At 56.7% G+C, this 459,228-nt stretch carries 421 protein-coding genes, 6 tRNA genes, 1 other RNA gene, 1 pseudogene and 2 riboswitches (2 of these 431 only partly in view); of the genes and pseudogenes, 278 read left to right on the top strand and 151 right to left on the bottom strand.

The genetic code is table 11. The features are described 5' to 3' along the window. The 7 genes in view from Q9R35_RS01855 to Q9R35_RS01885 are tightly spaced (at most 28 nt apart) and all read left to right on the top strand, a layout consistent with a single transcriptional unit that may run on beyond the window. Positions 1-102, top strand: the 3' end of a protein-coding gene (locus Q9R35_RS01855; protein ID WP_042481933.1) for an ABC transporter ATP-binding protein. The gene continues 684 nt to the left of window position 1, outside the view; the window shows 102 of its 786 coding nt (coding positions 685-786); its start codon lies off the left edge, out of view; its stop codon occupies positions 100-102. Continuing rightward, complete coding sequence (locus Q9R35_RS01860; protein ID WP_035272595.1) at positions 103-867, top strand: ABC transporter permease; 765 nt, start codon at positions 103-105, stop codon at positions 865-867. A gap of 28 nt (positions 868-895) precedes the next feature. Next, positions 896-1,723 (top strand): alpha/beta hydrolase, encoded by an 828-nt coding sequence (locus tag Q9R35_RS01865; protein ID WP_311219264.1) that lies wholly within the window; start codon positions 896-898, stop codon positions 1,721-1,723. Further along, entirely contained in the window at positions 1,720-2,514 is a 795-nt protein-coding gene (locus Q9R35_RS01870) for an SDR family oxidoreductase (RefSeq protein ID WP_042481930.1), read from the top strand. The genes Q9R35_RS01865 and Q9R35_RS01870 overlap by 4 nt, the downstream gene beginning before the upstream one ends. A 9-nt stretch (positions 2,515-2,523) precedes the next feature. Continuing rightward, positions 2,524-3,315: an aspartate dehydrogenase gene (locus Q9R35_RS01875; RefSeq protein ID WP_311219265.1), complete on the top strand. Its 792-nt coding sequence runs from the start codon at positions 2,524-2,526 to the stop codon at positions 3,313-3,315. 12 nt (positions 3,316-3,327) lie between these two features. Then, the gene (locus tag Q9R35_RS01880; RefSeq protein ID WP_311219266.1) at positions 3,328-4,794 is read left to right on the top strand and encodes an aldehyde dehydrogenase; all 1,467 of its coding nucleotides are present in this window, start codon (positions 3,328-3,330) and stop codon (positions 4,792-4,794) included. 11 nt (positions 4,795-4,805) lie between these two features. Further along, a complete protein-coding gene (locus Q9R35_RS01885; RefSeq protein ID WP_125303312.1) occupies positions 4,806-6,446 on the top strand; it encodes a thiamine pyrophosphate-binding protein in 1,641 nt (546 codons plus the stop codon). 273 nt (positions 6,447-6,719) lie between these two features. Here Q9R35_RS01885 and ehuA read toward each other — a convergent pair whose 3' ends face one another. The 4 genes from ehuA to ehuB form a co-directional block, all read right to left on the bottom strand. Further along, on the bottom strand, positions 6,720-7,505 hold the full coding sequence (gene ehuA, locus Q9R35_RS01890) for an ectoine/hydroxyectoine ABC transporter ATP-binding protein EhuA (protein WP_042481922.1): 786 nt from the start codon (positions 7,503-7,505) through the stop codon (positions 6,720-6,722). Beyond that, positions 7,502-8,194 carry an ectoine/hydroxyectoine ABC transporter permease subunit EhuD gene (gene ehuD / locus Q9R35_RS01895; protein ID WP_009456197.1) on the bottom strand — a complete coding sequence of 231 codons (693 nt, stop codon included), beginning with the start codon at positions 8,192-8,194 and terminating at the stop codon, positions 7,502-7,504. Before ehuD ends, ehuA begins: the two co-directional genes overlap by 4 nt. A 2-nt stretch (positions 8,195-8,196) precedes the next feature. Continuing rightward, a complete protein-coding gene (gene ehuC, locus Q9R35_RS01900; protein WP_026483031.1) occupies positions 8,197-8,868 on the bottom strand; it encodes an ectoine/hydroxyectoine ABC transporter permease subunit EhuC in 672 nt (223 codons plus the stop codon). 102 nt (positions 8,869-8,970) lie between these two features. Beyond that, complete coding sequence (gene ehuB / locus Q9R35_RS01905) at positions 8,971-9,837, bottom strand: ectoine/hydroxyectoine ABC transporter substrate-binding protein EhuB (protein ID WP_026483030.1); 867 nt, start codon at positions 9,835-9,837, stop codon at positions 8,971-8,973. Between the two features lie 522 nt (positions 9,838-10,359). Here ehuB and Q9R35_RS01910 point away from each other — a divergent pair. The 6 genes from Q9R35_RS01910 (at position 10,360) to Q9R35_RS01935 (ending at position 17,862) form a co-directional block, all read left to right on the top strand. Next, positions 10,360-12,447: a carbon starvation CstA family protein gene (locus Q9R35_RS01910; RefSeq protein WP_311219267.1), complete on the top strand. Its 2,088-nt coding sequence runs from the start codon at positions 10,360-10,362 to the stop codon at positions 12,445-12,447. A 1-nt stretch (position 12,448) separates the two neighbouring features. Then, positions 12,449-12,679, top strand: a complete 231-nt coding sequence (locus tag Q9R35_RS01915; protein WP_311219268.1) for a CstA-like transporter-associated (seleno)protein — start codon at positions 12,449-12,451, stop codon at positions 12,677-12,679. A 485-nt stretch (positions 12,680-13,164) separates the two neighbouring features. After that, positions 13,165-14,259 (top strand): 3-deoxy-7-phosphoheptulonate synthase AroG, encoded by a 1,095-nt coding sequence (aroG, locus tag Q9R35_RS01920; RefSeq protein WP_269465265.1) that lies wholly within the window; start codon positions 13,165-13,167, stop codon positions 14,257-14,259. Between the two features lie 26 nt (positions 14,260-14,285). Next, positions 14,286-15,707, top strand: coding sequence for an FAD-linked oxidase C-terminal domain-containing protein (locus Q9R35_RS01925; protein WP_311219269.1), 1,422 nt, complete (start codon positions 14,286-14,288; stop codon positions 15,705-15,707). A gap of 217 nt (positions 15,708-15,924) precedes the next feature. After that, entirely contained in the window at positions 15,925-17,040 is a 1,116-nt protein-coding gene (gene mnmA, locus Q9R35_RS01930; protein ID WP_311219270.1) for a tRNA 2-thiouridine(34) synthase MnmA, read from the top strand. Between the two features lie 9 nt (positions 17,041-17,049). Next, the gene (locus Q9R35_RS01935) at positions 17,050-17,862 is read left to right on the top strand and encodes a sulfite exporter TauE/SafE family protein (RefSeq protein ID WP_026483024.1); all 813 of its coding nucleotides are present in this window, start codon (positions 17,050-17,052) and stop codon (positions 17,860-17,862) included. Here the strand turns inward: Q9R35_RS01935 and Q9R35_RS01940 are convergent. Further along, positions 17,849-18,535 (bottom strand): annotated as a pseudogene (locus Q9R35_RS01940) (alpha/beta hydrolase). The gene Q9R35_RS01935 and the pseudogene Q9R35_RS01940 sit on opposite strands and share 14 nt — an antisense overlap. Here Q9R35_RS01940 and Q9R35_RS01945 point away from each other — a divergent pair. Further along, entirely contained in the window at positions 18,524-18,784 is a 261-nt protein-coding gene (locus Q9R35_RS01945; protein WP_253820560.1) for a helix-turn-helix domain-containing protein, read from the top strand. The pseudogene Q9R35_RS01940 and the gene Q9R35_RS01945 overlap by 12 nt on opposite strands. A 59-nt stretch (positions 18,785-18,843) precedes the next feature. Here the strand turns inward: Q9R35_RS01945 and Q9R35_RS01950 are convergent, their stop codons facing one another. Beyond that, complete coding sequence (locus Q9R35_RS01950; RefSeq protein ID WP_042481906.1) at positions 18,844-19,455, bottom strand: glutathione S-transferase family protein; 612 nt, start codon at positions 19,453-19,455, stop codon at positions 18,844-18,846. A gap of 235 nt (positions 19,456-19,690) precedes the next feature. Between Q9R35_RS01950 and purB the strand changes: the two genes are divergently transcribed. Both purB and Q9R35_RS01960 read left to right on the top strand, forming a co-directional pair. Further along, complete coding sequence (gene purB, locus Q9R35_RS01955) at positions 19,691-21,067, top strand: adenylosuccinate lyase (RefSeq protein WP_042481902.1); 1,377 nt, start codon at positions 19,691-19,693, stop codon at positions 21,065-21,067. A gap of 99 nt (positions 21,068-21,166) precedes the next feature. Further along, positions 21,167-21,619 (top strand): cytochrome c, encoded by a 453-nt coding sequence (locus Q9R35_RS01960; RefSeq protein WP_042481899.1) that lies wholly within the window; start codon positions 21,167-21,169, stop codon positions 21,617-21,619. A gap of 119 nt (positions 21,620-21,738) precedes the next feature. On the opposite strand, the gene Q9R35_RS01965 is transcribed toward Q9R35_RS01960, so the two are convergent. Together Q9R35_RS01965 and Q9R35_RS01970 are read right to left on the bottom strand one after the other, a co-directional pair. After that, entirely contained in the window at positions 21,739-22,980 is a 1,242-nt protein-coding gene (locus Q9R35_RS01965; RefSeq protein WP_042481897.1) for an ammonium transporter, read from the bottom strand. Positions 22,981-22,994: 14 nt separating this feature from the next. Further along, entirely contained in the window at positions 22,995-23,333 is a 339-nt protein-coding gene (locus Q9R35_RS01970) for a P-II family nitrogen regulator (RefSeq protein ID WP_003802910.1), read from the bottom strand. A gap of 1,548 nt (positions 23,334-24,881) precedes the next feature. Here Q9R35_RS01970 and Q9R35_RS01975 point away from each other — a divergent pair. The 3 genes from Q9R35_RS01975 to Q9R35_RS01985 all read left to right on the top strand — a co-directional run bounded on the left by Q9R35_RS01975 (position 24,882) and on the right by Q9R35_RS01985 (position 27,672). Beyond that, positions 24,882-25,358: a MarR family winged helix-turn-helix transcriptional regulator gene (locus Q9R35_RS01975; RefSeq protein WP_052362886.1), complete on the top strand. Its 477-nt coding sequence runs from the start codon at positions 24,882-24,884 to the stop codon at positions 25,356-25,358. A 143-nt stretch (positions 25,359-25,501) separates the two neighbouring features. Further along, entirely contained in the window at positions 25,502-26,326 is an 825-nt protein-coding gene (locus tag Q9R35_RS01980; RefSeq protein ID WP_231691480.1) for a TauD/TfdA family dioxygenase, read from the top strand. 80 nt (positions 26,327-26,406) lie between these two features. Continuing rightward, the gene (locus tag Q9R35_RS01985) at positions 26,407-27,672 is read left to right on the top strand and encodes an MFS transporter (protein ID WP_311219271.1); all 1,266 of its coding nucleotides are present in this window, start codon (positions 26,407-26,409) and stop codon (positions 27,670-27,672) included. Between the two features lie 169 nt (positions 27,673-27,841). On the opposite strand, the gene Q9R35_RS01990 is transcribed toward Q9R35_RS01985, so the two are convergent. Beyond that, positions 27,842-27,917: transfer RNA gene (locus Q9R35_RS01990), tRNA-Lys, on the bottom strand. Positions 27,918-27,992: 75 nt separating this feature from the next. Next, the gene (locus Q9R35_RS01995; RefSeq protein WP_125303292.1) at positions 27,993-28,844 is read right to left on the bottom strand and encodes a neutral zinc metallopeptidase; all 852 of its coding nucleotides are present in this window, start codon (positions 28,842-28,844) and stop codon (positions 27,993-27,995) included. Positions 28,845-29,108: 264 nt separating this feature from the next. Here Q9R35_RS01995 and Q9R35_RS02000 point away from each other — a divergent pair, with 264 nt between their 5' ends. Continuing rightward, positions 29,109-30,755 carry an AarF/UbiB family protein gene (locus tag Q9R35_RS02000; protein WP_311219272.1) on the top strand — a complete coding sequence of 549 codons (1,647 nt, stop codon included), beginning with the start codon at positions 29,109-29,111 and terminating at the stop codon, positions 30,753-30,755. A 153-nt stretch (positions 30,756-30,908) separates the two neighbouring features. Here the strand turns inward: Q9R35_RS02000 and Q9R35_RS02005 are convergent, their stop codons facing one another. Both Q9R35_RS02005 and Q9R35_RS02010 read right to left on the bottom strand, forming a co-directional pair. Further along, complete coding sequence (locus tag Q9R35_RS02005) at positions 30,909-31,607, bottom strand: cytochrome b/b6 domain-containing protein (RefSeq protein WP_042481874.1); 699 nt, start codon at positions 31,605-31,607, stop codon at positions 30,909-30,911. 78 nt (positions 31,608-31,685) lie between these two features. Then, the gene (locus Q9R35_RS02010) at positions 31,686-32,198 is read right to left on the bottom strand and encodes a hypothetical protein (RefSeq protein ID WP_042481871.1); all 513 of its coding nucleotides are present in this window, start codon (positions 32,196-32,198) and stop codon (positions 31,686-31,688) included. A gap of 310 nt (positions 32,199-32,508) precedes the next feature. Here Q9R35_RS02010 and ribA point away from each other — a divergent pair, with 310 nt between their 5' ends. Continuing rightward, positions 32,509-33,180, top strand: a complete 672-nt coding sequence (gene ribA, locus Q9R35_RS02015; RefSeq protein WP_042481866.1) for a GTP cyclohydrolase II — start codon at positions 32,509-32,511, stop codon at positions 33,178-33,180. Positions 33,181-33,597: 417 nt separating this feature from the next. Here the strand turns inward: ribA and Q9R35_RS02020 are convergent, their stop codons facing one another. Further along, complete coding sequence (locus Q9R35_RS02020) at positions 33,598-34,224, bottom strand: FMN-dependent NADH-azoreductase (RefSeq protein ID WP_042481863.1); 627 nt, start codon at positions 34,222-34,224, stop codon at positions 33,598-33,600. A 125-nt stretch (positions 34,225-34,349) separates the two neighbouring features. Between Q9R35_RS02020 and Q9R35_RS02025 the strand changes: the two genes are divergently transcribed. Next, a complete protein-coding gene (locus Q9R35_RS02025; protein ID WP_042481860.1) occupies positions 34,350-35,258 on the top strand; it encodes a LysR family transcriptional regulator in 909 nt (302 codons plus the stop codon). A 5-nt stretch (positions 35,259-35,263) separates the two neighbouring features. Here Q9R35_RS02025 and Q9R35_RS02030 read toward each other — a convergent pair whose 3' ends face one another. Then, complete coding sequence (locus Q9R35_RS02030) at positions 35,264-36,826, bottom strand: glycosyltransferase family 39 protein (protein WP_311219273.1); 1,563 nt, start codon at positions 36,824-36,826, stop codon at positions 35,264-35,266. Positions 36,827-36,917: 91 nt separating this feature from the next. Next, positions 36,918-37,094: riboswitch (yybP-ykoY riboswitch) on the top strand. Between Q9R35_RS02030 and Q9R35_RS02035 the strand changes: the two genes are divergently transcribed. Next, positions 37,095-37,670 (top strand): TMEM165/GDT1 family protein, encoded by a 576-nt coding sequence (locus tag Q9R35_RS02035; protein ID WP_311219274.1) that lies wholly within the window; start codon positions 37,095-37,097, stop codon positions 37,668-37,670. It abuts the riboswitch before it with no gap. A gap of 5 nt (positions 37,671-37,675) precedes the next feature. Here Q9R35_RS02035 and Q9R35_RS02040 read toward each other — a convergent pair whose 3' ends face one another. Next, positions 37,676-39,382, bottom strand: coding sequence for a methyl-accepting chemotaxis protein (locus Q9R35_RS02040; protein ID WP_311219275.1), 1,707 nt, complete (start codon positions 39,380-39,382; stop codon positions 37,676-37,678). A gap of 204 nt (positions 39,383-39,586) precedes the next feature. Further along, on the bottom strand, positions 39,587-40,210 hold the full coding sequence (locus Q9R35_RS02045; RefSeq protein WP_063690808.1) for a helix-turn-helix domain-containing protein: 624 nt from the start codon (positions 40,208-40,210) through the stop codon (positions 39,587-39,589). Between the two features lie 835 nt (positions 40,211-41,045). Here Q9R35_RS02045 and Q9R35_RS02050 point away from each other — a divergent pair. Next, positions 41,046-42,149, top strand: coding sequence for an ATP-binding protein (locus tag Q9R35_RS02050; RefSeq protein ID WP_226791363.1), 1,104 nt, complete (start codon positions 41,046-41,048; stop codon positions 42,147-42,149). Positions 42,150-42,323: 174 nt separating this feature from the next. Beyond that, the gene (gene speE / locus Q9R35_RS02055; protein ID WP_086069292.1) at positions 42,324-43,601 is read left to right on the top strand and encodes a polyamine aminopropyltransferase; all 1,278 of its coding nucleotides are present in this window, start codon (positions 42,324-42,326) and stop codon (positions 43,599-43,601) included. Between the two features lie 80 nt (positions 43,602-43,681). Here the strand turns inward: speE and Q9R35_RS02060 are convergent, their stop codons facing one another. Next, on the bottom strand, positions 43,682-45,391 hold the full coding sequence (locus Q9R35_RS02060) for a sulfate adenylyltransferase (protein WP_311219276.1): 1,710 nt from the start codon (positions 45,389-45,391) through the stop codon (positions 43,682-43,684). Between the two features lie 463 nt (positions 45,392-45,854). Here Q9R35_RS02060 and Q9R35_RS02065 point away from each other — a divergent pair, with 463 nt between their 5' ends. Further along, the gene (locus Q9R35_RS02065) at positions 45,855-49,298 is read left to right on the top strand and encodes a PAS domain-containing hybrid sensor histidine kinase/response regulator (RefSeq protein WP_311219277.1); all 3,444 of its coding nucleotides are present in this window, start codon (positions 45,855-45,857) and stop codon (positions 49,296-49,298) included. Here Q9R35_RS02065 and Q9R35_RS02070 read toward each other — a convergent pair. The 7 genes from Q9R35_RS02070 to sstT form a co-directional block, all read right to left on the bottom strand. Beyond that, on the bottom strand, positions 49,285-49,947 hold the full coding sequence (locus tag Q9R35_RS02070) for a response regulator transcription factor (protein ID WP_311219278.1): 663 nt from the start codon (positions 49,945-49,947) through the stop codon (positions 49,285-49,287). The genes Q9R35_RS02065 and Q9R35_RS02070 overlap by 14 nt on opposite strands. 128 nt (positions 49,948-50,075) lie before the next feature. Further along, positions 50,076-51,740 (bottom strand): cation/acetate symporter ActP, encoded by a 1,665-nt coding sequence (actP, locus tag Q9R35_RS02075; RefSeq protein WP_042481826.1) that lies wholly within the window; start codon positions 51,738-51,740, stop codon positions 50,076-50,078. Beyond that, positions 51,737-52,048: a DUF485 domain-containing protein gene (locus Q9R35_RS02080; RefSeq protein WP_042481823.1), complete on the bottom strand. Its 312-nt coding sequence runs from the start codon at positions 52,046-52,048 to the stop codon at positions 51,737-51,739. Before Q9R35_RS02080 ends, actP (Q9R35_RS02075) begins: the two co-directional genes overlap by 4 nt. Positions 52,049-52,335: 287 nt before the next feature. After that, entirely contained in the window at positions 52,336-53,172 is an 837-nt protein-coding gene (locus tag Q9R35_RS02085; protein ID WP_042481821.1) for a MurR/RpiR family transcriptional regulator, read from the bottom strand. A 208-nt stretch (positions 53,173-53,380) separates the two neighbouring features. Beyond that, positions 53,381-53,884, bottom strand: coding sequence for a nucleoside 2-deoxyribosyltransferase (locus tag Q9R35_RS02090; RefSeq protein WP_042481817.1), 504 nt, complete (start codon positions 53,882-53,884; stop codon positions 53,381-53,383). 338 nt (positions 53,885-54,222) lie between these two features. After that, positions 54,223-54,855 (bottom strand): LysE family translocator, encoded by a 633-nt coding sequence (locus Q9R35_RS02095; protein ID WP_042482218.1) that lies wholly within the window; start codon positions 54,853-54,855, stop codon positions 54,223-54,225. A gap of 156 nt (positions 54,856-55,011) precedes the next feature. Further along, positions 55,012-56,238 (bottom strand): serine/threonine transporter SstT, encoded by a 1,227-nt coding sequence (gene sstT, locus Q9R35_RS02100; protein WP_042481814.1) that lies wholly within the window; start codon positions 56,236-56,238, stop codon positions 55,012-55,014. 145 nt (positions 56,239-56,383) lie between these two features. Here sstT and ssrA point away from each other — a divergent pair. The 4 genes from ssrA to Q9R35_RS02120 all read left to right on the top strand — a co-directional run bounded on the left by ssrA (position 56,384) and on the right by Q9R35_RS02120 (position 59,365). Continuing rightward, positions 56,384-56,745: a transfer-messenger RNA gene (gene ssrA, locus Q9R35_RS02105) on the top strand. Between the two features lie 116 nt (positions 56,746-56,861). Beyond that, positions 56,862-57,485, top strand: coding sequence for a glutathione S-transferase family protein (locus Q9R35_RS02110; protein ID WP_042481811.1), 624 nt, complete (start codon positions 56,862-56,864; stop codon positions 57,483-57,485). 155 nt (positions 57,486-57,640) lie between these two features. Continuing rightward, positions 57,641-58,576 (top strand): NAD(P)/FAD-dependent oxidoreductase, encoded by a 936-nt coding sequence (locus Q9R35_RS02115; RefSeq protein WP_086068553.1) that lies wholly within the window; start codon positions 57,641-57,643, stop codon positions 58,574-58,576. Positions 58,577-58,669: 93 nt separating this feature from the next. After that, entirely contained in the window at positions 58,670-59,365 is a 696-nt protein-coding gene (locus Q9R35_RS02120) for a class I SAM-dependent methyltransferase (protein ID WP_311219279.1), read from the top strand. 56 nt (positions 59,366-59,421) lie between these two features. Here the strand turns inward: Q9R35_RS02120 and Q9R35_RS02125 are convergent, their stop codons facing one another. Together Q9R35_RS02125 and Q9R35_RS02130 are read right to left on the bottom strand one after the other, a co-directional pair. Then, entirely contained in the window at positions 59,422-59,883 is a 462-nt protein-coding gene (locus Q9R35_RS02125; RefSeq protein ID WP_197314042.1) for an Rrf2 family transcriptional regulator, read from the bottom strand. A gap of 127 nt (positions 59,884-60,010) precedes the next feature. Further along, on the bottom strand, positions 60,011-60,664 hold the full coding sequence (locus Q9R35_RS02130; RefSeq protein ID WP_197314043.1) for an FMN-binding negative transcriptional regulator: 654 nt from the start codon (positions 60,662-60,664) through the stop codon (positions 60,011-60,013). 105 nt (positions 60,665-60,769) lie between these two features. On the opposite strand from Q9R35_RS02130, the gene Q9R35_RS02135 reads away from it, so the two are divergent. Then, entirely contained in the window at positions 60,770-62,278 is a 1,509-nt protein-coding gene (locus Q9R35_RS02135; RefSeq protein WP_311219280.1) for a PLP-dependent aminotransferase family protein, read from the top strand. A gap of 116 nt (positions 62,279-62,394) precedes the next feature. Here Q9R35_RS02135 and Q9R35_RS02140 read toward each other — a convergent pair whose 3' ends face one another. Next, complete coding sequence (locus Q9R35_RS02140; RefSeq protein ID WP_311219281.1) at positions 62,395-63,294, bottom strand: LysR family transcriptional regulator ArgP; 900 nt, start codon at positions 63,292-63,294, stop codon at positions 62,395-62,397. A 110-nt stretch (positions 63,295-63,404) separates the two neighbouring features. Here Q9R35_RS02140 and Q9R35_RS02145 point away from each other — a divergent pair, with 110 nt between their 5' ends. The 5 genes from Q9R35_RS02145 to Q9R35_RS02165 all read left to right on the top strand — a co-directional run bounded on the left by Q9R35_RS02145 (position 63,405) and on the right by Q9R35_RS02165 (position 66,591). After that, entirely contained in the window at positions 63,405-64,022 is a 618-nt protein-coding gene (locus Q9R35_RS02145) for a LysE/ArgO family amino acid transporter (RefSeq protein WP_252605169.1), read from the top strand. Between the two features lie 202 nt (positions 64,023-64,224). Then, positions 64,225-64,716, top strand: coding sequence for a RidA family protein (locus tag Q9R35_RS02150; protein WP_042481791.1), 492 nt, complete (start codon positions 64,225-64,227; stop codon positions 64,714-64,716). Between the two features lie 33 nt (positions 64,717-64,749). Then, complete coding sequence (locus Q9R35_RS02155; protein ID WP_311219282.1) at positions 64,750-65,253, top strand: GNAT family N-acetyltransferase; 504 nt, start codon at positions 64,750-64,752, stop codon at positions 65,251-65,253. 285 nt (positions 65,254-65,538) lie between these two features. Further along, positions 65,539-65,994 carry a MaoC family dehydratase gene (locus Q9R35_RS02160; protein ID WP_311219283.1) on the top strand — a complete coding sequence of 152 codons (456 nt, stop codon included), beginning with the start codon at positions 65,539-65,541 and terminating at the stop codon, positions 65,992-65,994. Beyond that, a complete protein-coding gene (locus Q9R35_RS02165) occupies positions 65,995-66,591 on the top strand; it encodes a TetR/AcrR family transcriptional regulator (protein ID WP_311219284.1) in 597 nt (198 codons plus the stop codon). Between the two features lie 31 nt (positions 66,592-66,622). Here the strand turns inward: Q9R35_RS02165 and Q9R35_RS02170 are convergent, their stop codons facing one another. After that, positions 66,623-67,024, bottom strand: coding sequence for a RidA family protein (locus Q9R35_RS02170; protein ID WP_197314053.1), 402 nt, complete (start codon positions 67,022-67,024; stop codon positions 66,623-66,625). A 142-nt stretch (positions 67,025-67,166) separates the two neighbouring features. On the opposite strand from Q9R35_RS02170, the gene Q9R35_RS02175 reads away from it, so the two are divergent. Continuing rightward, positions 67,167-68,069 (top strand): LysR family transcriptional regulator, encoded by a 903-nt coding sequence (locus tag Q9R35_RS02175; protein ID WP_311219285.1) that lies wholly within the window; start codon positions 67,167-67,169, stop codon positions 68,067-68,069. A gap of 57 nt (positions 68,070-68,126) precedes the next feature. Here Q9R35_RS02175 and Q9R35_RS02180 read toward each other — a convergent pair whose 3' ends face one another. Next, the gene (locus Q9R35_RS02180) at positions 68,127-69,410 is read right to left on the bottom strand and encodes a pyridoxal phosphate-dependent aminotransferase (RefSeq protein ID WP_270116253.1); all 1,284 of its coding nucleotides are present in this window, start codon (positions 69,408-69,410) and stop codon (positions 68,127-68,129) included. A gap of 335 nt (positions 69,411-69,745) precedes the next feature. Between Q9R35_RS02180 and Q9R35_RS02185 the strand changes: the two genes are divergently transcribed. Further along, complete coding sequence (locus Q9R35_RS02185; RefSeq protein WP_311219286.1) at positions 69,746-70,234, top strand: MarR family transcriptional regulator; 489 nt, start codon at positions 69,746-69,748, stop codon at positions 70,232-70,234. Then, a complete protein-coding gene (locus Q9R35_RS02190) occupies positions 70,231-71,007 on the top strand; it encodes a HEAT repeat domain-containing protein (RefSeq protein WP_311219287.1) in 777 nt (258 codons plus the stop codon). Before Q9R35_RS02185 ends, Q9R35_RS02190 begins: the two co-directional genes overlap by 4 nt. Before the next feature lie 22 nt (positions 71,008-71,029). On the opposite strand, the gene Q9R35_RS02195 is transcribed toward Q9R35_RS02190, so the two are convergent. Further along, complete coding sequence (locus Q9R35_RS02195; RefSeq protein WP_311219288.1) at positions 71,030-72,154, bottom strand: metallophosphoesterase; 1,125 nt, start codon at positions 72,152-72,154, stop codon at positions 71,030-71,032. A 529-nt stretch (positions 72,155-72,683) separates the two neighbouring features. Here Q9R35_RS02195 and Q9R35_RS02200 point away from each other — a divergent pair. Beyond that, positions 72,684-74,759, top strand: a complete 2,076-nt coding sequence (locus Q9R35_RS02200; protein WP_311219289.1) for a catalase — start codon at positions 72,684-72,686, stop codon at positions 74,757-74,759. Positions 74,760-74,803: 44 nt separating this feature from the next. Here Q9R35_RS02200 and Q9R35_RS02205 read toward each other — a convergent pair whose 3' ends face one another. Further along, complete coding sequence (locus Q9R35_RS02205; RefSeq protein ID WP_311219290.1) at positions 74,804-75,610, bottom strand: hypothetical protein; 807 nt, start codon at positions 75,608-75,610, stop codon at positions 74,804-74,806. 109 nt (positions 75,611-75,719) lie between these two features. Here Q9R35_RS02205 and Q9R35_RS02210 point away from each other — a divergent pair, with 109 nt between their 5' ends. Beyond that, positions 75,720-76,049 (top strand): hypothetical protein, encoded by a 330-nt coding sequence (locus Q9R35_RS02210; RefSeq protein WP_063690717.1) that lies wholly within the window; start codon positions 75,720-75,722, stop codon positions 76,047-76,049. Positions 76,050-76,122: 73 nt separating this feature from the next. Here the strand turns inward: Q9R35_RS02210 and Q9R35_RS02215 are convergent, their stop codons facing one another. Beyond that, positions 76,123-78,138 carry a ligand-gated channel protein gene (locus Q9R35_RS02215; RefSeq protein ID WP_311219291.1) on the bottom strand — a complete coding sequence of 672 codons (2,016 nt, stop codon included), beginning with the start codon at positions 78,136-78,138 and terminating at the stop codon, positions 76,123-76,125. A gap of 235 nt (positions 78,139-78,373) precedes the next feature. Between Q9R35_RS02215 and Q9R35_RS02220 the strand changes: the two genes are divergently transcribed. Further along, positions 78,374-79,447: a linear amide C-N hydrolase gene (locus Q9R35_RS02220; RefSeq protein WP_042481758.1), complete on the top strand. Its 1,074-nt coding sequence runs from the start codon at positions 78,374-78,376 to the stop codon at positions 79,445-79,447. 138 nt (positions 79,448-79,585) lie between these two features. Continuing rightward, positions 79,586-79,918: a ferredoxin FdxA gene (fdxA, locus tag Q9R35_RS02225; RefSeq protein WP_042481756.1), complete on the top strand. Its 333-nt coding sequence runs from the start codon at positions 79,586-79,588 to the stop codon at positions 79,916-79,918. Here the strand turns inward: fdxA and Q9R35_RS02230 are convergent. After that, positions 79,915-81,456, bottom strand: a complete 1,542-nt coding sequence (locus Q9R35_RS02230) for an MFS transporter (protein ID WP_042481753.1) — start codon at positions 81,454-81,456, stop codon at positions 79,915-79,917. The two genes, fdxA and Q9R35_RS02230, sit on opposite strands and share 4 nt — an antisense overlap. Positions 81,457-81,540: 84 nt before the next feature. Between Q9R35_RS02230 and Q9R35_RS02235 the strand changes: the two genes are divergently transcribed. Then, the gene (locus tag Q9R35_RS02235) at positions 81,541-82,407 is read left to right on the top strand and encodes a LysR family transcriptional regulator (RefSeq protein ID WP_063690715.1); all 867 of its coding nucleotides are present in this window, start codon (positions 81,541-81,543) and stop codon (positions 82,405-82,407) included. Positions 82,408-82,413: 6 nt separating this feature from the next. Here the strand turns inward: Q9R35_RS02235 and gph are convergent, their stop codons facing one another. The 3 genes from gph to ompA all read right to left on the bottom strand — a co-directional run bounded on the left by gph (position 82,414) and on the right by ompA (position 84,518). Beyond that, a complete protein-coding gene (gene gph, locus Q9R35_RS02240; RefSeq protein WP_026482976.1) occupies positions 82,414-83,109 on the bottom strand; it encodes a phosphoglycolate phosphatase in 696 nt (231 codons plus the stop codon). A 6-nt stretch (positions 83,110-83,115) separates the two neighbouring features. After that, a complete protein-coding gene (ubiG, locus tag Q9R35_RS02245) occupies positions 83,116-83,838 on the bottom strand; it encodes a bifunctional 2-polyprenyl-6-hydroxyphenol methylase/3-demethylubiquinol 3-O-methyltransferase UbiG (RefSeq protein ID WP_009464176.1) in 723 nt (240 codons plus the stop codon). Positions 83,839-83,921: 83 nt separating this feature from the next. Beyond that, on the bottom strand, positions 83,922-84,518 hold the full coding sequence (ompA, locus tag Q9R35_RS02250) for an outer membrane protein OmpA (protein WP_009464175.1): 597 nt from the start codon (positions 84,516-84,518) through the stop codon (positions 83,922-83,924). A gap of 440 nt (positions 84,519-84,958) precedes the next feature. On the opposite strand from ompA, the gene gyrA reads away from it, so the two are divergent. From gyrA to cysM, 14 genes are all read left to right on the top strand, one after another. Continuing rightward, positions 84,959-87,643 (top strand): DNA gyrase subunit A, encoded by a 2,685-nt coding sequence (gene gyrA / locus Q9R35_RS02255; RefSeq protein ID WP_311219292.1) that lies wholly within the window; start codon positions 84,959-84,961, stop codon positions 87,641-87,643. Next, positions 87,643-88,752, top strand: a complete 1,110-nt coding sequence (gene serC / locus Q9R35_RS02260) for a 3-phosphoserine/phosphohydroxythreonine transaminase (RefSeq protein ID WP_045930132.1) — start codon at positions 87,643-87,645, stop codon at positions 88,750-88,752. The genes gyrA and serC overlap by 1 nt, the downstream gene beginning before the upstream one ends. Next, positions 88,745-89,836 carry a prephenate dehydratase gene (gene pheA / locus Q9R35_RS02265; RefSeq protein WP_042481733.1) on the top strand — a complete coding sequence of 364 codons (1,092 nt, stop codon included), beginning with the start codon at positions 88,745-88,747 and terminating at the stop codon, positions 89,834-89,836. The genes serC and pheA overlap by 8 nt, the downstream gene beginning before the upstream one ends. A 195-nt stretch (positions 89,837-90,031) precedes the next feature. Beyond that, positions 90,032-90,916, top strand: a complete 885-nt coding sequence (locus Q9R35_RS02270; protein ID WP_311219450.1) for a prephenate dehydrogenase/arogenate dehydrogenase family protein — start codon at positions 90,032-90,034, stop codon at positions 90,914-90,916. Beyond that, positions 90,913-92,235, top strand: a complete 1,323-nt coding sequence (gene aroA, locus Q9R35_RS02275) for a 3-phosphoshikimate 1-carboxyvinyltransferase (protein WP_063690710.1) — start codon at positions 90,913-90,915, stop codon at positions 92,233-92,235. Before Q9R35_RS02270 ends, aroA begins: the two co-directional genes overlap by 4 nt. Next, positions 92,232-92,909, top strand: coding sequence for a (d)CMP kinase (cmk, locus tag Q9R35_RS02280; RefSeq protein WP_063690708.1), 678 nt, complete (start codon positions 92,232-92,234; stop codon positions 92,907-92,909). The genes aroA and cmk overlap by 4 nt, the downstream gene beginning before the upstream one ends. 84 nt (positions 92,910-92,993) lie before the next feature. Then, complete coding sequence (rpsA, locus tag Q9R35_RS02285) at positions 92,994-94,712, top strand: 30S ribosomal protein S1 (protein WP_022983279.1); 1,719 nt, start codon at positions 92,994-92,996, stop codon at positions 94,710-94,712. 5 nt (positions 94,713-94,717) lie between these two features. Further along, a complete protein-coding gene (locus Q9R35_RS02290; RefSeq protein ID WP_026482971.1) occupies positions 94,718-95,077 on the top strand; it encodes an integration host factor subunit beta in 360 nt (119 codons plus the stop codon). Between the two features lie 114 nt (positions 95,078-95,191). Then, positions 95,192-95,524, top strand: coding sequence for a lipopolysaccharide assembly protein LapA domain-containing protein (locus tag Q9R35_RS02295; RefSeq protein WP_042481713.1), 333 nt, complete (start codon positions 95,192-95,194; stop codon positions 95,522-95,524). Between the two features lie 16 nt (positions 95,525-95,540). Beyond that, positions 95,541-96,788, top strand: a complete 1,248-nt coding sequence (lapB, locus tag Q9R35_RS02300; RefSeq protein WP_042481710.1) for a lipopolysaccharide assembly protein LapB — start codon at positions 95,541-95,543, stop codon at positions 96,786-96,788. Further along, positions 96,785-97,714, top strand: coding sequence for a D-glycero-beta-D-manno-heptose-7-phosphate kinase (gene rfaE1 / locus Q9R35_RS02305; protein ID WP_063690706.1), 930 nt, complete (start codon positions 96,785-96,787; stop codon positions 97,712-97,714). The genes lapB and rfaE1 overlap by 4 nt, the downstream gene beginning before the upstream one ends. Continuing rightward, positions 97,711-98,709, top strand: a complete 999-nt coding sequence (rfaD, locus tag Q9R35_RS02310; protein WP_125303170.1) for an ADP-glyceromanno-heptose 6-epimerase — start codon at positions 97,711-97,713, stop codon at positions 98,707-98,709. The genes rfaE1 and rfaD overlap by 4 nt, the downstream gene beginning before the upstream one ends. 116 nt (positions 98,710-98,825) lie before the next feature. Beyond that, positions 98,826-99,212, top strand: coding sequence for a helix-hairpin-helix domain-containing protein (locus Q9R35_RS02315; RefSeq protein ID WP_063690703.1), 387 nt, complete (start codon positions 98,826-98,828; stop codon positions 99,210-99,212). A gap of 99 nt (positions 99,213-99,311) precedes the next feature. Continuing rightward, complete coding sequence (gene cysM, locus Q9R35_RS02320) at positions 99,312-100,217, top strand: cysteine synthase CysM (protein WP_311219293.1); 906 nt, start codon at positions 99,312-99,314, stop codon at positions 100,215-100,217. Here the strand turns inward: cysM and mltB are convergent. After that, positions 100,214-101,407 carry a lytic murein transglycosylase B gene (gene mltB / locus Q9R35_RS02325; protein ID WP_311219294.1) on the bottom strand — a complete coding sequence of 398 codons (1,194 nt, stop codon included), beginning with the start codon at positions 101,405-101,407 and terminating at the stop codon, positions 100,214-100,216. The genes cysM and mltB overlap by 4 nt on opposite strands. A gap of 11 nt (positions 101,408-101,418) precedes the next feature. Between mltB and Q9R35_RS02330 the strand changes: the two genes are divergently transcribed. The 6 genes from Q9R35_RS02330 to Q9R35_RS02355 all read left to right on the top strand — a co-directional run bounded on the left by Q9R35_RS02330 (position 101,419) and on the right by Q9R35_RS02355 (position 107,365). After that, the gene (locus tag Q9R35_RS02330) at positions 101,419-102,342 is read left to right on the top strand and encodes a histone deacetylase family protein (protein WP_063690697.1); all 924 of its coding nucleotides are present in this window, start codon (positions 101,419-101,421) and stop codon (positions 102,340-102,342) included. 85 nt (positions 102,343-102,427) lie between these two features. Then, positions 102,428-103,177: an electron transfer flavoprotein subunit beta/FixA family protein gene (locus Q9R35_RS02335; RefSeq protein WP_009456000.1), complete on the top strand. Its 750-nt coding sequence runs from the start codon at positions 102,428-102,430 to the stop codon at positions 103,175-103,177. Further along, positions 103,178-104,107, top strand: a complete 930-nt coding sequence (locus tag Q9R35_RS02340) for an electron transfer flavoprotein subunit alpha/FixB family protein (RefSeq protein ID WP_045930125.1) — start codon at positions 103,178-103,180, stop codon at positions 104,105-104,107. It begins immediately after the preceding gene. Positions 104,108-104,215: 108 nt separating this feature from the next. Then, positions 104,216-106,033 carry an acyl-CoA dehydrogenase gene (locus Q9R35_RS02345; protein ID WP_042481691.1) on the top strand — a complete coding sequence of 606 codons (1,818 nt, stop codon included), beginning with the start codon at positions 104,216-104,218 and terminating at the stop codon, positions 106,031-106,033. A 187-nt stretch (positions 106,034-106,220) separates the two neighbouring features. Beyond that, on the top strand, positions 106,221-106,862 hold the full coding sequence (locus tag Q9R35_RS02350) for a peroxiredoxin (RefSeq protein ID WP_009455994.1): 642 nt from the start codon (positions 106,221-106,223) through the stop codon (positions 106,860-106,862). A 308-nt stretch (positions 106,863-107,170) separates the two neighbouring features. Next, a complete protein-coding gene (locus tag Q9R35_RS02355) occupies positions 107,171-107,365 on the top strand; it encodes a hypothetical protein (RefSeq protein ID WP_042481688.1) in 195 nt (64 codons plus the stop codon). A gap of 31 nt (positions 107,366-107,396) precedes the next feature. Here the strand turns inward: Q9R35_RS02355 and Q9R35_RS02360 are convergent, their stop codons facing one another. Beyond that, positions 107,397-108,167, bottom strand: coding sequence for a biotin/lipoate A/B protein ligase family protein (locus tag Q9R35_RS02360; protein ID WP_404977934.1), 771 nt, complete (start codon positions 108,165-108,167; stop codon positions 107,397-107,399). Further along, entirely contained in the window at positions 108,164-108,439 is a 276-nt protein-coding gene (locus Q9R35_RS02365) for a lipoate protein ligase C-terminal domain-containing protein (protein WP_035272700.1), read from the bottom strand. The genes Q9R35_RS02360 and Q9R35_RS02365 overlap by 4 nt, the downstream gene beginning before the upstream one ends. Positions 108,440-108,711: 272 nt before the next feature. On the opposite strand from Q9R35_RS02365, the gene rplS reads away from it, so the two are divergent. Next, positions 108,712-109,086, top strand: a complete 375-nt coding sequence (rplS, locus tag Q9R35_RS02370) for a 50S ribosomal protein L19 (protein ID WP_003799181.1) — start codon at positions 108,712-108,714, stop codon at positions 109,084-109,086. A gap of 153 nt (positions 109,087-109,239) precedes the next feature. Further along, the gene (locus Q9R35_RS02375) at positions 109,240-109,911 is read left to right on the top strand and encodes a CoA pyrophosphatase (RefSeq protein ID WP_052362902.1); all 672 of its coding nucleotides are present in this window, start codon (positions 109,240-109,242) and stop codon (positions 109,909-109,911) included. 77 nt (positions 109,912-109,988) lie between these two features. Here the strand turns inward: Q9R35_RS02375 and rsgA are convergent, their stop codons facing one another. Beyond that, positions 109,989-110,888 carry a ribosome small subunit-dependent GTPase A gene (gene rsgA / locus Q9R35_RS02380; RefSeq protein WP_042481677.1) on the bottom strand — a complete coding sequence of 300 codons (900 nt, stop codon included), beginning with the start codon at positions 110,886-110,888 and terminating at the stop codon, positions 109,989-109,991. Then, positions 110,885-112,132 carry a M48 family metallopeptidase gene (locus Q9R35_RS02385; RefSeq protein WP_042481676.1) on the bottom strand — a complete coding sequence of 416 codons (1,248 nt, stop codon included), beginning with the start codon at positions 112,130-112,132 and terminating at the stop codon, positions 110,885-110,887. The genes rsgA and Q9R35_RS02385 overlap by 4 nt, the downstream gene beginning before the upstream one ends. A gap of 43 nt (positions 112,133-112,175) precedes the next feature. Here Q9R35_RS02385 and orn point away from each other — a divergent pair, with 43 nt between their 5' ends. From orn to Q9R35_RS02460, 15 genes are all read left to right on the top strand, one after another. Next, positions 112,176-112,721 (top strand): oligoribonuclease, encoded by a 546-nt coding sequence (gene orn, locus Q9R35_RS02390; RefSeq protein ID WP_009455985.1) that lies wholly within the window; start codon positions 112,176-112,178, stop codon positions 112,719-112,721. A gap of 288 nt (positions 112,722-113,009) precedes the next feature. Then, entirely contained in the window at positions 113,010-114,002 is a 993-nt protein-coding gene (gene paaA / locus Q9R35_RS02395) for a 1,2-phenylacetyl-CoA epoxidase subunit PaaA (protein ID WP_009455984.1), read from the top strand. A gap of 94 nt (positions 114,003-114,096) precedes the next feature. Further along, positions 114,097-114,381, top strand: a complete 285-nt coding sequence (paaB, locus tag Q9R35_RS02400) for a 1,2-phenylacetyl-CoA epoxidase subunit PaaB (RefSeq protein ID WP_003799192.1) — start codon at positions 114,097-114,099, stop codon at positions 114,379-114,381. Positions 114,382-114,389: 8 nt separating this feature from the next. After that, complete coding sequence (paaC, locus tag Q9R35_RS02405) at positions 114,390-115,154, top strand: 1,2-phenylacetyl-CoA epoxidase subunit PaaC (protein WP_035272706.1); 765 nt, start codon at positions 114,390-114,392, stop codon at positions 115,152-115,154. Between the two features lie 5 nt (positions 115,155-115,159). Then, complete coding sequence (gene paaD, locus Q9R35_RS02410; RefSeq protein WP_042482208.1) at positions 115,160-115,660, top strand: 1,2-phenylacetyl-CoA epoxidase subunit PaaD; 501 nt, start codon at positions 115,160-115,162, stop codon at positions 115,658-115,660. A gap of 4 nt (positions 115,661-115,664) precedes the next feature. Next, entirely contained in the window at positions 115,665-116,747 is a 1,083-nt protein-coding gene (paaE, locus tag Q9R35_RS02415) for a 1,2-phenylacetyl-CoA epoxidase subunit PaaE (protein ID WP_042481668.1), read from the top strand. An 83-nt stretch (positions 116,748-116,830) separates the two neighbouring features. Beyond that, positions 116,831-118,495, top strand: a complete 1,665-nt coding sequence (gene paaN / locus Q9R35_RS02420) for a phenylacetic acid degradation protein PaaN (protein ID WP_311219295.1) — start codon at positions 116,831-116,833, stop codon at positions 118,493-118,495. Positions 118,496-118,509: 14 nt separating this feature from the next. Then, positions 118,510-119,301, top strand: coding sequence for a 2-(1,2-epoxy-1,2-dihydrophenyl)acetyl-CoA isomerase PaaG (gene paaG / locus Q9R35_RS02425; RefSeq protein WP_042481663.1), 792 nt, complete (start codon positions 118,510-118,512; stop codon positions 119,299-119,301). Further along, on the top strand, positions 119,301-119,762 hold the full coding sequence (paaI, locus tag Q9R35_RS02430) for a hydroxyphenylacetyl-CoA thioesterase PaaI (protein ID WP_045930119.1): 462 nt from the start codon (positions 119,301-119,303) through the stop codon (positions 119,760-119,762). Before paaG ends, paaI begins: the two co-directional genes overlap by 1 nt. 73 nt (positions 119,763-119,835) lie before the next feature. Further along, on the top strand, positions 119,836-121,149 hold the full coding sequence (gene paaK, locus Q9R35_RS02435) for a phenylacetate--CoA ligase PaaK (protein WP_042481657.1): 1,314 nt from the start codon (positions 119,836-119,838) through the stop codon (positions 121,147-121,149). A 132-nt stretch (positions 121,150-121,281) separates the two neighbouring features. Continuing rightward, positions 121,282-121,740, top strand: a complete 459-nt coding sequence (acpS, locus tag Q9R35_RS02440) for a holo-ACP synthase (RefSeq protein ID WP_086068538.1) — start codon at positions 121,282-121,284, stop codon at positions 121,738-121,740. Further along, on the top strand, positions 121,737-122,792 hold the full coding sequence (gene nagZ, locus Q9R35_RS02445; RefSeq protein ID WP_026482949.1) for a beta-N-acetylhexosaminidase: 1,056 nt from the start codon (positions 121,737-121,739) through the stop codon (positions 122,790-122,792). Before acpS ends, nagZ begins: the two co-directional genes overlap by 4 nt. After that, positions 122,755-124,578 carry an excinuclease ABC subunit UvrC gene (uvrC, locus tag Q9R35_RS02450; RefSeq protein ID WP_026482948.1) on the top strand — a complete coding sequence of 608 codons (1,824 nt, stop codon included), beginning with the start codon at positions 122,755-122,757 and terminating at the stop codon, positions 124,576-124,578. Before nagZ ends, uvrC begins: the two co-directional genes overlap by 38 nt. A gap of 39 nt (positions 124,579-124,617) precedes the next feature. Next, the gene (pgsA, locus tag Q9R35_RS02455) at positions 124,618-125,190 is read left to right on the top strand and encodes a CDP-diacylglycerol--glycerol-3-phosphate 3-phosphatidyltransferase (protein WP_026482947.1); all 573 of its coding nucleotides are present in this window, start codon (positions 124,618-124,620) and stop codon (positions 125,188-125,190) included. Between the two features lie 5 nt (positions 125,191-125,195). Continuing rightward, positions 125,196-126,446 (top strand): MFS transporter, encoded by a 1,251-nt coding sequence (locus Q9R35_RS02460; RefSeq protein WP_109088357.1) that lies wholly within the window; start codon positions 125,196-125,198, stop codon positions 126,444-126,446. Positions 126,447-126,626: 180 nt separating this feature from the next. On the opposite strand, the gene queF is transcribed toward Q9R35_RS02460, so the two are convergent. Beyond that, positions 126,627-127,454 (bottom strand): NADPH-dependent 7-cyano-7-deazaguanine reductase QueF, encoded by an 828-nt coding sequence (queF, locus tag Q9R35_RS02465; protein ID WP_311219296.1) that lies wholly within the window; start codon positions 127,452-127,454, stop codon positions 126,627-126,629. A gap of 308 nt (positions 127,455-127,762) precedes the next feature. On the opposite strand from queF, the gene aceA reads away from it, so the two are divergent. From aceA to Q9R35_RS02515, 10 genes are all read left to right on the top strand, one after another. Continuing rightward, positions 127,763-129,070 (top strand): isocitrate lyase, encoded by a 1,308-nt coding sequence (gene aceA, locus Q9R35_RS02470; RefSeq protein ID WP_009455950.1) that lies wholly within the window; start codon positions 127,763-127,765, stop codon positions 129,068-129,070. Between the two features lie 587 nt (positions 129,071-129,657). Further along, positions 129,658-130,626, top strand: coding sequence for a hypothetical protein (locus tag Q9R35_RS02475; protein WP_063690683.1), 969 nt, complete (start codon positions 129,658-129,660; stop codon positions 130,624-130,626). Position 130,627: 1 nt separating this feature from the next. Beyond that, positions 130,628-130,813: a cbb3-type cytochrome oxidase assembly protein CcoS gene (gene ccoS, locus Q9R35_RS02480; RefSeq protein ID WP_042481642.1), complete on the top strand. Its 186-nt coding sequence runs from the start codon at positions 130,628-130,630 to the stop codon at positions 130,811-130,813. 183 nt (positions 130,814-130,996) lie between these two features. Beyond that, positions 130,997-132,484, top strand: coding sequence for a cytochrome-c oxidase, cbb3-type subunit I (gene ccoN, locus Q9R35_RS02485; protein WP_021446465.1), 1,488 nt, complete (start codon positions 130,997-130,999; stop codon positions 132,482-132,484). Between the two features lie 10 nt (positions 132,485-132,494). Next, positions 132,495-133,154 (top strand): cytochrome-c oxidase, cbb3-type subunit II, encoded by a 660-nt coding sequence (gene ccoO, locus Q9R35_RS02490; protein WP_042481640.1) that lies wholly within the window; start codon positions 132,495-132,497, stop codon positions 133,152-133,154. Further along, positions 133,155-133,328: a CcoQ/FixQ family Cbb3-type cytochrome c oxidase assembly chaperone gene (locus Q9R35_RS02495; RefSeq protein WP_009455945.1), complete on the top strand. Its 174-nt coding sequence runs from the start codon at positions 133,155-133,157 to the stop codon at positions 133,326-133,328. After that, the gene (ccoP, locus tag Q9R35_RS02500; RefSeq protein ID WP_035272722.1) at positions 133,325-134,242 is read left to right on the top strand and encodes a cytochrome-c oxidase, cbb3-type subunit III; all 918 of its coding nucleotides are present in this window, start codon (positions 133,325-133,327) and stop codon (positions 134,240-134,242) included. Before Q9R35_RS02495 ends, ccoP begins: the two co-directional genes overlap by 4 nt. 37 nt (positions 134,243-134,279) lie before the next feature. Next, complete coding sequence (ccoG, locus tag Q9R35_RS02505; RefSeq protein WP_045930115.1) at positions 134,280-135,779, top strand: cytochrome c oxidase accessory protein CcoG; 1,500 nt, start codon at positions 134,280-134,282, stop codon at positions 135,777-135,779. A gap of 18 nt (positions 135,780-135,797) precedes the next feature. After that, positions 135,798-136,001 (top strand): FixH family protein, encoded by a 204-nt coding sequence (locus Q9R35_RS02510; RefSeq protein WP_042481634.1) that lies wholly within the window; start codon positions 135,798-135,800, stop codon positions 135,999-136,001. Between the two features lie 66 nt (positions 136,002-136,067). Then, positions 136,068-136,322 (top strand): hypothetical protein, encoded by a 255-nt coding sequence (locus Q9R35_RS02515; protein WP_042482206.1) that lies wholly within the window; start codon positions 136,068-136,070, stop codon positions 136,320-136,322. A 138-nt stretch (positions 136,323-136,460) separates the two neighbouring features. Here Q9R35_RS02515 and Q9R35_RS02520 read toward each other — a convergent pair whose 3' ends face one another. Beyond that, positions 136,461-137,189 carry a helix-turn-helix domain-containing protein gene (locus tag Q9R35_RS02520; protein ID WP_009455938.1) on the bottom strand — a complete coding sequence of 243 codons (729 nt, stop codon included), beginning with the start codon at positions 137,187-137,189 and terminating at the stop codon, positions 136,461-136,463. 324 nt (positions 137,190-137,513) lie between these two features. Between Q9R35_RS02520 and clpB the strand changes: the two genes are divergently transcribed. Next, a complete protein-coding gene (clpB, locus tag Q9R35_RS02525) occupies positions 137,514-140,105 on the top strand; it encodes an ATP-dependent chaperone ClpB (protein WP_009455937.1) in 2,592 nt (863 codons plus the stop codon). A 320-nt stretch (positions 140,106-140,425) separates the two neighbouring features. On the opposite strand, the gene Q9R35_RS02530 is transcribed toward clpB, so the two are convergent. Continuing rightward, positions 140,426-141,124, bottom strand: a complete 699-nt coding sequence (locus Q9R35_RS02530; protein WP_311219297.1) for an epoxyqueuosine reductase QueH — start codon at positions 141,122-141,124, stop codon at positions 140,426-140,428. Between the two features lie 102 nt (positions 141,125-141,226). After that, positions 141,227-143,983, bottom strand: coding sequence for a bifunctional [glutamate--ammonia ligase]-adenylyl-L-tyrosine phosphorylase/[glutamate--ammonia-ligase] adenylyltransferase (gene glnE, locus Q9R35_RS02535; protein WP_311219298.1), 2,757 nt, complete (start codon positions 143,981-143,983; stop codon positions 141,227-141,229). A 100-nt stretch (positions 143,984-144,083) separates the two neighbouring features. On the opposite strand from glnE, the gene Q9R35_RS02540 reads away from it, so the two are divergent. Further along, positions 144,084-147,689: a DUF3971 domain-containing protein gene (locus tag Q9R35_RS02540; protein ID WP_311219299.1), complete on the top strand. Its 3,606-nt coding sequence runs from the start codon at positions 144,084-144,086 to the stop codon at positions 147,687-147,689. 90 nt (positions 147,690-147,779) lie between these two features. Then, a complete protein-coding gene (bla, locus tag Q9R35_RS02545; protein WP_311219300.1) occupies positions 147,780-148,655 on the top strand; it encodes a class A beta-lactamase in 876 nt (291 codons plus the stop codon). 33 nt (positions 148,656-148,688) lie between these two features. On the opposite strand, the gene Q9R35_RS02550 is transcribed toward bla, so the two are convergent. Together Q9R35_RS02550 and Q9R35_RS02555 are read right to left on the bottom strand one after the other, a co-directional pair. Beyond that, entirely contained in the window at positions 148,689-149,369 is a 681-nt protein-coding gene (locus Q9R35_RS02550) for a GntR family transcriptional regulator (protein ID WP_042481621.1), read from the bottom strand. Next, complete coding sequence (locus Q9R35_RS02555; RefSeq protein WP_063690667.1) at positions 149,362-149,871, bottom strand: V4R domain-containing protein; 510 nt, start codon at positions 149,869-149,871, stop codon at positions 149,362-149,364. Before Q9R35_RS02555 ends, Q9R35_RS02550 begins: the two co-directional genes overlap by 8 nt. A 163-nt stretch (positions 149,872-150,034) precedes the next feature. On the opposite strand from Q9R35_RS02555, the gene Q9R35_RS02560 reads away from it, so the two are divergent. The 7 genes from Q9R35_RS02560 to Q9R35_RS02590 all read left to right on the top strand — a co-directional run bounded on the left by Q9R35_RS02560 (position 150,035) and on the right by Q9R35_RS02590 (position 158,000). Continuing rightward, the gene (locus tag Q9R35_RS02560) at positions 150,035-151,555 is read left to right on the top strand and encodes an ABC transporter substrate-binding protein (RefSeq protein ID WP_233249677.1); all 1,521 of its coding nucleotides are present in this window, start codon (positions 150,035-150,037) and stop codon (positions 151,553-151,555) included. Positions 151,556-151,637: 82 nt separating this feature from the next. Then, positions 151,638-152,651: an ABC transporter permease gene (locus tag Q9R35_RS02565; protein ID WP_042481614.1), complete on the top strand. Its 1,014-nt coding sequence runs from the start codon at positions 151,638-151,640 to the stop codon at positions 152,649-152,651. Further along, positions 152,648-153,532: an ABC transporter permease gene (locus Q9R35_RS02570; protein WP_045930107.1), complete on the top strand. Its 885-nt coding sequence runs from the start codon at positions 152,648-152,650 to the stop codon at positions 153,530-153,532. The genes Q9R35_RS02565 and Q9R35_RS02570 overlap by 4 nt, the downstream gene beginning before the upstream one ends. After that, positions 153,532-155,418, top strand: coding sequence for an ABC transporter ATP-binding protein (locus Q9R35_RS02575; RefSeq protein WP_311219301.1), 1,887 nt, complete (start codon positions 153,532-153,534; stop codon positions 155,416-155,418). The genes Q9R35_RS02570 and Q9R35_RS02575 overlap by 1 nt, the downstream gene beginning before the upstream one ends. Before the next feature lie 32 nt (positions 155,419-155,450). Then, positions 155,451-156,764 (top strand): aromatic ring-hydroxylating dioxygenase subunit alpha, encoded by a 1,314-nt coding sequence (locus tag Q9R35_RS02580; protein WP_063690659.1) that lies wholly within the window; start codon positions 155,451-155,453, stop codon positions 156,762-156,764. Between the two features lie 5 nt (positions 156,765-156,769). Continuing rightward, complete coding sequence (locus Q9R35_RS02585) at positions 156,770-157,372, top strand: aromatic-ring-hydroxylating dioxygenase subunit beta (RefSeq protein WP_311219302.1); 603 nt, start codon at positions 156,770-156,772, stop codon at positions 157,370-157,372. A 7-nt stretch (positions 157,373-157,379) separates the two neighbouring features. Beyond that, on the top strand, positions 157,380-158,000 hold the full coding sequence (locus tag Q9R35_RS02590; RefSeq protein ID WP_311219303.1) for a flavin reductase family protein: 621 nt from the start codon (positions 157,380-157,382) through the stop codon (positions 157,998-158,000). 214 nt (positions 158,001-158,214) lie between these two features. Here Q9R35_RS02590 and gdhA read toward each other — a convergent pair whose 3' ends face one another. The 3 genes from gdhA to trxA (Q9R35_RS02605) form a co-directional block, all read right to left on the bottom strand. Further along, positions 158,215-159,555, bottom strand: a complete 1,341-nt coding sequence (gdhA, locus tag Q9R35_RS02595) for an NADP-specific glutamate dehydrogenase (protein WP_311219304.1) — start codon at positions 159,553-159,555, stop codon at positions 158,215-158,217. Positions 159,556-159,696: 141 nt separating this feature from the next. Continuing rightward, positions 159,697-160,953, bottom strand: coding sequence for a transcription termination factor Rho (gene rho, locus Q9R35_RS02600; protein ID WP_009455931.1), 1,257 nt, complete (start codon positions 160,951-160,953; stop codon positions 159,697-159,699). 69 nt (positions 160,954-161,022) lie between these two features. Beyond that, positions 161,023-161,349: a thioredoxin TrxA gene (gene trxA, locus Q9R35_RS02605; protein ID WP_042481598.1), complete on the bottom strand. Its 327-nt coding sequence runs from the start codon at positions 161,347-161,349 to the stop codon at positions 161,023-161,025. Between the two features lie 228 nt (positions 161,350-161,577). On the opposite strand from trxA (Q9R35_RS02605), the gene Q9R35_RS02610 reads away from it, so the two are divergent. The 9 genes from Q9R35_RS02610 (at position 161,578) to Q9R35_RS02650 (ending at position 173,081) form a co-directional block, all read left to right on the top strand. Beyond that, entirely contained in the window at positions 161,578-163,545 is a 1,968-nt protein-coding gene (locus Q9R35_RS02610) for a DNA topoisomerase IV subunit B (protein WP_371317311.1), read from the top strand. A 20-nt stretch (positions 163,546-163,565) separates the two neighbouring features. After that, positions 163,566-165,875 (top strand): DNA topoisomerase IV subunit A, encoded by a 2,310-nt coding sequence (gene parC / locus Q9R35_RS02615; RefSeq protein WP_311219305.1) that lies wholly within the window; start codon positions 163,566-163,568, stop codon positions 165,873-165,875. Positions 165,876-165,936: 61 nt separating this feature from the next. Next, positions 165,937-166,971, top strand: coding sequence for a CDP-6-deoxy-delta-3,4-glucoseen reductase (locus Q9R35_RS02620; protein WP_311219306.1), 1,035 nt, complete (start codon positions 165,937-165,939; stop codon positions 166,969-166,971). A gap of 37 nt (positions 166,972-167,008) precedes the next feature. Continuing rightward, the gene (locus Q9R35_RS02625) at positions 167,009-168,262 is read left to right on the top strand and encodes a D-amino acid dehydrogenase (RefSeq protein WP_086068529.1); all 1,254 of its coding nucleotides are present in this window, start codon (positions 167,009-167,011) and stop codon (positions 168,260-168,262) included. Between the two features lie 7 nt (positions 168,263-168,269). Further along, a complete protein-coding gene (locus tag Q9R35_RS02630; RefSeq protein ID WP_042481588.1) occupies positions 168,270-169,583 on the top strand; it encodes an extracellular solute-binding protein in 1,314 nt (437 codons plus the stop codon). A gap of 136 nt (positions 169,584-169,719) precedes the next feature. After that, on the top strand, positions 169,720-170,676 hold the full coding sequence (locus tag Q9R35_RS02635) for a TcpQ domain-containing protein (protein ID WP_269435204.1): 957 nt from the start codon (positions 169,720-169,722) through the stop codon (positions 170,674-170,676). Continuing rightward, a complete protein-coding gene (locus Q9R35_RS02640) occupies positions 170,673-171,263 on the top strand; it encodes a hypothetical protein (RefSeq protein WP_311219307.1) in 591 nt (196 codons plus the stop codon). Before Q9R35_RS02635 ends, Q9R35_RS02640 begins: the two co-directional genes overlap by 4 nt. Before the next feature lie 293 nt (positions 171,264-171,556). Next, positions 171,557-172,648, top strand: a complete 1,092-nt coding sequence (locus tag Q9R35_RS02645; RefSeq protein WP_157664300.1) for a hypothetical protein — start codon at positions 171,557-171,559, stop codon at positions 172,646-172,648. Then, positions 172,614-173,081 (top strand): hypothetical protein, encoded by a 468-nt coding sequence (locus Q9R35_RS02650; RefSeq protein WP_189319721.1) that lies wholly within the window; start codon positions 172,614-172,616, stop codon positions 173,079-173,081. The genes Q9R35_RS02645 and Q9R35_RS02650 overlap by 35 nt, the downstream gene beginning before the upstream one ends. Before the next feature lie 273 nt (positions 173,082-173,354). On the opposite strand, the gene Q9R35_RS02655 is transcribed toward Q9R35_RS02650, so the two are convergent. Next, on the bottom strand, positions 173,355-174,587 hold the full coding sequence (locus tag Q9R35_RS02655) for a urate hydroxylase PuuD (protein ID WP_125303113.1): 1,233 nt from the start codon (positions 174,585-174,587) through the stop codon (positions 173,355-173,357). A 58-nt stretch (positions 174,588-174,645) separates the two neighbouring features. After that, on the bottom strand, positions 174,646-174,999 hold the full coding sequence (uraH, locus tag Q9R35_RS02660; RefSeq protein ID WP_026483497.1) for a hydroxyisourate hydrolase: 354 nt from the start codon (positions 174,997-174,999) through the stop codon (positions 174,646-174,648). A 232-nt stretch (positions 175,000-175,231) separates the two neighbouring features. Here uraH and Q9R35_RS02665 point away from each other — a divergent pair, with 232 nt between their 5' ends. The 7 genes from Q9R35_RS02665 (at position 175,232) to trmD (ending at position 181,943) form a co-directional block, all read left to right on the top strand. After that, positions 175,232-175,960 carry a GntR family transcriptional regulator gene (locus tag Q9R35_RS02665; RefSeq protein ID WP_045930095.1) on the top strand — a complete coding sequence of 243 codons (729 nt, stop codon included), beginning with the start codon at positions 175,232-175,234 and terminating at the stop codon, positions 175,958-175,960. Positions 175,961-175,971: 11 nt separating this feature from the next. After that, entirely contained in the window at positions 175,972-176,904 is a 933-nt protein-coding gene (puuE, locus tag Q9R35_RS02670; protein WP_042481568.1) for an allantoinase PuuE, read from the top strand. Positions 176,905-177,188: 284 nt separating this feature from the next. Continuing rightward, entirely contained in the window at positions 177,189-179,816 is a 2,628-nt protein-coding gene (gene alaS, locus Q9R35_RS02675; protein WP_042481566.1) for an alanine--tRNA ligase, read from the top strand. Beyond that, entirely contained in the window at positions 179,813-180,067 is a 255-nt protein-coding gene (locus Q9R35_RS02680; protein WP_042481564.1) for a sulfurtransferase TusA family protein, read from the top strand. The genes alaS and Q9R35_RS02680 overlap by 4 nt, the downstream gene beginning before the upstream one ends. Positions 180,068-180,203: 136 nt before the next feature. Further along, entirely contained in the window at positions 180,204-180,464 is a 261-nt protein-coding gene (gene rpsP, locus Q9R35_RS02685; protein WP_009455906.1) for a 30S ribosomal protein S16, read from the top strand. 32 nt (positions 180,465-180,496) lie between these two features. After that, on the top strand, positions 180,497-181,096 hold the full coding sequence (rimM, locus tag Q9R35_RS02690) for a ribosome maturation factor RimM (RefSeq protein WP_042481562.1): 600 nt from the start codon (positions 180,497-180,499) through the stop codon (positions 181,094-181,096). Between the two features lie 88 nt (positions 181,097-181,184). Further along, on the top strand, positions 181,185-181,943 hold the full coding sequence (gene trmD / locus Q9R35_RS02695; RefSeq protein ID WP_042481559.1) for a tRNA (guanosine(37)-N1)-methyltransferase TrmD: 759 nt from the start codon (positions 181,185-181,187) through the stop codon (positions 181,941-181,943). A 222-nt stretch (positions 181,944-182,165) separates the two neighbouring features. Here trmD and Q9R35_RS02700 read toward each other — a convergent pair whose 3' ends face one another. Continuing rightward, positions 182,166-185,018, bottom strand: coding sequence for a valine--tRNA ligase (locus Q9R35_RS02700; protein ID WP_063690638.1), 2,853 nt, complete (start codon positions 185,016-185,018; stop codon positions 182,166-182,168). A gap of 253 nt (positions 185,019-185,271) precedes the next feature. Here Q9R35_RS02700 and ndk point away from each other — a divergent pair, with 253 nt between their 5' ends. The 19 genes from ndk (at position 185,272) to rpoD (ending at position 206,286) form a co-directional block, all read left to right on the top strand. Continuing rightward, entirely contained in the window at positions 185,272-185,697 is a 426-nt protein-coding gene (gene ndk / locus Q9R35_RS02705; protein WP_009455885.1) for a nucleoside-diphosphate kinase, read from the top strand. A 148-nt stretch (positions 185,698-185,845) separates the two neighbouring features. Continuing rightward, entirely contained in the window at positions 185,846-186,994 is a 1,149-nt protein-coding gene (gene rlmN, locus Q9R35_RS02710) for a 23S rRNA (adenine(2503)-C(2))-methyltransferase RlmN (RefSeq protein ID WP_042481555.1), read from the top strand. Then, on the top strand, positions 186,991-187,485 hold the full coding sequence (locus Q9R35_RS02715) for a RodZ family helix-turn-helix domain-containing protein (RefSeq protein ID WP_063690634.1): 495 nt from the start codon (positions 186,991-186,993) through the stop codon (positions 187,483-187,485). The genes rlmN and Q9R35_RS02715 overlap by 4 nt, the downstream gene beginning before the upstream one ends. Next, entirely contained in the window at positions 187,482-188,768 is a 1,287-nt protein-coding gene (ispG, locus tag Q9R35_RS02720) for a flavodoxin-dependent (E)-4-hydroxy-3-methylbut-2-enyl-diphosphate synthase (RefSeq protein ID WP_042481550.1), read from the top strand. Before Q9R35_RS02715 ends, ispG begins: the two co-directional genes overlap by 4 nt. 42 nt (positions 188,769-188,810) lie before the next feature. Continuing rightward, positions 188,811-190,094, top strand: coding sequence for a histidine--tRNA ligase (gene hisS / locus Q9R35_RS02725; protein WP_199264760.1), 1,284 nt, complete (start codon positions 188,811-188,813; stop codon positions 190,092-190,094). Between the two features lie 2 nt (positions 190,095-190,096). Next, positions 190,097-190,732: a tetratricopeptide repeat protein gene (locus tag Q9R35_RS02730; RefSeq protein WP_311219308.1), complete on the top strand. Its 636-nt coding sequence runs from the start codon at positions 190,097-190,099 to the stop codon at positions 190,730-190,732. Positions 190,733-190,735: 3 nt separating this feature from the next. Next, a complete protein-coding gene (bamB, locus tag Q9R35_RS02735; protein ID WP_404977935.1) occupies positions 190,736-191,914 on the top strand; it encodes an outer membrane protein assembly factor BamB in 1,179 nt (392 codons plus the stop codon). Beyond that, a complete protein-coding gene (der, locus tag Q9R35_RS02740; RefSeq protein ID WP_311219309.1) occupies positions 191,911-193,269 on the top strand; it encodes a ribosome biogenesis GTPase Der in 1,359 nt (452 codons plus the stop codon). Before bamB ends, der begins: the two co-directional genes overlap by 4 nt. Beyond that, positions 193,269-194,351, top strand: coding sequence for a histidinol-phosphate transaminase (hisC, locus tag Q9R35_RS02745; protein ID WP_045930086.1), 1,083 nt, complete (start codon positions 193,269-193,271; stop codon positions 194,349-194,351). The genes der and hisC overlap by 1 nt, the downstream gene beginning before the upstream one ends. A 116-nt stretch (positions 194,352-194,467) precedes the next feature. Then, the gene (gene hfq, locus Q9R35_RS02750) at positions 194,468-194,704 is read left to right on the top strand and encodes an RNA chaperone Hfq (RefSeq protein WP_003799329.1); all 237 of its coding nucleotides are present in this window, start codon (positions 194,468-194,470) and stop codon (positions 194,702-194,704) included. Between the two features lie 78 nt (positions 194,705-194,782). Further along, positions 194,783-195,871, top strand: a complete 1,089-nt coding sequence (hflX, locus tag Q9R35_RS02755; protein ID WP_042482200.1) for a GTPase HflX — start codon at positions 194,783-194,785, stop codon at positions 195,869-195,871. After that, on the top strand, positions 195,855-197,171 hold the full coding sequence (gene hflK / locus Q9R35_RS02760) for an FtsH protease activity modulator HflK (RefSeq protein WP_063690629.1): 1,317 nt from the start codon (positions 195,855-195,857) through the stop codon (positions 197,169-197,171). Before hflX ends, hflK begins: the two co-directional genes overlap by 17 nt. A 9-nt stretch (positions 197,172-197,180) precedes the next feature. Further along, positions 197,181-198,068, top strand: a complete 888-nt coding sequence (gene hflC / locus Q9R35_RS02765) for a protease modulator HflC (protein WP_021446479.1) — start codon at positions 197,181-197,183, stop codon at positions 198,066-198,068. Between the two features lie 170 nt (positions 198,069-198,238). Further along, positions 198,239-199,396: an ATP phosphoribosyltransferase regulatory subunit gene (locus Q9R35_RS02770; protein WP_063690627.1), complete on the top strand. Its 1,158-nt coding sequence runs from the start codon at positions 198,239-198,241 to the stop codon at positions 199,394-199,396. 74 nt (positions 199,397-199,470) lie between these two features. After that, positions 199,471-200,766 carry an adenylosuccinate synthase gene (locus Q9R35_RS02775; protein WP_009455867.1) on the top strand — a complete coding sequence of 432 codons (1,296 nt, stop codon included), beginning with the start codon at positions 199,471-199,473 and terminating at the stop codon, positions 200,764-200,766. A gap of 154 nt (positions 200,767-200,920) precedes the next feature. Further along, the gene (locus Q9R35_RS02780; protein WP_021446480.1) at positions 200,921-201,466 is read left to right on the top strand and encodes a phosphoribosyltransferase; all 546 of its coding nucleotides are present in this window, start codon (positions 200,921-200,923) and stop codon (positions 201,464-201,466) included. 122 nt (positions 201,467-201,588) lie between these two features. Beyond that, positions 201,589-201,801, top strand: coding sequence for a 30S ribosomal protein S21 (gene rpsU, locus Q9R35_RS02785; protein WP_003799344.1), 213 nt, complete (start codon positions 201,589-201,591; stop codon positions 201,799-201,801). Beyond that, positions 201,798-203,804, top strand: a complete 2,007-nt coding sequence (gene dnaG, locus Q9R35_RS02790) for a DNA primase (RefSeq protein ID WP_045930082.1) — start codon at positions 201,798-201,800, stop codon at positions 203,802-203,804. The genes rpsU and dnaG overlap by 4 nt, the downstream gene beginning before the upstream one ends. A gap of 259 nt (positions 203,805-204,063) precedes the next feature. Next, complete coding sequence (gene rpoD / locus Q9R35_RS02795; protein ID WP_311219310.1) at positions 204,064-206,286, top strand: RNA polymerase sigma factor RpoD; 2,223 nt, start codon at positions 204,064-204,066, stop codon at positions 206,284-206,286. Between the two features lie 221 nt (positions 206,287-206,507). On the opposite strand, the gene Q9R35_RS02800 is transcribed toward rpoD, so the two are convergent. The 7 genes from Q9R35_RS02800 to xdhA all read right to left on the bottom strand — a co-directional run bounded on the left by Q9R35_RS02800 (position 206,508) and on the right by xdhA (position 216,171). Next, complete coding sequence (locus Q9R35_RS02800) at positions 206,508-207,812, bottom strand: HAMP domain-containing sensor histidine kinase (RefSeq protein ID WP_052362880.1); 1,305 nt, start codon at positions 207,810-207,812, stop codon at positions 206,508-206,510. A 3-nt stretch (positions 207,813-207,815) separates the two neighbouring features. After that, on the bottom strand, positions 207,816-208,490 hold the full coding sequence (locus Q9R35_RS02805; RefSeq protein ID WP_063690624.1) for a response regulator transcription factor: 675 nt from the start codon (positions 208,488-208,490) through the stop codon (positions 207,816-207,818). A 59-nt stretch (positions 208,491-208,549) separates the two neighbouring features. Then, positions 208,550-209,851, bottom strand: a complete 1,302-nt coding sequence (locus Q9R35_RS02810) for an isoprenylcysteine carboxylmethyltransferase family protein (RefSeq protein ID WP_063690622.1) — start codon at positions 209,849-209,851, stop codon at positions 208,550-208,552. Between the two features lie 184 nt (positions 209,852-210,035). Next, positions 210,036-211,361 carry a guanine deaminase gene (guaD, locus tag Q9R35_RS02815; protein ID WP_252605127.1) on the bottom strand — a complete coding sequence of 442 codons (1,326 nt, stop codon included), beginning with the start codon at positions 211,359-211,361 and terminating at the stop codon, positions 210,036-210,038. 24 nt (positions 211,362-211,385) lie between these two features. Then, the gene (gene xdhC, locus Q9R35_RS02820; protein ID WP_311219311.1) at positions 211,386-212,354 is read right to left on the bottom strand and encodes a xanthine dehydrogenase accessory protein XdhC; all 969 of its coding nucleotides are present in this window, start codon (positions 212,352-212,354) and stop codon (positions 211,386-211,388) included. Further along, a complete protein-coding gene (gene xdhB, locus Q9R35_RS02825) occupies positions 212,351-214,678 on the bottom strand; it encodes a xanthine dehydrogenase molybdopterin binding subunit (protein WP_311219312.1) in 2,328 nt (775 codons plus the stop codon). Before xdhB ends, xdhC begins: the two co-directional genes overlap by 4 nt. Then, a complete protein-coding gene (gene xdhA / locus Q9R35_RS02830; RefSeq protein WP_210938372.1) occupies positions 214,678-216,171 on the bottom strand; it encodes a xanthine dehydrogenase small subunit in 1,494 nt (497 codons plus the stop codon). Before xdhA ends, xdhB begins: the two co-directional genes overlap by 1 nt. A 143-nt stretch (positions 216,172-216,314) precedes the next feature. On the opposite strand from xdhA, the gene Q9R35_RS02835 reads away from it, so the two are divergent. After that, on the top strand, positions 216,315-217,256 hold the full coding sequence (locus tag Q9R35_RS02835; protein ID WP_042481505.1) for a LysR family transcriptional regulator: 942 nt from the start codon (positions 216,315-216,317) through the stop codon (positions 217,254-217,256). Beyond that, positions 217,253-218,011 (top strand): LamB/YcsF family protein, encoded by a 759-nt coding sequence (locus Q9R35_RS02840; protein WP_042481501.1) that lies wholly within the window; start codon positions 217,253-217,255, stop codon positions 218,009-218,011. The genes Q9R35_RS02835 and Q9R35_RS02840 overlap by 4 nt, the downstream gene beginning before the upstream one ends. Here the strand turns inward: Q9R35_RS02840 and Q9R35_RS02845 are convergent, their stop codons facing one another. The 3 genes from Q9R35_RS02845 to Q9R35_RS02855 all read right to left on the bottom strand — a co-directional run bounded on the left by Q9R35_RS02845 (position 218,012) and on the right by Q9R35_RS02855 (position 220,316). Continuing rightward, positions 218,012-218,200: a DUF3008 family protein gene (locus Q9R35_RS02845; RefSeq protein WP_311219313.1), complete on the bottom strand. Its 189-nt coding sequence runs from the start codon at positions 218,198-218,200 to the stop codon at positions 218,012-218,014. A 120-nt stretch (positions 218,201-218,320) separates the two neighbouring features. Continuing rightward, positions 218,321-219,523 carry a benzoate/H(+) symporter BenE family transporter gene (locus tag Q9R35_RS02850; RefSeq protein ID WP_311219314.1) on the bottom strand — a complete coding sequence of 401 codons (1,203 nt, stop codon included), beginning with the start codon at positions 219,521-219,523 and terminating at the stop codon, positions 218,321-218,323. A 28-nt stretch (positions 219,524-219,551) separates the two neighbouring features. Next, a complete protein-coding gene (locus Q9R35_RS02855) occupies positions 219,552-220,316 on the bottom strand; it encodes a helix-turn-helix transcriptional regulator (RefSeq protein ID WP_311219315.1) in 765 nt (254 codons plus the stop codon). Positions 220,317-220,412: 96 nt separating this feature from the next. Here Q9R35_RS02855 and Q9R35_RS02860 point away from each other — a divergent pair, with 96 nt between their 5' ends. Then, entirely contained in the window at positions 220,413-221,609 is a 1,197-nt protein-coding gene (locus Q9R35_RS02860; RefSeq protein WP_311219316.1) for an MFS transporter, read from the top strand. A 221-nt stretch (positions 221,610-221,830) separates the two neighbouring features. Here Q9R35_RS02860 and Q9R35_RS02865 read toward each other — a convergent pair whose 3' ends face one another. Then, a complete protein-coding gene (locus tag Q9R35_RS02865; RefSeq protein ID WP_042481488.1) occupies positions 221,831-223,003 on the bottom strand; it encodes an MFS transporter in 1,173 nt (390 codons plus the stop codon). 1,180 nt (positions 223,004-224,183) lie between these two features. Between Q9R35_RS02865 and Q9R35_RS02870 the strand changes: the two genes are divergently transcribed. Beyond that, a complete protein-coding gene (locus Q9R35_RS02870) occupies positions 224,184-224,972 on the top strand; it encodes a deaminated glutathione amidase (RefSeq protein ID WP_042481485.1) in 789 nt (262 codons plus the stop codon). 11 nt (positions 224,973-224,983) lie between these two features. Here Q9R35_RS02870 and alkB read toward each other — a convergent pair whose 3' ends face one another. Next, positions 224,984-225,631 (bottom strand): DNA oxidative demethylase AlkB, encoded by a 648-nt coding sequence (gene alkB / locus Q9R35_RS02875; protein WP_086068515.1) that lies wholly within the window; start codon positions 225,629-225,631, stop codon positions 224,984-224,986. Positions 225,632-225,710: 79 nt separating this feature from the next. On the opposite strand from alkB, the gene Q9R35_RS02880 reads away from it, so the two are divergent. Further along, positions 225,711-226,577 (top strand): pirin family protein, encoded by an 867-nt coding sequence (locus tag Q9R35_RS02880; RefSeq protein WP_311219317.1) that lies wholly within the window; start codon positions 225,711-225,713, stop codon positions 226,575-226,577. A 346-nt stretch (positions 226,578-226,923) separates the two neighbouring features. Here the strand turns inward: Q9R35_RS02880 and Q9R35_RS02885 are convergent, their stop codons facing one another. The 3 genes from Q9R35_RS02885 to Q9R35_RS02895 form a co-directional block, all read right to left on the bottom strand. Continuing rightward, the gene (locus Q9R35_RS02885) at positions 226,924-227,631 is read right to left on the bottom strand and encodes a glutathione binding-like protein (RefSeq protein WP_311219318.1); all 708 of its coding nucleotides are present in this window, start codon (positions 227,629-227,631) and stop codon (positions 226,924-226,926) included. A 99-nt stretch (positions 227,632-227,730) separates the two neighbouring features. Then, positions 227,731-227,955, bottom strand: a complete 225-nt coding sequence (locus Q9R35_RS02890) for a DUF3820 family protein (RefSeq protein ID WP_003799391.1) — start codon at positions 227,953-227,955, stop codon at positions 227,731-227,733. A 6-nt stretch (positions 227,956-227,961) separates the two neighbouring features. After that, positions 227,962-228,624: a dienelactone hydrolase family protein gene (locus Q9R35_RS02895; protein WP_086068513.1), complete on the bottom strand. Its 663-nt coding sequence runs from the start codon at positions 228,622-228,624 to the stop codon at positions 227,962-227,964. Positions 228,625-228,770: 146 nt separating this feature from the next. Here Q9R35_RS02895 and Q9R35_RS02900 point away from each other — a divergent pair, with 146 nt between their 5' ends. After that, positions 228,771-229,013, top strand: coding sequence for a hypothetical protein (locus Q9R35_RS02900; RefSeq protein WP_223254053.1), 243 nt, complete (start codon positions 228,771-228,773; stop codon positions 229,011-229,013). 223 nt (positions 229,014-229,236) lie between these two features. On the opposite strand, the gene Q9R35_RS02905 is transcribed toward Q9R35_RS02900, so the two are convergent. The 6 genes from Q9R35_RS02905 to Q9R35_RS02930 form a co-directional block, all read right to left on the bottom strand. Beyond that, on the bottom strand, positions 229,237-229,779 hold the full coding sequence (locus Q9R35_RS02905) for a GNAT family N-acetyltransferase (protein ID WP_086068512.1): 543 nt from the start codon (positions 229,777-229,779) through the stop codon (positions 229,237-229,239). A gap of 325 nt (positions 229,780-230,104) precedes the next feature. After that, the gene (locus tag Q9R35_RS02910) at positions 230,105-231,235 is read right to left on the bottom strand and encodes a TIGR03364 family FAD-dependent oxidoreductase (RefSeq protein ID WP_042481465.1); all 1,131 of its coding nucleotides are present in this window, start codon (positions 231,233-231,235) and stop codon (positions 230,105-230,107) included. Further along, positions 231,235-232,254, bottom strand: coding sequence for a putative 2-aminoethylphosphonate ABC transporter substrate-binding protein (locus Q9R35_RS02915; RefSeq protein ID WP_045930064.1), 1,020 nt, complete (start codon positions 232,252-232,254; stop codon positions 231,235-231,237). Before Q9R35_RS02915 ends, Q9R35_RS02910 begins: the two co-directional genes overlap by 1 nt. 39 nt (positions 232,255-232,293) lie before the next feature. Continuing rightward, positions 232,294-233,160 carry a phosphonoacetaldehyde hydrolase gene (gene phnX / locus Q9R35_RS02920; protein ID WP_042481459.1) on the bottom strand — a complete coding sequence of 289 codons (867 nt, stop codon included), beginning with the start codon at positions 233,158-233,160 and terminating at the stop codon, positions 232,294-232,296. A 7-nt stretch (positions 233,161-233,167) separates the two neighbouring features. Continuing rightward, positions 233,168-234,874: a putative 2-aminoethylphosphonate ABC transporter permease subunit gene (locus tag Q9R35_RS02925; protein ID WP_371317324.1), complete on the bottom strand. Its 1,707-nt coding sequence runs from the start codon at positions 234,872-234,874 to the stop codon at positions 233,168-233,170. A gap of 91 nt (positions 234,875-234,965) precedes the next feature. Continuing rightward, a complete protein-coding gene (locus Q9R35_RS02930; RefSeq protein WP_042481457.1) occupies positions 234,966-236,042 on the bottom strand; it encodes a putative 2-aminoethylphosphonate ABC transporter ATP-binding protein in 1,077 nt (358 codons plus the stop codon). Positions 236,043-236,182: 140 nt separating this feature from the next. Here Q9R35_RS02930 and Q9R35_RS02935 point away from each other — a divergent pair, with 140 nt between their 5' ends. Then, a complete protein-coding gene (locus Q9R35_RS02935) occupies positions 236,183-237,058 on the top strand; it encodes a LysR substrate-binding domain-containing protein (protein WP_042481452.1) in 876 nt (291 codons plus the stop codon). Between the two features lie 9 nt (positions 237,059-237,067). Here the strand turns inward: Q9R35_RS02935 and Q9R35_RS02940 are convergent, their stop codons facing one another. Continuing rightward, positions 237,068-239,101 carry a DUF4139 domain-containing protein gene (locus Q9R35_RS02940; RefSeq protein ID WP_042481449.1) on the bottom strand — a complete coding sequence of 678 codons (2,034 nt, stop codon included), beginning with the start codon at positions 239,099-239,101 and terminating at the stop codon, positions 237,068-237,070. Between the two features lie 225 nt (positions 239,102-239,326). On the opposite strand from Q9R35_RS02940, the gene Q9R35_RS02945 reads away from it, so the two are divergent. Together Q9R35_RS02945 and Q9R35_RS02950 are read left to right on the top strand one after the other, a co-directional pair. Then, the gene (locus Q9R35_RS02945; RefSeq protein ID WP_371317323.1) at positions 239,327-240,007 is read left to right on the top strand and encodes an A24 family peptidase; all 681 of its coding nucleotides are present in this window, start codon (positions 239,327-239,329) and stop codon (positions 240,005-240,007) included. Between the two features lie 207 nt (positions 240,008-240,214). Continuing rightward, complete coding sequence (locus tag Q9R35_RS02950; protein ID WP_125303016.1) at positions 240,215-241,288, top strand: NAD(P)/FAD-dependent oxidoreductase; 1,074 nt, start codon at positions 240,215-240,217, stop codon at positions 241,286-241,288. A 338-nt stretch (positions 241,289-241,626) separates the two neighbouring features. On the opposite strand, the gene Q9R35_RS02955 is transcribed toward Q9R35_RS02950, so the two are convergent. Next, positions 241,627-241,711: transfer RNA gene (locus tag Q9R35_RS02955), tRNA-Leu, on the bottom strand. Positions 241,712-241,872: 161 nt separating this feature from the next. Between Q9R35_RS02955 and Q9R35_RS02960 the strand changes: the two genes are divergently transcribed. Beyond that, the gene (locus Q9R35_RS02960) at positions 241,873-242,445 is read left to right on the top strand and encodes a PadR family transcriptional regulator (protein WP_231691416.1); all 573 of its coding nucleotides are present in this window, start codon (positions 241,873-241,875) and stop codon (positions 242,443-242,445) included. 2 nt (positions 242,446-242,447) lie between these two features. Next, the gene (locus Q9R35_RS02965) at positions 242,448-243,248 is read left to right on the top strand and encodes a siderophore-interacting protein (protein ID WP_045930055.1); all 801 of its coding nucleotides are present in this window, start codon (positions 242,448-242,450) and stop codon (positions 243,246-243,248) included. Here Q9R35_RS02965 and Q9R35_RS02970 read toward each other — a convergent pair. Continuing rightward, positions 243,245-243,589 (bottom strand): hypothetical protein, encoded by a 345-nt coding sequence (locus Q9R35_RS02970; protein WP_252605113.1) that lies wholly within the window; start codon positions 243,587-243,589, stop codon positions 243,245-243,247. The two genes, Q9R35_RS02965 and Q9R35_RS02970, sit on opposite strands and share 4 nt — an antisense overlap. A gap of 117 nt (positions 243,590-243,706) precedes the next feature. Then, positions 243,707-243,800, bottom strand: a riboswitch (SAM-I-IV-variant riboswitch). Positions 243,801-243,952: 152 nt separating this feature from the next. Between Q9R35_RS02970 and Q9R35_RS02975 the strand changes: the two genes are divergently transcribed. Next, positions 243,953-244,037: transfer RNA gene (locus tag Q9R35_RS02975), tRNA-Leu, on the top strand. A gap of 145 nt (positions 244,038-244,182) precedes the next feature. Here Q9R35_RS02975 and Q9R35_RS02980 read toward each other — a convergent pair. The 7 genes from Q9R35_RS02980 to Q9R35_RS03010 form a co-directional block, all read right to left on the bottom strand. Continuing rightward, positions 244,183-245,514, bottom strand: coding sequence for a four-carbon acid sugar kinase family protein (locus tag Q9R35_RS02980; protein WP_311219320.1), 1,332 nt, complete (start codon positions 245,512-245,514; stop codon positions 244,183-244,185). A gap of 13 nt (positions 245,515-245,527) precedes the next feature. Beyond that, positions 245,528-246,802: a ribulose-bisphosphate carboxylase large subunit family protein gene (locus tag Q9R35_RS02985; protein WP_311219321.1), complete on the bottom strand. Its 1,275-nt coding sequence runs from the start codon at positions 246,800-246,802 to the stop codon at positions 245,528-245,530. 12 nt (positions 246,803-246,814) lie between these two features. Beyond that, a complete protein-coding gene (locus tag Q9R35_RS02990; protein ID WP_042481426.1) occupies positions 246,815-247,354 on the bottom strand; it encodes a VOC family protein in 540 nt (179 codons plus the stop codon). Between the two features lie 123 nt (positions 247,355-247,477). Beyond that, positions 247,478-248,278, bottom strand: coding sequence for a transporter substrate-binding domain-containing protein (locus tag Q9R35_RS02995; protein ID WP_063690580.1), 801 nt, complete (start codon positions 248,276-248,278; stop codon positions 247,478-247,480). Between the two features lie 46 nt (positions 248,279-248,324). Next, entirely contained in the window at positions 248,325-249,053 is a 729-nt protein-coding gene (locus tag Q9R35_RS03000; RefSeq protein ID WP_063690578.1) for an amino acid ABC transporter ATP-binding protein, read from the bottom strand. Positions 249,054-249,076: 23 nt separating this feature from the next. Further along, the gene (locus Q9R35_RS03005; protein WP_042481420.1) at positions 249,077-249,745 is read right to left on the bottom strand and encodes an amino acid ABC transporter permease; all 669 of its coding nucleotides are present in this window, start codon (positions 249,743-249,745) and stop codon (positions 249,077-249,079) included. 3 nt (positions 249,746-249,748) lie between these two features. Continuing rightward, positions 249,749-250,432 carry an amino acid ABC transporter permease gene (locus tag Q9R35_RS03010; RefSeq protein ID WP_042481417.1) on the bottom strand — a complete coding sequence of 228 codons (684 nt, stop codon included), beginning with the start codon at positions 250,430-250,432 and terminating at the stop codon, positions 249,749-249,751. A gap of 187 nt (positions 250,433-250,619) precedes the next feature. Between Q9R35_RS03010 and Q9R35_RS03015 the strand changes: the two genes are divergently transcribed. Together Q9R35_RS03015 and Q9R35_RS03020 are read left to right on the top strand one after the other, a co-directional pair. Beyond that, positions 250,620-251,651 carry a LacI family DNA-binding transcriptional regulator gene (locus Q9R35_RS03015; protein ID WP_042481414.1) on the top strand — a complete coding sequence of 344 codons (1,032 nt, stop codon included), beginning with the start codon at positions 250,620-250,622 and terminating at the stop codon, positions 251,649-251,651. Positions 251,652-251,778: 127 nt separating this feature from the next. Further along, the gene (locus Q9R35_RS03020) at positions 251,779-252,033 is read left to right on the top strand and encodes a heavy-metal-associated domain-containing protein (protein ID WP_042481410.1); all 255 of its coding nucleotides are present in this window, start codon (positions 251,779-251,781) and stop codon (positions 252,031-252,033) included. A 503-nt stretch (positions 252,034-252,536) separates the two neighbouring features. On the opposite strand, the gene Q9R35_RS03025 is transcribed toward Q9R35_RS03020, so the two are convergent. Next, positions 252,537-252,621: transfer RNA gene (locus Q9R35_RS03025), tRNA-Leu, on the bottom strand. Positions 252,622-252,729: 108 nt separating this feature from the next. On the opposite strand from Q9R35_RS03025, the gene rnr reads away from it, so the two are divergent. The 3 genes from rnr (at position 252,730) to Q9R35_RS03040 (ending at position 257,417) form a co-directional block, all read left to right on the top strand. Further along, positions 252,730-255,207 (top strand): ribonuclease R, encoded by a 2,478-nt coding sequence (rnr, locus tag Q9R35_RS03030; RefSeq protein WP_063690576.1) that lies wholly within the window; start codon positions 252,730-252,732, stop codon positions 255,205-255,207. Positions 255,208-255,276: 69 nt separating this feature from the next. After that, positions 255,277-256,023 carry a 23S rRNA (guanosine(2251)-2'-O)-methyltransferase RlmB gene (gene rlmB / locus Q9R35_RS03035; protein WP_042481405.1) on the top strand — a complete coding sequence of 249 codons (747 nt, stop codon included), beginning with the start codon at positions 255,277-255,279 and terminating at the stop codon, positions 256,021-256,023. Between the two features lie 158 nt (positions 256,024-256,181). Continuing rightward, positions 256,182-257,417: a cystathionine gamma-synthase family protein gene (locus Q9R35_RS03040; RefSeq protein WP_311219453.1), complete on the top strand. Its 1,236-nt coding sequence runs from the start codon at positions 256,182-256,184 to the stop codon at positions 257,415-257,417. Positions 257,418-257,430: 13 nt separating this feature from the next. Here Q9R35_RS03040 and Q9R35_RS03045 read toward each other — a convergent pair whose 3' ends face one another. Continuing rightward, positions 257,431-258,903 (bottom strand): PLP-dependent aminotransferase family protein, encoded by a 1,473-nt coding sequence (locus Q9R35_RS03045; RefSeq protein ID WP_311219322.1) that lies wholly within the window; start codon positions 258,901-258,903, stop codon positions 257,431-257,433. Between the two features lie 319 nt (positions 258,904-259,222). Here Q9R35_RS03045 and Q9R35_RS03050 point away from each other — a divergent pair, with 319 nt between their 5' ends. The 3 genes from Q9R35_RS03050 to Q9R35_RS03060 are packed head-to-tail and all read left to right on the top strand — an operon-like array spanning position 259,223 to position 262,169. Continuing rightward, positions 259,223-260,782, top strand: coding sequence for a nitrite reductase (locus Q9R35_RS03050; protein ID WP_223254050.1), 1,560 nt, complete (start codon positions 259,223-259,225; stop codon positions 260,780-260,782). Between the two features lie 13 nt (positions 260,783-260,795). After that, positions 260,796-261,140, top strand: a complete 345-nt coding sequence (locus Q9R35_RS03055; protein ID WP_197313666.1) for a cytochrome c — start codon at positions 260,796-260,798, stop codon at positions 261,138-261,140. A 48-nt stretch (positions 261,141-261,188) separates the two neighbouring features. After that, positions 261,189-262,169: a bifunctional precorrin-2 dehydrogenase/sirohydrochlorin ferrochelatase gene (locus Q9R35_RS03060; protein ID WP_063690569.1), complete on the top strand. Its 981-nt coding sequence runs from the start codon at positions 261,189-261,191 to the stop codon at positions 262,167-262,169. Between the two features lie 363 nt (positions 262,170-262,532). Here Q9R35_RS03060 and nirJ read toward each other — a convergent pair whose 3' ends face one another. Genes nirJ through cobA form a run of 7 tightly spaced genes read right to left on the bottom strand, consistent with a single transcriptional unit; the run spans position 262,533 to position 267,935 of the window. Beyond that, a complete protein-coding gene (nirJ, locus tag Q9R35_RS03065) occupies positions 262,533-263,666 on the bottom strand; it encodes a heme d1 biosynthesis radical SAM protein NirJ (protein ID WP_109088405.1) in 1,134 nt (377 codons plus the stop codon). Between the two features lie 2 nt (positions 263,667-263,668). Continuing rightward, positions 263,669-264,166, bottom strand: coding sequence for an Lrp/AsnC family transcriptional regulator (locus Q9R35_RS03070; RefSeq protein ID WP_109088406.1), 498 nt, complete (start codon positions 264,164-264,166; stop codon positions 263,669-263,671). Between the two features lies 1 nt (position 264,167). After that, positions 264,168-264,653: an Lrp/AsnC family transcriptional regulator gene (locus Q9R35_RS03075; RefSeq protein ID WP_042481381.1), complete on the bottom strand. Its 486-nt coding sequence runs from the start codon at positions 264,651-264,653 to the stop codon at positions 264,168-264,170. Continuing rightward, positions 264,646-265,632, bottom strand: a complete 987-nt coding sequence (locus Q9R35_RS03080; RefSeq protein ID WP_052362878.1) for an Lrp/AsnC family transcriptional regulator — start codon at positions 265,630-265,632, stop codon at positions 264,646-264,648. The genes Q9R35_RS03075 and Q9R35_RS03080 overlap by 8 nt, the downstream gene beginning before the upstream one ends. Continuing rightward, complete coding sequence (locus Q9R35_RS03085) at positions 265,622-266,782, bottom strand: cytochrome D1 domain-containing protein (protein WP_311219323.1); 1,161 nt, start codon at positions 266,780-266,782, stop codon at positions 265,622-265,624. The genes Q9R35_RS03080 and Q9R35_RS03085 overlap by 11 nt, the downstream gene beginning before the upstream one ends. Beyond that, positions 266,779-267,108 carry a cytochrome c gene (locus Q9R35_RS03090; RefSeq protein WP_311219324.1) on the bottom strand — a complete coding sequence of 110 codons (330 nt, stop codon included), beginning with the start codon at positions 267,106-267,108 and terminating at the stop codon, positions 266,779-266,781. The genes Q9R35_RS03085 and Q9R35_RS03090 overlap by 4 nt, the downstream gene beginning before the upstream one ends. Positions 267,109-267,152: 44 nt before the next feature. Next, complete coding sequence (gene cobA / locus Q9R35_RS03095; RefSeq protein WP_063690550.1) at positions 267,153-267,935, bottom strand: uroporphyrinogen-III C-methyltransferase; 783 nt, start codon at positions 267,933-267,935, stop codon at positions 267,153-267,155. A gap of 571 nt (positions 267,936-268,506) precedes the next feature. On the opposite strand from cobA, the gene Q9R35_RS03100 reads away from it, so the two are divergent. The 15 genes from Q9R35_RS03100 to Q9R35_RS03170 all read left to right on the top strand — a co-directional run bounded on the left by Q9R35_RS03100 (position 268,507) and on the right by Q9R35_RS03170 (position 280,928). Then, entirely contained in the window at positions 268,507-268,779 is a 273-nt protein-coding gene (locus Q9R35_RS03100) for an HU family DNA-binding protein (protein WP_003799450.1), read from the top strand. A gap of 91 nt (positions 268,780-268,870) precedes the next feature. Then, a tRNA-Val gene (locus Q9R35_RS03105) sits at positions 268,871-268,946 on the top strand. A gap of 316 nt (positions 268,947-269,262) precedes the next feature. Further along, complete coding sequence (locus Q9R35_RS03110) at positions 269,263-269,472, top strand: cold-shock protein (RefSeq protein ID WP_042481232.1); 210 nt, start codon at positions 269,263-269,265, stop codon at positions 269,470-269,472. A 224-nt stretch (positions 269,473-269,696) separates the two neighbouring features. After that, positions 269,697-269,969 (top strand): hypothetical protein, encoded by a 273-nt coding sequence (locus Q9R35_RS03115; protein WP_042481227.1) that lies wholly within the window; start codon positions 269,697-269,699, stop codon positions 269,967-269,969. A 31-nt stretch (positions 269,970-270,000) separates the two neighbouring features. Then, on the top strand, positions 270,001-270,588 hold the full coding sequence (locus Q9R35_RS03120) for a bifunctional 2-polyprenyl-6-hydroxyphenol methylase/3-demethylubiquinol 3-O-methyltransferase UbiG (RefSeq protein ID WP_042481225.1): 588 nt from the start codon (positions 270,001-270,003) through the stop codon (positions 270,586-270,588). Between the two features lie 151 nt (positions 270,589-270,739). Beyond that, positions 270,740-271,759 carry a sulfate ABC transporter substrate-binding protein gene (locus tag Q9R35_RS03125; protein ID WP_042481222.1) on the top strand — a complete coding sequence of 340 codons (1,020 nt, stop codon included), beginning with the start codon at positions 270,740-270,742 and terminating at the stop codon, positions 271,757-271,759. A gap of 25 nt (positions 271,760-271,784) precedes the next feature. Further along, positions 271,785-272,699 carry a sulfate ABC transporter permease subunit CysT gene (cysT, locus tag Q9R35_RS03130; protein WP_311219325.1) on the top strand — a complete coding sequence of 305 codons (915 nt, stop codon included), beginning with the start codon at positions 271,785-271,787 and terminating at the stop codon, positions 272,697-272,699. Continuing rightward, positions 272,696-273,583 (top strand): sulfate ABC transporter permease subunit CysW, encoded by an 888-nt coding sequence (cysW, locus tag Q9R35_RS03135; RefSeq protein WP_045930033.1) that lies wholly within the window; start codon positions 272,696-272,698, stop codon positions 273,581-273,583. Before cysT ends, cysW begins: the two co-directional genes overlap by 4 nt. Positions 273,584-273,601: 18 nt before the next feature. Beyond that, positions 273,602-274,699: a sulfate/molybdate ABC transporter ATP-binding protein gene (locus tag Q9R35_RS03140; protein ID WP_042481214.1), complete on the top strand. Its 1,098-nt coding sequence runs from the start codon at positions 273,602-273,604 to the stop codon at positions 274,697-274,699. Positions 274,700-274,947: 248 nt separating this feature from the next. Further along, positions 274,948-275,721, top strand: a complete 774-nt coding sequence (locus Q9R35_RS03145; RefSeq protein WP_080723689.1) for an energy transducer TonB — start codon at positions 274,948-274,950, stop codon at positions 275,719-275,721. Positions 275,722-275,730: 9 nt separating this feature from the next. Beyond that, positions 275,731-276,588, top strand: a complete 858-nt coding sequence (locus tag Q9R35_RS03150; RefSeq protein ID WP_042481211.1) for a MotA/TolQ/ExbB proton channel family protein — start codon at positions 275,731-275,733, stop codon at positions 276,586-276,588. 2 nt (positions 276,589-276,590) lie between these two features. Beyond that, positions 276,591-277,091 (top strand): biopolymer transporter ExbD, encoded by a 501-nt coding sequence (locus Q9R35_RS03155; RefSeq protein WP_042481208.1) that lies wholly within the window; start codon positions 276,591-276,593, stop codon positions 277,089-277,091. An 87-nt stretch (positions 277,092-277,178) separates the two neighbouring features. Beyond that, positions 277,179-277,859: a response regulator transcription factor gene (locus Q9R35_RS03160; protein WP_009461744.1), complete on the top strand. Its 681-nt coding sequence runs from the start codon at positions 277,179-277,181 to the stop codon at positions 277,857-277,859. A 39-nt stretch (positions 277,860-277,898) separates the two neighbouring features. Next, positions 277,899-279,038: a HAMP domain-containing sensor histidine kinase gene (locus Q9R35_RS03165; RefSeq protein ID WP_063690541.1), complete on the top strand. Its 1,140-nt coding sequence runs from the start codon at positions 277,899-277,901 to the stop codon at positions 279,036-279,038. Positions 279,039-279,092: 54 nt separating this feature from the next. Further along, positions 279,093-280,928 carry a potassium transporter Kup gene (locus Q9R35_RS03170; protein WP_109088409.1) on the top strand — a complete coding sequence of 612 codons (1,836 nt, stop codon included), beginning with the start codon at positions 279,093-279,095 and terminating at the stop codon, positions 280,926-280,928. Between the two features lie 49 nt (positions 280,929-280,977). Here Q9R35_RS03170 and Q9R35_RS03175 read toward each other — a convergent pair whose 3' ends face one another. The 4 genes from Q9R35_RS03175 to Q9R35_RS03190 form a co-directional block, all read right to left on the bottom strand. Next, complete coding sequence (locus Q9R35_RS03175; RefSeq protein WP_311219326.1) at positions 280,978-281,613, bottom strand: DJ-1/PfpI family protein; 636 nt, start codon at positions 281,611-281,613, stop codon at positions 280,978-280,980. Between the two features lie 77 nt (positions 281,614-281,690). After that, entirely contained in the window at positions 281,691-282,341 is a 651-nt protein-coding gene (locus Q9R35_RS03180) for an XRE family transcriptional regulator (protein ID WP_311219327.1), read from the bottom strand. A gap of 157 nt (positions 282,342-282,498) precedes the next feature. Then, positions 282,499-282,822, bottom strand: a complete 324-nt coding sequence (locus tag Q9R35_RS03185; RefSeq protein WP_042481187.1) for a ferredoxin family protein — start codon at positions 282,820-282,822, stop codon at positions 282,499-282,501. Positions 282,823-282,879: 57 nt separating this feature from the next. Further along, positions 282,880-283,311: a cupin domain-containing protein gene (locus Q9R35_RS03190; RefSeq protein ID WP_080723688.1), complete on the bottom strand. Its 432-nt coding sequence runs from the start codon at positions 283,309-283,311 to the stop codon at positions 282,880-282,882. A gap of 224 nt (positions 283,312-283,535) precedes the next feature. Here Q9R35_RS03190 and Q9R35_RS03195 point away from each other — a divergent pair, with 224 nt between their 5' ends. Next, positions 283,536-284,900, top strand: coding sequence for an MFS transporter (locus Q9R35_RS03195; protein WP_080723687.1), 1,365 nt, complete (start codon positions 283,536-283,538; stop codon positions 284,898-284,900). Positions 284,901-284,968: 68 nt separating this feature from the next. Here the strand turns inward: Q9R35_RS03195 and Q9R35_RS03200 are convergent, their stop codons facing one another. The 7 genes from Q9R35_RS03200 to Q9R35_RS03230 form a co-directional block, all read right to left on the bottom strand. Next, a complete protein-coding gene (locus Q9R35_RS03200) occupies positions 284,969-285,346 on the bottom strand; it encodes a hypothetical protein (RefSeq protein ID WP_311219328.1) in 378 nt (125 codons plus the stop codon). Between the two features lie 197 nt (positions 285,347-285,543). Further along, the gene (gene mnhG, locus Q9R35_RS03205; RefSeq protein WP_042481181.1) at positions 285,544-285,960 is read right to left on the bottom strand and encodes a monovalent cation/H(+) antiporter subunit G; all 417 of its coding nucleotides are present in this window, start codon (positions 285,958-285,960) and stop codon (positions 285,544-285,546) included. After that, positions 285,957-286,238, bottom strand: coding sequence for a K+/H+ antiporter subunit F (locus Q9R35_RS03210; protein ID WP_009461751.1), 282 nt, complete (start codon positions 286,236-286,238; stop codon positions 285,957-285,959). The genes mnhG and Q9R35_RS03210 overlap by 4 nt, the downstream gene beginning before the upstream one ends. Beyond that, entirely contained in the window at positions 286,235-286,720 is a 486-nt protein-coding gene (locus Q9R35_RS03215) for a Na+/H+ antiporter subunit E (RefSeq protein ID WP_026483416.1), read from the bottom strand. Before Q9R35_RS03215 ends, Q9R35_RS03210 begins: the two co-directional genes overlap by 4 nt. Further along, entirely contained in the window at positions 286,720-288,306 is a 1,587-nt protein-coding gene (locus Q9R35_RS03220) for a monovalent cation/H+ antiporter subunit D (protein ID WP_232623251.1), read from the bottom strand. Before Q9R35_RS03220 ends, Q9R35_RS03215 begins: the two co-directional genes overlap by 1 nt. 44 nt (positions 288,307-288,350) lie before the next feature. After that, the gene (locus tag Q9R35_RS03225; protein WP_009461754.1) at positions 288,351-288,692 is read right to left on the bottom strand and encodes a Na+/H+ antiporter subunit C; all 342 of its coding nucleotides are present in this window, start codon (positions 288,690-288,692) and stop codon (positions 288,351-288,353) included. After that, positions 288,692-291,619 carry a monovalent cation/H+ antiporter subunit A gene (locus Q9R35_RS03230; RefSeq protein ID WP_042481173.1) on the bottom strand — a complete coding sequence of 976 codons (2,928 nt, stop codon included), beginning with the start codon at positions 291,617-291,619 and terminating at the stop codon, positions 288,692-288,694. Before Q9R35_RS03230 ends, Q9R35_RS03225 begins: the two co-directional genes overlap by 1 nt. Positions 291,620-291,815: 196 nt before the next feature. Between Q9R35_RS03230 and hemN the strand changes: the two genes are divergently transcribed. Continuing rightward, entirely contained in the window at positions 291,816-293,237 is a 1,422-nt protein-coding gene (hemN, locus tag Q9R35_RS03235; RefSeq protein WP_045930025.1) for an oxygen-independent coproporphyrinogen III oxidase, read from the top strand. 122 nt (positions 293,238-293,359) lie between these two features. Next, complete coding sequence (locus tag Q9R35_RS03240) at positions 293,360-294,508, top strand: nitronate monooxygenase family protein (protein WP_042481167.1); 1,149 nt, start codon at positions 293,360-293,362, stop codon at positions 294,506-294,508. Positions 294,509-294,547: 39 nt separating this feature from the next. Here Q9R35_RS03240 and Q9R35_RS03245 read toward each other — a convergent pair whose 3' ends face one another. Further along, positions 294,548-295,084: a hypothetical protein gene (locus Q9R35_RS03245; RefSeq protein WP_045930024.1), complete on the bottom strand. Its 537-nt coding sequence runs from the start codon at positions 295,082-295,084 to the stop codon at positions 294,548-294,550. A 343-nt stretch (positions 295,085-295,427) separates the two neighbouring features. On the opposite strand from Q9R35_RS03245, the gene Q9R35_RS03250 reads away from it, so the two are divergent. The 5 genes from Q9R35_RS03250 (at position 295,428) to Q9R35_RS03270 (ending at position 306,170) form a co-directional block, all read left to right on the top strand. Continuing rightward, complete coding sequence (locus Q9R35_RS03250; protein ID WP_311219329.1) at positions 295,428-301,337, top strand: MG2 domain-containing protein; 5,910 nt, start codon at positions 295,428-295,430, stop codon at positions 301,335-301,337. Further along, on the top strand, positions 301,321-303,483 hold the full coding sequence (gene pbpC / locus Q9R35_RS03255) for a penicillin-binding protein 1C (protein ID WP_311219330.1): 2,163 nt from the start codon (positions 301,321-301,323) through the stop codon (positions 303,481-303,483). The genes Q9R35_RS03250 and pbpC overlap by 17 nt, the downstream gene beginning before the upstream one ends. A 74-nt stretch (positions 303,484-303,557) precedes the next feature. Then, positions 303,558-304,145 carry a hypothetical protein gene (locus Q9R35_RS03260; RefSeq protein ID WP_042481156.1) on the top strand — a complete coding sequence of 196 codons (588 nt, stop codon included), beginning with the start codon at positions 303,558-303,560 and terminating at the stop codon, positions 304,143-304,145. Between the two features lie 112 nt (positions 304,146-304,257). After that, positions 304,258-304,713 (top strand): hypothetical protein, encoded by a 456-nt coding sequence (locus Q9R35_RS03265; RefSeq protein WP_197313766.1) that lies wholly within the window; start codon positions 304,258-304,260, stop codon positions 304,711-304,713. Between the two features lie 161 nt (positions 304,714-304,874). Next, positions 304,875-306,170, top strand: coding sequence for an aspartate carbamoyltransferase (locus Q9R35_RS03270; RefSeq protein WP_042481154.1), 1,296 nt, complete (start codon positions 304,875-304,877; stop codon positions 306,168-306,170). Between the two features lie 184 nt (positions 306,171-306,354). Here Q9R35_RS03270 and Q9R35_RS03275 read toward each other — a convergent pair whose 3' ends face one another. The 5 genes from Q9R35_RS03275 to Q9R35_RS03295 all read right to left on the bottom strand — a co-directional run bounded on the left by Q9R35_RS03275 (position 306,355) and on the right by Q9R35_RS03295 (position 312,335). Continuing rightward, positions 306,355-307,875 carry a CoA-acylating methylmalonate-semialdehyde dehydrogenase gene (locus Q9R35_RS03275; RefSeq protein WP_045930020.1) on the bottom strand — a complete coding sequence of 507 codons (1,521 nt, stop codon included), beginning with the start codon at positions 307,873-307,875 and terminating at the stop codon, positions 306,355-306,357. 79 nt (positions 307,876-307,954) lie between these two features. After that, a complete protein-coding gene (gene actP / locus Q9R35_RS03280; protein WP_042481147.1) occupies positions 307,955-309,523 on the bottom strand; it encodes a cation/acetate symporter ActP in 1,569 nt (522 codons plus the stop codon). Then, positions 309,520-309,837 carry a DUF485 domain-containing protein gene (locus Q9R35_RS03285; protein WP_042481144.1) on the bottom strand — a complete coding sequence of 106 codons (318 nt, stop codon included), beginning with the start codon at positions 309,835-309,837 and terminating at the stop codon, positions 309,520-309,522. The genes actP (Q9R35_RS03280) and Q9R35_RS03285 overlap by 4 nt, the downstream gene beginning before the upstream one ends. Before the next feature lie 51 nt (positions 309,838-309,888). Continuing rightward, positions 309,889-310,683, bottom strand: a complete 795-nt coding sequence (locus Q9R35_RS03290) for a crotonase/enoyl-CoA hydratase family protein (RefSeq protein ID WP_009461766.1) — start codon at positions 310,681-310,683, stop codon at positions 309,889-309,891. A gap of 44 nt (positions 310,684-310,727) precedes the next feature. Continuing rightward, positions 310,728-312,335, bottom strand: a complete 1,608-nt coding sequence (locus Q9R35_RS03295) for a long-chain-fatty-acid--CoA ligase (RefSeq protein WP_311219331.1) — start codon at positions 312,333-312,335, stop codon at positions 310,728-310,730. Between the two features lie 114 nt (positions 312,336-312,449). On the opposite strand from Q9R35_RS03295, the gene Q9R35_RS03300 reads away from it, so the two are divergent. After that, positions 312,450-313,502, top strand: coding sequence for an AraC family transcriptional regulator (locus Q9R35_RS03300; RefSeq protein WP_171902897.1), 1,053 nt, complete (start codon positions 312,450-312,452; stop codon positions 313,500-313,502). A 37-nt stretch (positions 313,503-313,539) separates the two neighbouring features. On the opposite strand, the gene Q9R35_RS03305 is transcribed toward Q9R35_RS03300, so the two are convergent. The 4 genes from Q9R35_RS03305 to Q9R35_RS03320 form a co-directional block, all read right to left on the bottom strand. Further along, a complete protein-coding gene (locus tag Q9R35_RS03305) occupies positions 313,540-314,436 on the bottom strand; it encodes a recombination-associated protein RdgC (protein ID WP_042481134.1) in 897 nt (298 codons plus the stop codon). Positions 314,437-314,605: 169 nt separating this feature from the next. Further along, the gene (locus Q9R35_RS03310) at positions 314,606-316,279 is read right to left on the bottom strand and encodes an MFS transporter (protein ID WP_042481133.1); all 1,674 of its coding nucleotides are present in this window, start codon (positions 316,277-316,279) and stop codon (positions 314,606-314,608) included. Positions 316,280-316,283: 4 nt separating this feature from the next. Beyond that, positions 316,284-317,741 (bottom strand): sensor histidine kinase, encoded by a 1,458-nt coding sequence (locus tag Q9R35_RS03315; protein WP_042481130.1) that lies wholly within the window; start codon positions 317,739-317,741, stop codon positions 316,284-316,286. 10 nt (positions 317,742-317,751) lie between these two features. Beyond that, positions 317,752-318,441: a response regulator transcription factor gene (locus Q9R35_RS03320; RefSeq protein ID WP_003799515.1), complete on the bottom strand. Its 690-nt coding sequence runs from the start codon at positions 318,439-318,441 to the stop codon at positions 317,752-317,754. Between the two features lie 206 nt (positions 318,442-318,647). Here Q9R35_RS03320 and recA point away from each other — a divergent pair, with 206 nt between their 5' ends. Continuing rightward, positions 318,648-319,730 carry a recombinase RecA gene (gene recA / locus Q9R35_RS03325; RefSeq protein WP_311219332.1) on the top strand — a complete coding sequence of 361 codons (1,083 nt, stop codon included), beginning with the start codon at positions 318,648-318,650 and terminating at the stop codon, positions 319,728-319,730. Positions 319,731-319,813: 83 nt separating this feature from the next. Next, complete coding sequence (gene recX / locus Q9R35_RS03330) at positions 319,814-320,362, top strand: recombination regulator RecX (RefSeq protein WP_269848168.1); 549 nt, start codon at positions 319,814-319,816, stop codon at positions 320,360-320,362. A 162-nt stretch (positions 320,363-320,524) separates the two neighbouring features. Here recX and Q9R35_RS03335 read toward each other — a convergent pair whose 3' ends face one another. Next, complete coding sequence (locus Q9R35_RS03335) at positions 320,525-321,445, bottom strand: LysR family transcriptional regulator (protein ID WP_042481121.1); 921 nt, start codon at positions 321,443-321,445, stop codon at positions 320,525-320,527. Between the two features lie 117 nt (positions 321,446-321,562). Between Q9R35_RS03335 and metE the strand changes: the two genes are divergently transcribed. The 22 genes from metE (at position 321,563) to Q9R35_RS03445 (ending at position 342,390) form a co-directional block, all read left to right on the top strand. Continuing rightward, positions 321,563-323,857, top strand: a complete 2,295-nt coding sequence (metE, locus tag Q9R35_RS03340) for a 5-methyltetrahydropteroyltriglutamate--homocysteine S-methyltransferase (RefSeq protein WP_311219333.1) — start codon at positions 321,563-321,565, stop codon at positions 323,855-323,857. 272 nt (positions 323,858-324,129) lie between these two features. Continuing rightward, positions 324,130-324,708 (top strand): DUF2889 domain-containing protein, encoded by a 579-nt coding sequence (locus Q9R35_RS03345; RefSeq protein ID WP_042481115.1) that lies wholly within the window; start codon positions 324,130-324,132, stop codon positions 324,706-324,708. 84 nt (positions 324,709-324,792) lie between these two features. Beyond that, entirely contained in the window at positions 324,793-325,953 is a 1,161-nt protein-coding gene (sucC, locus tag Q9R35_RS03350) for an ADP-forming succinate--CoA ligase subunit beta (RefSeq protein ID WP_042481113.1), read from the top strand. A gap of 21 nt (positions 325,954-325,974) precedes the next feature. After that, a complete protein-coding gene (sucD, locus tag Q9R35_RS03355) occupies positions 325,975-326,856 on the top strand; it encodes a succinate--CoA ligase subunit alpha (RefSeq protein ID WP_009461784.1) in 882 nt (293 codons plus the stop codon). A 22-nt stretch (positions 326,857-326,878) separates the two neighbouring features. Further along, complete coding sequence (locus tag Q9R35_RS03360; RefSeq protein WP_311219334.1) at positions 326,879-327,136, top strand: hypothetical protein; 258 nt, start codon at positions 326,879-326,881, stop codon at positions 327,134-327,136. 22 nt (positions 327,137-327,158) lie between these two features. Next, positions 327,159-327,863, top strand: a complete 705-nt coding sequence (locus Q9R35_RS03365) for a TerC family protein (protein WP_045930013.1) — start codon at positions 327,159-327,161, stop codon at positions 327,861-327,863. Between the two features lie 4 nt (positions 327,864-327,867). Then, on the top strand, positions 327,868-327,993 hold the full coding sequence (locus Q9R35_RS03370; protein ID WP_003799533.1) for a hypothetical protein: 126 nt from the start codon (positions 327,868-327,870) through the stop codon (positions 327,991-327,993). Further along, positions 327,990-328,952: a hydroxymethylbilane synthase gene (gene hemC / locus Q9R35_RS03375; RefSeq protein WP_042481104.1), complete on the top strand. Its 963-nt coding sequence runs from the start codon at positions 327,990-327,992 to the stop codon at positions 328,950-328,952. Before Q9R35_RS03370 ends, hemC begins: the two co-directional genes overlap by 4 nt. A 6-nt stretch (positions 328,953-328,958) precedes the next feature. Then, positions 328,959-329,759: a uroporphyrinogen-III synthase gene (locus tag Q9R35_RS03380; protein WP_042481101.1), complete on the top strand. Its 801-nt coding sequence runs from the start codon at positions 328,959-328,961 to the stop codon at positions 329,757-329,759. A 24-nt stretch (positions 329,760-329,783) separates the two neighbouring features. Next, positions 329,784-331,145 carry a uroporphyrinogen-III C-methyltransferase gene (locus tag Q9R35_RS03385; RefSeq protein ID WP_311219335.1) on the top strand — a complete coding sequence of 454 codons (1,362 nt, stop codon included), beginning with the start codon at positions 329,784-329,786 and terminating at the stop codon, positions 331,143-331,145. Positions 331,146-331,148: 3 nt separating this feature from the next. Next, positions 331,149-332,654 carry a heme biosynthesis HemY N-terminal domain-containing protein gene (locus tag Q9R35_RS03390; RefSeq protein ID WP_045930009.1) on the top strand — a complete coding sequence of 502 codons (1,506 nt, stop codon included), beginning with the start codon at positions 331,149-331,151 and terminating at the stop codon, positions 332,652-332,654. A 28-nt stretch (positions 332,655-332,682) separates the two neighbouring features. Beyond that, positions 332,683-333,219 (top strand): inorganic diphosphatase, encoded by a 537-nt coding sequence (ppa, locus tag Q9R35_RS03395; protein WP_042481091.1) that lies wholly within the window; start codon positions 332,683-332,685, stop codon positions 333,217-333,219. Further along, positions 333,216-333,911: a fumarylacetoacetate hydrolase family protein gene (locus Q9R35_RS03400; protein ID WP_162090458.1), complete on the top strand. Its 696-nt coding sequence runs from the start codon at positions 333,216-333,218 to the stop codon at positions 333,909-333,911. The genes ppa and Q9R35_RS03400 overlap by 4 nt, the downstream gene beginning before the upstream one ends. A gap of 157 nt (positions 333,912-334,068) precedes the next feature. Further along, positions 334,069-334,326 carry a hypothetical protein gene (locus tag Q9R35_RS03405; RefSeq protein ID WP_009462197.1) on the top strand — a complete coding sequence of 86 codons (258 nt, stop codon included), beginning with the start codon at positions 334,069-334,071 and terminating at the stop codon, positions 334,324-334,326. Next, positions 334,323-335,585 (top strand): hypothetical protein, encoded by a 1,263-nt coding sequence (locus Q9R35_RS03410; RefSeq protein ID WP_252605096.1) that lies wholly within the window; start codon positions 334,323-334,325, stop codon positions 335,583-335,585. The genes Q9R35_RS03405 and Q9R35_RS03410 overlap by 4 nt, the downstream gene beginning before the upstream one ends. Next, complete coding sequence (locus tag Q9R35_RS03415) at positions 335,582-336,184, top strand: hypothetical protein (RefSeq protein WP_063690496.1); 603 nt, start codon at positions 335,582-335,584, stop codon at positions 336,182-336,184. Before Q9R35_RS03410 ends, Q9R35_RS03415 begins: the two co-directional genes overlap by 4 nt. Further along, complete coding sequence (locus Q9R35_RS03420) at positions 336,181-336,801, top strand: hypothetical protein (RefSeq protein WP_042481077.1); 621 nt, start codon at positions 336,181-336,183, stop codon at positions 336,799-336,801. Before Q9R35_RS03415 ends, Q9R35_RS03420 begins: the two co-directional genes overlap by 4 nt. After that, on the top strand, positions 336,798-337,679 hold the full coding sequence (gene cpaB / locus Q9R35_RS03425; protein ID WP_086068476.1) for a Flp pilus assembly protein CpaB: 882 nt from the start codon (positions 336,798-336,800) through the stop codon (positions 337,677-337,679). The genes Q9R35_RS03420 and cpaB overlap by 4 nt, the downstream gene beginning before the upstream one ends. Further along, positions 337,676-339,046 (top strand): type II and III secretion system protein family protein, encoded by a 1,371-nt coding sequence (locus tag Q9R35_RS03430; protein WP_321302511.1) that lies wholly within the window; start codon positions 337,676-337,678, stop codon positions 339,044-339,046. The genes cpaB and Q9R35_RS03430 overlap by 4 nt, the downstream gene beginning before the upstream one ends. Beyond that, positions 339,036-340,685 (top strand): ATPase, T2SS/T4P/T4SS family, encoded by a 1,650-nt coding sequence (locus tag Q9R35_RS03435; protein WP_063690902.1) that lies wholly within the window; start codon positions 339,036-339,038, stop codon positions 340,683-340,685. Before Q9R35_RS03430 ends, Q9R35_RS03435 begins: the two co-directional genes overlap by 11 nt. Continuing rightward, a complete protein-coding gene (locus Q9R35_RS03440; RefSeq protein WP_063690493.1) occupies positions 340,682-341,527 on the top strand; it encodes a type II secretion system F family protein in 846 nt (281 codons plus the stop codon). Before Q9R35_RS03435 ends, Q9R35_RS03440 begins: the two co-directional genes overlap by 4 nt. A gap of 395 nt (positions 341,528-341,922) precedes the next feature. Beyond that, on the top strand, positions 341,923-342,390 hold the full coding sequence (locus tag Q9R35_RS03445) for a type II secretion system F family protein (protein WP_231691447.1): 468 nt from the start codon (positions 341,923-341,925) through the stop codon (positions 342,388-342,390). A gap of 399 nt (positions 342,391-342,789) precedes the next feature. On the opposite strand, the gene Q9R35_RS03450 is transcribed toward Q9R35_RS03445, so the two are convergent. After that, the gene (locus Q9R35_RS03450; RefSeq protein WP_311219336.1) at positions 342,790-343,566 is read right to left on the bottom strand and encodes a BPSS1780 family membrane protein; all 777 of its coding nucleotides are present in this window, start codon (positions 343,564-343,566) and stop codon (positions 342,790-342,792) included. Positions 343,567-343,580: 14 nt separating this feature from the next. Beyond that, positions 343,581-344,552 carry a homoserine kinase gene (locus Q9R35_RS03455; protein WP_042481060.1) on the bottom strand — a complete coding sequence of 324 codons (972 nt, stop codon included), beginning with the start codon at positions 344,550-344,552 and terminating at the stop codon, positions 343,581-343,583. Between the two features lie 203 nt (positions 344,553-344,755). Here Q9R35_RS03455 and dusA point away from each other — a divergent pair, with 203 nt between their 5' ends. Beyond that, positions 344,756-345,748 (top strand): tRNA dihydrouridine(20/20a) synthase DusA, encoded by a 993-nt coding sequence (gene dusA, locus Q9R35_RS03460; RefSeq protein ID WP_223254045.1) that lies wholly within the window; start codon positions 344,756-344,758, stop codon positions 345,746-345,748. Between the two features lie 21 nt (positions 345,749-345,769). Here the strand turns inward: dusA and Q9R35_RS03465 are convergent, their stop codons facing one another. Both Q9R35_RS03465 and Q9R35_RS03470 read right to left on the bottom strand, forming a co-directional pair. After that, positions 345,770-346,231 (bottom strand): CBS domain-containing protein, encoded by a 462-nt coding sequence (locus tag Q9R35_RS03465; RefSeq protein ID WP_042481058.1) that lies wholly within the window; start codon positions 346,229-346,231, stop codon positions 345,770-345,772. Continuing rightward, entirely contained in the window at positions 346,215-347,594 is a 1,380-nt protein-coding gene (locus tag Q9R35_RS03470; protein WP_052362867.1) for a YihY family inner membrane protein, read from the bottom strand. The genes Q9R35_RS03465 and Q9R35_RS03470 overlap by 17 nt, the downstream gene beginning before the upstream one ends. Before the next feature lie 56 nt (positions 347,595-347,650). On the opposite strand from Q9R35_RS03470, the gene Q9R35_RS03475 reads away from it, so the two are divergent. The 7 genes from Q9R35_RS03475 (at position 347,651) to Q9R35_RS03505 (ending at position 354,446) form a co-directional block, all read left to right on the top strand. After that, positions 347,651-348,061, top strand: a complete 411-nt coding sequence (locus Q9R35_RS03475; RefSeq protein WP_035274661.1) for a DUF2069 domain-containing protein — start codon at positions 347,651-347,653, stop codon at positions 348,059-348,061. 10 nt (positions 348,062-348,071) lie between these two features. Next, the gene (locus Q9R35_RS03480; protein ID WP_197313761.1) at positions 348,072-349,538 is read left to right on the top strand and encodes a YdiU family protein; all 1,467 of its coding nucleotides are present in this window, start codon (positions 348,072-348,074) and stop codon (positions 349,536-349,538) included. Between the two features lie 98 nt (positions 349,539-349,636). Then, a complete protein-coding gene (aroC, locus tag Q9R35_RS03485; protein ID WP_045929988.1) occupies positions 349,637-350,698 on the top strand; it encodes a chorismate synthase in 1,062 nt (353 codons plus the stop codon). Positions 350,699-350,767: 69 nt separating this feature from the next. Beyond that, positions 350,768-351,595, top strand: a complete 828-nt coding sequence (locus Q9R35_RS03490; RefSeq protein ID WP_311219337.1) for a M48 family metallopeptidase — start codon at positions 350,768-350,770, stop codon at positions 351,593-351,595. Positions 351,596-351,821: 226 nt separating this feature from the next. Further along, the gene (locus Q9R35_RS03495; protein ID WP_311219338.1) at positions 351,822-353,216 is read left to right on the top strand and encodes an ATP-binding protein; all 1,395 of its coding nucleotides are present in this window, start codon (positions 351,822-351,824) and stop codon (positions 353,214-353,216) included. Beyond that, the gene (locus tag Q9R35_RS03500; RefSeq protein ID WP_086059916.1) at positions 353,213-353,851 is read left to right on the top strand and encodes a response regulator transcription factor; all 639 of its coding nucleotides are present in this window, start codon (positions 353,213-353,215) and stop codon (positions 353,849-353,851) included. The genes Q9R35_RS03495 and Q9R35_RS03500 overlap by 4 nt, the downstream gene beginning before the upstream one ends. Before the next feature lie 94 nt (positions 353,852-353,945). Then, positions 353,946-354,446: a heme-binding protein gene (locus tag Q9R35_RS03505; protein ID WP_210938461.1), complete on the top strand. Its 501-nt coding sequence runs from the start codon at positions 353,946-353,948 to the stop codon at positions 354,444-354,446. Positions 354,447-354,701: 255 nt separating this feature from the next. Here the strand turns inward: Q9R35_RS03505 and Q9R35_RS03510 are convergent, their stop codons facing one another. Next, a complete protein-coding gene (locus tag Q9R35_RS03510; RefSeq protein WP_311219339.1) occupies positions 354,702-355,133 on the bottom strand; it encodes a carboxymuconolactone decarboxylase family protein in 432 nt (143 codons plus the stop codon). A gap of 182 nt (positions 355,134-355,315) precedes the next feature. Between Q9R35_RS03510 and Q9R35_RS03515 the strand changes: the two genes are divergently transcribed. The 11 genes from Q9R35_RS03515 (at position 355,316) to Q9R35_RS03565 (ending at position 367,811) form a co-directional block, all read left to right on the top strand. Beyond that, on the top strand, positions 355,316-356,749 hold the full coding sequence (locus Q9R35_RS03515) for a PLP-dependent aminotransferase family protein (protein WP_311219340.1): 1,434 nt from the start codon (positions 355,316-355,318) through the stop codon (positions 356,747-356,749). A gap of 283 nt (positions 356,750-357,032) precedes the next feature. Next, positions 357,033-358,436 (top strand): 3-isopropylmalate dehydratase large subunit, encoded by a 1,404-nt coding sequence (gene leuC / locus Q9R35_RS03520; RefSeq protein WP_086059919.1) that lies wholly within the window; start codon positions 357,033-357,035, stop codon positions 358,434-358,436. Between the two features lie 13 nt (positions 358,437-358,449). After that, positions 358,450-359,094 carry a 3-isopropylmalate dehydratase small subunit gene (leuD, locus tag Q9R35_RS03525; protein ID WP_009462149.1) on the top strand — a complete coding sequence of 215 codons (645 nt, stop codon included), beginning with the start codon at positions 358,450-358,452 and terminating at the stop codon, positions 359,092-359,094. Positions 359,095-359,213: 119 nt separating this feature from the next. Next, entirely contained in the window at positions 359,214-360,290 is a 1,077-nt protein-coding gene (gene leuB, locus Q9R35_RS03530) for a 3-isopropylmalate dehydrogenase (RefSeq protein WP_042481035.1), read from the top strand. Between the two features lie 45 nt (positions 360,291-360,335). After that, positions 360,336-361,460 (top strand): aspartate-semialdehyde dehydrogenase, encoded by a 1,125-nt coding sequence (gene asd / locus Q9R35_RS03535; protein WP_042481031.1) that lies wholly within the window; start codon positions 360,336-360,338, stop codon positions 361,458-361,460. A gap of 2 nt (positions 361,461-361,462) precedes the next feature. Beyond that, positions 361,463-362,869 (top strand): FimV family protein, encoded by a 1,407-nt coding sequence (locus Q9R35_RS03540; RefSeq protein WP_063690473.1) that lies wholly within the window; start codon positions 361,463-361,465, stop codon positions 362,867-362,869. A 12-nt stretch (positions 362,870-362,881) separates the two neighbouring features. Then, positions 362,882-363,697 (top strand): tRNA pseudouridine(38-40) synthase TruA, encoded by an 816-nt coding sequence (gene truA, locus Q9R35_RS03545; RefSeq protein ID WP_042481025.1) that lies wholly within the window; start codon positions 362,882-362,884, stop codon positions 363,695-363,697. 183 nt (positions 363,698-363,880) lie between these two features. Further along, a complete protein-coding gene (locus Q9R35_RS03550) occupies positions 363,881-364,498 on the top strand; it encodes a TRAP transporter small permease subunit (RefSeq protein WP_042481021.1) in 618 nt (205 codons plus the stop codon). Between the two features lie 2 nt (positions 364,499-364,500). After that, on the top strand, positions 364,501-366,174 hold the full coding sequence (locus tag Q9R35_RS03555; protein WP_199264701.1) for a TRAP transporter large permease subunit: 1,674 nt from the start codon (positions 364,501-364,503) through the stop codon (positions 366,172-366,174). A gap of 61 nt (positions 366,175-366,235) precedes the next feature. After that, positions 366,236-366,898, top strand: a complete 663-nt coding sequence (locus Q9R35_RS03560; RefSeq protein WP_063690469.1) for a phosphoribosylanthranilate isomerase — start codon at positions 366,236-366,238, stop codon at positions 366,896-366,898. 97 nt (positions 366,899-366,995) lie between these two features. After that, positions 366,996-367,811 (top strand): TlpA disulfide reductase family protein, encoded by an 816-nt coding sequence (locus Q9R35_RS03565; protein ID WP_311219341.1) that lies wholly within the window; start codon positions 366,996-366,998, stop codon positions 367,809-367,811. Positions 367,812-367,897: 86 nt separating this feature from the next. On the opposite strand, the gene Q9R35_RS03570 is transcribed toward Q9R35_RS03565, so the two are convergent. Next, positions 367,898-368,902 (bottom strand): bile acid:sodium symporter family protein, encoded by a 1,005-nt coding sequence (locus tag Q9R35_RS03570; protein WP_311219342.1) that lies wholly within the window; start codon positions 368,900-368,902, stop codon positions 367,898-367,900. A gap of 85 nt (positions 368,903-368,987) precedes the next feature. Between Q9R35_RS03570 and Q9R35_RS03575 the strand changes: the two genes are divergently transcribed. Continuing rightward, positions 368,988-369,815 (top strand): helix-turn-helix transcriptional regulator, encoded by an 828-nt coding sequence (locus tag Q9R35_RS03575; protein WP_311219343.1) that lies wholly within the window; start codon positions 368,988-368,990, stop codon positions 369,813-369,815. Here the strand turns inward: Q9R35_RS03575 and Q9R35_RS03580 are convergent. Both Q9R35_RS03580 and crcB read right to left on the bottom strand, forming a co-directional pair. Further along, entirely contained in the window at positions 369,764-370,516 is a 753-nt protein-coding gene (locus tag Q9R35_RS03580) for a glutamine amidotransferase (protein ID WP_311219344.1), read from the bottom strand. The genes Q9R35_RS03575 and Q9R35_RS03580 overlap by 52 nt on opposite strands. Next, positions 370,513-370,899: a fluoride efflux transporter CrcB gene (gene crcB, locus Q9R35_RS03585; protein WP_045929973.1), complete on the bottom strand. Its 387-nt coding sequence runs from the start codon at positions 370,897-370,899 to the stop codon at positions 370,513-370,515. The genes Q9R35_RS03580 and crcB overlap by 4 nt, the downstream gene beginning before the upstream one ends. A gap of 199 nt (positions 370,900-371,098) precedes the next feature. Here crcB and Q9R35_RS03590 point away from each other — a divergent pair, with 199 nt between their 5' ends. The 3 genes from Q9R35_RS03590 to Q9R35_RS03600 all read left to right on the top strand — a co-directional run bounded on the left by Q9R35_RS03590 (position 371,099) and on the right by Q9R35_RS03600 (position 373,878). Next, positions 371,099-372,751: an acyl-CoA synthetase gene (locus Q9R35_RS03590; RefSeq protein ID WP_063690457.1), complete on the top strand. Its 1,653-nt coding sequence runs from the start codon at positions 371,099-371,101 to the stop codon at positions 372,749-372,751. Positions 372,752-372,825: 74 nt separating this feature from the next. Continuing rightward, positions 372,826-373,311 carry a YajQ family cyclic di-GMP-binding protein gene (locus Q9R35_RS03595; protein ID WP_311219345.1) on the top strand — a complete coding sequence of 162 codons (486 nt, stop codon included), beginning with the start codon at positions 372,826-372,828 and terminating at the stop codon, positions 373,309-373,311. Positions 373,312-373,359: 48 nt separating this feature from the next. Continuing rightward, the gene (locus Q9R35_RS03600; protein ID WP_404977936.1) at positions 373,360-373,878 is read left to right on the top strand and encodes a GNAT family N-acetyltransferase; all 519 of its coding nucleotides are present in this window, start codon (positions 373,360-373,362) and stop codon (positions 373,876-373,878) included. 94 nt (positions 373,879-373,972) lie between these two features. On the opposite strand, the gene Q9R35_RS03605 is transcribed toward Q9R35_RS03600, so the two are convergent. Then, a complete protein-coding gene (locus Q9R35_RS03605; RefSeq protein ID WP_009462119.1) occupies positions 373,973-374,734 on the bottom strand; it encodes an ABC transporter permease in 762 nt (253 codons plus the stop codon). After that, positions 374,731-375,675 (bottom strand): ABC transporter ATP-binding protein, encoded by a 945-nt coding sequence (locus tag Q9R35_RS03610; RefSeq protein ID WP_063690453.1) that lies wholly within the window; start codon positions 375,673-375,675, stop codon positions 374,731-374,733. Before Q9R35_RS03610 ends, Q9R35_RS03605 begins: the two co-directional genes overlap by 4 nt. A gap of 61 nt (positions 375,676-375,736) precedes the next feature. Between Q9R35_RS03610 and tadA the strand changes: the two genes are divergently transcribed. The 6 genes from tadA (at position 375,737) to Q9R35_RS03640 (ending at position 380,581) form a co-directional block, all read left to right on the top strand. Beyond that, a complete protein-coding gene (tadA, locus tag Q9R35_RS03615; protein WP_311219346.1) occupies positions 375,737-376,285 on the top strand; it encodes a tRNA adenosine(34) deaminase TadA in 549 nt (182 codons plus the stop codon). 39 nt (positions 376,286-376,324) lie between these two features. After that, a complete protein-coding gene (locus tag Q9R35_RS03620) occupies positions 376,325-377,287 on the top strand; it encodes an LD-carboxypeptidase (protein ID WP_311219347.1) in 963 nt (320 codons plus the stop codon). Positions 377,288-377,350: 63 nt separating this feature from the next. Then, positions 377,351-378,949, top strand: coding sequence for an ABC-F family ATPase (locus Q9R35_RS03625; protein WP_042480980.1), 1,599 nt, complete (start codon positions 377,351-377,353; stop codon positions 378,947-378,949). A gap of 8 nt (positions 378,950-378,957) precedes the next feature. Continuing rightward, on the top strand, positions 378,958-379,554 hold the full coding sequence (locus tag Q9R35_RS03630) for a YigZ family protein (protein WP_042480977.1): 597 nt from the start codon (positions 378,958-378,960) through the stop codon (positions 379,552-379,554). Positions 379,555-379,762: 208 nt separating this feature from the next. Then, complete coding sequence (locus tag Q9R35_RS03635; protein WP_311219348.1) at positions 379,763-380,293, top strand: redoxin family protein; 531 nt, start codon at positions 379,763-379,765, stop codon at positions 380,291-380,293. A gap of 24 nt (positions 380,294-380,317) precedes the next feature. Continuing rightward, a complete protein-coding gene (locus tag Q9R35_RS03640; RefSeq protein WP_042480975.1) occupies positions 380,318-380,581 on the top strand; it encodes a DUF2024 family protein in 264 nt (87 codons plus the stop codon). A 64-nt stretch (positions 380,582-380,645) separates the two neighbouring features. On the opposite strand, the gene trxA (Q9R35_RS03645) is transcribed toward Q9R35_RS03640, so the two are convergent. Together trxA (Q9R35_RS03645) and Q9R35_RS03650 are read right to left on the bottom strand one after the other, a co-directional pair. Continuing rightward, positions 380,646-381,026, bottom strand: coding sequence for a thioredoxin (trxA, locus tag Q9R35_RS03645; protein ID WP_311219349.1), 381 nt, complete (start codon positions 381,024-381,026; stop codon positions 380,646-380,648). 120 nt (positions 381,027-381,146) lie between these two features. Continuing rightward, positions 381,147-382,439 (bottom strand): NCS2 family permease, encoded by a 1,293-nt coding sequence (locus Q9R35_RS03650; protein ID WP_026483346.1) that lies wholly within the window; start codon positions 382,437-382,439, stop codon positions 381,147-381,149. A gap of 188 nt (positions 382,440-382,627) precedes the next feature. Between Q9R35_RS03650 and tsaD the strand changes: the two genes are divergently transcribed. Next, positions 382,628-383,686: a tRNA (adenosine(37)-N6)-threonylcarbamoyltransferase complex transferase subunit TsaD gene (gene tsaD / locus Q9R35_RS03655; RefSeq protein ID WP_162090428.1), complete on the top strand. Its 1,059-nt coding sequence runs from the start codon at positions 382,628-382,630 to the stop codon at positions 383,684-383,686. Between the two features lie 3 nt (positions 383,687-383,689). On the opposite strand, the gene plsY is transcribed toward tsaD, so the two are convergent. After that, positions 383,690-384,331, bottom strand: a complete 642-nt coding sequence (gene plsY / locus Q9R35_RS03660; RefSeq protein WP_045929950.1) for a glycerol-3-phosphate 1-O-acyltransferase PlsY — start codon at positions 384,329-384,331, stop codon at positions 383,690-383,692. Positions 384,332-384,445: 114 nt separating this feature from the next. Between plsY and surE the strand changes: the two genes are divergently transcribed. The 4 genes from surE (at position 384,446) to rlmD (ending at position 388,463) form a co-directional block, all read left to right on the top strand. Further along, positions 384,446-385,186, top strand: coding sequence for a 5'/3'-nucleotidase SurE (gene surE / locus Q9R35_RS03665; protein WP_042480966.1), 741 nt, complete (start codon positions 384,446-384,448; stop codon positions 385,184-385,186). Further along, positions 385,183-386,007 carry a protein-L-isoaspartate(D-aspartate) O-methyltransferase gene (locus Q9R35_RS03670; RefSeq protein WP_042480963.1) on the top strand — a complete coding sequence of 275 codons (825 nt, stop codon included), beginning with the start codon at positions 385,183-385,185 and terminating at the stop codon, positions 386,005-386,007. The genes surE and Q9R35_RS03670 overlap by 4 nt, the downstream gene beginning before the upstream one ends. A gap of 23 nt (positions 386,008-386,030) precedes the next feature. Further along, positions 386,031-386,855, top strand: coding sequence for a peptidoglycan DD-metalloendopeptidase family protein (locus Q9R35_RS03675; RefSeq protein ID WP_042480959.1), 825 nt, complete (start codon positions 386,031-386,033; stop codon positions 386,853-386,855). A 297-nt stretch (positions 386,856-387,152) separates the two neighbouring features. Continuing rightward, positions 387,153-388,463 carry a 23S rRNA (uracil(1939)-C(5))-methyltransferase RlmD gene (gene rlmD / locus Q9R35_RS03680; protein ID WP_311219350.1) on the top strand — a complete coding sequence of 437 codons (1,311 nt, stop codon included), beginning with the start codon at positions 387,153-387,155 and terminating at the stop codon, positions 388,461-388,463. Between the two features lie 320 nt (positions 388,464-388,783). Here the strand turns inward: rlmD and Q9R35_RS03685 are convergent, their stop codons facing one another. Continuing rightward, the gene (locus tag Q9R35_RS03685) at positions 388,784-389,452 is read right to left on the bottom strand and encodes a TetR/AcrR family transcriptional regulator C-terminal domain-containing protein (protein ID WP_311219351.1); all 669 of its coding nucleotides are present in this window, start codon (positions 389,450-389,452) and stop codon (positions 388,784-388,786) included. A 228-nt stretch (positions 389,453-389,680) separates the two neighbouring features. Here Q9R35_RS03685 and Q9R35_RS03690 point away from each other — a divergent pair, with 228 nt between their 5' ends. Together Q9R35_RS03690 and Q9R35_RS03695 are read left to right on the top strand one after the other, a co-directional pair. Continuing rightward, positions 389,681-391,093 (top strand): FAD-binding oxidoreductase, encoded by a 1,413-nt coding sequence (locus Q9R35_RS03690; RefSeq protein WP_311219352.1) that lies wholly within the window; start codon positions 389,681-389,683, stop codon positions 391,091-391,093. Between the two features lie 154 nt (positions 391,094-391,247). Continuing rightward, entirely contained in the window at positions 391,248-393,698 is a 2,451-nt protein-coding gene (locus Q9R35_RS03695; RefSeq protein WP_042480947.1) for a penicillin G acylase, read from the top strand. Positions 393,699-394,099: 401 nt separating this feature from the next. On the opposite strand, the gene Q9R35_RS03700 is transcribed toward Q9R35_RS03695, so the two are convergent. Next, a complete protein-coding gene (locus tag Q9R35_RS03700) occupies positions 394,100-395,194 on the bottom strand; it encodes a DUF6516 family protein (protein ID WP_311219353.1) in 1,095 nt (364 codons plus the stop codon). A 431-nt stretch (positions 395,195-395,625) separates the two neighbouring features. After that, complete coding sequence (gene argH / locus Q9R35_RS03705) at positions 395,626-397,047, bottom strand: argininosuccinate lyase (protein WP_199264680.1); 1,422 nt, start codon at positions 397,045-397,047, stop codon at positions 395,626-395,628. A 145-nt stretch (positions 397,048-397,192) separates the two neighbouring features. On the opposite strand from argH, the gene Q9R35_RS03710 reads away from it, so the two are divergent. The 3 genes from Q9R35_RS03710 to Q9R35_RS03720 are packed head-to-tail and all read left to right on the top strand — an operon-like array spanning position 397,193 to position 399,754. After that, positions 397,193-398,503, top strand: coding sequence for a mechanosensitive ion channel family protein (locus Q9R35_RS03710; protein ID WP_009462068.1), 1,311 nt, complete (start codon positions 397,193-397,195; stop codon positions 398,501-398,503). 19 nt (positions 398,504-398,522) lie between these two features. Then, positions 398,523-398,861 (top strand): P-II family nitrogen regulator, encoded by a 339-nt coding sequence (locus tag Q9R35_RS03715; RefSeq protein ID WP_003799650.1) that lies wholly within the window; start codon positions 398,523-398,525, stop codon positions 398,859-398,861. Positions 398,862-398,911: 50 nt separating this feature from the next. Continuing rightward, positions 398,912-399,754 (top strand): aldo/keto reductase, encoded by an 843-nt coding sequence (locus Q9R35_RS03720; protein ID WP_311219354.1) that lies wholly within the window; start codon positions 398,912-398,914, stop codon positions 399,752-399,754. Positions 399,755-399,842: 88 nt separating this feature from the next. Here the strand turns inward: Q9R35_RS03720 and Q9R35_RS03725 are convergent, their stop codons facing one another. Both Q9R35_RS03725 and Q9R35_RS03730 read right to left on the bottom strand, forming a co-directional pair. Further along, complete coding sequence (locus Q9R35_RS03725) at positions 399,843-401,051, bottom strand: MFS transporter (protein WP_063690432.1); 1,209 nt, start codon at positions 401,049-401,051, stop codon at positions 399,843-399,845. Positions 401,052-401,101: 50 nt separating this feature from the next. After that, complete coding sequence (locus Q9R35_RS03730; RefSeq protein WP_063690430.1) at positions 401,102-401,677, bottom strand: chorismate lyase; 576 nt, start codon at positions 401,675-401,677, stop codon at positions 401,102-401,104. 36 nt (positions 401,678-401,713) lie between these two features. On the opposite strand from Q9R35_RS03730, the gene Q9R35_RS03735 reads away from it, so the two are divergent. Further along, positions 401,714-402,448, top strand: coding sequence for a pseudouridine synthase (locus Q9R35_RS03735; RefSeq protein WP_009457119.1), 735 nt, complete (start codon positions 401,714-401,716; stop codon positions 402,446-402,448). Between the two features lie 15 nt (positions 402,449-402,463). On the opposite strand, the gene Q9R35_RS03740 is transcribed toward Q9R35_RS03735, so the two are convergent. Then, on the bottom strand, positions 402,464-403,318 hold the full coding sequence (locus tag Q9R35_RS03740; RefSeq protein ID WP_009457117.1) for a 23S rRNA (adenine(2030)-N(6))-methyltransferase RlmJ: 855 nt from the start codon (positions 403,316-403,318) through the stop codon (positions 402,464-402,466). A gap of 25 nt (positions 403,319-403,343) precedes the next feature. Next, positions 403,344-404,090 (bottom strand): glycerophosphodiester phosphodiesterase, encoded by a 747-nt coding sequence (gene ugpQ / locus Q9R35_RS03745; protein ID WP_311219454.1) that lies wholly within the window; start codon positions 404,088-404,090, stop codon positions 403,344-403,346. 170 nt (positions 404,091-404,260) lie between these two features. On the opposite strand from ugpQ, the gene Q9R35_RS03750 reads away from it, so the two are divergent. From Q9R35_RS03750 to Q9R35_RS03765, 4 genes are all read left to right on the top strand, one after another. Next, positions 404,261-406,219, top strand: coding sequence for a SurA N-terminal domain-containing protein (locus Q9R35_RS03750; protein ID WP_252605066.1), 1,959 nt, complete (start codon positions 404,261-404,263; stop codon positions 406,217-406,219). A gap of 70 nt (positions 406,220-406,289) precedes the next feature. Then, on the top strand, positions 406,290-407,162 hold the full coding sequence (locus Q9R35_RS03755; RefSeq protein WP_252605065.1) for a M23 family metallopeptidase: 873 nt from the start codon (positions 406,290-406,292) through the stop codon (positions 407,160-407,162). A 21-nt stretch (positions 407,163-407,183) separates the two neighbouring features. Next, positions 407,184-407,867, top strand: coding sequence for an AzlC family ABC transporter permease (locus Q9R35_RS03760; RefSeq protein ID WP_311219355.1), 684 nt, complete (start codon positions 407,184-407,186; stop codon positions 407,865-407,867). A gap of 9 nt (positions 407,868-407,876) precedes the next feature. After that, on the top strand, positions 407,877-408,221 hold the full coding sequence (locus tag Q9R35_RS03765) for an AzlD domain-containing protein (RefSeq protein ID WP_042480915.1): 345 nt from the start codon (positions 407,877-407,879) through the stop codon (positions 408,219-408,221). Positions 408,222-408,398: 177 nt separating this feature from the next. Here the strand turns inward: Q9R35_RS03765 and Q9R35_RS03770 are convergent, their stop codons facing one another. The 6 genes from Q9R35_RS03770 to Q9R35_RS03795 form a co-directional block, all read right to left on the bottom strand. Next, positions 408,399-410,678 (bottom strand): bifunctional (p)ppGpp synthetase/guanosine-3',5'-bis(diphosphate) 3'-pyrophosphohydrolase, encoded by a 2,280-nt coding sequence (locus Q9R35_RS03770; RefSeq protein WP_311219356.1) that lies wholly within the window; start codon positions 410,676-410,678, stop codon positions 408,399-408,401. A gap of 21 nt (positions 410,679-410,699) precedes the next feature. Beyond that, positions 410,700-410,903: a DNA-directed RNA polymerase subunit omega gene (gene rpoZ, locus Q9R35_RS03775; protein ID WP_003799665.1), complete on the bottom strand. Its 204-nt coding sequence runs from the start codon at positions 410,901-410,903 to the stop codon at positions 410,700-410,702. Positions 410,904-410,938: 35 nt separating this feature from the next. Continuing rightward, complete coding sequence (gmk, locus tag Q9R35_RS03780) at positions 410,939-411,583, bottom strand: guanylate kinase (protein WP_042480906.1); 645 nt, start codon at positions 411,581-411,583, stop codon at positions 410,939-410,941. 37 nt (positions 411,584-411,620) lie between these two features. Continuing rightward, complete coding sequence (locus tag Q9R35_RS03785) at positions 411,621-411,950, bottom strand: hypothetical protein (RefSeq protein ID WP_026483320.1); 330 nt, start codon at positions 411,948-411,950, stop codon at positions 411,621-411,623. Between the two features lie 15 nt (positions 411,951-411,965). Further along, complete coding sequence (xth, locus tag Q9R35_RS03790) at positions 411,966-412,748, bottom strand: exodeoxyribonuclease III (protein WP_311219357.1); 783 nt, start codon at positions 412,746-412,748, stop codon at positions 411,966-411,968. Between the two features lie 564 nt (positions 412,749-413,312). Next, positions 413,313-413,386: transfer RNA gene (locus Q9R35_RS03795), tRNA-Cys, on the bottom strand. Positions 413,387-413,551: 165 nt separating this feature from the next. Between Q9R35_RS03795 and Q9R35_RS03800 the strand changes: the two genes are divergently transcribed. Beyond that, positions 413,552-415,819: an arginine/lysine/ornithine decarboxylase gene (locus tag Q9R35_RS03800; RefSeq protein WP_042480898.1), complete on the top strand. Its 2,268-nt coding sequence runs from the start codon at positions 413,552-413,554 to the stop codon at positions 415,817-415,819. Between the two features lie 189 nt (positions 415,820-416,008). Here the strand turns inward: Q9R35_RS03800 and Q9R35_RS03805 are convergent, their stop codons facing one another. Next, complete coding sequence (locus tag Q9R35_RS03805) at positions 416,009-416,902, bottom strand: LysR family transcriptional regulator (protein WP_063690420.1); 894 nt, start codon at positions 416,900-416,902, stop codon at positions 416,009-416,011. Between the two features lie 285 nt (positions 416,903-417,187). On the opposite strand from Q9R35_RS03805, the gene Q9R35_RS03810 reads away from it, so the two are divergent. Then, a complete protein-coding gene (locus tag Q9R35_RS03810; protein ID WP_155274655.1) occupies positions 417,188-417,328 on the top strand; it encodes a hypothetical protein in 141 nt (46 codons plus the stop codon). Positions 417,329-417,397: 69 nt separating this feature from the next. Here Q9R35_RS03810 and Q9R35_RS03815 read toward each other — a convergent pair whose 3' ends face one another. Continuing rightward, positions 417,398-418,183 carry an isocitrate lyase/phosphoenolpyruvate mutase family protein gene (locus Q9R35_RS03815; RefSeq protein WP_063690418.1) on the bottom strand — a complete coding sequence of 262 codons (786 nt, stop codon included), beginning with the start codon at positions 418,181-418,183 and terminating at the stop codon, positions 417,398-417,400. Between the two features lie 61 nt (positions 418,184-418,244). Then, positions 418,245-418,706, bottom strand: coding sequence for a universal stress protein (locus Q9R35_RS03820; RefSeq protein ID WP_009457090.1), 462 nt, complete (start codon positions 418,704-418,706; stop codon positions 418,245-418,247). A gap of 192 nt (positions 418,707-418,898) precedes the next feature. Here Q9R35_RS03820 and Q9R35_RS03825 point away from each other — a divergent pair, with 192 nt between their 5' ends. The 23 genes from Q9R35_RS03825 to Q9R35_RS03935 all read left to right on the top strand — a co-directional run bounded on the left by Q9R35_RS03825 (position 418,899) and on the right by Q9R35_RS03935 (position 443,435). Then, positions 418,899-420,080, top strand: coding sequence for an acetyl-CoA C-acyltransferase family protein (locus Q9R35_RS03825; RefSeq protein WP_311219358.1), 1,182 nt, complete (start codon positions 418,899-418,901; stop codon positions 420,078-420,080). 251 nt (positions 420,081-420,331) lie between these two features. Then, positions 420,332-421,504 (top strand): acetyl-CoA C-acyltransferase, encoded by a 1,173-nt coding sequence (locus Q9R35_RS03830; protein ID WP_311219359.1) that lies wholly within the window; start codon positions 420,332-420,334, stop codon positions 421,502-421,504. Positions 421,505-421,689: 185 nt separating this feature from the next. After that, on the top strand, positions 421,690-422,451 hold the full coding sequence (locus tag Q9R35_RS03835; protein ID WP_311219360.1) for a spermidine synthase: 762 nt from the start codon (positions 421,690-421,692) through the stop codon (positions 422,449-422,451). A 98-nt stretch (positions 422,452-422,549) separates the two neighbouring features. Next, the gene (locus tag Q9R35_RS03840) at positions 422,550-423,518 is read left to right on the top strand and encodes an ABC transporter substrate-binding protein (RefSeq protein ID WP_009457081.1); all 969 of its coding nucleotides are present in this window, start codon (positions 422,550-422,552) and stop codon (positions 423,516-423,518) included. 79 nt (positions 423,519-423,597) lie between these two features. Continuing rightward, entirely contained in the window at positions 423,598-424,494 is an 897-nt protein-coding gene (locus Q9R35_RS03845) for an ABC transporter permease (RefSeq protein ID WP_026483313.1), read from the top strand. Continuing rightward, entirely contained in the window at positions 424,494-425,288 is a 795-nt protein-coding gene (locus tag Q9R35_RS03850; protein ID WP_042480884.1) for an ABC transporter ATP-binding protein, read from the top strand. The genes Q9R35_RS03845 and Q9R35_RS03850 overlap by 1 nt, the downstream gene beginning before the upstream one ends. 307 nt (positions 425,289-425,595) lie before the next feature. After that, a complete protein-coding gene (locus tag Q9R35_RS03855) occupies positions 425,596-426,834 on the top strand; it encodes an efflux RND transporter periplasmic adaptor subunit (RefSeq protein WP_042480881.1) in 1,239 nt (412 codons plus the stop codon). Between the two features lie 5 nt (positions 426,835-426,839). Beyond that, positions 426,840-430,034 carry an efflux RND transporter permease subunit gene (locus Q9R35_RS03860; RefSeq protein ID WP_311219361.1) on the top strand — a complete coding sequence of 1,065 codons (3,195 nt, stop codon included), beginning with the start codon at positions 426,840-426,842 and terminating at the stop codon, positions 430,032-430,034. Beyond that, complete coding sequence (locus Q9R35_RS03865) at positions 430,034-431,497, top strand: efflux transporter outer membrane subunit (RefSeq protein WP_197314173.1); 1,464 nt, start codon at positions 430,034-430,036, stop codon at positions 431,495-431,497. Before Q9R35_RS03860 ends, Q9R35_RS03865 begins: the two co-directional genes overlap by 1 nt. 55 nt (positions 431,498-431,552) lie before the next feature. Next, positions 431,553-432,290: a pyridoxine 5'-phosphate synthase gene (gene pdxJ, locus Q9R35_RS03870; protein WP_063690414.1), complete on the top strand. Its 738-nt coding sequence runs from the start codon at positions 431,553-431,555 to the stop codon at positions 432,288-432,290. Between the two features lie 50 nt (positions 432,291-432,340). Further along, complete coding sequence (locus Q9R35_RS03875) at positions 432,341-432,910, top strand: nitroreductase (protein ID WP_311219362.1); 570 nt, start codon at positions 432,341-432,343, stop codon at positions 432,908-432,910. A 219-nt stretch (positions 432,911-433,129) separates the two neighbouring features. Continuing rightward, positions 433,130-433,960 carry an alpha/beta hydrolase gene (locus tag Q9R35_RS03880; protein ID WP_311219363.1) on the top strand — a complete coding sequence of 277 codons (831 nt, stop codon included), beginning with the start codon at positions 433,130-433,132 and terminating at the stop codon, positions 433,958-433,960. 18 nt (positions 433,961-433,978) lie between these two features. Continuing rightward, positions 433,979-434,416: an OB-fold domain-containing protein gene (locus Q9R35_RS03885; protein WP_311219364.1), complete on the top strand. Its 438-nt coding sequence runs from the start codon at positions 433,979-433,981 to the stop codon at positions 434,414-434,416. A gap of 1 nt (position 434,417) precedes the next feature. Further along, positions 434,418-435,563 carry a thiolase family protein gene (locus tag Q9R35_RS03890; protein WP_045929923.1) on the top strand — a complete coding sequence of 382 codons (1,146 nt, stop codon included), beginning with the start codon at positions 434,418-434,420 and terminating at the stop codon, positions 435,561-435,563. Then, the gene (locus Q9R35_RS03895; RefSeq protein ID WP_080723684.1) at positions 435,560-436,366 is read left to right on the top strand and encodes an IclR family transcriptional regulator; all 807 of its coding nucleotides are present in this window, start codon (positions 435,560-435,562) and stop codon (positions 436,364-436,366) included. The genes Q9R35_RS03890 and Q9R35_RS03895 overlap by 4 nt, the downstream gene beginning before the upstream one ends. Next, the gene (locus tag Q9R35_RS03900; protein ID WP_042480855.1) at positions 436,363-437,589 is read left to right on the top strand and encodes a CaiB/BaiF CoA-transferase family protein; all 1,227 of its coding nucleotides are present in this window, start codon (positions 436,363-436,365) and stop codon (positions 437,587-437,589) included. Before Q9R35_RS03895 ends, Q9R35_RS03900 begins: the two co-directional genes overlap by 4 nt. Next, positions 437,586-438,419: an alpha/beta hydrolase gene (locus Q9R35_RS03905; protein ID WP_311219365.1), complete on the top strand. Its 834-nt coding sequence runs from the start codon at positions 437,586-437,588 to the stop codon at positions 438,417-438,419. The genes Q9R35_RS03900 and Q9R35_RS03905 overlap by 4 nt, the downstream gene beginning before the upstream one ends. An 8-nt stretch (positions 438,420-438,427) precedes the next feature. Then, the gene (locus tag Q9R35_RS03910; protein ID WP_042480850.1) at positions 438,428-439,174 is read left to right on the top strand and encodes an SDR family NAD(P)-dependent oxidoreductase; all 747 of its coding nucleotides are present in this window, start codon (positions 438,428-438,430) and stop codon (positions 439,172-439,174) included. A 38-nt stretch (positions 439,175-439,212) separates the two neighbouring features. Further along, positions 439,213-439,968, top strand: coding sequence for an SDR family NAD(P)-dependent oxidoreductase (locus tag Q9R35_RS03915; protein WP_042480846.1), 756 nt, complete (start codon positions 439,213-439,215; stop codon positions 439,966-439,968). A gap of 26 nt (positions 439,969-439,994) precedes the next feature. Continuing rightward, on the top strand, positions 439,995-440,528 hold the full coding sequence (locus Q9R35_RS03920) for a type II 3-dehydroquinate dehydratase (RefSeq protein WP_042480843.1): 534 nt from the start codon (positions 439,995-439,997) through the stop codon (positions 440,526-440,528). A gap of 39 nt (positions 440,529-440,567) precedes the next feature. Further along, positions 440,568-441,545: a TRAP transporter substrate-binding protein gene (locus tag Q9R35_RS03925; protein ID WP_045929919.1), complete on the top strand. Its 978-nt coding sequence runs from the start codon at positions 440,568-440,570 to the stop codon at positions 441,543-441,545. A 54-nt stretch (positions 441,546-441,599) separates the two neighbouring features. Then, positions 441,600-442,130 carry a TRAP transporter small permease gene (locus tag Q9R35_RS03930; protein WP_311219366.1) on the top strand — a complete coding sequence of 177 codons (531 nt, stop codon included), beginning with the start codon at positions 441,600-441,602 and terminating at the stop codon, positions 442,128-442,130. An 18-nt stretch (positions 442,131-442,148) separates the two neighbouring features. After that, entirely contained in the window at positions 442,149-443,435 is a 1,287-nt protein-coding gene (locus Q9R35_RS03935) for a TRAP transporter large permease (protein WP_042480836.1), read from the top strand. 138 nt (positions 443,436-443,573) lie between these two features. On the opposite strand, the gene Q9R35_RS03940 is transcribed toward Q9R35_RS03935, so the two are convergent. Further along, on the bottom strand, positions 443,574-443,990 hold the full coding sequence (locus Q9R35_RS03940; protein ID WP_042480834.1) for a MerR family transcriptional regulator: 417 nt from the start codon (positions 443,988-443,990) through the stop codon (positions 443,574-443,576). 128 nt (positions 443,991-444,118) lie between these two features. Between Q9R35_RS03940 and Q9R35_RS03945 the strand changes: the two genes are divergently transcribed. Continuing rightward, the gene (locus tag Q9R35_RS03945) at positions 444,119-445,504 is read left to right on the top strand and encodes a dihydrolipoyl dehydrogenase (RefSeq protein ID WP_063690410.1); all 1,386 of its coding nucleotides are present in this window, start codon (positions 444,119-444,121) and stop codon (positions 445,502-445,504) included. 133 nt (positions 445,505-445,637) lie between these two features. On the opposite strand, the gene Q9R35_RS03950 is transcribed toward Q9R35_RS03945, so the two are convergent. Continuing rightward, a complete protein-coding gene (locus Q9R35_RS03950) occupies positions 445,638-445,991 on the bottom strand; it encodes a helix-turn-helix transcriptional regulator (protein WP_045929915.1) in 354 nt (117 codons plus the stop codon). 209 nt (positions 445,992-446,200) lie between these two features. Here Q9R35_RS03950 and fusA point away from each other — a divergent pair, with 209 nt between their 5' ends. After that, positions 446,201-448,318, top strand: coding sequence for an elongation factor G (gene fusA / locus Q9R35_RS03955; protein ID WP_311219367.1), 2,118 nt, complete (start codon positions 446,201-446,203; stop codon positions 448,316-448,318). 129 nt (positions 448,319-448,447) lie between these two features. On the opposite strand, the gene Q9R35_RS03960 is transcribed toward fusA, so the two are convergent. The 5 genes from Q9R35_RS03960 to Q9R35_RS03980 are packed head-to-tail and all read right to left on the bottom strand — an operon-like array spanning position 448,448 to position 454,404. Next, complete coding sequence (locus Q9R35_RS03960) at positions 448,448-449,059, bottom strand: SCO family protein (protein WP_060185119.1); 612 nt, start codon at positions 449,057-449,059, stop codon at positions 448,448-448,450. Between the two features lie 15 nt (positions 449,060-449,074). Further along, positions 449,075-451,147 (bottom strand): M3 family metallopeptidase, encoded by a 2,073-nt coding sequence (locus Q9R35_RS03965; RefSeq protein WP_311219368.1) that lies wholly within the window; start codon positions 451,145-451,147, stop codon positions 449,075-449,077. Between the two features lie 15 nt (positions 451,148-451,162). Further along, a complete protein-coding gene (gene folD, locus Q9R35_RS03970) occupies positions 451,163-452,026 on the bottom strand; it encodes a bifunctional methylenetetrahydrofolate dehydrogenase/methenyltetrahydrofolate cyclohydrolase FolD (RefSeq protein ID WP_026483301.1) in 864 nt (287 codons plus the stop codon). Further along, on the bottom strand, positions 452,027-452,650 hold the full coding sequence (locus Q9R35_RS03975) for a response regulator transcription factor (RefSeq protein ID WP_042480818.1): 624 nt from the start codon (positions 452,648-452,650) through the stop codon (positions 452,027-452,029). Continuing rightward, positions 452,647-454,404 (bottom strand): PAS domain-containing sensor histidine kinase, encoded by a 1,758-nt coding sequence (locus tag Q9R35_RS03980; protein ID WP_042480816.1) that lies wholly within the window; start codon positions 454,402-454,404, stop codon positions 452,647-452,649. Before Q9R35_RS03980 ends, Q9R35_RS03975 begins: the two co-directional genes overlap by 4 nt. Before the next feature lie 267 nt (positions 454,405-454,671). Here Q9R35_RS03980 and aceE point away from each other — a divergent pair, with 267 nt between their 5' ends. The 3 genes in view from aceE to lpdA are tightly spaced (at most 11 nt apart) and all read left to right on the top strand, a layout consistent with a single transcriptional unit that may run on beyond the window. Further along, a complete protein-coding gene (gene aceE, locus Q9R35_RS03985; RefSeq protein WP_311219369.1) occupies positions 454,672-457,380 on the top strand; it encodes a pyruvate dehydrogenase (acetyl-transferring), homodimeric type in 2,709 nt (902 codons plus the stop codon). Positions 457,381-457,391: 11 nt separating this feature from the next. Beyond that, positions 457,392-459,089 (top strand): dihydrolipoyllysine-residue acetyltransferase, encoded by a 1,698-nt coding sequence (aceF, locus tag Q9R35_RS03990; protein WP_199264664.1) that lies wholly within the window; start codon positions 457,392-457,394, stop codon positions 459,087-459,089. A 9-nt stretch (positions 459,090-459,098) separates the two neighbouring features. After that, positions 459,099-459,228 carry the 5' end (the start) of a dihydrolipoyl dehydrogenase gene (gene lpdA / locus Q9R35_RS03995; RefSeq protein WP_042480811.1) on the top strand. The gene runs 1,649 nt beyond the window's last position, so the window shows 130 of its 1,779 coding nt (coding positions 1-130); its start codon is at positions 459,099-459,101; the stop codon falls past the right edge of the window.

The raw sequence follows: 459,228 nt of genomic DNA on the forward strand, positions 1-459,228 counted from the left end.
GCCGAAATTCCTATTACGTTGGAGCGTCCGCGCACAAACTTTTTGGGTGATCCCGAGTTTGCCCGTCTATGTGATGAACTGCGTCAGCATCTGGAGTTGTAAGTGAATCGTCTACTTATTCAAATCATTTCCGTGCTGGTGTTTTTCCTGCTCTGGAAAGCCTATGTCAGTGGTTTTGACGTGTCCCCCCTGGTCTTGCCCCCACCGGAAGATGTGGTGCACGCCCTGGTGCGGCTGATGCAGCGCGATGATACCTACTATCACATCTACACCACCTTGGCCGAGTGCCTGGGAGGCTTTTGTATCGCAGTAATTGTGGGAACCTTGCTGGGGCAGTTGCTGGGACGGATCGCCATCTTGGACACGATCTTCAAACCCTTTGTGATCGCCTTGCAGCTGACGCCTAAAGTGGCGCTGATTCCCCTGTTCATTTTGTGGTTTGGTTTTGGAATCGAATCCAAGATCATCATCTCGGCGCTATTGGCTTTCTTTCCGGTTTTCTCCAATAGTTATCTGGGGGCCAAGTCTGTCGATACGGGTTTGATTGAAGTGTTTCAGGTGGGCAAGGCAAGCACCTGGCAGCGCTTCAAACTGCTGGTGATCCCAGCCTCCTTGCCTTACATCCTGACGGGTATGGAGATGGCAATTGTGCTGGCCATTATTGGTGCCGTGGTGTCTGAGTTTGTGGCCGGTTCGCGTGGTCTGGGCTACTTGGCCACCATCAAGCTGCAGGATCTGGAAGTGGATACCTTGTTTGCCGTTGTAATCCTTTTGGCGATGATTGGTTTCGTGCTGTATTTCACCGTTGGTTCACTGCGTAAAGTCGTGATCCCTTGGCATGAGTCGGCAAAAGCGGCCAAGAAATAAGCCATCGCACGAAAGTAGGAGGCAAAACATGCCATTGAGCACACAGGGTGCGATGCGTAAGACGGCTTCTGGCCTGTCTTATTGGGATAACGGGGAGCAGCAAGGCGATGTGTACGTCTTGCTGCACGGCATCAGTTCGGCTGCGGGTTTGTGGGCCAAGCAGTTTGCAAGCCAAGCGGGGAAAAACCGGCTGATAGCCTGGGATGCGCCGGGCTATGGAGACAGTGTCGCTTTGGCCTCAGCCACCCCTAGCGCTGCTGATTACGCTCAGGCACTGAGAACCTTGGTGCAGGAGGTGGGCTTGCCCGCCTTCACGCTGGTGGGGCATTCCTTGGGCGCATTGATGGCCACTGCCTATGCCTCGCTGTATCCGGAGGATGTGTCACGTTTGGTGTTGGCCAGTGTGGCACAGGGCTATGGCAAAACCTCGGCAGAGCAGCAACGGCAGGTGTACGAGAAACGTCCACGACTGCTCGAAGCGCTGGGCCCGGAAGCCATGGCGCAAGAGCGTGGGCCGTTTCTGTTGGGGCAAGTGACACCCGAAAACATGCTGATGGTGACGCAGGCAATGAAACGACTGCGCCTGGAGGGATTCAAGGCTTCTTCCTATCTCTTGGCGTACGACAGCATTGATGATTACCTGCCGAGTATTCAAGGTGACATAGAGGCTTTGTACGGCACAGAGGATGGCATTACTCCACCTGCCGGGATGCAGGCCTTACAGCACAGTTACCCACGGCTGAAATTACAGGCAGTGCCGCAAGCTGGCCATTTGTTGTACGTGGATCAACCTGCGCTATTTGATCGCCTGGTCTTTGGCCGTGCCGAGCAGGACAAGAAGGAGAGCAGCATATGAGTTTTCAAGTTAGCGGCAAAGTGGCCGTCGTGACGGGAGGCTCCTCAGGCATAGGTCTGGAAACCGTACGGCTATTGCTTGAGCAAGGCGCATACGTCGCCTGGTGCGGACGGGATTCCGGGCGCCTGCAGGATTCCTGGGAAACAATGGCGGCCTGTTTTGAGTCGGATCGTCTGTATATACAGTGTTGCGACGTGTTGAATGCGGATGCCATCAAACAATTTATTGAGCAGGTAGCGCAGCGTTTCGGCGGTGTGGACATGCTGATCAACAATGCGGGCCAGGGAAAAGTTGCCAGCTTTGAAGACACCTCGGATGAAGAGTGGATACGGGAAGTGCAGCTGAAGTACTTCAGTGTGTTAAATCCCGTGCGGGCCGCCTTGCCGTATCTGCGCCAGTCAAGCATTGCGTCCATCGCCAATGTGAACTCCTTGCTGGCTTACAAACCTGAACCGCACATGATGGCAACTTCAGCCGCCAGAGCGGGTTTGTTGAATTTGAGCAAAGGTTTATCCAAAGAGTTTGTGGCTGCAGGCATTCGAGTGAACTCCATTTTGATTGGCATGGTGGAGTCCGGGCAGTGGCAACGTCGCTACCTGGATAGATCAGATCCTGATCAAAGCTGGGAGGATTGGCTGGCGGGCATTGCCCGCAAGCGAGGCATACCGATGGGACGTCTGGGCAAGCCTGTGGAAGCGGCTCGGGCTTTGGTGTTTTTAGCGTCGCCGTTGTCTTCCTATACAACGGGATCAGTCATTGACGTGTCTGGCGGGTTTAGTCAGGAAATTTAGGGCAGAACGATGAAAAAAGTAGCATTTATTGGCTATGGGGCCATGGCAAAAACGGTGCATGCCCTGTTGCCTGAATCCATTGAACTGGCATGGGTGATTGTCACTGAAGCGGGTGTGGCCGCCATGCAGAAAGAGCTGGGGCCTGCTGTGCAAGTGATCAGCCATGTGGATGACATGGTGGGAACGCCAGATCTGGTGTTGGAGATGGCCGGGCAAGCTGGTTTGAAAGCCCATGCCAAAGCAGTATTGCAGCGCCAATTGCCTTTGGCTGTGATTTCGGTGGGGGCGTTTGCCGACAGTGTGTTTGAGCAGGAGATACGTGAGTTTGCGGTTGCACAGGGCGCACAGCTACAGATTTTGCCAGGCGCTATTGCGGGCGTTGATGGTATTGCCGCTGCACGCACAATGGGTTTGGATAGTGTGGTGTATCAAGGGCGTAAAAAACCAGCCAGTTGGAAAGGCAGCTATGCCGAGCAATTGGTCGATTTGGATGCGCTAACCGAAGCGACCGTATTTTTCCGAGGTTCGGCTCGTGAGGCGGCACAGAAGTTTCCGGCCAATGCAAACGTGGCAGCGACCATCGCCCTGGCAGGGGTGGGCATGGACGCAACTCAGGTTGAGCTGATTGCTGATCCTGCCATGACACGAAACCAGCATCGTATCCGTGTCGAAGGAACGTTTGGTGAGATGCAAATAGAAATGCAGGGCGTCGCTTTAGCCAGCAATCCTAAGACGTCCACCTTGGCAGCACTGAGTGTGGTGCGCGCTTGCTATCAACTGGGTGACGCCCTGGTCATCTAGGCGGAGAAAAACATGAAAGCATTATTTTTGGCCGGCCATTGGCGGCAAGGCCGGGGGGCGGTTGCGCGCAGCATTTTTCCAGCAGACGGTAGCGTGAATGCCGAGTTTTCTACTGCCAGCCTGGACGATGTGCAAGAGGCCGTTCAAGCCGCGCACTGGGCCTGGCAAGAGCCCTCCTGGCGCAATAGCTTGCCCGTGGAGCGGGCTCGGGTGCTCTATAAAGTGGCCGATCTGATCGAGCAAAATGTGGCCGAGCTGGCAGCTTTGCAAACAAGAGACAACGGCAAGCCGCTGGCAGAAACGCGTGGTTTGGTGATGAGTGCAGCCGCCACGGCCCGTTATACCGCGGCGTGTCTGGAAACCCTGGATACAGAGCTGACCAATGCCCGGTCCAGAGAGTGGTTGACCATGAGTGTGCATGAGCCCTTGGGGGTGGTGGCCGCCATCACACCCTGGAACTCGCCCATTGCCTCTGAAGTGCAAAAACTGGCACCCGCTTTGGCAGCGGGTAATGCCGTGATCTTGAAACCAGCCGAAGCGACATCCTTGATCGCCTTGGAACTGGCGCGCCTGTTTGAGCAAGCGGGGCTGCCTCCCGGCTTGCTAAGCGTGTTACCGGGTAAAGGCTCAGTCGTGGGCAATGCCATTGTGCAGCATCCACTGGTGAAGAAAATTTCCTTCACAGGCGGGACGAGCACAGGACGTCAGCTGGCTCATATTGCAGCAGAGCGCTTGATTGGTACCTCCCTGGAGCTGGGAGGCAAGTCGCCGACGGTGGTGTTGGACGATGCCGATCTGGATCTGGCCGTAAATGGGGTGATCTACGGTATTTTCAGTTCCTCGGGGCAGGCTTGCATTGCCGGTGCGCGCTTGTTTGTACACGCAAACGTGTATGAGGCCTTTATGCAGCGTTTGGTCGCTAAAACACAAGCGCTGCGTGTGGGGCATCCCGAGCACGCCGCGACTCAAGTTGGCCCACTGATAGACGAGAAGCACTTGAATTCGGTTGACGCCTACGTGCGACGCGCCGAACAGGAGGGCGGGCAGATTGTAGTGGGTGGGCACCGTCTGACCGAGGGTGATCTGGCGCAAGGCAATTACTACGCCCCCACCATTATTACCGGGCTGGGTAACCGGGCCAGCGTGTGCCAGGAAGAGATCTTTGGCCCCGTGCTGGTGGTATTGCCGTTTGAGGACGAGCACGACTTGGTGCAGCAAGCCAATGACAGTGTCTACGGCTTGGCCGCCGGCCTTTGGACTGAAAACTACCGCAAGGCCTGGCAGCTGGCCCGAGCACTGGACGTAGGCACGGTCTGGATTAATACCTACAAGAAATTCTCTATCTCCACACCCTTTGGCGGTTTTAAAGAAAGCGGCGTGGGCAGGGAGAAAGGCAGGCTGAGTATTTTGTCGTACATGCAGCAAAAAAGTATTTATATGGGGCTGAGTACACAGCCTGATCCATGGTGTGAAGGATGAGAGACACAAACATGACAGAAACCATTTCCGTGGGTGAGGCCATTGCCCGTGTGTTGGAGAGCCACCAGGTACGCAATGTGTATGGCGTGATTTCCATTCACAATTTGCCCATTGCCGATGCGCTGGGCCGCCGCAAGCAGGTGCAGTTTGTATGCGCCAGGGGCGAGGCGGGTAGTGTCACCATGGCCGACGCAGAATCACGTTTCACTGGTTTGGGCGTGGCCTTGACCAGCACGGGGGCGGGGGCCGGCAATGCCGTGGGCTCGCTTATCGAAGCCTGCAATGCTGCCAGCCCCGTACTACATTTGACGGGCCAAGTTGAACGTGAGTATCTGGATAGAGATGCCAGTTTCATTCATGAAGCCAAAGATCAGTTGGGTTTCTTGCGCGCGTCCAGTAAAGCCGCGTATCGCATCACCAGCCCGGAGAACGCGGTGGGCATGATTCAAGAGGCCATACGCGTTGCGACTACCGTTCCCATGGGGCCGGTAAGTGTCGAGATTCCTATCGATGTGCAGGCTGCACACATAGCCTGGCCTGTCTCCCTGGAGCCGGCCGCCCCCTTGCAATTGCCTGCTTTGCAAGAGCGCGACAGAGCCCGACTGGCCGCAGCCGTTAAAGCCGCAAAACGTCCCATGCTCTGGATAGGGGGGGGAACCCTGAAAGCGGGTAAAGCCGTCCGTCAGTTGGCGGATATGGGGATTCCAGTGGTGTCGTCTACACATGCACGTGGCGTCCTGGCAGATAGTCACCCTCGCAGTTTGGGTGCATTTCACAATACGGCTGAAGTGGAAACGCTGTTGGCCGACGCGGATTTGGTCTTGGTGGTCGGTTCGCGTTTGCGCAGCAATGAAACCAAAACCTATTCCATCCAGTTTCCTGCCAACACCCTGCAAATTGATGCGAACCCGGCTGCACAACAGCGAAACTACGCCATCAGCCAGTTCGTCTGCGCAGAGGCCAACGAAGCCCTGACAGCCTTGGTGCAAGATCTGCAGGGCTGCAGCTTTGTCGATGCGGATTATGATGCCGCGATTACCCAGGCCCGTGAAGCCGCCATACTCCAATTGACTGAACAGTTGGGGCCGTATGCCGAGCTATGCTTTGCCCTGCGTGCTGCCATGCCTGAAGATGCGATCCTGGTGCGCGATATCACCATGTCCGGAAGTACCTGGGGCAGTCGGCTGTTCCCTGTACACGCCCCCTTGCAAAACATCCACTCCTTGGCAGGGGCGATCGGCTTGGGGCTGGCACACGCGATCGGTACGGCCAAAGCGAACCTGGACAAAAAGGTGGTGGCCTTGGTGGGTGATGGGGGCTTGATGCTGGGTATTGGTGAAATGGCCACGATGGTGCAAGAGCAAAGCAACCTGGTCTTGCTGGTGATGAATGACGGCGGCTATGGCGTGATGCGCGGCATACAGAAGCGCTACTTTGAAGATCGGCAGTATTACAACCAGCTGCACACACCTAGCTATCGTGATGTGGGTCGGGCGATGGGGTGCCAGGCGTATCTGGTGTCGTCCTTGGACGAATTCAAAACAGTGGTGAAGCAGGCCATTGAGCATCAAGGCCCCTCGGTGGTCGAAGTGGATATGGCTAGCATCGGACCACTACGTTTTTCAGGCCCACCTCAGAAAAAGCTGTATTGATTCATTTCATGTGGCAGAGCAGGGTGGCATGCCGCGTAAGGTAGTGCCACCCCGGCTGGATTGTGTGAAACCGCAGCTTGTGGAAATCCGCTTTCGGCGGTTGCAGACCTCGCCTCCGTATCATCCTGTTCAGCTTGGTGTTGTCTGCTAAATCTGGATGTTTTTTTATCAGCCACTCTTTCTTGTTGCCGCGTTTTTTGGGTTATGGAGGCACCGAAAAGAGGGGGCGCTGGTCTATACGCTCCCTCTGATCTGCCCTGTAAACAAAAAGAATCAGGCCGCTTGAATAAAGTTGCTCAAGAACGCCTGCGTTCGTGCTTCCTGCGGGTTGCAGAATACTTGTTCGGGCGGGCCGGATTCCACGATCACGCCTTTATCAAAGAAGCAGACGCGGTCTGAGACTTCCTTGGCAAATTGCATTTCGTGGGTCACCAGCAGAATCGTCAGATCCTGTTCCTGACTCAGCTTTTGAATGACGCCCAGCACTTCACCTACCAGCTCCGGGTCCAGGGCCGAGGTAGGCTCGTCAAATAGCAGAATATTCGGTTCCATGGCCAGGGCCCGAGCAATCCCCACACGTTGTTGCTGCCCGCCGGAGAGCTGGCTGGGGAATTTGTCGGCATGGTCGATCAGGCCCACCAGATCCAGGTATTTGGTAGCCCGTTCGCGTGCCTGTTCTTTGGACAGGCCCAGCACATGGGTAGGCGCTTCGGTGACATTGCGCATCACCGTCATGTGCGGAAACAGGTTGAACTGCTGGAACACCATGCCCATTTCCTTGCGCATTTCGCGCAGGTGATTCTGGCTGGCGGGTACCAGTTTATCGTCGACCCGCTCATGCCAGAGGGGCTTGCCGGCCACGGTAATGACGCCTTCGTCGATGGTTTCCAGTGTCATCAGGATGCGCAGCACGGTGGATTTACCAGAACCGGAAGGGCCGATGATGGTGACTTTCTCACCCGGCTCCACCTGAAAGTTCAAGGCGTCCAAGACGGTGACATCACCGAACTTCTTGGTGACATTGTCAAATTGAATGATGGGGCTTGTTGTGTCAGTCATCGCAGGGGAATTCCTTGCTTGGGCAAACGCTGATCCAGCGCTCGTACCCCAGCGGAAGCCAGGAGGGTCAGCAGCAGATACAGGCCGCCCACCATGGACAGGGGAATGATGTAGTTAAAGGTGCGGTCACCAATAATCTTGGCCACGTTCAGGACTTCCAGTACCGATACGACAGAGAGTACGGGCACGTCCTTCATGATGGACACCAGGTAGTTACCCATGGCTGGGATGATGCGTGGGATAGCCTGGGGCAGGGTGATGACCATAAAGGTACGCAGCGGAGAAATGTCCAGCGCGCGGGCCGCTTCAGTCTGGCCGTGGGTGACGGATTCCAGACCTGCGCGGTAGACCTCGGATAGATAGGCGCTGTACTGCACCCCCAGCGCCAGTGCGCCGGTCAGGAAGGCGGGCAGCACGATGCCGTAGTCCGGCAGCACGTAGTACAGGAAAAACAATTGCACCAGCAAAGGCGTGTCGCGCAGGAATTCGGTCAGCACATAGGCGGGCCAGGAAATCAGGCGCAGGCGCACGCTTTTCAGGCCGGCCAGGATAAGTCCCAGGATAGCGGCCACCCCAAAGCCCAGTACGGCGGCTTGTATGGTGACCCACAAGCCTTTAAGCAAAATAGGGAGGATAGACAGCGCAAATGCTCCGTTGCTGCTGGTGTCCCATTCAATACCAAACAGCATGTTCAGCTCCTTTGCGCGCGCCAGCGGCCGGTTGCGCGTTCCAGCAATTTCATCAGAACGGTCAGCACCAGTGCCATGCCAAAGTACATCAGCAAGAGCAGGGTGTAGATAGTGGTGCTGTCCTGGGTGAAGTTGCGTATTTGTTCAGCTCTAAAGCTCAAGTCCCCCAGGCTGATCAAAGAGACCAGGGCCGTATCTTTCAGATTTTGTACGGCCAGGTTCCCGAAGCTGGGCATCATCTCGGGGATGGCCTGGGGCAGGCTGATGCGCCATAAGGTCTGGCGCTCGGTAAAGTCCAGGGCCTTGGCGGCTTCCAGTTGAGAGTGCGGTACGGCCTGAATGGCTCCGCGTACTACTTCCGCACCATAGGCGCCAATGTTCAGGCCCAGGGCCAGGGTGCCGGCCACGACCGGGTCCAGGCGCCAGTCCAGACCCATGGACTCGCCCAGAATAGGCAGGGCAAAGTACAGCCAGAACAGCTGTACCAATAAAGAGGTGCCGCGAAAAACTTCAATAATCGTGATGGACAGCGAGCGCAGGGCCACCGAGTGGGACAGCCTGCCTATGCCTAAGGCAAAGGAGGCGATCGCTCCCACTACGGTTGAATACAGCGTGAGCTGTATGGTGACCCAGGCCCCTTCCATCAGGGCCGAGCTGTAACTTAACCAATCCATATCAGGTTCCAGACAAGGGCAGGCGGTGCACCTTATGTGCGCTGTCGGCCCTTGCAAGGAGCCGCGCAGGCCCGTGCGGCCGCCTTACCCGCAGGTGAAGGATCAGGCTTTACACAGCTGTTCCGTGGATTTCTCAAACGAGTGCTTGGCGTCTTCTTCGGTAAAGCCATGTTTGCTCAGGATGGCTTTCCATTCATCGGTTTTCTTGAATTCGGCCAGTTCCTTGTTGACCGCGTCGCGCAGGTCTTCGGATTCCTTGGCAAAGGCAAAACCGCCCCAGCTACGAACCGGGTTGCCGTCAATGATGGGGTCCTTGAATTCGGCGGCCAGTTCCACCTTGCCGCCCCCTTTGGAGGCCAGGTCACTGGCTGTCTGGCCGGTTGCGGCATAGGCATCGGCACGGCCTGTTGCCACGGTGGAGATGGCATCGGCATTGTTGGAAATGGTGATCATGCGATCATCGGGCACCCCCAGGGCCTGCATCATTTCCAGCTGATCAGCCCCAGCCATGATGGCAATCTTGTGATCGGTCTTGGCGAAGTCTTCGTAAGAGTGAATGTTCTTGGGATTGCCCTTGGCCACCAGCAGGCCTTCGCCATAGGAGCTGTTGGGCTCGGAGAACAGCACGGTATTGCAGCGTTGCGGCAGGATGGCCATTTCAGCGGCCACCATATCAAAGCGCTTGGCTTGCAGACCGGGAATCAGGGAGCCGAAATTGGCGGTTTCCCATTTGATCTCTTTGACACCCAGGCGCTCCATGATGGCCTGGGCCACTTCCGGGCCAGCGCCTTGAGCTTTGCCGGACATGTCCATGTATCCGTACGGAATTTCGTTAGCAACGGCGACGCGAATCACGCCGCGCTCTTTGACTTGTTCCAGCGTGACAGCTTGGGCGCTGGAAGCGGCAGCCAGGGTGCCCAGCAGGGCAAAGGCCAGCGCGCAGAGGGGCTTGGATTGTAGTTTCATCATGAGTCCTTTTCTCGCCTATACCATTTCGTTATGAATGATTTGTTTTACGAAAGATTTGCAGGGAAATCATAGCGCATAAAATCATTCGTACTCAAATTAAATGGATAGAAACTATCAACGAAAAGAACTGATTAGAATTTATATATAAGCAAAGAGTTTGGTCTTAGGGAGAATGCGTGGTGTTTTGAGTACGTGTTTTTACTATGCTCCCAAGGATTAAAGAGCGCTTGTCCTCTCAAAAGCGCCTGGCTTGTGCCTACCCCAGATTGATTCATGAATGAGTTCGGCGCGCCTTCGGGCGCGCCGACACCTTTTTTGGAAAGTGCGCTTTACGGCGCTTTCAAACCCTGCTGGTGCGGGAAATGCACGGTATCAAGAACACTGTGCGGTCCCAGCAAGAATGCTCGCCCCTACGCGGTGCAGCGCCTCTTGTACCGGCAGCTGGCGACTTCTTCAGATCAGAAGTGCAGCCGGAAAAAAAGTTGGTGGCAGACTTACTTAATGCAAAATCGTGGAGGCTCTATGAGCAGAGAAGAGGGCGGTTTTATGAAACAGCATCTGATTTGGGTGCTGGTTGCGGTGCTGGGGGCCTTTGCCCTGGGAACGGTGGCGCTAAGCCGGGGGGAGAGCATCAATGCTCTATGGATCGTAGTCGCCGCAGTCTGCGTCTATTTGATTGCCTATCGTTACTACAGCCGTTTCATTGCTCGTAAGGTCTTTGAGCTGGACGCCACCCGCATGACGCCTGCCTGGCGTCATAACGATGGTCTGGACTATGTACCGACCAATAAGCATGTGCTCTTTGGGCACCACTTCGCGGCGATTGCAGGCGCGGGCCCCTTGGTCGGGCCGGTGCTGGCTGCGCAAATGGGTTATCTGCCCGGTATGCTCTGGATTCTGGCCGGTGTGGTGTTTGCGGGGGCGGTGCAGGACTTTACCGTTTTGTTCATCTCCATGCGCCGCGACGGGCGCTCGCTGGGGGATCTGATCAAGTCCGAACTGGGCACGGTGCCCGGTGTGATTGCGTTGTTTGGCGCCTTCATGATCATGGTTATCATCCTGGCCGTGCTGGCGCTGATTGTGGTCAAGGCCCTGATCAACTCACCGTGGGGCACCTTTACGGTGGCAGCGACGATTCCGCTGGCCATTTTCATGGGGATTTATCTGCGCTTCCTGAGGCCGGGCCGTATTGGCGAGGTCTCGGTGATCGGGCTGATCTTTCTGCTGGCCGCCATTGTCTATGGTCAGGATGTGGCTGCGCACCCAAGCTGGGGGCCGTTCTTCACTTTGAATGGCGAAGAGCTGACCTGGGCGCTGATCATTTACGGCTTTATTGCCGCCGTGCTGCCTGTGTGGTTGTTGCTGGCTCCGCGTGACTATCTGTCCACTTTTTTGAAAATCGGCACCATTGTGGGTCTGGCCATCGGGATTGTGATCGTGGCACCCGAGCTGAAAATGCCAGCGACCACCAAATTCATTGATGGCACAGGGCCGGTCTGGTCCGGCAGCTTGTTCCCCTTCCTGTTCATCACCATTGCTTGCGGTGCCGTGTCCGGTTTCCACGCCTTGATTTCCTCGGGCACCACACCCAAGATGATCGAGAACGAAACCCAGGCACGTTATATCGGTTATGGCGGCATGCTGATGGAATCCTTCGTCGCCATCATGGCGTTGGTCGCCGCCTGCGTGATCGAGCCCGGCATTTACTACGCCATGAACAGCCCGGCCGCCTTGATTGGCACCACGCCTGAACAGGCCGCACAAGTGGTGTCCAGTTGGGGCTTTCTGATTACACCCGCCGATCTGACCCAAATGGCCAGCGACGTGGGCGAAAACAGCATTATTTCCCGTGCCGGTGGCGCGCCTACCTTGGCCGTGGGTATGGCCTTCATCTTGCACAACGTCATCGGCGGGCCTGCGATGATGAGCTTCTGGTACCACTTTGCCATTTTGTTTGAAGCGCTGTTCATTCTGACGGCAGTAGATGCCGGTACTCGTGCGGGTCGCTTCATGCTGCAAGACTTGATGGGCACCTTTGTACCAGGCTTGCGGCGTACGGAGTCCCTGGTTGCCAACTTGATTGCCACTTCCTTGTGCGTGGCGGCGTGGGGCTACTTCCTGTATCAGGGCGTGGTCGATCCGCTGGGCGGCATCAATACCTTGTGGCCTTTGTTTGGTATCGCCAACCAGATGCTGGCAGCGGTGGCGTTGGTCCTGGGTACGGTGGTGCTCTTCAAGATGAAGAAAGACCGCTACGCCTGGGTGACCGTGGTTCCCACTATCTGGCTGCTGATTTGCACGCTGGTGGCGGGCTTTCAGAAAATGTTCCACCCCGATCCCAAGATCGGCTTTTTGGCCCATGCCAAGGTGTACCAGCAGGGTCTGGCGGAACAAACCGTCATGGCACCGGCCAAATCACTGGAGCAGATGCAGCAGGTTATTTTTAACGATTACGTGAACTCCACCTTGTGCGGTCTGTTCATTTTCGTGGTCTTGAGCATGGTGTTCTTTGGCATCCGTTGCGTGTTGAAAGCGCGCTGCAGCACAGAGCCGCATTCTGCCGAGACTCCCTACGAGCCATTGCCGGCTCAAGCGGCAGCAGGAGCTTGATATGAAAGGCTTATTGACAGGAGCCATCTCGCGCAGTGCCCAGGCAGGGCGGGGTACCGGGCGTTATCTGGCCACAACCTTGCGCCTGATGGTGGGCGTGCCTGATTATGAATCCTATCTGAATCATATGCGGGTAAATCACCCCGATCAGAAACCGATGGAGTACGCCGAGTTTTTCCGCGAGCGACAGCAAGCTCGTTATGGCGGAAAAGGGCGGATAGCGTGCTGCTAAATTAGGCAGCTAAGGGCCAGAACCCTGTGTTCTGGCCCTTTTCCCTCTGCGCAGGACAGATAGTGATCAGGTTTGTATGTAGATGTAAAAATAAGACAAACAAGCCATCTAAACGATTTATCGTGGTTTTTCGCGATAACACGAAACAAAAGGGCCAATAAAAAACTCTAAACGAAATGGTTGTTTCGTTTGGTGGTATTTTTTAGGGTCTTGTTAGTATAAATATTTTGTTGTTCTGCGTTTTTGTGGATGAATCTTGCTGGTTTTGTTGGCGGCGCGTCCGGAACTGTGTTAGGATTTTTCCCATGACTTTCGCAACCCCCGTTTTCTTCTTTTATTTTTATGCTTTTCCGATGCCGCTGGTGGAGGAAAGGACGGGTTGCACCAAACACAAGTAAGACCCAAATCCTGAAATAAGCCGCCAGCATTGTCCGGGCGGCTTTTTTTTCGTTTGCCCCCGGACCTGGCAAACCAACTGGAGTTCAATCGTGTCGCACAATACTGATGATTTACGGATTCGTGAAATTAAGGAGCTGTCTCCCCCATCCCATGTGATGCGCGAGTTCCCGTGTACCTCTGCTGTCTCGACTACGGTTCACAAGGCACGCCGCAGCATTCACAAAATCCTTCACGAACGGGATGATCGTCTGGTGGTCGTGGTGGGCCCTTGTTCCATTCACGATACTGAAGCCGCAATGGACTACGCCCGCCGTTTGACGGTGGAGCGCAAGCGCTTTGCGCCCGAGCTGGAAATCGTGATGCGTGTGTACTTCGAAAAGCCACGTACCACCGTGGGCTGGAAAGGGCTGATCAACGACCCCTTCATGGATGGCAGCTTCAACATCAATCAGGGCTTGCGTACCGCGCGTGAATTGCTGCTGGCCGTGAACCAGCTGGATTTGCCCGCTGGTTGCGAATTCCTGGACATGATTACTCCCCAGTACATTGCCGATCTGGTTTCCTGGGGCGCCATTGGTGCTCGCACGACAGAGAGCCAGGTTCACCGCGAACTGTCCTCCGGGTTGTCCTGCCCCGTCGGCTTCAAAAATGGCACGGATGGCAATATCCGTATTGCTCTGGACGCGATCAAGGCCGCTTCCCAGCCACACCATTTCCTGTCGGTCACCAAGGGTGGTCACTCCGCCATTGTGTCCACCGTGGGTAATAACGATTGCCACGTGATTCTGCGCGGCGGCAAGACACCGAACTACGATGCTGAAAACGTTGAGGCAACCAGCCAGGCCATGATCAAGGCTGGCATGGTGCCGCGTGTGATGGTCGATGCCAGCCACGCCAACAGCAATAAAGACTACCGCCGTCAGCCCGAAGTGCTGGCCGATGTGGCCGGTCAGATCTCGGGCGGCGATATGCGTATCTGCGGCGTGATGATCGAAAGCCATCTGGTAGGCGGTCGTCAGGACGTGGTGGAAGGCAAGCCTTTGACCTACGGCCAAAGCATTACCGATGGTTGCATCGATTGGGATGACACCGTGGTGGTTCTGGAAAAACTGGCTGAAGCGGTGCGTCAGCGTCGCCAGGCACGAGTCGCTCTTGAAGAGGGGGCACTTAGCCACTCATAATAGGGTTTTGCCTTTTTGGAATGCTCATGAATGCTCCCGGTCATGCCGATCTAGCGCGGTGCCCTTTACCTGAAGGTTTTGTAGAAGCCTTGCAGGCTCAGTTCCAAGAGCGGTGCTCGCTTTCTCACGCTGTGCGTGAACACCATGGACGGGATGAGTCGCCGTATCCACCCATGCTGCCTGATGTGGTTGTTTTTGCTCGCAGCACAGAAGAAGTAGCCTGGGTGGCACGTCATTGTCATGAGCATCATGTTCCCCTGATCCCTTACGGGGCCGGCTCCTCCCTGGAAGGGCATTTCCTGGCAATTCAAGGTGGCGTCAGCCTGGACTTGTCCGGCATGGATGAGATCGTGGCGATTAATGCCGAAGACTTCACCGCCACAGTGCAAGCTGGCGTGACACGCATGGCCTTGAACGAGCATATCCGTGATACGGGCTTGTTCTTCCCCATCGATCCCGGTGCGGATGCCAGCCTGGGCGGGATGGCTGCAACCCGTGCCTCCGGTACCAATGCCGTGCGTTACGGCACCATGCGTGAAAACGTCCTGACCCTGAAGGTCGTCACGGCAGACGGCCGCATTATCGATACGGCTAACCGAGCCAAGAAATCCTCCGCTGGGTACGACCTGACCCGCTTGTTCATCGGTAGCGAAGGCACGCTGGGCATCATCACCGAAGTGACGGTGCGTCTGTACCCGCAACCCGAAGCCATTTCTGCCGCCATCTGTAATTTCCCCGATCTGCGCTCTGCCGTGCAAAGCGTGATCGAGGTCATTCAAATGGGTATTCCGATTGCGCGCGTTGAGTTCATGGATACGGCCGCCGTACGTGCCACCAATGCCTACAGCAAGCTGACGCTGAAAGAATCGCCCCTGTTGCTGTTTGAATTCCACGGCAGCCCCAGCGGTGTGCAGGAACAGGCTCAGGTGGTTCAGGAAATTACCCGTGAAAACGGTGGCATGGACTTTGAATGGGCTGACAAGGCCGAGGATCGTTCCCGCTTGTGGACGGCCCGACACAACGCCTATTTTGCCGGTTTGCAACTGCGTCCCGGCTGTCGTTCCAGCACCACGGACGTTTGTGTGCCTATCTCCGCGTTGGCAGAGTGTGTGGCGCAAACCGCGGCCGATATGGATCAGGCTCCGTTCCCGTACACCATCGTGGGTCACGTGGGTGATGGCAACTTCCACGTTCTGATGCTGCTGGATGCCGATAGTCAGGAAGAGTGGGACGAGTCCGAGCGCCTGAATCATCGTCTGGTAGAGCGTGCCATTGCCATGCAGGGTACATGTACCGGCGAGCACGGTGTGGGCTTGCACAAGATGGAGTTCATGCTGGCCGAGCACGGTCAGGATGCACTGGATGTGATGAGCAGCATCAAGCAGGCGCTGGACCCTCACAACATCATGAACCCCGGCAAGATGTTGCCCCCGCGTCCTCTGGACTGATCGCGCTTGAGCCACACTTGAGCCGCCCTGAAAGCCCGGACCGCGTGTTCGGGCTTTTTTATTTGTATCCTGGGCAGCACAGTTTTCCAGAAACCCCAAGCACTGGCGGTGTCTGCCTGTACATGCGTCAGCGCAGGCGTACAATGCCTTTTTTAGTTAGTCAGGTGCGTGCCAGACCATGGGTCTGCCTGCTGCGACACCTCTCACCATCACTGCAATGACTATTTCCACCAAAAAAGGTCGCGTCGTTATCGGAATGTCCGGCGGCGTGGACTCCTCTGTCTCGGCCTGGCTGCTTAAAGAGCAAGGCTATGAAGTCGTGGGCCTGTTCATGAAGAACTGGGAAGACGACGATGACTCCGAATTTTGCTCCTCGCGCCAGGATTGGCTGGATGCGGCCAGCGTGGCCGATCTGGTCGGGGTCGAGATCGAGGCAGTCAACTTCGCTGCGGAATATAAAGACCGCGTGTTTGCGGAGTTCTTGCGGGAATACTCGGCAGGTCGCACCCCGAATCCCGATGTTCTGTGCAATGCGGAAATCAAGTTCAAGGCTTTTCTGGACCACGCCATGACCTTGGGTGCGGACTGGATTGCCACTGGCCATTACGCCCGTGTGCGTGGCGTGCCCATGGCTGGGGGCGGTACAGACTATCAGCTGTTGAAAGGTCTGGATGCGTCCAAGGACCAGAGCTATTTTCTGCATCGCCTGAACCAGGCGCAGCTGTCGCGCACCTTGTTCCCGTTGGGCGAGATTAACAAGCAGGAAGTGCGCCGTATTGCTGAGGAATTGAAGCTGCCCAACGCGGCTAAAAAAGACTCGACTGGCATTTGCTTTATCGGCGAGCGTCCTTTCCGCGAGTTCCTGAATCGCTATCTGCCTACTCAACCCGGTCCGATCAAGACACCAGAAGGGCAGGTGCTGGGTCAGCACGTGGGCCTGGCTTTCCACACCTATGGTCAGCGCAAGGGTTTGGGCATTGGTGGCGTCAAGGGCAAGCAGCGCGAAGACGGTACTGCCGACGCCTGGTATGCCGCCCGCAAGGATCTGGCCACGAACACGCTGTATGTGGTGCAAGGGCGCGATCACCCCTGGCTGCTGCAGTCCGAATTGAAGGCTGAACAGACCAGTTGGGTAGCGGGCCATCCGCCAGCGCTGGGCCCGATTCATGCCAAGACCCGTTATCGCCAGGCCGATGCAGCCTGCACGATCCTGGCTGCCGATGGCGACAGCCTGTCCCTGCATTTTGATCAGCCCCAATGGGCCGTGACTCCAGGCCAGTCCGTGGTCCTGTATGACGGTGACCGCTGCCTGGGCGGCGGCATTATTCAATAAGAGGCGGGCATGGATCCCATTCTTGTCATCAGTTTGCTGGTGCTGGGTGCCGGTATCGGGTTGGCCGCGGGTCTGCTGGGGATTGGCGGGGGCATGATTCTGGTGCCGTTCCTGACCTTCCTGCTGCCGCTGTTTGGTGTGCCGCAAGAGCTGGCCGTGCATGCGTCCATTGCCACGGCCATGGCCACGATTCTGTTCACTTCCTTGTCCAGTGTGCGGGCGCACCATAAACATGGCGCCATCCGTTGGGACGTGGTCAAGGTGATGGTGCCCGGTTTGATCGTGGGCGGGCTGCTGTCGGGCGGCGCGATTTTTGCCATGATCAACAGCACGGCGCTGGCGATTGTGTTCGGTGTGTTCGTCTTGTATTCGGCCTCTAAAATGGCGCGCAAGTCGGCCCCAGTGCAAGGCCGCTCCCTGCCTGCTCCATTCTGGATTGCTGCCATGGGAGCCTTGATCGGCTTTGTCTCAGGTCTGTTAGGCGCAGGCGGGGCCTTCTTGTCCGTGCCCTTCATGTTGCGCGGTAATGTGCCCGTTCGGCAGGCCGTCGCTACTTCGGCTGCCTTGGGCTTTTTCATCGCCCTGGCCAATAGCGTGGGCTATATCTGGTCCGGACAGGCCACCTTCGGCAGCCATCCCGGCATGATTGGCTTTATCTACTGGCCTGCCTTGTTGATTGTTTCGGCCACCAGTATTTGTACGGCTCCCTTGGGCGCCAGTCTGGCCCACAAAATTGACCAGGTGACACTCAAGCGCATCTTCGCTGGCATGCTGACTGTGCTGGCGATCTACATGATTACGCAGGCCATCACACAGGCTTGATGTCTTCAGGCTGGGCTTTGCCATATGCAGAGTCCAGCCCATTCAGCTCGGTTTCTTCTGCCGGCTCAAACACTCCCCCTTTAGTCCATTGAATCGCTGTCCGTAGCGCGGCAATCGCCTGCTCGCTTTGGGGCAGGGTGCTGCCGTAGGCATGAAACTCGTGCGTCATGTCCGGCCATACATCCAATCGTATACTGGCTCCCTGCTTGCGCGCCTCGGCGGCAAAGTCACGAATCATGTCGACCAGAATTTCCTTGCCGCCTGCCTGAATATAGATGGGGGCCAGATGGCGCAGATCCTGGGCAATGGGAGAGAGCTGGTCGTCACTCCAGAGGCCGTTGCCCTTCAGTCATTGGCCGTATTGCAGTGTTTGATAACCCTGCACCATATCGTAGCGATCATGGCCGAACTGGCTGGCGCCGCGTCGGCCTATATCTGTCCAGGGACCCAGTGCCAAGGCCAGGGCAGGTTGGGGCAGTCCGGTCTGACGCAGGCCGACCAGGGTCATCAGCACCAGATGCCCGCCTGCCGAGTCGCCTGCCAGGACAATATCCTGGGCGGAGATGCCACGTTTTAGCAGATAGCGGTAGGCGTCTAGTGCATCGTCCTGTTGGGCTGGATGAGGATGGCCGCAACACGCACGGGCACGGGCTTGCGCCAGATGCAACGGCAATTCAAGCGTTGGGCCGGGCAGAGTCAGCGTGAGCTGCAGCTGTATGTGCGGGCAGAGCGTGCGTTTGCCCTGGTGCAGCAGCAGGAAAACCCGGTGTGGTCTGATGTGGCGTTGCAGGCCGGGTACAGCGACCAGTCCCATTTTGGCAGAGAGGTCAAACGCATTTCCGGCTTTTCACCCGCTCAGTTCGCCCAGCGCATGAAGTCCGACGAGGCCTTCTGGATGTACCGTTTGCTGGGCCAGTCCTGAGTGAGCAGACATAAAAAAACCCATTCAAAAGAATGGGCCCTGGCTTGCTAGTGCAACGCTCACTGCGTAGGCGGTAAGGTGCTGGCAAACGAGGGGCGCGCTTGGAGTTTTTCATCCAGGCGTTGCAGATTGCCGTACTGCGAGCGCCAGTCCAGTTCAGGAAAGCGCAGATCCAGATAACCCAGTGCGCAGCCTACGGCAATATCGGCCAGGCTAAAGCTGGTGCCCATGCAAAAGGACTGGTCACCCAAGGTGTTGTTCATGGATTGCAGGGCGGCGGTGATCTTGCTGTTTTGGCGGTCAATCCAGGCGGGCAGGCGCATTTCTTCGGGACGGCGTTTTTCCACCACGATGGCAACGCAGGCATCAAGCAAGCCATCGGCAATGGCTTCCCAGCATTTAACCGCAGCGCGATCACGTCCGGCTTGGGGAATCAGACGGCCGACGGGCGAGAGGGTATCCAGATACTCGACGATCACGCGGGAGTCAAACAAGCTTGCCTGATCATCCATAATCAGACAGGGGACTTTGCCCAGTGGATTGTGTTTCAGAATATCGCTGTCATCGGCCCACACATCCTCCAGAATCAGCTCGTAGTCGAGCTTTTTTTCCGCCATGACAACACGCACTTTGCGCGCGTATGGGCTGGTGAGGGAAGCTAGAAGTTTCATAAAAAGCTATCAAAAGTTGCAGGCTCAAAAAGTATAGCAGGAACCTATGGGCGAACGCCCCGCAGGCCGGGCCTGAACCTGCCGCTGGAAACAATGTCGAAAAACTGTGGTTTATTCGTCAAAGCCTCGAACAGTCGTCGCATTCTGACCCCATGCTGAACACGCGGCATACGGGTGTCAGCCCGCAATGTTAGAATGCGGGCTGACTTTATTCCCCCTTCTTTTCTGTAGAACGATGCACATAGCCGATACCCTGAGCACTCTGAATGCCTTGTCGCCATTGGACGGGCGTTATGGCAGCCGTACCGCCCCCTTGCGTGGCCTGTTGTCCGAAGCCGCATTTATGTGGCATCGCGTGGAGGTCGAAGTGGCCTGGTTGATCGGCCTGTCCGACGCGGGTCTACCTGAACTGCCTGCTTTCTCCGCCCAAGCCCGCGAGGTGCTCAAGAGCCTGGTGCAGAACTTCTCGGAAGACGATGCCGCCCGTATCAAGGCCATCGAGCGCACCACCAACCACGACGTGAAAGCCGTGGAATACTGGCTGAAAGAAAAAGTGGCCGACCACGCCGAGCTGTCCGCAGCGGCTGAGTTCATCCACTTCTCCTGCACCTCTGAAGACATCAACAACACTTCGCACGCCCTGATGCTGACGCGTGCTCGCGAGCAGGTCATCCTGCCTCAGCTGCAAGAAGTGTGCGATGCCATCAAGGCCCAAGCCCGTCTGCATGCCGAGCAGCCTTTGCTCTCGCGCACCCACGGTCAGCCTGCCAGCCCCAGCACCATGGGCAAAGAGTTCGCCAACGTGGCCGCCCGTTTGCAAAATGCCATTAGCGCCATCGCCGCTGTTCAGCCTCTGGCTAAACTGAACGGTGCAACCGGTAACTACAATGCGCACTTTTCGGCTTACCCCGAAATTGACTGGCCAGCCTTCAGCAAGAAGGTGTTAAATGGTCTGGGCCTGACGCAAAACGTCTACACCATTCAGATCGAACCGCATGACTGGATGGCTGCCCTGTTTGACGCGATTGCCCGCGCCAACACCATTCTGCTGGACTTCAACCGTGACGTTTGGGGCTACATCTCCCTGGGGTACTTCAAGCAGCGCCTGAAAGAAGGCGAGATCGGTTCGTCCACCATGCCGCACAAGGTCAACCCGATTGACTTTGAAAACTCGGAAGGCAATCTGGGTCTGGCCAACGCCATGCTGCGTCACCTGTCCGAGAAGCTGCCTATCTCCCGCTGGCAGCGTGACCTGACTGACTCGACCGTGCTGCGTAACCTGGGCGTGGCCCTGGGCTACAGCGTGGTGGCCTATGACGCCTGCCTGCGTGGCATCGGCAAGCTGGAATTGAACGCGGCCGCCGTGGATGCGGATATTGATGCTTGCTGGGAAATCCTGGCCGAGCCCGTGCAAACCGTGATGCGCCGCTATGGTTTGCCCCAGCCTTACGAACAACTCAAAGCCCTGACCCGTGGTCGTGGCATTACCGAAGAAGCGTTGCGCGAGTTTATTGGTGGCCTGGAGCTGCCTGCAGACGCTAAAAACTATTTGCTTGAGCTAACTCCACGCAGCTATCTGGGCGTCGCGGTACAGTTGGCCCAGGCAATCTGAATCCATAGAGCAGGGTCACTGTGCAGTGACTCTGCCTGATTGGGTTTCTTGAGCCAGTGCTTTATGAAGTGTTTTATGTTTCATCACACAGGAGTTCCCATGAAAAAACTTGCGTTTTTGACTGCCGCTGCCGCCTTGTGCGCCGCGTTTGTCACGCCAGCTACAGCCCAATTCGCCAAGCCCGAGCAAGCCGTGAACTATCGTCAAGCCAGCATGTCGCTGATTGGTTCTCACTTCGGTCGTATGGCTCCCGTCGCTAAAAAGGAAGCGCCTTACGACGCGGCTGCTATCGCCAAGAACGTGGAAGTGCTGACTGTTTTGGCAGCTCTGCCTTGGGGCGCATTTGGTGCCGGTACTGAAGGCGGCGAGACCAAAGCTGAAGCCTGGAGCGATGCCCAAGGTTTCAAGCAAGCTACCGATGATTTCACCGCTGCGATCGACAAGCTGAAAGTGGCGTCCGACTCGGGCGACTTTGATGCCTTCCGCGTGGCTTTCGGTAATGTGGGCAAGTCCTGTAAGACTTGTCATGATGCTTACCGCAAAGAAAAATAAGCAGCCGTTCTGCTTATAAAAAAAGCCCTCGAAAGAGGGCTTTTTCTTTTAGGTTTGTACCTGTGTTTAAAGGGGGCTGTTTGCCGGTGGGCAAGATAATCAAGAATCATGATGGGATCTCAATGTTGATAACCCGTTTCACCGTGGGTACGGATATCCAGACCTTCACGCTCATGGTCAGCATCGACACGTAAACCACCGCAGACGACTTTGGCAATTTTGAAGGCAATCCAGGCAGCCACACCGGACCAGACCAGAGTCAGCAAGACACCTTCGAGCTGAATCCACAACTGCATCCAGATACTGTTGCCAGCAGCGGTACCGGGACCACCCAGAACAGGGGCGTTGAACAGACCCGTGAGCAACGCGCCCACAATCCCGCCCAAACCGTGAATGCCAAAAACGTCCAGCGTATCGTCAGCACGTAGCCAGCGCTTCAGAACATTAACGCCCCACAAGCAAGCCAGGGAAGTAATCAGGCCAATGGCCAGTGCACCGGAAGGAGCCACAAAACCAGCTGCTGGGGTAATGCCAACCAAACCTGCAATCGCACCCGAGCAGGCACCCAGCAAGGAAGGGTGGCCTTTGCTGATCCATTCGCCCAAGGCCCAAGCCACAACGCCAATGGCAGCAGCCAACATGGTGTTGAAGAACGCCAGCGTGGCATTTTCATTGGCAGACAAAGCCGAGCCTGCGTTGAAACCGAACCAGCCTACCCACAGCAGAGCCGCGCCGATAAAGGTCAAGGGCAGGTTATGAGGGGGCATGGCTTCACGACGGTAGTTCAGTCGAGGGCCAATCATCCAGGCACCGACCAGACCGGCAATACCGGCATTGATATGCACGACAGTCCCACCGGCAAAGTCCAGCGCGCCACGGGAGTTGAGCAAGCCGCCGTGCTGTTCATCGGCAAACCAGACCATATGGCAAATGGGCAGATAGGCCAGGGTGAACCAGATCACGGTAAAGACCAGGATGGCGGACAAGCGGGTACGTTCTGCCAGACTACCGACAACCAGAGCGCAAGTCAGACCGGCAAAGGTGGCCTGAAAAGACGCAAACAGCAGTTCAGGCAATGTGCCCGACATGGAGAACTGTTGGTCAGCAGCGGTGAACATGCCGTTGAACAAGACCTTGTCGAAACTGCCAATCAAGGGATTGCCAGCGGTAAAGGCCAGTGAGTAGCCATAGATAAACCACAGCACCACCCCCAGACTGAACACCAGCAAGGTCTGGGACAGCATGGACAAGGCATTTTTTTGACGCACCATCCCCGAGTAAAACAGGGCCAGGCCCGGCGCGGCCATCATTAGTACCAGAAGCGTGGAGACCAGCATCCACGATAGATCAGCGTTGTTCATGATGGAGTCTCCGATTACAGGGCTTGTTCATCGCATTCGCCGGTGCGGATGCGGATGACGTGGTCCAGCGGCTGGACAAAGATCTTGCCGTCACCAATACGACCGGTGCGGGCGCTGCTTTGAATGGCTTCCAGAACGCTTGGCAACTGCTCGTCGGGAATAGCCAGTTCAATGCGGATCTTGGGCAGGAAGTCGACCGCATATTCCGCACCGCGGTAAAGCTCGGTGTGGCCTTTCTGGCGACCAAAACCCTTGACCTCGGTAAGCGTCATCCCCTGTATGCCCAGATCGGAAAGGGCCTCGCGTATCTCGTCAACCTTGAAGGGTTTGACGATGGCGGTAATCAATTTCATAGGTGTTCCTGAAGTAAACACAGGCAAGCTGGCCTTGCGGATGCAAAGGAACACCGAGAGGGGTAGGAGACGGTTGAGAGGGGGCCGACCGGGATGGGTAATCCTGGTGGATGGCTTGAGTGCAACCGGGCAGTGCCGGTGTGAGCGACTCTCCGGCTGTCGGCAGGGTGTGCGACAGCGCGAACGCAAGTGGTAGGCAAGCGGACCTGTGTTGTAGGTTGAAGAGCAACACAATTCCGGCAAGGCGAGTAAGCTAGCTAGGCACGTGACCCCGGTCTTGCCTAGTCGGTGGGCAGCGAGATAACAGCAGCGCTCTGTGACGCCTGTCTCCGCTCATCTCACCACCGCAGGAACAACGACTATGGAAAAATAATATATGCTGCAGCGCAACAAGTGAGCATTGTGTGCAGTTTTTTTTTTGAATAGTCTTAACTTTGCAACATTCGATTTGGAAAAATGACTGGTTTGGAAGCAGGCAGAACAGGCCTGTTCAGGCAGCACTGGTCTGGACTGATGCGGTCTGAATGGCTGGCCCCGAAGGGGGGATGGTCATGGTGCACGCTACAAGCAGGTGCAGCATTTCAAGCGGGGCAGGTGAATGGTGAATGACCGGGCAGCCGGCAGGAAAGAGCTGCCCATACATCGATCCAGCGTGTTCTGCGACTAGCAGGGTTCAAGAGAGCAGCTCAGGACCCTGGTGCATCTTGTTTTTTTTGCTGGCTGTACTCTGAGTGGGGACGACAAGCGGTGCATGCCGCCGGTTAAATGCCTGCAGGCCCCCTTGCCATAACTTGAATCCCAGGCAGACGTCCCATTTGTTGCGTTGATATAGCCAATGGGTTTGACAAACAGTGCAGTGGTAAAGACTTTCCGTGCTTTGTTCGTCAGCGTCATCGACTCGTCTGATGGGTTTGAGGTAGGGATGCCGTTGGGCGTTAGGTTGCGAGAGTGGAAGGGTTTGGCACATGATGCACATGGTGCCTCGATCGAGCTGGGCCATACAATGCTCCTCAAATAATTTTTGCGGTTGATGTAATAGCGTTTGCAAACTGGCGTGCTAATCAGCCTATGGTGATGGTTTGTAATAAATGTCACCACGATTCACTGTACTGCAGAAAATGTAGCAGCCATTTCAGGCCGCATCTCAATGTAATGACATGCGACCTGCGTTTGACAAGACAGAGCGTAAACGCTCGCGGATGCGGGCTTGCGAAGCCACAGACTGAGGCTATTTTTTAGATGGCGGCTCATTGCCAGGGATCTTTTTTGGATCAGGCTCGGGATTGGGAGTTTTGCCGGGAGGGGTGGTGTCGGGGGCTTTGGTGGGATCAATCGCATTTAGCATGAACATCTCCTGACTAAAATGATCTTCCAGCGTATCGGATTTATGGCGCAGGCATCGTAAACAACTATGACTGTAGGAAAAGCGGCGCTTGTCGTTTCTTGTTGCATCGAAAAATAAGGGGACAGGCAACTGGATAAGCTCTCGTCTGGCGATGCTATGATCAAACTCCTTATAGAAAGCGGACTAGCGCCTTGGGAAGCGAGTTGGAAAAAACCACCCTGGACCTGGAGAATTTTCTCCCGTATCAAGTCACGATACTGGCCTCGCATATTGCGGTGACCTTTGCGCGCCAGCATGCGCAGCAATTTGGGTTATCCATTCCGGAGTGGCGCATTATTGCGACCTTGGGTCGCTATGGCACCTTGACCTCGGGCAGTTTGACTGAGCGCACCAGCATGGACAAGGCCAAGGTCAGCCGTGCGGTTTCCCGTCTGACAGCCGCCCAGTTGATTGCTCGTCGCGATAATGAAAACGATATGCGCAGCAATCTGCTGTGCCTGACCGAGCAGGGCCAGCAAGTGCATGATCGCATCGTGCCTATCGCCCTGGATCTGGAACAAGAACTGACGTCCGTGCTTAGCCAGGAAGAGCTCAGCTCCTTTAAAGAAATGATGACGCGCCTGGAAAACCGCATGGTTCAGCGCTTTGGCAGCGATTTCAGCGGCGACGCACATATTTGAAGTTTCAAGGGTAATTACCGGGTTGTGCTGAATTCTTCTCACGCTAATATTGTTTCGTTTGAAACAAAACAATATTCAGGAGATGAAAAATGGTGCAGGCCGTAGACAGTCCAATCGCAGCCAGTCGCTTGGAAACCAGAATTATGTCGCCCGCTATCGGCGTAGAGGTAGCGGGAGTCGATTTAACTCAGCCCTTGGAGGACACGCAGGTGCAGGAACTGCGTGCCTTGTTGTTGAAGCATCAATTGCTGGTGTTTCGTGATCAGCCTTTGAACGCAGCACAGCACGTTGCGTTCGCCCGTCGTTTTGGGGAGCTGGAAGTGCATCCGGTTTTCCCTCACGATCCGGACTATCCTGAGCTGGTGCTGTTAGGCGGCAATAACACGCAACCGGGACGTGAGAATATCTATCACAGCGATGTCAGCTGGCGGGCCGAACCTTCCATGGGCTCCATCCTGCGCTGCATTGAATGTCCACCCGCCGGGGGCGACACCATCTGGTGCAATATGGCACTGGCCTATGAAAACCTGCCGCCCCATATCAAAGACATTTTGCACGAGCTGGAAGCGGTGCATGATTTGTTGCCCGGCTTCATAGACCGTATCCCCGAGCAGGACAGGGCGGCTTTGCGAGATCGCTTCCCGGCTCAGACACACCCTGTGGTGCGTACTCATCCGGAAACCGGTCAGCGGATTTTGTATGTCAGCAGCTGGACTACTCATCTGGCCAATTACATCGAAACCGGCTTTTTCCGTGGCATGTCCGAGCTGCAAAGTGGCGCGCATTTCCTGCTGCAATATCTGGTGGATCAGGCTCGTCATCCTGAATACCAGGTGCGCTTGAAATGGCAGCCCCACACCATCGCGTTCTGGGATAACCGGGCGACTCAGCATTATGCTGTTCAGGATTACTTCCCTTTGCCCCGACAAATGGCCCGAGCCACTATTGTGGGTGACCGTCCTTATTGATCGTATCGCTGCATTTTTGACAAGTTGGGGGGAGACATGGAAAACCAAAAAAGTATTTCCCAGGACAGCGGTACGTCGTGGTGTTCTTGTTGTTTTTGTTCATGGTGATCAATTTCGCGGACAAGGCGATATTTGGTCTGGTCGCGGTGCCGCTGATGGAGGAACTGGCCATCAGCCCGCAGCAGTTTGGCACGATTGCAGGCAGCTTTTTCTTTCTGTTTGCGATCTCGGGCATTGTGGTGGGTTTTATGTCCAATACGGTGTCATCGCGCTTGTTGCTGGTGGGGCTGGTCATTATCTGGTCGATTGCGCAGGTGCCGGTTGCCATGGGCGCCAGTACGATTGCCGCCTTGATGGCTTGCCGCATTTTGCTGGGCATAGGAGAGGGGCCGGCTTATCCCTTGGCCTTGCACGCTTGTTATAAGTGGTTCCCGGATCAGGAGCGAACCTTGCCTACCGCCATCGTGATGCAAGGCGGGCAGGTGGGGATGTTGCTGGCCGGTCCCTTGGTGGGATACCTGGCAATCAGCCACGGCTGGCGCTCGGTGTTCTGGGTGACGGCAGCGGCAGGAGTGCTGTGGCTGCTTGTGTGGGCCGTGCTGGGTAAAGATGGCCCGATCAGTGCCACTGCAGCCCCCACGGCGGAGGCGGGCAAGAGTACGACTTTGTCACGCAGTTCCTATCGGGATGTACTGCTGAATCGCAGCTTTATCGGCAATTTGTTGATGTACTGGGTGGCTTACTGGTGTGCGGCTTTGGTTTTTACCTGGTTACCTGCCTATTTGCAGCGGGGCCTGGGCTTCTCGTCCGATACGGCGGGCTGGCTGTTTTCCCTGTGCATCTTTGTGGCAATTCCGATTGTCTCGGGCGGCTCCTACCTGTCCAATCGTTTCTTGCGCCAGGGCTATTCCTCGCGAGTGGCACGTAGTCTGGTCACAGTGGGTTTCTTGCTGGCAGGAGCCTTGTGTCTGCTGGCTGCGGCCTATCTGAATCCAGGCCCAACTGCCGGGATTGTGCTGATCGCTTTGGGCTTGAGTTTTCCGCAAGTGGGCTTTGTCTTGTGCTCGGCCATTTCGGCTCAAATCAGCCCGGTGGAAAAGCGTGGTTCTACCCTGGCCATTACCAATTCCTTGTCCACCACAGCCGGTCTGGTCGCGCCGATTGTGATGGGGCGCTTGATTCAGGCCGAACCCGGAATTGCAGGCTTTCATCAAGGCTTTGCATTAACGGCGCTGCTCTTGCTGGCGGGGGCTGTGTTGGGGTTCATTCTGGTCGACCCGGCCCGAACCTTGTCGCAAATTCAGGCCAAGACGGGCAGTGCCTTGGGCGGTCCGGCTTCTGTCTGAGTGTGTTGCGGGCTGGCGCTTAGGTAGGGGGAAGCGTCAGCCTGCCGGGCCTGTGAAAAAGCAGGGCAGTGATGTGATTTATTACTGCGTCCAAACGCAAAAAAGCCCGCTGCAGTAGCGGGCTAATTTACGGTGTTACGGCATGGTGTACCGTAAGCAGCAGGATATTTGGTGGGTCGTGACAGACTCGAACTGTCGACCAATGGATTAAGAGTCCAGTGCTCTACCAACTGAGCTAACGACCCCCGTTTCCTGCGAAGAAAAAGATTATAGAGCGGAAATTATCTGACGCAAGGCGTGGTTACATAATTTTACGTTTATCAGGAAGCGGGGTCGGGACGCGTGAAGGTATCGCACATTTTCAATTGTCCGGTTTTATAACCTTCCATGAACCAGGCCATGCGTTGTTGCGAGCTGCCATGGGTAAAGGAGTCGGGGACCACATAGCCTTGGGATTGTTTCTGCAAGGTGTCATCGCCCACGGCTTGAGCCGCATCCAACGCAGAGCGGATATCGCCTGGCTCCAGGATCTGGCGTTGTGCATCGGCGTGATTGGCCCAGATACCGGCGTAGCAGTCCGCCTGCAGTTCCAGACGCACAGATGCCTGACGGGCTTGCGAGGCCGAGCCGCTGCGACGGGCTTCATCCACACGGCGCATCATGCCCAATTGGTTCTGAACGTGGTGGCCCACTTCATGCGCAATCACGTAGGCAGGGGCAAAGTTTCCCTTGACGCCCATCTTTTGCTCCATCTCGGTGAAAAAGCCCTGGTCTATATAGAGCTTTTGATCCGCCGGGCAGTAAAACGGGCCCATGGCCGATTGGCCTGCGCCACAAGCCGTGGGAGTCGCGCCGCGATACAAAACCAGCACAGGATCGCGGTAGCTGCCATTGGTTTGCTTGGCAAAAACATCACGCCAGACATCCTCGGTTTCACCCAGGATCTTGGCAATGGTTTGGCCCTGAGCATCCGAGGCCGGAACGGGTTGAGACTGCGGGGCGCTGGTGGGGCCATCGGCCAGGTTCAGCACCACACTGGGATCAACCCCAAAGTACATGGCCACTAGGGCCAGCACAATTGTCCCCAAGCCGATCTTGCCGCCGCTCAGGCGTGGCCCATTGGCACGGCGGTCCTCGACATTACGGCTGGAGCGAGACTTATCCAGACGCATCACGCTCTCCTTGAATATGAAAACGTCAATGTACTCTGATTTGCGGGCCAAAGCAGGGGCATTTTCGATTCTTGTCATCTTGAAAAGGAGAGGGGGCTTTAATTACCCCCTCATGACAAGTCATTGAATTTCTTGGCTTAATGTGACTTGTCCAAAGGCTATCCCCGAGCTTGCCCACTGAAAATGTGGATAAGTGGATAAGTAAGTCACTCGGACACTGCGGTATGCTACTTTTCTCAGGGCGTACCCTACTGGAGAGCGAGTATGTTGGGAGGAACCTTGTTGGCCTTGCGCGACCATGCGCGTGTGCGTGCCATCGGAGCGGTTATTGCTCGATACGGGATTGGGGATGTAATGCATCGCCTGGGCTTGTCGGATCTGCTGCCCGGCGGCAAGACCGCGGTGGCGACAGAAATGCCCGAACGTTCTGCGCCTGAGCGTTTGCGGCGGGCCTTGGAGGAGTTGGGGCCGACCTTTATCAAGCTTGGCCAGATTCTGGCAACTCGCAATGACCTGCTGCCGCTGGAATGGACGCAAGAATTGGAAAAGCTGCAAGGTCACGCTGCGCCGGTGCCTTGGGAAACCATTCGGCCTGAGCTGGAGCTGGCCTTGGGGCAAACCGTGGAGCAGGCCTTCGCGCGTTTTGATACTCAGGTGCTGGCCTCGGCGTCCATGGCACAGGTGTATCGCGCCTGTTTGCGTGATGGCACTGAAGTGGTGGTGAAGGTGCAGCGCCCTGGTCTGGAGCCTCTGATTCAGGCTGACCTGCGTTTGCTGAAACAGATTGCCCGTCTGGTCCAGCAGCAAGGCTTGCTGCCCGAATACCGTCCCTACGATATTGTGCGGACCCTGGCCGAAGCTATTGCTGATGAGCTGGACTTTACGCGCGAAGCGGCCAACACCCTGGCGGTGCGCGAGAACATGCAGCCCTTCAAGGACATTGTGGTTCCGCGTGTCTATATGGAGTGGACCAGCGCGACGGTCATGGTGCAGGAGTTTGTGCCCGGGGTTTCGCCGATTCAAGAGGCCCAGTTGCACGCCATTGAGGCGGATCGCCCTTTGCTGGCTCGTCGTGGCGCCTTGGCGTTTTTGCATATGGTCCTGGAGGATGGGCTGTTTCATGCCGACCCGCACCCTGGCAACATGATGGCGCTGCCCGGCAATAAGGTCGCCTTTATTGATTTCGGCTTGGTGGGCCATTTGACGGAGCGTCGGCGGCAGCAATTGCTGGTCTTGTTGCGGGCGATTGTGGATGGGCAGGCCGATGGAGTGGCCACAACCTTGCTGGATTGGTCCGGTGCGGAGGATTTTGATTGGAGCCGGCTGGAAGAAAGCGCTCAGCGCTATGTGGCCCGACAAAGCAGTGGGCTCTTGTCCATCTCGGCCGCCTTGCTGGACTTCATGGCTCTGGCCCGCGAGAACCATTTGATTCTGCCGCCCGATCTGGCTTTGCTGTTCAAGGCTTTTATCACTGCGGATGGGGTGTTAAAGCGTCTGGACCCGCAGTTTGATGTGGTGGAGGTCGCACAGCCGGTCATCATGGCCTTGATGCGCAAGCAGTATTCCCCGCGTCGTGTCTATGCAGACCTGCAACGCAGCTTGCTGGAGTCCCGCCAGTTGGCGATGGATGCACCCCAGTTGTTGCGTTTGTTGATGCATCGAGTCCGGCAGGGCAAGATTTCTGCTCGCATTCAAATCGAGGGTATGCCACGTTTGGCCTCATCGCTGGAAAAGGCGGCCACCCGTTTGGCTATTGCGATTGTGACGGCGGCTTTTGTCCTGATTCTGGGGCCGGTGCTGGTGACACGCGGCCCCGCTTGGCTGGGCCTGACTATTTTCAGCTGGGCTGGTTTATTGGCCGCCGTGCTGGGTCTGGTTCTGGTTCTGTGGGGATTTTGGCGACGGCGCTGAAAAGTATCTTGAGGCCATCGCCTTTTGTGCAGAGAGTGCTCAAGCGGCTAGTCACCGTCCAGTTTAAAAGACGGCTAGTAAAAATGCGGCTCAGCCCAAACAGTCCCCGCGTTATCCCCAGGTTTATTCACAACTTCTGGGGATAAGTCGGACTTACATAAAGTCGTCCATGCCACCGCCTGCCGGTGCAAGGCCAGTGATCCAATACACGCCCCAGGCAATCAAGGCCACAACGATCAGAGCGAGAAAACGGGTTTTCCACGTGTCTGTGCTGGCAGGCAGGGCTTGCTCGCTGGGTACGGGCATGCTGCCCTTGACCATGACGCTGGTTAATTTCTGACCACCCAGCACGCGATACAGGAAAATAGCCAGGATATGCAAGCCGATAATCGCCAGCATGATCCATTCGTTGGCCTTGTGCAGACCGGTCAGGGTTTTGGACCAGTCACTGCTGAGGTAAGCCAGGGGACCAGAGGTAAAGATATCGTCGTTGGCAAACAGGCCCGAGACAGCCTGAAAACCAAACACAATCAGCATGATCCAGACAGACCAGGCACCGACCGGGTTGTGGCCCGGATAGACCGCGGGCTTGTCGCGCAGATAGCGCAGGCTGCGTATCGGATTGGGAAGGAAATGGCTAAAGCGCGAGTAGTAGCCGCCGATCAAGCCCCAGACCAGTCGGAAAGCCAGCAGTCCCAGCGCCAGCAGACCAAAGCGTACGTGCCAATCCATCCACAGCCCGCCAACTTTGATCGTCACAAAACAGCCCACAATGCTGATTACCAGCAGCCAGTGGAACAAACGGGTGGGTAAATCCCAGATGAGTAAAGGGCGAGTCGAGGAGGCTTGCATAGGGAAAATCCGGAGAGACGTAGACATCTGATTATAGTCAGTGTTCGGTTTGAGTCCGCTTTCCGTTGCAGGTTCCCTTTATTGCACGCTTTGACGACGCTTGCGCAAACTGATCTTGCGGCCGTCGTAGCGGTACTCGTCGATCAAGGCCGGATTATCCAGGCTGGGCGTTTCCATGATCAGGGTGCGGCCGTGATGGCGTACCCGAATTTGAGCGCTGCACGAGCCAAAGGCGGGCGAGACGGTGTAGCCCTTGGAGGACACGGTGACCCAGTGATAATTGATCGAGCAACCGCCCAGACCATTGTCGACGGAAATCAGGGCCGTCTGATTATTGGACTGCTTGAAAGCATAGGGAATATTGATCAGGCCCTTGAGTTCCGGGGCGATGATTTTCGCGTCCAGTTGCAATTGTGCTTCATAGACATAATCGCTTTGGCTTACCTGCAGCGTGCCATAGGGGCTATCCAGGCTTAGCTGTGAGGGAGGCTGAGGCCAGGTCTGACTTGCCGCACTATGGGCGACAAACGGTTGCAGGGCCAAGGATAGCCCAATCACAACATGGCGAATAAAGACCTTAGGGGCGCGCATGATCTATCAAGTTTGAGGATGATCAGGGCTCAGTGAAAAACACAAAGCGCCATGGATCATCTGTATTTGTAAGTTTCATAACATTTTATGTATTTTCTTGTTGCGTAGAATACCGGATCGCAGAACTTTTCGCTATAAGGATAGGCACATAAGGTGATTGTTTCACTCTTGTGCCACGGATAAACAGGCGAAATTAGTCCTTAAAAGCATCTTGTCCCAGGCTTAAAGAAACGGACTGAATTGGGCTATCATTGCTGAGTTGCCCCGGTTGGGGCCAAGCCGCATTTCTTCGCCGCAGCAGAGACTCATTATGCAATCCATCCCAGATGCCGCATTGGCGTCAGAATCGGGCTCCGCGCCTGCTGCCCAGCAGGTCAAACCCGGTGCCTTATTGGACTATGTCAGTTCCAGCCGTTTGCCGACTCCCTGGGCTGTCTTTCAAATCCATGTATTTGTAGAGCGCAGCAATCAAAAAGAACACGTCTTGTTAACGCTGGGGGACGTGGCCGATGGTGAGCCTGTCCTGGCCCGTGTGCACTCCGAATGCCTGACAGGGGACGCCTTGTTCAGCCTGCGCTGCGATTGCGGCCCCCAACTGCAGCTGGCACTGGAGCGTATTGCCACAGCGGGCCGGGGCGCCCTGATGTATTTGCGCCAGGAAGGGCGGGGCATCGGTCTGGTGAACAAGATTCGTGCGTACAACTTGCAAGATCAGGGCGCCGATACGGTAGAGGCCAACGAGAAGTTGGGTTTCCCGGCGGACATGCGTCGCTACGATATTTGCAAGGATATGCTGGAGCACGTTGGCATCCAGAAACTGCGCTTGATGACCAATAATCCGCGCAAGGTAAAAACCTTGCAGGATATTGGTATTGATGTGGTGGAGCGCGTGCCGCACCAAATCGAAGGCAATCCCTTTAACGAGGCTTACCTCAATACCAAGCGTCTGCGTTTGGGCCATTGGCTGGAAACGGACGAATAAAAAAGAGGGGCGGTCAGGGGGGGAATCCTGTCCTGGCTTGATCCTCTCTTGATCGCTACCAGAACAAAGGGCCATGCATTGGCCCTTTGTGTTTTGCGTTGGTGATAATTCAGTGCTTCGTAATTGGCCTGCTGTTCGTGGATGGCATGCCAGTGCACAAGGTTTGCCTGTCCAACCGTGGAATCGCTTGGCAAAGCACGGTCAATATCAATTGTCCCGTGTGCATAGGGTCCAAGCTCTTGTGCCTGGGCAGGCAATGGTCGCGCAAGCTCAAAAAATAAAGCCCAATCCGAGTCCTCGTATGGATGTCGGATTGGGCTTTAGGCGTGCCGGCTCAGGCTTGGCCGTTGAAGCGGTTGATGCCCGGTCTGGCAGAACTAAACAGTCAGGGCTTGGTCGAACCAGGCCTTCTCTGCTTTAGGCAACGCTCTTTTCCAGCAAGGCGCTGACACTGGCTTTGGCGTTTTCTACAATCTGATCACGCAGCTCTGGGGTCTTGCCCAGACCTTCGGCGTACACAATGCGCAGGTCGGTCACACCCATGAAGCCGAACATCACGCGCAGGTAGCTTTCCTGGTGTTCCATGGCCTGGCCCTGCTCCGACTCGGAGTAGATGCCGCCACGGCTCAGAACCAGATAAACCGTTTTGTCGCCAGCCAGACCTTCAGGGCCATTGCTGGTGTAGCGGAAAGTGCGGCCAGCCTGGGCCAGACGGTCCATCCAGGCTTTCAGCTGGCTGGGGATGGTGAAGTTGTAGAAGGGGGCGCCAATTACCACAACGTCCGAGGCCAGGAACTGGTTCAGGTATTGTTCGGTGATGGCGTTCTCGGCCCGCTGACGCTCGCTCAATGTGGCGGGGTCCAGACCCAGGCGCATGCCCAGGGAGTCAGCCGAAAAGTGAGGTGGCGGGTTCAGGGCCAGATCCACATGCTCCACTTGGACTTGATCGTTTTGCTGGCGCAACTGATCAACCACAAATTGCGAAAGTTCGCGGGAAACGGAGTTGGCGCCGGTGATACTGGAGTCTACGTGTAGCAGTTTCATGATGTTTGGTGTCCAAAGCGATGAAGGAATGGTGTCATTATGTTTGATGCCCATACCTTTGATAAGCCGGTTTTTCTGAGAAAGATTATTCTAATTTTGTCTGTAATCCTGGAAAACATCCCTGTATGTATGACTTAAATGACATGGTGCTGTTTACCGAAGTGGTGCAACGCGGCGGGTTCAGTGCTGCCGCCCGACACCTGGGTATGCCGCCATCGCGGGTATCGCGACGTCTTAGCCGCCTGGAGGCAGAAGTCGGTGTGCGCTTGTTGCAACGCACGACGCGTAGCTTGTCTCTGACTCCTGCCGGAGAGGTATTCCTGCGCCATTGCCAGGCCATGCGTGACGAGGCCGAAGCGGCTTATGCCGCCGTTGCACAAGTGCAGCAAGAGCCGCGTGGCCTTTTGCGCATCAGTTGCCCGGTTACCTTGGCCCATACGGTCTTGTCGACCGTATTCGCTCAATTCTTGATCCGTTATCCCCAGGTCGAGCTGGAGGTGGAAGTCAGCAACCGGGTCGTTGATCCGGTGGCCGACGGGATTGATGTGGCGTTGCGCGTCCGCACTACCTTAAGTGATAGTGCCAGCTATATTGTGAAACGCCTGGGGGAGACAGGGGCGATTCTGGTTGCCCAGCCTGAGCTGCTGGCGCGCTTTGATCCGGTACGCGGCCCGGCAGATTTGATTAAGCTGCCTACGGTGGCCATGTCGGCTCGGCAAGGTCAAAACGAATGGGAATTGTACGGTCCCGAGGGAGCCAGCCTGACGGTGACGCACCGGCCACGCTATATGGCCTCGGATTTGCTGACTTTGCGTGAAGGGGTAGAGCAAGGCATAGGCGTGGGTATTTTGCCCGACTATATGTGCTGCGATGCCTTGAAAGCCGGACGTTTGGTGCAAGTCCTGCCGCAGTGGGCACCCTTGCCGGGGATTATTCACGCCGTGTTTGCCTCCCGCCGAGGCATGGCCCCGGCGGTACGGCATTTTCTGGATTATCTGGGTGAGCAACTGCCTGTGCATCACCCCAAGATTTAAGCGGTTTAGCGGGCAGCCGCTGCAAAGGGGCAGCTGCTTTGTGCGGGCAGAATTGCCCAGTTCAGATCAATCATGGGGCTGCGCTCGGAGGACCAGCGCTGCTCGGCCTGTCCCTTGATAGGGGCTTGTTCGTACAGCTCGAGCAAGGATGCCGGAGGTTTCCCACGGGTCTGAATGCTGTACACAATCAGGGCCCCGCATTCCATGTCCTGGGGCAGTTTTAACCAAGGGGATGCGGCAGGGTCGGCATCAATAAAGACCATTACATCCTGGCCTGCATGAACAGCAATATTGCCTCCCAGCCAGGTATCCGCCACCACGACCTTCAGGGGAATGCCGGGCATATGCTTTTTCCAGATGGCTTGCATCTGGGCAGACACCTCCGGGCCAGGGAAAGTGGAGCGAGAGTCCCGGCCTTTATGCCAGGCCAGTGGTCCGCGAGCCAGGGCGTAACCCGATGCCAGCAAAATCTGCAGCACGATCACAATAATGGCTACGCGACGCAGCTGGATCTTGTCCTGGCCATGCATGATCCACAAGGCAAAAAAACCATATAAAACAAAGAAGGTTGTCGCCCAGGAAGCGACCAGGCGGGTACCCATAATGGCTGAAATCAGGACCGTGCTGACGATGGGAGTCAGGCCCACCCACAGCAGGAATTGCTTGTCGCTGCGGGAAATATCGTCGGCATAGCGCTGCTTGTTTTGCAGGGCTGTATCCGAAGGTGCCTGCTTGTTCTTGTCGCGACGGTTCCAGATACCCAGCGCAATCATGGCTACAACCATGGGGCTGAGCCGGCCCAACTGGTCCAGGCTAAAAGCCAGCAATTCCTTGTAGGCCTCCCAGCGGGTATGCGTTTCCAGGGAACCATCCATATACCGGAAGGGGGCGAAATCGTGTTTTACCAGCCAGTACAGGTGGGGAGAGAGCACCAGCACATAGGCCAGCAGGGCCAGGCCCAGCCCTATCCATGTTTGCCGTTGACGCCACATACCGCTGCGCAGGAAATACAAAAAGAAGGCGGTGAACAGAATGAAGGCGCTGTATTTGGTGACGGTAGACAGCGCAGCGACTGCGCCCAGCCACAACCAGTCTGCCGGTTTTTGATCCCGGCTGGCGCGGTAGAAAAACCAGGTTGCGGCGGTGACTGACCACAGTTGTGCCGTGTTGTGATTAAAGATGGTGCCGCGCAAGGAAAAGTAAATACTGACAGAACTGATCAGCAAGACCATGAAGGCGCGTTCGGGGTTCAGGAACTCGCAGGCCAGTTTCCAGATAAACCACAGCCCCAGCACCGAGGCTGTCATGCCCGCCGCAAAGGTCAACCACGCCGGGCGTCCGACTACGCTAGTCAGGGCGGCCATCACCCATGAAGGGAAGGGGGGATGTTTCAAATAGCCCAGCTCGAAACTGGCTGACCAGACCAGCTCTTCCATGCCGTCCAGGTCGGGCGCCTTGTGGCTAATGGCCATCAAAACGGACCACAACAAAATCATGAATAACAGATACAGCAGCACATAGCGCTGGTAGGTGTCGGGCTTGCCTGATGCTGGGGTTTGGGCAGTCATGCGTAAGGTGAAAGCGTGGAAATAAGCAAGTGTACTTCCTGTGCGTTGAAAACGTCCCGATTGGACAGGCGCTTTAATCTGGGCTACGATGCGCTTCGTCATTAGGGAGTAGCCGCTTCGGATTACCGAAGATCAGCGTCAACATACTTGGCCTACACAGGGTCATGGCGCTGATAGCAACTAGCTTGGCAAGACTTTTGACCATGGACCTTCGCGTTTGGCCGGGAGGGTTTGTGGTCATTTGTCTCTTATCCGGCCAGGAGTTGTTATGGAAGCGCTGTTTATCTCCACGGGTGTGGTTGCCTTGGCGGAAATTGGGGACAAAACCCAGTTGCTGGCCTTTATTCTTGCAGCCCGCTACAAACGCCCTTGGCCCATCATTCTCGCTATTTTCATAGCAACCTTAGTCAATCATGGTCTGGCCGGTGCCATTGGTGCCTGGGTTCCTGCTTTGCTGGACCCTGAAGTGCTGCGCTGGGTGCTGGGTATTTCCTTCCTGGCCATGGCTATCTGGATTCTGATTCCCGACAAGATCGACGATGCCGAAGCCACCCGTACCCGCTTTGGCGTTTTCGGCACGACGCTGGTGACCTTTTTTCTGGCCGAGATGGGCGACAAGACCCAGATCGCCACCGTTGCCTTGGCGGCTAAATATCAGGAATTCGGTCTGGTGGTACTGGGCACGACCTTGGGCATGATGCTGGCCAACGCCCCCGCTGTCTTGTTCGGCGAGCGTATCGCCCGCCGTTTGCCTACTCAGCTGGTACACCGGATTGCTGCCTGTATCTTTGTCGTGCTGGGTGTGCTGGCTCTGCTGGGAGGCGCTGAAAGCCTGGGCTTCTAGCGAATCTAGGTGCTGGATGCCAATTGTCGCAGTCGGCCCGGATGGACGGGGCGGCGACGAGCGGCATCCATATTCACAACCGGGGCCAGAACCAGGGGGGTAGAGGAGCGATTGGACTTGTGGCTGTGCGTACTGTCGCCATGATTCAGAACGCTGATAGCCTCTTGCAGCTCGGCTCCGTTCTGATTCAGTTCCTGAGCGGTTTCACTCAAGTCATGGACCAGGGCGGCATTGTCACTGGTAATTTGATCCACCTGTTTCAAGGCCTGGGTCAATTGACCCAAGCCAATGCTTTGCTCGCTGGTGGCAGCAGAAATTTCACCCATCAAACCAGCCACTTCAGAGACCGAAGTCAGAATCTCCTGCATGGTTTGACCGGCATGGGCTGCATGGTCCGCTCCCTCAGCACTGAGCGTCTGGGTTTCCGTGACCAACTGCTTGATTTCATCTGCCGCTTCGGCTGCTTGCTGGGCCAGCGAACGAACGGCAGAGGCGACTACAGCAAACCCTTTACCGGCTTCCCCAGCCCGCGCAGACTCAATCGAGGCGTTGATCGACAAAATATTGGTTTGAAAGGCGATGTTATTGATCATCGACACAATATTGCCAATATGCTGCGAGCTTTCCAGAATCTGTTGCATGGACGAGCTGACTTTTTGCACCGCCTCATTGCCACGACTGGCAATATCCGCACTGCGGCTGGCCAGTTCATGGCTGGCCTTGGCATTTTCTGCGGTTTGCAAAACGGCCTGCCCGAACGAGCTCATGCTGGCGGTTGTCTCTTGCATGGATGCGGCTTGCTCTTGAGTGCGTGCTTCCAGCAAGGCGCTGTTGTCCGAAAGTTTGCGCGATACCAGCTGGTTGTTTCCGCAGCTCTGGTCCACGTCCGTGCTGATGCTCATCAGGCTTTTGCGCATCAGATCCAGATTCTGTCCCAGCGTTTCCAGCTGTTTTACGGCGGGCCCACGCGTGTTGACCGTCAGGTTGCCTGCTGCAATCTGTTGGGCAATGTGCGTGGCCGTTTTAAACGATCCCAACACGCGTCGCATCAGCACAGCCTGATAGCCCAAAATCATCAGGGTGCCCACGCCCAGGGAGCTGGCCAGCAGAATCATGCTTTGTTGCGGCATTTCTGTATTCAGGATCATGGCAATAATCCCGCCGGTGATGCCCAGATTCAATATGCCTTTGCGCAGAAAAGCCGCCAGCAAACTGGGGCCCAGTAAAAAACGCAAGCCAGCAAAAGGACGCCGCCAGCTGCGGGCGATAATTTGGCCTGCGCGTATGGTACGCGAACGATTTCGGCCTTCACGCAGTTCCTGATAAAACTGCTCGGCGGCTTGGATATCCTGAGGCTTTGCACGCACCCGTACCGAAGCAAAGCCGGTTAATTCGCCTTGCTCAATAATCGGACTGGCATGGGCCAGCACCCAATAAAAACCGCCGTCTTTACGGCGGTTCTTGACGACCCCAACCCACGAGCGTCCCTGTTTGAGGGTATGCCACAAATCAGCAAACACTTCAGGTGGCATATCGGGGTGACGCACGATATTGTGCGGTGCGCCAATCAGCTCTTCCCGACTGAACCCGCTGACCTCGACAAAGGCCGGGTTCGCATAAATGATGCGACCGGCCAGATCAGTTTTGGAAATCAGATACTGCTCGTCCAGCAGCTCGGTTTCGATGCCGGTAATTGGTAGGTTCTTGCGCATAGCCTTTCCCTTTGTATTTTTGTATCAGCAAAAGACTCGAGATAAACGGATCAATTTCTTGTTGTGAATTTTCGTGAATAGTATCATTTGATACGTTTTTTATGTCTAAAAATAAAAAAAAATGATAATCAAATGAAAGTTTTTGTCACAAAGAGATCGAAATTGAAAAAAATGATCCGTGCTGATAAAGGGAAGAGGGAGCGCTCAGGAGGGCAGGTACTGGGCGTGGAAGGCTTCGCTGAGCAGTTGCAGGAGCAGGGCAATGGGAATGGGTTTGGCCAGGGCTGTCGCGTTGCCGGGCAAACCGCCACGCGCGTGAATATCAGCGGCGCTCAATGCAGAAATCACGTAAATCTGGGTATGTTCAGTTTCAGGGGCATCGGCCAGCGCCTTGAGCATGGCAAACCCATCCAGTTTGGGCAGGTTCAGGTCCACGATCAGCACATCGGGGTAGAAGTTGCCGGCGGCAATCAGACCTTTCAACCCATCTTGCTCGCAGCGCAACTCGACCGGGAAGGGTAGATGTTCCATGGCCATACGGTAAATCGCCAGCAAATCCTGGTCGTCTTCAACGACCAGGACGCGCAGGCAGGGTTCACCGCTGCAAACGGGCAGGCTGGGAGTAATCGGGGCGTCGGGTGTCTGGGAACTGGTTTGCCCCTGGCGCTCTTGCAAGATGGCTTGTACGGAGTCACGGTCGATACGTCGGTGCCCGCCTTGGGTTTTCCAGGCTTTCAGGGTCCCGGCTTCTACCCAGAGTTGTACGGTGCGTACAGACACACCTAGCAAATCAGCAGCCTGCCGAGTGGAGTAAACGGCGTCGTTCATGGAATCAACAAAATGAAAGCAGGCCAGACCGGGGAAAAGAAGGCTGTGTGCCCCGATGTAGCAGTGCAAAGTGTAGAGACGGTATTAGTAAGTACAGAACTACTAATAATGGCAATGGAAAGTGGCCTGTTCACGCCAAGTGATAGGCAGAGTAGTCGACACACATGCTTCTAATATCTCCGATTTTCAGATGTTCATGCTTCGTCAGGGAGTCACTTCAATCGGGCGGGCCCGTGAACCTGGACTCGCCTTGCTGATTTTACGCGTATCCCTTGCACTGTCGTGTTACCGGACGGGCCCAGTGTGGGTAGCTGTACACACTTATAAGTGTTGGTGATATGGGCGGGTCCGAGCGATGTTTGGCTTGTCGGGCCAAGAAAAAGGGTGTTAGCACCCTAGCATTTGTTTTTATCGTTAGTTTTGATCCTGGTCAGTCTTTATGAAGTAAACGGGAATCTATTTTGTACAAGTTTCCGTATTTTCTCAAAGAAAATTTATGGACCTTATGATACGGCGGTTTCTGCCGTTAAGCAGTATGGATAGGGGTTTTGGGGTAAAGCTTTTAAAACGTACCAATACCTTTCCTGTTGTGTCGCTTAATTGTTATGAAATTTATTTATTAGGCGGTTAACCGTTTTTTTTACCCAGACTAATGCAAGGGCATTGGCATATCAGTAATCCCATCGAGAAAAATGCTTGGTTTATCCGCTGGATTGGCGTTTTGTTGCATGGAGATTGAAACCACACTGAGGCAGGCGCAGTGCTTGTTTTGGGAAGAAAATAGGGGATTGGCTTGTCGCTCACACTATTTACCAGTTTTTTAATCGGGCAACGTTTGTTTCAACGAACGAGCGTCCCTAAATGGCCGGGGCAGGCTGATGACAAAGCGCATCGCTTTGAGCAAATGCTGGATGCCTTACCCGATGCCATTGTCATGTTTGATTCCTGTGGGCGAGTGGAAGGCTGTAATCAGGCCATGCGCCGTTTACTGGATATACCCGATTTAGCCAAGGGTATCGATGATTTAATCGGTTTTTTCCAGAGTCTGGAAAAAGGAATACAGGCAGATTTGGCGTATTTACTGCCTGAAATTAGTCAGGTCATTCAGCGCGTGAAAACTCCCTTTTACTGCATGCACCGGGATGGTGAAGGGGAACAGGCTCGCGCACTGGAGTTTCATGCCTATGCCGCCTCGGACTCAGACACCACAACCCTGTTGATGATTCGCGATGTCAGCGAAAAAATGCAGCAGGAGCGCGACCGTGCTGACTGCTTTGCCGTAGCGGCCCATGAAATACGCTCGCCGTTGGCCGCTATCAGTGGGTATATCCAATTGCTGCAACTGGAGACGACCCCTTCAGCCTGGGCGAGCAAGATTTATACCCAATTACATGAGAAAGTCCGTAGCGTAGATGTGCTGCTGGACGACTTGACGCGCCTGAATCGCATGGAGCACGAAGGGGCGGGCATGCAAGAATGGCGCGAGTCCGATTTGCGTGCTGTGCTGCGCCTGAGTCTGCGTCCCTTTCATGAGCAGCGCCACCGCATTTCTCTGGATTTGCCCACGTATGGCTTGTGGGTCAAAGCGGATATTGTTCCTTTACTGGTGGCTCTGCGCAATGCGCTGGAAAATGCCCTGAAGTATTCCGCGCCGGACACCATGGTGACCTTGCGCTTGCAGCCCGGCGAAACTGGCTGGGCGCGTATAGAGGTCCTGGATCAAGGGCCGGGAATTGATCCGCTCTATAAAGAGAAGGTGTTTGACAAGTTCTATCGTCTGCCCGGCCAGCAGGAGCAAGGAAGCGGTCTGGGCTTGTCCATTTTGCGCTCGATTGTGCATCACCATGGGGGCAAGGTCTATTTCAAGGACCGTCCGGGGCCGGGCGCCCATTTGGTCATGGAATTGGTTCTGCTGCCTTCCGCCTCGTATATACCTTAATCTTCTCTAAAATAGGGTTATTTTCATATATTTAAGTTTGATATAAGGTACAATTTCCGCTCTTTTCGATGAAGCGAGGTGATCGCCATTTCAGGTGCACCTCGCTTTGAAGTTTTTATGTTGCGGTCATCTCGTTGGTAGGGGACGCAAAATCCGTTAAAGGAGCACACGATTATGCAAGGCTTGCACTTGACCGCAGACCTTTACCAATGTGCATGCAGCCCGGAGCTGCTGATCGATGCCCAGAAACTGGCTGATTTTTGCCGCCAGCAAACGATTGATGCAGGGCTGACGATTGTTGGTGAAGAGTGGCAGGCATTTCCCGAGTTTGAAGGGCAGCCCGGTGGCGTAACCGGTGTACTGTTGCTGGCCGAATCTCACTTGGCCATCCATACCTGGCCAGAGCGTGGTGGCGTGACGCTGGATGTGTATGTCTGCAACTTCATGCAGGACAACTCCGGTAAAGCGACCCGCCTGATCAACGGAATTGAACAGGCTTTCAAGCCCGGCCAGGCCCAGCGTAATCGCTTGTGGCGCGGCGAGGCCGACGGCCCGGCTCATGCCGGCGAATTGCTGACTGAAAACCTGAACCAGGATGCCTTGTACGGTTTCCGCTTTACCGAGCGTTTGCTGGAGCGCCAGACCGCTTTCCAACGTCTGGAATTGCTGCGTTCCGAAACCCTGGGTACGACCTTGCGCCTGGACGGTTGCATGATGACCTCCGAGGCTGAAGAGTTCTTCTATCATGAGGGTCTGATTCACCCGGCCGCCATGGCTCACCCCAATCCACGTCGCGCCCTGATTGTGGGCGGTGGTGATGGCGGAGCCCTGGAAGAACTGTTGAAGTACCCCAGCCTGGAGCGAGTCTCCCTGGTTGAACTGGATGGTGAGGTGATTGAGGTAGCTCGCGAGCACCTGCAGTCCATTCACAAGGGTGCGTTTGATAACCCGCGTGTGCAGATTCAGATTGAAGACGGCGCGAAATTCCTGGCCAATACGCAAGAGCAGTTTGATCTGATTTATCTGGATCTGACGGACCCTGAAACGCCAGCCGGTCCCTTGTACACGACTGCGTTTTTTGAATCCTGCAAACGTGCGCTGGCAAGCGGCGGTGCTTTGGTATTGCACCTGGGTTCGCCTTTCCACGAAAGCCAGCAGGTCAAGAATCTGAGTGCCTCCCTGGCCAGCGTGTTCGCGCAAGTGCATGGCTACGGTCTGCATATTCCGTTGTACGGCTCTTACTGGGGGCTGGCAATTGCCTCCGACGAGCTGAATCCGCGTGCATTCTCCACCGAGCAGATCCAGGAACGCCTGGAGCAGCGTATGAGCAGCGAGAACCAGGATTCCCTGCAGTTCTACAACGCTGACCTTCATGGCGCCTTGTTTGCTCTGCCTACTTTCTACCGCCGCCTGATGCCTGTGAACGAGGTCAATCTGGAAGAGGTCTGTTAAGCAGGTTCTGTCATTAAAAAAGCCCCTGATCTTGCTGAGATCAGGGGCTTTTTCATTCTGCGAACAAACTGGATAGCGCCTTACTCCTTATCCGCCCCACGGTAGCGCTGGTAGGGCAGAACGTTCCAGGTGCGTGTGGTCAACTGCCTGGCAGAAATCACCGCTGGAATATCGTCCAGCAAGCTGCGGGCCGAATGCAGCTCCCGCACGACCTCTTGCTTGTCCTGGTACATGAACTCGTCCGAGGCCTCTTCCGGTGCTTGCTGGTGCTTTTCTTCCAGATCGCTGATCAGACGTTCCTGCTGGAAACGCAGGGCGGCACGCGCATCCTCAATCCAGGCGGCTTGCATGCTGCGGTTGTGGTCCACGACGGCGCTGTACTCCGCGTACACCCCGTTATAAATATCCCCCGCATGATGTCGGACGTCGTGGCTGGCAATTTCCAGATCGCGGACGGTCAGTTGAGAGGGATCCAGCGGCTCACTCCGCTTGGCCCCGCCCAGACGAGTGTATTGGGTGTAGTAGGGGAACATGCTCTGGATAACCTTGCTGACGGGTTGGATGGCTTCGCCTTCCTCGCACAGTCCCTTGGGTTGTACGCCTTGCATGGCAGGCAGGATGGATTCGGGGCGGCAAATCTCCTTGGGTGGCATGATGCCGTGACGCAGCATCTCGCGAATGCCGGTGCCGGAGATGGTCAGCCTGAAGCGATCATCGTGCGGGCAGGTCTCGGAAGTGGCATGGCAGGCGCAGCGCGTGCAGTAAAACACCTCATGGAACAGGCGCACATCAATACCCATTTCCTTGGGGCTGAACTGGTCGAAAATACTGTGGCTGGCGTATTTGTCGTAGTAGCTGCCAATCCCGGCGTGATCCCGACCAATCAGGGCGTGAGTACACCCGTAGTTCTTCATGATCAGGGCATGCAAAATGGTTTCGCGCGGGCCCGCAAAAATATAGGTAACGCGCAGCGGTGACAGGATGGCGCGGTCCTTGGGGTAGTAGGTATCCAGCACATTCCGGTAGGCCATCATGCGGAACTCATGGCGCACGTATTCGCGTTTGGCCATCTCTACCAGCGGCTGCAGGAACAGGCCATCAATCCCCTCCAGCGCATTGCGGTGAATGTACTCGTGGCCCCGGTGCAGCGGATTCGCGCCGGTGATAAAGCCTGCCACGGAATTGAATTTCCTTTCTTCATAGAACAGGCGCCAGGTGTCTTTGGGTTCGCGACGCAGCTTCTCGAACGGGCCCCAGTCCACACGTTGCAGCAGGTGCAAGGTGCCGCCCAGAGACACATCGCCCATGCGGCGGTAAATGGAGTCCACGCCGGGGTGGTTTCTGTCCGTGGTGCCAAACAGTTGCTGGGCGCGCTGCTCCTTGTCGTAGGAGAAGATGTCCTCGATGCTGAGGATGGCAACCGGCTCGTTGTCGCTATTGGTCAGTGCCACTTCAGAGCCGACCGAAAGGCCTTTGATAATGTCGCGGTTGCGATCGCCAATCGGGGCGAAGCTCAAGGGCACAGGCCACACCACACCATTACTCAAGCGACCCTCTTTGAGCACGGAGTTGTAGTCGGCCTCGTTCATGAAGCCTTTGTTGGGGGAGAGCACGCCGGTGGCGATCATCTCGATGGTGATGACCGCCTCCAGATCCACGCGGATGCTGGGCAGGGAGCGCGCACGCTCGATCTCGTCCTTGACGCGATCTTCCGGGACGACCTGGTTGACCAGCGTTCCACCGTGCGGCTGTTGTGGATAGCGGTCAAAGTTCAATGTTGAGTGCTGCATATTGCCTCCTTTAATTTGCCCCGCATGACGATGGAAGATAGTTTTTTTGTCGGGGCGTTTTTCTGCTTGTGGGTGATAGATGTGTTCTGGGCCGGAGCAGGTGCTCCTTGCTTTCAAACGCTCTATTTCTTTTTGTGATGTCAGATGAAAAAACTTCGTCTGAACAGGTGACACAGCGCTGGCTTGACTATCGCCTGCGCATCGCTTTGTTGCAGTCCTTGAGGCCGGGGCTGGCGACAGGCATACAGGCATCGTTCAGGGCGGGTTGGCGGGTGATGTGACCCTCCCCGTGGCCTACGATGCTGCGGGTGCTGCTTGCGCCAGGAATTTCGTTCTGAAATTCAAATTGGGTATAGGTGATAAGCCCTAGCTTTCCCAGGCCATATACCGCAGGAACTGCCTTAGTATTACCCACAATCGCGAGAAAAATCATCGCGTTATACCAAAGTAGGAGACAGTGCAGATGACGCCAGCTTGGGTGGTGTTGGCTTCCTTGATTTATGCGGCAATCTTGTTTGCCATTGCCTGGTTCGGGGACAGGAATCCCTTGTATACCCAGCGGCCCTGGTTGCGACCCACGGTCTACAGCCTGGCCCTGGCTGTGTACTGTTCTTCGTGGACGTTTTATGGTGCAGTCGGCTCGGCCGTGCGCTATGGCATCGGCTTTTTGCCTATTTATTTAGGCCCCATGTTGATGCTGCTGTTTGGCTGGCGGATTATCGAACGCCTGGCGTTGGTAGCCCAGTCCCAGAATACGGTTTCCATTGCGGACTTCATGGCCAGTCGTTATGGGCGCTCGCAGCGCTTGGCGGCCATGGTGGCGGGGATTGCCGTGGTGGCGGCCGTTCCGTATCTGGCTCTGCAGTACAAGGCCGTGGCCTTGAGTTTGAGTGTCCTGGCCGGGACGGAGTTTCACGCAGGGTTGTTTGGTGACCCAGCCTTGTATGTGGCCATTTTGATGGCCTTGTTCTCCATTCTGTTTGGAACGCGACAGGTTGATGCCACCGAGCACAGACCGGGTTTGATGCTGGCTGTGGCGTTTGAATCGGTGGTGAAACTGGTGGCGCTGGTCGCCGTTGGTTTGTTCGCCTTTCGCTGGTTTGGCGAGGCTGAACTCAATATGGTGGGAGCTGTCACCACCTTGTTCGAGAACAGTCCACCCGTGGGCTTTGTAGGGCAGACCTTGCTGGCTTTTGCCGCCATTATTTGTTTGCCCCGTCAGTTCCATGTGGCCATTGTGGAGTGTGGTGACGTGGTGGATATACGGCGGGCGCGCTGGTTGTTTGGTGCGTATCTGCTGGTGGTCAGCGTCATGGTTTTGCCTATTGCCGCGGCGGGTGTCAGCTTGTTTGGCGTCGGGGGCGAGGGCGTGGCACCGGACAGTTTTGTGCTGGCCTTGCCCTTGTCGCAAAACCAGGTTGGCCTGGCCTTGATGGTTTATATAGGCGGTTTTTCTGCGGCAACCGGCATGGTGATTGTGACCAGCGTGGCACTCTCGACCATGGTCAGTAATGACTTGGTGATGCCTTTGTTGCTGCGCCGTGGCTGGGCGCAATATCAGCAAAGCACAGTGGCTTCCACGGTGTTATGGATACGTCGTGTTGCCATCATGGCGCTGGCAGGCGTGGCTTATGGCTATTACATGCTGAGCGGCAGCGACACGACCTTGGCGGCCTACGGCTTGATGGCTTTTGTGGCGGTCGCACAGTTTGGGCCGGGCTTGATTGGTGGCTTGTATTGGCGCGGTGCCAGTCGACAGGGCGTAGAGGCCGGACTGCTATTGGGCTTTGCCATCTGGGTCTATACCTTGCTCTTGCCGACTCTGACCGAGGTCGGCTGGTTGGCGGATGACTGGTTGCATCAAGGACCTTTTGGACTGTCCTGGCTGCGCCCTTATCAGTTGTTTGGCGTAGAAGGTTGGGACCCGCTGACGCATGGCACTTTCTGGTCCTTGCTGTGCAATATCAGTGCTTTCTTGTGGGTGTCGTGGCGTCGACGTCCGGGCCTGGGAGAACGCTTGCGTGCCGAGCCTTTTCTGGATCCTTATGCAGAGCGACAAACACTGGCGGCCCGGCATTCTTATGGGGATCTGTCGGTGCACGATCTGCTGGCATTGGCGGAGCGTATTGTTGGCAAGAAAATGGCGCGCCGTGCTTTTGAGACTCAGGCCAGGCAGGTCAAGCAAACGTTGGAGCCCGGCTTGCGGGCTGACAGTGCCTGGGTACATTTCACCGAGTTGCTATTGGCGGCGGCGGTGGGGGCGGCGTCTGCCCGTCTGGTGCTGACCAGCGCCTTGCGTGGTTCGGGCATGGAGGTGGCCGCCATCATGGCCGTGCTGGATGAGGCGGGGCAGGAGCTGCGTTTCAATCGGGATATTTTGCTGGCAACGCTGGAAAATATTGATCAGGGCGTCAGCGTGGTGGATGCGGACATGCGTCTGGTTGCATGGAACCAGCGCTATCAGCAGTTATTCGATTATCCGCCCAGCATGTTGTATGTAGGCCGTTCGGTGGCGGATCTGATTCGCTTTAATGCCGAGCGGGGCAAGGTCGATGGCGTGGAAAGCATCGGGGTGGAACAAGCCATAGAACGTCGTATTCAGTTCATGCGTGAAGGCTCGTCTTATGTGACTCAACGCATGTTGAATGACAAGCAGGTGGTGGAGCTGCGTGGGCGGCCTCTGCCAGGCGGCGGTTACGTCACCAGCTATAGCGACATCACGCATTACAAGCGCGTGGAGCGCGAGTTGCGGGAAATGAACGACAGCCTGGAACAGCGCGTTGCAGTGCGTACGCAAGAGGCGGAAAAAGCCCAGGAGTCTCGTACCCGATTCCTGACGGCGGTCAGCCACGACGTACTGCAACCGATTAACGCAGCGCGTCTGTTTGCCTCGGCCTTGCGGGATACCCATGATCTTGCGGAGATGCCCAATCTGGCCGAGCGGGTCGACACTTCTTTGCGTACCGCAGAGGAGTTGCTGGAAGGTCTGCTGGATATTTCCCGTCTGGATGCCGGAGCCTTGAAGCCGGATCTGGGTGTGATCAATGTGCAGCATCTGCTGCAGCATTTGGCGGACCAATACGCTCCTATGGCTGCACGTCGCGGTATCCAGTTGCGGGTTCATGCTCGACCTTTGCAGGTGTATAGCGACCATCGTCTGCTGCGTCGTGTGCTGCAGAACTTCCTGGCTAATGCCTTGCGGTATACGCAGGAGGGGCGGGTGGTGTTTGGCGTTCGCGTTCGGGGCAAGGAGCTGGAGTTTCAGGTCTGGGACTCAGGACAGGGCATCCCGCCGCATCATATTCAGCAGATTTATGCGGAGTTCCATCGCTATGAGCAAGCCTTCGATTGGGATGGCCGTGGCCTGGGATTGGGCCTGTCCATTTGCCAACGTATTGCGGTCTTGCTGGGGCATACGCTGGATGTGCGGTCCGAAGTGGGGCGCGGCAGCATGTTCTCCATTCGCGTCCCCTTGAGCCACGCTAGCGAGGCCAGCAGTCACCCCAGCAAGGAGTCCAGCAAGCCTGCCGATGGCTTGCCTTTGACGGGCTTGCGCGTGCTGTGTCTGGATAATGATCTGGATATTATTGCGGGCATGGAAGTGCTGCTGGGTCGTTGGGGAGCGGAAATCATCACCGCTAATACGGTAGACAGTGCGTTGGAGAAAATTGCCCTGAACCCCGATGTTTTGCTGGTGGATTATCACTTGCATGATCGGCTGGATGGCTTGCAGGCATTGCAATTATTGCGCCTGCATTTGCCTCATGCGCAGGGGGCTTTGTTGACGGCGGATGGTAGTGATGAGCTGAAAGCAGCGGCTAGACAATATGGCTATCTGGTGCTGACCAAGCCGGTAAAGCCCGCTTCGCTGCGAGCTTTTTTGACCGCGCAAATTAAAACGTATTAGCGTCCAGGGATTCATCCTGGTTCAGGCCAAGATGACTGGCCATCAGGACGGCCTGGGTGCGATTGGAGGCACCCAGCTTGCGCAAGATGGCCGTCATGTGTGCCTTGATAGTGGCCTCGGAGACATTCAGCTCGTAGGCGATCTGTTTGTTCAGTTGGCCGGTGCTGAGCATTTGCAGCACGCGAAATTGTTGTGGCGTCAGTTCGCGCAGTTTGGCTGCCACTGCGCGTTCGTCCAGGCTGATGCCGGGGGCGGAAGAGCCGATTTCCGGCAGCCAGGTGCCACCATCCAGCACCACTTGCAAGGCCACACCCAGCGTTTGTGCATCGATGGATTTGGGGATGAAGCCCATGGCGCCGTGATCCATGGCGCGGCGCATGAAGCGGGCTTCTTCATGGGCGGTGACCAGAATGATGGGCAGGGAGGGATAGGTTGCGCGCAAATGAACCAGCGCACTGAACCCGATTGCCCCTGGAATATCCAGATCCAGCAGGAGCAGATCGGCGTCAGGATGGTCGTCGACCAGTGGATATAAATTGGAGATGCGATCCGCTTCGTAGATGGCCGTGCCGGGAAACAGGCTGGCTACGACGCCTCGTAATGCTTCACGAAACAGTGGGTGATCGTCAGCAATGAGCAGTTCATTCATGTGAGGATTATGCCATGTTCAAGTTTCTGTAATGGTGCCTGCCAGGATGAGCTGCACATCAGTAAAAACAGGGCACCGAAATGCCCTGTTTTCTGTTCCAGCCTGCTGATTGAATCAGCGCAAAAGCGTTAGTGAGCGCTGGCGCTGGCAGCACCAATGCCGGTTTGACTGCGTACGGTCAGAGCTTCGAAGGCTTCGCGTTCCTTGGCTGCGCGTGCGCTGTTATCCAGGGTCGAGAACAGCCAGATCGAGAAGAAAGCCAGCGGGATGGACAGGATGCCGGGGTTAGGGAAGGGGGTGATAGGCTCAGCAAAACCGAATACATCGACCCACACCGTGCTGCTCAAGACCACCCACACTGTGGCGGTGACCAGGCCCAGGAAGCCGCCAATGGTGGCGCCCCGTGTGGTGCAACCACGCCAGGCAATCGACAGCACCAGAACCGGGAAGTTGGCACTGGCGGCAATGGCAAAGGCCAGGCCCACCATGAAGGCAACGTTCTGGTTTTCAAAGATAATGCCCAGCAAAATTGCCAGCACACCCAGCACCACCGTGGAGATACGCGAAATGCGCATCTGGTCTTTTTCGGTCGCGCGTCCTTTGGCAATGACGTTGGCGTACAAGTCATGCGAAATAGCCGCGGCACCGGCCAAGGCCAATCCTGCAACCACGGCCACGATTGTTGCAAAGGTCACGGCGGCCAGGAAGCCCAGCAAGAGGTTGCCACCTACCGCATTAGCCAGGTGCACCGCTACCATATTGGTGCCGCCAATCAGGTTGGTCAGCATGTTGAAGGAACCATCCGGCCCGGTCTGGAAGTACTCGGGATGCTTGACCAGCAAGGCGATGGCACCGAAACCGATGATGAAGGTCAGCAGGTAGAAGTAGCCAATAAAGCTGCTGGCGTAGATCACGGATTTACGGGCTTCCTTGGCATCGGCCACGGTAAAGAAACGCATCAGGATATGCGGCAGACCTGCGGTACCGAAGGCCAGGGCAATACCCAGGGACAGCACGTTCAGCGGGTTGCTGCTGACAGCTGCGCCGGGTTCAAGAATGGCGTGTCCGGTGGGGTGTGTTTCCACGGCAGCGGCCAGCATGGCATCGACATCCCAGTAGAACGCGGCCAGAACCAGAATAGTCATCAAGGTAGCACCGAACAGCATCAGCACGGCTTTGATGATTTGCACCCAGGTGGTGGCCGTCATGCCGCCAAAGGTGACGTAAATCATCATCAGCGAACCCACAATCACCACGGCCACGTTGTAGTCCAGGCCAAACAGCAACACGATCAGTTTGCCTGCGCCGACCATTTGCGCGATCAGGTACAGGGCGATGATCAGCAGGGACGCACTGGCCGCCAGAATCCGCATGGGGTTCTGGGACAGGCGAAACGAGGTGACGTCGGCAAAGTTGTAGCGACCCAGATTGCGCAGGCGTTCTGCAATCAGGAACATCACGACCGGCCAGCCGAACATGAAGCCAATGGCGTAAATCATGCCGTCAAAACCGCTGACGTACACCATGCCCGCAATCCCCAGGAAGGAGGCGGCGGACAGATAGTCCCCGGCAATCGCCAGGCCGTTTTGAAAGCCGGTCAAACCGCCTCCGGCGGTGTAAAAGTCGGACGTGGTGCGTGTGCGGCGTGCCGCCCACCAGGTAATGCCCATGGTCCCGGCAATAAAGATCAGGAACATGACAATGGCGGAGGTATTGGCCTGGCCGGGGGAGGCTGCCATGGCATTGCCGCTGGCCAGACTGAACAGGCCCAGGCTCAGAAGTAGTTTCTTCATGTCACGTCCTTCATGATTTGAGCCAGCAAGGGGTCATACACCTTGTTGGAAATGTAGACGAAGGCGGACACCAGCACGACGGCGCTAAGCAGCACAATGGCGGCGCTAAGCACACCAATCGTCATGGTCATGGAACCGACAGAGCGGCTGAACAGTTCGGGATCAAAGGCCAGGGTCAGGATAAAACCGGCGTACACAATCACGGTCAAGCCGAAAAAGATCAGGCTCATGCGGTTGCGTCTTCTAAGCAACTCTTGATAGGCGGGGTGCTGGGTGACTGCCGTCACGACAGTATTGGCTGAGCTCATTTTGATGTCTCCTTATTGGGATTGATGATTCTTGGCATCGAGGCTCTCTAAACACGGCGTGTACAGAGAGTTGGCGCTTGAGGGCGCTCTGTGTACAGCATGTATAGAACGAATCAACTTTTCCCAACAGGCGACTTTGGTCGTAGATGAGAGGGGAGAGGGCTCTGAGTTTGGAGCCTGGGTTTAGCTGGACGGGGCAAATGATGCAGGAGACGCACAGGCACAAGAGCTTGTCTTTCTTGCCCTGAGTCGGTCGCGGAAGCTCAAAAAAGATGTTCTTTGTTTGATTAAAACAGCGCGTCAGCTGTGGTCAGTTCTTGTTCCGATTCATCACTGCGATTAGCGCCACGCACTTTCAATATCTCGGACAGCAGCAGATGAGACAGGCTGGCAACGGCCACTGAATTATCAGGCAACTGTTCTGAGCCAGACTGACAAGGCAGGGACCAGCGGGTTTTGGGGCGCTCTTTGTAATCCTGGTCGGTGATCAACACGATATCTGTGCAGTGTGTTTCCAGGCGCTGGATCAGTTCTGGCATGTGGCTGAGGCGTGGATGCAAATCAAAAACAATCACGACATCCTGTTGCCGGATGTCGGCCAGGTATTCGGAGACGGTCTGACCCGCTCCGGGGATAAGCCGTACGCCCGGCATGAGTTTGGACAAATGCCAGTGAAAATGCCCGGCCAGAAAGTAGTTTGCCTGCAGACCCACCAGCCACACCTGCCGCGCACGACTGATAGCTTGGCTGGCCTCCAGCAGAACCGAGTGGGAGAGATGCCGGTAGGTATTGCCCAGCTTGCTATAGCTGTCTTGCAAGTGCGCATGCAAGGTGGCCTCACCCGCAGACAGCGGTTGGCTGAGCGAAGTGAAGGCGTCATCCGTTTTTTCTGCGCGAATCTGCTTGCGTGCCGCTTCGTAGTTCGCGTATTCCAGACGCCGGATCAGGCGTGTGACGGTGGCATTGGAGACTTGGGCCAAGCTGGCCAGCTCCGAGGCGTTGTAGCTGGACAGATCGCCCGAGAAGTCCAACGTGAATTGGGCCAGACGTCGCTCGGAAGTGGGAAGGTCACTCAGGATGGCGCGTACACGGTCAAGAAAAGAGATGTTGCTGGTGTCTGGCATGGTGCTGGGCGTAGCCCTGTTTTTTTGATTCAAGAAAAGCGGGTGTTGCGGGGAACCCGTTGTTTGGTTCGTGTGGGCGGGTTAAAGGTTTCAGGGCCACATCATACCTGAGAGTCCGTGGCGTTTAATTCTACAAAAATCCGTTTAATTTCAAGCCTGTTTGAATGTTTGTCCTTGATTGCCAAGCAGAATTTTTTCTGCGAATGAATCAGCTGATGGCTTTGAAATAATCCTGCGCGGCAATCAGGGCATCGGTAAAGGTGCCATGTACGAACTCCGTGCTGATTGCCACCATCAGGTTCGAGGGCAGGCCAAAATCTTCAATCAAGGCGCCATTGCGGTCGCGCCAGATTTGGCTGGCCGGATCCAGTACGACCGGGCTGTAATGCTCTCTGACGGTATCCAGAACCGTATCAGCCGTGGAACGGTAGGTAAAAACAGGCAAGCCCTGAGCCACGGCATAGCCAATTTCAAAAGCGGTGCCGGTATCAATTTCTGCCCCCCTGAAGGGAGTGATATTCGCCAGTACCGCATCGGCCTGATCCAGCAGGCGGATATTGTGGTGGTAGATGGACGAGGCTTCGATTTCTTCCTGGTCAACGGGATGCAAAGGCTTGAAGCCAAAGTCTCGCACCAATTGCTTGTGCAGCTTGGCACGCTCGGTGGCATCACTAAAAAAAACGTCAGGACCCGCTAAATAGATACGCTTCATCTTGGCTCCTTGTTGATACGGGGTGAAGGGGAAATCGTGGCGGTCCAGGCTGGGCTGACAGCGCTGAGAAACCGGAGTTGCTAAGGGACTGGCCACGGTGCAAGCCTGGCAGGCCAAACAGGGCGGTCATCTGAATGATGATATACGATCCCATCCGCCGGAACATGGTGCTGGGTGTATGTATCTAGTCGGGTTTTGCGCTGTGTCGTTTTGCTTGTTGCTCCGGCGTCACGAATGGTGATGGACCGATTTGGAGCAGCCTGGGCCGGGTCGAAGCGCACAAGAAAAAGGGACCGTTTCGGGTCCCTTGTTTCCTTCAACCAAGTTGTGCATCCTACCTAGTTGGAGTTGCTGCGTCGGTACAGGCTCAAGGCAATACCCAGTCCCGCCAGCATGCCCGCACAACCCCGGTTCAACCAGCGCATGGCCTGGCCGGAAAGCAGGCGCATGGCGTGATGGCCACCTACGGCATAAACGGTCATCAGGGCAATATCAATCAGGGCAGTGATCAGGGCCAGCGTGATGTACTGGACTGCAATTGCCTCTTCCGGCCGGATGAACTGCGGCAAAAAGGCAGAGAAAAACAACAGCGCTTTTGGATTGGACAAGGCGACCAGCAAGGATCGCAGGAAAGCGGCTCGACCCGTCCGTACTTTCTCTGTGGGGGTGTCGGTCTGGACAGGGCGGACCGGAGCGTTCCAGAGCCCATAGGCCAAATACAACAGATAGGCCGCGCCTATCCATTTCACCACGGTAAAAAGCTGCTCGGAGGCAAGCAGCAAGGCGCCCAGCCCACAGCCTACGGCTGCGATCAGAATCAGGTCCGAGAGCGCCGCTCCCGCAATACCACATGCCGCAATCCGTTTGCCTCCATGCGCTCCATTATTCAAGGCCAGCAGCATGGTCGGCCCCGGAATGACGGTGACGGCAGCGACGGCAACGATATACAGAGAAAGGCTGGCTAAATCCACAAAGATTCCTTGATAAGAGCCTGACTGCGGAGGCGTCTGATAAAAATCGGACATCCAAGCATGGCGGCTGGTGTCCCGCCTGATGCGATCGAGTTGGGATTACCTACAAAAAAGGCCAGCCTGAATGGCTGGCCCCTTGTGCGTCAAGTTATCAAATCAGGCACGACCTGGTTCGAGTGTTGCCGCAGCGGTAAACAGCACGTCGGTCGAGGAGTTCAAGGCCGTTTCTACCGAGTCTTGCACCACCCCAATTACGAAGCCTACACCAACGACTTGCATGGCGACATCGTTGGAAATTCCGAACATATTGCACGCTAGTGGAATCAGCAGCAAAGAGCCACCGGCCACGCCAGACGCACCGCAAGCCGCAATGGTAGCTACCAGGCTCAGCAGCAGGGCAGTAGGCACGTCAGCCGGGATTTCCAGGGTATGGACGGCAGCCAGTGTCAGCACGGTAATCGTGACGGCAGCACCGGCCATATTGATGGTCGCGCCCAGCGGGATCGATACCGAGTAGGTGTCTTTATGAAGGCCCAGACGCTCGCACAAAGCCATGTTCACCGGAATGTTGGCCGCAGAGCTGCGGGTGAAGAAAGCTGTGATGCCGCTTTCACGCAGGCAGGTGAACACCAGTGGGTATGGATTGCGACGCAGCTTGGCAAACACGATCAAAGGGTTGACGACCAGGGCCACCATCAGCATGCAGCCCACCAGAACGATCAGCAGCAGACCGTACTGGCGCAGTGCGTCAAAGCCCGACTCGGCAATGGTCACCGCCACCAGACCAAAAATCCCCAACGGTGCAAAGCGAATCACCAGACGCACCAGGGAGGAAACAGCATTGGCCATATCGGTCAACAGATCACGCGACCCTTGCGAGCCGTGCTTCAGTGCCAGGCCCAAAGTAATGGCCCAGGCCAAAATGCCCATGTAATTGGCGTTGAGCAAGGCATCCACCGGGTTCACCACAATGCTGGTCAGCAGGTCCAGCAACACTTCGACGATATTGCCGGGCGGGTTCAGTGTGGAGTTGGCCAGATCCAGTTTGAGCTTCACGGGGAAGGCAAAACTGGCGATCACGGCAATCAGCGCGGCCAGGAAGGTGCCCAGAACATACAAGAGCAAAATCGGGCCCATGCGGCTGGATGACTGGGCCTTTTGATTGGCAATGGAAGACATTACCAGTACAAAAACCAGAATTGGCGCTACCGACTTCAAGGCAGAGACAAACAATTGGCCAAGCAGGGCGATCGAGTGCGCGACATCAGGAGCAAAGCGCCCCAACAAAATACCGGCGATCAAACCGATCACAATTTGAGTAACAAGACTGCCATGCAGGATAAAGCCTAATGGGCCTCTGGCTTGGTTGGCGGGATGGGCCATGGAAAGCGACTCCAGACAAAAGGGTAGGTGTGAAGTACGTGAAAAAACGCTCTGGCGAGGACTCAGCCAGAGCGCGGAAGAGGCTTATTCTAGCACCAGGAGCTATACATTTTGTAGCCGATGTGCTATGGTTGCTAATCCACATGGGGTCGACATGGCTTCGACGTGGGTCAAGAAGCAGCACAGGGCGTGTCGAGCACCAGTACGCTCGTAAATCCACTGGAAAACTATAAACGCCAACGACGAGCGTTTCGCTCTAGCCGCTTAAGGCTGGGCCACTGCACTAATTTGTCTTTGGGTTAGGTAGGGCAACCTACAGCAGTGTTATTTACAAAGAATCGAATCGGCCTGCGCCACGAAGTCCGGTTCTAAAACTTAGTGGATCGCCAAGGAAAGGCCTGTCAATTGGCATAGTCCAAGGTTAAAACTTAAAATTAATTGACTACACATGTAGAACTGTCTGTGGACGGCTTGCGGACGGGGGTTCAATTCCCCCCGACTCCACCAAGATATCCCAAGAAACCCAACCGCTTAACGGCTGTTGGGTTTTTTGTTTTTTGCTTGCCCAACAACACTTCAGCGTCATAATGATCCCTTCGTTTTATGGACAAAAGGAGATCGACATGTCTCGTTGGGTGTTCTATTCCGCGCCAGGGACCTGCGCGCTTGCCACTCATATCGCACTGCATGAAGCAGGGGCTGACTTTGATGTGGTCAAGCTGGATTTTGGTGCGAATCAACAGCAAAGCCCGGAGTTTCTGCGCGTCAATCCCAAGGGGCGTGTTCCGGCACTGGTGACAGAGCAGGGCGCGTTGACGGAAACCCCGGCTTTGCTGGCTTTTGTGGCACAGAGCTTTCCGGCTGCCAAGCTGGCTCCTTTGAATGATCCATTTGCGTTCGCCCGTATGCAGGAGCTGCACAGCTATTTGGCATCCACCGTGCATGTGGCCCACGCGCACAAGCGTCGTGGTTCCCGTTGGGCGGATGATCCTGCTGCGGAAGAAGCCATGCGTGCCAAGGTGCCGCAAAACATGACAGCTTGTGCGGCTTATCTGGAATCCCTGATTGCAGGTCCCTGGGTGCTGGGCGAGCAGTTCAGTGTGGCCGATGCGTATCTGTACACCGTAGGTGGCTGGCTGGAAGGTGACTCGGTTGATATGAGCCAATTCCCCAAACTCAGTGCCTATCTGGAGCGAGTAGGGGCGCGCGAGGCCGTGCGCAAGGCGGTAGCCGAGGCCGCTGCCTGAACGACATTCTTTATATGCGTTGCGCTGTGTTCGGCACGGCGTAACGCCTTTCTTTCTGTTCCCGAATCAAAATCGTAACAAACATAGTTTCATGAGTTGACCTGTGTTTCTCTGATACGTAACATGAAAAGCTACGTTAAAGAGAAGGTGAATTTATGGACTTCGACATCATCATCGTCGGTGGCAGTTTTGCAGGTCAGGCTGCGGCGATTCAATTGGGTCGGGCGCGGCGGCGCGTACTTTTATTGGACGCGGGGCAACCGCGGAATCGCTTTGCCCGGGCCTCTCATGGTTTTCTGGGGCAGGATGGGCACGCTCCGGCCGCCATCATGGCGACGGCAAAACTTCAGCTTGCGAAGTACGGGACGGTCGAGCAGCGAGCGGGGCGAGCCGTGGAGGTTCATGCCATTGAGGGTGGGTTTCAGCTATTGACCGAGGACGCTCAGACCATCCGTGCGAGTCGCCTGATTCTGGCCACTGGCGTCAAGGATAGCCTGCCTGGTATTCCGGGTATGCAGGAGCGTTGGGGCAGCAGTGTGCTGCATTGTCCTTATTGCCATGGCTTTGAGCTGAATCAGCAGCCTTTGGGTGTGTTGGCCAGCAGCGAGCTGGCTATGCATCAAGCCATGCTGGTGCCAGATTGGGGGCCGACCACCTTGTTTACTCAAGCTGCCTTTACGCCGAATGCAGAGCAGGAGGCCCAACTGATAGCGCGTGGTGTGCAGATTGAAAAGACACCGATTGCAGAGTTGTTGGGAAGCAAGTCCGGGCTGGAGGCAGTGCGTTTGCAGGATGGCAGAATTGTGGCTATTTCAGGTCTGTTTGTAGCGCCCAAAACAGAGCTGGCCAGCGACCTGGCCATACAGCTGGGTTGCAAGCTGACAGCGGGTCCTACGGGGGCTTTTATTGCTGTGGACCCCATGCAGCACACGTCTGTACCGGGTGTGTTTGCGGCGGGTGATGCTGCCAGTCCCATGGCTAATGCCACCATTGCTGCCGCTGCGGGGGTAATGGCGGCGGGTGGGGCACATCATTCCTTGATTTATGGCTTGGCGAAGCAGGGTGGAGCCAGCTCGGAAAAGGCTGCATGAGGCCAGAGCAATGTCCAGCGCCAAACTCCACGCAGACCGAGTAATGGCATAGGGTGCACCCATGCCATTGCTTACCACCCGCTCAGGATTTCAATGAAAACACCCACTTCCGTCCAGCCCTTTAGCGATCTTGCCTTGGTCGCCCGGTATGCCGATACAACACCACAGCGCATTCCTGGCTTCCATGATCTTCATCGCATGGCCTTGATCCTGCTTTCCGAACGAGCAAAGAGCAATGCCAGGATTCTGGTCCTGGCAGCAGGTGGCGGGCTGGAGTTGAAGTCTTTTGCGCAAGCCCGTCCAGATTGGTCGTTTGCAGGAGTCGATCCCTCGCAAGCCATGCTGGATCTGGCGGCCCAGGTGCTAGGGCCTTTGGGTTCGCAAGTGGGTTTGATACCAGGCTATGTGGACGATGCACCGCTGGAGCTGTTTGATGGTGCTACTTGTCTGCTGACTCTGCATTTCTTGTCAAAAGCAGAGCGCTTTTCGCTGTTGAAGTCCTTGCTCGCACGCTTGAAACCGGGGGCGGCGCTTGTGGTGGCCCATCATTGTCGGCCAGAGGAGGGGGCAACTGAGGACTGGCTAGCCCGATCCATCGCCTTTGCTACAGGGACGGAAACTACGGCGGAAGCGATAGGTTCTGCATCAAATATGGCCCGGCATTTGACGCTGTTAAGCCCGCAGGAGGAAGAGGGTTTGTTGCGGGAGGCGGGGTTCACCGCACCAGCCTTGTTCTATGCAGGGCTCTCGTTCCGGGGTTGGGTAGCCTATGCGGATGATCAGGCCTAATTGCTCAGCCTTTGCTCTTGTATTGATTCTGCCCTGAACCAAGCAGAGCCTGCAGATTATTGCTCCGCCATTTTCCTGTCCAGCTCTGCCATTTCTGCCTTATAGAGTTGCTCAAACTCAGCCAATAGCTCTGCCAGGGGGATGGCTTCCAGCCTTTGCATGACCAGGGTTTCCGCTTCCTTGAGCACATCGCCCAAGGCGGCGTTAACTACTTTGGCGACACCGCAGCTTGGGTTCTCGTTCTCGTGGCCGATAAAGAAGATACGCGGTCCCCCAACCGCTTTGTGTATGTCCAGCAGCGTGACTTCTTGCAGATCACAGCTTAGTGTCCAGCCGCCCCCGTGGCCTTTTTCGGAGCGCACGTAGCCCGCCTTGCGCAAGCCCGCCATGGTGCGTCGGACGACCACGGGATTGGTGCTGAGCATGGTGGCGATTTGCTCGGAGGTAAATGGCTGATCGTGCCTGGCCATGTGCAGCAAAACGTGCAGCATGCGGGATAGCCGACTATCACTTCTCATATTCTTGACCTTGTGATGCACCGAGGAAGGGGGACGGTGTCCCGGTGCACGAGCTCACATTATAAGTAGCAAGAAGGGGATAGTCAGATCGGGGTGGTTTGTACCGTGCAGCGGGCCGTCACCTTGTTTATTTCTGGGTTTCTTGTGCTCGTTTGTCTGCTGCCACCGCCTGCATTGCACTGCCAATGAAATGGTCCCCTTGGCTGATTAAGGCAGCTGATGCCGCCTCCACATCCCGAGCCTCTTTATTCTGACTGAGCTTGGTCTTGCCGATCAGGCGAGTGATTTCAATTTCAATCCCGACAATGGCTTTCAGCATGGCGTCGATATAGTCCTTGGGGCCATCCGTCATCTTCCAGGGCACGGGCTGGCTGGCTTCGTGAATGCGGGTCAAACGCGCCACGGCTCCACGAACATAACGTTCATCATCGCGTATTGTTACCCGCCCATAAGCATGGGCTACGATGTAGTTCCAGGACGGGACTTGCTTGTGTGTTTCCAGCTTGCTGGGAAACCATTGCGGGGAGATATAGGCGTCCCCTGCACGAAATATCACCATCACTTCGTCGCCGTTGTCCAGGTCTTGCCATACGGGATTGTTTCTGGCGACGTGGCAGTGCAACACCCCTCGCGCGCCTTCCTGGGGATGCAGCATGAAGGGCAGGTGGTTCGCGCTTAAACCACTTTTGCCATTGGTGACCAGAATGCCCAGCGGATGCTGGGCGATCAGCGCGTGCAGTAGTTCAGGCCGGGATTCATTGAAGTGTGCAGGGATATACATCGTTGTTTTTTCGGGCTTGGGATTCAGGATCAATGTGTCTATTATTGATCTGTTCTGGATCATTGCTCTGTACCAGTTTGGCGCTATTTTTATGGACCACAAGCCATGTCACGCACTGCTCATAATCCAAAGATTCCTTCCCTAGGCGAGTTGGACCGAAGCGCCGGAACCTTGGGGCGTCAGTTGGCGCAGAAGTTGCGCGATGCAGTAAAAAGCGGTGCGCTCAAACCGGGAGAATCCTTACCGTCCACGCGAGCCTTGGCGGCATCCTTGGGCGTTGCTCGTGGCACGGTTGTAGAGGCTTTCGAGCAATTGATTGCCGAAGGCTTTCTGGAGTCCTCGCCGGGCGTGGGCACTTATATTGCTCACTCGCTGGCCAGCCCCAAAACAAGGGTGAAGAAGCGCAGGGCGGCAGCGTTGCCCGCCCAGCCTGCACCACCCGCTGCCCAGCCATTCAATACAGTTGCGGCTCAGTTCCAACCTTTGCCGTCTGCTCCGTTTGCTGTGTCGATTCCATTGGGTGCCGCTGCGCCAGGACCGATCTGGCGACGCTTGGGGAATCGTTTACGGGCGCATGGTCAGGGCGCGCCGGGCGGCTATGGTGATCCTCAAGGTGCCTTGCCTTTGCGGGCAGCCATTGCGGAATATGTGCGTCGGTCGCGCTCGGTGCGTTGTGAGGCAGAACAGGTGATTGTGACCACGGGCACTCAGCAGGGCTTGTTTCTGGCATGTCTGGTCTTGATGAGCAGGCAGGATTTCGCCTGGGTGGAGAACCCGGCCTATCCCGGCATTACCGCGATTTTGAACACGGTCGGTGCGCCGGAGCGTATGGTTCGTGTGCCTGTGGATGAAGAGGGGCTGGATGTGGCTGCGGGCATACGCTTGCAAGCCGATGCGCGGGTCGCCTTTGTGACTCCTTCGCATCAATACCCTTTGGGTATGCCCATGAGCATGGCGCGACGCAATGCCTTGCTGGCCTGGGCACGCGATAAATCCGCCTGGATTGTCGAGGATGATTACGACAGCGAGTTCCGTTATTCCGGCCATCCCTTTCCTTCCATGCAGGGCCTGGACCCGGAGCGGGTGATCTATCTGGGAACCTTCAGCAAGGTGCTGTTTCCCTCGCTGCGCCTGGGTTATGCGATTGTGCCGCCGCAGCTGGTACAGGCTTTTTGCGGAGCGAGGGTCCTGCTGGATCGGCATCCGCCCAGCGCAGACCAGCATGTTCTGGCCAGCTTTATTTCAGAGGGGCATCTGGAACGTCATATTCGCCGTATGCGCGGGGTTTATACCCAGTGTCGCAAGCATCTTTTTGAGATTGTGCGCGAGGCTCTGCCTGGCAATTTGGCCAGCTTGCAGCCCGGAGACCAAGGCATGCACTCCGTCTTGTGGCTAGCTTCGCAGATTGACGATGTGGCAGTGGCACAGCGCGCCATGCAGGAGGGTGTGGCTGTGCGTCCGGTCTCCACCATGTATCACGCCGGTGAAGGGCCACCTGGACTGATTCTGGGTTTAAGCGCATTCAGTCCGGAGCAAATGAAGGAAGCAGCGCAGAAGCTGGCGGGCATCATCTCCGAGCTTGCTCGACCTCCCAAAGCCAAAAGAAAACCCTGAGCTCTGCTGTCTGTGCAAGCCTGTTGCAGAAGCTCAGGCGAGCATGAGTTTTTACCATTTACTTCGAGTGGCAAACTCGCCTGCTGTCTGCCAGTCCGGGGTCTCCACAGAGTCCATTAAGCTGAAACTGGCAGCAATGAGGTCTTGGCTGCACGTTGAAGTGCCGTACCCATATTGCGCAAGGTGTCGGAGCGGATAGCAGCATGTTGCCAATACAAGGGCACATCCAGCCAAAGGCCGGGGGCGATTAAAGCCAGCTCTTTGGCGGCCAGGGCATCGCTGACCATGGAGTCAGGTGCCAGACACCAGCCCAGGCCCAAAGCCGCTGCTTTCACAAAGCCGGTAGAGGTGGGCAGGTAGTGGATGGGAGGGGTGACAGATTCAGTGGTGATCTGTCGTATAAAGCGCCACTGCAATTCGTCCTTGCGGTTAAAGACAATCATGGGGGCTTGGACCAGGGAGTTTGCGTCTACTTCCAATCCGAAATGCCGGGCCACAAACTCTGGAGAAGCAATGGCCTGATAGCGCATGATACCCAGAGCCTGAACCTCGCAGCCTTGTAGAGGTGTTGGTTCGGCGGTGACAGCGCCCAGCACGGAGCCATTGCGTATCAGCTCCAGCGTGTGGTCCTGATCATCCACACGCACATCAAACATGTAGCCATGTTTCTGACTGAGCTGGGACAAGGCTTCCAGAAACCAGGTGTCCAGTGAGTCACTATTGACGGCAATCGCGATAGGCCGGCGTGGGCCATTTTTTTCTGGCAAGAAGTCCGCGACAGCCTCGGCTTCCAGAACCTGCATGGGGCGTACACGACGCAGCAGCAACTCTCCCGCTGGGGTCGGACGGCAAGGCGGTTGGCGCAGGACCAGCACCTGTCCCAGTCTGTCTTCCAGCGCCTTGATACGTTGTGAGATGGCCGAGGTGGTGATGTACAGCTTGCGTCCGGCCGCTTCAAAACTGCCTTCTTCCAGGACTGCCATAAAGGCTCTGAGTTGTGGGTGCAGCAGATCCATGATTGGCCTATCTGATTAGTTATTCTTAATTAAGTAAAGAATAATTAGCTTTTCTTAAATAATAAATGGCAGCACCATAACGCAGTTTTTCAATTCTGTGGATGGCTGGCATGTTCTTCTCTGTTGTAGCGACTGGCTTTCTGACAGGTGCGGGCCTGATCATGGCTATTGGCACCCAAAATGCCTTCGTGTTGCGGCAGGGTCTGGAGCGTAGTCATGTGGGTTTGGTGGTGGCGATCTGCGCGCTGGCCGATATTGTCCTGATCCTGGGGGGCGTGGCTGGCATTGGTACCTTGGTAAAGGAATGGCCTGGTTTGCTGCAAGTTTTGCGCTTTGGCGGCGCGGCTTTTCTGGCCTGGTATGGGCTGCTGGCGGCACAGCGAGCCTGGACTGGCAAGGGAAGCCTGATGGCCGGGAAAGGTAGCGAGCGTAATCGTCGCCGCATCTTGCTGACTTGTTTGGCGTTCACCCTTTTGAACCCCCACGTCTATCTGGATACGATGGTGCTGTTGGGCAGCCTGTCTACGCCTTATCCCGGCAACTTGCAGTGGGCATTCGCCTTGGGAGCCTGTGCAGCCAGTGGCAGCTGGTTTCTGGCCTTGGGCTATGGAGCGCGATTGCTGCAACCCGTGTTTCGCCAGCCGCTGGCCTGGCGTGTACTGGACGGTAGCATCGCTGTTTTCATGTTGGCCTTGTGTGCTTTATTGCTGCTGCGGCCTTTGCATTAAGCCTTGGACTCCGTAGCGGTTTTCTGTGGATGCGATTGCTACCTGGATAACCGCCCGCTGCACAGACTACAAAAGTCAGCTTTTTTGAATCAAAAGATAACTGTTTGAACTTCAGAGTGGCTTTATGAAATTAAATAGGCTTTAGGGAAGAGCTCGTACCTAATGAAGTCTTGGTTTTTGAACCTTCAATCAGGAGAAAACTATGAATGTCGTGAAGATGCTTGCCTCTGCTGCCTTGATCAGTAGCCTGGCTGCGCCGGCGTTGGCGCAAGATGTGAAGCGCCATCCTATTCCCAATTCGGATTTCCCGATTCTGACGGCAGTGGAAGTGCCTGCAGGTAAAACCACGGTCTACTTGAGCGGCACCGTCCCGGCTGTGCGCGACAAGTCGGCAGATGCAGCCAGCACGGCAGCCTATGGCAATATGCAGCAGCAAACCGAGTCCATCATGGAGCAGATCAAGGCTCAGCTGGAAGGCATGGGCATGTCGGTTGGGGACATTATCAAGATGCAGGCCTTCCTGGTTGCCCCCGATGGCGGCAAGCTGGATTTTGACGGCTTCATGGCTGGCTACTCCAAGTACTTTGGAACCAAGGAACAGCCCAATCTGCCAGTGCGATCCGCCATGGCGGTGCAGGCTCTGGTGAACCCAGGCTGGCTGGTCGAGCTGGAGGTGACGGCTGTGCGGCCTTGATCGCCACCAGACTCTCTTTGAAAAGGATGTGTTGTGATCTCTATTCGTCCGGTTCAGGCGCAGGAATGGCGAACCTATCAGGTATTGCGTCTCAGCGCCTTGCGTGATTCTCCCGATGCCTTTGGGGGTACCTATGCCGTGGAGTCCGCACATCCTGAGCATTTCTGGCAGGAGCGAATTCAAGCTGCTTGTGCGTCCGAGACGGACCATGTCTTGTTGGCTGAAAAAGAGGGTATGGCTTGTGGTCTGGTCTGGTGCAAGCTGTCGGCTTCGGAACCCGCTATGGCCGATATTTACCAGATGTGGGTAGCTCCATCCGCACGAGGTTTGCGAGCAGGTTTTGGCCTGCTGGATGCGGCGGTGAAATGGGCAAAAAGCAGGCAAGCAGCGTGTGTTCGTCTAGGTGTGACCTTGACGAATGAGGCGGCCGTCCGGCTGTATGAACATTACGGCTTTGTGCCCAGCGGAGAGCCCGAACCTTTGCGTGAGGGTTCCCCTTTGAGGTCACAAACTCTGGTGCTGAAGTTAGCGGATTAAAGCCAGACAGATAAAGGCAGCCCCTTGTTGAAACTGACAACAAGGGGCTGTTTTTAATGCCTTGCCGATCTCTGGAGGATGTGTGGCATCTAAAGTGCATTTTTTCAAACTCCATGCCAGTTTGCTCTTCAGTGCTAAGAAGCCGAATTATCACCATTTTTAAAATAGAATATGTTCGTAATCTATTGTTGATTTCCAGAGAAAGCTGTGCAAGGATAGCTGCTATCCGTAATCTATTTATGCGGGCAGCCACACGCACTCACACACTTTCTGGAGAGTATTCGGATGAGCCTTACAGTACCTGTCTATCTTGAAGATCTGGCCCTGGGAATGGAGTTTCGTAGCGCCGAGCATGCTCTGGATGAAGCGCAAATTGTCAGCTTTGCCCGCCAGTTTGATCCGCAGCCTTTCCATCTGGATGCAGAGGAGGCCAAGGACACGTTCTTTCAGGGGCTGGCTGCCAGTGGTTGGCATACCGCGGCCATCACCATGAAGCTGTTGGTGGACAGCCTGGTGTTTAGCCAGGGGATTATTGGTGCAGGCGGGCAGATAGATTGGCCACGGCCTACGCGCCCTGGCGATGTCTTGCATGTGCTCAGCAAGATCATCGATATTCAGCCCTCTCGCTCCAAGGCAGACATGGGCATGGTGACGGTGGAGTCTCACACCATGAATCAAAACAATGAAGTGTGTCAGCGTTTGATTGCCAAGCTGATTGCTTTTCGTCGTCCGGAGGTTTGAATGGGACGTGTCTCGCGCGAGCAGGCCGAACGCAACCGCGAACGGGTGCTGGAAACAGCGTGTCGATTGTTTCGCAAACATGGGGTGGAAGGGGTCTCGATCGGGGACATCATGACAGAGGCAGGCCTGACGGCCGGCGCCTTCTACAAGCAGTTTGCTTCCAAAGAGGCCTTGATTGACGAGGCTTCCCGCTTTGCTTTCACCCAGTCCTCGGAATCCTGGGAGCGTATTAACCAGCGCTATGAAGAAGATGCCGTGCAAGGTTTTCAGGCCTTGATGCGGCGTTATTTCAAGCACAGCCCTCAAACCCAAAGCTGCCCGATTCTGGCCTTTTCTTCATTGGCCAGCAGCCTGCCTGCGGATGCGCAGACCACGGCGATTTACAGTGAAGGAGTAGAGCGCTTGTTTGAGCAGTTCCGTAGTGTCGCCGTGCAAGCCTGTGCCGAGCAGTCCGACGAGCAAATCATGCTTTTGTTTGCCGCCATGCTGGGGACAGGGATGATCAGCAGGGCCGTGGGCGATACTGCGTTTACGCAAGGTATGCAAGCTGCCGTGTTGGCGGCATTACCGGGCAGTGAGTCCGATCAGCACGATTAGCCTGTCGATAAAGACGATAAGAGCTTGCGTATCAGGCTTGTTCAGGAAGTTGTGCCACCACCTTGATTTCAAACTGAAAACCTGACAGCCAAGGCACCCCCACGCCTGTCAGTGCTGGGTAGGGCGCGTCCCCCCAGTAGTCCGGCAGAACCTTCCACAATGTTTCCAGATTGGCTTCCGGGTTCACCAAAAACAGCGTCACATCCAGCACATGAGCAAAGCTGCAACCTGCTGCGGCCAGCACGGTATTGAGGTTCTCAAAGGCTAGGCGTATTTGCTGTTCCAGATCCGGCTCGGGTGAGCCGTCTTCGCGGCTGCCGACTTGGCCAGAAACAAACAAAAAGCCATTGGAACGAATCGCCGGCGAGTAATGTCCGCGCTCATACAAGGCTTGGCGTTCGGTGGGAAATACGGCTTGGCGTGGGGTAGTCATCATGCTTTCCAGTGCCTGCTGGGCAGGCCAAGTTCATTGAGCTATGCACTGTAGGTCTTGTGCGTGGATAGATAAACGCTGGATGGCAAACAACACTATTTCTATAATCCAAATAATCATTGCTACCAACTGGAGATAATACGTGGACCGTTTCGAAGCGATGCGTACTTTTGCCAAGGTAGTGGAAACGGGCAGCTTTACCAAGGCGGCCCAAATTTTGCATATCAGCCGAACCAGGGCCACACATTTAGTGCAGCAATTGGAGGCACGCTTGCAGGTGAGCTTGCTGAATCGCACGACGCGCAAGGTGAGCGTCACTAGTGCCGGAGCACTCTACTTTGAGCGTGTAGTGCAATTGCTGGCCGATCTGGAGGACAGTGAGCGGGACCTGGCCCAAGCCTTGGCTTCGCCCAGTGGCCGTTTGCGGGTAGATGTGCCCAGCCCTTTAGCCAGCCGCGTGCTGGTGCCCGCCTTGCCTTCGTTCTACGCACGCTACCCGGATATTCAGCTGGATATGGGGGTGGGCGACAAGACAGTAGATTTGCTGGATGAAAGCATGGACTGTGTGGTTCGGGGTGGTCAGATTCAAGATCAGTCCTTGATCGCCAAGCGGGTCGGGGAGCTGCATCTGTCCATCTATGCTGCACCCTCGTATCTGGAGCAGTTTGGTCCCCTTGTACATCCCAAAGAGCTGGAAGGGCTTGCCCATCGAATGGTGGGATACCTGTGGGAACATCAGAACAAACCGTTTCCTTATGCCTTGCGTCGCCATAAAGAGCGGGTTTCTTTGCCAGGCCGTTATGGTTTGGCCGTGAATGATGGCAACGCCTATCTGGCAGCGGGCGAAGCGGGTTTGGGGCTGGTTTGCTTGCCGGAGTATTTGGCCAAGGAAGCGATGCACGCAGGGCGTTTGATCGCGTTATTCCCTGATTGGGTGATGGACCCTATGCCCTTGTATGTGGCTTTTCACCGTAGCAAACATACGAATGTTCGGCTGCGTGTTTTTATTGATTGGGTGGCGGAGCAATTGTCTCAAGTATCTTGAGTGCCATAAAAAAGCCAAGGAGAGTGAATCCTTGGCTTTTTTATTGAGACCGGTTTTTTATTCTGCTTCGGCGCTGTCTACGGCAGGAGTGCTTGCTTGAGCAAACTCAGGCCGTTCCGTACCGTGCTTGATGCGATAGTCTTTCAGGAACTTGGCCATACGGCTAATGGCTTCGCGCAGGTCTGGCTCGTGTGGGAGGAACACCATGCGGAAGTGATCCGGATGAGGCCAGTTAAAGCCCGTGCCTTGCACCAGCATCACGCGGGTGGCTTCCAGCAGTTGCAGGAAGAACTGGCGGTCATCCTTGATGGGATAAACCTCGGGGTCCAGGCGCGGGAACATGTACAGGGCGGCGTGGGGCATGACGCAGCTGACCCCAGGAATGGCGGTGATCAGTTCGTAAGCCAGATCGCGCTGACGACGCAGGCGCCCACCCTCGCAAACCAGATCGTTGATGCTTTGATAGCCACCCAAGGCGGTCTGAATGGCCCATTGGCCGGGCACGTTCGCGCACAGCTTCATATTGGCCAACATGCTCAGCCCTTCGATGTAGTCGGCACCTGCTTTCTTGTCACCGGAAATCACCAGCCAGCCAGCACGGTAACCACATGCGCGGTAACTCTTGGACAGGGAGTTGAAGGTCAAGGTCAGCACGTCGGTAGACAGGCTGCCCAGAGCTGTGTGCTTCATATCGTCAAACAAGACCTTGTCGTAGACTTCGTCGGCCAACAAGACCAGATTGAATTCGCGGGCAATATCGACCAAGGCTTGCAACACCGAGTCCGGATAGAGCACGCCGGTAGGGTTGTTCGGGTTGATGACCACCAGGCCCTTGGTGCGTGGGGTGATCTTGGAACGGATATCGTCCAGGTCAGGAATCCAGCCGTTGGACTCGTCGCACAAGTAATGGATGGGCGTACCGCCGGACAGGCTGGTAACCGCTGTCCAGAGCGGGTAGTCGGGCATGGGCAGGAGCAGTTCGTCGCCATCATCCAGCAGAGCATTGGTGGCCATGGCAATCAGTTCAGAGGCGCCATTGCCCAGGTAAATATCTTCCAGCGTCACACCCTTGATGCCTTGCTCCTGGGTGTAGTGCATGACGGCTTTACGCGCGGCAAAAATACCTTTGCTGTCCGAGTAGCCCGAGGAGTTAGGCAGGTTGCGGATCATGTCGAGCTGGATTTCTTCCGGGGCATCAAAACCGAATACCGCCAAGTTGCCAATGTTCAGCTTGATCAGTTGCTGACCTTCGTCTTCCATTTGCTTGGCCCGGTCCATGATGGGGCCGCGAATATCGTACAAAACATTCGCCAATTTGCTCGATTTCTTGATGCTATTCATGATGCTGGTAATCGGATTCCATGTGTGCTGCTGATGATAGTTGGCAGGGCTGATACCTGACCAGCCTTATACCTTACCGCATGCGTGAGCCTCTCTCGTAAGCATCAAGCTTAAAATGTGGCATTGTCGAATTTTGGCGACACTCTTTTAGCGAAAAATCGGCTGTCTTTGTGGATAGGCTCCTTACCATCGGGGCATATTCCGCTTTATGGATACGATTGGCATGATGTGGAATCAGCCCGTCTTTATTTCGGACCAGCAGGCTTCTTTTATTTTTCTTGTTTTTGAGCAGATCCGATATTAAGATTCGATATCAAATTATTTGATATCGAATTATGAAACTGGAAGCGAAATACCAGGCCTTGCTCTCGCACGCAGAGCAGCAGAAGGGCGTCAATGTTCAGGGTATGTCCCTGTGTTTTCAGCTCCTGTCCTTGTCCGCTCGTATTGATCGAGACTGCGCTGCCTTGCTGGCGCCCCATGGCTTGAGCGAAGCCCGTTTTGTGCTTTTGTTTCTGCTGGAAGAGGCGCCCGACGGTATGCCCTCCCACATTCTGGCTGAGCGGGCAGGCGTTACGCGGGCAACCGTTACAACCCTGGTGGATGGGCTGCTCAAGGCGGGCCTGGTGCAACGCTTTGCGGCCGAGGCGGATCGACGTTCTGTCATGGTGAAACTGAGCCCTCAGGGGGCGGAACTGGCCAGGACGCTGGTAGCAACTCACGCACAGTGGATAGGCAATTTGTTCAAGCACTTGTCCGAGGCAGAGTGCACACAGCTTGGTGTCTTGTTGAGCAAAGCGGCTGGTGGGGAGCAAGCACCATGAGTACTGAAACCCGCAAGGGGTATGCCAAGATCGCGGACATACCTGCCGATGTTTCATTGGCCCTGTCCAAGGGAGAAATCCAGGCCGCTACGCTGACCGAGTCCTTGGCCATTGATCAGCGCGTGCTGGTGGCGACCGTGTTTCCGGAGCTGGATAAGCAGGGCGCGCAGAAAATCGACGCCCTGGCTGAACTGGGTATCCTCAAGCGCATGAAAGCCATAGGGGAATATTTATTGGAAACCTATGGTGAGGGAGCTTGGGCACGTTGTCTGGAACATCCTTCTGATTTGGTGCGCGGCTGGGCCTGCTTTATGGTGGGAGCCCGCGCATCTTTAAGCGTCCCTAAGCGTCTGGAAACATTGCGTCCCTTGGCGGATGATCCGCATTTCGGTGTGCGCGAATGGGCCTGGATGGCGGTACGCCCTCAACTGGTGGCAGAGCTGGATGTATCGATTCAGACCCTGCAGCAATGGGCGCGTTCAGACTCGGAATATTTGCGACGATTTGCGTGCGAAGCGCTGCGCCCCCGGGGCGTGTGGTGCGCACATATCGCCATTCTGAAAAAGGAACCGGAACGCATGTTGCCGATTCTGGAGGTCTTGTACCAGGATGGCAGCGTTTATGTGCAGGATTCGGTCGCCAATTACTTGAATGATGCGGCCAAGGATCAGCCACAGTGGGTGTGCGATCTATGTGCTCAATGGCAGTCGCAATCTCCCGATAATGCCGCTGTGCAGCGCCTGTGTCGACGGGCGCTGCGCAGCGTGTCGTGAAGCTCCGGTTCTGGTTTCCGGCTCAGGAAGCGCGCAAGGTAATCAAGGTGATTTCCGAGGCGCGTCCCAGACGCAGCGGGAAGCCTGTCCACAGCCCGGCGCCGTAGCTGACATACAGCTGCATATCACCGACTTGATACAGGCCACCTACATAGCCATCATTGGCCATCTGCACAATTTTGTGCATACCCACAATATGGCCACCATGCGTATGTCCTGACAGTTGCAACGCCGCCCCGGCTGCTGCACTGTCCTTGGCGGTATCGGGGCGGTGAGCCAGCATGATGATGGGCATGCCGGTCGGGATACCCGCGACCGCTGCGGTCACATCGGGCATGGGCTGGCCATGCACCGCTGCCGACTTGTCCGTGATGCCAGCCAAGGCGAAAGCCGCATCGCCTTGTTCAATAATGCTGTGCTCATTAAGGAGCAAACGTAGCCCCAGGCTGTTGAAGTGCTCTATCCAGGGCTGATACTGAGTGTAGTACTCGTGGTTGCCGGCAATTACCCATACTCCTTTGGGAGCGGACAGGGCCTGCAGGGGAGCGACATCGTCACGGCGAGCCGTCACGGTGCCATCGACCAGATCGCCCGTAATCGCAATCAGGTCCGGTTGCAAAGCCTGTGTTTTATCGACAATGGCTTGTATCCACGGCCCTTGCAGCAGTCGACTGGCATGCAGATCGGTCAGTTGCATCAGCTTGAAGCCATCCAGGCTGGGGGACAGGCCTTTGACTTTGACCTCGATGGATTTTACGTCCGGGACTTGCACCGCTTGCCACACACCCAAGGCGGACAGGCTGACAGCCGCGATGCCCAGCACGCCGCGCAAGGCAGGGGAGCGTAGCAGCGTCAGTCCGACAGGTTTGTACAGGACACGCATCAGCAAGCCTGCCAGATCAGTGATCAGGGTAAAGAAGGCGGCCAGCAAGACCGCCCCAAAAGCCCAACCCAAGACCATGATGACGTGAGCGGGAATTTCCGGTGAAGCGCGGGTGCCCCAGAACAAAGCGACGGTGTAATGGTGCAAGGTAGCAGCAAGGGCCAGGGCGCTTAACAACCACTTGATCCAGGGTTGGATCGATAAAGGTTTGATCAGTCGCCAGGCGACATACAGGGCGAAAACGAGGGCAGTGACTTGAAACACAAAATCATTCCAAAAAGAAACGGAGGCATGCGCTTGAGCAGCCGCTAAAGCGTGCTCAGTATAGAGCGAGGACGCGGGCATGATGCCAGTGCTAGTCGGACAGTTACCGGCCTGTCACGAAAAAATGTGGACATGCTTGTTTACGTTTCGAGAGATTGGTTCGCACATCAAGTCATTAAAACTCCTAGGCTTTTTCCAAGGGCACCCTAGCAGGACGGGGTGCCTGTCCCTTGTTTCAAGCTGCAATATTCGCAGGATGAACATGGTGCATCCCGAAGGAGTTGGCGAGCTTGAGGCATGGCACGTCCGGGTTTGATGTGCCAGCGACGTCGTTTATTTGGAGCGCGCGGTGATGGCAGGCTCATGCTCATCGTTCAGACAAACCCTGCTGCTGAGGTCTTGATGCCCAGTGCTGGGACACTCTGTCAGCCTGGTTTGTTTTTTTCGCCTGAACACCACATCGTTGCGTATCACTGCTGAAGTCAAACCTGCGGAGCGGGGTTTGTTATATGACTCGACTGGAGGACATATGGTGACGAAAAAATCCGCAGCCAGGACCAATCAGGATGCCGTGGGTCAAGGCGGGGAGTTGCATCAGTTTGGCCATACTGGCTTGACGACCAACCATGGCACGCCCATATCGGACAATCAGAACTCCTTGCGATTTGGGGCGCGTGGCCCGACTCTGCTGGAAGATTTTGTCCTGCGCGAGAAAATATTTCATTTCGACCATGAGCGTATCCCGGAGCGAATCGTTCATGCTCGCGGCACGGGGGCGCATGGTTATTTTGAATGTACGCAAGCCATTCCGGAATTGACCCAGGCCTGTGTATTTCAAAAGGAAGGCCATCGGGTGCCGGTGTTCTGCCGCTTTTCAACGGTAGCCGGTTCCAAAGGCTCCAAAGACACGCCGCGTGACGTGCGTGGCTTTGCCGTCAAGTTCTATACTGAGCAAGGGAACTGGGATCTGGTGGGCAATAATATGCCCGTTTTTTTTATCCAGGACGCCATCAAGTTTCCCGACCTGGTGCATGCCGTCAAGCCGGAGGCGGACCGGGGCTTTCCTCAGGCAGCGTCAGCTCATGACACCTTCTGGGACTTTGTCTCCCTGATGCCCGAGTCCTTGCATACCGTTATGTGGTTGATGTCGGACCGAGCCTTGCCGCGCTCGTTTCGCATGATGCAGGGCTTTGGCGTGCATACCTTCCGCTTTGTAAACGCCAAGGGCAAGTCGCACTTTGTGAAGTTTCACTGGAAGCCCAAACAGGGTCTGCAGTCGACCTTGTGGGATGAGGCAGTCAAGATTTCCGGCGCCGATTCGGATTACCTGCGCCGCGATTTGTACGAGGCCATTCAAAGCGGAGCCTTCCCGGAGTGGGAGCTTGGCGTGCAGGTTTTCGATCAGGAATGGGCCGACAAGCAGGACTACGACGTGCTGGATGCGACCAAGCTTATTCCCGAAGAAAGTGTGCCGGTCAAAATTGTAGGTCGCATGGTGCTGGATCGTTATCCCGACAACTTTTTTGCAGAGACCGAGCAAGTCGCCTTCTTGCCGTCCAACATTATTCCGGGCATCGACTTTACGGACGATCCTTTGTTGCAAGGCCGTTTGTTCTCCTACCTCGATACACAGAAATCTCGTCTGGGAACGGTCAATTTTCATCAGATTCCCATTAATGCGCCCCGTTGTCCGTTCAGTAACATGCAGCGCGACGGCATGATGCAAACTCACGTTCCCAAAGGACGTGCGACCTATGAGCCTAACAGCCTGGATGAGGCGGGCGAGTCGGCTGGGCCCCGTGCTCAGGCCCATGGGTTTCGCAGCTTCCCCAGCACGGTAGACGATGGGGTGAAACTGCGGGTAAGGGCGGAGTCTTTTGCTGACCATTACAGTCAGGCCCGTTTGTTTTATCGTTCGCAGACGGAAGTCGAGCAGGAGCACCTGATTGCCGGTTTGGTCTTTGAGCTATCCAAGGTTCAACTTAACCATGTTCGTGTGCGAGTGCTCTCGCATATGCGTGTGATTGATGAGGATCTGGCCAAACGAGCGGCCCAGGGCTTGGGCCTGGATTTGCCGTCGCCTGCCAAACCGGCTCGCAAACCCGTGGATATGACGCCCTCCAAAGCCTTGTCCATATTGGCTCAAAAAACACCTGTTGCAGGTCGGATGCTGGGTATTCTGGTGACGGATGGGGCGGATAAGGGCTTGCTGGAGATGTTGCTGACCGGCGCTCAAGAGGCCGGTGTGGCCGTCAAGCTGATTGCTCCGCAGGTCGGAGGGGTGACCTTGTCGGACGGTACCCAGTTGGCTGCCGATGAAAAGATCGCAGGTGCCCCTTCGGTCCTGTTTGATGCGGTCGCCTTGCTGCTGACACAGGAGCAGGCTTCAAAGCTGTGTAATAACAAGGCCGCGGTTGATTTCGTGGCAGATGCTTATGGGCACTTGAAGGCCATTGGTCACAACGGTGCCGCTCAGCCTTTGCTGGATCGGGCTGGTGTGTCCGTGGACAAGGGGGTGTTTGTTATCAAGACAGGGGACGACTTGCTTGGCAAGGTGGCCTCGCGTTTCTGGGAGCGTCGTCATCAGGTAGATGGTATGGCTTGATCTGAGGTGTAAAGGGGCGGTCCTGGCCGCCCCTTGACGTGCAATCAGTACCGCCAGCTCAGCCCCAGTACGGGACCGGACATGCGAGTATCGAAGACATGGCCCGAGCGACGATAGTTCACATCCAGCAGTTTGTATCCGGCCGCAAGGGAGAAATGCTCCGACAGGTCGTAGTTCAGCGTCAGCGTGGCCTGATAGCTCAGACGTGAGCCCACATCAAAGCCGCCCAGATGTACTTGCGCATGAGTGGACAGCTCGGGTGTGAAGCGGTAGAACGCACGCAGTCCGATCATGGGGTCCACCCAGTTGAAGCTCTCTTCGTGGTGTCTGGTCCGGCCCGCTGTGCTCAGATGGGCGCGGGTGCGAATATCCCAATACGAAAAACCGGCCAGTGCATCGATGCTGGCCTGTTCGGTGTCATAGACCCGATACCCGCCTTGCAAGGTCGCCATGAACAGGCGCGTGTCTACTATTCCCTGGGCGGCGCCTACCAAGGGCAAGCCTCCCACCACCTCGCTTTCACGCGTGTTGACGTAGAGCAGGTCGCTATTGACTACGTAGCGGTCGCGCCGCGCCCAGGTGTTCAGAAAGGCGGCGGCACGCAGATCGTGCAGTACATCGGAAAAGGACTTTTCGATATCCAGCGAGGGGGCGCGTTTAAACGGAGAAGACTTCCCGGACAAGCCGGTAATCCAGGTGTAGGGGGTGATTTGCAATGCGTAACGTGGAGAGCCCCCAGCCTTGGTTTCGGGCAACGGAGCCGGATTGGGATCCGTCGCTTGAGCGTGGGCCAAGGCCGCCAATGGCAATAATCCCAGCAGGAACCAGCGGGAGTGAGTGAGTTTACGCATTATTGTCATGGGCCCCCTTTTTAATTCTGTAAATGATGGCGTACTAGCGCCAGTCTTGTTTCTTTCGGTATGCTGGACTAGCCGATCACCAATCCGTGGAGAACGCGTCATGCATGTGTTTTACCTTAGCAAGCAAGATATTGATAAGTTGTTGCCCCTAGTGCAAGCGGCGTTACACGCTGGCCAGGGCGGGCAAGTCGGTTTCACTGACCAAGAGCTGACCTTGCGCGCTGCCCTGGAGGGCTTGCTAGACCCCAAGTTGTCCGAGCTTCTGGCTGGTGCCCGAGTGGATCCCGGCCGCAGTGCGGTTGGTTTGGCCGACGAAGACTACCGGGAAAACCTGCTGGCTCTGGAAACCCGAGACAGAGCGTATCTGATTGATCAGCTCATGGACAGCTATGTAAGATTGCCGGGTTTTTTTGACTGCCTGGAGTTTTGAACGGCTGGGTTGAGCTGACATGTAAAAACGGCCCGTGAAGGGCCGTTTCTTGATTTTGCATGAAGCGGTGTTTTTAGAAACCGACGGTGAGCTGAGCCCAGTAACGGCGGCCGTCATACACAGCATCAAAGGTTTCATCCGTGACGCGCTTGTCAAAGATGTTGTAGACCCCAAAGCCAACCGTGGTGGTCTTGTTGACTTTGTAGTTCAGGCCGGCATCCAGGAAAGTGAAGGATGGGGTGCCTTGAGCCATGCTGGTGCGGCTTAGGTAGTCCGAAGTCTTGCCACGGTAGTTGACGCGAGTCCACAAGCCCAGCTGTTCATTGGCATCCCAATCCAGGGTGGCATTAAACATATGCTTGGGCATCTTGTTCAAAGGCTGACCGGAGAAGTCCCCGCTCTTTTGCTTGGAGTAGGTATAGGTGTAGTTGGCGGCCAGGCGCAGGTCATCAGTAATTGACCAGGTTGTGGATGCTTCCACACCGCGCATGATGGCCTTGTCTACGTTGACGCGGTCACTGATGAATTTGTAGCCTTGATCACCTGGGAAAACGTGGCAGTTAGGCAGGCCATCCGGATCTGTACAGCGGCGAGTTTCAGAGATCTTGTCTTTGAAATTGGTATTGAAGAACGTCAGGCTGTTGACCATACCGTTCTGGTTGTCCCAAACAATGCCCAGTTCCTGGCTGAGGCTCTTTTCCGGCTTCAGATTCGGGTTGCCAACGATCACAGCAGGTACGCCACCGCCGCCACCTGTGATCTGCCCCCAGTCCGCCACGGCAGAACGCAGGGAAGGGGCCTTGAAGCCGGAGGAGACGCCGCCTTTCAACGTCAGCTGCTCGGTGGCATGCCAGACACCATAAAGACGGGGTGTCCAGTGATTGCCATAGTTCTCGTCGTGAGTCATGCGCACGCCGCCGGTCAGGGCAAAGTTGTCGGTCATGCTCCATTCGTCTTCCGCAAAGACAGACCATTGCTCGCGGCTCAGGCGGCTGACATCTGGTTTGTATTGATTGTTGGTGTCACGCAGTTGCTCATGTAGATATTGAAAGCCCGAGGTCAGCATATGGTTGCCCAAAGGCAGGCTCCATTGCGTATTGAACTCGGTGTTTTTCAGGAACATGCTACGGCCGGGGTTATCAATCTCTTCACGTTGTACGTAGGTGTTGGAGACTGCTTGTCCCCAGCGGCCGTTGTGGCCCAAAGAGAACACATTGCGCGAATACTTGCTGGTGGAGATTTCGTTGGGTGTGCATTTACCGTTCTTGCCGCAGGTTTCAGCTGCCATGCTCTTGCCAGGCGTAGACGTACGCTCTTGCAGAGTACGGGAGAACTCGGCGGTAAAGTCGTGGTTGGCCGAAGGGGTCAAGGTCAGCTTGACGGTACCCGAGGAGGTGTTCTGCTTATTGAAGCCGTTAAGAATTTCGTCTTCGTTGCGACGGGATTCCTGACCATAAATCTGCAGGCCCAACATGTCTTTCTTGATGGGGCCTGCCAGATAGAAATTGCCTTGATAAATATTGCCGGACTTGGAGTCCTCCTGGACGGTCCCTTCCGTACGTAAGGATCCGGTCCATTCCTGGTGGACTTTGCGGGTAATGATGTTGATCACACCGCCCATGGCTTCCGAGCCATACAAGGACGACATGGGGCCACGGATCACTTCAATGCGTTCGATTGCCTGCATGGGGGGTAACCACCCCTGCTCGATACCGGCACCATCGCTGTTGGGACGTGTCTCACGCGAGTTTTGTCGCTTGCCGTCAACCAGGATCAGGGTATAGGCCGACGCCATGCCTCGAATGCTGATATCACTACCACTTGCACCACCTGTGATTACCACGCCAGGTACATCCCGTAATGCGTCTGTGACGTCACGGTAGGCTCTCTTTTCCAGTTCGGCACGTGGTACGACGCTGATGGAGGCGGGGGCATCTTGAACCGCTTGCTCAAAGCCGGAAGCAGTCACCACGATATTGTCGAGCTGGTTGACGCTTTGTTGAGCCAAGGTACAGGAGAAAGGAGCGATGGAGCCAGCAAGAATGGCTACGGCACGGGTAGCCGGAGAGAGAGGGAACAGGGGAGACATAAAACTCAGAAGAAGGAACAATAATGAGAACAGTTATTATTATCTAAACGCTGTGTTTCTCAAATCAAGAGAGCTCTTTTTCATGTATCTGTAGGTCTTCTGCCACAACTTGTCACTTGGCTTGACGCGCTGTCCTAATCCTGTTTTTGTTACACCCGTGTCCAATGTATCGGCTGTGCACACAGTCGGTTTTTTGTTTCATTGATTGGGCGGCTAGCCGTCTCTGGAGAGAAAGATGTTGCTAAAAAAATGTCGTCGTACTTTGCTGGCTTGCGCAGTTGGGCTGGCTTTGGTGCCTGCGGCCTCTCAGGCGTGTACTCGAGCTGTTTTTTTGGGTGATAACGGTCAGGTGATTACCGGTCGTTCCATGGACTGGAAGCTGGACGTTGGAACCAACCTCTGGATTTTTCCTCGTGGCGCCAAGCGCAGCGGTGAAGCAGGTCCCTCGTCGATTGAATGGACATCCAAATATGGCAGCGTGATTGCTTCGGGTTACGACCTGGCCTCGACAGACGGTGCAAATGAAAAGGGACTGAACGTCAACTTGCTGTGGTTGGTGGAGTCGGAGTACCCCACCCCTCAAAAAGGTGACAAAACCTTGAGCATGTCCTTGTGGGGGCAATATGTTCTGGATAACTTCGCAACGGTGGCTGAAGCGGTGGCTGCCTTGGAAAAGAACCCCTTCGTGGTGATCAGCGACAAGGTTCCCAATGAAGAGCGTTTGGCGACCTTGCATTTGTCCATGTCGGACTCCTCGGGTGATAGCGCCATTATTGAGTACATCGATGGCAAGCAGCATATCCACCACAGCCGCAAGTATCAGGTGATGACGAACTCGCCGACTTTTGACCAGCAATTGGCTATTCGTGATTACTGGCAGTCGGTAGGAGGCATGAATATGTTGCCGGGCACCAGCCGTGCTGCCGACCGCTTTGCTCGCGCTTCTTTCTACATTGATGCTGTGCCACGCAATCTGAGCGATGACAAGGCCGTGGCCAGCGTGCTGAGCGTGATGCGTAATGCGTCCACCCCTTACGGCATGACCGTGCCCGATCAGCCCAATAACTCGTCGACACGCTGGCGCACGGTGTTCGACCACCAGCGCAGCCTGTACTACTTTGATTCGGTGCTGTCCCCCGGTGCGTTCTGGGTGGATATGAAAAAGGTCGACTTTTCGGCCGAGACGGGCAAGGTCATGAAGCTGGATCTGGGGCCTGAGCAAAGCACGGTCTATATGGGTGAAGCGCTGGAGCACTTCAAGCCAGCCAAACCCTTCCAGTTCTTGCCAGCGAAGGGGCCTGCTGTTTAAGGCCATGAGCGGTGCGGGCCGTGTCAGGACGGTTTGCATTCAGGCCGAATAGACGGGGCATGGCCGACAGCGAAAACATGACGTTCATGTTCAGCTGTTATGCTATGCCCAGTCTTTATTTGTTGAAGTAGCCGTGTCATGACCTATGTAGTGACGGAAGCCTGTATCCAGTGCAAGTACACCGATTGCGTGACGGTGTGTCCTATGGATTGCTTTTTTGAAGGCCCGAATTTCCTGGTCATTCATCCTGACGAATGTATTGACTGCTCTATCTGTGTGGCGGAGTGTCCGGTGGGGGCGATTGTCAGTGATCAGGATGTGACACCCGATCAGCAGATCTACGTGGAGCTGAATCGGACCTTGAGCGAGAACCCGGCCTGGAAGCGCATCACTCAACAAAAAGCGCCCTTGCCGGATCATGAGCACTGGGCTGCTCAGACCGACAAGTTGGCGCTGTTGCAAAAAGATTAGTGGGAATAACTGGTTTGGCTGGGCTTGTTACGCTGGAAGTACCAGACAGCCAAGGCTGCCAGCAGCAGCAAGACTGTACAACTGGCCAATACGGCGACATAGCCTTTGTCAAAAGAATCGCGGGCCAATTCACTCAAGGTCAGGGCCAGATCCTGCGGCATGGTCTCTGCCATCAACAAGGCTTGATCCAGACTGTCGTAGGCCTGGACTCGGCCACTCAAGTTCTGCGGCAGAATCAGGCTGGCGCTGTACACGAAGGACAGCAGGCTCCCCATAATGGTCACGCCCAGTGCTCCACCCAGCTCATAAGACATTTCCTCGACTGAGGCCACCATCCCGGCTCGTGAAGGCGGTACGCTTTGCATGATGGTGCTGGAGGCGGCGGTCATGGCTGCCCCTACACCCAGTCCAAGCATGACCAGGCTGATCACTTGCAGAAACTGTGCGCTGTTATGCCACAACAGATACGTGGCCATGCCCGCTCCAGCCAGGCTCAGCGCGCCCATCAAGAGGTACTTGCTGCCTATGACGACCAGCAAACGACCGGCCAGAGGACCCGCTACAAAAGCGGCCAGAGGCAAAGGCAAAATTGCCATACCGGCTTCCAGGGGCGAGAAACCCAGCACCAGTTGCAAGCGTTGGCTAAAGACCAGCTCCATGCCAATCAGGGCCGCTGAGGCCGTCAGTGCAGCCAGCACGGCCGTGCTCAGGGTGGAGTCCTTGAACAGGGAAAAGTCCAGTAAAGGAAATGGGCTGCGATTTTGTTGACGGACAAACCAGCTTAGAAAGGCAATGCCTGTCAGAAGGGCGATAGCGGTCAAGCTCCAGTTGATGTGCAGCTTGCCCATCTCCTTGATTGCCAAGGTGCTGGCCACCAGCCCCACCATGATCAGTAAAGAGCCTTTGATGTCCCAGGGGCGGGAGGTGTCCGGTGTAGAGCGGGGAACCAGCAGCCAGCCCAAGGGCAAGGCGATCAAGACAATAGGGACGTTGATCAGAAAGACCGACCCCCACCAGAAGTGCTCCAGCAAGAAGCCGCCCAGGACCGGACCGAAAGCGGCTCCGCCTGACGCAATCGACGACCAGACACCAAAAGCTACCGCACGCTCGCGTTCATCGTGAAAGGTGATGCGTATCAGCGACAAGGTGGCTGGCATCATCATGGCGGCGGCCACCCCGAGAAACGCACGTGCGGCAATCAAGGCCGTTGGGTTGGGGGAGTAGGCTGCCGCAATCGAGGCCAGCCCAAAGGTAGCCAGGCCAGACAGAAACAGGCGTTTGTGACCCAGGCGGTCGCCCAGGGTGCCCATGCCCAGGAGCAGTCCGGAGACGACCAGGGCATAGCTGTTGACGATCCAGAGCTTGTCCGAGGCCGAAGCCTGCAGGTCATGCGTCAAGCGGGGCAGGGCGGTGTAGAGCACCGTCATGTCCACCACAATCAGCAAAAGGGCTGCCGACACAATCGCCAGGATCAACCAGCGACGGCTTGGAGACAGGGGAGCAGTTTGGGCTTGATGGGTAATCGAGCTGTGCAACATAGGGAACCAGAAGGGTAGGAAAGCCATTATGATCTATCAATATTATCAACAGACAAAGTTGATTAGCATCTATAAAATAGATAAATGGATTGGACTTTAGAACGTATTCGACACTTTGTAGCCGTGGCTGAAACCGGCTCCATGACCCAAGCGGCCAAAGAGCTGGGCAAGGTCCAGTCCGCGGTCAGCACCTCGATTTCTCTGCTGGAAGCGGATTTGAATCTGGAGCTGTTTGATCGCTCAAGACGAACCTTGAGTCTGACGGTGCCAGGTGAAATCATGTTGCTTGAGGCCAAGGCCTTGTTGCGTCAGGCAGACGGTTTGAATCGTCGCGCTCTGGATTTGTCACAGGGACAGTCGGCCCGCCTGGAAATTGGTCTGGATGAGGCTTTGCCGCAGGAGCCCCTGCGCTTATTGCTGAAAGAGCTGGCCGTACGTTGGCCTGCGCTGGAGTTGACGATCTGGAACGGGACGGCATCCGAGGTCATGGATTACCTTGCCGAGGGGCGCTCGGATGTAGCCATTCAGTTTGATCGTGGGGCCGATGCCAGTTCTTTTGCGCAAAGCTATATCGGAGCCGTACCACAAGCGATTTGTGTTGCGCGTACGCACCAGCTGGCCAGTCAACAGCAGGTCAGTCGTAAGGAACTGACAGCGCATAGACAGCTGCTGATTCATATTGAAGGGGTGGAACAGACGGTGGTCAGCCCCAGCGTGTGGCGCTCGGACAGCTTTTATGTGATTGCCGATATGGTGGCTGATGGTTTGGGCTGGGCGATTCTGCCCTTGAATATTGCGGAGTATGAAAACCTGCGCAATAAATTAGCGCAGCTGCATTGCAAGGAACTGGCCTTGCCGCCTTTGCCGGTGCAGATCTTGTGGCGACAGGGGCAATCCTTAGCACCTGTGGCTGTGTGGATGCAGCAGCGCCTGTCGGAGCTGCTGCCCTAAGCCTACTCAACAGGCCAGCGGAGTGGGGCGGGGCAGTTGGCCATTTGCCCAGCGCTTTACGCCTTCCCAAATATCGTTGGCGTGGTGCACGGTCAGATCAGCCTGCCAGGTGCCGATACTTTCGTCGCCAGCGCAATAGCCGTAGGCGGCAACCATGGTCGCCATGCCGGCCGCCTGACCAGCTTGAATATCACGCAAATCGTCGCCTACATACAGGCAGTCTGCCGGCGCAAAACCGGCTTTTTTAGCCGCGTACAACAGGGGCTCGGGATGCGGCTTGGTGTGCTGGGTCGTGTCGCCGCCTACCGTGACGGCACACGTCTCTGCCAGGCCCAGGTGACGAATCAGTGGCAGGGCCAGGTATTCCAGCTTGTTGGTGACAATGCCCCAGGTGTAGCCCGCCTGCTCCAATTGCGTGAGCATGGGAGCCACGCCTTCAAACAAATGGGTCAACTCCGTCATGTGATCGTGATAGTCCTGCAGGAACTGCGCTCGCAACTGCGCGTAGTCAGGATGATCGGTATTGATATCCAGCGCTACCTTGAGCAGACCACGAGCGCCGTGCGAGGCATAGGGCCGCAGCGCTTCGTAAGGCAGTTCAGACAGGCCATGTTCCTTGCGCATCCGATTGGCCGTAGCAGCCAGATCCGGGGCAGAGTCGGCCAGGGTGCCGTCAAAATCGAATAGAACCAGTTTATTCATGAGGACTTAGCTTTGGCGACGACTGGCCAGCAGGTAGTTGACGGAGGTGTCGCCGGACAGGCGATAGTGCTCGGTAATCGGGTTGTATTCCAGACCTTTCAGGGCGAGGGCATCCAGACCGCTGCGACGGGCCGAGGAAATCAGCTCGCTGGGCTTGATGAAGCCTTCGTAACTGTGGGTGCCCTTGGGGATCAGTCGCAAGAGATACTCGGCGCCCACGATGGCGAATAAAAAGGATTTGGGATTACGGTTCAGGGTCGAGAAAAAGACCCAGCCACCGGGTTTGACCAGCTTGGCGCAAGCCGCAATGATGGAGCCCGGATCAGGGACGTGTTCCAGCATTTCCATGCAGGTGACCACATCAAAACGCCCGGGGTGCTGATCGGCCATGTCTTCGGCGCTGATCATTTCATATTTGACCGGCACACCCGACTCCAGGCTGTGCAGACGGGCAATCTTCAAGGAGCGTTCGGCCAGATCAATGCCGGTGACGTCAGCGCCGGACTGAGCCAGGCTTTCTGACAGAATTCCGCCACCACACCCCACGTCCAGGACCTGTTTGCCCGCCAGGGAGCCGGTGTAGGACAAAATCCAGTCCAGACGCAAGGGGTTGATGGCGTGCAGCGGTTTGAATTCGCTGTCTGGGTCCCACCAGCGGGATGCCAGTGCACTGAATTTATCGATCTCTGCGGGATCGACATTGACGTTAGTGACGGTGGAAGCGGTCATGGCTCATCCAAAAAAATTAAGGCCCCGCAAAAGCGGAGCCTTAATTGTAGCCTTAGCTACAGAAATACGTGATGCAGCAAGAATTACTTGCGGTTGCCCACGATTTCGATTTCTACGCGACGGTTTTGAGCACGGCCTTCGCGGGTCTTGTTGGACGCCACGGGCTGAGCTTCGCCCTTGCCTTCGGTGTAGATACGGTCAGCAGGTACGCCTTTGTTGACCAAGTATGCTTTAACAGCATTGGCGCGACGCTCGGACAGCTTCTGGTTGTAAGCTTCAGCGCCGATCGAGTCAGTGTGACCGGTAGCGATCAGAGTTTCCAGATCGATGGACTGAACAGTGTCAGCCACTTGATCCAGAACCTGGCGGCCTTCTGGCTTGATGGTGGATTTGTCGAAGTCGAAGAAAGTGTCAGCGTTCAGGGTCACTTTAGTGACGGTAGGAGCGACGACAGGAGCTTCGGGGGCTTGGGCAACGGGCACACCGTCACAACCTGGAATACCTGTAGCAGGTGTCCAGAAGTTGTTGCGCCAGCACAGTTCGTTGGTGCCGTTTTTCCAAACGTCGCCGAACGGATTGCGCCAGTTGTTAACTTCGCCGGACTCTTGTGCGGAAACTGCACTAGTGGCCGATGCGGCGGCAATGGCGAGTACAAGTGCGATTTTGGAGGGTTTGTTCATATTTCTCCTCGTTGAGCTGATGCTGTTAAGTGACCGCAGCGAACCCCTGCCGCTGATTAACGGAACCAGTATAGCAATCCTTTGAACGGAACAAAGACTTGCTTGCGCTGGGTTTCATGCGTGTTAGGTCGAATCTTAAGACATTTCGGCCGCATGCGTGAGGGGGACAAGGAACGATTCGCGAAGATGCGTGGAATTAGCCTTGTTCTTTCCCGTTATTGTTGGTTTTAGGCAACAGGATGAGGGTGGGGCCATGGCTCTGATCCATGATCGATACGATTAGTGGATGAAGGATTTTTGGTGAATCGACTGTTTCAATCACCTATCGCTCGCCTTGTTGCCGCGCTACGCTGCGTCCCTCTATGTGAAAGTGCTAGAATTTCCTCTTGTCCGTTTACGGCTGGCTTACTGCTTAACCCATATCTATAAAGAATTGACCTATGGATTCCTTTGCCAAGGAGACGCTTCCCGTTTCGCTTGAAGAGGAGATGCGCCGCAGCTACCTCGATTACGCCATGAGCGTGATTGTGGGCCGTGCTCTTCCCGACGTGCGAGATGGTTTGAAGCCCGTGCATCGCCGTGTTCTGTTCGCCATGCATGAACTCAATAACGACTGGAATCGTGCCTATAAGAAGTCGGCTCGTATCGTCGGTGATGTGATCGGTAAGTACCACCCTCATGGTGACATTGCCGTCTATGACACTATCGTGCGTCTGGCGCAGGACTTTTCCATGCGCTACACCCTGGTCGACGGACAAGGTAACTTTGGTTCCATCGACGGGGATAACGCCGCGGCCATGCGTTACACCGAAATCCGTCTGGCCAAGATCGCCCACGAACTGCTGGCCGATATCGATCAGGAAACCGTGGATTTCGTGCCTAACTATGATGGCAGCGAGAAAGAACCGGCCCTGTTGCCTTCGCGTCTGCCCAACCTGCTGGTTAACGGCAGCTCGGGTATTGCCGTGGGTATGGCCACCAATATTCCGCCGCATAACCTGGCTGAAGTGGTCAATGGCTGTCTGTACTGCCTGAGCCACCCCGAGTGCACGGTTGATGAACTGATCGAATACATCCCGGCCCCCGACTTCCCGACTGGCGCCATTATTTATGGCATGTCCGGTGTGCGCGAAGGCTATCGCACGGGTCGTGGCCGCGTCATCATGCGTGCCAGCACGCACTTTGAAGACATGGAAAAGGGCAACCGTCAGGCCATCGTGGTCGACGCCATCCCTTACCAGGTCAACAAGAAGTCGCTGCAAGAACGTATTGCCGAGCTGGTCAACGAAAAGCGCATCGAGGGTATCTCCGATATTCGCGACGAGTCCGACAAGGACGGCATGCGTTTGGTCATTGAACTGAAGCGCGGCGAAGTGCCGGAAGTTGTGCTGAACAACCTCTACAAGAATACGCAGCTGCAAGAAACCTTCGGGATGAACATGGTGGCACTGGTCGATGGCCAGCCCCGTCTGCTCAACCTGAAACAGTTGGTGGATTACTTCCTGAGCCACCGCCGTGAAGTGGTGACACGCCGCACCGTATTCCAGTTGCGTAAAGCGCGCGAGCGCGGTCATGTGCTGGAAGGTCTGGCTGTAGCCCTGGCCAATATTGATGAGTTCATCGAAATCATCAAAGCCGCTCCTACGCCACCCGTTGCCCGTGTCGAGCTGATGGCTCGTTCCTGGGATTCCGGTCTGGTACGCGAGATGTTGGCCCGTGCTGACACCAGCGCCATTGTGGGGGGCCGTCAGGCTTACCGTCCTGATGATCTGGGTGCCGAATTTGGCATGAACACAGATGGTCTGTACCGTCTGAGCGAAGTGCAGGCTCAGGAAATCCTGAACATGCGCTTGCAACGCCTGACTGGCCTGGAGCAGGACAAGATTGTTCAGGAGTACCGCGAGGTCATGGACAAGATTGCTGACTTGCTGGACATCCTGTCCAACCCGGCTCGTGTGTCTGCCATTATTGGTGACGAACTGATCGCCGTGCGCGACGAGTTCTCGGCGACTGGCAAGGACGTTCGTCGCTCGCAAATCGAGCACAACGCCACCGAGCTGGATACCGAAGACTTGATCACCCCTATGGATATGGTGGTGACGCTCTCGCATACTGGCTACATCAAGAGCCAGCCGCTGTCCGAATACCGGGCCCAGCGTCGTGGTGGCCGTGGCAAGCAGGCCACCGCCATGAAAGAGGACGACTGGATCGACAAGCTCTTCATCGCCAACACGCACGATTACCTGCTGTGCTTCTCCAACCGTGGCCGTGTGTACTGGCTCAAGGTCTGGGAAGTGCCACAAGGTTCGCGCAACTCGCGTGGTCGTCCTATCGTCAATATGTTCCCTCTGGAAGATGGCGAGAAGATCAACGTGGTGCTGTCCGTCAAGGAATTCAGCGAAGATCAGTTCGTGTTCATGGCGACCTCGCGCGGCACGGTCAAGAAGACCCCGCTGTCCGACTTCTCCAACCCTCGTAAGGCCGGCATTATTGCTGTGGGCCTGGACGAGGGCGACTACCTGATCGGTGCTCAGCTGACCGACGGCGTCCATGACGTCATGTTGTTCTCTGATGCCGGCAAAGCAGTGCGCTTTGACGAAGGTGATGTGCGTCCAATGGGCCGCGCTGCCCGTGGCGTGCGCGGCATGACGCTGGAAGAGGGTCAGTCCGTGATCGCCCTGCTGGTGGCCGAAGACGAAACGCAATCGGTGCTGACCGCAACCGAGAACGGTTTTGGCAAGCGCACTCCGATTGGCGAATACACCCGTCACGGTCGTGGCACCAAGGGCATGATTGCCATCCAGACCTCGGCCCGTAACGGCAAGGTGGTGGGTGCCGTGCTGGTCCGTGAAACCGACGAAATCATGCTGATTACCAATGCGGGTGTGCTGGTCCGCACCCGTGTGGCTGAAATCCGCGAAATGGGTCGTGCCACACAAGGCGTTACCTTGATCAGTGTGGATGACGACAGCGAGCTGTCTGGTGTGTACCGCGTGGTAGAGACCGATGATGAGGTCGATGCCGAGCTGGCTGAAGACGGTCAAGCGCCAGAAGGTCTTGAGCAGGACCATCAAACTGATTCCGCCCAAGATCAGGCGGACCCTTCCGGCGAGGAAAACGAGTAATGCGTGTATGGAATTTTTCGGCAGGCCCGTCGATGCTGCCGTTGGAAGTGCTGGAACAAGCCGCTGCTGAAATGACCGACTGGCACGGCACAGGCATGTCCATCATGGAAATGAGCCACCGTAGCAAGGACTACATGGGTGTGCGTGACGAGGCGGAAGCCGATTTGCGCGCCTTGCTGTCCGTGCCCGATGACTTCGCGGTGCTGTTTGTTCAGGGTGGGGCACAAGGCCAGAACGGCCTGTTGCCCTTGAACCTGATCCAGCGCAACGGTAGCGGCAAGGCGGACTACGTGCTGTCGGGCAGTTGGTCGGTCAAGTCCTGCGAAGAGGCTCAGCGCTACGGCGACATTCGTGTTGCCGGTACCAGCGGCCAGGCTTGGCAGGATCAGGGCAAAGAGTGGGCGCCCTGGACCTGGTTTCCCGAGCCTTCCCAATGGGACGTGCGTCCGGATGCGGCTTACTTGCACGTCTGCACCAATGAGACCATTGGTGGCGTGGAGTTCAACGATATCCCGAAGCTGGATGTGCCCGTCGTTGCCGACGTGTCGTCCAACATCCTGTCCTGCCCGATTGATTTCTCGCGTGTGTCGGTTGCTTACGCCGGTGCTCAGAAAAATGCCGGCATGTCCGGTATTGCCTTGATGATGATACGCAAGGACTTGCTGGGCCATGCCATGGACCTGTGCCCGTCGGCGTTCAACTACGCCAACATCGAGAAACAGCAGTCCATGTTCAACACGCCGCCGACCTACTCGATTTACATGGCTGGTCTGATGTTCAAGTGGCTGGAGCGCCAGGGTGGTGTGGCTGCCATGCAGGCACGCAATGCGGCCAAGTCCGAAGCTTTATACGGTTTCCTGGATGCGTCCGAGTTCTATACGAACACCGTGCATCCGGCGTACCGTTCGCGCATGAACGTACCGTTCCTGTTGCGAGATCAGTCGCTGGATGCCTTGTTCCTGGAGCAAGCCACGGCAGCGGGTTTGACCTCCCTGAAAGGGCACAAGAGCGTGGGCGGTATGCGCGCTTCTATCTATAACGCCATGCCGCTGGAGGGTGTGCAGGCACTTATCGATTTCATGACTGAATTTGAACGACGGAATGGCTAATACCTTAACTGAGCGCCTGCTCCCTTGGCGCAATCGTATTGATGAGCTGGATCGCCAGATCCTGGAGTTGCTCAACGAGCGTGCTCGTGCGGCTTTGGAAGTGGGCAAGATCAAGCAGGACTTCAATACAGAGGAAGTCATCCTCAAGCCCGAGCGTGAGGCACGTATTGTGCGTCGCCTTCAGTCTGAAAATATTGGACCCTTTACTCCGGCAGCAGTAGAAGCTGTGTGGGGGCAGATTATTTCTGCTTGCCGTGGCCTGGAAAGCGTATTGCGCGTGGCGTATCTGGGCCCACAAGGCTCTTTTTCCGAGCAAGCCGCTTATGAGCATTTCGGCCATGCTTTGGATGGTCTGCAATGCGATTCCTTTGACGAGGTTTTCCGCAGCGTCGAAGTGGGTCAGGCTGAGGTGGGCATGGTGCCTGTCGAGAACTCGACAGAAGGCGCCGTGAACCGCACGCTGGATCTTTTGCTGAACTCACCCTTGCGTGTCCTGGGTGAGCGCTCGATTCGTGTGCACCATAATCTGCTGACCCAAACCGGCACCATGGAAGGCGTCACCCGTGTGATGGCTCATCCGCAGGCCTTGGCGCAGTGCCAGAACTGGCTGCAAAAGCACTACCCCCAGCTTTTGCGTGAAGCCGCTTCCAGCAATGCGGAAGCTGCTCGCATTGCGGCCTCCGATCCCACCGTGGCGGCGATTGCCGGTAATACCGCTGTTACCGCCTGGAATCTGGGCGTGGTAGAAGCCGGTATTCAGGACGATCCGCACAACCGCACTCGTTTCCTGGCTATCGGCAATATTGAGTCCCTGCCTAGTGGCAATGACAAGACCAGCATCATTCTGGCTGTGCCCAACCGGGCTGGCGCTGTCTATGACATGCTGTCTCCTTTGGCGGTTCATGGTGTGTCCATGACGCGTCTGGAGTCGCGTCCTGCGCGGACAGGACAGTGGGAATATTATTTCTACGTAGACCTGATCGGCCATCGTGATGAGCCCGCCATGGCTGCAGCCTTGGCTGAATTGAAGAAACAAGTCGCCTTTTTCAAGATTCTGGGTTCTTACCCCGTAAACGACTTTTAAGCATCAGAAACAAGAAAGGCCTGGGTGGGGAAGGTTGCGCTTTTCCCCTCTCAAGGCCTTTTGCCTGAGTTCACGCAACAATCAGGCAAAGTCTGCATCAATATCCCGGTTTTGCTCGTGCTATTTCACGCAATACGCGCAGCATGGACGGCCTGAGAGGAAACGGAATTAATCATGATAGCGTCATCAGAAACTATGGCGCCGCCGCCCTTGGTTCCGGTGCTGGCGGTCGTCGGAGTCGGTTTGATTGGCGGCTCTTTGGCCCTGGCGCTCAAGCGCTCCGGGGCGGTAGGAAAAGTACTGGGCGTAGGTCGGCAGCTGAAAAGCTTGCGGCGTGCCCAGGAACTGGGCTTGATCGACGAGGTCGTCACGCTGGAACAAGCCGCGCAGCAAGCGGACCTGATTGTGCTGGCCACACCTATTGGTGCAATGGCTTCGGCATTGAAAACCCTGCGTCATCATCTGCGCGACCATACCCTGATCAGTGACGCAGGTAGCACTAAAGTCGATGTGGTCAGTGTGGCACGTGAGGCACTGGGTGATCGTATTGGCCAGTTTGTTCCCGGCCACCCCATCGCCGGTGCGGAAACCGTAGGTCCTGAAGCGGCGCGTGCTGATCTGTACGACGGCCGTAACGTCATTTTGACCCCCCTGGAAGAAAACAGTGCCAGCGCACGCGAGCGTTTGATTGCCGTGTGGGAGGCTTGCGGGGCGCGGGTCATGTTGATGGACCCGGCTACACACGATGAAGTGCTGGCATCAGTCAGCCATGTGCCGCATTTTTTATCCTCGGTTTTCATGTGGCAGGTCGCCTCCAGCGCCAACTCGGATCAGCGTTTTGCCCTGGCAGGGACAGGTTTTCGGGATTTCACCCGTATTGCCGCCGGATCAGCTGAAGTGTGGCGTGATATTTTCCTGAGCAACCGCGAGGCCGTCCTGGGCCAGTTGCAGGAAGTGCGTCAGGCTCTGGATCAGGCTGAGCAGGCTTTGCAGGATCAGGATGGCCAGGCTTTATACGAGTTTTTAGAGCGTGCTGCCTTGGCACGCCGTTTTTGGGCAAGTAGGAGTGGTTTGCAATGAGTCAGAGCGACAGTCTTGTTTTGAACCCCGTCAGCCGCGCCAGTGGACAGCTGCAATTGCCGGGGTCCAAGAGCATTTCCAATCGGGCCCTGTTGTTGGCCGCTTTGGCTCAAGGGCAAACGCGCCTGGAAGGCTTGCTGCATTCGGATGACACCCGCGTCATGATGGCTGCGCTGCAGCAAATGGGCGTGGCGGTACAGGATCTGGGGCAGGGCACAGTAGTAATCGACGGTGGGGCTCCTTTTGCGCATCGCGATGCCGACCTTTTTTTGGGTAATGCCGGTACGGCTTTTCGTTCCTTGACGGCTGCCTTGGGTTTGATGGGCGGCCGTTTCAATCTTGGTGGTATTGCTCGCATGCACGAGCGTCCTATCGGGGATCTGGTCGATGCGCTGCGCACCCTGGGTGCTGAGGTGCACTATCTGGGCACAGAGGGCTATCCTCCTTTGGCGATTGGTGAATTGGCCCAGGCCGATCAGCGTTGCGTGTCGGTGAAAGGCTCGGTATCCAGCCAGTTCCTGACAGCCTTGCTGATGGCCGCGCCTTTGTTGACCGCCCGCACGGGACAGCCTTTGCGTATTGAGGTGGAAGGGGAGTTGATCTCCAAGCCCTATATTGAAATCACGCTGGCCATGATGGCGCGTTTCGGTGTGCAGGTGGAGCGTGATGCCTGGAGCAGCTTTACCGTGCCCGCTGATGCGGCCTATGTCAGCCCCGGTTTGTATGTGGTGGAGGGAGATGCCTCGTCTGCCTCTTACTTCATCGCTTTAGGAGCGATAGGCGGTGGGCCGCTGCGCATCCAGGGCGCAGGCACGGAAAGCCTGCAGGGTGATATTCAGTTTGCGGATGTGGCCGAGGCCATGGGCGCGCAGATCGAACGTCATGCCAACGAGTTGATTGTCTCGGGCTTGTCCGTGGCCAAGGGCGACAAGCTCAAGGCCTTTGATCTGGACTTCAATCACATACCCGATGCGGCCATGACAGCTGCTGCTATGGCCATGTTTGCCGATGGTCCTTGCACCTTGCGCAATATCGCCAGCTGGCGCGTCAAGGAAACCGATCGTATTGATGCCATGCAGGCCGAACTGCGCAAACTAGGTGCGAAAGTGGAGTCGGGGCCGGACTGGCTGACTGTGCATCCTGTTGCGGCCGATCAATGGCGTTCGGCCAGTATCGAGACGTATGATGATCACCGCATTGCCATGTGTTTTTCGCTGGCCAGCTTTGGCCCGGTGCCGGTCACCATTCTGGATCCTGCCTGCGTCAGTAAGACTTTCCCCGAGTATTTTTCTGTTTTTGAACAATTGGTGCAGGCATGACAGAGCAGACCATTCCCGTCATCACCATTGATGGTCCTACGGCTTCCGGTAAAGGAACGATAGCCTCTCTGGTTGCGCAGCGGCTGGGCTGGCATACGCTGGATAGTGGCGCCTTGTACCGTCTGACAGCCTTGTCCTGCTTGCGTGCTGGCGTAGATGTGCAAGACGAGGCCCAGGTCCAGCGTGCAGCCCAGAACCTGAACGTGCGTTTTGACTACCCTCATATCTATATGGACGGTGATGACGTTACAGATGCCATCCGTCAGGAGGAGGTGGGGAATCTGGCCTCCCAGGTGGCGGCCTTGCCTTTGGTGCGTGAGGCACTTTTGCAACGTCAGCGGGATTTTCGCGTTGCCCCCGGTTTGGTGGGCGATGGCCGCGATATGGGCACAGTTGTGTTCCCGGACGCGCCTTTAAAGATATTTTTGCTGGCAGATGCCGAAGTGCGAGCCCAAAGACGCTGTAAACAGTTGAGCGAAAAGGGTATTTCTGCTAATCTTACGAGTCTTTTGGCGGACTTGCGTGCGCGCGATGAACGTGATCGTTCTCGAACTCATGCCCCGCTCGTGCCTGCGCAGGGTGCCCACATTGTGGATTCTTCCCAGCTCAGCATCCAGGAAGTTGTAAATAAGGTGCTCGACCTTTGGTCGGGTATTGCGGTCCCGACAGCCTAATCCCGTGCTGATCGGGCTTTGTTCACTCCACCGGGTTCTGCCTGGTGTGTTTTTTATGGCCATTTTGGCTAACGGATTGATTTAATGTCCACTAACCTTCACACAGACGCAACGGGCGGCGAAAGCTTTGCCGATTTGTTTGCAGAAAGCATTAAAAACCAAGACCTGAAAAGCGGCGAAGTTATCTCCGCCGAGGTTCTGCGTATTGACCACAACTACGTTCTGGTCAATGCTGGCCTGAAGTCCGAAGCGCTGATCCCTCTGGAAGAGTTCCTGAACGATCAGGGCGAACTGGAAGTTCAAGCTGGTGACTTTGTTTCCGTGGCAATCGACGCCTTTGAAAACGGCTACGGCGACACCATCCTGTCCCGCGACCGCGCCAAGCGTCTGTCGGCCTGGTTGTCCCTCGAGCAAGCGCTTGAGTCCGGCGAACTGGTCAACGGTACCATCACTGGTAAGGTCAAGGGCGGTCTGACTGTCATGACCAACGGCATCCGTGCATTCTTGCCCGGTTCGCTGGTTGATCTGCGTCCTGTCAAGGACACCACGCCATACGAAGGCAAGACCCTGGAATTCAAGGTTATCAAGCTCGATCGCAAGCGTAACAACGTCGTGTTGTCGCGTCGCGCTGTGCTGGAAGCCTCCATGGGCGAAGAGCGTCAGAAACTGCTGGAAACCCTGTCCGAAGGCGCTATTGTCAAAGGTATCGTCAAGAACATCACCGATTACGGTGCGTTCGTGGATCTGGGCGGCATCGACGGTCTGCTGCACATCACCGACATGGCATGGCGCCGTGTTCGTCACCCATCCGAAGTTCTGCAGGTGGGTCAGGAAATCGAAGCCAAGGTCCTCAAGTTCGATCAGGAAAAGAGCCGCGTCTCCCTGGGCGTCAAGCAGCTGGGCGAAGATCCATGGATCGGTCTGGCACGTCGCTACCCACAAAACACCCGTTTGTTCGGCAAGGTTACCAACCTGACCGACTACGGTGCATTTGTTGAAGTGGAAGACGGTATCGAAGGTCTGGTTCACGTATCCGAAATGGATTGGACCAACAAGAACGTTGACCCACGCAAGGTTGTGACCTTGGGTGAAGAAGTCGAAGTCATGGTTCTGGAAATCGACGAAGATCGTCGTCGTATCTCCTTGGGCATGAAGCAGTGCCGTGCCAACCCATGGGAAGATTTCGCCATCAACTTCAAGCGCGGCGACAAGGTTCGCGGTGGCATCAAGTCCATCACCGACTTCGGCGTGTTTGTTGGTCTGCCAGGCGGCATCGACGGTCTGGTTCACCTGTCCGACCTGTCCTGGTCCGAGACTGGCGAAGAAGCCGTTCGCAACTTCAAGAAGGGCGACGAAGTTGACGCCGTGGTTCTGGGCATCGACACCGACAAAGAGCGCATTTCCCTGGGTATCAAACAGCTGGAAGGCGATCCGTTCAACAACTTCGTAGCTACCTACGACAAGGGTGCTGTAGTTAGCGGCGTCGTCAAGTCGGTAGAAGCCAAGGGTGCTGTTGTTACTCTGTCGCTGGACGTTGAAGGCTACCTGCGCGCCTCCGAGATCTCCTCGGGTCGTGTTGAAGATGCCACGACGGCTCTGAAAGAAGGTCAGGAAATCGAAACCATGATCTTGAGCGTGGATCGCAAGACCCGTTCGATTCAGTTGTCCATCAAGGCTCGTGATACCGCCGAAACCGCTCAATCCATGGCCCGCCTGACCGAAGCCAGCGCTTCGTCCGGTACGACCAATCTGGGTGCTCTGCTGCGTGCCAAGCTGGACCAGCAGCAACGTGACGACGGTTAATCAGCGTGACAAAGTCTGAGCTGATCGCGTTGTTGGCCAGCCGCTATCCGCAGCTGGCTCTGCGCGATATGGATTTCGCCGTGAAAACGGTTTTGGATTCTATGACCCAGGCCCTGGCCAGCGGTCAACGGATCGAAATCCGAGGGTTTGGCAGTTTTTCGCTCTCTACCCGCTCGCCGCGGGTAGGGCGCAATCCCAAATCCGGTGAGAAAGTGATGGTGCCTGGCAAGCAGGTGCCTCACTTCAAAGCGGGCAAGGAATTGCGCGAGCGAGTCGATTCTGTCTTTCTTGAGCAAGAGCAAATCGAAGCAGACGACCAGTCGTCTGCCTTTGAGCAGCTCAATGCGAGAGTCCGTCACGGTTAAGACCTACTTGCACACTGATTACACAGGCCCTTTACAGGGCCTGTTTTGCGTGTGCGCTAAATTCCGCTTGCACGTACAATCAGACATTATAAAAACACTGTTGGAGCCCTAAAAATGCGCTATCTAGTCTGGGTACTGCGTCTGCTCGTTTTTGTGATCGTGCTGCTGTTCGCACTGAAAAACACGGAACCCGTGCAGGTCAGCTTCTTTGCCGAGCATATTATTCAAGACGTTCCCCTGATCGTCGTGATGCTGGCCGCGTTTATTTTAGGCTTGGTGTTGGGGCTGCTTTTGATGGTGGGCGCGGTCATGCGTCGCCGTCGCGAGGTCAACCGCTTGCGCCGTGAAATGGACCGTCTGCAAGACAGGCTGGAGCAAGTGCAGCAATCGCCCGTGAATACGGCAGCCGTTGCGCCCGAGACCATCGCCCCCCTGGCACCTTTGTAAGCCCTTGGAGTAAACAGTGGATTTTGAAACCTGGTGGTTGGTTTTTGTACCAATTCTTTTTGCCTTGGGTTGGGTTGCGGCACGGGTGGATTTTCGGCAGATGATGTCCGAAACTCGCACTTTGCCGGACTCCTACTTCAAGGGTTTGAACTTCCTGCTCAATGAAGAGCCGGATCGTGCCATTGACGCTTTTGTGGAAGTGGCCAAGCTGGACCCCGAAACCACCGAGCTGCACTTTGCACTGGGCAGTCTGTTTCGCCGCCGTGGTGAAATGGAGCGCGCCATCCGTGTGCATCAAAGTCTGCTGTCGCGCGCCGATCTGCCGGTTGCCGATCGTGAGAATGCCCAGTTTCAGATTGCCCAGGATTTCTTGAAAGCCGGCATGCTGGATCGGGCTGAAGCTGCTTTTGAAGCAGTGCGTGAAACGCGCTTTGCCATTCCGGCCATGCGTGCCTTGATCCGTATTTATGAGTCCGAGCACGATTGGCCGCGCGCCATTGAAGCGGTGCGCCGTCTGCGTGCCCTGGTCGATGAGCCTGTGCCGCAATTGGTGCATTACCAGTGTGAGCAGGCCGAAGGGGCCTTGCAAGGCAAGCAGCCCGATTTCGAACGTGCCGCCAAAGCCTTGGACGAGGCTGATAATGCCATTCGCAAACTGGGTACAGGCCAGGGCATGTATGCCTCCCAGGCCCGGGTTGCCGGCTTGCGTGCCCGCGTGGCCCGCATGCAAGGGCAGAGTGAGCAGGAGCGTGCTTACCTGGTGTCCATTCTGAGCAGTGCCCCTGAATATGTGGGCCTGTACGCGACCGAGCTGCTGGACAGTTACCGCAAGCTGGGCCGTGGTGACGAAGGTGTTGCCATGTTGCGCAGCCATTATCAGAAGCACCCCAGCCTGGATATTTTCAATGTGCTGTTCCGTGTATTGCGCGAACAGCAGGGCCATTTGCAAGCCTGGGCCTTTGCGCGTGATGCCTTGCGTGCCCATCCCTCTTTATTGGGGCTGGACAAGATGCTGGAAGTCGAACTTCAGGATCAAGGGCAGAACAAGGAAGGCGCTGAAGGTGCAGCGGCCGTCGGTGTTGATCAAATTATTGCCGGTGCGGATTTAAGCCTGCTGCGCTCCTTGATTCATCGTCACACACAGCGTCTGGATCGTTATTCCTGCAGTTCTTGCGGCTTTGAGGCTCGCCATTTCTATTGGCAATGTCCCGGTTGCAACTCCTGGGAAACCTATGCCCCTCGCCGTCTGGAGGAGCTGAAATGATGACTTTTCCTGGTGAAGCCGTCGCGGCCAGCCGTGTGCTGGTAGTTGGCGACGTCATGCTGGACCGTTACTGGTTTGGCGATGTGGATCGTATCTCCCCTGAGGCGCCGGTTCCCGTGGTGAAGATGGGGCGCGTGGAAGATCGTCTGGGTGGTGCCGCCAACGTGGCGCGCAATATTGCCGCCTTGGGTGCTCAGGCCAGCCTGTTGGGCGTAATCGGGCAGGACGAAGCGGGCAAGACGGTGCGTGCACTGGCTGAAGCGGATCATGTTCAGGCTCATTGGGTTCAGGACCCGGTCATGCCTACGTCGCTAAAGCTGCGCGTGCTGGGGCGCCAGCAACAATTGCTGCGTGTGGATTTTGAAGAAAGCCCCGCCAGCGGTGCTCTGGACCAGTTGCAGCAAAACATGAGCGACTTGCTGGATCAGCATCAGGTGCTGGTCTTGTCGGACTATGCAAAAGGTGCTTTGGCGCAAGTGGAAAGCTTGATCGCTTTGGCGCGATCCAGGAACATCCCTGTTCTGGTCGATCCCAAAGGCAAAACGTACGAGCGCTATCAAGGTGCCACGATCCTGACGCCGAATCGTTCGGAAATGCAGGAAGCCGTAGGCGCCTGGAAAGATGAAGATGATTTGATGCGGCGCGCTCAGGATTTGCGTCGCAAGCTGAATTTGGAATGCTTGCTGATTACCCGTTCCGAGCAAGGCATGACCTTGTTCACCGAGCAGGGGCGTGAGCATGTGGATGCCCAGGCACAAGAGGTATTCGATGTCTCGGGTGCCGGGGACACGGTATTGGCAACGTTGGCGGTCATGCGGGCGGCTGGGCTGGACTGGTTGCAGGCCATGCGCTGGGCGAATCGCGCAGGTGGTATCGTGGTCGGAAAATTGGGTACGTCCATTGTGACGGCAAAGGAATTGGCATGATCGTAGTGACCGGTGGCGCTGGCTTTATTGGCAGCAATTTGGTGAAAGGCCTGAACCAGCAGGGTGTGACCGACATTCTGGTGGTGGATGACCTTAGCGATGGCGACAAGTTCGTCAATCTGGTGCATGGCCAAATTGCCGACTATATGGACAAGGACGATTTCCGTGCCCGTCTGGCGCGGGATGAGTTCTCCAATATTGAAGCTGTGCTGCACCAAGGTGCATGTTCGGACACCACCGAGCGCAATGGTCAGTTCATGATGGATAACAATTACCGCGTGACGCTGGAAATTTTCGAGTATTGCCAGGCCAAGCGTATCCCTCTCTTGTATGCGTCGTCCGCCGCTGTTTACGGTGCGGGTCCCTTGTATGTCGAGGATCTCAGCAACGAAGCACCGTTGAACGTCTACGGCTATTCCAAGTTTCTGTTCGACCAGGTGCTGCGCCGCCATCTGGATAGCCTGCGTGCACCAGTGGTGGGCCTGCGTTACTTCAACGTCTATGGTCCACAAGAACAGCACAAGGGGCGTATGGCCTCGGTGGCTTATCACAATATGCTGCAATACCGCCGAGACGGTCATGTGCTCTTGTTTGGTGCCTGGGATGGCTATGTGGACGGTGGCCAGCAGCGCGACTTCGTCTTTATTGATGATGTCGTGTCGGTGAATCTGCATTTCCTGGGTCAGGACAAGCAGTCGGGCGTGTTCAACTGCGGTTCGGGCCGCGCCCAGCCCTTCAATGATGTAGCCCAGACCGTCGTCAACACCTTGCGTGAGCACGATGGCCTGCCTGCCCTGGAATTAGAAGAGTTGGTGACGCAGCAGTTCCTGCAATACATTCCTTTCCCGGATGATTTGAAGGGCCGTTATCAAAGCCATACTCAGGCGGACCTGACTCAGCTGCGTGCTGCGGGTTACGACAAGCCTTTCCACGATGTGCAGACCGGCGTGGCCGAGTACGTGCGTCGTCTGCTGCAGTCGGGCGCTCTGCGCTAAGCAGCAGGCCCTTAAAGTCCATGCGGGCTGCCACGCATGGCTAAACGCGCTCTCCGGACCGCTTTTACATTCACCCAGGCAGCACCATAAAGGCTTCTTTCCAAGGAGCCTTTATCATGTCTACCTCCCTGATCTTGTCCCCCGTTTTTCATCGCTGGCTGCACTCGATGCAAGGCTGGCGTGCTTCCGTTTTGCGCTTCCTGCTTGCTCTATGTCTATTGGGGCCTTGGAGCTTGGCCGCTGCGGTCGACTTGAATACAGCTGATGTCCAGCAGTTGCAGCAAATCAAAGGTATAGGTCCCCGGACGGCCGAGCTGATTCTGGAGGAGCGCCAGCGGGGTGGTCCTTTTGACTCTTTGCAGGATTTGGCAGACCGGGTCAAAGGCATAGGCGCGAAAAAGATCATTACGATGGAGCAGTCGGGCCTGAAAGTGGAGCCTGCCAAAGCCTCAGGCAAGGCGGTTTCCAACACGGCCGACGCGGATATAAGAAGAAAGCCGTAGCTCTGGGCGTAGACTCGCTTTAAGCTAGTAGTTTGTTTAGTCTGCATGGGCAGTCAGTGCGAGCTGGCTGCCTTCTTGCTCAAGGTAAGAGATTGATCGATGAAAAACTATCCCACCATTGAAGATACCGTTGGCCAAACCCCCTTGGTGCGCTTGCAGCGTATTCCAGGCGAGTTTGGGCAGGCGCGCGGTAATGTCCTGTTGGCCAAGCTGGAAGGCAATAACCCCGCCGGTTCGGTGAAAGACCGTGCTGCCAGTTCCATGATTCAAGAGGCCGAGCGCCGCGGTGATATCAAGCCGGGAGAAACCTTGATCGAGGCCACCAGCGGCAATACCGGTATTGCGCTGGCCATGATTGCGGCCGTGCGTGGCTACAAAATGATTTTGATCATGCCCGACAATCTGTCGCTGGAACGCCGTGCGTCCATGACAGCGTATGGTGCGAAGTTGATTCTGACACCTGCAGATCAAGGCGGTATGGAATACGCCCGTGATCTGGCGCTGAAGATGCAGGCCGAAGGGCAGGGCAAGGTGCTGGACCAGTTTGCCAACAAGGACAACCCAGCGGCTCACGTGCACAGCACTGGCCCGGAAATCTGGCAGCAAACCGATGGCCAGGTGACTCACTTTGTCAGCGCCATGGGGACGACCGGCACCATCATGGGTGTGGGTAATTACTTGCGCAGCCAAAACAGCGGCGTTGTGGTGGTGGGTGCTCAGCCTGCACCAGGGGCACAAATTGCCGGTATTCGTAAATGGCCAGAAGAGTATCTGCCCAAGATTTACGATCCATCCAAAGTGGATATGTTCGAGGAAATTGGCCAGCAAGAGGCCGAGATAATGACGCGGCGTATGGCCGCTGAAGAAGGGATCTGTGCCGGTATTTCCTCTGGCGGTGCCTTGGTGGCTGCCATGCGCGTTGCTCAGCGCGTAGAAAACGCCACGATCGTTTTTATTGTGTGCGACCGTGGCGACCGTTATCTGTCTACCGGCATCTTTAATTAATTAGGGTTGCCGTAACCCATTTTTTTAGCCAGTTCGGACGCCAGGTCGGCGACCGAACTGGCATAAAAATAACTGCGGTTGTAATGGGTGATAGCAAAGAAGTTGGGCGTGCCCAGGCGATACTCGGTGGTATTGCGTGGCTCGTCCACCAGGTTCACCACCCCTAATTGAGCCTGCTGCCAAGGGCCTGCATTTTGGCTTTGGCCTTTCACTGTGGCACCGGCATTGTTCAATTGCGCCCACCTCAGCTTGGGGTAAATGCCGCCATCTACCATGCCTTTATTCGCGTTGCTTAGCTCGACCGGGGCAAAAACCGGCAAGCCGGGTTCCCAGCCATGCGCGCGCAGGAAGTTGGCAATCGAGGCCATGGCATCGGCGGGATTGTTGCGCAGGTCAATGCGACCATCTCCATCGCCATCCACGGCATAGCGTATCAGGCTGCCCGGCATGAATTGGGACATGCCCATGGCACCCGCAAACGAACCCTGCACAATACGTGCGTCCAGCTCGCCTTGATAATGCAGCTCGATCAGGTCTGCCAATTGATCGCGGAATAGCTGACCGCGCTCGGGGCGGCTGTCGTCCGGATAGGCAAAGCCCAGCGTGAACAGGGCATCGAGCACCTTGAAGTCGCCCATGATTTTGCCGTACACGGTTTCCACACCCAGAATGGACACAATAATCGAGGGTGGCACGCCGTAGTCTTTGGATATCTGGTCCAGCGCCAGACGGTGTTTTTGCCAGAACTGGACGCCGCCTTGAATGCGCGCCGGGTCTACATTGCGCTTTTTGTACGTTACCCAGCTGCGCTTGATACGTCCTTTGGTGGGGCGCATTAACTTGGCGGCGGTCTCGTTATATTGAGCTTGCTGCAAAATATCGGTGACCACATCCAGGGGGATTTTGCGCACCGTCGCCACTTCCTGGGCGTAGCTCGCAATGTCATCGTTTAATTCACCGTTTAATTTAAAAAATTGTGTCCGACCAGAGCGGGATTCACCGGCCTGAATGGACGCCGGTTCGGCCAAAGCCTTGATTGTGATGGCTCCGGTTTTTTTGGATGAAGCCTGGAAACCCGCGCCAGTGCTGGGTTTGGTGTCCGAAGAAGGGGCCTGGGAAGTGGTTGTTGCGCAGCCGGCAGTGCTCAGCGCGATCAGTACTGCTTGCAAAATTCGAGTGGGTCTGAACATAATCCATCCTCATGGAGACACTATATTTTATCCATCCATCGTGCCATTTGCATGAGATGGGCCGGTGGCATCCGGAAAGTCCGCAGCGACTGGATGCCATAAACGATCAACTGCTATCGAGCGGTCTTGCATCTTATCTGGCCCAGCGACAAGCCAGGCTGGCGACGGATGAAGATATCTTGCGGGTACACGATGCCGCTTACGTGCAAAAGCTCAAGGAGCAGTTGCCGCAGCAGGGGTATTTCAATATCGATCCGGATACGCTGATGAACCCGCACACCCTGGAAGCCGCCTATGCCGCCGCCGGAGCCGGTCTGGATGCCGTCGATGGTGTCATGAATGAAGGGGCGACGGGTGCATTTTGCGCAGTACGCCCTCCCGGACATCATGCCGAGCGTGCGCGGGCGATGGGGTTTTGTTTTTTCAACAATATCGCCGTGGCCGTGGCCTATGCATTGGAAAAATATGATCTCAAGCGGGTGCTGATCGTGGATTTCGATGTGCACCATGGCAATGGAACCGAGCAGATTTTTGCCGGCGACGAGCGGGTTCTGATGTGCAGTTTCTTTCAGTCCCCGTTTTTTCCTGATTCCTTTCAGGACCCGGCGGCGCAAAACATGGTAAATATACCGGTTGAGGCCTACACCAAGTCTGCTCAGATTATCGATCTGTTCAAACAGGTTTGTTTGCCCCGCATAGAGGCGTTTGCCCCTGAAATGGTCTTTTTCTCGGCAGGTTTTGATGCCCACCGTGAAGACGAGATGGGGCAGCTAAGTCTGGTTGAAGCCGATTATGCGGAATTGACCGCCATGGTGGTCCAAGCCTGTGCGCCCAGTGCCGGACAACGTCTGGTCAGTATGCTGGAAGGGGGGTACGATCCCTCGTCCCTGGGACGCAGCGTGGTGGCCCACATCAAGGCCTTCGCCGGGCTTTAGGCGATTGGCTCCGGGCTTTGGAATTCTTCCAAGGCCTTATTTCAACAGAACAATTTTTATTTAAGACTGCACTGGAGAACATTACATGAAGGTGTTAGTACCCGTGAAACGCGTAGTTGACTATAACGTCAAGGTGCGCGTGAAATCTGACCAAACCGGGGTGGACATTGCCAATGTGAAAATGTCCATGAACCCTTTTGACGAAATCGCTGTCGAAGAGGCCACTCGCCTCAAAGAAAGCGGTGCAGCCACAGAAGTTATCGCACTGTCTTGCGGTGTTGCACAAAGCCAGGAAACCCTGCGTACGGCCTTGGCCATTGGTGCCGATCGTGCCACCTTGGTGCAAACCGATGCCGAATTGCAGCCTTTGGCCGTTGCCAAGCTGATCAAGGCCGTGGTGGACAAAGAGCAGCCTCAGCTTGTGATCCTGGGCAAACAGGCGATCGACGATGACGCCAACCAAACCGGCCAGATGCTGGCTGCCTTGCTGGATTGGCCACAAGCCACCTTTGCCAGCAAAGTGGAAGTTTCGGGCGATAGCGTATCGGTCACTCGTGAAGTGGACGGCGGTCTGGAAACACTGAAACTGAGCCTGCCTGCTGTGATCACTACCGACCTGCGCTTGAACGAGCCTCGTTACGTGACACTGCCCAACATCATGAAGGCCAAGAAAAAGCCTTTGGAAACCCTGACTCCTGAAGAGCTGGGCATTGATGTGGCTCCTCGTATCAAAACTCTGAAAGTGACTGAGCCTCCAGCTCGTGCTGCCGGCATCATGGTGCCCGATGTTGCCACACTGGTCGAGAAACTGAAGAACGAAGCGAAGGTGATTTAAATGGCTATCCTTGTTATTGCCGAGCACGACAATCAGCAGCTGAAGGCTGCAACACTCAACGCTCTGGCTGCCGCTCAGAAGATCGGCGGTGATGTGCATGTTCTGGTCGCTGGTAACCAGGCCGCTGGCGTTGCCCAAGCGGCTGCCAAAGCCCAGGGTGTCAGCAAAGTGCTGTTGGCCGACGGCCCTGCATTGGCTGAAGGTCTGGCCGAGAACGTGGCGGCTCAAGTGCTGGGCATTGCCTCCAATTACAGCCACATCCTGTTCCCCGCCACCGCTTCGGGCAAGAATATTGCCCCCCGCGTGGCCGCCAAGCTGGATGTCGCTCAATTGTCGGACATCTTGTCCGTCGAGTCGGCAGACACCTTTACCCGTCCTATTTATGCCGGTAACGCTGTGGCCACCGTTCAGTCCAGCGATGCCGTCAAAGTCATCACCGTGCGTACCACGGCGTTTGACGCGGTGGCCGCTGAAGGTGGTAGCGCCGCAGTTGAAGAGCTGAGCGCCGTTGCTGATTCGGGTCGTTCGACTTTCGTCAGTCGTGAAGTGGCCAAGAGCGATCGTCCTGAACTGGCGGGTGCCGGTGTGGTCGTGTCCGGTGGCCGCGGTATGGGCAGCGCCGAAAACTTCAAATTGCTGGACGGTCTGGCTGACAAGCTGGGTGCTGCACTGGGTGCTTCGCGCGCCGCTGTGGACGCCGGCTATGCACCGAACGACTGGCAAGTGGGGCAGACAGGCAAGATCGTCGCTCCTCAGTTGTACGTGGCCGTGGGTATTTCCGGTGCCATCCAGCATTTGGCCGGCATGAAAGACTCCAAGGTCATTGTTGCCATCAATAAAGATCCCGAAGCGCCTATTTTTGGCGTGGCCGACTACGGTTTGGTCGCGGACCTGTTTGAGGCTGTGCCTGAGTTAGAAAAAGCGCTCTAAGCGCCAATCGGCCTGCTGGATACTTCTCCAGCAGGCTTTTTTTCAGTGCGTATACCCCAGGGGCCTGGTTGTGGCTTCGGTCCTTTTTGTTTCTGTGTAGGAGTGTTCATGACGTATCGTGTACCCACCCAAGACATCCGCTTTGCACTTACAGAGCTGGCTGATCTGCCTGGTGTGCTGGAATTGCCTGGCTTTGAGGATTTCTCGGCCGAGTTGATCGATGCCATTATTGATGAGAACGCCCGTTTCGTTGAGCAGGAAGTAGCACCTTTGAACCGCGCCGGTGATCAGAATGGCGCCAAGTGGAATGACGGTGTGGTCACCACCACACCTGGCTTTAAAAAAGCCTTTGAAGAATTTGCCAAAGCCGGCTGGCAGGGTTTGCAGCACGAAGCCGAACTGGGTGGCCAGGGCCTGCCCAAGCTGATCGGTGCCGTGGCTTGTGAAAACATCAATGCCGCCAACCTGGCTTTTTCCCTGTGTCCTTTGCTGACGGACGGCGTGATCGAAGCCGTATCCATGGTCGGCTCGGACGAGCAGAAAGAACGTTTCCTGCCTCCGTTGCTGGAAGGCCGCTGGACCGGCACCATGAACTTGACCGAGCCTCAGGCCGGTTCGGATCTGGCCCAGGTTGCCAGCCGCGCTGTTCCTCAGGATGACGGCAGCTACCGCATCAGCGGTCAAAAGATTTTCATCACCTACGGTGAGCACGATATGGCCGAGAACATCGTCCATCTGGTGCTGGCCCGTACGCCGGATGCGCCAGCCGGTGTGAAAGGGATTTCGCTGTTCATCGTACCCAAGTTCATGGTGAACGATGATGGTTCCCTGGGCGCCCGTAACGACGTCTGGTGTGCTTCGCTGGAGCACAAGCTGGGCATCCATGGCAGCCCAACCGCTGTGCTGCTGTACGGCTCTGGCAAGGGTGATGTGGGCGAGGGCGCTGTCGGTTATCTGGTCGGCAAGGAAAACGAAGGCCTGAAGTACATGTTCATCATGATGAACGCGGCCCGTTACGCAGTGGGTGTGCAAGGTATTGCCGTGGCTGAACGTGCGTTCCAGCAGGCTCTTGAATACGCCAACGAGCGTGTACAGGGTGCGCCTCTGACTGGCGGCAAGGCCGTGTCGATTGCCCATCACCCCGACGTGCAGCGCATGCTGGTGCAAATGCGTGCCCTGACAGAAGGCTCCCGTGCGCTGGCTTACTTTGCCGCTGGTGTGAACGACAAGGCGCGTCACAGTGCAGATGAAAATGCCCGCAAGCGTTATCAGGCTCTTTACGAGTTTCTGGTGCCTGTGGTCAAGGGCTTCAGCACTGAAATGTCCCTGGAAGTCACTTCCCTGGGCGTGCAGGTGCATGGCGGCATGGGCTTTATCGAAGAAACCGGTGCAGCCCAGCACTACCGCGACTCGCGCATTTTGCCTATCTACGAAGGGACCACCGCCATTCAGGCCAACGACTTCATCGGTCGCAAGGTTCTGCGTGACGCCGGTGCTGTGATCCAGGGCCTGGCTCCCGAGCTGGGCGCGACCGTTGCCAAGCTGCGTGAACGTGCGGCTCAAGGCGGTGATCACAAAGCAGCCTTGACCCTGATTGCCGATCGTCTGGAAGCCGGTGTGAAGAGCGTGGAACGGGCTGCCATGTTCACCTTGATGAATGCTCAGAAAGACCTGCCGGCCGTGTTCCTGGGTAGCGTGCCATTCCTGATGCTGTCCGGCTATGTGCTGACCGGCTGGCAGATGGCTCGTGCTGCTTTGGCTGCAGAAAAAGCATTGAGCGAAGGCAGTCAGGATCCATTCCTGCGCCGCAAACTGTCTACCAGCGTGTTCTTTGCCAGCCACTTGCTGCCACGGGCTACCGCCTTGGCTCAGTCTGTGGCTGACGGCGTGGAGCTGACACCTTACTTGTCGACCGAACTGTTGTAAGTCGACCAGACCCAAGGCATAAAGGCCCGTGCAGCTTTTTTTGGCTGCCGGGCCTTTTTTCGGTATATTGATATAGCTTTTAATTATTTGAAACGCACTCTTTATGCTGACAAAATCATCTGACTAGTCCTGATTATTTAAGCCGGTGATTACCTGATCGCGGCTGCATTTCGAAAAGAGGAACGTAATGGCTACACTTCGTCTGGGTGACCTGGCCCCTGATTTTGAACAAAAATCCTCCGCTGGCACCATCAAGTTTCACGAGTTCTTGGGTAATAGCTGGGGCGTCTTGTTCTCCCACCCAGCCGACTTTACGCCTGTGTGCACCACCGAACTGGGTTACACCGCCAAGCTGGCGGACGAGTTCGCCAAGCGCGGCGTGAAAGTGATTGCCGTTTCGGTTGACGATGTTGATTCCCACGGCAAGTGGATTGATGACATCAACGAAACTCAAAAAACCACCGTTAACTTCCCCATCCTGGCTGATGCGGACCGCAAGGTGTCGGATCTGTACGATATGATCCACCCCAACGCCAGCACCACCGTGACTGTGCGCTCGGTGTTCATCATCGACCCGGCCAAGAAAGTGCGTCTGATCATCACCTACCCAGCCAGCACGGGCCGCAACTTCAACGAAATCCTGCGCGTGATCGATTCCCTGCAACTGACCGACAGCCACAGCGTGGCCACGCCAGTGAATTGGGAAGACGGTGATGACGTGATCATTGTTCCTAGCCTGAAAGATCCTGAAGTTCTGAAGCAGAAATTCCCCAAAGGCTACACCGAGATCCGTCCTTACCTGCGTGTGACGCCTCAGCCTAACAAGTAATCGCTACTTGGCCTTCAGGCTCAGGCAGAAAGCCCTCCTGCAAATAGCATGAGGGCTTTTTTGTGGGTGTGACAGGAGGAGTTGCTGTGCAGAACTGCTGTGTAAAGTACTGTATGGAAGTGCCTTGCCAGTACCGAAAACGCATGGGAGGGTTAGGGCCGGCCTGGTAGTGAATTGGCTGTGACTGGCTCCGGGACTGGGTTTCAGCTTGTCAGTGGGGCAGGCGCAACATCATGGCAGGTACTGATTGCACTGGATGCTGGTTTTAAGTACAGTACTGTATAAGAAAACAGTAAACGGAGTTAGCCATGTCCAGTCCAAGCCGTCATTACCGTCCTCAAGCCACTCCCCGTTTCCGTGGTCCGGTCCGTTCCGCGGCCTCGTCCAGCCCGTTCTCCAAGCCGCTGTCCTTCAAGGCCAAGGTCATGGATGTGTGTTTGGTTGCTGTGTGGGGTGCCAGTATTCCTGGCTTGCTGTGGTTGGGTAGCATGGGCGGGTTTTAAGGCCACGCCCTTGTGCTGCTCCAGGAGGCGATCAGGGCACCAGTTGTGTCCAGTCGTTTGACAGGAAGCGGTCGCGTGCCAGCTTTTCGGCCTGTTCCAGTGTTGATGTATCCAGTGTGCTGGGTTTCAGTGCCGTCTTTTTGCGGAACACGTCCAGCATGGCTTCAATAACCGCTTCGCGGCTCATGCCGGTTTGGCTGCGGATAGGGTCCACTCGTTTCTTGGCGCTGGTGGTGCCTTTGTCCGAGAGCTTTTCCTTGCCGATGCGCAGGACTTCCAGCATCTTGTCGGCATCAATGTCGTAGGCCATGGTGACATGGTGTAGAACAGCATTGCCACGGCGCGCTTGTGCGGCACCGCCAATTTTTCCACCAGCGCTGGTAATGTCATTCAAGGGCTGATACCAGGCATCAATACCAATTTCGCGCAGGGCTTCAATGACCCAGGAATCCAGAAACTCGTAGGACTCCTGAAACGTCATGCCGGCTACAAACTGTTTGGGCACGCTAAGCGAATACGTAATGGTATTGCCGGGTTCAATGAACATGGCGCCGCCGCCACTGATACGACGCACCACACGAATACCATGACGGGTTGCGGCCTCGGCTTCAATTTCATTGCGCAGGGACTGGAAACGTCCAATCACTACAGCCGCCTCTTGCCATTCCCAGATACGCAGGGTGGGGGCGCGGGTGCCTTCACTGACTTGCTGGGTAATGATTTCGTCCAGTGCCATATGCAGGGCAGCGGGCTGCGGCTCCATATGGACCAGCTCCCAGTGCAACTCGTTCCAGCTCATCATGCCAGGGCCCTCCGCACGACCACGCCAATCGCTTGCGGGTCCAGACCGAACATTTCAATGTCTTTGGGCAGGGCGCGGCTAACGTGAGCCGCAATTTCTTCGGCACTGCTGTTGACGGACAGGCCCTGCAGGGCCTGGTTGATCAGGCTCAGTGCTTCGGGGGGTTCCAGAAAAAAGTCGCCGCTCAATCGTGCTTGTTCGATCATATGGTCTTTGACATCCAGATCGATCACGACCAGCTTGCCGCCAGGAACTTTGTATTCAGCATGCATAGACTGTGTCCTTTGATAAGGTCGGCCCCTTTTTGCCAAGGGGAGGGCGAAGCGAGTAAAATCCCGCTTTTGCTGCGTTTAATACAAGGGCATCATGCCCAAAGTGTCGTATTTTAGCGTAGTTAAACGTCCGGAAACGAAGCCGTCATCCGTCAAAAAGCTTGGTAATTCAGGCTTTTTGCTGATAGAATCATGGGCTAATCATTTTTTCATCCTCTGTCAGCGCGATTTTTATAATGTGTGCGGCTGATACGATGGTTTTGGAGTTAATCGTGGATTTGATCGCTATTCTTGAGCAAGAAGAAATCCAGCGCCTGACCGGTGGCAAGCTGCCTCCCGAGTTCGGTCCTGGTGACACTGTTGTTGTGAACGTAAACGTGGTTGAAGGTACACGCAAACGTGTCCAGGCTTACGAAGGCGTGGTTATCGGCCGTCGCAATCGTGGTTTGAACTCTTCTTTCATCGTTCGCAAGATTTCTTCCGGCGAAGCCGTTGAGCGTACATTCCAGCTGTATTCCCCTCAGATCGCCAGCATCGAAGTCAAGCGTCGTGGCGCTGTGCGTCGTGCTAAACTGTACTATCTGCGCGATCGCTCGGGTAAAGCCGCTCGCATCAAAGAAAAACTCGTTCGTCGTTCGGGCAACTAATTCCCAAGCGAACAGCGATGCAAAGGCACCCAGGCGGGTGCCTTTGTTTTTATGTGGGATCACATACCAGTTCTTATGGATAAGCCTCGTATCAGGCCCGTTATCGTTCCTGGATTCGACCCTCGCAGCCAGCCGCTGGTTGCATTAGACCCTTTGCCTGAATTGCCTGCCCAGGCCCAGCAACTGGATTTTCTGCGTAGTGCTTTCGCCCAGCCCATACAGTGGCAGGTCGAGCCTTTGTTTCGTGGTTCCTTTTATCCAGAGTTTTTGCCCGGTTCCATGAATGTGCGCTCCGCCGTCTGTATTGGCGTGATGCAGCGCCCTGAAGGGCCTGCCGTTATTTTTACGCGTCGGGCCATGCACCTGCACAATCATGCGGGGCAGATCAGTTTTCCGGGTGGACGTATTGAAGCCTCGGATCTGGGGCCGGTAGAAGCCGCCTTGCGTGAAACCCAGGAAGAGATTGGCATCGAGCCGCGCTTTGTGCGCTATCTGGGCCAGCATCCGATTTTTGTCACCAGCACCCAGTTTGCGATGCGCCCCATTATTGGCGAGCTGCAGGAGGGTTTTCAGGTGCTGCCCGATAGCTCAGAAGTGGCCGAGGTCTTTGAAGTGCCCTTGTCAGTCCTGCTGGACCCGCAGCGCCATCAGTTGCACCACGCCGATTTGCCGGACGGGGCAGGGCGTTACTACTTTTCTATCCCTTGGGGCCCGTACTTTATCTGGGGTGCCACGGCGGTCTTGATCCGTAATCTTTACCACCACTTGTCGGCTGCCTGGGTGCAGTTGTCTGCTGGTGGGGATGCGCGCGCCAAAGGCCTGTAATTCGGCCTGACAGACGGGCGCTTTGCAGCGTATCCCGCCCTCACAAAAAAGGGCGTTTTGCTTCGCCCCTGGTTCCCTTAATAACGTGGTTTGTTTTCGTGCTCGGCCAGCAAGCGCTGGTACAGCGCGTGACGCTCGGGGTGAATGCTGCCTGCTTCGATGGCCGCCAGCACTCCACAGCCGGGTTCATGCCGGTGGGTGCAGTTATAAAAGCGACAGGACTCCACGGCTTTCCGGAAATCGGGAAAGCCATGCGCAATATCTTCCTGTGTCATATGCGACAGACCAAAGGCCTGGAAACCGGGGCTGTCGATCAGGTCGCCACTATTGGGCAGGTGATACAGGCGGGTGCTGGTGGTCGTGTGTCGGCCCGCGCCCAAGGCTTGCGAATATTCCTGGGTCAGTGCGCCTGCATCCGGGACCAGGGCATTGAGCAGGGTGGATTTACCCATGCCGCTTTGCCCCAGCAGTAAAGTGCGTTTGTTCGCCAGCCAGGGAGCCAGGGCTTGCCGTGTTTGTTCTGGCTCCAGTGCCACCATTTCCAGAATAGGCACGCCCAGAGCGGCGATAGGGGCCAGCTTGGCGCGTGCGCGTTCCAGGTGAGTGCCCAGATCAGCCTTGTTCAGAATAATTACCGGCTCAATATCCACACTCCAGGCTGCGACCAGGGCGCGCCCCAGCAAGTCTTCGGAGTAAACGGGTTCCGGTGCCACCACAATCAGAAGCTGATCAATATTGGCGGCAAACTGCTTGGTGCGGAAGTCGTCAGAGCGATACAGCAGATTGCGCCGTTCCTGCACTGCCTCAATAGAGCCTTCTCCTTTGGCCTGCATCAGCACATCGACTTGATCACCAACGGCTATCCCGGCTTTTTTTCCACGTGGAAAGCATTTGATGGTTTCGCCATCCGGCAGCTCGACAAAGTAGTGGCGACCGTGGGCGGCGGTCACCAGACCGCTAATGTATTTAGATGTCATGCCAGGCTTTTCAGGTGTCGAATGCGATCGATCGCGTTGGGGTGGCTATCGTAAAAGGCGGAATGCATAGGGTCGGGCGTCAGGGTTGCGGCATTGTCGTTATAGAGCTTGAGCAAGGCGCTGATCAAGTCCTGGGCCTGACTGTGCTGGGCGGCAAAGCTGTCGGCCTGATATTCGTCCCGGCGCGAGAGCAGGGCGCTCAAGGGGCCCATCCAGAAGGTGAAGGTAGGCACCACCATAAAGAACAGGATCAGGGCCAGGGCGTCGTTAGGGCGACCTAACTGGGGAATCACACCCAGCCCAGTATAAAAGCCCACCTTGCCCCAGGCCCAACCAGCCAGCAGAAAAAAGATCAGGGACGTGACCACGCTGATCAGCAGGCGACGTTGGATATGGCGATGCTTGAAGTGGCCCAGCTCATGCGCCAGCACGGCTTCCACTTCCTCGGGCTGCAGCTTGTTCAGCAAGGTATCAAAAAACACGATGCGCTTTTGGCGACCCAGGCCGGTGAAGTACGCATTGCCATGGGCGGAGCGGCGCGAGCCATCCATCACATACAAGCCATTGGTCTGAAAGCCGCAACGCTGCGCCAGGGCATTGATGCGCTCGCGCAGGCTGGTATCTTCCAGCGGTTTGAAGGTATTGAAAATGGGGGCGATAACGCGCGGGTATAGCCACAGTACCAGCAGATTGAAAACCAGCCACAGACCCCAGCCGTACCAGGGCCAGGAGGGGCCAGCCCAAGCCATCAGGCCGAGCAGGGCGGCGCACAAGGGTGTGCCCAGAATCAGGACGATCACCAGTGTTTTGGCGGTGTCGGCAAAGAACAACGCGGGCTTCATGCGGTTAAAGCCAAAGCGCGCTTCCAGCACAAATTTGCGATACCAGGCAAAAGGCAGGCCCACGACACCCATAATCGCCAGGACTGCGCCAATCAGGGCCAGCTGACGCAGCAGTTCATGGCTGATCCAGTTGCCCAGCGTGACATCCAGCCATTGCAGACCGCCCAGCAGCGTAAAGCCCAGCAGCACCAGGGCTTCGACCAGGCGTTCGCTCAAACCCAGCCGGGTGCGTGCGATGGTGTAACGTGCAGCGCGTTGATGGCTATGCAGACCAATGCGTTCGGAAAATTCGGCAGGCACCTCGTTCTGATGACGATAAACGTGCCGGATCTGCCGCAGGCCTAAATAAAAGCGCAGCAAAACGTCTGCAAGCAGAAAGATAATGAACAACAAAGTCAGCATGTAGGCGGCTATATGTAAAATGGGCGTTTTGAGGAATGATTATATGGCGGTTCATACACAGCGTCTGGTCTGGCTCGATATGGAGATGACAGGACTGGATCCGGACAAAGAGCGCATCATCGAAGTTGCGGTCGTGGTAACAGAAGCAGATTTGACTCTGGTGGCCGAAGGCCCGGTTCTGGTGGTTCATCAAAGCAATGCCTTGCTCGACGGCATGGACGCCTGGAACAAGGGGACGCATGGCCGCAGCGGCCTGATCGACAAGGTCAAAGCTTCCACCCTGACTGAAGCGCAGGCCGAAGATCAGTTGCTGGAGTTCCTGAAAGAGCACGTACCGGCTGGCAAATCGCCTTTGTGCGGCAACACCATCAGCCAGGACCGCCGTTTCATGTACCGCTACATGCCCCGTCTGGAAGCCTTCTTCCATTACCGCAATCTGGATGTCAGCACGCTCAAAGAGCTGGCTTTGCGTTGGAAGCCAGAAGTGGTTAAAAGTTTCGTCAAGCAAAGCCGCCACGAGGCCTTGGCCGATATTTACGAGTCCATTGACGAGCTGAAACACTACCGCGAGCACTTCATCCGTCTGTAAACGGGAAGGGCAGGCCAGGCGGGTGTTACGCTGGCCCCGGCAAGCTCCGTGATCGGGCTGCATGCTTTATGTGGGGGCGCATTGGCAGGATCAAAACCGAGGATAGCGATTTGTCGCTCCTCGGTTTTTTTATGTCTAAGTATTTACCCTTAAAGTATCTGTTCTGGGGCCATATGATACGGATTTGCGATTGACATCACATTTTTCGTATTAAATAATGAAGTGTATATGGTTTGCGTCGAAACAAAATTTGTTTGGGCGCTTTCAGCACTCTTACCGGGGATGGTCATGTATGCACAACTTGTAGAGACAGGCGTCAAGCAGGTCCAGGATATCGAGCAGATGTCCGACGAAGAACGTCGGTTCCAAGAGCGCATCGATGAGGGTGTCCGCATCGAAGCCAGGGACTGGATGCCCGAAGCCTATCGCAAAACCTTGGTGCGCCAGATTTCTCAGCACGCGCACTCCGAGGTTGTCGGGATGCTGCCCGAAGGTAACTGGATTACCCGCGCCCCTTCGCTCAAGCGCAAAGCCATCCTGATGGCCAAGGTGCAGGACGAGGCCGGTCACGGTCTGTACCTGTACAGCGCTGCCGAAACGCTGGGCGTAAGCCGTGACAAGCTGGTCGACGATCTGCTGTCGGGCAAAGCCAAGTACTCCAGTATTTTTAACTACCCAACATTGAACTGGGCTGACATCGGCATGATCGGCTGGCTGGTCGACGGCTCGGCCATCATCAACCAGATTCCGCTGTGCCGCTGCTCCTACGGCCCTTACGCCCGTGCCATGGTGCGCGTGTGTAAAGAAGAGTCCTTCCACCAGCGCCAGGGTTACGACCTGTTGATCCAGATGTGCCTGCACGGTACACCCGAGCAAAAGGCCATGGTTCAGGACTCCATCAACCGTTGGTGGTGGCCTGCCTTGATGATGTTCGGTCCTTCGGATGCGGACTCCACCAACAGCGCCCAGTCCATGCAGTGGAAAATCAAGCTGTTTTCCAACGACGAGCTGCGCCAGAAGATGGTGGACCAGACCGTGCCTCAGGCCGAGTATCTGGGTCTGACCATTCCTGATCCTGATCTGCGCTGGAACGAAGAGCGCGGTCATTACGATTTTGGCGAGATCGACTGGGAAGAATTCTGGGCAGTGATCAAGGGCAATGGTCCCTGTAATCGTGAGCGACTCGAAGCCCGGGTTCAGGCCCACGAGAACGGCGCCTGGTTCCGTGATGCACTGGATGCACATGCCCAAAAGCAGGAAGCCGTCCGCAAGGTGGCTTGATCAAGAAGGCCAGGAAACCGGCACGGTTTCTGATTCGATCCGATTCGCAGCCAGCGCTTGGACAGCGCGGCTGCACAGCAAGGAATTTTCAGTTATGAGCAAGAACGATTGGCCCCTGTGGGAAGTTTTCATTCGCAGCCAGCACGGCTTGGCCCACAAGCACGTAGGCAGCCTGCACGCTCCGGACGCCGAAATGGCCATCAACAATGCCCGTGATGTGTATACCCGCCGTAATGAAGGCGTGAGCATCTGGGTCGTGCGTGCAGCCGATATCGCTGCCTCCAGCCCTGGTGACAAAGGCCCGCTGTTCGAGCCTTCCAATACCAAGGTCTACCGTCACCCTACTTTTTTCCCTATGCCTGACGGCATCAATATGTAGGAACCGGCATGGATAAAGCCCTGTTTTCTTACGCCCTGCGCATGGGCGATTCCACTCTGGTGCTGGCACAGCGTCTGGGTGAGTGGACTGGCCACGGCCCGGCTCTGGAAGAAGAGCTGGCCTGTGCCAACACCGCACTGGACTTGTTGGGTCAGGCTCGCATGTGGCTGACTCTGGCTGGCGAAACTGAAGGCCAGGGCCGTGACGAAGATCGTCTGGCCTATCACCGTGATGTTCACGAGTACACCAACTACTTGTTGGTGGAGCGCGAGAATGGTCACTACGGAGACACGCTGGCACGTCAGTTCCTGTTTGATGCCTGGCATTGCTTCCTGCTGGAGCAGTTGATCGAATCCAGCGATGAGCAGATTCGCGAAATTGCCCAGAAGGCGCATAAGGAAGTGCTGTATCACCTGCGTCGCTCGACCGACTTGATCGTGCGCCTGGGTGACGGTACCCCGGAAAGCCACAAGCGCATGCAAAAAGCGATTGATGATGCCTGGTTCTACCTGGGCGAGCTGTTCCTGGATGACGAAGTCACCGAGGAACTGGCCCAGCGTCAGGCCGTGCCTTTGATGGCCAGCCTGTGGCAGCCTTGCCTGGAATACATCCAGAATGCGCTGGAGCGCGCGACCCTGCGTTGCCCGGCCGAACAGGATGCTCAGCACAAGGCCTACCGTGGTGGCCCGCAAGGCCGTCACACAGAAGCGTTAGGGTTTCTGTTGGCAGAAATGCAGCATCTGCCACGTATGTATCCCGACGCCACTTGGTGATCGCCATGACACAGACCTGGAGCACCGAGCAGGTCATGCAAGTATTGGCCACGGTTCCAGATCCGGAGATCCCCGTGATCTCCTTGCTGGACCTGGGCATTGTGCGTGACGTGAGTTGGGAGCAGGGCGTGTGTGTGGTCACCATCACACCGACCTACTCCGGTTGTCCGGCGATGTACGAGATGAGCCACTCGATTGAACAGGCCTTGCAACAGGCCGGTATCGAGCAGGTTCGGGTGGATACGAAGTTGTCACCGGCCTGGACGACCGATTGGATGAGCGAGCAGGGCAAGCTGGCCTTGCGCGACTACGGTATCGCTCCTCCGGCCCAAAGTGCGGTTGATATTTCTGGTTTGCTGCGTCAGCCCGAGGCGCCCGTGGTGGCCTGTCCTCAATGCGGCTCCACGCATACACGGGTGATCAGCCAGTTTGGCTCCACACCCTGTAAAGCGCTGTATCGCTGCATCAGCTGCGGTGAACCATTCGATTACTTTAAGGCGCATTAGTCCTATGAGTCAGTTTTATTCTCTTCCTGTGGCCTCGGTCTCCCGCAGCACCCGCGACGCCGTGGTGGTGGCCTTTACCGTGCCCGACGATTTGCAGGATGTGTTTCAGTTCCGCCCCGGTCAGTACCTGACCTTGCGCACCCATCTGGACGGCCAGGAACTGCGCCGCTCCTACTCGATCTGTGCAGCGCCGCACGACCGTTTGCTGCGCGTGGCGATCAAGCGCGTCAATGATGGTGCATTTTCTACCTGGGCCAACAGCCACCTGGAAGCCGGTGCTTCCCTGGAAGTGATGCCGCCGGATGGCAACTTCACCGTGGACTTTGATCCCAGCCAGGCTCATCGTTACGCTGCCTTTGCGGTCGGTAGCGGTATTACCCCGATTCTGTCGCTGGTGAAAACCGCGCTGGATACCGAGCCCAAGTCGACCTTCACGCTGTTTTTCGGTAACCGCGCGTCCTCGGCCATCATGTTCCGCGAAGAGATCGAGGACCTGAAAAACACCTATATGGAACGTTTCTCCATCGTGTATATCATGAGCCGGGAAACGCAGGATATTGACCTCTTTAACGGTCGTCTGGACGGCGAGAAAGTGCGTCAGCTGATGCAGCAATGGTTCGATCCCGCCAGCGTGGATGTGGCCTTTGTCTGCGGTCCTCAGGACATGAGCGAGCAGGTGGTTGCTGCCTTGCAGGAAAATGGCCTGGAAAAATCCCAGATCAAGTTCGAGCTGTTCGGTGCTCCCAAAGGCCCACGTGCCTTGCGTACGGGCGAAGAGTCGCGCAAGGCTCCGGGCAAGGAAGAGTGCGAGCTGACCGTGATTCAGGATGGCATTACCCGCAATCTGACCATCAGCAAGAACAACAGCAGTATTTTGGACGCGGCGCTGGAGCAAGGGCTGGAATTGCCTTACTCCTGTAAAGGTGGGGTTTGTTCCACCTGCCGTTGCAAAGTGGTAGAGGGCGAAGTGGATATGGACGCCAACTTTGCACTGGAAGATTACGAAGTCGCCCGCGGTTTCGTGCTCAGTTGCCAAAGCTTTCCGGTTACCGACCGGGTGGTGATTGACTTCGATCAGGAAACCTAAGACCGCAGCAAAATAGCGGTTTTTCAAGAATCTGGACGCCAGCTTCGCAGCTTGGCGTCCTACTAGTTTCAGGAGCACATTGTATGGCAGCAGATTTTTTCAAGACGCATCAGGCAACGCTGGATCAGGCTCTGAGCAGCATTCTGGAGCGCAACTTCTGGAGCGCTTACCCTGAGAATCCCAGCCCGCGCGCCTACGGTGAAACTGCGGCTCAGGAGGGTCAGGCTGCTTTTGAAGCCTACCGCGGCAAAGCCTTTCCTTTGACGCTGGAAGGCGCACAAGGTGAGGTGGGCAATGAGCAATCGCCTTTTGGTTTTGATCTGGGCATTCGTTATCCCAAAGTGCCTGTGGATCAACTGCTGGCCCAGTCGCAACTGGCGCTGGACAGCTGGCGTGACGCTGGCCCGCAAGCCTGGGTTGGTATCTGCCTGGAAATCCTGCATCGCTTGAACCAGCGCAGCTTTGAGATTGCGCACGCTGTGCAGCACACCACGGGTCAAGGTTTCATGATGGCCTTCCAGGCCGGTGGCCCTCACGCTCAGGAGCGTGCGCTGGAAGCCGTGGCCTATGCCTGGCAGGAAATGTCCCGTATTCCCGGTCTGGTCGATTGGATCAAGCCCCAGGGCAAGCATGATCCTATCCAGATGAAGAAGCAGTTCAAAGTGGTGCCCCGTGGCATTGGTCTGGTGATTGGTTGCTCCACCTTCCCGACCTGGAACGGTTACCCAGGCCTGTTTGCTTCCCTGGCAACCGGTAACACCGTGATTGTGAAGCCGCATCCTGGCGCGATTCTGCCTTTGGCCATTACCGTTGCTGTCGCCCGCGAAGTGCTGGCCGAAGCGGGTTTCAATCCTAATGTGGTCTTGCTGGCCGCTCATGAGCCATCGGAAGATACCGCTCAGCAACTGGCACTGAACAAGGCCGTCAAGCTGATCGACTTTACCGGCAGCAGTCAAAACGGTAACTGGCTGGAAGAAAATGCCCGCCACGCTTTGGTTTACACCGAAAAAGCCGGTGTGAACCAGGTCATTATTGATTCGGTTGAAGATTTCAAGGCCGTTGCCCGCAACCTGGCTTTCTCTTTTGCACTGTACTCCGGCCAGATGTGTACCGCTCCTCAGAACATCTACGTGCCTCGCGACGGTATCCGTACTGCCGATGGTGTGATGAGCTTTGACGAAGTGGCGCAAGGTCTGGCACAAGCCGTGCAAAAGCTGGTGTCCGATCCGGCCCGCGCCGTTGAAATTACCGGCGCCGTGCAAAACGAAGCTTGCGCACAGCGTATTGATCAGGCTCGCCAGCTGGGCATGCCTGTCCTGGCTGATAGCCAGACGCTGGAGCACCCCGCATTCCCCGGTGCCCGCGTACGCACACCGCTGGTCTTGCAGGCCCGTGTGGACCAGCCCGAGATCCAGCAAGAATGGTTTGGCCCCATCGTGTTTGTGGTGCAAACCGATTCGACCGAGCAAAGCATTGAAGTGGCAGGTCGCAACGTGATCGAATACGGTGCACTGACCTTGTCGGCTTACAGCACTGATGATGCTGTGACTGCCAAGATCCAGCGCATGGCCGAGCGTTCCGGCGTGTCCCTGTCCCTGAACCTGACCGGCGCTGTGTTCATCAACCAGACCGCAGCCTACAGCGACTTCCACGGCACGGGTGCCAACCCGGCCGCTAACGCATCCCTGTCGGATTCGGCCTATGTCGCTAACCGTTTCCGTGTCGTTCAGACTCGCTGGCATTTCTAAAGGAGGGTGGCCAGGTGACTGACCAAAGTATTCAATTTCAACTGGAAAATGGCGTAGCACGCATTACCTTGAATCGTCCCGACAAGCTCAACAGCTTTACGGCCGATATGCACGGTGAGCTGGCTCAGGCCCTGGATAAGGTGGAACAGTGCGCAGATCTGCGCGTGCTGATTCTGACCGGTAATGGCCGTGGCTTTTGTGCCGGCCAGGACTTGTCCGAGCGCCAGATGAGCGCCGGTGATGCACCCGTGGATCTGGGTGGCACCATCGAAAAGTACTACGCACCGCTGGTGCGTCGCCTGCGCGCGCTGGCGGCCCCTGTGGTGGTGGGTGTCAACGGTGTGGCTGCCGGTGCCGGTGCCAACCTGGCTCTGGCCGGTGACATCGTGATCGCCACCCGCTCGGCCAGCTTCATCCAGCCTTTCTGCCGCTTGGGCCTCTTGCCCGATACCGGCGGTACCTTCTTCTTGCCGCGTCTGGTGGGTACAGCACGCGCCATGGGTCTGTCTTTGCTGGGCGATAAGCTCTCGGCCGAGCAGGCCGCTCAGTGGGGCCTGATCTGGGAATGTGTGGATGACGACGCGTTCCAGGCTCGCCTGAACGAGCTGGCCGCCCATTTTGCCCAGGCACCCACCAAAGGTCTGGCCTATGCCAAGAAAGCGATTTATGCCAGTGATGCCCATTCGCTTGATCAACAGTTGGATCTGGAACGCGACTTGATGCGTGAACTGGGTGCATCCGAGGATTATCGCGAGGGTGTTAATGCATTCCTGGGCAAACGTGCCCCCCAATTTAAAGGAAAGTAATGCAAAGCAACGCACTTGCTGTTGAAGACCCACAAGCGCTGGCCCAACAGGTCAGCGAGCATATGTATGGCAATGACCAGGCCTCTCAGGGCCTGGGCCTGAGCCTGGACAGCGTGGCACCGGGTGCGGCCAATATGAGCATGACGGTGCGCGCCGACATGCTCAACGGCCACAAGACCTGTCACGGTGGTTTCATTTTTGCCTTGGCCGACAGCACATTTGCGTTTGCCTGCAATTCTCGCAATGCACCGACCGTTGCGTCCGGCTGCACCATCGATTACCTGGCACCTGCCTTTGAAGGGGATGTTCTGACGGCTCGCGCCGTCGAGGCTTCCCTGGCAGGCCGCACGGGTGTGTATGACATCGAGGTGGTCAACCAGAACGACAAGCGCATTGCTTTGTTCCGTGGGCGCTCGTACCGGCTAAATGGCACGGTATTGGGCGGGATTGAAAAAAAATAACTTTTGACGATACATACCCTGTAGACCCGGGGGGGTCGGTAGTACCACACCAGCGGCAGGGCAGGAGTACACCATGACAGCAATTAAAGAACAGGTTGGCCGCGATGCCATCGAGCATGCAAGTGTTGACGAAATCCGTAACGTGCAACTGGAACGTCTGAAATGGACGTTAAAGCATGCTTACGACAATGTGCCGCATTACCGGCAGAAATTTGATGAAGCGGGCGTGCACCCCGACGATTTGAAGCAGTTGTCGGATATTTCCAAGTTTCCCTTCACGACCAAGCAGGACCTGCGTGACAACTATCCCTTCAAGATGTTTGCGGTTCCCCGCGAACAGGTAGCACGCGTTCACGCGTCCAGCGGCACGACGGGCAAGCCTACCGTGGTTGGCTATACCGCCAAGGACATTTCCACCTGGGCAGACTTGTTTGCCCGTTCCATGTGGGCGGCCGGTGCCCGTCCTGGTGACATTGCCCACGTGGCTTACGGCTACGGCCTGTTCACTGGCGGTCTGGGGGCGCACTACGGTGCCGAGCGTCTGGGTTGTACCGTAGTTCCCATGTCCGGTGGTCAGACTGAAAAACAAGTTCAGCTGATTCAGGATTTCCGTCCCGACGTGATTCTGGTTACCCCCTCGTACTTCTGCAATATCGTGGAAGAGATCGAGCGTCAGGGCATGGACCCCCGCGATACCTCCTTGCGTATCGGTATTTTTGGTGCCGAGCCCTGGACAGGCCAGATGCGTCTGGATATTGAGCAGCGCGCTGGCATCGACGCCGTGGACATCTACGGTCTGTCCGAAGTGATGGGCCCGGGCGTGGCCATGGAGTGTGTGGAAAGCAAGGACGGCCCAGTGGTATGGGAAGACCATTTCTACCCCGAAATCATCAACCCTGAAACCGGCGAGCCTGTGGCCGAGGGTGAAAGCGGCGAACTGGTCTTTACCTCGCTGAGCAAGGAAGCCATGCCCGTCATTCGCTACCGTACTCGCGACCTGACACAACTGTTGCCGCCCACTTCGCGCAGCATGCGCCGCATTGGCAAGATCACTGGCCGCAGCGACGATATGCTGATTGTGCGTGGTGTGAACCTGTTCCCGACCCAGGTCGAAGAACTGGTTCTGAAAATGCCGGAGCTGGCTGCCCAGTACCAACTGGTTCTGAGCCGTAACGGCAATATGGACGAGCTGGAAATTCTGGTGGAAGTGCGTGCCGAGTTCAATCATTTGAATGAAGCCCAGCGCGAGCAACTGGCTCGTCGTTTGACTCACTCCATCAAGACCTTTATTGGCGTTAGCGCACGTATCCGAGTGCAGTCCTCCGGCATGGTCGAGCGTACCGTGACCGGCAAGGCCAAACGGGTGATCGACAAGCGCGCGTTCTAAGTCGGCTTGCTTGAAGTCGAAAAAAACGGCTCTGCTCTGGCAGGGCCGTTTTTGTATTCTGCGCTCTCACGGTATCATTGCAAGCTGGTAGGCGGCCCAGGCCGTTTTCGCTGTATTTTTTCTGATGACATCATGCCCCCAATACCGTCCGGTTTGATTGCCGGCATCGGCACCGACCTGATCCGTATCGAGCGGATCGAGCGCGCCTTGGCTCGTCATGGTGATCGCTTTGTAAAGCGCATCCTGGGCGAGCAGGAGCGGGAAGTTTATGCTCGCCGTCAGGCACGCGACCCGGTGCGCGGCCTGCGTTATCTGGCCACGCGTTTCGCGGCCAAGGAAGCCTTTTCCAAAGCGGTGGGGCTGGGCATGCGCATGCCCATGGCCTGGTCGCGCATGCAAACCCTGAATGCGCCTGGCGGCCGCCCGATGGTGCGCCTGTCCGCGGATCTGCAAAGCTGGTTTGACGCCCGCTTCGGGGCTGTTCATATTTCCCTGACTGATGAATCCGATATGGCCATGGCCTTTGTAGTGCTGGAAGCCAAAGCGCCTGCCATTCCTTCCTTATCCTTAGCTGAGTCTGACATTAAATGAGTTCTTCCTCGCAAGCAGTACTGCCTCCGGGCCCGGTCATGGTGGACGTGCAGGGCATGGTCCTGACGGATCAGGAGCGCGAGCGCCTGCGTCATCCGCTGGTCGGTGGCGTGATCCTGTTCAGCCGCAACTTTGAAAACCGTGCTCAGCTGACCGCCCTGTGCCAGTCCATTCACGACGCGCGTGATGAGCCCTTGCTGATCGCCGTGGACCACGAGGGTGGCCGGGTGCAGCGTTTCCGCGAGGATGGCTTTACCACGCTGCCCGCCATGAGCCAGTTGGGTCAATTGTGGACGCGCGATGCCGTCAAGGCCGCTGCGGTGGCCGCCGATACGGGCTATGTGCTGGCGGCCGAGCTGCGCGCTTGCGGCGTGGACATGAGCTTTACGCCGGTACTGGATCTGGACTGGGGTGTCAGCAAGGTCATTGGTGATCGTTCCTTCCACCGTAATCCTCGCGCCGTCTCCATGTTGGCCGCTGGCTTGATCCGTGGTTTGAACAAGGCCGGTATGGCTGCCTGCGGCAAGCATTTTCCCGGTCATGGCGGCGTAGAGGCGGATTCGCACCACGAGATTCCCGTGGACGACCGTACGCTGGAAGAGATTCTGGACGAGGATGCTGCCCCTTACGGCTGGCTGGGCACCTTGCAGCTGCCCTCCGTCATGCCTGCTCACGTGATCTATTCCAAAGTAGACCCGCTGCCAGCCGGCTTCTCGCCATACTGGATTCAGCGTGTGCTGCGCAAGGCCCTGGCCTATGATGGCGTGATCTTCTCCGACGACCTGACCATGGAAGGCGCCACCGTAGTGGGCGATATCCTGGCACGTGCTCAGGCCGCCTTGGGGGCCGGTTGCGACATGGTGCTGGTATGCAATCGTCCTGATCTGGCCGACGACTTGCTCTCGCGCCTGGATTTCACGATTTCCGAAGAATCGCAAAACCGCATTCGTCGTCTGATGCCCACCACGCCAGCCTTGGATTGGGACGCTTTGCAAGCGGATGAACACTATCAATATGCCCGCGGACTTCAATCTAAAATCCTATCTGTCTGATTTGCCGAATCTGCCGGGCGTGTACCGGCACATCGACGAACAGGGCGAGGTACTGTATGTGGGCAAGGCGCGTGATCTCAAGCGCCGTGTCAGCTCGTACTTCCAGAAAACGCTGAGCAGTCCCCGTATTGCCCATATGGTGGCGCGCGTCGCGCGCATCGAGGTCACCGTCACCCGCAGCGAGGCCGAGGCCTTGCTGCTGGAAAACAACCTCATCAAGCGTCTGCGACCGCGCTACAACATTCTTTTCCGGGACGACAAGTCCTACCCCTACCTGATGATCAGCGCCCACCAGGCGCCTCGTATTGCCTACTACCGGGGCAGTACCAGCGGAAAGGGGCATTTCTTCGGTCCTTATCCCAACTCCTGGGCGGTGCGTGAAACCATTCAGATCCTGCAGCGGGTGTTCCGTTTGCGGACCTGTGAGGACAGTGTCTACGCCAATCGTAGCCGCCCCTGTTTGCTGCATCAGATCGGGCGCTGTTCGGCACCCTGTGTGAACCTGATCTCGCCCGAGCAGTATCAACTGGATGTGCAGCGCGCCATCAGCTTTCTGGACGGCAATACCTCTGAAATCCTGGGCGAGCTGCAAGAGCGCATGATGCAGGCCTCGGACTCGCTGGATTTCGAGCAGGCAGCGATTTTGCGCGACCAGATGAAAGCCTTGTCCGCCGTACTGCAACAGCAAAGCATGGAGCAGGTGGGCAAGGAAGATGTGGACATTATTGTGGTGCTGAACGCCGGTGGTAAGTTCTGTGTGAACCTGGCCATGGTGCGCGGTGGCCGTCACCTGGGCGACCGCGCGTTCTTCCCCACACAAATCAACGATGACACTCCCAGTGATGTGCTGGCGGCATTTATCGCCCAGCACTATCTGGAGCGCCGCATGCCGCCGGTTCTGGTCTGTTCGCACGCTTTGCCCGATGCGGACCTGATGCCGCTGCTGGCCGAGCAAACTGGCGTGAAGGCGCGCGTTGTGGTGCGTCCGCAAGGGGTGCGCAAGATCTGGCTGGAGCAGGCTACCAAGAATGCCGGCCTGGCACTGGCCCGAGTATTGAGCGAATCTACCGCCCGTGCCGATCGAACCCGAGCCCTGGCTGAAGCGCTGCAGCTGGACCTGGATGAGGCCCAGCTCGATACCCTGCACATTGAATGTTTCGATATCAGCCATACGGCAGGGGAGGCCACTCAAGCCTCCTGTGTGGTTTATAAACACCACGAGATGCAGAATTCGCTTTATCGCCGCTACAACATTGCAGGCATCACGCCGGGTGACGATTATGCGGCCATGCGCCAGGTGCTGAACCGACGTTTCTCGCGGGTTGCCGAAGGTTTGGCACCTTTGCCCGACATTGTTTTGATTGATGGCGGCAAGGGCCAGGTGGAGATCGCGCGCCAGGTTTTTGTAGAACTGGGCCTGGATATTCATGTTCTGGTCGGCGTTGCCAAGGGTGAAAAGCGTAAAGTAGGTCTGGAAACTCTGGTGTTTGCCGATGATCGCCCGCCTGTGGCGTTGGGTGTGGAGTCTGCGGCCTTGATGCTGGTCGCTCAGGTGCGTGATGAAGCGCACCGTTTTGCCATTACGGGCATGCGTGCCCAACGTGCCAAAACGCGCAATGTGTCACGCCTGGAAGATATTGACGGGATTGGCGCCAAACGGCGTCAGCGTCTGCTGGCTCGCTTTGGTGGTTTCAGCGGGGTCGCCGATGCAAGTATTGATGAGCTTAGTGCGGTTGATGGAATATCCACTGAACTGGCCGAACGCATTTATCATGCTTTACGATAGGCGAGAGCCTTTGTTTTAAATTAGGTTGGTATCCAAGCTATGCCTTTTAATCTGCCCATAGCCCTGACGTGGCTTCGCATCGTTCTGATCCCCTTGATCGTCGCCCTGTTTTATCTGCCAGCGGATTGGCTGAGCATGGAAACACGCGATCTGTGGGCCGCTTCGGTGTTTATCGTGGCCGCCGCTACGGACTGGTTTGACGGCTGGCTGGCTCGTCGCTGGAACCAGACGTCCTCCTTCGGCGCCTTTCTGGACCCGGTTGCGGACAAGCTCATGGTCAGCGCTGCCTTGCTGGTCTTGCTGGATCTGGGCCGTGTGGATGCCTTTATCGCGCTGATTATTATTGGCCGCGAAATCACCATTTCGGCATTGCGGGAATGGATGGCCAAGATTGGTGCCAGTGGTAGTGTGGCTGTTCACCGCTTGGGTAAATTCAAAACTGCGGCGCAAATGGTTGCCATTCCTTGTCTGCTGTACTGGTCGCCTGTTATGGGCTTGCCGACACGGATCATTGGGCAAGCCCTGATTATTGTCGCCGCAGTCCTGACGGTCTGGTCCATGTGCTACTACTTGCAAAAGGCCTGGCCGGAAATCAAGAAAAAGCAACTCTAAGACAAATGGCTAATTCATCAACAAGGACGCTGGACGGGGCGGGGCCCGACGGTTCGCAGGACTGGCGGGTTATTGGTGTCATCGGTATTGCACACGCCAGTTCGCACTTCTTTCAGCTGATTCTGCCCACACTGTATATCTCCCTGGGCCAGGAATTCGGTTACGACTTCCTGACCTTGGGCGGTCTGGTAACCACCTTTTATCTGGTGTCCTGTTTTGGGCAGGCTTCTTCCGGTTTTCTGGTTGACCGCATCGGCGCCTTGCCGGTCCTGAAGGTGGGCCTGTCCTGTTTTGTGGTAGCGGCCTTGCTGATCGGTACGGCCAATGGCTATGGTATGTTGCTGGCGGCGGCCTTGATCGGTGGCGTGGGCAATGCCGTGTTTCATCCGGTGGATTATTCCATCCTGAATCACCGTGTCAGCCCGGCTCGTTTGGGTCACGCTTTTAGCGCACACGGTTTGACGGGGAATCTGGGCTGGGCCTTGACGCCGGTCTTTATCACCACGCTGACCATCTATTTCAACTGGCGCGTTGCTGTACTCTCGGCGGCAGCCTTGATTGCGGCCATTCTGGTGCTGGTTCTGATGAACCGGGATGCCTTGGCAGGGCGCACGGCCTCGGGAGCAGCGCCTGCGCGTCCGCAGGCCAAGGAGTCGGTCTGGACGACCTTGTCTACCTTGCTGTCGCGTCCCTCCTTGTGGGGTGCCTTCCTGTTCTTCGCCTTTGCGACGGCAGCCATGGCGGTGGTGCAGAACTACACCATCCCCATGCTGCACAACACTTATGGCATTGATAAGGTGACGGCGGGTACGGCCTTGTCCGGCTTCATGCTGGCTTCGGCCGCGGGCATGTTTGTAGGCGGCTTCATTGCTTCCACCACACCACGCTCTGAAGTCATTGTGTTTGTGTCTCTATGCGTATCCGGGGCTTTGCTGCTGGTGCTGGGCGCGGGCTGGGTCATGCCGTCACTGGCCTTGTTTGTGGTGGGGGCGGCTGGTTTCTGCTCGGGCATTGCCTCGCCGTCGCGGGACATGCTGATACGCCGTGTCACCCCCAAAGGGTCTACCGGCGCGGTATACGGCCTGGTGTATTCGGGCATGGATGTAGGTTCTTCTCTGGCGCCAGTTGGCTTTGGTTTGCTGCTGGACGTGGGTTTGACCCAGGCTCCCTGGTACGGCGCCGCCATCGGGTATTGGACTGCGGCTGGCCTGGCGGTGTATGTGGCTTCTACCGTAAGCCGTGCGGCCAAATCCTGATTGGCTTGAAGCTATTCATGGCTACTTGGAAAGCCCTAAAAGAGAACCCCAAAAACCTGTCAAGTTTTTGGGGTTTTTTCTTGCCCTGGCTGCATCTTGCTGCGGGGCTTAGCACCTTGAATCCAGAAAGGCGTATTGGCCCTCCTGGTTCAAACATCTCTAGCTGGCTTTATATAGAGATCACTGACGCGCCAGTCGAGGTTCGTCCACGCTATCCGCGTGGCTGCTGCGCCAGGGATTGATGTCCAGGCCACCGCGGCGGGTATAACGCGCGTACACCAGCAAACGCTCAGGCTGGCAGCTTTGTAAAATATCGCTGTACAGGCGCTCTACACAATGCTCATGGAACTCGGTGTGACGGCGCAGCGAAACGATATAGCGTAGCAAGGAAGCAGGATCAATCTGCGGGCCGGTGTACCGCACTTGCACGCTGCCCCAGTCGGGCTGGCCGGTGACAGGGCAATTGGACTTGAGCAAATCGGATACCAGGGACTCGGTCACAATGGGGGCATTCGGGAGGCATTTCAGCAAACCACTTTGTGGCGTGTAGTCCTGAATGCTGATGTCCAGCTCATCAATGCAGTGGCCTTCCAGCTGGCTGATGGGCTGACCGTTCAAGGCGCCAAGCGGAATCAGCGTCACATTGACGGCAGCACCGGCAACCGCGCTCAAGTCGTGCTCCATGCGCTGCACAAGACTGGCCATATCTTCCACCACTTCATCATTGAACGAGTTCAGATAAAGCTTGAAGGACTTGGATTCAATGATGCGTGGACTATTCCAGGGAATGACAAAGCGTGCCAGGGCGACAACGGGCTTTCCTTTGGGATTGAGCCAGGAGATTTCGTAACCGTTCCAGATATCGGCACCATGCCATTGCTCGGGAACTTGGAGCGCCTGGCGGTTCAGGGAGCGCTCAATGCCAAACAGGACGCTGGGATCGTACTGTGTGGGATAAACCACATCGTGCCCAAGAGGCGAGCCTTTTAGAGGGGAGGTGTTGCTCATTGGCGGGTACAGCAGAAATAAAACAGGAAACCGGTGCAGCGAGCAGGCGCTCACCGGGCGGCATAAAGACGATTATCCCACATTGTGAAATCCTTGTCTCAGTATGCAAAAAATGGCTGTCGCGTCGCACAGTTTTTCATTTCACAAACAGGTAATTCATTTCATATCTCGAAATTATTTATCTATCTATTTGATATTAAACAGAAAAATAATTACTCTTATATAAGATAGAAAACATGGTTGCGGTGCAGCATTTGGGTAGACTGTAGTCATCTTGTTCACTGTTCAATCCATCTTAGGAGTCCATCATGAATGCTCGAGAAACTGAGATCCGCAATTTGCAAAAACGCTGGGCAGAAGATCCACGCTGGCAAGGTATCAAGCGTGGTTACACCGCTGAGGAAGTGATTCGTTTGCGTGGTTCTCTGGTCGAGGAGCACACTCTGGCTCGCCGTGGCGCTGAGCGTCTGTGGCAGTCCATCAATCAGGAACCCTTTGTGAATGCACTGGGCGCCCTGACGGGTAACCAGGCCATGCAACAGGTCAAGGCTGGTTTGAAAGCAATTTACCTGTCGGGTTGGCAAGTGGCTGGCGATGCCAACAGCGCCGGCGAAATGTACCCTGACCAATCGCTGTACCCCGTTAACTCGGTGCCTTCCGTGGTGCGTCGCATCAACAACTCCCTGGCCCGCTGTGATCAGATCCAGTGGATGGAAGGGGTGAACCCAGGCGACGAAGGCTACGTGGATTACTTCGCTCCTATCGTGGCCGACGCGGAAGCCGGTTTCGGTGGCGTACTGAACGCATTTGAACTGATGAAAGCCATGATTGTGGCGGGCGCTGCTGGCGTTCACTTCGAGGACCAGCTGGCTTCGGCCAAGAAGTGTGGTCACTTGGGTGGCAAGGTGCTGGTGCCCACTCGTGAAGCCATCTCCAAGCTGGTGGCTGCTCGTTTGGCCGCTGACGTGCTGGACGTTCCCACGATCTTGGTTGCTCGTACCGATGCAGACGCAGCGGACCTGATCACTAGCGATGTGGACGAGTACGATCGCCCCTTCATTCTGGATGAGCGTACGGTTGAAGGTTTCTACCGCACCCGTGCCGGTCTGGATCAAGCCATTGCTCGTGGTCTGGCCTACGCTCCTTACGCCGACCTGGTCTGGTGCGAAACCTCCACGCCGGATCTGGAGTACGCTCGCCGCTTTGCCGAAGCCATCCACCGTCAGTTCCCTGGCAAGCTGTTGTCCTACAACTGCTCGCCATCGTTCAACTGGAAGAAGAACCTGGACGACGCCACCATTGCCAAGTTCCAGCGCGAACTCGGTGCCATGGGCTACAAGTTCCAGTTCATTACCCTGGCTGGTTTCCACGCACTGAACTACGGCATGTTCGAACTGGCTCACGGCTACGCCCGCAACCAGATGAGCGCTTTTGTTCAACTGCAGGAAAAAGAGTTCGCCGCTGCACCACTGGGCTTTACCGCGGTGAAACACCAGCGCGAAGTGGGTACAGGCTACTTTGACGCTGTCACCCAGACAGTTGAAGCCGGTAAGTCCTCGACAACCGCACTGGCCGGTTCGACCGAAGCCGAGCAGTTTGCGCCCTCCGAGGCATAAGCAGGACAGGGAAGGGTAGATAGCCCCTTCTCTGGTTGCAGGCAGCCCACCGTACGCTCCAGTCGGTGGGCTGCTTTTTGTTTGCGCGCTGGTTTTTGCTTAAAAGCTACATATTTCAAATATCAAATTTGAAGGCTTGATATTTGATGGCAATGGCTTTGAACAGGGTTTGGAAGTACCGAGAACGAGGGCAGAAAACGGGCCTGAGAAGGCTTGCAAGGCGGGTGGCAAGCTCTGCATGTTTTTGAATTCAGGATGGACGTTTTCGTGAATTGATTTGCATTCACGCAGTTACGTCATTTCGTCATGAAAAGTCTTGATAATCAAGCCATTCTCATAGAGACAAGGCGTGGTAGACTTTGGCCGCGCATGGAGCAGATGGCCAGTGCAATGGAGTTGTCCTGCCTTGCGTTTGGGAATAAAAAAAAGGCTGCCAATGAGCAGCCTTGAAAGCATTGAACAGTTAGCGCCGTGTTGGGGGGGTAACGGCCTGAACAAGATGCATAAGGACAACGATATAGGATCGAAGCAAAGTCGTATTGATTTAAATCAAGAATGAAGAAATATCAGTGGCTTATAGTCCTTCCATGCGCGCATATTCGATTTTTTCTCTTCCAAAGCCTCTCACTGATGAGCAGCGGTCGCGTCGGCGACACACATTAGCCCGTTTGGGTCTGTCCTGGCTGGCTGCCATGCAGGTGATGATGTTTGCTTTCCCCGGTTATATGCGCTCTTTCAGCACTCGCGCTGAAGACATCGAATCCCTTTCGCAAGTCATTGTGCTCATGAACTGGGCAGGCCTGTGCCTGACCATGCCGGTTGTTCTGTACTGTGCCTGGCCCATTTTGAAGGGCGCGCTCAAAAGCCTGTCCGAAGGGCGTGTTGGCATGGATGTGCCCGTGGCGCTGGGTATTGTGGGTGCCTTCCTGCCCAGCGTCTACAACACCTGGACCCAGCAGGGCGAGGTGTATTACGACTCGGTCACGATGTTCGTGGCTTTCTTGCTGACCGCCCGTTACTTGGAGCTTTGTGCGCGCCAGTCGGTTACGCAATCCGCCTCCCATGATCTGATCGAACGCTTTCGTCAGTCCGTGACGGGTCATTCCAATACGCTGGCGTTCTGGTTTGTCAGCATCCAGCTGGTGCTGGCTGCTGCCTTTGGCCTGGTCTGGTACTGGATAGACCCCTTGCATGTTGTTCCCGTGGTGGTTGCCATGCTGGTCATGAGCTGCCCCTGTGCCATGTCCATGTCGGTTCCTTCAGCCGTCGCCTCGGCGCATGCAGGCTTGCTGGCCAGACCTGCGAAAAATGAATTTGAAGTTGTACAACTGACCCAGCAAACCGGCCGCATCGCTCGTCAAAACCTGTACGGTTCGATCGTCTGGCACTTGCTCATGACTCCTTTGGCGGCCTTGGGCATTGTGGCCCCCTGGCTGGCCGCCGTCAGCATGCTGGTGTCCTCTTTGGCCGTGGCGGCCAACTCCTGGCGCATCTATCGCAGCCGCACCCGCGAGGTGCCGGCTCAATGGACCGGTCCAGCAGCAAGGCAGGGCTGATATGTTTGGCTCTTTGCTGGTCCTGATCCCCATCTCCATTTTTCTGGTCATTGTCATCGGCGTCTCTTTCTGGTGGGCGATTTTTGCCGGTCAGTTTGAAGATACGGGCAATGCGGCGGACTCCATCTTGCTGGACGACGACTCCACAGTGGGTCTGTCGGGAGCAAAGCGTCCACCCGATTCCTGATACCTGCCAATTTTGTTTTTTAGCCCTGCAAATGGTCGGCGACACACAGTCTGCGGGGCGGAAACACGCGCGAGCGCGTGCTTTCCGAAGTTTTTTGATAAGCATCAAGTAGCGGATTACCGACTTGCTGGATGATGTAGCTTGTTGTCGCTTGTATTAACAATGTTTGTTTAGGGGAAGCAAATGGGCACTTCCGATGCAGTCGGAAATAACGCCGAAGTCTTCAATTACGGGATTGTGAGGCAGTTCGCCATCATGACCGTATTTTGGGGCGTCATCGGCATGGCAATAGGCCTTTTTATTGCCTTGCAGTTGATTTGGCCAGAACTCAATTTCGACACACCGTGGCTTAGTTTTGGACGTCTGCGTCCACTGCATACGAACGCTGTGATTTTTGCCTTTGGTGGCACCGGCTTGTTCGCGACATCCTACTATGTCGTGCAGCGTACCTGTCAGGCCCGTTTGTTCTGCGACAAGCTGGCCGCCTTCACCTTTTGGGGTTGGCAGGCCGTGCTGGTGGCAGCTGTCATTACCCTGCCTATGGGTTACACCAGCTCCAAAGAGTACGCCGAACTGGAATGGCCCATTGACATCCTGATCACGCTGGTCTGGGTGGCTTACGCCATTGTGTTCTTTGGCACGATCGTCAAGCGCCGTGTGCGTCACATCTATGTGGCCAACTGGTTCTTTGGCTCGTACATCGTCACGATCGCTGTACTGCACATTTTCAACAACCTGGAACTGCCCGTCAGCTTCATGAAGTCCTACTCGGCCTACGCCGGTGTGCAGGACGCCATGGTGCAGTGGTGGTACGGCCATAACGCCGTGGGCTTTTTCCTGACCACGTCCTTCCTGGGCATGATGTACTACTTCATCCCCAAACAGGCCAACCGTCCCATCTACTCCTACCGCTTGTCCATCGTCCACTTCTGGGCGCTGGGCTTTACGTACATGTGGGCAGGTCCTCACCACTTGCTGTACACCTCCTTGCCAGACTGGACCCAGTCCTTGGGCATGACTTTCTCCCTGATTCTGCTGGCTCCCTCCTGGGGTGGCATGATCAACGGCATCATGACCCTGTCGGGTGCCTGGCACAAGCTGCGTACTGACGCGATCCTGAAGTTCATGGTTGTGGCCCTGTCCTTCTACGGCATGTCCACCTTTGAAGGCTCCATGATGGCTATCCGCACGGTGAACGCGCTGTCGCACTACACCGACTGGACCATTGGTCACGTGCACTCCGGTGCGCTGGGCTGGGTTGCCATGATTACCTTCGGTTCCCTGTACTACCTGATCCCACGTCTGTACGGTCGTACTGAAATGGCTCGTCCTCGTCTGATCGATCTGCACTTCTGGCTGGCTACCCTGGGCGTGGTGCTGTATATCGCCGCGATGTGGATTGCCGGTGTGATGCAAGGTCTGATGTGGCGTGCTACCGGTGTTGACGGCACCTTGACCTACAGCTTTGTGGAAGTTGTGAAGGCGACTTACCCCTTCTACGCAATCCGTGCTCTGGGCGGCGCCTTCTTTGTGGCCGGTATCTTGCTGATGTCCTGGAACGTGTTCCTGACCATCCGTGCAGGCGAGAAAGGCATCAACCCTGTTGTGCCCCTCAAGAACCCAGACGCCCGCGATCCAGCCCTGGTGGGTCCCACCCCTGTGCTGGCCTAAGGAGTAAATCATGGCTAATGACACTAAAAAGCGCTTTTCACACGCCACGATCGAGAAAAATACCGGGTTGTTGATCATCCTGAGCATCTTGGTGATCTCTTTCGCAGGTCTGGTTCAGATTGTGCCCTTGTTCTTTCAACACTCGACGACCCAGCCAACTGAAGGCATCGAGCCGTACGAGCCCTTGCGACTGATGGGGCGTGACATCTACATCCGTGAAGGTTGTGTGGGCTGTCACTCGCAGCAGATTCGTATGTTGCAGTCCGAAGTGCAGCGTTATGGTCCTTACTCGCTGGCTGGGGAGTCTGTCTATGACTACCCCTTCCTGTGGGGTTCGAAGCGTACGGGTCCTGACCTGGCCCGTGTGGGTCAGCGCTACAGCGACGAATGGCACCGCATTCACCTGCGCAACCCACGTAACGTGGTGAAAGAGTCCAATATGCCCGCCTACCCATGGCTGCAGAAAAACTCGGTCGAAGGTGAAAACATTCAGGATCGCATGAAGGTGTTGCGTACGCTGGGTGTGCCGTACACGCAGGAACAAATTGATGCTGCTCCAGGGGAGCTGGTGGGCAAGACCGAAGAAGATGCCGTGGTTGCCTATCTGCAAGGCTTGGGTGTAGCCAGTCGCGACGCAGCTGCTAGGGCTGTGGAGCAGGGGAGCCACTAAATGCTAGCCATCATCAACGGTGTTATGACTGCTTTGGCGATGGCGACCTTCCTTGGCATTTGCTGGTGGGCGTTCTCTCGGGGACGCCGCCAGGCCAACGAAGAAGCCGCGCTTCTGCCTTTCGCCTTGCCCGACGAGGGATGCAACGATAAAAACCCTGGGGGTTCCGAATGAGTGACTTTTTTAATAATGGCTGGAGCCTCTGGATTTCCGGCATCGCCTTGCTAGGCATCATATTTTGTTTGTGGCTGTTGTTTACCCAGCGTGCATTTCTGGGCAAGACGGTCGATGTGGAAGAAACCGGCCACGTCTGGGATGGTGACCTGACCGAGCTGAACACGCCGGTGCCTCGCTGGTGGACCGTGATGTACATCGGTTTGTGTGTGTTTGCCTTGGGTTACCTGGTGCTGTACCCCGGCCTGGGCAGTTTCAAGGGCACATTGGGTTTTAGTTCCGGCCAACAGGTCAAGCAGCAACAGGCCGAGATCAATGCTCGCCTGGAGCCTGTGTACGCCCGTTACCGCGAAATGCCTATCGAAGAGATCGCTCGCGATCAGGAAGCTCGCGAAATTGGTCAGCGCCTGTTTCTGAACAACTGCGCCCAGTGTCACGGCTCCGATGCACAAGGTGCACCCAGCTTCCCTAACCTGGCCAACAAAGCCTGGTTGTGGGGTGGCGAGCCCGAGCAGATTCTGCACACCATTACCGAAGGCCGTACCGGGATGATGCCGCCACAAGCGCAATTCACCCCCGCTCAAGCCTCCGATGTGGCTCAGTATGTGCGTTCCTTGTCCGGCCTGGCTGCAGATCCTCTGCGTCTGGTTGCGGGTAAACGTGTCTATGACAGTGCGTGTTTTGCCTGTCACGGTGCGGATGCCAAGGGCAACACGCTGTTGGGCGCTCCTGACCTGACTGACGATTACTGGCTGTATGGCAGCTCCGAAGCCACTATCGTTCAGACTGTCCTGCAGGGTCGTACCAACCAGATGCCGGCACAGAAAGCCACTCTGACTCCTGAGCAGATTCGTTTGCTGGCAGGTTGGGTCTGGGGCTTGTCGAACAATGCCGAGCCTGCCCAGGCTAACTAGTGTGTTTTAAATTGATCTGACGCCTTCAGGACTTGCAATGAGTAGTGATTCTTCCCAACCCGGCGCTGATAACGCGCAGGGAACCGTGCCTAAGTGGCAACCTCCACGTAACACCAAGGGAGCGGGTGGAACCTCTCCGCAAGTCGAGAAGGCGCTGGTCGATGTACGCAGCAAAATCTATCCACGATCCGTCAAGGGCGTGTTCGCCCGCTGGCGGATCTGGATGGTGTATTTCACGCAGATCATCTTCTATGGTCTGCCCTGGCTGGAATGGCACGGTCGTCAGGCGGTGCTGTTTGACCTGCTGGAACGCAAGTTCTACATCTTTGGCATGATTTTGTGGCCCCAGGACGTTATCTACCTGACGGTGCTGCTCCTGATATCTGCCTTCTCATTATTCCTTTTCACCGCCATGGCCGGCCGCTTGTTCTGTGGCTACGCCTGTCCGCAGACGGTCTATACCGAGATCTTCATGTGGGTCGAGCGCAAGGTGGAAGGGGACCGTCTGGCGCGTATCCGCTTGGATGAACAAGCCTGGAACGCCCGCAAATTACGTCTCAAGGCAACCAAACACTTCCTGTGGATCGTGATTGCTTTGTGGACCGGCTTTACCTTTATTGGCTACTTCGCCCCGATCCGTGAACTGGGGGGCGAGCTGATCGCCTTGTCCCTGGGCCCTTGGCAGTGGTTCTGGCTCTTGTTCTATGCCTTTGCCACCTGGGGTAACGCCGGTTTCATGCGCGAAGCCGTCTGTAAGTACATGTGCCCCTACGCTCGTTTCCAAAGTGCCATGGTGGACAGCGATACCTTTGTGGTGACCTACGACTTTGTGCGTGGTGAGACCCGCGGTGGTCGATCTCGCAAGATTGACCACAAAGAAGCCGGCATGGGCGACTGTGTGGACTGCAGCCTCTGTGTTCAGGTCTGTCCGACCGGTATTGATATTCGCGATGGCCTGCAATACATGTGTATTGGCTGTGGCGCCTGTGTGGACGTCTGTGACCAGGTCATGGACAAGATGGGCTACGAAAAGGGCCTGATCCGCTACACCTCGGAGCGCGCCATTAAGGAGCGCATGACGCAGCCCCAGGTGCGACGTCGAATGCTGCGCCCGCGCGTGCTGTCTTATATCCTGATTCTGGCCGTCATTTGTGGTGCCTTCGTCTATACCTTGGCGACACGTACACCGATGCGGGTAGACGTGATCCGTGACCGTGGCGCACTGGGGCGTGAAGTGCCCGGCGGCATGATTGAAAACGTGTTCCGTCTGCAAGTCATCAATACCTCGGAAGAGGCCATGGAGCTGCAGTTGTCCGTCACCGGTCTGGAAGGCGCGCGCATTCATTTGACCGAGAACGGCCAGGATCACATTCATGTGGCGCCTGCTGGCAATCGATTGCTGCCGGTCGTGGTGCAAGTCCCAATTAGTAGTGCCAAGCCGGGCCTGTATGATATTTCCATCCAGGCGATCGGCGAGCATGAAGGGGGCCGCAAGACCTACGTGAATGAACGCAGTAGTTTCTACATTCCTCAGTAACTTTATAAAGAGCAAAACATGGACGAATCAAAGGACAGTGGACCCTGGTGGCGTGAACCGTGGCCCTGGTTGTTGATGGCCGGCCCGGCTCTGGCTATCGTGGGCTGCGCCATCACTATTGTGCTGGCGTTCCAGAACTTCAGTAATCAGGGAGTGACAGACGGCGGCGTCAAGCAGGGCCTGGTCGTCACCAAAGGCGAGCCTGCTCGAGAGCAGCACTGAAAGTAGTTGATACACCGTTACGCTAGGGTTGAGAGAAGTATGTTTCCGTTCAAGAAGGGGGTACGAATGACCATCCGATCGTTGATGTGGATACTGTGGCCTTCATTCCTGGTCGCTGGGGTGCTAAGTGCAATTGTGTTTGCCTTGGTGGACCCGTTGGACATCGTTGTACTTGGACATATGCAAGTGGATCGACTGACCTTTTATACGGTGGCGTTTTTTCTGTTCTGGGTAGCCGCATCGGTGGCTTGTACGCTTAGCCTGTATATGTCGTCTGGTTCACCAGCGGCATTGGCTGAACCGGCAGATAGTCTGGACTGATTCGGACAAGCGCTAAAAGAGAAAAGCACATGCAAATTGCATGTGCTTTTTTTTGTGCGTAGTGGGTGTCCAGGAGCGGTGCAGCAGGTCGTAGCGCGTTCAGCAAGCTATTTGAGGCCTAGGCAAGGGCCAGGAGCTTTAATCGCACTCCGTGCCTGCCAGCGTGCGCAGGGCGGCCAGGTCCAGCAAGTGGACTTCGCGCTGGGAGATTTTCAGCAGACCTTCGCGCGCAAAACGCGAGAACAGGCGGCTGACCGTTTCCAGTGTCAGGCCCAGGAAGTTGCCGATTTCTTCGCGGCTCATGCGCAGAATGAATTCGTAAGGGGAGTAGCCAAGCAGCGACAGGCGCTGGGACAGGTTCAGCAAGAAGGCAGCCAGGCGTTGCTCGGAACGCAGTCCGGCCAACGTCATCATCAACTGATGGGCGCGGTTGATTTCCTTGCTCATCAAGCGACGGAACTGCTGTTGCAAGATAGGCAACTGGGCCGACAGACGGTCCAGATCATCGAGGCGGATCACACAGACCTCGCTGTCTTCCAGGGCGATGGCGTGGGAGACATGGCGATTTTCAACCAGGCTATCCATGCCCAGGATTTCTCCTGGTAATAAAAAGCCCGTAATCTGGATGTGGCCGGTGGAATCTTCCAGCTGCATCTTGATCGAACCAGAGCGCAGGCCATAGATTCCCTCGACTGAGTCGGCCAGTCGAAACAGCACGCCGCCCTTGGGGATGCGGATGCGCTCCTTGACTAATTCGTCCAACCGCTCCATTTCATGCTTAGGCATCCCAAGAGGTAGACACACCTCATTGAGCATACAGCTGGAGCAGCGTATGGAGTCAGCGGTAACCGAGATACGTTTTTGCATAAGGAATAATGTCAGATGGCGAAACGCTAAATCTTTGAGTCAAATCAAGTGTAATTGTAGCTTTTTATTGGTTGGTATTCCCGCTAATCCTTAATATGTTTAGTTCTTAAGGCTCGCCCCATGCGGGAAATGGCTGCTCATGCCGGGTACAGCGTGGTCAGACTGCTCTTGCCAAGTTGTTGTTTAAAAGCGATCCAAACACTTGAATACTTGGTTTTTGTCCTTATCTTCAATTCATCCTGTTATTTGTTGCGAGATCTGGGCGAGCAGTATTTAGTAACTGTTTGCTTTAGCTTATCGCATATTTTCTCAAGTGAAAATTCTATGCGAATCGATAAATTGACAACGAAGTTTCAACAGGCTCTAGCCGATGCGCAGAGCCTGGCTGTTCGCGAAGACAACCCCTATCTGGAACCTGCCCACGTGCTGGTCGCCTTGCTGGCTGATGCTGACTCTGGCACAGGCAGCTTGCTGGCTCGTGCGGGCGTTGCCATTCCCCGTCTGGAAAACGAGCTCAACCGCCTGATCTCCAATCTGCCCAAGGTACAAGGGGCGGAAGGTCAGCAGCAGCTCAGCTCGGCTCTGCAAGCCGCCTTGGCCAAAACCGACAAGGAAGCCGCTCAGCGCGGTGACACCTATATCGCCAGCGAATTGTTCCTGCTGGCCCTGGCCGACGACAAGGGTGAAACGGGTCGTGCGCTGCGCGATGCCGGTTTGCAGCGTCGTGCGCTGGAAGCCGCCATTGAAGCCGTACGCGGTGGTGCCAATGTGAATGACGCCGAAGGTGATAGCAACCGTGAGGCGCTGGACAAATACACCACAGACCTGACCGAGCGTGCCCGTCTGGGCAAGCTGGACCCGGTGATTGGCCGTGACGACGAAATTCGCCGCACGATCCAGATTCTGCAGCGTCGCACCAAGAACAACCCTGTGCTCATTGGTGAGCCCGGGGTGGGTAAGACCGCCATTGTGGAAGGTCTGGCGCAGCGTATCGTGAACAACGAAGTGCCTGAAACCCTGAAGGGCAAGCGTGTTCTGGTGCTGGACCTGGCGGCTTTGCTGGCCGGTGCCAAGTATCGCGGTGAGTTTGAAGAGCGTTTGAAAGCTGTCTTGAAAGAGCTGTCCAAGGACGATGGCAAAACCATTGTCTTTATTGACGAGCTGCACACCATGGTGGGCGCCGGCAAGGCCGAAGGCGCCATGGATGCGGGCAATATGCTCAAACCCGCCTTGTCGCGCGGCGAGTTGCACTGTATCGGTGCCACCACGCTGAACGAGTACCGTCAGTACATCGAGAAGGATGCCGCTCTGGAGCGTCGTTTCCAGAAGGTGCTGGTGAACGAGCCGGATATGGAGTCCACGATTGCGATTCTGCGCGGTTTGCAGGAGCGCTACGAGCTGCACCACGGTGTGGCGATTACCGACCCGGCCATTGTGGCCGCGGCCGAGCTGTCGCAGCGTTACATTACGGACCGCTTCCTGCCCGATAAGGCCATTGACCTGATCGACGAGGCTGCTGCCCGTATCCGTATGGAGATCGACTCCAAGCCCGAGGTCATGGACAAGCTGGATCGCCGCATCATTCAGTTGAAGATCGAGCGTGAAGCTGTCATCAAGGACACGGACGAGGCCTCTCAGCGTCGTTTGCAGGCCATCAATGACGAGATGGAAAAACTGCAGCGCGAGTACAACGACTATGAAGAGATCTGGAAAGCCGAAAAAGCGGCGGTTCAGGGCTCGCAAGTTGTTAAAGAGGAAATTGAGAAGGTTCGTGCCGAAATGGCCGAGCTGCAACGCAAGGGTCAGTTCGACAAGTTGGCTGAGCTGCAATACGGCAAGCTGCCCGAACTGGAAGAGCGCCTGAAAGCGGCTGAAGCCAATATGGACAAGGCTGATCAGGACAAGCCTCGCTTGCTGCGTACGCAGGTTGGTGCCGAGGAAATCGCGGAAGTGGTTTCGCGTGCAACCGGTATTCCTGTGTCCAAGATGATGCAGGGCGAGCGTGAAAAGCTCTTGCAGATGGAAGACTACCTGCACAAGCGTGTGGTCGGCCAAGGTGAAGCAGTACGTTTGGTGTCGGATGCCATCCGTCGCTCGCGTGCGGGTCTGTCTGATCCGTCCCGCCCATATGGTTCCTTCCTGTTCCTGGGGCCAACTGGCGTGGGCAAGACCGAGCTGACCAAGGCATTGGCCAACTTCCTCTTTGACTCCGAGGATCACATGATTCGTATCGACATGAGCGAGTTCATGGAGAAACACTCGGTGGCCCGCTTGATCGGGGCGCCTCCCGGCTACGTGGGCTATGAAGAGGGCGGTTACCTGACCGAGGCCGTGCGTCGCAAACCTTATTCGGTGATTTTGCTGGACGAGGTAGAGAAAGCACACCCCGACGTCTTTAACGTGCTCTTGCAGGTGCTGGACGATGGTCGTTTGACCGATGGCCAGGGCCGTACGGTGGATTTCCGCAACACGGTGATCATCATGACTTCGAACCTGGGTTCGCAGCATATTCAGCGTTTGTCGGGTGAGCCTTACGATGTGATCAAGGAAGTGGTGTGGGAAGAAGTGAAACAGCATTTCCGCCCCGAGTTCCTGAACCGTATCGACGAAGTGGTGGTGTTCCACGGTCTGGAAGCAGAACACATCGAGTCCATTGCTCGTATCCAGCTTGAACGTCTGGATCAGCGTCTGGCCCAGCGTGATATGCATCTGGAAGTCAGCGAGGCTGCTTTGGCGCAGTTGGCCAAGGCTGGGTTTGACCCAGTGTTTGGTGCACGTCCGTTGAAACGTGCTATCCAGCAGCACATTGAGAACCCGGTGGCACGTCTGATTCTGGAAGGCCGCTTTGGTCCTAAAGATGTGGTGCCTGTGGACTGGAAGGACGGCGAGTTTACGTTCACCCGTAGTATCCAGTAATCAGCAGGCTCTGATTTCTGCTGTGCTGGTGAGCGTTGAGCAGTCGAGCTGACCAGCACATGCAGTAAACCGTAGTTGAAACAGCAGTAAAAAAGCGCCTTGGGAAACCAAGGCGCTTTTTCTTTGGCTCTACGGAATGTTTCAAGCCCGGGTTGCTTTCCCTCTGATCTGAGCCACCCGCTTGGGTTTTGGCAAAGAGAAAGCTATTCAGAATCCTGGTGGAGCTTATCGATGCACTGCTCGTATAAGGGGCAGCTGTCAAGCAGAGGCTGTTTCAGCCAGGCGTGCTGAGTCCGTCAGGATGAACGGTCAGGCTTTGCTTAGGCGTTCTCGTGTGCCGGAGTCGGAGGCGGTGTCAGGTCCAGTTCATCCTTGCCGTAGAACTTCACACCGATCTCGACACGAGGGCGGCCTTGCGAACGGCGGTGGCGGTTGGTGTCCCGCAGCGAGTACACGCAACCGCAGTATTCCTGCTGATAGAAATTCTCGCGTTTGCTGATTTCCAGCATGCGTTGCGAGCCGCCACCTTTGCGCCAGTTGTAGGTCCAGTACTTCATCTCCGGATAACGGGCGGCGGCGCGCTCGCCACAGTCGTTGATCTGGTTCATGTCTTTCCAGCGCGAGATACCCAGCACGCTGGAGATGATGTCGTAGCCATTTTCATGGGCGTAGAGGGCCGTGCGCTCAAAGCGCATGTCAAAGCAGACCGTGCAGCGCTCGCCACGCTCGGGAGCGTGTTCCAGGCCGCGTACACGTTCAAACCAGTTATCTACGTCGTAGTCAGCGTCAATGAACTCGATGCCGTGCTGTTCGGCAAAGCGGATGTTTTCCTGCTTGCGCAGTTCGTACTCGCGTACAGGATGGATATTGGGGTTGTAGAAAAAAACGGTGTATTCAATCCCCGAGGCGTGCAAGGCCTCCATCACCTCGCCCGAACAGGGGGCGCAGCAGGAGTGCAGCAGCAATTTCTCGCGCTTCTCCGGCATGGTTAAAACTGGACGATTGAGCTGAGTGGACATGAATCTGAATCCGAGTAAAAAGGCGTCCCGAGTCGGTCGCACAATAAATCAATGCGACTATTGTAGATTCTTGGCAAAGTTTAGTGAAATCAATCTGTTGCCTTAGTACCCCAGGACCTCGTCCCATAGTCGCGTAACGGCCTGCCGTTCGTGGGTCAGCTCGGTTTGCGGCACACGGGCTTTTTCTGCTCCTTCCAGACGCAAAGCGTGCTGACGACGGCGCAGGGCGCGGTAGGCATCGGCTACCTCCTGAGCATGGTCGACCGCGATCAGGCCCGCCTGCGCGGCAATGCCCAGCAAGGCGATATTGCCCAGGTTTTCCAGCAGTTTGGGATGCTCACGGCTATGGCACAGCACCAGATACTGGGTGATGAACTCCACATCCACCATGCCGCCACGGTCGTGTTTCAAGTCAAACAGCTCGCTGCGGTTGGGGTGCCCGGCGCTGATTTTGTCACGCATGTCCAGAATGTCGGCGCGCAGTTTGCGACGGTCGCGTTCCATCAGCAAGATGGAGCGGCGGATTTCATCGAAACGTTCCTTGATCTGGGCATCCCCGGTCACAAAACGGGCGCGGGTAATGGCCTGGTGCTCCCAGGACCAGGCGCTGCGGGTTTGATACTGCTCGAAGGCATCCACGCTGACAGCCAGCAAACCGGCGTCACCATCCGGGCGCAAACGCAGGTCAATATCGTAGAGACGGCCGGAGGAGGTCATGGCGGACAACCAACTGGTCATGCGGCGGGCCAGCTTGATGTAGCGCTCTACATTGTCCTGGCTGGGGTCGTCGTACAAAAACACCAGATCCAGGTCCGAGGCGTAGCCAATTTCCTTGCCGCCCAGCTTGCCATAGGCAATGACGGCAAAGCGGGGCGGGGTGTCATGTTCGGGGCCCAGGCTGCGGGGGCGCGTCAGAGGCCAGGTGCGTTCCAGCGTTTCGGCCAGCATCATGTCGGCCAGGGCCGAGAGCTGGTCGGCCAAGGCCTCCACCGTCAGCACGCCTTCCAGGTCCTGAGCCAGCAACTGGAAGGTGATCTGGTGCTGCCAGTCGCGCATCATGTTCATTTGCTGTTCGACATCGGCCTGGCCATCGGGCAGGCGGCACGCGTCCAGATCGCGGCACATTTGCTCGGACAGGACCGCAAAGTCCGGAATCTCCATCAGCGAATGCCATTCGATCAGACTGTCCAGCAGGAGCGGATACTGAGCCAGATACTGCGCGGCCCAGGGGCTGGCCGAAACAATACGGGCAACGCGGGCCAGCGTGTCCGGGTATTCCGCCAGCAAAGCCAGATAGGCGCTGCGCTGGGCAATCAGCTCGATCAGGTTAAAGAGCCGGGTCGCCGTCATTTCCGGATTTTCGGAGCGGTAGGCGTAGTCTTCGGCCAGGGGAATCAAGCGTTGTACGCGATCCAGGCTGGCGTTGGGCAGGCTGCGCAGGCGATGGCTGTTGAGCAGGGCCTGACGCAATTGTTCGATGCGTTCCTGCAAAGCCTGATCCTGCTCGGCGCTGTTGACTTCAGGGGCGGGGGCGGCCGCGGCAGGAGGTTCGGCACTGGCTTCCTCGCCCATACCTGCCAGACGGAAGGCATTACGGAAGGTATGCGACACAAATTTTCGGTGCTGGCCTAGCTGCTCGTCGAAATCGGCCAGGCTCAGGCCTAAGGTGGCCGCCAGCTCGGTGCGCAGTTCTTCGTCCTGGGGCAGCAAATGGGTTTGCTCGTCCTCACGGTACTGCAGGCGGTGTTCGACACGCCGCAAGAAGGTATAGGCGGCCAGCAGCTTGTCGCAGACCTCCTGGTCCAGCAGTCCGGCCGCGCATTGACCGCGCAAAGCCTTGTGCAGGCTGCTTGTTTGCAGGGAAGGCTGTCGTCCACCGCGTATCAGTTGATTGAGCTGAACCACAAACTCAATTTCTCGAATCCCGCCATCCCCCAGCTTGATGTTGTGCCAGGTCTCCACGCCATTGCGGTTCAGGGCGCGGCGTGTCCAGTCCTGACGGATGCGCTCGCGCAGGCCGCGCAGGGCGGACAGGGCATCAAAGTCAAAATATTTGCGGTACACAAAAGGAGTACGCAGCGCTTCGAAGTGATGCACATCACCCGCGCTGCGGCTGCCTTCAAAGGCTTGGGCCTTGATGGGGCGGGCCTTGATCCAGGCATAGCGTTCCCATTCCCGGCCTTGGTTGACCAGATAGTTTTCCAGGGCCTGCATGCTCCAGGCCAGCGGCCCGGAATCGCCGTCCGGGCGCAGGCGCAAGTCGGTGCGAAACACCTGGCCGAAGGCATCCGTATCGGACAGCACGGGCATCATGCGCTGGGTAATTTTGCCGTAAAACTCGTGATAGCTCAGGGGGCGGCGGCCATCGGTTTCGCCGTCCTCGTCGTAAAGCATGATCAGGTCAATGTCCGAGGAAACGTTTAATTCCCTCCCGCCCAGCTTGCCCATACCCAAAATAATCATCTCCTGGGGCAGGCCAGTTTCCGAATTTTTAGGAATACCGTGGATTTCCGCCAGTTGCTGCGCCACGGTTTCATAGGCTTGTGCCACGGCAAGATCAGCCAGGCTGCTCATGGCCTGCATGACTTCTTCCAAGGGCGCCAGGCCATTGATATCGCGGATCATCAGCACCAGGAAAACCCGCTCGCGCAGTTGGCGCAAGGCCTGGCGCACTTGTGCCAGACGATCAGTATCGGGTTCGGGCAGCAAAGTCCTATACCATTGCGTAATCAGTGCGGGGGTGACAGGGTGCTGGGCTTGCTCTTCCAACCACGTTCCAAATTGTGGTTGAGCGTTTACTTTTCGACGCAAGGGGCCGGACCATTGCATCACGGGCTTCAATATAATGGACTGGCTCATACGATAAGAGGCTTTTCGGATAAGGGGGAACGACAAGTGAAATGACTTGTCTGACTAGGCCGGAAATGACCGCATCTAACTATACTCGGGAATTGATTGCATGGTAGTTCGAGGGCTTGTGCGACTGGCGCTGGTGCTCTATTTTGCGCTGATGCTAAGCCTTGTCGGGCTACGTTATTTGCTCGTGCCCCAGCTGGACAATCTGCGTCCCTATCTGGTGCAGAAAATCAGCGAACAAACCGGCCTGCAAGTCCAGATTCAAGAATTAAAAGGCGACTGGCAGGGCTGGAATCCCCATCTTTCCGTGACGAATCTGTCGCTGGCAGAACCCGGGCAGGAGCCCATGTTGCAGTTGCCCAAGCTGCAGGCCGATATCAGCTGGAAGTCCTTGTTCAGTGGTTCGCTGCAGTTGCGTCAGCTGGATGTGCAGGGTTTGACGATTCCGGTACGGCGCGACCCCCAGGGACAGATTCTGGTGATGGGCCAAGTGCTGGATTTGAATGATGAGAGTGCGCCCTCAGAACCGGAGGCTTGGCAAGGGCCGGTTCGCTGGCTGCTGGAGCAGCGTGGTATCCGCATTCAGGGCATGTCCTTGCAATGGCAGGATGATATGCGCGGCGCACCTGCCTTGCACCTGCCCGCGATTGAATGGCAGATTGGCTACCGACAGGGCTGGCACGAGGTGAACCTGGCTACCGCCTTGCCAGCCAATCTGGGTGAATCCCTGGCCCTGTCCTTGCGTGTACAAGGCAAACGTCGTCTGCCTGAAAATGTGGATGTGCTGGATTTGCCTTGGGAAATGACGGCACAGGCCAAGGCAGTAGACGCACCCGCGCTGCGCCCATGGCTGGACGTGCCAGTGGCCTTGGACAGGGGCTGGGTCAGTATGCGTGCGCAGGCCAGCCAGCCCAAGGCCGAGCAGACCATACAGATGCAGCTGCTTGCTCAAGTGCGGGATATGGCCGTACTGACTGAGAGCGAAGATCGCCTGCAGCTGGAGCAGGCCAGTCTGGAGCTGGAGGGTGGGCTGAACGATTTGCAAGCACTGGCCCAAGGCAAGCAAAGTGGTGATGTGCAGTGGGCGCTGGCAATGACTGGCTTTGGCCTGCGTGTGCCGGATTTGTTTGCCCAATACCTGGCGGTGGATCAGCTCAATGCTCAAGGGACCGTTCATCGCGATGAGCAGGCCAGACTCAGCGTCAGCAAAATGAATCTTGCTTTGCGCAATCCTGACCTGGATGCGCAATTAACAGGAAGCTGGCGTGAGGATGTCAAGTTCGAGGCCGGTGTGGCGGACTGGCAGGGGCAATTCAAGCACCTGAATCTGGCGGCTTTGGTGAATTATCTGCCTTTGACGGTCAACCCTTTGGCGCGCGAATGGATGCAGGCTGGATTGGTGCAGGGGGCAGTGCGAGACGGAACAATCCGGCTGCAAGGGGGGCTGGATACCTTTCCGTATGGCTTGAGTCCGGAGGATGGCAGTTTTGAAGTGGCTGGTAGATTGGACGATGGGATTGTGGATTATCAGCCCGCCCGTCCCAAGCGTTTGGCCTGGCCGCGTCTGGAAGGCGTGCAAGGCAGCATACGCATGCATAACGACAATCTGGACATTGTGGCCCAGCAGGCGCGCATGCCTATCGCCAAGCAGCGGGATATCGCACTGCGCGATATTCAGACCCACATTACTTCCTTGGAGCAAAACAGCTTTTTGAAGCTTGAGGGCGTGTCGCAGGCTCCGGCGACCAGTTATCTGGCCCTGGTTCATCAATCGCCCTTGAATGCCTTGCTGGATGGCTTGCTGGCCGACAGTCGCGTCAAAGGGGATTGGACCGTACCCATCAATTTGCAGATTCCTTTGGATAATGCGGACGACGCCCAGGTACAGGGCCAAATCCAGATGAGCAATGGCGAGTTTCAATACATGCCTGAAGCCCCCTCGTTTACGGCCTTGAGCGGCGAACTGGCCTTCAGTGAAAAGGGTGTCAGTGCCCGGACGCTGACGGGCAAGATGCTGGGCGGTGATACCCAGATCAGCGGTGTGCTGGAACCCGGCAAGCCCGGTTTGCAGCTCAATGGTGTGCTGACTGCGCAAGGTCTGGAGCAGTACCTGGAACTGAAGGGCGTACAGCGCCTGCAGGGCCAGACTCCCTACAAGGTGCTGATGAAGCTGGATGCCAAGAGCTCTTTTTCCTTTGGTGTGGAGTCCGATCTGACGGGGCTGGCGCTGAACTTGCCCGAACCTTTCCACAAGCCTGCCGAGCGTGCAGCCAAATTGAAGGCGGATTGGAGTAGCGACTCCGCCGCAAAAATGGACCGTTTGCAGATCAGCCTGGAAGATAGACAGACCTTTTTGCTGAACCTGTTGCATGCCCAAGGCTCGCGCCAAGGCAGCTATTTTCAAAGTGGCAGCATGGGGACGCCGGGGCTGGTGAACTGGCCCAAACGCGGTCTGGAACTGCATAGCCGTCATGACCGTATGGATCTGGATGCCTGGGAGAGGGTGGTCGAGGAGTTTGGTCAGAATCTGGATGGCAGTCCGTTGACGCCTTCGGACCGTCCCTTGCTGCCTTTGCTGGAGCGGGTGCGCCTGCAAGCGGATCAGGCATTTTTCAGAGGGCAAGTGCTGGATCAGCTGGAGATGGAAAGCACGGAAGATGCCGCTGGCAGACTGTTTCTGCGCCTGAAGGCCAAGCAGGCAGAAGGGCGTTTGCAGGCCCAGCATCAAGATGGTCGCTACACCGGCATGTTCAATGCCAATTTCTCTCATTTGTACCTTGATAGTGGCAGGCCCGATTGGGCCTGGCCCGACGCTGAACAGCCCATGAATGACGATCTGCTCTTGCCCGCAATCTCGTTCAAGGTGGATGACTTGCAGATACAGGGCGTGCGCTTTGGCAAGCTGGAAGCCAAGGGCAAGCCTGCTGGAAAAGGAGCAAAGTGGACGCTGGAGAACTTTTCCTTGAATGCCCAGGGGATGCAACTGCACGGTTACGGCTCTTTGGCATTGACTGGCCCGCAGCGCGGGCTGGAATTGGTTGCCAATAGTCAGGTGAGCAATCTGGGGCAGTTTGTAGATGTCAGCGGTTTGCTGACCGAGTCCATCAAGGATGGCGACGGTACCGTGCAGGCGGCCTTGTTCTGGGGCGATTTTCCCTGGTCTTTTGACAAGCGCAATATTCGCGGCCAGTTCAATGTGGATTTGCGTAAAGGGCGTTTTATCAGCCTGAAATCGCGCTCGGCCAAATTGCTGGAGCTGCTCAGCCTGCAGTCCATCTCGCGCTTGAGCCGCCTGGATCTGGACTTGTTCGGTGCAGTGAAGGAGGGGTTTGCATTCGATAGCCTGACCGGGCGCATGAACCTGTCGCAGGGCAAGCTGGAACTGGACAATTATCAGATCAAGGGCCCGGCGGGGGCAATCAGCCTGAAAGGCTGGATTGATATCAAGGACGAAACGCTGGACTTGATTGCCGTGGTGGACCCGAATCTGGACATGAGTGGCGCAGCGATTGCGGCTTATTTCACTGTCAACCCCATGGTGGGGGTAGGGGCCTTGCTGACGCAGTGGTTGATGCAGATCCCGATGAGCAGTCACCTGTCGGTTACCTACGCCGTTACGGGCAAGATCGACGATCCCCAGCTGAAAGAGATGGAAGCGCCGGCGGTCAGTGCCGCGAAACAAGAGAAACAGCCGCGTGTTGAACCTTGATGCCAGAGACCTGACTCATAGCGGGTTTCCCTGAGTTCGAGGTGCCGCAAGTTGTTTGCGTGTTTTAACCCCTTTGTGAAGGATGGGCCGATGAGTGCACATAGACTGAAACGACTGGCAGTGACATGGATTGTGGCTGGCTGGTCTGTCCATGCAGTCGGGGCGCAAACCCATCCGGTGGTTCAGGCCGCACAAGAGGCTGAGCAGTCCTTGCAGGCCCGTATCGGTCTGGCCGTGCTGGATACGGCAGATGGCCAGCTCTGGCAGTATCGCGCCGACGAACGTTTCCCCATGGCCAGCACCAGCAAGGCCTTGATTTGTTCTGCCTTGTTGGCCAGAGGGCCGGGGGCGATGAAGACGGCCTGGCTAATTAAAGAGGAAGCTATTCAGTCTTACGCCCCCACGACGGAAAACCTGATCGGCCAGTATGTGTCAGCGGCCCAATTGTGTGCGATTACGATGCGCAACAGCGACAATACCGCCGCCAATGGGGTGCTGGAGATGCTGGGTGGACCGCAGGCCGTCACCTCCTTTCTACGCACTATCGGCGATACGGTGACGCGTCTGGACCGTAATGAGCCCAGCCTGAATGAAGCCACGCCCGGGGACCTGCGCGACACAACGACCCCGCAAGCCATGGTGCAGACCTTGCAAAGTCTGGTCCTGGGCGATGCGCTTAAAACCTCAGACCGTGATCGGCTGACTGATTGGCTGCGCCATAACGAAGTGGGTGGGCCTTTGCTGCGGGCGGGAGTACCCGAAAGCTGGACCGTGGCAGATCGAACAGGAGCCGCAGGATACGGCACGCGTGGGGTGGTGGCGGTGATGTGGCCACCAGAGCGTGCGCCGCTGGTGGCTGCTGTCTACATCACGGAAACGAAAGCCTCGATGGAAGCGCGCAATGCGGCCATCGCGGCTATCGGCAAAGTAATTGCACAGGCAGTGGATCAGAAAGCACAGCCTTGAATCAGCTGGTGGGTACTGGCGGGGACAGGCCACTTAGCCGGCCTGACGCTCCAGCATTTCATCCAGCGTTGCGTAATAGCTCATGGAGGCATGGCGCAGATTCGTGCGTACATGCTCGCGCGCCTGTTCCGGATCTTTATCCAGAAAGGATTGCAGGATGCCACGGGTCGCCTGCATGGACAGTTCCCGATAGCGCGTATCGCGCAAGGTGGCCAGACGTACCGCTTCTACGTGGTCACTCAGGCGAAAAATCATGGTGCTCAAATGCGGGTTGGGGCATAGCGAAATCCAGCTTTCCCGAAACGCATCGTTGGCAATCATGTATTGCATGGGGTCGGCGGCAGCATGGGCTTTTTCTGAGGCATTGGCCGCCTTGTTCATCAAGGCCAACCCTTCCAGATTGGCTTGCAAGCAGGCAGCAGCGGCCGCTTCAGGCTCGAGCAACATGCGTATTTCAAAAATCTGCGCAATATCGGCCGGGGTGAAGCGCCGCAGCATGAAGCCGCGCGAGGTGCCCTCCAGCAATCCTTCGTTGGTCAGTTGCAGCAGGGCTTCGCGCACAGGCATGCGCGAGACTTGCAGTTCCGCAGCAATTTCATGGTCGACCAGACGGTCGTCATAGCTGATGTCGCCACTGCGCATGCGGCTGCGCAGGTGTTTGTAGACCTGCTGGCGTATGTTCAGTTTGGGGGCGGCAGGCTGGTTTTTATTCATTGGTTTTGGGTAAGACGGTGAACAGGCAGTCGGCATGGCGTCCCTGTGCGCAGCAGTGTGTTTCCTGCACCTGGACGGGCTGATCGTAGATCAGTTGGCCGACGGCTGTAAGCATACCAACGATAGGCCGGCACAGGGGCCGATCATGGGAGCCAAATCCCCAGGCAAAGGGGCTGTTTTGCACGCGAACCTGCAAAGCTCCCGTCGCCTCTGTTTGAATGTCCCAGTTCCCCCAACCCAGCTGTGCCGAGATATCGGCAATGCTGTCCAGCAAGGCCTGCGGGTCGTGATTGATGGCTTCCCAATACGCCTTGGCTGACAAACCACCTTGCTCCATCACGGCCTGCCCCAATGCATCCAGCGCCTGCGTTCGGGCGGGTTCATCCAGCCGGCGAAACAGCCCCATCAACACGTCGACACGCATCATCAAGTAGCGCCGATCAGCGTCCAAAATCTGGCCCTGTGCCGTATCCCAGCTTAATCTGTCTCTGAATTCAGTCATTTTAAATAAAAAGTATATTGTTTTATTTTTAGATAATAGTTTGATATTAAAGCAAATAAATTATAGGGAAAACCATTATCTATTTAATTTAAGAATAAACTATATACTTTTTCGTAAGGCGGACTAGCGCTGGAATGAAGTGCATAACAAAAGGGGACAAATGGTGAAAGCGTTGCGAAAAAGCGTAATGGGGCTGGCCTTGGGGGCTGCCCTGATGATGGGCTGGGGGACGGCCAGCCAGGCAGCCGGGAGCGAATTGAAAATTGCTTTCCCGGTTGATATTCCGTCCTGGGACCCGACCTCGGTCACCTTTCCGGCTGGCCAGTCGATTTACAAGGCCGTGTTTGATTCGCCCTTGTTCGTGGGTGATGATCTGAAGGTGGCACCACGCCTGATCGAGTCCTGGGAATGGGCAGACGAGCAAGGTCAGGCCCTGAAGGTGAAGCTGCGCGACAAGGTGAAATTCCATGACGGCAGCGACATGACGGCCGAGGATTTGAAATTCACCTTCGATCGTGCAATCAACAAGAAAACACTGGCTCTGAACGGCATGTTGCCCACCCTGAAGTCGGTGGAAGTGACCGGCCCGCTGGAAGCCATTATTCATTTCAGTTCGCCCACGCCAACGGCCCCCAAAGGCCTGGCCTTCTTGTCGGCCTATATCCTGCCCAAAGCCTATTTCGAGAAGGTAGGGGAAGAGGAATTCCTGAAGCGCCCAATTGGCGCAGGCCCATACAAGCTGAGCGATTATCAGCGTGGTTCCCGCATCACTCTGGAAGCCTTTGAGGACTACTGGCAAGGTGCGCCAGACCTGAAGCAGGTCGTGTTTGAAATCGTGCCGGATTCCTCGGCACGCGTCGCTGCGGTTGAGTCCGGTCGGGCTGATGTCTCGGTTCAGATCCCGGTGCGCGAAATTGCCCGTCTGGAGAAGAATCCCAAGCTGGAAGCCAAGGTCTACCCGTATAGCGAGATCTACATTTTGCAGATGCCCAGCTATGCAGAAAGCTTTAAAGACGTGCATGTACGTCGTGCCATGAACATGGCCATCGACAAGGCCGGTCTGTCCCGTGCTTTTTACAAAAATGTCGCGCAGCCCTTGTCGGTTCTGGCCACCAAAGGCTCGCCCGGCGATGTGCCTGATCTGAACATTCCTTTCGACAAGAAAGCAGCCGTAGAGGAATTGGCCAAAGCGGGTTACAGCACGGAAAAACCGTTGACCATTACCTTGTACTCCACCAATAACACCTTCCCATCGGACTACGATGTGGCCCGTGCGGTGGCGCAAATGTGGAGCCAGATTGGTGTGCAGACCACGGTTGAGGAAATTACCGTGGCCAAGTATCTGGAGCTGAGTCATTCGTCCAAATTGACGGGTGTGATGCTGTACAGCTGGGCCAATGCAACGGGCGATCCGGAGATTTTCACGGGCCGCATTCTGGATCCGCGCCTGCGTTTTTCCACCTGGAAAGAAGAGCGTTTGGCGGGCACCCTGGATGAGCTGAACCGGCAGATGGACGAGGACAAGCGAGTAGCCGGTTATCAGGCGCTGAATCGTGAAGCGGCGGAACAGGCCTGGAGTCTGCCGGTGCTGCAGTCCATCTCCACCATTGCCTACAAAAAGGGCTTGAAGCTCAACACCTATCAGACGGGCTACATCCTGCCGCAGGAATATTCCTGGCAGTAAGCCTTTCATGCACCCCGCAGCATCGTGCTGCGGGGTGGTCTACCGGGTTCCTCCCGGCGTATTTTCTCCTGCGGTTCTCTTCATGAAAAACGTTTGCTTCCTGATGGCGCGCAAGCTCGTCTTCGTGCTGGTGACGGCGTTCCTGCTGTCCATGATCGTGTTCTTCATGCTGCGCGTCATTCCCGCTGACTCTCTGGGCATGATGCTGCCTCCTTCGGCCACCGAAGCCGATGCGCAGGCGCTGCGTGTTGAGCTGGGCATGGATGGCTCGGCCTTGCATCAGTACCAGGTTTGGTTGAGCGGTGTGTTTCGTGGCAATCTGGGCAACTCCATCTTCTTTCATCAACCAGTGACGGGCTTGCTGGCCCAGGCTTTGCCACCCACGCTGGAGCTGGCCTGTATCAGCTTGCTGATGGCTTTGCTGATCTCCATTCCCGGCGGCCTTGTTCTGTACTTGCTGGACAAGAAAAAGATCGAATTTGTGGCCGACTTTGTGCTGGTGCTGCTTCTGTCAGTGCCATCCTTTCTGTGGGGCATTATTTTGATCGTGGTGTTCGGTGTGCTGTTCCCGGTCCTGCCCTTTATGGGGCGGATGGAAGGGACACCCGCTGTGGATGGCGGCACGGGCTTTCTGCTGTTTGACCTCTTGATACGCGGTCAGTGGCAAGCCTGGTGGGATGCCTTTTCGCATTTGCTTCTGCCCGCCCTGGCCTTGGCCCTGGCTTTCAGTCCCATCGTGATTCGTGTGCTGCGCTCCAGCCTGATTGAAACGGCCAATAGCCAGTACGTGAATGTCGCCCGTCTGCGTGGTGTGCCGGAATGGCGCGTGCTGCTGGTGCACATGCTGAAAAATGCGGCCCTGCCTACCTTGACCTTGATCGGTGTGCAATTTGGCTTTTTGTTTGGCGGCACCTTGCTGATCGAAGTCATTTTCTCCTTCCCCGGTATCGGCAATCTGATGGTGCAAGCCATCAAGAACCATGACCTTCCCCTGATTCAGGGCGTGGCCCTGGTGTTCTGTTTGATGGTGTTGGCCGTCAACTTCTGTGTCGATGGCTTGTACAGCGTTATGAATCCACGTCTGAGGTCCGCATGAGCGCGCATCCACATTCTTTCTGGCAAGCGCGGCTGCGGCCTGTGCTGGCCCATCCCAAAGTGCTGGTTGGCGGCACTCTGGTCTTGATTTTTGCTCTGGTGGCCTTGTTTGCCCCTTTGCTGGCACCCAACGATCCTAATGCACAGGACTTGCTGGCGACGCTCTTGCCACCCGCGTGGCAGGACGGCGGTCTGGCGCAGTATCCCTTGGGAACGGATGGCCTGGGGCGATGTATTTTGTCGCGCCTGATTTATGGCAGCCGTGTGGCCTTTCAGGTGGCGGTGACCGCTGCCGCCGGCACCATGGTGCTGGGTACGGTGCTGGCGATTTTGGCGGGCTATATCGGTGGCTGGTTCGACCGGGGAGTCAGCTCCCTGGTGGTGTTGTGGATGGCATTCCCGCCCGTGGTGTTTTCCATGATGTTGATGGTGGGTTTGGGCACGGGTCTGTTCAATGTGATTCTGGCCGTGGTGCTGGTGGACTGGACCCGTTTTTATCGCGTGGTTCGGGCGGAAGTGCTGGTGGCGCGTCAGCGTGATTATGTGTATGCCGCGCATTTGCTGGGCTTTTCCCACCTGCGCATCATGCTGCGTGAAGTGCTGCCTAGCGTGGCGCCACTAATCGTCACTTTGTTCAGCCTGCAAATGGGGGTGGCTATTGTGGTTGAAGCCATCCTCAGTTTCGTGGGCCTTTCTGTTCCTTCGGATGTGGTGGCCTGGGGTGTAATGCTGGCTGATGGTCGTGACCAGATTTACCAGGCAGGCTGGGGCCTGATGGCGCCGGTGATTGGCATTGTGTTTGCAGTGCTGGGTTTCAATTTGCTGAGTGATGGTTTGCGCACCACGCTGGATCCTCGGCTCAAGCAACGAGGAGCGCACTGATGAGCGTGCCGGTTATTGAATTCAAGCAAGTCAGTGTCTCGGTGCCGGTACAAGGGCAGTCGGTAGAACTGCTGCGCAAGGTCTCGTTTGCAGTGCAAGCAGGCCGCACCTTGGGTCTGGTCGGGGAGTCCGGCGCGGGCAAGAGCATGATAGGGCGGGTGATCTCGGGCATGTTGCCCAGCAACCTGCGTCTGTCCTCGGGCCAGGTCTGTTTTCAGGGCTCAGTGGTCACGGGTGCACAAATGCGTCGTCTGCTGGGTCGCAAAGTGGCTTTTGTGCCGCAGGAGCCCTTGTCCTCGTTGAATCCGGTGCTGACCATACGCCAGCAGATGTTCGAGCACTTGGCTCGCCTGGGTATTCCCCGTGGATCCCGCGAGCAATATTGCCTGGAACGTCTGCATGAAGTGGGTCTGCCTGATCCACCGTCCATGCTGGGACGCTATGCCCATGAGCTTTCCGGCGGACAGTGCCAGCGTATCTTGATTGCCATGGCTTTTTCCGGCGACCCGGAATTGATTGTGGCTGATGAGCCGACAACGGCTTTGGACGTGATTACCCAAGCGCAAATCATCCGGATTCTGCGCGATGTGCAGCAGCGCCATCAAACCGCCGTGATTCTGATCACCCACGATCTGCGCATGGCTGCTCACGTCTGTGACGAGGTGGCCGTGCTGTATGCCGGGGATGTGGTCGAACAAGGTCCTGCTGCAGATGTTTTGGATACACCTTTGCATCCTTATTCCTGGGCCTTGAAGAACGCGACGCCAGCATTGAATGGCCCTTTGTACGCCTTGCCGTCACTGGCCGACATCATGCCGGGCTTGAAAGACATGCGGGATCTGCCGGGTTGTCGGTTTGCCCGTCGTTGTCCTACGCGTAATGCGGTCTGTGAACAGCGCGCGCCAGAGTTGGAAGCGGTGAAACCCGGTCATTGGGTCAGTTGCGCCGGTCCCTGTATGACGCGTGATGTGGCGTCGCAAGCCCAGCTGCATGTCCTGCCGCAAGGGCCTTCTGACGAGTCCGCCCCGCTGGTTGAATTTCAGAGCGTGGAGCGTAGCTATCGAGTGACACGCAATGGTCGCCGTAGCCTGATGTATGCCTTGCGACCCCTGTCCTTGAGCGTGTGCCCCGGCGAGATGGTTGGCGTGGTGGGGGAAAGCGGCAGTGGCAAAAGCACCGTCGCCCGTTTGATGGTGGGCTTGTTGCAGCCCAGCGGTGGGCAAGTGCTGGTGCAAGGTCAGTCCCGCGAGCAGTTTGCCAAAGGGCAGGGCGAGTCCTTGTCGCAGACGATTCAGATGGTCTTTCAGGATCCGGATTCGGCCTTGAATCCACGCCGCAGCGTACAGCAACTGGTAACGCAGGTACTGGAGTTGCAGCCGGGGATGACGCCCGAGCAGCGTCGTCAGAAAGCCGACGAGTTGATGGCGCAGGTGGGCATTGCCCAGGATGCGGGTTTGCGTTTCCCCTCGGAACTGTCCGGTGGGCAAAAGCAACGCGTGAACATTGCCCGCGCCTTATGCGTGCAGCCGCGTCTGTTGGTGGCGGACGAGATTGTGTCTGGTCTGGATGTGTCGGTGCAGGCGCTGATCTTGAATCTCTTGCTGCGACTGAATAAGGAATTGGGCATCGCAGTGGTGTTCATCTCGCACGACTTGTCCGTGATTCGCTATTTGTGCACACGAGTGCTGGTGATGAAAAACGGTGAAGTCGTGGAGCAAGGAAATACCGCCGAGGTGTTTGCCGACCCGCAGCATCCCTATACCCGTCTTTTGCTGGGCAGTGTGCCGCCGGATGATTCCAGCCAGATCTGGCCTGTGCCTCTGGATTGTCCATCCCAAGCCGTGGGAAAGGTTGCACCCGCTTTAGTACCCGCTATGGCGGTCTGAATCCCGTTTTACTCGTATTTACAGGAAGCACTATGAGTTATGCCAATAACGAGGCCGCCTTGTCGGGCCTGACCCAGGACCATCAGGTCCATCGGGATGCCTATCTGGACGAGGACGTCTTTCAACTGGAAATGGAACGGCTGTTCAGCCGTGCCTGGCTCTATGTGGGCCATGAAAGTCAGGTGCCCAAAACGGGCGATTATGTATCGGTGACCTTGGCACAAAGCCCCGTCATCATGCTGCGCCATAGCGATGGCTCGGTGCGGGTGGTGATGAACCGTTGCGCCCATAAGGGGGCCAGACTGGTCAGCGAACCCAGCGGTAATGTGGGCAAGATGCTGCGTTGTCCATACCACGCCTGGACCTACAAGCTGGATGGCTCGCTGCTGGCGGTGCCGCTGAAAAATGCCTATGAAAACACGGAGTTTTCACAATGTCCGGCTGCGGGCGGCCTGTCCACACCGGGGGCGGTAGAAAGCTATCGCGGCTTTGTGTTTGCCCGCCTCAGTAAGGAAGGGTTCAGCCTGCAAGAGTATTTCGGTGATGTGCTGCAGGCCCTGGACAATATGGCGGATCGCTCGCCGGAAGGGGAGTTGCAGGTGGCTGGCGGTTCGATTCGTACCGTCATCAACTGCAACTGGAAGATGTACATGGAGAACATCAACGACACCGTGCATCCCATCTCCACGCATGAGTCGGCCTCCAGCTCGGCAGCCAAAGTGGGTGAAGTGTTCAAGGAAGAAGACCCCACCGCGCTGGAGCAATTGCTGCCCTTCGGTTCGGGCTACGACTTCTATTCACGCATGGGCGTGGAAACGTACCCGAACGGGCACAGCATTCTGGGCACCAAGTTCAGCATTCATACCGACTACTCCGGGATTCCGGGTTACGAAGCCATGATGAACGAAGCCTGGGGCGAGGAGAAAGCGGCTCGGGTGCTGGGTTTCAATCCTCAGAACGTGGTGTTTTACCCGAGCATGGCAGCCAAGGGTTCGCCGCAGATTATTCGTGTATTGCGACCTTTGGCGGTAGACCGAACCTTGCTGGAAGTGTGGGTGTTTCAGCCCAAAGGGGCACCGCGTGAAATGCTGGATCGCGGCCTGACTTATAGCCGTCTGGTTTACTCCCCCATGAGTGTTGTCGCCCATGACGATGTGCACTTGTTCGAGAGCCAGCAAGCCAGCCTGAAAGCCCAAGGCAATCCGTGGGTGAATCTGCTGCGTCAATACGATGCGCAGGAAGGTGAGCAGGGCAAGGGCAGCTTTGATGATGCGAATAATGAATGGGTCATACGCAACCAATACCGTGCCTGGAAGCAAGGCATGAAGCAGCAGGAGCAGGAGTGATGGGGATGGCGCAAGAGCAGGGCCAGCGCAGTGGCCAAGTACAGCATGCATTGCAAGAGGGGCAGCAACAGCAGCAACCATTGAATCCGCAGCAAAGCCAGGAACAAGGCCAGCGTCTGGACCAAACGACGAGCATGCAACAAAGCCTGCAGAACTTTGTATGGCAAGAGAACGCCTTGCTGGACGAGGGGCGCTTTGATGAATGGTACGAGCTATTCGCGCAGGATGGCCTGTACTGGATTCCCGGTGAATCCGGCCAGGAAAGCCCCGAAGGGCGCATGTGCATTGCCTTGGAAAATCGTATGTTGATGCGTTTGCGTATTGATCGCCTGTCGCATCACCGTGCCTTTTCCTTGCAACCCGGTGTACGTGGTCTGCGTGTGATTCAACATCCACGCGTTCAGTCCGAACATCCTGACGAGGACGGCTGCTATGCCGTGCGTACCAATCTGATTTATTCGGAGTATCAGAAGCAAAGAACCGAGGTTCTGCCCGCTACTGCCTCCTACCGTTTGCGCGCCGTCGATCAGGCTTGGGAGATCGTGGAGAAGCGGGTGGACTTGTTGAGTGTGGATGGTTATTTACCCACCATTCAGCTCTTCATTTAGGCCGCCTATGCAGACGACTGACACATCACCCCGCTATCGCAGCCTGTCTTGTGAAGGCATGGACGACAGCATGGCTTACCGCCTGCTGACGTCCCTGATCGTGCCGCGTCCTATTGCCTGGGTATGTACTTTGGAGGAGTCGGGCAGTGTGAACCTGGCACCGTTCAGCTCCTTTAATTACGTGGCGCACAGCCCGCCCATGCTGGCGATCAATATCAACCGCAATGAGGATGGCAGCCTGAAGGATACGGCCCGCAATCTGCAGGTCAATAAGGAATGTGTGGTGCAGCTATGTCGTCAGTCTGATCTGGCGGCGGTTCACACCAGTGCTGCTGCCTTGCCACCCGGCCAGAGCGAGGTAAAGGAGTTGGGCATGAATCTGGTGCCCAGCCAGCATGTGCGCGTGCCCCGCCTGGATGGGGCCGCCGTGCAGATGGAGTGCAAGCTGGATCAGGTAGTGGATTTGGGGCGTGGCGTGAACCAGCTACATATTCTGGAAGTGCTGGCTTTTCACGTTGATTCGTCCTTGATGGACGAGAAGGGGAAAGTAGATCTGGAGGTGTATCGGCCTTTGGCTCGGTGGGCTGGGCCGTATTATGCACAGCGTGGGGATATTCTTCTGCCTTGAGGTCATGGCTTGGTTCCGGTGCTTCTTCTCGGCTCTGTTGGTAGATAGGCAGAGCCTTATCTGGACCAAGTTTTGTTGCTCCACACAGATGACTGGACTATGGGCTTTCAAGGGCTGATAGGGTCAAACCTGCGACAGACACTTCCGGTTTGGCCATAAACAAAAAAAACCGCCTTGTGGGCGGTTTTTTTGACTACTGAGCAAGGCGCAAAACTTAATAAACACCTTGATGACGCATGGCATTGGCGACTTTGACAAAGCCGGCAATATTGGCGCCGTTAACGTAGTGGATGAAGTCGCTTTCTTGACCATAGTTCACACAATTTTCGTGGATGTCACGCATGATGGAGTGCAGCTTTGCGTCAACTTGTTCGCGTGTCCAGCTCAAACGCTGGGCGTTTTGGCTCATTTCCAGACCAGATACGGCAACACCACCTGCATTGCTGGCTTTGCCTGGGGCATACAGAATCTTGGCATGGATAAAGGCATCGACTGCGTCCAGCGTGCTGGGCATATTGGCGCCTTCGGCAACGCAACGCACACCGTTCTTGATCAGGACTTCAGCATCCTTGCCCTCCAGCTCATTTTGGGTTGCGCAAGGCAGGGCGATGTCCACAGGGACGTGCCAAGGACGTTTGCCTTCTTGAAAGAGCAAGCCGTGTTCTTTGGCGTAATCCACCAGACGACCACGTTGCACATTTTTAACGTGCATCAGGGAAGCCAGTTTTTCGCGGGTAAAGCCGTCCATGTCCACCACGCAACCTTGCGAGTCGGAAACGGTAACCACTTTTGCGCCCAGATCCAGACATTTTTCAATGGCGTATTGAGCCACATTGCCCGAACCGGACACCGACACTGTCATGCCGTCAAAGGACAGGCCTTTGCGAGCCAACATTTCTTGTGCGAAATATACGGTGCCATACCCCGTGGCCTCAGGACGAATCAAGCTGCCGCCAAAGCACAAATCCTTGCCGGTGAACACACTGGCTGCGCTGTTGGAGAGTTTTTTCATCATGCCGGCCATAAAGCCCACTTCACGTGCGCCCACGCCGATATCACCGGCAGGAACGTCAGTATCTGGACCCAGGTGACGGTACAGTTCAACAATCAGGGCCTGGCAAAAGCGCATCACTTCGCCATCCGATTTGCCCTTGGGATCAAAGTCCGAGCCGCCTTTGCCGCCGCCCATGGGCAGAGTGGTCAGGGCGTTTTTGAACGTTTGTTCAAAGGCCAGGAACTTCAGAATGGACAGGTTCACCGAAGGGTGAAAGCGCATGCCGCCCTTGAAAGGACCGATGGCATTGCTGTGCTGAATACGGAAACCGCGATTGACCTGAACCTGACCGCGATCATCTACCCAGGAAATACGAAACTGGATGGCACGTTCGGGTTCGACCAGACGCTCGAGCAGACCATGATCGGCGTACTGGGGGTTTTTCTCGATGAAGGGCCACAAGCTGGTCATCACTTCCCGTACGGCCTGCATGAATTCAGGCTGGTTGGGGTCGCGGGACTGCACTCTGGCTAGGAACTGTTCTAGAGAGATAGATTTCATTGCAAGCGAACTCTGTTTGCAATACTGAGATTTCGAGTAGAACTCAGCAGATTGAAAGAATGGATGCACGGGAATGCACCCGATCATACGTCCATCGCAAGCAAGCCTCTCGTATAGAGAGGCTTGCGCAGGATGTTCGATTTACTTCTTCATCATGTCGAAGAATTCGGAGTTGGTCTTTGTGGCCCGGATCTTGTCCAGGATAAACTCCATGGCTTCAATTTCATCCATCCCATGGATGAACTTGCGTAGGACCCAGACCTTTTGTAGAAGGTCGGGCTTGATCAGCAACTCTTCACGACGTGTACCTGATTTGTTCAGGTTGATGGCAGGGTAAATGCGTTTCTCGGCCAGACGGCGCTCCAGATGGATTTCGGAGTTGCCGGTACCTTTAAATTCTTCATAGATGACTTCGTCCATGCGGCTGCCAGTTTCGATCAGGGCAGTACCGATGATGGTCAAGGAGCCACCTTCTTCCAGATTACGGGCAGCGCCAAAAAAGCGTTTGGGGCGCTGCAGGGCGTTGGCGTCCACACCACCGGTCAAAACCTTGCCCGAAGCAGGGACCACGGTGTTGTAGGCGCGAGCCAGACGAGTGATGGAGTCCAGCAGGATCACCACGTCTTTTTTCAATTCAACCAGGCGTTTGGCCTTTTCAATGACCATCTCGGCCACTTGCACGTGACGCGTGGCGGGTTCATCAAAGGTGGAGGCCACCACTTCGCCGCGCACGGTGCGCTGCATTTCAGTCACTTCCTCGGGGCGCTCGTCCACCAGCAGGACGATCATGATGGCCTCGGGGTAATTGGTCGTGATGGCGTGAGCCATGTGCTGCATCATCACGGTTTTACCGGATTTGGGGCTGGCCACGATCAGGGCGCGCTGGCCTTTACCGATAGGCGAGAAGATATCCAGGATACGACCTGTGATGTTCTCTTCGCTTTTGATGTCGCGCTCCAGGCGCATGGGCTGATCGGGGTGCAGCGGGGTCAGGTTCTCAAACATGATGCGATGTTTGATGGCCTCGGGCTGCATGCCGTTGACCTTGTCCACCTTGACCAGGGCAAAGTAGCGCTCGCCGTCTTTAGGGGTGCGCACTTCACCTTCAATGGAGTCACCCGTATGCAGATTGAAACGGCGTATCTGCGAGGGGGAGATGTAAATATCGTCTGTGCTGGCCAGGTACGAGGTTTCGGGCGAACGCAGGAAACCAAAACCATCAGGCAGGACTTCAAGCACCCCGTCACCGAAAATCTGCTCGCCTTTTTTGGCGTGCTTTTTCATGATGGCGAACATCAGCTCTTGCTTGCGCAAGCGGTTCGCGTTGTCGATTTCCAGAGTGGCAGCCATTTCTAGCAGCTGCGAGACGTGCAGAGCTTTTAATTCGTTCAGGTGCATGGGAGTGGGGAAGGGCTTTCAGCAGCAGACCGCAGGCCAGCAAAGGGCCTGCGTGCGGTTAATCAGAGATTACAGGGAGCTGTCGAGAAACGCGCTAAGTTGGGACTTGGAAAGTGCGCCGACTTTAGTCTGGGCCACTTTGCCGTCTTTAAACAGCATGAGCGTTGGAATACCGCGAACACCGAATTGAGCAGGGGTGTCGGGATTTTCATCGACGTTGAGCTTAGCGATGATAACACGACCTTGGTACTGTTCGGCTGCTTCATCTAGCAAAGGTGCAATCATTTTACAGGGACCGCACCATGCAGCCCAGTAATCGACCAGAACGGGAAGTTCGGCCTTGAGGACGTCGCTCTCGAAGGAGGCGTCTGTAACGTGAATGATGGAGTCGCTCATGGCAAGATGCAAAAAAATTAAAAGATAACGAAAAACTATACGTGTGGCGTGACCTGAGCACAATGTATTCTACGGCCAATTGCGACGGTCTTGTTGCCAATTTTTGACAGGATACCATTGCGTCTGGTTGATAATGTGCATTCACTGCGCAACGCGCGCCAATAAAGCGTTTCCCCACTGGCGCCTAACCACTCGTAAAATAGCGTTTTTCTGTACGATCTACCGGGAATCAAGTTGTCTACTACACGTTACGACGAATCTTCTATACGGGTGCTCAAAGGGCTGGAACCGGTCCGTCAGCGCCCGGCCATGTATACCCGCACGGATAATCCCCTGCATATTGTGCAGGAGGTCATCGATAACGCGGCCGACGAAGCCCTGGCTGGTTTTGCCCGCACCCTGACTGTCACCTTGCTGGAGGACGGCGGCATACAGGTTGAAGACGATGGGCGCGGTATTCCCGTTGGCTTGCACCCTGAAGAGAATGCACCGGTGGTGGAACTGGTGTTCACCCGTCTGCATGCCGGGGGTAAATTCGACAAGCTCAATGGTGGTGCTTATGCCTTCTCCGGCGGTTTGCACGGGGTGGGTGTCTCGGTGACCAACGCCTTGTCGCGGCGCCTGGAAGTGCTGGTCTGGCGCGATGGGCAAGCCAATGAAATCGTGTTTGCCGATGGCGAGCTGGAACAGCCCCTGACCCAGACGGGCACAGTGGGCAAGCGCAAGACGGGAACCCGCGTGCGGGTCTGGCCCGATCCCAAATATTTTGACTCTGCCCAGATTCCCCTGGCTCAACTGACTCATATCCTGCATAGCAAGGCTGTCTTGCTGGAAGGCGTGACGGTAGAGCTGGTGCAGCAGAAAACCGGCCAGCGCCAGCAATGGTGCTATGAAGACGGTTTGCGCGGCTATCTGCAGGAAGAGATGGACGGCGTGGAGCTGCTGGTGCCCCTGTTTGAAGGCCGTCAGTACGCCCCGCAAGACGATGACAATTTCTCCGCCGGCGAAGGTGCGCATTGGGTGGTGGCCTGGGCGCTGGACTCCAATATTGTGCGTGAATCCTATGTCAACCTGATTCCAACTCCAGCGGGGGGAACGCACGAATCAGGCTTGCGCGATGGCTTGTATCAAGCCGTGCGCAGTTTTGCCGAGCTGCACAGCCTGATTCCTAAAGGCGTCAAGCTGCAGGCCGAGGACGTATTTGCCCGTGCCAGCTTTGTGCTGTCGGCCAAAGTGCTGGACCCGCAGTTTCAAGGGCAGATCAAGGAAAAGCTCAATAGCCGCGACGCCGTGCGTCTGGTCAGTGGTTATGTACGTAATGCGCTGGAACTGCATCTGCACGCGAATGTGGATCAGGGCCGCAAATTGGCTGAAGTGGCGGTGCGTCAGGCACAGGCGCGCACCCGTTCGGCGCAGAAAGTGGAAAAACGTAAAAGCTCGGGTGTGGCTGTGTTGCCCGGCAAGCTCACGGACTGCGAGTCGCACGACCTGGAAAGCTCCGAACTGTTTCTGGTCGAGGGTGACTCGGCTGGTGGTTCGGCCAAGATGGGCCGTGACAAGGAATTTCAGGCTATCTTGCCCCTGCGCGGCAAGGTTCTGAACGCTTGGGAGGTCGATAAGGATCGCTTGTTCGCCAACCAGGAAATTCACGATATTTCCGTGGCTATCGGCGTGGACCCGCACGACGCCCAGTCCGAGCCGGATCTGTCCGGCTTGCGCTATGGCCGTATCTGTATCCTGTCTGATGCGGATGTGGACGGCTCGCACATTCAGGTGCTGTTGCTCACCTTGTTCTTCCGTCACTTCCCCAAGCTGATCGAGGCTGGTCATGTGTATGTGGCCCGTCCTCCCTTGTTCCGCGTAGACGTGCCTGCTGCCGGCAAACGCCCGGCTCGCAAGATCTATTGCCTGGATCAAGGCGAGCTGGATGCGATTCTGGAAAAACTGCGCAACGAAGGCATACGTAACGAGTCCTGGAGCATCAGCCGCTTTAAGGGTCTGGGTGAAATGAGTGCGGAACAGCTGTGGGACACCACCATGAATCCCGATACCCGTCGTTTGTTGCCCGTACATTGGGGCGAAGATGGGCTGAGCGGCACGCAAGCCATGTTCACCATGCTGATGGGCAAGGGCGAGGCCTCTGCCCGCCGTGCCTGGTTGGAAGAAAAAGGCAATTTGGCCGATCTGGACGTCTGAGCCCGACTTAAGAGTTATTTATGGACAGTAATCAATTGGATTTTGAACCGGCGGGATCGGACGATAGCATCACGCTGGCAACTTACGCGGAACAGGCTTATCTGGATTACGCCGTTTCAGTGGTACGTGGACGAGCTTTACCCGACCTGACTGATGGCCAGAAGCCGGTGCAACGCCGCATTCTGTACGCCATGGATGCCATGGGCCTGGGCCCAACGGCCAAGCCCGTGAAATCGGCCCGTGTGGTGGGGGATGTGCTGGGTAAGTATCACCCGCACGGCGACCAGGCCGCCTATGACGCCATGGTGCGTATGGCGCAGGATTTTGTGCTGCGTTATCCGCTGGTAGACGGGCAGGGCAACTTTGGCTCGCGCGACGGCGATAATGCCGCCGCCATGCGTTACACGGAAGCACGCTTGACGCCGTTTTCCCGTCTGCTGCTGGACGAGCTGGACGAAGGTACGGTGGACTTCATCCCCAACTACGATGGCAGCCAGAAAGAGCCGGTGACCTTGCCAGCACGCTTGCCCATCATGCTGCTTAACGGCGCATCGGGGATTGCCGTCGGGATGGCAACCGAGATTCCGTCGCACAACCTGCGCGAAGTGGCCCAAGCTTGCGTCAGCCTGTTGCGCAACCCGAATTTGAGCGATCAGGAAATCCACGAGATCGTCCCCGGCCCGGACTTTGCCGGTGGTGGTCAAATCATTTCCGCCGCTGACGATATTGCGGCGGTGTACGCCCAGGGCCGAGGCTCCATCAAGGCCCGTGCCCGTTGGGTATTCGAGGAAATGGCACGTGGCCAATGGCAATTGGTCGTGACTGAATTGCCGCCCGGCAGCTCCTCCCAGCAGATTCTGGAAGAGATTGAAGAGCGCACCAATCCCAAGGTCAAGGCCGGCAAGAAATCGCTGAGTACCGAGCAACAGCAAACCAAAGCCTTGATGCTGAACATGCTCGATGCCGTGCGTGACGAGTCTGGCAAGCAGGCTGCGGTGCGTCTGGTGTTTGAACCCAAGTCTCGCGCTATTGATCGGGACGAGTTCGTGACCACCTTGCTGGCGCAAACCAGCCTGGAGCGCAACGTCTCCATCAACCTGGTGTGTATTGATACGGATGGCCGTCCCGGTCAGCGTTCCTTGCGTCAGGTTTTGCTGAATTGGCTGGAATTCCGCCGCCATACGATGGAGCGTCGTACTCGCTACCGTCTGGACAAGGTCACCGACCGTATCCATGTGCTGCAAGGGCGCATGGTGGTGTACCTGAATGTGGACGAGGTTATTCAGACTATTCGTGAGTCCGACGAGCCGCGTGCAGCCCTGATGGAGCGCTTTGATTTAAGCGAACGTCAGGCCGACGATATTCTGGAAATGCGTCTGCGTCAGTTGGCACGTCTGGAAGGCTTCAAGATAGAGAAAGAGCTGAAGGAACGTCTGGACGAACAGGAGTCGTTGCAAAAGCTGCTGGACGATCCCAAGGCCTTGAAACGCCTGATGATTCGTGAAATCGAAGCCGACGTTAAAACCTACGGTGATGACCGTCGTACCTTGATTGAAGCGGCCGAGCGTGCTGTGCTGGAAACCAAGGTGGTTGATGAGCCAGTTACCGTGATTGTGTCGCGCAAAGGCTGGCTGCGTTCACGCCAGGGCCACGGTCACGACGCTTCGCAATTCAGCTTCAAGACGGGCGATGGCTTGCGCGATGCGCTGGAGTGCCGCAGTACCACGGATCTGGTGGCGATCGGTACCGATGGCCGGGTCTATACTGTTCCGGTCTCCAGCTTGCCTTCAGCGCGTGGCGACGGACAGCCCATTACCTCCATGATTGAAGTCAGCCCCAGTGCGCCTATCGAGCACATTCTGGGGGCGCCTCTGGATCAGAACTACTTGCTGGCTGCCTGCGACGGCTACGGTTTTGTGGCCTCCCAGGGTGACATGAACACACGCCAGAAAGCGGGCAAGCAGTTTGTCACTGTCGAGGAGGGCAAAAAGCTGCTCAAGCCTTTGGCCTTGCGTCCGGACGATCAGTACGTGGGCCTGCTCAGCGAGCAGGGACGCTTCCTGGTGGTGGACATCAAGGAACTGAAAGTGCTGTCCAAGGGGGGGCGCGGCACGGTGCTGATCAAGCTGAACGAGGGCGATACGCTCAGTCAGTGGGTGGCCTTTGGTGAGGCCGGTCTGGCCGTCAGCGGGGTGAACCGCAAACGTCCATCCACCATCGTGATGGATCTGGACATGCTGGCCAATTATCTGGGCAAGCGGGCAGGCAAGGGCAAGGCCCTGTCGCTCAAATTGAACGACCCTGTGCTGCATCGGCCTGAAGAGTTCTGAATTTGCATAGCCGCCGGAGGCTGAGCCTCCGCCTGATAGATTTCTTTTTTGAGTGTTGGATATGAGTTTTAAAGTCACGGTTCAGCCCAGCGGGCACAGTTTTGACGTACAGCCCGGACAGTCTGTGCTGGATGGCGCGCTGAATGCAGGCATTGTCTTGCCCTATAGCTGTCGTAATGGCACCTGTTCGTCTTGCCGTGGCAAGGTCATTGAAGGTGAATACGATGCAGGCCGTGCGCCCGAGCAGTTGCTGAGCGAAGAGGATCGCGCGGCAGGCTACACCCTGTTCTGTCAGGCCAAGCCCAGCAGCGACATGCTGATCGAGTCCCACGAAATTCGTATGGCGACCGATATCCAGATTCGCAAGATGCCGTCGCGCGTGGTGGGCCTGGAAAAAGTGCGTGATGATGTGATGGTGGTGCGTCTGCAAATGCCATCGTCCGAGCCATTCCGTTACTACCCAGGTCAGTATCTGGAGTTCATCCTGAAGGACGGTAGCCGTCGCAGCTACTCCATGGCCACACCGCCACGGGAAGACAATCAGGTGGAATTGCATATTCGTCACATGCCCGGCGGCGTGTTTACCGATCACGTGTTCGGTGCCGGTGCCACCGCCATGAAAGAGCGCGAAATTCTGCGTGTGGAAGCGCCTTTGGGTTCTTTCTTCCTGCGTGAAGACAGTGCTGCACCTATGGTGTTCCTGGCCAGCGGCACGGGTTTTGCTCCGATCAAGGCCTTGATCGAGCGCTTGATTCAAACTGGCAGCCAGCGCGAAGTGGCCTTGTACTGGGGTGGCCGTCGACCCAAGGATCTGTACCAGTCTGAACTGGCCGAGAAGTGGGCCAGCGAACTGCCTAATCTGCGTTTCATTCCGGTGATTTCTGATGCTCAGCCGGAAGATGGCTGGACAGGCCGTACGGGCTTTGTGCATCAGTCGGTACTGGCTGATTTGCCGGATCTGTCGGCCTGGCAGGTGTACGCCTGTGGCGCGCCGGGTATGGTTGAAGCAGCCCGCAAGGACTTTGTGGAGCAGGCTCAACTGAATCCGGACAATTATTTTGCAGATGCCTTTACGTCGCTGGCAGACGTAAAGTAAGTGTCTTGATCAATAGCTCAACAAGCGGACAGTACACATGAAAGTAGCAGTTCTGGGCAGCGGCATTATTGGGGTATCAACTGCCTGGTGGCTCAGCCAGCAAGGTTGTGAGGTGGTGGTCGTGGATCGGGGAACCGGTCCCGCGCAGGAAACCTCGCGTGCCAATGGCGGGCAAATCTCGGTGTCCTATGCCGAGCCCTGGGCCAACCCGAAAATGCCGTTCAAACTGCTGAAATGGTTGTTGCAGGACGATGCTCCCTTGTTGTTCCGTCCGCGTCTGGACCTGCGCCAGTGGCGCTGGTGCCTGTCTTTCCTGCGAGAGTGCCTGCCAGGGCGAGTAGCGCCCAATGTGCGCGCTCTGGTGGCCATGGCGGAATACAGCCGCAGCACACTCAAGCAATTGCGTCCCAGTCTGGACTTTGATTATCGCCATCAGGAAAAAGGCATCATCACGTTTTACCGGGATGCCCAAAGCCTGGATGACTCGCAGCAAATGGCGGACGTTATGCGCGATATGGGCGTGGACCGTCGCATCATGAGCGTGGACGAACTGGTGCAGCTGGAGCCGGCCCTGGCCTCGGCTCGCGGCCAGATCGTGGGGGGCGATTACACCAAAGATGATGAATCCGGCGATGCAAACCAGTTCACCTGCGGTTTGGCCGCCATGGCCAAGCGGGCCGGGGTGGAGTTTCGCTTTTCCACCCAAATCACCCGTCTGCTGACGGCCAAGGGCCGAGTGGTGGGCGTCGAGGTCATTGGTTCGGACGGTGCGTACGAGTTCATACAGGCAGACGCCTTTGTGGTGGCCATGGGCAGTTTCAGCCCCACCGTCTTGCAGCCGCTGGGGATTGCCTGCCCCGTTTACCCGGCCAAAGGCTATTCGGCCACTTTCCCGGTGCTGGTCCCCGAAGGGGCACCCATCGTCAGCCTGACGGATAAAGATAAAAAACTGGTGTTTTCCCGCCTGGGCGATAGCCTGCGGGTGGCGGGAACCGCAGAGTTGTCGGGCTATTCGCGCAGTTTGAACCCCGCGCGTTGTCAGGCTTTGTTAACGCACGTAGCTGATCTGTTCCCAAGCGCATTGGATTTTGATAATGTTCATTTCTGGTCAGGACTTCGTCCTGCCACAGCATCAAATGTCCCACTGATAGGCCGTTCCTCCATTCCCAACCTGTACCTGAATACCGGACATGGCACCCTGGGCTGGACCATGGGTATAGGCTCTGGCCGAGCCTTGGCGGACCTGGTCATGGGACACAAACCCGAACCTGAATTTCCTTTTTTATCTTGAAGGATGTATGAAAAATCTACGCGGATTACTGTTGAAACGTGGTGTTATGGCTTTGGCGATGGCAGCGGGTGGCTCAGCCGCTTTGCTGTTCGGGTCGACCGCCCTGGCAGCCGTTGATATTCAGGTCTGGACCGCTTTGAACTCGCACAATCAGGACGAGTTTGAACGCTTGGTTCGGGATTTCAATCGTAGCCAGAGCGACGTCAAGGTGTCGGTCAAGGCGCATGATACGGAAGCCTCGTTGGAGCAGGTCATGCAAGCGGGCAAGGACTTGCCCAATCTGGTGCAGTTAGGCGAGATGTCCGGCCTGGACGAGGTTGCTGACCGCTCCTACATCATGCCCATGCACACCTTGCTGGCTCGGGAAAAAATGGACAATGTGTCCTGGTTCCTGGCCTCGAACTCTTTTGTGCGCAATGGCCGTGGCCAATTGCAGGGCTTTCCTTACATGGCCGAAATTCCGGTCATGTATTACAACCTGGACGCCTTTGATAAAGCCAAGATCGAACCTGCGGTGCCCAGCCGTGTCTGGCTGGATCTGCAGGCCCAGCTGGTTGATCTGGCCAATAAAGGCTCGCGCCGTTGTCCTTTGACCTCCGATCAGTCTGTCTCCATCAACCTGGAGAACCTGGCCGCGGTCAATAACCAGATTTACGGTCTGGCACCCGGCGCCAAGGTCAAAGGCAAAGTGGGCTTTGACTTTGACGTGATGTACATCCGCCACCTGTCCATGATGATCAGCTGGGTGAAATCCGAGCTGATGGTCAAGCCTGGCACCTTGCCTGAGTCGCCCCAGCGTTTTGCCAAGGGCGAATGTGCCGTCATGTTCTCCAACTCCGGCCATATTGGTGAATACAGTGACACGCGCGGCCTGAAATACGCTGTGACCGGTCTGCCTTACTACCCTGAAGTCACCCAAACCCCCGGCAAGCCTTTTGTGACGGGCTCGGCGCTGTGGGCGGTCAAAGGCCATAACGCTGAACAGAACCAGGCCTCGGCCCGCTTCATCAGCTGGTTGGCCCAGCCAGAGAACGCCGCTCGCTGGTATCAGAAAACAGGCTTTTTGCCTGTGAGCCGCGAAGCCTTTAACGCGACAGGTAGCGACTACTACAAGGACAAGGGCGACTGGATGCACCTGGTGGGAGCTTACAGCAGCGGTACATCGGGCACAGCCAAGGGCAACTTCCGTAACTACCGTCAGATCCGCGCCGTGTTCAATCAGAGCCTGGAAAGTGCGCTGGATGGTCAGCAACCGGCCATGACGGCATTGCGTACCGCCGCCACGGAAGCCAACCGTCTGGTGGCTCAGAAAGGACGCTGATTTATCTGTGCGTACAAGCCGATCTAGCGGCTTGAGCAGGCATCCTTGAAGATAAACCCCACGCCCTTGACGGGACATGGGGTTTTTTCTTTGGGTGCTTGCCATGCGTTTTCTTGTTCGTTTCTGCGTCTTGCTGATGTGTGGCCTGGGGCTCTCTGCCTGTCAGACTAGCCAGGGGCCTGATGGCTCGTTGGCGGATCCGGGGGCACGCGTCTTCAACTTCGATTGGCGCTTGTCTGGTGATCCGCAAGTGGGACCTATGCAGGTGTTTGATAACGGGACGCGCATCTGGCTGCATTTTGCACCGGAGCAGACGCTGCCAGCGGTGTTTGGACGCAGAGACAGGCAGGAGAAACTGCTGTCGTTGAAGCCTTCGGGGCAGTTTCAAATCATCGAGGGCTCGTGGGCGGAGCTGATATTCCGGGCCGGGCGGACACAGGCGCAGGCTCGTTTAGGGCGCAAGGATGCCCATGGCGAAGGTTCTGCATTACTTGACGCAGAAACATCGGCTCCCTTGCCACATGGCCGCAGCCAGCAGAACGACCAGCAGCAAGCCCAAGCAAGTCTCTCCCAGCGTGGTGATTCTCCACCCAGCCACTCCCCGTTAAGTCGTTCCGATACCCGCTCTTCAGAGCCAAGTCATGTGTTTTCTGGAAAGCGTGTGCCAGATTTGATGGCGGCCCAAGTAAAGGAGGGTGAGTCTGCTCCTGCGAACTTATTGCAGACACAGGCCTTTCAAGCCCGCTCAGAGTTGCTGCGGATCTCAGTCCCTGTTGTGGATACAGAGTCCAAGGACGAGCCTGTTTTTGAACTGCGAATAAAGGATAGAACCTTGAGGCAGGCTTTAGTCCGATGGGCCAAGCAAGCGAACTGGGTATTTGCACCTGAGCATTGGACCCTGAAGGTCGATTTTCCCATCAAGGGGACGGCTCGCTTTGAGGGAGGGTTTGAGGCTGCTGTGGCCCAATTGTTAGCGGCGACTCAACTGAATGCTCATCCTTTGCAGGCCTGTTTTTACTCGAACCAGGTGCTTAGGGTTCTGGCTTGGCCGCAAGCCTGCGATCCCAGCGTGCCACCCGAGGGGCAGTCATGAAGTACCTCTGGCTCTTGTCTTTGCTCGTGATGGCGGCTTGCACCTTGCAGAAAGCAGGACAGCATGTCGATCAACCGTGGTTGGAGGATGCCGTCGTACTGGATGGCAACAGCTCATCCTCCATGACCCATACCCAGTCTGTTGACAAGCCTTGGCTGCTGGGAGAGGCCGTGCCTTTACGAAAACAGGCTGTCTTGCCATCAGCATTGCGTTCCAGACAAACCTACAGTTTTTCTTTGGAAACGCCTTTGCCCAATCTGGATGAACTGGCGCGTCGTTTGTCTTTATTGTCTGATCTGGCCGTGTTTATCAGTCCACAGGCTCGCTTGCTCTTGACGCAGCTCCCGCTGCGAGCAGGCGTGGGGGAGGAGTCAGAGTTGACTCAGCCACGAGGCCTGATTTTTGGACAACTTCGTTTGCCAGCCTTATTGGATCAGATTGCAGCGGTATATGGCTTGGGGTGGCGTTATCAGGCTGGCCGTATTGAGCTGTACCGCAACGAAACAGATCGCCTGGCTCTGGAGCAGAAGTCCGGATTGCAGCCAGTGGATGGGGCTGGAGGATCAAGCGATCGGGGTATGAAATGAGTTCTGCCTCGTTCCAACGGGAGTACTGGTTCGGATTGCAGTGGGTGAATGCCGGGGAAGGTGTGCGGCAGACTCAAGCCCATCGGATGAAGCAATCGTATTGGACTTGCTTGATGGGAATGGGCGGGGGGCTGAAAGAACCGGCAGGTGAACAAACAGAAAGGCAGGTAACGGGTTGGGTTCCCAGTTGTTGGCTGAACAGCCGGAGGACCCAAACAGTCTTGCGTTTGGCTCAGAACGGGCCTTCAAGAGCCAGATTGACGCAAGTTCAGGCCTATTCTGCGGCTGCTTGTATGGCTGCTCATCATCCTCAAGAGGCGGTTTTCCTGTTGTGGACGGTGGCTCCCGGCCGTTTGTGGTTTCTGGTACTTGAACATGGCCTAGTGATGGAGGGGAGCGATTGCCTTCTGGCCCAGGTCGGACAGGTACAGACCTTGCGGCAGGCTATGTTGGCGCGTTATCCCTCCATCCGCGAATTGCGGCAACCAGATGATTTATGGGTCTGTCTGGAGCAGGGCAGAAGACCGCAGGGCCGTATGCAGCGCCAAGCCGTCAGGCGTATTGGGTGGTATGAAAAAATCCCGCTCCGTCTGGTGGTTTTATCCGTGCTGGTGATGGCGACGCTTGGCAGCGTGCTGTCCGTTGATCTGCCGGGACGCTTGGCTGCTAACGCGTCTGACTGGAGGCAAGGCGCCGCCCAGGAAGAGTCTGGTTTGACCAGTGTCCAGGCGGTGCTGGGCTTGATTGAGGAGCTCCCTGCACAGGGAACGGACTGGCAATTGCAGCAGGTAGATTGTCGCCGTCAGGCCGCTTTGTGGGAGTGTCAGGCGCATTATGGGTTTGAGGATGTGCAACGTTTTAGTGCGGCCATGCAGAGCCAGACTCGCGAGCCGAATGTGCTGGAGTTCACCGCATTGGGACAGGGTGAGTTGTATATCCGGCGGGGGTATCAGGCATTGATTCCTCATTCTCTGGCAACGCAGGATCAGGAGCGAATGCCAGTTGAGGCATCCCGAAGCTGGCATGCCGAGCTGGCAGCCCTGCAGCCTGCTTTTATGCGCCTGTCAGTGTCTCCGGCTCAATGGGTCGAATCTGCTGATGAGAATGAGCAAGTGGGGGTAGGTGGGTGGCGTCGCTCCTGGCTCAGTCACTCGCCTTTGCGTTCGGTGTATTTGCTGGCGGCCCAGCTTCCTGATCTGCAATGGGAGCGCTTGAGTTTGTCATTGAATCCGCAGTCCTACCCCTCGCTGCTGGGCAGCGCTTTTATCGTGGAGCTGGAAGGCTATGTTTATGAATCTGCGCAGCGGGACTGGGCCGATCAAGATTGGGCTGATTATATGCAGACCACTTTTGAGCATTCTGTTTGGTCTGACACTGATGTTTAGTGCACCGGCTTTGGCAAGGGAAGCAATAGTGACGATAGTAAGGGAGATGTTGTTGCTGGAAGCCGAGCAGGCTCGTCAAAATATGTCGTCGGATTTGAGGCAACAAAAGGGACGGGAGGGGGCAGGTCTGCCTGATGTAAGCAAGCTCAGATCCAGCATTCCCGTCACTGCATTGAAGCTGAAGGCTATCTATGGAAGAGATACGCAGTTGCTAGCCGAAGTGCAGCATGGGCAACGCCTGCTCCTGTTTCAGCAAGGACAGTTGTGGCCGATAGGGCGGGAGCGCGACAGGAGCATGCGCCTCTTGTTTCTGGATAGTCGGTGCATTGAGCTTGAAGTAGGACTGCCCCCGGATTCGAGTTTGTCAGCCGCCTCGGATCAGGAGCAGCAGCAAGCGAAGTTTCAAGTCACCAAACTATGTTTGCCTTCCTGACGCGGGAGAGTTTGACATGCGTTTGGCAAAATTCGGGAGGTCCCGGCCGCTGTCACTGGGCTGCTGCTCAGTTTCCAAGGCCGCCTATTCTTGAGCCCCCATGTCATTGGTTTTTGTACGCTTGCGCATCCTTGCTCATCGCATCGCTAGCAGACCTGGTGGGCCATTCAACCGCCCTCCAAACAAGAAAAAACCCCGACATGATTTTCATCATATCGGGGTTGGAAGTTACTACGGAGCTTGTCGCTCGTCAGGCTTTAGCCCTGTTCTGCATTAGTCGCGGGTACCGCTCCAGGCGGCAATGGCAGCACGCTCTTCGTCGGTCATTTGCGTCATGTTGCCCAGGGGCATGTACTTGGAGTGCACCACGGTTTTCACCTGTTCGGCGTGCAGCACCGTGTTGTCGATGGTATCGAGCAACATGCCAGCAGGAGCCGCCGTAAAGCCGAAGTCGGCATTGGGCTTGGCCGCGTGGCACTGAACACATCGTGCATCCATGATTTCCTGAACACGGGCAACGCTGATGGTTTCAGCACCGCTCGCCGCTTCTGGTGCACTGGCAACTTCGCCTTTCAGGCTGGCAGGTGCAGCCAGGTAGCCAACGATCAGCAGCAGCACAACACCGGCAGCCGGGTAGGCAGGCTTTTTGATGCCAGCGTGCATCAGCACGAAGTATTGACGGATCAGGGCGCCGGCAAAGATGAACAGCACCATGATGATCCACGCATTGGGGTTGTTATACGTGAACGAGTAGTGGTTGCTCAGCATCAGCAGCAGAACGGGCAGCGTGAAGTAGGTATTGTGTACCGAACGCTGTTTGCCGCGCTTGCCGTCCAGGGGGTTGGGCGCTTGACCGGCTTTCAGTGCCTTGACCATGCGGCGTTGGCCGGGAATGATCCAGAAGAACACGTTGGCCGACATGCTGGTGGCCATGACAGCGCCAGTCAGCAAGAAAGCAGCACGACCCGAGAAGATGTGCGCGCTCAGGTAAGCCACGACCACCATCATGATGGCCACGGCCACGCTCAGCAGGCCGTCGCGGTTCATGTTGGGGCTGATCAGGCGGCACAGGCCGTTATAGACCACCCAGCCCAGTACCAGGAAGGCAATAGCCATGACGTTGGCCTGGGTGCCGGTCATTTGAGCCGCCCATTCCCAGGGACTGTTGGGGTTGACCAGATAGAACTCGGGCTTGGTCAGGTAGAGCAGGGCGAACAGGAAGAAACCGGACAACCAGGTGGTGTAGGACTTCCAGAAAGACCAGTGCAGGTCATCAGGCAGTTCGGCCGGATTGGTCAGGTATTTCTGGTTGTGATAGAAGCCGCCGCCGTGGACAGCCCACATCTCGCCAAACACACCGCGTTTCTTGCTTTCTTCGCCTTTAGGCGGTTTCAGGCCGTTGTCCAGCATCACAAAGTAGATGGACTCGCCGATCCAGGCGACAGCCGCAATCACGTGCAACCAGCGCAACAGCAGGTTGCCGTACTCAAGTAGGTAAGCGTACATAAAGATCTCGTATCAGAGTGGTTTCGTATAGAAGCGAAAAGTCGACTTGGATACGCGATCAGCTGCCGCGATAGGTGGACCAGGACCAGGGGGTCACGACCAGAGGTACGTGGTAATTGGCATTGGCATCAGCGATACCAAAGCGAATGCCGACCTGATCAACAAAGCGTGGCTCGGGCAGAGTCACACCGCTGGCGGCAAAGTAGTCACCTGCATGAAACACCAGTTCAAAAACGCCCGTGTGCATGGCCTCGCCTTGCAGCAGGGGCTCATCACAGCGACCGTCGCTATTGGTGTGAGTGGTTTTGATCAGAGTACGTTGATCGTTTTCGATGGAATAAAGATCGACGCGCACGCCGCTGGCTGGGCGTCCTTGAGTCGTGTCAAGGACATGGGTTGATAGCTTTCCCATAAATGTCTCCGGTTTATGGTGATCAAAAAAGGTCCAGCGAGCCCAGTTTTGAGAACCGGCCGGGGGCCAACGGTGCAAGGATCAGTGCGCTGGGTTGAGGCCCCGAAACTGTCGCTCTGTTTGAGGAATCAGATTGTCGACAATTTATGTTGACGATTTTGTCGGGGTACCGAATAATTGTCAATAGTCAATAACGAGAAATTCTATGCTTCAGATACGGCGGCAAGAGGGGATGAGCAGTGAATCCCAAGCGCCCAGCGCCTCCTCGCTGCTAGAGGGAGGCATGGCAGATAGCGAGGTCGGGCGTGTTTATAGCCAGATCTTTGATGCGGTCGTTGACCGTCGTCTTTTGCCTGGAACCAAACTGACGGAAGCCACGCTATGCACGATTTTCGAGTGCTCGCGGGCGACCGTTCGTGCGGCGCTGGCTGCCCTCGAACACGACAAGATTGTGGTCATTGAGCCCAATCGGGGTGCTTTTGTCTGGAAGCCGACGGCCAAGCAAACACGGGACGTGTTTGAACTGCGGCGTGATCTGGAAGCCTTGATTCTGCAAAAACTGATCAGCTACCCGGATCTGCCGGAGCGTCTGGCTGGCCTGTATGAAATGGTGGAGCGTGAACAGCACGCCTTTGAACATGGCGACCGCATCAGTTGGTTGCGCCTGTCCAATGCGTTTCACGTGATGCTGGCGCGCTGCGCTGGCAATGATGAGCTGACCGAGTTGATGCACACCTTGTGCGCCCGCACCACGCTCATCATTGCGTATCACGACACACCGGGCGAACAGGCGTGTTCGTTTTACGAGCACAAAGAGATTTTGGACAAGCTTAGTCAGGGCGATGCCGAAGGCGCGCATCTGGCTATGCATCATCACTTAAGTGATTGTGAACATCGCATGAGCGAAGCGGGTGATGGCAATGCTGCCGATCCTTGGCTGGCCCTCAGCGTAAAACGCTAAACGGAGACGGTATGTCCTTGAGTAAGTACCCTCGTGACCTGGTCGGTTACGGTAAAAACGTGCCCCATGCACAATGGCCTGATCGGGCGCGCATTGCGGTGCAGTTTGTCTTGAATTATGAGGAAGGCGGCGAGAATTGCGTCCTGCACGGTGACCCGGGCTCCGAGCAGTTCCTGTCCGAAATTATTGGTGCAGCCGCTTACCCGGACCGTCACCTGTCCATGGAATCCATTTACGAATACGGCTCGCGTGCCGGTGTCTGGCGGATTCTGAACGAGTTTGAAAAGCGCGGCCTGCCCATGACCGTGTTTGGGGTGGGCATGGCGCTGGAGCGTCATCCCGAGCTGGCACAGGAATTCGTGCGCCTGGGTCATGAGATCGCTTGCCATGGCTACCGCTGGATTCACTACCAGAACGTGTCCGAAGAAGTCGAGCGCGAGCATATGCGCCAGTGCGTGAAAGTGCTGACGGACTTGCTGGGTCACCATCCCGAAGGCTGGTACACCGGCCGCGATAGCCCAAATACCTTGCGTCTGGTGGCTGAAGAGGGCCAGTTCCTGTATAGCTCCGATTACTACGGTGATGATCTGCCGTTCTGGACCGAGGTTCAGCTCAGCGACAATACGGTCAAGCCGCAATTGATCGTGCCTTACACCCTGGACAGCAATGACATGCGCTTTGCGGCTCCTCAGGGTTTCAACACCGGCGATCATTTCTTCTCCTACCTGAAAGACGCATTTGACGTGCTCTACGAAGAAGGTGAAGAGGCTCCCAAGATGCTGTCCATCGGTTTGCATTGCCGTCTGATCGGCCGTCCTGGCCGCTTCCGCGCCTTGCAGCGTTTCCTGGATTACGTGCAATCGCACGAGCGTGTCTGGGTGTGCCGTCGTGTGGATATTGCTCGCCACTGGGCCGAGCATCATCCCTATCAGCCCAAGGCCTGATCGGGGCAGGGCCAGGGTTCATGCCTCCTGGCCCGTCAAGACGACATCCTGAATCTGAGCAGGGTGCATTCACATTCCGACTCGCCAGGGTCGGAATTGTTGTTTCTGCCCGCTGAAAACAGTACTATTTGACGCTTACGCAGCCGCTCGTACAGGGAGTGTGGCGTCCTGGCTTCTCACTGCTTTGCCGGGGCGGCAGGTGTTGTGCCAGCGCAGCGCGCGCATGGGCTGCAAGGCTGATCTTTTTATAATAGGCAGTTAAATTTTCCATCGCGTTGCAAGTAATGAAAACCTCAGAAATTCGTCAGAAGTTTCTTTCTTTTTTTGAATCCAAGGGACACCACATCGTTTCCTCGGCTTCGCTGGTGCCAGGCAATGACCCTACCTTGCTGTTCACTAACGCAGGGATGGTGCAGTTCAAAGATGTGTTCACGGGCAAGGAAACCCGCCCCTACAACCGTGCGACCAGCTCTCAGCGCTGTGTGCGCGCCGGTGGCAAGCACAATGACCTGGAAAACGTGGGCTACACCGCCCGTCACCACACCTTTTTTGAAATGCTGGGCAACTTCAGCTTTGGCGACTACTTCAAGCAAGACGCCATTCGCTATGCCTGGGAACTGCTGACGACGGTTTACAAGCTGCCTGCAGAAAAACTCTGGGTCACCGTCTACCAGGAAGACGATGAGGCCTACGATATCTGGGCCTCGGAAATTGGGGTGCCCAAAGAGCGCATCATCCGCATCGGTGACAAGGGCGGCGTACGCTACAACTCGGACAACTTCTGGCAGATGGCCGATACCGGTCCCTGTGGCCCTTGCTCGGAAATCTTCTACGACCACGGTGCCGACGTCTGGGGTGGCCCTCCCGGATCGCCTGAAGAAGACGGCGACCGCTACATTGAAGTATGGAACCTGGTGTTCATGCAGTTCGAGCGTTCCGCCGACGGCACCATGACACCGCTGCCCAAGCCTTGTGTGGACACCGGCATGGGCCTGGAGCGTATTTCGGCTGTGCTGCAGCATGTGCACTCCAACTACGAAATCGACCTGTTCCAATCCCTGATTCAGGCCGCCGCACGCGAAACCAAGACCAGCGACCTGAGCAATAACTCGCTCAAGGTGATTGCTGACCACATTCGTGCTTGCAGCTTCCTGATCATTGACGGGGTGATCCCCAGCAATGAAGGCCGTGGCTATGTGTTGCGCCGCATTATTCGCCGCGCCTTGCGTCACGGTCACAAGCTGGGTCAGAAGGGCTTGTTCTTCTACCGTTTGGTACAGGATCTGGGTCTGACCATGGGCGAAGCCTACCCTGAGCTGATTAGCCAGCGTGAGCGCATCGAACAAGTGTTGCGCCAGGAAGAAGAGCGTTTCAGCGAAACGCTGGAAAATGGCATGCGCATTCTGGAAGGCGCTTTGGCCAACCTGCCAGAGAATGCCAAGCTGGACGGCCAGACGCTGTTCACCTTGTACGATACCTACGGTTTCCCCGTGGACTTGACCGCCGACATCTGCCGCGAGCGTGGCATTGAGGTCGATCTGGACGGTTTTGAAGTCGCCATGGAAAACCAGCGTCAGATGGCACGCGCTTCGGGCAAGTTCAAAACATCCGAAGGCCTGAGCTACTCCGGCGTGCAAACCCGCTTTGATGGTTACACCACCCTGGAAGGCAGCGGCACGGTTACCGCCTTGTATGTGGACGGCACCTCTGTGCAGTCCGTGGCCCAGGGCCAGCAAGCAGTAGTGGTTCTGGATGCCACCCCTTTCTACGCCGAGTCCGGTGGTCAGGTGGGGGATGCCGGTATCCTGAGCGATGCCAAGGGCCTGTCCTTTGAAGTGCAGGATACCCAAAAGATTTCCAATCAGGTTTTCGGGCACCAGGGAGTGCTGAACGCTGGCACGCTGACCGTGGGCCAGACTGTTCAAGCCCAGGTGGATACCGAGCGTCGTGAGCGTGTGATCCGTAACCACTCGGCCACGCACTTGATGCACAAGGCCTTGCGTCAGGTGCTGGGCGGTCACGTGCAACAACGTGGCTCCCTGGTGGACGCTGAGAAAACCCGTTTTGACTTTGCGCACGATGCCGCCATGACAGCCGAGCAAATCGCTCAGGTTGAAGCCATTGTGAACGATCAGGTTCTGGCTAACCAGGCCGTGCAAGCCCAGCTGATGTCGTTTGACGACGCCGTCAGCGGCGGTGCCATGGCTTTGTTTGGTGAAAAGTACGGCGACGAAGTGCGTGTACTGGATATCGGCTTCTCGCGCGAGCTGTGTGGTGGTACTCACGTTCAGCGCACGGGCGATATCGGCTTGTTCAAGATTGTCTCGGAAGGCGGTGTAGCCGCTGGTGTGCGCCGTGTCGAAGCCATTACCGGCACCAACAGCCTGCACTGGGTGCAAGCGCAGGAGCGTTTGTTGAATGACGCCTCCGCCAGCCTGCGCACCCAGCCAGAAGGTCTGGTGGCTCGTATCAGCGCCTTGCAAGGCCAGATCAAGGATCTGGAGCGCGAGCGCGAACAAATGCAATCCAAGCTGGCGGCTTCTGCCGGCCAGGATCTGCTGGCCCAAGCCGTACCCTTGAATGACAGCAGTCGCCTGCTGGTGGCTACGCTACAAGGCGTGGAAGCTAAAGCCCTGCGCGAAATGGCCGATCAGTTGAAGAACAAGCTGCAGTCGGCCGTGATTCTGCTGTCCATCGTTGCGGACGGCAAAGTCAGCCTGGTGGCTGGCGTGACGCCTGACCTGACCTCCAAGGTCAAGGCGGGTGATCTGGTGGGCTTTGTGGCCTCGCAAATGGGCGGGAAGGGCGGTGGTCGTCCTGATATGGCCATGGGCGGTGGTACCGATGCTAGCGTCTTGCCACAGGCTAATGCTTCGGTGCAGGCCTGGGTCCAAAGCAAGTTGGGAGCGTGACGATGTCCGAGCCCGGCGCTTTGCCCAACAGCGATCTGCAGGTGGATGCAAGCGGGCTGAAATGCCCCTTGCCCATCTTGCGTGCCAAGAAAGCCTTGGCGCAGCTGGAATCCGGGCAAGTGTTGCAGGTCATCACGACCGATCAGCACGCCATTCAAGATTTTCAGGCTTTTTGTCGCCAAACTGGCAACGAACTGTTGGCTCAAGACCAGCAAGCCGAAAAAACTCTGCATTTTTTACGCCGTCGTTAAGCCGACGGCGGTAGAATACTGCTTTGTCTGTTGCGTATCTAGCACTGAATCTGCTATCTTAGCGTGTTACTTTTGGCATGCTTGCCAGAATAGTGCTAGAATTTTTTGTTTACCTTACACAATAAAGGGATTATCAATGGTGGTAATTCGCTTGGCCCGTGGTGGCTCCAAAAAGCGTCCTTTTTACAACGTAGTAGCCGCCGAGGCGAGCCAACGCCGTGATGGTCGCTTCATCGAACGTCTGGGTTTCTACAACCCCGTCGCTGGCGAAGGTCATGAAAACCTGCGTCTGCAAATGGACCGCGTTAAGCACTTCACCGACAACGGTGCTCAGGTTTCGCCTGCTGTGGCTCGCCTGTTGAAAGAATACTCGGCTAAGGTTGCTTCGGCTGCCTAAGTTGATTCACCTGTTTTTCAGTAGCGTTTAGTGTGAAGCAATCTGCGATTCCTGCTGACCTTGTTGAGCTCGGTCGTATTGTTTCCGCTTATGGTGTGCGTGGTTGGGTCAAGATCCAGCCGCACTCCATGCAAACCAAGGCGCTGCTGAATGCAAAAACGTGGTGGTTAAAAACGCCCCGGCCTGAATCTCAGGCGGGCGTTTTTGCGTCTGCGTCACCCAGACAAATACAAACCGCAAAGCAGCATGGTGCAACCATCGTGGCGCAGTTTGAGGGTCTGGATAATCGAGAGCTGGCTCAAGCTCTCAAGGGGCATACCGTTTGGGTATCCCGTGCCGCTTTCCCCAAAGCGGACGAAGACGAATTTTATTGGGTCGATCTGATCGGCTGCCGCTTCTTTGGCGAGCAGGACGGCCAGGCTGAAAGTCTGGGCGAAGTGGTGGAAGTGCTGGATAACGGCGCGCATTCCATTTTGGTCGTGCATCGTGGCTCCTGGGATGCCGAAGGCGTCTTTACGCCTGCAAAGGACGAGCAGGGCAAGCCGCTGGAAGAGCTGGTTCCCTTTGTGCAAGCCATTGTGCATACGGTGGATATGTCCGCCCGCGAACTGCACAGCCACTGGGCGATTTGATCGTTTCAATCCTGCGCTGTTGCAGTGCTCTGGTCTGATTGGCTGGATCTTGCAAGGCGTATCTGCTTTTTTCTCTTGCCGAGTCCTCATGCGATTTGATGCCCTGACCCTGTTCCCGGACATGTTTGATGTGGTCAGCGAGGCTGGTGTCACCGGCCGTGCGCACAAGCAGGGTATCTGGCAGATGCGGACCTGGAATCCGCGCGACTACACCACCGATGTGCACCGTACTGTAGACGATCGTCCTTACGGCGGTGGCCCAGGCATGGTGATGCTGGCTGATCCTCTGAATGACGCCCTGGATCAGGCTTTGGCTGATCGTGGTGATAGCCCGGAAGTGATTTTGCTGAGCCCTACAGGGCGACGCTTTGATCAGACTGTGGCTCAGGAGCTGGCTCAGGGCCCTGGCGCGGTTCTGGTGTGTGGTCGCTATGAAGGGATAGATCAACGTTTTATTGATGCGCGTATCACCCAGGAACTGTCTTTGGGTGATTTTGTGCTGTCTGGCGGTGAAATAGCATCACTGGCGATTATTGATAGCGTGATTCGGCTCTTGCCCGGCGTGCTGAATGATGCTGATTCGGCTCGTCAGGACTCTTTCCATGCCGACAATAGCGGCTTGCTGGATAGTCCTCATTACACCCGTCCCGAGATATACCGTGATCAGGCAGTGCCCGAAGTCTTGATGTCTGGTCATCATGGTCGCATTCAGGCATGGCGGCGTGAGCAATCCCTGCGTTTGACAGCCTTGCGTCGGCCCGAGCTGATAGAGCAAGCCCGCCAGCGTGGCGAGCTCAGTAAGGCGGACGAACGCTTTTTGGCCTCTTTGGCTTCGCTCGACGGATAGCGCCACCTAAGCAAGCGTCTACATCCTATTGGCCCAGCTTTAAGCGGGCCATGTTGTTATTGGCTGAAGTATTGTGCTGTATCGGCTTGGCTGAACCGTGGTTCTAGACTTTTTAGGGCGGCTTCTCCGATCGCTCTGTACTGCATTGATCATGGATGGGATTAAAAAAAGCCCTGCAATATTGCAGGGCTTTTTGCTATCGTCCGCGCTTGGGTCAGGCGATTAGCCCAGACGATCAAACTGCTGTTTTACCTTGGCCAGTGTTTCACCGAACTGAGCCACACGCAGGCGCTCTTGTTCAACCACGGCGGCGGGTGCGCGTTCCACAAAACTGGCGTTGCCCAATTTGCCTTCGGCCTTGCTGATTTCGCCTTGCAGACGTTCGATTTCCTTGGACAGACGGATACGCTCTGCTTCCACGTCAATCTCTACGTGCAGCATCAGCTGGGTTTTGTCGACCACTTGCACGGGAGCGCCGGCATCGGTAGGCAGTTGCTCCACGATGTCCACGCTTTCCAGCTTGCATAGGCTGGCCAGGTAGGGGCTGTTGGCGCTCAGGATGGCGGCGTCACCTTGGGCAACCAGCGGTACACGCTGGGCAGGCGACAGGTTCATTTCGCCGCGCAGGGCGCGAATTGCATCGACCTGGGCCTTCAGCTCGGCAACCTGGGCTACAGCCTGCTCATCAATCGCGGCAGGGTTGGCAATCGGGTAGGGCTGGACCGAAATGCTGGTGGTTTCATTGGCAGCACGTTTGCCAGCCACCACCGAGACTTTCTGCCACAGCTCTTCCGTGATGAAGGGGATGATGGGGTGCGCCACGCGCAGCACGACTTCCAGCACACGGATCAGGGTGCGACGGGTGCCCAGTTGCTGCTCGGGCGTGCCGTTCTGGATCTGGGTCTTGGCCAGTTCCAGGTACCAGTCGCAGTACTCGTCCCACACAAAGTGGTAGATGGCGTTGGCAACGTTGTCAAAACGGTAGTCGGCAAAACCGCGCTCGGCATCCTGTTCGAGGCCTTGCAACAGGCTGATGATCCAGCGATCCGCAAAGCTCAGTTCGGCGGGCGCGTCGGTGTGCAGCTCATGACCTTCGGTGTTCATCAGCACAAAGCGGGTGGCGTTCCACAGCTTGTTGCAGAAGTTGCGGTAGCCTTCGCAACGCTTCATGTCGAAGTTGATGTTGCGGCCCAGCGTGGCATAGGCGGCCATGGTAAAGCGCAGTGCGTCCGTACCGAAGGCAGGGATGCCATCGGGATAATCTTTCTTGGTGCGTTTGGTGATGCTTTGAGCCTGCTTGGGGTTCATCAGGCCAAAGGTGCGCTTGTGTATCAGGCTTTCCAGATCGATGCCGTCGATCAAATCCACTGGGTCAATGGTATTGCCCTTGGATTTGCTCATTTTCTTGCCTTCCATATCGCACACCAGTCCATGAACATAGACGGTGTTGAACGGAACGCGGCCGGTCAGGTGCATGCTCATCATGACCATGCGGGCCACCCAGAAGAAAATAATATCGAAACCAGTCACCAGCACGCTGGAGGGCAGGTAACGGGCCAGATCCGGGGTTTCTTCAGGCCAGCCCAGATCGGTAAAGGGCACCAGGGCGGAGGAGAACCAGGTATCCAGCACGTCTTCATCGCGGCGCAGTGGGCCGGTCACGCCAGCGGCGCGGGCTTGTTCCAGAGCGTCCTCTTCGGAGCGGGCGACAAACAGGCTGCCGTCTTCGGCGTACCAGGCGGGAATCTGGTGACCCCACCACAGTTGACGTGAAATACACCAGTCCTGAATATTGTTCAGCCACTGGTTGTAGGTATTGGACCAGTTGTCAGGGTAGAAGCGCACACGGCCATCGGCCACCACGTCCAGGGCAACCTGGGTGATGCTCTTGCCGGGGTGCAGCGAATCTTCCGGAGCAGGCTTGCTCATGGCCACAAACCACTGGTCGGTCAGCATGGGTTCGATGACCGTATTGGTACGGTCGCCGCGTGGCACCATCAGCTTGTGGGGTTTGACCGCTTTCAGCAGGCCCTGGGCTTCCAGGTCGGCCACGATTTGCTTGCGCGCAGCAAAGCGCTCCAGGCCTTGGTAGGCTTCGGGAGCGGTGTCGGCAATATGGGCATCCAGCGTCAGGATGCTGATCATTTCCAGGCCGTGGCGTTGGCCAACGGCGTAGTCATTGAAGTCGTGGGCCGGAGTTACCTTCACTACGCCGGTACCAAAGGCCGGGTCTACGTAGTCGTCTGCAATGATCGGGATGGAACGGCCAACCAGGGGCAGGGTCACGGTTTGACCGATCAGGCCGATATAGCGTTCGTCCTCCGGGTGCACCATCAGGGCAACGTCGCCCAGCATGGTTTCAGGGCGGGTGGTAGCAACGGTCAGGTGGGTCAGGCCGCCTTGGGGGGTAGTCAGCGGGTAGCTGATTTCCCACAGGTGGCCGTCTTCTTCCTCGCTGACCACTTCCAGATCAGACACGGCGGTGCCCAGCACGGGGTCCCAGTTCACCAGGCGCTTGCCGCGGTAAATCAGGCCTTGCTCGTACAGGCGGACAAAGGTTTCCAGCACGCCACGGGACAGATTGTCGTCCATGGTGAAGTATTCGCGGCTCCAGTCACAGGACGCGCCCAGGCGGCGGAACTGGCCGGTAATGGTATTGCCCGACTTCTCTTTCCACTCCCAGACTTTTTCCAGGAATTTCTCGCGACCCAGGTCGTGGCGGCTGATGTTCTGGGCATCAAGCTGGCGTTCCACGATGATCTGGGTGGCAATCCCGGCGTGGTCGGTGCCGGGAATGTAGACCGTATCGTCGCCTTTCATGCGGTGGTAGCGCGTCAGGCCATCCATGATGGTCTGATTAAAGGCGTGGCCCATGTGCAAGGTCCCAGTGACGTTTGGTGGCGGGGACTGGATCACAAAGGGTTCGGACTGGTGATCACCCAAGGGCTGGACGTGTTGGCCTCCCTTGAAAAGGTCGGCTTGCTCCCAGCGCGCGTACCAGCGCGTTTCGATTTCCTGGGGTTCAAAGCTCTTGGATAACTGCTCGTCGGAGGTCGTTGCGGATGAGTTGGTCATGGTGATGCGGTCTGCCTGCCCCTTATTGCACGGTTGGTGCCAGATAGGGCGGGACTAATCCTGGGTAAAAAACGAATTTAAGATGCACTATTTTAAGATGTGGCCGTGCGTCTTTGGCGTGGTAAAATGCCGGGTTGCCGTAAATCTGATGAAAGTGCTTGTTTTCATTAAAAAATTTAGCGCGAACCGTCGGATCTGCATTTTGCTTTACGCAGCAAAGACTACACTATATTGTTCTTATTTGGATTTTCACATGGCTATTGAACGCACTCTGTCCATTATCAAGCCCGACGCTGTTGCTAAAAACGTGATCGGTCAGATTATTTCCCGCTTTGAAGGCGCTGGCCTGAAAGTGATCGCTGGTCGCCTGGTTCACCTGTCCCGTGGCGAAGCCGAGCGCTTCTACGGCGTGCACGCCGAGCGTCCTTTCTTCAAGGATCTGGTTGACTTCATGGTTTCCGGTCCTGTGTTCGTTCAAGTTCTGGAAGGCGAGGGCGCCATTGCCAAGAACCGCGAACTGATGGGCGCTACCGACCCCAAGAAAGCTGACGCCGGCACCATCCGTGCTGACTTCGCTGAAAGCATCGACGCTAACGCTGTTCACGGTTCCGACGCTCCTGAAACCGCTGCTGTCGAAATCGCTTTCTTCTTCCCAGAGTGCAACGTTTACAGCCGTTAATTCGTTAAACCGCGCAGTACTGGCGGCACTCTGAGCAAGACTTGCCCGGCTCACCGGAATCGGTGTGCCGGGCAAATCCGCAAAAAGAGGCTTTTTTGCACTCCTGCAAGAAAGTAATAGCCAGAACGCGTGAAGGTATTATTTTTTTATGTCATCGCTCGAACCTACCAATCTTCTGGGCCTGGGCCCGGAGCAACTTGTTGAACTGGTCGCCCAATGGGGTGGCAAGCCTTTCCGCGCGCGCCAATTGCAGCGCTGGATACACCAGCGTCAACAAGACGATTTTGGGCAGATGACGGATCTGGCGCGCGAGTTCCGCGAGCAGCTGACGGCCAATTGCGTTGTCACCGCGCCCAGCATGTCGCACGAACATATTTCTTCCGACGGCACGCGTAAATGGCTGTTTGACGTAGGCAGCAATAATGCCGTCGAAGCGGTTTTCATTCCCGAGGACGACCGGGGCACCCTGTGTATTTCCAGCCAGGCTGGCTGCACCGTGGCCTGTCCATTCTGTTCCACGGGTTACCAGGGTTTCAATCGCAACCTGACGACTTCTGAAATCATTGGCCAGCTTTGGTTCGCCCGTCGTGCCTTGCTGAATGCGCCCGAAACCGCCCGCATTGGCGATGCCGAGCAAACCAGCACGCGTGTCATCAGCAATGTGGTCATGATGGGCATGGGCGAGCCTTTGCTTAATTACGACCAGGTGCTCGGTGCCTTGCGACTGATGCTGGACGATAATGCCTACGGTCTGTCGCGCCGCCGCGTGACGGTATCCACCTCCGGGGTGGTGCCCATGATGGATCGTCTGGCCAAGGATTGCCCGGTGGCGCTGGCTGTGTCGCTGCATGCGCCCAATGATGCGCTGCGCGACCGTCTGGTGCCGCTGAACAAGAAGTATCCGCTGGTCGAGCTTCTGGATGCCTGTAATCGCTATCTGGAGCACGCACCGCGTGACTTCATCACGTTTGAATACATCATGCTGGACGGCATCAACGATACCGACCAGCATGCGCAGGAACTGTTGGACATCGCGCGCATTGTGCGCTGTAAATTTAATTTGATTCCTTTCAATCCTTTTCCGCAGTCCGGTCTGAAACGCTCCTCAGCTGCACGGGTCAAGCAGTTTGCCCAGCGTCTGATGGATGGTGGGGTGGTAACCACAGTGCGCAAGACGCGCGGCGATGACATTGCTGCCGCTTGCGGACAGTTGGCGGGCGATATTCGTGATCGCACCCGTATCGAACAGCGTTTGCCTGATCGTGCTGTCATTCAAATCAAACAGGAACGTGCATGAGCGAGACTCTGGTCCCCTCCAACCAATCGGCTCCGGAAGCGGGCTCAGGTGTAGGCCCGACATTGCGTGAGCTGCGCCTGGCGCGATCCTGTACGCTGAACGAAGCCTCCACCCGCCTGAAGTTTTCGGTTCGCCAGCTAGAGGCCCTGGAGGCTCAGGAGTGGGACCAGTTGCCCGGTGGTCAGCCATTGCGCGGCATGGTGCGTAACTACGCGCGTTTTCTGGAGGCCGACGTATCGGCTGTGCTGGTCATGCTGGAAGCTCAGGTTAGTGATACCGCTGCGCCCAAGCCCGTACCGCGCGATCATTCCGGTTCGGGCTTGTCCAGTGCGGATTTGAGCCTGTATGCCGACTCGCGCGGCGGTTTTGGCTGGATCTGGATTCTTATCATTATTGTTTTGCTGCTGGTAGCCGGTTTTTACGCTATTGATCGAGGCTGGGTTCCCGAGGAATGGCTGGTATTTGATTGGCTCAAGGATTTGAAGAAATGACGCAGGGTCCCGAAACTCCCTCTGCTTGCCAACCTCTGCCGGTTGGTGCTCAACCCAAACGGGTGACGCGCACGGTGGATGTGCGCTGGGGCGATCATGTCGTGAAACTGGGGGGCTCGGCGCCGGTCGTGGTGCAGTCCATGACCAATACGGATACGGTCGATGCCATTGCAACGGCTATCCAGGTCAAGGAATTGGCGCGAGCCGGCTCCGAACTGGTGCGTATTACCGTCAACACCCCGGAAGCTGCGCGTGAAGTGCCGGCTATTCGTGAACAGCTGGACCGCATGGGTGTGAATGTTCCCTTGGTGGGGGACTTTCATTACAACGGCCATAAGCTGCTGGCAGACTTCCCGGAATGTGCGCAAGCCTTGTCCAAGTACCGGATCAATCCGGGCAATATGGGCGGGGGCAAGCGTCGGGACGACAACTTTGCCAAGATGATTGAAATCGCCTGCCGTTACGACAAGGCCGTGCGTATCGGTGTGAACTGGGGCAGCCTGGATCACGAGCTGATGGCCCGCATGATGGACGAGAATAATCAACGGGCACACCCCTGGACGGCGCAGGCTGTCATGCGTGATGCCCTGGTGTTTTCGGCCATCAGCAATGCCCAGCGTGCCGAAGAGCTGGGTCTGGACGGCAAACGCATTGTGCTGTCCTGCAAGGTCAGCCATGTGCAGGATTTGATTACGGTTTATCAGGATTTGTCTTCGCGCTGCGATTACGCCCTGCATCTGGGTTTGACCGAGGCGGGGATGGGCAGCAAGGGGATTGTGGCTTCTACGGCCGCCTTGTCCGTCTTGCTGCAGCAAGGCATTGGTGACACCATTCGTATTTCCCTGACGCCCGAACCCGGTGGCGATCGTGCCCGTGAAGTGGTCGTGGCTCAGGAAATTCTGCAGACCATGGGGTTGCGCGCCTTTACTCCGATGGTGGTGGCGTGTCCGGGTTGTGGTCGCACCAGCAGTACGGTGTTCCAGGAGCTGGCCAACGATATTCAAAGCTATTTGCGTGACCAGATGCCTGTCTGGAAAGATCTGTATCCCGGCGTGGAAACCATGAACGTCGCGGTGATGGGCTGTGTGGTCAATGGTCCGGGGGAAAGCCGCCACGCCGATATCGGCATCAGCTTGCCGGGAACCGGGGAAGTTCCTTCGGCACCCGTCTATGTGGATGGCGAGCGGGTGGTGACCCTGAAGGGTGATACTATCGCTCAGGAATTTCAGACCATTGTCCAGAATTACGTTGAGCGCCGCTACGGCAAAACATCAACGGTTTGATCAACACGCTTGTCAGTCTATGGCGAGCAAACCATTAGAATTATGACGCAGCAGTTTCAAAAGCTCCGCGCCCTGACGGGCATGAAAGACACCTTACCGGGTGAAAGCGCACAGTGGGAAGCCCTGGAGGCTCTGGTGCGGGAATGGTTGGCCAGCTATGGCTATCGCAATATGCGTACCCCCGTGCTGGAACATACCCAATTGTTTGCTCGTGGTATTGGCGAAGTCACCGATATTGTCGAAAAGGAAATGTATTCCTTTACCGATTCGCTCAACGGCGACAAGCTCACCATGCGTCCCGAATTTACGGCGGGCATGGTGCGCGCCACTATCGAACATAATCTCTTGTACGATCGCCCTCATCGCGTTTATGCGATGGGGCCGGTGTTTCGCCATGAGCGCCCGCAGCGTGGCCGCTACCGTCAGTTCCACCAGATCGACGTGGAAGCGCTGGGTCTGCCCGGGCCGGATGTGGATGCCGAGCTGATCGTCATGTTGTCCCGTTTGTGGAAGAAGCTGGGTCTGACGGATATCCGTCTGGAACTGAACTCCCTGGGCCAGGCTGAAGAGCGTGCCGCCCACCGTGCGGCCTTGATCGAACACCTGGAAGCCCACAAGGATGTGCTGGACGAAGAAGCCCAGCGTCGCATGTACACCAATCCCTTGCGCGTGCTGGATACCAAAAATCCGGCCATGCAGGAAATGGCCAATGCAGCTCCACGCCTGTTCGACTTCCTGGGTGAAGAGTCTCGTGCTCACTTCCAGGGCGTATGCGATCGTCTGGATGATGCCGGTATTGCCTACACACTGAACCCGCGTCTGGTGCGTGGTCTGGATTACTACAACTTGACCGTGTTCGAGTGGGTAACGGATCGCCTGGGTGCACAAGGGACGGTATGCGGCGGAGGCCGTTACGACGGCCTGATCGAATTGATGGGTGGCAAACCTTCGCCCGCTGTGGGCTTTGCCATTGGTATGGAGCGCTTGCTGGATCTGTGCTCGCAAGATGGCGAGCAGCCAGCCATTCCCGAATGTCAGGTGTATATGGTTCACCAGGGCGAGGCAGCCCAGCGCAAGGCCTCGCTGTTGGCCGAGCAACTGCGTGATGCCGGTTTGCAGGTGATTGTCCATGCAGGCTCCAGCGGCTTCAAGTCCCAGTTCAAGCGGGCTGATGCCAGTGGTGCGCAGGCCGCCGTTATTTTGGGTGACGACGAACTCCAAAAAGAACAGGCCAGTGTGAAATGGTTGCGTGCTGCGGATGGCGCCGAGCAGCAACAGTCTGTTGATTTTTCTGAACTCGCCAGTGTTTTGTCAGCAAGGATTTGAGCATGGCCTACGATCTTGAAGAACAGGAAAAACTAGATGCCATGCGAGCATGGTGGGACCGCTGGGGTACCCTGTGCATCGTGCTGGCTTTTGCTGCCTTGGCAGCAGTGGCGGGCTGGCGCGGTTGGCAGTGGTATCAGGGTCATCAGGCTGGTCAGGCCATGGGTTACTTTGAAGCGCTGGAAAGTGCGGCTGCCCAGACAGGCGAAGAGGCTGATGCCCGCGTGCTGGCTGCCAGCACGACCTTGCGTAACGATTTTCCCAAGTCTGGCTACACCTCCCGCGGTGTCTTGCTGGCTGCTCAGGCTTTGCAGCAACGCGGCAATCTGACGCCTGCTCGTGAACAACTGGAGTGGATGGTTAAAACCAACCACGACCCGGCGCTGACTCCACTGGCACGTTTGCGTCTGGCCGGCATTATGTTGGAACAAAAGAATTACGATGAGGCCCTGGCTCAACTGACGAATCCCCCTGCCAGTTTTGCCGGTTTGTTTGCGGATCGCAAAGGCGATATTCTGGCCGCTCAAGGGCAGAATGATGCAGCGCGCGAAGCCTGGAAGCAGGCCGTGGAGTTGCTCAAGCAAGACCCTATTTCGCAGTTGGTTCAGATCAAACTTGATGCACTGGCAGGAGCTTAATTCATGTCTCTTCCTACTATTCGCAAATCCCCATCCTCTGCCATGCGTGTCCTGCGCCTGAGCGCGCTGGCCCTGAGCCTTACCGCATTGGCCGGTTGCTCCATGTTCTCCAGCAAGGATCCACGTTTCCAGCCGACTCCCTTGACCGAATACACCCCTGGTGTGGCCGCCAAGATCAGCTGGAGCACCTCTATTGGTAGCGGCGCGGATTCGGGCTTTGCACCGCAAGTGACCGGTTCTTCGGTCTATGCCGCAACGGTATCCGGGCAGGTCAGCAAGGTGGATCTGGACACGGGCCGTGTACAGTGGTCGGCCAATGCCGGCAAGAAGTTGACAGCTGGTGCAGGTTCGGACGGCGTAGTGACTGCGGTTGCTTCGGTAGACGGGAACGTGATTGCGTTTGACGACTCGGGCAAGGAATTGTGGCGCAGCCGCAGCAGCAGCGCCGTGAATATGCCTCCTGTTGTTGGTGCCGGTGTGGTTGTGGTGCGTACCAGCGACTACCGCCTGCAAGCCTTTGATGCCAGCACGGGTGATCTGCGCTGGAGCCTGCAGCGCCCCGGTCCAGCCTTGTCGCTGAAAACCAGCATGCAAATGCGCATTATCGACGGCTTGTTGCTGGCAGGCATGCCCAACGGTCGCTTGATGGCGATTGACGCGGCTCAAGGTCATCTGGTGTGGGAAGGCAGCATTTCTGTCTCCCGCGGCGCGACCGATCTGGAGCGCATTAATGACGTCGTGGGTGCTCCCCAGGTCGTCGATCCCCTGCTGTGCGGTGCAACCTACCAAGGTCGCGTTGCCTGCTTTGACGTCTCCCAAGGTGGGCGTCTGGTGTGGGATAGGGAATTTTCGGCCGGTACCGGTATCGCAGCGGACAACCATATGTTGTATGCCGCCAATAGCCGCGACCAGATTGAAGCGTTTGCCATGACAGACGGGCAAACCATCTGGACGCAGAATGCTTTGCGTAACCGTGGTCTGGCTCCTTTGGCCGTCATGCCCCAGGCGCTTGCCGCCGGTGACATGGAAGGCTATGTTCACTTTCTATCGCGACTGGACGGCACCTTGTTGGGCCGGGTCAGTGTCGGCGGTGGTGCCATTGTGTCGCCTTTGATCGGAACCCCGCGCGGGGTCCTGGTTCAGACCGGCAATGGTAATTTGGTCTTGGTTGGAATCAATTGAAAAGCGTTTCTTTTAAGCCCGTAGTGGCTTTGGTCGGTCGGGCCAACGTCGGCAAGTCCACTTTGTTCAACCGCCTGACGCGCTCGCGCGCGGCTCTGGTGGCGAACTTCCCTGGTCTGACCCGCGACCGCCATTACGGCGAAGGCCGGGTTGGCAGCCGTCCCTATATCGTGGTCGATACGGGCGGTTTCGAGCCCGTGGCCAAAACCGGCATGTTGCTGGAGATGGCTCGCCAGACCCAGCAAGCGATTGCCGAAGCCGACGTGGTCGTGTTTCTGGTCGATGCCCGTGAAGGCGTCAATGCACTGGATCTGGAAATTGCGCAGCTGCTGCGCAAGCTGGGTCAGAAAGTGCTGCTGGCCGTCAACAAGGCCGAAGGCATGCGTTACGAGGCCGGTGGCGTGGAATTCCACGAACTGGGCTTGGGCCAGCCTTATCTGATCTCCGCCTCCCACGGCGATGGCGTGGAAGAGCTGATCAATCTGGCACTGGAGCAAGTGCCTAACCCTGGGCCTGAAGATGATGGCCAGGACGATGATGAGTTTCAGCACCGCATCAAGCTGGCGATTGTGGGCCGCCCCAACGTGGGCAAATCCACCCTGATTAATACCCTGGTGGGTGAAGATCGCGTGATTGCGTTTGACCAGCCCGGTACGACGCGTGATGCCATCGAAATCGAGTTCGAGCGTAACGGGGTGGAATACACCCTGATCGACACGGCCGGTTTGCGCAAGCGCGGCAAGGTATTTGAAGCGGTCGAAAAGTTCTCCGTTATCAAGACTTTGCAGGCGATTGAAGCGTGTAACGTGGTCTTGCTGATGATTGACGCTCACACAGAAATTTCCGACCAGGACGCCAGCATTGCGGGCTTTGTGGTGGAAACCGGCCGTGCGCTGGTGGTGGGCATCAACAAGTGGGATGGCCTGGACGAGTACCAGCGCGAGTGGATCAAGCGCGAGTTCGATCGCAAATTGCGCTTCCTGAACTTTGCCAAGATGCACACCTTGTCGGCGCTGAAAGGGCAGGGGATCAATCCTTTGCTCAAGTCGGTCAATGCCGCGCATGCTGCTGCTTTCTCCAAGCTGTCTACCCCCAAGCTCACTCGCGTCATGCAAGAAGCGGTGGAACAGCAACAGCCGCCACGCAAGGGCATTTTCCGTCCCAAGTTGCGGTATGCTCACCAAGGTGGCATGAACCCGCCGATCGTGGTGATTCACGGCAACGCCCTGGATGCCATTTCGGACAGTTACCGCCGTTATCTGGAGACGCGTTTTCGCGAGGCCTTCAAGCTGGAAGGCACGCCTTTGCGCATCGAATTCAAATCATCTAAGAACCCTTATCTGAAGGACGCGTAATGAGCCGTTTGTGGAGTGATCATGTAGCGGGGCTTTCACCCTATGTACCGGGTGAGCAGGTCAAGCTGGATAACCTCTTGAAGTTGAACACAAACGAACATCCTTTCGGTCCGTCGCCCAAAGCGCTGGAAGCGATCCGCCAGGCGGCGACCGATGACTTGCGTCTTTACCCTTCCTATAGCGCGCAGGAACTGCGTGACGCCGTGGCGCACAACCACGGCGTGAAAGCCAATAATGTCTTTTTGGGCAATGGCTCGGACGAAGTGCTGGCCCATGTGTTCAGCGCCTTGTTCCTGCGTGGCGTGCGTCCGGTTCTGCTGCCGGATATCACGTACAGCTTCTACACCACTTACTGTTCGTATTTTGGTGTGCCCGCTGATATCGTGCCCCTGCGCGAGGACTTCACGCTGAATGTGCAGGACTATGTGCGCAAGCGCAGCCTGCCACCTGCCGGCATCATTTTTGCCAATCCCAATGCGCCTACCGGTATTCCGCTGTCTTTGGAAGATATCGAAACCATTCTGGCTGCCAACCCGGACACCACGGTTGTCGTGGACGAGGCTTACGTGGATTTCGGCGGGACCTCCTCGGTCAGCCTGCTGGAAAAGTATGACAACCTGGTTGTCATCCAGACCATGTCCAAGTCGCGTGCCCTGGCAGGCTTGCGTGTGGGTTACGCCCTGGCCAGCGCTGACATCATACAGGCTCTGGAGCGTGTGAAAGACAGTTTCAACTCCTACCCCATGGATACCATCGCTCAAGTGGGTGCCGTGGCTTCCTTGAAGGATACGGAGTATTTTGAACGTCAATGCCAGGCAGTGATTGATGCACGTGAACAGTTGCGTGCCGATCTGGAACAGCTGGGTTTCGAGATTTTGCCCTCGAAAGCGAACTTTTTGATGGCAACGCACCCTAAGCATTCGGCAGCTGGTATTCAGCAGGCTTTGCGTGAGCAGGGGATTTTGGTTCGCCACTTCCGTCAGCCACGCATTGAGCAGTATTTACGTATTACGGTAGGATCGCCCGAGCAATGTGCCCGACTGTGCAACAGTTTGCGGCAGATTTTAGGGCAAGGCGCCTGATATACACCTATTAGATAAAAATCTCCAGTTTGGAACGTGCGGATTCAGGGAAAACCCGGTAAAGTAGTGGGATTCGCTTCCATTTCTGGAAAAACAACATAACCGGAGCCTCACCAATGAGCAATAAAGGGCAAATTCTACAAGACCCGTTTTTGAACGCGCTGCGCAAGGAGCATATCCCTGTGTCGATCTACCTGGTCAACGGCATCAAGCTGCAAGGTCAGATCGAGTCCTTCGATCAGTATGTCGTACTGCTGCGCAATACAGTCACTCAAATGGTGTATAAGCACGCGATCTCTACCGTCGTTCCTGCACGCCCTGTTACTTTGGCTGCGGATGAGCAGGCTGAATAAATCCTCACCCAGTTCTTTGTACTCTGAAAGACCCGTCTCGCGGTGGCCGCGGGCGGGTCTTTGTTTCTGGAGCAAGCGTTGAAGGCACTGGTAATTAGTGTGGATATGGGCGAGCTGGACTACAAAGCCCATGCCGAAGAGTTCGTCATGCTGGCCGAAGGCGCTGGCGCCCAGATTATGGAGCAGCTGGTCGTGCGTCGCTCCCGTCCGGATTCTGCCTACTACATCGGTACAGGCAAGCTGGAGGAGGCCGTCGCTCTGGCCAAGGCAACCGGCGCCGAAGTGGTGCTGTTTGACCATGCCTTGAGCCCAGCGCAGCAGCGTAACCTGGAGCGCAAGCTGGAATTGCGTGTAGTCGACCGGGTTGCTCTGATTCTGGACATCTTTGCCCTGCGAGCACAAAGTCACGAAGGTAAATTACAGGTGGAGCTGGCGCAGTTGCAGCACCTGACGTCCCGATTGACCCGGATGTGGACTCACCTGGAGCGGCAAAAGGGTGGTATTGGCATGCGTGGTCCTGGTGAGTCGCAGCTGGAAATGGACCGCCGGATGATTGGCGACAAAGTCCGTACCTTGCGCGAACGTCTGGCCAAGGTGCAGCGTCAACGCAGCACTCAGCGCCGGGCCCGTTCCCGTAGCGGCACCTTGTCGGTGTCATTGGTGGGCTATACCAATACGGGCAAATCCACCTTGTTCAATACCTTGACTCGGGCGGATGCCTACGCAGCCGACCAGTTATTTGCAACTTTGGATACCACCACGCGTCGTATCTGGATTGAAGGGGCAGGGCAGGTTGTGATTTCGGATACGGTGGGTTTCATTCGTGAATTGCCACCTACCTTGATCGCGGCTTTCCGGGCCACTTTGGAAGAGACCGTCCATGCAGATTTGTTGCTGCATGTGGTCGATGCAGCCAACCCTCAACGCGATGAGCAAATCGCTGAAGTTCATAAGGTTCTGGAGGACATCGGGGCCCATGAAATACCTCGTATTTTGGTCTACAACAAAATTGACCAAGCCGGCTACGAGCCACGGGTAGAGCGGGACGAACATGGTACTATTGCCCGAGTCTTTGTTAGCGCTTTAGAGCGCATCGGATTGGATGGTTTGCGTGCAGCAATCGTCGAATCAGGTCATTTCGCGGAAAACAATGCGTCTGAACAATAAAATATTCAATCTCAATGATCCCGGTTGGGGACGAGACAGTGGCAAAAACGGTTCCGAGCCACCTCGCCGCCCCGAGAAACAAGATGGCCCGCCTGACCTCGACGAGGTGTGGCGTGACTTCAACAGTCGCTTGGGATCTTTATTTGGCAAAAAGGGACGTCGTTCCCCTCCTGGCGGCATGCCTCCAGGTAGCGGTAATGGCCCCTCCATCCCTAAAGGCTCCCCCAAGCTGCTGATTATCGGTGGTGTGGTGGCAGTCGGCCTGTGGATGGCCAGTGGCTTTACCATCGTGCAGGAAGGTCAGGTTGCCGTGGTGACTCGTTTTGGCGAGTACACCAAAACCCTGAATCCTGGTCTGCAGTGGCGTTGGCCCGCTCCCATCGAAGATCACCAAACCGTCAATATTTCCCAGTTGCGTACCTTCGAGGTGGGCTACCGCGGAAGTGCGCGCAATAAAGTCCTGCCTGAATCCCTGATGCTGACAACCGACGAGAACATCGTTGATATGCAGTACGTGGTTCAGTATCGCTTGTTGCCGACGGGTGCGCCGGACTACCTGTTCAACACCAATAATCCGGACGAATCCGTACGTCAGGCGGCAGAAACCGCCATGCGTGAAGTTGTGGGCAAACAGCCTATGGACTCCGTACTGTATTCCGGCCGTACACAGATTGCCTCGGACGTGCAGCAACTGGCTCAGTCCATTCTGGACCGTTACCGTACTGGTATTCAGATCAGCACCGTGGCGATTCAGAACGTGCAGCCGCCCGAGCAGGTTCAAGCGGCTTTTGACGATGCCGTCAAGGCCGGCCAGGACCGTGAGCGTCAGATCAACGAAGGTCAGGCTTATGCCAACAAGGTATTGCCCGAAGCCGCTGGTCAAGTGGCACGCATGATGCAGGAGTCCGAAGGTTACAAGGCTCGTGTGATCGGTGATGCCAAGGGTGACACTGCACGTTTCGGCAGTGTCGAGGCCGAGTACGTGAAGGCTCCCGGTGTAACGCGGGATCGTCTGTACCTGTCCACGATGCAGGAAATCCTGGAGAGCACCAGCAAGGTACTGGTTGATACCCGTAGCGATAACAACATGATCTATCTGCCTTTGGACAAGATCGTGCGTCAGGTGGGCAGCCGTACCGATATGGAGCCATCCGCTCCTGTCGCCTCGGCCGCTTCGCAAGGACAGATCAGCCGTCCAGCTCCGGCTGCGGCACCTAAAGCGCCTGCGCCAGCCAATCCAGCCGGTCTGGATACCTCGCTGGGCTCTTTGGTCAGTCCTTATTCCCCATACGCACGCTAGGAGAGCTTGATGCAACGTTTATTTCCTGCTCTGGTGGCCCTGGCGGTAATTGTCGGTTTGCTGCTGTCTTCCGTATTTATCGTGCGTGAGCGCGATGCGGCTCTGGTTTTTGCCCTGGGTGAAGTGCGCGGTACCATCACTACCCCCGGCCTGTACTTCAAACTGCCGCCACCCTTTGAAAATGTGGTGTTCCTGGACAAGCGTCTGCAGACGATTGAAACCAAGGATCCCGAGCGTATTCAGACGGCTGAAAAGAAAAACCTGCTGATCGACTCGTACGTCAAATGGCGTATCTCCGATCCACGCCTGTTTTACGTGACGTTCGGCGCAACGGACCGTGGTGCTGTAGAGCGTTTGCAGGCCCAGATTCGTGACGCCCTGAACGCCTCGGTGAACGTACGCACGGTAAAAGAAGTGGTTTCTACCGAGCGTGATGCCATCATGCGCGAAGTGCTGACCGCTGTTGAGGCTCGTGCCCGTCCTTTGGGTGTGGAAGTCATTGACGTGCGTTTGCGTCGTATTGATTTCGCTCCCGAGATTTCGGAATCGGTTTACCGTCGTATGGAAGCCGAACGTACACAAGAAGCCAACCGTTTGCGTGCAACCGGTGCCGCTGAAAGTGAGCGTATCCGTGCCGAAGCCGAACGTCAGCGTGAAGAGTTGCTGGCCGACGCTTACGCCCAGGCCCAGGCCATCCGTGGTCAGGGTGATGGTGAAGCCGCCGCCATTTACTCCGATAGCTATGGCAAGAACCCCGAGTTCTACCGTTTCTACCGCAGCCTGGAGGCCTACCGCAGTGCTTTCAGCAAACAGACCGATACACTGGTCATCAGCCCTGACTCTGATTTCTTCAAGTATTGGGGCAAGCAAGGATCACCCGCAGCACCTGCGAACTGATCCCCGCTAGAGAACTTAGGGCCGTTGGGTGTTCCACCCGCGGCCCTGATCGTTTATACTAGCGTGTAAGTTACTAACACCACTTCGCATGCGACTTAGGCGGCTTACAGGCCCCAAGTCGCTTTTTGTTTGGCTGGAACTTTCGTTTATAAGTAGTCCGAGGCACGAGTATGTCCAATTGGTTGTTGCCAGAGAGCCTGGCTGATATCTTGCCTGCAGAGGCGCGCCGCATCGAAGAGCTGCGCCGCGATTTGCTAGACTTGTATCGTACTTACGGGTTCGAACTGGTAGCTCCGCCCCTGGTGGAGTATCTGGAATCCCTGCAAGCGGTTTCTGGCACAGATTTGAATCTGCGTACCAGCAAAGTCGTCGATCAAATCTCGGGTCGTACCATGGGCGTACGCGCCGACATGACCCCCCAGGTAGCACGTATTGATGCTCACTTGCTGAACCGTGAAGGCGTGACTCGGCTTTGTTACTGTGGTTCGGTCTTGCATGCCCGTCCGGCTGGTTTGCTGTCGGATCGTGAGCTGCTGCAGATCGGCGCGGAAATCTTCGGCCATGCCGGTATCGAATCCGATCTGGAAGTGGTGCAACTGGCGCTGGAAAGCGTGGGTCGGGCTGGGGTGCGTCATCCTCGCCTGGACTTGAACTATCCCGATCTGGGACGCTTCCTGATCGAGCGCGATCCTATTTTGAAAACCCGCGTGGCAGAAGTGTGCGAGCTTCTGAACGCCAAAGATGTGTCGGGCTTGCGCGCCCTGGGCCGTGAGTCGGGCTGTCTGCCTGAGACCACCCGTTACTTGCTGGCTTTGACCTCGCTGTATGGCGATGGCAGTGTGCTGGAACGCGCCCGCAGTGTTCTGCCCGACGAGCCCGAAGTACGTGAAGCTCTGGGCAGTCTGCGCAACTTTATTGATGCCTTGCCCGGCCACGAAATTACGGTGGACCTGGCTGATATCGGCAGCGGTTATGCCTACCATTCGGGCCTGATCTTTTCGGTCTATGCCGAAGGCTGGCACGATGCCCTGGTCAAGGGCGGGCGCTTTGACGGTATCGGCCGCATGTATGGTCGTGCCCGTCCTGCAACTGGCTTCAGCCTGGATCTGCGCAAGCTCTCGGCTGGCCTGGCGCCGGCTCAGGCTGCCCGCGCGGTACGTGCCCCCTGGGGCAATGATGCGGCCCTGATAGCAGCGGTCAAGCAGTTGCGTCAAAACGGTGAAATTGTGATTCAGATGCTGCCCGGTCAAGAGCTGAATCTGGATGAATTTGTGATCGACCGCGAGCTGGTCTCGTCGGACGGTCAGTGGCAGGTTAGGGCGCTGTAAGCCAGACGGCTTGTAGCGTTGGTGATTGTTATCGGTCCGGCACCGTGCCGGCCTCCTTTATTCTGATACTAGACATGAGCAAAAACCTTGTGGTGATTGGCACCCAGTGGGGTGACGAAGGCAAAGGCAAGATCGTCGACTGGCTGGCCGAGTCCGCGCATGGCGTGGTTCGTTTCCAGGGTGGGCATAACGCTGGCCATACATTGTGGATTAATGGCAAGAAGACAATTCTGCGCCTGATTCCTTCGGGCATCATGCACGAGCACGTCACTTGCTATATTGGCAATGGCGTGGTGCTCTCGCCCGAAGCCCTGCTGACTGAAATTGCCGAGCTGGAAGCCGCTGGTCTGGACGTGCGTTCGCGCCTGCAGATCTCGCCTGCTTGCCCGCTGATCCTGCCCTACCACATCGCTGTGGACCAGGCTCGTGAAAAGCGTAAAGGCGACGGCAAGATCGGTACCACCGGTCGCGGTATCGGCCCTGCCTACGAAGACAAGGTGGCACGCCGTGCCCTGCGTGTTCAGGATCTGTACGATCCCGAAATCTTCGACGAGAAACTGTCCGAAGCCCTGGATTACCACAACTTCGTGCTGACCCAGTACCTGGGCGCCGAAGCCGTCTCCGCTGAGCAGGTTCGTGATCTGGCCATGAAGCACGCTGAGCAGCTGGCTCCTATGGTCGCTGACGTCTCCAACAACCTGTACCAGGCCAAGAAAGCAGGGCAGAAGCTCCTGTTTGAAGGTGCCCAGGGCGCACTGTTGGATATTGACCACGGCACTTACCCCTTCGTCACCAGCAGCAACTGCCTGTCCGGTGCCGCTTCCGCAGGCTCGGGTGTTGGCCCTCAGGAACTGAGCTACGTGCTGGGTATTGCCAAGTCCTACACCACGCGCGTGGGTTCGGGTCCATTCCCGACCGAATTGCTGGATGATACCGGCATGCGTCTGGCTACCGTGGGCAAGGAATTTGGTTCCGTAACGGGTCGTCCCCGTCGTTGTGGCTGGTTTGATGCCGCCGCCATGAAGCGTTCGGTCATGATCAACGGTATTTCCGGTCTGTGCATCACCAAGCTGGACGTGCTGGACGGCGTGGAGCAAATCAAGATTGGTGTGGGTTACCGCTACAAGGGCGAGTTTCTGGACGTGCTGCCCTACGGCGCACACGCGGTTGCCGAAGCCGAGCCTGTCCTGGAAGAAATGCCCGGCTGGACCGAGTCCACCGTGGGCGTAACCGACTACGACAAGCTGCCTATCAACGCTCGTCGTTACCTGGAACGCATTGCTGAACTGTGCGATGTACCTATCGACATGGTTTCCACAGGGCCAGATCGCAACGAAACGATCGTATTGCGCGATCCGTTTACCAAATAAGCGATTTATCGCGGTATAATGCCTTGCACCGTTGTACGGTGCGTACAGAGCGGCCTGAAGGGCCGCTTTGTCGTTCTGGACGCTGCGTTGGCCTACCAGACTCTTGTTTTGCAGGTACCAAAGCGCAGCTAGTGCATTTATATCTGGAATACATATGAGTCTGCCCCCAAATAGCGATACTGATGAATGGGTTTCCTGGGAACAATACAATCGCCTGATTGAACAATTGGCCCTGAGCATTCACGAATCAGGCTGGAAATTCGACAAAATTGTTTGCCTGGCCCGAGGCGGCATGAGAGTGGGAGACGTTATTTCGCGCATCTATGATGTACCCCTGGGCATTTTGGCCACCAGCAGCTATCGCGAAGCGGCCGGTACCGAACAGGGCGATCTGGATATTGCGCAATACATCACCATTACCCGTGGCACTCTGGATGGCAATGTGCTGCTGGTGGATGATATGGTCGATACCGGCAAGACTTTTATGCGTGTACGTGATCACCTGCGTGCACAGTTTCCCGCGATCACCGAGCTGAAAACTGCCGTTTTGTGGTGGAAAGGCCACGCCCAGGTCGACCCGGACTACTACGTGTCCAAGTTGCCCACAAATCCCTGGATTCATCAGCCTTTTGAGGACTACGATAGCATTCGGCCTCATCAGCTGGACGCCTGGATTCGCAAGGGTACTGGCCAGGCTTGATCGCTGGCATTCAGATAATTGGTGGATAGCCTAATGGCACCTTGCTTGGTGTATGCCTGCAATCGTGCTACCATATTGGGCTATCTGTTACGCTAACTCTTTTTACAAAGGTCAGGGATTACATGTCCATTGTTCGCCTGAAAGAAAACGAACCCTTTGAAGTTGCTCTGCGCCGCTTCAAACGCACTATTGAAAAAACCGGTCTGTTGACCGAGCTGCGTTCGCGCGAATTCTACGAAAAGCCAACGGCTGAGCGCAAGCGCAAACACGCTGCCGCCGTGAAGCGTCACTACAAACGCATCCGCAGCCAGCAACTGCCTCCACGCTTGTATTGATCCCTGAATCTTTTGTTCAGGAACTGCTCGCCCGTGTCGATGTCGTAGATGTCGTCGGGCGATATGTGCAGTTGCGCAAAGGCGGGGCCAACTTGCTTGGCCTGTGCCCTTTTCACAACGAAAAATCCCCTTCATTTACAGTCAGTCCGACCAAGCAGTTTTATCATTGCTTCGGTTGTGGCGCTCACGGATCGGCTATCTCGTTCCTGATGGAACACACAGGGGCTTCATTCCCCGAGGCGGTACGCAGCTTGGCTGGGTCCGTCGGAATGACTGTACCCGAAGCAGATCGCACCCCACGCCAACGTGCTGCCGATGCGCGTCGTAAAGACGAACTATCGCGCCAGCATCATATTCTTGAGACGGCACAGGGGCATTACCTACGTCAGCTAAAACAATCTCCCATTGCTATCGACTACCTGAAACGTCGTGGTCTGGATGGGGAGACGGCTGCCCGTTTCGGCCTGGGCTGGACAGGCACGGAGCGACGCGGGCTATCGGCTGTATTTCCGCAGTACGAAGACAAGCAACTGGTTGAGTCCGGCCTGGTGATCGAGTCCGAGGATGGTCGTCGCTACGACCGTTTTCGTTCGCGCGTCATGTTTCCGATCCGCAGTACCAAGGGCCATATCATTGGCTTTGGTGGCCGTCTGATCGAAAAAGGCGAGCCCAAGTACCTGAACTCGCCAGAAACCACGCTGTTTTCCAAAGGACACGAGCTGTACGGCTTGTGGGAAGGACGTCAGGGCATACGCAAAGAAGGCTTTGTCCTGATTGTTGAAGGTTATATGGACGTGGTGGCGCTGTCGCAACATGGCTTGCACAATGCCGTAGCGACTCTGGGCACCGCGACTACTGAACACCACATCACCAAACTGATGCGCGCCAGCGACAGGTTGGTGTTTTGCTTTGATGGCGACAGGGCAGGGCGCAAAGCCGCCTGGCGTGCCTTGAATACCTGCTTGCCCCTGGTTCGTGACGACGTATCCATCCGTTTCATGTTCCTGGCGGATAACCACGACCCGGATTCTTTTGTTCGTGAGTACGGCGCGGAAGCGTTTCGCGAGCAAGCCCAGGCAGCCGCTGCTTTATCGCGCTTTTTCCTGGATGAGCTGGCGGCTCGCCATCGCATGGACGAGGCCGAAGGCCGTGCGGCCTGCGTACACGAAGCGTTGCCTTTGCTGCTGGAGCTGGCTGACAGTACCTTGAAAGTGCAGATTCAGCATGAATTTGCCCGCATGGTGCTGTTGACGCCGGACGAGCTGGCACAGCGCCTGAGCACGGTAGAGCCGGTGCGTCGACCGGTTGTCGACACGCCACCGGCGCAAGATGGCCTGGTTGCCAGGCCTGCCGTACCGGTGCAGCCTGCGCCCGCAACGGATGAGATGGCCCCGTTTGAGGATGGTTTTGACGGCTCTTTTGCCGACAGCCTGCCTATGGATGGCTGGCAGGACGAGCCCGATTGGCAGCCTCAGGAGCAATATCAGGAGCGGCCAGCATCAGGTCGCGGCAAGGGTGGCAAGAATAATCGTCAGCGGCAAGAGCGCGCTGTCCTGGGGGGTAGCCGTGCCGTGACCCCCATGGCCAAGCGATTGCTGCGCTTGCTCATTGGGCATCCCACCTTGGTGGGCGAGCTGGGCGATCAACAACTTGAAATTTTGGCGCAAAGTCCCCACTTACGTTTAGTGCAAGAGCTGATTGCCTTAAGCAATATCAGCTCGGCGCGTCATGCAGGCGCTTTGCTGGAGGCCGTGGACCCCGAGTCCGATCTGGCCCCTGTGCTGGAGGCGCTGGCCACGGAGCTTTTGGGCGAGGAAGAATTGCCTGATCCCCAAGGCGAATGGCGTGATGCGCTGCATCGCATCGAACTGGATGCGATCAAGGCAGAGCAGTCGGCATTGGTCGCTACGGGCTTGCAAGAGCCCGAACAGCGTCAGCGTTATCAAGAATTGACACGCCGTATTGCTTTGTTGAATGCTGCTTATACTCGGCAAGTGAAGTAAAATATTGGGTTATGTGTTGTGTTTGTGGCCGGCCAGGGGGTTAAAACTGGTACGCGAGCAAATGCGGCGGGTTAGCGGATTGTGAACCACCTTATGCCTTGAGCCCATGAGCCAGGGATTAAATGACTTAGGGTTCGCTCGCGCAACACGCCCAGGAGCAAGCCGGTTGTGGACACGCGCATCATCAGGCTCTTGCCTGTACGACTCGGTGGCTACATATTTAGTGCCACAGGGGTAAATGGCGTCTATGGAAGAAAATATGACTCAAACGACTGGTAAAACCTCGACGACGGTCTCTCGGTCTGCTAAGAAAACCTTGGCCGCGACAGCAAAATCAGGGGCATCAAGCTCGGTAGAGCTCGATGAGCTTCACGAAAGTGGAGAGCCAGGCGCAGCGCCTGCCAAAAAGGCAGCTAAAAAGGCGGCTGTTAAAAAGACGGTAGCTAAAAAAGCAGCTGCCAAGAAAACAGCGGCTAAAGCCGCTACCGGCGGTCGCCGTGGACGTCCTGCAAAAAATGCCAATAACGACGGTATCGACTTTGTCGATGACGACGAAATGGGCGAAGAAGAGGTCATTCCTGATCTCAAGCCGGTGGCCAAGCGTGGTGCCAAGCGCGCCAAAGCCGAAAAAGACGTTTTCGGTGTACGTGGCCAGTTGAGCCCTGAAGAACAGGAAGCACGCCGCAACCGCCTCAAGGCCCTGATCAAGCTGGGCAAGGACCGCGGTTACCTGACCTACAGTGAAATCAACGATCACCTGCCCGATGATCTGGTGGATGTCGAAGCCATTGATGGCATTATCGGCACCTTCAGTGACATGGGTATTTCGGTTTACGACCAGGCTCCCGACGCTGACACCTTGCTCATGAGCGATAACGCGCCCATGGCATCCAGCGACGACGACGTTGAGGACGAAGCTGAAGCCGCTCTGACTACCGTGGACTCTGACTTCGGTCGCACGACTGACCCTGTGCGTATGTACATGCGTGAAATGGGCTCGGTGGAACTGCTGACCCGCGAAGGTGAAATTGAAATCGCCAAGCGTATTGAAGATGGCTTGAAGCACATGGTGATGGCGATTGCCGCGTGCCCAACCACGGTTAACGAGATCCTGGCTTACGTTCAGCGTGTACGCGAAGGCGTCATGCAGATCGACGAAGTGGTTGACGGTCTGGTGGACGATGATGGCGAAGAATACGCCGGTTCCGGTGTAACCGCTGACGACGAGGACGAAGGTCCAGCCGGCGGCATGAGCAGCAAGCAGATTGAATACCTGCGCAACAAGTCGCTCAAGAAATTCGACATCATTGGCGAATGGTTTGACAAGATGCGCGTGTCCTTCGAGTCCGAAGGCTACAAGAGTGCAGGCTATGTACAAGCCCAGGAAACCATCCTGAACGAATTCATGGGCATTCGCTTTACTGCCAAGATGGTGGAAAAGCTGGCCGACACCATGCGTGAGCAGGTTGCCATCGTGCGTCAGCACGAGCGCGAAATCCTGACCATCTGTGTGGATCGTGCTGATATGCCACGTGCACACTTCATCAAGGCTTTCCCCGGGAACGAAACCAATCTGGATTGGGTGGTGCAGGAGGTGGCTGCAGGCCATCCTTACAGCTCCATTCTGGAACGTCACATTCCTGCCATTCAGGAAGTTCAGCAAAAACTGATCGACCTGCAAACCAGTGTTGTGCTGCCGTTGAAGGACCTGAAAGAAGTCAACAAACGCATGACCACGGGTGAAGCCAAGGCACGTAAAGCCAAGCGCGAAATGACCGAGGCCAACTTGCGTCTGGTGATCTCTATTGCCAAGAAGTACACCAACCGTGGCTTGCAGTTCCTGGATCTGATTCAGGAAGGCAATATCGGTTTGATGAAGGCAGTGGACAAGTTCGAATACCGTCGCGGCTACAAATTCTCCACATACGCAACGTGGTGGATTCGTCAGGCCATTACGCGTTCGATCGCTGACCAGGCTCGCACGATTCGTATTCCGGTTCACATGATCGAGACGATCAACAAGATGAACCGTATCAATCGTCAGATCCTGCAGGAAACCGGCGTTGAGCCCGATCCCGCAACCCTGGCCCAGAAGATGGACATGCCCGAGGACAAGGTTCGCAAGATCCTGAAGATCGCCAAAGAGCCTATCTCCATGGAAACGCCTATCGGTGACGATGACGATTCCCACCTGGGCGATTTCATCGAGGACAACAACACCGTTTCGCCATCGGATTCCGCTTTGCACGGTTCCATGCGCGATGTGGTGAAAGATGTCCTGGATTCCCTGACGCCACGCGAAGCCAAAGTGCTGCGTATGCGTTTCGGTATCGAGATGAGCACCGACCAGACTCTGGAAGAGGTGGGCAAGCAGTTTGACGTAACGCGTGAGCGTATTCGTCAAATAGAAGCCAAGGCATTGCGCAAGCTGCGTCATCCTAGCCGCGCCGACAAACTGAAGAGCTTCCTGGAAAGCCAGTAAGTCTTTAGCAAGTCTGCTTGGGCAAGATAAAAAGCCCGGTCTGAAAAGACCGGGTTTTTTTGTGCTCATTGCCCGGCCTTGTGAAATGTCTTTTCAAGGAGTGGACGCTGCTGTCGATACAAGCTGACTTGTTCTTTGGGTTTGCCTGTTGCAATGGGTTTTTGTTGCTCTTGGCGACGCTGTTAGCGCAAATAAGATCGCGGTTTCAAGGCATCAAGATATCAGGACGGATCCAGATCCAGCTTGAATATGCAGCCCTTGCCATCCGGCCCACTTTGCACGCTCAAGCTCCAGCCCTGGGCCAGTGCCAGTTGGCGTGCCAGTGCCAGGCCTATGCCTCTGTGGCCTTCTTCGCGCAGCCCTGTCGCCAGTTGTTTGCCCTGGCTGAAGTGACGCTCAAATATCAGGATTTGATCTTGCTTGGCGATGCCCGGGCCGTCATCTTGCAAAGCCAGGACTGAGGGAGCAATCCAGCTTAGTTGCAGCTTGCAGGGTGCGGCATGGTCGATGGCGTTGCGCATCAGGATACGCAGCAGCATGGACAGGGCATAGGGGTCCAGGGTGTAGAGCAAGGTATCGGGCACCAGGTTGCTCCAGCGTACTTTGTGGCTATCTGCATCCAGCAAGGCGACGGCCTGCCAGGTTTGCTGGGCCAGTTCATGGACCTCCACGTCGCGCACATGGCGCTCTGCGGTATAGGCAAGGCTTTCTGCAGCATCCAGGCTGGCAGTAACAGCGTCAGCTTGTGACATCATGCGTTGCAGGCGCTGTTGTTGCGGGCCTTCGGGCAGTTGCAGCAGCAAAAGCTCGCAGTCGCTGCGTAGGGCCGTCAGGCCAGTGCGTAGTTCATGGCCCAGATTGGCGGCGAACTCTCGCTCGTGGGTCAGCAGTTCTTCCACTTGTTCCTGCATGCGATTAAAGGCCCTGATCAGACGTCCTGCTTCATCGTCCTGATGTTCTGGCAGGCCGGAGCGGCCCGGTGCCCAGTTTTCCAGGTGGCGAGACAGAGTCAGCATGGGAGCCACGGCATGGCGAGCGACACGGCGGCCCAGCAAAAATACCAGCAAAATAGTTGCTGACCCGATAAGAATCAGGATCAGGCCGAATTCACGGACCCGATCTTCGTGAGGGGTGGCGCGGTACACCAGATACAACTGACCTTGCTCCTTGTCCTGGCGCAGCACGTGCCAGGTGTCGCTGCTTAGATGAAACTCGTAAATGCCCGGTTCGGGAACACGGGCAAACTCGGGCAGATTATCCAGGGCCTGGCCAGGCAAGAACCAGTAGCTGTCCAGTTCGGCCCCCAAGGCTTCGCTGCGGTCGTAGGCGCTGTCGGGCAGCAAGGTGGGATTGCGTGCGTAGGAAACCAGCATGGCATTGACCATTTCGTCTTCCATACGCGCAAAGGCCACGTAGGCCAGCCCGCCCATGATCATGACCAGCAAGGTGGCAATCAGGGTCAAGGCCAAGGAGACCCGTTGGGTCAGGGTGCTCATGAAGCGGCTGCGACGCAGGGATTTGCGCATTGTTCAGTGTTCCGCTTGCAGACGCCAGCCCATGCCGGGCAGGGTTTCGATGGTGCCGGCACCTGCCTCGGACAAGGCGCGACGCAGGAGGTGGATCTGGCTGCGCAGCGCCTCGGGTGAGGGGGCACCTTGGGGCCATAGCGTTTTTTCCAGTGCTCGACGCGTCAGAATGGCTTGCGGGTCACGCAGGAAGGCTTCCAGTAGTTGGCGGGCTTTGAAGCTCAAGTTCAGCGCTTGTCCGTTTACCTGGACCAATGCGGAATCCAGGTTGTATTCCAGACCTCCCCAATGCAGTGAGCCGTGCTGTACCTGTGGCGGGCCGCGGCGCATCAGGGCGCGTAGTCGGGCTTCGACCTCGGCGAGGGCAAAGGGCTTGATCAGGTAATCGTCGGCCCCCAGGTCAAAGGCGGTGAGCTTGCTCTCCAGCTGGCTGCGGGCAGTCAGGACCAGGGTGGGGATGGGAGTTTGCCGAGACTGACGCAGCGCTTGCAGAACGCCGAAGCCGTCCAGGCCGGGGAGGCCCAGATCCAGTACCAGCGCATCAAAATCCTGATCTTGCAGCAGTGCCAGCGCGCCATTGCCATCGTAGGCAGCATCAACCGCAAAGCCTTTAAGCTCCAGGTAGGTGTACAGGTTTTCAGCAATGGTCGTATCGTTTTCGACAATCAGGACACGCATGACAGCTTGTTCCGCAGGGTTGGGACAGTTCTTGTGCAGCTTACTTTACCGCAAGGCAGTCAGGGTAGGCGTAGTAGTACGGGGACCCAGCCATTGATCTGCAGCCACTGCGTCAAGGCAAAGACGGGCCAGATCAGGAAGTAGGGCAAGGCATCGCGCAAGGTGCGGGCCAGTCCAGTCAGGGAGATTTTCAGCTCGGTCGGGCTGTTCCACAGGCTCAGGCGCGGCACCAGACGAGGGACACGTTGGCAGTAGGCCTGATAATCCTGGCCAAAAACTTTGTGCAGCAGAACCTGTTCTTCGTCGATCACATTGTTGAAGACGGCGTAGACAAACAGGGCCAGCACGGGACCAAGCAGCAGGCTGCCGGACAGGGCGCCCATGCCGGTGACGGCGCAGAGGGAAAACAGGTATAGCGGGTTGCGGCTGATGGAGTAGGGGCCTTGGCTGATCAGGCTGGAGCCTTTGTGTCCGCCCAGATACAACATGCACCAGCAGCGGCCCAGGACGGCAATCAGGACCAGTCCCAGACCGGCCATGCGGGTGAATTGAAAGACCAGCGAATTGGCAGCCCAGGTGGAGGCGAAGAAAGGCAGAATCACGATCATCAGGCCACCAAACACTCCCAGGGTGCGGCGGCGTTGTACCTGAATGCTGGCCAGATGCTCCCAAGCCTGTTCGACCGTTGCCCGTTCGCTATGGGAGGCCGTCCAGCGTTTCCGGTTCACGATCAAGGGATAGAAAGCAATGCTTCCCAGTAACCAGACAATCGCCAGCGAGGCAAATACCTGCGTCAGATTGATGCGTTCCTGATCTGCTTCCAGCAGGCCCAGCAAAAAAGCACACAGCAAACCGGCCAGCAGGCCGCCCCAGCGCAGCCGAGCCTGGTTCAAGGCCCAACCGGCAAAATACAGGTGCAGCAGGCCAGCGCCCACGGCGACGATGGCTCCCACTTCCAGCAACGGCTTGATCCCAGGCATCCAGCGATAGAGAAACTCCAGATGCCGGGAAGAGACTGAGTGTTGCAAGAGCAGCATCAGCAAAGGGACGAGCAGGAATAGACTGGTGCCCAAGAGCAGAATGCGTTTACTTGGCAACGCTTCTTGGCCCCGCAAGCGCAGCAGTTTCCAGGCGACAAAGGACAAACTGGCAGCGGCAATCAGGCCGGTCAGCAGGCCTTGGGCCTCTCTCATTTCATGGGCCATATGGCCCGCTTGCTGACTGGATGCGAATAAGGGATTGAGCGGGGACCAGTCTTGAGTCAGGCTGGCCAGCCAAAGAAACAGAAAGCTTACCCCCACAACCTGCGTCAGCAGATAGAACAGGGAGTTGCGTTGCACCAGTGTGGATGTGCCGGACATAGTGAAATCTCGCCAATACGCAGGGGAGCCGGGGATGGCTCCTTGCAAACGAGATCAATGTAGCGGTGGCACCGTAAAATCCGCGTTAAATTGCCGAACGCTTGTGGATGTGTTGGGGGAGGAACGTTCCTGGCGGCAGTTTGAATGATTGGAACTGCCAGTCAGGAACGTATTTCAGCGCTGACTAGTGGTCGCGCTGATGCACGCAGCGGCCTGCGCTGTAGCTGGCTTGAATGCAGCGGTCATCGCCCAGCACGGCCAGCATGAATAATTGTTCTTCCAGCGAGTTCAACATCGTGCTGCGTCGCTCCATCAAGGGGGTGGCCTTAGGATCCATCACAATGAAGTCGGCCTCTGCACCGGGTGCCAATGTACCGATTTGACCTTGCATGTCCAGGGCGCGGGCGGCCCCTTCGGTGGCCATATAAAACATGGACGCGGCGGTCAGATGGTAGCTGTTCAGGCGGGCGACTTTGTGGGCCTCGTTCATGGTGCGCAGCATCGAGAAAGATGTGCCGCCGCCCACATCGGTGGCCAGGGTGTGCAGCACCTTGCTTTGACGAATGGCCTGGAAGTCGAATACACCAGAGGCCAGGAACAGGTTGGACGTGGGGCAATGAGCCGCGATACTGCCGGTATCGTGCATGCGGGCACGATCTTGTTCATCCAGCCAAATACTGTGGCCGTAGATGGCGCGGGGGCGCAATAATCCGAAGCTATCGTAGACGTCCAGGTAGCTGCGGTTCTTGGGGAACAGCTCGTTCACCCATTTGATCTCGTCCTTGTTTTCTGCCACGTGGGTTTGCAGAAATACATCGGGGTAGGCGCGGGCCAGTTCACCACAGGCGGCCAGTTGCTCCGGGGTGGAGGTGGGCGCAAAACGGGGTGTCAGTGCGTACAGTTGACGGCCCTTGCCGTGCCAGCGCTTGATCAGGTCTTCTGAATCGCGTGCGCCCGACTCGGCGGTATCTTGCAGATAGTCCGGACAGTTACGGTCCATCATTACCTTGCCCGCAATCATGCGCAGATTGCGTTCGTGGCTTTCTTCAAAGAAGGCATCCACGGATTGACGGTGCACACTGCCGTAGACCAGGGCGGTGGTGGTGCCGTTGCGTAGCAGTTCGTCCAGAAACACGCCAGCTACTTCGCGGGCATGTTCGCTATCGCCGAAACGACCTTCGGCGGGGAACGTGTAGGTTTCCAGCCATGGCAGCAGGCCGCTGGAGGGGGAAGCAATAATGTCGGTTTGTGGAAAGTGCAGGTGGGTGTCGATCATGCCCGGCATGATGATCTTCCCGCTTAGATCCACTGTTTGCGTATCCGCAGGCAGTGTGCGCGACAGCTCGGACCAGTCACCACAGGCCTGAATCTGGCCTTGCTCGTTAACCAGCAATAAACCGTCGCTATGATAGCGTACGGCGTCGGAAGGATCCTCCAGCGTGGCTGGGTCAGCTACAAAGTACAGCAGTTGGGCACGGTAGGCGCAGGCGGAGTGTAGAGAAGTAGTCATAGTGTCCTTGAAGTCCAGGTCGCATCAGCGACTGAGCTGGCCCATTTCATAGGCGTGGGCCAGCAGTTCGGCGGCGACCGCCACGGCAATAATTGAAGGGGCCTTGCCCTTGATGCCTGACACACCAATGGGGCAAACCAGCTCTTGAATACGAGATTCGGGCATGCCACGTTGCTGCAGGCGACGTTCGAATTGACGACGTTTGGTCATGGAACCGATCAGGCCCACATAGGCTGTATCGGGCCGGCGCAAGATCTTTTGGCACAGCGCCAGATCGAGGCCGTGATTATGCGTCATCACCAGAAAATAGCTATTGGTCGGGGCTTGTTCAATCAGGGCATCGGGGATGTCGGTAATTTCCAGGCTGACATTGCTGGGCACCTGATCGGGAAACAGCTCGGGGCGCTCGTCAATCCACAGAACCCGGCATGGCAGGGTGCCCAGAATCTGCACCAGCGCCTCTCCCACGTGACCAGCACCAAACAGCAGGATAGTCAGAGGAGGGGGCGGCAGGTCTTCCATCCAGACGCTTTGCGTGCCGTCGTAGTCCAGCCGGGATTCATCCACAATCGAAGGGCTTTGGATATCAACCTGCTTGTTGCCGTCCGAGAGCAATTGCGAACGGCGGCTGGTTGCCTGACCGGCCCGCACGGCGCTGTCCAGTTCTTGCAGCCAGCTCAGATCTTCCTCACCCAGGGTTTCGTACAGCAAGGTAACGACCCCGCCGCAACACTGGCCCAGACTGGGGCCCAGTGGCAGGCGGCTCATGCTCCAGCCGGGGCCGGAGGGCTGGCCGAGCATGACACGCGCCTGTTCCGCTGCCACCCATTCCAGGTGCCCGCCACCAATGGTTAGCCACTGCTCAGTTTGACTGAACAGCATGGCCGTACCTGCGGTGCGCGGGGTGGAGCCTTTGGCCAAGGCCACCGAGCACAAAACCAGCCGCTCGCCCGCTTTTATGCGGGCGAGGGCAAGAGAGGGCCAGCTGCTCATTTCGCTTTGCGAATAGTGGCGACAGCCCGCATGACGGCTTCTGCGGTGGCAGGCGCGTTCAGCACGGGTTCGATCTGGTAGTTGCCGACACTGGCCACTGCATCACGTATCGCGTTAAAGACGCAGAACGGCAGCAGCAAAGGGGGCTCGCCTACGGCCTTGGAGCGGTGAATCGAATCCATGGCGTTGCGGCCATCGAACAGATTGACGCGGAAGTCCATGGGGCAGTCGCTGATGGCCGGGATCTTGTAGGTTGACGGTGCATGCGTGGTGAGCTTGCCTTGGGCATTCCACACCAGCTCTTCTGTTGTCAGCCAGCCCATGCCTTGAATAAAGGCGCCCTCAACCTGGCCAATATCCAGGGCCGGATTGATGGATTTGCCTACATCATGCAGCACGTCGGCACGCAACAGACGGGACTCTCCGGTCAGCGTGTCGATCAGCACTTCAGCCACGGCGGCTCCGTAGGAAAAGTAGTAGAAGGGGTTGCCCTTCATGACTTTGGAGTCCCAGTGCAGGCCAGGGGTGGCGTAAAAACCATCGGACCATAACTGGACACGGGCCTGGTAGGCGTGTTCCACCAGTTGGAAGAAGGGCATGGTCTGGTCACCGATCTCGACCTGACCGCGCTCGAACTTCACGCTGGACTCTTCAACCGAGAACAGTTGGGCCGCCACCGTCGTCAGGCGCTGGCGAATCTGGTAGGCCGCATCCTGGGCGGCTTTGCCGTTCAAGTCTGTCCCCGTGGACGCGGCGGTGGCCGAGGTGTTGGCTACTTTGGTGGTATCGGTTGCCGTGACCCGGATGTGCTCCAGATTCAGGCCCAGTTCATGGGCTACCACCTGGGCCACCTTGGTGTTCAGGCCCTGGCCCATTTCCGTACCACCGTGGTTTACCAGGACGGTGCCGTCACGATAGACGTGAACCAGAGCACCAGCCTGGTTAAAGGCGGGCACGTTAAAGGAAATACCGAATTTCACCGGAGTCAGCGCCAGACCCTTTTTCAGAACCGGGCTGCTGGCATTGAATTGACGAACCTGCTCACGACGCTGACGGTATTCGCTGGTTTCTTCTAGCTCGGCCACCAGCTCGTGAATGACGTTATCGACCACGGTCTGATCGTAAGGCGTCACATTACGGTCTTCTTTACCGTAGAAGTTGATGCGGCGTACATCCAGCGGATCTTTGCCCAGACGGCGGGCAATGGTGTCCAGGGCCACTTCCATCACCAAGGCCCCTTGCGGGCCACCAAAGCCTCGGAAGGCAGTGTTGGATTGGGTATTGGTGCGACCGCACAGCGCGCTCATCTCTACATCAGACAGGTAGTAGGCATTGTCAAAGTGACAGATGGCGCGGGTTGCCACGGGGCCGGACAAGTCGGCGGAAAAGCCCGAGTTGGCGGTCATGTCCAGACGAGCACCCAGCAGGCGACCTTCGTCGTCGTAGCCAATATCGTATTCGTAATAGAAACCGTGACGCTTGCCGGTAATCATGAAGTCGTCGTCGCGGTCAAGGCGCAGCTTGATCGGGCGTTGCAGCTTGACGGCAGCCACACTGGCTACGCAGGCGTACAGGGCTGATTGGGACTCCTTGCCACCGAAACCGCCGCCCATGCGACGGCATTCCACGTGTACCTTGTGCGCACCAACGCCCAGACAGTGGGCAACCAGCTGCTGCATTTCCGACGGGTGCTGTGTGGAGCACCAGATGTGCACGGCGCCATATTCCTTGGGCACGGCGTAGGAAATCTGGCCTTCCAGGTAAAACTGTTCCTGGCCATTGCACTGAAAGGTGCCTTGCAGGCGGTGCGGAGCCGATTCCAGTGCTTGCTTGGCGTCGCCCTGTTTCAGGCTCATCAAGGGCAGAACACCGGCGTTTGCCGCCTTGGCCTCTTGCGGAGTCAGGATGGCAGGCAGCTCTTCATAAGTGATTTTGCCCAGGCGTGCGGCACGGCGTGCCTGGTCGTGGGATTTGGCGATCACCGCAAAAATCGGTTGGCCAAAGTAATGCACCACGCCATCGGCCAGAATCGGATCGTCATGCAGAATCGGGCCGCAATTATTGGCGGCGGGAATGTCGGCAACGGTCAGGACCGCAATGACGCCGGGTGCCTGACGGACGGCGTCCAGATCCACTTCCAGCAAACGGGCATGGGCTTTTTCCGACATGCCCAACGCAATATGGGCCGTGCCCTGCAATTCGGGCAAGTCATCGGTATACGTGGCGGTGCCGCTCACGTGCAGGTCTGCGGACTCGTGCAGAAAGGACACGCCGACTCGTCGGGCCGTAGCGGTGTTCAGGTGGTCGATATTGTCAATTTTCATCACAAAGTCTCCAGGCTGGCTTGAGCTCGGTGAAAGACATTCAACTGGGCGGGACTCAAAGCGTGTTCAGGGTGGGTTTCCAGGAAGAAGCGGTACAGCAAATTGGCCGCACTCTGATTGCGGTATTCGCTGCTGGCACGCATGTCGCTCAGGGCCTGGTAGTCCTGTTGCAGCGCCTGCATGGCCGCTTGTACGTTTTCTTCATTCCATTCCTGGCCTTGCAGCACTTGTTCAGCGTGGCTGGCCCGTTTTGGCGTGGCCGCCATGCCGCCAAAAGCAATGCGGGCCTGTTTGACGATTTTGTTATCCAGCTCCACGGCAAAGGCGGCACACACGGCAGAAATGTCCTGGTCGAAACGCTTGGACAGCTTGTAGGTGCGGAACTGCCATTGGCCCTTGCTGCGTGGGACCAGCAGGCCTTGCACGAACTCGCCCGGCTCCATGGCGGTTTTCTGGTAGGCCAGATACAGGTCCTCCAAAGGCAGGACGCGTTCGACCGCGCCTTTGCGCAGTACCACACGAGTACGCATGGCAATCAGGGCAGGCATGGAGTCGCCAATAGGCGAGCCGTTGGCCACGTTGCCGCCCAAGGTACCGGCGTTGCGGATAGGGAAGGAGGCAAAGCGCTGGCGCAGTTCCGTCAATTCGGGGTGGTCTTTGATCAGGGCATCGAAAGCATCGTTCAGCAGCACGCCTGCACCAATGTAAAGATCGTCCCCGGTGGTTTTCAGTTCGCGCAGCTCGGCCACCTGACCGATATAGATCAGATGCGGCAAATCGCGGAATTGCTTGGTCACCCACAGGCCAATATCGGTGCTGCCAGCCAGAATGCGGGCTTGCGGATATTGCTCACGCAGCTGGGCCAACTGGTCCAGCGTACGGGGGGCGTGGAAGGTTTGGCCCTGATATTCATAGGCCAGCATGCCGTCCTGACGAATGGCGCGCAGCTTGTTCTCAATGGATTGGCGATCCATGCTGACAGCCGGATAGCTGTGCATGGCCTTGGCCGCATCAATAATGGGGCGGTAGCCGGTACAGCGGCACAGATTGCCCGAGAGCACATCGTCGATCTGTTCTCGGGAAACCGGGCCGTCTTCGGGCGAATGCGTCATGTACAGGCCCCACAGCGACATGATGAAGCCGGGCGTACAAAAGCCGCACTGGGCGCCGTGCCAGTCCACCATGGCTTGCTGCACCGGGTGCAGGGTGCCATCGTCCTGGCGCAGATCCTCAATGGTGTAGAGCACCTTGCCATCCAGCGTAGGCAGCAGCTGGATACAGGCATTGACGGCGCGCAATTGCAGTTGATTGTTCTGGTCCAGTTCGCCAATCATGACCGTGCAGGCGCCGCAATCACCTTCGGCACAGCCTTCTTTGGTGCCGGTGCAGTGCAGATCCTCACGGATATACTGTAAAACGGTTCGCGTGGTCGGGGCCTGTGCCACTTCCTGTACTTCACCGCGATAAATAAAACGAATTGGTCTTGTCTCCATGATCTCACTCGACTGGTTTTTTACGGATCGAAGATAGCATTTGCTTAGGACGCGAACATTTGCTTGGAATGATGTTCACTATATAGGCGTATGAGTGTCTACACCGATCAACGAGGCGGGCCAGCGCTTGTATTATTTAAACCATGCCAAAATTACGAGAACAACTAGACCTGCATTTGCTGCGGGTATTGCAGTCGCTGCTCAAGGAGCACAGCGTCTCGCGTACGGCTATCCGCTTGGGCATGTCCCAGCCAGCCGTCAGCAATGCCTTGCGGCGCTTGCGTGAAATCACGGGCGATCCGATTTTGTTGCGCGGTAAAAAGGGAATGGTGCCTACCGAGCGCGGTCCTTTTTTGCTGGCGCATGCCACGGAAGCCCTGCAAGCGATCGAGCGAATTTCTGCTACCGCTGAACCCATGGATCCCAGTCAGTCTACCCGGGTTTTCAACCTGGGAGCACCGGACTATCTGGATGGGGCCTTTATCCCGGATATTGCGGAGCGGGTGCGTCGTCAGGCGCCCCAGGCCCGCTTGGTGGTTCATACCATCAATCCCGATCTGGACTACGTGCAGGCCCTGGAGGAGGGCGAGCTGGACGTGGTGATCGGCAACTGGCTGGAGCCGCCGGAAAAGCTGCACCTGGCGCGTCTGTTTGATGACGAGGTGGTCTGTATGCTTGGCCGCCATCACCCGCTCGCGCAGCGCGGGTTGTCTTTGCAGCACTATCTGGAAATGCCCCATCTGGCTCCGTCTGCCCACGTGACCGACAAGCGCGGCTTTATTGACGGCTGCCTGGCCGAGCAGGGCATCAGCCGTCAGGTACAGATGGTGGTGCCGTATTTCGGCCTGGTGCCCGGTATTTTGAGCCGCACGGACATGGTATTTACCACTAACCGTCAGTTTGCCGAGTACTATGCCCGCATTCTGCCAATTACCGTGTTGCCTTGTCCGGTTCATTTTCCGCTGATGCGTTTTTACCAGCTGTGGCATCCGCGCACGCATAATGCGGCAGAACTGCTGTGGTTCCGGCGTTGCATTGCCCAGGCCGCAGGCAGGTTGGATGGATTATCAGAGGGAACTCCATGAGTTTGAGTATTGATTTGAACTGCGACATGGGCGAGAGCTTTGGCCCCTGGGTCATGGGCCATGACGAGCAGGTGATTCCGTGGGTGACGTCGGTCAATATTGCCTGTGGCTTTCATGCCGGCGATCCCGGCACCATGCGCCAGACAGTGGCCCTGGCGCTAAAGCATGGCGTCAAGTTGGGAGCCCACCCTGGCCTGCCGGATCTGGCCGGCTTTGGCCGCCGGGTGATGGCGGTCACCCCCGAGCAGGTCTATGACATGGTAGTGGTTCAGGTGGGGGCCTTGGCGGCCGTTGCCCGCACCCAGGGCGCCGCCCTGCATCACGTCAAGGCACATGGCGCTCTCTACAATATGGCCGCCCGCGATGCGGCACTGGCAAAAGCCATTGCCCAGGCGGTGGCCGATATTGATCGCAGCCTGATTCTATATGCGCTGGCAGGCAGTGTGCAGGTGCAGGCCGGGCGTGATGCGGGCCTGACGGTAGCACAAGAGGTGTTTGCCGACCGTAGCTATCAGGACGATGGCAGTCTGACACCCCGTCAGCAAGCTGGCGCCATGATTACCGACGCCGATCAGTCCGTGCAGCAAGTGATGCAGATGATAGAGCAAGGCACCGTTACCAGCCTGTCAGGTAAAACGGTGCCTTTGTCAGCCGATACCCTGTGTCTGCATGGGGATCAGGCGGGTGCGGCCGAGTTTGCGCAGCGTTTGCATCAGGCCTTCGAGCAAAGCGGCGTGCGCGTTCTGGCGGTCTGATTACTCTTTGTGCTCAGGCAGATTGCGGCGCGCGGTATCGGTGCTGGCCAGTTCTTCCAGCTCCTTGGAGCTCATGGTGTTGTACATTTCCAGCGATGCGCCTTTCAGACTGGCTACAGGAGTTTCTCCGCGTTTGGCGGACAAGGCTGCACCGGCAGCTTTTTGTTGGGCTTGAGATAAAGCAGGCATGAAGCACCTCCGTTAAAGAAAAGTGGTCACGCCTTAAGTGTGCCAAATGAAAAAGACGGCAAAGCAAGCAAATGTGAAGCTTGTTTGCCGTCTTGAACAGAGATCGGGGGCAGGCCGGAATCAGGAAACTTTTCGTTTCTGAATCAAGTACATAGCCATACCAAAAACCAGACCCCAGAAGGCACTGCCGATATTGAGCAGGCTCATGCCCGAGGCAGTGGTCAAAAAGGTGACCAGGGCTGCATCACGGGTATCCGGGGCTTCCAAAGCCATGTGAATGCTGTTGCCAATGGTACCCAGCAAGGCCAGGCCAGCAATGGCGGCGATCAGTTCTGTGGGGAAAGCCGCAAACAGGCTGACGACGGTGGCACCGAAAATACCTGCCGCAAAATAGAAAATGCCGGCCCAGACACTGGCGCGATAACGCTGACGCGGGTCCGCATCCACTTCCGGGGTCATGCACAGGGCAGCGCTGATGGCGGCCAGATTGTAGGCATAGCCACCGAAGGGGCCAAAGATCAGGCCCACAATGCCGGTCCAGCTGATGACGGTGGAGTTGGGGGCATCATAGTTATGGGCCTTTAACACGGCCACGCCCGGAATGTTCTGCGAGCTCATGGTCACGATGAAAAAGGGAATGCCCACACCGATCAGGGCCGTCCATGAAAACTCGGACCAGACCAATACCGGCGAGGCGGGTGACCAGCTCAGAATTTCCATTTTCAGCAAACCCTGCATGGCGGCAATCGTGACACCGGCCACCAGCGCCAGCGGCACGGCATAGCGCGGTGACCACTGGCGCACCACCAGAAACACAATGAACATGCTCAGGCACAGCAGCCATTGGGTTTGCATGGCACTAAACAGGTCCAGGCCAAAGCGCAGCAAGATGCCGCCCAGCATGGCGCCGGCAATGCTGCGCGGCATGTACTGCATCAACTTTTGAAAACTGCCGCTAAGACCACAAATAGTGGTCAGCAGGGACGAGAACAGGAAAATCCCCACGGCCTGCGACATGGGCAGACCCACCAGACCCGTGGCCAGCAGCGCTGCCCCGGGCGTGGACCAGGCGGTCAGAATCGGAATCTTGTAGCGCAGCGACAGGCCTGCCGACAGCAAACCCAGACCAATACCCAAAGACCACATCCAGGAGCCCAGCTCGGCGGTGTTGGCACCGGCTGCTTGAGCCGCCTGAAAAACAATGGCAGCGGAACTGGTATAGCCCACCAGCACGGCAATCAGCCCCGCCGACATGTGAGAAATCTGGAACCAACTCAATAAACGCTGCAGATATCCGGGGCGGGACAGGTGTGTGGAAGACATGGATGCGAGTGGTGTGGGTAGTGGTGACTTAAGAGGAATGGGTTTGGCTTAAGTAACGGCTGGGAGTGTCGCCCAAAATGGATTTGAAAACAGTAATAAAGGCACTGATAGAGGTGTAACCCAATTCCCTGGCGGTGCTCTTTACGGACATTCCTGAACCCAGTTTTTGCAGGGCCAGCATAATCATGAATTGTTGCCGCCAGCGCCCGAAGCTCATCCCTGTGTGTTTTAGCATATGTCGAGCCAGGGTGCGCTCACTCATGGCCAGTTCTTTTGCCCAGTCGACCATGGTGGGGCGCGAGTCGGGCTGCTTGAGCATATGTTGCGCAATCGTTTGCAGGACTTTGTCTTCGGGCACCGGCACATGCAATTGACGTGTGGGCATCTGGTTCAAGGTTTCCAGCAGCACCAGCGCCAGGCGGTGTGTCTGGCTGCCTGGCTCGTAGTGGGGGTTCAGGTCGCTTAAATGAATGATCATTTCGCGCACCATGGGGCTCAGATCCAGCGTGCTGCAATGATCGGGCAATTGATCCAGACCGGGCTGAATGTACAGGAAATGAATCAGGGCCTGATCGTCGGCACGGGCACGGTGGCGAATACCCACCGGCACCCAGACGGCGCATAGCGGCGGAACCATCCAGTAGCCCTGGTCGGTTTGCAGGGTGACCGAGCCATATTGCGTCATGATCAGCTGTCCATTGGGATGGGTATGCAATGGATTTTCAGTATTGCTACCTATCGCCATCTTGATGCTGAAAATAGGCCCGCCTTGCGGATTGGCGCTAAAACTCATGCTTTGTCCGGTTTGAGGTATAAGTTGTCATAATATCCTGTTTGCGCCGGGCTCGAAACAAGATAGAGTAGGGTTTTCACCTACTGGCTACATTTCATGTCCCTCTCTCGACTCTCCTGGCTCTCCCACCCCTTGCTGGTGTTGATTGGCGTCTTGCTGATCGCTGGCAATCTGCGAGCTCCGATCACGGGTATCGCTCCCTTGCTGGAGCTGATCCAGGCAGACCTGTCCCTGTCGTCCACGCAGGCCGGTTTGCTGACTGCCATGCCCTTGTTCATCTTCGCGGTGGTCTCCTTGCTGGCCGCCTCCATGGCTCGTAAGGTGGGGCTGTCTCGCTCTTTGTTCATCGCTTCCGTGCTGATTGCCATTGGTGTGGTGGTGCGAGTTCTGGGGGGAGCGACGGAGTTGTTTGCCGGTATTGGTTTGCTGGCTATCGGGATTGCCCTGGGTAATGTGCTCTTGCCGTCCCTGGTCAAGCGTCATTTCCCTTTGCGTATTGGTTTTATTACTTCCTTGTATGTCCTGTTCATGGGCCTGGTTGCGGCTTTCAACTCCGCGATGGCCGTGCCGATGGCAGAGTGGACAGGCCAAAGCTGGCGTTGGTCGTCTTTGATTGTGGTGGGTGTGATGTCACTGGCCAGTGTTCTGGTGTGGGCCACACAGCTGGGGGCGGATCGACGTGCGGCGCAAAGTGCACCGCCAGCCCCTGCCAGCAGCGCGTCGGTGTGGCGTTTGCCTCTGGCCTGGTACATCACCCTGTATATGGGTCTGAACTCGGTGGCGTACTACATGATTGCAAGCTGGCTGCCGGTGATGCTGGTGAACTACGGCTTTGAACCGGATCATGCCGGCCAGATTCACGGTTTGATGCAGCTGGCGACCGCCATCCCTGCCTTGCTGCTCATGCCTGTGCTCAGCCGTTTGCATGACCAGCGTGCCGTCGCTTTGGCGGGCGCCTTGTTGCAGACGTTGACCTTTGTCGGCTTTCTGGTCTTGCCATCGTGGTCTTTGCTGTGGGCGGTGCTGTTTGGTGTTGGTAGTGGTAGTGTTTTCCTGATTGCCCTGGCCTTGATCGGTGTGCGTTCGACCTCTACGTCGCAGGCTGCGTCCCTGTCGGGTATGGCGCAGTGCATGGGCTATTTGCTGGCGGCCTTTGGCCCACCTGCCATGGGCGGCTTGCATGACTTGTTCGATGGCTGGGGTTGGGCGCTGGGCTTGTGCATTTTGGTCAGCTTCGGGATGAGTTATGCCGGTTGGCTGGCTGCCCGACCTGCACAGCCTGAAAAAGTCTGAGGCGGACTTGTAAACAGTAAATAGCCGGATCGTCGAGAGAGATCCAGAAAAGCGGCCTGTGATTGAATACCTTTGAAAGGTGTTGCAATCACAGGCCGTTTTTTCCATGAAAGACTGGCAGATTTTCAGTTCTGCCAAAGCCATTTTCAGTTGCAGATTGGCTTGCTCTGAATCGGCTAGGGCCGTCTAGCTGCCTACGCTGGCTGGGAGCAGATCTGTTTTTACTCTTTGATGCGCAGCGAAATGGTGTGCAGGCCCAAGCCACCCAAAGCCAGCAGGGCACCGACCCAGGCGGTGGAGGTCCAGCCCCAGCCAGCGGCGATGGTCAGCCCACCCAACCAGGCGCCCAAGGCGTTGGCCATATTGAAGGCCGAGTGATTCAAGGCTGCGGCCAGTGTTTGGGCATCTCCGGCCACGTCCATCAAACGAATCTGCAAGGCTGGCCCCAAGGCCACCAGGGTGCCGATCAGCATGATATTCAAGGGGCCCAGAATAGGGTGATGAGCCGTAATCATGAACAATAGCAGCACTCCGGTTGCCCAGATCAGCACCAGCCGAATACTGCGATCCAGATAGCGGTCGGCGTAGCGTGCACCCAGCAGATTCCCCAGGACCATACCGACCCCAAACAAGGCCAGTACAACCGGAATGGCGCTGGCTGACAGCCCGGCCAGTTCCATCAGGGTGGATTTCACATAGCTGAACACCGAGAACATGCCGCCAAAGCCAATGGCACCTATGCCCAGCGTCAACCAGACCTGCTTGCGTTTCAAGGCCCCCAATTCGCGCAAGGGGCTGGCCAGGGTGTTGGCAGGGACAAAAGGAACAAAACGCAGCACCAGGCCCATGGTGATCAGGGCAATGATGCTGACAAAAGTGAAGGCCGCTTGCCAACTGAGCCATTGACCCAGAGTGGTGGCAATCGGCACGCCCAGCAAGGTGGCGACGGTCAAACCCAGCATGACATAGGCGACGGCCTGGGCGCGGCGATGGGGTGGCACCAGACGGGCGGCAACCAGGGCGGCAACACCAAAGTAGGTGCCGTGCGGGAAACCTGCCAAAAAGCGGGTGACTAAAACGGTTTCATAGCTGGGGGCGATCACGGTCAGAAAATTGCCTACGGCATAGGCGCCCATCAAGGCAATCAAGAGGCGTCGCCATGGCCAGCGCGCACCGAGCACGGCCAGAACGGGTGCGCCGACAACCACGCCCAGGGCATAGGCGCTGATTAAATGGCCAGCAGTAGGGATATCGATGCCCAGATCCAGGGCGACATCAGGCAGCAAGCCCATGATGACAAATTCGCCCGTGCCGATGGAAAAACCACCGACAGCCAAGGCCAGAATCGCCAGTAGAACCTGGCGGGAAGATAAGGAATCGTGTGATGAAGACAAGATAAAAGCCTGAGAAACAAGAAGGGGGTGTGTCCAGCCCGTAAGAGGCCTTATTGTCGCGCAGTCCTGGGGGCAGGCTCAAGATTTCTAGGGCTTGAATAAGGTCATGTAACTGTAGGGAATTGAAGATCTTTTTAAGTTTTTAGTTTTTATTACGTCCTAGCACAAATTAATTTATCTATCTATAGCGTCAGCCCTAAACAACGTATGCAGATTTTTTTATCTTTTTTATATAGAATCTCGGTATTGGGTGTTTTGTATCCAATCATTTTCCTGTGGTAGCTTTCCCCTGATTTTGCAAGAAATCGGGGGTTTTTTTTATTCTGATTATTTTGGATTTCAATCATTAGTGCATTGACGGTCCAATGGCGATGCGGCGTGCAGCCATGATTCAAAGCCTTGTTTCAGGCGGTGGTACGGCGTTGAAAATTAAAGAGCGGGCCTGTGCATGTTTGCAGCAGGCCCATTTTTTTAAGCTGGTTTTCTCTTTCTTTTGTTTATTGATTTATTCAGGGTGAATTTATTTTTCAATTATGTCCGGTCATATTTTTTAGGGCCAAACCATGCTCTGAAGGAGTTAAGGTAATCGACTTCAATCATGGCGCAAGACTGCACCTGGGATTTGTGCGATTTTGTCCGGCTTAATGAACAAGTAATTTTACTTGCTTGTATATCCTATATGGCATTGCAAATATAAATGTTTTTTATATCTCATTGTCATATGTTTTTTGATTTTAAGGATTTGCTCCGCAAGAATCAGTGTGGTTCGAGCTGTCTGCCCGAACCCAATTCAAGCTCATGATGGAGAAATGCGGGTCGGATGGATAGCCTCTCAGGCCATAGCTTGCAGCTGGGCAAGTTATCGCATTGTTTTCTTGTTCAGTCGCTTAATTAAGTGAGTCGTCTTGCGGAAATGTTCTTGAATTCACCTAGCTTGTTTAGTGTGGTTAAACGCGTTTGAGGTCTTGACGAAAACATGAGCTGTTTTTAATTTCAATTCCTGTCATTTTTTTTACATGCTGGGAAGTGGGAGATAGGCAAACGTATCAGTGATACAGAAGAGCAGAGTGTTGTTTTACGTTTGACCGCCTGGTGAACTATTTTTGTGTTCGGATTGTTGGCTGGCCAAGCCGAAACGCTGCGTTAGAATCATTCAGGCAGCACACTCAAGGAGGTGGTCATGAAAGTTGCATTGGGCCAGATGGCCGTATCCAAAGATTCGCAGGAGAACCTGAGCGCTTGTCTGGGGCTGATCGACCAGGCCTTGCGCTCTGGAGCTCAGTTACTGGTCTTGCCAGAGGGTGTGCTGGCCAGAAATGTGGCCGATCCTGAAGTGGTTCTGAAATCGGCACAAGCCCTGGATGGGGAGTTTGTCAGCCGCCTGAGCGCCGCGACCCGCGATACCGATTTGACGGTGGTGTTCTGCATTCATACCCCAGCAGGGGAAGGCAAGGTCTGGAATACCTTGGTGGTGTTGCGTGATGGTCAGGTGCTGGCGCATTACAACAAACTCCATTTGTACGATGCTTTCTCGGTACAAGAATCGCGCTATGTACAGCCCGGTACAGAAATCCCCGCCTTGATTGATGTGGCCGGTTTCAAGGTCGGTTTGATGACTTGCTACGATCTGCGCTTTCCCGAACTTGCTCGTCGCTTGTGCGTGGATGGGGCTCAAGTCCTGTTGGCACCGTCGGCCTGGCTGAAAGGGCCCTTGAAGGAACACCACTGGCGAGTGTTGACGACGGCTCGCGCTTTGGAAAACACGGCTTATATGGTGGCCGTGGGTGAATGTGGCGAACGCAATATCGGCCAAAGTCTGGTGGTCGATCCCCTGGGGGTGATTGTGGCCCAGGCGGCAGAGACACCCACTTTGCTCTTGGTCGATCTGGATCGGGAGCGTCTGGCCTATGCCCGCCGTATTTTGCCCGTGCTGGACAATCGCCGCTTTGCACCGCCCGAACTGGGTTGATCACACAGGCCTTAGCCTGCTTTTCTGAATGTCAGATTGACCCGGCCCGAGCCCCAGAGTGGATGGGCCGGGCCTTCCAGTCTGCGTACTCCATGAAAATTCATTCTGGATGGTCCCCACCAGACCAGCACATCGCCATCGCGTAGCCGCAGGGTACGCACCGGGTCGCTGCGTTTTGCGCCACCCCATAAAAACAAGGCCTCACGCCCCAAGGACACCGAGACGATCGGGTGCTGCAAGTCGCGCTCGTTTCTGTCCTGGTGCAAGGACATATGCGCCTGCTCGTCGTAGTAGTTGATCAGGCAGGTATCGGGCTGAAAAGGACCTTGGCCCGACTCCTGGGCAATGCGTGCCAGCAAGTCCTTGAATACAACAGGCATGGCGGGCCAGGCCAAACCGCTTTGCGGGTCTGTGGGACTGTAGCGATAGCCGTGCTCGTCCGATATCCATCCCAAATCTCCACAACTGCTTTGTGCGGCCGACATGCGATGTCCTGATGGAACCTGCATATGTCGCCAGGGGGCGCTGTGCACCAGCTCCTGAACCGCTTGGGCCAAGGCAGCAGCGTAGGGCAGGGCCAGACCCGGCAGGGCAATCAGGCCGGTATCCAGCGTCAGCACATGGCCGGGAACAGGATCGAAGAGTGAGAGCGTGGACATGCGAGAGTAAACGAAGCAATCAGGGACCAGAGTATAGTAATCGGGATTGTATTTTTGCGACTTCCCAGTAGAGGTGTCTATGGTCGAGCTGCTTATTCCACAACGTCAGCACAGCATTGGTGCATTTGAAGTGGGGCGCGTGTTGCCCTTTCGCCAACGGCGTATGGTGGGGCCTTTTATCTTCTTTGATCGCATGGGGCCGCAAGAGCTGACGGCACCGGTAGGAACAGAGAACGATGTGCTGCCACACCCGCATATCGGCCTGTCTACCGTGACCTATTTGTTTGAAGGTGCCATGACGCACCGCGACAGTCTGGGCGTGGAGCAGGACATTACACCTGGTGCGCTCAATTGGATGACCGCGGGTTCAGGTATCAGCCATTCCGAGCGTTTTGAGCCCATGCGCACGCAAGGCGGCCGCATGGATGGCATCCAGGCCTGGGTGGCCTTGCCGGAACACAAGGAAGAACAGAACCCGGACTTTGTGCATTACGAGGCCGAGCAGCTACCTTTGATTAAGGATACGGGCCTGGAAGGTCGCCTGATTGCCGGCTCGGCGCTGGGTTTGTGCAGTCCCGCCAGTGTGGACTCGCCTTTGTTCTATATGGAGTTGCGCGTGCAAGCCGGCCAGTCTGTCCCTTTGCCAACCGGCCACGAAGAGCGTGCCATTTATATCTGTGCGGGCGGGCTGGAAGTAGGTGGGCAGCGCTATCCAGCCGGCCAGATGCTGGTCTTTGCCAAAGGCGACAGCCCCCGTATCCTTGCCGAGCAGAGCAGCCACTTGATGCTGCTGGGCGGCGAGCCTTTGGGACCACGCCATATCTGGTGGAACTTCGTGTCCTCCCGCAAAGACCGCATCGAGCAGGCCAAGGATGATTGGGTCAACGGTCGTATCAGTTTGCCACCGCTGGATGATGATCAGTTCATCCCTTTGCCTGCGGTGTAATGCTTACGTTGACTGGAGAGGCGTTTGGTCTTGGATCTGGACCGTAACCTCATGGTTGCGTGAGCAGCAGTGGGGGCGCCAAATCGTACACACAAAAAAAAGCCCTGGAAAGAATCCAGGGCTTTGAAGGCTTGCTCATCAGGCTGGTGGATTTGCCTGTATCTGCTCTATGAACAGACTGGTTTTTTGATTGATGAGCAAGCCAGGCAAACGGAATAGTACCGCTTGCGCAGGATGTTTAGGAGGCCAATTGTACGGACTGCCGCCAAGCGAAACAAAAAAGACCAGCTTGCTAGCAGGGCTATTAAAAATTGGCTTATAAGCATTGATTGGCGCTGCTTATCCATCAATCACGGGCAGGAATGTTCAGACCGCGTTGTACTGCCGGGCGGGCCTGGAATTGCTGCAGAACACGGGCCACGTTCTTGAATTGCTCATACTCCACCAACTCGCCTGCGCCGTAAAAACCGATCAGGTTGGCAATCCAGGGGAACAGGGCAATATCGGCGATGGAGTAGCTGTTGCCCACCATCCAGTCCTTGCCTTCCAGATGTTTGTCGATCACGCCCAGCAGGCGCTTGGATTCGTTGACATAGCGGTCACGGGGACGCTTGTCTTCAAAGTCCTTGCCGGCAAATTTGTGAAAGAAGCCTAGCTGACCAAACATGGGGCCTACGCCGCCCATCTGGAACATCAACCATTGCAGGGTTTCATAGCGTTGGGCCGGGTCTGCAGAGAGCAACTGGCCGGATTTTTCTGCCAGATAGATCAGGATGGCACCGGACTCGAACAGGGCCAGCGGCTTATTGCCAGGGCCATTGGGGTCCAGAATCGCCGGGATCTTGTTGTTGCTGCTGAGCGAAATAAATTCCGGGCTGAGCTGGTCGTTGCGTTCAAAGCTGACCAGGTGCGGTTCGTAAGGCAGGCCAATTTCTTCCAGCATGATGGAAACCTTGACGCCGTTGGGGGTGGGCAAGGAATACAGTTGCAGGCGCTCGGGGTGTTGAGCCGGCCATTTGCGGGTGATGGGGAATGCGGAGAGATCGATTGTCATGACGTCCTTCACAATGGGGTGTAGAGGAAGCCTTGATAGTAGCAAGCTGTACGGTGACATACCGCCGCAGCCCGTTGCCTAGTAAGGTATTTGTATCGCTTAGCGACTGCGTGGGCGCAAGGGGTCCAGCAAGGATTTCAGGCCGTTGTGATCCAGCTCGTGCATCAGGGCCAGCAATTGGCCCAGCCGCCCGGAAGGAAAGCCTTCACGGGCAAACCAGTTCAGATAATGCCCCGGCAGGTCCGCCAGCAAGCGACCTTTGTATTTTCCGTAAGGCATGGTGGTATTTAGCAGGGCAAGCAGGTCGTCGCTGGATTCAAGCATGGGGGCTTAACGTAGATGGTCCGCAAAGAACGCTAGTGTACGTTCCTGAGCCAGCTTGTAGGAGGCTTCGTGGAAGTCGGGGCGATGATCGCAGCCGAAACCATGACCGGCAGGCTCGTACACGTAAATGGCCACGTCTTTCTGCGCGTCTTTAATGGTCTGAATGGCGCTGGCAGGGATGGAGTGGTCCTGGGCACCAAAGTGCATTTGAACCGGAATCCTGGGCTGTTCCTGGGCGTTCTGGGCAATTTGCGAACCATACCAGCAACTGGCGGCTTTCAGACCTTGCAAGCGGCAGGCGGCCAGCCAGCTCAAGGAGCCACCCCAGCAATACCCCACAATCCCAATCTTGCGTGAACCCAAGGCGTCCACGCAGGCCTGGATATCCAGCAGGGTCTTATCCTGGGCAATGCCGTTGCGCAGTGCCAGACCTGCTTGCACGTCCTCGGCGGTATAGTCCAGCTCTACATTTTTCTCTTGCCGGTCGAACAGGGCGGGAGACAGGACCCGGTAGCCTTGCTCGGCAAAGCGCTCGCAGGTGTTGCGTATGTGTTGATTTACACCAAAAATTTCCTGCAACACGATCAAGCCGCGTTCGGCCTTTTCGTCGCCTGCGGCATAGGCCTGGAAACGGTGCTGGTCTGCGCTGGTCAAGCTAAGCGTACTCATGGCGTGTCCTTTAGCTGTAAAACAATAATTCTCTCTTATAACAGTCGCCCATACTGGGAGGCCAGCCTCAGGACGTTTACAATCCACCCCGAACGGCGGGGGTGTCTAGCTCTCGCCCAAGCCCCTCCTACCTCAATGGAATAATGATGCGTGACGTGCTAATGGACAGTCTGTTCTGGACGATTGTGATGCCCTGGTTCTTGTTTTTAGGGCTATTTCTTGTTCCCAAGAAACCTTCCTGGTTGCGAAACTACGCCTTTCCGGGCGTGTTCATTGCAGTAGGTTTGGGTCTCGTGGCTGGGGTGGCAGTCGGTGTGGGTATTTTCAGCATCGTGCTGGGCCTGATCGCCTTTGCCGTGTGCTACGAAAAGCCAAAAGCCAGCGCCTGAGTCAGGGACAAACCGTTTGAGAAAAGCCATCGCGGCGTGCTGCCAGCGATGGTTTTTTTGTCGCCGGGCCGCCCCAAGGCTCGGCGCCCCCGGGGAAACCTCCCTCTCGGGGATGAGCCTGGACACACAGCAGTCCATTGCGGACTGCTGTGTGCCTGGCGAATCCGAGCGGCATACAAGCCGCGAGGTGGAGCGCAGGCCGAAGGCGTAGCGTGGGGGGGCTTCAGCCGTCGACTGGCTCGGCAGGCGTATCCAGCGTCAGCAGATAGAAGGCGACATCCAGCCAGCGGCCAAATTTGAACCCCACTTCCTTGAAGGTGCCCGCATGTGTGAAGCCCAGGCTTTGATGCAGGTGGATACTGCCCGCATTGCTGGCATCAATACAGCCTACCAGGGTATGCACATTGGCTAGACGGGCACGCGTGACCAGCTCTTGCATCAGAGTTTTGCCCAGCCCTTTGCCGCGATGCTCCGGGTGCACATATACGCTGTGTTCCATGGTGTATTTGTAGGCGGGAAAGGCGCGGAAGGTGCCCCAGCTGGCAAAGCCCATCAGCGTGCCTGAATCATCGATGACGCCGACTACCGGAAAGCCGTTGGCGCGTTTGGTGGCAAACCAGCTCACCATGGCCTCGGGCGGGCGTGGGACATAATCGTAAAGTGCGGTGGAATTCACGATGGCGTCGTTCAGGATCGCCAAAATAGCGGCTGCATGCTGTTCTTCATTGCAGTCTATAAAATGCAACCCGCTGTCACTGTCTTTCATTGATCCCTTCCTGTCATGGGGGAGGCCAGGGTTTCATCACCAATCGCGACAAGGTAGTGGGGCGGCCTGGCTGTGTGGATTGCTAAAGCTAACGAGCGCTCGTTCTGGCCTATCGTGTGGCGTATTTTATTCCACTCTATTGGGTTTCTCATGAGAAATTCCCCGTAAGAAGATGCATTGATTCGCTCTATTTTTTGGGCTTGGATTCTGCCATCCAGACACACGCTTTAGGAAAAGAAAAACGCGCAGCCTGGGCTGCGCGTTTTTGCACTCTTGCTGGCTAGGTCAAAGCTGATCTGCTTGCCTAACCATCCATGTCCTGCAATCAATCGTAGCGAGCCGCGATATTGCGTTCGCCAATAGCCAAACCCGTGGTCATCCCCAAGCCGGTGTGCATGACGGTAACTTGCGTGCTGCCATCTGCCTGCAAGACAGAAAATGGAGCAGGTCCTTTCGCGCCATACACCCCTTGCCAGCGTTGCAGCACCTGCACCGGGCAGCCCAGCACGGTTTCTGCCAGAGCCAGCAAGTACTGGTCTGTTTCTTCCTGATTGAATGGGCTGGCTTGCTGACCGTAGTCGTGCGAATCACCAATAATCAGATCCCCGTCCGGGGTGGGGCTGATCAGCAAATGAATGCCTTGATCCAGCAGTACACCGTGACGTTTCTGTACCTGCTCGCGCAGCGTGTCTGCCAACGGCAGATCGCTAAAGGCGCCGTAGTGCAGGCAGGACAAGCCCGTCAGCAAAGGACGGTCCAAAGCCCAGCCTGTATCTTGCGCACGTACTTTCAGCATTTGCAGACGAGTTACCGACGGTTTGACGGTATCGAGCAGTTTGCGATGCAGGCTGCTGTAGTCATGACCGGGGCACACAAAAATGCTGTTGGCCGTGAAGGTGCCCGCACTGCTATGTACCTGACCTTCCTGGGCGTAGTGCACATGCGCTTGCGTGTACACGTCCACTCCCATGGCTTGCAGGCTGCTGGTGATGGCGGGCAGGGCGTCGCGCGAGTAGATCTGCAAATCGTCAAAACCTTGCAGTGCCCCGTGGTGATGCCCCAGGCGGCCATCAAACAAGGCGGCCAGCTCCTTGCCGTTCAGCATTTTGCAGGCAACGTTTTCATCTTGGGCACGGCCCTGGGCAAAGTCTTCCAGCAGTTCCAGTTCCAGATGATTGCGGGCCAGTACCAGCGAGCCATTGCTGCGTACATGAAAACCGGCTTGGGCAGCCAGTTCCAGCCACAGACCGCGGCTTTGGCGAGCCAGATCCATCATGATGCCCGGTGCCTGGCCTGTGACCAGAACCTGACCGAAATTACGTATGGTGGCGCCTTGGGCCTGGTGACTGCGCTCGAGCACAGCCACGCTCAGCTTGCGGCGGGCAGCCGCCCAGGCATGTGCCATGCCCAGGATGCCGCCCCCCACCACGATGACATCGTAGTGTTGTGTGCTCATTACTTCTTGGCTTCCGATTTACCGTCGTAACGCTTGGTCCATTCTTCGATGATGCGCTCGCGGTTTTCAGCGGCCCAGACGAAGTTGTTGTCGATCAGACGCTGATTCAGGTCTGCTGGCAGGTGCGGGTTGGCGGTGGCGATGGACGGAATGGCCAGGACCGCAAAGTTGGTCTTGTACAGGTGGTTGGCTGCTTCGCTGGCCGAGAAGTCAGCCAGTTTCTGGGCGGCTTCCAGGTTCTTGGTGCCTTTCATGATGCCAGTGGCTTCAATTTCCCAGCCCAGGCCTTCTTTAGGGAATACCAGTTCCAGGGGAGCGCCTTCTTCTTTCAGGCGAGCACCACGGTAGTCAAAGGACACGCCAATCGTGTATTCGCCCGCGGCAGCCATGTTGCAAGGCTTGGAGCCGGAGTGGGTGTAGGCGCCGATGTTCTTGTGCAGACCGTCCATAAAGGCCCAACCCTTGTCTTCACCGAACAGTTGCAGCCAGGCGCTCACGTCCAGAAAGCCGGTGCCCGAGGAGGCCGGGTTAGGCATGACGATCTTGCCAGCGTACTCAGGCTTGGTCAGATCTTCCCAGGACGTAGGCATGGGCAGCTTGTTCTTTTCCAGTTCGACGGTGTTGACGCACAGTGCTGCTGCGTAGCCGTTCATGCCGACCCAGCTGGGTGGGTTGTTCTGGTCGCGCATTTTGGCGTCGATTTTTTCCAGGCCCTTGGGGGCGTAGGGCTGCAGCATGTTCTGGCTGGCCATCAAGCCTAGCGAGGAACCGGCCAGACCCCAGATCGCGTCCGCTTTCGGGTTGTTCTTTTCAGCCAGCAGCTTGGCGGTAATGATGCCAGTGGAGTCGCGCACCCACTGGATCTTGATATCGGGATTCTCTTTTTCGAAAGCAGCCTGGTAGGCCTTGAGCTGATCGGCTTCCAGTGCGGTGTACACCGTCAGGGTGGTGGCCGCTTGGGCCAGGGAGGCGGCGCCCATCAAAGCGGCAGCCAAGGAGCTCAGAACAATGGTTTTCATGGAGAAGTGTCCTTGTGACAGCAAAAGGGGGGTGGGGGGTTAGAGAGAGTCGGCAGGGCATTCGCCCTGGGCCATGCGCTCGGTGATTTGTTCAATCACGGCGGGCAGTTGGGCAACGGTATCAATCAGGTAGTGGGGCTGGGCATGGGCAAAGGTGGCTGCTGCGCGATCGCGCAGGGTCTGGCGGCTTTCCTCGTCCAGAGCCAGAAACTCCAGTTCGGTCAGACCGGCGGCATTGCCCGAGAGCAGCAAGCCCACGGTCCACATGCCGGCATTGCGGCCTTCTTCGATGCCGACCGGGGTATCGTCAATCTTTACGCAAGCACCGACATTCGTGATTTCCAGACGAATGACGTTTTCCAGTGCCATGGCAGGCCAGGGACGTGCTTGCGGGACTTCATCAAAGGCGACGTGGTAGTCCACCAGCACTTGCTGGCGGTGTGCGTGTTGCAGCAGGTTGTCCAGCACCAGACGCGGGTAGCCGGAGCAGGAGCCAATTTTCAGACCTTGGCGACGTGCCCAGGACAGCGTTTCGCGCGCACCGGGAATGGCGGCGGAAAATTCGCCCACGCGCTCGTTTTGCATGGGCAGGAAGGTGTTGTAGATACGGTCCACATCGCTGTCATCGGGCTCACGCTCGTGCAGGGCCATGAACTGGGCATGTACTTCAGGCAGCTCCAGCATGGCTTTGATATGGTCCCATTTGCCGATGCCCATGGCGCTGCGGGCCTGGTCCAGGTTCAGGGTCAGGTCAAAGCATTTGAAGGCTTCCACCAGAATTTGGGTTGGGGCAAAAGAGCCAAAATCCACCAGCGTGCCGGCCCAGTCAAAAATCAGGGCTTCAAGGCGCGGGGCCTGGGAGCGTGGCGTATCAAGTGGCGTATTCGCGCAAGTTGGGGATGGCATTGCGGTCCTATCGGGTTGGGGAAAGGGAAGAGGAGGAGCGCCAGGCCTGGCTGCGACGCAAGGCCGCGCGGCTGAGCACATGAACCAGCAGGCAGACAAAACCGGAGCTGAGCATGATGACCGTACACATGGCGGCAGCCGGGCCAATAAAGCCGGCATCATCCATATTCATGACCGCTACCGAGGCCAGCACAGTTTGCGGGCTGTACAGAAAGACCACGGCAGACACGGTTGTCATGGCCGAGACAAACAGGTAGCGCGAAACCGAGAGCAGGGCAGGCAGGCACAGCGGCACAGTCACACCCATCAAGGTGGACAGGCGTGGCGCTTTCAGAGAGGCGGCGGCGGCTTCCAGCTCGGCGGGAATGGCCTTCAAGGCCGTCACAAAGTTCAGATGAGCGCTGGTGTACAGGTGGATGACGGTACACAGCACCAGCAAGGTCATGGAGCCGTACAGGCCCGCCAAGGGGTTCTCGGGGTGATTGAAAAAGAAGATGTAGCCCAGGCCCAGCACCAGACCGGGAATGGCCATGGGGGCCAGCGCCAGCATCTGCAGCACGCCGTACAAGCCTTTTTCGGACTGACCCCGAGCGGGCAGCTTTTCCAGCACCCAGGCACCCAGGAAGATCAGGGCCGACCCCAGAATGGCGGTAAACAAGGCCATGGTCAGACTGTTGCGCCAGGCCAGCCAGCCGCCACCGTCCATATTGTTGAAGTCATAGGACTTCAGAGACAGGCTCAGGTTGTAAGGCCAGAATTTGATCAATGAGGCCCAGACCGCCATGCCCACAATCGTCAGAATGGCCAGGGACACCAGAACCAGCACCGCGGTGAAGTAACGGTCGCGCTGACGATGTGGCAGGGGCGAGTAGGCGCTTAGCGATCCTTGGGCCTGACCACGGGCACGAGCCCGCAGGTGGCGATCCAGAAAGAAAGTCAGCACAGCGGGAATCAGCAGCAGCACGCCAATGGCAGCGCCTTTGGAGAACTGCAACTGACCGACCACGGCTTTATAGGCTTCCATGGCCAGCACGTTGTAGGAGCCACCCACGACCTTGGGTACACCGAAGTCGGTGACGGTCAGCGTAAAGACCAGGCAAGCGGCAGAAAAAACGGCATAACGGCTGGCGGGCAGCGTCACTGTCAGGAAACGACGCAAGGAGTTCGCGCCCATGGCTCGGGCCGCGTCATACAGACGGGCATCGGCCAGAGCCAGACCTGTGCTCAGAATCATCAAGGCATGGGGGAAAGTGTAGAAAGCTTCGCCCAGCACAATGCCCCAGAAACCATAAATCGTTTCACCGCCCAACCAGTGGCGCAGCAAGCCCTGATTGCCGAACAAGTAAATCAAGGACAAGCCTGGCATCAAGGAGGGTGCCAGCAAGGGCAGTAAACCCAAGGCACGGAACAGACCTGCGCCACGTATGCAGCAGCGTTGCAGGGCAAAGGCAAAGGCATAGGCAGCGGGGATGACGATAAGCAAGGTGGTCATGCCAACCAGCACGCTGCGACCCACCATGGACATGAAGCCGGGGGCACTGATAATGGACCAGAACTGACCCAGGCCCACGAGTTGCCCGTCGCTGTCCTGAATGGCGCGCAGCAGGATAAACAGCATGGGCAGGGCCAGGAACAGGACCAGCAGGGCAAACAGGGCAATCAACAAGGCACGTCGTGCTGCCGAGCCTATCCAGACAGGCAGCACGGGACGGATCAGGGGATGGTTCTTCACACTGGTTTCAACAACAGGCAGGCCATACAGGCTGGTGGAGGTCAGGGGGATAGCGCCAGGCTGTGGTACGGAATCAGTGGTGGGCATGCAGCGCCTCGCTGGGAAGCTGGATGCGGCAGCGACGCGCGGCCAAGGGATCAAGCAGGCGATCGCCCTGCTCAGGGTTGACGATGGCCTGTACGGTCAGACCGTCCATGCCTTCGGGGCGCAGCGTCAGCTTGTAGTGGCGGCCCAGAAAGATGCCATCCACAATGTCGGCCAAAAAGGTATTGGTGACAGGGGCGGGGCTGTTGTTGTCCAGCACACGAATGTTTTCAGGACGAATGAAAAGGCGTCCGGCACTTGTGGGCGCTTCCTGGCTCAAGTCCAGCCGGACACGCTCTACCAGTACCGAGCAATCGTGCAGGGGGGTAAAGGGCAGCCAGTTGGCTTCACCCACAAAGCCTGCCACAAACGGATCGGCAGGAGCGCGGTACAAGGCCTGGGGGCGATCAAACTGCACCAGACGGCCTTTGTCCATGACGGCGATACGGTCAGCCATGACCATGGCCTCTTCCTGATCGTGCGTGACCATCAGGGTCGTAATGGACAGTTGTTTTTGCAAGGCACGCAGCTCGCTGCGCAGACGCTCACGTACCTGGGCGTCCAGAGCCGACATGGGCTCATCCAGCAAGAGCAGTGATGGTGAGGGAGCCAGTGCACGGGCCAGGGCCACGCGTTGTTGCTGGCCTCCGGACAACTGAGCCGGATATTTGTTTTCCGAACCGGACAGGCCCACCAGATCCAGCATTTCGGATACGCGCTGACGCACTTGGGAGGCCAGGTTCTTGCGTGGGGACAGGCCGTAGGCAATGTTCTGGGCGACGGTCAGGTTAGGAAACAGCGCGTAGGACTGAAACAAGATGCCGTAGTCACGCTGTTGGGGCGGCAGGTGGGTAATGTCACGGCCTGCCATTACGATGCTGCCTTGATCGGCCTGTTGCAGCCCGGCAATGCAGCGCAGCAAGGTGGTTTTTCCGCAGCCCGAGGGGCCCAGCAAACACACCAGCTCGCCGGCTTGTATATCCAGGCTGACCTGGTCCAGAGCAGTAAAGGAGCCGAACTGCTTGTGCAGTCCTTGTATGGTTAAAAATGCAGGCTTGGCGCTCATCCCGGGGTTCCGACTTGTCATGAATGTCATGAACGTCAGTATGGGAGTCGTATATGGCGGCCCTATGACAGTACAACTAATTTCTGTAATACGAGAATCGGATAATTTGGGCTTTGAGTCTTAGCAAGGAGAGCGACAGCATGCTGGCTCTGGAACTGAAGTCCTTTCACGCCACCGCCCATTGTGGCTCTATTACCAAGGCTGCCCAGCAACTGGGGATCAGCCAACCCACGGTGACGTCGCATCTGCGGCAGCTGGAAACCCGCTATGGCGTGGAGCTGTTCTATAGGCAAGGCAAGGGTGTGTACTTGAGCCAGCAAGGGGAACGGCTCCTGCCCCAGGTCGAGCAGTTGATGCAGCAGGCCGCGCAGATCGATTTCAGCTTGCGCGATCTGCGCGATCTGAAAAGTGGCATATTGCGCGTAGGCGCAACCGGGCCGTATTACATCATGGCGGTATTACGGAATTTTCATCAGGCCTACCCCGGCGTGAAGATGCGTTTGAGCATTGATAACTCGCAACGGGTTCTGGGGGCCCTGCATGACTATCAACTGGACGTAATCGCGTCCTCTGCTTTAGTTGATGACGCGCGCCTGGTGCGCCTGCTGCTGGCCTCCGATCCTCTGGTCGCTGTGCTGCGGGTGGACCATCCTTTGGCAAACCGTCAGCGTGTACGCATTATGGATTTGTGTCGCTATCCCATCTTGATGCGCGAGCAAGGTTCCATGACGCGGGAACTGTGTCATCAAGTGTTTCGTCAGGCCGGGCAGGAACCAGGCCAGATTCTGGAAATAGGCAGCCGGGAGGCGATAGGGTGGGGGGTGGTATGTGGCATGGGAGCCAGCTTGCTGCCCTTGCGCGAGGTGCCTGCGCATCCGGACATCATCAGCTTGCCGCTGAGTGATGTGTCGGCTCATTTGAGCGAGTTCGTGTACTGCCTGAAAGAACGCGCGCAGGGCCATGCCATACGCGCGTTTCTGGAGCAGGTGCAGGCCGAGTTGCCTGCACCGGCATAAGGACCGGGATCAAGCCAGTTCGGCCAGACCCTTTTCAAAAGCCTGACGGGCTTTTTGCACGGCGTCGCGCTGTTCCTGAACGGCTTTGCGCTGGCTGGCAATCTGGTCTTCCTGCTGGGCCAGTTGCTCGCTAAAGCGCTGCCCTAAGGTGCTTTGGGCACTGACTGCTGCCAGGTTGGCGCGGATGCGCTCCTGTTCGGCCACGGTTTCGTTCAGGCGCTCGACGGCCTGGTTTTGAGCCTGCTGGGCCTGGCTCAGTTGACGACGCAGCTCAATCAGCTTGTCCATCTTGGCTTGCTGCGCGCTGTCCTCACCGTTGCCACGCCATTGCAGCAGCATGTTCTCGTCGATTTCTTCCAGACGCAGTTCCACATGGTCCTGCAGGCTCAGCTGGGCGGTGACAGTGACTGTCTTGCCTTTGGCAACCTTCACTTTCAGGCGGTGCTCCTGGGCCGTGTCGCTATCGTGCGCATCCGATTTGAGCGTCCAGCCGTCCTGACGGGGCAACTGGATCAGCACGGTACGATCTTCATCGGCCGGGGCTTTGATCTCATAGCGGAAGTTCTGCAAGCGTGTCCATTCCGAACGAGCTACGCCGTCCGTCACGCGGGTTTTGCTCAGGCGATATTCATCCGTCTGCTCTTCGCGGATCTGCACTTTGCTGTCCTGGGCAAAGTAGATCAGGCGCTGCTCGCCAGCAGGCAGGCCGGCCAGCTCCGCGTCACCCACATGGCCGTCCTGTTCATTGAAGACCGTGATAATGCCTGGTGGCAGGCTGTTGGCCTGTTCATTGTTGACCCAGATAGCGGCGGTGGGGTGATCACCTGCCTGGCCGCTGCGGTAAACCGACAGCGATTCGGCTTGCAAAGACGTATCGATAAAAGGCACCGATACAGTTTGGCCTGTGGGGACGCTCAGCGTCTGAGGCAGCGTGAAGCGTACTTGAGTCAGCCCTTCCTGTGCCTGGGTGCTGGCACCCGCGCCGCCCGCAGCCCACTGTTTGGCCATGCTGCTATCGGCCGCGTACGCCGCGCTTTCCATCATGATGGGAGCGGGGGCGGCTGGAGCCATGCGGGCACGCATGGCGGCGCCAGTTGCTTTGCGAGCTTGATTCGCGCTGACCGTGGCTTGGGTGTCCGCTTGCGGGGCGATGGAGCTGCCTACTGCAACCGGCAGTTCGGGACGTTCGTTCCAGTACCGCTCCAGCAGACGCTGGCGCAGCATCACTGGCGAACCGGAGCTGAGGGTGACTTTCACATCCTTCCAGTCTTCGCCGCTGGTGTTCTCAAAAATGGCCCAGGCCTGCAGGCGGGCCTTGCCGTCCTGCATCATCAGGCGATAGGAGCTTTTCCAGACCGGTGCGGGAATCAGGTAAGACAGGCGCGCTGTCTGGGTATCGGTCTTGTTCAGGACCAGCTGAATATCACGCGATTGCTGATTGCTTTGGCCTGCCAGCACTTGGGTGGCCTGCTGCAATTGCTGCTGCAAGGTTTTATCCAGAATCTCCAGACTGGTATCCGGGCCCAGCTCCAGGGTCTGGATCTGGCCTTGCTCAGTCAGCACGCTCAAGATGGCCTGGGCGGGGCGTTCGTTGGTGGCGGCGGTTGCTTGCACGCCCAGAACGGCACCTCGTACCAGACGACCCTGCGAACTGGCGCTGACTTGCTGGCCGCGCAGGGCCTGCGCCAGGGTAGCGGGCGAGCGCAGGTCTTTGGCCGAGAAGGGCAGGCTGTCAAAGCTTTCTTTCAGCGGGGCCAAACCGGATAGCGTCAGGGATTCGATGCGGTTCTTGCCGTCGACAGCCATCAGGGTTTTCAGAATGTCATCGACCTGGGTCAGGGGGACACGCAACTGGGCAGTGCCCGCGTCGGAAATGGGGATTTGTCGCTCGATCTCGGCCATACCGGCGCTGGATAAGGTAATGGACTCGATCTGCTGGGCCCAGGCGGTACTGGCTGCCGAGCCCATCCAGACCAGGAGCAGGGCGCCGGTCAAAGAGCGCAGTCGAGGTGTACGCGCAGCGTGGGGCACAAAGTGGTTCATAGCGCTTCCTTATTCATCCGTAAGCGAAACAAAGGTGTGAAGCGCATTATGCCTAGCCTTGCTGGGCTCTGTCTGTCATTCGGGTAACAAAAAAATGCCATGATCCCGCTTTGCTCCCCCTGGAGCAAAAAATGCTTACGTCATCAAAAGCACGCAAGGCTCTGCTAGGATTTGGGCAGCGTGGCCTGTGCAGGCGCGCGTTTATTAACCCGGTGAAGGATCAATATGATGTGGACGTCGTGGGGCAATGCCTGGGCGGGAATGGGGCTTGCTCTGGTTTTGGCGGTTTGTTTTTTCTGGCCTGCCCGACGCTTGTCCTGGAGCTTGCCCATAGAACTGGAGCCTGAACTGGCCGGGCGTTCGTCGCGTGTCCATCGTCAATGGGGATGGGTATGCCAGAGTCTGGCCCTGGTTCTGATGCTCTGGGCCGGTTGGCGCTGGCAACTGACACCAGCGGCAGCGGCGGCTTGCGTGTTGATCGCCGGGACGGCCTTGCTGGCCTGGATTGACGCGGAGACCGGCTATCTGCCCGATCGCCTGACTTTACCCTTGCTGTGGCTGGGTTTGCTGGTCAACCTGGATCACACCTTCAGCAGCCTGCCTTTGGCCGTGATTGGCGCAGCACTGGGTTACGGCCTGCTGTGGCTGTTGAATCATGTGTTCTTGTTGCTGACCGGGCGTGCGGGTATGGGCTATGGCGACTTCAAATTGCTGGCCGCGTTGGGAGCGTGGCTGGGAGCCGCCGCCTTGCCGGGGATTCTGTTGGCAGCCTCCCTGCTGGGTTTGCTGGCGGCTTTGGTCTTGCGCCTTGGCGGGCGTCTGCAAGTCGGGCAGGCGATTCATTTTGGCCCTTATCTGGTTCTGGGAGGCTGGGTCATGCTGTTTTCCCTGCCTCGCATTCTGTAAACAATGCCTCGGTTTTTCTACATTTTCGATCTTGTGCGAATGGCTTAATTCGACGCCGGGTGGTTTGGTCTTGGATAGGAGTCGTGGTAAAACGTCCGGGGCCCATCGGGCTGGCGGGAGTTCCGCCCGCGCTTGATGTGGGCATACAACGCGGTTCTATGGACATTATCCCGCTGACAAAGCAGGCGGGAACCTGGGGATGAAGGCATGATTATTGTTGTTGGCGCCGGTGTGGCGGGTTTAGCGGCGGCGCGTCGCCTGAGCATGCAAGGTCAGGAAGTGACATTAGTGGCTCCCCAGGAGCCCCAACCCTCGTTTGGCGAAACCTTGTCTGAACGTGGAGTCGTGGTGTTGACTAGTCTGGGCTGGGCAAGCTGCTTGAATGAGACGGTGGCCTTACGTTCACAAGGGCGTTTTTCGGTATGGGGTGGCTCAGGATTGCGCACCGTGCAGGATGAGGACGGGCAGGGCTATCTGCTGGACAAGGCCCGTCTGGAGCAGGCGCTGTTTGAGCGCGTACAAAAAGAAGCGAAGGTCAGTATCCGTCAAACGCGCGTCCTGGGTCTGGAGCATCAGGCTGAGGGTGTGATTGCCAGGCTGGCAGACGGTAGCAGCCTGGAGGCCGCTGCCTTGATCGATTGCACGGGTCGTGCCGCCCTGTCCGCCGGAGCGGCCGCCGAACGTCATCGTCTGGACAGGCTGGTTGCTGCCTGGCACATCTTTGACTTGCCCGAAGGGTCCGAGCCATTGGCCGCTTCGCTGGTGGAAGCCGTCGAATTGGGTTGGTGGTATTTGTCCCCCATGCCTGGCCATCGTTTGATGGTGGCCTTGTTCTCGGACTCCGATCTTTTGCCCGATGGCTTGAGTCGTGATGGTTCGGTATGGGCCGGTTTGCTGAGCTGTGCCGACGCGGCACGGGTGCGTATGGAAAGCCTGGGTCTGGATAGCCAGATGGCGGATCACACTCCTAAAGTCAGCGCTGCCGCCAGCTGTACGGTGTCTTACTTCGTGGAAGGCCGCATCTTGCGTGCCGGTGATGCAGGCGCGGCCATGGACCCTTTGGCTGCCAATGGTTTGGCAACGGCCTTGTGGAGCGGATCACAATCGGCACAAGCTGCTGTGGCCCTGACGCAAGGCAATCCGGAGCCGGCACGTGCTTATGAGAAAGACTATTTGCTAGGCTTGGTGCGTCATCTGAATTCGCAGCACGCTTTGTATGGCATGGAGCAACGCTACGCGGCGCAGCCTTTCTGGCAACGCCGTCATCGCGCATTGGAATGATGCCCAAGAGGGCGGGATAGCTGAATAGCTTGCTATAACACCGTCAGAGTTAAAAAAGAGCCGAAACAGCATGAGCCTTGTTTCGACTTTTTTGTGGCTGGCAGTTATTCAGTACATCTGGAATTGATTCTGGGCGCTTCTGGCCGCATCCTGACAGAAGCTCTGCCTGTTGGCGGTTGATGTGTCCAGCAGAGGGATTAGGCGCATTGAGGTGATCCCCGCAGGATCTGCATGCCAATCATTTTCGCCTTCAAGCAAGGCCCTTAAACACTGTGTTTTCTGAAGACGAAAAACAAAAAGCCGATCATTTTGCAATGATCGGCTTTTTGAGGAATTTGTGGTGCCCAGGAGAGGACTCGAACCTCCACACCCGAAGGCACATGGACCTGAACCATGCGCGTCTACCAATTCCGCCACCTGGGCTTTGATTCAGGCTGCTGCCCGTCTCAAGCATTAAATTATAGGACGAAATTCCAAAGTAAAGCAAGCGTTTTTAGCTCGATAAATTTAATTCCAATTTCTAGTTGATTGGCATTCTCATTATCATTATAGTGTGTCGTGTGATATAGCATAAGAGTATGAACATGAAATTCAATACATTGGATGTCGAGCGCATGCTGCTGGATATGGGCCAGGGCCGAAAGTACTCCGCTCGGGCCATGCAGCTCATGCTGATGGTTCTGCTCAAAGAGGGCAGTACTCACGGTTATCAGTTGATTCGCCGCTTTGCGCAGCTTAGCCAGAACAGCTATGTGCCCAGCGCAGGCGCGGTGTATCCCGCCCTGGCGTATTGCGCCACGCAAGGCTGGGTGCTGATCGAAGAAGAAGGTCGTCGCAAGATGTATAGCCTGACCAAGGAAGGTCAAACGTATCTGGAAGAGCAAAAGGAAAAGTGCGATTACCTGATGCAATCCCTGACCTATCGCGGACGCAAGCTGGTTTGGATACGGCAAATGCTGGCCGAGCACAACAGCGACGAGGATTTGAAGGCCGCACAGGAGCAAACAGGCTGGTTGCCAGAATTTGTCCAGGTACGCCACAGCCTGAAGCAGGCCATGTTTGAACAATCAACAGCCAGTCTGGAACGACAGGCTGAGGTGGTGGCCATTCTGGAAAAAGCCATCGCCGAAATACGGAACTTGCCCAAGGAGTCTTAAGAATGCAGTCCGAACAATTAACGCAGAAAGTTGCTCATACCTTGAAGTTGCGTTTGCTGACCGTTAAGAAGCGACGCGAACTGGGGCCTGATATGGTGCGCATCACCCTGGAAGGCTCGGATCTGGAAGGTTTTTATACCCCCGGCTTTGACGATCACGTCAAACTGATTTTCCCGGACCCGATCACCAAAGAACTGCGGCTGCCCCAAATGGGCGATCGTGGCATGGTCTTTGCCGCCGGACAGGAAAAGCCCCCCATCCGCGACTACACCCCTCGAGAGTTCCGTGAACAGGAACTTGAGATGGATATTGATTTTGTGGTCCACGGTGAAGGCCCGGCATGCCAATGGGCCATGCAAGCCAAAGAGGGCGACAAGCTGGGCGTGGCCGGTCCGCGTGGATCCTTCCTGGTCAGCAAGGATCTGGATTGGCAAATCCTGATTGGCGATGAAACCGCTGTGCCGGCCATGGCGCGACGAGTGAAAGAACTGCCTTCCAATGTGAAGGTGCAGGTGTACGTGCTGGCACGCAATCTGCTGACCGTGGGGGCGATGGAAGCGCCGGATCACGTCACCGTGAACTGGATTCCTTCGCTGGCGGGTCTGAATGGCATTCTGGATGCACTGCGTGCCGCACCCGAGTTGAGCGGTACCGGCTATGTATGGGTTGCCGCAGAGTATTCCATTGCTCAAAGCCTGCGCGAGTACTGGGTGCAAGAACGCGGTCTGGATAAAGGCGCGATTCGGGCCAGCAGCTACTGGCGTCAAGGCGATCAGGGCGAGGATGCCCCACGTCTGGACTAAGCGGCTTTTTGCTGAGGGTAGGGCTGGGCGCGCAAGCGTCCGCCTACTTTCAGGACGGGCTGCAAATCCGTATCCAGCACAGTATCGGGATGAGCCAGACGGTGTTCGTCAATCAGGCGGGCAATGGCATCCATGTTCAGCAACAAGGTGCTGTCAATATCGTGCTGGAAGCGGGCCCAATAGCCACCGCGACAACTGGAACCCAGCCAGCGCGGCTCGTAATGCCCGACCGTATCCGCATGCGATTCGCACACAACGGCCAGCCGGGAACAACCGGGGCGCAGGACAATGCGGTAGCTGTGCTGTTCCAAGGTCAGGTGATAACAAAACGATGCAGACATCAAACACTCCTGTTTAGCTCTTGGAAGGAACTTCCGGGTGAGCAAGTTGGATTAAAAGACCCTTTGCCTGGCAGGGGCCAGGCATAAAAAAACCCGCTGGCAGCGGGTTCTTGTCTTGATGATCCCATTGATTGCCAGATGGCCATATCTTGAATCCACCTTGTGCGGGTACACAGGTTGGCATGGGTTGCCCCAACTCTTGATATAGCAATAAGCATAAAAGCGTTTCTTATGAAGTGCAAGGGCCGCGCTTATTTCTGTTGGGTATGAGAAATACAGAAATAGTTTGCACTATTTAAAATTCGTGCTATAGTTATCTTCTGTCTTGCAGAGATGCGTTGAAAAACAAATCCAGCAGTCAGAGCCCAGGTGGCGGAATTGGTAGACGCGCATGGTTCAGGTCCATGTGCCTTCGGGTGTGGAGGTTCGAGTCCTCTCCTGGGCACCAAAATTCCTCAAAAAGCCGATCATCGCAAGATGGTCGGCTTTTTGTTTTATGCGTTCGGAAAACAAGGGCTTTGAACCTTGTTTTAGGACGAGCAAAGTCGCTTATATAGGTCTGGCGGCGGCTGTATGCATAACCGTGATCCGCATCAGAAAGAGGTGCCTTTAATCACCCGATCAAAGAAATCCTCTGGGCCCATTTGTCCGCCTTTAAGCACCAGCTCCAGCCCATCAATCTCATCGTCCCCATGGCAGAGGCAGGCGGCAACGCCTGGGCTGACTAAACCCAGATAACTCAGGCCCCAAATACCCAATGCCTGGGTGCTCAAGCTGGATGTATCTCCGCCAGCAATGCAAAGACGAGACAACCGTTGCTCTAGTCGTAATTGTTTGACCAGATGATGTAAAAACTGCGCGCTATCTTCCGCGACTCGCTGTGCAGGCAGGGCGGTGCGGGTTCGGTCCTGATTGGCAGGCTTTGTTCGCAGCAAGGTATGGCGCCCTTTGCGCATATTGTCGATGACGATTGCGTGCAGCTCTGCCGCATAGCTTGGGCTGTGATGCAGTTCGCAGGGGTCAAGCTCAAAAGTGTCTGCCTGTTGGCAATGGTCGACTTGTCGGGCAGTAACGGGCGATTGACTTCCCACCAACAGCAATACAGGCTCCGCACTCCTGGGCAGCCCAGCAGCAGCCTGGCCGGAAGTTTTGCGCCGTTGACTTAGGTAAGCCTGTGCCACGCTGCTGGAACCCGCCGTTAATACCGTCCCATGTCGACTCAGTTCGTTCAACAGCTCACCGGCATATTCAATATCCTGCTCACATGCAATATCCAGCAGGGGATGGAGGTGCCCGTGATCTCTGGCTTGCTCTTGCCATTGCAGGCTTTGTTTGTCCGCTTTGTAGTTCGGCTTCCGATACTCGGTCCACGGCAAAGAGGACACGTTTCTTAATCCCTGTGCTTGCAGATGAAGCTGTAAATCTGCTTCGCTCATGGGCGTGACGGGGTGTGATCCCATCGTAGGGTGTCGATCAATCCGGTAGACCTGCCCGTCTTGCCCGGCCTGGGCAAACAGGGTGGCAAAGACGCAGTACCGTCCCAGGTTTACTTGTCCGCCCAGCACAGGACTGACAGCGACCTGAGCCAGTGGGCGCAGGCATTCCAGAGCAAGGGCAATATTGCCGATTTCAGGGCTGCTGTCGAAGGTTGAGCAAATCTTGTAATGCAATAGCTTGGGCTGCAAGGAGGCCAGGAAAGGAGTGACCGCCTTCAAGGTGCTGCGGATGTGTTTGCAATCCAGTGAGCGTGTCGCCCCCGCCAGCCCTATGGCTTCCATACCGCGCAGCTTCTTCAAATGCTCGGGGCCGGGAGCTTGTAAAAGCAAAATGGCGGTGACGCCGCCCTGGCTTAGGGTTGCCAAGGTGTCACTGGCTCCGGTGAAGTCGTCGCCATACCAGACATATTCGGGGCGTAATACAGTCATCAGATCTTTCCGGTCAGGCCATTTTCGGGCCAAAAAACGCCAGGGCCTGGGCCAGCTCGTCGCATGTTTTGGCTTGTTCGTGCACGCTGATTCCTTGGTCTGCTGCTTGCCAGGCCTGTTGCAGACTGAGCACTCCTGCATGCGCTCCGGCCGGGTGAGCCAGAATGCCGCCACCTGCCATGAACAGCACATCGGTACTGTTTGCAGCCTGCCAAGTTGCTTCCACGGTTCCCGCCCATTGTCCGGAAGACACCACGGGAAGGACACGATCATCGTGCTGGTCGTCCAGACGATGCAGACAATGCCCAATGGCTTCCCGCACTTCCTGATCGGCTTGTGCAAATTTCCCCTGCAGTCCGTGTACGTGAATATGGTCTGCCCCGGCCAGACGCCACAGGGTTTGATAGGCACTGACCGAAATTCCCAGCAAGGGGTGGCGCGACAAGGCTCCGTAGCCATTGCGATGTGCATGCAAGGCCAGACCGGTGTGACGGCGCAGAGTTTGCAGCGCGGAATAGCCTACCCAGTTCTGGCTGACCATGACGCAACTGCCTCCTTCGCGCTCGACCAGATCTGCGTGGCGTTTCATGGCATCGGTTTCGTCCGTAATGTTGAAAGCAAACATCACATGCTTGCCGCTGCGCTCTTCATGAGCGCGTATCACTTCCATGACAGCAGGGATGCGCTCATGCAAAGGCGAGTGGGCCGGGTCGGCGCAGACCTCATCATCCTTGATGAAGTCCACCCCGGCATCGCACAAGGTTTGCACCAGTTGCACCACATCCTCAGTGCGCAACCCCACGCTGGGTTTGATGATGGTGCCGACCATGGCGTTGCGTACTACACCAGTACGTGAGCGGGTTCCGGCAATACCGAATGTGGGCATGTCGAACTGGCGCCGGTATGAGGCCGGCAACTCCAGCGACTCCAGCCGCAGACCTGTTACCTCACCCAGATCAAACAGATTGCCTGTGACGCAGGCCGCCAACGTAGGCAGGTTGGCACCGATATTAGCGATAGGAAACCGTATGTCGACCAAGGCTCGCTGATAGGGTCCAGAGGTGCCCCTTCGTTCCAGCAAGGCATTGGACAAGCTGGGCCGCGCGACGCTTTCCAGGCTCTGCACGCGTTCTACTGTGGCTCGTGCACGTTTGCGCAGTTCTTCGGTTTCTCCTGCAACACGGGTAAATGTGCCGCAGGACTGTTCGCCAGCGATTACCTCGGCAACCTGCTCGGGCGGCAGGGGAGTTTCGATCAGGTAACGGGCCAGAAAAGTGTCAGTGCTCATGCTGTCTACGACCTATAGCGTGCTCAGATCAGGGAAGGGGCGTACCGGGTCCTGGCCGTTCCAGTTTTCGGAGGCGGCGCGGATCATGGAGAACATCTTGCCTTTGGGGCCCGCCACCTCGGATAGCTCAATGACGGCACCGGGATGAAACTCGGTATCGAAGTAGCAAAAACGACCGCGCTCGCCAACTTCTCCGCTCATGACGACGTTCAAGCCATGGTCCAGTGCGCGTTGCAGGTCGGCATCGTAGTTTTCTGTCCAGTAGGCCACGTGTTGCAAGCCCAGTTGACCTGCTTGCAGAAAGTCCCGGTACATCGAGGGCACATCGTTGCGGCATTGAATCAGTTCTACTTGCACAAAACCGGAATTGGCCAGGGCGACCGAGTTGTGCGGCTCGTAGGATTCGCCTCGGTACTGGTAATTCTTGATGCCGACTTTGGGGTTGTAGTACCAGGGGCCTACACCCAGTTGGCGACTCCAGTAGTCCATGGCGGCTTCGATATCCCGCACCACATAGCCAAGCTGGCGGATTTCACCAAATAAGGTACTCATACACAATTCCTGAAGGGGTAAATCAGCTGAGCGAAGGCGCAGCCTGTCCCGCGGCAGGCACGGGGCGCTGCCGTCGGAGGGTTATCAATAGGGAGAGAGGCCGGGTGCCTGCCCGGCTAAGCGTTACTGGCCAGCGCCCTGGACGATTTCGTCAGGAATAGGCACACCGGCATATTTCAGGTGGATCTCATTGAGCTTGCCGTTTTGCAGATTGGTCTTGATCCATTCATCCACCCAGCCTTTCAGTTCAGGCTCGTTCTGGCGCATGGCAATGCCCAGCTTGTAGGACTCGATCACGAACTTGACCTCGAAAGGCCGCGAGGGATTGCGGTCGGCAATGGCTTTGATAATGGGTGGCGTGATTGCCACAATGTCGGTCTGACCGCTGGCAGCGGCGGTAATCGAGGCAGCTTCATCATCAAAGCGCACCAGATTGGCTTGTGGTGCCCGCTCACTGATGAGCTTGTCCTGGGGGCCGCCACGGGTCACGGCGACACGCTTGCCCGCCAGATCTTCCATGCCTTTAATGTCCACATCTTTGGGAGCCCCAACGGCCGCCTGAATGGCACCGTAGGGAATGGAAAAGTCGACCGCTTTGGCGCGTTCGGGCGTAATCGACAGTGAAGAGATAATCAAATCGGCCTTGTTGGACAGCAGATTGGGAATGCGGGCGGAGTTGGTGGTCTGTACGATCTCCAGTTCCACTCCCAGATCTTGGGCCAGCAAACGGGCGGCTTCAACATCCGAGCCTACCGCCTGCATTTTGTCGTCTATATAGCCATAAAAGGGGGCGCCCAGGTCGATACCGACGCGGATTTTTTTAGCGGCCTTGATGTCGTCCAGCGCATTGGCGCTGGCAGCGGCGGACAAGCCGGTCAGGCCCAGGGCCAGAATGGTGGCACGCAGTAGGGTCGAGAGTGTCATGGTGCAGTCTCCGTCAGGATATTGTTATGGTGCTAGGGAAGAATCTTTACAGACCGTGAGCCAGAAAGGCTTGCAGCTCCGGGGTTTGAGGATTGCGCAGCATGTCGCCGGGGCCGGTCTCCCAGACGCGCCCCTGATGCATGAAAATCACCACATCGGCCACGCGGGCAGCAAACTCCATTTCGTGGGTGACCAGGACCATGGTCATGCCATCGGCCGCCAGGCTTTCAATGACGCGTAAAACCTCGCCGGTCAGTTGCGGGTCCAGCGCTGAGGTCACCTCGTCAAACAACATGACTTTGGGTTCCATGGCCAAGGAACGGGCGATGGCAACGCGTTGTTGCTGACCACCTGATAACTGTTCCGGATAGGCCTGGGCCTTGTCGGACAGCCCCACTTGCTCCAGGGTGCGGCGGCAAATGGTACGAGCTTCTTCGCGGCTGCGTCCACGCACGACTTGCGGAGCCAGCATGATGTTGCGCTCTACGGTTAAATGCGGGAACAGGTTATAGCTCTGGAACACGATGCCCACATCGGTCCGCAGCGAGCGCAGGCACACATCCGGGTCGTGGACCTGATGGCCGCAGACTTCGATCTGGCCACGATCAATGATTTCCAGTCGGTCTATGCAGCGCAGGGCTGTACTTTTTCCTGACCCGCTACGTCCGATAATGGCCGTGACCTGACCTTTGGGAATGGCAAAGGACACACCGTTCAGGACGGCATTGCTGCCAAAACTTTTGTAGACGTCTTTGAGTTCAACAACGATAGACATAAAAACTCCTTGGCGATCCGAACTTATTTCTGCACCGGACGATGGGCAAAATGCAGGCGCATCTCCAGGCGGCGGCTCCAGGCCGACAAGGGATAGCACAGGGCGAAATACAGGGCTGCAATCAGCACGTAGATCAGGAAGGGCTGGAAGATCGAGTTATTGATCAACTGGCCGGCTCGCACCAGTTCCACAAATCCCACAATGGACGCCAGCGAGGTGTTCTTGATGATTTGCACCATGAACCCCACAGTGGGCGGTGTGGCAATGCGCACAGCCTGGGGCAGAATCACCAGAGACAGCCTTTGCCAGCGAGACAGGGCCAGGCATTCAGCCGCTTCCCATTGGGTTCGGGCCACGGACTGGATACTGCCGCGCCAGATTTCACCCAGGTAAGCACTGACGTAAATCGTCATGGACAGCCCGGCTGCCACCAGCGGCGGCAGAGTCAGCCCCATGATGCTGAGCCCGAAATAGGACAGGAACAGGATCACCAGCAAAGGCGTGCCTTGAATGATCTGAATGTACGCAATGGCTAGATAGCGCAGGGGGCGCCATGAGCTGATACGGGCCAGGGCCACCAGGGCACCGCCTAGTCCACCACCGATAAAGGAAATCAGGGACAGCACGACCGTCCACAGTGCACCTTCCAGCAGGAAGTTCAGATGATTGGCATTGAATCCGCTTGTGAACATGGCTTAACTCCGGCCGCGCAGCGCACGCTGACGAGAAAAAACTAGTTGCCCGCTTAGCCACAGAACCAGTCGCATCAGTAAGGACAGGGCCAGATACAGGACGGCGACCAGAATGTAGGCCTCGAAAGGGCGGAAGGTATCGGCCTGAATATGGTTGGCCATGGCCGTCAGTTCTTCCACCGAAATCTGCGAGGTCACGGACGACGCCAGCATCAGCAGTACATACTGGCTGCACAAGGACGGGTACACACGCTCCAGCGCGGGCAGTAAAATCACATGCCAGTAAGTTTGGGCGCGAGTCAGGCCCAGACATTCAGCCGCTTCCAATTGGCCTTTATGAATGGAGTCCATGCCAGCGCGCATGATCTCGCAGGTGTACGCCGCCACGTTGATGACCAAGGCGGCCAGAGCCGCGCCAAAGGCGCTGACTTTCCAACCCAGGGTGGCCAAACCAAAAAAGACCAGGAAAATCTGCACCAGCAGCGGCGTATTGCGGATGATCTCCACATAGAAACCGCAAAGGCGGGCAATTAGACTGGATGAGCTGCGGCGTCCAATGGCCAGAAAAGTGCCTGCTATAAAACCGAGCACGGTGGCCGGAACGGACAATTTGATTGTCATCCAGGCCCCTTGCAGCAGTTGCGGCCACTGAAGCAGCACGCTTGAAAAGTCAAAGGTATAAGTCATGGCTGGACGGGTGGAGCCGACGGCATCAGACAGAATCAGAGCGTGCTGATTCCGGAATGCTGCTGGCCTTGTCTCCCTATGGTTTACATGTTTTTATGATGTTTTTTGCTGTGCTGTTGCGCTAGCCTTTTTGTATGGTATAGAAGCCACTTAAAGCCTGTCCAGCCAATCCAATGATGGTTTTTGATTGACTAATAAAATCCCTAAAATCAGCGATATTGCCCGCTTGGCGGGTGTTTCTACTGCGACTGTGGATCGGGTGCTGAACCAGCGTCCCGGTGTGCGTCCCGGTACGGTACAGCACGTGCTCAAAGCCGCGCGACGACTGAACTACATCAGCGATACGCAGCTGAACGTGGATCGAGACATCAAGCCCATGCGCATCACTTTTTTGCTGCCTGCTGGCAGCAATCGGGTGATCCATATGTTTGGCGACGCAATCGACTATTCGCACGCCCAGTTGCAGCCCTTCAATGTAGATTGCCGTACCGAGGTTTTTAGTGGCTTTGACCATGAGTCTTTGGCGCAGGCTTTGCTGGGTTTACGGGGGCGTACCGATGGGGTGGTGTTCATGGCTTTGGAGCATCCCTTGGTTCGCGAGGCGGTGAACACTTTGGCAAGCGACGGAATTCCGGTCGTGACCTTGATCTCGGACTTGTCGGCCTCGGCACGCTGCGCTTATGTGGGGCTGGATAATGTGGCAACCGGTCGCCTGGCCGCGTATTTGCTAAGCCGCTTGAGTGCAGGGCAAACCGGAACGTTTGGTTTGATTGCCGGCAGTCTCTGCTATCGGGCGCATTGCGATAGAGAGTCCGGTTTCCTGCAATTGATGCAGGAGAAAAACTGGGCAGACCGGGTGATGGGGGTGCGAGAAGGGCACGACGATCCGGAGAGCAATTATCGTCAGGCCCGACTGTTGCTGGAGCAACATCCCGACCTGATTGGTATCTACAACATTGGCGGTGCACCAGAAGGTGTGGCAAGAGCGCTTAAAGAGGTGCGGCGCGACAAGAAAATTGTTTTTGTCGGCCATGGGCTGACGTCAGATGTGCGTGCCTTGCTGATTGAGGGCACCCTGGATGCCATCATCATGCAGGACCCGCAGCAGTCCATTTTGAATTGTGTGCGTGTGTTGACCGCCTCCCGGCAGTCAGGCGAGGCAACACCGAAGCTCAAGCCCATGAATAGCATCGTGGTGTTTCGAGAAAATCTTCCCTGAGCTTGTTTGCCGTGCGGGCTGGACCTCGCTGTACTCCTTGCTGTATTTATAAGATGTATTTAATATATATCTTTATGGGCGGTGGCGATTTCATCAACTGCCTCACCTCATGTTAAAGGGATAAAAAATGCAAGTTGGAATGCTGAAACTGGCGGGTCTGCGACACCCTGAATGTGCCGATAAAGTGGCCATTGCCTTGGCGGCTATCGACGGCGTGCAAGCGGCAGATGCCTCGTTCGAAAACGCAAAAGCGTCGGTTCGCTTTGATGAAACCCAGGTCTCACTGGAAGATCTGCATGCTGCCGTTGAGCGGGCTGGCTATCAGATTGCCAAACCTGCGCATGGTGAAGACGGTGCATGTTGCGGTGGTTGCGGCGGTTAAATCCACTACATCCTGAAGCTGAAAACCGATTGTCGAAACACAGTCGGTTTTTTTATGGCTGCGCAAAGCAGGGGGCCAGGTTTGAGCGTGGTGCGTTGAGCGTGTCGCCTTGGCTCCACTGGCGCCAGTTCCAAGGCGCATTCACAAGCCTGTAAAGAAAGCAGCCGATCATGCGGTGATGAGTCTTTATGTGGAAATAGCTGTGTTCAAAAAAGAAGAGAGTCGTAGTGCTGCTCGTTTTCTGTCACAGTCAGATTTAATCGCATTGCTGCTGAAGGATAATAAATGTGTGGAGCCACAAAATAAAAAAGGCCGATCATTGAGAAATGATCGGCCTTTCGGAATTTTGGTGCCCAGAAGAGGACTCGGTCACACAGGCGCGACCCCGGTCGGGCTTGCATGCCCGACCTTTCTCGTCCCCACGTCAGGTGCTCAAGCACCTGACTTTCCGTGCTGGAATGCAAAAAGCCGACCATCTTGCGATGATCGGCTTTTTGGGAATTTGGTGCCCAGAAGAGGACTCGAACCTCCACACCCGAAGGCACATGGACCTGAACCATGCGCGTCTACCAATTCCGCCACCTGGGCATATCGTTGTATGCTTATGGCTGTGCCAAAAGCTTCCAACATCTTTACTGCGTGAGCAGCAAAGAAAAAGGATTATAGGCATACTTTATTAATAATGGAAGTGTCCTTTTGAATAAAAAACGTCAAGACAGTACTGAGGACCGTATTCAATCAACGGGCCGTTATGAGTTGCCGCCTGACTTCGACCCGGATACCCCGACGCGGGAAGTGATCCTGGCGGGGCTGCGCGAAGATGCAGACGGCCTGACCATGCAGGCTCTGGCGAAAAAGCTGGGCCTGGGCAAAGAAATTACGGTGGGTTTCGAGCGGCGTGTGCGCGCAATGGAGCGCGATGGCCAGCTGCTGATTTCCCCCGAAGGCAAAATTCGCAAAAACAGCCAAACTGGGTTTATCGCGGGCAAAGTGTTGGGCCATCGCGACGGCTTTGGTTTCCTGCAGCGCGACGACGGGCAGCCTGATCTGTTCCTGTCGCCACGGGAAATGGCCAAAGTGTTGCACGGCGACCACGTTATGGTTCGCATCGTCGGTGAATACCGCGGCAAGCCAGATGCTTCGATCGTAGAAGTTACCGCGCGTCATACCAGCAAGCTGGTGGGCCGTTTCCTGCGTGAGCGTGGCACGTTTATCGTGGTGCCCGAAGATCAACGTATCAAGCACGACATCCTGATCCCGAACGGGGACCAGGGCGAGGCCGAGCCCGGCCAGGTCGTGACGGTAGAGATCACTCAGCAGCCCGAGCGTCATCGCCAGCCTTTGGGGCGTGTGATTGAGGTGCTGGGGGAAATTGACGACCCCGGCATGGAAATCGAAATTGCCGTGCGCAAGTTTGAAGTGCCGGTCGATTTCTCCGAGAAGGCGCTCAAGCAGGCCGCTCGCATTCCTGCCAAGGTCAAACCCTCGGAATACAAAGGCCGCGTTGATTTGCGCGATGTGCCTTTCATCACCATTGACGGTGAAGACGCACGAGATTTTGACGATGCGGTGTATTGCGAACGCGTGGACATCGGCACGGGCAAACGCTCGCGCTGGGCATGGCGCTTGCTGGTTGCGATTGCCGATGTCAGCCATTACGTGCGCTCGGGCGATGCCCTGGACGAGGACGCGCTGGAGCGTGGCACCAGCGTGTATTTCCCGCGCCGCGTGATCCCCATGCTGCCAGAAAGCCTGTCTAACGGGATCTGTTCTCTGAACCCGTCGGTAGACCGTCTGGTCATGGTGTGCGATATGGTCGTCTTGGCCGATGGTGCCAAATCCGGCACCGTATCGGCCTATCAGTTTTACGAAGCGGTCATCCACTCACATGCGCGCACCACGTATTCCGATATCTGGAGCGCCTTGCAGCAGCCTACTGGCCCTGCTGCCACCCAGATTCAGCACGTGCTCGAGCCTGTGCAGAACCTGTACTCCTTGTACCGCCTGCTGGCCGAGCGCCGTACTGCACGTGGCGCAATTGATTTCGATACGGTTGAAACCAAGATTGTGTGCAACCCCTTGGGTCGCATCGAACGCATTGAGCCCTTGGTCCGTAACGACGCGCACAAGCTGATTGAAGAGTGCATGCTGGCAGCCAATACATGTGCTGCCGACTTTATCGCTCGGAGCCGTCGCAACGGTCTGTACCGTGTGCACGAAGGCCCCACGCCGCCCAAGCTGGAAGCCTTGCGCGAGTACTTGCGTAGCTTGGGGCTGACCCTGGAAGGGGGCGATGAGCCTACTTCTGCCGATTACGCCAAAGTCGTGGCCGCGGCCCGTGGTCGTTCCGACTTCGCCGTCATTCAGACCATGTGTTTGCGTTCCATGCAGCAGGCCATTTACAGCCCGGAAAAAACGGGCCACTTTGGTCTGGCCTATTCGCAATACGCTCACTTCACCTCGCCGATACGCCGTTACCCGGACTTGCTGGTGCACCGCGTCATCAAGGGGATATTGAAGGGCGAGCGCTACGTTCCGGCTATCGACGAAGATCCGGGCGATGCCGCCTTGCCAGCCAGCAAGCGCGACTTTGCTCGCTGGGAGAAACTGGGTGCCTTGTTGTCGGCGCGCGAGCGTCGTGCTGACGAGGCCTCCAAAGACGTGGAAGCCTGGCTCAAGTGCTGGTTTGTTAAAGAGCACGTGGGCGAGGAGTACTCTGGCAAGATTAGCGGCGTGACCAGCTTCGGTCTGTTCGTGACGCTGGATACCTTGTATGTGGAAGGTCTGGTCCATGTTTCCGAGCTGGGTGCGGACTACTTCCAGTACAACGAAACCTCGAACGAGCTGCGTGGTGAGCGCACCGGTCTGCGTTATCGCCTGACTGATGCGGTGCAAGTGCAAGTCGCTCGCGTTGATCTGGAAGCGCGCCGTATCGAGTTCCGCCTGGTCAAGGGTGTGGGCTACAAGGCGGTGAAGGCAGCGGCAGAAGGGGCTGAGCCATCCGAGCGTCCTATCAAGAAAGCAGCGTCTACCAAGCCGCTGGCCTTGAAGGGCACCACGGCCTCCCAACGACGTGCTTCGCAAAAGCAGGCCGAGCGGGACGAAAAACGCAGTACGGAGAAGGCGGCCAAGTCCGCAAAATCCACGCGCAGCCCTAGAGGACGGCGCCGATAGGCGTACAATGCCAAGCCGGGCTTTTTGCCCGGCTTTCTTTATTTGCTCTTATTTCCCCCAAGGATTGTTATGCCTCAGCAGGTTTTGGCCGGTTTCCATGCCGTTATTGCCCGAGTTCGTTTTAGCGCCGCTTCGGTGCGCGAGGTCTATGTGGATCAGACCCGGCGCGATAAACGGATGCTGGCCTTTATCGAACAGGTAGAACAGGCTGGCTTGAAAGTCATGGCCGTGCCGGTCGAACGTCTGGATGGCCTGGCCAAGGGTACTCGCCACCAGGGCGTGGTGGCTTTGGCTCTGGAGCAAGAGCTGGCTGTCGATGTCAACGAATTGCTGGATGATCTGGAAGAGGCCGGTCAGGTTCCTTTCCTGTTGATTCTGGACGGGGTGACAGATCCCCACAATCTGGGCGCCTGCTTGCGTAGTGCCAATGCGGCGGGGGCCCATGCCGTGATTGCGCCTCGTGATCGTGCGGTGGGTCTGAATGCCACCGTATCGCGTGTGGCTTGTGGTGGGGCGGAATCGACGCCTTACATTACGGTGACGAACTTGGCCCGTACCATGCGCATGCTGCGCGAGCGCGATGTCTGGCTGGTCGGCACGAGCGATCAGGCCACCCATACCTTCCACCAGGTAGATGCCCGCCGCCCCATGGCTTGGGTAATGGGGGCCGAGGGCGAGGGCATGCGCCGTCTGACCCGTGAAACCTGCGACGAGCTGGTGTCCATCCCCATGATGGGCGCAGTAGAAAGCCTGAACGTCAGTGTGGCCAGCGCGGTTTGCCTGTACGAAACCTTGCGTCAACGCAGTCAGGCTTAATTCCTTTTAAGTCTTGTTACTTGCTTAATTACTTATTTGTATAAAAAACGGCGGGTTTCATCCGCTGCTTCACCAGATAATAGGTAATTGGCCGTCAGCCGGGCAAAACTCAATCGGCGCTGACGGTGTGTACACGCATTATGGGCTTGGAAACGATCATGGAAGAAAACGGCTTTATTACCTCCACCTTGCACTCTGACCGTCGCTTGGGCACGCAGCATGGCGCTATTCATCAGCCATTGCACACGTCGACCGAGTTCGGTTTTCAGGATGCGCGTGAGCTGGCTGCGGTCTTTCAGGGCAAGTCCGGCTTTACTTATTCCCGCCAGGGCACGCCTACCACGGCGGCGCTGGAAGCCAAGATTACACGCATGGAAAAAGGGGTAGGCAGCGTCAGCTTTGCAACCGGCATGGCTGCCTTGAGTGCCACCTTGTTTACCTTGTTGCGTCAGGGCGATCACTTGATTGCCAGCAAATACCTGTTCGGCAATACCAACAGCCTCTTGGGTACCTTGCGCGATTTGGGTGTGCAGACCACGCTGGTGGATGCAACCGATCTGGCCCAGGTACAAGCGGCACGCCAGCCCAATACCCGTATGGTCTTTGTTGAAACCATTGCCAATCCGGGTACACAGGTAGCCGATCTGAAAGGGGTGGGGCAATGGTGTCAGGACGAGGGCTTGTTGTATGTGGTCGATGCCACCCTGTCCTCGCCTTACCTGTCGCCCGGTCGTGAGTTCAAAGCCTCTTTGGTTGTGAACTCCTTGTCCAAGCATATCGGCGGTCACGGCAATGCCCTGGGTGGCATGGTGACGGATACCGGCCTGTTTGACTGGACTACGTACCCCAATATTGCCGAGGTATACCGCAACGGCAATACGCAGAACTGGGGCCTGGTGCAGATCCGAAAAAAGGGCTTGCGCGATATGGGCGGCACCTTGTCGTCCGATGTGGCTCACCGTTTGGCCGTAGGCTCGGAAACCTTGCCTTTGCGTATGGAGCGCATCTGTTCCAACGCACTGGCGTTGGCGCGCCATTTGAAGGCCCATCCCAAGGTCAAGCACGTGCAGTATCCGGGCCTGGAGGATCACCCGCAGCATGAGCGCACGGCTCAGTTGTTCGGCAATCGCTTCGGTGGCCTGATGAGCGTGGTGCTGGAAGAGGGCATCGAAATCTTCGATTTCCTGAATAGCCTGAAAGTCTTTGTATTGGCCACGCATTTGGGCGACAACCGCAGTCTGGTGCTGCCCGTTGCCCACACCATTTACTACGAAATGGGTGCCGAGCAGCGCGCTCTCATGGGCATTGCCGACAATCAGCTGCGTATCTCCGTGGGTATCGAAGAGATTATCGATCTGACCTCGGACTTTGATCAGGCCCTGGCCCTGTCTTGAGTTCTTCGCGCATCTAGCCATGGTTCAGCCTGGGCTGTATCAGGGCTAGATGCTGCATCGCTTGTTGCAACTCCCTGGATTCCAGATTTGCATAGCCAAATAGCAGATGGCGCGGGTTTGAGCTGTCCACTTCCTGGCTGGCGGCCTGTGCCAGAGGGTATAGCCGTATGCCATAGCGAAGTGCCGCCGCTGCAACGTGATGGGCGTCTGGACTGTGTGGCGGCAGGCGAAAAGCCAGATGCATGCCGGCATTGTGCCCGCTGACCACTCCCGTATTTCCCCACACTTTTTTCAGTCCTTGCAGCAGCGTATTGCGTTGCTCCAGATAACGGCGGCGCAAGTATTGCAGGTGACGTGGATAGTCATACTCATCAAAAAAACGAGCCAGAACAGCTTGCGTTAACCAGGGCGAACCATTGTTCAGCAAGGCCTTGCGGGCGATAAAGTCCTGACTCAGATGGGGTGGGCAGACCATGTAGCCCAAACGCAAACCAGGTCCCAGGGTTTTGGAGAACGAACCCAGGTAAATGACCTGGCCGGGGCTCATGGCCTTGAGTGCTGCGGGCAAGGCCGGACCATAGCAGAAGTCTCCATCGTAGTCGTCCTCAATAATCAAAGCGCCACTGGAGCTGGCCCACGCCAGTAGCTCCTGCCTGCGATTCACTGTCAGAGTGTGCCCCAAGGGGTATTGATGGGAGGGCGTGACAAAGGCCAGCTGGACTGCCTTGTCCGGTAATTGATCCGTACGCAGGCCGTATTGGTCTACCGGCACAGGAATGCCTTTTGCACGGTGCCGCGCCAGCAAATTGCTAAAGCCCGTATAGCCAGGCGATTCATGCACCGCACAGCTGTTTTCATCCAGAAAGTGAGCCGCGATCAGGCTCAAGGACTCCTGCGTCCCTGCCGTAATGATGATGTGGTCCGGGTCAGCCAATATGCCCTTGCTGGCTGCCAAATAATCTGCAATCTGCAGCCGTAATCCCCATAGGCCCTCAGGTGGTGGATAGTCCGCCATCGCGGAGCCTGCGTATCGGAGCAGCTGATTGGACAGAGAAATGAACTGGCGCAGCGGAAAAGCATGAACCGAGGGGCGTCCAATCTTGAAATCAAAACGAACTGGCACGCTGGCAGCGGGCACATGCACACCGCTGGCCAGTGCCGTGTTGGTACGCGGGTTGCGTGCACAGTGGGCGGTTTCCAGTACAAAGTCCGGTGCCAGTCGGCTGCGTCCATTGTGGGTGGGCGTAGCCACAAAAAATCCCCGGCTCGGTTCGCTATGAATCAGATTGGAATCGATCAGCAAATCATAGGCACCCATGATCGTATTTTTAGAAACCTGCAATAGAGACGCCATTCGGTTGATCGAAGGCAAGCGATTACCTTCTTGCAAACGCCCTGAACAGATCAGGGTTTCGATTTGACGTGCAATTTGGCGTTTATACGGTGGGCTATGAGTATGAGAAAGCGTAATCGGTAAAGAAAACATGGCGGGACCGGAAAAATAATCAAAACCATCAAGGGCGAGCCAAGCCGGGCCACTATAGGCAGCAGCCTCTAGTTTTAACTTGAGTTAGGTCAAAATGATTATTCGTTCGTGATAAATTTGTCCCGCTTATTGATCTGCCAACTGGCGCCTTGTCATGGATGTTTTTATCTAGGTAAGAGTATTTAATTTCTCGTAATTACGATATAAAAAAACCATCCCCATTATCTAATCTGTATCCATACCTTCTCAGTAAAAAATAACAATCGTTATAGTTTGCTTGGTCTTGCCGTTTAGCAAGGCAATTGTTGGAGGTAATGGAATGTATAGAAAAATGATGACCCTGGCCTTCCTGTCTACCACCGTCAGCGCGGCTTTGGCGGCCCCGACGGAAGAGCAAGTGCGGGTAGATAACTTGTTTCAGCAAAACTGTGCGGTGTGTCACGCAGCCGACCGGGGAGGGTATATCGCACCGGGTTTACACAGTGATCGCCTGGTTCAAAGCGAGATTGCCTTGCGCGGCACCATCATGACCGGAATCCCGGATACCTTGATGCCGCCCTTTGTAGGACGTCTGCCCGATGAGGACATTCGCGCACTGGCCAAGATGATCAAGAACGAGCCCGTGGTGGAGCGTAGCTGGGACATGGACCAGATTCGTGCCAGCGTGAAAGTGTTGGTGGACGAATCCACCTTGCCTGGCAAGCCCAATTACGAGATTGACTCTGTCTATGACCTGATGGTCATCATGGCCCGCGGACGCTACGGCCGGGGAGATGGTTCCAATCAGGCTCGTGCCGTTTTCATCAATGGCAAGAACAACCAGAAGGTGGGTGAAATTGCCACGGTTGGCGCGCCTCACATCATGGAGTTCAGTCCCAGCCACGAACGCTGGGGTTACCTGAAAAGTGATGATGGCCACGTCTACAAAATCGACCTGTATACCTTGCAGATTGTGCGTCAGGCCAAAGTGGGGCTGACCGGTACGGGTATTGCCTTGTCCAAAGATGGCAAGTGGCTGGCGCTGAGTTCCTTCGTGCCCAACAGCATGGTCATCCTGAAAGCCGACACGCTGGAGCCGGTGAAATATATCGCTCTGGAGGGCGAGGACCCGGATGGCAATTTCATCAAATCCGCCGGTGGTCCCATCATTGGTAGTCGCATCAATAACAAGTTTGCGCTGACACTGCGCCAAGCCGGGCAGATCTGGATTATTGATCCGGACAAGCCGGATATGCCGGTCACCAAACTGGCCAAGGTCGGACGCATGTTGCACGACACCTTCCTGACGCCGGATGGCCGCTATTCCATGGTCGCTTCTTACGATGACAACAAATACGTGGCCATCGACCTGAAAGACGACAAGGTGGTGCGTGATATTCCGGCTGGTTGTCAGCCCCACGCAGGCTCGGGTGCTGTCACTGAGGTGAATGGCCGCATGCTGGCCTTCGGCACCAATATGGGCACTTGCAAGCTGGGTTCTGTGGTCACGGCCTGGGATGTCAAAGACTTCTCTGTGGTGAAGCAAATCCCTGTCGCCGGGGCGACAGAGTCGCCCGCCGCACATCCTAATGCTCCGTATGTGGCGGTGGACATTATCGACAAGGACAAGCGCGCTTCCTGGATTCAGCTGATCGACAAAAACACCTTGTCTGTGGTGAAGACCTTGGATGTGGGTGGTCATGCTTTCTTCCCCAACTACAACCGCACGGGCGATTACCTCTACGTCAGTTCGGGTTACTGGGGCGATCGCTTGAAGATTTACGACAGCCGCAGTCTGGAGCTGGTAGCCGAACACAAGATGGAAAGCCCATCGGGCATTTTCTCTCGTGCCCGTACCCGTTGGCTCACCATCGGTCAGCCTGAAACCCAAAAATTTTAAGCAAAGGAACGTCATGAAAAAGCTTTTTATGGGTGTGGCTCTGATGGGCCTCTTGGGGTCTGGTGCAGCTTGGGCAGCAGACAAACCAGTGGGTTTGCAAGGCTCGCACGGGCAGTCGCAATTGTCGGCACAGGCCTCGTCCATGCTGCCTTTGTGCGCGTCCTGCCATGGGCTGGAAGGTGTCAGCTCGGAAGGCATGTACCCCAATCTGGCGGGTCAGAAGGTGGAGTATCTGGTCAAGCAGTTACAGCAGTTCAAATCGCGAGAGCGTAACGATCCCATCATGAGTCCAATGGCCGAGCCTCTGAGCCCGGAAATGGTGAATGAACTGGCTGCCTACTTTTCCAGCCTGAAGTAAGTGTGAACCGGGCGCCAGTTTCTGCTGGCGCCTCAAGGATGTCGTGCAATGAATGTGTTTCCCTTGTTTTTCAATTTGACCGGCAAGACGGTTGTCGTCGTGGGTGGCGGGACGGTCGCGGAGCGTAAGGTTCGGCTCTTGCTGCGCGCTGGAGCGCGAGTCACTGTAGTCGCGCCGGAGCAAACCTCCTGGTTGCGGGCCAGTGCGCAAGCGGGTGCTTTGAGCAGCCTGTTTACTTCCTTTGTCGCCGAGCATATCCGCGAGGCCTGGCTGGTTATTGCGGCAACCGGAAGACGCGAGATAAACCGTATCGTGGCTCAGGCAGCGGATGCCTTGCGTCTGCCCTGCAATGTGGTCGATGACGGGCAATTGTCCACCGTACAAGTCCCAGCCATGGTTGACCGTTCGCCCTTGATGATTGCGGTTTCCTCCGCCGGTTCTGCCCCCGTGCTGGCGCGGCGCGTTCGGGAGTGGATAGAAAGCGAATTGCCGGAGTCAGTAGGGGACCTGGCCGGTTTGCTGGCCCGTCGCCGGGCCGATATCAAACAGGCTTTTCCCGAGGTGCATACTCGTCGTCATTTCTTTGATTACGTGCTTGATAGCCAGATCCCTGATCTCCTGGCACAAGGCAAGCCCACTGAGGCACTGGCAGCCTTTGATGCTGCCTTGGAGGCGGAAACTCCTCAGCAGCATATTCAGGTCACCATTTTGCCTATCGCCGACTTGGATGCAGTGGACTTGCTGACGCTGCGTGCCTTGCGCAAATTGAATCAGGCAGATTGGGTCTTGTACCTGCCATTGACTCTGCCCGCAATTCTGGAAAAGGCCCGTCGTGATGCCCGTTTGATGGCCTTGGATCAGGCGGGTGTGGTCTTGCAAGACACCTTGTTGAATCGGGACTTCTGGGCCCCGCTATGCCGTTCCTGGGCGCCTGGAGAACGCATCGTGATTGCGTGGAAATCGTCGTGGGATGTGCCGCCTTTGCTTGAGCTGTTGCAGCAGCAAGGCTTGAGCTGTGAGTTGGCCTAGGTGCGCTATCAGCTTGCATGGGTGAACTGTGTGATGAAGAACTAAGTGAAGTGTTGTTGTTGTTGTTGTTGTTGTTGTTGTTGTTGTTGTTGTTGTTGTTGTTGTTGTTGTTGTTGTTGTTGTTGTTGTTGTTGAGTTTGAGTGAGGCAAGATCGCTTGCCTCACTTTTTTTGACCTATCGATTCAGGCCTGTCCAGACTGGCACCTGAAACTTGCTGTATTTTGATTTTGCACTCTTTTCCCCAGCAGCTCACCTGATTTTATTGGGAGTGCTGGGTGCTATTTGAGGCTTCAGAGGGAAGGGCAGAGGTTCCAGAACTGTGGCTGAGTAAAAATGGTTCTGGGTAATTGCCTTGAGGGCGTTCAGGCAGTGATTTCCTGATCGTTGAGATAGCAGCCCGGATCTTCCGCCCATACATTGCCCGTGCTTTTTTCTGCCCGAGTGCGCGTATTGCCATTGCAGATATCCAGGTAGGCACAGCCCGCGCAGCGTCCCTGTACTGGCCTGGGACGTTGACGCAGCCCTGCCAGCAAGGGTTCTTGATCGTTGGACCAAATCTCTGAGAAAGGCCGTTGCAGCACATTTCCCAAGCTGTAGTGCCACCACATGGTGTCGGGGTGCACATTGCCCCGGTTATCGATGTTCGCAATCCCTTGGCCGGAGGAGTTGCCTCCCCATTGGCGCAGCATATTCAGAATTTTGGGAGCCTGTTCGGGGTAGTGGCGCCTTACCCAATGCAGAAAGAAAACACCGTCAGCATCGTTATTGCCCGAGGTGAACTCCTTGGGTTTGCCAGCTTTCTGATACGCCATACAGGTCGTAAAAAGTTGCTCCATGGCCCTCCGGGTGACGGCATGATGGCTAGCCAGGGAACGGTTGCCCAGGCCTCGACCTGCATAGTTCAAATGAGAGAGATAAAAGCGGTCGATTTGCTCCTGGTCCATCACGGCCAGGAGGCCATTGAGGTCAACTGCATTTTCTTGAGTCAGGGTAAAGCGCAGGCCCACTTTCAATTGCTTCTCACGGCATAGTCTCAAGCCATGCAAGGAGGCCGCATAAGCTCCTTTTTCACCACGAATTCGGTCATGCCGGACCTGTAAACCGTCCAGGGAAATGCCTACATAGTCAAAGCCGCAGTCGGCAATCTGATCAATGTTTTGCTCAGTAATCAGGGTGCCGTTGGATGATAGTCCTACGTACATGCCCAATGCTTTTGCACGTCGGCCCAAGTCATAAATATCCGGGCGTAGCAAAGGTTCGCCGCCCGACAGAATCAGGGCGCGTACACCGAACTGATGCAGATCATCCATGACTGTGCAGGCTTGTTTGTAGCTCAGCTCGCCAGGGAAGTCCTTGTTGGTAGAGGCCGAGTAGCAGTGGCTGCAATGCAGATTGCAACGACGTATCAGATTCCAGATCACTACCGGCGCCTTGCTGGTTCGGGTGGGTGGAACAGAAGAGTGCAGGGCAGCGACAAAACGAGATATCCGGAACATGCTCAAGGCCTCCGCAGACGCAGGCCGGTCTTTTTGAGAATGGCCGTGGAAAACAAAATATCGTGATCGAGCAGGACGCCAGGAAAGCGCTGCGAGATTTGCAGGCTGATGTTCTGTGCCTGGGCACGTACCGTGTCATGGTCCCTGCCATGCAACATGGCAAACAGGTTGTATGGCCACTCGGGTAAACGACGCGGGCGACGATAGCAATGACTGACTCCGGTTTGTGTGCCTAGCCACGTACCGACTGCCTCCAGGCTATCGTCCGTGATGTTCCAGACGCACATGCCATTGGCTACGTAGCCCAGGGCATAGTGATTGGGGATGGCCGCGATTCGCCGTATCAAGCCTTGATCCAGCATGGTTTGAAACTGCTTCATGACATAGGCTTCGGACACGCCCAATTCTTGCGCCAGTTTCAGGTAGGGCTGTGCTTCTATCGCCAGTCCCTGCTGCGATGCATGAATCAAGGCGGTATAGGCAGGGTTCAACTGCACCATGTCACAGCTCCAGTTTCAGGCTAAGGGCGTATTCCTGTTCTTTGGGAAAAGCAAAGACGGGCAAGCCGGTTTCAGCTTCGATTGCAGCCAGGCAGGATTTGATGTCTTGTGGCGTTGCCGTGGCAAGCACAAACCACATATTCAGGGCGTGAGCGCGCCGGTAGTTGTGAGCGACCTCGGGATGGCGGTTTACGGCTTTGACGGTACTGTCCCAGCGTTTTTCCGGTACGGCCATGGCGACCAGACAGTAAGCACCGCCTAGTGCCTCGATCTGAAAGAGGGGGCCAAAGCGGGTCAAGATTCCGGATTGGCGCAGATGCTGGACACGCGCAATCAAGTCGGACTCGCTCAAGGCAAAATCAGGAGCCAGCTGTGCAAAAGGCCGGGAGCAGATGGGGAAACCATCTTGCAGACGATTCAGAATGCGGCGGTCGATGTCATCCAGCTCAGCCGGCGCATGCAATGGTGGGGTGTGAGTATCAGTCATGATGAGCCGGTCTAAGCAGTGCGCCGCGTTGCTTGAAGCAGCGAGTGGAGAACAGCACTTCCTGGGGGAACGGGTTCAGGCCAAAACGGCTATTTAGCTCTGCATGATGGGCCAGTACGTGCTGACGATCTTTGCCGTGAATCATGCAAAACAGATTGTGATTCCAATGCGGCGGGTAGGGCTGCCGTTGATAGCACAGCGTAATGCCGTCTTGCTTGGCCAGTTCCTCACCCACGGTATCGATATGGTGTTTGTCTACCGTCCAGACACACATGGCATTGGCGCTATAGCCCAGTTTTCGATGACGTAAAACCAGGCCAAATCGTCTGAAAACACCTTGCTCCAGAAAGCTGCGCAGGTGTTGCAGCACTTGCTTTTCGCTCATCTGAGCATGTTCTGCCCAGGGCTTGAAAGGCTCGGCTTGAATTGCCAAACCCGGCAAAGAGCATTCCAGCAGTTTGCGTTCAGCACAGCCCAATGCAGGCAGGCCGTTGCCAGGTGACAAGGGGCTGGTGATCTTGGGATGTGCGGCCAGGCTAAATCCCAGATCAATGTGATAAGCCCGGATCATGGGCAAGGACATGGGCAACAAGCCGATATGTTCAGCGATGTGGTCCAGAGTCGCCTGCCGTTCTTGTTCACTCGCACAGGTCAGCACAAACCAGAGATTGATCGCATGTTCGCGTTCGTAATTATGATTCACGGCCGGTAAGGCGCTGATCCAGTCAGCAACTTTGTCCAGATCCTTGGGCGGAACATGCATGCCCACCAAGGTGCTGCTCATGCAGGCTGGGTTCAGCACTGGCCCGATGCGACTGATGATGCCTTGGGCCTGCCAGCGTTGAAGGTAGTCCATCACGGCTTGTTCACTAAGGCCCAATAGCAGTCCCAGCTTGCGGAACGGCCGGGACTCTAGTGGAAAGCCATGTTGCCAGGCATTCAATAGCTGAAAAGCAGAAGGGGAAAGATCAGAAACCAATGCGACCACTCCGATGCGTAAAAAACACTCCACTGGGGTGCTGAATATCCAGGCTTTCCAGACGCTTGAAACTGCGGGTGTCGTACACACTGACCTTGTTGTCGTCTCGCGCTGAAATCCAGACGGCCTCGCCCCGAGGGGTAAATTCCATGTGGAGAACGGCTTTGCCTGCGTCCAGGGTCTGAACCACTTTCAGTGTGGCGACATCAATGACCTGTACCTTGTCGTTGTCAGGAAAAGCGAAGTTCACCCAGACCTGACGGCCATCGGGCTGAGCCATCACAAAAACGGGTTGGCCATGAACGGGAATGCGAGTTTTTTCTTGCCAGTCCAAGGTGCTGGCAACCAGCACCTCATGGCGTCCAATAGCCGGTAAAAACAGGTCCTGGCCAGCCAAGGACCAGCCGCGCAGATGCGGCATTTTGTAGACGGGCAGGGCGGCCTCTCCCCGGCCATAGCCTTGCAGGATTTTCCGGACTCCATTTTCAGGTTTCCATAAATCCAGCATGGCCAAGGCGTCCTCCCCAAACAGGCCGGCAATGTAGTAGCGCCCATCCGGGGTGACCATGGCATCGTAGGGCTGGCGGCCTGCTGCAAAACGTCGTGTCGTGGGGTGAAGCGGGTCGGACAAATCGGTCAGCCAGATTTCACCCGCCTCGAACAAGGAGTAGGCGAATTGCTGATTCGGTAAATCCGCCAAGCCAACCACCTTGGCGCGCTTGTCGGGGGCGTAGTAGGACGGGACCTCACTGATCAAGTCCAGGGTGTCGGCATCAAAAACCTTGATGCCGCCCGGTTCGTAGTTTTGCACTACGATCAGCTTGCCATCCTGTGAGATTGCCCCACCTATGGCATTGCCGGACTGAATGATGCGACGGACTAGAACCTGTTCAAGCAGATCCACTTTGCTCAGTCCACCATCGCGCCCAAATACATAGCCATAGCGCCCGTCGCGTGAGTAGGTGATATGGGCGTGGGACAGATCGCCCAAACCTTCAATGCGCGCCAAGCGGCTGCGATGACTGGTTTCAACAACGGCCACACTGCCCGTCGCACGTTCAACAACCAGCCCCAGGTCATTGGTGCCGCGTAGTGGGCTGGCACAGCCGCTTAAAGCGACAAGCAGGCCAAGACTCATCAGTGCTTTCATGGTGCTGCATCCGATTCATGGAGAAGAAAATCAGCCAGCCAGAGACTTTCTGCTCGCTGCAAAAAGCGGTTCCAGGCAGGCATAGCGGTTCCGGGACGCCCATGCATGATCGTCAGAGCGATTTGCTCTGCGCTTTGACCCCGCAAGGCATCAGCCGTCAAGGCAGGGCCCAGACCTCCTTTCAGCAGCAGGCCATGGCACGAACCACACTCTTGATGCAGCAGTGTTTGTAGAGAGGCTTGCCGCTCCAAGCTCACAACGGCTTCATCGGCAGTGGCTTGTTGTGGCCAAAGAAGGGAGAGCAGCACGGCCAGCCATATCTTCACCAGAGCCTGCCAGCCGCTGAGTTTTGAAGGGAGATGCAGGCCTCTCACATCGCGGCCCCGGAGGGTTCGGGAGCGAGGGCATCTTGGGTATTGGGTATGGGCTGTGGGTAGTCCGGGTGCAACTGCACCACTTGTCCGATGATCAACAAGGCTGGCGGGCTGAATGTCTGTGCAAGCTGAGGGAGTGTTTGCAAGGTACCCAAGCCCCAGCGTTGGCTTTTCAGCGTGGCATCTTGTGCCAAGGCGATAGGCGTATGTGGGCTGCGTCCATGTTGAATCAAGGCCTGGGCAATATGGCTGCAGTTGGCCATGGCCATGTAGAACACCAGCGTACAGGTGGGGTCGGACAAGGAGGCCCAGTTCAGTTCCAGCCCCTTGTTGTCACGCAGGTGCCCAGTGATAAAGCGCACACTACTGGCCAGCCCGCGATGGGTCAGGGGTATGCCTAAAGAAGCTGCGCAGCCTGTAGCCGCGGTAATTCCAGGCACGACTTCAACCTGGACCCCGTGTTGCTGCAGATACAGCTGCTCTTCGCCTCCCCGTCCAAAAATAAAGGGATCACCGCCCTTCAAGCGGACAACGTGTTGGTGTGTTCTGCTCAGCGACAAGAGGATGTCGTTGATGTCGTCCTGCATGCTGGGCTTGCAGGCAGCTACCTTACCGACATCGTGCAAGGTAGCTTCAGGATTGATACAGCTCATGATGGCGCGGCTGACCAGGCGGTCATAGACCACAGCATCTGCATGTTGCAGCAGGTATAAAGCGCGTAGTGTGAGAAGTTCAGGGTCGCCAGGCCCCGCTCCAACCAAATAAACCTTGCCGTGCATCGCTGCGCTCCTTGACGGTAGCAAGTACCGAAATACAGTCGAACAATGCAGAAAATTGTAGGAGGGCAGAGCGCTTTGATATGGGCATGGTTGGCGTTCAAGTCAGGGGTGCAGAAGTGCGGCTTTTGCTCTCTGGCAAGAAGGGTGAGGCCGCTAAGTGCGGGGCATATAAGGGAATTTATGCGGGCGACAGTTTGCCAGGCCGCCGGCAGGTGTACTGAAGTGCTTGAAAAAATGTTCAAAAACGCAGTATCAGTCGGCTAATTTTTGGGTTTTTAAAGCCCAAATAACATATTTGCGACGGCCTGTTAAGTTTCTCGATGCAAAATAGGGAAAGTCCTGCAACTTGTATCAACAGTGAGCAATGATGCGGGTTACAGGGGTTTTTTTGCTTGACACGGGTATTAAACGAAGGCTTAATACGCGGTAGCCAACCGGGGCACTTGTGCGCCCGGTAGCCATGGCAGACGGTAGTGCTTATCAGCCCTGTCGTTTGTCACTATTAAGTCTGACCGCCACAAACTGGTTCCCGCTGGGGGCCCGTAAAATAATTTTCAGGGGTATTTTCTCAATGAATAAAACCGAGCTTATCGAATTCATTTCCACCAAAGCCGATCTGTCCAAAGCTGACGCTGGTCGTGCACTGGATGCGTTTATCGATGCCGTGACCACCACGCTGAAAGAAAAAGATACGGTTACTCTGGTTGGTTTTGGCACCTTCGCTGTGTCGGAACGCGCTGCCCGTTCGGGTCGTAACCCACGTACCGGTGAAACCATCGAGATCGAAGGCGCAAACGTGCCCAAGTTCCGTCCCGGTAAGGCTCTGAAAGACGCTGTGAATTAATTTTTAAATTAATTTACGCAAAAGACTTGCAAAAAGAATTCTTTGGTCCTATAATTCTTTTTCTTCACAAGAAGAACGGCATCACTGAAATGGGTGCTTAGCTCAGCTGGTAGAGCGGCGCCCTTACAAGGCGTAGGTCGGGGGTTCGAACCCCTCAGCACCCACCATTTCTTTTGCTAGTCGAATCAAGCACTTAGGTAAAACTAAGTGCTTTTTTTGTGCCTGTTTGTTTTGTGTATCAGGTCAGACCAGACCAGCGCTGCTTCTCTGATGCGGGCACTTTTTCTGCCAGATTTTCGTCCTGAAAGCCTGTAAGCGTTGGTAAGTGCCCGCTTGAACGGCACAGACTTGTGATTCCTGCGCGCAAGTCATAAAGGCAGAGGGTGGCTCCGCCGTTTAGTTTGTAACGGTGCTATCTATATATGTGGATAGCGTCCATAGTGTGTCCAGGGGCATTTTTCCCCTGATTACTTAGGACATACATTGAAAACAGAAATTGGTATCGTGAAGTGGTTCAATAACGAAAAAGGCTTCGGCTTCATCATGCCGGAGAGTGGTGGTAAAGACCTCTTCGCGCACCACAGTGAAATTCAAGGTTCCGGGTTTAAATCTCTTGATGAGAACCAACGAGTTTCTTTCGTTGCGGGCGTTGGCCAAAAAGGCCCATGCGCTACCCAGATCCAAATCATTTGATCCCCTGCTTGCCTGACTAGGCAAGCGCAGCGTTGATCAATAAAGCCGGGCCCTTTGAAACATTGGGTTCGGCTTTTTCCATTCTGCTTATCTGTTCCAAGACAGGCTGGGGTCGGGATGGTTTCGGGGCTTTGCCAAACTTGTTGCTGCTTTTTTTCTACTCTTGAGCACAGCGACTATTCAGGTAACACTACGCCTTGTCGATATGCGGTCCTCGGGTCTTCATGAGCAAACTTCTCTCTTGCCTGTCCCCACTTGCCACTCTGATTCTGGCGTGGCTGGCCTTCATGTTTCTGCTGTTTTTCCCGCCGCTGTGGATCTTGTGGCCCGTGCTGGTCGTGAGCCTGGGCTGGATCAATTACAGAGGGATTCGCTACGCGTTGGGTAATAGTGACAAGTCCAAGCCGTGGCACCTTTGGTTCAATGTAGGCGAGTGCCTGTTTGCGGCGATTGTTCTGGCTTTGCTGGTCCGTGATCTTAGCGTTCCTGCTGCCTGATTTTTTTCCTTGTCGTACGAGAAACGCACTTATGTATTCGGACCCTTGGCTTGATCGCTGGTTGCCTTTAATCGCTCAACGTGAAATCTCCTCGCCGGTGCTGGAGATAGGCTGTGGTTTTGGCGACGACACGCTGACCTTGACCCGGGCTGGCTGGAAGGTGATGGCCTTTGACCTTTCGCCTGAATGCGTGGAGACCGCGCAGCAGCGTGCGCCCGAGGCGCAGATTGAGTGCAGGGATACGCGCGGTCCCTGGCCGGAAGCGGCGAATAATCTTGAGTTGATTCTGGCCAGCCTGTCTTTGCACTACTTCCCATGGGATGAAACCCGGACCATTGTGCGCAGAATCTGGAACAGCTTGCGGCCCGGAGGCTTATTTCTATGTCGTCTGAACTCGACCGAAGATGTGAATTTCGGTGCCGGGCAGGGCGAGTTGATTGAAGCCAACTTCTATCGCGACCAGGGCAATTGCAAGCGTTTCTTTGATCAGGCTAGCGTAGATCAGTTGTTCGGGGCTGAATGGCACCGTATCTCTGTCCAGCATATGACATCGCACAAATATATAAAGCAAAAGGCGATGTGGGAACTGGTGCTGGAGAAAGGGCCGTTGCCAGACTGATTCCTGGGCTCTGGGCGCCCTTGATCCGGTAGCCATTTTCGCCCCCTCCATCTCCCCGCTATATCTAACCAAAGAATCGGTATTTAGCCGGGTGTAACACCCTTGCTAGACTCGTTCTCATTGCTTGGAAATGGTTTCTAGGGGATGGGAAATGAAGCGGATTCAACAGAAGTGGAAGGGCGTTCGGGCGGGGGCTTTGCTGGCTTTGGTGCTGGCGGCAGCAACGGCTGTTGCGGCCGAGGTCAGTATTCTGAATGTTTCGTACGACCCAACGCGTGAGTTGTACGCCGAATTCAACAAGGCTTTCCAGACCCATTACAAAGAACAGACGGGTGACAGTGTGGTCATCCGTAGTTCCCACGGTGGCTCCAGCAAGCAAGCGCGTACCGTGATTGATGGCGTGCCTGCCGATGTGGTGACGCTGGGTATTTCTTCCGATATTGATCAGATTGCTCAGTCCGGTTTGCTGGACAAGGGCTGGCAAGCTCGTCTGCCAGACAACAGCACACCTTACACCTCCACGATTGTTCTGCTGGTGCGCAAGGGCAATCCCAAGGGGATTCACGACTGGAACGATTTGATTCGCTCTGATGTGAAGGTGGTGACGCCTAATCCTAAAACTTCGGCGGGGGCGCGCTGGAACTATCTGGCCGCCTGGTTGTACGCCTTGAAGCAAGGTAATGGGGACGAAGCGCAGGCTCGTGATTTTGTGGCCAAACTGTATCGCAACGTCAGTGTGCTGGATTCCGGTGCCCGTGGATCGACCACAACTTTTGTGGAGCGGGGCATTGGTGATGTATTGATTGCCTGGGAAAATGAGGCGCTCTTGTCGGTGAAGGATCTGGGGCCTGATCGTTTCGATATTGTGGTGCCTTCGAGCAGCATTCTGGCCGAGCCGCCCGTGGCGTTGGTGGATGCCAATGCCGCCAAGCATGGCACGGAAAAAGTGGCCCAAGCCTATCTGGAATATCTGTATAGCCCGGAAGGTCAGGAAATCGCCGCCCGTCATTTCTACCGTCCTCGCCTGGAGTCGGTGGCCGCCAAGTACCGCGATCAATTTCCGGCGTTGAAGTTGTACAAGGTCGACGATGAGCTGGGCGGTTGGACTCAGGTTCAGGCCAAGCACTTTGCGGATGGTGGCGTGTTCGACAGCATCTACTTGAGCAAATAACCCCACTATCACCGAGGACCGTTCGATGTCACAGGCTCGTCTTTGGGGATTTCTGCCCGCTGCCCGCAAGCAGCGGGCTTTGCCAGGCTTTGGCTTGACCATGGGTTTATCCATTAGCTACTTGAGCCTGATTGTCCTGATCCCCTTGTCTGCTGTTTTGCTCAAGACCACCTCCATGGGTTGGTCGGCTTTTTGGGAAACCATTAGTGCCGCGCGCGTCTTGGCTTCTTTGAAATTGACCTTTGGTATGGCCGCATTGGCGGCTGTGATCAATGGTGTGTTTGGCCTGATTCTGGCCTGGGTCCTGGTGCGCTACCGCTTCCCGGGCCGTCGCATTGTGGATGCTCTGATTGACTTGCCCTTTGCCTTGCCAACGTCGGTCGCCGGGATTTCCTTGGCGGCGATTTATGCGCCTACAGGCTGGATCGGCTCCTGGGCTGAACCGTATGTAGGGCAGATTGCATTTACTCCTTGGGGCGTGCTGATCGCCCTGGTTTTTATTGGTCTGCCTTTTGTTGTGCGTACCGTGCAGCCGGTTCTGGAAGAGCTGGAGCAGGAGCAGGAAGAGGTGAGCGCTTGCCTGGGGGCGGATCGTTTTCAGACGGTCACCAAGGTGATCCTGCCCGCTATCTTGCCCGCCTGCTTGACGGGTGTGGCTCTGGCTTTTGCCCGTGCGGTGGGTGAGTACGGTTCCGTGATTTTCATTGCCGGTAACGTCCCTATGGTCTCGGAAATTACGCCTTTGCTTATCGTGATCAAGCTGGAACAGTTTGACTATGCCGGCGCCTCGGCACTGGCTGTCTTGATGATGGTGCTGTCCTTCATTATTTTGTTGGCGATCAATCGCCTGCAGTGGTACTTGCAATCGCGTCATTCGGGCCAGGCCAATGCCAAAGCGGCCAGGGTGCCAGCGCCTTTATCGTTGGAGGGCGTACGATGAGCAGCCTAACAATGGATTCCACCGTGCAGGCGGTGCCGGTACAGACGGCGCGCTTGCGGGCGGCGCAGGACGAGGGCCCGGCCGTCAAAGCCATATTGATTGGCATTGCCTTGCTGTTCTTTGTGCTGTTCTTGCTGCTGCCCTTGATTCTGGTGTTCATGACGGCCTTTAGCCGGGGCATCATGCCGTATCTGTCCGCCCTGAGCGAAAGTGATACTTTGCATGCCGCCAGCCTGACGGTTCTGGTTGCCGTGATTGCCGTGCCGTTGAATATTGCGTTTGGCCTGGCAGCTTCCTGGGCCATTGCCCGGTTTGAGTTTCGTGGCAAGAGCATTCTGACGACGCTGATTGATCTGCCGTTTTCGGTCTCGCCCGTGATTGCCGGCTTGATGTTCTTGCTGATTTTTGGTCGACAGGGCCCGTTTTGGGACTGGCTGGATGCGAATAACATCCGTATCGTCTTTGCTTTGCCCGGTTTGGTCCTGGCGACTTTGTTTGTCACTTTTCCCTTCGTGGCGCGTGAGTTGATTCCGCTGATGCAAATGCAGGGCAGTGAGGAAGAACAGGCCGCGCGGGTGCTGGGGGCCAATGGCAGGCAGATGTTCTGGCGAGTGACACTGCCCAAGATCAAGTGGGGCCTGCTGTATGGCGTGATTTTGTGTAATGCCCGTGCCATGGGCGAGTTTGGGGCAGTATCGGTGCTGTCGGGCCATATACGGGGCCAGACTAACACGCTGCCCTTGCATGTAGAGATTGAGTACAACGACTATCACACGGTGGGCGCTTTTGCGGCGGCTTCGGTGCTGGCGGTCTTGGCTTTACTGACGTTGGCGCTTAAATTGTGGGCCGAGCGCAAAATGGTTCAAGACGGTCATCGTGGATGATCGCATTCGGAGTTCATTATGAGTATCGAAGTTCGGCATCTATCTAAACAGTTTGGTGCGTTTACGGCACTGGGTGATGTGACATTGGATTTTCCAGCGGGCGAGCTGGTGGCTTTGCTGGGGCCGTCGGGCTGCGGCAAGACCACCTTGCTGCGTATCGTGGCTGGCCTGGAACATGCGGATGCGGGTCAGGTGCTGATCAATGGCAAGGATGTGGCCGCCGTGGGTACGCGTGATCGCCAGGTGGGTTTTGTGTTCCAGCACTATGCCTTGTTCCGCCACATGACTGTGTTCGAGAACGTCGCCTTTGGTCTGCGCATCAAACCCCGCAAGCAGCGCTTGCCCGAAGCCCAGATTCGTCAGCGTGTACACGAGCTCCTGGAGCTGGTGCAGCTGGATTGGCTGGCCGATCGCTATCCAGCGGCCTTGTCGGGCGGTCAGCGCCAGCGCATTGCTTTGGCACGCGCCTTGGCCGTGGAGCCGGGCGTCTTGCTGCTGGATGAGCCCTTCGGTGCCTTGGATGCCAAGGTGCGCAAGGAACTGCGCTCCTGGTTGCGTCGTTTGCATGATGATCTGCATATCAGCACCTTGTTTGTGACGCACGATCAGGAAGAGGCCATTGAAGTGGCTGACCGTATTGTGGTGCTGAACAAGGGGCGGGTTGAGCAGGAGGGTGCTCCGCAGGATGTCTACAATCATCCAGCCAGTCCCTTTGTGTATGAGTTCCTGGGGGCGGCGAATCGTTTGCCGGGACAGTTCCAGCATGGGCGTTTTGTAGCCGATCCTCAGTTGGGTCAATTCGAATCCAGTCAGGCCTTGAATGGGCAGGGTATGGGGCAGGGCGAAGCAGTGGGCTATGTACGCCCGCACGATCTGGATTTGCAGCGTCAACTGGATGGCCAAGGCATCGTCGTGGCCGTGCAGCGCATTATTCCTTTAGGAGCGACGGTGCGGGTTGAGCTGGCCTTGAATGAGGGCGAGCGGGCCTGGGAGGCCGAGTTCGATCACCAGCGGTGGTCGCAGCTGGGCTTGCTGCCCGGAGAGCGTGCGTTGGCCTTGCCGCGCAAATTCAGCGCTTTCCCTATCGAGCCTCAAACAGAAGCGCGATTGTCCTGATTTTTTGCAAATTATTCGCAACAGGCTGACCTCAGGTCAGCCTGTCTGCGTTAGTATCTGGAGGTTTTTTGCAGGGCGGATTGAAGCAGGAAATATTACAGGAATTTAGTATTGAGAATCATTCCTGTTTCTGTTAAGATTCGATACTTCACTGGGCATCCTGTCCGGTCCCGTCATGGTCCATGCGGGTTGCAGAATGTGTAGAACGGATTATGACCGGAATTGCTTCTCAAAAGAATAGTCGCTCGATGCTGGCCTTGAAGGCAACTGGCTTGGCATTAGCACTGGGATTGCACGTTGGTGTCGTGGCTACCATCTTGTGGACGGAAACCCCCAAGATTGTGGGCGAACCTGCCCCTATGGATGTTGTTGGGGTGACGTTGGTGGAAGTGTCGGAGTCCCCGGTTCAGCAAGAGCAGGTCAGCGCCCCTCCTGAAGAGGTGGTGGCCGAGCCGGAGCCTGAACCCGAACCCGAGGTGGAACCTGATCCCGAGCCTGAGCCCGAACCGGTTGTTGAGCCGGAACCCGAGCCAGAGCCTATCGTGGAAAAACCGCCGATTCCCGAGCCGCCCAAGCCCAAACCAAAACCCAAGCCGAAACCCAAGCCCAAGCCACAGCCCAAGCCCGAGGTCCCACCGGCAGAAACCCCGCAGCCTGCTCAACCGGCAGCCCCTGCCGCTCAAGCTGGCCCGGCAACGGACAACACCTCCCAGACCGCCGCGCGCTCTACGGATGGTGATCGGCCCAAGCTGATTGGCCGGGTGGACTATTTGGGACGTCGTCCTGTGCCTGTGTACCCACGGGCTTCCGAGCGCCGTCGTGAGCAGGGCCGCGTGGTGGTTCGTGTAGTGATTTCAACCCAAGGAACCGTGCTGGAAGCCAAAGTACAAAGCTCCTCAGGCTATGAACGTCTGGACGAGTCGGCACTGAAGGCAGTACGCACAGCGCGTTTCAAACCGTATACGGAAAATGGTGTGGCCTATCGTGCCATGGCCGATATTCCTTTCGACTTTGTTTACTAGGATATATCAATGATGCAGGAACTATTTCAAAGCGTATGGGTAAGCCTGGCACAAGTTGCAGGGCCTGTTGCAGATCAGGCTGCCGCCAGTGTTGCTGCCGCTGAGGAAGCGACCGGGGTGCTGCACTTTATCCAGCAAAGTGATGTGGTCGGCAAGACCCTGTTCGTGATTCTGGCCTTGATGTCGGTTGCCAGCTGGTACCTGATCATCGTCAAAGGCGTGTTGTCCTTCCGCCTGAAGCGCCGCTCGCACGGTTTCATGCGCGAGTTCTGGTCCGCCAGTTCCCTGGAGCAGGTTGAAAACGAAATTGCCACCCACGGTGCACGCGATCCGTTCAGCCACCTGGCCAGTCACGCTATTCACGCTCAAAAACACCATGTGAAATACGGCGCCATGCGTCTGGAAGAGAAGGGCTCTACGGATGCCTTTGTCTCGCGCATCATGCGTAAAGTCATGGACGAAGAAACCGCCAAGCTGGAAAACGGCCTGACGCTGCTGGCTTCGGTGGGTTCTACCGCTCCGTTTGTGGGTCTGTTCGGTACGGTTTGGGGTGTGTACCACGCTCTGATCAATATTGGTCTGTCTGACGGTGTGACGCTGAACAAGATCGCCGGCCCCGTGGGTGAAGCGCTGGTGATGACCGGTCTGGGGCTGGCGGTAGCGATCCCTGCCGTGTTGGCCTACAACGCCTTTGTGCGCACCAACCGCGTTTACCTGTCCCAGCTGGACGCGTTTGCCCATGACCTGTTCACCTTCCTGACCACAGGCCAGCCTGTGCAGGATAATCAACCTGTTCTGCGCCGTGTCCCCAGCTCGGGTGGCGGTGCAGCATCGAGCTCGGCAGCGGCTGCCAAGCGGGAGCACTAATCATGGCTTTTGGCAGCTTTGATAATCGCAATTCGGGCTCTGCGCTGTCCGAAATCAATATGGTGCCGTTGATCGACGTGATGCTGGTGTTGCTGGTGATCTTTCTGATCACCGCTCCGCTGCTGTCGCACTCCATCAAGATTCAGCTGCCCCAGGCGACGTCCGAACCGGTTCAGCAAGATCCCAAAACGATTGATCTGGCGATTGATGCAGAAGGGCAGATCTTCGTGAACGAGCAGCCGGTGGCGCTGGAAGACCTGACCGCTACGCTGGCCCCTTATTCCAAGGATCAGCCTCAGCCTGAATTGCGTATCCGTGCTGATACCGATACTCGCTACGAAACTCTGGCCCAGGTCATGAGCCGCTCCAAGGCTTCCGGCCTGACCCGTCTGGGTTTCATCACCCGCCCAGGTCCAACGACCAAGGCAGCGGGTGATGAGGGTGAAGCCCAGGAAGGCGCCGTCGCCGATCAGAAGGCCGTCGAGCCTAAACCAGCTCTGTAATTCCAGGTTCTTCTTCGTGTTGTTTTTTCTGGCCCCTCGCTTTGCATCTGCAACGCGAGGGGCCAGTTTCGTAATAAAATCCCCCGAATGCGTGTACTAGTTATCGAAGACGACGCCATACTGGGCGCCGCACTGCAGGAATTTCTCAACGACCAGGGCTACGCGGTTGATTGGCTCCAGGAAGGCGAAAGCGCCTTGAAGGAGCTGGCTGCCCAGGTCTACGACCTTCTGCTTCTGGACTTGAACTTGCCCGGCATCAGTGGCCTGGATGTGCTGCGCCAATTGCGCCAGCAGGGCAATGCCATTCCCGTTCTGATTCTGACCGCGCGTGATGGCGTTGATGATCGCGTCGGTGGTCTGGACGCCGGTGCGGACGACTACCTGATCAAGCCCTTTGACCTGTCCGAGCTGGCCGCCCGTGTACGCGTATTTGGGCGACGCCGCAGTGGTCAGGTACAGCCCATTATTGATGTGGGTCCCTTGAGTTTTGATACCATTGGCCGCGAGCTGCGTTGTGCCGGTCAGCGTGTGACCTTGTCGGTACGGGAATTGTCCGTACTGGAAATGCTGATGATGCGGGCTGGTCGTGTGGTCACCAAGCAGCAAATTATCAACTCCCTGTCTGCCTGGGATGCGGATTTCAGCGACAATGCGGTCGAAGTCTACGTGTATCGTTTGCGCAAGCGCCTGGAAGGCACCGGGGCTGTCATACAGACTGTGCGCGGCTTTGGCTATTTGCTCGATGTGGAGAGCGTGGCCGGAGCGTAACGGCAGCTAGTGCCCGCTGCCTGAAACCTTAGGTCAACCATGCCCGATCAGCATCTTTCTCCAGCGGTAAAAACCTCCTTGTTGCGAGGCTGGCTGGAGCGCTTTCTTGCTCCCGGTTCTTTGGCCCGCAAGCTGATGGGCCGTCTGTTTCCCCCGATCTCCATTCTGGTGGTGCTCGACCTGAGCGTTACCTGGATACTGACACGCCGCATGAGCCTGGAAGACTGGCTGCTGCGCGATATCTTCTGGACCATGGCGCTCAGTCAGGTCTTGTTGGTCAGTCTGATTGCCTGGGTGTTGCTCTCGGGGATTCGCTCGCAGCTGGCGTCCATTGATGATTTGTCACAACAAATCCGCAACCGCTCCGATGACGACTTCGAACGCCTGGATGCCAGCGCCTTGCCGGCTGAAATAGTGCCGCTGGTAGAGCACTTTAACGAATTGCTGGAACGTCAGCGTGATACGCTGCAGGCGCAAAAGCGTTTTATTGGCCATGCCGCGCATCAGTTACGCACGCCCTTGACGGGTTTGCAACTGGAGTCCGAGCTGATGCTGGCACGACCGTTGCCAGATGACATACGCCAACGGGCCGAGCGCATCAAAAGCGTGTCGGACCGCATGATTCGTTTAGGGCAGCAGTTGCTGGTGCTGGCTCGTACCGATGCGGACAGCAATATTAAAGACAGTTTTGTACGCCTGGATTTGTGCGAATGGGTGCGCGAGGAAGGAGGCGACTGGTTCTTGCAGGCCCGCCAGCATGGGGTGGAAATCCATTTGCTGGCACCTGAAAAGCCGGTGTGGATTGATGCCGCGCCTGTGCTCTTGCGCGAACTGCTGTCGAATTTGATGGATAACGCTTTGCGCTATGGGCTGGGGACAGACCGCATTGTCCTGCGGGTAGCCAGCAATCCACCCTCCTTGTCGGTGGAAGATCATGGACCGGGTATTGAGGCCAGCGAACAGCAGCGCGTGTTTGAGGCCTTTTACCGTTCCCCTGGCACGCAGGCGGGCGGCTCCGGTTTGGGTTTGGCCATTGTGCAGGAAATTGCCCGCGCCCATGGAGCCTGGTGGAGCTTGATGAGTCGTCCTGATTTTCCGGGTACCCGCATCACCATTGTTTTTCCCGGTCCGCGTATTGGCGCGCGTCTGACCCGGCACGATACTTTGATTGGAAACTAAGCCTTGAACACAGCAACAGAAAACCCCAGAAAAGCGGCTCAGGCCGCCTTGTTAATGGGCGCTTTAGGCGTGGTGTACGGCGATATTGGAACCAGCCCGCTCTACACCATGAAAGTGGCCTTGAGCGCGTACGGACAGCCCGGTGCCGAACAGGTCTATGGAGTGCTGTCCTTGCTGTTCTGGTTGCTGACCCTGGTGGTTTCCATCAAGTATGTGACGGTGGTGCTGCGTCTGGATAACAAGGGCGAGGGCGGTACGCTGGCCCTGATGGAGTTGGCTGCACGCGGCATTCAGGGGCCACGTCGCCAGATTATTGTGGTGCTGGGTCTGATCGGTGCTGCCTTGTTTTACGGGGACAGCATTATTACCCCCGCCATTTCCGTGATGTCGGCACTGGAAGGCATAGGCATGGTGTCCCATGTACTTGACCCCTGGGTCGTGCCCTTGGCCCTTGGGGTCTTGCTGGCCTTGTTCCTGATCCAGTCGCACGGCACGGGCACCATGGGCAAGCTGTTCGGTCCCATTATGTTGACCTGGTTTCTGGTGCTGGGCGGCCTGGGATTATGGCGCGTTATTGAACATCCCCAGGTCTTGATGGCCTTGGACCCGCGGTGGGCCGTGGCGTTTATTGCTGAGGCACCCTGGCAAACCTTTTTACTGTTGGGGGCGCTGGTTCTGGCCCTGACTGGTGCCGAGGCTTTGTATGCCGATATGGGCCATTTTGGTCGTCCCTTGATACGCAAAGCCTGGTTCATGATTGTGATGCCTTGCCTGGTCCTGTGTTATTTCGGGCAAGGCGCTTTGTTGATTTCTGATCCATCGGCCATTCGCAATCCGTTCTTCTTTCTGGCACCCAACTGGGCCCTGGTGCCCATGGTCATGCTGGCAACCGTGGCCACGGTGATTGCGTCCCAGTCCGTCATCTCCGGTGCGTTCTCGGTGACTCGCCAGGCGGTGCAGCTTGGATTCTGGCCGCGTATGGTGATTCAACACACTTCGGCCAAAGAAGAAGGGCAGATCTACCTGCCGCGTGTGAACTTGCTGCTATGCGTGGCGGTGATGATTCTGGTGCTGAGCTTTGGCTCCTCGGATCGTCTGGCTCATGCGTATGGTTTTGCGGTCACAGGCACCATGCTGATGACCAGCTTGCTGGCACTGGTACTGTTGCCACGCCGTGCCAGCGGGATCAAACGCTGGGCCTGGTTGGGGCTCTTGGGTATTTTCCTGATTCTGGACATGCTCTTGTTCTCGGCCAATGCGCTCAAGATTCTGGAAGGTGGCTGGCTGCCATTGCTGGTGGGCGCTGTGCTGCTGGGCTTGATGCTGACCTGGCGTCAGGGGCGTGCCGCTTTGCACGAACGCCTGCTGGAAAACAAGCAGCCGTTGAAAGAGTTTTTGCTCAATCTCGAGGAGTACGCTCCTACTCGTGTGCCGGGCACGGCGGTGTTCATGAGCACGATTCCCGATTCGGTCCCCCCCGCCTTATTGCATAACCTGAAACACAATAAAGTCCTGCACGAACAGGTCCTGTTCTTGACTGTAACCAGTGCTGGCGTGCCTTACGTGCCGTTTGGGGAGCGCTATAGCCTGCAACGTCTAAGCCGCGGCAGCTGGCAGGCGGTGGCGTCCTGGGGCTTCAAGCAGGAGCCCAATGTGCCGCAATTGCTGGAGCAGATTACGCTGGAGCATCCAGAGCTGAATCTGGAGCCTATGCAGACGTCCTACTTCCTGTCGCGCCAGACAGTGATGATTCAATCGCGTCAGCCTTGGTATCTGGGCTGGCGTCGCCGCTTGTTTGCTTTCATGGCGCGTAATGCCAGCCGTAGCACGCGCTTTTTCAAGATCCCGCCTAATCGTGTGGTGGAGATGGGGATACAGGTGGAGCTGTAGCAACTGTGCCTGTTGTTCGATACAGAACAACAGGCTGTGCAGTTTGCTCTTAGGCGTGGATGGGTTTTATTAAGCTGGGTAAACGAGCCTGATTGGCGGCTCGGGCAGCACTGTATTCCATGATATGGGCCGTACGTGCAGCGAGCTCAGGCCCCAGGAAGCGTTCCAGCAAGTAGAGCGTCAGGTCCACACATAGGCTAACCCCGCCGCCGGTGATGATGTCTCCTTCGTCAACCAACAAGGCTTCGCGTACAGAACAGTTCATGGTCATTTCGGCCAATGTGCTCAGGGGCGAGGTCTCCGGGGCTGCGTAGGCGGCTTTGCTGGTTGCAGTACGGCCATCCAGTAATCGGGCGCTGGCCAGTAGCAGTGCCCCTGTACAGACGCTCACCATGACATCTCCGCGAGCATGGCGTTGGCGTAAAAAATTTAACAATACGGGGTTGTTGGCCTGTGTTTTCCAGCCTGGACCACCCGTGATGATGGTGACATCGGCGGCGGGAGCTTGTGCAAAACTGTATTCCGTCTCTAGCTGCAAACCGTTGCGCAATCGTATGACTCCGCCGGTTTCGGAGAGCGTGTGGTACTGCAGCTCTGGGGCCAGGCGTTTTGCCATGGACAGGGTGCCCAAAATACCAATTTCAATGGGCTCTACGTCTTCGTACAGGATGATGCCAATGCGCATAAGGAAACCTCCGTAAAAGTTTCCTAATAATATTTAAAAGTTTCCTTTTTGGCAACAAGAATGTCCGACTCGGTTTCTTATTCCTCGCTGGGTGGTTCGATAATCACTACCAATGCCTGGGCGTCCCCATCCAGCGCTCGGCCTCGGTGGGGCGTGTTGGACTCGAAATACATGCTATCGCCCGCTTCAAGCCGGATTTTGGCCAATTGGCCGTGAATCTTGAATTCGAATTCAACCGTACCAGTTAACAAGTAGACGAACTCTTCGCCAGCATGCTCAAAAAATACTTGAGGATCAGTGTGTTGGGGGAAGGTGAACATGAACGGATCCATGTTTCGGTTGGCTTTTTTATGAGCAAGACTGACGTAGTCGTAGCCGTACTCGCTGCCTCCGCGGCTGACCGGTTTGCGTTCCCAACTGTGTACTACAGACACCGGTGAGTCCTGGCTTAGCGGCATGGTGGGATTGTCTTGATCCGGATCGACAAAGAAGACGCTCAAGTCCACTCCCATGGCTCGTGCAATGCGAGCCAAGGTTCCGATGGGAGGGGCTTTGTTGCCATTCTCGATCTTGGATAAATAGCCTTTGGTAAAGCCGGAGCGTTCGGCCAGGGTATCCAGAGTCAGGCGATGTTCACGCCGCAGTTCACGCAGCCGCTTGCAGACGGCTGCTTCCTCCTGTTCGGGCTTGTCGTTATTAGGGCTAAGAGAGCTGAGTTCCTCGGTCACGCCTGATTCCACGTCTGAACGGTATGAAGGAAGACACGGCCCCACTGGGTGAGGCCGTATCTGCGGGCAATGAAAATAGTCTGGTTGCCAGCGGGTTCAAGGCGTGCAACCTAGCTTGAATCATACCGTATGAGTGCGAAGGTGCGCAGTGGCTTTCTCAGCGTTGCAGCAAGGCAAGCTTGTTGGTCTGCTCTGACCAGAAGTGCGCGTCTGGATGAGCGGGTGGCCCGCTGAAAGCGACAGGCCAGTTTTGTGCCAGTTCGGCATTGAGCGGGATGTAGTGCCGATGCTCAGGTCCTAACTCATAGTCGGAGGCAATGGCTTGCACGGGACAGGCCAGAATGCACAGCGTGCAATTGATGCAGCTCTGCGGATTGATGACCATGAAGTTCGGGCCGCGATGGAAGGCATCGGCAGGGCAGACCTCCAGGCACTCGCCATATTGGCAGTTGATGCAGGGGTCGGTGACGACGCAGGTCATGACTGCTCCTTGCGGTGTGCTGCGGGGCGTCTTGCGCCCCGCGTAGCGATAGGCCGCTCAGGCGGCTTGAAAACCTGCTGTGCCAAAGAACACATTCGGTTTGCGGTAGACCGCCAGCAAAATGCAGCCTTCGTCGGAATGAGTCTCGTGCAAAGAGCCTGGGTGTCGCCACACATACTGACCAGCCCGACAAATACCGTCGTGGTCGTAGAACGAGCCTTGCAGGACGTAGCTTTGTTCAATTTCCGGGTGACGGTGAAAAGGCAAGACGGCGCCGGGTTCCCATTTGAGCAGCACCGTCATCTCTCCTTCAGCATCGTTGCGATACAGCACTTTCATCGAGATTTTTTCGAATTGTGAAGGCTGCCATTCCATGGATTCAGGGTCCACATAGACGGAGCCGCCTTGGGTGGGTTCCAGCTTGCCTTTGAGGCGTTGGGCATAGTGCTTGCTTTCAGTTTGTTCGGTGGTGTTGGTTTCTGTGCTCATGATCTCTCCTTGGTTGGGCCGCCCATGTGGGTCGGTAGGCATAATTTAGTGAGAAGTTTCTTATTAGTCAACTTTTAAGATAAAAATAAGGATAAGTTTACTGATAAACCCTAATTTAAGCTTAAAAAGTTTCCTGTCAGTATTTGTCCACCGTGTGTGGTATTTGCGGGCACATCCATAAGAGGCCCGGATCGATAGCCGGGCCTGACAATCAGGAGACAGGAATGAGCATTTCAGTTAAGGCGGACAGTCTGGGGGACTCCGCCACTCAGGAGCGGCAGGCGCTGGAGGAGGAAAAGTCCATGCGGCGTGTCGTGATGGCCAGCGTGATTGGCACAACGGTGGAGTGGTATGACTTTTTGTTGTATGGCACCGCAGCCGCATTAGTGTTTAACAAGATCTTTTTCCCAGGCTTGGATCCGCTGATGGGTACCTTGGCCGCGCTGGGTTCGTTCGCGGTCGGTTTTATTGCGCGCCCTTTGGGAGGTGTAGTGTTTGGGCACTTTGGTGATCGAGTTGGTCGTAAATCCATGCTGATGTTGACCATGTTCTTGATGGGGGGAGGCACATTCGCGATTGGCCTGTTACCTACCTATGAACAAATTGGGATCTGGGCTCCCATTGCCTTGATTTTGTTACGTATTATTCAGGGCTTCGGTATTGGTGGGGAGTGGGGAGGGGCAGCGCTGATGGTCATTGAGCACGCTCCCCGAGATCGACGAGGATTTTACGGTAGTCTGGTACAGGTGGGTTTCCCGCTGGGTATGCTGGCATCGACTGGCATTCTGGCCTGGCTAAGTCGTTTGCCGGAAGCCGAGTTTCTGAGTTGGGGATGGCGGGTGCCGTTCCTGCTGAGTGTGGTGCTGGTTGCATTGGGTTTTTATATCCGTTTGCAGGTGGTTGAGTCTCCTGTCTTTCAGGTCAGTCAGGATGAGGGCGAAAAAGCTGGTTCGGAGGTAAAAACAGACAAGGCGCCTCTCTGGCAAATTCTGACCAAGCATCGCTTGAATCTTTGCCTCAGCATTGGGCTGAAAGTATGTGAAGTTGCCTGGGTGTATATCCTGACAGTCTTTGTGATTGTCTACGGGACTAACGCGTTGAATCTACCCAAGGGCTTGATTCTGGATGGGGTGCTTCTTGGGGCAGTGCTGGAAATCGGCTTTATTCCCCTTTTTGGCTACCTGTCTGACAAGGTGGGGCGTAAGGCTTTGTACTATTTCGGGTCTTGCTTCGTGTTACTTGCGGTCTATCCTTTGTTTCTCTGTCTGGAAACGCGTGACCCAACACTTATCATCGGAGCGATTGCGGCATGCATGGTTTTTGGCCATGGTCCGATGTACGGCCCTCAGGCTGCCTATTTGCCGGAATTGTTCGGTACCAAAGTACGTTATAGCGGTGCATCTTTAGGCTGCCAGGTAGCTGCCGGGGTGGGCGGTGGTCTGGCACCTATGTTGGCGACATGGCTATTAGCTAGCCAAGGACACTATTGGGGCGTGGCCGTGATGGTGCTGGTGTTGGCTGTGATCACTTTGTGGGCAACATGGCGTAGCCCTGAAACATATAGGGATGATTTGACCAAGACGCAGTAGCAGGTATCAAGGTCAAAAAAACAGCGCCTGATAAAGGCGCTGTTTTTTTGTAAGGATAGCGATTCGCCTTACTGAGCAGGTACTACCGTCGTGGTTTCGCGCAGAATACCGCCGCCTTCCACGCTACCGCGCACGGTTGTGTCCTGGCCGGTCATGGATTTCAGGCAGTCTTGCTGGCGATCCGCGGGTAGACGATGGCAACGTGCCTGACGGTTGGTATCCAGATTGTGATCGCGCTTGTCCAGTTTGTTATGTCGCTCGGCTTGCAAGGCCGCACCGGCTTCGCGCCGGCAGGTGGTGCGTTGTTCGCCCTTGAACTGCTCACAGCGCTGAATATCGTGTCGGTAGTCTTGGGACGGGGTTTGAGCCCAGGCAGCGGAGGACAGCAGACCCAGGCTGAGCAAGCTGGCACTCAGAATTCGGGATGGGTGTGTAAGTAGACTCATCGATCTCACTCCTTTACTTGCTAAGGGAATCACCGGCTTGGCGAGCACTGTTACGAGCAGGTATGAGTAGCAGGCCGCAAAGCCCCAAAAGCGACTGCGTATGGGGCAATACCCGATACGCAGTAAACACTTACTAGTATAGGTGGAGCAGTTGCAAGTGAGGGTAATAAAACTTTTCTAAACCCTCATTGCTTGATTTAGCTCTTGTCGCTGGCCCGAGGTTCTGCCAGGTCTTTGGGCAGAGGTGCTTTGTGCGGCATGTCCAGGTAGCCAGGTTCGTCCGGGCCGTACTCGGCCAGACGCTGGCGATGCTCGCGTTTGATGGCAGCGCGCATCAGGAAGATGGCGGTGACCGGCGAGGTAATGATCAGGAGCACGCTAAGGATGAGCGGGTGCAGAATAGGGCGGCTCATCAGGTGGCTGGCGCTGATGGCTACCGCCAGCACCATGAAAAACGTACCCAGCGTATTCCCCATGGTGGGGGCGTGGATGCGCGAATAAAAGTGTTTGAAGCGCAGCAAGCCAGCCGAACCCACCAGGGCCACGATACCACTCAGAACCAGCAGAAGGGCGACCGGGATAGCCAACCACAAAGGCAATAAAGGCGTGTTCATGGCTCGATCACCTCGGCGCGCAACAGGAATTTCGCCATGGCTGCCGAGCCTACAAAACCGAACAGGGCAATCAACAGGGCGATATCAAAGTACAAGGTAGAGTCAAAACGAATGCCCAGTGCCAGCAAGGCCAGCATGCCGTTGATGTACATGGTGTCCAGCGCCAGCACGCGGTCGGCGGCGGAAGGGCCTTTGAGCAGGCGGATGACGGCGCAGCCCATGCCCAGGACAAAGCAGCCCAGGGCAAACTGACAGGCCCAGTAAACAATGTCTATCATTGGAAAATCTCCAGTAGCGGTCCTTGGTAGCGCTTCTGAATAGTGTCTAACCAGACCTGTTCGTCTTGCAGATCCAGAATGTGCAAGGTCAGGACGCGGGTCTCGTAATCGAAGCCGGACCAGACGGTCCCTGGGGTGTAGGTAATGATGCACGCCAAGGCTGCCAGACCATGTGGGTCAGTCAGTTGCAAAGGGATGGCCAGAAAGCCGGGGCGGGGCGCATTGCCGCCTTTCAGGACCAGATGACCCACGGCAATATTGGACAGCACAATATCCCAAGCTACTTGGAAGATCAGTTTCAAGGCCAGAAAGGGATGTCGAATGCTGGCTTTAACGGGACGAAAGGGAATGGCGGCCAAACTCAGGGCGATGGCCAGGAACAGGCCCAGCACCACATAACCGGCCGAGAGCGAGTCGTTCAGCAGCAGCCACAGACCCAGGAGCAGTAAAGGCAGAAACAGATGTTTGGTGTAGCGTCGCATCAGAATCCCTCCGCTTGAACAGAACGCACAGGGTTTTGTCGCAAGACCGAGCCGATGTAGATACGAGGCTCATCGAGCTGTTGGGCTGTTTGCTCCAGGTAGGTCGTGATTGGACCTGCATACCAGCTCAAGATCCCGCAAGCCACAATAATGCCCGCAATCGGAGCGGCTTCGATCAGTTTCAGGCGGGGAATCGTCAAGGAGCTATTGCTCCAGAACAGACGAATGCCCACACGCACCATGGCAATCAGGCCGGCCACACCCGAAATCAGCACGGCGGCTGTCAGAATCCAGGCGTTCAGCGGCTCAGGAGACTGGCCGGAGGCTTTCAGGGCGGCTGTCAGCAGGGACAGCTTGGCCACAAAACCGGACAGGGGGGGCAGGCCCACAATCAGCAAGGCGCAGGCAATAAAGGACATGCCCAGGAACACCATTACGCCGGGGATGGCTACACCCACCACGTCATCACTATTGTCTTCGGATTCCGGGTCGTCCAGATCAAAGACTTCCTGACTCACGGCCAGCAGGTCGGCACCAAAAGGCTTGGTACGGCTGACCAGTTCCAGCAACAGGAAGAACGCACCCAAAGCCAGCACACTGCTCAGCATGTAGTACAGGGCAGGGCCGGTCAGAATGACCCCAGGCATACCCAGAGCGGCCAGCAAGGTGCCCGAGGACACGATGATGCAGTAACTGGCCAGCCGTTCGGGTTGCTGTGCGGCCATCACACCAATCGCACCGAAGGCCAGCGTGGCAATCCCGGCCGGGAACATCCAGGCCACGCCAAAGGCGGCAGGCGCCCCCGTCGGCAGCAGCAAGGAGCCAATACGCAGCAGCGCGTAAATGCCCACCTTGGTCATGATGGCAAACATGGCCGCGACCGGCGCACTGGCATTGCCATAAGCATTGGGTAGCCACAAGTTCAGGGGCCAGGCAGCCGCCTTGATCAGGAAGGCAATACCCAGGATGGCCATGGCCGCTTCAAATACCAGGCGGTCCGAGTCCGGCATGGAACCGGCGCGCAGAGCCAGATCAGCCATGTTCAGGGTGCCAGTGACACCGTAAACCAGGGCAATCGCGATCAGCAGCAAGAAGGAAGAGATCAGGTTGACGGCAATGTAATGCAGGCCGGCACTGACGCGGGCCGCGCCCGAACCGTGCAGCATCAGACCATAGGACGCTGCCAGCAGCACCTCGAAGAACACAAACAGGTTGAACAGGTCGCCAGTCAGGAAAGCGCCGTTCAGGCCCATTAGAAGCAGTTGGAACAAGGAGTGGAAATGTACCCCTACGCGATCCCAGCGTGCCAGCGAATAGAACCAGCAGCAAAAAGCCAGCACATTGGTCAGCACCAGCAAGAAGGCGGCCAGCCGGTCCACGACCAGCACAATCCCGAAGGGAGCGGGCCAGTCACCGAGCAGATACACACCGACGGACTGGGGCCAGATCGGGTCCAGTGTGCCATCGGCCAACAGGAGTAGATAGACCGCGCAGAACAACTGGGCCAATAAGGAGCTGAAAGCGATCAGCAGCTTGTAGTGACGGCGCTTGTCGCGCAGCATCACCATCAGTGCCGCGGCCATCATGGGGATGGCAACGGGCAATACGGGCAAGTGTTGGTTGAGTAGACTCACAGATCGTCTTCCTCGCGGCCATCAACGTGGTCGGTACCGCTCAGGCCACGATTGGCCAGAATGACGACCAGAAACAGGGCGGTGGTGGCAAAGCCAATCACAATAGCGGTCAAGACCAGCGCTTGGGGGAGGGGGTCGGCATAGTCGGCCCCCAGCTTGCCGGCGTTAATAACGGGAGCAGCACTGATTTTGAGTCTGCCCATACTGAAAATGAACAGGTTCACGGCATAGGACACTAAAGCCAGTCCCATGATGACCTGAAAGGTACGCGGGCGCAGCAGGAGCCAGACGCCCGAGCCGGCCAGCACACCAATCGCAATTGAAAGCACGATTTCCATTATTTATTCTCCATCCCGGATGCAGCGTTCGAGGCGGATTGCAGCGACGGCAGTTTGCGATAAAAACGTAGGGACTGGTGAGCCAGCGCGACCAGAATCAGGATGGTGGAACCAATCACCAGCATGAACACGCCAATGTCAAAGATCAGCGCGCTGGACGTATGCACGTCGCCCACCAGGGGCAGATGCAGGTCCCAGCTTTGGGCGGACAGGAAGGGCTTGTTGAAGGCCCACACCAGCATGGCGGCCACACCGGCTGTCAGCAGTCCCAAGCCAATCCAGGTTTGAGGCTGAATCAGTGGGCGGGACTCCATCCAGACCACGCCGCTAACCATGTACTGCAAGATAATGCCGGTTGCCATGATCAGGCCGCCCACAAAACCGCCGCCGGGCAGGTTGTGGCCGCGCAGCAGGAAGTACAAGGCAATCAGCGTGGAGATAGGCAGCAGCAAGCGCAGCAAGACGGCTGGAATCTGCATGATGCCTTCGGGCAGCGGGGTCTTGGGATCGGGTTCCACAAAGACGGCTTCACGGCTGTCCTTGACGTTCTGGCGACGGGCCAGAGGTTGGGCGATGGCTTCAATGGGTGGACGGAATCGACGCAGCAGGGCGAAGACCGTCAGGGCCACAATACCCAGCACCACAATTTCACCAAAGGTATCAAAACCGCGGAAGTCCACCAGAATCACGTTTACCACGTTGGCGCCGCCGCCCAGAGGCAGGGCCTTCTCGACAAAAAAGGGCGAGATGCCGCTGGGGTGAGGGCGCGTCATCATGGCGTAGGCCAGGGCAGCGATACCGCAACCGGCCAGAATGGCAATAATCAAGTCGCGGCTACGGCGGAACAGGGCGCGACCACTATTATCCTGGCCACCAGGCATATCACTGACGCGTTGCGGCAACCAGCGCAGGCCCAGCAAAATCAGCACGACGGTGACTACTTCCACCGCCAGCTGGGTAAGTGCCAGGTCAGGGGCGGACAGCCAGGCAAAGGTCAGGCTGGTCACCAGTCCAGCACCACCAGACAGCAGCAAGGAGGCCGGGCGGTGGAACTTGGCTTGACGAGCTGCACCAATCGCGCAGGCAATCCCGACGGCCCACATCAGGGCAAAGAAGGGGTCAATAGGGGTGGAAATGGTGGACTTGAACCAGTTGCCACGAGCCAGAGGCAGGGCGGCAACGCAGATTGTGACCACGATAATCAGCAAGGTTTGGCGTTGCAGGCGTGGCGAATACAGCTTGCCTACCGCCCAGTTGGCTGCCACTTCCAGATACTCCATGGCCAGTTCGAAGAAACGTCGGCCATCGGCACGGGTCAGCAAAGGCGTGCGGCCCTGGCGATTTCTGTAGAAGCGGTTGATGATCAGTACGAAGATCACACCCATGCCCGTTGCGACCAGACTCATGATCAGGGGCAGGTTGAAACCGTGCCAGACGGCCAGGTCGTACTGAGGCATTTCAGCACCCAGAATCGCGCCGGCAGCCGTGTGCAGGAATGGACCAAAGGTCAGGCTGGGAATGACGCCGACCAGCAAGCAGGTCAGTACCAGAATGGCACTGGGGATCAACATGCGGCGAGGGGGCTCATGCGGCTCCCGCGGCAAGTCGGTGGCGACGGGGCCAAAAAAGACCTGAGCAATAAAGCGCAAGGAATAGGCCACGCTGAAGGAACCTGCAATGACCGCCACAACGGGCAGGGCGTATTCCCAGGTGTTGCCATTGCTGGCCAGAATGGTCTCGGCAAAGAACATTTCTTTGGAAATAAAGCCATTCAATAGGGGCACTCCGGCCATGGCCGCCGCCGCGACGGTTGCCAAAGTGGCGGTCAAGGGCATGGCGTGGCGCAAACCGGAAAGACGGTTCAGGTTACGGGTACCCGTTTCGTGGTCCACGATACCGGCAGCCATGAACAGGGACGCCTTGAACGTCGCGTGGTTCATCATGTGAAATAGTGCGGCGACCAGAGCAAGCGGGCTGTTCAGGCCCAGCAACAAGGTAATCAGACCCAGATGACTGATGGTGGAATAAGCCAGCACGCCTTTCATGTCGCGCTGGAACATGGCCACATAAGCACCCAGTGTCAGGGAACACAGACCGGCGCCCCCAATAATGACAGCCCATTCCGTCGTGCCCGACAGCGCAGGCCACAAGCGTGCCAGCAGGAATACCCCGGCCTTGACCATAGTGGCCGAGTGCAAATAGGCAGATACGGGGGTCGGGGCGGCCATGGCATGGGGCAGCCAGATATGGAAGGGGAACTGGGCACTTTTAGTTAGCGCACCCAGGGCAATCAGGATCAGCATCCCGGTATACCAGGGGTGGTTGCGAATCTGCTCGCCCGACTCCAGTACCACGCTCAGGTCATAGCTGCCGGCGGCCTGGCCCAGCATGAGCACGCCCGCCAGCAAACAGAAACCGCCCGTACCCGTGATGATCAGCGACATGCGCGCACCGCGACGCGCATCCATGCGGTGATACCAATAGGCAATCAGCATGAAGGAAGACAGACTGGTCAGTTCCCAGAACACGACCAGCTGAATCAGGTTGCCCGACAGCACCACCCCCAGCATCGAGCCCATGAAGGCTTGCAGAAAGGAGAAAAAGCGCCGGACCGGATCCTGGGCGGACAGGTAATAGTGCGCATAAAGGGCAATCAAGGCCCCCATGGCGGTAATGATGATACTGAAGAGCCAGGCATAGCCGTCCATGCGCAGCTTGAAGGTCAAGCCATGGGCGGGTATCCAGGAGCGTGACGACTCCAGCACCTCTCCGCGAGCGATGTCCGGATAGGCGTAGAGAGTGAGTAAGGCGCACGTAACGGCGACAGCGCCTGCAAGAGATGCCTGGAGTTTGCGAGAGTTCGCGGGCATCAGGGAAGATAGCAAGCTACCGATAAACGGTAGAGCTAGGATCACGAGCAAATACATCTGACTCCAACAGGCGGTAATTTAGGCGGCTAGCGCTTAATAATACGATATATGAAGCTAAATTCAGCCCAACGGTGATAAAAAAAGCGTTTTTTTAGTTATTGCGGCCTTGATGCAGGTCAAGCGCATGCGTGAGGTTTTCTCTCACAATGAATGCTTGACTAGAAGAAACAGGTCTTTTGCAGGAGGCCCCTATATGCCGCAAACCTTGGAAGCATCGGACGCCAGCGCCCCGACCGCGCCGGACATTGAAATCTCTGAAGCCCTGATTCGGCGCTTTGATCGTTCCGGACCACGTTACACCTCCTATCCCACCGCAGACCGTTTTTTTCAGGACTTCCCCGCTCAGCCCTATATTCACGAGCTATCGCGCCGGGCCTTGAGCAGCAGCAATCCCCCCTTGTCGGTCTACCTGCATATTCCGTTTTGCCAGTCGCTTTGCTATTTCTGTGCCTGCAACAAGATCATTACCCAGGATCGCAGCAAGAGCGAGCAGTACCTGGATTACCTGCTGCGCGAAATTGATATGGTCACCCAATATATGGGTGAAGATCGGCGCACCGAACAACTGCATTTGGGCGGCGGCTCGCCCACTTTCCTGGACAATGAGCAATTGACCCGCCTGATGGCCAAGCTCAAGGAACAGTTCGCGTTCACGGATGATGCCGAACTGGGCATCGAGATCGACCCTCGTACCTTGGCGGAAGGCACGCTCCAGAACTTGGCGGCTCTGGGCTTTAACCGTACCAGCTTTGGGGTGCAGGACTTTGACCCCAATGTGCAAAAAGCGATCAACCGCATTCAGCCCTTCGAAATGGTCAAACGCGCCATTGAAGAGAGCCGGGCTGCCGGTTTCCAATCCATCAACACCGATCTGATCTACGGTCTGCCTTTGCAGACTCTGGAAAGCTTTGCCATCACCATTGACTCCTTGGTGCAACTGCGGCCAGATCGCATCGCTTTGTATAACTACGCGCACTTGCCCACGCGCTTCAAGGCGCAGCGTTTAATCAACGAGGAAGAACTGCCTGACGCCGACCAGCGCTTGCAGTTGTTCCTGATGTCTTCGCAGCGTCTGCTGGATGCGGGGTATGTCTATATTGGTCTGGACCATTTTGCCTTGCCCACGGACGAGCTGAATCTGGCCCGTCTGGACGGCAGCCTGCACCGTAACTTCCAGGGCTACACCACTCGCGCAGCCTGTGATCTGGTTTCCTTTGGCGTGTCGTCTATTGGTCAGGTGGGCACCATGCATGTGCAAAATGCCCGCAGCCTGCGCAATTACTACGCTGATATAGACCGGGGGCGTTTGCCCATCGAGCGGGGTATTGTGATGCAGCAAGACGATCGCCTGCGAGCGGAAGTCATCATGCATTTGATGTGCAGCATGCCAGTGCCTATTTTGCGTCTGGAAGCGCGTTATGGCATTGATTTTGCCAGTTACTTCTCTGCCGAGCTGCAAGAACTCAACAGCTATGCCGACGCCGGCTTGCTGACTGTCGATGCTCAATCCATCCAGGTTCTGCCCAAAGGCCGTTTGTTTGTGCGCGCCTACAGCATGGTGTTCGACAAGTACTTGAGCCAGGAAAGCGGTGCCCGCTATTCCCGCCTGATTTAACACAGTGGCCGTCCTTGCAGACGGCCACGATTCTATTGCCCTGTTTCTGGTCCCGACGTGGCCGGCAGGTTCTTGCATCAACCTAAGGTATTTACATCGTGCTAAAGACGGATTTACGTCTCATGTCCCTGAAGGGAAAACTGCTTTTGCCTATTGTTCAAGGCGGCATGGGAGTCGGTATTTCGGCGTCCCGACTGGCCGGTACTGTGGCCGCATTGGGCGGGCTGGGGACGATCTCCAGCGTGGATTTACGGCGTCATCACGAAGACCTGATGGACAGCACCGGGGGTGATGTCGAAAAAGGCGTGGTCGATGCGGCCAATTTGCAGGCGCTGGACCGCGAAATCAATCGTGCCCGAGAGCGCTCGGGTGGCAATGGCGGTATCGCCGTCAATATCATGAAGGCCGTCTCGCAGTATCCCGAGTATGTGCGTCAGTCTTGCGAGAGCGGGGCAGACGCGGTGGTGGTGGGCGCTGGCCTGCCCCTGGATTTGCCTGAGCTGGTTCAGGATCACCCCAAAGTGGCCCTGATTCCTATCTTGTCGGATGTACGTGGCGTCACCCTGCTGGTGAAAAAATGGCTGCGTCGCAAGCGTTTGCCGGACGCCGTCGTTCTGGAAAATCCCCGTTATGCCGCCGGTCACCTGGGCGCTGCCGACGATCAGTCCTTGAACAAACCTGAATATGCGTTCCAGCGTGTGCTGGAAGGTTGCCGAGCCTTGTTCCGCGAGCTGGGCCTGGAGGCCGAGCGTATTCCCTTGATCGCCGCAGGCGGGATTCATCGCCCTGAGCAACTGCGTCAGTTAATCGATTGGGGTGCAGACGGCGTGCAAATGGGTACGGCTTTTGCCGTCACCGAAGAGGGGGATGCGCACGAGAACTTCAAGCGCGTCTTGCTGGATGCTGAGCCCAAGGACATCGTGACATTCATGAGTGTGGCGGGCCTGCCTGCCCGTGCCGTGCGTACGCCCTGGCTGGATGCTTACCTGCATAAAGAGCAAAAGCTGCAATCGGTGGCGCGTGAGCGTGCTTGCACGGAAGGCTTTGATTGCCTGGCACATTGCGGCTTGCGCGATGGGGTGCAGCGGCACGGTCAATTCTGCATTGACCGCCAGTTGGCCTATGCCTTGAAAGGGGATGTGGAACGTGGTCTGTTCTTCCGCAGCTCCGAAGCCTTGCCTTTTGGCAAGGCCATGAAGTCGGTGCGCGAATTGATGGACTACATGTTGAATGGCCGCAGCAAAACGCCGGGTGTGGTTCCTGCGGGTTAATACTTTCAGGCTATAGAGCAGTTCAAAGAGATCAGGGGTTTAGCCCCTGATTTCGCGTATCAAACCTTCCTCGCTACCATCAATGGTGTGCACCGCTTCACGTCTTTGTGTTTCCAGTGCCAGGCGGCGGGCAATTTCATAGCATTCTTCAATATGCTGGTTGCCGACTTTGCGCAGCACCACAAAGCTGATGGAAGCAGAAATGGCGCTACCGATCAAAGGCACATACTTGGCGCCGTATTTCCCCGCCAGTTTCTTCGCTCCCAGACGCACCAGAATATTGATTACACGATCCGTGGTCAGCACGCGTCCCACCATGCCCAGGCCCATACTGGTTCCACCGACGACCACCAGCTTTTTCAGCTCCGGGCTGAGGGCATCCACATCATTGGCAGTCAATCCAAAGCGGGCATTGATGATAGGAATGACCTTCATCAAAATCGCCACGTCCGCGCCCACATCCACGCCGGGAATGGGCACCACGGCAGCGGCTGCCGATAGCAGAGCGCGCCGACTGATCAGTTTGCGACATTCCTCGCGGGTTTTATCCAGTTCCTGCAGTGTCATCGTGCTCATGTGTCTGTCCTGAAATCAAGGCGGATTGATCGTGCAAGCCTTAACACATATGGGGTGGGTACGGTGCTTTTCCAGTGATTGTGTAGATGATTGTGTTTCTTATCGTAGTTGATGTCGTCAGTTTCGGGAAAAAAGCAGGGTATTGGTCGCATTTGAAATTTTTGCTTTCAAATGCCATCAACGTTGCTTCAAACCCCTGCCGTGGATATTTAAAGTCCGGTGTTTTTTTCTGTTGCACTTGGTGGCATTCTTTATGCACTTGCGGGGCAGTTCAGACACGCTCAGAGAGACTGATTTCTATTAAACTGGCGCCGAAAATAGCACATTCCATAGGGGAAGAACGATGCATCGCCAGTCTTTGCTGGGTTTGATGTTCTTGCTGGGTGTCAGTAGCGCCCAAGCCATTACGATAAGCAGTTTCTCGCCTCAAGGGGCGACATCTGATTTGCGGGATGTCAAAGTCACCTTTGCCACGCCTGCTGTTCATTTTGGGGATTCGCAATTGCCTGCGCCTGTCTTGGTGCAGTGTGATGATCCCGCGGTAGTCGGTCAAGGCCGTTGGCTTGATTCGCGTCGCTGGATTTATGAATTTGATGAGCGTCCAGGACCAGGCTTGAGTTGTACGGCCGTCGTGTCCAAAAGCTTTCGCAGTATCAATAACGAAGCGATCAGTGGACCGGCTCAATATCGTTTTAATTCCGGTGGTGCCATTCTGGAAAGCAACCGCCCGTACTACAACATTATTGACGAAGACCAGGTCTTTCTATTCAGCTTCAATGCGCCTGTTAATACCGCCTCTTTGGTCAAGAACGGCTATTGCCGGGTAGAGGGTATTGGCGAGCGTATTGGTCTGAAAGCCGTTGAGGGGGCCCAGCGCGATGCCATGGTTCGCTCCGAGTTCTATGTGGACGAGGTCGACGAGCGTTACCAGGCCGTGCAGTGCGCACGCCCCTTGCCAGCGGATGCCACCGTGTCGGTGGTGCTGGAACCGGGCATCATGACCCAGATCGACAATCGTAAGGGCGTCCCGAATACGGATCGCTACACCTACGATTACAACGTGCGTCCCGAATTTACGGCCTCGCTCTCGTGCATGCGCGAGCGCGCAGAAGCGCCTTGCACGCCGGTTGGCAGCTTCGGCGTTCAGTTCTCCGCGCCTGTCGCTTATGAGTACATCAGTCAGATCCGTTTGGAAGCCGGCAAGCAAGTCTGGGAACCCAAGTCTGATAGCGATGAGGCCTGGCAAGATCGTGGCCCCAGTCAATACGTACGTTTCGAAGGCCCTTTCCCTGAAAACGCGAAGCTGACGGTCAAGATTCCGGATAACCTGACTGACGACGCCGGCCGCCGCTTGAAGAACCCGCAAGTTCTGAGCAACGGCATGAGCACCACGACGTACCCGCCGCTGGTGAAGTTTGCGGTGGAGCCTTTCGGGATTGTGGAGCGTTTCGGCCATGCAGACCGCGACGGTTCGGACGATTCCGATCCGCCAGCCATTGGTTTGAACCTGCGTAATGTCGAGCCTGATCTGACGACCGAGCAAATGCTGGTGTCGGCAGGTGAGGTGGGTGCTTTTGCGGTCAAGGATGATCAAGAAGTCCTGGCCTGGTATTCCCGCCTGCGTCAGCTGAACTATTCCTGGAAAGTGAGTGCCGAGCAGTTGCGCGACATGATGGACCCTGGCTTCCGGATCACCGCTCCTGTTGATGAGTACGGTCAACTGGACTTGCGTGGTCAGCCTTTGCTGATCGGCAAAGAGGTCAAGAAGCTGGAACTGCCCGGCATGGATCAAAAAGGTGAGCGTCCTTTTGAGTTGATTGGCGTGCCGCTGAAAGAGCCCGGTTTCCATGTGCTGGAAGTGGCGTCCCCACGTCTGGGTGCTTCCTTGCTGGAATCGGCAGGCACCATGTATGTGCGTAGCTCCGTGCTGGTGACCAACCTGGGCGTGCACATCAAGAAGGGGGGCGATGACCTGCTGGTTTGGGTGACCACCCTGGATGATGCCAAAGTGGTGCCCGGTGCCAAGATCCGTGTCATGAACTGCCGTGGCGAAGAGCTGGTGCAGGGTGAAACGGATAAGGACGGGATGTTCCACCATCCGCAAGCCGTGGATGGCCCCGATTACTGCCAGGACACCGGCTTGTCCGGCTTGTTCGTGACAGCGCGTATCGACAAGAACAACGCCATGGCTCGCGGCAAGGATGATTTCAGCTTCGCCTTGAGCGAGTGGAATTCGGGTATCGAGCCTTGGCGTTTTAACGTCCCCTACAACTGGGGTGGTCGTGATGATCCTGTGGCCCATACGGTCATGGATCGCAGCCTGTTCCGTGCTGGTGAAGTGGTGCACATGAAGCACTACGTACGCGAACGCGTGCGTGACGGTTTCAAGGCTCCCGATCGTTATCCCGACGCCATGATTGTCGAGCATGATGGCAGCGGCAAGCGCATTGAATTGCCCTTGAAGTGGCAGAAGACGGCCGCTGGCAGCGTGTTTGCGCTGACCGACTGGAAGATCCCCAAGGATGCCGAGCTGGGCGTGTACCGCTTGCGTACAGAAGGTGAAAACCAGTACTTCAGCTTTGGCGAATTCCGGGTTGAACAGTTCAAGCTGCCCGTTTTGGGCGGCAGCATCAAGCTGGGTGATGGCCAGGATCGTCCTTATCTGGTCAAGCCTAAAGAGCTGCAAGCTGATCTGCAGCTGAAGTATCTGTCCGGTGGCCCAGCTGACTTCCTGCCCGTGCAGTTGTCGGCCGTCGTCCGTAGCCAGTGGCCATCCTTCAGTGCCTATGACGACTACACCTTTGCGCCTCCCGAGAAAACCGAGCAGTCTGATGCTTCGGATTCCCGTGTTTTCCTGAACAAGAAGCGCTTCCAGCTGGATGCACAAGGTGGTTTGCGTGCCAAGCTGGATGATCTGCCTGCGGTGGATCGTCCTTCCGAATTCCTGGTGGAAGCTACCTTTGCCGATCCGAATGGTGAAATTCAAACCCTGACCCAAACCGTGTCTGTATGGCCTGCTGACGTCGTGGCTGGTCTGCGCGCGGGTAGCTGGTTGGCCGCCGGTTCGTCCACCAAGCTCTCCGCTATTGCGGTGAGCCCAGACGGTAAGCCACTAAAAAATGTGCCTGTGCGTATTGAGGCGGCCAATGTGCAGCGTTTTTCGATTCGCAAACGCATGGTGGGTGGCTTCTACAGCTATGACAATCAGGAACAGCGCGAGGACCTGGGCACGATCTGCGAAGGCCGCAGTGATGATCAAGGTCTGGTGCAGTGCGATGTGAAACTGGAGAAGGGCGGTCAGGTCGAGCTGCGTGCCATTGCACGTGATAGCGAAGGCCGTGAGTCCGTTACGGCCAGCACCGTCTGGGTCAGCGGCTCTGGCTACCTGTGGTTTGGCGGTCAGAACGATGACCGTATCGACGTCATTCCGGCGAAAAAGACCTGGGCCCCTGGCGAGACGGCCGAGTTCCAGGTGCGCATGCCTTTCCGCGAAGCTACGGCCCTGGTGTCGGTAGAACGTGAAGGTGTCTTGCAGGCTCAAGTGGTTCAGCTGGAAGGTGACAGTCCTAACGTCAGCGTGGAGATCAAGCCCGAATGGGGGCCGAACGTTTACGTGTCCGTGCTGGTTCTGCGCGGCCGTCTGCGTGAAGTGCCTTGGTACTCCTTCTTTAGCTGGGGCTGGAGTCAGCCGCTGAACTGGTACAAGGCCTACTCGGAAGGCGGTGGCGAATTTGTGGCCCCGACCACGACCGTGGACTTGTCCAAGCCCAGCTATCGTTTTGGTCTGGCCAGCATTGAAGTCAGCAGCCAGCAAGATGCGCTGGATGTGAAGGTGACGACAGACCGCAGCCAGTACGCGATTCGCGAACAGGCCAAAGTTGATATTCAGGTTCTCAAATCCGATGGCACACCAGCCGCTGGTGCCTCCGTGGCCTTGGCCGCTGTGGATCAGGCCTTGCTGGAACTGAGCCCGAACAATAGCTGGAACCTGCTCAACGCCATGCGTGCCTTGCGCGGCTACAACGTGCAGACCGCAACGGCGCAGTCTGAAATCGTGGGTCGTCGTCACTATGGTCGCAAGGCCGTAGCGGCCGGTGGTGGCGGAGGCAAGAGCCCCACTCGTGAACTGCTGGATACCTTGCTGCTGTGGAAGGGCAATGTGGAGCTGGATGCACAAGGTCGCGCAACCGTGACCGTGCCGCTGAAAGACTCCCTGACCCAGTATCGCATTGTGGCCGTGGCCGATCTGGCGGGTGATCGCTTTGGCAGCGGTTCGGCCCAGATCGTCACCACGCAAGACCTGCAAATCATTTCCGGTTTGCCAGCCATTGCTCGTGAGGGTGATGACTACCAGGCCCAAGTGACGCTGCGTAACAGCAGCCCACGTGCCATGAACGTGAAGGTGCAGGCGCAGTACCGTGGAAAAGGCTTGCCCTCGGCAGAGTTGCCCGAGCAAACCGTTGAGCTGGCTTCCGGCTCGGCCAAAGTCGTCTCCTGGCCCTTGTCGGTGCCACTGTCCAGCGGTTCGGCCGATTCGCACCAGATGGAGTGGACGGTTAATGCACAGGAAGTTCAGCAGTCCGGTGCTACGGGCAAGGCCGCCAAGGACAGCCTGGCGATCAAGCAAGAAGTCTTTACCGCCACTCCCGTGACGGTTCAGCAGGGAACGCTGGTTGCCGTGGGCATTGAGGAGCCGTTGAACATGTCGGTGCAAGCACCGACTGGTGCCTTGAAGAACGAACAAGGCGTGGTTCAAGGTGGTCTGCAAATGCTGTTCCGTTCCTCCTTGGGAGGCGGTATGGAAGGGGTGCGTGCCTGGTTCGAACGCTATCCTTACAGCTGCTTTGAACAGCAAGCCTCGCGTTTCATGGGCCTGCGTTCTGAAGCCGCTTGGGCCGGCCTGATGCAGCGCATGCCGTCTTATATGGACCAAAATGGCTTGCTGCGTTACTTCCCAAGCAGCTACGGTTGGGGCAGCCGCGTGCTGACCAGCTATATCCTGGACATCAGCTACATTGCGGAATCCATGGGCTTGAACTTCCCCATCCCGGACGGCTTCCGCAACGAGATGCTGCAAGCTCTGGAAAACGTGGTGAATGGTCGTATCCCGAGCATGCAAACGGTTTCTCGCCAGGAGCGGGATATTGAGGTGATTCGTGCGACAGCCGTGTTGGCCAAGTACGACCGTGCACGCGTCAATATGCTGGATTCGGTGGAACTGAACCTGCAAAGCTGGCCTACTGAAATCCTGCTGGCCTGGGTAGACCTGACTCAGCGCTTGCCAGGTATCAAGAAGGCGGAGGAAACACGTAAAGAAGCCATGAATCTGATTCAGGCCCGTCTGGTCAGCCGTGGTACTCGTCTGGTCTTTGGTGAGGACACGCTTAACGGCAGCCCATGGGCCATGACCAGCCGCGTGACCAACCAGGCTCGCCTGATGTTGCTGGCCAATGAGATGCCGGACTGGACCGAGGATATGCCTCGTCTGGCCCAAGGTCTGTTGGCAGAACAGCAACGTGGTGCATGGCGCATGACCACGGAAAACCTCTTGGGTAGTCTGGCCATTGAGCAGTTCAGCCGTCATCACGAACAGAACCCTAGCGGTCAGTCCATGGTGATTCTGGGTTCGGAAACGGCTCAGGTGGTGGATTGGGACATGCTCAAACCTGACGGTCAGGGTGTGCGTTCTTCCAAGATTGACGTGCCTTGGCGCGGTGATCAGGCGGACAACCTGAGTGTTGAGCAAATGGGCGAGGGCAAGGCCTGGATCGAAGTTCGTTCCCTGGCAGCTGTGCCGGTGACCAAGCCTATCGCTGCTGGCTTGAGTATGGAGCGTCATATCGAAGCCGTGGAGCAGGCCAATCCAGGCGTATGGAGTCGTGGTGACATCATGCGTGTGAAGATCAAGGTCAAGGCTCAAGGTCAGGCAAGCTGGGTCGTTGTATCGGATCCGATTCCTGCCGGTGCCACTATTCTGGGCAGCGGCCTGGGTCGTGACTCTGCCATGGCAACCGCCGGGGAAGAACAATCCGGTCACTGGCCCAGCTTTGTTGAACGCCGCTTTGATGGCTACCGTGCTTACTACGAGCGCTTTGAAGAAGGCACCACGGAAGTCAGCTACACGGTGCGTCTGAATACAGTGGGTCAGTTCGTGCTGCCAGCCAGCCGTGCTGAAGCCCTGTACGAGCCCGATGTGTTTGCCGTCTGGCCTAACGAGCAAGTTCTGGAAGTTGTGGATGCACCAGCCAATTAAAGCAGGGTTGCTGGTGTTGGGACTGGCCCTGTGGGCCAGTCCCGGGCAGGCCATGCCCAGCTACAAGGAAGTTCGGCAAGCGTACCGATCTTCCGATGTGCAGGTTCTGGATCGCCAGGGCCAGCTTGTCCAGCGGGTCCGGCTGGACTTTGGTCAACGGCGCGGCGATTGGGTCGCGCTGGAGCAAATTTCTCCGGCTTTGCAAATGGCGGTCTTGATGTCTGAGGACCGCCGTTTTGAATCCCACGGTGGGGTGGACTGGTTATCAGTCGGCTCTGCCGCCTGGGATGGTTTGTTTGCCGGACGTAGTCGCGGTGCTTCCACCATTACCATGCAGCTGGCCGGCCTGATGGATCAGGATCTGGTCGGTGGTCGTGGTGGGCGCTCGGTCTGGCAAAAGCTGGATCAGGTGGTGGCCGCCCAGTCGCTGGAAGATACCTGGACCAAGCCGGAAATTCTGGAGGCCTATCTGAATCAGGTGGCTTTCCGGGGTGAGCTCGTCGGGGTGGACGCGATGGCGCGCACCTTGTTTCAAAAGCAGGCCGCCGCGCTGGATGCGCGCGAGTCTGCCATCGCCGCAGTGTTACTGCGCGGCCCCAATGCCTCAACCCTGATGGTCGAGCGCCGCGCGTGTGCGACCCTGCAAGAGATGGGACGTGCCGAACAATGTCGAGAATTAATTAATCTGGTGCCGGTGGCCTTGCGCCGAGCCGGACAGGCCCCCTTGGGGCAGGCCCAACTGGCTCCCCATTTTGCCCGTTGGGTTCTGGATCAGAACCCTGAAATCAAAGCTGGTGATAGTGTTCGCACGACTTTGGACACACGCCTGCAAACGCAAGTGCAAGCCAGTATGCGGCGGCACTTGCTGGACCTGCGCACTGCGCGCGTTCAGGACTCTGCGGTGGTGGTGCTGGACAATCACAGCGGGCAGGTCCTGGCCTATGTGGGTTCCAGCGGCGATCTGTCTGAGGCGGCCGAGGTGGACCATGCCCGTTCCTTGCGGCAAGCCGGTTCCACGCTCAAGCCTTTCCTGTATCAGATGGCGATTGAAAAGCGCCTGTTGACGGCGGCCTCCTTGCTGGAGGATTCCCCGTTGAATCTGTCCACCGGCAATGGTCTGTATATCCCGCAAAACTACGACAAGCAGTTTGTGGGCTGGGTCAGTGCGCGCAATGCCCTGGCTTCTTCCCTGAACATTCCTGCCGTCCGTGTCCTGACCATGCTGGGGCCTGCCAACCTGGTGGACCGCCTGCGTGCGCTGGGCCTGAATCTGCGCCAGGATGGCGACTTCTATGGCTATAGCCTGGCCCTGGGCAGTGCGGATGTCACCTTGCTGGAGTTGAGCAATGCCTATCGAGCGCTGGCCAATCTGGGCCAGACGCAAGCGGTGCAAACACGGATGGATCAGCCAACTGCTCCCTTTCATTCTGTGATGGATGCGGGTGCCAGCTGGATTGTGGGTGATATGTTGTCGGACCGTCAGGCTCGGGTACTGACCTTTGGTCTGGACAGTGCCTTGAGCACGCCATTCTGGAGCGCCGTGAAAACCGGAACCAGTAAGGACATGCGCGATAACTGGGCCTTGGGTTGGACCGAGCACTATACCGTGGGCGTTTGGGTTGGAAATAGTGCCGGTCAAAGTATGCAAGATGTATCAGGTGTCAGTGGGGCAGCACCGATCTGGCACGAGGTAATTTCCATCTTGAATCAGCGCCGTCCCGGTCGTCAAACCCCGATGCCGGCCCAGGTTCAGGTTCGCCAGATTGAGTTTGTGCCTGCCCTGGAACCCAGTCGTGAAGAGTTTTTTGTTGATGGCACGCAGACCGATCGCGTGGAATTAAGCGATGTGAATCTGGCCTATGCCGGCCCGGCCCGAATCCGCGAGCCGGTCAATGGCACCATTTTCGCGTTGGACCCGGATATTCCACCGCAAAACCAGCAGCTGCGATTGCTGGCCCAGGGACAGATTACCGAGCCCTTGGTGTGGTGGGTGCAGGGAGTAGAAGCAGGAAAGGGGGCGCAGCTGCGAATTCCATTAGTACCAGGCACGCTGCGCATTGAATTGAAAACCGAACAAGGTCGCTTGATGGATCAGGTCAGCGTACAAATTAGAGGTGCGCAAATGACAAGCTTTAACAAAGATTAACCGCTTGCACTTTTACATGACTGATACACTGCTATCCTTATTGATTCTTCGTAAAGAGAGGGGGAAACTTCACTATGATGACTTTACGCACACTCGCTCGAATGTTGGCTCCTGTTGGCCTGGTCGCATTGGCCGCTTGTCAGACCGTTCAAGAAAAGCCGAGCGATACAGCTGGTAGCTCCAGCACCGCAACGCAAACAACTCCCTCCACGCCTGCAACGGGCGCTCAGCAGCCTCAGGCTCAAGCGGGTGCCGAGCAGCAAGCTGCACCTGTACAGATCTTCCTGGCTGATACTCAGGAACAAGCCGGTTGGGCTCGCGTCGATGTACAGCCTAATGGTGTCCTGTTTGTGAATCCGCGTGCCGTCGTCGTGCGTCAGGATCTGGTTGGCGTGCAAGCCGGTACCAACGACAGCAAAGAAGGTTTGCTGGCCCTGGATCTGACCCCAGAAGCTGCCCAGCGTCTGCTGCAAGTGACGACTCAGTTCCCCAAAAAGCGTCTGGCTCTGGTTGTGGGTGACACCATGCTGGCTGCCCCCGCTTACGGCTCGCCCGTTAAAGATGGCCGCCTGATTTTCATGGTGGGTACGGAAGCCAATGCCTTGGCTGCTGCGCGTGCCATTGCCGGTCCGGAAGCGACACAAACCAACGGCAAGAAGTAAGCCTGGCTTGCTGCATTAACGCTGTCCTGGTTCTGGGTTCACCCATGCCCGGCTTTTTGAAAAATGCGGTGGGTGCAAACCCGCCGCTCTTGTTAATAACAGGAAAGTCGGTATGGTGACCCCTCCAGGCAGTCTTGCTTTTTATGTTCTCTCTTTTCGGGTTCTGATCGGCCTGCATGGGGCCGCGCTGCTGTTCATCATGTTGATGGGCACTGGAGCGATCGAATCCGTTTTTGTCCCCGCTTTTTTGCGTCTGCCCCTGTTCGTCTTTCTGATGGGGCTGGTCTCGGCGTTTCTGGCCTTGTGCTGGAGCCACTGGACCCTGGCGTGGCACAGCTCCAAAGCAGGACGTCGCTGGGCCTGGATCCCCGGTTTCTGTTCGGCCTTCTTTTTGGCCTTGAGTTTGGCGCTTTTTGTGATCGGCGTCTGGGGTACCTTGGGCCTGGCTGATTTTGCCTATCAGCATAGCGAGTGGCTTACCTCCGGTCAGCAAGATTACGAGGGCTTCATGGTGCCCAATGATGATCAGGCCGCGCCTTACAACATGCCGTATCGGCAGCATCCTTAAGCTTCGTTTCCATTAGGCGGTGAGTCTGGGCAGCAGTGACTTTGGCTTGCTGCGTAGACTGTCGTTGTATTTTCTGCAATAGCCTCAATTTCTTCTCGCTTTTTTATCGCTTGCCGTCTTAGAATGTGCGCATTGCGTATATTTCATAAGCGAGAGCTGATATGGCCGTCTCCCAACAAGTTTTTTTGCGTGATGCAATGCGTCGCCTAAACCTGACTCGTGACGTTTTTGCGGCACGTATTGGAGTGAAGCGTCGCGCGCTGGACACCTGGCTGCTGCCTGAAGGCTCTTTGGAGTCGCGGGCCATGCCGGAAGTGGTGCAGCGTTTTGTCACGGAAATCGTGGAAAACGAAGCGTTGCTGAGCAAGTATGCGCAAAGCGCACAGTCCGGTCCTTTGCGTGACCGTATCGCCACCGGCGGCAAGCATCAGCTCTTGTCCGTAGACCAGTTCACCCGTGAAACCGTGGAAGAGCTGTGCAGCCTGGCCGACATCATGCAGCCCATCGCCCGCCGTCAAAAAGTGTCGCGCGTGCTGGAAGGTGCTGTGCTGGGTAACCTGTTTTTTGAAGCCTCGACCCGTACTCGAGTCAGCTTTGGCTCGGCCTTTTGCCGTCTGGGTGGATCGGTGTGTGACACCACCGGCTTTACCTTTTCTTCCATGGCCAAAGGCGAGTCCATTTACGACACCAGCCGCGTCATGAGCGGCTATGTGGATGCCATGGTGATCCGTCACCCCGAGCAAGGCTCGGTCGCAGAATTTGCACGTGCCACCAATATTCCTGTGGTGAACGGTGGTGACGGCGCGGGCGAACACCCCAGCCAGGCGCTGCTGGATCTGTACACCATCAGCACGGAGTTTTCCCGTCTGGGCAAGTTGCTGGATGGCGCACATATCGCCCTCGTAGGGGATCTGAAATATGGCCGTACCGTGCACTCCCTGATCAAGCTGTTGGGTATGTACCGTGGCCTGAAATTCACCCTTATTTCGCCTCCCGGCCTGGAAATGCCTGAGCACATTGTGGAGCAGGTTGCCAAGCAAGGTAAGCACGTGATTGAGCAGACGACCTCCCTGGAAAAAGGCTTGCCCGGTGTGGATGTGATTTACGCCACGCGTGTACAAAAGGAGCGTTTCGAAGAAGGGCAGGACGGCAGCTTTACCGCTGACTTCCAGGTCAATAAGGCCATTATCGACCGCTGCTGCGGCCCCGATGTGATCGTGATGCACCCGCTGCCACGCGACAGCCGCGAAGGCGCGCATGACCTGAGCGTGGATTTGAACCACGATCCGCGCCTGGCCATTTTCCGTCAGGCTGACAACGGTATCCCTGTCCGTATGGCGATCTTTGCCGTGCTGCTGGGTGTGGAAACGCTGGTGCAGCATTCCATGCGCGACGTGACCTGGGACCCTCCATCGCATATTGGTCCTGATGATGCCGTTTTCCACGGCATGTATTAAGCCGGGCAGGTGACAGCGTTAATTACGCGTCAGCATTAAAAAAAGCCGGGGCTCTGAATCAGAGCCCCGGCTTTTTTGTCGTTGATAAAAGTGTTTTTTAAGTCTGCTGGGTGAGCAAACTTATAGCGATATGCTAGGCCGAATCGTCGCTTGGAGACGAAGAGTCAGCCCGGCACATCCACTTTTACTTGGACGTGGGCATGGCAAATTCCGCACCCTTGGAGATGCTTTCAGGCCAGCGCTGCATGATGGATTTCTGGCGGGTGTAAAAGCGCACGCCTTCTTCACCGTAGGCGTGCATATCGCCAAACAGGCTCTTCTTCCAGCCACCAAAACCGTGCCAGGCCATAGGGACAGGAATAGGCACGTTGATACCGACCATACCCACATGGATGCGGCGGCCAAATTCACGGGCCACGTTACCGTCACTGGTAAAGCATGCCACACCGTTGCCGAACTGATGCTTGTTGATCAGCTCAATGGCGCTGGCCAGGTCCGGTACGCGTACGCAGCACAGCACAGGGCCGAAGATTTCATCCTGATAGACGCTCATCTCGGGGGTGACATGATCGAACAGGGTGCCGCCCATCCAGAAGCCGTTCTCGCAACCCTCACCGGCTTTGGCGCCGTCAAAGTGACGGCCGTCCACCAGCAGTTTGGCGCCTTCTTGTACACCTTTATCGATGCAGCTACTGATACGTTCGCGTGCTTGCTGCGTCACGATGGGGCCCATTTCTGCGGCGGCGTTAGTGCCGTTCAGAATCTTCAGGCTGCGAGTGCGTTCTTCCAGCTTGGGCAGGATGCGCTCGGCAGAGTCACCCACCAGCACGGCTACCGAGATGGCCATGCAACGTTCGCCTGCCGAGCCGTAGGCGGCACCGATCAGGGCGTCCACGGTCAGGTCGATGTCGGCGTCAGGCATGACGACCAGGTGATTCTTGGCGCCGCCCAGAGCCTGGACGCGCTTGCCACCGATAGCGCCCATTTCATAAATGCGGTTGGCAATCGGGGTGGAACCCACAAAGGACACGGCTTGCACGTCCTCGTGGTTGACCAGGGCCTCAACTGCGTCTTTATCACCTTGCACCACGTTGAACACGCCATCGGGCAGACCGGCTTTTTTCAGCAGCTCGGCAATGAACAGGCTGGGGCTGGGGTCGATCGGGCTGGGTTTCAGCACAAAGGTGTTACCCGCGGCGATGGCAACGGGGAACATCCACATGGGCACCATGACCGGGAAGTTGAACGGGGTGATGCCCGCGACGACACCCAGGGGCTGGCGCATGGTCCAGTTGTCGATATTGGTGCTGACCTGTTCGGTGAAATCGCCTTTGAGCAACTGAGGTATGCCGCAAGCAAATTCCACAATTTCGATACCGCGAGTGACTTCGCCCATTGCATCGGACAGAACCTTGCCATGCTCGGCTGTAATCATGGCTGCCAGCTTTTCCTTGTTCTCGTTGAGCAAGGCCAGAAAGTTGAACAGCACGCGGGCGCGGCGTAGCGGTGGAGTGTCAGCCCAGGCGGGGAAAGCGGCCTGGGCGCTGGCCACAGCGGCGTCAATATCTTGCTGGCTACCCAGTTTGACTTTGGCGCTGACCTGGCCGGTGGCCGGGTTGTACACCGGTTGAGTACGTGTACCGGCGCCAGCCTGCTGGCCACCTCCGATGTAGTGAGCAATTTCGGGGGTGTTTAACTCTGTCATGGTGATGCTCCTGCTGGGATGAATTAAAACAAGGGGCGGTAGCCCGATCGGGCTGGGCTACCGCCAGAGTACCAAGTACCTAGTGAGACACAGCGGCGATACCGACTGCAGTTTCAGCGCGAACCTGCTGGGCGTCAAACCCGTCACGGTCTGTGCTGGCGCGGCGGCTGCTGTCCAGTTTCGATACAAAGTAGATCATGAAGAATGCCAAAGGCATGGAAATCAGGGTGGGGAAGTCGTAGGGGAATACGGCTTCGGAAAAGCCCAGAATGCGGACCCAGACGGCTGGCGACAAAATCACCAGACCCAGGGCCACAAGCAGGCCGCTTAAACCGCCATAAATGGCGCCACGAGTGGTCATGCCGCGCCAGTACATGGACATCAGCAAGACCGGGAAGTTGGCCGAGGCGGCAATACTGAAGGCCAGGGCAACCAGGAACGCGACGTTCTGGTCACGGAACAGCAGGCCCAGGAAAATGGCGATAACACCGATACCGATCGAGGCCAGACGGTTGACGCGCATGGCTTGAGAGGGTGTGACATCATCGCGGCGGATGACTTTGGCATACAGGTCATGGGCAACTGCCGAGGCGCCGGCCAGGGTCAAACCACTGACTACGGCCAGAATCGTGGCAAAGGACACGGCAGCCAGCAAACCAAACAGCAGGTTGCCACCCAAAGCCGTTGCCAGGTGCATGATGGGCATGTTCGAACCACCCAGCACCATGCCGCCTACCTTGCCGTCCACATAGAACTCGGGGTGATTGGGCAGGATGGCCATGGCAGCCAGACCCAGGAAGCAGATCACCACAAAGAAGACGCCCATCAGACCCGTGGCCACAAAGACCGATTTACGGGCCGCGCGTGCATCGGGTACGGTGAAAAAGCGCATCATGATGTGGGGCAGACCGGCAATGCCAAACACCAGCGAAACCGCCAGAGACAGACCCGAGAACGGATCGGCCATCAGCTTCCAAGGACCTTTCATGGCGGCGCCAGCCTGGTGGTGTTCAGCCGCTGCACTGACCAGAGCGGAAAAGTCGAAGTTGAAGTAGTACAGGGCCAGGCCAGCCATCAGAAAGCCATTGCCCATCATCAAAATAGCCTTGATGATTTGCACCCAGGTGGTTGCCACCATGCCGCCCACCACCACGTACACCATCATGAGCAAGCCCACGGCCACCACGGCATAGGTGTAGTCGATGCCAAACAGCAACTGCACCAGTTGTCCGGCCCCGACCATTTGCACGATCAGGTAGAACAGCACCACCGTCAGTGAACTGATTGCGGTAAAGATGCGGGTGCTGCGTTCATCCAGGCGGTAGGACACGATATCGCTCAGGGTGTAGCGGCCCAGATTGCGCAAGCGTTCGGCAATCAGAAACATGATGACCGGCCAGCCCATGAAGGCGCAGACCGCATACAGCAGCGAGTCAAAGCCATTGGTAAAGGCCAGGGACGAAATGCCCAGCAAAGTGGCGGCGGACATATAGTCACCCACAATGGCCAGGCCATTTTGCGTGCCGGTAATGCCGCCCCCGGCGGTGTAAAAGTCCGAACTGGAGCGAGTGCGCGACGAGGCCCAATAGGTGATGCCCAGGGTAACCAGGACAAAAGCCGCAAAGATCAGAATGGCTTGTGTATTCATGGGCGTACCTTTGTCAGTACTCGCTCGCACAGCGGGTCAAAGCGGGTATTGGCGACGTGGATGTAGACGCCAGTTAATAACCAGGACACAAAAATCAGTCCCACCCCGTACACCATGCCACTGTTGACAGCTCCTCCACTGCCCAGGTCATGGGTTAGAACGCCAGGCCAGAAAATGGCCGTCACGATGAACAGGCCCGTCAGCCCCAGGCAGATGCCGGCGCAGGCAAATGCCAGACGCCGACGCTGCGACTTGAGTTGCTCATATTCCTGTAGTCCGGCTAGTTTCCGGCTTAACTCTTGATGCGACAGCATGGTTTTGTCTCCGTATTGTTGTGATTACTGCCCATGTCCGCCTGGCCGATATTATTTGGTCGGCTTCACTTTATGAGCTTTCTTATTAACAAACTCGCCCAAGCGTTCTTGAACATCCCGCCCGGTCTGTACTACCGCTGCCATCAAGCCCTCGGCAAAGAGGCCGTCGGTGGCAGACATATCGGCAATGCGGCTGATCGAGCTGACAATGGCGTAGTTCGACAAGATGGCATTGCCTGCAATGCGCTGGGCCAGTTCCAGGCTCAGCTCATAGGCTGTTTTGGGGTTGGCTTCGTTGTTGCACACGTAGTGGGCCAGCCCCAGTCGTTCTCCTTCCACGGCATCGAGCACGCGACCTGTCAGCATCAGTTCGATCATGCGGTTGGGAGAAATGATTTTTGCGGTCCGAACGGTCGCGCCACCGCCGGTAAAGATGCCGCGTGTGCCTTCAGGCAGGGCAAAGAAGGTGCTGCTGTCAGCCACGCGAATATGTGCGGCACTGGCCAGCTCCAGACCGCCGCCTACGACCGCGCCTTGCAGGCAGGCAATCACCGGGATGCCGCCGTGTTCGATCTTGTCAAAAGCACGGTGCCAGCTCTGGCAGACGCGCAGAAAATCCACGGCGCCGCGTTCTTTGTCATGGTGTTCTTTCAGGTCCAGGCCCGCGCAGAAATGGTCGCCTTCTGCCTTCATCAGAATGACCCGGATGTGCTCGGGAATATTGGAGAAGTAGGCATCAATTTCAGCAATGGCATCTTCATCCAGGGCGTTGCGCTTGTGCGCCTTGTTCAGCGTGACAATTCCGATGTTGTCCAACTCGGTGGTGAGCAGGAAAGGGGCGGCCATAAAAAACTCCTTGTGTTACGTAAATGCGAAGGCAGTGGTGCAAATCAGCTGGGATCGGTTTGATCCGCCAGCATTTTGCGCAATGCCATTTTTTGAATCTTTCCAGTTGCCGTCATGGGCATCTGTTCAATGAAAATCACTTTGTCGGGTACGGACCAGCGGGTGACGCGGTCCTGATAGCGCTCCAGCATGTGGGCCTCGTCCAGCTCAGCGCCTTCGCGTGGCACCACGAACAGCACGGGGCGTTCTCCCCATTTGTTGTCGGCCTGGGCGATGCAGGCAGCCAGTTCAACCAAGGGTTCTTCCATGGCGATGTTTTCGATCTCGATCGAGGAGATCCATTCGCCGCCGGACTTGATCACATCCTTGCTGCGGTCGGTAATGTAGACGTAGCCGTCGGCATCGATGGAGCCTACGTCGCCCGTGCGGAACCAGCCGTTCTCACTGGCAAGATCGGGCTTGCCGTAATAGCGATCCATGATCCAGTTGCCCTGGATCAGCAGGTGACCGCTGCTTTTGCCATCGCGTGGCAGGGTATTACCCTCGTCGTCGACGGTTTTCAGGCGTGCGCCGAACAGGGCACGGCCTTGCGAGGCCAGCACGTGCTGTTTCTGGGCTTCGGGCAAGTCCTTGTGTTTGGGCAGCAATTGGCACACCGTGCCCAGCGGCGAGGTTTCTGTCATGCCCCAGGCGTGGCGCACGGTAATGCCGTAGCCCGCCCAGGCTGCGATCATATTGGGTGGGCAAGCTGAGCCACCGATCAGAATGCGGCCCAGGGTGCTGAATTGCTTGTCATTGGCTTTGGCATAGTCCAACACGGTTTTCCATATGGTGGGTACACCGGCAGACAAGGTGACACCAGCGCGTTCGCACAGGGAATAAATGCGCTCGCCTTGAAGGTTGGCACCGGGCAGCACCAGCTTGGCACCGGACATCAGGCCCGAGTAAGGCAGGCCCCAGGCATTGACGTGAAACATGGGGACCAAAGGCATGACGGCGTCAGCGCTGGCAATGCACAGTGCGTTCGGGTGGGCCGAGGCGTAGGCATGCAAGAGAGTGGAGCGATGGGTGTACAGCGCGCCTTTGGGATCGCCCGTGGTGCCGGAGGTGTAGCACAGGCCGCTGGCGGTATTCTCGTCAAACACGGGCCATTCAAAGCCCGTCGTGTCGTTGCCCAGCCAGCTTTCGTATTCGTCGGCCAAAGGGCCTTGAGCTTCACTGCCCATGCGTACCCACTGTTTGACGGTGGGGCAGTGGTCGCGCAGATAGCTGACCATTTCTTCGAAATGTTCGTCGTAGAACATCACCGTGTCTTGGGCATCATTGATGATGAAGGCAATTTGCTCGCGCGTCAGACGCGGGTTCACGGTGTGACAGATCAGACCGATGCCCGAGGTGGCGTAGTAAATTTCCAGGTGGCGGTAGGTGTTCCATGCCAAAGTCGCCACGCGCTCGCCGGGCTGCAGACCTTCACGGCGCAGTCCCAGAGCCAGATCCTGAACCCGGTGGGCAAATTCAAGATAGCTGTAGCGATGAAGCTCGCCATTATCCAAAGCGGTAACAATCTCCTGCTCAGGGTTATTCTCTACGGCGTGGGTGAGAATTGAACTGATGAGCAAGGGCATATGCATCATATTTCCAGTGCCTAACATGGTGATGTCTCCTTGTATTATGTGTGTCAGCATAGGATGGTTTAGCACCTTACCCAATAGCGAATACTGACGTCGAATATGCAAAAAGTGACAATCTTTGAGAGGTCATAGGAAATGAATGCTTTGCCCGGCACGCTCCCGGTGCCCATTGATGCAGCCCATACCGCCACCGTGGCGCTGGATCTGGTGCAGGACTGGTTTCACAGCCTGCGCACCAGCTATTCCGAAGAGGTGCTGGATCACTGCCTGAAGCAGGCGGGCATCGTGAAAGACTTTATTGATCGGCCCGGCGCTCGTTTGACGCGTGATCAATTAGTGCGCCTGTATCAGGAAAGCGCTAGGAAAACGGGCGATGAGATGATGGGTTTCTGGACTCGGCCCATACGCGCCGGGGCCTTGAAATACATTGTGCGTACCGTGCGGGATGCGCCGTCCATCAATGTGGCCTTGTATCGCTTCACCCAGTTCTGGAATTTGCTGCTGGATGATTTCAGCCTGAACCTGATACGCACGGATAAAGAATTGGGTATTGAACTGGTGCCGCGCTACCCCACCGCCTATGTGCATCGTTTCGGTCATGCTCTGATGCTGAAACTGACACACGGGATTGTGTCCTGGCTGATGGGGCGCGAGGTGCCCGTGCAGCAAGTGGCCTTTGCGTTTCCGCGGCCGGCTTTTGCGGCGGACTACTCGGTGCTGTTTCCGGCTTCAGTCAGTTTTGATGCGCCGTACTCGCACATCTTGTTCGGGGCGGAGCTGGGCCAGGTGCGTCCGCAACGCACTCAGGTAGAGGCCAGGGCCTTTCTGGAACGGGCGCCGCGTGACTGGATTTTTACCTCCTATCACGAGCACGCCTTGCGCTTGAAAGTGCGGGAGATTCTGCATACCGATTTGGGCCACACCTTGCAGGACGTGTCCGGCAAATTGCATATGTCGGCGCGCACGCTGATACGCAGGCTGCAAGAGGAAGGCCTGTCGTTTCAGGGGATCAAGGATGAGTTGCGCCGAGATTTGGCGATTTTTAAATTGTTGCGCAAGGATATGTCGCTGGCTGAAATTGCTTACGCATTGAAGTTCAGTTCGCCAGCGACATTTCACCGGGCTTTCCGTCATTGGACGGGCATGACGCCCGGTGTGTATCGCGCCGCCCAGCAGGAGCTGGCCTGAAGGGCGGCCCTAGCCGGGTTTGAGCCCGGCCTGGCCTTTACTTGCGTTCGCCGCCCAGGACTTCGACCAGATCGCTGATCATCTTGGCCAGTTCGGAGGTCATCAAGGTCATGTCGGCATCAAAGATTTCGTCATCGTTGACGGCCGTCACATCTTGTTTTTCAGTCAGGATGTCCAGCGGGGCCACGCGTTTGACGTCCAGCGCATCGGTCAGCACAAAGCTGATGCGATCCGCCCAGGTCATGGCCAAACGAGTGCATTGCTTGCCGGCTTCAACGTGCTTGCGCACTTCGTCAATGTCGGCGCTTTGCTTTACGTAGCGCACAGCAGCACCGCTGTCACCTGTGGAGCGCAGCTCGGTGTCCTGGTCGACCGTGAAGTTGGCCAGTTGCTCTTCGTCTACCAGCCAGGAGGTCATGGCCGCACCAGGCGATTGCTCGGTGTACAGAGGCTGCACGGGGAAGGGTTCCACGCTCTTGGCCAGCAGGCCCAGCACTTCGTCACTCTTGGCCGTGGCCGCGGCATCGATGGCCAGCCAGTGGTTGCGCGTATCCAGCCACACACGGGTGTCGCGCGAGACGGCGAAGGCACGCGGCATCAAGTCCACAATGACTTGTTCCTTGATTTCCTTCATTTGCTTGCGGCCGGGTTTGTAGCCTTGCTGCTCTTCGATATCACGAGCCTTTTCACGAGCGACCTGATTGATCACGGTGGTGGGCAGCAGCTTCTTTTCGGCGCGCAGGGCGATCAGATACTGACCGTTGACTTCATGCACCAGGGCATTGTTCTCGCGTGGGCTGACCCAGCCCAGGCTTAGCGGTTCCTGGCTGGAACCAGGGGTGAAGCTGTGTTTGGAAAGAGCTTCTTCCAGCTCTTCGGCGGAACATACCCAGTCGGGGGAGAGGCGATAGATGCGTAGATTCTTAAACCACATGGATACGAAGATAAATAAACAGAAGAAAAGGGGCGGGCGTTAAAGCCCGAGGCAATGTTCGATTGTACGCGCAGATCTTCCTGTGTCGCCCCGCCATTTACGGACCCTTGCATTTGCTTGACAGGGGGCGGGAAATGACAGGCGCAAGGCGTTTTGATGCCTGAGCTTGCTAACGATTGATGTCGTTGTGGCGGGTTTCGCGCACAAAGGGCGCACCAATCGCCACAGTTACCAGACAGACCAGAATCGGGTACCACAAACCATCATAAATATTGCCAGTGACGGCAATCATGGCAAAGGACAGGGTGGGCAAAAAGCCCCCGAACCAGCCATTGCCAATGTGATAGGGCAGACTCATGGAGGTGTAGCGGATGCGGATCGGGAACATCTCCACCAGCATGGCCGCAATGGGGCCATAGACTGCCGTAACCAACGCCACCAGATAGGTCAGCAGGACCACCAGCATCACTTTATTGATCTGCTCCGGGTCTGCGCCATCCGGGTAGCCGTACTGGCGCATGGTCTGGGTAAGCTCATTGCGCAGCTCTTGTGAATGCCGGGCAAAATCGGCACGGCTCAGATGGCCGCCTTCAAAGCCATCAATCACATGATCGCCAATGCGGACCTGGGCCACTTGGCCGGGCGTGCCCTTGACGTTGTTGTAGCTGACCGCATGGCTGGCCATATAGGACTTCACGATATCGCAAGAGCTGGTGAAGGTGTGGCTGCCTACCGGATTGAACTGGAAGGAACAGCTGGCCGGGTCGGTAATGACGGTGACGGGCGCGTTGCGTTGTGCCTGAACCAAGGCGGGGTTGGCGAAATAGGCCAGGCCCTGAAAGACCGGGTAGTAGGTCAGGGCGGCCAATAAACAGCCCGTCAGAATGATGGGTTTGCGCCCGATTTGGTCCGAGAGCCAGCCAAAAAAGATAAATAGCGGAGTGGCCAGCAGCAGTGAAATCACCATCAAGGTTTGTGCCAGCGTGGCGTGCAAACCCAGCATTTGCGTGATGAAGAACAGGGCGTAAAACTGCCCCGTGTACCAGACCACGCCTTGGCCTGCGGTCAGCCCGAACAGGGCCAGCAAGGCGATGCGCAGATTTGCCCAGCGCCCAAAGGATTCGGTAATGGGCGAGGTCGACAGCGTGCCTTCGTCCTTGATGTGCTGGAAGGCTGGGGACTCTTTCAGGTTCATCCGTATCCAGACGGAAATTGCCAGCAGCAGCACGGAAATCAGAAAGGGAATGCGCCAGCCCCAAACAACAAACGCCTCTTCGCCGACCAGACTGCGTATGCCCATGATGACCAGCAGGGACAGCAGCAAGCCGACCGACGCGGTAGTCTGAATCCAGCTGGTGTAAAAGCCGCGACGGTGCTGGGGGGCGTACTCGGCCACATAGGTGGCGGCACCGCCATACTCGCCACCCATGGCCAGCCCTTGCAGCAGACGCAGGACGATCAACATGATGGGGGCGGCAATTCCGATGGCTTCATAGCTGGGTAGTACACCGACTAAAAAGGTGGACAGTCCCATCAGCAAAATGGTGATCAGAAAGGTGTACTTGCGGCCCACCCGATCGCCAATGCGGCCAAAGAGCAGCGCGCCAAAGGGGCGTACGGCAAAGCCGGCGGCAAAGGCCAGCAGCGCAAAGATGAAGCCAGCCGTCGGGTTAACAGCCGAAAAGAAGTGTTGCGCCAGAATGGCGGCCATGGAGCCGTACAGGTAGAAGTCGTACCACTCGAACATGGTGCCCAGGGCGGAGGCAAAAATAACCTTACGGCCTTGAGCATCCAGCTTGTTCTTGGCTTTGGGGATGGCAGCACTGGTGATTGTCTGGGGCATGTGTTCAGGCTCTCCAAGGCAAAGACAGTGGGAAACTGACACGTAGGCGCAAGCCGCTTTCCTGGCCCCCGGTCAGTGGCATGAAGTCGATGGAGGCACCGTGAATCTCGGCAATCTCCCGCACAATGGCCAGTCCCAGACCACTGCCGTCCGCCTGGTTGCCCATGATGCGATAAAAACGGTCAAAAATCCGAGCCTTGTGTTCGGCGGGAATGCCGGGGCCGTTGTCTTCAATTTCCAGCCAGGCCTTGTCTTGCGCCTGGCCGGTACGCATGGTGATCCAGCCACCCGCCGGGGTATAGATCAGGGCGTTATCCAGCAGATTGTTGATCAGCTCATCGAGCAGGACCGGGTCAGCCTGCAAGAGGATGGCCTTGCTAGTGTTTTCCAGGCCCAGATCCAGCCCAAGCTTCAAGGCATCCGGTACCCGCTGGCCCACATGCAATTCAGTCAGCGTGTTCAGGTCCAGGGTTTGCTTGGTGGGGGCATACAGGGCATCGCTGCTCTCGGCACGAGCCAAGGCCAGCATTTGGGTGACCAGGCGCGTGGCGCGGTCAGTGCCGCGTACCAGTTGCTGCAAGCTAGCTTCGGTCTGCTTGGGGTCGCGTTCACGCAGGGCCAGTTCAGCCTGGGTGCGTATCCCCGCCAGCGGCGTTTTCAACTGGTGGGCTGCATTGGCCACAAACTGTCTTTGAGTCGCTGAAAACTGCGCCTGCTGGGCTAGTAGCCCATTCATGGCATCAATCAGTGGGACGATTTCGGCAGGTGCCTGCTCCTGATCCACCGGCGACAAGTCACCGGGCGCACGAGCTCGCAGGCGCGCTTGCAGCAGGTTCAGCGGCTCCAAGCCATGTGTCAACCCCAGGCCCGCCAGCATGGCCGCCAGCGGGACCAGAATGAATTGCGGTGTCAGCATCCCGATCAGAATTTCTCTGTGTAGCACCGCTCTATGTTCGTTGGTTTCGGCGGCAACCGCCAGAAAGGGCGTGTTGTTTTTGTCCTTGCCGCCCCAGACATAGGCCAGCCGCAAGCTTTGATCGTCCAGAACAACGTCACGGTAGCGCAGCAGGTCAGTGTCATATCCCCAACTGTCGGGAACCGGCAAATTGGCATTGCCGGCCAAAGGGTCGCCATTGGCATCGCGGATTTGCCACAGCGTGGGCGTAGGACTTTCCTGGCGCAAGATTGTCTGTGCCCCGTGGGACAAATGAATGGGTTGGCTCAGATCCTGGTGGCTGATTTCCACCCTCAACAAGTCCAGGTGATCGCGCAAGGTGCGGTCGTAGGGGGAATTTGCAATGTGCTGGGCGATGAAATAGGTAATGACAATGCCCACCGTCCACAGCAAAAACAAAGGCCCGAAAATCCAGATCATGATTTTGTGGATGAGCGGGCGCGGTGCAACGCGCTTGCCTTTGGCCGGCGCGGCAGTGTTCTTGGGCGGGGGTGTAGCGTGCTGCATGGACGATCCCTTAGGCTGGAGCGTCTTCTCGCAGTTTTTCCGGTTCCAGACAGTATCCCAGACCACGTACAGTCAGGATGCGTACGCCGCTGGGCTCCAGCTTTTTGCGCAGGCGATGGATATAGACCTCGATGGCGTTAGGGGTGACTTCCTCACCCCACTCACAGAGCAGGTCCACAAACTGGTTCTTGCTGATCATGCGACCGCTACGTGACAGGAAAATCTCCAGCAAGCTGGTTTCCCGTGCGGACAGCTCCAAGGGCTGATTGTCTATATAAGCCATGCGACCTTTCAGGTCGAAGCTGAGCCGTTTGTGATGCAGCAAGGCGCTGCTGGTGCCTGTGCTGCGACGCGTCAGGGCGCGTACGCGGGCTTCCAGCTCGGTCAGTGCAAAGGGTTTGGACATATAGTCGTCCGCGCCCAGGTCCAGACCGCGCACACGCTGTTCTACGGTGTCGCTGGCTGTCAGAATCAGTACGGGGAGGGTGTCCTGACGCTGTCGGATAGACTGCAGCACCGACAGGCCGGGCTTTTTGGGCAGGTCCAGATCCAGGATCAGAAGGTCAAAGCTTTGCAGCTGCAAGGCCGAGTCGGCGCTATCGCCATCGTGCACGACATCGACCGCATAGCCTTCGTAGCGTAAGGAGCGAGAAAGTCCATCCGCGAGAATACTGTCGTCTTCAGCTATGAGTATGCGCATGACCCTACACAAACAGATGATTGAATGGCTGTTCGGCATTGTTGCACAAGGCTGTAAGGCTGGTCAGTAGGGGATAACGATGGCGGCTAGCTAATTTATTTGAATATCTGTGTATATATACAGTATAATTTGATGCAATAATTAGGTTTGATTTTTAATTGCCGTGCCCGTCCGTTGGGGCGCCATTCCACAGTCAAGGATTTTTCATGGACGATAAAAACAGCAAAGCAGTGGCCTCGGAACGTTCCAAAGCGCTGGCCGCCGCTCTGTCGCAAATCGAAAAGCAGTTCGGCAAGGGCTCGATCATGCGTTATGGCGACGACAACGTCGAGCATGACATCCAGGTGGTCTCCACGGGTTCGCTGGGTCTGGACATTGCTTTGGGCGTCGGTGGTCTGCCACGTGGTCGCGTTATTGAGATTTACGGCCCGGAGTCCTCGGGTAAAACCACGCTGACCCTGCAAGTCATTGCAGAAATGCAAAAGCTCAAAGGCACATGTGCCTTTATTGATGCCGAGCACGCGCTGGACGTGCAATACGCTCAAAAGCTGGGCGTGAACCTGGGCGATCTGCTGATCTCCCAGCCCGATACCGGCGAGCAGGCTCTGGAAATTACCGAAGCCCTGGTGCGTTCGGGTTCGGTAGACCTGATCGTTATTGACTCGGTTGCCGCCCTGACTCCCAAGGCTGAAATCGAAGGCGATATGGGCGATTCCTTGCCCGGTCTGCAAGCTCGTCTGATGAGCCAAGCCCTGCGTAAATTGACGGCGACCATCAAGCGCGCCAATTGCATGGTTATCTTCATTAACCAGATTCGTATGAAGATTGGCGTCATGTTCGGCAACCCTGAAACCACCACGGGTGGTAACGCACTGAAGTTTTACTCCTCTGTGCGTCTGGATATCCGCCGTATCGGTTCCATCAAGCGTGGCGACGAAATGGTGGGTAACGAAACCCGCGTCAAAGTGGTCAAGAACAAGGTTGCGCCTCCCTTCAAGCAAACCGAATTCGACATCATGTACGGCAGCGGTATTTCCCGCGAAGGCGAGATTATCGATCTGGGCGTCCAAACCGGTGTGGTCGACAAGGCCGGTGCCTGGTATAGCTACGATGGCAACCGCATTGGCCAAGGTAAGGACAATGTGCGTGAATTCCTGAAAGAGCGCCCCGAACTGGCCCGTGAAATCGAAAACAAGGTGCGTGAAAAACTGGGCGTTGCCCTGATGAGCGCTGCTGTCAGCCGCCCAGCCGCTGCTCCTGTGGTTGATCCGGCCGGGGGAGAAGTCTGATTTTTCCCCCAGAGTTCGATGATGATCCCTTTGAGACAGACCCGGAGGAAATCCGGGAGCGTAAACAAGCTCAAAGGGAACGCATTGCTGCGCTTTCTGCCCGGCCCACACGGGCGGGCAGAAACGTAGAAGAAAGCTCGGGTGAGGATGCTCCGGCTGCGGAAAAGAAAGCCCCGCCCAAACGGCCGGGGCTGTCTCTTAAAGCCAGAGCCTTGAACTTTTTATCCCGACGCGAATACTCGCGCCTGGAATTGGGCCGCCGACTGGCCCCTCATGCAGAAAGTGCTGAAGAAGTGGAAGCCTTGCTCGACGCTTTGGTTGAACAGAAATGGCTGTCCAACGAGCGCTTTGCGCATAGTGTCGTCAACCGCCGTGCCTCGCGTGTGGGCACCCGGGTCATTCTGCAAGAACTGCGCCAGCATGGCGTGGATGTAGAGCAGACTGAAATTATCAAAGAAGAATTGATGGCGACCGAGCTGGAACGGGCCAAGCAAGTGTGGGGCAAGAAGTTCAGTGCGCCACCAGATGATCCCCGCAGTTACGCTAAACAATATCGCTTCATGGCCAGCCGCGGCTTCTCGGGCCGTATCTTGCAGCAAATATTGGGTGACTGGGAAGACGATCCGGCTTGAATTTCTTCTTTCGTTTGCAGTGCTGCGGTATGTAGTGCCCCTGGCTTGTAATACTGACGCCCTCAAAAAAGGCGGGTGCGTTCGAATTGAATCACACTCGCCTGTGCGTTCCCTCTATTTATAGAGTGGCTCAAGCGTTTTGCCATGCCTTGGTTAACGAGTTCAAGGCTGCGCCGCCACAATCCCTTGCAGGCTCTTGAAGCAGGTCTCGCGTGCCTGTGCCAAAAAGGCCTGCACATAATCCGCCTGTAAATCCTCACTGCGTACTGTGGCGTAAAGCGTGCGCCAGATGCCGTGCTCTCCCAAGCGGCAAGTGCGAATGGAGGCCGGGTTCAGAAACTCCGTCAAAGCCCAGTTCGGTAAAGCCGTCACGCCGCGTTGGCTGGCGACCAGTTGCACGATCATGGGCGTCAGCTCGGCCTGCCGAATAGCAGCGGGTTCTACATCGGCAGGCGTCAGGAACTGCGTGAAAATATCCAGGCGATTGCGTTCCACCGGGTAGGTGATGAGGACCTGATCCGTCAATTGGAAAGGTTCGACGTAGCGGTATTGCGACAAGGGGTGCTGGTTGGAGACAGCCAGCACCAGCTCATAGCGAAACAGGGGCTCGTAGTGGACGGCGGGATTGTCCTGTGGGTCCGAGGTAATCACCACATCCAGATCCCCTCGCAGCAAGGCGGGCAAGGGCGCAAAAGAAAACGCCGCACTCAAGTCCAGCGTGACATCAGGCCATTGCTGCCTGAAGGCGTCCAGCGCGGGCATCAACCATTGAAAGCAGGAGTGGCAATCAATCGCCACATGCAGACGACCCGTACGTCCGGCGGCAAGCCGTTGCAGGTCGCGTTCGGTAGCACGCACACGCGGCAAAATGTCATCGGCCAGAACCAGAATGCGCAAGGCAGCCGTGGTCAGGCGGGCAGGGCGGGTGCGCCGGTTCAGCAATTGCACTTGCAGCCGCACTTCCAGATCGCGTAGCTGGTGGGAGAGGGCGGACTGCGTGACATGCAGGCGCTCGGCGGCTTCCTGCAGACTGCCACTGTCCCGAATGGCGGTCAGAGTCTCTAGATGACGAATTTCAAGCATATTGAGGAAAACTCATAAATAGCATGGTGTATTTGATTTTTTTTCAAGTAATTATACAGGCACAATGGTTCCCAAGCGCCTGATACGGGCCTCCTATTTCTAATTTATGGGCTTACTATGACTATTATTCATAATCTGGGTTTCCCCCGTATGGGTGAGCAGCGCGAACTGAAGCGCTCTTTGGAAGCCTATTGGGCCGGTCAGCTAAGCCAGCAAGAGCTTTTGGATACCGGCAAAGCCCTGCGCGCCCGGCATTGGGATTTGCAAAACAAGGCTGGCCTGGACACCGTGCCTGTGGGTGACTTTGCCTGGTATGACCAGATTCTGGAGTGGAGCACCTTGCTGGGGGCCGTTCCCGCACGGTTCGGCCAGGCCGACAATGCGCCCGTATCTTTGGATACCTTGTTTCGCATGGCGCGTGGCCGTGCGCCTAGCGGTAGGCCGGCCGCCGCTTGTGAAATGACCAAGTGGTTCGATACGAATTACCACTACATCGTCCCTGAGTTCACGCCCGGCCAGAGCTTCCGGATTGCCCGTGAATGCTTGTTTGAGCAGGTTGACGAAGCCCAGGCTTTGGGACACAAGGTCAAGCCTGTCATTCCCGGCCCGCTGACCTGGTTGTGGCTGGGCAAGGGCGACGCGTATGAAGGTCTGGCTGATGTGGGCAAGCTCGCTTTGCTGGATGCCTTGTTGCCCGTTTATGAACAAGTGCTGGCCCGTTTCAAAGCTCAGGGTGTGGAGTGGGTGCAGATTGATGAACCTGTTCTGGTTCTGGATTTGCCTCAAGAGTGGCAGGACGCCTTCCGCCGCGTCTATCAAGATTTGAACCAATCCGGTTTGAAGCTGCTGCTGGCGACCTATTTTGATGATCTGCACGAAAATGTCACGGTCTTGAAAGACTTGCCCATTGCGGGTGTGCATGTGGACGCTGTGCGCGCCCCGGCTGCTTTACAGGCGGTGCAAGCGGTATTGGGGCAAGACCAGGTGCTGTCTGCCGGTGTCATCTCGGGGCGTGATATTTGGCGTACTGATCTGGAAAAAACACTGCAAACCCTGGAGCCCTTGAAAGCGGCGTTGGGCGAGCGATTGTGGATTGCGCCATCCTGCTCGCTCCTGCATGTGCCCATGGATGTACAAAGTGAAACTGGCCTGGATGCGGAGTTAAAGAGCTGGCTGTCTTTCGCTGTGCAGAAATTGGACGAATTGAAGCTCTTGCAAGGATTGCTGGATGGCACTTTGGATGAAGCGGGGCAGCAGGCGGTTCAAGCGCAACAAGCCGCGTTGAGAGCGCGCCGTGAGTCCAGGCGCACACACAATCCTGCCGTACAAGCTCAGATGGCCAAAATTGACCAGCTCAAGCGTCAACGTACGCCATTTTTCCAGCGTATTCAGGCCCAGCGCAATAAGCTGAATTTGCCTGCTTTTCCCACCACCACGATTGGCTCGTTCCCCCAGACCACGGAAATTCGCACAGCCCGTCGCGATTGGCGCGGTGGTGCTCTCAGTGATGCAGCTTATGAAAAAGCCATGCAGGCTGAAATCGAGCAGGTCATCCGTTTTCAGGAACGCGTTGGACTGGATGTTCTGGTACATGGAGAGGCCGAACGCAACGATATGGTGGAGTATTTTGGTGAGCTGCTGGGCGGTTTTGCCTTTACACAAAATGGCTGGGTGCAAAGCTACGGTTCACGTTGTGTGAAGCCGCCGATTATCTTTGGTGATGTGTTGCGTTTGGCACCCATGAGCGTGGCCTGGTCTTCCTATGCCCAGTCCTTGACCGAGCGACCCGTCAAAGGCATGTTGACTGGGCCGGTGACGATGCTGCAATGGTCTTTTGTTCGTGACGACCAGCCGCGTGCGGATACCTGCCGTCAGTTGGCCTTGGCGCTGCGGGACGAGGTCTCCGATCTGGAGCAAGCTGGGATTCATGTCATTCAACTGGATGAACCGGCCTTTCGCGAAGGCTTGCCGCTACGTCAAGGCGACTGGCAGGCGTATCTGGATTGGGCCGTGGATTGTTTCCGCCTGTCTACCAGCGCGGTCTCGGATGAAACGCAGATCCACACGCATATGTGCTATTCGGAGTTCAACGACATCATGCAGTCCATTGCTGATATGGACGCGGATGTAATCACAATTGAAACCTCGCGCTCCAATATGCTCTTGCTGGATGTCTTCGAAAACTTCGAGTACCCCAACCATATCGGCCCTGGCGTCTACGACATTCACTCTCCCAACGTGCCTGACAAGGACTGGATGGTGGGCTTGATGGGGGAGGCGGCCAAGCGTCTGCCCGCCGACCGTTTGTGGGTAAATCCGGACTGCGGTTTGAAGACACGGGGCTGGGCTGAGACCGAAGCTTCCTTGCTGGCCATGGTGGATGCAGCCAAAGCATTGCGGGCGGCTGCCTGATTTAGTGCAGGCATGAAATAAACCGCCTGAATGGAATGTCAGAGCAGGGCACATCCCACCTTGTTCCCGGATTTTCCAGGCAGAACGAAAACGACCGCCTGACGGGCGGTCGTTTTTTTCATGCAAATTTGGTATACCGTAGTATCGACGCCGCGTAGACCCTGTGTTTTGCCCGCTTTGGATACGCTTGCTGATTATGTAAGTGGCTGATACGGAACATACGAGGTGCGTTATACTTGATCGGTTTCAATCTTGCCGCCTCGTCCATATCAATGCCTTTACCCCCGCCGTCCGTCGCCCGTGAACCGATGCATACACGTACCATCACGGTACAGTCGTTTGCGCGGGAAGATGGCCTCTGGGACCTGGAGGCCTCGCTGCTGGATGTGAAGTCCTACGACTTTCCCATACGCAATGGCCAGACCCACAAGGCAGGTGATCCCGTCCACTTGATGCACCTGCGTGTCACCATCGATAGCAGCTTCGAGATTGTGGATGCGGTGGCGGTCTACGATGCGGCCCCCTATCAGGACAACTGTTCGTCCATTTCGGACGCCTACCGGAAATTGGTGGGCCTGAATTTGCTCAAGCAGTTTCGTCAGGGTGTCAAAGAGCGCTTTGGGCGCTCGGCTGGCTGTACGCACATGAGCGAGTTGGCGCAGGTGTTGCCAACCACCGCGGTACAGACCATGGCCGGACGACGTCGCAGCAGTGGGGAATCAGAAATCTATCGCACCGATAAGCAGCCTTTCCACCTGGATGGCTGTCATGCCTTGCGTTTGAGCGGTCCCGTGGTTGAGGAGTTTTATCCTGTCTGGTTTCGACCCAAAGTCACCGACGGGATGGATTAGTTTTTTGTTTTAGTCAGGTCTCGGGCTCAGGCCTTGGGTTCCTGCCTTCTTTTTTTATTGTGTTTTTAGACTGACAGGTATCACATGAAAATTCACGAATATCAGGGCAAAGCACTGCTTAAGCAGTTTGGCGTTGCCGTGCCACGCGGAATTCCTGCCTTCTCCGTCGATGAAGCGGTTGCAGCTGCGCAGGAGCTGGGTGGCTCTGTGTGGGTTGTCAAAGCCCAGATTCACGCCGGTGGCCGTGGCAAGGGCGGTGGCGTCAAGCTGGCTCGCTCGATGGACGAAGTGCGTCAACTGGCCTCGGAAATCCTGGGCATGCAGCTGATCACTCACCAAACTGGTCCTGAAGGCCAGAAAGTGGGTCGCCTGCTGATCGAGGAAGGCGCGGACATCAAGAAGGAATACTACGTCGGTATCGTTACCGACCGTGCTACCCAGCGCGTGGCCGTGATGGCTTCCAGCGAAGGCGGCATGGAAATTGAAGAAGTGGCCGAGCGTGACCCTGATGCCATTCTGAAAGAATTCGTGGACCCAGCCCTTGGTCTGACCAACGAGCAAGCCACCAAGCTGGCTCGCGGTATTGGCGTTCCTGACGCTTCCATCGAGAAAGCCGTTGCGGAATTCCAGAAGCTGTACAAGTGCTACACCGAAACCGACGCTGAACTGGCCGAGATCAACCCTCTGATCCTGACCGGCTCGGGCGACATCATCGCTTTGGACGCCAAGTTCAACTTTGATGGCAACGCTTTGTTCCGTCACCCCGATATCGTGGCTTTCCGTGACCTGGCTGAAGAAGATCCTGCTGAAGTTGAAGCCAGCAAATACGATCTGGCCTACATCCAGCTGGACGGCAACATCGGCTGCCTGGTGAACGGTGCCGGTCTGGCCATGGCGACCATGGACACCATCAAGCTGTTTGGCGGCGAGCCTGCCAACTTCCTGGACGTGGGCGGTGGCGCTACGGCCGAAAAAGTTACTGAAGCCTTCAAGATCATGTTGGCCAACAAGGGCGTCAAAGCCATTCTGGTTAACATCTTCGGCGGCATCATGCGCTGCGACGTGATCGCTGAAGGCGTGATCGCTGCGTGCAAGGCCGTCAACCTGAACGTGCCTCTGGTGGTACGCATGAAGGGTACCAACGAAGAGCTGGGCAAGAAAATGCTGGCCGATTCCGGTCTGCCCATCATCAGTGCTGACACCATGGCCGAAGCGGCGACTGCTGTTGTCGCTGCCGCCAAGTAAGAAAAGGTTGAGGATTAGCAAATGTCGATTCTGATCAATAAAGACACCAAAGTCATCACGCAAGGGATCACCGGCAAGACCGGCCAGTTCCACACTCGCATGTGCCGTGAATACGGTAACGGCATGGAAGCCTTTGTGGCTGGCGTGAACCCCAAGCGTGCTGGTGAGGATTTCGAAGGTGTACCTATCTACGCCTCCGTGTCCGACGCCAAGGCTGAAACCGGCGCGACCGTGTCGGTTATTTACGTTCCACCCGCAGGTGCTGCGGCTGCCATCTGGGAAGCGGTTGAAGCTGACCTGGACCTGGTTATCTGCATTACCGAAGGCATCCCTGTTCGCGATATGCTGGAAGTTCGCAACCGCATGCGCGCTGAAAACCGCAAAACCTTGCTGCTGGGCCCGAACTGCCCCGGTCTGATCACTCCTGACGAGCTGAAGATCGGTATCATGCCCGGCCACATTCACCGCAAGGGCCGCATCGGTGTGGTCAGCCGCTCCGGTACGCTGACATACGAAGCCGTTGCTCAAGTAACCGAACTGGGCCTGGGTCAATCCTCGGCTGTGGGTATCGGTGGCGACCCAATCAACGGTTTGAAGCACATCGACGTACTGAAGATGTTCAACGACGATCCTGATACCGATGCCGTTATCATGATTGGCGAGATCGGCGGTCCAGACGAAGTCAACGCGGCTTTGTGGGCTAAAGACAATATGACCAAGCCCGTTGTTGGCTTTATCGCTGGTGTGACAGCGCCTCCCGGAAAACGCATGGGTCACGCTGGTGCCCTGATCTCCGGTGGTGCCGACACGGCCGACGCCAAGCTGGAAGTGATGGAAGCTTGCGGTATTCGTACCACTCGCAACCCATCCGAAATGGGCAAGCTGCTCAAGGAAGTGCTGTAAAAATGTAGTACCGGGGCCCGCTTTGGCGGGCTCTTTGTCTGGCTGCCATGAGCAGCCGGGCAAGATTGGCCAGCCGGTTTCGTCAAGAAAAACACCACAACCCGGCGCATTCCTTCCCGAATCTGGCCAGCCTGATCATGCTGAAACGAATCAAGTAAGAAAAAGAAGCCCCCATCTTGCACAGGCTAGAATTAGTTTGCTGCTTTCAGGGGCATTGTTGTCTTGGGACGGCCTGGCGACAAAAAAAGAATATTTGTCCAGCGGCTGGGAAGAGAGCTAACGTTTAGCAACACGGGAACGAAATGATTGAATTCCTTCAAACCCTGCATTGGGGTTCACTGTTTCAAATTGTACTGATTGATATTTTGCTGGGTGGCGACAATGCTGTCGTCATCGCACTTGCCTGTCGCAACCTGCCCAAGCAGCAGCGTATGCAAGGCATTTTGTGGGGTACCGCAGGCGCGATTATCTTGCGCGTCGTGTTGATTTTCTTTGCCTTGACCTTGCTGGATCTGCCATTCCTGAAAGTGGTGGGCGGTCTTTTGCTCATGTGGATAGGCATCAAGCTGCTGATGCCCGACGATGATGCACACGGCAATATCCAAGGGGGCGGAACGATCTGGGCGGCTGTCAAAACCATTATCATCGCGGACTTCGTGATGAGCCTGGATAACGTGATCGCCATTGCGGGTGCCGCGCAGAACGCGCATCTGGATCACCAGTTGGGCTATGTGATCTTTGGTTTATTGTTAAGTGTCCCCATTATTGTCTGGGGAAGTACCCTGGTCCTGAAACTGATTGACCGTTTCCCCGTTGTTGTCACCCTGGGTGGTGCCTTGTTGGGCTGGATTGCAGGCGGCATGCTGGTCACGGACAAGATTGTGGAAAATCAATTTGGCGTGCAGCCCCAGCCTGTTAAACTCGGGGTCGAGATAGTTTGTGCCTTATTAGTGGTGGCGCTGGGCAAATGGCTGGCGCACCGTAAAGGTTCTACCAAGGAAGCATAGTTCTATGGCAATTTTTAAATCCTCCGACGCCAAAGGTCAGGAAAGCGGTCTGTCCCTGCTGCAAGGCTTAGGGATCCTGGCCATTATCGGTATTGTTGCAGCAGCCATCGTGCGCTACTTCGCTGCATGACCGCTGTGGCTTCTACTCCTCAGGAATTGGTGATTGCCACTCGTGCCAGTCAACTGGCCTTGTGGCAAGCCAAGCATGTACGCGACCGTTTGCAGCAGCTGTACCCGCAGTGCAAGGTGTCCTTGCTGGAAATGACCACCCGTGGCGACCAGATTCTGGATCGTACGCTGTCCAAAGTGGGTGGCAAGGGCCTGTTTGTCAAAGAGCTGGAAACCGCCTTGCTCGATGGCCGTGCCCATCTGGCTGTGCACTCCCTGAAAGACGTGCCGGTGGTGTTGCCCGAGTCCTTTGATCTGCCCATCATCATGGAACGGGACGATCCACGCGATGCTTTTGTTTCCAATACTTATCCCAATCTTGCGGCTCTACCTGCGGGTGCCATCGTAGGCACGTCCAGTTTGCGCCGCGAGTCCCAGATTCGTGAGCGCTACCCACATCTGGACATTCGTCCCTTGCGGGGCAATGTGCAGACACGTTTGTCCAAGCTGGATCGGGGCGATTACGACGCCATCATTCTGGCTTCGGCCGGTTTGCGCCGTCTGGAATTGGCCGAGCGTATCCGCGATTACATCTCGATTGAAGACAGCTTGCCTGCCGCCGGGCAGGGGGCTTTGGGCATCGAGATCCTGAAAACCCGTACCGATGTGGCTCAATGGCTGGCGCCTTTGGCGCATGCCACCAGCCATGTATGTGCGTTGGCCGAACGTGCGGTATCGCGCGCTTTGGGCGGCTCCTGTCAGGTACCTTTGGCCGCCTATGCCACGCTGGATGGTGACGAACTGAAACTAAGTGGTCTGGTGGCCGAGCCTGATGGTTCCACGGTTTACCGTGCCCAGATCCAAGGCGCCGCTAAAGATGCGGAAGAGCTGGGTCTGTCGCTGGCAGAGGATCTGAAGCAGCAAGGTGCTCAAGCCATTCTGGATCGTTTGCTTACGGAACAGCCTGCAGAAGGCGAGTAAAGCGGCATGAACCTGCCCTGTGTCTTGCTGACCCGCCCCGCGGGACGGAACGAAACCCTGTCGGCCGCTCTGGCCGCGCAGGGTTTTTCTTCCTTGGTGTTGCCTGCTTTGAAGCTGGAGGCTCAAAACCTGTCCGAAGAGCAATGGCAAGACCCCCAGGATTTTGATCTGGTGCTCTTTGTGAGCAGCAGTGCGGTCAATTTCTACTTTGCGGCCTTGCAGGCGCGCGGTCAACGCTGGCCTGACAAGGTATTGCTGGCTGCCGTTGGTTTTGCCACCGCGGCCTGTCTGCGCGCCCAGCAGGGCGTGTCCCCAGAAGCCGTACTTCACCCTGCAAGCGCTGATTCCTTGCAGGATTCAGAGGCCTTGTGGACGGTGCTGGAACCCCGACTCGCACAACTTGAGCGGGTTCTGATTGTGCGCGGCCATAGCGGTCGTGAATGGTTGGGACAGCAGCTGGAGAGTCACGGTATTCAGGTTCAGCGTCTGGCTATTTACCAGCGTAGCCCTGCCCAGTGGAGCGCGGAGCAGGGCCGTCAACTTCGTGACAGTTTGCAGGCAGGCCGCCTGGCTGTTTTGCTCAGCAGCTCCCAAAGTGCCGATGCGATATTTGCCAATGCACAAAGCCTGGGTTTACTGGATGTTTGGGCGCGATGCGCCTATGTGGTCATTCATCCGCGTATTGAAGAACATTTACAGTCCTTATTGTTGCAGGCTGGAATCGCAGCGCCACCAATGGTAAAAAGGTGTACGCCAGACGATGATGACATTGTCGCTGCCTTGATGGCGGTGCTCTCGCGCGATTAGCCTCACACGGATTACAATCTTGCCATGAACGATAAAACAGAGAACGCATCCGCAAGCGAACCGGAGACTCCGATTTCCAGCCCAGCCAGTACAACGGCTTCTCGTCCGTACTCCGAACCCAAAGACAGCACCACTGCGCCGCAAAAGCGTAAAAGTGGCGCGGGTCCGGCTTATGCTTTGACGGCTGTTGTTGTAGTGCTGGCCGCTGCCGGTCTGTGGTACCAGAACTCATTGCTGGAAAAGCACAAGGCCGAGCTGCAAGCCCAGTTGGCAACCAATATCAACACCACGGAGCAGGCGCGCCAAACCGCCCAGCAGGCCTTGGCATTGGCACAGCGTCAATCTGACAAGCTCGCCCAGCTGGAAAAGTCCTTTAACGATTCCACCGAACAGTTTCATGATCTGAGCCAAGCTTTCCAGACCATGACAGACAGCGGCTCGGAATTGGTGCTGCTGAATGATATTGATCACCTGGCCACGATTGCGCAGCAACAGCTGATGCTGGGTGGCAATGTGGCCAATGCCATCGTTTCTCTGGAAGCCGCCCAGGCGCAGTTGGCGCGTGCCAATCGCGTAGGTTTGGCCTCCTTGCAACAAACACTGAATGGTGATCTGGAGCGTCTGCGTGCCGCGGCCACCGTTGATGTGGCTTCTTTGTCGCGTCAGCTGGACACCTTGTCGCGTTACGTGTCGGAAGCGCCTTTGCTGGTGCCCGACGACGTTGCGGGTGGTGCGAATACCGAAGCCCTGGACTTGTCGTCCGAGGCAGCAGCAGCGCCTGCCGACTTGCCTGACGACGCCCCTTGGTGGGAACGCAGCTGGAATACGGTGGAGCAGTGGGGTAGCAGCGCCTGGCGCTCTGTCAGCCACGATCTGGGACAGTTTGTCTCCATCCGTCGTGTCGACGATGCCGCCGCCTTGCTGATGTCGCCCGATCAGGCCGCTCGCCTGCGTGAAAACCTGCGTCTGCGCATTATGGCGGCACAGCTGGCCATGATGATGAACCAGTCTGCTGTCTGGCAGACCGAGCTGAATGCGGTGGCGACGGCTCTGGAAAAACGTTTTGATACGCAGTCGAATCAGGTTCAACAGGCCTTGCGCCTGACCCGTCAGTTGCAAGACACCCGCATCGGTGCGCGTTTGCCTACGGTGAATAACACCTTGGCAGCCATTGAAAGCTTGCGTCAGGCGCAGGCCGGTCGCAATCAGGACAATGCCGACGACACCACGACCGAACAGGGTGGCACGGACCACATCCTGTCCGATCCTCCTCAGTCCACGGAGCCTGACAGCCAGGAGGAGTCTGCTGCTCCTGCGGCCGAACAGACTGAGTCTGGCATTCCCGCTCAAACCGGGATGGAACAGCCTGCTCAGGCGCAGGGGTAAGGTATGCGTACTTGGTTTTGGACTCTCATCTTATTTATCGCTGCGGTCGCCCTGGCGCTGGTCTTGCGCGAACACGCTGGTAATGTCTACTTGGTCACGCCGCATTATCTGGCGCGTGCCTCGCTGACCTACGTTGTGCTGTGCACTCTGGGTCTGTTCATCGTTCTGTACGTGCTTCTGCGTCTGCTGGCCTGGTTCAGCGATGGCCCGGAGCGTTTTCGCCTGTGGCGTGGTCGTCGTGCTCAACGCCGCGACCAAACGTTGCTGGAAACAGGCTGGATCAGCATTCTGGAAGGCCGTTACGAGCAAGCTGAAAAAGACATGATGAAGCTGATGAGCAAAACCCGCTCTCAGTCCAGCAAAGTTGTGGCAGGTTTGGCTGCGGCTCGTGCTGCGCATTACCAGGGTCAGATTGCCCAACGTGACGAAGCCTTGGCTGCGGCTCGTGCCGCCGCGGGCGATGATGCACGCTTGAAAGAAGCCAGCGCCGTGGCGTCGGCCGAGCTGTACCTGGATCAGAACCGTACCGAAGAAGCCATCGAACTGCTGCAGGATTTGCAGGACGCCAGCTCGCGTCACTTGCATGCCACTCGTTTGTTGCTGCGTGCCTATCGCCAGCAAGGCAATGCCGAACGCGTTTACGAATTGACCCGTTTGCTGGTGCGCCGCAGTGGCATCGAGCGTCAAGAGGCGCTGAGTCACATTGAATTTGCTGCTGCCGCTCGCCTGCGTGCCGGGGGTGTTGAACAGTTCAAGGCCTTGTGGTCGGATCTGAAGTCCGAAGAGAAAATCTTGCCCGGCGTAGCGCTGGAAGCTGCCCTGATTCAAGAGCGTGAAGGCAATTACGAAGACGCCGGTCGTATTCTGGAACCAGCCATTGCTGCCAGCTTTGACAGCCGCTTGCTGGAAGCCTACGCCCAGTGCCCACCTGAATATGTCGGCCGTCGTTTGGCCAAGGCCGAAGAGTGGTTGCGTAGCCAACCCAATAATCCGGTTTTGCTGTCCACCTTGGGCCATCTGTGCCTGACCAGCCAGTTGTGGGGGCAGGGCGAGCATTACCTGCTGCGCAGCCTGAAAATCCAGGGCGATCTGCGCAATCACGCTTTGCTGGGCAATCTGTACGATAGCCTGGGTCGACACGACGAAGCTGTTTCCTACTGGCGCAAAGCCGCCTCCATGGCCGGTACCTTGCCGATTCTGGCGGTCAGTACGGCTTTGCCAGCCGCGGACACGCGTCACGACCCCAGCCATACCGATGCAGACAGCCTGCCATCGCAGAATGACGACGATCTGCCGCATTACACCTATGCGGCCAGCGTCGTGGCCGAGGACCTGCCCGATCAAGGCCGTCCCTTGCCTGTCGTGGCCGAGCCCGTCCCGCCCGCTGCCACGCCTTCGCAGGACAGCTTGAGCTCCTCTTCGGATCTGGATGATTACTTTGATACGGCTCCCATTCCAGGGGTCGATCTCTCTCAAACTTCGGATCGTCCTCGACGCTCCAACGATTAATTTCTTTTATTTTTAAAGGTTTGCACGAATGAGCCTCGCCCAAATACCAGCTGGCAAAAAACTGCCTGACGAGATCAACGTAGTCATCGAAATCCCCATGAACTCGGACCCCGTCAAATACGAGGTTGACGAGAACGGCGTGGTTTTTGTGGACCGCTTCATGCTGACCGCCATGCATTACCCCTGCAACTACGGCTACGTTCCACAAACCATTTCGGACGATGGCGACCCGGTTGACGTGCTGGTGATTGCTCCTTTCCCAATCCAGATCGGTGCCGTGATTCCTTGCCGTCCTATCGGCGTGCTGCACATGGACGACGAAGCAGGTGGCGATGCCAAACTGCTGGCTGTACCTACCGACAAGCTGTATCCTCTGTACCGCAACGTGAAGTCGCCTGAAGATCTGCAGCCTGAAGAGCTGGAGCGCATCAAGCACTTTTTCGAGCACTACAAAGACATCGAAAAAGGTAAATGGGTCAAGGTCAAGGGCTGGGACGGTATCGAAGCTGCCAAGAAAGAACTGGTAGATGGTGCCAAGCGCTTTGCTGACGGCCAGGCAAAATGAATACCGTCATCCCCACGCCAGCTGTTGCGGCACTGAACGTACAGGACAGTGAGCAGGTTTTTCCTGTACGCCGCATTTATTGCGTCGGCCGCAATTATGTCGAGCATGCGCAGGAAATGGGTTTTACTGGTCGCGAAGATCCTTTCTTCTTCTGCAAACCGGCAGACTCCATCTTGAATGTGGTGCCCGGCGAAGTCTGCGACATGCCTTATCCCTCCCGCACCCAGGATCTGCATCACGAGATCGAACTCGTCGTGGCTTTGTCCAAGGGCGGGCGTGATCTGACCGTGGAGCAGGCTGCTGAATGTGTGTGGGGATACGCGGTGGGTCTGGACATGACCCGTCGGGATTTGCAGACGCAAGCCAAAAAAGCCGGTCGTCCCTGGGAAGTGGGCAAAGCCTTTGACCACTCTGCACCGACTGGTCCTCTGGTGCCACGTAGCCGTATTGGCGAGCTGTCCCAAGGTGCCATCACCCTGGACGTCAACGGCGAGCGTCGCCAGACCGGCGATTTGAATCAGCTGATCTGGAATGTGGCTGAGTCCATCGCCTATCTGTCGGGCCTGTTCGAGTTGGTTCCAGGCGACATCATCTTCACGGGAACCCCTGCCGGTGTCGGTTCGGTGGAACGTGGTGATGTGATGCACGGGGCGATCGACGGTCTGGGCAGCATAGACGTGCGCCTGGTCTGATCTGTATTTGTTTGAGGAAAAACCCGCCTGATGGCGGGTTTTTTTATGCTTACGGGTTTAACACTAGTAGCTGGACAAGCCTATCTAGCTCGGTTTTTGCGAATATTCTGGCCCGCTGCCAAGGGGCAGACTGTGAACTGACTTTTGGGAGATTCCAATGAGACAGTTCATCAGGCGGCAGCGCGGCCAGGGCATGGTCGAGTATTTGATTATTGTGGCTTTGGTCGCGGTGGCGGCCATTGCTGTTTACCAGTCCTTCGGTCAGGTGATTCGTAACCAGACCGCGGCTATGGCCAAGGAACTGGCGGGCGAGGATGGCTCCGAGCAGACTCAACAAGCCCAATCTGCGGCTTCTGCGGCAGCCGCTCAAGGCAGTGCCAAGAGCCTCAAATCCTTTACGGGCAATGCGCAATGAGGCAGCCCGATCATCATCAAGACGGGGTTGCGTTGGCCTGGGGCCTGATTGCGCTGGCGCTCCTTTCTGTCGCCTGGGGCGGCTATTTTCACGTGAACCAGATTGCCGAGCAGCAAGGGCGCTTGTCCCTGGTGCTGGATGCCGCTGCCTATGGTGCCGCCACCGAGCAGGCGCGTACTTTGAATCTGCTGGCTTATATCAACCGGGCGCAGCTGGGGCATCAATTGGCCTTGGGGCATTTATTGACCTTGGCAACCTGGGACAGGGCCGCGCAAACTCAGTCCGGGCAAGCACGCCGGGCGAATCCGCCTGCGCATTTGGTCGCCATGATGTTTGGCCCCGCACATGGATTGGCCTATACCCAGGCGAGTTCGGCTGGAGACAATCAACAGGCTTTGGAGCAGGCTTTTGAATCCCATCAGCGTTTGATTCATGACGTGCTGGCGCAGGCACAGCAGCAATTGGTAGAGGGCTTGCCGCAACGGCGACAAGCCATTATTCAAGCGACCTTGGACGGTAGTTTGCCGGATTGGCCCGCCCAGGCCATTCGCTGGCAGCTTGAGCAGGACAGTTGGCCGTTGTTCCTGTCGCTGCAATCCGGACGAGCGCAGTGGCAGTCGGGTTTGCGGCACCTGGTTTCCTTGTACGGGTTTCTGGCCCCACGGGATTACGAGGCTCGCTCTTATCCCGGTGTAGATCGACGTTGTCCCTTGTGGCAGCATCGTTTGCGTCGCGCTGGTCGTACTGAGTTTGATCGCTCGGGCCGCTGGCATTCCAACGATACGCAGTCCATGCATATGGTGCGTTCCAACCGTTGGATAGGCTGTTATTTCCGAGAATATGCCATGGCGTGGGCCTTGCAAACGCCTGCGCATGCGTCGGGGATTGATGCGCCGGATGACTTTTCCGGGCAGAGCTTCTGGAAGTGGGCGCTGGAGCAGGGCAATGGCTCCTTGCTATCGGCTCAAGGCAATACCGTAGCGCACTCCTGGGCGCGGCGAGACGCCAGACCCTGGGGGCAACGGCCGTGGGTAGACGGGTATGCCTTGTCAGATCCCGAGCAAAGTGCTGGCCCTGATCTGGTACTGAGCTTGCAGGCCCAAGGCCATTTGGGGCAGACCGTTCATACACGGGCGGCAGCTCAATCGTTTTTCTCCCTGCCGCCGGTTAGTGCTGATTCTGGGGCGGATGTGGAGCCCAGCCTGTTTCTGCCTTTCTGGCAGGCACGGCTGATGGACGCAGGGGGCCGCCGATTATGAACACGCGACAAAAAGGGATGGCACTGGTCGAGGCCTGCTTGCTGGGTGTGGTGTTGGGTTTGATGGTGATGGCGGGGCGCTGGCTGATGCAGCAGCAGTATCGCTTGCAGCAAATGCAGCAAAGCATGCATTTGAGCCTGTTCATGCACGATGCTCATGGCAAGCCGGTTTCAGCAGTGATTAGCCCTGTTCAGGAAGCCGCACCAGCCTATTTTTTGGAATCCCCGATAGCGACAGCCCAGTCCTTGCAATGGGAGCTTTTGAGTTTGCGTAGTGGATTCTGGGCGGCACAGTCGCATGTTGCCATTCCGTGGCCGCGCTGGCTGGCGGGTCTGCCCACCAAGACTCAATTGCAGCGTCAATCCCGGCTGTGGGCGGCGGCAGGACAGGCTGCCAGTACCCAGCAGACTCGTCAGCGCTTGGAGAGCAGTACGACTGCTTGGGATGAGGCAGTGGCATCAAGTCGGCCTGCTGCCAGAGAAACAGTACGGCATGCTGGGCCTATGGACGCGGCCTGGAGACGGACGCCAGCTGATTTGGACTGGTTGAGCCGGTGGCAGGACTATGTGCCGGATCATGGCCCCAAGGAGCAGCCATGAGACAGCTGCTTGCCTTGCTCTTGCTGCTTTTGTTGATGTTCAGCCCTGTGCCGGCCACAACGCGGCCCTTGCTTCCACCTTTGCAAGACTCCCAAGTTCAGTGGGATCAAGTGCAAACGGCACAGACCGATGTTGGGCCTGTGTATAGCTGGGGTCTGAGCACAGACCTGGATGCGCAGACCTTGGCTTCTCGTTTGGAGACCTTCTGTGGTGCCCATTACGGGGCCATCAGAGTGGAGGAGCAATGGGTGTTTCTGCGTGCCAGAGATGGCAGGAACTGCGTTTTGTGGCTGGAGGACATTCAGGCTCCAGTCTTGTCGGGTTTGTTAAGCGTTTCCGAGCCAAGTCAGGCCGTTTTCCCCTCATCTCTTAGGTCTGCGGCACCCATTGCCGGTGCTGTCTTGTGGCAACACGAGCAGCCAGGGCAGGTGCAAAGCTGGTTGTTGATAGCCGAGCCGGGATGGCAAGCGGATTTGCATCGCAAGGACTGGGGGGCGGAGGCGGGCGAGCGTTATTGGCGCAAAGGCCCAGCCGAGTTGGATGTGATGGAACTGGAGCATGAACAGCAGCGCTACTTGCTCTTGATCTGCCGTGCTTGTGAAAAGGAGGCCTCATGATTCGGGCAAAACTCTTGTGGCTATGTCGTCATCCCAGTGCAGGGTTTGGTCTATTGGCTTTGCTGGCTGGTTTGATGGCAGCCGGGACCAGCAGTCGCTATCTGGATCGGCAGGAAGAGGCTCTGCGGCAGGCGGCGCATCGTGTGCAGTTGGATAGGGTAGTAGCCGCGTCCAGTCTGGCAGCGGGAACGGTGCTGCAAGCAGAGCATCTGGCCGCCCGTGCTTTTCCTGCTGAACTGGTGCCCAGTGACAGCTGGGATGTGGCGCAGTTTGAAAATCTATTAGGGCAAGTTTTGAGTCAGCCGTTACGGGCAGGAGACTTGATCAGCAAGGCGCACGTGCAGGAAGTCAGCAGTCCGTTTTCTGAGCAACTGCTATCTGGCAGGCGTGCGCTGACTATGCCAGTGGATGCAATCAGTTCGGTATCGGGTCTGATTCGGCCTGGGGACTTGATTGATATTTATGTCAGCTTTGACGACAGGCAGCGGCGGGTAACGGCTCCCTTGTTGCAGTCTGTGCTTGTCTTGGCAACGGGGCAAAAGTCAGGTGAAGGCTCGGCTACGGCCCGAGTGGATAAGGATGCCTATAACACCTTGACGCTGGATGTAGGCCCGGACGATGCCTTGAAGTTGCTGGCGGCCAGACAACATGGACGCATCAGTGCCTTGCTGCGCAATCCGGATGACCATACGCCCCATCAGGCTGCCGTGCGGGGCGAACTGGCTGACATTCTGGGACTGGGGCCGGGTGCAAGCCCCAAACAGCCTGTACAGGTTTTGTACGGCAATAGACCTGCAGGGCAGCTTGGGCAGGCAGACGTGGAACGCCTGGGTTGGCTGGATATGCCGGACAGTTTTTCTATGGGGCAGCAGCCATGAGCACCAATCGCTATTGGCCCAGGCGGGCTGCTGTGAGCTTGCTGTCTGGTGCTCTGTTTGGTGCTAGCCTGCAAAGCCAGGCTCAAGGCCTGGGGCTGCAAGTGGGCGAGTTGATGGTTTTGCCTGATACGCAGGTGGAGCGGGTGGCGGTGGGAGACGGCGATATTGTTCATGCCGTCACCACGGAATCGGGTGAGCTGATTCTATTTGCACGCAAGACGGGCAGCACGGTGGTGCAAGTCTGGTCCCATTCGGGGCAAAGCCAGTCCTACCAAGTTGAGGTGTCACCAGAAAACCATAGGCAAACCTTGGCGGAGCTACGAAGTTTGCTGGAGCGTATTCCCGAGCTACGTATCAGCGAGTTGGGCGGCAAGCTGGTACTGGAAGGAGAGGGCTTGAGTGATCAGGACAAGCAACGCATTCAGGCGTTAAGCCAGGAGCATCCTCAACTGCTGGATTTCACGCAGCAGGATGGGTGGGAGCCTATGGTCTTGCTGGATGTACAGGTCGTCGAGGTGCCGCGTAACAGCCTGCGGGAGTTGGGTGTCCGTTGGGACGGCAGCTCCCAGGGCGGTTTGAGTATGGGCGGTGCCTGGGATGCGGCCACTCATCAGTTTCTGGACAGGCCGGGTGAAGCGGTCCTGCCTTTGGCATTCCCTGCCAAGCAGGGGGCGGCGTTCTTTGGCGTTGGTGCCTTGATGTCTGCTCGTGTTCAGGCCATGGCTCAGGAAGGGCATGCGGTGGTGCTGGCGCAGCCGCAGCTACTGGCACGCAGTGGTTCTCAAGCCGAGTTTCTGGCCGGGGGTGAATTGCCTTACACCACCACGGACGATAAGGGAAACAGCAAGACCAGTTTCAAGCCTTACGGTGTGTCGCTGCGCATTGTGCCGCGAGTCGAGCGTGGTGGGCTGGTGCGCTCGCAGATCGAAGTGGAGGTTAGTTCTGTTGATGCCAGCTTGTCCCAACCTGCGGGACCGTCTTTGAAAACCCGGCGAGCCTCGACCGAGTTCAATGTGCGCTCAGGGCAAACGCTGGTGCTGGCCGGATTTATCTCGCGTGAAGAATCCCGGCATGTGGATCGTCTGCCGGGGCTGGCCAGTTTGCCCGTGTTGGGCGCCTTGTTTCGTTCCGAGCGCTTTGCCCGACAGGAAACGGAACTGGCGGTATTTGTTACGCCGACTTTGGTGGCGGCAGAGCATCCTGATTTGCTGGCTCGGCAGGCGAATGCTGCCCAGTGGCTGGACCAGACTTTTCCCGATGCCCCACGTTTGAACACCCCCGTGCGTGCTCTCCCCAAGGAGGCAGGGCGAAGAGTCTGGTCGCAATGGGTAGAACCCGATAGTGAGGTGTTTCGTGTTGAACCTTGAACTTGAGTCGGAGCTGGGGACGACGCGCCCCTGCACAGTCAGTCTGCCGGCCTTGATAGGACGTGACCCTGCCTGTGATGTTGTTCTGCCATCCTGGCGTATCGCGCGCCAGCACGCCAGCCTGTTGGAACGGGCGGGGGCGGTGTACATCCAGGATCACGGCTCGTTGACGGGCGTGCAGCTCAACGGCAAACGGGTTTATGACGACGGGCCCTTGCGCTTGGGCGATGTGCTGGTGTTGGGTGGGTTCAAGTTGCGAATTGCTGGTTTTGGGCAGAAGGCGCAACCCCGAATTGATATGGCCGTTTCGGACTTGGGGAATCGACCGGAAACCTCAATGCCACAATCGTTTGCGATGGAGGAACCGCGAAAGGCAGCACAAAGTGGACAAGGCTCTTTCACTTCAGGGCAAGCAGATGTTCCGATATCCGACAGTGAACTGTTCAGGCAAGAACAACAACGCCTGCATCAAGCCTTGTTGAGTGCGTTGGAGTTGGAGCGCCGGGATCTCTCCCGCGTCACAGACAAACAGTTGGAGCAGGAAGCCTTTGATTGCCTGGGGCGCCTGATCCAGGCCCAATGTGCTGTCCCCAAGCATGAACAGACCAGACTGCAAGCCAGTGTCTGCGCCGAGGCGGTGGGTTTGGGACCTCTGGAACCCTTGTTGGCCGATAGCTCAGTCTCGGAAATTATGGTCAATCATTATGACCGGGTGTTTGTTGAGCAGGCGGGGCGGCTTCAAGCCCATCCTCTGGTGTTCAGCAGCGAGTCGGCCTTGCGGGCGATTATTGACCGCATCCTGGCTCCCTTGGGTAGACGGCTGGATATCAGCTCGCCCGCAGTGGATGGTCGCTTGGCCGACGGCTCGCGTTTCCATGCCGTACTGTCGCCCATTGCGGTCAAGGGAACCTGCGTGACCATACGCAAGTTCCCCAAACGACGCCTGGGGCTGGAGGATCTCTTGCAGACGGGCAGTTTGTCGCCGGAGATGGCCGCTTTTCTGCAACAGGCGGTGCAGCGACGCTGCAATATTCTGGTCTCGGGCGGAACCGGTACGGGCAAAACCACCTTGCTGAATGTGCTCAGCACCTGCATTGATTCTGGCGAACGAATCGTGACCTTGGAAGACGCGGCCGAGTTGCAGTTGCAGCACAGCAATTGGGTGGCCTTGGAGTCACGGCCCGCGAATGCAGAAGGTCAGGGGCAGGTGGATATACGGAGCCTGTTGCGACAAGCCTTGCGAATGAGGCCAGACCGCATCGTGGTGGGAGAGTGCCGAGGCGCGGAAGCTTTCGATATGTTGTCGGCCATGAATACCGGCCATGAAGGATCGATGGGGACTTTGCATGCGAATACGCCTCGCGATGCCTTGTCCCGCCTGGAAGGGATGGTGTTGATGGCAGGTCTGGATTTGCCTTTGCTGGTTGTGCGAGAGCATATTGCGCGGGCTTTGCACATTATTGTGCAGCTTAGCCGCCTGCCCGATGGCAAGCGTTTGGTGCACGAGATTGTGGAGGTGACCGGCATCGAGGCGCAGCGTATTCAACTGCAAACCTTGTACAGCTATCGCCCGGAGTTTGGCTTTGCTGCCAGTGGCTTGCGGTCCGAGCATGCCCCTCCTGCAGAGGGGCAAGCATGAGATTTTTAAGTATTTTGCTGATTGTCTTGGGTACCAGCGCTTTGGCGTATGTGTTGCTGCGTTCAGGACAGCGTCTTGCCACGCGCTATAGACAGCAATTGCTTAAGCAATCCGAGCAAAGCTTGCAGTCGCATTTTGTCTTTGTGCGTAGCCAGTATCTGGCTTTTGGAGCCTGGGCTTTATTGCCCCTGATCTTTCTGACGGCTTGGTGGTTGATGCAGTCGTTTTGGCTGGCTGCGATGGTGGTCTTGCTGGCGGCAGTAACGCCTTTAGTGCTTCTGCGCCGGATGGCACGCCGACGACTGGAAATGCTACGACGACAACTGCCGGACTTTGTGCTGTCGTTGGCCTTGAGCCTGCAAGCAGGTTTGGCCTTGCAAGCGGCTTTGCAGCAGTTGTCTCAATCCTTGCCAGCACCCTTGGGGCAAGAGTTGCGTTTGCTCTTGCGCCAGCAGCGCTTGGGGTTGAATGCCAAGGACTCGTATCAGGACCTTCTGGGCCGAGTGCCGGTGGCAGAGCTGGCCATGCTGTTCAGTGCCTTGCAGATGGGCCAGAGCACGGGGGCGGGGCTGGGGGAACGCTTGAAGATACTGGCCCAAACCATTCGGGCACGTCTGACTATCGAAGACAAGATTGTTGCCTTGACCGCGCAGGCCCGTTTGCAGGCACGAATCATGTTCTGCTTGCCGGGTTTCGTGGCGGGAGCTTTATATCTTCTGGATGCCACGGCATTTGAGCAAGCCTGGTTCAACACATTGGGCGTCTGGGTGGCGGGAGCGCTAGTAGCCATGCTGCTGATGGGGCTGTGGTGGATGCAAGTGATTCTGCGAGGGGAGGGGTGAGTATGCTCGCACTGATCTGGATGCTCTCTGCCTTGAGTGCGGCCTTGTTCCTGATTGCGTTCTTTTGGGCTTGGCGCGGCCGTTATCTGCTTTTGCTACAGGGAGGTAGCAGTTTGGGGCAGGCAGCCTGGCAGGCTTGGGAAGCCCCGTTTTCCAGAGTCCTGAATCTCTGCCTGTCCCTGCCTTTTGTACATGAGTGGCCGGAACGATTGTGGGGTTCGTATGCCAAGGAGGTACGGAGGTTTTTAAGCAAACGTGTGGCCCTGACTGCATTGCTCACAAGCCTTGTTAGTGCTTTTTTGTTGACTCAGGGGGCTTCATTGATGGAGCTTGCAGGGCTGGCGGTGACAGGTCTCTTTCTTAGTGTATTGCAAGCTATCTCAAGGGGAAGAAAGTTGCAGCGTCAGCATCATTCCCGTTGCCGCCGGGACCTGCCATTCTTTCTGGACCTGCTGGTGCTGGCTGTCGAATCCGGGCTGGGCTTGCAGCAGGCCTGGGCGCGTGCAACGCAGGCGCTACCGCAAGGAAGTCTGCTGATCAGCTTGAACAAGGTACAGGGCGAAGTTCGAGCAGGACGGCGTTTGCCGCAGGCGATGCGCAATGTCGCTTTAAGCTTCAGGCAGGCAGAATTGGAGGAGTTGGCCTTGTCCTTGGAGCTGGCGCAGGACACGGGTTTGTCCTTGGCCTTGTTGCTGCGCGCTCAAGCAGAAAAACTGCGTAGTCATTTGCACCTGGAAGCCGAGCAAAGAGCTCTCAAGCTGCCTGTCTATCTACTGGCCCCTTTGGTCGTGTGCATTTTTCCCTGCACGTTCTTGGTGATTGCGATGAGTCTGTTAGGCCCTTGGCTGGCAGGAGGAGGCTAGGGAGATGTCCATATCAGTACTGATCAAACAGCCGCCGCAGCAGGCGCAACCACAGCCCCTGTATTTATTCGACGCCCATACTTTCTGGGCCCGTTGGCGCGGCTGGAAGGCATTGCCACAGAACAAGGGTTTCGCAACCGCCGTGTGGCTGCGGCCTTGCAGAGCGGTTCATCTATGGGGAGTGCGTCAGGCGCTGGATATCTGCTTTCTGGATGAAAGCGATCAGCCTTTGAGGTTTTGTCCGGCAGTATCGCCAGGGGTGGTACGGTGGCACAGAAAGGCCAGATCGGTGCTGGAGGCACCGCTCGGCTATCTGTCCGGGCCTGAGCTGTTTTCGACTTGGGCCGCCGCCCTGCAGGAAATACGTCAAACAGGGAGCGGGGTATGGTTGGGCTGGGCTTAGCCTTGCTCGGTATTGCGCATCGGATCACCAAACACGCTGCGGTAAGCCGGGTAGAAGCTGGCGTACAGGATGGCAGCCATCGCCAGATTGATAGGCGTCAGCACCATGGTGGCCGTGCCTGGGCTTAAACCTGCACCCAGCAGCAATTCGCCCAGGGTCTGGATGGCGAAGAAAGCAGCCGCCCAGCACAGGCCGTACAGCAGGAAGGCGGCCTTGTTGCGCCAGCAAGCCACCATGGAAAAGAACAGGGCTTGCTTGACGGGGATGGCATGCCAGCCTACCAGGGCCGGAGCGTGCCAGAACAGGGCGGACAGGCCCAGGTACAGTACGAAGAACAAAATGATGGGCTTGCGAAAGGCTGCCATGACTTCCTGCGGAGTGGCATTGCTGTTGTCCATTAGCTGGGACAGCTCATTCACAAAGGGGAAAGTCGCCACAAAGCCCACGACCAGGCAGGCCAGCAGGTAAATAAAGCCCAGCTTGATCAGCCGGTTGCGTACCGGGGCAGGCTTCAAGGGCTCGGTCCACATGCCCAGGCGCATGACCTCTCCTTGATGAATGCGACGACAGGCATTCTGGATGATGAAGGTCATGGTCGGGACCAGCACGATCAGCACCATCTGGCCCACGATAGGGAAAATATTGCTCAGGTTGATCAGGATGGAGGTGATCAGGCTCCAGAAGAACACAGCAGCCGGTTGCCGCTTGAACAAGCGCAATCCTTCCTGAATCCAGTACCACCCGTAAAGAAAGGGGAGCTTGGCAGCTTGCATGTCAGTATCCGTATTTATCGAGGGAGCGCCGGTACAGCATGGTCGCGACGCTGGCGCAGCACACGCTCAAAGTGCCGCGGGTCGTGCGGCTTCAGAGTTTGAGCGGGGCGGGGCAGATAAAAGTCGTACAGGCGCGAGATCCAGAAGCGCAGCGCGGCGGCCTGGATCAGTATAGGCCAGGCGCTGTGTTCGGCTTCGGTAAAGGGGCGCACCTGGGCGTAGGATTCCAGCCAGGCCTGGGCTTTTTCCAGATTCAGGGCACCGCTCAGGCGGTCGATACACCAGTCGTTCACGGCCACGGCCACGTCAAACAGCCAGGTGTCGCAACCGGCAAAGTAAAAGTCGATGATGCCGCCCATCTGGGGCGCTTCGGAGGTGCCGGCAAACAGCACGTTGTCGCGGAACAGGTCGCAGTGGGCCGGGCCTTGAGGCAAGGAGCGATAGGTGTCGCTGTCGGCAAAGCTGCTTTGTTCTTGCAGAACGGTCTGGATCAGCTCGGACTGGCTCGCATCCAGGAAAGGCAGAACCTGGGGAACGGTGGCTTGCCACCAGCTCAGGCCGCGCAGATTGGGTTGCTCCAGGGGAAAGTCCTGAGCGGCCAGGTGAGCCTGGGCCTGGGTGCGGGCGATCTGGCGGCAGTGTTCAACCGTAGGCTCGGGCTCGTAACCACCACGCAGGCGCGTCACAATCGAGCAAGGCTTGCCGTGCATGACACAGATGCGTTTGCCATCGCGGCGGGTCATGGGCTCGGGCACCGGCACACCTTTGGCGGCCAGGTGGTGCATCAGCTCGATGTAGAAGGGCAGTTGGTCCAGCGTCAGGACTTCAAACAACGTCAGAACGTACTCGCCCTGGGTGGTGCTCAGAAAGTAATTGGTGTTTTCAATGCCGGCGGTAATGCCACGTAAGGAAACAAATTCGCCAATTGTGTATTGTTCCAGCAGTTCGCGGGCGTCAAGTTCGCTGACAGAAGTAAAAACAGCCATGCTTTCAGTGAGGGTCCGGTTGTTGGCGCACTATCAGGCGCGCAAGTATGTCAAACGGCCGATTTTAGACCAGTGCGCCCGCTTTTTGGAGCCTTGCGGCGATTTACCGCGCTTTATCTTCATCCAGTGGTCGGCTGAAACCATTAAAATGGGTGTTTTCCCTTTTTCACCAAGCCTGCAATCAGGCGATTTGCTCCCTGTTTATGACTACTTTTGTGATGCCGGACAGCCAGATGTGGCGTTTGAGTGTGGCGCCCATGATTGACGTGACTGACCGCCACAGCCGCTTTTTTCATCGTCTGCTGGCGCCGCGCGCCTTGCTGTTTACTGAAATGATCACCACGGGCGCATTGACGCACGGTGATCAGGCACGTCATCTGGATTTTGATCAGGCAGAGCATCCGGTGGCCTTGCAACTGGGGGGCAGCGACCGGGATGCCTTGGTTACCAGCGCTCTGGCCGGTGAAAAGTGGGGTTACGACGAAATTAATCTGAACTGCGGTTGCCCCTCGGAGCGGGTTCAAAAGGGTGCTTTCGGTGCCTGTTTGATGAATGAGCCGCAATTGGTGGCTGACTGCGTGAAAGCCATGCAGGATGCGGTGTCCGTGCCCGTGACGGTAAAGCACAGGCTGGGGCTGGATTACAACGAGTCCTATGATTTTGTGCGGGATTTTGTGGGGCTTCTGTTCGAGTCCGGGTGTCGTGTTTTTACCGTTCATGCTCGCAATGCAGTCTTGAAAGGCTTGTCGCCCAAGGACAACCGGGAAATCCCGCCTTTGCGTTATGACATGGCCATGCAGTTGAAAAAGGATTTCCCCGAAGCACTGTTCATCTTGAATGGCGGCATTCACGAGACCGATCAGGCTGTCGAGTTGGAAGAGCAGTTCGATGGCGTAATGCTCGGTCGCGCCGCCTGGCATACCCCGGCGGTCTTGAGCGATATTCACCGCCGCCTGTGGCCCGAGGATGTGCTGCTGGATGAAGACTCGGTGGTCGAGCAGATGATTGCCTACGCCCGCCCTCATGTGCAGGCCGGTGTGCCGCTGCGTATTGTGATTAAAAGCATGCTGGGCTGGCCGCACGGCAAGAAGGGCGCACGACAGTGGCGTCGTACCTTGTCCGATCACACTTGGCTGGCCAAAAACGATCCAGGCCTGCTTGCGCAGGCCTGGGAAGAATTGCAGCGCCGTCAGTAAAGACGGCAGGATGCGGGTGGATCAGGGCGCGCTGGCTTGCTCGGAATCGGTAGGCCAGTCGCGGATATAGGCTTTGAGCATATTGTTCTCGAACTGCTGGGCGTGAACAATGGCGCGCGCCATATCAAAGAAGGAAATAACCCCCATCAGCACCGGACCGTCCATTACGGGCATGTAGCGTGCGTGGTTGTTCAGCATCAGGCGCTGCACTTCGTCGGCGCTGGTGTTGGGAGTGACGCTGACGGGGGCGTCATCCATGATGCTGCGCACGGTAAAGCCCTGGGCTTTGTCACCCTGGGCGTGCCAGTGGCGAATGATCTCGCGAAAGGTCAACATACCAACCAACTGACCATGCTCCATGATCACCAGCGAACCAATATCCAGCTCGCTCATGCTCTGTACCGCTTTTTCGACGGTCATTTCGGGGGTGCCTGTATAAAGCGTGTCTCCCTTGACACGCAGGATTTCACTGACTTTTAGCATACTGGGTCTCCTGACCGGGATCGGCGTTTAGTATGGCTGGTTGTCCTGTCAGAATGCCTTGTGGCGACTCAAACAGTTCTTCCAGATTGGATAGTCGCTGATCGAAAAACTGAGAAAGATAATTGAATACATATTCTAGCGGACCCTCGTGGGTATGGGCGCGGTCCAGCAGAAATGCTTTGGTAAGTTGTTTCAGGCTGACCTGACGCAGATCGCAACTCAGTACCCACTGTTCGTCATTGTCTTGCTGGGTATCAGCAATCAGCCCCATGGACTTGAGCTTGCATAAAATGCCGTACAGCTCGTCCGGGTCGCGTTCCAGCTTGTGGCTGAGTTCACGTACGCTAAGCCCCTGCGGGTTCTGACGGTTCAGCCACAGTTGGTAGAGCAGGTTCACGGCATCAGTAAAGGCGATGCCGGGCACATTGGTCTTGACCCAGTTGCGGCCACGCCAGTCGGGCAGAATCGCTACCATGGAGGCACCCAGCAGGACGATCAGCCAGGAGATATAAATCCACAGCAGGAAGATCGGCAGGATGGCAAAGGCACCATAGATAATCGTATAGGTGGGAAAGCGCGTCAGGTAGAAGGCGAAACCGGCTTTCATCAGCTCCAGCAAGGCGGCCGTGACTACCCCGCCGATCAGGGCGTCGCGCCACCATACGCGGCGGTTGGGCACGTACATGAACAGCGCCGTCAGCCCCAGGGCGGTAAACAGGAAGGGGACGTAAGACAGGGCGAAGGTCACTATGCCGGACAAGTCGCCGATATAACCTAAGGACTCCCTGGCCAGAATGGTTGTGGCCCACAGGCTGGCACCCGTCAGAATCGGGCCCAGCGAAATAATGGCCCAGTACACCAGCAGGCGTTGCCCCAGTGGCCGTTGTACGTGTACCTGGAAAATATTGTTGAAGGTCTCGTCAATGGTCATGATCAGCATGATGGACGTGACAATCAGGAACAAGCTGCCCACCGCCGTCAGGCCGGAGGCTTTGGCGGCAAACTGGTTCAGATACAGCATGATGTTTTCTGATACCACCTCGGGCATCAGATTACGGGTCAAAAACCCTTCCAGCGCACTTTCAAATTCCTGAAATAGGGGGAAAGCGGTGAACAGGGCCAGCACCACGGTCAGCATGGGCACAATGGCCAGGATCGTGGTGTAGGTCAGGCTGGAGGCCACCTTCATCAGATCTTTTTCAGCCACCCGCTTGATGGCAAAGCGCGCCACACTTAAAAAGTGATGCTTGGCGGTGGGGGCGGGCGAGGGCTCCTGCGGCGAGACAGGATCGGTGTTGCCTGGGTTCAAGTCTGTTTGCTCAGCTTGCTCAGAGGGCATAGGGAAGTTCTCGTCGTTTTTCATAGCGGTTTGATGAGGCGGGCGCTGCTTTTCGACAGGGTTCAGGTGATAATAACAGCATGCATGAACCTTTAAACCCCATACTTCATCGAGTGGCGGCCCTGGCTTTGGTCGCCTTGATTGCTTTGTGCCTGGCCTGGGAGCTTCATTTTGCGCCCTTGAAACCCGGCGGCTCCTGGCTGGTGCTGAAAGTGATTCCTCTGGTGCTGCCCTTGCGCAGCGTGCTCAAGGGCAATTTATATACCCTGCAATGGACGTCCATGATGATTCTGCTGTATTTCGCAGAAGGGGTCATGCGTGCGTGGTCGGATCCGGTGGCAGAAGTGTTGCCTTGGGCGATTGCAGAAATTGTCTTGTCCCTGATTTATTACTTCTGCGCCATTTTTTATCTTTGGCCAGCCAAGAAAGCGGCCAAGCAGCGCAGCAAGGCCGAAAAAGCCGAGGCTGCCAAAGCCGCCAAATCGGCCTAAGGGGGTCTGTATGTCCAGCTTGTTCGATGGCCTGGCCATCAGTCACCATTTTGCGGATTTGCCGTCGGCTTTCCATACGGCGGTTCCGCCACAACCCCTGGCCAATTCCCGCCTGCTGCACGTCAATAAGGAATTGGCGGCGCAACTGGGCCTGGATGTCTCCCGTTTGGGGGAACAGGAATTTCTGGATGTGGTCAGCGGCCAGGCCCCCTTGCCGGGTGGCCTGACTGTGTCGGCTGTATACAGTGGTCATCAGTTCGGTGTCTGGGCAGGGCAGTTGGGCGATGGCCGTGCGCATTTGCTGGGGCAAATCGATACCCCCACGGGCCCGCAGGAATTGCAGCTGAAGGGCGCCGGTAAAACCCCGTACTCCCGTATGGGGGATGGCCGCGCCGTGCTGCGTTCCAGTGTGCGCGAATATCTGGCCAGCGAGGCCATGGCTGGTTTGGGCATTGCCACCAGCCGGGCCTTGGCCCTGGTTACCTCGGATACACCTGTGTACCGGGAAACCGTGGAAACCGGCGCGATTGTGACACGTGTTGCCCCCAGCTTCGTGCGCTTTGGCTCCTTTGAGCATTGGGCCAACGACGCCACGCGTGTGCGAGAGTTGCTGGATTATGTGCTGCGCGAGTTCTACCCGGAACTGCTGGTCGAAGGCGATTCGGAGCAGGAGCGCGTCTGCCGCTTCTTGCAGGAAGTCACCCACCGCAGCGCCGAGATGGTAGCCGACTGGCAAACCGTAGGTTTTTGCCACGGTGTCATGAATACCGACAATATGTCCATTCTGGGCCTGACTATTGATTACGGCCCGTACGGCTTCATGGACCGATTCCGTGTGAATCACGTCTGCAATCACAGCGACAATCAAGGTCGTTACGCCTGGAATGCACAGCCTGCGATTGTGCATTGGAACCTGTACCGCCTGGCCAGCGCCTTGATGGTGCTGGATCCGGACGTCGATGCGGTAAAAGAGCGTTTGCAGACGTTTGAAGCCAGTTTTCTGAAGCGCTATCACGCCAATTTGCAGGCCAAGTTCGGCCTGCGTACCTGGCAAGCAGATGATGCGCAACTGGTCGATGACTGGTGGCGCTTGCTGCACAACAGCGGGGCAGATTTCACCTTGTCTTTCCGTGCTCTGGCCCACGCCAGCAAGGCGCCCGAGGCTTTCTTGAGCCTGTTTGAAGGTTCTGAAGATCAGGCCCAGGCCTGGTGGCAGGCCTATAGCCAGCGTCTGAGGCTGGACGGTTCCGACACGCCTGAGCAGCGCGATGCCATGAATCGCGTCAACCCCTTGTATGTATTGCGTAACCACTTGGCCGAGCAGGCCATACAGGCCGCTGCCAAGGATGACGCCAGCGAAATCGACACCTTGCTGATGTTGCTGCGCGACCCTTACACCGAGCGGGCCGGTTTTGAGGCCTATGCCATGCCGCCTCCTGAAGGTAGCGCGGAGCTGGCAGTCAGTTGTTCTTCCTAAAAGATCGGGCGCGGTCCAGGGCATGTCCGGATTCGGGAACAATGCCATAATCGTGCCTGTCTTTTATTTTTCCTCATTTCTTTGCGTTCACTCTCTCTATGTCCGGCAATACTCTAGGTAAAAGCTTCCGCGTCACGAATTACGGCGAATCTCATGGTCCAGCGATTGGCGCAGTGATCGACGGCTGCCCTCCGGGCCTGGAGCTGTCTGAACAGGATATTCAGTTTGAACTGGATCGCCGCCGTCCTGGTACGTCGCGCCACGTGACTCAGCGCCGTGAGCCCGATCAGGTGGAAATCCTGTCCGGCATTTACGAAGGCCGTACCACGGGCACGCCCATTAGCCTGCTGATTCGCAATTCCGATGCGCGTAGCAAGGATTACGGCAATTTGCTGGATACCTTCCGTCCCGGTCATGCCGACTATACCTACTGGAAGAAGTTCGAGAACCGCGACCCGCGTGGCGGTGGCCGTTCTTCGGCTCGCCTGACCGCGCCTACCGTGGCGGCCGGTGCGATAGCCAAGAAGTGGCTGGCCGAACACTTCGGTGTGAAGATTCGCGGCTATATGAGCCAGCTGGGCCCCATCGCCATTCCTTTCAAAAGCTGGGATGTGGTCGAGCAGAATCCCTTTTACGCGCCGGATCTGGACGTAGTGCCGCAGCTGGAAGCCTATATGGATGAGCTGCGCAAAGAAGGCGAATCCATTGGTGCCCGCATTGAGGTCGTGGCCGAAGGCGTGCCTGCTGGTTGGGGCGAGCCTATTTATGACCGACTGGATGCCGATATCGCCCACGCCATGATGGGGTTGAATGCCGTTAAGGGTGTGTCCATTGGCGCTGGCTTTGACTGCATTACGCAAAAAGGCTCGGAGCACGGTGATGCGCTGTATCCGGACGGTTTCAAGACCAATCAGGCCGGTGGCGTACTGGGCGGGATTTCCTCGGGGCAGGCCGTGACGGTTTCCCTGGCGATCAAGCCTACCGCCAGCATCCGCACCATGCGTCCTTCCGTTAACCGTGCCGGTGAAGCGGTTGAGGTTCAGACCTTGGGTCGTCATGATCCTTGCGTGGGTATCCGTGCCACGCCGATTGCCGAAGCCTTGCTGGCGATTGTGCTGATGGATCATTGTCTGCGTCATCGCTCGCAGTGCGGTGTCTGAATGTGAGGGTTTGCGCAGGACGACCCTAGCACTTCATTTTCTTGTCAGGTTTGTTTCTTGGAGCTGAGCATGAAAGGTATTGCGAAAGGAAAACGCTTTTTGGCGGTGGTTTCAATCCTGGCCATGACGGGCTGTGCCACGGTACAGACGACAGAAAGCGGGTCGGTGGGGGTCGAGCGCAAACAATTCATTTCCAATCTGGTGTCCGAGGCCGAGCTGAATCAGGCGGCCGCCCAGAACTATGCTCAGGTGCTGTCTCAGGCGCGTCAGCAAAAAGCGCTGGATACGGATGCGGCTCAGACTCGTCGGGTTAAAGCCATTGCACAACGCTTGATTGAGCAAGTCGGTGTTTTCCGGCCCGACGCCCGCTCCTGGAACTGGGAAGTCCACCTCATCAATCAGGACGAGGTCAATGCCTGGTGCATGCCGGGTGGCAAGATGGCGGTTTACAGTGGCTTGATCAAACGGATTCAGCCGACTGATGCAGAACTGGCTGCCGTGATTGGCCATGAAATGGCCCACGCCTTGCGCGAGCACTCGCGTGAGCAGGTTTCCCAGAAAATGGCGACGTCTTTCGGCTTGACTGTTTTGTCCGCCCTGACCGGCGTGCAAGCTGTGAATGATCTGGGCGGTACGCTGAGCGAAGTGATGTTTGAGCTGCCCAATAGCCGTACCCATGAGTCCGAGGCTGATCTGATCGGGGTTGAACTGGCTGCGCGTGCTGGCTACGACCCGCGTGCGGCGGTGAGCTTGTGGCAGAAGATGGGCGCCTTGGAGCAGGGCAGAAGTCAGCCGGAGTTCCTGTCTACCCACCCGGCTTCCTCGACCCGCATTGCGGATTTGCAGGCGATCTCGGAGCGGGTCATGCCTTTGTATCAGCAGGCGGCCAAGCCGTGAGAGGCTGATTTTTGGATACCGAGTCTTGAATATCCAGACCTTGCCGGTCACAACGGTGCGGGGTAGCGGCATTGTTTAATTAATATAGGAAAGCCTGGTTTTTTTGACCAGTCGGCCTGGTTATCTGATTGCCTCCCATCCTCAAACTGCACCCATGAAATCGCGCCATCGTACCTTTCTATATGGTTTTTTGATTTGGCTCGGCCTGTCTTTGACTGGCGCCATCATGTTGACGCGCGCTGAACTGGCGCGGCAGCAGGAGGCATTTACGGTGCAAAGCAATATAGCCTACCGGCTGCTGGGCCAGCGTCTGGCCCAGCAGGACGCCATTTTGCAGATGCTCGCCCTGTTGCAGCCGCCCGTGCAGCGCATTGAGCGTCTGGGAACGTTGGAAGCCATGTTTCCTCAGGTTATGGCGATTGATCGCCAAGAGAGCGATGCCGCGTGGGCCAATCCTCAATGGCAGCAGGCGCAGTTGCAGTCTCTAAAGGCCGAGCGTGCCGTGTTGACGGATGTGCGGCTGGCGCAGGGGCGCTATGTTCTGCTGGTGGCGGCGCATCCGGCCAGCTTCGCCGTGCAACTGGATTTGAATGCCGCCATCGCCTGGGATGAATGGCCTTTTCAGCGTAATGGCAGTCCAGTGCGCGTGGTGCTGGAGTGGCAGGATCAACAATGGGTGATCAGTCCAGGATTGGACCATGCCGGGCCTGTGGTATTCCAGTCGGGCAAGACGCTGGCTTCCACCAGCCAGCCCTTTCAATTCAACACGCGTCGCGTTGTGAGCTATGCCGACCTGCCTTGGGGACAGGCAGCCTTGTTCGCCCTGGCCAGCGCCCTGCTGGTGGGGCTGGTCATCTATGTGCGCAAGCAACGTGAACAGACCTTGCGCGCTCAGGGGCTGCTGCGTATCGGTCAGGTGGCCCGATTGAATGCGCTCGGCGAAATGGCTGCGGGTCTGGCGCATGAATTGAACCAACCTTTGACCTCCGTGCTGGCCAATACACAAGCCAGCCTGCGGCTCTTGCAGGAAGATCCCCCCGACCTGGAGCCGGCGCGCGAGGCCATGACGCATTCGGTAGATCAGATCAAGCGCGCGGCCAGTGTGCTGACGCGCCTGCGGCACAGTTTGCGTGAAAGCGGTCTGGCTGAGCAGTGCCGCCCGGTGTTCTTGACGCAGGTGCTGGGCGAGTCTGTGCACTTGTTGATGCCGGAGTTGGAGCGGCAGGGCATTACCCTGGAAAAACGTCTTCCTCCACACGATGTCGTTGTCGTCGGTGATCCCGTGGCGCTCGGACAAATCATCCATAATCTGCTCAATAATGCCGTATCCGCTTTGGGCGCCGCCCAGACCAGCAATCCGCGTATCTGGCTGGAGGTTCTGCTGCGAGCAGGGCGCGTGGAATTGACCGTGCGTGATAACGGCCCGGGAATCGACCCGCAGCATCTGGATCGTGTGTTCGAGCCCTTCTTCACGACGCGTTCCGATGGCCTGGGTCTGGGCCTGAGCCTGAGCGAGTCACTGGCTCAGGCCATGGGTGGTGGCTTGACGGTGTTCAACGACCCCATGGGGGGAGCCGTGTTTGCGCTGGAACTTCAACTCGTGGATGAAGAATCATCATGAACCCGACCGAAAATGGCTCTGGCCTGTCGCCCTTGATCCATCTGCTGGACGATGATGCCGCCGTGCGTCAAAGCTTGTCCTTATTGATCAGCACTGTAGGGTTACGCGTGCAGACTTGGGCGGATCCGCAACAGTTTCTGGAGTCTTTCGATCGGCAGTCTATCGGAGCCTTGATTCTGGATGTGCGCATGCCGGGCATCAGTGGATTGACCTTGCTCGATACCCTGGTCGAGCAAGGCGTGGATCAGCCCATCATTTTGTTGACCGGGCACGGCACAGTGGACATGTGTCGGCGCGCCTTCAAGGCGGGGGCCATCGAGTTCCTGGAAAAACCGGTCAGTGACGATGTGCTGCTGGATACGGTTCAGCAGGCCGTGCGCCAGCATGTGCGTCGCCGCGAGCGGCTTGCGGCGGATCAATGGGTGCGCGAGCGTTACACCAGTTTGTCCGAGCGCGAGCGCGAGGTGCTGGCGCTGATTGTCGAGGGCCTGACCAATAAGGAGATTGGTCGGGCGTTGGCGCTGTCGCCCCGTACGGTTGAAACGCATCGCGCAAACTTGTTTGCCAAACTGCAGGTCGATAACCTGGCCCACCTGATTCGGCATTACGCCAGCTTGGTGAGTGCCTCTCCGTAAAACTACGTAGAGGCGAGGGTAAGCGTCCGAATAGTCCCGTTCGGGCGGCGCAAGTATAGTTTTTCCATGCCGACAATGTTGTCGGAACTGATAAATGGAGATTACTGCTATGTTGCGCTCTTCCCTTTTGATGGCGTTGTTGTTCGCCGCTGGCGCCGCCCAGGCCCAGGGTGTGCTGACCGAAAAAAACATCTCCCTGGATCTGGCTAATCGTCTGGCTGCCGAAACCGTCAAGCAATGTTCGGCCAAAGGTTACAACGTGTCGGCGGCTGTGGTTGACCGCGCCGGCGTACTGCGTGCGTTCCAGCGTGCCGACCAGGCCGGTCCGCATACGGTTAATGCCAGCATCGACAAGGCCTATACGTCCGCTTCGGCTCGCAGCCTGACCAGCGCCATGCTGGAGGGTTCGCAGAAAAATGCCGGCGCCGCCAATCTGGGTGATATCCAGGGCTTTTTGCTGCTGGGCGGCGGCGTGCCGGTCAAGGTCGGCAATGACACGATAGGCGCCATCGGCGTGGGCGGTGCGCCTGGCGGCCACCTGGACGAAGCGTGCGCCGTAGGGGCCCTGGAAACCCTGAAGGCCGATTTGAAGTAAACGCATTCCTGCAGATTGGGGAGCCGCCCCTGAACTGCCCCCCGGAACTTGGACATTATTCCAAGCTTCGGGGGTTATTGCATGGCTAATTCAGTGGTCGCTTGATGTGATTGCGGCACGGCCTGCGGTAAAGGCGGGATTGTTGGCAAATAAGCCGACCGTTCAGTGTTGCAGCTGAACGGTCTTATTCCGTCTGAAGATTGACTTCTGGTGCGGGGTTCTTGTTTCTTGCCGCTGCAGAATCATCACTCACGCTCACTTGCGCATGCTGATAGCCAGGCGGTTGAAGGCGCTCATCAAGGCAATTGCAAAGGTCAGGTCCGAAATTTCTGCATCACTGAAATGCGCTTTCAAAGGCTCGAAGTGCTCGTCGGGTGCATGGGTGTGAGCAATATCCACTACGGATTCCGTCCATTCCAGAGCCGCACGTTCGCGTTCGTCAAAATGCGCGCTGACACGCCAGCCAGCCAGACTGTCTATCTTGGCATTGGCCACACCCGAGCTGCGCAAGGATGCGGCGTGCATTTCCAGGCAGAAGGAGCAGCCGTTGATTTGCGAAATACGTAAATTAACCAGCTCAACCAGTTCTTTGCCCAGGCTGCTTTTGTCCAAAGCCAGTTTTGTTTGCAGCAGGCCTTGGTGGGCTTTTGGGGACAAGGTGTCGTAGGGAAGGCGAAGTGCACTCATGGCGTATCCAATTGAAAGTAAGACAGGGGGAGAGGGCAGCCTTTCGCTTTGTGACTGTACGTGATTCAGGGTTTGTCGCAGTCTGATGATCTAGCCGGGCTGCCTGCTTTACTTGTTGATTATCCATGAGTAATGTCCTGGTCATTAGGGACAAGAAGTTAATAAATGACCAGGACATAGGTATGGATCTACGCCACTGGAAACCCAGCCGGGAACCAGGCATTCCTATTTATCAACAGCTGTACGAGCGCTTTCGGGATGCGATAGCGGCGGGCCAACTGCGCCCCGGCGACCGAGTGCCATCCGTGCGCAGCCTGGCCAGTGAGCTGAGCGTGGCCAAGGGTACGGTCGAGCAGGCCTATCAAATCCTGCTGGGTGAAGGCTACTTTCTAGCCCGAGGGCCGGCAGGAACAGTAGTGTCACCACAGTTAGACCGGCTGGAGGCCAAGCGATACACCAGTGTGCCGGCTTCTCCCCAGCGCTCCTCGCCCTATGTGCCCGCCGAGCACGCTCCACCTTTGCCGTTTCAAATGGGTTTGCCTGCTTTGGACGCCTTTCCGCGCAAGACCTGGACACGGTTGGCCAATCAGAATCAGCGTGCCCTGGGGGCCTTGGCAATGCGTTATCCCGATCCGGCGGGCTATGCACCGCTGCGGAGGGCCATTGCGGCTTATTTGGGCGTGTCACGTGGCATAGCGTGTCTGCCCGAGCAGGTGTTTGTGACGGCGGGCTATTGGGGGGCGCTGGAACTGGTGTGTCGTAGTGTTCTGAATCCGGGAGAGGCGGGCTGGTATGAAAACCCCGGCTATATCTTTGCCCGCCAGTTTCTGAAACAGGCGGGTATGCAGGCGTATGCGGTGCCGCTGGATGAGGAAGGTCTGGACCTTATCGCCGGGCAGCAGCACTGCCCACAGGCTCGCTTTGCCATCGTGACACCCACCCATCAAAGTCCTATGGGTATGGCCATGTCTCTGCCCAGACGCTTGCAGTTGCTGGATTGGGCCAGACAGCAGCAGGCCTGGATTGTAGAGGACGATTACGACAGCGAGTTTCGCTACCACGGTCGTCCTTTGCCTGCCCTGAAAAGTCTGGATAGGGACGATAGGGTGATCTATACCGGCACCTTCAGCAAGGTCCTGAATCCCGGCTTGCGTCTGGCGTACCTGGTCGCACCACTGTCTCAGGTGGGGCGCTTCCAACAGGCGGCTCATTATTCAGGCGGGCCGGGGTCCATCCTGACGCAGGCCACGGTGGCGGACTTCATGGAGCAGGGCTATTTTGCGCGGCACCTGCGCAAGATGCGGACCTTATATGCGCAACGACGTGCCCGGTTGGTAGAGGCGCTGGAGCAGACCTTGGGAGAGCGTTTGCAGATACAAAGCCAGGCAGGGGGCATTCATGTGCTCGCCAATCTGAAGCAGGCCGAAGATGACCGGGTTCTGGCCAAGGCGGCGCAGGCAAAAGGTTTGGCAGTACAGGCACTGAGCGATTGGCAAATGCCGCCTGCCGCACATAAAGGCCTGTTGATGGGCTTTGCCAATATCAGCGATCAACGCATGGCAGATGATTGGGTTCGGCGCTTGAGCGCAGCTATCGCCGTTTTCGACAATCATTAAGACAGGTCATTCTCATTTGATTTGTTATTAAGCTATCAAGCTATCGAGCTGTGCGACGTGCTTGGTGAGCGCTGTGTCCGTGACTCCGTCTTTAGATTGCGGATTTATGTCGTTACTCCGTGTGGTTCGGCCCTTTTGGCTTTTTCGTTCAACTATCCTAGTAGTTTCAATACTAGGATAGTGACTGGCCTTGTCCCAGTTACTGCGCCTGTCATAATAAGAAAAAATTTATATGCAGCCCGTTCTGTGCGGGTTGTAGTCTTAACTGAATCGCGAGAGCGCAATGGCAAAAACCTTATACGATAAGTTGTTCGACGAACACGTCGTGCATCAGGACACGGATGGCACCTGTTTGATCTACATTGATCGCCACTTGCTGCATGAAGTGACCAGCCCCCAGGCCTTTGAAGGTCTGACACTGGCCGGCCGCAAGCCTTGGCGCATCAGTGCCAACCTGGCTGTGGCGGACCACAACGTTCCCACCACCTCCCGCCAGAACGGTATTGCAGACCCGATCTCGCGTCTGCAGGTTGATACCCTGGACGCCAACTGCGAAGAATTTGGCATTACCGAGTTCCGCATGAACGATGTGCGTCAGGGCATTGTGCACATTGTTGGCCCCGAGCAGGGCGCTACCTTGCCCGGCATGACCGTGGTTTGTGGTGACTCTCACACCAGCACGCACGGTGCGGTAGGTGCCTTGGCCTTTGGTATCGGCACTTCGGAAGTTGAGCACACGCTGGCCACCCAGACCTTGCTGATGAAGAAAAGCAAAAGCATGCTGATCCAAGTGGACGGCAAGCTGCCTTTTGGCTGTACCGCCAAAGACCTGATCCTGTACGTGATCGGTCAGATCGGGACTGCCGGTGGCACAGGCTATGCCATTGAATTTGGCGGCTCGGCGATTCGTGCCTTGTCCATGGAAGGCCGCATGACGGTGTGCAATATGGCAATTGAAGCCGGGGCGCGTTCGGGCATGGTGGCTGTGGACGAGCAAACCATTCAGTACCTGCGTGGCCGTCCTTACTCCCCCAAAGGCGTGTTGTGGGATCAAGCCGTGGCTTACTGGAACACCTTGCACTCTGACGAAGGTGCCGAGTTTGACCGCGTGATCCGTATCGACGCCAGCCAGATCACCCCTCAGCTGACCTGGGGCACCTCGCCAGAAATGGTGCTGCCTATTGACAGCCGCGTACCCGATCCAGAGAAAGAAAAAGACGAAGTTGCCCGCAACGGCATGGAGCGCGCCCTGGAATACATGGGTCTGACGCCCAATATGCCATTGACTGACATCCGCATTGACCGCGTGTTTATCGGCTCCTGTACCAATGCCCGTATTGAAGACTTGCGCGCGGCCGCCAGCGTGGCCAAGGGTCGCAAAGTGGCGTCCAACGTCAAGCAGGCCATGATTGTTCCAGGCTCCGGTCTGGTCAAACGTCAGGCCGAGCAAGAAGGTCTGGACAAGATTTTCCTGAACGCCGGTTTTGAATGGCGTGAGCCTGGTTGCTCCATGTGTCTGGCCATGAACGCCGACCGTCTGGAACCCGGCGAGCGTTGCGCTTCGACCTCCAACCGTAACTTTGAAGGACGTCAGGGGCAGGGTGGTCGTACTCACCTGGTCAGCCCGGCCATGGCAGCGGCTGCCGCCATTGCTGGCCATTTTGTCGACGTGCGTTCGTTCAACTGAGGAAAACCACACCATGCAAGCATTTACTACTCATGAAGGTCTGGTCGCTCCCTTGGATCGGGAGAACGTGGATACGGACTTGATCATCCCCAAGCAGTTCCTCAAATCCATCAAGCGCACCGGCTTTGGCCCCAACCTGTTTGATGAATTGCGCTATCTGGACCACGGCGAGCCCGGCATGGATAATTCCCGCCGCCCGCTGAACCCGGACTTTGTGCTGAACCAGGACCGCTACCAGGGTGCTTCCGTGCTGCTGGCGCGCAAGAACTTTGGTTGTGGTTCCAGCCGTGAGCACGCTCCCTGGGCCCTGATGCAATACGGTTTTCGCGCTATTATCGCGCCGTCCTTTGCCGATATTTTCTTCAACAACAGCTTCAAGAACGGCTTGCTGCCCATCGTCCTGAACGAGCTGGATATTGCCCGCCTGTTTGATGAAGTCAAAGCCTTCCCCGGTTACAAGCTGCGTATTGATCTGGCCGAGCAGCGCGTCATTACACCTGAAGGTCGTGAACTGCCGTTCACCATTGATGCCTCGCGCAAGCACAGCCTCTTGAATGGTCTGGATGAAATTGGCCTGACCTTGCAGAAAGCGGACATGATCCGTCAATACGAAGCCGAGCGTCTGGCCCGCCACCCTTGGCTGGTTGGGCAACCTTGAGCATAGGTGCAGGTTTTGTAGAAGCCATGCTGTTGCTGCCTTCCTAGGCGGCCAAGATGCTCCGGCCAGTTGGCCGGAGTTCTTCACACTTACTTCCTAATTTTTACGTCCTATTCATCATGACTCATAAAATCGCAGTATTGCCCGGTGATGGCATCGGTCCCGAGATTACCGAACAGGCTCAGCGCGTGCTGGGCGCCCTGGGCATGGACCTGGAAATGGCCGTGGCTCCGGTGGGTGGCGCCGCTTACGATTTGCACGGCCACCCCCTGCCACCCGAAACCTTGAGCCTGGCTCAAGGCTCCGACGCCGTGTTGTTCGGCGCCGTGGGTGACTGGAAATACGACTCTCTGGAGCGTCATCTGCGTCCCGAGCAAGCCATTTTGGGTTTGCGTCGTGCCATGGGTCTGTTCGCCAATCTGCGTCCCGCCATTCTGTACCCACAATTGGCCAACGCCTCCACCCTGAAACCCGAAGTCGTGTCCGGTCTGGATATCCTGATCGTGCGTGAACTGACCGGCGACATTTACTTCGGCCAGCCGCGTGGCGTGCGTACCGTGGAAGAGGGTAACTTCGCGGGCGAGCGTCAGGGCTTTGACACCATGCACTACGCCGAAAGCGAAGTGCGCCGTATTGCCCACGTGGGTTTCCAGGCCGCACAAAAACGTCAAAAACGCTTGTGCAGCGTGGACAAGTCCAATGTGCTGGAAACATCCCAGTTCTGGCGTGACATCATGATTGATGTGGCCCGTGAGTATCCGGACGTGGAATTGAGCCACATGTACGTCGACAATGCCGCCATGCAATTGGTGCGCGCACCAAAAGAATTTGACGTGATTGTCACAGGCAACCTGTTTGGCGATATCCTATCGGATGAAGCGGCCATGTTGACAGGCTCCATTGGCATGTTGCCCTCGGCATCTCTGAACGCATCCCAGCAAGGTTTGTACGAACCCAGCCACGGCTCGGCACCCGATATCGCCGGTCAGGACAAGGCCAATCCTTTGGCCACCATTTTGTCCGCTGCCATGTTGCTGCGCTACTCGCTCAATGCAGAAGACCAGGCCAAACGTATCGAAGCGGCGGTTGCCAGCGTGCTCGAACAAGGTTTGCGTACCGGCGACATCTACGAAGACGGTTGCCAATTGCTGAGCACCAGTGCTATGGGGGATGCAGTGCTCAAGGCTTTGCGATAGTATCTTTTATCGTTTTATTTTTTTATATATCCAGGTGGTATTACCATGACTCAAGCGGTAGGTTTGGTCGGCTGGCGTGGGATGGTGGGCTCCGTGCTCATGCAGCGCATGCGCGACGAAGGCGATTTCTCCCTTTTTCAGCCGGTGTTTTTCTCGACTAGCAATGCTGGCGGCGCAGCTCCTTCGTGGGCTGACGGTGCTGGCCCATTGCAGGACGCCCACGATATTGACGCCTTGAAAAAGTTGCCAATTATTGTGACCGCCCAAGGTGGAGATTACACAAGCCAGATCTACCCCAAGCTGCGTGCCGCTGGCTGGAACGGTTTGTGGATTGACGCGGCCAGCACGCTGCGCATGGATGAAAACTCCGTGATCGTGCTGGACCCGATCAACCGTCCTGTTATTGATGCTGCACTGGCCAAAGGTGGCAAGCAGTTCATTGGCGGCAACTGTACGGTTAGCTGCATGCTGATGGGTCTGGGTGGTCTGTTCAACCAGAACCTGGTTGAGTGGATGACCAGCATGACGTACCAGGCCGCTTCCGGCGGTGGCGCACAACACATGCGTGAACTGCTGACTCAGTTCGGTCTGATCAACCAGTCTGTCTCCAGCCTGCTGGACGATCCTGCATCGGCCATTCTGGATATCGACCGCGGTGTCTTGCAGACACAACGCGATCCCAACCTGCCTCAGAAAAACTTCGGCGTACCACTGGGCGGCAGCCTGATCCCCTGGATCGACTCCGATCTGGGCAATGGCATGACGCGCGAAGAGTGGAAAGCAGGCGTGGAAACCAACAAGATCCTGGGCCGTGGCGCGCAGGACAAGCACATTCCTATCGACGGTCTGTGCGTGCGTATTGGTGCCATGCGCTGCCACAGCCAGGCCTTGACCATCAAGCTGACTCGCGATGTTCCGCTGGACGAGATCACCGACATCCTGGCTGAAGGCTCCAAATGGGCCAAGGTTGTGCCTAATGAACGCCAGGCCACGGTAGAAGCGCTGACTCCGGTTGCCGTCACCGGCACGCTGGACATCCCAGTGGGACGTCTGCGCAAGCTGAACATGGGTCCCGAGTACCTGAGCGCCTTCACGGTTGGCGACCAGTTGCTGTGGGGCGCTGCCGAACCGCTGCGCCGCATGCTGCGCATCGCTTTGGGCGAGCTCTAATCATGGTTGGCCGTCTGCATCCTGTACGTACGCTGGGTTCGGCCCTGCTAGTGGCCGGGATGCTGGCGGCTACGCCGGTTTCCGCTTTGGAAATCGGCCATAGTCGTTTGGTGTCGGCTCCTAATCAGATTTTCAAGCTGGATGTGGGCATACGACAGATCAGCCCTGAAGAAAGCCTGTCCCTGAGGGTGACACCCGCTCCCTTGTCGGCCTGGCAACAGGCTGGCTTGACCCCTCCGGTGGATCTGGACTCCTTGAAGGCCGTGATCGACCGGGACGGGCAGGGGCAAGTACGGCGCATTCGGCTGTCCTCCGAGCAGATGTTCTCGGGCTCGGTGGCCGACGTGCTCTTGCAGATTCAAAGTGATAGCGGGCAGTTCTTGCATCAGGTCAGTGTGCTGGCTCCGGCTCCTGTGGCCGTTAAAGCAGTGACGCAGCCACAAGCAGGCCGTCAGGCGCCCGTGTCGGTGCAGGTTTCCCCTTCGAGCACAGCCTCCAAGGTGCAGGCCCAAAGCGCAGTACGCGTGAAATCGGGTGATACCTTGCATGCCTTGGCACGTCGCCATGCGGTGGATGGTGTCAGTTCCTATCAGTGGATGATGGCGGTTCAGAAGCAGAATCCGAATGCCTTCATCGACCAGAACATGCACCGCCTGAAGGCAGGCCAAACCCTACAGATTCCTGATGCGGCGGCCATGTTATCCGTAGACGATGCCCAGGCACGCCGTTTCTATATTGACCAGGCCCAGGCCTTGCGCTCCGCTGCGCAAGCAGGGCAGGATCAGTCCGATGCTTCCCAAGGTGTGGCGCAAAACGGCTCCAGCGAATCGGGTGCTCAGGCACAAGGTCAGGATCGTTTGCTCTTGTCGGCAGGGGCCGAGGCCCGTGACGCCAAGCAGCAATTGCAGCACGAACTGCGCGAAACGGGCGATCGTGTCTCGCAACTGGAAGAGAACGTCTCTACCCTGGGCCGGGCCTTGCAGTCCCAGGGCGAGGCCGCTAAAGATCTCGTCCTGGATTCAGCTCAAGAGCTGGGGCTGAGCGACTCCGGCAGCGATGCTGCCAATGGTAATACTCATTCTGGCGCTTCAGGCGCCGCTTCTTCTGCCGCAGTGGCAGGAGCGATTTCCGTGCCATCCGAGCCCGAGCAGGGCAAGATGGCCGGTGCAGTTAACAAGGCAAAAAAGACCGTGTCCTGGATTCAAGAACATATGTTGGCCGTGATGGCCGTGGTACTGGCATTGATTGTGGTCCTGGTGACCTGGGTCTTGCGCCGCGCCAATACCGAAAATCGCCATGGCGATGATTCTCCTGCACCTGTCAGCGAAGCGATGGTTCGGGAAAAACTGGAAAAAATCAATCTGGACCTGGATCAGCCGCCTTCGGACGAGCCTCCCGTTCGTCAGTAAGGCAAACCCACCATGAGACGTATTGCATTGGGTGTCTGCTATGAAGGGACGCCCTGGCTGGGTTGGCAAAGTCAGGCCGGTGGCAACACCGTTCAAGATGTTCTGGAGCAGGCACTGGGCCGTTTTACGGCCCAGCCTGTTTCTACGATCTGCGCCGGTCGCACCGACACCGGCGTTCATGCCCTCAATCAAGTAGTTCATCTGGACACGGCTGCCGAGCGCAGCCTGGAGTCGTGGGTGCGCGGCTTGAACGCCTTGCTGCCGGACTCCGTTGCCGTGCAATGGGCGCGCGAAGTGCCGGATGATTTTCATGCCCGCTTCTCGGCCCAAGGTCGTCACTACGTGTATCTACTGCGTCAGCACCGGGTGCGGTCCCCCTTATTGCATGGCCGAGTGGCCTGGGTGTTTCGTCCTTTGGACCTGGCCCTGATGCAAGAGGCTGCCCGGCATTTGGTGGGCGAGCACGACTTCAGTGCATTTCGTTCTTCGCAATGTCAGGCGGCCAGTCCGGTGCGCACCATGTCGCAGATCCGGATTGAACAGCAGGGCGATTTTTTCCTGTTCCGTTTCAGCGCCAATGCCTTTTTGCATCACATGATTCGCAATCTGATGGGCATGCTGATTTATATCGGCCAAGGCCGTCAGCCGCCTGATTGGGTGCTGCATTTATTGGCACAGCGCGATCGCCGCTTGTCGGCCCCGACTTTCGATGCCAGTGGCCTGTATCTGGCTGGGGTGGATTACCCCGAGCAGTTTGATATTCCCGCCAGCAATCCCTACGATTTGCTCTATGAGCTAAGCGGATTGCGTTTTGGTGAAACGGCCTGAAAAAACATGATTTAGCTCGTTTCTAAAGGGTTTATCCCCGGTATCCGAACCGGCTTCACATGCTTCAATCGTATAAAATGTGAAGCCATTTTCTTCTCTTACATTCTTATCTGTATAAGGCCGACCACCTTCGGGCATTAGCCACAAGCGAATCCAGAAGGCGACCATATCCTGAGCAAGGCCATGAAATTCTTCTTACGATTGTCTAGTTTGATCGACCGTCTGAATACGGTCGTTGGTAAGTCCGTGACCTGGCTAACCCTGATCGTGGTGTTGGTCAGTGCTATTAACGCCGTAGTTCGCAAGGTATATGGCATCAGTTCCAATCAGTGGCTGGAATTGCAGTGGTATTTGTTCGGTGCAATTTTCTTGCTGGCGGCTGGTTATACCTTCTTTGTGAATGAGCATGTACGGGTGGATGCCCTGGCGGAACGTTTTCCGCCGCGCGTTCAGATCTGGATCGATATTATCGGCGTGATCTTTTTCCTCCTGCCCGCTACCTTGCTGATTTTCTGGCTCTCCATTCCGTTTTTCGAGCAGTCCTACGTGCTTAACGAGCAGTCCTCCAATACCGGAGGGTTGGTACGTTGGCCGGTCAAGCTACTGATCCCCGTCGGTTTTGCCCTATTGGCATTGGCAGGTGTGTCTCACCTGATCAAATGCATAGGCTTTTTGCTGGGTGCCTGTCCCAATCCCTTATTAAGAAATGGTGGGCTGAGTGCAGAAGAAGAACTTGCCCAGGAGATTCGTGAGATGGCCCAGGCAAATGAAGTGACAACCTCTGTTTCCAAGGGCCAGTAACAATGGAATTCCTGATTGATAATCTGGCTCCGATCATGTTCTTTAACCTGATCGTGTTTTTGCTATTGGGTTTTCCCGTTACCTTCACCTTGTCGGCAATCGGGATTTTGTACGGTCTGGTCGCTATTGAACTGGACATGATGCAGCCGGCCTTGTTTCAGGCCTTGCCACAACGGGTATTTGGGATTGTCGAGAACGATACCTTGCTGGCGGTTCCCTTCTTCACCTTGATGGGGCTGATATTAGAGCGATCCGGCATGGCCGAGGACCTGCTAGATACCATTGGCCAGCTATTTGGTCCTTTGCGTGGTGGACTGGCCATTGCCGTGGTGCTGGTCGGTGCCATGCTGGCTGCCACAACGGGTGTGGTGTCGGCCTCGGTCATCTCCATGGGCCTGATCTCCTTGCCTATCATGTTGCGCTACGGCTATGACCGCAAGCTGGCAACCGGGGTGATTGCCGCCTCAGGCACCTTGTCGCAAATCATCCCGCCCTCCATCGTGCTGATCATTCTGGCTGACCAGCTGGGTCGCTCCATTGGCGATATGTACCGTGGCGCCATGTTGCCCGGCCTGCTGCTGGTGGGAGTCTACATTCTGTACATCGTGGTGATGTCCTACATCAAGCCCAAGTCGGCTCCCGCCTTGCCGCCCGAGGCCCGGGTGTATGTAGAGCCCAATGGCAGCCGCGGTTTGACCTCGCTGATCGTCCTCACCATTGTGGCCTCGGCCGTGGCGTACTTTGGCTCGCAACATTACTTTGCCACGCATCCCAATATCCCCATGGACGAGCACATTGTGGTGCTGCTGCTGTTGTGGGGCGTAACGGCCTGGGTGATTGCGCTGATCAACAAGTTGCTCAAGTTGAACATGCTGTCCAAGATCGCCGAGCGCGTGATCTTTGTGATGGTGCCACCGCTGTTCCTGATCTTCCTGGTGTTGGGCACCATCTTTATTGGTGTCGCGACTCCAACCGAAGGTGGGGCGATGGGGGCTGTCGGTGCCATTATCATGGCGGTATCGCGTGGCCGCCTGTCCTGGAAGCTGCTGCGCCAGGCCATGGAATCCACCACTCGCCTGTCCTGCTTTGTGGTCTTCATTCTGGTGGGTTCGACCGTCTTTAGTCTGAGCTTCCGTGGCATCAATGGCGATCTGTGGGTGGAGCATCTTTTGATTGATATGCCTGGCGGTGAGTGGGGCTTCCTGATTATCGTCAGTATCCTGACCTTCCTGCTGGCGTTCTTCCTGGACTTCTTTGAACTGGCCTTTATTATTGTGCCGCTGCTCGGGCCGATTGCCGACAAGATGGGCATTGACCTGATCTGGTTCGGTGTCTTGCTGGCGGTCAATATGCAGACCTCCTTCATGCACCCGCCCTTTGGCTTTGCGTTGTTCTTCTTGCGTTCGGTGGCCCCCAAAGAGGACTACACTGACAAGGTGACGGGCGAGCGTATCAAGCGTGTGGCCACAACGGATATTTACTGGGGCTCGGTACCATTTATTATCATTCAGTTGTTGATGGTAGCGGCCGTGCTGGTCTTCCCCGGACTCGTCACGCACTATAAACACGGCGAGGTTCTGCTGGAGGATTCACAAATCCAGTTTGGCACGGAATCGACTTACGGTTCGGACAGCTATGGATTTGGAACGGATGACGCGGCCAGCAGTTTCCAATAAAGTCGTTTCATGATTGACCACGGGGGCATCTGGCCCCCGTTTTTTTATTCAAGGATGTGTGATGTTCAGCCGTACCCGAGTCAAGATTTGTGGCTTTACCCGAGCGCAGGATATTGATGCCGCCGTGCAGCTGGGCGCGGATGCGGTGGGGTTTGTCTTTTACCCGAAAAGCGCCCGCATGTTGAGTACAGAGCAGGCCGCCGCCCTGCGTGCCCGTGTACCGGCGTTTGTGCAGGCAGTCAGCCTGTTTGTGAATGCGTCCGAGAGCTTTGTACGGGAAATTCTGGAACAGGTGCAGCCGGATCTGCTGCAATTTCATGGTGAGGAAAGCCCGGAAGAATGCCGTCGCTATGCACATCCGTATATCAAGGCTTTTCGAGTCGGTGCGCCTGGTCTGGAGACGGTGGGTGGCCTGCTGGAACAATGCTTGAAGTATCAGGATGCTCGTGCCTGGTTGATGGATGGTTATCACGATGCGTATGGCGGTACCGGTACGGCTTTTGATCCGGAGCTGATTCAGGGTCTGCAAGCACGTTTGCAAGGCCAGGACGGCTTGCCACCGCTGGTGCTGGCTGGTGGCATGCGTATCGACAACGTGGCTGAACGAGTCGCCTTGCATCGTCCCTATGCCATTGACGTCAGCAGTGGAGTCGAGCTGGAACCCGGCATCAAATGCAAAACGAAAATGGGCCAATTCATGCAGATTTTGAGTAGCGCCTCCTGATTGAGGGAATCTTTTAGCAGCGACGCTGTCTGTACTTATTGCCCCGACCCGCTTATGGCGGGTCGATTTTTATTTGGTCTCGTCAGGATTTATGTTTATGCAAAGCATACAGCTCGGTCCCTTTACCTTTGCCACGTCTCTATTTGCTTTTATGGTCGCGGCATTGCTGGGGCTGTTTCTGGCCGCCTGGCTGGATAGACGCAAGCAGACCCGAGCTGAATCGGTGCTGTGGCGCGCGATTATTCTGGGTGTGCTGGTTGGTCGTTTGGGTTTTCTGATCCAGCAATGGCAGTTTTATCAAAGCGAACCCTTGAGCTGGCTGGATTTGCGCGACGGTGGTCTGATGATCCCGGCAGCCGTGACAGCAGGCTGGTTCTATGTGCTGTGGCGTGTGCTGCGTGACAAGGCCGTTCTGCCTGCTGTATCGGGAGGGTTGGCCGTTGGTGTGGCGGCATTCTCGCTAATCATGGTTGCGACAGGACGAGGGGGAGTGGAAACCGCCATGCCATTGCCCGAGATAGACTTGATCCCCATGCAGCTTGATGTCAGTGCTCCGGAAAATCTGGATTTGTATAAAGGCAAGGTCACGGTTGTCAACTTGTGGGCCAGCTGGTGTCCTCCGTGCCGCCGCGAGATGCCTGCCTTCAAACAAGTGCAATCCACCCGTTCCGATGTGAATATCGTGTTTGCGAACCAGGGCGAGGAACTGGCCGAGATCCAGAAGTACTTGTTGGACGAGAATCTGGAGCTGGATAATATGTGGCGCGACCCGCAAATGCAGCTGGGCCAGGCCGTGCGCAGCCGTGGCTTGCCTACAACCTTGTTTTTGGATGAGCAGGGACGTTTGGTGGATGTGCGGGCAGGAGAGCTGTCTGCTGCGACTTTGAACGACAAGATCAACAAGCTTCAGTAAAAGTCGGCATTCTTCCGCATGAAAAATAATGGCCCGAACTTCGTGTTGAAGTCGGGCCATTTGTTCAGCGATTCAGCAAAGCGTGATCAGGCACTTTGCAGTTGTGCTTTTTCTTCTGGTGTTTCAGGACGTTGGGCATATTTATTTGCAATGAATGCGCAAGCCATCAACTGAATCTGGTGGAAGATCATGATGGGCAGCAGGGCCGGGCCAATGGCAGCGCCGGTAAACAGCACTTGGGCCATGGGTACGCCGGTTGCCAGACTTTTCTTGGAGCCCCCGAAGACAATCGTAATTTCGTCTTCTTTATTGAAGCCCAGTTTGCGCGCCAGCCAGGTGGTCAGGAACAGGATGATGGCCAGCAACACCAGGCAAACCACAGCCAGAATAGCCAGGGACTTGGGTGGCACGGCTTGCCACAGGCCACCAATCACCGAAGCACTGAACGCGGTGTAGACCACCAGCAGGATGGAGGACTGGTCCACGCTGCGTAGCCATTTGCGGTTGCGGTCCATCCATTTGCCAATCAGGGGGCGCATCAGATGGCCGACTACAAAGGGCAGCAACAATTGCAGACTGATCTTCTTGATGGCATCCAGGGTCGAAGTAGCCGAGCCGCCGTCAGCGTCCAGCAAGAGCTTGAGCAGTACGGGCGTGAGCACAATACCAATCAGGCTGGAGGCTGAAGCGCTGCAAATGGCAGCAGGCACATTACCGCGAGCAATCGAGGTAAAGGCGATGGCCGACTGCACGGTTCCGGGCAGGACACACATGTACAGAATGCCTACAAACAAGGGCATGCCCAGCAAGGGCAGCAAGATGGGCTTGGACAACAGGCCCAGCAGGGGGAACATGACAAAGGTGCAGCCAAAGACCAGCAAGTGCAAACGCCAGTGGGTGGCTCCAGCAATGATGGCTTCGCGGGATAGCTTGGCCCCGTGCATGAAGAACAGCAGGGCAATGGCCAGGCCAGTGATCACGTCAAAGAACACCGCACCTTGGCCGTAGGCGGGAAAGAAACTTGCCAGTGCCACCACGCCGATCAGGATCAGGGTGAAGTTGTCAAAAAGCAGTCGCAGTTGAGAGAACATGGGTTTGTTAGAGGCTTGAAAGGCTTGCGTTATGAAAGGCCTCACTTTACCGTAGACCTTTTTGGGGGTTTATCGCTAAACGGATATGGATTATCGACAAACGGACATTCTGATGCCTGCAGAGCGAATTCCAGAGAGTTTGCAGCAACTGCGTTACCTGCCCCGGCCCTTGTATGGCCAGGAACGCACCTTGCCCAACCAGGCCATTGCTCGCCCACACCGGCATCCCTGGGTGCAGTTTTCCTATGCTTTGACGGGGGTGATCGAGGTGCGTACTGCCAGCGGGCGCTTCATGGCGCCGCCTCAACAGGCGGTATGGGTGCCTGCGGGCGTAGAGCATGGGGTGCGCAGTTCGCCCGATGCGCAGATTCGCAGTCTCTATATTGATGTCAGTGCTCTGCCCGAAGCACCTGCTGCCTGTCGCGTGGTCGTTGTAGACCGCTTATTGCGCGAGCTGATCCGCGAATTCAGCCTTTTGCCGGTGTTGTACGAGCGCGAGGGGGCGCAGGGCCGTCTGGTGCAGGTTTTGCTGGATCGTTTACTGGCTGCGCCTGAAAGCGGCCTGATTCTGCCATGGCCCTCGGACCCACGCCTTTTGCAGGTATGCGAGCAATTGCAGGCGCAGCCAGCAGGCGATTGGAGCTTGCAGGATTTGGCGGAGCAACAGAGCTTGTCAGAAAAAACCTTGAGCCGCTTGTTCCGTCAGCAAACCGGGCTGACATTTCGGGTCTGGCGTCAGCGCTTGCGCGTCATGAGTGCCTTGCCGCTGCTGGAGCGACACGAACGGGTGACTGATGTGGCCTTGGCGTGTGGCTATGAAAGCATGTCGGCCTTTGTAGCGGCCTTTCGGGACTTGATGGGTCAAACGCCTGGCGAGTTTTTCTGCCGCCCATTGGGACCGCTGGACGAGTAAGTCTGCACAAAATTGCACAGCAGGCGATGAGCGTCGGGCGTGTCCTGAATGGGGTCAGCCAGGCTTTGCGGATCAATGCCCTGGGCACGCCAGGATTCGGCCTTGCGCAGAACGCAGTATCGCAACAGGCCGGCAAAAAACTCAGGGTGAAACTGAATTGACCACTGAGCGGGGCCGTAACGCAGGATTTGATGCGGGTCGTGTGCAGAACTGCCCAGTATTTCTACATGTTCGGGCAAGCTCAGCACGCTTTGCTGGTGGCTGAGCAGGGCAGGGAACTGCATGGGTAGATTGGCCAGCAGTTCATGTCCGTGGGCCTGTTCGGACAAGTGAATGGGCAGATAACCGACTTCGGCCCCTTTGGGGTCGTAATCCACGCGCCCGCCCAAGGCATGCGCCATTAATTGATGGCCATAGCAAATACCCAGCAAGGGCATTTGTGTCTGATAGCGTTCCCGAATCCAGGCGGCCAGGTTTTCGCTCCAGTCCAGCCTGTCGGTGACCATGTTCCAGGAGCCGCTGATCACCACCGGGTCCGGGCAGTCCGGCGCAGGCAAGGCCTCGTCCTGGTGAACTCGCCAGGTGCGGACATTCACCTCCAGGGCTTGAAGGGCGCGTTTGAACCAGGCGTTCTGATTGCCAAAGCGCTGCTCAACATCAGGAGGAGGGGAGCCGGCTTGAAGAAAATGTACGTCCATCATGCTTGTCCCCGCAGCAAACCCCAGGTGGCCATGCCCAGACCCAGCATCAGCAAGGAGCCGACCACGTGGATGGCGATGCCGCCCAAGGCCCAGATATAACGCTGTTGCATCATCAAGGTCATGATCTCGGCAGAGAAGGTAGAGAAGGTGGTCAGGCCGCCCAGAAACCCTGTCATGACGAACATGCGCCAGCCTTCGTGGCCCAGTCCCAGTCCGCTGAAATAGGCCATCGCGATGCCCATCAGATAGCCGCCAATCAAGTTAGCCAGCAAAGTACCGGGGGGCAGCGTAGGGAACAGGACATTTAGTGCCTGACTCAGGAACCAACGCGCCAGTGCGCCCAGGGCGCCACCGGCGGCGATATACAGCATGGCTACGGGCATGAAGGGCCTTCAGGTAGGGGGCAAACTGTCAGCGAGCAGTCAGCCGGTCGCGATATATACCTTAGATAGCGTGTCATTATGCGCCTCTATAGCTGAAAAGGCGACCTTGCCCAAAGCTCTGTAGCCAGCTAATGTAAGAGCGCAATTATCAGACGGACCGCCGTGCATTTCGGTTAGCCCGCCCTTTTTTGGAGACTTTGTGGTGAGTATTTACGATCAGGATTTGCCCCAGACAGACGCCAATTATCGTGTTTTGTCGCCGCTGGATTTCATCGAGCGCAGTGCTTTTGTCTACCCTGACTACCCGGCTCTGGTTTACGGGCCCGCCCAAAACGGCATCAAGATGAGCTGGTCGCAGCTTTATGCGCGTACCCGCCAATTGGGCAGCGCGCTGTCCAAGGCCGGGGTTGGCAAAGGCGACACCGTGGCGGTGATGTTGCCCAATACTCCGCCCATGGTTCAGGCACACTTTGGCGTGCCCATGTGCGGCGCGGTACTGAATACCTTGAATACCCGTCTGGATGCCAGCACCATCGCTTATATGCTCGATCACGGCGAAGCGCGTGCGGTTCTGGTGGATAGCGAATTTGCCGCCGTCATGAAAGAAGCCCTGAGCCTGCGCGAAAGCAAAGAGCCCATTCTGGTTATTGACGTCGTGGACACTTATTTTGACACTGGCGCAGAGCGTATCGGCTCGCAAACCTACGAAGAGTTCGTGGACGGAGGCGATCCGGATTACGACTGGCAATTGCCCACCAACGAGTGGGACGCGATTGCCCTTAACTACACCAGCGGTACTACCGGCAAGCCCAAAGGCGTGGTCTATCACCACCGTGGCGCGTATCTGGGGGCCTTGTCCAACGTCTTGGAATGGGACATGCCCAAGCATGCGGTCTATCTGTGGACCCTGCCCATGTTCCATTGCAATGGTTGGACTTTCCCCTGGGTGATCGCGGCTCGTGCTGGCGTGAACGTCTGTTTGCGCAAGGTGGAAGCTCAGGCCATGGTCGACAATATGGTCGATTACGGCGTCACCCACTACTGTGGTGCGCCAATTGTGCACTCCCTGCTGGTCAACTCCGACGAAGCCTTGAAGTCCCGCCTGCCCAAGGGTGTGTCGGCCATGGTGGCCGGCGCCGCACCTCCGGCCACCATGATCGAAGGCATGGAGCGCATGGGCTTTGCATTGACCCACGTTTATGGCCTGACCGAAACCTATGGCCCGGCCTCGGTCTGTGCGCAGCATGCCCCCTGGAGCGAGCTGGATATCCAGGAACGTGCGCAGCGCAATGCCCGTCAGGGGGTGCGTTATCACCTGCAAGGGGGCGTACAGGTTCTGGACCCGCAAACCATGGAACCCGTCCCTGCCGATGGCCAGACCATGGGCGAGATCATGTTCCGCGGCAATATCACCATGAAGGGGTATTTGAAGAACGCGCAGGCTACCCAGGAGTCCCTGGGCGGCGGTTGGTTCCACACAGGCGACCTGGCCGTGTGCGAGCCGGACGGCTACGTACGCATCAAGGATCGCAGCAAGGACATCATCATTTCCGGGGGCGAGAACATTTCCTCCATCGAGATTGAAGACGTCATGTATCGCCATCCTGCCGTGCAAGCGGCGGCTGTTGTGGCCCAGCCTGACGAGCGTTGGGGCGAAGCACCGCACGTGTACGTGGAGCTGCGTCCCGGCGCGGAAGTCACCGTAGAAGAACTGCGCGCGCATTGCCGCCAGTACCTGGCTGGCTTTAAAATACCGCGTCATTTCAGTTTTATGGAGTTGCCGAAAACGGCAACAGGTAAAATACAGAAATTCGCGCTGCGTCAGCAGGCCAAGCAAGCCGCTTCGGACTAAGAGCAGCGTTTTCTAAAAAGCACACAGGTCGCTTTAGGCGGCCTGTCTGCACTTAAGGAACAGGACGGTTAGGAATGCCATCTTTTGACGTTGTATCCGAGGTTAACACCCACGAACTGCGTAATGCAGTCGAGCAAGCCAGCCGCGAGCTGGCCACCCGTTTTGACTTCAAAGGTACGGATGCCAAATTTGAACTCGAAGACGAGAACACCATTTTGCAATCGGCTCCCAGCGTGTTTCAGCTGGAGCAAATGATGCAGATTCTGCGTGGCCGTATTGCTGCCCGTGGGATTGATGTGCGCTGCCTGGATACTGAAAAAGTGCTGGAAAACGTGGCCGGTGCCCGTCAGAAAGTGAAGGTGCGCCAGGGTCTGGACCAGCCTACGTCCAAGAAGCTGATTGCCGCCATCAAGAACGCCAAGCTCAAGGTCGACACGCAAATTCAAGGTGAGAAATTGCGCGTGACTGGCAAGAAACGGGACGACTTGCAGGCTGCCATCGCTCTGCTGAAGCAGACCGACGTGGAATTGCCGCTGCAGTACGATAACTTCCGCGACTAATCCGAGTGAAACGGCGCGGTGGTGGCCTGCCGCTGCCGTGTAGCAGCTATGAATGTACGAATTGAGTTAATGCAGGTGCACGATCTGAGCCAGGTGCTGGAAGTCCAGGCGGATGTGTACGACGCGGATATTCTGGAAGACCGCAGCTTTTATCAGAACCGTCTGGATCTGGCGCCGGAGAGCTGCTGGGTGGCCCGCGATGCCGACGATCAATTGCAAGGGTATTTGGTGTCCTATCCCTGGGCGGGCCTGTTGCCGCCGTCCTTGGGCGATGCGCTGAACAGCCTGCCTTCGCCTGCAGACCAATGGTTTATTCACGACTGTGCCGTAATGCGCCGTGTGCAAGGCCGGGGTGTGGCGGGGGCCTTGTTGCACGCCGGTCGTCGCTATGCCTGGCAGCGTGGCTTGCGTCGTTGCAGTCTGGTGTCTTTGGGACCTGCCGTGGGCTATTGGCAGCGTCTGGGCTACAAGCCGATTGAAGGGGTGCCTGCACCCGTGCTGGAAGCAAAGCTGCGTCAGTATGGAGAGCAAGCCAGTTTTATGGATTGCGCTGTGCATCCCGATTGAACTGTTCTGAGGACACGTTCAGTATCTAGCGACTGCGTATCCTGTTCGAGTTGCCAAAAAAAGGCCGGGAAATATTCCCGGCCTTTTTTTTTATTTACGGGCGCAATCGATAGCCCGTTTTGAAAATCCAGCCCGCCACGGCAAGAAACACACTTAAAAACAGCAGTGTCATGCCCAGGCTCAGCCACACATTTACATCGGCCAGATCAAAAAAGCTCCAGCGAAAGCCACTGATCAGGTAGAGCACCGGGTTCAGCAAGGTCAGTTTTTGCCAGAACTCGGGCAGCATGTCGATGGAATAGAAGGTGCCGCCCAGAAAGGTGAGGGGGGTCAGAATCAGCATGGGCACGAATTGCAGCTTTTCAAAGTTGTCGGCCCAAATGCCGATAATGAAACCCAGCAGGCTGAAGGTCAGGGCGGTTAGCGCCAGAAAGCAAAGCATCCAGATAGGGTGAGCAATCTCATAAGGCACAAACAGCCGCGCCGTGATCAGGATAATGGCTGCCAGAAACAGCGACTTCGTGGCTGCTGCGCCCACAAAGGCCAGGGTCACCTCGAAGTGTGAAATGGGCGCTGACAGAATCTCGTAGATATTGCGGGTAAAGCGTGGAAAGTAAATCCCGAAAGCGGCGTTGGAGACGCTATGTGTCAGCACTGACAGCATGGTCAGACCCGGCACGATAAAGGCGCCGTAGGGCACACCGCCAATTTCATTGATGCGATGACCGATGGCAGCGCCAAACACCACAAAATACAAGGCGGTAGAAATCACGGGTGCCACAATGCTTTGCAGCAGGGTGCGTCGGGTGCGCGACATTTCGTAGCGGTAAATGGCCAGAATGGCGTACCAGTTCATGATTGTGCCCCTACAAACTCAACGTAAATATCTTCCAGACTGCGCTCGCGGGTATGGATGTCGGTAATCGTCAAGCCCGCCTGTCCAACCGCCGCCAGCAAGCTGCTCAAGTCATGATCCTGTTCGCGATTGGTCAAGGGGTAGAGCAGGCTCATTCCGTCCGCTGCGGTTTGCAGTCCCAGCGCATCCAGAGAGGCGGGCAGGGTGCTGATGGGCTCGGCCAGATTCAGGTTCAGGGTTTTACCGCCCAGACGTCGCATCAGATTGTCTTTGGTTTCCACCAGCTGCAAGGAGCCTTTATTGATGAAGCCAATGCGGTCGGCCATCTCCTGAGCTTCTTCAATGTAGTGGGTGGTCAGAATAATGGTGACGCCCTGGCTGCGCAGCCGTTTCACCAAGGCCCACATGCCTTGACGCAAGGCCACGTCCACACCGGCGGTCGGTTCATCCAGAAACAGGATTTCGGGTTCGTGGGACAGCGCCTTGGCAATCAGCACGCGGCGTTTCATGCCGCCCGAGAGGGTGATCAAGGGGCTGTCTTTTTTGTCCCACAAGGACAAGTCTTTCAGAATCTGCTCGATCAGCTCCGGATTGGGCGCTTTGCCAAACAGGCCACGGCTGAAACTGACGGTATTCCAGACGGACTCGAAAGAGTCGGCGCTTAGCTCTTGCGGCACCAGGCCAATTTTCTGGCGGGCACGCTTGTAGTCGTCGACATTGTCTGCGCCGTCCACCAATACGGTGCCGCTGCTGCGGTTGACCAGTCCGCAGATAATGCTGATCAAGGTGGTTTTGCCTGCGCCGTTGGAGCCGAGCAGGGCAAAAATCTCGCCCCGCCAGATATCCAGGTCCAAAGCGTGCAGGGCTTGGTGCCCGTTTGCGTATTGTTTGCTCAGGCCTCGAACACGCAAAATAGCGTGAGAATCAGGAGTGTTCTGCATAGACAGTAAAATGACCCTTTTGCTGTGCCGACAGGGTTTGAATAACGCAATGGATTTAACGATGCCAACTAGCTTACCACCGCAAACAGAGAGTGATGTTTTGAGTGATGCTCAGGCTATGGCTTTAGCCCTGGAACAGGCTCAACTGGCGGCCAGCATCGGCGAGGTGCCCGTAGGTGCCGTACTATTGGACGCGGACGGCAGGCTGCTGTCTGTGGGCTCCAATCGCACGGTTTGTGACCATGATCCCACCCAGCATGCCGAGATCGTGGCCTTGCGCGCTGCAACGCGTAAAGTCGGCAATTACCGCTTGCCCGGCGCCAGCCTGTTCGTGACGCTGGAGCCTTGTATGATGTGTCTGGGCGCTTTGCTGCATGCGCGTCTGTCGCGTGTGGTGTGGGCGGCAGCTGATCCCAAGACCGGGGTGTGTGGCAGTGTGGAGTCCTTGCATCTGCATCCCACTCTGAATCACCACACGCGTGTTTCGGGTGGTTTGATGTCCGAGGATGCGGCTCAGGCCTTGCGGGATTTTTTCCGTGAACGACGCGAACAAAAGAAGTTGCAAAAGCAGGCTCAAACAATCCAATCGCCGCTGGATGGCGCCCAGTAGTCTCGCTAAAATAGCAGCACTTTATTTTCAAGGTTAATCATGAGCAGCCCCGAGCACGACCATCATCACCATCACCACGAACATGGCGAGTGCCATTGTGGGCAGCAGGACTGTTCGGGCATTTATCTGTTTTCGCCCTCTGGCCAGATCCTTCAGCCCAAACGGCTGGAGCTGGCCAGCCAGCGTTTGAACCAGCTGGGCTTTGCCGTGGACATAGATCCGGACGCCTTGGCGGTACACGAACGCTTTGCCGGTACGGACGCCCAGCGTCTGGCCGCTGTACAGCGCGCCTTGCAGCAGCCCCAGCCTATTGTAATGGCGACACGCGGCGGCTATGGTTTGAGCCGCATTCTGGGCCAGATCGACTGGCGCGCAGTGGCCGATAGCGGCAAGCGTTTTGTGGGCATGTCGGATTTCACCGCCTTCAATCTGGCTTTGCTGGCGCAGACTGGGGCCATCAGCTATACCGGCCCCACCGCGATTGCCGACTTCGGTGGCGATGAGACTGACGAGCTGACAACCGAGCTGTTTGGTGAATTGATGCGTGGCGAGCTGGAACTGTTCAGCTTTGAGTCCGAGGATTCGGATGCCGTCGATGGTCACGGTGTTCTGTGGGGCGGTAATCTGGCCCTGGTCTGCTCCTTGCTGGGCACGCCGTACTTCCCCAATATTGACGGCGGCATCTTGTTCCTGGAAGACGTGGGCGAAGCCCCGTACCGGGTCGAGCGCATGTTGACGCAACTCTGGCATGCCGGCGTGCTGAATCGTCAAATGGCCGTCGTGCTGGGCCGCTTCACGGCTTACAAGACAGGGGCTTCGGATAACGGCTTTGATATGGACTCGGTGGTGCGCTGGCTGCGTGAAACCGTCAAGGTTCCGGTCGTGACGGGCCTGCCTTATGGCCATGTGGACGTCAAGGTCAGCCTGCCTGTAGGCAAGGAAGTGGGCCTGGCCACCGAGGACGGCATGGCTTATCTGGTCCTGGATGAGCACGAGCACTAACGGATTTCGCGCCTGCTTGATACACTACTGGGTTGAACTCAACCTTTTTCAAAGTACGTTTACGTGATCTCCACCGCTAATTTAACGATCCAGTTTGGTGCCAAGCCTTTATTTGAAAACGTCAGTGTCAAACTGGGCGGAGGCAACCGCTATGGCCTGATTGGTGCCAACGGGTCGGGCAAGTCTACCTTCATGAAAATCATTGGCGGCGACCTGGAGCCAAGCGGGGGTAATGTATCGCTGGACCCGGGCGTGCGTCTGGGCAAGCTGCGTCAGGACCAGTTTGCTTACGAAGACAAGCGCGTGCTGGATGTGGTGCTGATGGGCCACACCGAAATGTGGAGCACCATGCAAGAGCGTGATGCCATCTACGACAATCCAGAAGCCACCGAAGAAGACTATATGAAGGCCGCCGAGCTGGAGGCCCGTTTTGCCGAGTACGACGGCTATACCGCCGAGAGTCGTGCCGGTGAATTGCTGATGGGCCTGGAAATTCCCGTCGAACAGCACCAGTTGCCCATGAGCGAAATTGCTCCCGGCTGGAAACTGCGTGTGCTGCTGGCACAGGCCCTGTTCTCCAACCCCGATGTTCTGCTGCTGGACGAACCGACCAACAACCTGGATATCAACACGATCCGCTGGCTGGAAGATGTGCTCAACAGCTACCAGAGCACCATGATCATCATCAGTCACGATCGTCACTTCCTGAACCAGGTTTGCACTCACATGGCCGACCTGGATTACGGCGAGCTGCGTGTCTACCCCGGCAACTACGACGATTACATGCTGGCGTCCGTGCAGTCGCGCGAACGTGTGCTGGCGGCCAACTCCAAGGCCAAAGAGCGTATTGGCGAACTGCAGGACTTTGTGCGCCGTTTTGCCGCCAACAAGTCCAAGTCCCGTCAGGCTACCTCGCGTCTGAAACAGATTGGTCGTCTGAAGGCAGACACCATCGAGGTGAAGCCTTCTTCGCGTCAGAACCCATTTATCCGTTTTGAACAGAAAAAAGTGCTGCACCGCCTGGCGGTCACCATCGAGGGGCTGAGCAAGTCCTACGATCACCCCATTATCAAGAATTTCTCGGCCATGATTGAAGCTGGCGAGAAAATCGCGATTGTGGGTGCGAACGGTGTGGGTAAGACGACCTTGCTGCGTTTGCTGGCCGGTGATCTGGCTCCTGACAGTGGTTCGGTCGTCTGGTCCGAAAACGCCGATATCGGCTACATGGCTCAGGACGTATCGGACGAATTCGACACCGAAGACAATGTGTTTGACTGGATCAGCCAGTTCCGTCAGGCCGGCGACGATGACCAGTCCCTGCGCTCCGTGCTGGGTCGCATGCTGTTCTCGGCGGATGACATCATCAAACCCGTGAAAGTGTTGTCCGGTGGCGAGAAAAACCGCATGACCTTCTCTCGCCTGATGCTGGGTCGTCACAACGTCATGCTGCTGGACGAACCGACCAACCACCTGGATATGGAATCGATCGAGTCCTTGCAGATGGCCATGGAAAAATTTGAAGGCACTCTGATTTTCGTGTCCCATGACCGCGAGTTCGTCTCCGGTGTGGCAACTCGCATTATCGAAGTGATGCCTGAAGGCCGTCTGGTCGATTACCGCGGTGGCTACGAAGACTACCTGGCCAGCCGCGAGCAGGACTGAGGCCAGGGGTGGCCGTCTTTACCCTGTGTGAGCCCACCAGCTTCGAGCAGGACATCAAAAAAAGCCGTTTTCTGGCACTGGCTGCTCCTGTAGACAGTGCCAGCCAGGCTTTGGCCTTCTTTCAGGCCAAGGGTGTGCCCGATGCCACGCATAATTGCTGGGCCTACAAGATCGGGTCTGAATACCGTTTTAACGATGATGGTGAACCCGGCGGCACAGCCGGGCGCCCCATTTTGCAAGCCATAGAAGGGCAGGATTGCGACCGCGTCGCGGTGCTGGTTATTCGCTGGTTTGGGGGCGTCAAGCTGGGCACGGGCGGTCTGGTGCGTGCTTATGGCGGCGTGGCCGCTCAATGTTTGCGGCTTGCTGACAAGCAGGAACTGATTCCCATGGCCGCCTTGCGCTGCCGCTGCTCCTTCGCCGATCTGGCCTTGGTTCAATCCCGTTTCGACAGCTTTGGCGTTCAGGTTCAGGACGAACAGTTCGACGCTGAGGGCGTGCAGTGGGTATTGAATCTGCCGGTCGAGCATAAGGCGGAGTTTCAGCAGTCCTTTATCAATATGACACGCGGCCAGGGCGAATGTGAGCCCCTGGAGCAAGCGTAAGTCATTTTCTGTTCAGCCCAAAGTCCGCAATGGACCTCTTGCCGCCATCTGCCTTGATGGGGTTTTCTGGACGCAAAGGTATCTTTTCCAGACGATTGTCCCTCTGCACCGTCCAGGCTGTGGCCATACTAAACACTTCTGATTTCTTCTAAGTCTGCATTCCGCCTGCGGGTATGATCGGGTTTAGTCAGCATTGGGGGTGTATGTCATGTCCTACGAGATCCATGCCAGCCAGTGGCTCAATACGACCGCGCCATTAAGCCTGTCATCCTTGCGTGGCCGCGTTGTGGTGGTCACTGCCTTCCAGATGCTTTGTCCGGGCTGTGTCATCAACAGCCTGCCGCAAGCCAAAAAGCTCGATACGCTGTTCTCGCGTGACGATCTGCGCATTATTGGTCTGCATAGCGTGTTCGAACATCACGACGTGATGGGGCCGGCCGCATTGCAAGCCTTCGCCCATGAGTACCGTCTGAATTTTCCCATCGCCATTGACCAGCCCTCAGACAGCGGCCCCTTGCCGCGCACCATGAAGGAGTGGGGCCTGGGCGGGACACCATCCACCATTATTTTTGACCGTGATGGCAATCTGGCCTTGAAGGAATTGGGGCATCTGGACGATCTGCGTCTGGGCGCTTTTGTCGGTCAGCTGATTGCTCGCTGTCCGGCCGAAGAAACCAGGAAAGCGGGGGATCAGGAAAAGGAAGGCTCTTCCTCTTGCGGGCCTACGTGTACTTATTAGGTTTTTTGCTGAATAGGGTTTGTCATGAAGATTGCAGTGTTTGATACCTACGTCGTGCGTCCTGACGGGCGTCGTATGCACTTTGATATTTTGGTCAGCGATGATGCCAAGGATATGGACAAGGTCTTGAGCTATGGCCAGCGTTATCTGGCGGCCAAAGGGGTGAAGGTTGAGAATTTTACCTCGCGCGAGTGCCGCTTTTGCCATACGGAAATGGCGTCTGCGCCGGTAGAGAGTGAAATCAAGCGCAGTGGCTTCGCGATTATTGAGCTGGAAAACTGCGAGTAAGTCAGGTCCAGGTATAAAAAAACGCCAGACAAGCAGTCTGGCGTTTTTTGTAGAGCAGGCTGAATCAGGCCTGGTCAGCTTGCTGATCTTGCTGGGCAGCGATCTCAGCGTGGACTTTTTCCATATCCACAGACTTGACTTGCTCGATCAGGTCGTCCAGCTGGGCAGCAGACAGGGCGCCGGCTTGCGAGAACAGCAGAACGCGTTCACGGAATACCATCAGCGTAGGAATGGAGCGGATACGCAGGCCAGCGGCCAGTTCCTGCTCTTCTTCGGTGTTGACCTTGGCAAAGGTCACGTCCGTGTGCTTGCTTGCCGCTGCGTCAAAGACGGGAGCAAACTGGCGGCATGGACCGCACCAGGGAGCCCAGAAGTCGATGATCAGGGGTTTGCCGTCTTCTACTGCAGCCTGGAATGTTTCTTCGTTCAGTTCGACGATGCTCATGGGGGAGCCTCCGCAATAAAAAAGCGGCTGATGGTGTTCAGCCGCTTCGTTAAACATGCAATCAGTGTACTCGTTTTCCAGACAGCCCTAAAGCGCCAAACGAGTTTGCTGTAAGGTTTTTCATTCCGTAGCGATTGCGTACTTGATCACAAACAAGATGGCGACAATCAGCGTGGCCAGGTGGATACTGCGCCAGCGGCCGGTTGTCAGCTTCAGGATGACGTAGCTGATAAAGCCAAAGGCCAGGCCGTTGGCAATCGAGTAGGTGAAGGGCATGGTGAAGGCAGCCAGGGCGGCAGGCACGGCCTCGGTCATGTCGTCCCATTTCACCTCAGTAATTTCGCGCATCATCAAGCACGCCACGTACAGCAAGGCAGGGGCGGTGGCGTAACCGGGAACGGTCGCGGCCAGAGGCGAGAAAAACAGGGCCAGCAGGAACAGCACGCCAATGGTCAGGGCGGTCAGACCGGTACGCCCACCGGCTTGCACACCCGAGGCGCTTTCCACGTAGGCGGTGGTGCTGCTGGTGCCCAGCATGGAACCGGCCACAATGGCGGTACTGTCAGCCAGCAGGGCGCGGCCCAGACGGTTGGGTTTGCCTTCTTCAATCAGGCGGGCACGCTTGGCAACCCCGATCATGGTGCCGGTGGCATCAAACACTTCAACCAGCACCAGCACCAGAATTACGTGAACAAAGCCGGTGTGCAGGGCACCCATGATGTCCAGTTGCATGAAGGTAGGCATCAGCGAGGGGGGAGTGGAGACCACACCACCAAATTCGCTGTGACCGGTCAGCATGGACAGAATGGTCACGGCCAGAATACCGATCAGGATCGCGCCGCGAACCTTCAGCGCATCCAGGGCGGCAATGATAAAAAAGCCCAGAATTGCGTACAGGGCCGCAGGTTGGGTCAGATCACCCAGACCAATCTTGGTGGCAGGGTGGGCCACCACGATGCCCGAGTTCATCAGGGCGATCAGACCCAGGAACATGCCGATACCGGCGGCAATCGCACTTTGCAGGGATTTCGGGATGCCCCGAATCAGCCAGGACCGGATGCCGGTCACCGTCAGGATCAGGAAGATCACGCCGGAAATAAAGACCGCGCCCAGCGCCTGTTGCCAGGTGTAGCCCAGGGTGGCGACCACGGTGAAGGCAAAAAAGGCGTTCAGACCCATGCCCGGCGCCATGCCGATAGGCCAGTTCGCCACAAAGGCCATGATGAAGGTGCCCAGAGCAGCGGCCAGGCAGGTGGCTACAAAAATGGCATTGCGATCCATCCCTGTGGACGACAGGATGTCTGGATTCACAAAAATAATGTAGGACATGGTCAGGAAGGTAGTGATACCGGCCAGGACCTCGGTACGGACGTTGGTGCCATGCTCAGAGAGTTTGAAAAGACGTTCAAACATGGGCAGCCTCCTTGTGATTATTAGGCGATCGGAGCTTGAAATTATCGATGCGGGATTTTAACCACGAGTGTGCCACTGCGTCGCCCCCCTTTGTCGCGATGTATCGGCACAACCTTGACACTATCCGCCGTTTGTCTTGAGGGGATAAATTCCTATTTTCCCCAATACAGCAGGCTAAAATAAGCCCCATGAATATTCTTGGATTTGAAAGTTCCTGCGATGAAACCGGCGTGGCGCTGGTCAGCACGGAACAGGGCTTGTTGGCCCATGCCTTGCACAGCCAGATTGCCATGCACCGTGAATACGGTGGGGTGGTGCCCGAACTGGCCTCTCGCGATCATATCCGTCGTGTCTTGCCGTTGACTCGTCAGGTGTTGGCTTCGTGCAATATGCAGCTTGATCAGGTCGATGCCATTGCCTATACCGCCGGTCCTGGCCTGGCCGGGGCCTTGCTGGTGGGAGCCAGTGTGGCGCAGTCGATTGCCTGGTCGCTGAAGAAACCGACCATTGCCATCCATCACCTGGAAGGCCATTTGCTCTCGCCCTTGTTGGCCGAGCCGCGTCCCGAGTTTCCTTTTGTGGCCTTGCTGGTCTCGGGCGGTCATACGCAATTGATGCGCGTGGATGGTGTGGGTCAGTACGAGTTGCTGGGTGAAACGCTGGACGATGCGGCGGGCGAAGCCTTTGATAAAAGCGCCAAGCTGATGGGCCTGGGCTATCCCGGCGGCCCGGCCTTGTCGCGTCTGGCCGAACAGGGTGACCCCAGCGTGTACGAATTGCCGCGTCCCATGATGCACAGCAAGGATCTGGATTTCAGCTTCAGCGGTCTGAAAACCGCCGTGCTGACGCGTTTGCGCAAGCTGGAAGCGCAAGAGGGCGGCATTACGGAACAGCAACGCGCTGATCTGGCCGCCGCGACCGAGGCTGCCATTGTGGATGTGCTGGCTGCCAAAGCCGTCAAAGCCTTGAAGCAAACCGGCTTGAAACGTCTGGTAGTGGCCGGCGGTGTGGGGGCCAACCGTCACTTGCGGGCTTATTTACAAAAAGCCGTCGCGCGTTTGAAGGGCGAGGTGTTTTTTCCGCCGCTGGAATTCTGTACCGATAACGGCGCCATGATTGCGTTTGCGGCGGCCATGCGCGTCAAGCACGGTCTGGTGACTTTGGATGACAGCCAGCACGGCTTTGCCATTCGGCCCCGCTGGGATCTGGCCTGTGTGAATCAGCCTGTCTCCCAGCAAGAGCGCTAGCACTCATTTTTTCTTGGAACCGATCTTGCTTTCTTTGCCCGTCATCAGACGACGAATGTTTTCCTGGTGACGCCACAGCAAGAAGGCACTGATCAGGACCAGGGCGGTGGCAATAGAGGCATTCATGGGCCAGACCACCTTGGCACCGAGCAGGTAAAACAAGGGGGCGAATACGGCACTGATGATGGCCGCCAGCGAGGAGTAGCGGCTGACATAGGCGATAATCAGCCAGGTGGCTGCGGTGGCCAGAGCCAGCCAGGGCAGCAGGGCCAGGATGACGCCGAGTGCGGTTGCCACGCCCTTGCCACCTTTAAAGCCCAGAAAGACCGGGTACAAGTGGCCTAAAAAGGCAAAAAAGGCGCTGACACCCAGTAAAGTGGGTGCCCAGCCCCAGTTGCTGATGGCCTGTTGGGTCAGAAAGACAGCCAGCCAGCCTTTGAAGGCATCGCCCAACAAGGTCAGAATGGCTGCTTTTTTATTGCCGCTACGTAGTACATTAGTGGCTCCCGGATTTTTCGAACCAAAGGTTCGAGGGTCCTGCAAGCCCATGATCTTGCTGACGATTACGGCAAACGGCAAGGATCCCAGCAAGTAGGACAAGAGGGCGACAAGCGGTGCAGCCACAGCAAAAGAAACGGCGTTCATGAGGATTGAGCTCCACAATTATTGTTGCGCGGATTCTACCGGCCTTGCAGCAAAATACCAAAGGCAGCGGGTACAATTTGCTGCCCCTGTTAGATTTTTAACGGAAAAGTAAGCATGCGTATTCTGGTCTCCAACGATGATGGCTATACAGCAGCCGGTATCGAGGCTTTGTATGAAGCCTTGCAAGGACTGGGCGAGCTGACTGTCATTGCACCTGAGACCAATTGCAGCGGTGCCAGCAATTCCCTGACCTTGAATCGTCCCTTGTCGCTGCGCCAGGCCAGCAATGGTTTTTATTTTGTGAATGGTACACCGTCCGATTGTGTGCACGTGGCGCTGACTGGCTTGCTGGATTTTCGCCCTGATCTGATTGTGTCCGGCATCAATAATGGCGCCAATATGGGCGATGACACCCTGTATTCGGGTACGGTTGCTGCCGCGATGGAAGGCCATTTGTTCGGGATTCCCGCGATTGCGTTTTCCCTGATCGAACGGGGCTGGAAAAACCTGGATAGTGCGGCGCGCGTAGCACGCGATCTGGTGCAGCGTTGTCAGAAACAGCCGCTGGCGGCCAACACCCTGCTGAACGTGAACATTCCATGCCTGCCGTATGAAGCCCTGACAGGTATGCAGGTGACGCGTCTGGGCAAGCGCCACCCCTCGGAGCCGGTCGTGAAAAGTCAGACGCCTTATGGCGAGCCTGTGTACTGGATTGGCCGAGTAGGCGGGGTATCCGATAGCGAGCAGGGAACGGATTTTGGTGCGGTGGACAGTGGTGCCGTGTCGATCACGCCCTTGCGGGCTGATTTGACGAATCACGAGCAACTGGCTGGTTTGCGGGACTGGGTGCAATGACAAGTAAACCAGGCAAGCGCTACCCCTTTGCGGACGGCACACGAAACCGGTTTGGCAAGTCCAGCCTGGGCAGTGGTCTGTCTGCCAGCAACAGCAATACGCGCATTGTGCAACGGGGCCAGTTACAACCGACACCGTCGGTCGGTTTGTCACCGCAAGTGTCAACAAGTGTCAACCTGGGTTTGAACTCGGAACGCTCGCGTGGCATGATGATCGAGCGCTTGCGCCGACAGGGAATTACCGACGAAAGAGTGCTGGCGGCCATGCAGGCAGTGCCGCGCCATCAGTTTGTTGATCAGGGTTTGGCCAGCCGAGCCTATGAAGATGATGCCTTGCCCATTGGCTTTGCGCAGACCATCTCCCAGCCTTGGGTTGTGGCCCACATGATCAGCCTGGTGTGTGACCAGAAAATACCGAATAAAGTGTTGGAAGTCGGTGCCGGATGTGGTTATCAGGCCGCTGTTTTGGCACAATTAGTCAAAGAAGTGTATGCGGTAGAACGTATCAAAGGTTTGTGCGACATGGCCCGCGATCACATGCGTCAACTAGGCCTGTCGCAACGTGCTCGAATAATGTTTGGTGACGGAATGCAAGGTTACCCTGCGGCAGCCCCGTATGATGCTATTGTTGTGGCGGCAGCCGGTCCGGTCATCCCTAGAAGCCTGTTGGAACAATTAACATTGGGGGGGCGACTGATTGCCCCCGAAGGTACGACACAACAGCGCCTGGTTTTGGTGGAACGCACCGGACAGGCCACGTGGCGTCGTGAAGAACTTGATGCGGTTCGCTTCGTGCCGATGCGAGCCGGAACCCAGATTTAGTCAGATATTCTCAGGAGATTTATATGCAGCATGCAGTCAGGTTACCGTTAACCGCTGCTTCCACCGGTACACAGTGGTTCTTGACGCCCCGTCAGTGCCTGGTGGCGGCTGTGGTCACCAGTACCCTGCTGGCTGGTTGTGCAAGCCGTAACGAGCGTGCCCCAGTCACTGACCTGAGTTCTTCTTCGGCGGCGGGCAGCGTCAGCACTGCGACGGGTACCTATGTGGTCCGTCCTGGCGATACGCTGTACAAAATCGCCCAGGCGCACGGCATGGACGTGAACTCGCTGATCCAGTTGAACCAGATTACCGATCCTTCCATGCTGCGCGTGGGTCAAACCTTGCGTCTGGATGGCAATACCTCGATGGCGGCAGTCAACACTCGCCCAGCCGGTAGCGGTGGCACACAGACCTCGCCCGTCAGCCCGGCCACTCCGGTCAAGACTGAAACGCCCGTGTCCGCGCCTCGCGCCAGTGACGCTGCCCTGATCGCCTGGGGCTGGCCTGCCAGTGGCAAGATCATCCAGGGTTTCAATGCCTCAACCAAGGGTATTGATATTGAAGGCAAGGTTGGCGATCCCGTGGTTGCCGCTGCGGATGGCAAGATCATGTATGCCGGTAACGGTGTGCGCGGTTTAGGTTCCATGGTTCTGGTCGGCCACAGCAATGGTTTTATCACTGCCTACGCTCATAACAGTGTCTTGCACGTTAAAACGGGCCAGCAGGTGAAGAAGGGACAGCGTATTGCCGATCTGGGGCAGTCCGACACCACCTCGCCACGGCTGCATTTTGAGATTCGTCGTTCCGGTACGCCGGTCAATCCGATCTCCTACCTGCCTACGCGATAAGCTCGGTATCTGGACTAAAAAAAGCGGCTTCTGGCCGCTTTTTTTGTGTGTTGTGTTTGAGGCTGCCCAGCGCAATGACTGTGTTAATGCAGATTGCGCTGCCAGCTTGGAAGCCATGCCTGTCGGACGGTCCCGGCATACTGAGTTTAGTCGCGCTGCGGAACTGCTATTGCCGCGTTCTGTTTGTTTTTACCCGTTGTGCCGAATGCTCATTGTAAAATCAGCGATTCGCCATCGTTTGAAGCAATGCAACTGCGCCATTCTGCTTGGCAGGACGCTTATTTAGGTTTTTATCGAATGTCTGACGTATTGTTAATTGAATCGCTGGATCTGGAAGGACGCGGCGTCGCCCATAAAGAGGGCAAAGTGGTGTTTGTGGAAGGTGCCTTGCCCGGCGAAGAAGTGCTGGCCGAGACGGTGCGCTCCAAGGATTCCTACGATAAAGCTCGCATGACGGCTTTGTTGAAAGCCTCGTCGCAGCGTGCCGAGCCTCCCTGTCCCAACTTCGGTGTCTGTGGCGGCTGTGCCATGCAGCACCTGGAGCCTTCGGCCCAGGTTGCCGTCAAGCAACGTGTGCTGGAAGATTCTCTGGGCCATATCGGCAAGGTTCAGCCAGGCCGCGTGCTGGCGCCCTTGCACGGCCCTTACTGGGGCTACCGTTATCGCGCCCGTTTCTCCATGCGCTACGTGCCTAAAAAGGGTGGGGTGCTGGTCGGTTTCCGTGAAAAGAATGGCCGCTATGTGGTGGACATGACGGAATGTCGAGTGCTGCCCGCCAAGGTTTCTGCCTTGCTGGAACCCTTGCGTTCCTGTCTGGCTGGCTTGTCCCGCCCCGATCGCCTGCCGCAGATCGAACTAGCCATGGGCGACAAGATCACAACCTTGACCTTGCGTCATATGGAGCCGCTGACCAGCGAGGATATCCAGCGTTTGCAGGATTTCGGGCAGGAGCACGACATCAGCTGGTGGTTGCAGCCCAAGGGCCCGGAAACGGCGCACCCCTTGCTGCGCGAAGATGCGGACAAGCTGGCCTACGCACTGCCAGAGTTTGATTTGCGCATGCCGTATCGTCCTACGGACTTTACGCAGGTGAACCACGACATTAACCGCAGCTTGATTTCGCGAGCCCTGACCTTGCTGGACCTCAAACCCGAGCATCGGGTGGCTGACCTGTTCTGTGGTCTGGGTAACTTCAGCCTGCCGCTGGCACGCCGCGCCGCCGAAGTGGTCGGGATTGAAGGCAGCAGCACCTTGACCGAACGTGCCGGTGAAGCGGCCTTGGCCCACAACCTGCAGGACAAGGCGAAATTTACTACCCTGAACCTGTTTGAAGTGGACGTGCAATGGCTGCGTGACCTGGGGCATTTCGACCGCATGTTGATCGACCCGCCGCGCGATGGTGCCTTCGCTGTGGCCACCGCTTTGGCGCAACTGGAAAAGCACGAACGTCCCGAGCGTCTGGTTTATGTGTCCTGTAGCCCAGGCACGCTGGCTCGTGACGCCGGTGTATTGGTTCACCAGGGTGGTTACACGCTGGAATCGGCCGGTGTGGTGAATATGTTCCCGCACACAGCGCACGTGGAGTCGATTGCCGTCTTTACGCGCTAAGTACAGCTAGGCAGGCTTGATATAAAACGCCCCGCAAATTGGACAGGGTTCCAGTTTGCGGGGCGTTTTGTTTTTCCTGGGGGCTTTGTCAGCTCGTTCGCCCAAGGTGCTGTTGCCTTCAATCCCGACCATTTCGGTGGTATCACGTTTTAAAGGCTGGCTGAAGGATCAGTCGCGTTCAGGTGCTTTTCTTGAGATGTGGGCATGAGCCAGTCCGTGCCCTTGCCAAGCCCGCAGGCAGCTATATGCTCTTTATCACAATGTTTGAAGGCTAGGCAGGCTGATTGGGTTTGTGTGTTTGATTCGGTCCGTTGCTGGTTTTACCGCTTGGTGGCAGTCGTCGCTGCTTTACCAGCATGGGCAATCAAGCCATCGTGTATCAGCTCCATCATCATCTTGAATACCTGCTCGGACTGCAGGTGCACAAAGCGGGGCAGAATCTGGCGCAGCATGGGTACGTCCTCGGCAGGCCATTGTTCCAGTTCCTTCAACTCTTCCTCGGTCACTGGCCGTATCAGTCCGCCCAGTTCTCCTTGAATCAAGCCGTAGAGGGCGGCGTACCAGCCCACACAGGCGGCGGGGATTTCGGCATCGCTCAAACCGCCATCGCGCAAGGCTCGGTATACCTGCTCAAGAACCAGATAGTCAGCTTTGCCGGTATTTAGAAAACGCTGCATTTGCTGAAAAGTCTGTGGGTGGCCCAAGGCCAGCTCACGATACTGTCGGGCCAATTCATACAAACGCTCTGTCCATGACAGACCCGTATCCACGGCCTGAATGCGGCCCGTCAAATAATCCGCCATCGCGCGCAGCAAGCCTTCCTTGGACTTGAAGTGATACAGCACAGCCATTGGGTCGCAGCCCACTCGCTCCCCCAGTTTACGTAAGGAAAAGCCGCTGTCTCCGGCTTCCTCCATCAAGGTGACGGCGGCGATGACCAGCTCGTCCTTATTCAGTTTGCGTGTGCGCGTGGCGGGTGCTTGGGCCAATAGAGTTCCTTTGTCGAACCAGATAGGGGAAAGGGCAGATTTGCCAAGTTTAACTCTACAGAGTAGAATAAATTAATTCTACAGCGTAGAAGAAGATCGTTCCACCCCGTTTTTACAGCGTGGTGTTGATAACGAGACAGAACGGAACGCCGCGTTGACGGGGCGTCACCGGAGCATTCCGCTCTGTGATCCAGGCGGCCAGCAGGCCGTGACAGACACAGGACATTTATGCTTATTTCTAAACCCACTCTTTTAAACGATGTTTCCAGCGCAGAGAGCTTGCTGGTCAGTAATCCCCGATTGTGGAACTGGCGAAAAGATCGTCTGAACGAAGCCGTCGCGCCCGCGACGTATTACGAAGCATCGCTTGCCCCCTGGAACCGCTTTGATCCTCTGCAAGCCGACACGCAATGTGATGTGCTGGTTGTAGGTGGTGGTTTGTTGGGTGCCTCGACAGCCTTGCACTTGGCCCGCTCCGGTCTGGACGTGGTGCTGGTGGAAAAAGACAGTATTGGCTCCGCTGCGTCCGGCCGAAATGGCGGTCAGCTGACCCCTGGCCTGGCCCGTTGGGAAGCCGCAGACATGATTGCCCATCTGCCTTTGGATGAGGCCCGTCGCTTGTGGCGCTTTGCCTCGCATGAAGCCATGGATCTGCTCGATCAGATTGCTCAGGATTACGGGCTGGATTTTGATCGCCGTCGTGGGCATTTGACGGCTGCCGTTCATGCAGGCCATATGGGTGCTCTGGTAGAGGGGGCGGATGCCCGCCGCTACCTGGGTGATACCAGTGTGGAAATTGTGGGTAGCTACGAGCTGGAGCAGGAAATCCGCTCGCCGCTGTATCACGGTGCCGTGGTGGATACCTTGGGTGGTCAACTGCATCCCTTGGCGCTGCTGCGCGGACTGGTTTACGGCCTGGTTCAGCATGGTGGTCGAGTGTATGAAGGCAGCCCGGTCGAGGAGATCGAGCAGACAGAAAAAGGTGCTTTGGCCATCACCCCCGGTGGCACGATTCTGGCGCGTCAGGCCTTGGTGCTGGCCGTGCATGACACAACCTCACAGTTTTTGCCCACGCAGTCCAATACCACCGTCCCGTTCTATACCTATGTGGGTGTGACCGAGCCGCTGCAGTGCCCGGTCAGCGAGCTTCTGCCAACAGACCGAGCGGTGTATGACACGCAATTCCAGATCGACTATTACCGCGCCGTGCGTCAAAACCGTTTGCTGTTTGGCGGGCAGGGCACCGGCACCAGTTGGTCCCCTGAACGTATCAATGACTACTTGCTGGATCGTATCCAGACGGTTTTCCCACAGCTGGAGCAGGTGCAGCTGGACTTTTCCTGGAGCGGGATCAGTGATTTCACCCTGAACGGGGCAACCGACTCGCGCAAGACCGAGGACACCGTTCCCGTGTACATGGTGCATGGCTGGAGTGGTCACGGCGTGGCGCAAACCGTGCGTATTGGTAAAGCCATTAGTGATGATGTGACGGGCCGCAACGAGGATTTCGCTATGTTGACGGACATTACCCACCGCAGCATTCCTCTGGGCCATCAGTTATCGGGTCTGGCGATCCCCGTGGTCAAGGCCGCGATAGGCATGATGAGCGCGGTGAACCCCGGTCGTCTGGTGTCTTTCTAAGTCCGTTTTCAAGCCCCTGTTCAGCAGCGCTGACTAGGGCAAGCCCTTACTTGTTTTCGATCCTGATTGCTTTACATTGTGATTTCCTATTTGTATTGGCTTCAATATTTTAGGTTCATAAGAATTTTCAGTATCATAAAAACAAGGGACAGATATGCAGAAAGGGCTTGTTCGTACCGGGGTTGCGGCCGCTGGTTTGATCTTGGGTTTGGCGTGGGCACCAGCCCACGCGCAGGTGCAGTCGGTAGAGGTGATGCGTGACAGCTATGGCGTGCCGCACGTCTTTGCCGACAGCCACTATGGCTTGTATTACGGCTATGGTTATGCGGTCGCCCAAGACCGTCTGTTCCAGATGGATATGGCGCGTCGCTCCTTTGTAGGCACAACCGCCGCCGTCCTGGGCCCTGGCGATCAGGATGTCTACGTCAAGTACGACATGCAGGTACGGCAGAACTTCACACCCGCCTCCATACAGCGGCAGATCGCGGCCTTGTCCAAGGACGAGCGCGACATTTTCCGTGGCTATGCCGATGGCTATAACGCCTATCTGGAGCAGGTACGCCGTCGTCCTGAACTGCTGCCCAAAGAATATGTGGATTTTGATTTCCAGCCCGAGCCGCTGACCGACTTTGATGTGGTCATGATCTGGGTGGGCTCCATGGCCAACCGCTTCTCCGACACGAATCTGGAAGTGACGGCATTGGCCATGCGTCAGTCTCTGGAAAAACAGCACGGCCCGGAACGTGGCCGTGCCTTGTTTGATGAGCTGCTGTGGATCAATGACACGACCGCCCCCACTACGGTTCCGGCCCCCGCTGCCGAGCACAAGCCACAGGCGCGAGCAGGGACGCAGAATCTGGCCCATGTTTCTTCACAAGTTCTGGCTGCCGAGCTGGAGCGTCAGGACAAGCACTGGGGCGGTCGTGGCCCGGACTTTGCACCCAAAGCCAGTAATCTGTGGAGCACTCGTCCTGAGCGCGTTCAGGATGGCTCTACGGTTCTGATCAACGGCCCGCAGTTTGGCTGGTACAACCCGGCCTACACCTACGGTATCGGTCTGCATGGTGCGGGCTTTGATGTGGTGGGCAATACACCGTTTGCTTATCCAATTGTTCTGTTCGGTACCAATAGTGAAATTGCCTGGGGGGCAACTGCTGGTCCTCAGGACGTGGTGGATATGTACCAGGAGAAACTGAATCCGGCGCGTGCCGATCAGTATTGGTTCAACAATGCCTGGCGCACGATGGAGCAACGCAAGGAGCGCATCCAGGTGCGTGGTCAGGCTGATCGTGAAATGACGATCTGGCGCACCGTACACGGCCCCGTGATGCAGTTTGATTATGAACAGGGCGCGGCTTACAGCAAGAAACGCAGCTGGGATGGTTATGAGGTGCAGTCCTTGCTGGCCTGGTTGAACGTGGCCAAGGCTCGCAACTGGACGGAGTTTCTGGATCAAGCCAGCAAGATGGCGATTTCCATTAACTGGTACTACGCTGACAAGCACGGCAATATCGGCTATGTCTCGCCGGCCTTCCTGCCCCAGCGTCCGGCCGATCAGGACATCCGCGTGCCAGCCAAAGGGGACGGCAGCATGGAGTGGCAGGGCATCAAGAGCTTCGACTCGATTCCCAAAGCCTACAATCCGCCCCAGGGCTATCTGGTCAACTGGAACAACAAGCCTGCGCCGGATAAGACCAATACGGATACTTACTACTGGACCTATGGCGACCGCATGAACGAGTTGACCAGCCAGTATCAGGACAAGGACGTCCATAGCGTGCAGGAGATCTGGGAGTTCAATAAAAAGGCGTCCTATAGCGATGTGAACTGGCGCTATTTCCGACCACATCTGGAAAAGCTGGCGCAAAGTCTGCCTGCCAATGATGCTGGTCAGGCGGCGTTGAAGACCTTGCTGGCCTGGGATGGCATGGAACACGATCAAGCTGGACAAAATGCCGGATCGGCACGGGTGCTGTTCAAGACCTGGCTGGAAGAAATGTACAAGCAGGTCCTGATGCCGGTGGTGCCTGAATCGCATCGCGCCATGTATAGCCAGACCGGTTTTGCCACGCAGCAAGGCCCCAACCCCGGTTCGATCAACTTGAGCATGGGCACCAAGGTTCTGTTGCGTGCCTTGGCCCTGGAAGCCCATCCTGATCCCAAGCGTGTGAATGTCTTTGGTGAGCGCTCTTCTCAGGAAATCATGCACACAGCTTTGCAAAATGCGCAGGCCCGCTTGAGCCAGGAGCAGGGTGCTCAGATGGAGCGCTGGACCATGCCGACCTCGGTGCATCGCTTCAGTGACAAGAACTTCACGGGAACGCCGCAAACGACGTCGGGCAATACCTTTTCCTTTACCGGCTATCAGAACCGAGGCACAGAAAACAATCGGGTGGTGTTTGATGCCAAGGGCGTGGAGTTCTGCGATGCCATGCCGCCCGGCCAAAGCGGTTTCACCGACCGTAATGGTGTCCGCAGCCCGCATTACGAGGATCAGCTGAAGTTGTACGAGAACTTCGAGTGCAAAACCATGGATGTGACACATACGGACATTCGTCGTAATGCGCAAACCAGCACGATGCTGTTGATTCAGCCTCAGCCTTAACGTTGAGTGCGGCACCTGCACTTTGAGGCGGTGCCGCTTCTTCGATCGTTGCTGGAGGGTTTAGCAGGTCAGGCGATGTAGTTAGTAAAGGCAGCTTGCCAGTATCAGCAGTGAGGCTGAGTACGAAGTCTAAGCTGCAAATCCGGGCAGGCAGGAGTGGAAGTAGCTCGAAGCGGTAAATGTATTGACTCAGGTTGATTTGACAGACGCTAGCAGATCTATCGGGCAGAAAACGACCCGAAGCGGAAGTTCATGCGTTTACAGTTTGTGAAACCTTTGTGTTCAGGGATCAGAGGTTGATGAGCAGGCTTTCAATGCTAATCGCATGGGAGCATCCCCAGCATTGCAAACCGTTCAGAGCCTTTCTGCGGGTAGCAATCATTAATTCTGGGCCATGCAGATTAGTTACACTGCTTTTTCATGCATTCGTCACCCACATCGCGCAGTCGCTTGAAGTCAAAAAACGGATTGCCGTATAGAAAGCTTGGTGAAAGGACGTCCTTTTTCTTCCCTGGCCGAGAGTGCTCGTGGTGAGGGGGGAAGGGAAGGTCGGGATGATGCGGAGCGGAGTCTGCTCGATAGACCTGTTTTTTCTCATCGGGGCTGAACAGCATGTAGGAGTAATCCATCAGCGAGTTCAGGCGTAGCAGCCAATACCAACCTTTAGATAATTGGATAGTGAGATGCCAACCTCGCTCACGATTCTCGGCTTTAGTCGCTATACCCCCGAGTTCGTCGGCGACCATCGTATGCAAGTGAGGGATTAACTGATCCGGGATCGATTCACTCCGGTCGAAATTGGGGATATCGATCGAAAGTGAGAACAACGTACCTAGAAATCTAAGCACACTGGGTTGCTCTTTTGCCTCCTCAATATGTTTTGTACAAAGTGGCAATTGGATAAGAGTACCTTTCCCTGGAATGCTGGAAATCGTGGTTCTTGCGCTAGCTACAGCAGGAGCTTTACAGGCAAGGCACTGACCCATACTGGATAAAATAAACGACTTAGCAACGGTAGTGTTTTCGAATCGTCCATCAGCCAGATCGGTCGCTTCACGGGTGCTCACGTTCATCCACTTGTACCAAGCATCGTAAACAGCTTTCGCAGCAGCTGTGTCGAGTATGTTGTAAAGGGTTCGGCAGTCGGCAATCGTAACCCACTCGGAAGACAGCGATTTGAAGCTAGGGAAGCCTCCCCGATAGCGATAACTCCGCAGACAGCCGCAGTGGTCTGTCTGCGGGTAGATCACCACCCCTTCCTGGTTTCTTTGAATCCAATACTTCTGGGGCGCAGCGGCAACTAGCTTTCGCCAGGCCTCAAGGTCGTAGGTAACGCTTTCAACGACAAAAGGTAGTCGCCGTTTTATGAAGTCAAAATTTTTATACGACAGGGCAGCAACATAGAGATCCATGGTTGATGCATCGGGCTGCGGCCCATCAATCTCTGCGAGTAGTGAGTCTATATTGAACAGTTTCCATTGTTGATCGTTATCCATCCCAAAACTCCTATTCCCTAAAAATATCGCAGCTTTAGCTGCTCGCAATATTGCTTTCCAATAACTAACAGAAGGAGCGTTAACGAGCCTGGTCTCAAACCACAAAATGCGAGAAAAAAGCGATGAGGAAAATCTCTTGCGATCTTAGGGGCGGCTAGCATCAATGCGGCGGGATTAGGCAAGGTAAGCGACACGGGGAAGATTGAAATAAGAATGCCGGTTGCAGGAACGCCATTTTAAGCGGGGGTGAGTTTAATGCTGGTACGAAATAGCCTGGTGTTTTTGACTGATCGCTTCTGGCCGACAGCAGCAGTTCCAGCCCTACCCTAACGCAACTGACAGAACACGACAGATCAAATTTGATTCGATACCTATAAAAAAGCCGCTCCTAGAACAGGAGCGGCTTTTTCTGCTTTCAGCCGAAGCTCTTATCAGCCTTGAGTACGATCCAGAATACGCTGTGCTTCGATACGCACACGCTCGGGGGCGGTGCCGCCGATGTGTTTGCGCGAAGCAACCGAGCCTTCCAGGGTCAGCACGCCAAAAATATCCGACTCAATGCGGCTATCGAACTTTTGCAGCTGCTCCAGGTTCAGATCGGCCAGGTCGCAACCCAACTGTTCACATTCACGCACAGCCAAAGCCACGGTTTCGTGGGCATCACGGAAAGGCAGGCCTTTCTTGACCAGGTAATCAGCCAGATCAGTAGCGGTCGCAAAGCCTTGCAGCGCAGCAGCACGCATGGCTTCAGGCTTGACCTTGATACCGGAGATCAGGTCTACAAAAATGGTCAGGGTGTCGCGAATGGTATCAGCCGAATCGAACAGACCTTCCTTGTCTTCCTGATTGTCCTTGTTGTAGGCCAGCGGTTGGCCTTTCATCAAAGTCAGCAGGGCAATCAGGTGACCATTGACGCGACCGGTCTTGCCACGGGCCAGCTCGGGAACGTCAGGGTTTTTCTTTTGCGGCATGATGGAGCTGCCGGTGCAAAAGCGGTCAGCCAGATCAATAAAGCCCACGCGTGGGCTCATCCACAGCACCAGCTCCTCGGAGAAGCGGGAGATGTGCGTCATGATCAGGGCGGCAGCGGCGCAGAATTCGATGGCGAAGTCGCGGTCCGACACAGCGTCCAGCGAGTTGCGGCACACATCGTCAAAATCCAGCAGCTTGGCAACCATTTCACGGTCGATGGGGTAGCTGGTACCGGCCAGAGCGGCCGCGCCCAATGGCAGGCGGTTCACGCGCTTGCGGCAGTCTTGAAGACGCTCGGCATCGCGCTGGAACATTTCGGCGTAGGCCAGCAAATGGTGGCCAAAAGTAACGGGCTGTGCCACTTGCAGGTGGGTGAAACCGGGCAAAATAGTGTCTGCCTGAGCCAGTGCCAACTCAGCCAGCTTGCGCTGCATCTGGGCCAGCAGGTCCAGGGCAATGTCGATTTCATTGCGCAGCCACAGGCGGATATCGGTGGCGACCTGGTCATTGCGCGAACGGCCGGTGTGCAGGCGCTTGCCCGCATCGCCAATCAGCTCGACCAGACGTTTTTCAATGTTCAGGTGCACGTCTTCCAGATCCAGCAACCACTGGAACTGGCCTTGGGCGATTTCGTCCAGAATCTGGCTCATGCCGCGTTCAATGTCGGCCTTGTCCTGCTCGGTGATCACACCGACGGCAGCCAGCATGCTGGCGTGGGCCAGGGAACCCTGAATATCAAAGCGGGCCATGCGCTTGTCAAAGTCCACCGACGCTGTGTAGCGTTTGACGAGGTCAGAGACGGGCTCGGAAAAGCGAGCCGACCAGGCCATGGCCTTATTGGCGAACTGGTCTTGGGAAGAGGAGGGGGTGTTTGATGACATAGAGGGCAATTATAGTGGATCGGACGGGCTGACGCAGGTCATCCAGTCCCGCAGGAAACAGACGCTGTGCAGTATATTAGATAGTTTTCAGACTCTAGGAAACCATGCGGGTCCTTTTTGGGGCTGGCTGGACAAGGAAGAATACATGGAGCAAGAACGCACCTTTGCCGATTTGTTGGGATGGCAATGGATCGAAGCGTATTTACCGCAGGATCGCTGGGTACAGATTTTGGCCGGTTTGGCCATGCTGACGGTGCTGGTCTGGATTGTCAGCTGGTTGACCAGTTCCGTGCTCTCACGTCTGGTGCGGCGCTTGCTGAAAGTGGCGGGCAAGGACGATTGGGCGCGTGCCCTGGTCAAGAAGCGCTTTGTGCGCAATGTGGGCTATGCCGTGCCCTTGCTGGTGGTCAGCTCCAATCTGACCTTGCTGCCCCTGGCCAAGACTTTGCTGGAAATCATAGAGCGGGTGGCCTTGCTGGGCTTTCTGGTCTTTCTCATCATGGCGATTGTCAGCCTGCTGGGGGCGTGGCAAGAGGTCTACGCCAACTCCAGCAAGGGGCGTACCAAGTCCATCAAGGGCTATGTGGAAGTGGCCAAGATAGCGGTGTGGGCGATTGGCATTATTGTCATGATCTCCATCATTCTGGATCAATCCCCCGTTCTGCTGCTCTCCGGTCTGGGTGCCTTGTCGGCGGTGCTCTTGCTGGTCTTTAAAGACACCTTGCTGTCGCTGGTGGCCAGCACGCAGATGAGTACCAACGATATGTTGCGCATCGGTGACTGGATCGAGATGAAGCAGGCCGGGGCGGATGGCTTTGTCATTGATATGGCGCTGCACACGGTCAAGGTCCAGAACTGGGACAAGACCGTCACCACCATTCCCACCTACAAGCTGTTCTCCGAGAGCTATCGCAACTGGCGTCAGATGTTTGAATCGGGCGGCCGTCGTATCAAGCGCACCCTGAGCATCGATGCCTCCAGCGTTCGATTTTTGACTCCAACAGAAGTCGATAGCCTGTCGCGCTTTGCCTTGTTGCGCGATTACCTGAACGAGAAAAAAGAAGATCTGGAGCGCTCCAACCAGGAGCTGAGCCGTGCCGGTCTGGATGCGGTCAATTACCGTCGCCTGACCAACCTGGGCACCTTCCGCGCTTACTGCATGGCTTATATCAAGCGTCACCCTGAAATTCATCAGGACATGATTCAGATGGTGCGCATGATGGAGCCCACGGCGGACGGTATTCCTATCGAGGTGTATTGCTTTACCAATAAAACCGCCTGGGTGGACCACGAGCGCATCCAGGGCGATATTTTTGACCACATTCTGGCTGTGCTGCCTGAGCTTGGCTTGCGTCTGTTCCAGTCGCCTACCGGTCGCGACTTGAGCCTGGGCTTGAGTCTGGCAGCAGAAAGTCATCGTCCGTCCTTGCCGGGCGCTGCCAAAGATCCTCTTTAAATTTGACGTGCGAGTAACCATGAAACAAATTACGGCCATCATCAAACCCTTCAAGCTGGATGAAGTTCGCGAAGCCCTGGCAGAGCTGGACGTTAATGGCTTGACCGTGACTGAAGTGAAAGGCTTTGGTCGTCAAAAGGGGCATACCGAGCTGTATCGCGGTGCCGAATATGTGGTGGATTTTCTGCCCAAGATTCGTGTTGACATCGTGGTGGCGGCTGATCGCTGTGACGCGATCATCGAAGCCATTATCAAAGCCGCCCACACGGGCAAGATTGGCGACGGCAAGATTTTTGTGACGCCTGTCGAGCAGGCTATCCGTATCCGTACTTCGGAGAGCGGTCGCGACGCCTTGTAAGGGGGTCGCAGTTGGGCTGGTTTGGACAGTAGTTATGGAAGGACAAGCTGATGCGATATGAAAAACTAGGGTCGGCACCACGTGTTTCGCGGGTGGGCCAAGGCAGTTGGTATGTGGAGCAGGCCGATTGGGCGCAGAGCGTGGCCGCGTTTCAGGCCGGGCTGGACGCTGGCATGAACCATATCGACACCGCCGAGATGTATGGTGACGGGCAAGCAGAAACCTTGATCGGTCAGGCCCTGCAAGGTCGTCGGCACGAGGCGTTTCTGGTGTCCAAGGTCTTGCCCTTCAATGCCAGCCGTCAGGGTGTAATCCGCGCTTGCGAGGCCAGCCTGAAGCGTCTGGGTACGGACTACCTGGATCTGTATTTATTGCACTGGCCCGGTCAGGTTCCTTTGGAAGAAACCTGCGCAGCCTTTGACAGGCTAGTTCAGCAAGGCAAGATCAAGCAATGGGGCGTCAGCAATTTTGATGTGCCGGATCTGGAAGAGCTGTACGACATCGTGGGGCCGGGTGAAATTGCCTGCAATCAGGTCTTGTATCACCTGAACGAGCGCGCGATTGAACACGCGGTCATGCCCTGGTGTCAGGAGCGTCAAGTCAGCGTGGTGGCGTACAGTCCCTTCGGTCATGACGATTTCCCCGAGCCGGATTCTGAAGGCGGGGCCTTGCTGGCCGAGATTGCCAGCCACTATCAGGCCACCGCACGCCAAGTGGCTTTGGCCTTTTTGCTGCGTGATCCCCATGTGTTTGTGATTCCCAAGGCATCGCGTGCGGCTCATGCCCAGCAAAATGCGGCTGCTGGGGATCTGATATTGCAGCCCGAGCATATTCAGGCACTGGATGCCCAGTTTCCACGCGGACCCAAGCCGGCGTATTTGCCGATGATTTGAACGCAAGAAGAACGGCCCCAAAGCTTTGGATTAATCCAGGTTTTGGGGCCGTTTTCCATGAGCCGTCGCTTTGCGGCAGTAGCTTTGCTTAAGTGGCGAAGTAGGGCTGACGCTTGTTCTTGAAGTACAGCCAGGCCAAAGCCAGCATCACCACTGCCGAGATCGGCAGCGTCCAGGTATTGACGCCGTACCAGCCATACACAGCCAGCACACGGCCCGAGGTGAAGGAGGACAAGGCTACACAGGTAAAGATGATGAAGTCATTCAAAGCCTGCACACGGCCACGCTCTTCGGGGCGGTAGCAGTCCACCACCATATTGGTGGCACCGATAAAACCAAAGTTCCAGCCCAGACCCAGCAAGATCAGGCTGACCCAGAAGTGCGGCACCGTCATGCCCAGCAGCGCCACAATGCTGGCCAGTCCCAACAAGAGCACGCCCGCAAAGGTGACGGGGATCTTGCCAAAGCGCTTGATCAGGTTGCCGGTAAAGAAGCTGGGGCCAAACATGGCCAGAATATGCCACTGAATCCCCAAGGTGGACTCTTTCAGGCTATGGCCGTGCATGACCATGGCCAAGGGCGAAGCCGTCATCAGAAAGTTCATCAGCACATAGGAAGCGACTCCGGCCAGGAGCGCAATAATGAAGTAACTGTTGGAGGCAATCTCGCGCAGGGGACGTCCGGTGTAGGGGATTTTCTCTTGCTGATTCCGTGTGCCCGGCGCCAGGCGCAGGCTAAAGGCGAAGGGCAGGACCAGGGCTGCCAAGGCTGCTTGTGCCAAGAAGGCGGCGGCAAAAGGGTGCTCTGGCCAGATATCCTGCGTATGGATAATGGTCTGGGTGGCGATAATCGCGCCCAGCAGCCCCCCGGCCATGACCCAGGAAATGGCCTTGGGCCGGAAGGTATCACTGGCGTCATCGGCTGCGGCAAAGCGATAGCTTTGTACGTAAGAGGCATACAGCCCGGCCAGCAGAGTGCCCACACAGAACATGACAAAGGACAGGCTGTAGATCCCGGCGGCGGCCAGCAGGCCCGCCCCTATGCCCAGCAAGGCACCGATGATGTAGCCACCCTGGCGTCCCAAGCGGCGCATCAGATAGGCGGCGGGCAAAATGCCTACCGCCAGACCCAGGTTGAAAATACCCACGGGCAAGGTCGCCAGGTCCGGGCTGCTGGCCATCTTCTGGCCGACCAGACTGCTGAGCGCTACTACCAAAGCCGGATTGGCCCCGCCCAGTGCTTGCATTCCAGAAAGAATAAAGGCGTTGCGGCGGCTTGGATCGGCGTGCGTGGACATGGCTGGTCTCGGTATATAACTTTGTTTTATTAGTTAATGCTGAATTTTGGCTAAACCAGTGTAGCACCGCGTGCCCAGAAGGCAGGCATAAAGGATTCGGCTACCAAGAGGGGTTGACCGTGGCGCCAGAAGACGGAACAACGCGACAAAATCTGCTGAGCTTGCGGAACCGGCTCGCCACTGGGGTCCAGAGCGCGTTCAATCGTGCGAAAAAAGCTCATGCCGCGGTTCAGACGGCAGCTTAGAAAGGCGGAGCGTTGTATCTGGGCATCGTTATACAGCATGTCGGCCAGCGGACGGCTACGCAGCCGCCGTATGCCTTGCCAGACGCTGTGTGAGGCGGGCAGGGGGGTGAAACTGCGGGCAATCACGCAGCGGATTCCGTCCACTGCCATGGACACCTCGCGTATCCAGGCCAGCGTGCCTGGCGGCTTTTGAATCAAAGCGGCTTCTTGCGGGTTCAAGCGGCAAGCGTATTCGCTGACCACTTCCAGATCGACTTTGCCCAAGCGGCGCAGACCGGCGGTCAGGGCGCCGGGACGGTGTAGCCAGTACTTTTGAGCGGGGGTGGCAGAGGGGTGAACCTGCTCATGCCAGGGTTTTTTTGTGCTGGAGGGAAATTTCATGTCCTGTATTATCGCCAAAGCCATAAAATAGCGCTCATGGAAAAAGAACGTATCTCAAAATTAATGGCCCAGCGCGGCATGTGTTCACGCCGTGAGGCGGATGCTTTCATCGAGCGCGGCTGGGTTCGTGTGGACGGTCAAATCGTCTCTGAACTGGGGAGCAAAGCCTACCCCAATCAGAAAATCACACTGGAAAAACAAGCGCGTCAGCGTCAGACCCAACGTGCCACTATTTTGCTGCACAAGCCCGTGGGCTATGTGTCGGGGCAAGCCGAAGCTGGTTATCGCAATGCGGTTTCCCTGATCGGCGCTTCCACGCAGTACAAGGGTGGTCGCGGCAGCCAGCGCTTTGATCCGGCGCATTTGCGTGGTCTGGCGCCGGCTGGTCGTCTGGATATCGACTCCACCGGATTGCTGATTCTGACTCAGGATGGTCGTATTGCGCGGCAGATTATTGGTGAAGACTCGGTCATCGACAAGGAATATCTGGTGCGTGTAACCGGCAAGCTGAGCGAGCGTGGCCTGGAACTGCTGAACTTTGGTTTGAGCCTGGACGGTAAGCCCTTGCTGCCAGCCCAAGTGTCCTGGCAGAACGATGACCAGCTGCGTTTTATCCTGCGCGAAGGCAAGAAACGCCAGATTCGCCGCATGTGTGAACTGGTCGGTCTGAAGGTTGTGGGTCTGAAGCGCGTGCGTATTGGCGATCTGGTGCTGGGCGACCTGCCTATGGGCCAGTGGCGCTACATGAAAGAATCCGAGAGCCTGGCCTAAAGGCAAAGGGGCGGCTTACAGCCCCGAGTGACGAAGTTGAAAGCTGGCCTTGTCATCCTGGGCCAGCGTTTTTGTTAACCACGGCATGCTTTGTTCCAGAGCCTTGAGCAGCGTCCAGGGAGGATTGCTGATGAACAGGCCACTGCCATGCAAACCCAACCCATTTTTGGCCGGAGCACGAACCGACAGGCTGACATGCAGCCAGGGCGTATCCAGTTGCTCCAGCTTGCGTTGCAAGGCCTGTACTTCGGGCCGCTGCACAATGGGATACCACACGACGATACAGGCTTGAGCAAAGCGCTTGAGGGCGTTTTTCACGCTGTTCAAGACCTGCTGGTAGTCGGATTTGGCCTCGTAAGAGGGGTCCATCACCACGATGGCACGTCGTGACGGCGGCGGTAGCAAGCGGCCCAACTGTTCAAACCCATTTTCCGGATACAGACGCACCCGACGGTTGCCCTGGGGGAACAACTGCGCCACGTTATCGCTCAGAACTTCAAATTCGGACGGGTGCAGTTCAAAGCCGTGAAAGCTGTCTTGCGTGCGCAAGCGCTCCAGTGCCAGCCAGGGGGAACCGGGGTAGTAGCGCGCGGTGCCGTCCGGGTTCAGGTCGGCAATGGCATCAATATAGTGTTCCACCAGCTCCGGGTAGTCGTCTTGCTGCAAGACCCGGTCCAGGCCGTCGTAGAACTCGCCCTTGGTTTGCGCCCAGTCGTGCTCCAGATCATAGATACCGGCACCGCAGTGGGTATCGATGATGCTGAAGGCGCTGTCTTTTTGAGCGTAGTAATTAAAGATATGCAGCAAGGTCGCGTGCTTGAGCACATCCGCGTGATTGCCAGCATGAAAGGCGTGACGGTAACTGAACAAGAGAAATCCTGGTGTTGCGGTTTAATTAAAGAGTGTCGGGACGAATGGTGGTGACTTTATCCGTGAAGATGCCATTGCATCCCCAATCCAGCAGCTCACGCACCCGCTCGGCATCGTTCACGGTCCAGACAGCCACGGTATAGCCTTTTTGCCGAATTTCCTGAACCAAGGCCTGGGTGACGAAGCGGTCGTTCAAATTCAGACCCATGCAGCCCAGGCGCTCCAGACGTTCGGGCCAGTCTGCCGGAACCTCTTCTTCAATCAGCAGGGCGCGGGGCAGGGTAGGGACGGCTTGTTGTGCCGCTTCCAAGGCCACTTCGGAAAAGGATGATAGCAGGGGCGGCAAGCTGGCCTGTGCCCACAACGCCTGGGCCGCCAGAGCAACCTGTCGCCCCGTTTCGGCTTCGTCCCCGGTCGTAGGCTTGATTTCGATATTGCTGTGAACCTGATTGGCCAGGGTAAAGGCGGCTATCGAACTTAATGTGGGGATGGGCTCGCCGGCGTAGGCCGAGGAATGCCAGGCGCCAAAGTCCAGGGCAGAGAGCTCGGCCAAAGTCAGCCTGGAGGCCATGCCCTGCCCATTGGACGTGCGGTCCAGATCGTCATCGTGCAGCAGCACAGGAACCGCATCACGGCTCAGTTTGACGTCGTACTCCATCATGCGAAAACCGTTCTGGGCACCAACCCGAATGGCGGCCAGGGTGTTCTCCGGGGCAATCTTGCCGGCGCCGCGGTGGGCGATCAAAGCAGGGTAGGGCCAGTGATGATTCATTGAAGACATGGCGGACTCGCAAGAGGCGTGATAAAAAGCCAATGTACTATTTTAACCGGGGCTGTACACTGTACGGTTTTCATATACGGTATATTTTCAGGCCGAGCCGGCTCACCGGCCTGATGCGCCACCCGCAGCGCCCTGCTGCAAGCGAAAGTAGGTGATGATTAATGTTCGAGATTATCCGTAAGAACCAACGCGTCATGCAGCTGGTCCTGTTAGTGCTGATTTTGCCGTCTTTTGTATTGATTGGCGTCAGCGGCTACTCCAGCTACGTTTCTGGCGATAGCGATATTGTCAAAGTTGGCGATAGCGCCATTACGTCCCAGGAATTTGATCGTGCGCGCCGCATGCAGCTGGACGATATGCAGCGCAACAATCCTTCCGGTTTTGATCTGGCCCAGGCCGACAGCCTGGAAAGCCGTCGTGCATTGCTGGAATCCTTGATTGATCAGCGTGTACAAATCGAAGTGGCTACTGCCGCTCGCTTCAACGTTTCCGACATTGCCCTGCGCGACTACATCGCCACGATGCCGGAATTTCAGGAAAACGGTTCTTTCTCGCCCGCCCTTTACAGCCAGGTCCTGGCTTCGGCCGGCATCAATACCCGTGACTTCGAGCAAAGCCAGCGCGGCCAGATGGCCTTGCAACGCGTGCTCGGTCCCGTGGCTGCCAGCTCCTCCATGCTGCCCAGCGTGATGAACAAGCTGGAAATCGCCCTGACCGAAGAGCGCGGTGTACGCACACGCAGCTTCCTGACCCGTGATTTCGAATCCAAGGTTCAGATCAGCGATGCCGATCTGCAGGCCTGGTATGACGCCAACAAGCAATCGCTGGAACTGCCCCAGCAAGTCAAAGTGGAATACCTGCTGCTGAATGAAGCGGCGGCCTCCAAAGATCTGGCGACACCTACCGACGATCAGCTCAAGCAATACTACGAGCAAAACAAGGCTCGTTACGTGCAGGCTGGCCGTGTGAACATCAGCCACATTCTGGTGACATTGCCTGCCGGTGCCTCCGATACCGAACGTGAAGCGGCCCAGACCAAGGCTCGCGAACTGGCTGAAAAAGCTCAGGCCAATAAAGAAGGCTTTGCCGACCTGGCCCGTGCCAACTCCCAGGACGAGGGTAGCGCCCGTGAAGGTGGCGAGCTGGGCTGGATCAGCAAAGGCTCCTGGCCGTCCGTGCTGGAAAGCGCTGTATTTGCTTTGAAAAAAGGTGATGTATCGGGTGTGATCGAAGGCCCCAACGGTTTCCATATTTTCAAGAGCAACGAAGTTCAGCCCGAGCAAGGCGAGTCCTTTGAGCAAGCCCGCAGCAAGGTGCAGGACGAAGTGCGCAAGCAGCTGGCTTCCGAGCGCTTTGCCGATATGGCCAGCAAGCTGACCAATCTGGTTTACGACAACGAAGACAATCTGGAAGCCGCCGCCAATGCCTTGGGTCTGACTCTGAAGCAGGCTGAAGGCATCAGCCGACAAGGTTTGATTCCTGCTTCGCAAGTTGAAGGTGATCTGGCCGCCGCCAAGAGCCCTGATGCAGCCGTGCTGGATGACAGCCGTGTTCGCCAAGCCTTGTTCAATGCCGAAACTCTGGCTTCGCGCAAGAATGCAGGCGTTGTAGAAGTGTCGCCTGATACCTTGATTGCCCTGCGCGTAACCGACGTTACCGAGGCTCATGTGCCTGCACTGGATAAAGTACGCACTATCGCTGAGGAAAACCTGCGCCGTGAAAAAGCGGCTGCCTTGGCGGTTCAAGCCGGTGAGGACTACTTGAAGCAGCTGCAAGCCGGTACCGAGCCTGAGGACTTCTCGGCCCAGTTTGCCGTGAGCCGTGCGGAATTCCCCGAGATGGACGAAGCCTTGCTGAACAAGGTTCTGGCCAACCCCGTGGACAAGTTGCCTGCCTATGTGGGTGATCGCCAGCCCCAGGGCTACACCGTGGTGCAGATTCTGAGCCATGAGCCCGGCAAGTCCGGCAACCCTGGTCTGGACATGCTGACAGCACAGTTGACCCAAGCCATGGCCCGCACCGAGACCCAGGCCGTTCTGCAAGCCATGCGTGTGGAAGAGAAGGTTCAGATTCTGCCAGAAGCAGAGAAAGAGTTGACCTCCACAGGCGAAAATGAATAAAGCGGCTTGAATCAGAGCCCGTAACCCTGGAGCCAGCAGGCTCCAGGGGTGTTTTTCAAAGAGCATTCTGATGAATCACACTGATATTTCCCTGGTACGGCGGCGCCTTTTAGGCGCCGCAACTGTTTGGGGCCTGACGGCACCGTACTTGGCCTATGCTGCGCCTGAGCAGGGCACCTTTATCGAGCGCACCTTGCATCGCCCTGTGCCGGGCGGGGTGGCGGTGCTGGACCTGGGGGCGGGTGGCTCAGCGCCTGTGGTGCACTTCAATGGCAACCGTGTGCTGGTGATTCAGGATGCTGATCAGCGCTGGAAAGCGATTGTCGGACTGGATCTGAAAACTCAGCCAGGCCCGCATAGCCTTTCGGTGCAAGGACAGTCGGGCGTGGCGTTTCAAGTTGGCAGCAAGCGTTACCGCGAGCAGCGCATCACCCTGAAAAACAAGTCACATGTGAATCCGGACCCGCAACAGCAGGCCCGTTTTGAGCGCGAATACGAGGAGCAGATGCAGGCATATGCCAGCTTCCGCACAGAAGGCCCCAGCAATGTGGTCTTTGAAAAGCCGGTACCGGGTCGCCTGACCAGTCCGTTTGGTCTACGTCGTTTTTTCAATGGTGAAGAGCGTAACCCGCATTCGGGTTTGGATTTCGCTGCACCTACCGGCACGGCGGTCAAAGTGCCTGCTGACGGGATTGTCACCATCGTGGCGGATTACTTCTTTAACGGTAAAACCGTATTTGTGGATCATGGTCAGGGCCTGATCACCATGTTCTGTCACTTGTCGGCTTTTGATGTGCGCGTGGGAGATCGTGTCAGTAGGGGCGATGTGGTGGCGCGTTCCGGCGCAACGGGCCGTGCGACTGGCCCTCATTTGCACTGGAACGTCAGTCTGAATAACGCACGGGTGGACCCCGCTATCTTTATTGGTGCATTCCAGGCCTAGGCAGGCCCTGCAAGGTTTTTCATGATCATCGGTTCGGCATATCGACGGGGCTTGCGAGACAGCGCCTCTATCGCCCTGGGCTATGTCCCCGTCGCGATTTCCTTTGGCTTGACAGCTGTGCACGCAGGCTTGTCGCCCTGGCTGGCAGTCATGGTGTCCCTGATTGTGTACGCGGGAGCCAGTCAGTTCATTTTGATCAGTCTGCTGGTTGCAGGTGCCGCCTATCCCAGCATTTTGGGTATTGTGCTGCTCATGAACCTGCGCCACGTGTTCTATGGCCCAACCTTGATGGGCTTTTTTACCGCTCCCAGAACTGTCTCCAGTCTGTTCATGGCTCCTGGCCTGACCGATGAGGTCTTTGCCGCTTCCGCAGCCGGAGTAGCCCGCCAACCGGCCCAGGAGCAGGAGTCCTGGTACTGCGGCCTGCAGCTGGGTTCTTACCTGTCATGGGTGCTGGGCACTGCCGTAGGGGCCTTCTTCGCCAGTGATTTGCTGGGTCAATCCCCCGTGCTGGAAAAGACGCTGGGCTTTGTCTTGCCCGCCTTGTTCTTTGCCTTGCTGCTGGAAATCCGCCAATCTGCACCTTTGCCGGTGTTGGTGGCTGCCGCGGTAGGGGCTGTGCTGGCCATGGCTTTCTTGCCATCATATCTGGCGATTATTGTCGGCATGCTAGCCGGTGGTTTGATGGCCTTGCGCCGCGCTTAAGGAGTAGAGATGGATTGGAGTTTTCTGCTCATGATTGTGCTGGCGGGTGTAGGCACATTTTTGATTCGTTACCTGCCTTTGCGTTTGGGTGGACGACAGGGCAAGGCGGACCCCAGCCGCGTTTCGATCTGGCCACGCCTGTTTGGGGCCATTGGCCCGGCAGGTGTGGTGTCCTTGCTGGTCGTGTCCCTGATCTCCTTGTTGCGCCCTGAGCATATGTCTCTGGACTTGCCGCCTTTGCTGGCGGGTCTGGCAGGGGTGCTGCTGGGCCGTCGCTGGCCAGGTGGCATCGCGGGGTCAACATTGACTGGCGTGCTGGCCTACGGCCTGTGCGTGGCTTACGTGGGTGTGTAAGTCGCTTGTCTCCCTGTTCCTGCTTCTGTGAGATCCGGTGTCATGAGCCGGGTGGGGGGCTATTACAGCTTGTATGCGAGACCCCGGCATAGGGCGCAGTGAGCACGAATGAGGTCTAAAAAAACGCCTGCTGTAGAGCAGGCATTTTTCATGGCTGAGGCTTTGTCCGTGATGGACTTAGCCCTTCACACGGACAATCTTCTGAACCTGCGGTACGTGACGGATAGAGCGAATCACGCGCGCCAAGTGGGTACGGCTATCAACCTGAACGGTCAAGTGCAGCACCGAGGTCGCAGCCGATTCGTCCGGCATGGAGATATGCAGGATGTTGGAGTCGGCATCGGTAATTTCAGCGGCCAGACGGCCCAGAACACCGCGCTCGTTGATCGCAGTCACATCCAGACGGGTGGACAGGTGGCGGGCGGTATTGCTGTCCCACATGACAGGAACCCAACGCTCAGGCTCTTTGGCCTGGGCGCGTTGTGCCACCGCACACTCAGCCATATGAACGACCAAACCGTGACCCAGACGAATACCACCAATAATGGCGTCACCGGGCAGGGGGCCACAGCACGGTGCTAGCTGTACAGCCTGACCTTCGTTACCGTGAATCAGAATCGGTGCCGAGGTGTTGGCATTGATCTCGTCAAATTCGGCTGCAGTGGTTTCCAGCAGGGGGTTTTCTGGAGCAAAACGGCGGGCTACAACAGCTGCCAGGCGTTTGCCCAAGCCGATATCGGCTAGAATTTCTTCGCGGGAAGCCGCACCCGAGCCTTTGGCTAGCTTGTCCCAGTTTGGATCCTGGTCCGTTGCATGTGGCAGGCCCAACTGATCAAAGGCTTGATCCAGCAGGCGGCGGCCAAAGGCCACGGACTCTTCGTATTTAACGGTGCGCAGGTAGTGACGGATTTCCGAACGGGCACGGCCGGAACGGACATAGTTCAGCCACTGCGCGCTTGGGCGGGCGGCAGGGGAGGTAATGATCTCCACCGAGTCACCGCTTTTCAGCTCGGTGCGCAGCGGGGCAAACTCGCCATTGATCTTGGAGGCAACAGCGTGATTGCCGATGTCGGTATGGATGCTGTAGGCAAAGTCCACCGGAGTCGCACCACGTGGCAGAGAAATAATCTTGCCTTTGGGCGTATGGACGTAAACCGCATCGGGGAACAGGTCAACTTTGACATGCTCCAGGAATTCTGTGGAGTCACCCGTCTGGCTTTGAATATCCAGCAGGGATTGCAACCAGCGGTGTGTGCGCTTTTGCAGGTCGTTCAGGGTGACGTCGTCTTCTTTGTACAGCCAATGAGAGGCCACGCCTTCTTCGGCCACGTGGTCCATTTCGCGGGTGCGGAACTGGAACTCGACGGGGGTGCCGTAGGGGCCAATCAAGGTGGTGTGCAGGGACTGGTAGCCATTCACTTTAGGGATGGCAATATAGTCCTTGAATTTGCCCGGTACGGGGCGATACAGCTGGTGCAGCGTACCTAAGGACAAATAGCATTCGGGCAGGGTGTGCACAATGATGCGAAAGCCGTAAATATCCAGTACGTCCGAGAAGGACTTCTTCTGCTCGACCATCTTGCAGAAAATGCTGTAGAGCGACTTTTCGCGGCCGGAGATTTCAGCATCAATCCCGGCAGCAGGCAGGGCGATCTTGACGGCTTCGGTGATCTTGCCCAGCACTTCACGGCGGTTGCCACGAGCCGCCAGCAAGGCCTTGTGCAGTACCTTGTAGCGATTGGGGTAGATGGCCTTGAAGCAGCGGTCCTGAAGCTCGCGGAACAGGGCGTTCAAACCCAGGCGATGTGCAATCGGCGCGTAAATATCCAGGGTTTCCTGGGCCACGCGGCGGCGCTTTTCCGGCTTAACGGCGTCCAGCGTGCGCATATTGTGCAAGCGGTCAGCCAGCTTGATCAGGATGACGCGCACGTCACGCGACATGGCCAGCAGCATCTTGCGAAAGCTGTCGGCCTGTTGCTGCGTCTTGGTGGCAAATTCCAGGCGCTCCAGCTTGGACAAACCATCCACAATCTCGGCCACATCGGTACCGAATTTTTCAGCCAGTTCCTGTTTGGTGACGTCCTGATCTTCGATCACGTCATGCAGCAGGGCCGACATCAAGGCATCGGTATCCAGCTTCCAGCCCGCACAGATTTCCGTGACGGCAATGGGGTGCGAGATATAGGGTTCGCCACTGGCGCGAAACTGCCCCAGGTGGGCCTGATCGGAGAAACGATAGGCCTCCCGTACCCGTTCTACATCTTTCGGGTCCAGGTACTGCGAGATGATCTTGGTGAGCGGAGCCAGCGAGGCAATAGGTGGGTTGGCACTTTCCTGAGCGGCTTGTGCCAGCGCCGGGACGTTCTTTTCCTTAGGCTTGCGACGACCTAGCCGTGAACCTTTTTTAAGGACGGCCAACAGCCCAGACGATGCGCCTCGTAAACCTGAAAATGCCATACCGTGCTCCGCTTGTGCCTATCAGGTAGGAACTTTGCGCAGCATTTCCAGACCGGTCGCGCCGGAGGCGATTTCTCGCAGGGCGGTAACCGTAGGCTTGTTCTTGCTTTCCAGGCGTGGTTCGTGGCCTTGAGCCAGTTCGCGCGCACGGTAGGCGGCTGCCAAGGTGAGCTTAAAGCGATTGGGGACCTGCTCCAGGCAGTCCTCGATAGTGATGCGAGCCATAGTAGACCTGTTATCAAAAAGAAATAAGAAGGAGATCAGCCCTGATTCAGCAGGGCATCTGCGCCTAATTGTTGAAAGAGTTGGCGATGCCGTACTGACTGAGTGGCAGTGCGCAAACGACTGGCCTGCACAATACTCAATAGCTGCTGTAATGCCGTATCAAAATCCTCATTGATAATAGCATATTGACAGTCATGAACATGGGCGATTTCGTGCTCGGCAGCCTCGACGCGGCGGGCAATGATCTCTTCGCTGTCCTGTCCGCGTTTGCGCAAACGCGCCTGCAAGGTGGGCAAGGAGGGCGGCAGAATGAAAATGCCTACGGCTTCGGGGAAATGTTCGCGGGCCAGACGGGCGCCTTGCCAGTCGATTTCCAGCAGCACATCGCGGCCTGCGTTCAGTGCTTTCTGAATGGGTTCGCGGGGCGTGCCGTAGTAGTTGTCATGTACCTTGGCCCATTCCAGCATCGCGTTTTCTGCGACCATTTTTTCAAAACGGGCCTTGTCCACAAAGAAGTAGTGCTCGCCGTCGCTCTCGCCGGGACGGGGGGCGCGTGTGGTGGCCGAGATGGACAGCATGATGTTGGAATCGTTGGCCAGGAGGGCGTTGACCAGACTGGATTTGCCCGCCCCGCTGGGGGCGACAACCATAAAAACGGTGCCAGGATAGCTCGTGGACATGGAGAGCAGACTCTAGAAGTAGATTTTTATAAAAGAATTAATTGCTGCTTGGGTCGTTTTGCCCAAACTCATTCAAGACGGCCATGACGCTGGCCTGGTCCGCGCACAGAAAGACCACCGTGTCATTGGGGTTCATGGAGAACAGAACGTCCTCCACTTCCTGCGGGGCATCTTCGGGCTGGGCAATGGCCATCACGTGCACATCGCCACCGGCTTCGAATTGCTCGGGCGGAACAATATGGGCGACCGCATCCAGATCAGGCTCGCTGATGGCCAGATAGGCCCAGACCTTGTGCTCCTCTTCCAAGGTGATCTCAAGCACATAGGCCGAGTCAGTCTGCTCGATGATTTGGCTTTGAATTTGCATAATGAAATGAGTGTGTCAGCTAAAAGACAAGGTAGCGGTAACGGGTGCGTGATCCGAGGGCTGTTCATTGGCGCGCGGTTCGCGGTCAATATCGCAGGCCGCGCAACGGGCCTTGAGCGCGTCGGACAGCAGGGCGTGGTCAATACGCAGCCCGGCATCGCGGCGGAAGGCAAAACGACGATAGTCCCACCAGGTAAAGGGGCTGCCGCTTTGCTCAAACAGGCGGTAGGCATCGTGCAGGCCCAGTGCCAGCAAACGCTCGAACGCGACGCGCTCGGGCGGAGATACCAGAACATCGACTCCCCACTTGACCGGGTCGTAAACGTCCTGGTCGGCTGGGGCAATATTATAGTCGCCCAGAATGGCCAGACGGGGATACTGCTGCAATTCTTTTTCCAGCCAGTCGTGCAAGGCAGCAAACCATTCCAGCTTGTAGGTGTACTTTTCGCTTTCCAGCGATTGCCCGTTGGGGCAGTAGGCACAGATCACACGCACCGGGCCGTCAGGCGAGGGGTAAGTGGCGGCCAGCAAACGCTGCTGTGGGTCTTCGTAGTTGGGTAGATTGCGTTGCACATCCGCACCAGGCTCACGCGAAATCAGGGCCACGCCGTTATAGGTTTTCTGACCCGCCCAGTGAGCGTGATAACCCATTTCCTGAAAAGCCTCCAAGGGAAAACGCTCGTCGGGCAGTTTGAGCTCTTGCAGACACAGTACGTCTACGGGGTTGGCCTTGAGCCAGTCCAGAACTTGGGGAAGACGGACGTTCAGAGAGTTCACGTTCCAGGTGGTGAGTTTCATGGTGTCAGACAATCTCGGTAAATCAGAGAAAGCCGCTTGTACAGGGCTTTGTCGATAAAAGTAGTGCAGAGGCGGCCATCAGCGTGTTGGAAACGGGCAGGATGGCGCTTAGCGTGCGCGAATGTCGCCATCATATCAGCGCTAGCCAGGGACTGGTTTTAAAGCCAGCGCCACCGACAGGATGAAAATGGCCGATGAGCCGGGGCTTTGTTCTAGGTCGTAGTGAAAAACAGACATTTTCAGACAATAAATTTGTCCTCAAACCATCTGCATGTAACAGCCGCAAAGTCAGGCGGCAAGACCCAAAGCGCGCTTGGGGCAGATTGATGTTTTTAGGGCACGAAAAAGAGGGTTTTTTGCGCAGATCACGTGCCTGCTTGTGTTAAATTGCAGGCCAAGTTGGAACGGTGGGCCAAAACCGATGAAAGGGCTTGGCCACAGCGCGTAGTACAAGGATTTGATATGCAGGAAAAGGGAATAAAAAAATCGCCGTAATGGCGACTTTTTCTGTGTGATCAAAACCGGAAAGAAAGCCAGTTTTGTCTGTCTTGAATGCAAGCAAGATGGAGGCGTGTGCTGGAATCGAACCAACCTGAACGGATTTGCAGTCCGTCACATAGCCAATCTGTCACCACGCCTTTTGTTTTGTCCTGGGACATGTAGAATTATGCCCAAGGACGTAGGGAAAAGCAAGTGTCACATGACGGGACGTGAAACACGGTACGATCTGCTGCGCAAAAGCGACTGACGTCCCTCCCTTTTTTTGCCGCCCCTGCGGCACTCCCTTGTATTAAGGACATGGCATGCAATATCAATTCCCCATTGTGATCATCGATGAGGATTTTCGTTCTGAAAATGCGTCTGGTCTGAGCATTCGTGTATTAGCAGATGCGATCGAGGCCGAAGGCTTCGAGGTGTTGGGAACCACCAGTTATGGCGATCTGAGTCAATTTGCCCAGCAGCAAAGTCGTGCCAGCGCGTTTATTTTGTCCATCGATGATGAGGAGTTCACGCAAGATGGAGACAGTGCCCCGGCGCTGGTGAATCTGCGTGCCTTTATTCGGGCTGTGCGTCGTCGCAATACCGATGTACCTATTTATGTGTATGGCGAGACCAAAACGGCTCGTCATATGCCAAACGATATCTTGCGCGAGCTGCAAGGCGTCATTCACATGTTCGAGGACACGCCCGAGTTCGTGGCGCGTCACATCGTGCGTGAAGCGCGCAGCTACGTGGAAGGCGTCAAGCCACCGTTTTTGAAAGCCTTGCTCGATTACGCCGAGGACGGTTCATATTCCTGGCACTGTCCGGGCCACTCCGGCGGCGTAGCCTTTCTGAAAAGCCCGGTCGGGCAGATCTTCCACCAGTTCTTTGGTGAGAACATGCTGCGTGCCGACGTGTGTAATGCCGTCGAAGAGCTGGGCCAGCTACTGGATCACAACGGGGCCATTGGCGCCAGCGAACGCAATGCTGCGCGTATTTTCAATGCTGACCACTGCTTTTTCGTGACCAACGGCACCAGCACCAGCAACAAGATTGTCTGGCATCACGCTGTGGCTCCGGGCGATGTGGTGGTCGTGGATCGCAACTGCCACAAATCCATCCTGCACAGCATCGTGATGACCGGTGCCATTCCCGTGTTCCTGCGTCCTACGCGCAACCACTTCGGGATTATTGGCCCGATTGCACGCAGCGAATTTGATGTCGAAACCATTCGTGAGAAGATCCGCAAGCACCCCTTGCTCTCGCATCTGGACGCCGATACGGTCAAGCCACGCGTGCTGACGCTGACTCAGTCCACTTATGACGGCATTATTTACGACACCCAGGTGATCAAGAACGCCGTGGACGGGTATGTGGAAGTGCTGCATTTTGACGAGGCCTGGATTCCGCACGCCGCTTTCCACCCGTTCTACGGTCAGTTCCATGCCATGGGCAAGAACCGTCCGCGTCCACAAGAAACCATGGTGTTCTCCACCCAGTCCACGCACAAGCTGCTGGCTGGCTTGAGCCAGGCCAGCCACGTGCTGGCGCAGGACTCGGTAACACGCAGCCTGGACCGTCATTTGTTCAATGAAGCCTATCTGATGCACACCAGTACCAGCCCGCAGTACGCGATTATCGCGTCCTGCGATGTGGCCGCTGCCATGATGGAGCCACCCGGTGGCCGTGTGCTGGTTGAAGAAAGCATTATTGAAGCGCTGGACTTTCGCCGCGCCATGCGCAAGGTCGAGTCGCAGTTTGACGAGGACGACTGGTGGTTCAAGGTCTGGGGCCCGCCCACCCTGGCAGAAGACGGTGTGGGCAAGCCGGAAGACTGGATTATTACGGACGATGTTGAACACAGCGAGTGGCACGGCTTTGGCCCGCTGGCGGATGGTTTCAATATGCTGGATCCGATCAAGGCGACCATTGTCACTCCCGGTCTGGATCTGAAGGGCACGTTTGGTGAAACCGGGATTCCGGCTTCCATCGTGACCAAGTTCCTGGCGCAGCGTGGCGTGATTGTGGAGAAGATTGGTCTGTACAGCTTCTTCATCATGTTTACTATCGGCATTACCAAAGGCCGCTGGAACTCCCTGGTGACGGCGCTGCAGCAGTTCAAGGACGATTACGACCGCAACCTGCCCGTCTGGCGTGTTCTGCCGCAGTTTGCGCGTCAGTATCCTTGCTACGAGGAAATGGGCTTGCGGGATTTGTGCCAGCACGTGCACCAGCTGTACGCCAAGCACGACATTGCCCGCCTGATGACCGATATGTACCTGTCGGATGTGGTGCCTGTCATGCGTCCGGCTGATGCTTTTGCCTGCATTGCGCAGCGTCGTACGGAACGGGTGGAGATTGACCAACTGGAAGGTCGCGTGACGACCAATCTGATCACGCCTTACCCTCCCGGTATTCCGCTCTTGATTCCTGGCGAAGCCTTTAACAAGACGATTGTGGATTTCCTGAAGTTCTCGCGTGAACTGCATCGCCAGTGTCCTGGCTTTGGTACGGATATCCACGGTTTTGTGGAAGAGGTGGATGCCTCCGGTCAGAAGCGTTACTACGTGGACTGCGTGGCACAGTAAAGCAGTTTGCTATCCAAGGCCGGGGCAGGGAGTCGGCCTTGGGATAGAGCAGGAAAGCAAGCGGCCTGGTGATGGAGCTTCAGGGTTCTGGAAAATTTCCAGACGTGAAGTGTCTTTCATCAGGCCCGTTTTTTATGGGCCGCTTATTTGCGACGAACGCTTGTGACACGTTCTTGTTGCAGCGTTTCGCTACAGGCTTTGAGCCGTGTGTAAAGCACATTCCAGCAGCCGCGAAGTCAGGGCTTGAGGATCCCGGTCTGCCCGCAAGATCGCCACAACCCGGCGTTGCAGGGCAGGTTGCTCGATCGGGTACTTATACAGATTGTGCTCCTGCAACAAGCTGTCGGGGATACGGCTGGGCAAGATACAGTCCCCCAATCCTGAAGCCACCAGCCGTAACATGGCATCTATGGTTTCAACTTCCGCCACAAATTCCGGATGCAGGCCGCTGCTGTGAATCATGCGGCGCAGGGCGTAGTGGGGCGGAAAGCCGATCAGGCGCAAGGCCTGGTGGCTCAAGTCAGCGTCGGGAGCAAGCTCCTGTCGCGCGGAGATGCGGCACATTTGGTCATCAAACAAAGTGTGCGAGACCAGCCCGCCACAGTCGACCGCCGAGTCGTACACAAAACCCACATCGGCCTTGCCACTTTCCACCAATGCGACCACCTCGGGCGAGCTGCGTCCTAGCAAGGACAAATTCACGCCGGGATGAGAGCCCATGAAAGAGGCGGCTACATCGGACATGAAGTAGTAGCTCAAGGTGTGTACGGTGGCGAGCCTTACCGTGCCTGAATTGACGCCGTGATCCTGACGTACAGCACGGATGGCACTGTCAATGCGGCTATAAGCGGGCTCTATGGACTGGCGTAGCAGTTCGCCAGCGTCATTCAGGCTGACCCCACGGCCGGTACGCGTAAATAGGGTCTGGCCCAGAGTGTGTTCCAGCGCGCTTAATTGTTTGCTCAGGCTGGATTGGCTTTGTCCCAAGTCATCCGCTGCTTTGCTGACAGAGCCCAGTTGAGCGATACGCAGAAAGCAGCGCAATGAACGATCCAGATTGTCGGTAGGGCGGAAATCGTGCATGCCATTGTCTCTTTATTGTTGTGCTGAAACTTGTAAAAAGTCAGTTTTAAAAGGGGGCTTGAATTCGTCGGGCGGGTGAAAGATTTGGATTGGTTATTGGGATCTGAATTGTCTATGAAAAACGCCGTTTCAGATTTTCTTTATTTTGTTCTAACGTCGCTTAATTTGCTCCCATAATGTCTGCATATTATGGAGGAAATTGATTTGTGGTCTAATCATTGATATAATAAAGAAATCGGGGCGCTAAGGGCAGTGCCCCCTGGCGATATTGAGCAGGAGTTATTCGTGAGCAAATCGAAACCAGTACGTCGTAAACAAGTCTTTGAGGTTGAGCCCCTGAATTGGGTGGCTCCCAAGAAAGCTGTTGTGGAAACCGATCAGGAAGCCAAAGTGGACGCGTCCAGCGACCAGGCTCAGGACAACTAAGTTCTGACTGTAGGTGTAAAAAGCGCAAGCCATGTTGCTTGCGCTTTTTTTATGCCTGTTCGTTTTGCATCAAGACCAGCGGCGATGGGCTTGGGTCGGGGGCAGATGTCCTTGCTCCAGCAGCTGCAGGCTGGCCTCTTCAAAGCGGTTCCAGGTGGCCAGCGCCAGTTGTGAGCCTGTGCTGACACGGCGCACGCCAATGGCGGCCAAATCAGGTACGTTCAGTCCCGGATGAATCAGCAGCACATTCACGGGCGTAGGTGCCAGAGCCTGGACAAGGTGGGCAATATCGTCCAGTTCACGCACGCCGGGGGCGTAAACCACATCGGCACCGGCCTGGGCAAAGGCTTGCAGCCGGGCGATGGTTTGTTCCAGGTTCAGTGCGTCAATCAGCATGCCTTCGCTGCGTCCTATTAACAGCACGTCCTCGCCACTGTCGAGAATCGCTTGTTTGGCAGCCTGTATGCGGGCCACGGCCAGCTCCAGTTCGTACAGCTTGTCCCCATGGCGATCCTCAATGGACAAGCCTGCAATGCCGGTGTCAATAGCCAGGCGGACGTTTTCGGCGACCTGTTCCGGCTTGTCGGCAAAGCCGTTTTCAAAGTCGGCATTCAGTGGCAAATCCGTGCTGGCGGCCAGTTCTCGTAAATGCGCCAGTAGCGCATCCCGGCCCACCTCAAAATCTTCCAGCCCGTTTGACCAGGCAAACGCAGCGCTGCTGCTGGCAATCGCCTGGGCACCCAGCCGTTCAAGGCGCTTGGCCCCGCCTATATCCCAAGGGTTGGGCAAAATCAGTAGGCCGCTTTCATGCAAAGCTCGAAAACGGCGACGTTTTTCCTGTGTGCTGATAGTCATGTGGAGCTCCCGAGAATAAAAAACGCAAACCGAAGTTTGCGTTTTGATGCCTGGCCACGTTTTATTTTTTCTTGGCTTTCTTGCGGATCACCAGTACGGGGATTTCCGAGTAGGTCAGGACGTGCTGTGTTTCGCTGCCCAAAAGCAGGCGCTTGTAGCCCTTGCGGCCATGCGAGGACATGACGATCAGGTCAGCTTTCTGTTTTTCAGCGGTAGAAATAATGGCATCGGCTACCAGTTCCGATTTCACCACCAGGCCCTTGACCGAAACGCCAATGTCTTTCCCAGCTTGCTTGACGGCAGCCAATTCGGATTGCGCGTGTTCTACCCAGGAGGCTTCGATACGGCTGTCGAGCTTCTGATCAATAATGGGGCCGCCCTCCAGGTAGCTTTGGCGATAGCGCGGAATGACGCGCAGGGCCAGCAATTTGGCGCCGCTGGTCTTGGCCAGGTTCAGGGCATGGGTGACAGCGTGGGCGGACAGTTCTGAGCCGTCGGTGCATACCAGGATACGCTCGTACATGAGGGGGGATCCTATAAAAGGGTTATCAAGAACGTGTCTTGTGGGTAAGGTATCAAACCATACTGCGAATTACGGTCTTTGTGTCTGCTTTATGGTTTTCCATGGCAGCCGTGTATATTCGAGTGGACGTTTTTGTCAGCTTGGCTTTTTTATGCTGGTCATCATATCCCACTGGGATTGAGGGAGATTCATATGAAAGAAGTGGTTGTAGTCCAGGCATGCCGTACCGCGATTGGTGATTTTGGTGGTGGACTGAAGAATGTGTCGCCAATCGAAATGGGAGCCACGGTATTGCGCGCGGTACTGGACAGAAGTGGCGTATCGGCGGCAGACGTTCAGCATGTAGTGATGGGGCAGGTTATTCAAACCGAGCCACGCGACATGTACTTGTCGCGTGTGGCTTCGGTGCAGGCGGGCGTGGGGCACGGAACACCGGCCATGAACGTGAACCGTTTGTGCGGTTCTGGTCTGCAAGCCATTGTGTCGGCCGCGCAGGGCATTCTGGTCGGTGATGCCAAGGTGGCTTTGGCGGGCGGCGCAGAAAGCATGAGCCGTGCGCCTTATATGTCCAGCGCTCATCGCTGGGGTGCCCGCATGGGGGACTCGGTCATGATGGATATGATGACTGGCGCGCTGACTGATCCTTTCGATCGTGTTCATATGGGCATTACAGCCGAAAACGTGGCGCGCCAATATGGCGTGACCCGTGCCGACCAGGACGAGCTGGCACTGGAATCGCACCAGCGCGCCCGTCGTGCGATTGAGCAAGGCTACTTTAAAGAGCAGATCGTGCCCATCATCCAGAAAAGCCGTAAGGGCGAGATCGTGTTTAATCAGGACGAGCACGTCCGTCTGGATGCCACGATGGAGAACTTTACTGGCCTGAAACCTGTGTTCCTACCCGAAGGTGGCAGCGTGACGGCGGGCAACGCCTCTGGCCTGAATGACGGTGCTGCTGCAGTCTTGCTGATGTGCGCGGAAGAGGCGCGTCAACGGGGTCTGAAGCCGTTGGCCAAGCTGGTGTCCTGGGGACATGCCGGTGTGGACCCGAGCATTATGGGTATTGGTCCTGTGCCGGCCAGCCGTCTGGCGTTGGAGCGTGCTGGTTTGAGCGTGTCGGATCTGGATGTGATCGAGTCCAATGAGGCTTTTGCCGCTCAGGCTTGCGCGGTCGTGCGTGAACTGGGTCTGGACCCGGCACGTGTGAACCCCAACGGTAGCGGCATCAGCCTGGGCCATCCCATCGGGGCGACCGGCGCGGCCATTACCGTCAAGGCTTTGCATGAATTGCAGCGCGTTCAAGGACGTTACGCGCTGGTCACTATGTGTATTGGTGGCGGGCAGGGGATTGCGGCTATTTTTGAGCGCCCTTGAGCCTTGCGGATAGGCCGTCTCTAACGTTTGTTTAGAGGGCAAGAAAGCCGGAAGTGGTGTCAAACCACTTCCGGTTTTTTTTCCCGGCATATACAAGTAAGTCTTATGAAAACGCGGTCTTGATTATTTGTTTTTGTTGCGACTCGTAAGCATCCGGCCAAAAGCATCGAATTGTTATAAAAATAAAGCGTGGCTTTCGTCGCTAGGCATGAAGCGCTTGTTTTCTCTGCTCAGATTAAAAGGAGATTCGTATGCAAGAAGTCGTCCTGGTGCAGGCGTGTCGTACCGCTTTTGGCAACTTCGGCGGCGCCTTACGGAGTGTCCCACCTGTTGAGATGGGGGCTGCGGTCATGCAAGAAGTGTTGGGCAGAAGCGGAGTATCTGCCTTGGCAGTGGAGCAGGTGGTGATGGGGCAGGTGGTGCTGACTGAGCCCCAGGATATCTATTTGGCGCGGGCGGCCTCCATGAAAGCGGGAGTGGCTCATGAGGCGGTTGCCATGAGCGTGAACCGTTTGTGTACATCAGGCTTGCAGGCCATTATTTCGGCAGCGCAAGCGATTGCATTGGGTGAGGCCAGCGTGGCCTTGGCTGGCGGTGTGGAAAGCACCAGTCGAATGCCGTATATGGCGACAAGCCAGCGCTGGGGCAGCCGCATGGGCAATGTGGCCTTGGTCGATGTTTTGTCGGAAATTTTCATCAGCCCTTTGACTGGGGAGCATGTGGGGGTGACGGGGGAGAATGTCGCCAGAAGGTACGGTGTGTCTCGTTGTGAACAGGATCAACTGGCCCTGGAGTCGCACCGTCGAGCGGTTCGTGCCATTGAAAACGGCTACTTTAAAGAGCAGATCGTCACTATGGTGGCCCACGATGGGAGCGTCTTCGAGCAGGATGAGCGTGTTCGGCAGGATGGCAGTCTGGAGCAGCAGGCCGACTTGAAGCCTATTTTCCAGAGCGACGGGGGAACGGTGACGGCCGGTAATATCCTGGGCTTGGCCGATGGGGCGGCAGTGGTGCTGATGATGGAAGAGGGGCAGGCACACCGTCAGGGTTTGAAGCCCATGGGCAAGCTGCGCTCATGGGCGCATGCGGGCGTGGATCCACAATTTGCGGGCATGGGGCCTGTGCCGTCGACTCGCCTGGCGCTCAAGCGAGCAGGACTGACGGTCGCTGATATTGACGTGATCGAGTCCAATGAAGCGTTTGCGGCGCAGGTGTGCGCCGTTGCCCGGGAACTGGATTTTGATCCGGAGCGTGTCAACCCGAATGGCGGCAGTATCAGTATGGGCCATCCCTTGGGGGCGACAGGGGCTGCACTGGTGGTCAAGGCTTTGCACGAGTTGCAGCGCATCCAGGGCCGGTATGCTCTGGTGACCATGTGTCATGGCGGTAGCGAGGGAGTGACCATGATTATCGAACGTCAGTGAGCCGTTCTCACCAAGTGATCGCTGTTATGATGGCGCCTTGCTAAAAAACGCCGGAAGTGGCGCAATGCCGCCTTCCGGCGCTGTTTTCTCTGTCTTCAGGTGATATCCGGGTTCAGGATTGGATGGGGTGCCGCTTGGCACCTGTTTGAACCGGGGTGCCTGACTGATTTGCAAGGAAGATTTTCATGGCTGGTGAGCAGGGGGACGATAGTCCTACGTTGTCGGAAAGCGAAGGGATCCGTTATCTGCACTTTGGAACGGAGTGGATTCAAGGTGCCATGCGTATTCGCAAGCCCGCTGAATTGGTCTTGGCCTACACACAGCAAATGATGGCCTGGCTGCTGTTCATGGAGGATCCTAAACCTGAGCACAAGCTGGCTATTCTGGGTCTGGGGGCGGGTTCCTTGCTGCGCTTCTGTTTGAAGCAGACCAGCAGCCAGGTGCAGACGGTAGAGTGGAACCCGTCGGTCATTGGCATGTGCAATGCCTTTTTTCGTCTGCCGCGCAGCCCGCGCTCCCTGATTGATCAGGCTGATGCCGGCGTTTGGGTGCAAGACAGCGATCAGCACAGCCAGTATCGCGCCTTGATGGTGGACTTGTATGATGCCCAGGCCGAGGGCCCGGTGCGTGACAGCCTGGAGTTCTACCAGGACTGCCGAGCGGTTCTGGATGATGAAGGCATCATGACCGTCAATCTTTTTGGCGCCCATCCCAGCTTCAAACATAATATTGACAACATTCGTGAGGCCTTTAATGGCAAAGTATTGCTCTTGCCCGAAATGGACGAGGGCAATCAGGTGGTTCTGGCTTTCAAGGGCTGCACGCTGGAGATGACGGCCGGAGAGCTGCTGAGTCGGGCCGAGCAGGTGCAGGCCGATTATGGTTTGCCGGCTACACGTTGGGCCAGGGAGCTGCTGTCGTTCCGCCGTCAGATGCAGGACCAGTAAAGTGGCGGGGCAGGGATTACCTGAAGGGTCAAAGTCCTGCTGTTCGCGTTAGACTTAACACCTAAAATTTTCGTTTTTTTGCATCTAAGGAGTATTGGATGAAACTGATCAGATCGGTGCATCAGGTGGCGGCCGCTTTGGCTTGTGTGGGATTGATGTCGGGCGCTGCAGTTCATGCGCAATCTGTATCGGTATCGTCGATTGTGGAACATCCGGCCTTGGACGCCATTAAGGATGGGGTACACAAAGCACTGACCGATGCCGGTTACAACGAAGCTTCGGGCTTCAAATGGCAGTTTCAGACCGCGCAGGGCAACCCTGCGATTGCAGCCCAGATCGCGCGCAAGTTCGTTGGCGACAAGGCTGACGTGATTGTGGCTATCTCCACTCCTTCGGCTCAGGCTGTGGTCTCGGCTACCAAGACCATTCCTGTGGTGTATTCGGCAGTGACTGACCCTGTGGTGGCGCACCTGGTGCCCAGCATGGCTCCGTCCGGCACCAACGTGACGGGTGTGTCCGATGCCCTGGCACTGGAAGCCCAGGTAGACCTGATCAAGAAAGTCGTCCCCGATGCCAAGCGCGTGGGTATGGTTTACAACCCCGGTGAAGCCAACTCCGCCGTGGTCGTCAAGGAAATGAAAGAATTGCTGCCCAAGCACGGTATGACGCTGGTGGAAGCCACCGCGCCTCGTACCGTGGACGTGGGTGCAGCCGCTCGTAGTCTGGTGGGCAAGGTCGATGTGATCTACACCAATACCGACAACAACGTGGTGTCGGCTTACGAGTCTTTGGTTAAAGTGGGCGTGGACGCCAAAGTGCCTCTGATCGCTTCGGACACCGACAGCGTGGCCCGTGGTGCGATCGCGGCTTTGGGCGTGAACTACTACAACCTGGGTCTGCAAACCGGTCAACAGGTCATCCGTATTCTGAAGGGCGAAAAACCCGGCGATATGGCCTCCGAGACCAGCAGCAATCTGGAACTGTATGTCAATCCGGGCGCTGCCAAGCGCCAAGGCGTGTCGCTTAACGAGGACTTCGTGAAGTCCGCTACAAAAATCGTCGAATAAGCCTGAGCTGACTGCTTCTTGCAGGTGGGTTGCCACAAGCTGCCCGCCTGTTTCTTTTGTATCCTAGACGTCCAACAATATGTCTATTTATTCAATGTGGGGGGCCCTGGAGATTGGTCTGATTTTCGGACTGGTTGCTCTGGGTGTTCTGATTTCCTTTCGCATCTTGCGATTCCCTGACCTGACGGTCGATGGCAGTTTTCCTTTGGGTGGGGCGGTTGCCGCCATCCTGATCAGCCAGGGCAATGACCCTTTTCTGGCGACCGTCGTGGCCACCTTTGCAGGCGCCATTGCCGGCACCATTACCGGCTGGTTGAACGTACGCCTGAAAATCATGGATCTGCTGGCCAGTATCCTGATGATGATTGCCTTGTATTCCATCAATTTGCGCATCATGGGTCGCCCCAATGTGCCCTTGATCATGGAACCGACGGTCTTCACGATTCTGCAGCCTGAATCCATCGCTGACTATATTGCCCGTCCTTTGCTGCTGATCGGTTTGGTGATCATTGCCAAGCTGGCGCTGGACTGGTTCTTTGGGACGCAAACGGGTCTGGCCATGCGTGCTACTGGTGCCAATGCGCGCATGGCGCGTGCGCAAGGCGTGGCCACCGGAAATATGCTCTTGCTGGGCATGGCGATTTCCAATGCGCTGGTTGCATTGGCCGGCGCCTTGTTTGCTCAGTCGCAGGGTGGGGCGGATATTTCCATGGGTATCGGGACCATCGTGATTGGTCTGGCTGCCGTGATTGTGGGTGAAAGCATCTTGCCCGCCCGCAAACTGTTCTACGCCACCTTGGCCGTGGTGCTGGGCGCGATTCTGTACCGCTTCTTTATTGCTTTGGCCCTGAATGCCGATGTCATCGGTCTGAAAGCCCAGGACCTGAACCTGGTCACCGCTTTGTTGGTAACCGTGGCGCTGGTGATTCCATTGCTCAAGAAAAAGCGTGCTCGTAAACAGAAGGGGGCCCAGTAATGTTGGAAGCAAAAAACCTGTGCCTGACCTTTAACCCAGGCACGCCTATTGAAACCCGTGCCTTGCGCGGGCTGTCCTTGACTATTCCCGAAGGGCAGTTTGTGACCGTGATCGGTTCGAACGGCGCGGGCAAGTCCACCTTTCTGAATGCGATCTCGGGCGACCAGTCTGTCGACGATGGTCAAATCATGATCGACAACGTGGATGTGACTCGTCGCCCGGTTTGGGAGCGTGCCAACTGGGTGGCGCGTGTGTTTCAGGATCCGATGGCCGGGACCTGTGAAGATCTGACCATTGAAGAGAATATGGCGCTGGCCACTTGCCGTGGCAGCCGCCGCGGTCTGAGCCGTGCCGTGCGTCACTCCATGCGTGCTGAATTTGCGGAGCGTCTGGAAACCTTGGGCCTGGGTCTGGAAAACCGTCTGACAGACCGTATTGGTTTGTTGTCGGGGGGCCAGCGTCAGGCTGTCAGCTTGCTGATGGCCGCCCTGCGTCCTTCCAAGATCTTGCTGCTGGACGAACATACGGCTGCGCTGGACCCGCGTACGGCTGACTTTGTTTTGCAATTGACTAACCGTATTGTGCGTGAAGGTGGCCTGACTACCATGATGGTGACGCACAGCATGCGCCAGGCGCTGGATGTAGGTGATCGTACGGTGATGCTGCACCAGGGCAAGGTTGTACTGGATGTCAGCGGCGAGCAGCGCCAGGGTCTGGATGTGCGTGATTTGCTGGAGATGTTCGAGCGGGTGCGGGGTGAAACACTAGCCGACGATAGTTTATTGCTAGGTTAGAAAGCACTATTCCGGATCTGGAAAACCGCGTCAACTCTAGGGGTTAAACGCGGTTTTTTTATACTCAAAAAACCCTAGGTATATGATAATACGTGTTCTTTTGACGTGGGCTGACGACGGGGCAAGTGCAAGGGGGTAGCTGGCTAATCGTAGTCGCCAAACGATTGCAAGATAAGAATGAGTCTCATCGCAAATTTTGCTGTTTGATTTGGGCTTTTTCGACATATACTTGCTGCTTGTCCAAACCATACAATCCAGTCAGTTTAAGCGTTAAACTCCCATGCAACGCTTAGCTCAGGAGTTCTTCATGTCATTTCAAAGCTTGCTGGGTCGGCAGACTTTTCGCATTGCTGCCTTCTCTTCCTTGGTTCTTCTGGCCGCTTGCGGCAACAAAGAGCCTCAAGCTCCGGCCGGCGGGATGAAGGTCCCGGTCAGTGTGATTACCGTCCAACCGACCTCTACCGAGTTGTTCTCCGAGCTGCCTGGACGAGTCGAAGCTATTAAAGATGCACAAATCCGCGCCCGTGTTTCCGGGATTGTGGAAGAGATCAACTTTGAGCAGGGCGCTGATGTCAAACAAGACCAGCTCTTGTTTACCATTGACCCGGCTCCGTACCGCGCAGTTCGCAATCAGGCTGCCGCCCAGCTGAAAAATGCCCAGGCCGACGCGCAAAGCGCCAAGCAATTGGCCCAGCGTTACGAGCGCCTGATCAAGGAAAATGCGGTTTCCCGCCAGGATTACGATAACGCCAAGGCCCGCGCCATGCAGGCGGATGCCGCCATTGCGGCTGCGCAAGCAACCTTGGACAGCGCCAATATCGATTTGGGCTACACCAAGATTGTGTCGCCCGTATCGGGCCGTATCGGCAAGTCTCTGGTTACTGAAGGGGCCCTGGTCTCTGCCGCCAACGCCACCCATATGGCCACCGTGCAGCAACTGGACCGTGTCTATATTGACGTGACACGTTCCACTGCTGAACTGACGCAGCTGCGTCGCGCCATGGCCGATGGCACCTTGAAGTCGGCTGGTGAAGGCCAGGCCAAAGCCAAGGCCGTTCTGGAAGATGGTTCCCTGTACGATCAGGATGGCGCTTTGCTGTTTAGCGGTGTCAGCGTGGATCCCTCCACCTCGCAAGTAACCTTGCGTGCCGTGTTCCCGAACCCCGACGAAATCCTCTTGCCCGGCATGTACGTACGCGTACGTCTGGAACAAGGCGTTATTCCGGATGCCTTGCTGGTGCCCGCCCAAGCTGTTCAGTACACCTCGGATGGTGCTTCCAACATTTATGTAGTTCGTGAAGAAAAAGCCCAGTCCGTACCTGTCGTGTTGGGACCTGAGAGCGATGGTCAGTATGTGGTCAACAAAGGCTTGCAAGCCGGCGACCAGATCATTGTCGAAGGCTTCCAGAAGATTCGTCCCGGTGCCCCTGTCCAGACGATGCCTTGGAAGGGCGACAAGTCAGCCGCTGCACCTGCTCCTGATGCGGCCCCCGCACAGGAACCGGCCGCCGCTGCTGAGCCAAACGAAGCCAAGTCTAGCGAGTAAGCGACATGCCTCAGTTTTTTATTGAAAGGCCCATTTTTGCATGGGTCGTTGCCTTGGCGATCACGCTATTTGGCTTATTGGCCTTGCCCAATATGCCTGTAGCGCAGTATCCCGATGTGGCACCACCTTCGGTCACCATCCGGGCGACCTACCCAGGTGCGACGGCGGAAGACGTCGCCAGTACGGTAGCCAGTGTGATCGAAGATCAGCTGAACGGTGCCAAAGGCCTGCTGTACTACGAGTCCGTCAGTGACTCCTACGGCTCGACCGAAATCACTGCTACTTTCCGTCCTGGTACCAATCCTGACATGGCTCAGGTGGACGTCCAGAACCGGGTCAGCAACATTACCGCGTCCTTGCCGACAGCGGTGATGGAGCAGGGCCTGCACGTGGAGCAGTCCAGTACCGGCTTTCTGCAAGTGGTGACCTTGTCCTCCACGGACGGCAGCCTGGATCAGACAGCTTTGGCCGACTACATTGAACGCAATATCAAGAACACGATTTCCCGTGTTCCTGGTGTGGCTCGCTTCCAGCTGTTTGCAGCCGGTCGCGCCATGCGTGTGTGGCTGGACCCTGCCAAGCTGGTCGGCTACCAGATGAGCCCGGCAGATGTGACCAACGCGATTCGTCAGCAAAACATGCTGGTGTCCGCCGGTATTCTGGGTGGCCCACCTAATCAGGACAGCCAGCGTGTGGCCGCTCCGATTACGGTGAACGGTCAGCTGGCAACGGTGGAAGAGTTTGAGAACATCATTCTGCGCTCGCAGGCTGATGGTTCGACCGTGCGTATTAAAGACGTCGCTCGTGTGGAAGTGGGGGCGGACAACTACCAGTTTGGTGCTCGTCTGAACAGCAAGCCGACAGCGGCTTTTGCTATCTCCTTGCTGCCCGAAGCGAACGCGCTGGATACCGCCGCAGCGATTAAAGTCGAAATGGAGAAGTTGGCCGAGTTCTTCCCGGAAAACATCCGCTACGACATTCCTTACGACACCTCGCCCTACGTGGACAAGTCCATCACCCAGGTGGTTTACACCTTGCTGGAGGCCATGGTGCTGGTGTTCATCGTGATGTACGTGTTCCTGCAAAACGTGCGCTACACCCTGATCCCTGCACTGGTGGTGCCGGTGGCTATCTTGGGGGCGTTCGCGGTGATGCAGGTGCTGGGCATGTCCGTGAACGTGCTGACCATGTTCGCGATGGTGCTGGCCATTGGTATTTTGGTGGACGACGCGATCGTGGTGGTGGAGAACGTCGAACGTATCATGGTGGAAGACGGGCTCTCGCCTAAGGAAGCGACCAAGAAAGCCATGCCGCAAATTAGTGGCGCTATTGTGGGTATTACGCTGGTGCTGTCGGCCGTGTTCTTGCCCCTGGCATTCATGGCCGGTTCGGTGGGTGTGATTTACCGTCAGTTCTCGGTGGCCATGGCTGTGTCGATTGCCTTCTCCGGCTTTTTGGCACTGACCTTTACACCTGCCTTGTGCGCGACTTTGTTGAAACCTATTCCCAAGGGCCATCACGAAACCAAGCGTGGCTTCTTTGGCTGGTTCAACCGTGTCTTTACGCGTACCACCAACGGCTACGAAAGCTTTATTGGCAAGACCTTGCGTCGTGGCGGTCGGATGATGTTCATCTACCTGATCATGGTGCTGGTGCTGGGTTTCCTGTACATGCGCATGCCAACCGCGTTCTTGCCCGAGGAAGATCAGGGCTACGTGATTGCCAACATCGAACTGCCTGCCGGTTCGACGGCCAACCGCACGATTGAAACCATCTCCAAGGTAGAGGACTACTTCAAAGAGCAGCCTCAGGTTGAAAACATCATTGCCGTGCAAGGTTTCAGCTTTAACGGTAGTGGTTTGAACTCGGCTATTGCCTTTGTGCCCTTGAAAGACTTCAACGAACGTAAAGGCGAGGAAAACTCGGCTCAAGCCATTTCCGGCAAGGCCATGGGCCAACTGCTGTTCGGTTTGCCCGACTCCATGGTGATCGCGATTGTGCCACCCGCTATTTCTGCTCTGGGTAACTCCTCGGGTATTGATATGCGTCTGGAAGACCGCGGCGGCATGGGTCACGATGCCCTGATGGCAGCCGCGGATCAGTTGCTGGCCCTGGCCAAGGCAAGCCCTGTGTTTGATCCACAGAGTGTGCGTATCACGGGCTTGGGACCTGGCAAACAGATCCGTCTGGAAATTGACCGAGACAAGGCGGCTGCCCTGGGTGTGAACTTCAGCGAAGCCTCTGCCTTGATCAGTGGCGCCCTGGGCTCGTCTTTTGTGGGTAAATTCACCAACCAGGGACGTGTGCAAAGTGTCTGGGTACAAGCTGATGCGCCGTACCGCATGACCATCGACGATGTGCTCAAGCTCAACGCTCGCAACAGCGAAGGCAAGATGGTTCCGCTGTCGGCCTTTGTCAGCCAGACGACCGAACAAGGTCCGGTACAGATCGTGCGCTACAACAGCTACGAGTCTGTCCGTATCGGTGGTGGCCCCGCTCCAGGCTATACCTCGGGTGAAGCCATGATCGAGATGGAAAACCTGATGAAGCAGTTGCCTAGCGGCTTTGGTGTGGACTGGACAGGTCTGTCTTATCAAGAGCGTCAGGCCGCAGGCCAGTCCGCTATCTTGATGGGCTTGGCGGTTCTGGTGGTGTTCATGCTGCTGGCTGCCTTGTACGAAAGCTGGGCGATTCCTCTGTCCGTGATGCTGGCCGTACCGCTGGGTATGCTGGGTTCGGTCTTGCTGGTCTCCGGTCTGGGTATGCCTAACGACGTGTACTTCCAGGTGGGTATCGTGACGGTGATCGGTCTGTCAGCGAAGAACGCGATTCTGATTGTGGAGTTTGCCAAGGATGCCTACGCACGTGGCGCCACCTTGGTCGATGCCACTCTGGAAGCTGCCCGCCTGCGTTTCCGTCCTATCTTGATGACCTCCTTCGCCTTTGTGCTGGGTGTGGTGCCTCTGGCCACCTCGACCGGTGCGGGTGCTGCCAGCCAGAACGCTGTGGGTCTGGGCGTGCTGGGTGGTATGTTGGCCGCAACGCCGTTGGCTGTCTTGATGGTGCCGACCTTCTTTGTCGTAATCCTCAAGCTCTTTAAAACTAAACCCCGTCTGTTTGGCGAAGCCGCTAAATTGCACGAGGAAGAACAGGCCAAACAAGCTGCACAGCCGGCCGGTTCGCAAGGAGGACAGCACTGATGTCTAGCATGTTTTTACGTAGTCCCCTGGTGCTGGCCGTGGCGTTTGCCTTGTCGGCTTGCTCCTTGGCACCGAAGTACGAGCGTCCTGATTCCCCCGTGCCTGCGCAATTCCCTCTGGCCCAGCAGGGCCAGGCGGATGCGGCACAGGCTGCTGATCTGGGCTGGCGTGAATTCTTTACCGATCCGCGTCTGCATGCCCTGATCGAACAGGCCCTGGAAAACAACCGTGACCTGCGTATTGCCACCCAGCGCATCGAGGAAGCTCGTGCCCAGTATGGCGTGGCCCGCAGTGATCAGTTGCCCAGCATTGGTGTGCAGGCGGCCGAGCAGGCCACCCACACACCCGCTGAACTGCGTCCTGGTGGTCCAAATTCGGCCCCGGTAACCCGTACGTTCCAGGCCGGTGTCGGTATTACTGCTTTTGAGCTGGACTTCTTTGGTCGAGTGCGTGATCTGGCCCGTGCCGCTCAAGAACAGTACTTTGCCACCGAGCAGGCCCAGCGTACTGCCCACATCGCCCTGGTGGCGGGCACGGCTGAAGCCTACTTCAAGGTGCGTACTGCAGAAGAGCTGCATGCTTTGATGAGCAATACCTTGCGCAGTCGTCAGGAAACACTGCGTCTGGTGCAGTCCTCTTACGATGCCGGTACCGTGTCTGCGCTGGACCTGAACCAGGCCAAGGTGCAATACAACACTGTGCGTTCCGATATGCAGGCTGTCGAGCGTGACCGTCAGCGTGCACTGAATGCCTTGCAGGTCTTGCTGGGACGTGAAATCCCCACAGATCTGCCAGCAGGCTTGCCGTTTACCCGTGCGCAGCTGATGCCTAGCTTGCCCGTGGGGCTGTCGGCAGAACTGCTGGAGCGTCGTCCTGATATTGTGGCGGCCGAGCACGTCTTGCGCGGCTCTAACTACAGCATCGGTGCGGCACGCGCTGCGTTCTTCCCGCGTCTGAGCCTGACCGGCCTGCTGGGCTTCATGAGCCCCGAGCTGGGTGGTCTGTTCAGTTCGGGTAACCGTTACTGGCAGTTCCAGCCGCAAATTACCATGCCGCTGCTCTCGGGCAGCACCTGGGCCAATCTGGATCTGGCCGAGGCTCGTCGTGACATTGCGATCAGCCAGTATGAAAAAACCATTCAGGAAGCCTTCCGCGAAGTGGCTGATGCTCTGGCGGGCGAAGCCACCTACGGTCAGCAGATCGACGCCTTGCAAGAGGTTGATCAGGCAGCCAGCGAAAGCTTGCGTTTGGCCAAGCTGCGTTACGAAGTGGGTATAGACAGCTTCCTGCAGGTGCAAACGGCTGAAGTCAGCCTGTACGGTACGCGTCAAGCCTACATTCAGACTGGCTTGGCATCCCTGATGAACCGGGTCGAGTTGTACAAGGCTTTGGGTGGCGGCTGGACAGCTGAAACCGTCAAGCCTGAAACAAAGACCCAGGCCACTGGGACAGCACCGGAGTAAACAGGCGATAATACGTCTGGTCATTCATCCCTGAAACTACGGAGGTCCTTGGGGAATGTTAGAACTGGGCGTCAATATCGATCATGTGGCGACGCTGCGCCAGCAGCGTCTGACCACATACCCTGATCCAATTCAGGCCGCTTTGCGAGCAGAAGAAGCCGGAGCGGACCTGATCACCTTACATCTGCGTGAAGACCGGCGTCATATTCAGGATGCCGACGTCGAGGCCCTGCGCCCCGTACTGCGTACCCGGATGAATCTGGAATGCGCCATCACCACCGAAATGCTGGACATTGCCTGCCGTATCAAACCGGACGATGTCTGCCTGGTTCCCGAACACCGTGCTGAACTGACTACCGAAGGTGGTCTGGATGTGGTCGGTCATCTGGACCAGGTCAAGGCTGCTGTGCAGCAATTGCAGGCCGCCGGCATTCGTGTTTCGCTGTTCATTGATGCCGACCCGGCGCAAATCCGTGCCGCCAGCGAGGTGGGCGCTACCGTGATTGAACTGCACACCGGCACTTATGCGGATGCTCAAACGCCTGAGCAGGCCGCCAGCGAACTGGAACGTATCCGTGCCGGTATTGCTCAAGGCGTGTCGCAAGGTCTGCGTGTGAATGCAGGTCATGGCCTGCACTACGGCAACGTCCAAGCGATTGCCGCCTTGCCCGGGCTGACGGAGCTCAATATTGGTCACGCCATTGTTGCCCAGGCTGTCTTTGACGGTTGGGAAAAAGCCGTGCGCGACATGAAAGCCCTGCTGGTGCAAGCGGGCGCTCCTGCTCAAGCCTGACTGAGCCCTGCCATCAGGGCAGGGCACTCTTAACTGATTCTGGAAGCACTATGAGTACCATTGATTCCCTATTGTCCCGCCGCTCTATCAAGCTGGTGCAAGGCCCTGGCCCGAATGAGCAAGAGCTGGACCTGATTTTGCGCGCTGCCATGGTCGCTCCTGACCATGGCCGTTTGCAGCCATGGCGCTTTTGCCTGATCCGCGGTGAAAACGTGCAGGCTTTGGGTGAACTGGCCATTGCCGCCAATGAGCGCGCTGGCAATCCCTTGACCGAGCAGAAAGCTGCCAGTGTCCGCGCATGGCTGGCCAAAGTGCCCATGCTGATCGCCGTGGCCAGCCATATCGATCATGGTGAAGAAAAAATCCCTGAACTGGAACGTATCCTGGCAACGGGCGCAGCCGTCAGCAATATGCTGCATGCGGCTCACCAACTGGGCTTTGGCGCTTTCTGGAGCACTGGCCTGGGCACCTATGGTGAAGAAGTTCCGGAAGCCCTGGGCTTCGATTCCCTGGATTACCAATTCCTGGGCTTTGTGTCGGTGGGTACGCCTATTCACAATCTGGGTCCTGCCCAGCGTCCCGAGCCACAGAAGTTTGTGACGGAGTGGCAAGCTGCTTGAGTCCGGCTGATGATGAACCGGTTCTAAAATAGCGCCGGTTCCATGGCATCACCCAAAGTGGTGATTGCTTTGGATAGTTTTAAAGAGCCTGAAACCTTTCTGGATTCAGGCTTTTTTTGTGCCCTAGGGTTTGTACTGATAGGCATGAACCTAACCACGCTTTTATCATTATTCCATACATTAGAATGACATTCCGTTAAACGGAATATGAACAGGAAAATGATGAAACGAGTCAGCACACAGCATCTGATGCTTCCCGATGGGGCCGAACTGCATTACGCAGAAATTGGGCTGCCCAGCGCATCTCGTCCATCCGTGCTCATGCTGCACTCCCTGTTTTTCAATGGAGGCATGTTCCTGCCCGTGATTCAGGCGTTGCAAAACGAATGGCACATTATTTGCCCGGATCATCGTAATCAGGGTTTGAGCACCACAGGCCAGAAGCCCGCCACCATGCATCAGTTGGCACAGGACTACGCGTTCCTGGCCCAAGCACTGCGGATTTCGTCCTTGCATGTAGTGGGTAGCTCGATGGGAGGTTACGTGGCTCAGGAGCTGATGCAGTGCGCACCTCAGTTGGTCCGTTCTGCTGTCCTGTCTTGCTGCACCTCGATGGCAGAACAGCAGAAAGAGCGCTTTGACCAACTGGAAGCGCAACTGCGTCGAGATGGCGGTGCGCCCTATGTCTCGGCCTTGCTGCAAACCATGTTTGGAGACGCCTTTCTGGCAAGCACAGACCTTGCTGCTCAGGCTCAGCAGGAGCAGTGGCGCGACTACTTCACATACTTGCCTCCCAGCATTGCCAACTCAGTCAATGGCGTGTTTGCCCGTCCTGACTATCAGTCCCTTTTGGCAGGCAATACCACCCCTCATTTGTTGATCAGCGGTGCTTTGGACAGAGCTAAAAAGCCCGCTGATATGGAGCATATGCACAGCTTGCTTCCAGACAGCACACATACGGTATTTGAGCAGTCCGGTCACACGGCGCCGGTTGAAGTGCCCGAAGCTTTCGCACTGCAAATTGAGAATTTTTGGAATCAAGTTAATTAATGCTGCAAGGATTAATTCATGCCAGTTACTGAATCTATTGAGCTGCCGACGGCAATGGCTTTCGGTGCAAATGCACAGCCGATACGAGATATTGCGTTAGACCAGGCTAGCCAGTTTGTTGTTGAAGATGGCGCGGTCTTGTTGCGTGGCAGCCAGAGCCGTTCCAGCGGCAGCAAGGCTTTTCCCGTCCGTGACGTGTGTATGGAAACGGGTGCTCGCGACATGCAAGACATGTTTTTTGGCCCATTTGGAAAGCTCTACAGTTTTTCTACCATTTATGTTTCCGCGTCGCGTCCCACGCCTTACACCTTGGGTTATGTGGATTTTCCTAACGGAGTTCGTGTTTTGGCACACGTACGTTGTGAAGACCTGAGTGCCTTGTATTGCGATATGCCAGTCAGTACTGCCACCGATGGCAATGACTGGTTTGTAACTCCTATGTCGGCGGAGAAGTAAGGTGAGTGAAGCATATGTAGTCGGCGCGGCCATGATTCCCATGGCTCGTCATAAAGAATCCAGCTATACCGGTTTGGCCTTGCCAGCAATCCTGAACGCGATGGCCAGTGCCGGTGTACAGGCTCAGGATATTGATGCTGTTGTTTGCGGCCACGCCTTTGGTGGCATGTTGACGGGGCAGCGTCTGGTCAAGGAAATCGGTATTGGTACAGTGCCTGTCGTCAATTGCGATAACGCCTGCTCGGGTGGGGCCACAGCCATTCATTTGGCGTGGAAAGATATCCAGGCTGGCCGACACGATATCGTGCTGGTGATCGGTGTGGACAAGCTGACGCAGTTTGGCGGAGGCACCTTGCCTCTGGTGCAGGAAGATCCCGAAGTCCAGCAAGGTTTGGTGATGCCTGCGGTGTATGGCATGCGTGCTCGTCGTTACCTGCATGAACGCAATCTGGGGCCAGAAGTTCTGGCGCAGGTCTCCATCAAGGCTCGCACACACAGTAAACATAATCCCTATGCACAGTATCGCGATCCACTGACCGTGGAGCAGGTGCTGGCATCACGTCCTATTTGTGACCCACTGACCTTGCTGCAATGTTGCCCTACGGGTGATGGCGCGGCGGCCTTGATCATGGTGTCCGAGCGTGCCTTGAAACGCTTGCAGAAACCTGCCATGCGAGTCGCTGCGTCGGTGCTGCATTCCGGTCAGGCGACCAGCGGTTTTCGCGATATGACTCGTCCCGAGATTTCTGCGGAATCTGCCCGCGATGCCTACAAGATGGCGGGGATTACAGCCCAGGATCTGGATGCGGTTGAGCTGCATGACGCGTTTACAATCGCCGAACTTATTTATTACGAAGCACTAGGTTTGTGTGAGGTCGGGCAGTCTGCTCAGTTCCTGCTGGATGGCCGTAGTACCTACGGCGGTGATGTGGTGGTGAACCCCAGTGGCGGTTTGCTGGCCAAGGGTCATCCAGTGGGAGCAAGCGGTGTGGCCCAAGCCGTGGAAATGTACTGGCAACTGACACACCAAGCCGGAGAACGTCAGGTTCCTGATGCTCGCTACGCCATGACACACGTCACGGGTGGCGGTATTGCGGGCCTGGATCATGGTGCTTGTGCAATCCATATTTTTGAAGCCCAGATATGACCACACAAAACACGTCCACCTCTACTAGTTCAACCGGAACCGTAAGCCGTGCGCTTCAGCTATTGGCTGTCTTGGCGGAGTCCAACGGCCCGGTAACCGTCAAGCAAGTGTCCGAGCAAATGGGCCTGGCCCCTTCAACGGCTCACCGCTTGCTCAATCTGCTGCGCAAAGATGATTTTGTTGCGGTGGTCAGTGGTGGAAGTGGTTTGTACAGCATTGGGCCTGAATTTTATCGAGTAGCGGCGCAAGTGATGAGCGCTGAATCCAAGCCTGCCTTGGCACAAAAATCTCTGGACGAGATTGCTTCCGAGTTCAACGAGACTGTCCTGTTTGGCACGTATGCCGTCAGCGAGTCGGCCATGAGTTTTGCGGCCATCGCACGAGGCGAGCACAAGCTGCAATATCAGATTGATTTGCACAAACCCATGTCCCTGGTCTGGGGGGCTTCCGGCAAGGCTATTTTGGCGTATCTGGATCAGGACACAATAGAGCGTGTGTATGCCAAGGCCGAGACCTCTCCGGCGCAAGATGCACCTTTGCCTGCTTTGGAGTCGCTTTTGGCAGAGCTGAGCGAAGTGCGCCAGAACGGCTATGCCCACAGCATGAGCGAGAAGTTGCCTGATGCACGCGGGGTTGCAGCACCTGTTTTTGATAACCACGGCATTGTGGGCTGTATTTGTTTGACCATGCCCACTACCCGTGTGCCCAGTGCAGGGTTGAGCGCCATTACCGCTGCCGTTATTCATCATGCCGAAAAACTGTCCGAGATGTTCGGATACCGACATAGAAAAACCAAATTATGAGTCATACCGCTACCGCGCAGCCCCTGGCAGGCTATAAGGTCATCGACCTCACTACCTTTTTGTCCGGTCCCTTCTGCACACAAGTGCTGGGGGATCTGGGGGCTGAAGTGGTCAAGATCGAGGCACCGGAAGGTGACTCCAGTCGCAGTATTCCCCCCCATTTTGTGGGTGAGGATAGTGCCTACTATCTGAGTATCAATCGCAATAAAAGCAGTTTGGCGGTAAATCTGAAAACCGCTGAAGGGCTGGACCTGGTTCGACAACTGATTCTGAAAGCGGATGTGGTTGTGGAAAATTACCGCCCGGGCGTGGCGGCCCGTCTGGGCCTGGACCCACAAGCCTTGTGTGAGGAACACCCCGGTCTGGTCTGGGCGTCCATTAGTGGTTTTGGGCAAACCGGCCCGGATCGTGACAAACCTGCTTACGACATGATTGTGCAAGCCCTGTCAGGCGTCATGAGCCTGACGGGCGAAGAGGGCAGACCAGCCGTACGTTTGGGCATTCCAGCCGGTGATACGGTCGCTGGCTTGTACGCGACTATCGCCATCAATGCCGCCCTGGCCGACAGGGAACGTACCGGGAAAGGCCGGATTGTGGATGTGGCGATGCTGGATTGCCAGTTGGCCATGCTGTCTTATCAAAGTGCCTATTCCTTGATTGCGGGCGTGACGCCCGCTCCCCAGGGCGCCAAGCATGACTCTATTCCTACCTACCGCTCTTTTCGGGGTGGTGATGGCCGCGAGTTTGTAGTGACGGCTAATACCGAGAGAATGTGGCAAGGCTTGTGTCGTGTACTGGGCCTGGAGTCGCTCATTGATGATGAACGCTTCCAGACTGGTGCCAGTCGCCTGAAAAACAAACATGCCTTGTGGGAGCAGCTTGAAAGCGCTTTTGCGACACAGGCGGCTGCACATTGGATTCCATTACTGGAAGAGCATAGTGTCCCGGTTGCGCTGATCCAGTCCGTGCCAGAGGCATTGGCACATGCTCGCGATTCAGAACGCAGCATGATTCTGGCCCTTCAAAATGAAGATCACAGTATTGAGGTCGTTGGAAACCCCATCAAATTTGTGGGCGCCGAAGCCACTCCATCTCGTTTCCCTCCCAGGAAGGGGGAGGATGATGCGCGCGTGTTGGGTGAGTGGTTAAGCCTGTCTGCTGACGCCGTGTCGTCTTTACAAAGTAAAGGCGTGTTGTTGAACAGTACGTGCAGCCAAGCATGACGACCCCATTGGTCAGGCTTCCTTACCCCGGGTCCTTGCTCGTTGCGCAGAAGGGCACGAGCGGCGATGAAGGTGTCATTGCCTTGCACTCCATCGGGGTCGATGCGCATTCCTTTGACGCACTGTTCAGCCACTTGGCTGCCGTTTATCCGTGTCTGAGTTACGACCTGCGAGGCCATGGCTCGGCCGCTGCGTTATCGCAGTTCGACCTGGATACCTTGGTGGATGATGCCGTCAAGGTGGTGGAGTCCTGCCGTTTTGACAAGGTTCATTTGCTGGGGCATTCGATTGGTGGGGTGATCGCGGCGTTGGCAGCGGCCAGGCTGGCCGATTGTCCCTCTAAAAAGGTGCAAAGCCTGAGCATTATTGCCAGCCCGCCAATGGGCTTGGCGGTATTTGGTGAGCGGGCCCAGGCCATGCAGCATGAAAGTCGCCAAACCATTGTAGAGACCACCATGCAGCGCTGGTTTGGTGGCCTGGCGACCAGCCCTGAGCTCGCCCAGGCCATACAGTACGCAGAGCAACAGCTCAGCCTGGTTCCGGTGCAGACATTGCTGAGCAGTTGGCAAAGTCTTGCCCAGTTTTCCGGGTACGGTGAGCTGGCGGCGCACTTGCCGGCCACTTTGCTGCTGACGGGCAGTCAGGATCTGTCTACGCCCGCCAGTGCCATGCAAATCATCCTGGATGCCTTGCACAAGGCGGGCAAGACACAGACAGCCCTGCACGTTATTGATGGGGGAGGGCACATGTTGCCGCTGACCCCGCCCGATACCTTGATGGCCTTGCTATTGGCGCATTTCAAGGCGTCTGGTACCACACATTTTTGCTAGGAACGCTTATGTCAGACTTTACAGGCCGAATTGTTGTTGTCACAGGTGCCGCAGCAGGCATAGGCCAGGCTGTATGCCAGCACCTGCTGGAACTGGGCGCCATTGTTGGCGGTATTGACCGTCAGCCTGAGGGCATTCCGGAAGGGGCCACGGCTTTGATTGCCGATGTGACCGATCAGGCATCCTTGAATCGGGCGCTGGCCGGGTTTGCCCAGGAACAGGGTCGTATTGATGTCTTGGTCAACAACGCCGGTGTGAGCTTTGTGGGCACGATAGAAGATGGCAGTGACGAAGACTGGCTACGCATTTTTAACATCAACGTGCTGGGCTATATGCGTAGTACGCGTGCGTGTTTGCCGTATTTGCGTCAGTCGAAAAATGCCGTGATCGTCAATATGTCTTCCTGCACCGCGATCAATGGTTTACCCGAGCGTGCGCTGTATTCAGCCAGCAAAGGGGCGATCCAGTCCATGACACTGGCCATGTCCGCCGATTTGATTGCCGAGCAGATTCGCGTAGTGGGTATCGCCCCCGCGACCGTAGACACCCCCTTCATGACCGAGCTGGCCAATCGCACTAGCGATCCGGTGGCCAAGCGCAATGAGTTTCACCGTCGCCAACCCACCGGGCAAATGGTACAGCCCGAGGAGGTTGCTCGCCTGGTTGCCCACGTTGCCCATCCGGGTGCGCTGTCCTACACCGGCACCATCATCAATATTGATGGTGGTATGGCTACCTTGCGTATGCCTGCCTGAACACATTCATACCCATACCAATCAAAGAAGGAACTATCGTGAGATTTGAAAATAAAACAGTGATTATCACCGGAGCGGGCCAAGGGATTGGTCGTGCCTACGCGCAAGAATTTGCCAAGGCAGGTGCCGCAGTGGTGGTTGCTGATTTGAACATCGAAAAAGCACAGGCTGTTGCTGCAGAAATTCAGGCAGAGAATGGTCAGGCCCTGGCCGTCAAAGTTGATGTGTCGGACGACAAGAGCACGGCCGAGATGGTTGCACAGGCAGTCAAAGCCTTCGGCACAGTAGACGTGCTGATTAACAATGCGGCCGTTTTCTCGACTCTGAAAATGAAGCCATTTGAAGAAATCGACGCAGACGAGTGGGACTTTGTGATGGGCGTGAATGCCCGTGGTGTCTTTAACTGCATCAAGGCGGTATCGCCCTTCATGAAGCAGCAACAAAGCGGCAAGATCATCAATATTTCTTCCAGCGTTGTGGTTACGGGCCGCGCGAATTACGCGCACTACGTGGCCTCCAAAGGGGCGGTTGTCGCCTTGACCCGCGCCCTGGCTACCGAGCTGGGTGAATACTGCATCAACGTCAATGCCATCAGCCCGCACGGCATTGTGACCGAAGTGCCACGCGACACCATTCGTCCAGAGCAATGGGACGCCATCATCGCTGCCCAAACCCTGAAACGCAAAGGGGATGTCAGCGACATGATCGGCGCCACCATGTTCCTGGCTTCCGATGAAAGCAAATACATCACGGGTCAGACACTGAATGTGGATGCTGGTCTGCGTTTTAACTAATCCCACTTGGCAAGAGGCTTCCAAGCATGAGTGCACATAACTTCACCATCACCCGTTCTTCCAACCGCAAACACCTTATCGCTGTGATTGATGGCCCGAACATGTCGAGCCTGGGTAAGCGCAGCAAAAAAGTCTATGGAAACATTCAGTCCCTGGACGAGCTCAAGGCGTGTGTGCGCAACTTTGGTGAGCAGTTGGGTGTAGAGGTCGAAAATTTTTCGTCCAACCACATGGGCGATATTTTGGAATACATCCACGAGTCCGCTCATCGGGTAGATGGCTACCTGATCAATCCCGCTGGCCTGACCACAATTGGGGAAGGCGTGCGTCATGCCCTGGAAGACACTGAGCTGCCTGTGATGGAAGTTCACTTCTCGAATATTGCTGCAAGTGCAGGCGCGGCCCGTGGTTTGGGCGGTGGCAGCATTCAGTCCAGCTTCACTCATACCGCTACTGGCATTTGCATGGGCATGCGTCATTACAGCTATCTGGCTGCCTTGACCGCCATGACCCTGGCTCTGGATGATCAAAGCTTCCTGGGCCGTCCTTCCGGTCAGTAGTCCACCTCTTTTCATATAACGATTAATACGGAGGAAGACATGAAAAAGTTTTCTCTACTCGCTACCGTTTTTGCCGCTGTTGGCTTGTTCAGCAGTGTTGCCGCTCAGGCAGAAATCAAACCCGTTACGCTGAAGTTTGCGCATATCTATGCTGCCCAGGACCACTGGGGGCAAACCGCAGAGCGCTTCAAGGCTGCTGTGGAAGAGCGTTCGGGCGGGAAAATCAAGATCAATATCGACGCCAATGGCTTGACCGGTGACTGGCCTCAGTCCATCGAAGGTTTGCGCATGGGTACCAACCACATTGTGCTGCAAAGTGTGGGAGCACTGGACCGCTACGCAAAATCGGCCGGTGTCGAAGCCTACCCCTACCTGATTCGCGATATGGATCACTACCGTGCGGTTTATACCGGTCCAGTCGGCCAGGAACTGTATGACCAGATCGCCAAGGAAAGCGGGTTCAAGCTGGTGGGGGCGGCCTATCGTGGCGCTCGCTATCTGACTTCGAACCGTGTGATTCAAAACCCGGACGATTTGCATGGCCTGAAAATGCGTGTCCCGCCACTGCGCATGTATCGCAGCACCTGGACCACGCTGGGTGCCAGCCCGGTGCCTATGGGCATGGCTGAGCTGTTCACCTCCCTGCAGCACGGCATGATCGATGGTCAGGAAAACCCCTTGGAAGTGATCAAGAACGTCAATCTGTTCGAAGTGCAAAAGAACGTGGCTGAGACCCAGCACACCATCGGCGCCATGACATTGATCTACTCGGACGCCTACTTCAAGAAACTGCCGGAAGAAACACGCCAGATTCTGCAGGAAGAGGGTGAGCGTGTCATGAAGGAAGCCACGGATCGCATGATCGTGGAAGAAGAAAACATGAAGCAGTTCCTGATCGGAAAAGGCATGGCATTTAACGCGGTCGACCGCGAAGCCTTTGCGACCAAGATTAAAGCCATGGATGCAGAGTTCCCCGAGCTGCAGGTTTGGCTGGATAAAATCCGCGCCGTTCAATAATGAAAAGATCGGGACATGCGTCACCCTCATGTCCCGACCCCACAGGTAAAAGTTATGACAACTAACAACGTACCGACCAAAACAGAAAATTGGGCCGATAAAAGCGCGTCTGTTATTGAAAAGGCGCTGGATTGGATTATCGGCAGCATGATGTTTGTGATGTGTGCGGTTATTGCATGGCAGATCTTCTCTCGCTACGTCCTGAAAGATATGTCCTCTTGGAGTGAGGAAGTTGCTCGCTTCTTGATGGTGTGGATTTCCTTACTGGGCAGTGCGGCTGTATTGCGCCGTAGTGGTCATGTCACGGTCACGATTCTGCTGGATCACATTTCAAGCAAGCTCAAACGACGCGTCTTGATTATTCGCGACCTGCTGATGCTGGCGACCTTGCTCAGCATCACCTATTACGGTTGGGAGTTTGCGCAAATCAACGCGGTTCAGCTCTCGGCAGCGATGGATATCCCCATGTCCTGGGTCTATGCGTCCCTGTGGCTGGGAATGGGCTTGTGCGTGGTGATTTTGTTGTTAATCCGCTTGGGCAGTCAGCCTGATTGGACATCCGGCAGCATCGACGAGCATCCCTAAGTACGGAAAACACTTTTTATGATCACCGTAACCTTAATTACCCTTCTGACGCTCATTCTCATGCTGATTGGCATGCCGATCGGCTTTGCCATCACGGCGGGCGTTCTGGCTGCTTTGGTAGCACTGGGTGATATCAGCTTGATGGCGGTTCCCCAGCAATTGTTCAGCGGGCTGGACAGTTTTTCCTTGCTGGCCATCCCGTTCTTTGTCCTGGCCGGTAGCCTGATGACTTCCGGTGGCCTGACCAGTCGCTTGCTGGATTTTGCCAACGCCTTGTTGGGCCGCTTCAAAGGTGGCCTGGCCATGAGTGGCGTGCTGGCCTCGGGCATGTTTGCCGGTATCTCCGGCTCGGCTGTGGCAGACACCAGTGCCTTGGGCCGTATCATGATCCCCGCCATGATTCGCTCTGGCTATCCCCCGGGTTTTGCAGGCGGCGTCATTGCAGCCGCGAACGTGGTGGCTCCCATCATTCCGCCTTCCATCCCGTTTATTGTGGTGGCCGTACTGACAGGCCAGTCCATCACGACCTTGTTCTTGGCCGGTGTGGTGCCAGGTGCTCTTTATATGCTGTCCATGCTGGTGATGAGCTGGTGGATCAGTAAACGTAATAATTTCCCAACGCAAGGTAAAGCTTCGGGCCAGGAAATCTGGATTACCTTTAAGAACTCGGTCTTCGCCTTGTTGCTGCCAGTCTTTATTCTGGGTGGCATTCGCAGTGGTATTTTCAATATTACCGAGGCCGCCATCATGGCGGTGATTTATGCCTTGCTCGTCGGGACGTTGGTTTACCGTCAGATCACCTGGAAAATCTTTGTAGACAGCCTGGTGGGCGCCGCTCATACCACCGCTGTGATCATGATCATCGTTGCAGCAGCGCGTGTCTTTAGCTGGCTGCTGGCGTACGTCAGTATTCCCGAAGCCATTTCCGCTTTCGTTTTGGAAAACATCAGCAACCCGCTTGTGTTCCTGCTGTTCGTCAATGTGCTGTTGCTGATCGTGGGTATGTTCCTGGAAACCAACGCCGCCCTGGTGATGTTGATTCCTGTGCTCTATCCCATTGCGATGAAGCTGGGGATTGATCCGACTCACTTTACCGTGGTTGCCGTCGTGAACCTGTGCATCGGTCTGATTACACCACCCGCCGGCTTGTGCCTGAATATCTCGTCCTTGCTGGCTCGCATCTCTTTGGAGCGTGGCGTGGTGGGGATTGCTCCCTTCCTGTTCACGGCCTTGCTGGTACTCATTATCTTGACCCTGTTCCCGCAAGTGTCGGTGTGGCTGCCTAATTTGGTGGCTGGTTCCTAGCCTATCTGGAGCTTTGGCACGATGCCGCTGCCTCTCAAGCCTTGTTGAAGGGTTGAGAGGTTTTTTTTGGCCGCTTTGTTTTAAGAGGTTCGGGGAGGTATGCCGACAAGCGGGGCATGTGCCTGGATGAGCCTGCGCTCAGGCTGTGGTCTTTACCGACCCGGAGCAATGGCCGCCTTCCAAACCATCCAGGATGGGGCAGTCGGGATGCTGGTCCCCCTGGCATTGTTCAGCCAGCACCCGCAGCTTGGCCGCCATGTCCAGTAAGAGGGCGGCTCGGCTTTCCAGCGCTTTGATATGTGCCTGAGCCAGCTGCTTGACCTCGCTGCTGGGGCGTTGCTGATCACGCCATAAGCTGGTCAGTTGCTGAATGTCCGCCAGATTGAAACCCAGGTCCTTGGCACGAACGATAAAGTGCAAGGTATCCAGGTCCTGATCCTGGTAGACGCGGTAGCCATTGGGGGCACGGTCACTATTCAGGAGTCCCAGATCTTCATAGTGCCGAATCATCTTGGGTGTCAGGCCGGTGATGCGGGCCGCTTCACTAATCAGCATGGGCTTTCCTCGGGCAGTGCAAGGGGACTGCGTTATGATTGAAAGAGTCAATTCTGCACATTGTAGAACGGGCGGTCGGGCAGGTCATCTGGCCCCTGATTGCCTTGGTATGGACTCAAGGAGCGGTTATGAAAGAAATTCAGTGTGATATTGCCGTAATTGGAGCAGGGACAGCAGGCATGACAGCGTATCGTACGGCCAAACGAGCCGGCAAACGAACGTTGATGATTGAATCAGGTCCTTATGGCACCATGTGCGCGCGTGTTGGCTGCATGCCATCCAAATTGCTGATCGCAGCTGCCGATGCTGCCCATCATGCCCGCCATACCGCTCCTTTTGGTGTTCACGTAGACGGCAATATCCGCATTGAAGGCAAAGAGGTCATGGACCGCGTGCGTCGCGAGCGGGATCGCTTTGTGCAGTTCGTGGTGGACGATGTGGAAGGCTTTGATGCCGAAGACAAAGTGCGTGGCCATGCCCGTTTTGTGTCCGAGCATGTGCTGGAAGTGGATGACCATACCCGTATCACCGCAGGGCACGTGATTATCGCCACCGGCTCCACGCCCGTGCGCCCCAAGGAGCTGGAGCCCCTGGGCGCCTTGCTGATCAATAACGAAGACGTGTTCGACTGGACGGATTTACCGGAGAGTGTCCTTGTCGTTGGCACCGGTGTCATCGGCCTGGAGCTGGGCCAGGCGCTGGCGCGTGTGGGCGTGAAGGTGTCCATTATCAACCGCAGCCAGAGTCTGGCTGGGCTTTCGGATCCCGAAGTGCGTGAAGCCGGACGGGCGATTTTCAATCAGGAACTGAACATTCGCGCTGACGTAACCGTGTTGGGCAGCGAAGTCGTCAATGGCAAGGCGCGTGTGCGCTTGCAGGTGGATGGCAAGGAACTGGTCGAGGATTACGACTACGTTCTCGGCGCCGCAGGCCGCAGACCACAGTTGGATAATTTGGGGCTGGACAATACCCCAGCACAGTGGGATAGCAAAGGGCGAGTAGTGTATGACCCTGCCAGCCTGCAGCTGAAAGGCACTTCCATTTATCTGGCGGGCGATGTGAACCAGCGTGCGCCTATCTTGCACGAGGCAGCGGATGATGGTCGTCTGGCCGCTTTGCAGGCCGTCAGCAATGGCCAGGACGAGCCTATGGCGCGTCGTGCGCGCATGGCGGTGATGTTCACGGATCCACAGGTGGCCGTGGTTGGCACACCCTTTAAATCCCTGCCAGAAGGCGCGGTGACAGGGAGTGTGAACTTCGGCAATCAGGGCCGTGCCCGCGTGATGCTGGTCAACCGTGGCTTGCTGCATGTGTATGCGGATAAGGAAGGCAAGTTCCTGGGAGCCGAGATGGTCGGGCCTCAAGCCGAACATATCGCCCACTTGTTGGCCTGGTCCTTGCAGATGGGGCTGACCCTGGATCAGATGCTGGCCATGCCGTTCTACCATCCCGTATTGGAAGAGGGCTTGCGCACGGCGCTGCGCGGTGCTCAATCAGCCTTGCGCGGCAAGTGAGCCCGTCTGAACGGGTCTGACTCCGTGCTTGGGTTCTTGTCCTGAGAATCCTGATCTTGTCTGTGAACTGCCCGCCAAAAGTTGGATGCTGATCCGACCTTTGGCGGGCAGTTTGATTTTCAGGGTATTTTTATTATTTACCGGCGTTTTGCAGATGCTGCGCGGTGGTCGCCTCGGTCACCGGGTCATTTTCCAGCGCGCCCAGCAAGGAATGCAGCAGGCCGGGAAAGCGCTCCTCCAGATCGTCCTTACGCAGCGATAGCAGGTTTTCTCGTCCAGAAGGCCGTTGCCAGATCACGCCGCTATCGCGCAAGACACGCCAGTGATGCGTCATAGTGGATTTGGTTTGGCCTTGCAGCAGCGAGCCACATGCGCGTTCGCCTTCAGAGGCCAGGGCGCGCACAACGGCCAGGCGCAAGGGATTGCCCAGGGCAGTCAGTACATTTTCCAAGCGAATCTGCGCGCGCTCGGGATGATTGGGAAGCATGTAGAGTCCTGTCATTATTCGTCGCGGTGATTGTACCTGTGTCCACGTACCGTTTTCGCCCTGTGCTGTGGTTTGGATGCATGGTGCGTGGAAAAAAACTTGTTAATAGTACGATTGTAGGCGTACTATCTGATTGTTATCAACCACTGGAACAACCGGAGCCCAGGTGCCTTGCACCGCAAGGCAGGACGACTCCAAGGACAATCATCATGGCTCGCCATACACCCATCACTCGCTATCGGAACATTGGTATCTCGGCGCATATTGACGCTGGCAAAACCACCACCACCGAGCGCATTCTGTTCTACACCGGCGTCAGTCACAAGCTGGGGGAAGTGCATGACGGGGCGGCCACCATGGACTGGATGAGCCAGGAGCAGGAGCGTGGTATCACCATTACCTCGGCGGCCACCACCTGCTTTTGGCGAGGCATGGATGGCTCGCTGCCCGAGCACCGCATCAATATCATCGACACCCCCGGCCACGTGGATTTCACCATCGAGGTTGAACGCTCCATGCGCGTGCTGGACGGCGCGGTCATGGTGTATGACGCGGTCGGAGGGGTACAGCCGCAATCTGAAACGGTGTGGCGTCAGGCTAACAAGTACAAGGTGCCGCGCCTGGCCTTCGTCAACAAGATGGACCGCGTGGGGGCGGATTTCTTCCGTGTACGTCAGATGATGGTGGATCGCCTCAAGGCCAATCCTGTGCCTGTGGTGATCCCTATGGGCGCTGAAGATGGCTTCAAGGGTGTGATCGACCTGCGCTTGATGAAAGCGATCGTGTGGGACGAGGCCACTCAGGGCATGAAGTTCAGTTTTGAGGACATCCCTGATGATCTGCTCGCTACGGCCAGACAGTGGCGCGAGCGGATGCTGGAAGCGGCGGCAGAAGCCAATGAAGAGCTGATGAATCAGTACCTGGAAACGGGTGAGCTGAGCGTGGCCCAGATTACGTTGGGCCTGCGCTTGCGCACCATTGCCGGAGAGATTCAGCCCATGCTGTGTGGCTCGGCCTTCAAGAACAAGGGCGTACAACGCATGCTGGATGCGGTGGTGGAGCTGCTGCCTTCTCCCGTCGATGTGCCCGCTGTGCAGGGCGTGGACGAGGCCGGTGCAATCGTCACTCGTCAATCTGACGACAATGAGAAGTTCTCGGCACTGGCATTCAAGCTGATGACGGACCCGTATGTCGGCCAGCTAACCTTTGTGCGAGTGTATTCCGGTGTGCTGGCCAAGGGTGATAGCGTCTATATTCCGGGCCGTGGCAAGAAAGAGCGTATTGGCCGGATTGTGCAGATGCATGCCAATGACAGGCATGAAGTGGATGAACTGCATGCGGGTGATATTGCGGCCTGCGTTGGCCTGAAAGAGGTCAGTACAGGTGAAACCTTGTGTGATCCTTCGGCCATCCTCACCCTGGAGCGCATGGAGTTTCCCGAGCCGGTGATTCGTCAGGCCGTGGAGCCCAAGACCAAGTCTGATCAGGAAAAGATGGGGATTGCGCTCTCGCGTCTGGCTTCTGAAGATCCGTCCTTCCGTGTCAGCACGGACGAGGAGTCGGGCCAGACGATTATTGGCGGTATGGGCGAGCTGCATCTGGAGATCATTGTGGATCGCATGAAGCGCGAGTTCGGTGTGGAAGCGAATGTGGGCAAACCGCAAGTGGCCTACCGCGAAACCATCAGCAAGAGCGTGCGCGATGTCGAAGGCAAGTTTGTGCGTCAGTCTGGCGGTAAAGGACAGTACGGCCATGTGGTCTTCACACTGGAGCCGCAAGAGGCGGGCAAGGGCTTTGAGTTTGTCGATGCCATCAAGGGCGGGGTGGTGCCGCGTGAGTACATTCCGGCAGTGGAAAAAGGTGTGCTAGAGGCCCTGAACAGTGGTGTTCTGGCGGGCTATCCCGTGGTGGATGTGAAAGTCACCTTGACCTTCGGTTCCTATCATGATGTGGACTCGTCCGAGCAAGCCTTCAAAATGGCGGCGATCTTTGGTTTCAAGGAAGCGGCCAAGCAGGCATCACCCGTGATCCTTGAGCCCATGATGGCGGTGGAAGTGGAAACGCCTGAAGACTATGCCGGCAATGTGATGGGCGATCTGTCCAGCCGCCGTGGCATGGTGCAGGGTATGGATGACATGGTGGGGGCGGGCAAGCTGATCAAGGCGGAAGTGCCTTTGTCCGAGATGTTTGGCTATGCCACCACGCTGCGTTCCATGTCCCAGGGCCGTGCAACGTACACCATGGAGTTCAAGCGTTACGCGGAAGTGCCCAGGTCCATGGTGCAGGATCTGGTGGCTGAACGTCAGAGCACACGATACGGAGGCTGATACCAAAAGGGGCGGGTTTTCCTGTGTCTCACCAGGCACGGGAACACCCGCCCCGATGCTTTGCCTGTTGTTGTGCTGAGGGCGCTGTTGGCCGGTCTGATCTGAGGTTTGATTTAGGGCCAAGCCCGTTTAGTTCAGCAAACTGCGCACCCCATCGGCCAGAACCTGCACCGATTCGGTGTCCGGTGCCAGATACCGCGCTCGGCCTTGTTGATCGAAGATATATACGCCACGGCTGTGCGAGACCTCGTAGTTCTCGGGCGCTTTGGGATCGGGCTTTTCAATCTGGAAGGCTACCCGGTAACGACGGGCCAGATCGGCAATCTGCTTTTCAGAGCCTGTCAGTCCTGTGGTGTGCTTGCCATCAAAGGCGGCCACATAACGGGCCAGGGAGTCGGGCGTATCGCGGTGGGGGTCCACACTGACAAAGATGATGCGCACCTGCTCGGCATCGTTCCCCAGTTCTTCCATGACCAGGCCCAGCTGGGCCAAGGTGGTAGGGCAAATATCCGGACAACTGGCATAGCCAAAAAACATCATGACGACTTTATCCTTGAAGTCATCCTGGGTGACGGTTTTGGGACCAGCCGCTTGCAGGGAAAAGCGCAGGTCGGGCAAGAAGCCGCGTACGGGATGCAGATTGGCAGCGGCAGCGCTGCCTAGCAGGAACAAGCCCAGCGCCAGTGTCAGGCCAAACTGTTTAAACAAGACAAGAATGGACTTTGCTGGGCTGGGTGTCATGGACGTCCTCTGGGTTTAGGCTGGCTCTGGAGTGAGCCCGCTGTGACGGAGCAGGGCGGTAATTGAAGGATCGCGGCCACGGAATGCACGGAAGGAGTCGGCAGCGGGGCGCTCGCCCCCTACGGACAGAATCTCGCGCCAGAAGCGATGACCCGTATTGCTGTCGAGGGTATCACGTGCCCCATCCGAGTGGGTATAGGCTTTTTCCTCAAAGGCCGAGTAGGCGTCGGCGGACAGGACTTCAGCCCATTTATAGCTGTAGTAACCCGCGCCGTAGCCACCCGCAAACAAGTGCGAGAACTGATGCGGGAAACGGTGCCACTCAGGCGGGAACAGCACGGCGACTTCCTGGCGTACCTGATCCAGAATTTCCATGACGGCATCAATGCTCAGGCCGCTGTCACGCGAGTGAATCAGCATGTCGAACAGGGAGAACTCCAGCTGGCGCACCATTTGCATGCCGCTCTGGAAGTTGCGGGCCAGGTTCAGCTTGTTGTAGAGCGCACGGGGCAGGTGCTCGCCGGTTTCCACGTGGGCAGTCAGCATCTGCACGACAGGCCATTCCCAGCAGAAATTCTCCATGAACTGCGAAGGCAGTTCGATGGCGTCCCATTCCACGGAGGAGAAGGCCGAGGCGGCCGGATCGTCCACACGCGAGAGCAGGGTATGCAGGGCGTGGCCGGATTCATGGAACAAGGTGATCACATCGTCATGCGTGAGCAGGGCGGGGCGACCGGGCTGGGGTTCGGCAAAGTTGCATACCAGATAGGCAATAGGCAGGCACAGCTCTTCACCCAGGCGACGACGGCTGCGTTCGCTATCCACCCAGGCACCGCCTTGCTTGCCTTGACGGGCGTGCAGGTCCATGTACAGGTAGCCCAGCACCTTGCCGTCGGAAGCCATGACTTCAAAAGGACGCACGGCAGGGTGCCAGACGGGGGCGTCGGCGGCACGCAGTGTTACGTCAAACAAGCGCTGAATGACTTTGAACAGGCCGCTCAGCACAGCAGGTTCGGTGAAGTACTGTTTGACCTCGTCTTCCGAGTAGGCGTAGCGCTGTTCGCGCAGACGCTCGGCGCTGAACGGTACATCCCAGGCTTGCAGGGTTTCCAGACCCAGCTCTTTCTGGGCAAAGGCTTGCAGCTCGTCCAGATCCTGGCGGGCGTAGGGACGGGCCTTGGCGGCCAGATCGCGCAAGAAGCTCATCACCTGTTCAGGGGTGTCGGCCATGCGGGTTTCCAGACGCATATGGGCGTAGCTGGCAAATCCCAGCAGGCTGGCTTCCTGGGCGCGCAGGTTCAGCAGCGTTTCAATGGGCTGGGAGTTATCAAATTGGGTATCGCCTTGGTCGGAGGCAATGGTGGTATAGGCCCGGTACATCAACTCGCGCAAGGTCTGGTTGCGTGCGTATTGCATGACAGGCAGGTAGCAAGGCATTTTCAGCGTCAGACGCCAGCCTTGCTGATCGTTTTCCTGAGCAGCGCGTTGGGCAGCGGCCAGCACATCGTCCGGGATACCGTCCAGCTCGGCCTGGTCAGTGACCAGATAATGCCACTGATCAATGGCATCCAGTACATGCTCGGAGAATTGCTGCGAAGTCTGTGCCAGCTCTTCGGAAATACGGGCGTAGTCTTCACGCGCCTGACCTTCCAGTTGCACGCCGCTCAGGCGGAAATCGCGCAGGGCCAGGGTAATGATGCGTTGGCGCTGGGGCGTCAGGGCGGTAAAGGCCGGGCTGTCGGCCAGCGCCTGATAACGCAGGAACAAAGGACGGTTCAAGCCCACCCAGGTCGAGAACTCGCTCATGCGCGGCAGGCACTGGTTGTACACCTTGCGCAGCTCGGGCGTATTGATGACCGAGTTCAGGTGACCGGCCACCGACCAGGCACGATACAAGGTTTCGGTGGCGTCGGTGATGGGCTCGACGATGTTGTCCCAACTGGGTTCGCTATCGTCGTTGGAGACTGTGTCTACGGCTTGGCGGGCCAAGGCCAGCAGTTGGTCCACCGCCTGCTCGATGTGCTCGGGCTGGATGGCGGGATAGTCAATAAGGCTGTCGATAGGAACCAGTAAGGGATTTGTCGTCATAAACCGTTGATTAAATTAAAGACTGATGTTGGCCGAACGTTCGGCCGCTTCCAAGGTGTTGACCAGCAGCATGGCAATGGTCATGGGGCCGACGCCGCCGGGTACGGGCGTAATGGCCGAGGCCACTTCGCTGGCGCTGGCAAAGTCCACGTCACCGCACAGCTTGCCATCGGCACCGCGGTTGATACCGACGTCAATCACGACGGCACCGGGCTTGACCATATCGCCGGTAATGATGCCGGGACGGCCTACGGCAGCCACCAGCACATCGGCGCGGCGGGTTTGAGCGGCCAGATCACGCGTTTTGGAATTACAGAGGGTGACGGTAGCGCCCGCAGCCAGCAAGAGCATGGCCATGGGTTTGCCCACGATATTGCTGGCCCCCACCACCACGGCTTCTGCACCACGCAGCGCCACGTTTTCGGACTCCAGCATCTTCATGACACCGTAGGGCGTGCAGGGGGCAAACAGCGGCTTGCCTGTCATGAGCATGCCGGCATTGCTGACGTGGAAACCGTCCACGTCCTTATGCGGTGCAATGGTTTCAATCACCTTGTGCTCGTCCAGGTGGGCGGGCAGGGGCAATTGAACCAGAATGCCGTGCACCGAGCTGTCCTGATTCAAGCGGGTGATCAGGGCCAGCAGCTTGGTTTCGGTGGTGTCAGCCGGCAGGCGGATGATTTCGGATTTCAGGCCGGCGGCTTCACACGCCAGGCCCTTGTTGCGTACATAGACCTGGGAGGCCGGATCTTCACCGACCAGCACCACGGTCAAACCGGCTTGAATGCCGTGGGTTTGTTTCAGCTTGGCAACACGTTCTGCAACGTCCGCCTTGATGGCCGTGGACAGCTTTTTTCCATCAATAATGCGAGCACTCATTTACGCATCCTCGGACTTGGTGAGGGCGATTTTCATGAGGTCGGCAACCGTAGTGACTTCCAGTTTTTCCATGATATTGGCGCGATGCGCTTCGACAGTTTTAATGCTGATGTTCAAGTCCCCAGCAATCTGCTTGTTCAGGCGACCGGCAACAATGCGTTCCAGCACTTGCTGTTCGCGCGCTGTCAGGCGGCCCAGGACTTCTTGTTGATCTTTTTGCGCCTGCGCTTGCGAGGCACGCGCCGTAGCCTGTTCGATCATGCGGCTGACAATGGTGCGCAGATCGGCTTCGTTAAAGGGTTTTTCCAGAAAGTCGATAGCGCCTTTCTTCATGGTGCTCACGGCCATGGGCACGTCACCGTGGCCGGTAATGAACACAATCGGGATGTTCGACTTGCGAGCGATCAGGGCTTCCTGCAGCTCCAGGCCGCTCATGCCGGGCATGCGCACGTCCACAATCAGGACGGCTACCTGGGCGGGGTCGTAGGCGCCCAGAAACTCTTCGCCCGATGCAAAGCAGCGGACCCGGTAGCCATTGGCTTCCAGGAGCCAGCGCAAGGAGTCCCGTACGGCTTCGTCGTCATCGACTACGTAAATGGTGCATGGCATTTGCGGGCTGGTCATTCGGGTATCTCCAGTTTGTTATCAAGGGTGTCCGCTACATCCGGTGCCGCACAAGGTAGACTGAAACGGAAAATCGTTCCACCCTCTGGATTGCCGACTGCCCACAGGCGGCCGTGATGCGATTCAATAATTGTGCGACAGATATTCAGGCCCATCCCAAGGCCTTCGGACTTGGTACTGTAAAACGGTTCAAAGAGGCGCTCGGGGTCTTTCAAGCCATGACCGCGATCGATGACGGCCATCTCCAAAAGCGATTCTTGTTGGGTAATCACCAATTGAAGCACATGATGCTCGCTGTGTTCCATGGCTTCGATCCCATTTTTGAGCAGATTCAATAATACCTGTTCTATGAGAATGGGGTCGGCAATGACGTCAGGAACCGGATCAGGAATGCTCAATTCAATTTCAATTTGGCGCTTGCGGGCGTCGATTTCGGCAAAGCCGACGGCATTTTCCACAATACGCATGACCTTGACGCGGACGCGGCGCGGTTCGCTACGCTTCACAAATTCACGAATGCGGCTGATGATCTTGCCCGCGCGCTCGGCTTGCTGGGCCGCTTTTTCCAACGCGGCCAGCAGGGTTTCAGGCTGGTAGCGACCGGATTTCAGCATGGCGACTGCACCCATGCTGTAGTTATTGATGGCCGTCAGCGGCTGGTTCAATTCGTGCGCCAGCGAGGAAGCCATTTCGCCCATGGTGGTCAGGCGGCTGGTCAGCTGCACTTTTTCCTGCTGAATACGTGAGGCTTCTTCGTGCTTGCGACGGTCGGTAATGTCGCGCGCCACTTGCAGACGCACACGACGGCCATCCGTCCAGGCCAGCATACGGTGATGGACTTCAAACCAGCGGGCCGCCGATTCGGAGTAAATCTCTACAGTTTCATCCGTAAAGCGACCCAGACGACCACCCAGCAGTTCAGCGTGGCCATTGGATTGGGCACCAAAGAAGCGACGATAGGTACGGTTGGCAAACAGCAACTCCAGACCGTCGGAGGTATCGGCCACCACGGAAATGGCATCATCCAGACCTTCCAGCACCGTCATGAAGCGTTCATGCGCGGCGGTCAAGGCTTCGCGAATGCGCTTGGGTTCGGTAATGTCCGTCATGGAGGTCATCCAGCCAATCTGCTCTCCATTAGGGGCACGCAGGGGCGAGACATACATACGGGCCGTAAAGCGCGAGCCATCACGGCGTTGAGCCTCTACCTCCAGACCACTGCTGGGTGTGCGGCCCGATAGCAAAAGATCCAGGGTTTCCTGGTGCTGTTGATGACGACCGGGTAACCAGTAAGGGAAGGGGGCAGTACGACCGACCAGATCGGCCTCGTTCCAGCCAATCATTCTGCAAAAAGCCGGGTTCACATAAGCGATGCGGCCCTGCATGTCAAACACGCGCATCCCCGTGGACATGGAGTTTTCCATGGCGCGCCGGAAACCCGTTTCGGCGGTCTGGGCTGCCTCGGCATGGGTCCGGAAGCGGGTATAGCGCCACAGGGCCAGCAAGCTGACCACAATCACCAGGGACAGGGCCAGAATTACCATCATCAGGCGTTGCTGGCGCGTTTCCTGATCGATGGTCACAAACATGACGCTATCGTTTTGCAAACGCTGCAGCCACAGGAATACGCCCATGACACAGAGGTAGAGAAACAGCACGACAACCGGTGTCAGCCAATAGAATCCACGCCGATTCTGCTTGGCCTGATCATAGAAGGTTGAAGGGATCAGAGACTTTTTGGGATGAGTAGCCATAACAGCAAGAAAAGAAGTATGGCTGGATTGTAATGTAGGGCTATTTTTTTTAGTGATATTTCGTATTATGAAAACACATACCATAAAATGAAATTTTGCTTGAGCGTTTCTGTGTTCTTTCCTAGAATGGTTTGGTGCAGGCGTACCCCGCCTTGAACGCTCACAGTCCGCAATACCCGCTTCGGTCAGGATCGCTTTACTTCTTATTAGATGGGCGGCTCAGCGTCGAGCAAGACCGGACTACTACCACATATATGGAGACACTATATGTCCTCAACCCAAGACAATAGTTCGGCTCAGGTCAGTCAAGACCAAGCCCTAGAAACAAAAGAGTGGCTTGACGCCCTGGAAGCGGTGGTGGACCGTGAAGGCCCGGCCCGTGCTCACGATCTGATCGAAAAGCTGATCGATCTGGCCCGTCGCTCCGGCGCTCACATCCCGTTCTCGCCCAACACGGCTTACGAGAACACGATTCCTCCCGGTCTGGAACCTGCCCACCCCGGCAATCTGATGCTCGAAGAACGTATCCGTTCCTACATCCGCTGGAACGCCATGGCCATGGTGGTGCGCGCTAACCGCGAAACCCCTCCTGATGGCGGCGGTCTGGGCGGTCACATTGCCTCGTTTGCTTCTCTGGCCACCATGATTGGCTGCGGTCAGAACCATTTCTGGCATGCTGAAACCGAAGATCGCGGCGGCGACATGGTGTTCTTCCAGGGCCACTCCTCGCCCGGTATTTACGCCCGCGCCTTCATGGAAGGCCGCATCTCCGAAGAGCAACTGAACAACTTCCGTCAAGAAGTCGATGGCAAAGGTTTGCCATCCTACCCGCATCCCAAGCTGATGCCCGAATTCTGGCAGTTCCCCACCGTATCCATGGGCCTGGGCCCATTGATGGCGATCTACCAGGCCCGTTTCCTGAAGTACCTGCACGCCCGTGGCATTGCCGATACCAGCGGCCGTAAAGTCTGGGTGTTCCTGGGCGACGGCGAGATGGACGAACCCGAATCCCTGGGCGCCATTGGTCTGGCTGCACGTGAAAAGCTGGACAACCTGATTTTTATCGTGAACTGTAACTTGCAGCGTCTGGACGGTCCTGTACGCGGTAACGGCAAGATCATCCAGGAACTGGAAGGTACCTTCCGTGGTGCTGGCTGGAACGTGCTGAAACTGATCTGGGGCGGTTACTGGGATCCATTGCTGGCCCGCGACAAGGAAGGCATCCTGCGCAAGGTCATGGAAGAAACCGTGGACGGCGAATACCAGGCCTACAAGGCTAACGACGGTGCCTACGTTCGCGAGCACTTCTTTGGTAAGCACCCCAAGCTGCTGGAAATGGTCAGCCGCATGAGCGACGAGGACATCTGGCGCCTGAACCGTGGCGGTCACGATCCTCACAAGGTGTACGCTGCGTTTGACGCCGCCACCAAGCACGAAGGTCAGCCTACCGTTATTCTGGCCAAGACCATCAAGGGCTACGGCATGGGCCACGTTGGTCAGGCCAAGAACCCCTCGCACCAACAAAAGAGCCTGGATCTGGACGCCGTGCGCGAATTCCGCGACCGTTTCAACATCCCGGTTCCTGATGACAAGCTGGAAGAGCTGCCTTACTTCAAGCCAGCTGACGACTCTCCAGAAATGCAATACCTGCACGCCCGCCGTCAGGCATTGGGCGGCTACCTGCCCAAGCGTCGCAACAAGGCCGATGAACAGCTGACGGTGCCAACACTGGATGCGTTCAAGCCCATGCTGGAAGCCACTGCCGAAGGCCGTGAAATTTCCACGACCCAAGCCTTTGTGCGTTTCTTCAACACCTTGCTGCGCGACAAGCAGGTCGGTCCTCGTGCTGTACCTATCCTGGCTGATGAATCCCGTACCTTTGGTATGGAAGGTCTGTTCCGTCAGATCGGTATTTACGCACCGGAAGGCCAGAAGTACACCCCGGTCGATAAAGACCAGGTCATGTACTACCGCGAAACGGCCAATGGTCAGTTGTTGCAGGAAGGTATTAACGAGCAGGGTGCATTCAGCTCCTGGATTGCGGCGGCCACGTCGTACTCCAACAGCAACCGCATCATGATCCCGTTCTTCATTTACTACTCCATGTTCGGCTTCCAGCGCTTTGGCGATCTGGCCTGGGCAGCGGGTGACATGAAGGCACGCGGTTTCGTGCTGGGCGGCACTGCCGGTCGCACCACCCTGAACGGTGAAGGTTTGCAGCACGAAGATGGCCACAGCCATATTCAGTCCTCGCTGATTCCTAACTGCGTATCCTACGACCCCACCTTCGCTCACGAAGTGGCTGTCATCATGCAGCATGGTTTGAAACGCATGGTTCAGGATCAGGAAGACGTGTACTACTACGTCACGCTGATGAACGAGAACTACGCTCAGCCCGGTCTGGTTGAAGGCGACGAAGAAGGCATCCTGCGCGGCATGTACAAGTTCAAGTCGGTGGCCAAGGACAGCAAGCTGCGCGTTCAACTGATGGGTTCGGGCACGATTCTGCGCGAAGTGATCGCTGCACAGGAACTGCTGGAAAAAGACTGGGGCATTGGCTCTGATGTCTGGAGCGTGACCAGCTTTACCGAATTGCGTCGTGATGGTCTGGATTGCGAGCGTGCTGCGCTGTTGAATCCTGAAGGCAAGGATCTGCCCGTACCTTACGTGACGACTCAGCTGGCCAAAACTGACGGTCCTATTGTGGTCTCCACCGACTACATCAAGGCCTTTGGCGACCAGATTCGTCCGTTCGTACCCAAGGATCGCACGTTCAAAGTGCTGGGCACCGATGGTTTCGGCCGCTCCGACTACCGCTTCAAGCTGCGCGAGCACTTTGAGGTTGATCGTCACTTCGTGGTGCTGGCTGCTCTGCGCGCTCTGGCTGAAGACGGCAAGATTCCGTTCAGCAAAGCGTCCGAGGCGATTGCCAAATACGGCATCAATCCTTCCAAGGCCAACCCGCACCACGCATAAGGGACTGAACCATGAGCAATATCATTCAAGTCAAAATCCCGGATATCGGTGCTGACGACGCTGTCGAAGTGATCGAAATCCTGGTCAAGGAAGGCGAGACCATTGAGGTCGAGCAAAGCCTGATTACCGTGGAGTCCGACAAGGCCTCCATGGAAATCCCATCGTCCGACGCTGGCGTGGTCAAGTCGATCAAGGTCAAGCTGGGCGACAAGGTTAAGGAAGGCAGCCTGGTTCTGGAACTGGAAGCCGCCGAAGGCGCGCAGGCCGCGCCTGCCGCTGAGCCTGCCAAGGCTGAAGCTGCTCCCGCTCCTAAAGCTGACGCTGCGCCCGCAGCGGCTCCTGCCGCTGCCGCGGCAGCGCCGGCCGGTGGTGAACAGCAAGTTACCGTTCAAGTGCCTGATATTGGCGACGCCCGCGATGTGGACGTTATCGAAATCATGGTGCAAGTGGGTGACACCATTGAAGTGGATCAAAGCCTGATCACCGTGGAATCGGACAAGGCTTCCATGGAAGTGCCGTCCTCTCACGCCGGTGTGGTTACGGCCATCAAAGTGAAACTGGGTGACAAGGTCAGCCAGGGTAGCGACATTCTGGAACTGACAGTGCAAGGTGCTGCTGCAGCTCCTGCGCCAGCCAAGGCCGAAGCGGCTCCCGCTCCTAAAGCAGAAGCGGCTCCCGCTCCTGCTGCCCCTGCTGCCAGCTCTTCAGTGGTGGTCGGTGCTGGTGCGCCGGCTCCAGAGCGTGTGTCGCCTACGGCTTCCTTTGCCGAGGCGGAAGGCTCCCTGCGCAATCTGCCTCACGCTTCGCCTAGCGTGCGCAAGTTCGCTCGCGAACTGGGCGTGGATCTGGGCAAGGTTCATGGCTCGGGTAATAAAGGTCGTATTACGGCTGACGACGTGCGTGGCTTCGTGAAGCAAGTCATGGCGGGCGGTGCTGCTCCGGTGACGGCGGCGGGTACAGCTGCCCAGGTCGGCGGCCTGGACGTGCTGGCCTGGCCCAAGGTCGACTTTGCCAAATTTGGCCCGGTCGAAACCCAGGCTCTGTCGCGCATCAAAAAGATTTCGGGTGCCAACCTGCATCGCAACTGGGTCATGATTCCTCATGTCACCAATAATGATGTGGCCGATATCACCTCTCTGGAAGCTCTGCGCAAAGAGCTGAATGAGGAATACAAGAAGTCCGGCGCTCGCGTCACCATGCTGGCTTTCGTCATCAAGGCAGCCGTGGCCGCCCTGAAGAAATTCCCCGAGTTCAATGCCTCGCTGGACGGCGACAATCTGGTACTCAAGCAGTACTACCACATCGGTTTTGCCGCTGATACGCCTAACGGTCTGGTTGTGCCGGTTATCCGTGATGCCGACAAGAAAGGCATTCTGGATATCGCTCGTGAAACGGGCGAACTGGCCGCCGCTGCCCGTGATGGCAAGCTGAGCGCAGCCCAGATGCAAGGCGGTTGCTTCACCATTTCCTCGCTGGGCGGTATTGGTGGTACGGACTTCACACCCATCATCAATGCGCCAGAAGTGGCCATTCTGGGTCTGTCGCGTTCCTCCATGCAGCCAGTCTGGAATGGCAAGGAATTTGAGCCACGCCTGATGCTGCCTCTGTCCCTGTCCTACGATCACCGCGTTATCGATGGTGCCGCCGCCGCCCGTTTCAATGCCTTCCTGGCAACGATGCTGGCCGACTTCCGTCGCATCGCACTGTAAGGAGTTGTCATGAGTCTGATTGATCTGACGGTCCCGGATATCGGTGACTCCGGCGAGGTGGATGTTATTGAAGTGCTGGTGCAGGTTGGCGATACGGTCGAAGTCGAGCAAAGCCTGATCACCGTGGAGTCCGACAAGG

Source organism: Alcaligenes sp. AB3 (assembly GCF_031844565.1).
Lineage (GTDB): Bacteria > Pseudomonadota > Gammaproteobacteria > Burkholderiales > Burkholderiaceae_B > Alcaligenes > Alcaligenes faecalis.

Bases quoted from the DNA above. Each gene is read 5' to 3' on its own strand.
- Q9R35_RS01865 (WP_311219264.1), top strand. From the start codon at position 896: ATGCCATTGAGCACACAGGGTGCGATGCGTAAGACGGCTTCTGGCCTG.
- Q9R35_RS01870 (WP_042481930.1), top strand. From the start codon at position 1,720: ATGAGTTTTCAAGTTAGCGGCAAAGTGGCCGTCGTGACGGGAGGCTCC.
- Q9R35_RS01875 (WP_311219265.1), top strand. From the start codon at position 2,524: ATGAAAAAAGTAGCATTTATTGGCTATGGGGCCATGGCAAAAACGGTG.
- Q9R35_RS01880 (WP_311219266.1), top strand. From the start codon at position 3,328: ATGAAAGCATTATTTTTGGCCGGCCATTGGCGGCAAGGCCGGGGGGCG.
- Q9R35_RS01885 (WP_125303312.1), top strand. From the start codon at position 4,806: ATGACAGAAACCATTTCCGTGGGTGAGGCCATTGCCCGTGTGTTGGAG.
- ehuA (WP_042481922.1), bottom strand. From the start codon at position 7,505: ATGACTGACACAACAAGCCCCATCATTCAATTTGACAATGTCACCAAG.
- ehuD (WP_009456197.1), bottom strand. From the start codon at position 8,194: ATGCTGTTTGGTATTGAATGGGACACCAGCAGCAACGGAGCATTTGCG.
- ehuC (WP_026483031.1), bottom strand. From the start codon at position 8,868: ATGGATTGGTTAAGTTACAGCTCGGCCCTGATGGAAGGGGCCTGGGTC.
- ehuB (WP_026483030.1), bottom strand. From the start codon at position 9,837: ATGATGAAACTACAATCCAAGCCCCTCTGCGCGCTGGCCTTTGCCCTG.
- Q9R35_RS01910 (WP_311219267.1), top strand. From the start codon at position 10,360: ATGAGCAGAGAAGAGGGCGGTTTTATGAAACAGCATCTGATTTGGGTG.
- Q9R35_RS01915 (WP_311219268.1), top strand. From the start codon at position 12,449: ATGAAAGGCTTATTGACAGGAGCCATCTCGCGCAGTGCCCAGGCAGGG.
- Q9R35_RS01925 (WP_311219269.1), top strand. From the start codon at position 14,286: ATGAATGCTCCCGGTCATGCCGATCTAGCGCGGTGCCCTTTACCTGAA.
- mnmA (WP_311219270.1), top strand. From the start codon at position 15,925: ATGACTATTTCCACCAAAAAAGGTCGCGTCGTTATCGGAATGTCCGGC.
- Q9R35_RS01935 (WP_026483024.1), top strand. From the start codon at position 17,050: ATGGATCCCATTCTTGTCATCAGTTTGCTGGTGCTGGGTGCCGGTATC.
- Q9R35_RS01945 (WP_253820560.1), top strand. From the start codon at position 18,524: ATGCAACGGCAATTCAAGCGTTGGGCCGGGCAGAGTCAGCGTGAGCTG.
- Q9R35_RS01950 (WP_042481906.1), bottom strand. From the start codon at position 19,455: ATGAAACTTCTAGCTTCCCTCACCAGCCCATACGCGCGCAAAGTGCGT.
- purB (WP_042481902.1), top strand. From the start codon at position 19,691: ATGCACATAGCCGATACCCTGAGCACTCTGAATGCCTTGTCGCCATTG.
- Q9R35_RS01960 (WP_042481899.1), top strand. From the start codon at position 21,167: ATGAAAAAACTTGCGTTTTTGACTGCCGCTGCCGCCTTGTGCGCCGCG.
- Q9R35_RS01965 (WP_042481897.1), bottom strand. From the start codon at position 22,980: ATGAACAACGCTGATCTATCGTGGATGCTGGTCTCCACGCTTCTGGTA.
- Q9R35_RS01970 (WP_003802910.1), bottom strand. From the start codon at position 23,333: ATGAAATTGATTACCGCCATCGTCAAACCCTTCAAGGTTGACGAGATA.
- Q9R35_RS01980 (WP_231691480.1), top strand. From the start codon at position 25,502: ATGTCGCCCGCTATCGGCGTAGAGGTAGCGGGAGTCGATTTAACTCAG.
- Q9R35_RS01995 (WP_125303292.1), bottom strand. From the start codon at position 28,844: ATGCGTCTGGATAAGTCTCGCTCCAGCCGTAATGTCGAGGACCGCCGT.
- Q9R35_RS02000 (WP_311219272.1), top strand. From the start codon at position 29,109: ATGTTGGGAGGAACCTTGTTGGCCTTGCGCGACCATGCGCGTGTGCGT.
- Q9R35_RS02005 (WP_042481874.1), bottom strand. From the start codon at position 31,607: ATGCAAGCCTCCTCGACTCGCCCTTTACTCATCTGGGATTTACCCACC.
- Q9R35_RS02010 (WP_042481871.1), bottom strand. From the start codon at position 32,198: ATGCGCGCCCCTAAGGTCTTTATTCGCCATGTTGTGATTGGGCTATCC.
- ribA (WP_042481866.1), top strand. From the start codon at position 32,509: ATGCAATCCATCCCAGATGCCGCATTGGCGTCAGAATCGGGCTCCGCG.
- Q9R35_RS02020 (WP_042481863.1), bottom strand. From the start codon at position 34,224: ATGAAACTGCTACACGTAGACTCCAGTATCACCGGCGCCAACTCCGTT.
- Q9R35_RS02025 (WP_042481860.1), top strand. From the start codon at position 34,350: ATGTATGACTTAAATGACATGGTGCTGTTTACCGAAGTGGTGCAACGC.
- Q9R35_RS02030 (WP_311219273.1), bottom strand. From the start codon at position 36,826: ATGACTGCCCAAACCCCAGCATCAGGCAAGCCCGACACCTACCAGCGC.
- Q9R35_RS02035 (WP_311219274.1), top strand. From the start codon at position 37,095: ATGGAAGCGCTGTTTATCTCCACGGGTGTGGTTGCCTTGGCGGAAATT.
- Q9R35_RS02040 (WP_311219275.1), bottom strand. From the start codon at position 39,382: ATGCGCAAGAACCTACCAATTACCGGCATCGAAACCGAGCTGCTGGAC.
- Q9R35_RS02045 (WP_063690808.1), bottom strand. From the start codon at position 40,210: ATGAACGACGCCGTTTACTCCACTCGGCAGGCTGCTGATTTGCTAGGT.
- speE (WP_086069292.1), top strand. From the start codon at position 42,324: ATGCAAGGCTTGCACTTGACCGCAGACCTTTACCAATGTGCATGCAGC.
- Q9R35_RS02060 (WP_311219276.1), bottom strand. From the start codon at position 45,391: ATGCAGCACTCAACATTGAACTTTGACCGCTATCCACAACAGCCGCAC.
- Q9R35_RS02065 (WP_311219277.1), top strand. From the start codon at position 45,855: ATGACGCCAGCTTGGGTGGTGTTGGCTTCCTTGATTTATGCGGCAATC.
- Q9R35_RS02070 (WP_311219278.1), bottom strand. From the start codon at position 49,947: ATGAATGAACTGCTCATTGCTGACGATCACCCACTGTTTCGTGAAGCA.
- actP (WP_042481826.1), bottom strand. From the start codon at position 51,740: ATGAAGAAACTACTTCTGAGCCTGGGCCTGTTCAGTCTGGCCAGCGGC.
- Q9R35_RS02080 (WP_042481823.1), bottom strand. From the start codon at position 52,048: ATGAGCTCAGCCAATACTGTCGTGACGGCAGTCACCCAGCACCCCGCC.
- Q9R35_RS02085 (WP_042481821.1), bottom strand. From the start codon at position 53,172: ATGCCAGACACCAGCAACATCTCTTTTCTTGACCGTGTACGCGCCATC.
- Q9R35_RS02090 (WP_042481817.1), bottom strand. From the start codon at position 53,884: ATGAAGCGTATCTATTTAGCGGGTCCTGACGTTTTTTTTAGTGATGCC.
- sstT (WP_042481814.1), bottom strand. From the start codon at position 56,238: ATGGCCCATCCCGCCAACCAAGCCAGAGGCCCATTAGGCTTTATCCTG.
- Q9R35_RS02110 (WP_042481811.1), top strand. From the start codon at position 56,862: ATGTCTCGTTGGGTGTTCTATTCCGCGCCAGGGACCTGCGCGCTTGCC.
- Q9R35_RS02115 (WP_086068553.1), top strand. From the start codon at position 57,641: ATGGACTTCGACATCATCATCGTCGGTGGCAGTTTTGCAGGTCAGGCT.
- Q9R35_RS02120 (WP_311219279.1), top strand. From the start codon at position 58,670: ATGAAAACACCCACTTCCGTCCAGCCCTTTAGCGATCTTGCCTTGGTC.
- Q9R35_RS02125 (WP_197314042.1), bottom strand. From the start codon at position 59,883: ATGAGAAGTGATAGTCGGCTATCCCGCATGCTGCACGTTTTGCTGCAC.
- Q9R35_RS02130 (WP_197314043.1), bottom strand. From the start codon at position 60,664: ATGTATATCCCTGCACACTTCAATGAATCCCGGCCTGAACTACTGCAC.
- Q9R35_RS02135 (WP_311219280.1), top strand. From the start codon at position 60,770: ATGTCACGCACTGCTCATAATCCAAAGATTCCTTCCCTAGGCGAGTTG.
- Q9R35_RS02140 (WP_311219281.1), bottom strand. From the start codon at position 63,294: ATGGATCTGCTGCACCCACAACTCAGAGCCTTTATGGCAGTCCTGGAA.
- Q9R35_RS02145 (WP_252605169.1), top strand. From the start codon at position 63,405: ATGTTCTTCTCTGTTGTAGCGACTGGCTTTCTGACAGGTGCGGGCCTG.
- Q9R35_RS02150 (WP_042481791.1), top strand. From the start codon at position 64,225: ATGAATGTCGTGAAGATGCTTGCCTCTGCTGCCTTGATCAGTAGCCTG.
- Q9R35_RS02160 (WP_311219283.1), top strand. From the start codon at position 65,539: ATGAGCCTTACAGTACCTGTCTATCTTGAAGATCTGGCCCTGGGAATG.
- Q9R35_RS02165 (WP_311219284.1), top strand. From the start codon at position 65,995: ATGGGACGTGTCTCGCGCGAGCAGGCCGAACGCAACCGCGAACGGGTG.
- Q9R35_RS02170 (WP_197314053.1), bottom strand. From the start codon at position 67,024: ATGACTACCCCACGCCAAGCCGTATTTCCCACCGAACGCCAAGCCTTG.
- Q9R35_RS02180 (WP_270116253.1), bottom strand. From the start codon at position 69,410: ATGAATAGCATCAAGAAATCGAGCAAATTGGCGAATGTTTTGTACGAT.
- Q9R35_RS02185 (WP_311219286.1), top strand. From the start codon at position 69,746: ATGAAACTGGAAGCGAAATACCAGGCCTTGCTCTCGCACGCAGAGCAG.
- Q9R35_RS02190 (WP_311219287.1), top strand. From the start codon at position 70,231: ATGAGTACTGAAACCCGCAAGGGGTATGCCAAGATCGCGGACATACCT.
- Q9R35_RS02200 (WP_311219289.1), top strand. From the start codon at position 72,684: ATGGTGACGAAAAAATCCGCAGCCAGGACCAATCAGGATGCCGTGGGT.
- Q9R35_RS02205 (WP_311219290.1), bottom strand. From the start codon at position 75,610: ATGCGTAAACTCACTCACTCCCGCTGGTTCCTGCTGGGATTATTGCCA.
- Q9R35_RS02210 (WP_063690717.1), top strand. From the start codon at position 75,720: ATGCATGTGTTTTACCTTAGCAAGCAAGATATTGATAAGTTGTTGCCC.
- Q9R35_RS02215 (WP_311219291.1), bottom strand. From the start codon at position 78,138: ATGTCTCCCCTGTTCCCTCTCTCTCCGGCTACCCGTGCCGTAGCCATT.
- Q9R35_RS02220 (WP_042481758.1), top strand. From the start codon at position 78,374: ATGTTGCTAAAAAAATGTCGTCGTACTTTGCTGGCTTGCGCAGTTGGG.
- fdxA (WP_042481756.1), top strand. From the start codon at position 79,586: ATGACCTATGTAGTGACGGAAGCCTGTATCCAGTGCAAGTACACCGAT.
- Q9R35_RS02230 (WP_042481753.1), bottom strand. From the start codon at position 81,456: ATGTTGCACAGCTCGATTACCCATCAAGCCCAAACTGCTCCCCTGTCT.
- Q9R35_RS02235 (WP_063690715.1), top strand. From the start codon at position 81,541: ATGGATTGGACTTTAGAACGTATTCGACACTTTGTAGCCGTGGCTGAA.
- gph (WP_026482976.1), bottom strand. From the start codon at position 83,109: ATGAATAAACTGGTTCTATTCGATTTTGACGGCACCCTGGCCGACTCT.
- ubiG (WP_009464176.1), bottom strand. From the start codon at position 83,838: ATGACCGCTTCCACCGTCACTAACGTCAATGTCGATCCCGCAGAGATC.
- ompA (WP_009464175.1), bottom strand. From the start codon at position 84,518: ATGAACAAACCCTCCAAAATCGCACTTGTACTCGCCATTGCCGCCGCA.
- gyrA (WP_311219292.1), top strand. From the start codon at position 84,959: ATGGATTCCTTTGCCAAGGAGACGCTTCCCGTTTCGCTTGAAGAGGAG.
- serC (WP_045930132.1), top strand. From the start codon at position 87,643: ATGCGTGTATGGAATTTTTCGGCAGGCCCGTCGATGCTGCCGTTGGAA.
- pheA (WP_042481733.1), top strand. From the start codon at position 88,745: ATGGCTAATACCTTAACTGAGCGCCTGCTCCCTTGGCGCAATCGTATT.
- Q9R35_RS02270 (WP_311219450.1), top strand. From the start codon at position 90,032: ATGGCGCCGCCGCCCTTGGTTCCGGTGCTGGCGGTCGTCGGAGTCGGT.
- aroA (WP_063690710.1), top strand. From the start codon at position 90,913: ATGAGTCAGAGCGACAGTCTTGTTTTGAACCCCGTCAGCCGCGCCAGT.
- cmk (WP_063690708.1), top strand. From the start codon at position 92,232: ATGACAGAGCAGACCATTCCCGTCATCACCATTGATGGTCCTACGGCT.
- rpsA (WP_022983279.1), top strand. From the start codon at position 92,994: ATGTCCACTAACCTTCACACAGACGCAACGGGCGGCGAAAGCTTTGCC.
- Q9R35_RS02295 (WP_042481713.1), top strand. From the start codon at position 95,192: ATGCGCTATCTAGTCTGGGTACTGCGTCTGCTCGTTTTTGTGATCGTG.
- rfaE1 (WP_063690706.1), top strand. From the start codon at position 96,785: ATGATGACTTTTCCTGGTGAAGCCGTCGCGGCCAGCCGTGTGCTGGTA.
- rfaD (WP_125303170.1), top strand. From the start codon at position 97,711: ATGATCGTAGTGACCGGTGGCGCTGGCTTTATTGGCAGCAATTTGGTG.
- Q9R35_RS02315 (WP_063690703.1), top strand. From the start codon at position 98,826: ATGTCTACCTCCCTGATCTTGTCCCCCGTTTTTCATCGCTGGCTGCAC.
- cysM (WP_311219293.1), top strand. From the start codon at position 99,312: ATGAAAAACTATCCCACCATTGAAGATACCGTTGGCCAAACCCCCTTG.
- mltB (WP_311219294.1), bottom strand. From the start codon at position 101,407: ATGTTCAGACCCACTCGAATTTTGCAAGCAGTACTGATCGCGCTGAGC.
- Q9R35_RS02330 (WP_063690697.1), top strand. From the start codon at position 101,419: ATGGAGACACTATATTTTATCCATCCATCGTGCCATTTGCATGAGATG.
- Q9R35_RS02335 (WP_009456000.1), top strand. From the start codon at position 102,428: ATGAAGGTGTTAGTACCCGTGAAACGCGTAGTTGACTATAACGTCAAG.
- Q9R35_RS02340 (WP_045930125.1), top strand. From the start codon at position 103,178: ATGGCTATCCTTGTTATTGCCGAGCACGACAATCAGCAGCTGAAGGCT.
- Q9R35_RS02345 (WP_042481691.1), top strand. From the start codon at position 104,216: ATGACGTATCGTGTACCCACCCAAGACATCCGCTTTGCACTTACAGAG.
- Q9R35_RS02350 (WP_009455994.1), top strand. From the start codon at position 106,221: ATGGCTACACTTCGTCTGGGTGACCTGGCCCCTGATTTTGAACAAAAA.
- Q9R35_RS02355 (WP_042481688.1), top strand. From the start codon at position 107,171: ATGTCCAGTCCAAGCCGTCATTACCGTCCTCAAGCCACTCCCCGTTTC.
- Q9R35_RS02360 (WP_404977934.1), bottom strand. From the start codon at position 108,167: ATGATGAGCTGGAACGAGTTGCACTGGGAGCTGGTCCATATGGAGCCG.
- Q9R35_RS02365 (WP_035272700.1), bottom strand. From the start codon at position 108,439: ATGCATGCTGAATACAAAGTTCCTGGCGGCAAGCTGGTCGTGATCGAT.
- rsgA (WP_042481677.1), bottom strand. From the start codon at position 110,888: ATGACATCTAAATACATTAGCGGTCTGGTGACCGCCGCCCACGGTCGC.
- Q9R35_RS02385 (WP_042481676.1), bottom strand. From the start codon at position 112,132: ATGCTGACTTTGTTGTTCATTATCTTTCTGCTTGCAGACGTTTTGCTG.
- orn (WP_009455985.1), top strand. From the start codon at position 112,176: ATGGCGGTTCATACACAGCGTCTGGTCTGGCTCGATATGGAGATGACA.
- paaA (WP_009455984.1), top strand. From the start codon at position 113,010: ATGTATGCACAACTTGTAGAGACAGGCGTCAAGCAGGTCCAGGATATC.
- paaB (WP_003799192.1), top strand. From the start codon at position 114,097: ATGAGCAAGAACGATTGGCCCCTGTGGGAAGTTTTCATTCGCAGCCAG.
- paaC (WP_035272706.1), top strand. From the start codon at position 114,390: ATGGATAAAGCCCTGTTTTCTTACGCCCTGCGCATGGGCGATTCCACT.
- paaD (WP_042482208.1), top strand. From the start codon at position 115,160: ATGACACAGACCTGGAGCACCGAGCAGGTCATGCAAGTATTGGCCACG.
- paaE (WP_042481668.1), top strand. From the start codon at position 115,665: ATGAGTCAGTTTTATTCTCTTCCTGTGGCCTCGGTCTCCCGCAGCACC.
- paaN (WP_311219295.1), top strand. From the start codon at position 116,831: ATGGCAGCAGATTTTTTCAAGACGCATCAGGCAACGCTGGATCAGGCT.
- paaI (WP_045930119.1), top strand. From the start codon at position 119,301: ATGCAAAGCAACGCACTTGCTGTTGAAGACCCACAAGCGCTGGCCCAA.
- paaK (WP_042481657.1), top strand. From the start codon at position 119,836: ATGACAGCAATTAAAGAACAGGTTGGCCGCGATGCCATCGAGCATGCA.
- acpS (WP_086068538.1), top strand. From the start codon at position 121,282: ATGCCCCCAATACCGTCCGGTTTGATTGCCGGCATCGGCACCGACCTG.
- nagZ (WP_026482949.1), top strand. From the start codon at position 121,737: ATGAGTTCTTCCTCGCAAGCAGTACTGCCTCCGGGCCCGGTCATGGTG.
- uvrC (WP_026482948.1), top strand. From the start codon at position 122,755: ATGCCCGCGGACTTCAATCTAAAATCCTATCTGTCTGATTTGCCGAAT.
- pgsA (WP_026482947.1), top strand. From the start codon at position 124,618: ATGCCTTTTAATCTGCCCATAGCCCTGACGTGGCTTCGCATCGTTCTG.
- Q9R35_RS02460 (WP_109088357.1), top strand. From the start codon at position 125,196: ATGGCTAATTCATCAACAAGGACGCTGGACGGGGCGGGGCCCGACGGT.
- queF (WP_311219296.1), bottom strand. From the start codon at position 127,454: ATGAGCAACACCTCCCCTCTAAAAGGCTCGCCTCTTGGGCACGATGTG.
- aceA (WP_009455950.1), top strand. From the start codon at position 127,763: ATGAATGCTCGAGAAACTGAGATCCGCAATTTGCAAAAACGCTGGGCA.
- Q9R35_RS02475 (WP_063690683.1), top strand. From the start codon at position 129,658: ATGCGCGCATATTCGATTTTTTCTCTTCCAAAGCCTCTCACTGATGAG.
- ccoS (WP_042481642.1), top strand. From the start codon at position 130,628: ATGTTTGGCTCTTTGCTGGTCCTGATCCCCATCTCCATTTTTCTGGTC.
- ccoN (WP_021446465.1), top strand. From the start codon at position 130,997: ATGGGCACTTCCGATGCAGTCGGAAATAACGCCGAAGTCTTCAATTAC.
- ccoO (WP_042481640.1), top strand. From the start codon at position 132,495: ATGGCTAATGACACTAAAAAGCGCTTTTCACACGCCACGATCGAGAAA.
- Q9R35_RS02495 (WP_009455945.1), top strand. From the start codon at position 133,155: ATGCTAGCCATCATCAACGGTGTTATGACTGCTTTGGCGATGGCGACC.
- ccoP (WP_035272722.1), top strand. From the start codon at position 133,325: ATGAGTGACTTTTTTAATAATGGCTGGAGCCTCTGGATTTCCGGCATC.
- ccoG (WP_045930115.1), top strand. From the start codon at position 134,280: ATGAGTAGTGATTCTTCCCAACCCGGCGCTGATAACGCGCAGGGAACC.
- Q9R35_RS02510 (WP_042481634.1), top strand. From the start codon at position 135,798: ATGGACGAATCAAAGGACAGTGGACCCTGGTGGCGTGAACCGTGGCCC.
- Q9R35_RS02515 (WP_042482206.1), top strand. From the start codon at position 136,068: ATGACCATCCGATCGTTGATGTGGATACTGTGGCCTTCATTCCTGGTC.
- Q9R35_RS02520 (WP_009455938.1), bottom strand. From the start codon at position 137,189: ATGCAAAAACGTATCTCGGTTACCGCTGACTCCATACGCTGCTCCAGC.
- clpB (WP_009455937.1), top strand. From the start codon at position 137,514: ATGCGAATCGATAAATTGACAACGAAGTTTCAACAGGCTCTAGCCGAT.
- Q9R35_RS02530 (WP_311219297.1), bottom strand. From the start codon at position 141,124: ATGTCCACTCAGCTCAATCGTCCAGTTTTAACCATGCCGGAGAAGCGC.
- glnE (WP_311219298.1), bottom strand. From the start codon at position 143,983: ATGAGCCAGTCCATTATATTGAAGCCCGTGATGCAATGGTCCGGCCCC.
- Q9R35_RS02540 (WP_311219299.1), top strand. From the start codon at position 144,084: ATGGTAGTTCGAGGGCTTGTGCGACTGGCGCTGGTGCTCTATTTTGCG.
- bla (WP_311219300.1), top strand. From the start codon at position 147,780: ATGAGTGCACATAGACTGAAACGACTGGCAGTGACATGGATTGTGGCT.
- Q9R35_RS02550 (WP_042481621.1), bottom strand. From the start codon at position 149,369: ATGAATAAAAACCAGCCTGCCGCCCCCAAACTGAACATACGCCAGCAG.
- Q9R35_RS02555 (WP_063690667.1), bottom strand. From the start codon at position 149,871: ATGACTGAATTCAGAGACAGATTAAGCTGGGATACGGCACAGGGCCAG.
- Q9R35_RS02565 (WP_042481614.1), top strand. From the start codon at position 151,638: ATGAAAAACGTTTGCTTCCTGATGGCGCGCAAGCTCGTCTTCGTGCTG.
- Q9R35_RS02570 (WP_045930107.1), top strand. From the start codon at position 152,648: ATGAGCGCGCATCCACATTCTTTCTGGCAAGCGCGGCTGCGGCCTGTG.
- Q9R35_RS02575 (WP_311219301.1), top strand. From the start codon at position 153,532: ATGAGCGTGCCGGTTATTGAATTCAAGCAAGTCAGTGTCTCGGTGCCG.
- Q9R35_RS02580 (WP_063690659.1), top strand. From the start codon at position 155,451: ATGAGTTATGCCAATAACGAGGCCGCCTTGTCGGGCCTGACCCAGGAC.
- Q9R35_RS02585 (WP_311219302.1), top strand. From the start codon at position 156,770: ATGGCGCAAGAGCAGGGCCAGCGCAGTGGCCAAGTACAGCATGCATTG.
- Q9R35_RS02590 (WP_311219303.1), top strand. From the start codon at position 157,380: ATGCAGACGACTGACACATCACCCCGCTATCGCAGCCTGTCTTGTGAA.
- gdhA (WP_311219304.1), bottom strand. From the start codon at position 159,555: ATGAAATCTATCTCTCTAGAACAGTTCCTAGCCAGAGTGCAGTCCCGC.
- rho (WP_009455931.1), bottom strand. From the start codon at position 160,953: ATGCACCTGAACGAATTAAAAGCTCTGCACGTCTCGCAGCTGCTAGAA.
- trxA (WP_042481598.1), bottom strand. From the start codon at position 161,349: ATGAGCGACTCCATCATTCACGTTACAGACGCCTCCTTCGAGAGCGAC.
- parC (WP_311219305.1), top strand. From the start codon at position 163,566: ATGGACAGTAATCAATTGGATTTTGAACCGGCGGGATCGGACGATAGC.
- Q9R35_RS02620 (WP_311219306.1), top strand. From the start codon at position 165,937: ATGAGTTTTAAAGTCACGGTTCAGCCCAGCGGGCACAGTTTTGACGTA.
- Q9R35_RS02625 (WP_086068529.1), top strand. From the start codon at position 167,009: ATGAAAGTAGCAGTTCTGGGCAGCGGCATTATTGGGGTATCAACTGCC.
- Q9R35_RS02630 (WP_042481588.1), top strand. From the start codon at position 168,270: ATGAAAAATCTACGCGGATTACTGTTGAAACGTGGTGTTATGGCTTTG.
- Q9R35_RS02635 (WP_269435204.1), top strand. From the start codon at position 169,720: ATGTGTGGCCTGGGGCTCTCTGCCTGTCAGACTAGCCAGGGGCCTGAT.
- Q9R35_RS02640 (WP_311219307.1), top strand. From the start codon at position 170,673: ATGAAGTACCTCTGGCTCTTGTCTTTGCTCGTGATGGCGGCTTGCACC.
- Q9R35_RS02645 (WP_157664300.1), top strand. From the start codon at position 171,557: ATGGCTGCTCATCATCCTCAAGAGGCGGTTTTCCTGTTGTGGACGGTG.
- Q9R35_RS02655 (WP_125303113.1), bottom strand. From the start codon at position 174,587: ATGTACGCTTACCTACTTGAGTACGGCAACCTGCTGTTGCGCTGGTTG.
- uraH (WP_026483497.1), bottom strand. From the start codon at position 174,999: ATGGGAAAGCTATCAACCCATGTCCTTGACACGACTCAAGGACGCCCA.
- Q9R35_RS02665 (WP_045930095.1), top strand. From the start codon at position 175,232: ATGAGCAGTGAATCCCAAGCGCCCAGCGCCTCCTCGCTGCTAGAGGGA.
- puuE (WP_042481568.1), top strand. From the start codon at position 175,972: ATGTCCTTGAGTAAGTACCCTCGTGACCTGGTCGGTTACGGTAAAAAC.
- alaS (WP_042481566.1), top strand. From the start codon at position 177,189: ATGAAAACCTCAGAAATTCGTCAGAAGTTTCTTTCTTTTTTTGAATCC.
- rpsP (WP_009455906.1), top strand. From the start codon at position 180,204: ATGGTGGTAATTCGCTTGGCCCGTGGTGGCTCCAAAAAGCGTCCTTTT.
- trmD (WP_042481559.1), top strand. From the start codon at position 181,185: ATGCGATTTGATGCCCTGACCCTGTTCCCGGACATGTTTGATGTGGTC.
- Q9R35_RS02700 (WP_063690638.1), bottom strand. From the start codon at position 185,018: ATGACCAACTCATCCGCAACGACCTCCGACGAGCAGTTATCCAAGAGC.
- ndk (WP_009455885.1), top strand. From the start codon at position 185,272: ATGGCTATTGAACGCACTCTGTCCATTATCAAGCCCGACGCTGTTGCT.
- rlmN (WP_042481555.1), top strand. From the start codon at position 185,846: ATGTCATCGCTCGAACCTACCAATCTTCTGGGCCTGGGCCCGGAGCAA.
- Q9R35_RS02715 (WP_063690634.1), top strand. From the start codon at position 186,991: ATGAGCGAGACTCTGGTCCCCTCCAACCAATCGGCTCCGGAAGCGGGC.
- ispG (WP_042481550.1), top strand. From the start codon at position 187,482: ATGACGCAGGGTCCCGAAACTCCCTCTGCTTGCCAACCTCTGCCGGTT.
- hisS (WP_199264760.1), top strand. From the start codon at position 188,811: ATGACGCAGCAGTTTCAAAAGCTCCGCGCCCTGACGGGCATGAAAGAC.
- Q9R35_RS02730 (WP_311219308.1), top strand. From the start codon at position 190,097: ATGGCCTACGATCTTGAAGAACAGGAAAAACTAGATGCCATGCGAGCA.
- bamB (WP_404977935.1), top strand. From the start codon at position 190,736: ATGTCTCTTCCTACTATTCGCAAATCCCCATCCTCTGCCATGCGTGTC.
- hisC (WP_045930086.1), top strand. From the start codon at position 193,269: ATGAGCCGTTTGTGGAGTGATCATGTAGCGGGGCTTTCACCCTATGTA.
- hfq (WP_003799329.1), top strand. From the start codon at position 194,468: ATGAGCAATAAAGGGCAAATTCTACAAGACCCGTTTTTGAACGCGCTG.
- hflK (WP_063690629.1), top strand. From the start codon at position 195,855: ATGCGTCTGAACAATAAAATATTCAATCTCAATGATCCCGGTTGGGGA.
- hflC (WP_021446479.1), top strand. From the start codon at position 197,181: ATGCAACGTTTATTTCCTGCTCTGGTGGCCCTGGCGGTAATTGTCGGT.
- Q9R35_RS02770 (WP_063690627.1), top strand. From the start codon at position 198,239: ATGTCCAATTGGTTGTTGCCAGAGAGCCTGGCTGATATCTTGCCTGCA.
- Q9R35_RS02775 (WP_009455867.1), top strand. From the start codon at position 199,471: ATGAGCAAAAACCTTGTGGTGATTGGCACCCAGTGGGGTGACGAAGGC.
- Q9R35_RS02780 (WP_021446480.1), top strand. From the start codon at position 200,921: ATGAGTCTGCCCCCAAATAGCGATACTGATGAATGGGTTTCCTGGGAA.
- rpsU (WP_003799344.1), top strand. From the start codon at position 201,589: ATGTCCATTGTTCGCCTGAAAGAAAACGAACCCTTTGAAGTTGCTCTG.
- rpoD (WP_311219310.1), top strand. From the start codon at position 204,064: ATGACTCAAACGACTGGTAAAACCTCGACGACGGTCTCTCGGTCTGCT.
- Q9R35_RS02800 (WP_052362880.1), bottom strand. From the start codon at position 207,812: ATGCGCAAATCCCTGCGTCGCAGCCGCTTCATGAGCACCCTGACCCAA.
- Q9R35_RS02805 (WP_063690624.1), bottom strand. From the start codon at position 208,490: ATGCGTGTCCTGATTGTCGAAAACGATACGACCATTGCTGAAAACCTG.
- Q9R35_RS02810 (WP_063690622.1), bottom strand. From the start codon at position 209,851: ATGTCCGGCACATCCACACTGGTGCAACGCAACTCCCTGTTCTATCTG.
- guaD (WP_252605127.1), bottom strand. From the start codon at position 211,361: ATGACTACTTCTCTACACTCCGCCTGCGCCTACCGTGCCCAACTGCTG.
- xdhC (WP_311219311.1), bottom strand. From the start codon at position 212,354: ATGAGCAGCTGGCCCTCTCTTGCCCTCGCCCGCATAAAAGCGGGCGAG.
- xdhB (WP_311219312.1), bottom strand. From the start codon at position 214,678: ATGAAAATTGACAATATCGACCACCTGAACACCGCTACGGCCCGACGA.
- xdhA (WP_210938372.1), bottom strand. From the start codon at position 216,171: ATGGAGACAAGACCAATTCGTTTTATTTATCGCGGTGAAGTACAGGAA.
- Q9R35_RS02835 (WP_042481505.1), top strand. From the start codon at position 216,315: ATGCCAAAATTACGAGAACAACTAGACCTGCATTTGCTGCGGGTATTG.
- Q9R35_RS02840 (WP_042481501.1), top strand. From the start codon at position 217,253: ATGAGTTTGAGTATTGATTTGAACTGCGACATGGGCGAGAGCTTTGGC.
- Q9R35_RS02845 (WP_311219313.1), bottom strand. From the start codon at position 218,200: ATGCCTGCTTTATCTCAAGCCCAACAAAAAGCTGCCGGTGCAGCCTTG.
- Q9R35_RS02850 (WP_311219314.1), bottom strand. From the start codon at position 219,523: ATGTCTTCCACACACCTGTCCCGCCCCGGATATCTGCAGCGTTTATTG.
- Q9R35_RS02855 (WP_311219315.1), bottom strand. From the start codon at position 220,316: ATGAGTTTTAGCGCCAATCCGCAAGGCGGGCCTATTTTCAGCATCAAG.
- Q9R35_RS02860 (WP_311219316.1), top strand. From the start codon at position 220,413: ATGTCCCTCTCTCGACTCTCCTGGCTCTCCCACCCCTTGCTGGTGTTG.
- Q9R35_RS02870 (WP_042481485.1), top strand. From the start codon at position 224,184: ATGAAAGTTGCATTGGGCCAGATGGCCGTATCCAAAGATTCGCAGGAG.
- alkB (WP_086068515.1), bottom strand. From the start codon at position 225,631: ATGTCCACGCTCTCACTCTTCGATCCTGTTCCCGGCCATGTGCTGACG.
- Q9R35_RS02880 (WP_311219317.1), top strand. From the start codon at position 225,711: ATGGTCGAGCTGCTTATTCCACAACGTCAGCACAGCATTGGTGCATTT.
- Q9R35_RS02885 (WP_311219318.1), bottom strand. From the start codon at position 227,631: ATGACAATCGATCTCTCCGCATTCCCCATCACCCGCAAATGGCCGGCT.
- Q9R35_RS02890 (WP_003799391.1), bottom strand. From the start codon at position 227,955: ATGCTTGAATCCAGCGACGACCTGCTTGCCCTGCTAAATACCACCATG.
- Q9R35_RS02895 (WP_086068513.1), bottom strand. From the start codon at position 228,624: ATGAGTACGCTTAGCTTGACCAGCGCAGACCAGCACCGTTTCCAGGCC.
- Q9R35_RS02900 (WP_223254053.1), top strand. From the start codon at position 228,771: ATGCGTGACGTGCTAATGGACAGTCTGTTCTGGACGATTGTGATGCCC.
- Q9R35_RS02905 (WP_086068512.1), bottom strand. From the start codon at position 229,779: ATGAAAGACAGTGACAGCGGGTTGCATTTTATAGACTGCAATGAAGAA.
- Q9R35_RS02910 (WP_042481465.1), bottom strand. From the start codon at position 231,235: ATGAGCACACAACACTACGATGTCATCGTGGTGGGGGGCGGCATCCTG.
- Q9R35_RS02915 (WP_045930064.1), bottom strand. From the start codon at position 232,254: ATGAAAACCATTGTTCTGAGCTCCTTGGCTGCCGCTTTGATGGGCGCC.
- phnX (WP_042481459.1), bottom strand. From the start codon at position 233,160: ATGCCATCCCCAACTTGCGCGAATACGCCACTTGATACGCCACGCTCC.
- Q9R35_RS02930 (WP_042481457.1), bottom strand. From the start codon at position 236,042: ATGAGCGCCAAGCCTGCATTTTTAACCATACAAGGACTGCACAAGCAG.
- Q9R35_RS02935 (WP_042481452.1), top strand. From the start codon at position 236,183: ATGCTGGCTCTGGAACTGAAGTCCTTTCACGCCACCGCCCATTGTGGC.
- Q9R35_RS02940 (WP_042481449.1), bottom strand. From the start codon at position 239,101: ATGAACCACTTTGTGCCCCACGCTGCGCGTACACCTCGACTGCGCTCT.
- Q9R35_RS02945 (WP_371317323.1), top strand. From the start codon at position 239,327: ATGATGTGGACGTCGTGGGGCAATGCCTGGGCGGGAATGGGGCTTGCT.
- Q9R35_RS02950 (WP_125303016.1), top strand. From the start codon at position 240,215: ATGATTATTGTTGTTGGCGCCGGTGTGGCGGGTTTAGCGGCGGCGCGT.
- Q9R35_RS02960 (WP_231691416.1), top strand. From the start codon at position 241,873: ATGAAATTCAATACATTGGATGTCGAGCGCATGCTGCTGGATATGGGC.
- Q9R35_RS02965 (WP_045930055.1), top strand. From the start codon at position 242,448: ATGCAGTCCGAACAATTAACGCAGAAAGTTGCTCATACCTTGAAGTTG.
- Q9R35_RS02970 (WP_252605113.1), bottom strand. From the start codon at position 243,589: ATGTCTGCATCGTTTTGTTATCACCTGACCTTGGAACAGCACAGCTAC.
- Q9R35_RS02980 (WP_311219320.1), bottom strand. From the start codon at position 245,514: ATGACTGTATTACGCCCCGAATATGTCTGGTATGGCGACGACTTCACC.
- Q9R35_RS02985 (WP_311219321.1), bottom strand. From the start codon at position 246,802: ATGAGCACTGACACTTTTCTGGCCCGTTACCTGATCGAAACTCCCCTG.
- Q9R35_RS02990 (WP_042481426.1), bottom strand. From the start codon at position 247,354: ATGAGTACCTTATTTGGTGAAATCCGCCAGCTTGGCTATGTGGTGCGG.
- Q9R35_RS02995 (WP_063690580.1), bottom strand. From the start codon at position 248,278: ATGACACTCTCGACCCTACTGCGTGCCACCATTCTGGCCCTGGGCCTG.
- Q9R35_RS03000 (WP_063690578.1), bottom strand. From the start codon at position 249,053: ATGTCTATCGTTGTTGAACTCAAAGACGTCTACAAAAGTTTTGGCAGC.
- Q9R35_RS03005 (WP_042481420.1), bottom strand. From the start codon at position 249,745: ATGTTCACAAGCGGATTCAATGCCAATCATCTGAACTTCCTGCTGGAA.
- Q9R35_RS03010 (WP_042481417.1), bottom strand. From the start codon at position 250,432: ATGACTTATACCTTTGACTTTTCAAGCGTGCTGCTTCAGTGGCCGCAA.
- Q9R35_RS03020 (WP_042481410.1), top strand. From the start codon at position 251,779: ATGCAAGTTGGAATGCTGAAACTGGCGGGTCTGCGACACCCTGAATGT.
- rlmB (WP_042481405.1), top strand. From the start codon at position 255,277: ATGCCTCAGCAGGTTTTGGCCGGTTTCCATGCCGTTATTGCCCGAGTT.
- Q9R35_RS03040 (WP_311219453.1), top strand. From the start codon at position 256,182: ATGGAAGAAAACGGCTTTATTACCTCCACCTTGCACTCTGACCGTCGC.
- Q9R35_RS03045 (WP_311219322.1), bottom strand. From the start codon at position 258,903: ATGTTTTCTTTACCGATTACGCTTTCTCATACTCATAGCCCACCGTAT.
- Q9R35_RS03050 (WP_223254050.1), top strand. From the start codon at position 259,223: ATGTATAGAAAAATGATGACCCTGGCCTTCCTGTCTACCACCGTCAGC.
- Q9R35_RS03055 (WP_197313666.1), top strand. From the start codon at position 260,796: ATGAAAAAGCTTTTTATGGGTGTGGCTCTGATGGGCCTCTTGGGGTCT.
- Q9R35_RS03060 (WP_063690569.1), top strand. From the start codon at position 261,189: ATGAATGTGTTTCCCTTGTTTTTCAATTTGACCGGCAAGACGGTTGTC.
- nirJ (WP_109088405.1), bottom strand. From the start codon at position 263,666: ATGTTCCGGATATCTCGTTTTGTCGCTGCCCTGCACTCTTCTGTTCCA.
- Q9R35_RS03070 (WP_109088406.1), bottom strand. From the start codon at position 264,166: ATGGTGCAGTTGAACCCTGCCTATACCGCCTTGATTCATGCATCGCAG.
- Q9R35_RS03075 (WP_042481381.1), bottom strand. From the start codon at position 264,653: ATGACTGATACTCACACCCCACCATTGCATGCGCCGGCTGAGCTGGAT.
- Q9R35_RS03085 (WP_311219323.1), bottom strand. From the start codon at position 266,782: ATGAAAGCACTGATGAGTCTTGGCCTGCTTGTCGCTTTAAGCGGCTGT.
- cobA (WP_063690550.1), bottom strand. From the start codon at position 267,935: ATGCACGGCAAGGTTTATTTGGTTGGAGCGGGGCCTGGCGACCCTGAA.
- Q9R35_RS03100 (WP_003799450.1), top strand. From the start codon at position 268,507: ATGAATAAAACCGAGCTTATCGAATTCATTTCCACCAAAGCCGATCTG.
- Q9R35_RS03115 (WP_042481227.1), top strand. From the start codon at position 269,697: ATGAGCAAACTTCTCTCTTGCCTGTCCCCACTTGCCACTCTGATTCTG.
- Q9R35_RS03120 (WP_042481225.1), top strand. From the start codon at position 270,001: ATGTATTCGGACCCTTGGCTTGATCGCTGGTTGCCTTTAATCGCTCAA.
- Q9R35_RS03125 (WP_042481222.1), top strand. From the start codon at position 270,740: ATGAAGCGGATTCAACAGAAGTGGAAGGGCGTTCGGGCGGGGGCTTTG.
- cysT (WP_311219325.1), top strand. From the start codon at position 271,785: ATGTCACAGGCTCGTCTTTGGGGATTTCTGCCCGCTGCCCGCAAGCAG.
- cysW (WP_045930033.1), top strand. From the start codon at position 272,696: ATGAGCAGCCTAACAATGGATTCCACCGTGCAGGCGGTGCCGGTACAG.
- Q9R35_RS03140 (WP_042481214.1), top strand. From the start codon at position 273,602: ATGAGTATCGAAGTTCGGCATCTATCTAAACAGTTTGGTGCGTTTACG.
- Q9R35_RS03145 (WP_080723689.1), top strand. From the start codon at position 274,948: ATGCTGGCCTTGAAGGCAACTGGCTTGGCATTAGCACTGGGATTGCAC.
- Q9R35_RS03150 (WP_042481211.1), top strand. From the start codon at position 275,731: ATGATGCAGGAACTATTTCAAAGCGTATGGGTAAGCCTGGCACAAGTT.
- Q9R35_RS03155 (WP_042481208.1), top strand. From the start codon at position 276,591: ATGGCTTTTGGCAGCTTTGATAATCGCAATTCGGGCTCTGCGCTGTCC.
- Q9R35_RS03160 (WP_009461744.1), top strand. From the start codon at position 277,179: ATGCGTGTACTAGTTATCGAAGACGACGCCATACTGGGCGCCGCACTG.
- Q9R35_RS03165 (WP_063690541.1), top strand. From the start codon at position 277,899: ATGCCCGATCAGCATCTTTCTCCAGCGGTAAAAACCTCCTTGTTGCGA.
- Q9R35_RS03170 (WP_109088409.1), top strand. From the start codon at position 279,093: ATGGGCGCTTTAGGCGTGGTGTACGGCGATATTGGAACCAGCCCGCTC.
- Q9R35_RS03175 (WP_311219326.1), bottom strand. From the start codon at position 281,613: ATGCGCATTGGCATCATCCTGTACGAAGACGTAGAGCCCATTGAAATT.
- Q9R35_RS03185 (WP_042481187.1), bottom strand. From the start codon at position 282,822: ATGACCTGCGTCGTCACCGACCCCTGCATCAACTGCCAATATGGCGAG.
- Q9R35_RS03190 (WP_080723688.1), bottom strand. From the start codon at position 283,311: ATGAGCACAGAAACCAACACCACCGAACAAACTGAAAGCAAGCACTAT.
- Q9R35_RS03195 (WP_080723687.1), top strand. From the start codon at position 283,536: ATGAGCATTTCAGTTAAGGCGGACAGTCTGGGGGACTCCGCCACTCAG.
- Q9R35_RS03200 (WP_311219328.1), bottom strand. From the start codon at position 285,346: ATGAGTCTACTTACACACCCATCCCGAATTCTGAGTGCCAGCTTGCTC.
- mnhG (WP_042481181.1), bottom strand. From the start codon at position 285,960: ATGAACACGCCTTTATTGCCTTTGTGGTTGGCTATCCCGGTCGCCCTT.
- Q9R35_RS03210 (WP_009461751.1), bottom strand. From the start codon at position 286,238: ATGATAGACATTGTTTACTGGGCCTGTCAGTTTGCCCTGGGCTGCTTT.
- Q9R35_RS03215 (WP_026483416.1), bottom strand. From the start codon at position 286,720: ATGCGACGCTACACCAAACATCTGTTTCTGCCTTTACTGCTCCTGGGT.
- Q9R35_RS03220 (WP_232623251.1), bottom strand. From the start codon at position 288,306: ATGATGGCCGCGGCACTGATGGTGATGCTGCGCGACAAGCGCCGTCAC.
- Q9R35_RS03225 (WP_009461754.1), bottom strand. From the start codon at position 288,692: ATGGAAATCGTGCTTTCAATTGCGATTGGTGTGCTGGCCGGCTCGGGC.
- Q9R35_RS03230 (WP_042481173.1), bottom strand. From the start codon at position 291,619: ATGTATTTGCTCGTGATCCTAGCTCTACCGTTTATCGGTAGCTTGCTA.
- hemN (WP_045930025.1), top strand. From the start codon at position 291,816: ATGCCGCAAACCTTGGAAGCATCGGACGCCAGCGCCCCGACCGCGCCG.
- Q9R35_RS03240 (WP_042481167.1), top strand. From the start codon at position 293,360: ATGTCCCTGAAGGGAAAACTGCTTTTGCCTATTGTTCAAGGCGGCATG.
- Q9R35_RS03245 (WP_045930024.1), bottom strand. From the start codon at position 295,084: ATGAGCACGATGACACTGCAGGAACTGGATAAAACCCGCGAGGAATGT.
- Q9R35_RS03250 (WP_311219329.1), top strand. From the start codon at position 295,428: ATGCATCGCCAGTCTTTGCTGGGTTTGATGTTCTTGCTGGGTGTCAGT.
- pbpC (WP_311219330.1), top strand. From the start codon at position 301,321: ATGCACCAGCCAATTAAAGCAGGGTTGCTGGTGTTGGGACTGGCCCTG.
- Q9R35_RS03260 (WP_042481156.1), top strand. From the start codon at position 303,558: ATGATGACTTTACGCACACTCGCTCGAATGTTGGCTCCTGTTGGCCTG.
- Q9R35_RS03265 (WP_197313766.1), top strand. From the start codon at position 304,258: ATGGTGACCCCTCCAGGCAGTCTTGCTTTTTATGTTCTCTCTTTTCGG.
- Q9R35_RS03270 (WP_042481154.1), top strand. From the start codon at position 304,875: ATGGCCGTCTCCCAACAAGTTTTTTTGCGTGATGCAATGCGTCGCCTA.
- Q9R35_RS03275 (WP_045930020.1), bottom strand. From the start codon at position 307,875: ATGACAGAGTTAAACACCCCCGAAATTGCTCACTACATCGGAGGTGGC.
- actP (WP_042481147.1), bottom strand. From the start codon at position 309,523: ATGAATACACAAGCCATTCTGATCTTTGCGGCTTTTGTCCTGGTTACC.
- Q9R35_RS03285 (WP_042481144.1), bottom strand. From the start codon at position 309,837: ATGCTGTCGCATCAAGAGTTAAGCCGGAAACTAGCCGGACTACAGGAA.
- Q9R35_RS03290 (WP_009461766.1), bottom strand. From the start codon at position 310,683: ATGGCCGCCCCTTTCCTGCTCACCACCGAGTTGGACAACATCGGAATT.
- Q9R35_RS03295 (WP_311219331.1), bottom strand. From the start codon at position 312,335: ATGTTAGGCACTGGAAATATGATGCATATGCCCTTGCTCATCAGTTCA.
- Q9R35_RS03300 (WP_171902897.1), top strand. From the start codon at position 312,450: ATGAATGCTTTGCCCGGCACGCTCCCGGTGCCCATTGATGCAGCCCAT.
- Q9R35_RS03305 (WP_042481134.1), bottom strand. From the start codon at position 314,436: ATGTGGTTTAAGAATCTACGCATCTATCGCCTCTCCCCCGACTGGGTA.
- Q9R35_RS03310 (WP_042481133.1), bottom strand. From the start codon at position 316,279: ATGCCCCAGACAATCACCAGTGCTGCCATCCCCAAAGCCAAGAACAAG.
- Q9R35_RS03315 (WP_042481130.1), bottom strand. From the start codon at position 317,741: ATGCAGCACGCTACACCCCCGCCCAAGAACACTGCCGCGCCGGCCAAA.
- Q9R35_RS03320 (WP_003799515.1), bottom strand. From the start codon at position 318,441: ATGCGCATACTCATAGCTGAAGACGACAGTATTCTCGCGGATGGACTT.
- recA (WP_311219332.1), top strand. From the start codon at position 318,648: ATGGACGATAAAAACAGCAAAGCAGTGGCCTCGGAACGTTCCAAAGCG.
- Q9R35_RS03335 (WP_042481121.1), bottom strand. From the start codon at position 321,445: ATGCTTGAAATTCGTCATCTAGAGACTCTGACCGCCATTCGGGACAGT.
- metE (WP_311219333.1), top strand. From the start codon at position 321,563: ATGACTATTATTCATAATCTGGGTTTCCCCCGTATGGGTGAGCAGCGC.
- Q9R35_RS03345 (WP_042481115.1), top strand. From the start codon at position 324,130: ATGCCTTTACCCCCGCCGTCCGTCGCCCGTGAACCGATGCATACACGT.
- sucC (WP_042481113.1), top strand. From the start codon at position 324,793: ATGAAAATTCACGAATATCAGGGCAAAGCACTGCTTAAGCAGTTTGGC.
- sucD (WP_009461784.1), top strand. From the start codon at position 325,975: ATGTCGATTCTGATCAATAAAGACACCAAAGTCATCACGCAAGGGATC.
- Q9R35_RS03365 (WP_045930013.1), top strand. From the start codon at position 327,159: ATGATTGAATTCCTTCAAACCCTGCATTGGGGTTCACTGTTTCAAATT.
- Q9R35_RS03370 (WP_003799533.1), top strand. From the start codon at position 327,868: ATGGCAATTTTTAAATCCTCCGACGCCAAAGGTCAGGAAAGCGGTCTG.
- hemC (WP_042481104.1), top strand. From the start codon at position 327,990: ATGACCGCTGTGGCTTCTACTCCTCAGGAATTGGTGATTGCCACTCGT.
- Q9R35_RS03380 (WP_042481101.1), top strand. From the start codon at position 328,959: ATGAACCTGCCCTGTGTCTTGCTGACCCGCCCCGCGGGACGGAACGAA.
- Q9R35_RS03385 (WP_311219335.1), top strand. From the start codon at position 329,784: ATGAACGATAAAACAGAGAACGCATCCGCAAGCGAACCGGAGACTCCG.
- Q9R35_RS03390 (WP_045930009.1), top strand. From the start codon at position 331,149: ATGCGTACTTGGTTTTGGACTCTCATCTTATTTATCGCTGCGGTCGCC.
- ppa (WP_042481091.1), top strand. From the start codon at position 332,683: ATGAGCCTCGCCCAAATACCAGCTGGCAAAAAACTGCCTGACGAGATC.
- Q9R35_RS03400 (WP_162090458.1), top strand. From the start codon at position 333,216: ATGAATACCGTCATCCCCACGCCAGCTGTTGCGGCACTGAACGTACAG.
- Q9R35_RS03405 (WP_009462197.1), top strand. From the start codon at position 334,069: ATGAGACAGTTCATCAGGCGGCAGCGCGGCCAGGGCATGGTCGAGTAT.
- Q9R35_RS03410 (WP_252605096.1), top strand. From the start codon at position 334,323: ATGAGGCAGCCCGATCATCATCAAGACGGGGTTGCGTTGGCCTGGGGC.
- Q9R35_RS03415 (WP_063690496.1), top strand. From the start codon at position 335,582: ATGAACACGCGACAAAAAGGGATGGCACTGGTCGAGGCCTGCTTGCTG.
- Q9R35_RS03420 (WP_042481077.1), top strand. From the start codon at position 336,181: ATGAGACAGCTGCTTGCCTTGCTCTTGCTGCTTTTGTTGATGTTCAGC.
- cpaB (WP_086068476.1), top strand. From the start codon at position 336,798: ATGATTCGGGCAAAACTCTTGTGGCTATGTCGTCATCCCAGTGCAGGG.
- Q9R35_RS03430 (WP_321302511.1), top strand. From the start codon at position 337,676: ATGAGCACCAATCGCTATTGGCCCAGGCGGGCTGCTGTGAGCTTGCTG.
- Q9R35_RS03440 (WP_063690493.1), top strand. From the start codon at position 340,682: ATGAGATTTTTAAGTATTTTGCTGATTGTCTTGGGTACCAGCGCTTTG.
- Q9R35_RS03450 (WP_311219336.1), bottom strand. From the start codon at position 343,566: ATGCAAGCTGCCAAGCTCCCCTTTCTTTACGGGTGGTACTGGATTCAG.
- Q9R35_RS03455 (WP_042481060.1), bottom strand. From the start codon at position 344,552: ATGGCTGTTTTTACTTCTGTCAGCGAACTTGACGCCCGCGAACTGCTG.
- dusA (WP_223254045.1), top strand. From the start codon at position 344,756: ATGACTACTTTTGTGATGCCGGACAGCCAGATGTGGCGTTTGAGTGTG.
- Q9R35_RS03465 (WP_042481058.1), bottom strand. From the start codon at position 346,231: ATGCTAAAAGTCAGTGAAATCCTGCGTGTCAAGGGAGACACGCTTTAT.
- Q9R35_RS03470 (WP_052362867.1), bottom strand. From the start codon at position 347,594: ATGAAAAACGACGAGAACTTCCCTATGCCCTCTGAGCAAGCTGAGCAA.
- Q9R35_RS03475 (WP_035274661.1), top strand. From the start codon at position 347,651: ATGCATGAACCTTTAAACCCCATACTTCATCGAGTGGCGGCCCTGGCT.
- Q9R35_RS03480 (WP_197313761.1), top strand. From the start codon at position 348,072: ATGTCCAGCTTGTTCGATGGCCTGGCCATCAGTCACCATTTTGCGGAT.
- aroC (WP_045929988.1), top strand. From the start codon at position 349,637: ATGTCCGGCAATACTCTAGGTAAAAGCTTCCGCGTCACGAATTACGGC.
- Q9R35_RS03490 (WP_311219337.1), top strand. From the start codon at position 350,768: ATGAAAGGTATTGCGAAAGGAAAACGCTTTTTGGCGGTGGTTTCAATC.
- Q9R35_RS03495 (WP_311219338.1), top strand. From the start codon at position 351,822: ATGTTGACGCGCGCTGAACTGGCGCGGCAGCAGGAGGCATTTACGGTG.
- Q9R35_RS03500 (WP_086059916.1), top strand. From the start codon at position 353,213: ATGAACCCGACCGAAAATGGCTCTGGCCTGTCGCCCTTGATCCATCTG.
- Q9R35_RS03505 (WP_210938461.1), top strand. From the start codon at position 353,946: ATGGAGATTACTGCTATGTTGCGCTCTTCCCTTTTGATGGCGTTGTTG.
- Q9R35_RS03510 (WP_311219339.1), bottom strand. From the start codon at position 355,133: ATGAGTGCACTTCGCCTTCCCTACGACACCTTGTCCCCAAAAGCCCAC.
- Q9R35_RS03515 (WP_311219340.1), top strand. From the start codon at position 355,316: ATGGATCTACGCCACTGGAAACCCAGCCGGGAACCAGGCATTCCTATT.
- leuC (WP_086059919.1), top strand. From the start codon at position 357,033: ATGGCAAAAACCTTATACGATAAGTTGTTCGACGAACACGTCGTGCAT.
- leuD (WP_009462149.1), top strand. From the start codon at position 358,450: ATGCAAGCATTTACTACTCATGAAGGTCTGGTCGCTCCCTTGGATCGG.
- leuB (WP_042481035.1), top strand. From the start codon at position 359,214: ATGACTCATAAAATCGCAGTATTGCCCGGTGATGGCATCGGTCCCGAG.
- asd (WP_042481031.1), top strand. From the start codon at position 360,336: ATGACTCAAGCGGTAGGTTTGGTCGGCTGGCGTGGGATGGTGGGCTCC.
- Q9R35_RS03540 (WP_063690473.1), top strand. From the start codon at position 361,463: ATGGTTGGCCGTCTGCATCCTGTACGTACGCTGGGTTCGGCCCTGCTA.
- truA (WP_042481025.1), top strand. From the start codon at position 362,882: ATGAGACGTATTGCATTGGGTGTCTGCTATGAAGGGACGCCCTGGCTG.
- Q9R35_RS03550 (WP_042481021.1), top strand. From the start codon at position 363,881: ATGAAATTCTTCTTACGATTGTCTAGTTTGATCGACCGTCTGAATACG.
- Q9R35_RS03555 (WP_199264701.1), top strand. From the start codon at position 364,501: ATGGAATTCCTGATTGATAATCTGGCTCCGATCATGTTCTTTAACCTG.
- Q9R35_RS03560 (WP_063690469.1), top strand. From the start codon at position 366,236: ATGTTCAGCCGTACCCGAGTCAAGATTTGTGGCTTTACCCGAGCGCAG.
- Q9R35_RS03565 (WP_311219341.1), top strand. From the start codon at position 366,996: ATGCAAAGCATACAGCTCGGTCCCTTTACCTTTGCCACGTCTCTATTT.
- Q9R35_RS03570 (WP_311219342.1), bottom strand. From the start codon at position 368,902: ATGTTCTCTCAACTGCGACTGCTTTTTGACAACTTCACCCTGATCCTG.
- Q9R35_RS03575 (WP_311219343.1), top strand. From the start codon at position 368,988: ATGGATTATCGACAAACGGACATTCTGATGCCTGCAGAGCGAATTCCA.
- Q9R35_RS03580 (WP_311219344.1), bottom strand. From the start codon at position 370,516: ATGATGGACGTACATTTTCTTCAAGCCGGCTCCCCTCCTCCTGATGTT.
- crcB (WP_045929973.1), bottom strand. From the start codon at position 370,899: ATGCCCGTAGCCATGCTGTATATCGCCGCCGGTGGCGCCCTGGGCGCA.
- Q9R35_RS03595 (WP_311219345.1), top strand. From the start codon at position 372,826: ATGCCATCTTTTGACGTTGTATCCGAGGTTAACACCCACGAACTGCGT.
- Q9R35_RS03600 (WP_404977936.1), top strand. From the start codon at position 373,360: ATGAATGTACGAATTGAGTTAATGCAGGTGCACGATCTGAGCCAGGTG.
- Q9R35_RS03605 (WP_009462119.1), bottom strand. From the start codon at position 374,734: ATGAACTGGTACGCCATTCTGGCCATTTACCGCTACGAAATGTCGCGC.
- Q9R35_RS03610 (WP_063690453.1), bottom strand. From the start codon at position 375,675: ATGCAGAACACTCCTGATTCTCACGCTATTTTGCGTGTTCGAGGCCTG.
- tadA (WP_311219346.1), top strand. From the start codon at position 375,737: ATGCCAACTAGCTTACCACCGCAAACAGAGAGTGATGTTTTGAGTGAT.
- Q9R35_RS03620 (WP_311219347.1), top strand. From the start codon at position 376,325: ATGAGCAGCCCCGAGCACGACCATCATCACCATCACCACGAACATGGC.
- Q9R35_RS03635 (WP_311219348.1), top strand. From the start codon at position 379,763: ATGTCCTACGAGATCCATGCCAGCCAGTGGCTCAATACGACCGCGCCA.
- Q9R35_RS03640 (WP_042480975.1), top strand. From the start codon at position 380,318: ATGAAGATTGCAGTGTTTGATACCTACGTCGTGCGTCCTGACGGGCGT.
- trxA (WP_311219349.1), bottom strand. From the start codon at position 381,026: ATGAGCATCGTCGAACTGAACGAAGAAACATTCCAGGCTGCAGTAGAA.
- Q9R35_RS03650 (WP_026483346.1), bottom strand. From the start codon at position 382,439: ATGTTTGAACGTCTTTTCAAACTCTCTGAGCATGGCACCAACGTCCGT.
- tsaD (WP_162090428.1), top strand. From the start codon at position 382,628: ATGAATATTCTTGGATTTGAAAGTTCCTGCGATGAAACCGGCGTGGCG.
- plsY (WP_045929950.1), bottom strand. From the start codon at position 384,331: ATGAACGCCGTTTCTTTTGCTGTGGCTGCACCGCTTGTCGCCCTCTTG.
- surE (WP_042480966.1), top strand. From the start codon at position 384,446: ATGCGTATTCTGGTCTCCAACGATGATGGCTATACAGCAGCCGGTATC.
- Q9R35_RS03670 (WP_042480963.1), top strand. From the start codon at position 385,183: ATGACAAGTAAACCAGGCAAGCGCTACCCCTTTGCGGACGGCACACGA.
- Q9R35_RS03675 (WP_042480959.1), top strand. From the start codon at position 386,031: ATGCAGCATGCAGTCAGGTTACCGTTAACCGCTGCTTCCACCGGTACA.
- rlmD (WP_311219350.1), top strand. From the start codon at position 387,153: ATGTCTGACGTATTGTTAATTGAATCGCTGGATCTGGAAGGACGCGGC.
- Q9R35_RS03690 (WP_311219352.1), top strand. From the start codon at position 389,681: ATGCTTATTTCTAAACCCACTCTTTTAAACGATGTTTCCAGCGCAGAG.
- Q9R35_RS03695 (WP_042480947.1), top strand. From the start codon at position 391,248: ATGCAGAAAGGGCTTGTTCGTACCGGGGTTGCGGCCGCTGGTTTGATC.
- Q9R35_RS03700 (WP_311219353.1), bottom strand. From the start codon at position 395,194: ATGGATAACGATCAACAATGGAAACTGTTCAATATAGACTCACTACTC.
- argH (WP_199264680.1), bottom strand. From the start codon at position 397,047: ATGTCATCAAACACCCCCTCCTCTTCCCAAGACCAGTTCGCCAATAAG.
- Q9R35_RS03710 (WP_009462068.1), top strand. From the start codon at position 397,193: ATGGAGCAAGAACGCACCTTTGCCGATTTGTTGGGATGGCAATGGATC.
- Q9R35_RS03715 (WP_003799650.1), top strand. From the start codon at position 398,523: ATGAAACAAATTACGGCCATCATCAAACCCTTCAAGCTGGATGAAGTT.
- Q9R35_RS03720 (WP_311219354.1), top strand. From the start codon at position 398,912: ATGCGATATGAAAAACTAGGGTCGGCACCACGTGTTTCGCGGGTGGGC.
- Q9R35_RS03725 (WP_063690432.1), bottom strand. From the start codon at position 401,051: ATGTCCACGCACGCCGATCCAAGCCGCCGCAACGCCTTTATTCTTTCT.
- Q9R35_RS03730 (WP_063690430.1), bottom strand. From the start codon at position 401,677: ATGAAATTTCCCTCCAGCACAAAAAAACCCTGGCATGAGCAGGTTCAC.
- Q9R35_RS03735 (WP_009457119.1), top strand. From the start codon at position 401,714: ATGGAAAAAGAACGTATCTCAAAATTAATGGCCCAGCGCGGCATGTGT.
- ugpQ (WP_311219454.1), bottom strand. From the start codon at position 404,090: ATGAATCATCACTGGCCCTACCCTGCTTTGATCGCCCACCGCGGCGCC.
- Q9R35_RS03750 (WP_252605066.1), top strand. From the start codon at position 404,261: ATGTTCGAGATTATCCGTAAGAACCAACGCGTCATGCAGCTGGTCCTG.
- Q9R35_RS03755 (WP_252605065.1), top strand. From the start codon at position 406,290: ATGAATCACACTGATATTTCCCTGGTACGGCGGCGCCTTTTAGGCGCC.
- Q9R35_RS03760 (WP_311219355.1), top strand. From the start codon at position 407,184: ATGATCATCGGTTCGGCATATCGACGGGGCTTGCGAGACAGCGCCTCT.
- Q9R35_RS03765 (WP_042480915.1), top strand. From the start codon at position 407,877: ATGGATTGGAGTTTTCTGCTCATGATTGTGCTGGCGGGTGTAGGCACA.
- Q9R35_RS03770 (WP_311219356.1), bottom strand. From the start codon at position 410,678: ATGGCATTTTCAGGTTTACGAGGCGCATCGTCTGGGCTGTTGGCCGTC.
- rpoZ (WP_003799665.1), bottom strand. From the start codon at position 410,903: ATGGCTCGCATCACTATCGAGGACTGCCTGGAGCAGGTCCCCAATCGC.
- gmk (WP_042480906.1), bottom strand. From the start codon at position 411,583: ATGTCCACGAGCTATCCTGGCACCGTTTTTATGGTTGTCGCCCCCAGC.
- Q9R35_RS03785 (WP_026483320.1), bottom strand. From the start codon at position 411,950: ATGCAAATTCAAAGCCAAATCATCGAGCAGACTGACTCGGCCTATGTG.
- xth (WP_311219357.1), bottom strand. From the start codon at position 412,748: ATGAAACTCACCACCTGGAACGTGAACTCTCTGAACGTCCGTCTTCCC.
- Q9R35_RS03800 (WP_042480898.1), top strand. From the start codon at position 413,552: ATGCAATATCAATTCCCCATTGTGATCATCGATGAGGATTTTCGTTCT.
- Q9R35_RS03805 (WP_063690420.1), bottom strand. From the start codon at position 416,902: ATGCACGATTTCCGCCCTACCGACAATCTGGATCGTTCATTGCGCTGC.
- Q9R35_RS03815 (WP_063690418.1), bottom strand. From the start codon at position 418,183: ATGACTATCAGCACACAGGAAAAACGTCGCCGTTTTCGAGCTTTGCAT.
- Q9R35_RS03820 (WP_009457090.1), bottom strand. From the start codon at position 418,706: ATGTACGAGCGTATCCTGGTATGCACCGACGGCTCAGAACTGTCCGCC.
- Q9R35_RS03825 (WP_311219358.1), top strand. From the start codon at position 418,899: ATGAAAGAAGTGGTTGTAGTCCAGGCATGCCGTACCGCGATTGGTGAT.
- Q9R35_RS03830 (WP_311219359.1), top strand. From the start codon at position 420,332: ATGCAAGAAGTCGTCCTGGTGCAGGCGTGTCGTACCGCTTTTGGCAAC.
- Q9R35_RS03835 (WP_311219360.1), top strand. From the start codon at position 421,690: ATGGCTGGTGAGCAGGGGGACGATAGTCCTACGTTGTCGGAAAGCGAA.
- Q9R35_RS03840 (WP_009457081.1), top strand. From the start codon at position 422,550: ATGAAACTGATCAGATCGGTGCATCAGGTGGCGGCCGCTTTGGCTTGT.
- Q9R35_RS03845 (WP_026483313.1), top strand. From the start codon at position 423,598: ATGTCTATTTATTCAATGTGGGGGGCCCTGGAGATTGGTCTGATTTTC.
- Q9R35_RS03850 (WP_042480884.1), top strand. From the start codon at position 424,494: ATGTTGGAAGCAAAAAACCTGTGCCTGACCTTTAACCCAGGCACGCCT.
- Q9R35_RS03855 (WP_042480881.1), top strand. From the start codon at position 425,596: ATGTCATTTCAAAGCTTGCTGGGTCGGCAGACTTTTCGCATTGCTGCC.
- Q9R35_RS03860 (WP_311219361.1), top strand. From the start codon at position 426,840: ATGCCTCAGTTTTTTATTGAAAGGCCCATTTTTGCATGGGTCGTTGCC.
- Q9R35_RS03865 (WP_197314173.1), top strand. From the start codon at position 430,034: ATGTCTAGCATGTTTTTACGTAGTCCCCTGGTGCTGGCCGTGGCGTTT.
- pdxJ (WP_063690414.1), top strand. From the start codon at position 431,553: ATGTTAGAACTGGGCGTCAATATCGATCATGTGGCGACGCTGCGCCAG.
- Q9R35_RS03875 (WP_311219362.1), top strand. From the start codon at position 432,341: ATGAGTACCATTGATTCCCTATTGTCCCGCCGCTCTATCAAGCTGGTG.
- Q9R35_RS03880 (WP_311219363.1), top strand. From the start codon at position 433,130: ATGATGAAACGAGTCAGCACACAGCATCTGATGCTTCCCGATGGGGCC.
- Q9R35_RS03885 (WP_311219364.1), top strand. From the start codon at position 433,979: ATGCCAGTTACTGAATCTATTGAGCTGCCGACGGCAATGGCTTTCGGT.
- Q9R35_RS03895 (WP_080723684.1), top strand. From the start codon at position 435,560: ATGACCACACAAAACACGTCCACCTCTACTAGTTCAACCGGAACCGTA.
- Q9R35_RS03900 (WP_042480855.1), top strand. From the start codon at position 436,363: ATGAGTCATACCGCTACCGCGCAGCCCCTGGCAGGCTATAAGGTCATC.
- Q9R35_RS03905 (WP_311219365.1), top strand. From the start codon at position 437,586: ATGACGACCCCATTGGTCAGGCTTCCTTACCCCGGGTCCTTGCTCGTT.
- Q9R35_RS03910 (WP_042480850.1), top strand. From the start codon at position 438,428: ATGTCAGACTTTACAGGCCGAATTGTTGTTGTCACAGGTGCCGCAGCA.
- Q9R35_RS03920 (WP_042480843.1), top strand. From the start codon at position 439,995: ATGAGTGCACATAACTTCACCATCACCCGTTCTTCCAACCGCAAACAC.
- Q9R35_RS03925 (WP_045929919.1), top strand. From the start codon at position 440,568: ATGAAAAAGTTTTCTCTACTCGCTACCGTTTTTGCCGCTGTTGGCTTG.
- Q9R35_RS03930 (WP_311219366.1), top strand. From the start codon at position 441,600: ATGACAACTAACAACGTACCGACCAAAACAGAAAATTGGGCCGATAAA.
- Q9R35_RS03935 (WP_042480836.1), top strand. From the start codon at position 442,149: ATGATCACCGTAACCTTAATTACCCTTCTGACGCTCATTCTCATGCTG.
- Q9R35_RS03940 (WP_042480834.1), bottom strand. From the start codon at position 443,990: ATGCTGATTAGTGAAGCGGCCCGCATCACCGGCCTGACACCCAAGATG.
- Q9R35_RS03945 (WP_063690410.1), top strand. From the start codon at position 444,119: ATGAAAGAAATTCAGTGTGATATTGCCGTAATTGGAGCAGGGACAGCA.
- Q9R35_RS03950 (WP_045929915.1), bottom strand. From the start codon at position 445,991: ATGCTTCCCAATCATCCCGAGCGCGCGCAGATTCGCTTGGAAAATGTA.
- fusA (WP_311219367.1), top strand. From the start codon at position 446,201: ATGGCTCGCCATACACCCATCACTCGCTATCGGAACATTGGTATCTCG.
- Q9R35_RS03960 (WP_060185119.1), bottom strand. From the start codon at position 449,059: ATGACACCCAGCCCAGCAAAGTCCATTCTTGTCTTGTTTAAACAGTTT.
- Q9R35_RS03965 (WP_311219368.1), bottom strand. From the start codon at position 451,147: ATGACGACAAATCCCTTACTGGTTCCTATCGACAGCCTTATTGACTAT.
- folD (WP_026483301.1), bottom strand. From the start codon at position 452,026: ATGAGTGCTCGCATTATTGATGGAAAAAAGCTGTCCACGGCCATCAAG.
- Q9R35_RS03975 (WP_042480818.1), bottom strand. From the start codon at position 452,650: ATGACCAGCCCGCAAATGCCATGCACCATTTACGTAGTCGATGACGAC.
- Q9R35_RS03980 (WP_042480816.1), bottom strand. From the start codon at position 454,404: ATGGCTACTCATCCCAAAAAGTCTCTGATCCCTTCAACCTTCTATGAT.
- aceE (WP_311219369.1), top strand. From the start codon at position 454,672: ATGTCCTCAACCCAAGACAATAGTTCGGCTCAGGTCAGTCAAGACCAA.
- aceF (WP_199264664.1), top strand. From the start codon at position 457,392: ATGAGCAATATCATTCAAGTCAAAATCCCGGATATCGGTGCTGACGAC.